We start from the raw sequence: 448,901 nt of genomic DNA, 5'->3' as shown, positions 1-448,901 counted from the left end.
TAGCTCTACCTCATGTAAGCTCATTATCCGAGGCTGCACCTAAATGCATTTCGGGGAGTACGAGCTATCTCCAAGTTTGATTAGCCTTTCACCCCTACCCTCAAGTCATCCGAAAACTTTTCAACGTTTACCGGTTCGGTCCTCCATTTTGTGTTACCAAAACTTCAACCTGCTCAAGGGTAGATCACTTGGTTTCGCGTCTACTCCTGCTGACTATACGCCCTATTAAGACTCGCTTTCGCTGCGGCTCGGTACCTTAGATACTTAACCTTGCCAGGCAAGAGTAACTCGTAGGTTCATTATGCAAAAGGCACGCCGTCATCCCTCAAGGGGACTCCGACCGCTTGTAAGCACATGGTTTCAGGGTCTATTTCACTCCTCTGTTCGAGGTTCTTTTCACCTTTCCCTCACGGTACTGGTTCACTATCGGTCTCTGGAGAGTATTTAGCCTTGGCGGATGGTCCCGCCGGATTCACGCAAGATTTCTCGTGCCCCGCGCTACTCAGGATACTGATAGGCTTAAAAAATGAGTCGTGTACGGGATTTTCACCCTCTATGATGCAACTTTCCAGATGCTTCCACTTCACTTTTGTCTTGCCATGTCTCAGTCCTACAACCCCGATACTGCCGAAACAATACCGGTTTGGGCTTCTCCCGTTTCGCTCGCCACTACTCCGGGAATCACTATTTGTTTTCTCCTCCTATGGGTACTTAGATGTTTCAGTTCCCCACGTTTGCCTTCCGCTTATAACGGAATGATACGATACTATCATATCGGGTTGCCCCATTCGGAAATCTGCGGATCGATTCGTATTTGCCAATCCCCGCAGCTTATCGCAGCTTATCACGTCCTTCTTCGCCTTCCAGAGCCTAGGCATCCCCCATGTGCCCTTATTCACTTTCTTTTCGCCGACCGGATGATGATCATATATCCAATAAATTGAACATACAAACATACCGGGTCTGATAAATACCAGCGTCTTTTGTTCTTTTAAATGAACTCTTTATTAGTTGTTATTTGTATTTGCTCTTGTTTTTACTTCATCATGTCAAAGATCTCTTCGAAAAACAGGCTTTATAATATAAAACCAGCATTCGATAGCTGCCTGAGACGGTCTCGAACCGTAAAGCGAGATTCATTTATCACTCGCTGTTGCCCCCAAACGGGCTTTCAAACATATTCTTTTTTAAATACTTCTTTTTTTTTAAGACTTAACTCGCTCGTTAAACCTTTTCTTCCATCTTTACCGGGTGGAGAATAACGGATTCGAACCGTTGACCCCCTGCGTGCAAGGCAGGTGCTCTAGCCAGCTGAGCTAATCCCCCGTTTTATTCTTAAACACTCTTGTTTTAGTAGTCCCAGGCAGAGTTGAACTGCCGACCTCTACATTATCAGTGTAGCGCTCTAACCAACTGAGCTATAGGACTGGCTGGTTCGCTGTCGGCATCCCTCTTCTATTCATTTTGCCTAAAACATCTAAAAAAACGGGATGTCACTTAACTTTTAAGATGGCTTATCAATTATACATACACTCTTTTTTTTTATATCTCCCCAAGCAAGATAAAGCCTTTATATCCAGTTATACCGAAATACCCCTTCAACAGACTGTAAAAGAATAAAATAAAACCGTGTGCTCCGGAAGGCCCGCATAAAAATGATATTAAAAAACTAATCTTCATATCTTTCTTAAAGGCACATCCCTGATGTTTTACCCAATTATTCTTATCTCTGTCTTTATAACCATAGAGCAGATCATAACAGGTAAGGGAAAAAGTTTCTCCAGAAAGGAGGTGTTCCAGCCGCACCTTCCGGTACGGCTACCTTGTTACGACTTAGCCCCAGTCACCAGTTTTACCCTAGGTCGCTCCTTTGACGGTTACGAACTTCAGGTACCCCCGGCTTCCATGGCTTGACGGGCGGTGTGTACAAGGCCCGGGAACGTATTCACCGCGCCGTGGCTGATGCGCGATTACTAGCGAATCCAGCTTCACGAAGTCGAGTTGCAGACTTCGATCCGAACTGAGAATGGTTTTGGAGATTAGCATCATGTCGCCATGTAGCTGCCCTTTGTACCATCCATTGTAACACGTGTGTCGCCCCGGACGTAAGGGCCGTGCTGATTTGACGTCATCCCCACCTTCCTCACATCTTACGATGGCAGTCTCATTAGAGTCCCCAGCTTAACCTGATGGTAACTAATGATGAGGGTTGCGCTCGTTATGGCACTTAAGCCGACACCTCACGGCACGAGCTGACGACAACCATGCAGCACCTACACATCTGCCCCGAAGGGAGAGAGCGTCTCTGCTCCTGTCAGATGCATTTCAAGCCCGGGTAAGGTTCCTCGCGTATCATCGAATTAAACCACATGTTCCTCCGCTTGTGCGGGCCCCCGTCAATTCCTTTGAGTTTCATTCTTGCGAACGTACTCCCCAGGTGGATTACTTAACGCTTTCGCTAAGCCGCTTACTGTGTATCGCAAACAGCGAGTAATCATCGTTTACTGCGTGGACTACCAGGGTATCTAATCCTGTTTGATCCCCACGCCTTCGTGCCTGAGCGTCAGTTATGGCCTAGTAAGCTGCCTGCGCAATCGGAGTTCCTCGTGATATCTATGCATTTCACCGCTACACCACAAATTCCGCCTACTTCATCCACACTCAAGAAAACCAGTATCGATGGCACTTTTACAGTTGAGCTGCAAAATTTCACCGCCGACTTAATCTTCCGCCTGCGCACCCTTTAAACCCAATAAATCCGGATAACGCTTGGATCCTCCGTATTACCGCGGCTGCTGGCACGGAGTTAGCCGATCCTTATTCATACAGTACATGCAAAAAGTCACACGTGACTCACTTTATTCCTGTATAAAAGAAGTTTACAACCCGTAGGGCCGTCATCCTTCACGCGACGTGGCTGGTTCAGAGTTGCCTCCATTGACCAATATTCCTCACTGCTGCCTCCCGTAGGAGTCTGGTCCGTGTCTCAGTACCAGTGTGGGGGATAAACCTCTCAGTTCCCCTATCCATCGTTGCCTTGGTGAGCCGTTACCTCAACCAACTAGCTAATGGAACGCATGCCCATCTTCTACCGAAAAAAATCTTTAACAAATATTCCCATGCGGGACCCCTGTATTATGGAGTATTAGTCCGTTTTTCAACGGGTTATTCTCCTGTGGAAGGTAGGTTGCATACGTGTTACTCACCCGTGCGCCGGTCGCCACCATCTGTATTGCTACTTCATGTGCTGCCCCTCGACTTGCATGTGTTAGGCCTATCGCTAGCGTTCATCCTGAGCCAGGATCAAACTCTTCGTTGTAAATTTGTTATTTTTATATCCTTGAAACTTCCCAAATCTGATAGCTTATGATTGATATGACCATAAAATATGACAGACTTAAAAAAAATAAGGGTTAGGAAATAACCAAAAAGATAACGAAAAAAGTTCTTTTTCAATCCCTCTATACTGCCCCCGGATTCACGATTTATATCCTTTTAAATTCTATTGAACGGGTACCTCAATATAATCTTAATATTATATCTCTTGTACTTGCTTGTCAAAAAAAATGTATGTAAATTTTTTAAAGATCGCTTATCGTTTCGCTTATCAGGTGGTGTTCCTTTCAAAAGCGGGTGCAAAGATATGGAGAGTTTATTTACCATCCAAACATATTTGCAATTAATTTTCAAAAAAACTTCACTTTTTTTTTCCTCTCTGAGCACAAAGATATGATATTCACGTAAATAACGAAAAAAGAAAAATTCGACTTTTTTTGACCAATTTGGTCAGTAAGGTCTAAACTCCAAAAAAATGATTCTAACACGTCTGTTCAAAACTGATGCTTTTCATCATAAACGAGCAGAAATTGCCTATAAGAAAATCATATTTTATGTGTAACTTGCGCCCGATTTAACAAACCAATTTTTCTCAACAACAAACTAAATTTTCAATGAAGGGTATTATACTTATCTTAAAAAGATTTTTACCACCATATAAGAAACATCTGTTTCTTGCATTTTTCTTTAATATTCTAACCGCAATACTGAATGTATTTTCTCTTGCCACAATAATTCCTATTCTTCAGGTATTATTTAAAGTGAATAAACAAACATTTGAGTTTATACCCTGGAAAGGTACCGAATATTCAATAATCGATATTACACTTAATAATGTGAACTGGTATATAACCCAGCTGATCGAAACAAATGGTAGCAGCTATACATTAATGTTGCTTGCAGTCACATTAATAATAATGACACTCCTTAAAACAGCCTCAGCATATCTGGGATCCTATTTTATAATACCAATAAGAACAGGTGTTGTAAAAGACATCAGAAACAATATTAATGATAAGATTCTTTCGTTGCCTCTGGCTTTTTTCTCAGAAGAGAGAAAGGGTGATATTCTGTCAAGAATTTCGGGTGATGTCAATGAAGTAGAGAATTCAGTAATGAGTTCACTTGATATGTTATTCAAAAACCCAATATTAATACTAATATATCTTACCACGATGACAGTATTAAGTTGGCAGCTGACTCTTTTTGTACTTTTGGTTCTTCCGATAATGGGTTTTATAATGGGACGTGTAGGAAGAACCCTTAAAAGAACCTCTTTCGAGGCACAAAACAAATGGGGAGAACTAATGTCACAGGTAGAAGAGACTTTAAGTGGACTCAGAGTAATAAAGGCATTTGTTGCGGAAAATAAAATCTCTAAAAGATTTCACAACGGCAGTAATGAATTCAGGAGGATGTCAAACAGAATCTCACGAAGACAGCAGCTGGCACACCCAATGAGTGAGCTTTTGGGCACCATAACAATTGCAATTGTACTTTGGTTTGGAGGATCTCTGATATTAGGGAATAATAGTGCAATAGATGCAGCAACATTTATTTATTACCTCACAATATTTTATAGTATAATAAATCCAGCTAAAGAATTTTCTAAATCAGCATATGCTGTTCAGCGTGGATTAGCCTCAATGGAAAGGATTGATAAGATTTTAGATGCAAAAAATCCTATTACAGATCCTGAAAAGCCTGTAGATATAAACTTCAATTCAAAAATTGAGTATAAAGGTGTTTGGTTTAAATATATTAATGATTGGGTTATTAAAGGAGTGAACCTCACAATAGAAAAAGGTAAAACTATAGCCCTTGTTGGTCAGTCCGGATCAGGAAAATCAACATTAGCAGATCTTCTTCCCAGATTCTACGATATTCAGGAAGGTGGTATATATATTGATGGAGTAGATATAAGAGACGTGAAAATTCATGAACTAAGATCCCTAATGGGAAATGTTAATCAAGATCCTATTCTATTTAATGATACTATATATAATAATATAGCTTTTGGAATGAAAGATGTATCTGAAAGCAGAGTAATTGAAGCTGCAAAAATTGCAAATGCACATGAGTTCATAATGGCCACCGAAGATGGATACAACACAAATATTGGTGACAGGGGTGGAAAACTTTCCGGTGGTCAAAGACAAAGAATTAGTATTGCCAGAGCAATTCTGAAGAACCCTGAAATACTAATCTTTGATGAAGCTACTTCTGCATTGGATACTGACTCCGAACGTCTGGTACAGGAAGCTCTTGATAAACTTATGAAGGATCGTACTACTATTATTATTGCTCACCGTCTATCTACTATTAGAAATGCAGATACCATTTATGTGATGAAAGATGGCGAAATAGTAGAACAGGGCAAGCATGACTCCCTATACAAACTAGGTGGATACTACACTAAACTTTGTGATATGCAAGGAGAATTATAGAGTTTCTTTAGAAACCTTCTCCAAAACTCTGTCTACTGCTTCAAACGGTGAATTTATGCTCTGAAACTCAGGAACAATCTCCTTCATTTTTCTAACGGTTCTCATATCATCATATTCATATGAAACCTTGATTAACGAATCAATCATTCGAGAAATTTCGTCATACTCATATTCACGAACGTTTGCAATCATTATTTTTTCATGATGTGTAGGCTTAGTATATTCAGCATGGTTCAAAAGCTCTTCATAAAGCTTCTCTCCATTACGCAAGCCTGTAAATTCAATTTTGATATTTTTTGAGCCTGACAGACGAATCATTCTCTTTGCAAGATCAAGAATCTTAACTGGTTTACCCATATCAAAAATAAATATCTCTCCACCCTTTCCCATTGCTCCTGCTTCAAGCACTAACTGGCATGCTTCAGGAATAGTCATAAAATACCTTATAATTTCCGGGTGGGTTACGGTAACAGGTCCCCCATGTTTTATCTGATCCTTGAAAAGAGGTATAACCGAACCATTTGATCCTAACACATTTCCAAAACGTGTAGTAATAAATTGCGTGGATTTTTCTCCACTCTTTTCTATTTTTTTTGCTAGTGACTGAACATATATTTCACAGATCCTTTTTGAACAGCCCATCACATTAGATGGATTAACTGCTTTATCTGTAGAAACCATTACAAACTTATTGGCGTTATATTTCACAGACAGGTCAGCAACAATTTTTGTTCCTAAAACATTTGTTTGTATCGCTTCAGACACATTCACCTCCATCATTGGGACATGTTTGTAATCAGCTGCATGAAAAATATATTGAGGTCTGGTCTTCGAAAATATCTTATCCATTCTCGATTGGTTGCTTACATTTGCAACCAATATTTCTGTTCTCAGATCTCTCCATTTTTCTTTTAACTCAAGCTTCAGATTGTGCAGAGGTGTTTCAGCCTGGTCAATTAAAATAATACTGTTTGGATTAAAAGAAGCAACCTGCCTAACAATCTCGCTACCAATTGAGCCTCCTGCGCCGGTTACCATTACCCTTTTGCCTTCGATATTTGAGGCAATCTTTATCATATTAATCCTAATAGGATCACGTGGTAACAAATCCTCAATTTGTATATCCTTTAATTGTTCCTTGCTCTTCAACGAACCGTTCCATTCGTTAATAGGTACTGTTGTTAACAGTGAGATGTCATGATCCACAAAATTTGCAAGTAATGCCGAATTCTTTATCTCCTCCATTTTTTGAGGAGACACAATAATAGTATGTACATTCTTACTTACTAAAATCCTGAAAATATCCTGATTATTCTCATAAATAGTAACACCCATGAGTTCCTTCCCTATCATATGGCTTTCATCAGATATAAAACCCAGCACACGATAGTTAAATTCATTATTACCCTTGATAGCTTTAGCAACACTTATACCGGCTTCTTTTGTTCCATATATGAATACATTTACAGGCTTCATATCACTACCGGTAATGGTTTCATAAACCTCTTTAACCAATATACGTGAGAATATCATTAAAAATGTATTCAGGAAATATATTGATATATATGTAAGATTGTCAAGATGAAACAGAGGATTTGATTTCCTTATAATAACTATAGCAATAAAAGTCAATACATATCCTAATACAAGTGCATAAACTATCCTCAATAAATCTGTAAAAGAAGAGAACCTTAAAATACCACTAAATGTACGTAAGGAAACAAAAGATATAATATTGAAGATAATTAAGAATAACCCAACTGTTGTTCCGTCACTTCTTATTTCGGCTGTAAGCCCATCGAATCCATACCTTACTAAATACATAAACAGGCATGAAAAAACAATCATCAGAATATCAAGTGCCAAAATTGCTGTTCTGGAAAGGACTCTGCGTGATAGGTAGTTCTGTATAAACTTACTCATAAAGATTATTTTTATAAATCAGTAACTCGATTGGAATGCAAAGGTAAAAGTTTTTTTATTTAAACTGCTCATTTAAAATATTTACCTTTTTAGTCATACCGGTTTCAATAAGTTCAATACCTTTGTTTAAAAGCGGATCTTCCCTGTAATAAGCAGCCCAGAAAGCCTCTTCGCCAAAAAAGTTTCTAATTATATATGCATATAAATTAGTCTCAAATAATTCACCCGACTCCTGAATATAGTAGGGTCTGCGTCTGATACCATTATTATCAGCGTAACTAACCAGGTTTAATAAAAGTGGTTGCTGTCTAAGATATCTGTATAGCTCCTGCCATGTACTGAAAGTGCTAAGCCTTTCTCTGTTCATATCAGAATAGACCATAGCATACTCTTCATCTAAACGCCTGTTTACAACACTATTATAGTATGAATTGTAACCTGTAGTATCCCTTGGAATAAATATATCAGGCATAATTCCATCACCACCGTAAACGGTTCTTCCACCTAAAGTTTCGTAAGGGATAAGATTATTCAAAGTGTCAATATTCACATAGTCTCCTTGAATATAACGGTTTATGGCATCCATCTCATACTCATCATATCTTCCCTTTTCATATGTCCTTTGAATCGATCTTCCCGATGCTGTATAATATCTCGCTACAGTTAGTCTGACAGCTGATCCGTCAGGAAAATTTCTCTGACTTTGTACAAGTCCTTTTCCAAACGAACGTCTTCCAATCACCAATCCCCTGTCATGATCCTGAATTGCTCCTGCAAATATTTCACTCGCTGAAGCACTCAATTCATCGATTAATACTACAACATCATCATTTTTGCATGTGCCCGAACCATTTGCATAGTTGTCTGTACGCGGAAAATTTCTACCTTCTGTATATACAATGAGATCACCTTTCTGCAAAAACTCGTTCACCATTGCCACAACAACTTCAAGTGACCCCCCAGCATTACCTCTGAGGTCAATTATAAACGAATTGGCGCCCATACTTTTCAACTTGGATATTGCAGATATAAATTCACTAAATGTGTTAAACCCGAAATTAACACCAAGTTTTATATAACCTATTTCATCAGACAGCATAAATGCAGCATTAACACTCTTAACAGGTATCTCGCCACGGGTTACAGTTATATTTTCTATAAAATCATTCCCGGCTCTCTTTATACCCAGCTTCACTTCTGTCCCTCTTTCCCCGCGCAATACTTTCAGAACCTGCTCATTACGAATTTTCTTACCTGCAACAACAGAATCATCAACTGCAACAATCCTGTCCCAGGGCATTATTCCGGCTGCTTCAGAAGGACCACCGGGTACAATACTGGTTACAACTATAGTATCTCTAAGTACATAAAAGCTAACACCAATACCAGAAAAATGACCTTCCAAAGACTCATTTACCCTTTTCATATCTGCTGCCGAGATATATTCAGAGTGTGGGTCTAGTTCCTGAATAATATTAGGCAAGGCATCCTCAACAAGTTGATAAGTGTTCACTGTATCCACATAAGATTCATGTATATAGTTTAATACAGCATCTAACTTACCGGAACCAACAAGATTTCCGGGAGTATTGAAGATGCTGAACTTACTCCCTATAAACAGACCAATTGCTATTCCAATTGAAATCCATAGAGGCAACCATATTCCTTTTCTTCTTTCTGTACCCATTTAATACTTTTATCTTTTTTATCCGTTCAGCTCTACATTTACGAGTTCGATACCTGCTCTTCTCAATAGATCGACTCCATCACTTAACCTGTATGCATCAGCATAAACAACTCTGTTTATTCCTGCCTGGATAATCAGTTTTGCACACTCTATACATGGAGAAGATGTAACATACAGAGTTGCATCTTTGCTGCTATTGTTAGAACAGGCCACTTTTGTTATTGCATTAGCTTCAGCATGTAAAACATATGGTTTTGTTTTATTGTCCTCGTCTTCGCAAATGTTCTCAAATCCGGATGGAGTACCATTGTAACCATCTGAGATTATCATTTTGTCTTTAACTAATAATGCTCCGACTTTTCTACGTTTACAGTATGAATTTTCAGACCAGATATAGGCCATTCGCATATATCTTTTATCAAGCAGTTCCTGTTTATTTTCGCTTTCTATCATTATTGTATTATACGGCTTTAAGACTCATGTCCAAACTTTTGACAGAATGTGTTAAAGCTCCTACGGAGACATAATCAACACCTGTAACAGCATAGTCCCTAATAGTTTCAAATGTAATTCCTCCTGACGATTCAAGCTCTACTCTTCCATTAACAATTTCTACAGCCTTACGAGTATCTTTAACTGTAAAATTATCCAACATTATCCTGTCGACACCTCCAACATTCAGAGCTTCGTTGAGTTCTTCAAAATTTCTTACCTCTATCTCAATTTTTAGATCTTTGTTCTTTTCTTTGAGATATTGTTTCGCTCTGGTAATTGCATTCTTTATGCCTCCGGCGAAATCAACATGATTATCTTTTAAAAGGATCATGTCGAAGAGACCAATCCTGTGGTTTTCTCCTCCTCCAATTTTCACTGCCTGCTTTTCCAGCATCCTCAAACCGGGGGTGGTTTTTCTTGTGTCAAGTACTTTTGTTTTAGTCCCTTCCAGCAATTTCACATATTTATTAGTAATTGTGGCAATCCCACTCATTCTTTGCATTAGGTTCAAGACCAATCTCTCAGTTTGCAGCAGCGACTGCACTTTACCTGTTACAACAAAAGCTACATCACCAGGCTTAACATGAGCCCCATCCTCTATAAAAACCTCAACTTTTAATTCGGGGTCAAATTTATGAAAGACATCTTTTGCTACATCTACCCCTGCAAGAATACCTTCTTCTTTTATTAACAACTTTGAACTGCCAACTTCCGACGCGGGTATGCTGCATAATGTTGTATGATCACCATCACCGATATCTTCAGCAAAAGCCAGTTCCAATAAGCTATTAATTAAATTTTCTACTTCCATCACCTAAAGGGTTCTATTAGTTATGGGTATTTCACATTAAACATCCAAATACCCTTATTGTTATAAATTTCCTAAAATATTTCGCACAAAAATACAAAATAATCGGCTACTTTTGTAACTAAACTATGGTTTTTAATTGTTTAGGGATAATATTAGTATGAAAATAGCTCTACTTTCTATAGGAAAAACTGATAACAGACTTTTTAAAGAAATTATTGATGAGTATGTTAAAAGGTTGAATTACTATATCCCTTTTGAAGACATTTATATCCCTGATATAAAGAACAGAAAAAGTATTTCTGAAGTTGAGCAGAAAAATCTTGAAGGTGATAAACTTATAAAAGCACTGGAACTAACCGATTACATTGTTTTACTGGACGACAAAGGAAAAAAATTCAATTCATCCGGTTTTGCAAATTATATTGAAAAGAAAATGTACACAGTTCCTAAACGATTGGTTTTTATAATTGGCGGTCCATACGGCTTTTCCAAGAGTGTTTACAATATAGCCAATGAAAAGATATCGCTCTCAGAAATGACTTTCACTCATCAAATGGTTAGAATGATATTTACTGAACAGCTCTACAGGGCAATGACTATTATAAATAATGAGCCATATCATCATGAATAAAGCAGTTTTTTACATTTTTCTTTTCTTGCTGACAGGCAACTTATACTCTCAGGAAATTATTGGAAGTTGGACTGGCAGCCTAAAAATTCAGGAAACTTCACTACGTCTTGTGTTTAATGTTTCTATGAAAGATTCTGTACTCATTTCCACTTTTGATAGCCCCGACCAGGGTGCATTTGGATTACCCACAACGAGAACTACCTATTCTGAATCTGATAAAAAACTTGAAATAATTGCTTCAGGACTTGGAATCTTTTACAGAGGTATTCTCGAAAACGATTCAATTGTCGGCACATTTAATCAGGGTGGTATTCCATTTCCTCTTACATTGAGAAAAACTATCGAAGAGGTTGTACACAAACCACAAACACCTATTGAACCTCTTCCTTATATTTCCGAAGAAGTAACTATACCTGATAAAAGTCAGAACAAAGTTTCACTATCTGGAACTTTAACCCTTCCCGATAGTACAGGCATATTTCCTGCAATTATTCTAATAGCCGGCAGCGGTCCAAATGACAGAGACGAAACTATTTTCGGTCACAAACCTTTTTATCTGTTATCAGACTATCTTACACGTAATGGTTTTGCGGTGTTACGATACGACAAGAGAGGTGTTGGGAAGTCAACCGGTGACTATTCAAAGGCAACTATCAGCGACTTTGTAACTGATGCATCTAATGCTTTAGAGTATCTGAAAAGCAGAAAAGAGATTGACAGTTCAAAGATAGGCATGTTAGGGCATAGTGAAGGTGGTATAATTGCCCCAATGGTAGCATCAAAAAGCAGTGATGTGAAATTCATGGTTCTTTTGGCTGCACCCGGTACAAAAGGTATTGAGATTGTTCTTGATCAGAATGAGAACTCGCTCAAACATCAAGGAATTGAACCGGAAACCATTAACAGACTACAGCTTACAAACAGAGAAATTTTTGAGAGTTTACTTGTTTGGACTGGCTCTGAAAATGACCGTACAGCGCTTCGTGACAGACTTTCATATTTATGGGAACAACTCCCTATTCTGATTAAGCTTAAGTTGGAAAAAGAGCCTTATCTTCGTGCTCAGTTCAATGCTATGATAACTCCCGGTTATCGCAGCTTTCTTTCAACTGACCCTAAAGATTATTTAAGCCTTGTTTCATGCCCTGTACTTGCAATTAATGGAGAGAATGATGTTCAGGTGCCTGCATTAAAAAATCTCGAAGCTATAAAGCATCATATTCAAAAAGGTGGTAATTATAAAGTTGAAACAAAATCATACCCCTTGCTGAATCATCTGTTTCAGGAAAGTATAACAGGTCAGCCCGATGAATATGGAAAGATCGATCAAACAATATCTCCACAGGTTTTATCTGATATTACTAATTGGGTAAAAAATCAAACAGAATAAATGATAATAAAATGAGCAAAATAAAGAAAATAATAAAAGTACTATGGATAATTATTGCAATCATAGCCATAGCTTCAATTATATCTCTTATAACACTTCCCCAGTGGAAAGGTATCTTTCTTGCAGGTAGTGGTGGATTTCTTATACTGAATATCCTAATAGCTATGTTCTTCTTAAAGCATAATTACAAGAACTGACTACTTAATCCTCGAAGCCGAATTCAAATTTTAGTTGGTCAAACATTTCTTTTTCAACATTATTATCTGAATTTTCAAATGAAGCTGTTTTAGCCAGAATCAGTTCAGACCTGTCCCTGGAGGTACGACCATAAAATTTCAGTGCGTTCAGAGCTGATTGTCTGAGGAGCATAGATTCTGATCCCAGATTCTCTATAGCTGAATTTATCAATATTCCAGAGTCGATTTTATTCACAAGTTCCGAACCAGTTATACATAATCTTGAAAACAGCCACAACCCTGTAGTTACAATATTATCTTCTTTGCTATTTATGGTTGTAACAACTAACTCATCTGCATAGGGAAGTCGTTGTAATATATTTTTACATACCTGCTCACGCAGCTCCTGATCTTTAATCTCTGAGATCCATTCCAGAGCTTTATTCTTACTGAACTGATCAACCGGATATAATAAAGTTGCTATTATTTTCATCTCCCTCACATCCTCTTCCCAGAGTCGCTCCGCCAGAACTGCATCAGACTGGTATTTCTGCGCGATCCTATTAATAACCGGTATTTCAACCCCAAAGATCATTCTGTAATTTACACCCTTATTTCTCATACTGGTAGATACTACCCCATTCATCGATAATCTCAGATCTGTGCGTATTTGTCGTAAAATATCTTTCATTTTAGGCTTTTTAATAAGTATTAAAATACAAATTTAGCCCATTCAGACCTATTTAAAATTTTTTTTATCTATTTTTCATTACATTTGTGTTTTAATTGACAAAAACCTGTAAAATGAGACTTCTATTAATCAGTAACTCAACTAATCCCGGGGAAAGTTATCTGGAATATCCAAAAGAGTACATAAAAGAATTTCTTGGGGAAAAGCCTCTGAATGCTATCTTTATACCCTATGCTGCAGTAACCTTCTCCTATGAAGAGTATGAAGAAAAAGTAAATCAGCGTTTTGCCGAAATTGGTCATCATGTCACCAGTATCCATCGTTTTATTAACCCTGTTGAAGCAATACAGAATGCCGATGCAATAGTAGTTGGCGGAGGCAATACCTGGCAGCTTGTGAAAATGCTTCAAGAGAAAGGGTTGATGAAGGTGATCCGTAAAAAAGTAAAAAAAGGAACTCCATATATTGGCTGGAGTGCAGGCTCAAATATTGCCTGTCCTACTCTTAGAACAACGAACGATATGCCAATTGTTGAACCGTTAAAATTCAAGACTCTAAAGCTGGTGCCATTTCAAATCAATCCACATTATCTCGATGATAATCCTGCAAACCATGGAGGTGAGACGCGAGAAGTAAGAATTAAAGAATTTATCGAGATTAACCAGGATACATATGTTGTTGGTTTACGCGAAGGTACAATGCTTTTACTTGAAGAGGATGAACTTGTACTGATGGGTAATCGTAATGCCAGAATATTCAAATATGGCCAGGATCCCAAAGAGTTATCAAATGAGGATGACTTCAGCTTTCTATTGAAATAAACAGAAACAGAACCTACATTAAACATTAATGGCTACAGATAATTCAACAGTTGGATTAGTGCGATCGAAAATTCAGCTCATATTAAATGACAGCAGGACGTTAGGTGTACTACTGCTTATTTGCACTGCTATATCACTTATATTATCTAATCTGAAAGGAGTTGGAGTACATTATTACAATTTCTGGGACTCTGAGATTCCTCTGTTTGGTAAACTCCATCTTCCTCACTCTATAGTGCATTTTATCAACGATGCACTAATGTCGTTATTCTTCTTTCATGTTGCACTCGACATAAAGAAGGAGATAACTGACGGGGAACTTTCAACTCCGGGTAGAATTATGTTACCGGCAATCTCAGCCATATTTGGAGTAGTATTTCCATCTTTAATATTCATAATCGCTACAAGAAACAGTGATTATACAAGTGGATGGGCAATTCCCGCTGCTACAGATATAGCCTTTACTATTGGGATGCTAAGTCTGCTGGGTAAAGCAGTTTCACACTCAATGAAAGTATTCATTGTTGCACTGGCAATTATAGATGACCTATGTGCAATTCTGATTATTGCATTCTTTTATGGTTCTGCACCAGATATATACTGGCTACTGGGTGTTGCGGGTATAGCAATTGTGATCTATTTTATAAACAAATTCATAAAGAATAATTCTGCATACATTTACACAATTATTCTGGCTTTGGCAATGTGGTACTGCACCTACAGATCAGGTATTCATGCATCTTTTGCGGGAGTCATACTCGCTTTCATCCTTCCAATTAACAGAATGCCGGCATTTGAAAAGAGAATTAGTTTCCCGGTCAACTACCTTATCATTCCAATTTTTGCACTAGCCAATACAAGCATTCTTATTTCATCATCATCAATAGCGGGTCTGGCTTCATCACTCTCTATTGGTATAATATTAGGCTTAGTTGTAGGAAAGCCCTTAGGCATATCTCTCGCAGTATATCTGCTTACAAAATTAAAAATCGTACGGTTGTCAACAAAAATCAACTGGATAGTACTCATTGGAGTAACTATCTTTGCAGGTATAGGATTTACAATGTCAATTTTTGTATCAAATCTGGCATTCCCTGAGAATAAATTACACCAGGATATCGCAAAGCTCTCAGTATTAATAGCTTCATGTCTTGCAATGATATTTGGCTATATCTGGATCAAGATGGCTGCTAATATAAAGCAAAAAAATATAGACAACGAGTGAGTAATTAAGCAGGATTAAAAAATCATAAACGCTCCTCTCCGAAAATTGTATCTGAGTGCAGGATAAGATCGATATATTGGGCTCTTTTGTAAATAAGCACACTGTCGTTCTTATTCAGCACGCTGTCAGATAATTTGCCCTTAAAATCATCTATTCTGTTATATCCCTTCCTTTCCATCCAACCGGAAATAGTGTTGTTTATATCGGTTATTACACCGGTACCATACTTATATACTGCACTTACTACCTGCACACAAGAGGCTCCTGAAAGCAACAGTTTTATTACATCCTCTCCAGTGAAGATCCCGCGGCTACTGCAAATATCTGCAGCTATTCGACCATAAAGCATTCCTGCATATCGAAGCGATTTCTTATAATCCCCTCTTCTGCTAAAGTTGTACGATTTGCGATGCTTCTCTTTTTCTATATCAATATCCGGCTGGAAGAAAGCATTAAACAGGACTAATCCATCAACACCTGCATCATCCAGTTGTTGTGCAAAGTTGAGAATATTAGTGTAATCAGAACTTAATTTCACTCCAACAGGTATAGACAACCTATCTTTTACTGACGAAACAATATCTGCCTGAAAGCTTTCAATAGCCACACCATCACGGTCAAAACGTGTAGGAGTCTGGTAAAGATTAAGCTCGATACCATCAACACCTGTCTCTTCTATTAACTTCGCATATTTAATCCATGTTGACTTGTTTACAGCATTAAGACTGGCAATCACCGGAACAGAAACACTCTCTTTTGCTTTACGCAGTACATGCAAAAAGTGCTCAATTTCTGATCTCTCTATTTCGGGATGCAAGGTGATCATTTCTGCATGTATATCATTATACTCCTCAAGCATTTCATCATGCTGCAGGTTCTCCAGCTGCACCTGCTCTTCAAATAATGATTTATACACAATTGCTGCTACTCCGGCATCTTCTGCTCTTTTCAGGGTATCGTTATTAGTTGAAAGTTCTGATGCTCCTAAAATGACAGGACTTCTTAATGGTATTCCCATGTAGGATGTTTCCAGGTTGTTCATTTCTGCGATTTTTTAAGGAATGAATAAAAAAATGTTATATAAATGTTATAACAGAAGTATATCGGAATAAGTTTAATAGTTAACAAAAATATTTTGTCGGTTTGGGCGCCCCCTGGGCACCCCAGAATTCCAGATTTAATTTCTATATTTGCAAAGTAAATAAAAAAAAGAATGCACCCGACAACCCTAAGCTTATGCAGAAAGAGCTTAAAAATGGGACATACAGTTTGTATCTCGAATATTATATGGGATATGTAAAAACCGTAAATGAGAATACCGGCGAAGAAATGGTGAGAAAAAGTCGAAAAAAGGAGTCATTGAACTTGTATTTACTAAAAAATCCACGAACAACCGTTGAGCGTCAGACCAACAAAGAGACATTAGAGTTGGCAAAACAGATTCGCTACGAAAAAAACAGCAGATGAAAGATGCTGCAACCGGCTATCGACTACCAACTTTCAAAAAAGTAAACATCTTACCAAAAAATAAAGGATAAAAACAGTTCTACGCCGTTTTTATTTTTCATTGTCGGAATACTCCTCATCTGTCACAGGCTCCATCCACACTACACTTCCTTTGCTTTGTTGCGTGGAAATGGCAATATGTTCAAACTCGCTATTTTGTGAAGCCCCGTGCCAATGTATAATATCGGGGTATATCTCTACAACATCTCCGGCTTTTAACGGCCGAATTGACTTTCCTTTTTCCTGATAATATCCGTTCCCTTTTGTGCACAACAGTATCTGACCACCCGGATGTGAATGCCAATTTGTTCTCGCACCCGGTTCAAATAAAACTTTTCCTGCTGTCAGATCGAAATTTTCTTTGTCTGTAACCAGCATATTCAGCCAGGCTTTTCCCGTAAAATAATTGTTCGTAATCAGATTACCTTTGAGAAATACCTCGTTCATGGCTTCGACACCCGGATTAGCCCCTTTTTTCGATTCGTTATTGCACCCGATGAATATAAATGACGCAAGTGTTAGAATAATTATTATTTTTCTCATTATCAGAACCTAAATTTTTGATTGTTTTCTTATGAAACGGATAACACTTCATTCAGCACCTTTTGAGCAACTTTCGCTTCTTTCTTGCCCAATGTTGCCCTTATAACCTTAATGAATTGCTCCAACTGTTCCGGTGTTATTCCTACATTCAGGCAAATTTTCATGTGAGACCGGAGCATGGGTTCCGCATTACCGATGCTGCTTATGACGGAAATGGTCACCAATTCCCTTTCGGCATAGGTCAATACATCTCTTTCAAAGATGTCAGCAAACAGATGTTCCTTAAGAAACCTTTCTATTTCCGGTGCAAATGCCGAATAACCCGTTTGTGGCATATTTTGCGGAACTCCGGTGAGTTTTTCCAGAATTTCCCTGCCTCTTTCATATTTGCTTCGCTCATCATTGACAGGCGTTGCGGTAGCACCTAAAAAGTCGGTGATACCTTTAGCCTTGCGTTCATTCACTACTTCCATGAATGTTTGCAACCCACGAATGCTTCGGGGAAAACCGCAGTAAGCATATACATGAACAATCGCTTCTTTTATTTGGTTTATGGTCAATCCTGTGTCGAGTCCTTTATCAAGAAAAGGCTTTAATGCCTGAAGATCACCTTTAGCAGTTAGAGCAGCAATTGAAATAAGGTTTTGTTGCTTATCCGTCAAAGATTCATCGGAACTCACTTCCGTTTGGGCATTTATGTGGTATGATATAAAGCCTAAAACGACGACTAACCCGATTAATTTACCAACTTTCATTCCCTGTTTCATTTCGACACAAATAGTTTGCTGTTAAATACCGCGAGATTGTAAACGGTCTCTTATTTGGGACGTTTTTTCAATCACATCTAATCTCGCTTTACGTGGATCAAACTTTCCGATAGGTTTACCATCAGGCTCAATGTCCAATATTTCTTCTTTTTGTGTATTGTAAAGAGGCCAAACAGGCAGATTTTCGCCATTTGGATTGCCAGTTTTGGCGAAATTTGTCCAATAAGTATTCATCATTCTTGATAATTCTTTTTCTTCCGGGGACGGTTCGAGAGCATCTCTACGTTCATTCAGCGTATCAAATACATAACCTACCTCTGAACCGTGTCCGGCACCGTATCGTGCTCGTACTCTCATCGCGGGAGAAACATAGTCAAAATGATAGACGTAAACCGGTTCTTTTTCGGCTGCAAACGACCTCGCCACCATCCTGGCAGGTTCACCCCAGACCCAATCGGTGTTGAACGTTGTAATAACTTCTGCAAATTCTTTAGTACCATCAGGATCGAAAGCAGCTTCGGCTTCGCTCTTCAATTCTCCAAAAAGTGAAAATAGTTCCTCCTTTGAGTGGCTATTATTTACAAAGCTACCACCGATTTCTGCACTGCAATTTCCAATGATGAGCGGAACTTTTGCCTGCCTTCCTGCATTGTAAGCACTTTCAGCTGTTTCAACAACCAGTTTGCCATCGAGAATCGGACCCGAATATGTCCGCGGGCCTCCTTGACCGTCTGTTTCTTGACCTCCGTCAACAATATCTTCCACCTTAAGTGCCCGAAGTTTAGCTAATGCAGCGGCATCTGTTCCTTCAATCCCATGCTTCTTCGCGAAATTTATTCCAATTGTTTCTGCAGAAACGGTATAAAAAGGGTCTGCATTTTCCTGCTTAATAGGCCTGCCGGTTAAAACGCCGTCTCTACCACCGCCCGATTCACTGATTGCTTTGTGGAAAAGTCCTCGTGCAGCAGGTATGGTAAGCAATGAATGAACGGATACGCCTCCAGCCGAAAAACCGAAAATCGTGACATTTTCAGGGTCACCGCCAAAAGCTGCAATATTATCCTGAACCCATTTAAGCGCTGCAATCTGATCCATGTAGGCATAGCTGCCTTTTGGTTCTTCAGGATGTTCGGCACTTAATGCGGGGAATGCGAAATGCCCCAAACGCCCGAGGCGGTAATTGAAAGTCATAAGGATAACACCCTGTTTTGCAAATTGATTCCCGGTGGTTCCCGAACCGCTGCCTCCTACAAATCCGCCCCCGTGTATCCAAACCATCACAGGGAGTTTTGTCCCAGATTTAGTACCTGAAGGTACCCATACATTCAGGTATAGACAATCTTCGGATGAGCCTTCCGCAATGGTACCCGGAGGTGTTTCCCATCCTGCTTGTGCACAATTGGGACCAAATTTGCTTGCATCCCTTATTCCTTCCCATGGTGTTACGGGTTGAGGCGGTCTCCATCGGAATTCGCCAACAGGGGGAGCTGCGTACGGAATTCCTTTATAACTGTCAACCCCATCTTCGGTTGTACCGCGCAGTACTCCTGACTGAATCCGTACAGTTGGTTCATGCACAGTCGCAGGAATATTATTGTTAGTTCCTGGTGAGAAACTGCAACACAGTACAAAAACTAAAAATAATACGATTGCCTTCATACTTGTATAGTAATGGTTGTTTGTAATCATTTAGTTGTTATCGCGAGTCATCACTCTGGTAAACGAAAGAGATCCCAGTTTCCAGGTTCCGTTTTGTTGAATATATACTTCTGTAACTATAAAAGGATTAGTTACTTCATTTCCCCCGACAACGGCCAACAAGTCTATCCGGTTTAAAAGAATGGCCGTGTTGTCAATGATATTTACGGATACGTTGTGAACGTCAGCTTTTTTATACCAAATGCCGCCGCTTTTGATGATTTGAAGTTCCCTTTCGGTATTCCAGTTTCCACCCATATGTACGAATTCGGCTTTCTCGTGAAAAAGCGCTGACAACTTATCCACATCTTTGTCTGCCATCCACTGCCATTTATCTTTAGAAAGCCGGATGATTTCCTTCTCAGCATCAGAGAAGTTTTCCGTTACGGTTTGTGCAAATAATCCCTGCACACTAAAAACGAATAGAATAATTCCGATGATTGTTGTTTTCATTTCCTTTATCATTATATTATAATTAAATGTCTTCTCAGTATTTTTCAATTGGAAAATTTCTTGTGATTATAGAAAGAAACATTGCCTGCCTGTATTCAATAAGGTTTATTGTCCCTTATTTTTTAGCAAGATTAATCCTCCATTTTCATATTTACAAATCCCTGCTTTTGTTCGAGAGTCATATTAAAAAAACGTTTTTCTTTGTTTAATGAACGCATGGTTGTCATTTCTTCATCGCTTAGTTCAAAATCGAAAATACTGATATTCTCTTTGATGTAGTCGGGATTAGTAGCACCTGGAATAACTGAGAATCCTTCCTGAATATGCCATCGGAGGATTATTTGTGCAATTGTCTTATTATGCGTCTCTGCAATTTTTCCGATAACCGGATTCGAAAGTAGCTCTTTGTTTCCATGTCCTAACGGGAACCAGCATTCTATGGCTATTTCGTAAGGTTTTACTTTCTCTCTGACGTTCAATCGTTGAGCATAAGGGTGGCATTCTATTTGCATTACTGCCGGCTTTATTTTCATATTGTCTACAATTGCATGAAAAACTTCGTCACTGTCATCGAAATTACTGATACCCAATGCTCGAACTTTCCCCGCTTCAACTGCTTTTTCCATATCTTTCCAGGCTCCCACAAAATCCCCGACAGGCTGATGAACATACAAAAGATCAATATAGGGTGTATTCAAACGGGCAAGCATTTTATCGATTGCTTCCATTGTTGTGCCTTCTCCGTATTCGGAAGGCCAAAGTTTACTTGTTATCCATATTTCTTCACGGGGAATCCCGCTCTCCTTAACAGCGGCTCCAACGCCTGATTCATTTCTGTATGCATGAGCAGTATCGATATGACGATAGCCGTTTTTTAATGCAACTAAACAAGCTTCCTTACATGCTTCATTTGTGGCCGTAAAGGTGCCGAGTCCGAATTGGGGCATTGCTATGCCATTATTCAGTTTTAACATCGGAACGTTGGCGGTCAGTACCTGTGAATTTGCAAGGCTTAAGTTTCCAATCAGGAACACGACCGTTAAAGTGATAAAAATTATAATCCTCTTCATTATTGTATTTTTATTGGTTAGAGATATTTTCCAAAAAATTCGTTGAGTTTACCGACAGCCCTGTTAACATATTCGGGAACATAGTAAGTTTGAATATGTGTGGCTCCCGGAATTAAAAACAACTCTTTTTCTTTTGTTCCGGTGGCAAGTTTGAATGCGCTGTCGGTCATGTAATAGGTGTCAGCTTTGCTTCCTGCCATCATCAACAAAGGCTGATTTATCAAATCCATATTGGTAGTAACGTCAAATTCCATCAAATCGAGCAAACTGCTCATGGTAAAGCGGAACGTTGAATTCGGATGAGCATGAGTTCTATGGTAATAGTAATGACCTTCGCGATACAAATCGAAAGGCATTTTATCGGCCATCTCGTCGGTTATTTCCGTATCGGAAGCATAAAGGATTTTTCCTCCGGCTGCTTCTAAAGCGCGGGCTTCTGTGGCCTCTTTCAGCCGTTCCTGAATGGTTGATAAACCGGAATTCATAAATCCGTTGCGCCGCACTTCCCCCGAATTGAACATGCTAAGTGTAGCTACTGCTTTGAAACGTTTATCGGTTTGCGCGGCCTTTAAAGAGTAACCTCCTCCTCCGCAAATACCAAGTAATCCCAGTTGATTGGCATTGACACCTTGATAGTGAGTGATGAAATCGGCCATTCCCCGGATGTCCTCGATACGATTCGCAGGTTTGTCCACGTTACGGGGTTGTCCGCCGCTGGCACCCTGATACGATGCGTCCGCAACAATGGCAACGTACCCAGATTCAGCCAGCCGCTGTGCATATAATCCCGCGACCTGTTCTTTTACACCGCCATTAGGATGAGCGACAACGATAGCGGGGTGTTTTTTCGAAGGATCATAATTAGCCGGTGTGTATATATTGGCGGAAATATCGATGCCGTTTAGTTTGTATGTAACCGGATGTATATTAACCTTGCCATTTACATTTTCCGTAATGGCTCCGCCATAAACCAACCCGAATGGATTTGCGGGTTTGGATGGGTTTTGAGCTGCAACGCTTGCTGAAATAAACATAATTGTCAATAAAAAAATTTTAATCTTTGTTTTCATCTCACTAAGTTGTTGTTTTATTTGTCCAATCCCTTTTTCGTTAACCATTCAGACAATAAATCGGCAATTTCCACATTATTTAAATCCGAAAACGGGAAATGTGTATTGCCTTTTATTCCTATTTCAGGCAGATGGATCAGGGTTACATCTCCACCATATTTATTAACGGTATCTCTCCATAACTTTGCCATTTCGAGCCGTGCACGCCAGCCGTCGATACCCGGGTTATCGGAGGGTTGTTCAGGAATAAAATCTCCGTAATAAATGATGATGGGGATTTTGGTAAGTTTCATAAATTCACCCATGGGCACACCATTTGCAGATAATGGCCCTGCTGAACTTTGTATTGGAGCGGGTACCTCATCTTCGGGAAATAAGAAACCACTTCCCGGTTCATACGAGGCAATGGCTCTTATATTGTTGTTCTTAATGGCAGTTAACCACCCGAATCCGCCCGCTTGTGAGTGGGTTACAAGGATTCCTTCCCCAATTTTATTGAAAAGCTCAGAAACAGCAGACGTTATTACTTCCACATCGAAAGCACCAATGTTGGGTGTCATCTGACGGAAATACTGATTAAGTGTCTCATCGCTTTTATCAAACTGCACACCTTCGAAAAAATCGGGCCAAACTCCCAACCTGAATGTGCTAAACCATTCTTGTTCGTCAGTTGTGGGTAGGATAGTTGCTTCTGCCATACTGCGTCCCGCGTTTCCTCTTCGTGGCTGATCGATGAGATATACCCCGAATTTGCGTTTGAGAAATATGTTTTGAAATCCATCCCGTCCGTCGGGAGTCGTTTCCCAGGTTTTTGAGAACTGTCCAAATCCATGCCAAAGGACCAAAGGAAGTTTTCGGGCTTTATCCGGAATTTGATAAAAAACATATGCATGATCACCATGAAAGGTCTGTCCCTCAGGTGTTCTCGTGTAAGGATTAAATTCTCCCGGAGAAGTAATTACACTGCCCCCCACTGCAAAACTGCCTTGTTCTTTTATGATAAGCAATTCATTACTCTTATCATTGTACTTTTGCGTACATCCCGATATCAGAAAAATAAAACAGAACGTCCAGAAGATTACAGTTACGACGTTTTTTTTCGGTATCATACGTAATTCTATTTAATGATATAAATTTCACATTGTAAAAATAGAGAGTATAAATCAAGATATGTTTATACCAATTACTGATTACCTACCAAAATTACTTATTTTCAAGATCATCCATTCAGGGACGATATAATTTTGTTACATTTGCATGCAATAAATAAAAAAATGGATACCGTAATAAATTTCAATAGTATTCGGGAATACAACGAGTTTAATAATAATGAGACCTTGCACCCGATGGTCGGCGTAGTTCATCTCGAAAAAGCAGCCCCAAGACAACTCAGACGTTTACGATATTCTTTTTATACTGTTTTTTTAAAGAAAATAAAGTGTGGCGATTTGCGGTATGGATTGAGTAATTATGACTACGAAGAAGGAACATTGATATTTCTTGCTCCCGGCCAGGTTATTGGTCAATATGGGGAAGAATTTTACCAACCGCAAGGAATTGCTTTGGTTTTTCATCCCGACTTCATATCCGGTACTTCCCTCGGAAACAAAATCCACGAATATCATTTTTTCTCGTATGCCGTAAATGAAGCATTACATTTATCGGAACAGGAAAGAAAAATCATTTTAGATTGTTTCTCAAAAATCGAATATGAGTTGCATCACGCCATTGACAAGCACAGTAAACAGCTGATTATCTCAAATATTGAGCTTTTCTTGAATTATTGCACGCGTTTTTACGATCGTCAATTTATTACAAGAGACAATAGTAACAAAGGTATTTTAGAACGATTTGAAGCCAAATTAAATAAATACTTCTTTTCGGATAAACCGCAAAATTTGGGGTTGCCTTCAGTTACCTGGTGCGCGGAGGAACTTAACCTCTCGGCTAATTATTTTGGAGACCTGATCAAAAAGGAAACAGGAATTTCACCTCAGGAGTACATACAGACCAAGGTAATTGAAGTAGCTAAAAAAAGGCTCCTTGATGCCGATAAATCCATAAGTGAGATAGCATATGAACTGGGATTTAGGTACCCGCAGCATTTTACCCGATTGTTTAAACAACGAACCGGCCTAACGCCCAATGAATATCGGACGGTGGATTGATTTTGTAATTAAATTCAAATCTGCCTTATTCAAGAGTTTGATCTCGTAACTCTTTTTCTTTCATTGTATTATTCTTTATTTTTTAGTTTGTAGTAAGGTAGTAAGTAGAAAAAGTGAAAGTCAAAACGGTACCTGAATCCCGATTTGTACAGATGATAGCCTTGGCTGAACACGTTATCCATATCCGTGTCTTTCATCCGTTCGATATCGATGTACAATGCTTCAAAGGGCAGGAACCAACGACTTCCCGTGGAATTGGTTTTTGTCGATAACGATTTGCCAGTTGCGGTTAATCAGGCTTCGATCGTCCAATGAGGAAAAGAAATATACCAACAATCGGTTGTTGCGTGATTTCAGCGGTAGGGCAAGTGTGCAGGATAAAATATTTTCAAATATTTCGCTTGTAATTGTTTCAGTAAATACACGGGCTTCGTTCACGCATTGGGTCAATAATTCTATTTGAGGGAATGTGAATCCGGCTTCAAAAGTGGTTTTCGTTTCTAATGCGGGCAAAACTTGCGCAGGTTGTTCTTGGGGTAATTGCGATTGCAGGTTTTTAAAATCGGAAAAATTGGTGACGGTATGCAGTATCGGATGTTTTTCGTGAAGTTTGATCAGTTCAAGCGATGAGTTGTAAATTTCCTCCTCTATATGGGAATACAACATCTTTTCATCCCAATATTCAGAATTTAAGCCAAAAAGTTTGATGGCTTTTCTTAAACGATAGGAGATATATTCGTTTAAGAGTTTTTGAAGGCGGAGAAAAGTTGATTACATAAATTATTCCGGAAAAACATTATCGGTAAAAGTAGCGATAAAAAGAAAACTTCAGGAATTTGTCCATTAAATTATTATCCGACAGTTAAAGATGTTTAAAGTTTATAATGTTTCGGATTGGGCAACCCTTTGGCGCCCAAGCTAAAACACAAAAGGCTGTAAATCAATAGATTTACAGCCTTTTGTGGTACTCGGAGCGGGACTTGAACCCGCACAGCCTATAATGGCCACAAGATTTTAAGTCTTGCGTGTCTACCATTCCACCATCCGAGCGGACCTTTAGTTCAAGGTGAGACATCTGTGTCAATAACGGGTCAAATGATGGTCCCTCACCAAATAAATTTTAAGAAGAGCGGAAGACGAGGCTCGAACTCGCGACCCCGACCTTGGCAAGGTCGTGCTCTACCAACTGAGCTACTTCCGCAAAACGTTGCTTTTCTATCAGTGCTCGCTTGCACAGTTTGAATTTGCGACTGCAAATGTAAAAATGTTTCTTCAATTTACAAAGAAAAAGCGAAACATTTTTTCTTTAATTTTTCGATTTTTCTTGTAAGCTTAATTATCTGCCTGATTATGTGACATCATGCGCTGAAGCCAATATCAGCCTTTTAGCAGAAGAGATAAATATTCCGGTTAATAATAGATTCAAACACATTGCCAATACTGAAATTACAAGCAATACCCCACCTATCTGATAGCTTATGGCAATGAAAAGAACACCTGCTCCAACCTCACCTCTCGAGAACATACCAATTGATAATGCGAGTCGCTCCTTAATAGTCCTGTCTCTATAGAAAAATAGTGGGAACAGCTTTCCAATATTGGATATAATGGTGACCAAAACTACATGCATTGCTATAACACTCCAGTGAGGCATAGGAATCTGAGAAATTACAGAAGCAGAAAGTGCTGCATCTTTAGTAAAGTCAACACCCAAAAAGAGAGGCATGCTCAAACCAACCAGTAACATGAATATGTATGATATGGAATCTGCTACTTTAACCTCACTCTTATCCGGTACAGGAGGATGATCTCCTTTCATAATCATACCCAAAATAAAAGCAGGAAGTAAAATCTCTATATGAATACCACCATCAAAACCGTATAAATGTGTTGTTATGCGATACAGACCTTCGATTATAACAAAAAGAAGAATGGAATAGAGTAGGATCGACTTCCAGTCTTGTTTAATATTTAAGGAATTCATCTTCTTCCAGCCCAGCCATATTAGCAGCACAGCAACAGCCATAACCACTAACATCTGCCAGCGCATTCCTATCATCAGAATCTGAAGAGGTATCATTAAAAGTATTGTATCCAGGTCATCGAATATTGCCAGAACTTGTACTTTTTTATATACCCAGGTATGCTTCAAACCGGCAGCAACCAGCATTGTAAACAATATCCCTGCAGAGGTGGGAGCAGCATAGCGACCAAGCATGAAAGACTCTTTCCAGGCATCACCATTTAGCCACATTTTCATCTCAGGGGGAGCAACTGCAAAGAGATAGTACAATGCCACAAGAATCCATGGAAATGCAGCGGCTCCCATTGCTACACCATAATCCAGTGTATAGCTACGCCACTCTTTTTTATTCAATTCAAACTCGCGACCTACATTTATCATGATAAATGCAAGTGAGATGTAGAGTAAAGAGGTTGAAACTAATTGAAATGTTGGGAAACTCTCTCCTAATAATGGAGGCAAGATTTGTGATAAAACAAGACCGATAACCAGTAAAACAGAAAACGTATAGACTTTTCTCATCAATTAAAATTAAAGAAATGGCATTAAAGAAAATCCTAAAGAGAATGCCACTTCAGATTAAAAATTCCGTAAGCAGGTAAAACAAGAAAAGTACTATTTTGTTCAGTTATTGTTAAAATTAATTCGGTTTATTTATTCCCCCTGCTATTCACTACTTCATAAACTCCTGGCCGTGAGGAATAAACCTGATAGCTTTGCAATGGCTCTTTTGAAGGACCTTTTTCAGGTGTTCCCAATCCAAGACCAAAGTTACCATACATGGTTACAAAAACAGAATTACACCCGGGGCATTCTGCCTTACCATCTCCCCGGGGTATAATTCTTATATTTCTGTCATCTTCATAAGGACAGCATAAATCATATACATAAACGTTGCTGCCCGATGCATCAGTTACTGCAAGCAGACCTGCATATCCAAGTCTGTCTGTACTCAGACGCGGTTCCGTAAAAGTCTTGTACGACATACCCTCTCTCAACGTATGATCATAAGCATTCACATCAATTGTAAACCTTACCGGAGCATAAGGTATAGAGAGTGGTGGTGTATTATCAGCACAAGATAACAGAAAGAGAAAAGAAATAGCCAAATATCTTTTTATCCGCATCTGTTTAACAAATTACAGAGTAGCACCATCCAGAATTGTATCAATCCTGATCAGCTCTTCTTTTGTGAAATTGAGATTTTGCAATGCATTCAAATTGTCTTTCAACTGATCCATGTTTCTGGTTCCAACAATCACAGATGTAACCCTTGGATCTCTCAACACCCATGCAATAGCCATCTCTGCCATTGTCTGACCACGTTCTGATGCAATCACATTCAACTGTTTAACCTTTTCTACTAAAAGAGGAGAAACTTGTTCTTTCCTTAGAAAACCGGTAGGCTTAGCTGCGCGTGAATCCTCAGGAATGCCATTCAGGTATTTATCTGTAAGAACACCCTGTGCAAGAGGAGAGAAAGCTATAAAACCTGCACCATACTCTTTTGTGATACTCAATATCTCCTCTTCAGGTTTGCGATTAAACATACTATACTTATCCTGAAAAATCAGACATGGAACATCTCTCTCCTTTAAATAATTCAATCCTTTTCTGGCCTGTACAGGAGGATAGTTAGAAAATCCAACATATAAGGCCTTTCCCTGACGTACTATATCAACCAAAGCCTGCATTGTCTCCTCAATAGGTGTGTTCGGATCATACCTGTGTGTATAAAAGATATCAAAGTAATCAAGTCCCGTACGCTTCAGACTCTGATCGATACTTGCCATCAGATACTTTCTTGAACCACCGTCACCATAAGGTCCCTCCCACATATAATACCCCGCTTTTGACGATATTATCATCTGATCACGGTGTGATGAAAGGTTCTCTCTCAATATTTTCCCAAAATTAGTTTCTGCTGATCCTGGAGGAGGTCCATAGTTATTAGCCAGGTCGAAATGAGTAATACCCTGCTCAAAAGCATAAAGAATCATATCCTTTGCAGTTTCGTAATCATCCACGAACCCAAAGTTGTGCCACAAACCAAGTGAAATCTTGGGTAGCTGTATTCCGCTCGTTCCACAATAAGAGTAATCCATAATATTCGTTTTTAATGGTGAATAAATTAATTAGTTCATTTTCTTTTCTATTTCGGCATCAGACAGTAAACTTACAACCTTCTGTCCATCAGGTGTGTAAGAAGGTGATGGTGTTGCAAAAAGCTCACTCACTATCAGTAACATCTCTTCCCCCGATAAAGCCCTGCCATAGGGAATAGCGGTTAATCTTGCCAGCGAAAGAGCAATTGACTCCTGAATCTCCGACTTAACATCACTGCCAGTTTCCAGGCTATAACTAATCATCGATTTGATAATCGTGCCCGGGTTGGAACTCTCAATCTCAGAAGGAACACCCTGAACAGCAAAACAGTTGTTGCCCAGATTGCTCAGTTCAAAGCCAAGCGCCTCCAGGTCGTCCATTATAGAAGGCAATGCTGCCGATTCCGAAGCAGAAAGCTCTAATACTTCAGGAAAAAGAACACGTTGTGAAACTCCTTTTCTTTTTCTTATCTGAGTAAGATACTTTTCAAACAGAATCCTTATATGCGCTTTATGCTGATCAATTATCATCAACCCCGATTTTACAGAAGTGAGAATATATCTCTGCTTATACTGATAATGTTCAGGATAAAGATCTGTCTCTGGTATATTTTGAGCAGATCCTGCTAATATGTTTTCCGAAGGGGGTAACACCTCTTCCTCGAAACTCTTTTGTAGTTTTTCCCATCCTAAAGCAGGCGCTGACACCCTGTTGGGTTCAAAAGAAGGAGTATTGAAAGGATTGTATGCAGGATCAACATTAACCCTCGGCATTTGAACCGGTGCAGAAGGATCATAAACAGGTATCTCAGGTGCATCCTCCCTGTCGAAATCAATTGTAGGCACAGCATTAAACTTGCCAAGCGACTCTTTAACCGTTACCATCAAAATCTGCCATAAAGCCTGCTCATTTTCAAACTTCACCTCAGTCTTTGTAGGATGAATATTAACATCAAGAGATTCAGGATCAACCTCAAAATAGATGTAGTAAGTAGGCTTCTCATCAGAAGAGATAAGCTGTTCAAAAGCAGTAGTCACCGCTTTATGAAAATATGGATGGCGGATATACCTGTTGTTTACGAAGAAGAACTGACTTGAATTGCGCTTCTTTGCATACTCCGGTCGCGAAACATACCCGTAAATCTTTCCGAGTGCAGTCTCAGCCTCTATATCTATCAGCTGCTGCAAAATATTCTTACCCTCCAGCTGTGCAATTCGCTGCTTTAATCCTGCTTTAGTAAGATGCAGGGTCTCCTCATCATTTTCGATCAGAGAGAACTCCAGATGCGGATGTACTAAAGCAATTCTCTCGATTTCGTTAAATATATTTCGTCTCTCAGTTTCATTGGATTTAAGGAATTTCCTGCGTGCAGGAACATTATAGAATATATTTTTTACAGAAATTGAAGTACCCGCACCACAAGCAATAAACTCCTGCTTTTCCAGTCTTGAACCGGATATTAACAGTAGAGTCCCTAACTCATCTTCTTCTCTGCGACTCTTTACCTCAACCTGCGATATTGCAGCAATCGATGGTAATGCCTCACCTCTGAAACCCATTGTGGTGAGTGCAAAAAGATCATCTGCACTTTTAATTTTTGATGTTGCGTGCCTCTCAAAAGCCATTCTTGCATCGGTTGGAGACATACCCTTACCATCATCAATAACAGTGATCAAAGTACGTCCTGCATCCTTTATAACTATCTGTATATGTTCAGCTCCTGCATCAATAGAATTCTCCACTAACTCCTTTACCACTGAAGAGGGCCTTTGAATTACTTCACCTGCAGCAATTTGGTTGGCGATGGAGTCAGGTAGAAGATGAATTATATCAGTCATATTTTAATTAAAACCCAATTTATCGCAACAGCCAGAAGATGAATATCAACAACAGAACTATACCTATGAAAATAAGTATTTTGTTATTGGTAATAAATGAACTTTCACCTGATTCCTCTCTGCTTTTGCGTTTCTTTAAAAAGCGAGTCTGAGAAACAAACTCAGATTTAAAATCTTTTTTATCTATTTCACTCCTTTCAGGCAAAACGCCCATCTCTCTCTTTACAGCTTCAATCCTGTTCTTTAGTTTCTCCTTTCGAGCCTCCTCATCCGGATCATAAAGAATCGGTTTGTAATTAAATTTGCGAGGTTTACGGTTGTTATAGAAAAAAAATACTCCCATTTTAAATAGATGTTTGATAGATACAAATATAAATAATCATAATAATAAAGACAAAACAGCAAACCAGTTTACCCGGTTTTAAGTACTGATTCACATTTAATAATCACAAAACAATGATTACTAAATCATAGTGTAATGTCTTCCCTCTCGAAACGCCTTACAGGCTCATTGTCAACATCCTCAGTTTTCCTTTCGTTGCTTCGGAAGATATCATCCGGGCCGGTTGGCCGCAAATAATCAAGCCATACAAACCTTTCCAATCTTTTCTGCTCCGGTTGCAATTGAGGAAGCGGTGTTGTCACAGCTTTTGTTGAAGGCCACACTTTCAGTCGCTTTATCTGTTCATCAGCAATATCTATTGAGAGATAGGGACTCTCAGTCCTGTTTAATCCAATTATCGTTTTGTCCTCTTCCACGAGGTAGTATAGCGACTCTGCATTACCTTCTACAAGCACATGATAAATTTCTCCATCCCTGAAGTAGGCAGTCATATCTCTTCCGCTCAGCTGGTTAAACTGATCCCCCTCCCCTCTGTCCTGAACAGCTAATGCATTATCCTTCACTATAGCCTTTTCTATAGTTGAGTCGTTTAAATGAACATTAATCTGAAAACCTGATATCTGGTTGTTTTCGTTCCATACAACAGGATGCCCAACCATATAAATCATAGAATCTCGTGAGGAGTAGTGTATTGAGTCACAAATACCCTGTATATCTGCACGATAAAACCTCACATTATAGTACGCCTTGATATCCCTGAAGGTAGAATCTGTGCTCATTACCAATGTATCACCATGCAGAAAAAGACTATCCTGACCAGAATAATCTATAGCGAAGGCAGAATCGGTTGCAAAACCATATTCAGTTTTCTCATTATAAAAACCATAGTTCCCTCTTATTATACCTTTTCTCTCGCTATCCTCAAGATACATATTACCAAAGACCTCACCCTCTCCGGAAATTCTGTTATAAAAGATCGTGTCGCCAATCAGCACCTTGCTGCCGTCATTACTATAAACCTGCGAACGATCCAGAAGTCGCGAATCCTCAGTTACAGTATTATACCAGCCATTCTGCGTATGAATATAACCACTGTCTGAAACAATTCTCGAAGGCCCTAAAATATCAGCAATTTTTGTTTCCGTATTATATTTCAGGGTATCTGCATAAATGATATAATCCTCATTAACCAGCTTCACACTATCACTGAACAGAGCCTCTTTTGTATCAGGAGCGTACTGCCCCCAGTAAGAAGTCAGCTCATTCTCTTCATCAACAAGCATACCACCCTCAAAATAATATCCAAGATTTGCTATACGATCATAGTCCAGACTATCCGTAAACAGAGTAGTATTTTTATCCTCCATCCTTATATTGTCACGCAGGCGTGCCAGTCTGGTATTTCCATCATAAAAGAGATAATCGCCATAAACAAAAATAGTATCTCCCTGCTCCATGCTCACATTGCTGAAAGCCTCAAATGAGTTCGTTTGCTGAAACAGGTAAGCGCTGTCACAATACATATATGCACCCTCATGAAAGAAGATAACATTTCCCGTAAGAATCTCAGCATCAAAACCGGCCCTCTTGCTCCACAGGTCGGCCTGTCTCAACTCAATAATTCTTTCTGCACCCTCATCCACAGCATTGCTATCTCCGGCAACAGCCGGTTTCACCTGCCTCGGTGCTGTTATGGAGTCAGGTTGCTGCGCATGCACAGAAAATATAAAAACAAACAGCACACTAAGTAAAAGTGTGCTTTGCTTTAAATATTTATAGGATTGTTTTTTCATTGCAACTGAAAAAAACTTTTTTACCTTAACCAGCCTGAATATCTGAATTCGCATTTCCTCCATTCCGGATCAATACGCACATAAGTTTTCTCAATCTTTTTCTGAAGCCACTCATCAACAAGCTTCTGCTTGCGGGCATTTTCCGCCATCTGTTTTATAATCTGATAATCGTTGTTGATATTAGCGCGGTGCCCCTCATTACGGTTTGTAATCTTAATCATTGCAGCCACCTGCCTGCCCTTGTCATTAAGCATCAGAAACGGCTGCGAGATCTCACCCTCTTTCATCTCACCAGCAATCTTTGCAATATCCTGATTCAGCTCATTCAGCGCAAAGCGAGGAGTTCCGGCATTAGGACTTCCCTGAGTATTGTTCACCATGATACCCTTATTATTGCGCGTATCCTTATCTGCTGAAAGGTATGTTGCAGCCTCATCAAAAGTCAGCCTATTATCCATTATCCCGGCCCTTATCGAGTCGAGTCGAACAACAGCAGTATCGAGCGATTCTTTAGGAACCTTAGGCTTAAGCAGTATATGCCTGAAATTGGCCATCTCTCCCCTTCTTTCAATAAGCTGGATTATATGAAATCCATATTCAGTCTCTACAACATTCGAAACCTTCTTCGGATCATTAAGTGCAAAAGCAACATTTGCAAACTCAGGCACAAATCCCGATCTTGACATAAAACCAAGTTCACCCCCCTGAATTGCCGAAGGATCTTCAGAGTGCAGCAGTGCCAGAGTTGAAAACTCTCTTTCTCCACTATTCACCTGATCGGTATATTCTCTGAGTCGGGCTTTAACCTTATCTATCTCCTCCAGAGGAATTTTAGGCTCAGCAGTAATAATCTGAACTTCCACTGTAGTTGGTATAAATGGGAGACTATCCTGAGACAGGTTGTTGTAGTATTGACGAATTTCGGATGGTGACAGCTGAATATTGCCAAAATGCTTCTGCTGTACACTCTGAATTATCTGCTGCTCACGTATCTGTTCTCTTAAATCTTCACGAATTGCAGACAGACGCTTACCAAAGTATTCCTCCAGCCTCTCCACAGAACCAATCGAGTTGATATAGTTATTCACATAATACTCCAGTTCACGGGAAATATTAGATTCCTGAACCTCAATACTGTCAAGTTTCGCCTGATCCAGAAAAAGTTTCTGAATAGCCAACTGTTCCGGTATAAAGCAATAAGGATCACCTTCGATACGCTGGTTTTGCATCAGCATCTCTTTACGGTATTCCTCAACTTCAGATTTGAGAATCGCTTCATCACCCACAACCCACACTATTTCGTCTATTATATTATTCTGCGAAATAACAGTCTGTGATGCAAGTAATACAGCCAGAAAAAACAATACTTTTATTTTAGATTTCATATGATTAAAATTACTGTCTCTTAAAAGTAACATTTGATACTCACAAAAATCATTCTAAACGGAGCAATGATCATCATGCAAGTCTCATAAAACTGATTAAGAATTATATATGTAAAAGTAGGTATAATACGTTTAACAGCCAAACAACTCGATGGTTAAAAGTAGTTATAAGCATGCAGAGACGCCAATTATGGCGCCTCTGCGAATTTTCATATAAAGAGTCAGTCCAACTATCCCTCTATAGCTGCCTGAGCTGCAGCCAGACGAGCAATAGGAACACGGAACGGAGAGCAAGAAACATAGTTCAGACCTACAGTGTGACAGAATTTCACTGATGAAGGCTCACCGCCATGCTCACCACAAATACCACACTTAAGCGTAGTTTTCACCTCACGTCCTTTTTGTACAGCCATGCGAACAAGTTGTCCAACACCATTCTGATCCAATACAGCAAACGGATCCTGTTTCAATATACCCTTATCAAGATACATTGGAAGGAATTTGGCAACGTCATCACGGCTATAACCGAATGTCAACTGAGTCAAGTCGTTAGTACCAAATGAGAAGAAGTCGGCCTCTGCCGCAATCTTATGTGCAGTAATAGCAGCTCTTGGTATCTCAATCATTGTACCAATCTTATATTCAACCGATTCATTATTCTCAGCAAACACCTCATGTATAGTAGACTCAATAATATCCTTCTGAGCTTTAAACTCATGAACAATACCTGTTAGAGGCACCATAATCTCAGGAATAGCTGTAATACCCTCTTTCTTCAGTTCAATAGCAGCCTCAATGATAGCACGGGTCTGCATCTCAGTGATCTCAGGATAGAGGTTACCAAGACGGCATCCGCGAAGACCAAGCATTGGGTTTGCTTCCATAAGACCTTCAACCCTGTCGTGAATATCTTTATATGAGATACCCATAACCTTTGCCATCTCCATCTGTCCCTTTTCATCGTGAGGAACAAACTCATGCAAAGGCGGATCAAGCAGTCTGACAGTCACCGGCAATCCATCCATAGCTCTGAAGATACCCAGGAAATCTTTCTTCTGAAGAGGCAGCAGTTTCTCCAAAGCTTTGCGGCGTCCCTCTTCATCTTTAGAGAGGATCATCTCACGCATAGGAACAATCTTATCCTCTTCGAAGAACATATGCTCAGTACGGCACAGACCAATACCCTTAGCTCCAAATTTACGTGCAACCGCTGCATCCTTAGGAGTATCAGCATTTGTTCTCACATCCATTCGGGCATACTTCTCAGCAATACTCATCAGCTCATCAAAGTTCTCGTCAAGATCAGCATCCTGAGTAGCTATTTTACCTTCATAAACATAACCGGTTGACCCATCAAGTGAGAGCCAGTCACCCTCTTTAATTTCCTTTCCATTAATAGAAAGAGAGCGAGTTTTATAATCTATTATAAGGTTATTTGCTGCAGAAACACAGCATTTACCCATACCACGTGCAACCACAGCTGCGTGTGATGTCATACCACCTCTTGAGGTCAGGATACCCTGAGCAGAATTCATACCCCTCAGATCCTCAGGAGATGTCTCTATACGACAAAGAATAACCTGTTTACCCTCTTTACTCCACTCTTCAGCCTCATCAGCATGGAAAACCACCTGACCGGCAGCAGCTCCCGGAGAAGCAGGAAGTCCGTGTGTTATAGGCTTCGCTTTTGCAAGAGCATTCTTATCAAATACAGGGTGCAGCAGCTCATCCAGCTTTTCAGGATCGCAACGTTTTAAAACAGTCTTCTCATCAATATAACCCTCATGCAGCATATCTATAGCAATCTTAATCATAGCTGCACCTGTTCTCTTACCACTTCTGGTCTGCAACAACCATAACTTACCATCCTGAATTGTAAACTCAAGGTCCTGCATATCTTTAAAGTAGTCCTCAAGCTTCTGCTGTACAGCAATCAGTTCTGCAGCACACTCAGGCATAACCTCTTCCAGTGAAGGATATTTTGCACTACGCTCCTCTTCAGAGATACCCTGCAGTTTTGCCCAACGGCGAGAACCTTCAGTTGTGATCTGCTGCGGAGTACGCACACCCGATACAACATCCTCACCCTGAGCATCAATCAGGTACTCACCATTAAATATATTCTCACCAGTAGCAGCATCACGGGTAAATGCAACACCTGTTCCTGATGTTTTACCCATATTACCGTAAACCATCGCCTGAACATTTACAGCTGTACCCCACTCTTCCGGGAAGTTATTCATCTTACGGTATAGAATAGCACGCTCATTCATCCAGCTGTCGAATACAGCACAAACCGATCCCCAAAGCTGATCCCATGGACTAACAGGAAACTCCTTACCTGTTTTCTCCTTAACAGCAGCCTTAAACAGTTTAACCAGCTGTTTCAGGTCGTCAGTTGTAAACTCAGTATCCAGTTCAATACCTTTTGAAGCTTTCATCTCCTCCATTATCTCTTCAAAAGGATCAATATCTTCTTTGCTATGAGGCTTCATACCCAGTACCACATCACCATACATCTGTACAAATCTGCGGTATGAGTCCCAAGCAAAACGCTCATTTCCCGATTTTTTAGCAATCCCTTCAACTGCGTCATCATTCAGACCCAGGTTCAATACTGTATCCATCATACCAGGCATCGAAACACGAGCGCCCGATCTTACCGATACAAGAAGAGGATTATCCTTATCTCCGAACTTTGTGCCGGTCAGCTTTTCAATCTGAATTATCGCGTCTTCTACTTCCCCTTTCAGTACATTTATCACGTAGTCACGTCCTAATTCATTATATTCGGTACAAACTTCGGTGGTTATAGTAAAACCGGGAGGCACCGGTACTCCTATCAGATTCATTTCAGCAAGGTTAGCTCCTTTACCTCCAAGCAGATTTTTCATATCTGCTCTTCCTTCAGCAGCGCCATTTCCAAAGGTGTAAACTCTTTTCTTTTCCATTTGGTGTTTTAGTTATGATTATTTATTTGTTAAAAAATGTGTTTATATTAATTTAAATTATTGCCCTCCCAAATATATGTCATACAACTGAATATTCGGAGTAATTCCGTTTGAACTCTCAAAACGCACAAAGCCATAAATTTGTTTAAGAGTATCGTTATCAATATATTTGGAAATAGGAGTACCATAGTTCCTGTTCTCTTTAATTTTCTGGTATCTATAGATGGTAGTATCATTATACTCCAGAATCAGCGCAGAAGTCAGATTGTTGTTGCCCGACTGAGGTATTCCAATCGCATTCAGGTTGAACGAGAAGAAGTTGCTTGGAATATCTTTTGAGATAGCTGCTGAATCGAGTTGAAAACGGAACCCTTTACTATCAGTACCTGGTGTTTTAAATGTGTAAGTACGTGGAATATAAGAGGCTGAATAAATTTGGATATCAGGTTCAGCCTTCTCTAAACTAAGTTTTGCATTTCTCGAGTCGATCTCTATCTGTGCCCTTTTCAGCCGAGCCTTAACAGAGTCGTTCATTCTGAGATAAAGGTCAATTTTATCGGAGTACCACGACAAGGAGGTGTCCCACTGAGCCTGTGTTACGTTATGCTGAGCAAAAACCTTGTTTATATATGCCTCTTTCTTTTCCGGTTCGCTGAAATCCTGATAATCATTATCCATTATCGCTTCGGCAATATAAACATCATACATAAGCTGTTCCATTTTCTTTCTGTTTAACACCTCCTTGGGTCTGTTCTGACAAGAAGATATCAACAGGCTCAATATCACGAGCACTAAAAGGTTAGAAACAGTTTCAGGTCTCACTGGTAATTTCTTTTTCTTTTTGTTCCTTATCATATTTTTCACGCTCAGATTTAGAAAGAAGTGAATATGATAAAGTTTTTCTGTAAAACAATAATAGCAGAATGACACCTACAGTAATTGCAGAATCTGCGATGTTAAATATAAATCTGAAGAAGAGAAAGTCCTCACCCCCTATAAACGGTATCCAGTTGGGAAATGTTCCGCTAAAAAGTGGAAAATATAACATATCCACAACTTTACCGTGAAGCAGCGTTGAATAGCCCTCACCCCATGGAACAAAAGATGCTGTGTGGCCGGCATAGCTGGCTTCGAAAATTACACCATAAAAAACACTGTCAATTATATTACCGGAAGCACCGGCAAGAATCAATGCCACACAAGCGATAAAACCTTTTTTAAAACCCTCTTTAATTAATTTTTTAATGTAGATAATAATAAATACAACAGCAATTATACGGAAAAGCGAAAGAAACAGTTTCCCTCCTGCCTCAATACCAAACGCCATCCCATTATTTTCTACAAAATAGATTTGAAACCAATCAGTAATGTTAATGGTGTCGTAAAGACTCATATTTGTCTTAACCAAAATCTTCGTGAGCTGGTCGACGAGAATAACCATAAAAACTACTAAGATAGCTACCAATGTCTTATCTCTACGACTATCCATAAATCAAGATCTTCATATGATTGATTTTACCTCCTTTTCTTTGATTTTGCTTCAATACTGAGTGTAGCATGAGGAACAGCGCGAAGGCGTTCTTTCGGGATAAGTTCACCTGTTTCGCGGCATATACCGTATGTACCGTTTTCAATACGTACCAGTGCAGCCTGAAGATTCTGAATAAACTTCATCTGCCGTTGAGCCAGTCTGCCTGCCTCTTCCTTAGAGAGAGTAGATGCACCCTCTTCTAGCACTTTATAAGTTGGAGAAGTGTCCACAGTATCATTACCATCAGCATTTGTAACCGCTGCCCTGTAATTTTCATACTCCTGTTTGGCTACTTCCAGTTTTTCTACAATAATAGCTCTGAATTCCTCCAACTCTTCAGCTGAATATCTCGTCTTTTTACTCATAATAAATTTTTTTTGAGAGTGTTCTCTTTTACTAACTATAATTTTTCATGTATACGCATACGCAAATATACATAAAAACAAATTATTCTCAACTGTTTTTATGAATACTGATTGTCAATGAAACATCATCAATATCTATTTCATCTTCCAATTTTTCATTTACAATCAATATCTCATCTGCAAGCACCTGATTTCTTATGTATTCCGAATTATCAGCCACTGCCTCATCGATTGCAGGGTGCGACATAATCTTCACTACAATCCTGTCGGTTATTTCAAAATCCTTCGCTTTTCTCAGATTCTGTATCCTGTTTACAAGCTCACGAGCTATACCCTCCTTACGAAGTTCATCCGTAATAGTGATATCAAGAGCAACCGTCAGTCGGCCCTCATTCTCCACAAGCCATCCCGGGATATCCTCAGAGATTATCTCCACGTCGTCCAGACCAACTATCACCTCCTGACTATCTATCATAAAGGCGTACGATCCGTTCTTCTCAAGCTCCTGAATATCTTTACTGTCAAACTCCTGAATCTTAACAGCCAGCTGCTTCATAATCTTTCCATATCTCGGTCCCAGCTTCTTAAAGTCAGGCTTAGCCCTCTTCACCAATATCTCACTTGCTGAGTCAACATAAGCAAGCTCCTTAACATTTACCTCGTTAAGTATCAACTGTTCAACCGCCTGCAGATTACTCTTCTGTTTTTCATCAGCAACAGGTATCATTATCTTTGTAAGAGGCTGACGCACCCTTATATTTACCTTACGACGAAGAGCGAGCACAATCGACGAAACAGTCTGCGCCAGATACATCTGATCTTCCAGCTGCTCATCTATCAGACCCTCCTCAACAACCGGGAAATCGGTCAGATGCACTGAGTCGGCCCCCTTCTCACCTGCAACCGAAGTCAGGTCCAGATAAAGCCTGTCAGCATAAAACGGAGCAATCGGAGCCATAAGCTTGGAAACCGTAACCAGACACTGGTAGAGAGTCTGATAAGCCGACAACTTATCGTCGGTCATCTCACCACCCCAGAAACGTTTACGGTTAAGTCTTACATACCAGTTACTCAAGTTATCGTTAACAAAATCATTGATAGCGCGACCAGCCTTGGTTGGCTCATAATTCTCATAACCCTGATCAACCTCCTTCACCAAAGAGTTAAGAAGAGAGATAATCCAGCGATCTATTTCAGGACGATTCTCAACCGGTATCTGTGGATACTGATTTCTGAAATCATCAACATTAGCATAAAGCACAAAGAAAGAGTAAGTATTGTAGAGCGTACCGAAGAATTTTCTGCGAGCCTCTTCAACCCCCTCAACATCAAACCTCAGGTTCTCCCAAGGCGCAGCGTTAGTAATCATATACCAGCGCAGAGGGTCAGAGCCATACTTCTCAATTGTAGTGAACGGATCCACAGCATTACCGAGACGTTTCGACATCTTATTGCCATTCTTGTCCAGCACAAGACCATTCGACACAACATTCTTAAACGCCACACTACCCTTCACCATCGACGCAAGCGCATGCAGAGTATAGAACCATCCACGAGTCTGGTCCACCCCCTCAGCAATAAAATCAGCAGGGAACACCTTCTGAAACTCCTCTTCAGCTATATGAGGATAAAACACCTGTGCAAATGGCATCGCACCACTATCAAACCAAACATCAATAAGATCCGATTCACGATACATCGGTTTACCGCTATCAGAAACAAGCACTATATTATCAACATAAGGACGGTGCAGGTCTATCTTTTCATAATCAAGATCTTTATAATCGCTCAAGCTAACCCCTTTCCAAGGAAGCTCACTCATCACACCGGAATCAATTGACTTCTGCATCTCCTGATACAGCTCCTTCACCGAACCGATACACTTCTCTTCCCTACCATCCTCAGAGCGCCATATAGGAAGCGGAGTGCCCCAGTAGCGACTCCTGCTCAGGTTCCAGTCCTGCAGATTCTCCAACCACTTACCAAAGCGTCCGGTACCAGTCGACTGCGGCTTCCAATTGATTGTGTTATTCAGTTCAATCATCTTATCCCTGCATGCTGTTGTGCGAACAAACCAGCTATCCAGCGGATAATAGAGAACAGGCTTATCCGTTCTCCAGCAATGCGGATAGTTATGCACATGCTTCTCTATACGGAAAGCACGATTCTGCATCTTCAGCATCACAGAAAGATCTACATCAAGTGTAGCATCCTTCTCAGTAAGAGTGTCATCATACTCATTCTTAACATATCTGCCGGCAAACTCACCATACAGATCTGCATTCATACTGTTTTCTACAAACTGCGGATCAAGCTCCTCAATACGGAAATATTTACCAGTCAGGTCAACCATCGGACGCATTGCCCCATCCCTGTCCTTAAGTAAAATACCATCCACACCGTTCTCCTTGCCCACCTTCATGTCATCAGCACCAAACGTAGGAGCAATATGCACAATACCGGTACCATCCTCAGTAGTCACGAAATCCCCCGTCACCACCCTGAATGCATTACCGTTTGCCTTCACCCATGGCATCAGCTGCTCATATTCAAAGCCTGCAAGCTCCTCACCCTTCCATACCTTATCAACAACATGGAAAGGAATATCCTTATCACCCGGCTTATAATCCTCAAGCGACAACTTACTGTTCTTCTCAGGGAAGTAAGTATTCAGCAGGCTCTTTGCAAGCACCACAGTAATAGGCTTATCGGTGTACTGGTTATATGTCTGCACCGCCACATACTCGATATTCTTACCCACAGCAAGCAGCACATTAGAAGGCAACGTCCATGGAGTGGTTGTCCACGCCAGGAAAAACGCCTCACCAAACTCCTTCCACTCAGGCAGCGGATCAACAATCTTAAACTGAGCCGTACAGGTTGTATCCTTCACATCCCTGTAGCAGCCGGGCTGGTTAAGCTCATGAGTACTCAATCCCGTTCCGGCAGCCGGAGAGTAAGGCTGAATAGAATATCCTTTATAAAGATAATCCTTATTATAAAGCTCCTTAAGCAGATACCACAACGTCTCTATATATCGATTATCATAAGTGATATAAGGATCACTCATATCCACCCAGTAACCCATCTGACGAGTAAGATCCTCCCACTCCCTGGTGTATTTCATCACCTCGGTGCGGCAAGCAGCATTATACTCCTCAACCGATATTTTAGTACCAATATCCTCTTTCGTGATACCCAGAGATTTCTCAACCCCCAGCTCCACGGGCAAACCGTGCGTATCCCATCCGGCCTTCCTGTTTACCAGGAAACCCTTCATCGTTTTATAGCGGCAAAATATATCTTTAATTGAACGTGCAATAACATGGTGAATACCGGGCATACCATTAGCAGAAGGCGGCCCCTCATAAAAAACAAAGTCAGGATGCCCCTTGCGAATCTCTAAACTTCGTTTGAAAATATCTTTTTCATCCCACTCTTTCAGCATCTCTCTGTTCACATCTGAAAGATTCAAGTGACTATGTTCAGGAAATTTTTTACTCATCATCAATTAATTATAGCCTTTGAAAAATAATTTGCAAAGGTAATAATAAAAATAGAAAACCCGGCTCGTTAACCAAGCCGGGTTTTATTTTGATTTAAAATAATGTGTCAGGACAACTTCTCAAGAGCAGTTTTAATCCTTGCCACAGCATTCTTTATATTCTCATCAGAAGTAGCATATGATATACGTATACACCCCGGAGCACCGAAAGCATCACCCCCAACACAAGCCACGTGCGCCTCCTCCAGCAGGAACATAGCAATGTCGGTAGCGCTCTCCATAACCTTACCATTATAAGACCTGCCGATAAGGCTCTTACACTCTGGGAAGATATAAAACGCACCCATAGGATTATTCACATTCAGCCCCGGAATCTCTTTAAGCAGTCCCACTATCAGGTTCCTGCGCCTTTCAAAAGCAGCCCCCATCTCTGCAACGCACTCCTGACTACCGGTATAGGCAGCCACAGCCGCCTTCTGTGCAATTGAAGAAGGGCCCGAAGTATATTGTCCCTGCAGCATACTGCAAGCCGATGCAATCCACTGTGTCGCAGCAATCCATCCAATACGCCATCCAGTCATCGCATATCCTTTAGACACCCCGTTCACGATAACCACACGGTCACGTATCTTATCAAACTGCGCGATCGACTCATGCTTACCAATATAGTTGATATGCTCATATATCTCATCAGAGATAACTATAACATTTGGATATTTTGCCAGCACCTCAGCCATCTCCTTCAGCTCCTCAGCAGTATAAACACTTCCGGTAGGGTTAGATGGCGAGCAAAGAATCAGCGCTTTAGTCTTAGGAGTAATAGCCTCCTCCAGCTGCTGTGCAGTAATCTTAAAATCCTGATCAATTCCGGCATATACAAACACCGGGTTACCCTCAGCCAGCTTCACCATTTCCGGGTAGCTCACCCAGTAAGGAGCAGGGATAATCACCTCATCATCCTTACCAATGATAGAGAGTATAACGTTGCATATCGACTGCTTAGCACCGCTCGATACAACAATCTGTGCAGGCTTATAATCCAGCTCATTCTCCCTCATCAGTTTCTCACAAATAGCAACCTTCAGATCCTGGAAACCAGCCACAGGAGAGTAGAAAGAAAAGTTATCATCTATTGCCTGTTTGGCAGCCTGTTTTATATGGTCCGGAGTATAAAAGTCGGGTTCCCCCACACTCATATTAATAACATCAATTCCCTGAGCTTTCAGTTCATTGCTTTTTTGTGCCATTGCGAATGTTTCAGAAGGCGATAAAGCATTTAATCGGGCAGACAATAAATCCATAAAATTGTTATTTTGATTAATAATTTGGACAAAGATAGATAAAAATCATATTACCAACTGCTCAATGGTGAAAAAAAGTCATTATAAAGATGAAATAGGCTACAAATAGAAAAAGCCACCTATCGAGGTGGCTTTAATGGAAAAATATATATATTGTTATTACGATTTAGTTCTAAAAAAATAAAGCATCAGTGATCATTTATCACTTAGCTTCAGAATCAGTGTTAATCAACTTCCCCACTGCATCAGCATACTTGCAGGATTTCCTGCTTTCTGCTCTTTGTTTGTTTATTTGGAAGTTGTTCAGCTTGCCATGCGCAAACTTGCTTTCAACGTACGGATTCTGTTTAATCTGTTAGTACGATAAGAAACAGATCCGTTAGAAATGTTTTGTTCCAGATACTTTATCTGATCCAAAATCTCTTCTTTGGTTAGGTTTCTGATTGTCATAATTTTTCCTTTCTTTTAAAATTAAAGTTATGATTAATCGGCAACCGTCTATTTAAGAAGCCATTCAATATGTAGTTGATAACCTAATGATGATTCTAAATAACTCGCTTGCCATTTAAATCAACACAAAGATAGTACATTTTATATGTTATACAACATATTTTTGATTGTTTTTATCTATCGATCATTAACACCGCCTATACCTCTAAAAGAAAGGCTTCATATGCAATACAACATCTTATTTACGTATGCAAATATACAACATTTATAATTATGAATTTTAAACTTCCTACCTTTCCACATTGGGTAGACCTGTTTGTTTTTTAGAAAACAGATCTTTTACGTTATAATGTCTACGATGAAGTAGCCATACAATGATCAATCCAAAAATGAAGGTAGACGTCGATGTTTCAACCATATGGCTGAACCTTACACTAGCTATAGGCATCAATGGATTAGGCATAATATGACCTAAGTGTGGTAATGCTAAAAGAAATGCGACCAACAATCCAGTCAGCCAAGGCTTTACTCTTGAACCACGAATTATTGGAATTGCTATTACAGCAAATAATATTCCTCGGGCTAATTGCAGTAAAATTAAGCTTGGTGAATCGATGAATGTATCAAAGGTATGTTCAAAGAAAGGTGCTATCTCTCCGGAGCTACCGTAAAATGCTCTGAGTTCAGGATTTTGCCATGCTATAAAGTAACCGGCCAACCAATATATTACCAGATAAGTAACAGCAAGAATACCTAATTTTAAGAGTAATTGCTTAAAAGGCATTAGCATTTTTTTATCTCCAACGATAACATCTCTTTTCTTCCATTTATTGCAAATCAGAATAGCAAGAGGAATATAAATGAATGGTATTGATAATCCCATTAAAAATAAGCGTGGAAGTAAATTGGGTGATACCGTTAAATCGGTAAGAAAATACCACGTTTCAACTTGTGTTATAAAAGTAAATGACCCATAATATGCCAAAGCTAATAGTAACGCAAGTCGCCATCCGTACCATCGTGAAGAAACAATAATCCCGATTATCAAAATTGTATTTATTAAGCCTATAATAAGCATACCGTTTGCGTCACTCACTAAACCAGGTTCTGAAGCAGTAGTCGGCATCACGTCTCCAATTGCTAATGTACCTAAGATCCAAATAGGAAAGTAAAGAATAGTCAATAAGATTATCCTAAAAGCCCAAATCAAAATTTTCTTAGTATTCATATTGTTTTGTGTTTAATTTATAGGAATTGATGTATTGTGTACAACTTTTCAAGGCTTGGCCAAAGTTTTTTATCTTATTTTGTGTAGGATTTCTTTCTGTTTGGGTTCAATATTTAGTTGGTCAAATATTTTTTTCGATAAACTTAATGAGTTATCAAAAGCCAAAACGGTGTTTTCTGGATTTAAATCCGAAGTTACTTTTTTATACGCTGAATACCAAATCGTGTCAATGTCCTTTTCGAGAAGTTTGAGTTTATATATTTGGGCAGTTAATTATAGCTTCATCGAAATATATTTTTTATGTTCAACATTCTGTTTGGTAAAATTGCTTCCAACGTTTTGCAGCTACCCGAAGGTGGCGATTTCGAAGCGATTCACTGTCAACCAAGAAGAAACTTTGATAGAAGCACAAAGCTTGATTTAACCACTGAACCGCCACTTTTGGGTAGGTGCTGTTGGTGGCTGTGCTTCTTATCTCTTTAGCCATTTGTCTAGCAAATAAATCCCAAAAATTCCTGCTACAAAAATTCCAATTCTCTGATATAAATTACTGTCAATGAATAGAATTGTTACATAAAATAGAGTTGAAAATACTAAAGTCAAAGCAATTATATATTGCAATGATAGTATTGTTATGCCCACAAACCTTTTAATAGGACTATAGTTAGAAAAGCTCCTGTAAAATATTATTTCGTCTTGAACCTTTGAAATCTTCTTGTAAAGTTCTTCGTCAATATTTATTATTGTCGCCAAGAGCAATTTTTCATCGGTCTTTGGGTCTATTGCAATTCTTAAAACATTGTCATATACTTCTTTACTTAAATATGCTGCTTTGCCGTCTGTGAGAAGAATTGTCTGAAGTTGATTTTTGTATTCTAAGCTCTCATCTCCTTCAGGAAAGTATGCAATGAAATTTAACCGTGTTTTTACTTCAGTTAATATCTCAATTCGCTTGTCAAAATATTTTGTAAAAGTATTTTTAGATTCAGTCAGAGGCTTTTCTACGAGACTTTTTACAAGCCAAGAAATAAATGCAACAAATGTTGTCAATAGGAATATTACAACGTTAGGATTTGCTTCTTTTATGATTGTCATTATATCCATACAAAGTTCGTATCAGGTTTAAACATTGAAGAAACATTCCTTGAAATTTGATTCATAAAGCTTCCTTCTTTTGATAAATCATTTAATTCATTTTCATTTCTTAATATAGCATAAACCAAGTCAGCATTTCCCAAAACAGCAAATCTTTCTTTGTTGTCATTAGTAGTCCCTGTCTTTAGAAAGGCATTTTCAATTCTAAGACCTAATTTCTCGTAAAATACTTTGTTAAGAATTGAAAGGCACTCAGTTTTGGTATCAGTTAAACTGGTAGAATTAAAATAACTTGAGTAAGCTAATGCTAATTCGTATAAAGAAATACCACTTTTTGTAGCACCTAAAATACTTGAAGGGAAAAAATCTGTTTCTGGTTTGTTAAAAATGTCTGACAAGAATTTTAAGTTAGTCTCAAATCCAACCTTACTTGCCGCATTTAAAAATGAATTATTGTTTGAATAAAATAATGCTTCTTGAATGTTAAGCTGTGATTTGTAATAACCAACTTCTCTTACTTCCCAATATAAATTATTTTTAAGAGCATCAAATTTTTCAAATTCTGAAATTCCACTTTCTCTTAGGTGGCAATATAAAAAAGGTTTTAAAGTTGAGCCGACATTTGATTTTGAAATAAATGGATAATCTGTTCCATAACTGCTAGCAAAGCCAACAATCTTACCTTTTCTCAACGCAACGATTGATACAGGATATTTTGATTCAGAAACAAATTTTCTAGCGAATTCTTGAGTTTTAAAGTCAATGGAAGATATTATGGTCTTTCTTTTATCGTCAATTCGATTTGCTATAAATGGAATGGCAGTATTTTTAAAACTTGAAAGTTGAGTTTCGGAAACAGTGAGTTTAGAGTTTAGATTTTTTTGAAATCTGTTTTTCGAAATTACTTTTCGGTCAAGCAAAATACTGTTTAAAGTTTTATATCTTTTTTGAGTAATTTCTGGTCTCTTGGAGTAGTAATTTGGTCCCCGTAAAATAGTTAGTAAATAGAGCAGTTCAGTTTGAGTCAACTTTTCTACTTCTTTACCAAAGTAATATAGTCCTGCTGTTCTTAAACCCCAAATGTTTTTGCCAAAGTAAACATTGTTGAAATACAAATTCAAAATTTCGTCCTTTGAATATTGCTTTTCTATTTGAACAGCTTTAATGGTTTCCTTTAATTTTCTTGTTACTGTTTTTCGAGTATCGCGAATGATATTTCTTGCTAACTGTTGACTGATTGTGCTACCACCTTGAACTATACGTCCTGCTTTTAAATTTTCGACAAGTGCTCTAGACACACCTTTAAAGTCAATGCCATTATGACTATAAAATCTTCTGTCTTCGATTTCGACTAAGAAATTTTTTAAACGAGTTGGAACATAGTCAGAAATAGCTTTGCAGTCATAGCTGTCAGAAACAACACCCAAAGGTGTCTCTCTGTCAGAGTCCTTGCAATATATAACATAACCGTCTAGTTCGTTTTTCATTGTCTTGTTGTGTCGTCTTTTAGCATTGCCACCAACATCATATTTACGCAAGCTAATATACAACATTCGTTTATAAATTTAAAACATTCGCATAACATTTTTTTGTAATCACCCAACCCAACAGCAAAAAACCAATTTTATCATACACTTAAACATCAAGCTGTTATTTTCATTTACGAATGTTCTGGCATCTTTGTAGTACTCTTAAATTCTGTAAAATAAAGGGAACTATGATCTAATTCATCCTTATCAATTAAGCGAAGATGAAATTGAAAAATAAAAAAACCCCACAAGTCATTAAACTTGCAGGGCTTGTCTTACTTTTGGCTGTTTTTGGCTAAGCCTTTCAGCGGAAGCGGGGGGATTCGAACCCCCGGTACAGTTACCCGTACGACAGTTTAGCAAACTGTTGGTTTCAGCCACTCACCCACACTTCCTTTTGGTAATTTTGCTGAAATCGGATGCAAATATACATGAATGTTTTCAACTTTTCAAAGAAAACAATCAATTTCAAACCTAATATTTATACTTTTGTCGTTTTAGGTCGGTAAATTATGAAGAAAAGAACAAAAATCATCCTATTAACTGCTGGCATCTTACTGCTAATCATTATTTCAGCCGGTATATACACCTACAATGCAATCTTCAAACCGTTCGATCATCCCGAAACGGTATACATATATATAGATGAAGAGAAGAGCTATGATAAAGTGATAGACCAGCTGCAGGAAAAAGCAGGCATACCCAACGAAAGAATCTTCAATCTGCTTGCCGACAGGATGAAATACATCAACAACATAAAAACCGGTCGCTACGCCATCAAACCCGGCACCACCATGCTCGATGCAATACGTCTGCTCCGCTCAGGAGTGCAGGAGCCGGTAAACCTCACCTTCAACAATATCCGCAATATGGAAAGCCTGGCAGGGCGACTTTCTAGCCAGCTTATGGCCGACAGCCTCTCGCTTTTGGAAGCACTAACCAACCCCGATATAGCAGCAGGATATGGATTCAACAGTCAAACCTTTGGAGCCATGTTTATCCCCAACACCTACCAGGTGTATTGGGACACGAGTGTAAAAGGACTAACCGACAGGATGAAAAAAGAGTACGATGCATTCTGGAACAGCAACCGCAAAAAGAGAGCCGAAGAGATAGGCCTCACCCCTCTGGAGGTATCAACCCTTGCATCCATAGTTGAAGAAGAGGCAACCTATGCAGATGAATATCCAATAGTTGCCGGACTATACCTCAACCGCATAAAACGAGGCATGCGCCTGGAGGCCGACCCCACCGTAAAGTTTGCCGTTGGCGATCCCACCCTTCGCAGGATCCTCTTCAAGCACCTCGAAGTTGAATCGCCATACAACACCTACAAGAACGACGGACTGCCCCCCGGTCCAATCAGGATACCCTCTATACAGGGAATAGATGCAGTACTCAACCCCGTAAGTCACAACTACCTTTTCATGTGCGCAAAAGATGATCTCTCGGGCCGTCACAACTTTGCTGTTACACATGCCGAGCACGCCAGAAATGCGAGAGCATACCAGAGGGCATTGAATGAGAGGAGGATTTATTGAAAGATATTCCTTACAAATGGCTCATGAAAATCTAAGAATAAATGAATCAGTAACTATAATGTTTTATGGTTTTCATTTTTCTGTACATTTAATATATATACTATCTGAATTTTGTGTTATGTCATATGTACTCAAATAAAGCCAAAAATGCAGATCTTTTATGCTCCAAAGCTTATTAATAACCATTTTAGAACTTAAATCAATTGTTGCAGTGCCCTTTGAACGTTTGGCACTATTGTGAAAGCAAACAGCTTCGGGTGTTGATTCATTTAAGCACACAATATTAACACGGTCATCTTCTCTGCCGGGATAAGTATCAAAAATCGGTTCCGGATTCCAATTAACTGTAGCTAACTTTGTATTACTGTCAACATTTACTGAAACAAAAGTGGGAAGTTGCAATTTACCTTCGGCTACCTGAATCTTACTATAATCAAGTTTGTACTCAGGATATTCACCTATGACAGCATTGTTTAATGCTTTCGATACTGCTTTTCTATAAGCGTTATCTGTATTTAAAAAACCTTTTTTAATTACCCTGTTTAATGGCGAAAGAGATTTATTCACCATCCCAAATCTCATTCTGTAAGCTAACTGTTTAGGTGTTTTGGGATCTTTTGGAATTACATGTTTCCTTAATATTTGCTTCCCATCTTTACTCACATAAGCAACATAAGGTCCTAATTTACCAGAAATCAGACCTAATTTTTTTAAGTCTACTATACCCATAATATTTAATTATTATTCATTACAATATACCTATTATTATGCATATTAGCAACACCTAATCTCTATCCACCTCATATTTTTATGAGGAGGATATAAAGTGAATATGAGGAGGATATGAAGAGGATTCGGACTTGGTACGGAGTAGCTTTAGCTATGTATAGTCCTTAAATAGGTTTACACTAAGAATAATTTTCTGAAAAAAGGGAGCTGCTATATGTAATTGATAATCAATGTTTTTATTTTTAACAACTGATAAGAATAGCTGTGGGGGCGGAATTCATGCAGTACTAGCTTGCTAAATATCGTAATTTTTGGTATATTTGTGAAATGCCAGTCTATCAATAATATGGCAACTATATATGAGCAATATCATATATTTTGTGTAACGAATAAACTATATATATTGACATAACGTATGTTTACTTCCAATTTAAGAAAATCAGGGATTAAAGTAGTCCGTAAGAGTCATGCATTGGTAGCATATTTAATATTAGGTGATGAAAGTGTACGAGGTGTAGGTGAAAATGAACTATAATATTTGACGCTATTACATTACTACTTTATTTACTAATTAGTATATAATACACCTACACTTTATACACTTTATACATAAAAAAAGAAAGAGTAAGTAAACCACTTGTAATATTATGATAAAATTTAAAATGCCATATTTGGAACCATATACAACCAGGGATAGCAGACATACTTGTACACACTGCAACCATGATAAAACATTTCAACAATACTAACATCAATATCAAGTTAGTTTACAAGTATTCCACCAATCACTAATGAAATATAAACCAATCTATAACAACCTTTTGATTTTTTGTATATTTAATACCGAAAAAAATAACTACTTTTGCAACTCATTATAAGCTATTGCTTAAGAAATAAGTTCATTCATAAAATGATAAACAGAAATTTAATTCGTATAAGGACTGTTCAGTTAGTCTACTCATGGTATCAAAATACGAATAGAGATTTAAGAAAAGCTGAAAAAGAGCTGTTGTTCGGGTTACAAAAATCATACGATCTTTATTATTACATGCTGCAGCTGATGCTGGAAGTAACTAAGGCGTACGAACAGAGAGTGGAGGCTAAAAAGAATAAGTTCCTTCCTTCAGAAGAGGATCTGAATCCAAACATGAATCTTCTTGAGAACAAGTTCATAATACAGCTGAGCGACAACAAGCAGCTGCAGAAGTATAACCTCGACAGACCACAATCGTGGGAAGAGAATGAGTCATATGTTAAAAACCTGCTGGAGGTTATTCTGGAATCGGAAACATATAAGAACTATTCTCAGATTCAAGCGCCAACATACGATGAGGACAGGGAGTTCTGGAGAAAGGTATTTAAGCAGTTTATATGCGGAAGTGAGGAGCTATACGATCTCCTTGAGGATGAATGTATATACTGGAATGATGATATAGAGATTATTCAGTCGTTCGTGCTCAAAACAATAAAGAGATTTAATGAAAATAAGGGGGCTGACCAACCGCTTCTACCAATGTTTAAGGATGAGGAGGATAAGGAGTATGCACTGAAACTTCTGCATGAGACTATCCTTGGGGAGAAAAAATTCAGGGATCTTATTGAGGAGAATACAGATAAATGGGATTTCGAGAGGATTGCTGTGATGGATCTTATTATAATGCAGGTGGCTCTTGCCGAGATTTTTACTTTTGAATCGATCCCTACCAGTGTTTCGCTGAATGAGTATATTGATATCGCAAAATCATACAGTACTCCTAAGAGCGGTACTTTTATAAATGGAATTTTAGATGCGATAGTGCATAAAATTAAGAATGAAAATCTTATCTTTAAAAATTAATTATAAACTTATAAAAAATAATTTCTTATGAATATTTTATTACAAGCAACAGCACAAGGTCCTGCAGGTGGAATGGGTGGAACTTTAATCATGCTTATTGCAATTATTGCAGTATTCTATTTCTTCATGATTCGTCCACAGCAGAAAAAGCAGAAAGAGCTGCAGAAGAGCCGTGAAGCCATGACAACAGGCGATAAGGTTGTTACTGCAGGTGGTATTCATGGAAGAATTAAAGAGGTGGGCGACACATGGTTCCTTGTGGAGATTGCCGATGGTGTGAGGATTAAAATCGAGAAGACATCGGTTTTCCAAACTACAAAAGATATAGCTGCTCAATAATAAATTCATTCGTGCAATGGATTTAAAAGCTATCATAAAGGATGGGGTCCCCAGGTTAAAATCATACTTCTCTGCTTTGCCGTGGAAGAGTATGCTGACTTTCCTGTTTTTCCTTTTGGTAGCTTTTATTTTCTGGTTGATGCTCTTCTTCCAGAAACAAAATATTGAAGGTACCTACCGTGTACCATTGAAATACACAAATATCCCCGAAGATGTGGTGTTTGATAATCCTTTGCCTGCTTATATTGATGTGAGCGTTTCTGATAATGGGGCGGAGATTTTCAGGCTTGATATTAGGAAAAAGGACTCGCTGGAGATCGATTTTGCTGCATTGACGGAAGATGGCACTACGCTTATTCAGGGTGAGCAGTTTCGTCAACTGCTGCGGGGTAAGTTTGCATCGGGTACGATTATCAGGGGGTATTACCCTATGACGCTATCTCTAGCTACCTCTAAGCTGGAGAGTAAGGAGCTGACGGTGGCTTTTGACGGGGAGCTGACCATGAGCAGGGCTAATCTGGTTGCCGACTCTGTAACGTTTATTCCTGAAACGGTTATGGCATACGGATCGAAGGAGTCGCTCGACAAGCTTAAGGTTGCTACCACTGAATATACTTTGTTTAAGAATCTGAACGCTACCTCTCAGCTGAAGATTAAGATTAATCCGGTGGAGGGGGTGAAGTTCTCTCCTACTGAGGTGGATATTTATATCCCGGTGGTTGAGTATACTGAGCAAACATTCGAGGTTCCGATAAGGGCTACTCACCTACCCCGAAATCTTGATGTGAAGTTTTTCCCTTCTCGTGCTAAGGTTACATTCTCTGTTACTCTTGATGAGTATAAGAAGATTGTTGCTGAGGATTTCGAGATTGATCTGGATTACAGGAAATTCAGGGATAATCAGGATGGACGTGTTGAAATTAGTCTGACCAAAGCACCGGCAACAGCTATTGAGCCGAAGCTATCACCTACTCAGGTTGAGTTCCTATTTGAAAATGTTGACTGAAGATGATCAGAATTGGTGTGACCGGAGGCATAGGTAGCGGTAAGTCTGTTGTGTGTGATATTTTCCGCATTTACGACATACCGGTATTTGATGCTGACATCGAGGCGAAAAGGCTTAATGACACTTCTCAAACAATTAGAAGGCAGCTTATTCATCATTTCGGGCCTGATATCTACGAGAACGATAGATTGAACCGAAGGAGGTTTGCCGAACTGATTTTCAGCAATGATCAGAATATTAAGATTGTTAACTCAATTATTCATCCTGTGGTGGCCGACTGCTTCCTGGAGTGGTGCAATAGCTATAGGGAGTGCCCTGTTGTTGTTATTGATGCTGCTCTTCTGATAGAGGCCGGCTTTAATCAGTTTGTTGATAAAGTGATTACGGTTTATACTCCCGAGGAAACAAGGATTGAGAGGGTTATGAAACGTGACAGGGTAAGCAGAGAGCAGGTGGAGGCGCGTATGTTTAACCAGATGCCCGAAGAGGAGAAGGTGAAGCATTCTGATTATGTTATCTACAATGATAGCAGCCACTCACTGATAGAGCAGGTTTCGAAGATTCTTGATGAGTTATCTTTCACTCACTCAGCTTAAACTGCAGCTAAATTATTGCAATTAAGATTTTTAGATTTAACTTTGTAGCTTAATTAGACTATTAATTTTGTAAACAATAGAAAAAAAATGATTGAGAAATTTGGTATTAATGCCGGGAAAGTATGGACTGTGCTTGATAAGAAAGGAAAGCTGGAGATAAAGGCTCTTAAGAAAGAGACAAAATTAACTGATAAAGATCTTTACGCTGCATTAGGATGGCTGGGACGTGAAGAGAAGATTGCTATTGAGACTGAAGGAAAGGATATCTTCATCTCACTGAATTAAGATTTTAGACTTACCTATATGATTATTGAAAGAGCGGTTGTTTAACTGCTCTTTTTTAATATTATTTTGTAAGTTTGTGCTCTTACATGTAAATCCTTTATTGAATGACTGAAAAACAATTGCATAAAGAGCTTGCTGATATATTCACTGCAGATCAGCTGTTTACAGATGAGCTCTCTCGCCTTACAAAGGGTACGGACGCCGGTCTGTATCGTCTCATACCAAAAGCGGTTGTTAAGGTAAATTCTGAGGAGGAGGTTATTCGCCTGCTCAGGTTTTGCAACGACAAGAAGATTCCTGTGACTTTTAAAGCGGGGGGAACTAGTTTGAGCGGGCAGACTATTTCTGACTCCATACTTATGGAGGCGGGCAAGGGTTTTGATTTTTCGGTTATTACTGATAATGGGGAGACAGCCACTTTTGGGTGTGGTTTGACAGGTGGTGCGGCTAACCTTATTCTAAGGAGATATAGAAGGAAACTGGGACCAAAACCGGCATCTGTTAAGTCGGCCAAGATTGGTGGTATCATCTCTAATAACGCAAGTGGCTCCAGCTACGGTATTCTGCACAACAGCTACAACACCATCAAATCGATGCGCATTATTTTTGCAAATGGCTCTGTTCTGGATACGGGCAATAGCGAGAGCCGCAAAGCTTTTATCGCTGAGAATCCTCAACTGATTGGTGATATAGTTCAGCTGCACAGGGATGCTACTGAGAACAAGGCGATTGAAAGCAGAATTGCATCGAAATTTAAGCTTAAGAATACCTGCGGATATGGAGTAAACTCTTTGATCGATTTTGATGATCCAATCGATATAATTCAGCATCTGATGATTGGTTCGGAAGGAACGCTTGGCTTTATCTCACAGGCAACCTTCAGAACTGTTCATGATGCTCCTCTGAAGGCTACTGCAATGGTTTACTTCAGGAACCTGCGTGATGTGAGTGAGGCTATTATCCCGCTCAGGGGCTGCCAGGTGAGTGCTGCTGAGCTGATGGACAGAAATGCACTTAGGGCTGTTGAAGATCAGCAGGGTATGCCGGAAGAACTGAAGACACTGCCTGAGGGTGCGGCAGCTCTGCTTATTGATACTTCGGCAGATGATGAGGCTACTCTTCTGAATCAGATGCGTGAAATTGAGGAGAGGCTTGCTCATATAGAGACATTGACTCCAATAAAATTTACTACTGATAAGTTTTTATACAACCTCTACTGGAATGTGCGTAATGGTCTGTTCACCTCGGCGGCGGCTACCCGCCCTGCTCACACTGCAAGTATTATAGAGGATGTGGCTTTTAGCGGAGAGAGTCTGGGTGATGCGCTTACTGATCTGCGTGAGCTTCTTGTGAACAGCGGTTACAGCGATGCAGTGATGTGGGGACATCTACTCGACGGGAACGTCCATTTCACAGTTTTCCCTGATATAAACAGTGGGGAGGAGGTGAAAAGATATTCCACTTTTATGCATGAGCTATCTGAACTGGTTGTTGTGAAACATGATGGCAGCCTTAAGGCGGAGCATGGTACCGGCAGGAATATGGCTCCGTTTGTGGAGAAAGAATGGGGAAGCGATATATACGATTTGATGAAGCGTATAAAGAGGGCATTTGATCCTGATAATGTTCTTAATCCGGGGGTTATTATAAATGATGACAGCGAGGTATTTATAAAAAATCTCAAACGGATACCTGATGCAAATCCTATTATAGATAAATGTATTGAGTGCGGATTCTGCGAGGTTGTTTGTCCTTCCAAAGATCTTACTCTGACACCAAGACAGCGTATTGTTGCATACAGGTTTATTGCTGACAGCAGCTCTGCAGAGAAAAATAGGCAGAAGAGTATTCTGAAGCAGGTGAGGGAGATATCATATCCGCTGGATCAGACTTGTGCTACGGATGGACTATGTGGGATAGCTTGTCCTGTTGACATTGATACGGGTAAGCTTGTGAAGGAGCTTAGATGGCAGCAGAATGGCAAACTGGCAAATATGGTGGCTGACACTATTGCCTCAAATATGGCGCCGCTTACATCTTTTATCAGGGGATTTATTACTCTGCCCCACTCTATATCTAAGGTGGTTGGATATAAGTCCATGGAGAACTTTGCAAGAGGTATTTACAAGCTTGGGGATGGTGTTTTTCCACTTTGGAAAAAATATACACCATCAGGGAGCAAAAAGATAAAACAGAATATATACTCAAATGAGAACCCCGATTCGCCTGAGGTGGTATATTTCCCATCATGCATAACAAGATCAATGGGTGGCCCTTCGTTCGGTTACGAAGAGAAAGAGGATCTGCCTGCAAAGATGCTCTCTGTTTTGAGAAAAGCGGGGTATAAAGTTATTATCCCTGAAGAGAAAAACAGACTTTGCTGCGGTATGGCCTTCAGTAGTAAAGGTTTCAGAAAACAGGCCGCCAGGAAGGAGAATGAGCTGAATGAGGCGCTTTTAAAAGCAAGCAGGAACGGTGAACTGCCAATAGTGTGTGATATGAGTCCATGCCTCCTGCATATGCGTGAGACTTTGGACGGGAGACTAAAACTGTATGATCAGGTTGAGTTTATTCATGATTTTTTGATTGGACGGCTCCAGTTCACAAAAGCACCTGTGAGGATTGCTGTTCACTCTACATGCAGTGCTACAAAGATGCAGCTGGAGGAGAAACTGTTTAAGGTTGCATCGCTCTGTGCAGATGAGGTGATTGTGCCGGATAGTGTGACATGTTGCGGATGGGCGGGTGACCGTGGATTCTTCTATCCGGAACTGAATAATGCGGCTCTCTCACCGTTAAAAAATGAGATAATGAATGCGAGTGAGGGTTATTCCAACAGCAGGACATGTGAGATTGGACTATCTATTAACAGCGGTGTAGCGTATAAGTCGCTCGTTTACCTTGTTGACAAATGCACAACAATGCACAACATAGTTGACGAATTCAGATCATAGAGAGGAATCACCTCATCCTGTCGAACCCTTTGCCATAGACACCATTTACATTGGCCTGTGAGATAAATGCTTCTGAATCGATGCTCTTGACCATACGGAAGATGGAGTTTGACTCACTTCGCTTTGCCATTACCAGCAGCACCTTCTGTGGCTGCTGGGTGTACCATCCGGTTCCATCAAGCACTGTGCATCCTCTGTGCATATGATGATTAATCTCATCGGCAATCTCTTCATACTTCTGAGAGATTATGAAAAATTGAACCGACTGCCTGATACCGTTTAATATCCAGTCGACCGAGGTAGACACCACCGCTATTATGATGAGACCATAAACGATGGTTTCAACGCTTCTGAAAAGTACAAATGAGGAGGAAACAATAACAAGATCAATAAGCAGCATCATGCGACCCGGGGTGACATTCCTGAACTTGTTGATGATCATTATGACAATATCCGTACCACCAGTACTTCCATTGACAGACATAACCAGTCCCACACCCGCACCGGCAACAATTGCACCGATCAGACCGGCCATCAGAGGCTCATCCATCATTATCGTCGGTAGATCAAGACTCTCGAACATACCAATAAAGATTGACAGAGAGGCAACCCCTACGATAGTCTTTATGAGAAACTCAACACCAAGTATCTTATATGCAATCATTAACAGGATACCATTCATAACCAGTACCTGAACAGATACCGGAAGTCCGAATGCATAATTAACAAGCACAGCTATACCTGTAAGTCCTCCCAATACAAACTTGTGAGGCATAATAAACTGGGTTACCCCAAGTGCATACATAAATGTGCCAAGTAATATCGAAAGGTAATCTTTCCAATAGAACCTTTTAATACCAAGTGCTTTTGATCTCTCCATTTTTTTTATTAAAGAACTACATTGACGATTTTTTTAGGGACAATAATAACTTTCTTTGGCGTTTTTCCATCTATCCACTTTTGTGAATTCTGATGAGAAAGAACTGCTGCCTCGATCTCCTCGTTGGTTGCTTCGGCAGGGAACTCCAGCACAAAGCGCGATTTACCGTTAAATGATATTGCATAGGAGAAAACATCCTCTTTCAGGTACTCCTCGTTCCATTCGGGCCACTGGGCATCACAAACTGAACTCTCGTTGCCAAGGGCATGCCACAGCTCTTCTGAGATATGTGGAGCAAAAGGTGCAAGGCAGATAACGAGCTGACTCAGAATTGCCCTCTTGTTGCACTTCAGTGATGTCAGGTCGTTTGCACATATCATGAATGCTGATACCGAAGTGTTGTATGAGAAATGCTCGATATCGTAGGACACTTTCTTTATGAGCTTATGAAGTGCTTTAAGCTCATCTTTTGTTGGCTCATCATCAGATACATTAAGCTCATCCTCTTTATAGAAAAGATTCCACACCTTGCGCAGGAATCGGTGAACACCATCAATACCGTTGGTGTCCCACGGTTTCGACTGCTCAAGGGGCCCTAAAAACATCTCATACAGGCGTAGGGTATCGGCTCCATACTTTTCAACGATATCGTCGGGGTTGACTACGTTGTACATCGACTTGGACATTTTCTCTATTGCCCAGCCACAAATATATTTACCCTTTTCAAGTATAAATTCGGCTGTCTTATATTCGGGACTCCATTCGCGGAATGCATCGATATCAAGAACATCGTTATGTACGATATTTACATCCACATGAATAGGGGTGACATCATACTCATCTTTGAGATTATGTGAAACAAAGGTGTTTGTACCTTTTATGCGATAAACAAAATTACTTCTTCCCTGAATCATACCCTGGTTAACCAGTTTCTTGAACGGCTCTTCCTCGCAGGAGACGCCAAGGTCGAAAAGGAACTTGTTCCAGAAGCGACTGTAAACGAGGTGTCCTGTTGCATGCTCTGTTCCACCGATATAGAGATCAACATCTCTCCAGTAGCTATTTGCTTTCTCTGATACCAGAGCTTCGTTGTTATGAGGATCCATATAGCGGAGGTAGTAGGCAGATGAGCCTGCAAACCCCGGCATAGTATTAAGTTCAAGCGGATAACCCTCTTTGGTGGTCCACTCTTTTGCCCTTCCCAGAGGAGGTTCGCCCGTTTCAGTGGGGAGATATTTATCAACTTCCGGAAGTTCGAGAGGCAGCTCACTCTCATCAAGAGTGTATGGCATGCCATCTTTATAATATACTGGGAATGGTTCGCCCCAGTAACGCTGCCTTGAGAATATAGCGTCGCGGAGGCGATAATTTATTTTGCGGTAACCCAATCCACGTTTCTCAACCTCATCAATGGCTGCAGGAATAGCCTGTGCAACGGTAAGTCCATTCAGGAAACCGGAGTTCATCATAATACCCTCTTTGGCATCGAAGCTCTCCTCAGAGATATCGCAACCCTCGATAAGCGGGATGATTGGAAGATTGAAATGCTTTGCGAAGGCGTAGTCGCGACTATCATGCGCCGGTACTGCCATTATTGCTCCTGTTCCATATCCGGCAAGTACATAGTCAGAGATCCAGATCGGAATCTTCAGGCCTGTGAACGGATGGATTGCATAGGTACCGGAGAAGACGCCTGAGACCGACCTGTCAGCTATACGTTCGCGTTCGGTCTTCTTTTTGGTGTTCTCTACATACTGCTTAACAGCAGATTTCTGCTCTTCAGTAGTAAGCTGATCAACAAGCTCACTTTCAGGTGCCAGCACCATAAAAGTTACACCAAATATTGTATCGGCTCTTGTGGTAAATATATCAAAGGTTACACCATTTGAAGAGGTGAAATGCATTACTGCACCTTCACTGCGACCAATCCAGTTGCGCTGAGTCTCTTTCAGTGAGTCGGTCCAATCAATCTTATCCAACCCTTCAAGCAATCTTTCCGCATATGCAGAGACACGAAGGCACCACTGGCGCATTCTACGCTGTTCCACCGGGAAACCGCCACGGATTGAGAGACCTTCGCTGACCTCGTCGTTGGCAAGAACTGTTCCCAGGTCGGGCGACCAGTTTACCATTGTATCACCTAAGTAGGCAATCCTGTAGTTCATCAGGATCTCCTGCTGCTCTTTATCTGATTTGCTGTTCCACTCCTCAGCCGTAAACTCCATTGGTTCTGTACATGCAAGGTCGAGTCCGGCAGTTCCCTGCTTTGAGAACACTTCAATCAGTTCAGCAATAGGCCGTGCCTGCTTTGCCTGATTGCAGTAGTAAGAGTGAAACATCTTAATGAATGCCCATTGAGTCCATTTATAGTAATCAGGATCACATGTACGAACCTCACGTGTCCAGTCGTAAGAAAACCCTATCTTATCGAGCTGTTCACGGTAGCGGTTGATATTATTTTCGGTAGTAACTGCAGGATGCTGACCAGTTTGTATGGCATACTGCTCTGCAGGCAGTCCATATGCATCATAACCCATTGGGTGCAGCACATTGAAGCCCTGCAAACGCTTATATCTTGAATAAATATCTGATGCTATATATCCCAGTGGATGCCCAACATGGAGACCAGCTCCTGAGGGGTATGGGAACATATCTAATACATAAAACTTAGGTTTGGAACTATCTTCGGTTACTTTATAAGTTCCGTTTTCCACCCAATATTTTTGCCACCGCTTTTCTATTTCTCTGAAATTGTAATCCATGACCTTTACTTCTATTAAAAAAACGGTGCAAAGATAATGATTTATTTACTTTTAGTCGATGTACATTTGATCAATAATATCGGCATAACGTTCAAGAATTACTTTTCTGCGGAGTTTAAGGGTATTTGTAAGCTCCCCTGACTCGATACTGAATGGTTGTGGCAGCAGTGTGATCTTTTTAATCTTTTCATAATTGGTAAACTGTGACTGCAACAGCTCAATTCTACCGAAAACATAATCGTGAATAACATCATTCTTCACTAAATCATCGGTGGATTCATATGGTATGCCCTGACTGTCTGCATATGCTTTAAGTGCTAAATAGTTTGGAATGATCAGTGCACTTACAAACTTTCTTTCATCTCCTATTACAGCTACCTGATCGATATACTTATCTTCGCTTATACGGGTTTCGATCATCTGAGGAGCTATATATTTTCCGTTGGATGTTTTATACAGATCTTTGATTCTCTCGGTGAGAATAATTTCACCATCGTCAGTGAGCATGCCTGCATCTCCGGTTCTGAAAAAACCATCTTCTGTGAAGACCTCTTTTGTTGCTTCAGGCTTATTGTAGTAACCGCTCATAACAGTTCCTCCCCTTACAAGTATCTCGCTGTTTTCTCCGATTTTTACCTCGGTATCAGGCATAACCTTGCCCACTGTGCCTATTTTAAAGCCGGGAAAGGTGAAACAGCTTACTGTTGCAGTTGTTTCTGTGAGTCCGTATCCATAAACTATATGAACATCGATCGACTGCAGAAATTCATTTATATTATCTGACAGGGGTGCGCCGGCAACCGGGAAAAAATTACCCCTGTCGATACCCACTATCCTCTTGATAAGATAGTAGATAGTATGTTTATATAGAAAGAATTTTATGCTATTGCCCAGTGGAGCTTTACGACCATTGTTGCGATAGTCGAGATTATGCCGCCTTCCCGTTTTTACCGCATCGGTAAACAGCCACTTGATAACACCTGAAGATGAATCTATTGTCTCTTTAACACCATCGTAGACCTTCTCCCAGAAACGGGGGACATTGCTCATAATTGTTGGTCTAACCTGCTTTATTGTCTCCCTTATTTCGGCGGGGTTTCTGTTTATGGCTACAACAATTCCTCTGTGCAGGCAGTAGATTGTCCACGCTTTTTCAAAAATATGTGTAAGTGGCAGGAAGCACATCGAGAGATCTTTTTCAGAAAGATTGGTTAATCTAATATCATGAATCCTCATTGCCTTAAGATAATTTGCATGCGTAAGCATAACACCCTTAGGCTCGCCTGTTGTTCCTGATGTGTAAATTATAGTTGCAAGATCACTATCCTTAAGCTGCCTGATGCGGGCATTGACAAGTGCAACCGACTCAGAGTTGTCGCCCGTGGTTATGAAATCATCAAAATAGACCGAGGTTTTGTCTTCAGGCTGCAAAACAACATTTCTGTCGAAGATAATCAGTTTATGGAGGAACTGACTCTCCTGCTGAACTTTAAAAGCGTTGTTGTACTGAAATTGTTCTCCAACGAAAATCAGACTTATCTCTGCATCGTTCACTATATATTTCACCTGACTTGGGGAGGAGGTTGCATACATAGGAACCATAACTGCTTTGTTGGCAAAAGCTGCAAAATCTGTGATCAGATACTTCTCCATATTCTGTGAGTAGATGCCCACGTTGTTATATGGCTTTACTCCCATTTCGGCCATTGCCTGTGCCGTTTTTGTCACCTTCTCGGCAAACAGGTCCCATGACATATCCACCCATGCACCTGTTGCATCCTGATACTTTAAAGCAGTTCTGTTTTTATATTTCTGAGCCTGTTTGAAAACGAGCTCACCTAAATGGAAATATGTCATAGCAGTAAATCTTTTTATTTCAAAAATACATTTTATTATCGTGATTTAAATACAAACTCATCTTTTTATTATTAAAGTGATACTTTTTTGCTGATCTAATAAACAAATAGCTGTCCGTTTTTCGTAAACCAAATCTGCATAACATTCTTAAAACTCGAGGGTTAATTAACTACACTTAACGAGATTTTATTTTGAAAATTAAAACGACTAATTATCTTTGTACCATTATGAAAAGACTTGGTATCGTTTCACTCGTTCTAATTATATCGCTTTTACCGCCAGCGGTTAAAGCGCAGGAGTATTATGCCACAAATATAACTCCTGATAAGAGAGCTCCATTATCAACAATATATCTAATGCCTAACGTATATCCGGCAGTTGTAATGGAGGGAGACACCATTGCTTGTATGTGGCTTGGAGATTTTATAAAATATTCTCCCCTTACATTCCGCAGCACAAAAGATCAGATAGCTTATTTAAAGCTGGTTAGAGATGTAAAGAAAACATTACCTTATGCCAAGGAAATTGCAAGAATAATTACGGAGACATACGAGTATATGGAGACGCTGCCTGATGATAAAGCCAGGCAGGAGCATCTTAATAAGATGGAGAAGTATCTGAAAGATGCGTACACTCCAAAAATGAAGAAGCTGACTAAATCCCAGGGGCAGCTGCTGATGAAACTGGTTGACAGAGAAACCAATTCATCTTCATATCACATTATTGATGCTTTCATGGGAAGCTTCAAGGCCTGGAGTTACAATCTTTTTGCAGGGATGTTTGGTAATAGTCTGAAAGTGCGCTATAATCCTTATGGTGAAGACAGAATAACCGAACGTGTATGTGTGCTCGTGGAACAAGGGGTAGTTTGATATTTTTTTGTATCTTTGCTCCTCATTATAGTTTCATGATATAATTTATGCGAATAAATTCACTTAAGGATTTCCAACCCACATTATTTCAAACATTTAAGAATTACAACAAAGAAAAATTCCTGGCAGACCTGATGTCAGGATTGATTGTTGGTGTTGTTGCTTTACCTCTTGCAATTGCATTTGGTATTGCTTCAGGTGTAACACCCGAGAAGGGTATATTCACCGCTATCATAGCAGGTTTTATCATCTCTTTTCTTGGAGGAAGCACTGTACAGATCGGTGGTCCAACCGGTGCTTTTATAGTAATAGTTTACGGGATTGTTGAACAGTATGGGATCCCTGGACTTGCCATAGCAACTGTACTCGCCGGGGTAATGCTTGTTGTTATGGGTTTCCTGAAACTTGGATCCATTATTAAGTTTGTACCATATCCTATTGTTGTGGGATTCACAAGCGGTATAGCTCTCACAATCTTCTCTACACAGATTAAGGACTTTTTTGGACTTACTACACCAAAACTGCCTTCAGGTTTTATAGAAAAATGGGGTATCTATTTTCAGAATTTCAGCTCGGTTAACTGGTGGGTGACAATTATTGCAGTTGTCAGTGTTCTTATTATTATTCTTACTCCCAGGGTTTCAAGGAGGGTTCCGGGTTCTCTGATTGCAATCATATTGATGTCTGTAGTGGTTTATTTCTTAAGGAACTATGCAAACATTGAGGGAATTGAGACTATTGGCGACAGATTTAATATTCAAAGTGAACTGCCGCAGATTAAGGAGATAGCAATCAATCTGGAAAGTATCAGACTTCTTTTCCCATCAGCTTTTACAATTGCAATGCTTTGCGCTATTGAGTCGCTTTTATCTGCCACGGTTGCAGACGGGGTAACAGGAAAGAAACACAATTCAAATATGGAGCTTATTGCACAGGGTGCAGCGAATATAATTACTCCTTTCTTTGGTGGTATCCCTGCTACCGGGGCGATTGCAAGGACAATGACAAATATCAACAATGGGGGAAGGACTCCTGTTGCCGGTATTATTCATTCTATTGTTTTACTTCTTATAGTGCTGTTTCTTGGCGATCTGACCAAACATATTCCTATGGCTTGCCTTGCCGGGATTTTGGTTGTGGTTGCATATAATATGAGTGAGTGGAGAACTTTTGTATCGCTGATGAAGCAGTCGCGTTCAACTCAAGCAATCCTCTTGACAACTTTCCTGCTTACTGTTATTATTGACCTTACAGTTGCTATTTCTGTAGGTTTATTGCTCGCTATTTTTGCATTCCTGAAACGAATGAACGAATATACCGAAATATCTCATTCAACAGGTGAGCTTAAAATTGAGTCTGACAGTGAGGTAAGACATGAGGGTACAGAGGAGGAAAAACTTTTACTGCCTGATAGTGTGGAGGTTTATGAAATTAGAGGACCTTTCTTCTTTGGTGTTGCAAACAAGTTTGATGAGAAGATGCGTAATATTGGAGAGCATCATAAGATACGTATTATCAGAATGCGTAAGGTTCCATTTATCGACTCAACAGGGTTAAATAACCTGGAAGCACTAATTAAGAATTCGATTAAGGAGAAGATTCATGTAATATTATCGGGTGTTAGGGAAAGTGTAAGGGAACAGATAAACAAAACTAATATTCCGGAGCTTATAGGTGAGGAATATATTTGCTCAGATATACAACTGGCAGTAGAGAAGGCTGTTGAACTGGATGCTGTTTTGAAAGAACAGAAGCCTAAAAAAGTACATTAATGACAAATAATAGAAGACAGATGACCGATTGGCTCCCCACAACAAAGAAAGAGATGAATCTGAGGGGCTGGGAAGAGGCTGATGTTATTCTGTTTTCAGGTGATGCATATATCGATCACCCCTCTTTTGGTACTGCCGTTATTGGAAGGTTGCTGGAGAAGGAGGGACTTAAAGTTGCTGTTGTACCACAACCTAACTGGCGTGACGATCTAAGGGATTTCAGGAAATTTGGAAAACCGAACCTCTTTTTTGCTGTTACAGCAGGTGTAATGGATTCTATGATTAATCATTATACTGCAAACAAGAGATTACGATCTAACGATGCCTATACTCCCGATGGCAGGTCTGACATGCGGCCTGACAGAGCGGTGACTGTATATTCAAAGATATTGAAAGACCTCTATCCAGATGTGCCTATTGTACTTGGCGGCATTGAGGCGTCACTTAGACGGGTTACGCACTACGACTATTGGGATGATTCTCTACATAAAACCATACTTGCCGAAACCGGTGCAGATTTCCTGATTTATGGAATGGGCGAATTGCCACTTAAACAACTTATTAAAAACATTAGAGAGGGAAGAAAGATTAGTGAAATATATGATCTGCCCCAGTCGGCCTTCCTAATCAACAAGAAAAGTATACCGGAAAATCCTTTCAAAGAAGAGGTAGCACTTTTTTCACATGAAGAGTGTCTGAAGGACAAACTTAAGCAGGCAAAGAATTTCAGAGTAGTAGAGGAGCAATCGAACCGCATATCTGCCGCAAGAATATTGCAAGCAGTAGATGATAAAGTTTTGATTGTTAACCCACCCTACCCTCCAATGAAAGAGGAGGAGATTGATGCTTCATTTGATCTTCCCTATACGCGTCTTCCTCACCCTAAATATAAAGGGAAGCATATTCCTGCATATGAGATGATTAAATTTTCAGTAAATATGCACAGAGGATGTTTTGGTGGATGTGCCTTTTGTACTATTTCTGCTCATCAGGGTAAATTTATTGCCTCAAGGACAAAAGAATCTATTCTGAATGAGGTAAAACAGATTACTGAAATGCCCGACTTTAAAGGTTATATTACTGATCTTGGAGGACCTTCTGCTAACATGTATAAAATGCAGGGAAAGGATTTAAATATCTGCAGCAAGTGCAAAAAACCATCCTGTATATTCCCAAAAGTATGTTTTAATCTGAACATTGATCACTCTGCTCTATTAGATATTTACAAATCAGTTGATGCTTTACCGGGAGTAAAAAAATCTTTTATAGGTAGTGGCGTACGATATGATATGCTGCTGCATAAGTCGGATGACAATAAGGTGAATAGTGCCAACCGCAAGTATGCTGAGGAGTTAATAAGAAATCATGTGTCGGGGAGACTCAAGGTTGCTCCTGAACATACATCTGACTCTACCCTGAATGTGATGCGCAAACCATCTTTCTCTCTATTCTATAGCTTTAAGAGACTATTTGATGAATTAAACAATAAATATCAGCTTAAACAGCAGCTTATACCCTATTTTATCTCGTCGCATCCGGGATGTACTGAAGAGGATATGGCAGAACTGGCAGCGGTTACGAAGAATCTCGACTTTAAGCTGGAGCAGGTTCAGGACTTTACACCATCGCCAATGACACTGGCAACTGAAATCTATTATACCGGTTACCATCCTTATACACTACAACAGGTTTACACAGCAAAATCGAAAGACCAGAAATTGGCTCAACGCCAGTTTTTCTTCTGGTATGATCAGAAAAGCAGAGGCTCTATTATCAGAGAGCTTAAAAAGATAAACAGACCTGATATCATAGATAAGCTATACCCTAAAAAAAAGTAATAGTTGGGGAAATACCACTGTTAAACATCGTTAAAACTGTACTTTTTTTATAAATTCACGCAGCGTTTTTGAGTTTTATGCATCTTACTTGTAAAAGTGAGCAGTCATTAATGTGAAAATTGTGATCTGAGTGATATGCAAAAAAAACTCTTCATAATTGGTTTGGCAATAATTGGAATCCTGTTGATTAATACCGGATGTGACGATAATTCGAAGTCGCTTGGAAACTTTGGAATTGATATTGCTACGATTATAAATGAAGGGGATAATGCTTACTCACTGCAGCTTGATAATGGTAAAAGACTTTGGCCTGCAGCAAAAGCAGTAAATTTTTTACCCACCAATCACCAGAGGGTGCTTGTGAATTATACAATACTGTCGGACCAGAAAGATGGATATGACCACTATGTGAAGATAAATGACATTTGGAAAATACTTACTAAGCCGGTAATTGAGTTGAATGCCCATAATGAAGAAATTATTGGCGATGATCCAATTAAGACAAACTCAATATGGATTAGTGGCGATTATCTTAATGCATCATTTATGTTTAACTATGGTGGTAAACAGCCACATGCTATAAACTTAGTTGAAAACAAGCTAAGGCCTGATACTGACAAAGATGTGATTGAACTTGAATTCAGACACAACGCATATGAAAGTCAGTCGGATAAACTATACGAAGGTTTCGTCTGCTTCGATTTAAGACCTTTACGAGTAATGAACAGCGACTCTGTTATGATATCAGTTAAGGTAAAAGAGTGGACAGACAAAACATACAGCGATACAAGAGAAAAGATTTATGATGTGGTATACAGATATAATCAGCCTGCATTACAAGCCGGGACTGAGATTCCTATACCTGTAACAACATCAGATGAATACTATTAAATACTAAAAAACCACAATTTAATTAGTTCTATTTCTTATATGACTTTTTTGATTTTCCAAAAACCGGATGACCTCTGTGAAGAGTTCATCCGGTTATTTTTTTCTTATTGCCGAATGTGCTAATTTTACTCACTGATAGTAATATTTCAAAAGAATAAAGATAATCCGGTTTCATGACTAAATTACAATCTATACTATTTGCAGGTATAATAATATTTCTATGCTCGTGTGAGAATAAAACAGAGAGACAAACATTAACACTCAATTTCTCAGAACCCGCCAACAGATGGGAAGAGACGCTGCCACTCGGCAATGGAAGAATTGGGATGATGCCTGATGGTGGTATAGAAAAAGAGAAGATTGTTATAAATGACATAACTATGTGGTCGGGCAGTGAAGACCCCGAAGCGTTTAATCCGGATGCTATAGAATATCTTCCTGAAATTCAAAATCTACTTCTGGAAGGGAAGAATCTTGAAGCTCAGGAATTGATGTATCGCCATTTCAGATGCGGTGGACAGGGGTCTGCCTTCGGTAATGGAAAAGATGCACCTTATGGCTGTTTTCAGAAAGTTGGAGATCTGGATATCGATTATAGTTATAACCACAACACCAACAGAGATGATTCAGTCAGGAATTATCTGAGAAGTCTGTCACTGAACAATGCAGTTGCATCTACACAGTTTGAATTGGGTGATGTGAATTATAAGCGTGAATATTTTGCCTCTCACGATGATGATCTTCTTGTTATAAAAATATCAGCAGACTTAAAGAGATCAGTTTCTTTTAAACTAAATTTGAACCGCTCTGAAAGATCAGATGTAACAATTGAAAAAAACAGGCTGATTATGAGAGGTCAGCTTAATGATGGCTATGATGGCGATAAAGGTCTGAAATATCTGACTATTGCTGAGATAGTTAATAAAGGAGGTGAAATTAGTTGGGACGAATCATCGCTGGTACTTACAAATGCAGATGAGGCATTAATTCTGGTATCCACATCTACAGATATGATGGATAAGGATTATGAATCTACTGTGGTGCAACTAATCACAGAGGCTAAAAGAGAATCATTTGATAAGCTTAAACAGGATCATGTGGACCTGTATCAGGAGAAATTTAACAGGGTTGAACTCTATCTGGGTGAACAGGACAATATAACCTCTACTAATCAGAGATTGATAAATTTCCAGGAGAATGACGACCCTGCATTCGCTGCGCTCTACTTCCAGTTTGGCAGGTATCTGATGATAAGTGGGACCAATGAGAAGAGTATGCCGCTTAATTTACAGGGTTTGTGGTCGAATCAACTACAAACACCGTGGAATGGCGATTATCACCTGAATATAAATCTGCAAATGAATTACTGGCCGGCAGAAGTGTGCAATCTATCTGAACTGCACAGACCATTGATCGACTTTACACGTGCTTTGGTTCCTTCGGGAGAGAAAACAGCAAAGACCTTCTATAATGCAGATGGATGGGTTGCGCATATGATGAGTAATCCGTGGTATTACACTGCGCCTGGTGAACATGCTTCATGGGGAGCAACGAATACCGGAGGTGCATGGCTATGTGAACATATTTGGGAGCACTACTCATTCAACAGAGATGAAGAGTACCTGAGATCTGTTTACCCTATTTTGGCAGGTGCAGCGGAATTCTTTCTAACAAGCATGATAAGGGAACCCAAAAATGGATGGCTGGTAACAGCTCCTTCCTCATCTCCTGAAAATGCATTCTATCTGCCTGATAGTGAAGAACCGGTTTTTGTTTGTATGGGTCCCACCATGGATGTACAAATCATTAAAGAGCTGTTTACTAACACTCTGAAAGCATCAGAAATACTTGAAATAGAAGATTTTGTAACAAAAAGGATCATAGAAGTCATAGATCAATTGCCTCCTATGCAGATCAGTAGTAACGGCTATCTGCAGGAGTGGCTGGAAGATTACAGAGAGCAGGACCCTAAACATCGTCACGTTTCACATCTATATGGCTTATACCCATCCGATCAAATATCACCTGAAGTGACACCAGACCTGGCAGAGGCAGCCAGAAAAACTTTAAACCGCCGTGGTGATGAGGGCACAGGATGGTCGAGAGCATGGAAAATAAATTTCTGGGCAAGACTGCATGATGGTGACAGAGCTTACAAGCTTTTGAAGAGTTTACTGGAGCCTGCTTATGGTGATGGGGTAAATATGAGAAGTGGTGGCGGAACATATCCTAATCTTTTCTGTGCTCATCCTCCTTTTCAAATAGATGGTAATTTCGGAGGCACATCAGGAATAGCTGAGATGCTGATACAGAGTCATAACGGTTATATCAACCTACTCCCTGCTCTTCCGGGGAAATGGAGTGATGGGAGCTTCAAAGGACTACGTGCCCGTGGCGGTGCTGAAATTGATGCCAAATGGGAAAATAGCAGATTAACAGAAGCAATAATTAAAGCTGAAGTGTCAAACAGTTTTAAGATAAAAACTCCCGATTATGTTACATCTGTAACTGCAAATGGTAAAAAAATCAGTATAGACAGCAGTTATATAACCCTAAATATGAACTCAGGGGAAAAAATTGAGCTGAAATTCAATTGAAATTCAGCTCTTATATAATTTAAATTTTGTCGTAAGGTAAATTAGTCAACGCATCTGATATCCTGTTTACTGCCTCTTTCATAGGCTTCTCAACCATTCCTCTCATAAAGGGATTCAGATTGGTTTGCACAAGCATCGACAATTCGGTTTCTTTTTCAGCTATAGAGTTTAGATTAAGTTCCATAATGATATCAAATGGAAGTCGCAGCGACTTAAATCTCACCTGCCTGTTAGGCTGACGGTCAATCACTTCAAATGAAACTTTACCTATAGCATCTACTGTGAAAGATACAGTATCTTTATCAAAATTAAAGTCCTTGATCTTATCTTCAGGTATCATCCCTTTGACTAATTCCAGGTTTCGAAGATCCGACAATACCCTGAATATATCCGAATCGGAATGCTGAATTACTTTTAATTCACTGACAAATTCTGTCATTATTTAATATTTTTATGTGGTTTACCCCAGTTTTCGGGATCTTTACGCCAATCCTGCAATGTTTTAAGTTCTGATTCGTCAATATAATCAGTAGCCAGTGCCTCATCTAAAATTGCATCATAATTGCACAATGTAGTAAGTTCCACCCTTGCTTCATGCATTGCATCAACAGAGTGCTGAAAGCCGTAAGTGAAGATTGCTATCATACCTAATACATCTGAACCATTGCTTCTGATAGCTTCTACTGCTTTTAGACTACTTCCGCCTGTAGACACCAGATCTTCTATAACAACTACTTTCTGTTTTGGCTTAAGGTCTCCCTCAATTAAATTCTCCATTCCATGATCTTTGGGTGAGGAGCGGATATAAACAAAAGGTAGCCCCAAAACATCTGCTACCAGCGTACCGGGAGCAATTGCACCTGTAGCAACACCTGCTATGGCATCTGTTTGAGGATATTTCTCAAGTATTATCCTTGCAAATTCTACTTTTAAAAAATTACGAATTTGTGGATATGACATCAATTTGCGATTATCACAATAGATAGGTGATTTCCATCCTGATGCCCAAGTAAATGGGTTAGAAGGCTGTAGCTTAATAGCCTTCACTTTGAGTAGTTTCTCAGCCGTAATTTTTTGTACTCTTTTCATTTTTTTATTGACTTGATCATGAATTGTTAGCAAAAATAGTGCTTAAAAATGAATTTTTGGTCAATAACCGCTAATTGATTTATAAAACCTCCCCTATTGTTGCAATACTAATCTTCAGATTGGCGCATTTATGCAGAGCTATTCCGCAAGCCTCAATTGTTGATCCTGTAGTGATTACATCATCAACGAGCAGAATATGTTTTTGTTCAAATAGCTGCTTATCTTTCACATAGAATATATCCTTAACATTTTCCCATCGCTCTGTACGGGTACGTTTTGTTTGAGTAGGATTATGCACTACTCTCACCAGATTACCTGTTGAAACAGGCAGTGAAGTGGATTCTGATATTCCCTGAGCTATTACATCTGCTTGATTATAGCCTCTGATTTTCTCCTTTTTTGGATGCAGCGGAACCGGTACAATAATATCAATAGGTTTTATAAAGTCGCTCCCTGACAGGTCGTCTCCAAACATCCTGCCTAATAAAAATCCTATCTCTTTTTTATTATAATATTTAAGATTATGTATTAAAGGTGGCAGTATTCCCCCTTCTGCATATACACAATAGCTTGCAATTCTTTCAAATGGGATTCTGCCTGCCATCAATCTTTCAGCACTGTTATCAATAACTTTATAATTATCTGTTCGGGGTAACTTAAATAAACAGCTCAGACATACTCCTTTTTCATCTTCAAGCAACTCCCTGCCACAAACCACACACACCTCCGGAAGTAATAGATTCAGTAAATTTCTAAAAAGTCCGGATTTCCTCTTTTTAATTTTATCATCATATCTCTTTCTAAACTTCATCAATAGAGTCAATATCCATTTTTTGCAAGCATGATAATATATCACTCATCTCAAAGCCTCTGCCAAGAGCATATCTGATAAGCTTGTTTTTTCGTTCATTAATACTTGCCCCCTTTACTGTTTTCCACTTTTTTTCAAGCACATACTCAAGAGAGTTGGTCGTCTCTGCCTCAGGCATCTCTTCATATATTTTTTGGATAATTTCCGATGGAATTTTCTTTTGTCTCAATGCAAGTTCGATTTTCCTTCTCCCCCACTTATTGAATTTAATTTTGTCTCCAATATAGCTTCTGGTATACCTCTCATCGTTTATAAAATTCTCTTTAATCAGACGGTTTACAACTCTCTCGATATCCTCAGCATTAAGATTCAGTCGGTAAAGCTTCTGAGAAATATCATAACTGCAATACTCTTTTTGTGAACATAAACGTGCCATGCGTGAGTACGCCTGTTTTTCAGATATAACCTTTCGTTTCTCATTCATGACTGTATGTCTGTTTGCTGCCACTAACTGTTCTTACACCCTTAATCATTCTGAAGTTGCCGGAGATATCTCTTCTAAGTTCAATTTGATCATACCCTTTACTCTTTAACAAATGGAGGATATCATCACCTTTATCTCTGTTTATCTCGAAATATAGTTTCCCATTATCATTGAGCAGATCCAGTGCAATTGTAGAAATCTTATCATAAAAAAGCAGAGGGTTATCATCTTCTACAAATAGTGCTACATGTGGCTCATAATTCAGGACATTATCATCCATACTCTTTTTCTCAGAATCCATTACATATGGAGGGTTACTTATAATTACATCATATTTACCACCTTCTGATATGATTTCATTATCTTCATTAATTGACAAAACATCCTGATTGCTGAAATTTACTGTAACATTATTTATTCTTGCATTCTCCCTGGCAATATCCAATGCTCCTTCTGAAATATCCCATGCATTGACCTCAGCTTGTGGAAGTTTTTTTGCAAGTGTGACTGCAATACAACCGCTACCTGTTCCGATATCGAGTATGGAGACAGGCCCGGCAGCTTTTTCTGAGAGAATCCACTCAACCAGTTCCTCAGTTTCTGGTCTCGGTATCAATACATCAGGAGAAACCTTAAAATTAAGACCATAAAATTCAGTCTTTCCTAAAACATATTGAATTGGCTCACTCTTTTTTAGTCTACCTATAATATCTTTTATTTTGCTTAGTTCTGATGAGGATAAATTATTAAATTTGTCAGAAATAATTCCTGTATTGTCAATTCCTGTGACTTCTTCCAGAATTATACGGATAAGTGCAAACAGCTCAGTATGAGTGTAAAGACTTCCTAATTCTTGTCGAATATAATGAGTGAGTTCTTGCATAGAATTAATAGTTGATAACAACAAAGGTATAAAAAAATGGAGCTAAATCCGATATATATGCAGAGATGCCTCTTCCTGGCACGCAAAAGTGAAGGTTTCACGAAACCCAATCCAATGGTTGGTGCTGTAATAGTGCATGATAATAAAATTATTGGTGAAGGGTATCACAGACAGTTCGGTGAAGCTCATGCGGAAGTTAATGCTATTAATTCGGTAAAAGACAAATCACTTTTATTGACCTCAACTCTGTATGTATCTCTTGAACCTTGTGCTCATTACGGAAAGACACCGCCATGTGCTGAGCTGATTGTCAAGAACAAAATACCACGTGTTGTGATTGCCGTTAGAGATCCAAATCCTAAGGTTTCCGGAAAAGGTATAGATATGTTGAAACAAAGTGGTATAGAGGTAGTAGAGGGCATACTGGAAGAAGAGGCAATTGAGATAAACCGTTTCTTCTTTGTTAATCAATTATATTCCAGGCCTTACATAATTTTAAAATGGGCTCAAAGTAAAGATGGATTTATCGATTTAAAAAGAAAACCTGATGAGAACAGACTGCCTGTAATAATTTCAAATAAAATAACTCACAGCATAGTTCACAAATTCAGGACAGAGGTTCAGGGAATACTTGTGGGAACAAATACTGCAATTTTAGACAATCCAAAACTGACTGCCAGAAAATGGTTCGGTAATGATCCCACAAGGGTTGTGATAGATAAAAACAACAAAATACCTCGCAATAGTTTTTTATTTGATGGAACAGTTCCAACCATTGTATTCACAAGCTCTATCCCGGATGACATTAAAAACACTGATAACCTGAAGTTTATTGAAATTGACTTTTCAAAAGATAGCAATGAATTGATTTTAGATCATCTGTATCAAGAGAGGATCTATTCTCTTTTGGTAGAGGGTGGTTCAAAACTGTTATCATCATTTATAAATAAAAATCTTTGGGATGAAGCTTACATTGAAGTATCTGAGAAAAAACTACATAGAGGAGTGAATTCTCCTGAAATAAAAGGGAGTATTGCAGCTACTAAAAGATACCTCAACTCCACTCAGTATCATTTAAAGAGCAAAATATCTCGAAATTTTCTTTAAATATTCATTTTAATATGGTTAAAGAGAAAAATCTTCCTACTTTTGCATGACTTAATGTGATGTACAATATTATTGAAACAAATGATATCTAAATATTTCCTCTGGACATCGGTTCTTATCATGAATTTGTTACTGCTCTCCTCTTGTCTCGGATCATCAAATGATGGAGATCTGGAGTATTCACCTGATGCACAGATATACTCTTTTTCAATGGCATCAAAAGCTGATACCTTAAATTTATTGAGAACAACTGAATTTTCTATTGATCAGGTTAACAGCAGGATATTTAACAAAAAACCACTGCCGTACCAGTTCCATGTCGACAGTGTAGTTCTGAACATCAGAGGGGCAAACAATTTGAGTACATTCTCAGATGTTACTATACAGCTAATACCCGACAGCTCTTTTGCCTGGGTTCAGTCTGACTCAATTGAAGTTTCAAGATTGCACAAAATTATAACTACTGCTCCTGATGGTATTACTAAAAAGACCTATGAGATTCAGCTATACATATATCAGCAGGATCCATATATTATGTCATGGGAGAAGGTTGCTGAAGGTTATTTGCCAACTACAGTGAATCAACAGAAAACAGTAGAATTCAACAATAGATTTATTACATACTATATAGCAAACGGTGCTGTTAATGCAACATCATCTTCGGCAAGTGATGGTAATAACTGGACTACTGCATCGGTAACCGGACTGCCTCCTGCAATTCAGTTATCATCCTTAACAGTTTCAGAAAACTATATTTTTGCAATTGATGATGATAACAGACTGTTCAGAACATCTGATGGTTTTACATGGACGCAGGTTGTCACAGAGTTTCCGATTGTTACTATTTATGGAGTGATACCCTCTGCCACAGATGATATTCTTGTAATGGTAAATGATAGCAGCACATCTAAATTAGCCATAACAGAGGATTTTACATCACTTCAGTTAGTGGAGATGAATTCGGGCACGCCAGCTGATTTGCCGGTAAAGGACTTCTCTGCTGTTCAGATTGAAAGTACAACTTCATACACTATTAAATATCTGGCAATTGCAGGAGGAAGCAAAGCTGACGACACAGACAGCAATGATATTTGGATATTGCAGGAAAAGGGTGGCGAAATCTATGCTTTAAAATCAAAGAAATCAGAATCTGTTTCAGTTGATGGCAGTTCTATCTTTTTCTATGATGAAAAACCATATATCTTAGTAGCCTCAGGAGGAAAAAACAGTTTACTTTATTCAGACAATTACGGACTGGACTGGAAACCGGCAGAAGAGAATCAGTCTCTACCGGCTACATTTAATTATAGAAAAAATGCATCAGTAATTACTGATAACAACAACATATGGATATTCGGCGGAGTATCTCAGGCTCAAACCCAAATCAGAGATGTCTGGAAAGGCAGGCTTAATAAATTTGACCTGAATTAGTGGAATAGTTCCTCGCATTGATATACTTTATCGACCTCTTTTACGTTTAGAAAGTGTATAATCATAAGATGTTGATATGAGGAATACCAAAAAGGCAATTTATTTCTACCTGTTATTATTTATCGTAGTTGTACTTCCGGCTAATACACTATCGCAGGAGTATAAATATGAGATAGGAGCAGCAACCGGAACATCTTTCTATATGGGTGATGCCAACAAAACGAAATTGTATTTGCATTCCGGAATTTCAGGAGGTGCATTGTTCAGATACAATATCAACTTTAACTGGGCATTAAAGGCAAATATTATAGCAGGTAATGTTTCCGGGAACAGTGAAGATTCAGGGAATGTTTTTCCTTTTGATCGGAACATAAATTTCAGCAGAACTTTCACTGATATTGGAACACAGGTTGAATTTAATTTTTTACCCTATAGTGATAACTATTCATACTTAGGTACAAAACCATATTCACCTTATCTGTTTACAGGTGTAGGATTAACCTATGCGTCTGGTGAAAATAGTATTTTCAGTGCTAATATACCTTTAGGTATTGGGTTTAAATATAAATTAAAAAACAGGATAAATTTAGGGGTCGAGTTCTCAATGAGGAAACTTTTTACTGATAACTTCGATCTGCTTGACAATCCTTATGGTATCAGAAGCAGTACACTGAAAAATAAGGATTGGTATTCATTAACTATGATTTTCCTGACCTGGGATTTCAGTTCTCGCACTGACCCTTGTCATGGAATGTAACAATATAGACGTTAAAAAATGTCGCTATTAGACTATATAGATCAAGAACGCCTTCCAAATCATATTGCCATCATAATGGATGGTAACGGAAGATGGGCAACGAATAAAGGTTTTGAAAGGGGTGAAGGACACAAAGAGGGTGTCAGAGCCATTAGCCGTGTAGTTGAAGCTGCAACTAAAGCTTCAATAAAATACCTGACGCTATATGCCTTCTCAACTGAAAACTGGAACCGTCCTGCAGAAGAGGTAAACGGTCTGATGGACCTTATGGTTTATGCTATAAGTGAGGAGACTGAAAAGCTTAAAAAAAATGGAGTCAGAATCACCTGTATAGGTGATATGGATCGTCTGCCTGAATATGCACGTACTGCACTGATAGAATGTATAGATCAGACCAAAGAAGGCAATACTCTTACACTGAATATTGCTTTAAGCTACTCATCTAAATGGGAGCTTACCGAGGCAGCCAGGAGAATTGCTGATGATGTTTTAAATGGAGTTTTAAACAAAGAGGATATAAGTGAAGAAACCATAAGTATGTACCTTACAACTCATGGAATTCCCGACCCCGATTTATTAATCCGCACAGGGGGCGAACAGAGAATAAGCAACTTCCTTTTATGGCAATGTGCTTATGCGGAATTTTACTTTACCGAAGTCTACTGGCCCGACTTCGGAGAAAAAGACCTTTATGAAGCAATTATTGACTTTCAGGGTCGTGAAAGGAGATTCGGCAAAATCAGCGAACAGATAGAGTGTAATAGTACGGGATCAAAACCTGAAAAAGAACAGTAAGAGAAAAGAAATTATCACAATGTTGAAGAGAATATTCAATTTACTTCTGCTATTAATAGTACTACCACAGACAGTATTATTGGCTCAAACCAACGATTCAATAACTCAGAGTGAATCGGGTGATCTGACTGTGAATTATACATCACCCCCAAAGACCTATTACATTGCTGATGTAAAGGTAACGGGTGTAGAGGAAACAATGTATGCAGGACAGGAGTTTGTACTTATCAATTTTGCCGGACTTTCAAAAGGTCAGGAGATACAGATCCCTGGTGATGATATAACAAACGCGCTTAAAAGATTTTGGAGACAAGGACTTTTCTCTGATGTTAAGATACTCCAGAACAAGATTGAGGGTGACAGTGTATGGCTTGAAATAAAGCTGACTGACCGTCCCAGGGTTACTGACATACGTTATACCGGGATGAAGAAAAGCGAGCAGGATGATATTGAAGCTAAGATAGGATTTGTAAAAGGAAATCAGATTACCCCTCCTCAAATCGACAGAGCTGAGATTTTAATCAAAAACTTCTATGACGAAAAGGGTTTTGGAGATGCTGAAGTCAGACTCCTTCAACACCCTGACACAACGGGTAAAAATCAGGTTGTGCTTGAAATAGTTGTTGATAAAAAGGAAAAACTTAAAGTTAACAATATAAATATTGAAGGAAATGTTGCACTCTCCGACAGAACGTTGAAGAGGGCTATGAAGAAGACTAATGAGAAGGGTAAACTCTGGAATATTTTCCGTGCAAAGAAGTTTGTTGAAGATCTCTATGAGGAGGATAAAAGAAATCTTATTGGTAAATATCATGAGGAGGGATATCGAGATGCTGAAATTTTAAAGGATACTGTATATAAATTTGATGATAAGACAGTAAACATAGATATTCTTCTTGAAGAGGGACCACTTTATCATATACGCTCAATTAACTGGGTTGGTAATACTCAATACCCTTCTGCACAGCTTTCCAGGGTACTGAATATGAATTCAGGGGAAGTGTATAATCAGAAAAAACTTGAGGAAAGACTTATATCTGATGAAGATGCTGTAATCAATCTTTATCAGAATAACGGATATCTGTTTTCAAATATTGATCCGATAGAGATAAATATTGAAAATGACTCCATCGATCTTGAGTTGCGTGTTGTGGAAGGACCAAAAGCAACAATCAAACGTGTAATAATTCAAGGTAATGATCGTCTATACGAAGATGTTATCCGTCGTGAATTAAGAACTAAACCGGGAGCAGTGTTCAGTAAGGATGACCTGCTGAGATCTGTTCGAGAAATTGCCCAGACAGGCCATTTCGATCCGGAGGCACTTTCTGCAGATATAGGGAAAGGTATAACTCCTAACCCTGAAGATGGTACTGTTGATATTACATACCCTTTGACATCAAAAGGAAACGACCAGATTGAGTTTTCTGCAGGTTGGGGTGTTACCGGCCTGGTAGGTAAACTTAGTCTACGCCTGAATAACTTCTCTTTAAGGAACATGCTTAATCCATCTATGCACAGAGGTATAATTCCGCAGGGAGATGGACAGACACTTGTGTTGAGTGCACAGACCAACGGTAGATATTATCAATCATATCAGTTCCAGTTTATTGAACCATGGTTTGGAGGCAAAAAGCCTAATCACTTCTCGGTTAATGCATACTACTCAAGATATACTGGTTTAAATAGCGACTACTACCGACAGAATACCAATCCTTACATGTATGGCATGGGAGGCTATCCCGGTATGGGATATGGTGGTTATGGCTACCCGGGTTATGGTTACGGAGGATATGGTGGCTATGGCGGTTACGGAGGTTATGGATACGGTTATCAGGACCTCGCAGAATATGCTGCTGACCCGGATCAGGTTTTCAATATATTTGGAGCATCTATAGGATATGGTAAACGTTTAGAGTGGCCTGACGACTATTTCCAGATTATGGCAACATTAGGTTTCCAACGTTATGGTCTTAAAAACTGGACATTAAACAGATTTGATTTCTCAACAGGAGTAAGTAATAGTATTACGCTTGGATTAACGTTATCTCGTACTTCGATAGATAACCCTATTTATACCAGAACCGGATCTGACTTCACTCTAAGTGTAAATGCAACACCTCCATTCTCATTATGGGATGGCAGGGATTACAGTAAACTTGCAGTAAATGATCCTGCAAAACATAGGTGGAATGAGTATCATAAGTGGAAACTCAAGATGCGTACATATACTCCACTTACACCGTTAACAGTAACCAGAACACCTGTAGTTGCAACCAGGGCAGAATTCGGAATACTGGGACACTACAACAAGGATAAACTGACATCCTTCGAAACGTTTGATGTGGGTGGTGATGGTATGACAGGATATACAAGCAGTTTTGCAACAGAAACGGTTGCTTTGAGAGGATACGAGAACAACTCAATTGCTATGCAGGCACGAGCATATACTCGTCTGGGACTTGAACTACGTTATCCGTTTATACTTGAGCCAAACTCAACAATTTACGGTGTTGCATTCCTTGAAGCAGGTAATGCATGGATGAAGCTGAACGAGATAAATCCTTTCGACCTGAAGCGATCTGCTGGTGCAGGCGTGAGAATCTTCCTTCCAATGATCGGTTTGATGGGTATCGACTGGGCATATGGTTTTGATACAGTGTATGGCACTTCAGGCATCAGAGACAGAGGAGGAAGTCAGTTCCACTTCATAATCGGTCAGGAGTTCTAATATCTTTAACATTATTTACAGAGAGTACTGTAAACGTTTATAAGTTTCAACTGTCATTATAAACAGATTAAAAAAACAAAGTATGAAAAAAATAGTTTTATTTATTGGTTTATTCTTGGCGTTAGGTATCAGTAGCAGCATGGCTCAGCAATATGCACTGATTGATATGGAGTATATCTTAAAGAGAATTCCTGCATACGAGAACGCTAATGAACAACTGGAAGCTTTGTCTAAGCAATGGCAGGCAGTTATCGACGAAGAGGTTCAAGAGGTGAATGCTATGTATAAAAAATACCAAGCCGATCTCACTTTTCTTGCAGGAGAAGAGAAAACCAAACGTGAAAATCAGATTGTAGCAAAGGAAAATGCTATTCAGGAACTCAGGAATCAATATTTTGGTCCAGAAGGAGAATTATTTAAGAATCAGGAGAAACTGATTAAGCCAATACAGGATAATATTTATGAGGCAGTAAAATCAATTTCTATTGATAATGGGTATGCTGTTGTTTTAGACAGAGCATCTGCTACATCTATTATTTTTGCAACCCCTGATATTGATATTAGCGACGAAGTACTTTCAAGATTAGGCTATTAGAATTTTATCATTATCTTTGTATCCACTTTTTTTGAATTATAAATTATAAATTATAACGTAACAATCATGTTAAAGAAATTATTGATCTTTTGTATTGCACTTGCTCCTTTATCGCTTGTAGCACAAGACTTAAAACTAGCGTACATAAACACTCAGGAGATATTTGCATCTATGCCTGAATTATCCAGTATCGAAACACAATTAACAGAAAAACAGGAACAGATTACTAAAAACGGCCAGGCTTTGGTTGATGAATACACCAAGAAAGCCCAGGAATTTGAAGCAGCAGCAGCAACTACTTCCGATGCCGTAAAAATGGATCAGCAGGCACAACTGCAATCAATTCTGCAGAGATACGAACTATTTCAGCAGAACAGTCAACAAGAAATGCAGCAGTTACAACAAAAGCTTCTTGGACCTGTTAATCAGAAAATTTCAGATGCAATACAGGCAGTAGGTGCAGCAAATAACTATACTTTTGTATTTGATGTATCTAATATGCAGTCTCCAATAGTTTATACTCATCCTTCGGCAGTAAACATTACTCAGGAAGTAAAAACACGTTTGGGAATACAGTAAAAGACATTAAACAGTATAAAAAAAGGTCTCAAATTTAATTGAGGCCTTTTTTTATATCTGATATTAAATAGGAATCAGACAATCACTGTTAGATTTATAATCATAACTACATTCCTTTAATAACCAGTATAGGAGTATTTGAATGAAACAGCATCTTACGTGCTATACCCGGATTGAACATCCTGGCAAAAATATTCCTTCTTGAGCTTGATAAAGAGATCATATCAATATTATTCTCCTTCACATATTTTTCAAGGGTAGATTCCAGTCTCTCCGTCTGATCAATAAGCATATAGCTTACCTTTAACAGTGGATACAGTTCGGAAAGCCTTTTTTGAAATCCCGATAGTTTAATCTCATTCCAAACATCCTCCTTCTTTGCAATATGTGCTAAAATAATTTCAATATGATATGGCTTTAAAAGCTTCATCATAATATCAAGAGCTTTAAATTCCCTCTCCTGGAAGTTAGTAAGAAATACCACTCTCTTGACTTCAGTAAGATTGCGTACTTTTGAGTCTTCCGGAACAGCAAAAATAGGGGTTCTGCAACCATCCATCACCTCAGCGGTCACACTGCCAATCAGATCCAGATCTTTAGCATTTTTACCTCTTGTACCCATAACTATGGCAGTAGGCTTTATCTTCTTGGAATATGAAATAATCTCCTCCTCCGGAAGCCCTTCCACCAAGGTATAGGTAAAGCTGACTTTAGGGAATTTACCATTCGATATATTCTCCTCTAACCTTTTAATAAGGTTTTTCATCTCTGTCTCCGTATTCTTTTTTATATCCTGATAAATATCCTTATCAGTAGACTGCAGAGTAAGAGAGTCTCCAAAGGGAATTGAAGCAGGATAAAAAGGTGTAAAGAATGCATGCATCAGCTTTACATTACATTTTAAATCATCTGCAAGACGGAATCCAAACTCACAAGCCAAAAGTGAATAGTCGGAGAAATCAACAGGGATTAATACCTCATTGATAACTTTCACCTTTTCTTCATCATCTTCTTTTTCATCAGTTGATTTAAAATCCACCTGTTCAATTACACGCAATGCGTTCGGAAGATCTTTTTCATTGATTCTTACCCTCACACTACCGGCAATGGTAGGTTCAATGAGATTAATACCATGTATAACAGCAGGTATGCCTTCCGATTCAAGTATAGATTTTAATATTTGTGCTTTTTCATACGTATGAATTGCAACTGTTACCAGTTTTTCATCGCGTGATTCACTATTTGTAATCTCTTTTTTCATATTAATCTTTTTGAGACATCCAAAGGTGTTGACCTCCAGATGTAAGGGTTAAAAACAACTCTACAAAAAAACCCAATAACGAGTGTTGAACAATCAATTATTGGGTTCTTTTTTCTTTTATTCTTCAAGTTCTGCCTGATCTGTCTGTTCAGGTTCCGGTTCCGGTTCTGGTTCCGGATAGTCTGTAAGTCCTAAAATCTTTAAAGCTTTATCAAAAATAAGGGTATCGTCGAGAACAACAATACCACCATCAGGACCGGGCTCAATATGAATTCCTACACTATTGCCCTCTTTATAATTGTATCCGCCAAAATAGTTTCTTACGGTCTCAGGTTTCATATCTAATTCCTCTGCTATTTGACGGATACTCCCATCGGGGAGTTTGTCTTTCAGCTCTCTTAAGTCATTAAATGAGATTGTTCTTGCCATGGTCAATTATTTTTATGTTTAAAATTCATTTGTATTAATAATATGCCCTAAACTTACTCAAAAAAACAGAGATTCCAAACTATTCTATTAATTTATTTCCAATTTGTTTTAGTACCAATATTATAACATTGTTCAATGAGGTAATGTTGATAATACAGGAGAGAAAATGATTAACAGGCTAATATAAGTTAATATAAAAAAGGAAAGATAATTCGCGTTCTGTCTGCTGTAAACAGCTTTATCGCCTGTTTGCATAATGTTATTAACAGGTGCTTTGTAAAGTATGGTATATAGTCCGTAAAGTATCATTGCAAGGATAGTTCCAACTAATGCTCCGGCAATTATATCCGAAATAAAATGAACACCAAGATATATACGAGTATAACTGTTAAGTGTACCCCATAATAATGTACTTAGCGTGATAATCCTGTATTTAAAAATCAAAGATAAAAAAACACTTAATCCAAAAGCGTTGGTAGCGTGGCCGGAAATAAATCCAAATCTGCCACCTCTATAATTGTTAACAGTATCTACCAGATACATAAAATCGGGATGATGTGTAGGTCTGAACCGCTCAAAAAGTGGTTTAAAAAGTGATGATGAAATCTGATCACTTAAAACAAATACAAGAATAAAAAAGAGAGCAACTATAAATGCACCTTTCCTCGAAGTCTTATAAAAAAAAATAAAAAGGATAAAAAGGAAAAGCGGTATCCATATAAACCTCCCGCTTAATGTCCACATCGCATTATCCAGAAACTGGGAATCGCTGCCATTAAGTGCAAAAAACAGGTCACGTTCCAGCGGAAGTAATGAATCTATCGCATCTCTCATAGTTCTCAGATTATCTCTATGTTATCTTCATAAGTCCATCCTACACTACCATTTGCTATTTCTACTTCATACCAGTTACCATCACTGCTTCTGATTTTAACCTTAGTCCCCTCATGCAGTTCAAATAACTGATTACTGTTAACATCCGGCGAAGCATTAACCGCAGCTGCACCCACCATCACAATTGCAGTGTCTCCACGAAGACGCTCTCTCTTCTGCCTGAAGGAGAAAGAATTGGCAATTATCATAAAAATGAAAAGTACAATACCTGTATAAAAGGCAGTTTTTCTAGCCCAGAGGATTCTCACGAACAGGAAAACAGCTACAGATAATAAGAATAGAAGAAATAACACAATTGCAATAGTAGCCCATACATTTGAGCTGAAAAGATTACGGACAGAATCAATCCAGTTTACCAGGAAAAGGTTTCCGGAAGCAGCGATCCTATCGACAGTCCTGTTGTTTGCAAATCTTAGATTATGCCTTATATCACTATCACCCGGGTCCAATAAAAGTGCTCTTTCATAATTTAATATAGCCTTACCCAGTTGATTATCGCGAAAATATGCATTCCCAAGATTATAATATAGTTGTGCCGATACGCGGTTTTCTTTAACTCCCTGACTTACCGCCTCCTCGTAAAGCTCTATACTTCTCTTGTAATCCTGATTTCTGTATGCATTGGATGCCATCTCATATAATCCGGATTCTTCTGTATCCTGTATATCATCAGCCAGAGGTAGTAATTGATCCTCTGCAGCAGGTAAATTATCCTGCTGTTCAGAACCGGAAGTATTCTGTCCGGTAACCTGCAGAGTAAATAAGGCTGCAATAAACAAAACAGATATATATTTGATCAGTTTCATACTCATAAACTATTTACTTTTCTTGAGTCGGTTTTCCATTTCACCAATAGCATTAAAGGTGTTGTTATAAACACTTTCCATTTCAGCATCACTTTCTGCCGGAGCATATCGTGCAAACTCGCATGTATCAAGTATTTGCATAAACCTTGAAATTAGTTCCCCGCTTATACCATTTTTTGACAACTCATTCTCTATATTATTCTTAGAGAGATTAGCCACCGGTATAGATAGTTTATCACTAAAATAACCCCAAATCGCTCTAAGAACCTCATCATAGAAATTCTCTTTCTTCTGCTCCTTAAGATATTTCTCTGCCAGCTTCAGCCTCTTTATTGCAATTTTATTTGCTTTCCTGTTTCGCATAAGAGCTACGTTGGCATTCTCGCGGGCCTGTTTTCTGTTGATTATAAATAACACAACAAGCAGGACAAATGGTATTATATACCATAGCCAGTAGTTAAGTGAACCTACAAAAAAATTACTTATAGAAAGATAGTTTGGTTCTCCGGTCTTTAAGAACCTTATATCCTGCTCCACTCTTACATCCTGCTGATTCACAAAATTGCTTGATGTTATACTTCCCGGATCACCTTTAGCAATCTGAAGACTGTATTCTTCTGTTGTAAGAGTCTTATATGAATTTGTATTGATATCGAAATAACTGAACTCAACCGGTGGAATAGTGTAGTTACCTTCATATCGCGGAATTGCCATATATTCGATAGTTCTAATACCAGTCAGCCCATTGCTCGTTACATTAAGGGCATTTGTAACAGTAGGATCATAGACCTCGAAATTGGAAGGAAACTCTACAACCGGATTACTTATAAGTTTCATATTACCTGTTCCTGAAATCTCCAGTCGTAAAGAAATAGCCTCATTGGCTCTCAGCTGTGTAGTATTAATATTTGGCTTCATAGTAAAAGTCCCCACAGCATTTGCAAAGCTGGCAGGACGGTTTGCCGGCAGTGGTTTAACATTAATTACAACAGGATTAGTAACAAGTGTCTTATTAACATCAACCATAAGTTCCTGCGAACCGAAGAAGGTAGTCACACTTCTTCCTGAAGGTACAGAAAACACCATTTCAAGTCTACCCGAAGGTATGGTAATCTGACCTGACTTCTGAGGGAACAGAAGCGTTTTACGAAGATCTGCGGTATAGTAGTTCCTCCCGTTATAGCGCTCCATCTGTAGCTGCTGATTGACAGGAACATCTATCTCTTCAACCATAAACCCTTCAAATTCAGGAAACTGAATTCTTCCGAAGTTGACAATATTAAGTGTTGTATATAATCTGAATGTTACAGTAAATCCCTCCTGTTCGTAAGGATTGTTTTTGGATACTATTGCTCTGATAAATGCATCATTATCAGATACTGTAGCAGATCCAGATGATGAGCCTCCACCTCTGGAGCTCTGCGATGATTTCTCATCTGGTGGTAAGACCTCAACTTTTAAAGAGTTAGACTGATAGTTTGCACCGTCGACACTTATAGAAGCCGGTCCAATAGTAAATGTACCCGTAGTTTTTGCTACTAAAATATATGTATAGGTTACAGATCTCTCTGATGTGGTTTTGCCGTTTATGGTACGCTGGCTGAAGCTGGTAGAGGTACTTGGCCCAAAAAGTATATCAAAATCAGGAAGATCAGGTAAACGTAAATCTCTACCCTCCTGATTCAACACATAACTCAATCTGAACTGCTCACCCTCTACTACCGAAGCCGGTGCTGTTGCCTTGAATGTCACCTGTGCTTCAGAAACAGCTATATTTCCTGTAAGTAATGCAACCAGGAAAATCAGATATATATATATGTTCCGTTTAAATTTGACTATCATCATTTCTGAAAATCTTACCAGTTTTTATTCCTTCGTCTGTTTTCTTCTGCCTGCTCCTCTCTCTCCTGAGCTTTAATCTGCTGCACCTTCTCCTGTGTCTCTCGTTCATCCTGCTCAATAGCCTGTAAAAGCTGACGAGCGTTATCACGTGACATCTGTTCAGGTTCCTGGGGCTGCTCAGCTCTTTTCTCCTGATCCTGTGGTGGCTGAGGCTGATTTTGTTGATTCTGCTGCTGATCCTGCTCCTGTTCTTGCTGTTCCTGATCATTCTCACCGTCACTCTGCTGCTCCTCATCCTGAATCATCTTCTGCACAACGGCAAGGTTATAACGCGCTTCATCATCCTGAGGATTTAGTCTGAGTGCCATTTTATATGCTTCCATCGACTCCTTAAGCTGTTTCTTTTGCAGCATTGCATTACCTATATTATGCATGCCCGCAGATACCTTTATTGGATTCTCCTGCTCAAGTGCATTAGATTGATTATACTGCTCTATGGCTTTGTCCCACTCTTTCTGTCTGTATAACGTGTTGCCAAGGTTATAGTTTGCTTCCTGGGAGTTTGGATTACCCTCCACAGCCTTACTAAAATAGTCAGCTGCCTCTGAGAATTTTTGCTCCTTATATTCTTTGTTTCCTTTACGGATATTTTTTCTTACATCCTTCTGTGCCGAAACAGTTACAGATATCAGCATCATAATAAGGAAAACCAGTATATATCTTAAATCTAATCGCATAGTATTTCTCTGTAAATCGGTTTTATTCAAAAATTCTTACATTTCGGAATATCGGATTCTTCTTATCAAATATCAGAATCTCGATAAACAGTATTACAAGTAAAATCCATGCAAAAACAGTAAACTTCTCGTCATATTCTGAATATACCAAACTTGATGAAGTGGTTGTCTCTAACTCATCAAGCTGTGCCGTTAGCGCCTGAATTGCTCTGTTTGAATTGTCGGCTCTTACATATAAACCCTTACCACTTTGAGCAATTTCCATGCTCATCTGTTCATTAAGCCTTGACACAACAACATTGCCCTCACTATCTGTCATAAAATTACTTCCATATTCGTTAGATGGCAGTGGAGAGCCGTCAGGAGAGCCAATACCTATAATATTTATCTGGACACCCGCTTTAGCAGCATCTGCTGCGATTCCGGCAGCATTCCCTTCATGATCTTCTCCATCAGTAATTATAACCATTGCTTTACTGGCTTCCTGATCACTGGAGAAAGAACCCATACCAAGTCTTATAGCCTCACCTATAGCAGTACCCTGTACAGGTACCAGACTAGGATCTATTGTATTTAAAAATATCTTTGCCGATTGAGTGTCCGAAGTTAGTGGCATCTGTATAAACGCCTCACCGGCAAATACAATTAGTCCCACCTTATCATTTCCACGCACATCTATCAGTCTCGATAATATTTGCTTTGCACGCTCCAGTCTGTTTGGAGATACATCTTCAGCCAGCATTGAGTTTGAAACATCAATTGCAATTACCAGCTCAATACCCTCCTTTTCAACAGTCTCTACCTTTGTACCAAATTGAGGTCGCGCCAGCATAATTATACCAACACATATTGCTGCAAAGATTAGCCAGAATTTTAGATAAGAACGTTTAAGAGAAAGCTCCGGCATCATCTTTTTAAGTGTGGAAAGTGTACCCAGCTTCTGTACATCCTTTCGCTTCCTTATATTCAGGTATATATATAACACCAGCAAAACTGGTATTACAATAAAAAACCAAAGGTATTCCGGATTTCCGAATCTAAACATATCTGATTATCTCTTTTTAATTATCAAAACTCTACTATTTGATGCGTATCCGATTTATTATGAAATTATGGTATACTTCTCAACCATGTTCTTCGTAAAATCAACTCAAGCAAAATCAATGCCATAGCCGCAAGAGCAAACATCAGAAACTTTTCCTGACGCTGTGTTACATTCTGTACGCTGATCAGGTATTTCTCCATCTCATCGATCTCTTCGTAAACCTGTCTGAGACCTTCTGTATCCTGAGCTCTGAAATATTGTCCGCCTGTCATCGCAGCAATTTCAGTAAGTGTCTTCTCATCAATATCAACAGCCATATTCTGCATTCTTACGCCAAATGGTGTCTGTACCGGAGTGGGAGCCATTCCCTTAGTCCCAACACCAACTGTGTATACCCTGATCCCATATGAACGGGCCATTTCAGCAGCAGTAAGCGGAGCAATCTGCCCCCTGTTATTTGTTCCGTCTGTAAGCAGAATCACAACACGAGATTGCGATTCACTATCCTTTAGACGATTAACAGAAGTAGCCAGTCCTAGTCCAATAGCCGTCCCATCATCTATAAGTCCAAATTCAATCTCATTAAGCAGATTAAGCAATACAGTGTGATCTGTTGTCAGCGGACATTGTGTAAAACTTTCACCTGCAAAAACGACTAATCCAATATTATCATTCCTGCGGTCAGTCACAAATTCAGATGCAACTTTTTTAGCAGCCTGTAATCGGTCCGGTTGTAAATCCTGTGACAACATTGATCCCGACACGTCAAGTGCCAGAACTATATCTATTCCCTGCGACTCACTCTCCTCCCAGCTGTTAACTGACTGAGGACGTGCAATTACCAAAATTATTAATCCAATTGAGATTACTCTCAATACAAATGGCAAATGCCTCATATAGACCTTAAGTCCGGGCTTAACCCCCTTGAATGCATTTACAGATGCCAGTTTAAACGATGCCTGCATCTTGGACAATCGCACTATATACCACACTATCAGAGGGATAAGTAGTAATAATAACCATAGATATTCAGGATGCAGAAAAATCATGTCGTTTCTTTTATTTTATTATTTTCTCCTTCTAATTTCTCCAACTCCTCGCTTTTTGAGATCGGATCAGGCTCTCGGGTTTGATTTACAAAGAAATAGGCATTAACCAAGCTCAAATCATTCTCATCAGGATAGGGTTTATATTTTGCAAACTTAACCAGGTCTGATGTAGTAAGAATCTGTTTCAGGTTATTATAAACCGAATCAACCTCCTCCAATTTTCTCACCTCATTAAGAATCTCTCCTGTGGTCATTTCCATAGCATTAATACCCTCTCTCTCATAAATATAGTGTCTAAGAATATCGGTAAGTTTACTGTAAAACTCCTTCTCACGACCCTGCAGCCATAACTTCTCGGCCTTTAGTTTATCCAAGTCTTTCAAAGCCCTTACATGTGCAGGTTGAACAACAGGTGGTTTAAATATATATCCTTTTTTCTTCTTCTTCAATATCAGATATATTATCAACCCAATCAATGCAATTAACAAGGCAACACCCAGCACAATCCATAAGATCCAAAGATAATCGGTCCACACAAAAGGAGCTTTTTGAACCGGCTTAATATCATATAGCTGAAGTTGCTCAAAGTCGATAGAATCAGTCTCCCCCCTATTCATCTTCTCCAGATAAGAAAGTGTGGAATCAGACAAATCAGGCGATGTAACCTTAAGTCCAAACGAGTTTGAAAAAATTGTATCTGTACCATCAAAAACCGGAATATAAGGAATATGATAGAGAGTAGAATCAAACGAGGTGACAACATACTTAAAATTAAGAGTCATCACATTATTCTCTATCAATGTATCCGGCGGAAGCATCGTTATAACCTCAATACCAGGCACTATCTCACTTTCATATACTGGAAAAGAGATTGTTTTATCCTTTGGAGAGATCACTTTAACATTAATCAAAGCCTGCTCACCAATCAATATTTCTGTTGGTTGAATAGTAGCATGGGCCGAAGCTCTCTGAGCCTCAACAGTAGACACCGACAGCAATAATAAAGCAGTCAGTATCATACAATGCAGTAATACATTATGTAGTTTTTTCGTAATCAATGTTTTCTTTGTTGGAAAAGTTGTAGTAACGATTTAACATAATCACTCTCTGTAGAAACCGATATATTATCCACACCACTCTGCCTGAAAGCAATGTTCTTATTATTTTGCAAATTCTCCCACCAGGATCTGTAAGCATTCCTTACCCTCTTGGATGATGTATCAATCCATTGCTCACCACCCGTTTCAGGATCTCTCACCTTCATCAGTCCAACTGACTTCAGATTAGTGCTTAACTCATCATACACCTGGATTGCCACTATATCATGCTTGTTGTTTGCAATCTGCAAAGCCTTGCTATAGTCGGCAGAATCTATAAAGTCCGATATTAAAAATGCCGTGCATCTTTTCTTGATAGCATTAGTCATATACCTTATTGCCATATTGAGGTCGGTACCCTTACTATCCGGTTCAAAGCCCAATATCTCACGAATAATAAAAAGTATATGCTTCTTCCCTTTTTTGGGAGGTATAAACTTTTCAACTTTATCAGTAAAAAATATCACACCTATCTTATCATTGTTCTGTATTGCAGAGAAAGCCAGTGTTGCAGCTATTTCGGCTACCATATCACGTTTAAGAACCGATCTGGAACCAAAGCCCAAACTCTCCGACACATCAATCATCAGCATTACAGTAAGCTCACGCTCCTCCTCAAAAATCTTTATATAGGGTTTATTATAGCGGGCAGTAACGTTCCAGTCGATATCTCTCAGGTCATCACCATACTGATACTCCCTCACTTCAGAGAAAGCCATACCTCTTCCCTTGAAGGCTGAGTGATATTCTCCCGCGAAAATATTTCGGGAAAGACCACGCGCTTTTATCTCAATATGCCGTACTTTTTTAAGTAGTTCAGTTGCTTCCATCTATACCCTTATGCTCTTTCAGATTAAGGCACCTCAACCTTGTTCAGTATCTCGCTGATAATCTCTTCAGAGGTTAAATTGTTTGCTTCTGCCTCATATGTTAATCCAATTCTATGTCGCAGAACATCGTGGCATACTGCACGAATATCTTCAGGAATCACATACCCGCGTCGCTTGATAAAGGCATATGCTCTGGCAGCCAGAGCAAGGTTGATAGATGCACGGGGTGATGCTCCGAAATCGATCATATCTTTTAAACCTGACATGCCGTACTGCTCAGGGAAGCGGGTTGCAAATACAATATCAACAATATATTTACCTATCTTTTCATCTATATAAACTTCCTGTACAACTTTACGTGCTTCCAGTATCTCATCTGTTGAGACAACAGCACCATCAGTTGTAATCGGTTCAAATATATTGCGCTGAATAATCTGTGCTTCCTCCTCTTTTGTTGGATATGAGATAACTACCTTAAGCATAAAACGGTCAACCTGTGCTTCCGGCAGCGGATATGTACCTTCCTGCTCTATAGGGTTTTGTGTTGCCATTACCAGGAATGGATTTGGCAACCTGTATGTTTGTTCACCAATTGTAACGTTACGTTCCTGCATAGCTTCCAGAAGTGCACTCTGAACTTTAGCAGGTGCGCGGTTAATCTCGTCAGCAAGAACAAAATTAGCAAATACAGGACCATGTTTAACCAGGAACTCTTCGTTGCGCTGACTGTATATCATGGTTCCAATCACGTCCGCGGGCAGAAGGTCAGGAGTAAACTGAATACGGTTGTATTTTGCATCAATTAGCTGAGCCAGTGTTTTAATAGCCAGTGTTTTTGCCAACCCCGGCACACCTTCAAGCAGAATATGACCGTCAGACAGTAACCCTATCAACAGTGATTCAACAAGATGTTTCTGTCCAACTATTACCCTGTTCATCCCGGTAACCAATGTCTGTACAAAGGCACTTTTGCGCTCTATCCTCTCGTTTAACTCTTTAATATCAACAGTTTGGCTCATAAAATTTAATTGTTAAATGGATGTCTGTTTCACGAATCACAAATTTAGGAATGTTAAAGCGGTTTCATAAACATTTGTGGTTAAAAAAGATTAAGTAAATGAGATCAGTAAGTCATTCCAAACACTTCTGCAAAAGCCTCTTTCATTCTTTCTGAAACATCATTCATATCAATTTTTCTGTTAACCTCCTTTTCAATTGAAGTTACCCCTCTGTCGGTAAATCCGCAGGGATTGATATAATCAAAATAAGATAGATCAGTATTGACGTTAAGGGCAAGACCATGCATTGTAACAAAACGGCTCACTCTGACTCCTATTGCGCATATCTTACGCGCTTTAACCGGATCTTTTGAATCAATCCACACCCCCATGGCTTTCTCATCTTTATCACCTTCCAGACCGAAATGTTTTAATGTTTTAATCACTACATCTTCCAGCATGGAGATATATTTTTTAATGCCTATACCATACTCTTCAAGGTCGATAATCGGGTAAACCACAAGCTGACCAGGTCCGTGATATGTTATATCTCCACCCCGGTCAATTTCGTGGAGGTCGATATTTCTACTCTCACACAGATGTCTTGCAATCAGCAAATTCTGTCTGTTCCCACTTTTGCCGATTGTAAAGACATGCTCATGTTCACAGAACAGAAGATATTGCTTCAGGCTCTTTTCAGAGAAACCTTCAAGTCCCTCTTTTCCCTTCATATCAATTTTTTCATTGACAACCAAGTCAAATAACTTCTGCTGATAATCCCAGGCATCCTTATAACGTATTCGCCCAAGATTCTGAAACTCAACCCTCTTCATTACACCTGTTAACTCCCTCACTAAATTATTATTTAGAAACTTCTGATTTATTGTGTAATCTCAATCCTATACTCATCTAATTAGATATGCCTTTCCGCATGATAGGAAGAACGGACCAAAGGACCACTCTCAACAAACTGGAAACCCTTTTCGAGTCCTATTTCCTTATATCTCTTAAACTGATCTGGCTTTATGAACTCCTTTACTGTAAGATGCTTTTTGGTGGGTTGCAGATACTGACCAATTGTAAGTACCCTGCAACCTACATTAATAAGATCATCCATGGTCTGTATAACCTCCTCCTCAAGTTCACCCAAACCAACCATGATTCCTGACTTAGGTTTCGCCTTTCCACTTTTTGCAATTGTCTCAAGTGTCTTCAGACTGGTGTCATACTTTGCCCTGCTGCGGATCTTGGGTGTAAGTCTTCTTACTGTTTCCATATTATGAGAAACAATATTAGGTCCTGAGTCAATCACAAGGTTAATATGCTCCTCTACCCCGTTAAAATCAGGAATGAGAGTCTCAATTGTCACATGCGGATTAACCTCTTTAACCTTTCTTACAGTTGTTGCCCAGAATCCGGCACCACCATCTGGCAGGTCATCCCTGTCAACACTTGTAAGCACCACATGCCTCAGTTCCATACTCTTGATACTTTCTGCCAGTCGCTCCGGTTCACCCCAGTCAACAATGCCTCTTGGACTGCCGGTCTTTACTGAGCAAAATCTGCATGCTCTTGTGCATATATCTCCTAAAATCATAAATGTTGCTGTGCCTCTGCCCCAGCATTCTGACATATTTGGACATTTGCCGCTAACGCAAATTGTGTGTAGTTTTTTTCTCGCTATAACATCTTTAACATTTAGATACTCCTTTCCCTGAGGGAGAGATATCTTCAGCCAATCAGGCTTTCTTGTCATTAATTCCGGTTTATTTTCCATAATAATTAACTATGTTTATGCACGTTGTAAAAAAACAACGAGTCATTATGTGATTTTAAAATGTAACTACTGACAAAAATACGATTTTATTCCACTTTACACTAATTCGTATCTGTTCATTGCATTTTTTAAGCAGGTACAATTCTATTTGTAACGTCAAAAACTCTATCTTTGCATTTAAACTTAACACAAAATAAGCGAGTTGGATTTCCAATTAATTCATACAGATACAAAATCGAACGCGAGAGCGGGACTGATCAAAACCGATCATGGTGAAATAGAGACTCCTGTCTTTATGCCTGTTGGCACCGTAGGCAGTGTCAAGGCGGTACATATCAACGAACTGAAGAGCGATATTGGTGCGGAGATTATTCTTGGCAACACTTATCATTTATATCTCCGTCCGGGATTAGAAATCTTAAAAGGTGCAGGAGGTTTGCATAAGTTCAACAGCTGGAACAAGCCGATGCTCACCGACAGTGGAGGTTTCCAGGTATTCTCTCTTACGGAAAACAGAAAACTCACAGAAGAGGGAGCTGAGTTCAGGTCTCACATCGATGGTTCAAAGCATTTCTTCACTCCGGAGAAGGTTATGGATATTCAGCGTACTATAGGTGCTGACATTATTATGGCATTTGATGAATGTACTCCGGGAGATGCTGACTATGCTTATGCCAAAGAATCACTTGAACTTACTGAACGTTGGCTGGAAAGATGTATTAAGCGCTTTAATGAGACCGAATGTCCGTATGGTCATAAACAATCTCTTTTCCCAATCGTACAGGGGTGTGTATATCCCGATCTTCGCCGCCGTGCTGCAGAGAATATCGCGGCACTGGAAGCTGATGGCAATGCTATTGGCGGATTAGCGGTAGGTGAGCCAACAGAGAAGATGTATGAGATGGTAGAGCTTGTAAATGATATTCTGCCAAAAGATAAACCCCGCTACCTCATGGGTGTGGGAAAGCCTGAAAATCTTCTTGAGGCTATTGAAAGGGGTGTGGATATGTTCGACTGTATAATGCCTACCCGTAATGGCCGCAATGGACAGATCTTCACCAAACAGGGTGTTATGAACATGCGTAACGAGAAGTGGAAGAACGACTTCTCTCCTATAGAGGAGGATGGTGCTTCTTATGTAGATACTCTCTATAGTAAGGCATATCTTCGTCATCTTATCAACAGCAACGAAATACTGGGATTACAGATTGCCTCAATTCATAATCTGGCTTTTTATATCTGGCTGATGAAAGAGGCTAGAAAGCATATTATCGATGGCACTTTTTCTCAGTGGAAGCCGATGATGATTGAAAACGTTACACGCAGGTTATAGAGATCCTGATTTTTTATACCTTTGGAGCCAATATATTTAATTGCATGAGAATAGATAGGGATTATTACAGAATACAAAAACTTGATTGGTATATAATCAAGAAATTCCTGGGAACTTTTGTTTTCATGATTGCACTGATTATATCTATTGCAGTGGTATTCGACATAAATGAAAAGATTGATAAGTTCATGTCAAATAATGCAACTATTCATGGTATTATATTTGACTACTATCTCAATTTTATCCCATATTACACCAATCTATTCAGCCCTCTCTTCGTATTTCTTGCGGTTATCTATTTTACATCCAAAATGGCTAACAATTCAGAAATTATCGCAATACTCTCAAATGGCATAAGCTTCAGACGATTACTAAAACCCTACATGATCTCTGCTTTTGTTATAGCTATGTTTACATTTGTTTTCGGCAGCTTTATTATTCCACCGGCAAACTCAACTCGTATAGAGTTTGAACAGACATATGTTGACCCGAGAAAGAAGAAAACGGGTGACAGGGATATACAGTTTAAGGTGGGACCGGGCACTATAGTCTATTTTGATAATTTCGACCTGGCAAGTAATACCGGTTATAACTTCTCGATGGATCACTTCAATGATCTTGAACTTGACTCAAGACTTACTGCTCAGACTATTCGATATGACTCGGCATATAAATGGACAATCCGTAACTATCAGATACGAGAGTTTGACGGTATTCATGAGAAAATCACTACCGGCACATCTATTGATACTACTCTGTATATTGTTCCTAACGACTTTATCATAGCCTCTTCTGATCAGCAGATGATGACTTCTCCTCAGCTTAGGAGTTATATAAAGAGTCAGAAAGAGCGTGGAATGGGAAACATACAGCCATTTCAGATTGAATACCATTCACGTATTGCAATGGTATTTTCTGCTTTTATACTTACTATTATAGGTGCCTCAATCTCTGCACGAAAGGTAAAGGGTGGCATGGGTCTTAATATCGGTATTGGACTGGCATTAAGCATGGCTTATATCCTCTTTATGACTGTAAGCTCAACCTTCGCGGTGAAGGGTAATATGAGTCCTTTTGTTGCTGCCTGGATCCCCAATATTATTTTTAGCGGTATTGCATTCTTTATCTATAAGAAGGCTCCGAACTAACAGTTAAACCCGAACTGCAGGGCAACAGTTTAGAGTGATTGGAGGACAAGTTAAACTTATTAGTTAATTAAATCGTCTGATTATTATGAAACGAAAAATATTACTATTGACTCTACTGGTATGCGCAACCATTGTAAGAGCGCAGACAAACTACCCTGTTGTGGTAATTGAAACCAACTATGGCACAATGAAGGCTATTTTGTATGATGATACACCTGTGCATAGTGAGCATTACCTTAAACTTATTAAAGATGGATATTTCAACGGAACACTTTTCCACAGAGTAGTAAAGAACTTTGTTATACAGGGAGGTGCACAGGACTCACGAAATGCTCCTCCTGGGATACAGATAGGAAGCGGTCGCTCTGACATGGAACTGATGCCTGAATTCAGAAAAAACAGGGTGCACAAAAAAGGTGCACTCGCTGCACCCAGAAAAGGGGATAATGAAAATCCGCAGAAGAAGTCCGACGCTTCCCAGCTATATATTGTACATGGACAAAAATATAGTGAGGGGCGACTGGATACAATGGAGATGGTAGTGAATGTGCCAATAAAGAATCAGTTAATAAGAACCTATTATAGTCCCCACAAAGCACGACTGGACAGTCTTGCCAAAATTGGAGAAAAGCAGGCTTTTAATAATTTACTGGATTCTACTCTCAGTATAGTTGACTCGCTATATGCAATTGCACCGGGAAAATTCATCTGGCCGGAAGGTGTTAAAGAGGCATACTCATCTGTTGGTGGAGTACATCACCTTGATGGTGAATATACCGTTTTTGGTGAGGTGATAGAAGGCTTAAGTGTTATCGACAAGATTGCAGCATTAGAGGTAGACGAAAGAAGCCGCCCAAAAACCGATGCAAAAATTATAAGAATATATGTAGAATAAAATATATTTCTGTAACTGGATTTAAAACAAAATAATCTAACCACTCCGGTTAGATTATTTTGTTTTCTTTTTGCAGACAATTACTACTCAATATTTTTTCTGACTTCAGTCAAAAAGCTCTTCATCCTCTGAGAATCTTTGTTGTCGATAATATCAATCAGCTCCTTAAGCTTCTCCCGAATCTGTTCAACCTGCCCTGATGTGTAAGGATTGAAAAGTATCTCCGTTAAAAGAAAATCATCCTCAGAGAGCAAGCCCTGAGCAATATTCATATGACGTTTGAAAGTAGTACCCGGTGCATCCTGATGCTTCATTACAGAAGCAAATACAAGGGTGGATGCAAACGGTATTGATAATGAGTAGGCAATTGTCTCATCATGCTGTTTAAAAGTGTATTCAAATACATTTAGTTTCAAACCTTTATAGAGGTCTCTGAAGAATACTTTGCCAAGATGCGACGACTCAGTAATGATAATTGCGCTCTGTGTACTTAAATCACTCAGACTTGCAAAGGTGGGTCCAAACATTGGATGTGTTGAAACATAGGGGTGGTCGCACTTTTTATAGAACTCCTCTAACCCTGTCTTAACAGATGCAATATCACTAAGGATACAGTTCTTAGGAAGATATTCAAGTACGTTGTTAAATGCTTCAATAGTGAATTTTAGCGTAGCTGCATTTATAACCAGCTCAGGAGCAAACTCCTTCACATCGGCAGGGTCAGTCATCCTTTGCGTATTATAAATAAACCTCATCTTTTTGGGATCTGTATCCAAAACAGCCACCTCATGATCGAAACTGAGCACATCAGCAAAAAATGAACCCATCTTACCTGCGCCAAGAATTAATATTCTCATTATACTATTTAAATTATTCTATTGTCAAATTCTCTATACAGTCTGAAAAACTATATTTGAGTGTTCTAACTCTATTATGCTAATTAATAATCTTCCTATTCAGCCGATTTATTTCCCTTTTTCTCCCTCTCCATAATCAGCATCTGTTGTCTGACCGACTCCGAATGAATGGCTTCAAGTATTTTTTTTACAAAATCTCCCGACATCTCCATTCTCTCACCCTGGTATGCACGGTCGGTCAAAATCTGATCATATCTCTGTGTCTGAAGGATTGGCATATCATGCTCAAGCTTATACTGTCCAATTTCTCTGGATACACGCATTCTCTTGGCCAGAAGCTGCAGTAACTCATTATCCAGCTCATCAATCTGCTCACGAAGTACCGACAGGTCTTCTGTTGTTTGCACAGTATCGCGAATAACAATCCTGTCGAGAATATCTTTAAGAGCAGCAGGTGTAATTTGCTGTGCTTTGTCGCTCCACGCATCATCTGGTGAACAGTGAGTCTCTACAATCAGACCGGTATAGTTGAGGTCCATGGCCTGCTGACTAAGCTTGAATATCAAATCGCGACTACCTCCAATGTGACTGGGATCGCAAAGAATTGGCAGTGTCGGGAATCTGCGTTTAAGCTCAATTGGGATGTGCCATTGCGGCAGATTACGATAGACTGTTTTATCTGTTGTGCTGAAACCGCGATGTATCACACCAAGCTTTTTAATGCCTGCATTGTATAGTCGCTCAAGTGCACCAATCCACAGCTCCAGATCAGGATTAACAGGGTTCTTAATCAATACAGGTATATCAACACCTTTCAGGGTATCTGCAATCTCCTGTACTGCAAACGGGTTGGCAGCTGTACGGGCACCAATCCAAAGCAGGTCGATTCCATACTTCAATGCCTCATAAACATGTTTTTCAGTTGCCACCTCTGTAGACATATACATGCCTGTCTCTTTCTCTGCCTCTTTCATCCATTTCAGTGCAGAACTTCCAATCCCTTCAAAACCACCCGGCTTTGTTCTTGGTTTCCATACTCCGGCTCTGAATATTTTAACTCCGGTTGCAGCAAGTTGTTTTGCAGTGGTCATCACCTGCTCTTCAGTTTCTGCACTGCAGGGACCCGCGATAACCAATGGTCTCTTTGCATCTATTCCCGGTAATAAAATTGATTCGAATTCCATATCTTAATTATTTAATTTTCTGTTTTAATTTTATTTTCTATTCTTCTATATGCTTCTTTGATCAGGTCGACCGACGACCCTAATGAGATGCGTATAAATCTCTCTCCATTACTTCCGAAGATAAACCCCGGAGTAATAAATACATTTGCTTTATATAGTATATCATTTATAAACTCTTCACTGCCAGACACCTCATCGGGGAGTTTACCCCATACGAACAGGCCGACCTGACTTTTATCATATCTGCAATTTAGCAGATCCATTATTTTCTCTGCCCATACCCTTCGCTCAGCATAAATCCTGTTCATATCTGTATGCCACTCGTCGCTATTGGAAAGAGCTGCTACAGTTGCCAACTGCATAGGTTTAAACTGCCCGCTATCAATATTACTTTTTGCCTTGAGTACCCATTTTACAAACTGTGCATTTGAGGAAAGCATACCCATGCGCCAGCCTGACATGTTATGCGATTTACTCAATGAGTTCAGCTCTATGCAGATATCTTTTGCACCGGGAACTGAAAGAATGCTCATGGGTTTATCATTCAGTATAAAACTGTAGGGGTTATCATGACAGATTATGATTTCATGCTTTTTCCCGAAAGCAACCAGCTTCTCGAACAGCTCGGTAGATCCTTTTGCTCCGGTTGGCATATTAGGGTAATTTACCCACATAAGTTTAACACCTGACAAATCCATCTTTTCCAATGCATCAAAATCGGGATACCAGCCATCATCTTCCAGCAGGTCATACTCTATAACTTTTGCTCTGAGCAGATTGGAAACCGATCTGTATGTAGGATACCCTGGATTGGGAACCAATACTCCATCACCCACATTCAGGAAAGTCATTGATATATGAAGAATACCCTCTTTTGATCCAATCAGAGGCAACACCTCGTCAACAGAGAGATCAACATTGAAAAAACGCTTATACCAACCTGCATATGCTTTCCTAAGCTCAGGTATACCGGTGTATGGCTGATATGCGTGAACATCTGGTCGCTGTGCCGATAAACAAAGTGTCTCTATAGTCAATTGCGATGGCATACGGTCGGGTGCCCCGACGGCAAGACTAATCACATTCTTACCTTCTGCATTCATTCGTGCAACTTCAGCAAGTTTCACAGAGAAGTAATATTCTGATATCGATTTTATATGTTCTGCCGGTTCAATACTCATAATATCTTATAATGTTCTTTATTACTTTTTCTACTACCTGTTATTTTATAACTACTTTACTTATAACCAGTTCTTCTTACTGATCCTGATTCATTTTATGTTTCTCTTCGCGGTACTCACCGAGTACTTTCAGATTACTTATCAGAGGCATTATTGCATCAATCGATTGCTTATAACGGTTATAATCGCTAAAAGTTAGATCGATGTAAAACTGATACTCCCACTCTCTGCCTACTATTGGGAGTGACTGAATTCGTGTCAGGTTGATACCGTAGAAGGATAATACTGATAATACTTTTGACAGACTCCCCTCATTATGAGGAAGTATGAATACGAGAGATGATTTATTTATATTATTCTCTTTCTGTACTTCACGCAGCATATCACCTTTTGCCAGGATTAGGAAGCGGGTGAAGTTTCTTTTATTTGTCTCTATCCCCTCTGCAAGAATATCCAATCCATATATCTTTGCGGCAAGACTACTGCATATTGCAGCTGTTGACCTCATATTCTTCTCCTTTATATCTCTGGCTGCCAATGCTGTATCATCATGCTCAACAATCTTGATACCGGTCAGTGTATCGAGAAACTCTTCACACTGCATCAACGCCATCGGATGCGACATAACCTCCTGCACTTCATCAATTTTTACTCCAGGCAAGACTGCAAGTGAGTGCGAAATCCGCTGTTTCTGCTCTCCCGCTATCTGTAATTTGTTTAATTTCAGAAGATCATGATTTTGCAATAAACTACCGGCAATGGTATTCTCTATTGCCATAATACCTATAAGATCCGGATCTTTTTCTGCCTCAATAAATATATCCTTAAATGTGCTGCAAGGCACAATTTCCAGTTCCTCACCCTTAAAATACTCACGTGCTGCGATTTCGTGATATGCTCCTACTCCACCTTGTATGGCTACTCTTTTCATACTCTTTCTTATAAAAGAAAAAGTCCCATCGTGTTATCGACAGGACTTTATTTTATTTTGATATGTTTTTTATCTTCATTTTTTGCATATAAAATCCTGCCTTCACCTACTAAAGTAAAAGTAAAAACCGAAAGAATATGCAAAAATTGAATTGTTCACTTTATTGCTTTTTTTGTGATAATGAGTGCAAATGTACTAAATTTTTTATATTTCCAAACAATATGACGAGAAAATATTACAAGTAGCACTCATTCATCACATTTCGTAAAATCCATCTGCGGTTATTATAAAAATCTTGTTATATTTGCCATTTAAATTTCCCGGAAACTATATTATATTAACTTAATAAATACACAATGTTTAAAAATCATCCAAAGGGCTTGCTGGCTGCTTCGCTGGCAAATATGGGAGAGAGATTTGGTTTTTATACCATGATGGCTATACTCTCGTTGTTTATAATGACAAAATTTGGTCTCGACGAGACTCAAACAGGTATCATCTACTCAATCTTTTATGCATCTATCTATCTGCTTGCACTGGTAGGAGGATTGCTGGCAGATAAAACCCGTAATTACAAGGGAGTTATATTAACCGGGCTGCTACTGATGACTCTCGGTTACATCATTATTGCTATTCCAACTCAAACTCCGGTACCTGCCGATAAGTTTGGTCTACTTCTGGCTTTAACATCTTTTGGTCTTCTTGTTATCGCTTTTGGCAACGGTCTTTTCAAAGGTAACCTGCAAGCGCTGGTGGGACAGATGTATGACAATCCTCAATATGCTAAAATGCGTGACTCAGGATTCCAGCTGTTCTATATGTTTATAAATATTGGTGCAATTTTCGCTCCATTTCTTGCTATTTGGGTAAGAAACTGGTGGGTTGAGAAAAATGGTTTCACATATATTGCTGACCTGCCTGACCTTATTCATCAATATCTCGGAAATACAATTACTCCTGAAGGGGTAAACAGACTTCAGCAACTTGCTTCTAATGTTGGTCACACTGATCTTACAACATTTGCAAATGAGTATCTGAATGTGTTTACTACTGGATTCCATTATGCTTTTGCAGTTGCAATTTTTGCAATGCTTATCTCTTTGGTAGTATTTATTACAAACAAAAACAGATTCCCAGACCCTGCAAATAAAAAGGTAGTAGCAGAAAACGGTGAGGCTATTGTTGAAATGGATGTTAAAGAGGTTAAACAGAGACTATACGCACTGTTTGCAGTTTTTGCAGTGGTAATCTTTTTCTGGTTCTCTTTCCATCAGAACGGACTCACACTTACATATTTCGCAAAGGACTTTACCAATCTCAGTCTTATAAAGATCGACCTGGGAGTTGTTACTCTTCAGGGAGCTGAAATATTCCAGTCGATTAACCCATTCTTCGTAGTATTCCTTACTCCAATCATCGTTGGCTTCTTCGGATGGCTGAGAGCTAAAGGCAAAGAGCCCTCAACTCCAAGAAAGATAGCAATAGGTATGGGTATTGCTGCATTAGCATACGCTGTAATGGCATTAGGCTCAATGGGTCTGCCACTGAAATCGGAAGTTGACGCTATGGGTGGATTAACCGACGCAGCTCGTGTAACACCATGGTTACTTATCGGAACCTACTTTATTCTAACTGTGGCAGAGCTGTTTATCAGCCCACTTGGTATCTCCTTCGTATCTAAAGTTGCACCTCCAAAATATCAGGGAATCATGCAGGGTGCATGGCTTGGAGCAACTGCAGTTGGGAACAGTCTGCTGTTTATCGGAGCAATCTTCTATACATCATTCTCAATGACTGTTACATGGATGCTGTTTGTAGTTGCGTGTCTCATATCAATGTTCACTATGCTTGCAATGGTGAAATGGCTTGAGAAAATTGCAAAATAGAGCAGATTATAAAATCAGTATAAAGTCAGGGAGCTGTTCCAATAGTACAGCTCCTTTTTTATTATCACTCCAGATTATTTACCATCTCATGTAACTTTCTCACTGTATTAACATTTCGGATAGTTATATGTCTGTACAGGTCGGTCCCTACCAGTTTTACCATATTACTTTTAGTGTAATCCTTCTCTCTAACATTCCACACCAGTGCACCCGGTACATATTTCACATTGTCTACCTCCTTATACTTTATAATATCGAGCACCCCGGGGTAGTCATACTTTTCCCATAAGAACAGAACATCTGTTCTCATCTCATCATTCTTTACCCAGTCTGCCGGTATCTCTCTGCAGATGGCATCCAGGTGATTACTGTTAATAACAACTATTTTTAGATCGAGCTGAAACTCATCTTTCACAGCCTGCTCAATGATTCTTGCAAGTTCAGCTTCACTGCCTCCACCACTTTTTTTAAATATTACATTCCCCGAATTGATATATGTTACCACATTTTCAAACCCTGTACGTTCGAGCAGACTTTTAAGCTTTTTCATATCAACCTTGTTATTTCCACCTACGTTGATTCCTCTGAAAAGTGCAATATAGATCATAGACTTAATGAATTGAACCTTAATCTCACTATTAAAACAGTATAACATTTTTGTATTTAAAACAGTTTAATAGGACTCTTACCGGCTCCTTATATTTGTCTTACATTACTCTTACATTGGTCATACCTTCTTCTTATATACTTTATTTAAACAGGTAGATTTTAAGGTCCGGACAAGACTGATATAGAATGGTTTTACTTACAAATTATGCCTATTTATTATTGATAGATATCATGATCGGTTGATAACTTCTGCCGATAATCCAAAAAATAATGCTCTATTTTCCGTATATTTGCCTGTACGGATCCTCAAAAAATCTTACATCTCAGATATGCAACCATTTGTACATTTACACGTTCACTCTCAATATTCGTTGCTCGACGGGCAGGCAAGTATCGCACGGCTGGTAGATAAAGCCCACGGCGATGGCATGAAGGCTATTGCACTTACCGACCATGGGGCAATGTATGGTATTAAGGAGTTTCTCAACTATGTAAATAAGAAAAACTCACCTGTAAAATCAGAAATAAACAAAATTAAAGGTGAGATAAAAAAATTGGAGAGCACTGAAGGAGATAGTGATCAGATTAAGCAGCTGAAAGCCAAACTGACTGAAACAGAAAAAAAACTTTTTAAACCTATAGTGGGATGCGAATGTTACCTGGCACGCAGGGACAGGTTTCAGATGAGTGATAAGGTTGATGGAAGCGGATGGCACCTAGTGGTGCTGGCCAAGAACCTAAAGGGTTATAAGAACCTGATCAAGATTGTTTCGAAGAGCTGGACAGAAGGTTTTTACTACCGTCCACGTATAGATAAAGAGCTGCTGGAGAAATACAGTGAAGGATTGATAGTTTCATCCGCCTGCCTTGGTGGTGAGATATCAAGAAAGGTTGATAACGGTCAGATTAACGAAGCTGAAGAGGCTGTACAGTGGTACAAGAGGGTATTCGGCGATGATTATTATATTGAGCTGCAACGCCATAAGACTGATCGTCCGGATGCTGATCAGACCACCTATCCAAAGCAGCAAAAGGTGAATGAGGAGCTGATAAGAATTGCAAGAAAATATGATGTCAAGCTGATTGCTACCAACGACGTACACTTTGTGAACGAGGAGGATGCTGATGCGCATGACCGACTGATATGCTTGAGCACCGGCAGGGATTTTGACGACCCTGACAGAATGAGGTATTCTAAACAGGAGTGGCTTAAGACTACCGCTGAGATGAATCAGGTTTTTGCTGATATTCCCGAGGCTTTATCAAACACTCTTGAGATTGCAGACAAGGTTGAGTTTTATTCAATCGATAATCCTCCGCTGATGCCTTTCTACCCTATTGACCCTGAATTTGGTACTGAAGAGCAGTATAAGCAGAAGTACAGCGAACAGGATCTAATTGATGAATTTGGAGAGGATACATTCCACCGTCTGGGTGACTATGACAAAGTGATACGAGTTAAGTTGGAGTCGGATTACCTCACCCACCTTACAAAAAAAGGAGCCCAGATGCGGTATGGCGAGAATCTTAATGATGAGATTATTGATCGACTGAAGTTTGAGCTTGACACAATAAAGAATATGGGGTTCCCCGGGTATTTCCTTATTGTACAGGATTTCATAAGTGCAGCAAGGGAGATGGATGTTGCAGTTGGACCGGGTCGCGGTTCAGCAGCTGGTTCAGCCGTTGCATACTGCCTCAGGATTACAGATATCGACCCACTAAAATATAACCTCCTTTTTGAGCGTTTCCTGAATCCCGACCGTATATCTATGCCTGATATCGATATCGACTTTGATGATGAAGGTAGAGGCAAAGTGCTTAGATGGGTAACTGAAAAATATGGGAATGAGAAGGTTGCACATATTATTACTTATGGCACTATGGCAACAAAGATGTCAATCAAGGATGTTGCCAGGGTTCACAAGCTACCCCTTGCAGAGTCGAACAGACTAGCTAAGCTTGTACCTGACAGGATACCGAATAAAAAGCTGAACCTGGGTAATGCAATCGAGTTTGTACCTGAACTCAAAGAGGCTGCAGAGAGCAGCGACCCTCTGGTGAGCGATACGTTAAAGTATGCTCAGATGCTTGAGGGTAATGTTAGAAGTACCGGAGTTCATGCATGCGGTGTTATTATTGGACAGACCGACATATCGGATGTAGTGCCTATTAGTACTGCTGAAGATAAGGAGACCAAAGAGAAGCTTCTGGTTACTCAATTTGAAGGCTCTGTGATTGAGGAGACAGGTCTGATAAAGATGGACTTTCTGGGGCTCAAGACTCTTTCTATTATAAAAGATGCTATCACCAATATAGAAATAAACCGTGGCGTAAAGATCAACATTGATGAGATTGATATGGAAGATAAAAAGACATATCAACTCTATTGCAACGGACAGACTACCGGAACATTTCAGTTTGAGTCTGCCGGTATGCAGAAGTACCTGAAAGAGCTTCAGCCGAGCAAGTTTGAGGACTTGATTGCGATGAATGCCTTATATCGCCCTGGTCCGATGGAATATATACCTGAGTTTATCAGGCGTAAGCATGGAAGGGAGGAGATCAGTTACGACCTCCCGATTATGGAGAAATACCTGAGTGAAACGTATGGTATTACGGTTTATCAGGAACAGGTGATGCTTCTGTCGAGATTGCTTGCCGACTTCACCCGTGGGCAATCGGACGAGCTGCGCAAAGCGATGGGAAAGAAGCAGATCGACAAGATGATGGCCCTTAAGGAAAAGTTCCTTAGTGGCGGAAAAAAGAATGGCTATGATGAGAAATCGCTGAATAAGATTTGGGCCGACTGGGAAAAGTTTGCTTCTTATGCATTTAACAAATCTCATGCTACTTGCTACTCATGGGTTGCATATCAGACTGCCTGGTTAAAAGCTAACTACCCTTCTGAGTATATGGCTGCGGTTCTCTCAAACAACCTCAACAATATTACTGAGATCACAAAGTTTATGGATGAGTGCAAGGCAATGGGTATCAATGTGCTTTCGCCCGATGTTAATGAATCTCTCCTAAAATTCTCTGTAAACAAAGAGGGTGATATCCGTTTTGGGCTTGGTGCAATTAAAAGTGTTGGTCAGGGTGCTGTAAACGATATTATTGAGGAACGAAACAAAAACGGTCAGTACAAAGATATATTTGACTTTGTTGAAAGGGTAAACCTATCATCAGTGAGCCGTAAGATTATTGAAGCGCTGGCACTTGCAGGCGGATTTGATTCTTTGCCAAACATTAAACGAGAACAGTTTTTTGCTCGAAACAGCAAGGATGAGGAGTTTATAGACACTTTAATCCGTTATGGCAGTAAGTACCAGATGGACAAAATGGAGGCAATGACCTCTCTGTTTGGTGATGACACTTCATTTCTGATATCACGTCCCGAGATACCCAATACCGGGAGGTGGTCGGATATGGAGCGACTGAATAAGGAGCGTGAGTTAATTGGCATCTATCTGTCTGCACATCCACTTGATGATTATGAGTTTATACTGAAATATGTGTGCAGTGCCGACACTCTGAAACTTCAGGATCTTGACGCTCTCAATGGAAGAGATATAACTTTTGGAGGAATGGTGACAGTAGTTAGGGAAGGCCAAACCAAAAGAGGCTCACCATACACAATCTTCAAAATAGAGGATTATTACGGCAGTTTTGAGATAGCTCTGTTTAGCGAAGACAGTGTAAACTTTAGCAAATATGCACGAATAGGACTGGCATTATACATACAGGCTAAAGTACAGCCCAAACGATTCAGACCTGACGAGCTGGAGGTTAAGATAAGCAGTATCAATCTTTTATCCGAAATGAAGGATAAACTTGTAAATAAGATCACGCTGCAAATACCTCTGACTGAATTAGATGACACCGTTGTTACGGAATTATCAGCTCTGGTAAAAAACAATTACGGAAATTCGTTGTTATATTTCAATATCATAGGTGAGGAGTCACATATGAATATACAACTTTTTTCACGTTCAACCAAGATACAGGTGAACAAACGATTTATCGATTATTTAAAGGATAACCTGCTAATCGATTTCAAAATAAATTAACAAATAAGTAAGAAATAATATGGCATTACAAATTACAGATGCAACCGTAGAAGAGGTGTTGCAAACAGACAAATTGGTAGTTATTGACTTCTGGGCAGAATGGTGCGGACCTTGCAAAATGGTTGGACCAATTGTTGATGAGATCAGCAATGAATACAAAGACAAAGTAGTTGTTGGAAAACTAGATGTTGACAATAATGATGAAACCACATCAAAATATGGAATCAGAAATATTCCTACAGTATTGTTCATCAAGAACGGTGAAGTAGTAGACAAGGTTGTTGGTGCAGGCCCAAAGAAGCTATTCACTGACAAGATTGACAAACTGATTTAATAGAGATATCAGAGACACTGCTAACAATCAGCAGATATAAAAAAAAGCATCCCAACACATTTAAGTGACTGGGATGCTTGTTTTTTTTTAGATGCACCCTGAATTAATACTCATCTTCGTTGAAGAAGAAATCCTCCTTACTTGGGTAATCAGGCCAGATATCTTCAATTGATTCAAAGATCTCGCCTTCCTCTTCTATCTCCTGAAGATTTTCAATAACCTCCAATGGTGCGCCCGAACGTTGAGCAAAATCAATCAACTCATCTTTAGTAGCGGGCCAGGGAGCATCTTCCAATTTTGATGCTAATTCAAGTGTCCAATACATTGATATATAATTTAATTTAAACTTCTAATTTTCCGCAAATGTATAAAAACTTTTCATATATCCCCCTGTTCCCAGAATATTTCTTGTGAAGATTTGTTACTTTCAAATCTGGCAAGCAGGAAGAAGTAGTCTGACAAACGATTTAAGAAGATCAGCACTTCATCTGCCACTGGGTATTTTTCTGCCACACTATAAACATTTCGTTCAGCCCTGCGGGTAATAGTTCTGCATATGTGCGCTCTTGATGCTGATTCATTGCCTCCGGGAAGCACAAAGCGGTTTAACCGGGGAAGTTCACTATCCAGCAGATCAATCTGTTTCTCCAGTCGTTCAATATCTTTATCCGATAAAATACTAGCCTCTTTGGGCTGTTTTGTCTCCGTTTCAGTGGCCAGATATGAACCAATGGTAAACAGTTTATGCTGAATATAACGGAGAAAATCATTGTGCTCAGGCTCCTCAACAGAGCAGTTTAGCCAACCGATGTGACTGTTAAGCTCATCTATCGTACCATAAGCTTCGAGGCGTATATGAGTCTTAGGAACCCTTGTACCACCTACAAGTCCGGTTGTCCCCTTATCACCTGTTTTGGTATATATTAAACTCTTCTTCATTTTCAGATTTTATACTCTATAATGTTGTTTATAAAATGCAGATCGCAGAAAAGCAATTCCTGTTCTGTTCTTATAATCAAATGTAACATTTATTCTTGCATCATTAACGATACAACGCCATAATTGTTTACTCCCTTTACTGTTGATATTATTGATAACCCAGAATGTGTTTTCATTGCTGATTTCAAACAATCTGTCCAATGAAGATACAAAATTATTCTCTGAATCCAAATTCATAAACAACGCGTCAAATTTTTCTCTCAGAATAGTTTCATTATCAAACACATTCAGTTTATCTGCTTCGACTGAGGTATATACTGTTTTTGAAGATGGAGCTAAGATATATTGAGTACTAATCCCATCACCTGGATTGATCTCCAGTATTCTTTTAGGTTTGAAATGGTTCACAAGTCTGAAAAGCATCTGATTGCACTCTTCGTAAGGATCATATCCCACCCTGTTTGCAATATCAGCGAATGCATAATATCCATAAGGAGAATAAAGTACTTGAGTAATCAGGTTAAAAGCGAAAGGAGAGTGAACCCCGTAACCCTTAGATTGTCTCTTACGTAACAACCAACTGATAAGCGCCATAATCAGCCTTTTTCGATCAAAACAACAGCATAAGCAGTAATACCCTCTTCTCTTCCAACAAAGCCCATTTTTTCGGAAGTAGTGGCCTTAATAGAGATCAGGTCGGTGTCGATACCCATCACTTCTGACAATCTTTGCTGCATTGCCGGAATAAATGGATTTAGTTTAGGTTTTTCTGCACATATGGTACTGTCGATATTATTCACAGAATAACCTTTATCTTTAAGCAGTTTGATAGTTTTCCTCAATAATATGGAGCTGTCAATATTTTCATATTCATCGGAAGTATCGGGAAAATGGAATCCTATATCCCTCAGATTTGCAGCACCAAGCAGTGCATCACATATTGCATGGATCAGGACATCAGCATCAGAATGCCCTTTCAGGCCAAGATGATAATCAATTTTGATACCACCAATCCAAAGATCGCGACCTTTCTGCAACTGATGCATATCATAACCAAAACCAACTCTTAACATCGTGAGAATAGATTAAAATATTATTTCATTAAATTTCGGAGACCTTCAATATCAAATCCTAAAGAGATTCGCAAAGTTTGGTCAAGCGGGTTAGACTGTGAAGTTGACACAAGATATGCTGCGTCAATATGAAAGGCTTTCATCCTGAATCCTGCACCAAAGGCAACATACCTGAGGTTTCCCTTATATTCACTCTGATTGAAATAACCTGTACGAAGAGAAAACTGATTATTATATACATACTCAGCACCAAGTGACCACATAACCTCCTGCATCTCCTCTTTGAAACCACCGGGTGCATCACCCAGTGAAGTGAATATTCCGCCAATTGAAGAGATATTATTGTAATCCTCAATACGCTTAAACATCTCCTCTTCAGTCTCATCTTCACCTGGAAGCTGAGGAGTTGGCACCATAAGTTTATTCAGGTCGATACTCAATGTAATACTATTCTTCGCGTCAATAGGATAACCTAATGATGTACCTAATCTGAGATTTGTTGGCAGGAACATTGATGTCTCTCCACCATCATAAGAAATTTTTGTTCCTATATTTGAAAGATTAAAACCAAAACCCAGCAGAGCTTCGGAGCGACCCATATTGAAATATGTTTCATTATACCCTGCAATATCTGCTGCAATAGCATTACCCGGGGTTGTTTCACCATCACCGGTTGAATAATCGGCACGTATATAACGCAAAGTTACTGCCCCAGAAAAGGTCTCGCTTAGCATACGTGAATATGCAACATCCAGCGCGAGTTCGTAGGGATTAACACTCTGAGTAAAATCTCCTCCCATATCAAAGATATCAATATCACCCAGAGAAAAATATCGAATAGAGCTGCTTATAACATTAAGATCCTGATCTCCGAATTTCCAGAATCCGGAAGCATAAAGCAGATTAATATCATTCACTAATCTGTTAAGCCATGGAGTGTATGAGAAAGCCAAACCTGCCTCAGTAGTTACAAACGGATATTTAGCAGCGTTCCAGTGCTGAGAATATACATCAGGCATTGTAGCAGCCCCTATATCACCCATTCCACCTCCTCTTGCGTCGGGCGCAATCTGCAACGAAGGCATAGCTGTGAGAATTGGATTATACTCCTGTTCCTGACCCTTGAGATAACCGGGAAGTGAAACCAGGATGACGCAAAGCAGTAATGATACTAATTGTTTGTGCATGTTAGTTAGATATTTATACTCTGAGGGAAATAATTAAGGAACGCTGTTCTTTGAATAATAAAAAAGGGCTATTTTTATTTAACCCTGAAATCCAGCAATTTTCTCTCCTCTATATATCCCTGCAGATGATCGTTTATGCTGACCGGACCTATACCGGCAGGTGTTCCTGTAAAAATAAGATCTCCTATTTTCAATGTAAAGAATCTGCTAATATAAGAAATAATCCTGTCAACAGAATAAATCATATCTTTAGTGTTACCTTGCTGAACTCTGTTTTGATTTATATCAAGATGAAAATTGATATTCTGAATATCATCCACTTCACTCTTGGATATGAACTTACCAATTGCAGCTGAGTTATCAAAACTCTTTGCAATCTCCCATGGTAATCCAAGCTCTTTCTGTTTTCGCTGAATATCGCGGGCTGTAAAATCAATCCCCACCGTTATCTCATCATAATATCGATGAGCAAAACGCTCTGCAATATTCTTTCCTAAACGGTTTATTTTTACAACCAGCTCTGTTTCATAATGAATCTCATTAGAAAAATCGGGCAGCATAAATGGTTTTCCGTCCTTAAGCAAAGCAGTATCCGGTTTCATGAATAAAACCGGCTCTTTACTTTCAAACGTACGTTTCATCTCTTTATTGTGGGAGTCGTAATTAAGACCTATGGCAAAAATCTTCATGAATCTAACCTGTTAAACATAACTGCAAGATGTGCGTATAGCGAAGTGTTCTGGAGCACGATACCAGACGGAACACGTATACGGAACGGAGTGAAATTCCATACCCCTTTTATACCTCCGCTGATCATATAATCTGAAACCTCCTGAGCAACACCCGAAGGTACAGTAAGAATTCCTATTTCGGCATCAATCTCCTTGTTCATTTGGATAAATTCATCGCTGTGATATACAGGTATATCATGTATTTTAGTATCAACAACTGATTTATTAACATCAAAACCGGCTATGATTTTCAGTCCGTACTGCTCAAGACCTGAGTCGGACAACAACGCAGCACCAAGGCTACCAACACCAAAAAGGACTGCCTTATGTATCACTTTGAAACCTAAAAATGTATCTAAAACATTAATCAGTTCATCTATATCATAACCTACTCTTGTTTTTCCGCTAATCTCTACGAATGAAAGATCCTTAGCGATTTGAGAAGCTGAAACATCTATCTTCTTAGCTATTTTTGTTGAGGAAACATACTTTTCGCCCTGGCTCTTTAGAAGTTTAACGTATGATAAATACCAAGGGAGTCTCCGGAGTGCCGGTTCAGGGATTTTATTAGAATTCATCTGCACTGACATATCTTTTTGTTACAAAGATAAATTCTTTTCGGAGAAATTTAAATATTTTAATCTATATTTAAAGATAAATTTCTTTAATCAGTCTGAAATAGTTTAACTCTGTTAATGTCTGGCACCCTTAACGCTTTTCATTACAGCACGCACTGAACCAATATTAAGACTGGTATCAATTATAATTGGGATACGGTTTACATCGTTTGTAAGCGACGCTTTCAAGGCATCTTTCTGATTTGTGAATGCATCATCAAGTATGGTCATGGTAATATCAATCACCTCATATGTTTTTCCATTATTAGCTCTGACTTTGGAAATCCCCATATAATTAACATACATATTAACAGCTTTCCTTCCTGCCATAAACTGGATATATCTCCTGTCACCCGGCTTCTGACCTGAGAAGTCGAGATTACGAATCAGTGATAGGACAGAAAGATAATCATAAGCACACTCTTTTGTGGTTATCACTTCATCAAAAACATCCTCACCGTTGAAGTTTCTTAGAGAACGAATAGTGATATCGTCACCATTATATGTGTACGACTGTCTTTCAATCGAATAGTCACTACCCTCGAAAGCCTCTTTTGTAAAAAGCAGTGGTCTTAAGTTACTATCAACATAAGATGTAAGCGTATCATTAACAGTATAAATATTCCCGGCCAACCCTGATGTGTTAAGCATCATTACAGTTTTAAGTGCGTTAATCCCGCGATAGTTGGCATCGGTAACTGTTAAAGATCCAGTCCCGGCACGTGCCCTGATTATTCCAAAATTGAAATATAGATCGTATTGAATATTTTCGCCGCTTGCAAAAGCAGTATTTGTTAATTTGCACTGAGCTTCTGCAGGTTGTAAACCATTGAGCAGAAGTACAAATATAAATAGTGATACAATTCTTTTAATCATAATGAATTTATTAAAATCCTCTACCCATACCTGAGAAAGGAGAACTTTGCCTGTTTTGCTGCTGTTGCTGCTGATTGTTCCTATCTTGGTTAGGATCTCTTCTACGCTTCTCTTCCGGTTTATTTGTAGTAATCTCAAGTGGTTTTTGTTTTATGAGTGTAGTGGAATTTATATCCCACTCTTCAAGATGATCTGAATAAGCCCTGATAACGAACTTGCCGTTGTAATAAAACACCTCTTCCGGCTGCCTTCCCTCTTCGTAATTTCCTGTGGTCCATTTACCATCACCATTTTCATCGATTACAAGACGAGCGTATATATCCCCCGGTGTCAAGTCCTGAAATCTTGCAACATTGGATTTGACTTCACTTTTTCTGAAAGGTTTATCTGAGTTATTCAACAGTTCAACAAAGGCTCTCTTTCCTTCGGGCAAGCCACTTATTTTGATCTCAAGGTTACCATACTGGTCGAGTGGTTTCACTGTAAACGATTGTTCAAACCTATCATTCCATAAACCGTAATGGCTAAATACTGTTGCAGAGTCGATCTTGACTAAATATCTGCCACCCGGTTCCCAGGTTGGGCGAAGTGTGTATTTCCTTGGATTAAGTGAATCAGCCAGCAACCTGAAAGGCACAGACTCATATAAAGAGTCGACCTGAATTGAAAGTTCAACATATGAGGAATCAAACTCTAATACGGGCTGATCAAATTCTAACCTGATCGGATTATATAATTCAAAACTTGATTGAATGTTGCTGTTTATTCTAAGGAACTGAACTGGTGCATCCTGCACATTATGAGATGTATCAGCCGGAGCACTTTGTGACCTGTCTGCCCCCCTCCTGGCAGCCTGCCTCCTGAAATTGAAGTTGACAGTATCAGTAGTCATTACATCTTTATTCAGAGAGTCTGTCTTCAGATAGTTAATCTCAAGGCGTATTGTGTCCTGTTTATATATTAGAGAATCGGTAATCCAAATAGAGATAGTATCATTATTTATGCTTCTTTCTTCTACATACCAGTTATCATCAGCAGGAGCAGGTTCAATCAACGAAAAAGTCGGCACCTCAGTTGGAGCTGAAAACATAATATTGAGTCTGTTCTCAACCGGTCGCTCACTTTTCTGCAGATACCTTCTCTGGAAGTCAGAAAGGAATGATCTAAGTACAAGATCATCTGGAAGATAGCGAGTGTAATTAACCGTTTTTATAGTATCTATTGTTAAGCTATCAAGAAAAATGGTATCTTGACGTACAGCCATCGTTGTTGAAGGCGATACAATTGAATCGAGGAAAGCTATAGCCTCTTGAGGATTATCATATTTATAATCCCTGTTCATATCTGTTAAAGCAAAAACCCTATATTTCCCGGGAGCCATACCTCTAACTGTGAAATCACCACGTGAATTGGTTCTTGATATACGTTCAAATGGGACCTTAGTGAACATTGTATCATCGAAGTTTGAATGAATACCAACATAAACACCAGGCTGTGGCTCAAGATCTTCTGCATTCAGCACTCTGCCCGAAATGGATAGAGTATCGAGCTGATCGCCAGTTGAAAAGGAATAGACGAAATTTTCCAAAGGATTCCCCTCATTGTTATCAACCACTGCATCTGTGAAATCAATTGTATATGTAGTATTTGGCAGTAGCTCATCGTTGAACTCAACAATTGCTTTTTTACCTATTGAGCGTATGACAGGCATAGCAATCTGAGGAGGAGTGATGATTACCTTTTCGGCTGGACTCTCGATCTTAATATTTTCATTAAACTCGATCTCCACTCTTCTTGGAGTTGCATTTAATGAATTGAAATCGGGTGAGGCGTTGATTACAACGGGCGGATCTACGTCGTAAGGACCACCGGTAGGGGCAGCTATGTTTGCGCAAGAGTGAAACATTGCGACAATTAACAACGAGAAAAACAGGAAAGTTATAATAGAAAAAATCTTATTCAGCATATTTCTACAAAGGAACTAATACATTTTATGTCACAAATGTACAATATTTTCATTAAGTAATTCATCTATGATATTTTTACTTTACAAATAGCCTACCGCTGATTGCTTGATAGCAGCTTGTGCCCTATTCTGCAATAGAGGCATTTGCGCTTATCGCAATACTCTTTCTTCAATTGAATCAATGCTTGTGAATCCATGGCATTCTTAGGAACAATACCTGCACGACTGAATTCTCTGATGATAGAATTATTTTCGGCACCTATTGATTCAAGAAGATCTTCTGCCAGATTACAATACCTCTCCTGTAAAGTTTTTCTGCCATATGTAAAAAGTATCGGTACAACAGTATTGATTATCAAGATATCAAGAGATGATTTACCCAATATTTTACTGCTTCTGCCTGATACTTTATTGAATGAATAATGAGTTTGCCAATACTCCGATGTCTCTGTTACGAAATGTGCTATCATCTGATCATAGTTCTCTTTTTGTAGAAAAGTACTGAAAAGTCGCCCCGACTTCTGAAGAAGTGCTGCCAACTGTGCAATACGAATTTCAGGGAAGGATCCGGGACGAACCCTTAGTTTTCTCATATGTGTATTGTCGGGACATATAAGTTTATATTTCCTCTTAAGGAAATCATACTCTCTCTTTAGTTCCAGATAATAATCATCAAAATCATCATTATTGTTACAATTTTCAAGCATGCCTGCCTGTCCAAACATAAGAGCTTCAATCTGAAATAAGCTATCACCATGCTTTTGTATAATATTTAACGGGAGTGAAAGCGCAAGGCGTTCAAACTCATCTGAGTTTATTCCAAAGCCAAAATTTCTTGACAGCATAATATAAAAAACATCATCCCACGAATTATTAAAGCGATTAAGAAGACGATTTACATCACTTGTCTTCCGTTCAAGTCGCTCTACAGCCAGATAGGTAAGCCATGCATTTAATTTCAGGGGAGACAGCGATGCAAGAAAATCCCAACAGGGAATTTTGCATCTGCTGAACAGTAAATAATCGGAACTTTTGCGAACTGTATCAGGTATTTTTATTTCGCATTGAGGCAGCTCTTGCCCCATCTCATTAACTATCACACCATTAACAACTTCAGATATATGCAATATAACTGAATTATATGCTTCATCCCGGTGATGCCCGTGCTTGTACCAATCATTTGAAGTAAGGTGTATCTCAACATTTCCGGCCCATATGGTGTTATTTATTTTGATTTTTGCATTAAAAAAATCAGGACCGGCATCTTCATTATGTAATCCGGGATCAATTACCTCAATTAAATTTCCTTTTGCGGTTTTCAAAGATTCAGGGTTGTATAACCTGTTTTTCCAAATATAATGCAGTAGATGTTCCGTGTTCGCCAAAATGATTCAGTTTAAAAATCAAAAATAAAATTAATTATCTAAAAGTCAAAATCAGGTAAACTAAAGTAGATGAAATAGATTCATAATCTGAAGAAATTTCAGTAAATTTGCAGGCTGGTATTTTTTATAATTCCTTAATTAGGTTATTCTTAATAGTTATTTTGCAATCACAGAGAGAAATTGATTTTCGGACAAAAAAGATAAGTAAACTTGTCTGGGATTATGCACTACCGGGTATAGTGGGTACTTTGGTTACCATGTTATATAACGTGGTTGACCGTATCTATATTGGCCAGGGTGTAGGAGCATTGGCTATCTCCGGACTTGCAATTACAATGCCGGTTATTAACCTGACATCTTCACTTGGTATGCTGGTTGGAGCAGGTGCAGCAGCCAGAATTTCGATATCACTTGGTAGAAATGATAAGCAAACTGCAGAAAAGATTTTAGGGAATTCTCTTTTACTGACTTTAATATTAAATGCCGTTTTTATAACCCTGTTCGTATATTATCTCGATCCTATACTTATCTCTTTTGGAGCAAGTGAGCTCACGCTGCCTTATGCAAGGGACTATCTCCAGATAGTGTTGCTGGGGAATGTGCTTGTGAGCCTTACTTATAACTTCAACGCGATGATGCGGGCTTCTGGCTATCCCCAAAAAGCAATGTATACAATGCTTATAGGAGCAGTTATTAATACAATTCTTTCCCCAATATTCCTTTTCGGGTTTAATATGGGAATTAGAGGTGTAGCATGGGCTACTGTTATATCTATGTTTATAGGTCTTCTTTTTGTTATGCATCACTTTACAAGAAGGAGCAGTGTTATAAGATTAAGATGGAGAAATGTGAGACTTAACAAAGCTATTATTTTATCCATCATATCAATAGGTCTTTCTCCATTTAGTATGCAGGTTGCAGCTTCAGGAGTTAATATATTGATGAACACCTCACTGATACGATATGGCGGGGACTTGGCAGTAGGTGCATTTGGAATTATTAATACCATATTGGGACTTTTCCTGATTACGATACTTGGGCTTAATCAAGGGACCCAGCCTATTTTTGGATTTAATTATGGCGCAGGGAATTATAAACGAGTAAGACATACTCTGTATTATACAATGAAGATTGCAACAATAATAACTACTGTAGGATTCATTATAGGGCAGCTGTTCCCAAGACAGATAGCAATGGCATTCACTACTGACACCGAACTTCTGGATCTGACAGAGAGAGGTGTAAGAATTGCAATAGCAGCTCTTCCTCTTGTTGGAATGCAGATTGTGGCATCGAGCTTTTTCCAAAGTCTTGGATATGCTTTTAAATCGATAATCCAGAGTCTTAGCCGACAGTTGATATTTCTTGTTCCTGGTATCATACTTTTACCTCGATTATGGGAACTTGATGGATTATGGATTGCTCTGCCTATTTCAGACACATTAGCCGCAATGCTCTCATTAACTCTATTGTTAGGTCAGATAAGGTTATTAAAGAGAATGGAAAATGAGCCACTTCAATCTGAAAGTATAAAAACATCCAATTAGGTTTCTTATACAAAAAGGTGTAATATACAGAGTAATATCAATTATGCCGGAACAATGTTTTTAGGTATATTTACAAACATGATGCAAAAAATTGAGTGAATTTGTGTAGTTTTGTATACTAACTTCATTATATCAGATTATAGATAATTTACTAACATATTAAAATTAAAGTATGAAACGAGTTGTATTAATCCGTCATGGCGAAAGCAAGTGGAATAAGGAAAACCGCTTTACCGGCTGGACAGATGTTGATCTCACCGAAAAGGGAATTGAGGAGGCACACAAAGCAGGTAAATACCTTAAGAAAGAAGGCTTTCAGTTTGAAAAAGCTTACACTTCTTACTTGAAGAGAGCTGTAAAAACATTAAACGTTGTTCTTGATGAGATGGATCTTGACTGGATACCTGTTGAGAAAACATGGCGTTTAAATGAGAAGCATTATGGTATGCTGCAAGGCCTTAACAAAGCTGAAACTGCTGAGAAATATGGTGATGATCAAGTACTTATCTGGCGCAGGAGCTATGATGTTCCACCAACAGCACTTGCAAAAGATGATGAACGTTCACCATTCCAGGATCCTCGTTACAAAGATGTTGATGAAAAAGATCTTCCACTGACAGAAGCACTTAAAGATACAGTTGAGCGTATCTTACCATACTGGAACGAAACTATCGTGCCAGATATGAAGAAATACAATGAAGTTATCGTTGCAGCTCATGGAAACAGTTTACGCGGTATCATCAAGCATCTTAAAAATATATCAGATGAAGATATTGTAAGTCTGAACCTGCCAACAGCTGTTCCTTATGTATTTGAATTTGATGATGACATGAACCTTCTGAAGGACTATTTCCTTGGTGATCCGGAAGAGATCAAAAAACTGATGGAAGCAGTAGCTAATCAGGGAAAAGCAAAGTAATTAATAGTAATTCATTTATATTAGAAGGTATAGATAAAAATAATTACAGCAAAAATGCCTTCTTTATAAATTGAAAATTATATAGATCGCCGGATATAGTTAAATCCGGCGATTTTTTTTATTTAATCAATACATCCGCAAATATTGGCCGATGATCGGATGCCACCTTTTCAGCAATAACTCCATTAGTTTCCATCACTCTCCAGTCATCATTTGCATTGTAACCAAATATATAATCAATTGTACTGTGAGGACTTCCTGCCGGGAATGTATAATCAGCAGGAGAAATAAGAGTGGTAAATAGCTTTAGCAATTCCTTCACCTCACCCATTTCGGGAGTTGCATTTATATCACCTACAAGAAAAAAAGGTTTATCAGGGTTAAGTTTTTCAACCTCTTTCTTTATAATTTCGACTGACTTTAATCTATCTTCGCTATGTAAAGAGAAATGGGTATTCCCGAAATAATAATCATCCATTTCGACAATCAGCATCATCCTTGGTTCACTTTTACATGGCAGAGGAACTTTTATGACACTAATAGGTTTCTCTTTTGATAATACACCAATACCATATTTTCCCCCATCATAATCAATAGAAGTGGCATAAGTAGCATACATTAAGGTCTTCCTTGAAAGCACATTTAACACATCAACACCCTCGCTCCTACCAGTTACGCTATCGAGTTCCTGAATACCAATAATATCGGGTCTCACACTCTTGATCACATTTGCAATTCTATCATAATCTGTAATATCATCAAGACCTCTTGCATTTCTAATGTTGTATGACATGAGCCTTGTTGATTTTTCGTGCTTATTTTCTGGAGCCTTAAAACCGGATATAACTGATTTTCCCACATCAGACGTGATTAAAGGAGCAATAAGTTTATAGCCTTTTTCATTTGGATGCAAGCCATCTCTGAATAGAGACTCATCAATTTTATCATTTCTAAGAAGATTAACCCCCGGATTAATAAAGTGCCACCCGTTTATTTTTGCCATTACTGAAACCTTCTCATTCAATCTCTTTATCCTTTCTTCCTGAGATCTCATTGGCAGTAGTCCCGCAACTTTAATTACAGCATCATTTTGCCTTAAATCTATTTGTCGAAGAAGAAATTCCAATCCCTCAACAATCTCTTCATCACTATTCAAGCCGATATTATTAATACCTATCATTAGCACAACCTCTTCAGCATTAAAACCATCCAACTCACCGTGATAAACCCTCCATAATACATTTTCTATCCTATCCCATCCACAACCAAGATTGAAGAAACCCTCCGGCTCCATATATTCTTTCCAGCTCTCCGGTCCACTTTCTCTCCCTTTTTCATCGCTCCAATAATGTATGATTGAATTGCCAATAATCACTTTTTTGGGAGGACTATTTTTAATTTTATCCAGTTTTTGTCTATGTCTCTCTTTCCACTCATAGATGTATGGCTCCCTCCTCTGGCTTACAGCCTGTGTTGTTTTTATATCACCTTTAGGCATGTTTAGAATCTTACGAACAATCTTTTCATAAGCATCAGCATAACACTGCATCCCCAGATCATTTGGATGTATATAATCTACAGTTCCGTCTTCAGGAATATTTATACTATCCTTATGCAGATAATAGATGTTTGATATACCTGAATGTCTTAAAGAATCAAAAACCTCTCTAGATGCTCTGTTAAACATATCAACAACCTCCTTACGACCTTTAATCATACGATCATTCAGGTATCCTATATGTTCAGTGATCAATATAGGCACATCACTCTTTTCTCTAATTGCCAGAATTCCATAAGTAGTCCTTTTTTTAACCTCTTCTGCCGTCAGATTAGTCATATTGGGCAGACAGTCATATATAATCAACGAAGCATCAAGCTCACTAATCAGATCCACCATCTCTTTTTCTAGAGGTCCGTTTCCTGAGAAAGCGAGATTAACAACCGGAAAGTCTAGTTTACGTGAAAGAATGTTTGTCCAACCAATAGCAGGACGAGAAGCACACCCACCCTGTGCAATTGAAGTACCATAGACAACAATAGGCTTTTCATTCAACTGAGGTATAAAAGCAAACTCTGCAGACTCAGGTACTCCAATCTCCAGCCACTCTATACTATTGTATAGCGGCAGAAAGAGCCTGTACTCATATCCATGTTTAAACTTCTCTTCTTCTAATATGTCGTTATATGAGAATTTAATGGTATCGCCAAAACTGTATCTATCTGTAATGAATCTACTATTTCCTTCAGAATCTATTGCATACAAATCTACACCTGACTTACCGGTTGCAGGCATGTGGTTCATTGCAAAAGCACCAGACACACCGTATCTCACCTCAATTTTATCAGCATTTGTTATAAAGTGTATTGCAAGTCCTGCTGAGTTTTCTGACAAATCCCATACACTCTTCCTGACAAAATCCTCAGCACGATCAGGAAGTCTCTGATAACTGTTCTTTATTTCATCACTCCAACCTCTGTTCTGAATAACTGGATATTCAGCCTCCATTGGATTATACCACTTAATTTGACCTTGAGCACATAATACAGATAAACTGAGTAACAAGAAAACAATAATGCTATTCTTCATAATACCAACTTCTTTAATAAAAAATGGGGAGCTTTTTTAGTAAAACGCTCCCCAAAATTAATATTTTATTACCACTTAAAGCAGAAACATCTCTTCTATAAGCAGATTTTATCAGATACTAAAAACTGTAATCTGACTTTATACTTTTCTAAAATAATAAAGCACAGAGTATCTGTTTCAGAAACTCAAGTTTACCACAACAGGGAAATGATCAGATGGGAAATGACCATAGTGCACATCATTAAGAACACCATATTTATTAACCATAATATCTTTGCTTACCCAGATATAATCAATTCTGTTATCCATAGGAGAATTTAGTCTGAAAGAGTTGAAAGTCCCTTTAGTCCCGTATGGTGGCTGCAGAGTAACTTCATATGAATCATTAAGAAAGCCATCTTTCAAAATAATTTGTATCGGCTCTGAATCCGGCACAGCATTAAAATCACCGGTTGATATAACAGGATAACCATTGGCAATTTCTTTTATCTTACTCAACATCAAATAGGATGACTGCCTTCTAGCTTCCTTTCCCTCATGATCATAGTGGACATTAAAAAAGAAAAACTCTTTACCTGTTTCAATATCCTTGAATTTTGCCCATGAGCAGATTCTGTTACAACATGTTGCATCCCATCCTTTACCAGGTACATCCGGAGTCTCAGAAAGCCAGAAATTACCTTCATCAAGAACAAGCAGTCTCTCTTTCTTATAAATAATTGCAGAGTGTTCACCGGCATCCTTTCCGTCATCGCGACCAACTCCAACATAATCATATCCTCCCGGTTCCAGAATATCCATTATCTGATGATGAAAGCCTTCTTGAATTCCAAAAACATCGAAGTCATGAAAGCGAATCAATCCGTTTACCATGTCTTTTCTATGTTTCCATGAATCCAGATTGTCGTTCGGAGTATCCATACGAATATTAAAGGTAGCGACAATTAAATTTGTCATACTATTCTTTTGAGCAGACAAAGTTATAACTGATAGTAATAAAAACACTGTCCATAAAACTTTTGTTCTCATTTGGTTTATTTTATGATGTTCATTATTTATTTACCCCGCTTCTCTTAAGCAATGCATCAATTGAAGCTTCACGACCTCTGAATCGTTTATAAAGCACTTCAGGTTCTTCAGTATTTCCACGCTCCAGAATATTCTTACGGAATGAATCAGCAGTTGCTTTATCAAATATTCCATTCTCTTTAAATAATGAGAAGGCGTCGGCATCCATTACTTCCGCCCATTTATAGCTATAATATCCGGCAGCATACCCTCCAGAGAAGATATGGTTGAAAGAGGTTGACATACAAGTTTCTTCGATAATCGGCAACAATTGAACACGTTCCATTGCTTTAGTTTCAAAATCTATAATGGATTTTGAATTATCCATTTCAAAAGGTTCTTTAAGTGAATGCCACGCCATATCAAGATATCCGAATGACAACTGGCGCAATGTAGCATAACCTACATTATAATTCGCAGCATCCACTATACTTTGCAGAAGATCTTCCGGCATCTTTTCACCTGTTTGATAGTGGAACGCAAACTTATCCAGGTAATCCTTCTCTTTCAGCCAGTTCTCCATAAAATGCGATGGCAGCTCAACAAAATCACGATAAACACTGGTACCTGAGAGCGATTCATATGTAGTCTTTGTCAGCATTCCATGCAGAGCATGACCAAACTCATGCAGAAATGTATTTACCTCACTAAATGTTAGCAGAGCAGGCTCAGTTTCGGTGGGTCTAGTGAAATTCATTACAATTGTAATATGTGGTCTGCTATCTTCTCCATTTTTTATGTATTGACCTTTAAACGAAGACATCCATGCACCGGAGCGTTTACCCTCACGAGGGTGGAAATCAGTATAAAGTACTGAAAGGAACTCTCCCTTTTCATCAAGCACATCAAAAGCCTCAACCTCTGGGTGATAGACCTCAATCTCAGGATTTTCCACAAACTGAAGACCATAAAGCTGAGTTGCAAGTCCAAAAACACCCTTCTTCACATTCTCCAGTTCAAAGTAAGGGCGAGTCATCTCATCATTAACACCGAAGCGGCTATCTTTAAGTTTCTCAGAATAGTAGCTCCAGTCCCACGGCATAATCTCTATCTCTTTACCCTCCATCTGAGAAGCGAATTGCTTTACATCATTCACCTCTTTACGAGCAACAGGCCCAAAAGCCTCAGCCAGACGATCCAGCAACCCGAATACCCCATCAGCATTCTTAGCCATCCTGTTTTTCAGTACATAGTCGGAAAAACTGTCATAACCAAGGAGCTTAGCAATTTCAAGTCGCAGGTTTACTATTTTCTTAATATTCTCACTATTGTCAAATTCACCCCCTTTTATGTTTTTTGTGCTATTTGCCATATACAGCTTCTCTCTCAGGTCACGTCTGGAGGAATACTTCATGAAAGCACTTAAACTTGGAGCAGATAGATCAAATAACCAGCCTTCTTTACCCTTTGACTTAGCTTTTGCGGCAGCAGCATCAATAACACTCTTAGGCAATCCAGCCAAGTCAGACTCATCCGTCAACAGCATCTCAAAAGCATTAGTTTCACGAAGAACATTTTGTCCAAACTCCAGTGTAGCTTTACTCAGCTCCATTGTAAGTGCTCTATATTTCTCCTTATCTTCTGGAGATAAAGTTGCACCACTATTTTCAAAACCTTCGTAATATTTCTCAACCAGTCTTATCTGTTCCGGAGTAAGCCCCAGTGAATTACGTTCATCATATATCGATTTTACACGCTTAAAAAGATCCTCATTCAGATTGATATAATTTGAATGAGCAGACAACTTAGGACTCAGGCGCTGTGAAATTTCCATCATCTCATCATTACTCTCAGCACTAAGAAGGTTAAAAAAGACTGAGCTTACTCTATTTAGAGTTTTGCCGGAATACTCCATAGCTGCGATAGTATTTGCAAATGTAGGTGCATCACTATTAGAAGCTATTTTGTCAATTTCCACCTTATGCTCTTCCATACCCTTTTCAAAGGCAGGTTCAAAATGCTCCATTTTGATATCATTGAATGGAGCTGTTCCATATGGCCTGTCGAAAGGCTTAAAAAAAGGATTCTCTTCAGCAAAAGCAATTGTCATCATCATTATTAAAAAAAATGTTACTATCGATTTCTTCATATAAATATGCAATAAAAGTGAGAAAACAAATAAGTGTTATTTTACAAAGTTAAATTATTTTTTTTCATTTTACTCTTATTTTCATCTAATACCTGGTTGCCTTTTTACACAGTCTGTGATTTTCTTTGTATATCAAGAAGGTATATCTATTTTTGTGTAAATTGCTGAAAAATTTAATTTAAAATATGAAAAAGTTCACTTCTCACATTTTGCATGGTAAAATCCTATTTATCGCATTACTTCTTATTGCCGGATGTGATAGTCCGCTAAAACTACAGGATCTTGACTATACAGAAGATCCAATTGATATCCCAAATCCTGATAGAGGAGCATATCGCGGCCGCTGGCAAAATATCCCTCCTGAGTTAGTAAACGAGATTAATTCACCCTATGGAATAACTCCTGAAGTAGATCACCGAGTACCAGTTGACGAAACAACTCCCCTGTATCATGGTAGACAAGTACCTACCGTTGAAGGTGACGATATTGTGGAGACAGAATTCTATAACGGTGTTAACCAGAAAGATAAACCATATATTGGAGGGACCGGAGTCTCAGCTTTTCCAAGTATATCTTTTATGTCGTTCGACCTCTGCAACTTCTCCTCAAATGCATTTTTGTCGGCGAGTGATGCTTTCGCTTATAATGAAGATGGACTATTTACTGATCCTCACACTGGGAAAGCAAGAACAGGTGTAACAGGACCCCTTACTCCTTATGCTATTGAATATATCAGAGGATTGCTGTTAAGGGTGAGAGATGGTGAAGGTGTTGCTTTTGTAAAATTTTCATACGACGGTAATGGCTTCAATTACATAGAACCGCATAAATACCCACACCTTGATCTTAAAGAGGGGTTGATACATGGACCTGAGCCTACGTATATTACCGAAAACAACCCTTCTGCAATGTGTAATTTAGAGGGACATGAAGATAAAACCTGGATTGAGTACCATATCTGGCAACTAACACCAATCTTCCAGGAATTTGAAGATATCATCATGAGCGTTAAAACAGGAATGCTGGGACCTTGGGGTGAACAACATTCATCACCTGAAGCACAGAATGCCGACGCATACAAAAAGCTTCTGGACGCCTACCTGGAGGCTGTACCATCATCAAGACCACTTATTACCCATGCGGGAGGTTATCTTGCTTGGTATAACGCAACATACTGTACAAACTACACATTTACCAACATAGATGAAATGCCCGCTCCACCTGCAGGTTCACCTGAAAGTCGCTTCGGCTTCTTCAATGATAGCTATGCAGCCGGTAATTGGAGTGACAATGGTTCTCTTTCTGAAGGAAGCTCAATGATCGCTGAAGTATATGGCAACAGTGTGTATGATCGTTATAAAGTAGTTAAATGGTTCCACAAACAGAACCAAATTCTGCAGGGTGAAGGTGGTATAGGTGACAATATATTTGGTAACATGCCTGGTGCAATAATTGAAGCACAGCAACTGCGCACAACTGCCTTGAATATGCGTCATGGCAATTATTCAAGGTGGAACAACTTCATCTATAATGAGGAGAATGTAACAAAACCGATACAGTTTCCTGCCTCCGAAGAGGAACTTGAGAGCGGCAACTACACCGGAGAAATTAAAACTGCTATATTCGACCCTGTATATGATGGCAAAACCGGATTGGAATATTTCCGCGACAGGTTGGGTTATCGACTTATTCTTCGCGAATCAAAAATCAGCGAAACTTGCAAACCGACGGGCAGACTTAACTTCACAGGCAAGATCCAAAATGTAGGTTTTGGAAATATCATCAACAGAAAAAATGTTTCACTGATCCTCAAATCCAAAAATAGTACAGATTTATTCAGTGTACTAACAGATCTTGATGCCAGAGAGTGGCTGACAGATGAGAATGGAAACAGTCGTGCTGAAAACACAAAAGCATGGCATACTATGAATGTATCTGTAAACCTCAGTGAGCTGGGAACAGTACCTGCTGGTGAATATGATATATATCTTAAAATAAACGATCCTTTGGAACAAAGTATCAATAAACGCAGTATTCGATTTGCCAACAAAGGCAATATGTGGAATGCTGAGCTGGGAGCTAATTACATAGGATCAACAACGATAAAATAACAGATAGATGAAAAGAATATTTATTTTAATTTCGATAATACTTGCAACAACATTAATAAGTTGTCAGTCACAACTCCAAAAGCAAAACCTCGACTACACCGAGAACCCTGTTGATATCCCAAACCCCGACAGAGGATTTTACAGACCTCAATCATATGTTGTACCTGTTGATTCTGGATCAGAGCCAACAATTCCTGATCTCAAGGCAACTATTGCAGGTACTGATGTAAAAGTTGACTCCCGCATTGTTTACATGGAATTTGATTTGAGAAACTTCTCTTCAAATGCACCACTTGATGGATTGCCTGCAGGCAGGTGGAGCAGTAAACAGCCCAATTATGGAACAACACAACCATTGACCCCTGCGGCACTTGATTACATTAGGACTGCACTTCAGCAGATAAGGGACAGTGAAGCTGTTGCAATCGTAAAGTTTAGTTACGATGGAAGAGGCTATACTTATCACAACAGAGACGGTTACGATGAGTTTATACACGACTGCGAACCAGGTGCGCCTCAAGGACGCGCCTGGTATGAGTTAGGTGGTATAAATGGAGGTACTCCTGAAAATTCAGACCTTTGCGGCATACCCGGTCACGAGAACAAGAACTGGGTACAGTATCATCTCTGGCAGATAGGCAATGTCTTCAGAGAGTATGAAGATGTGATAATGACAGTAAAAGGCGGCTTCTTTGGCCCATGGGGGGAAATGCACTCCTCATCATATGCCAGAACTGCAGAAGGCTACCATTGGTTACTTAATGCCCTTCTGGATTATGTACCTGAATCACGCTCTATTCTTGTTCATGCCGGTGGTGTAATGGCATGGCAGAATATGGAATATGGTACAGAGTACAACTTCAAAAATCTGCCACCTGCTCCAGAACGTGGATCGCGCGCACAACGTTTTGGAATGTTCAACGACAGCTATTCAAGAGGCAGCGACAACTTTACAGATGGTGGCTCTCTTTCTGAAGGTATTAATTTAATAGGAGGTGAGTATGACAGAAATGGTGCTTTAACCTGGGCAAGAAATCAAAGTAATTTCTATGGAGGAGAGACCGTAAGATCAGGTAATGAGCCTGATAATCCATATCAGCTCTACCCCAGATTCCCAAATGTACCCTATGAAGCATCATATGCACAGACAACACATCTCAATACCAGCTACAGTTCAGCTGCATACAGTCTATGGAGCGATTTTATTTACAATGAAGAGAATGTAACTGTACCATTTACCCCTCAACATGATGGAGTAACTCGCACTGCGATATTTGATCCGGTATATGATGGCAGAAATGGGATGGAGTTTATGCGTGATCGCTTGGGATATCGTCTGGTACTTCGTGATGCAAACGCAAGTAAGCAGGTAAGACCCAATGGAACATTAAAATTCAGAGGAAAACTACAAAACGTAGGGTTCGGATTAATAGTCAATAAGAAGCAAGTATCTGTAATCCTGAAAAACAAGAATGGATCAACTACATATTCAGTCATTACAGATATTGATGCCAGAGACTGGACTCCAAGCCTGGATAACAGACCCACTAATAAATCGGCATGGCACGATCTGAATTTCAAGATCAACATGAGTAAATTTGGCATTGTAGAGTCAGGTGAATATGACATTTACCTTAAGATCAACGATCCGAAAGAGAAAAGCACTAACAAACGTTCTATTCGCTTTGCCAACAACGGCGAAATCTGGAATACAGAGCTGGGAGCAAACCTGATAGGATCAGTAGCCGTAAAGTGAAAATGACCGAAGTTCTTTCTTTCTCTCCTTCCAGTCGGGTAAAATCTCTGCAAGGAGAGAATAGAAGTTTTCTGAGTGATTAAAATGAATCAGGTGACACAACTCATGCACCATTACATACTCAATACATCTTTCGGGAGTCATGATCAGCTTACTATTTAGTGAAACAGCCTTTCTGGAAGAACAACTCCCCCACCTCGACCTCATATGTTTCACAGTTATTCTGGCAGGTGCAACTTTATATATACTCCTGAAACTTTCTATAACAGGTGTGACAATCTGAGGAAGCCTTTCCTTTGCCATAGAGAGATGCCACTGGCGCATCAATCCCTCAACTATTGATTCATCGACACACTCAACATCAATATACTCACAATTTAACATCACCCTGTTAACATCAGCTTTTCTAATCCGAAGGATAAACTCCTCCCCCAGAAAAAGATGTCTCTCACCGCTCAAAAACTTTCTTTCAGGATTCTTAAGTCTCTGCTCCTCAAATCTCTTCCTGTGTTTTTCAATCCACCCCATTCTATTTTTAAGCACCTCATGTATCTGTCCATTAGTGGCCCGCTTAGGCGCCTTAACCACCACTCTACCATCGGGATGCACAATTATACTAATCGATTTACGAGAAGATTTCACCAGGGAATAACTCAGAGAAGCAACGTTCATTTTCATTTAATAACTAAACAATGATTTTCAAAGCTTCAAAGATACAGAATATCATATTCTAATTTTATCGATTTTATAAAGAAATTTTTTTAGTACATTGGCACACTATTTGCAATACCAATATCATAAATTAAATTTATAAATATAGAATAAAATATGAGTTTTTTAGATATAGCCCAAAAAAGATACACTACTAAGAAGTATGATAGCAGCAAAAAGATAGATGAACATACAATTGAAAAACTGAAAGAGATTCTAAGGTTAAGTCCATCATCAATAAACAGTCAGCCCTGGAAATTCACCTTTGTTGCCGACGAAGAAATAAAAAGCAGGTTAGCTGAATTCTCTTTAGGAAACAGAGAAAAGGTACTTGACGCCAGTCACATTGTTATTTTCAGTGTAGTCAAAGATGCGGAGGCTTTCGAGAATAACAAATTAAAACTTTTACCTGAATATACTACAACATATTACAATAGAGTATTAAAACCCAGGGGTGACGAGCAGATTATGACATGGCTCACCTCTCAGGTTTACCTATCTTTAGGATTCTTTTTGAGTGCCACAGCGACTTTAGGAATCGACTCCACTCCAATGGAAGGGATAAACACAAAAGAGTATGATGCAATATTAAAAGATGACAACTACAAGACACTGTTTGCTGTTGCCATAGGTTACAGAGACAAAGAGGATGAGAATCAGCCATCCCTGAACCCTAAATTCAGATTAGATGCTGAGGATGTAATCCGATCGATATAGAATAATACTCAAAAAATTTCAGATAATATGTTCGGCTCCACTCTTCCTATGTTTTATTTCGACTACCTTACCTAAATGATAAACTATATACCAGAAGCAATAATTACCATTTTTGCAAGGTTTGAAGTCATCCTCAACAATATTAAAACGTATAGGGTAGCCGTTTTTCTGTAGTACAGGTTCAAAAGTAATATTGACTATTTCCACAACAAGAATATCACCACTACCAGTGGGTCCTGTGGTCATACTCAGATATTTGTAATCTATTGGGATATATGGATACACACCATTATTGTATAAATAAATCTCGCTGACAGGTTCACCCTCCATTAAAGCTTTATTATACAGCAATCCTATATTATCGCCCTCAGTCCATGTTTGAAGATATTTCCTGAAGGTAGTATCCTTAATTTCCCTTGCTTCAGTCTTTTTTTTACCTGAAATTATTTCATTAAAAGACTCAGGTTTTATTACCAGTCGCAGTGTATTCTCCCTAACCGAATTCATAGTTTTTCAACTTACACATTATTAAAAAACTTGAACAAGAGTGGGCAGTGACACACAAATATAAACATTCCTTTGGAATATTTCCCAAAAGAATGATATATTTTTTACCTAACAATAATTTAAGTTAAAAAAACTCAGCAAAATTATCAATTTCTACTCTTTGCTTCTTTCTTCCACCTTATCTTGAGGGATGATCAGATTCAGCAATACTCCTATGAGTGCCGACAAACCAATGCCTGTCATGCTAATTTCACCAATCTGCAGAACAGCACCTCCAATTCCTGTAGTAAGTATAAGTGATACAATTATCAGGTTACGGGTATTCCCCATATCAGTTTTGTTAGAAACCATATTATTGATACCCGTTGCTGCGATAGTCCCAAATAATAAAAGCATAATACCACCCAGCACAGATCCGGGTATAGTTTTAAGGATCGCACTGATTTTTCCGATCATAGAGAAAACAATTCCTGTTATAGCTGCAATACGAATAACTACAGGATCGGTAACTTTTGTAAGTACCATAGCACCTGTAACTTCGGAGTATGTTGTAACTGGAGGTCCACCAATTGAACCAGCAATCATACAAGCAATTCCATCTCCCAGCATTGTGCGGTGCAAACCTGGTTTCTTCACAAAATCCTTTCCTGCCACCTGGCTAACTGCATATACGTCGCCAACATGCTCAATTACCGGTGCAATTGCCACAGGTATCATGAACAATATAGCGCCCCATGAAAATTCAGGTTTCTCAAAATGAGGCAAACCAAACCAGGCAGCTTCAGTAATAGGAGACATATCTACCCTTCCTAAGATCACAGCTGCAATGTAACCAACAATGATACCTGCAAATATCGGGATAAGCTTTAGCAGCCCTTTAGCAAACAAGCTCACAACAATTGCAGTAGTAAGTGCAATGATTGCCAGCAACCAGTCCTCTTTTGCCATATCCACACCTGTACCGGCTAAAGAGAGACCGATCAGCATAATTACCGGACCTATCACCACCGGTGGAAACAATCTTTTAATAAGCTTCACCCCCTGCCATTTTACAAGTGCACTCATAACTATATACACAAAACCAACTGCTACCATACCAGAAAGTGTCCCAGCTAAACCATACAGCTCTGTAGCTTTTACTATTGGAGCAATAAATGCGAAACTACTTCCAAGGAAAATTGGAACAATACCCTTTGTAACTAAATGAAATACCAGAGTACCAACACCTGCAGTAAATAATGCTGTTGAGGGATCGAGCCCGACTAAGAGAGGAACTAATACTGTTGCACCGAAAGCAACGAAAAGAAATTGCACTCCAACAATGGTTTTATAAAACGGAGTGAGTTGTTTGTTTTCCATTAATTGTTAAAATATATTTTTTTGGGTGCAAATATAATATATGTAAATCAGTTTTTCAGGATGCTTGAATAGATTTTCTTAATTTTTTAGCTTTATTATTAAATTTATCTTCCTCGCCGAACTCAAAAAGTCGGCGAACTTCACAATTACAGATTTTACATCTGCCATGTACCCTAATATCATTAAACTCTGTAAGATAAAGTTCTGTGATATCAATCCCATTTTTTGCAACATCTCTGCAGTTTAAACAATACACATTGTGCGCTATTGAGCATTTGAAAAAATCTTTATCAGATTCATCAAGCAACAATGCCAGTTGAAACTGGTTAATTTTAATTTCAGATTGAATACTCATAAAACTTGTAATTTAACTCATGGAAACCTGGTTATGCTATATTTTTCACCTCTTTTTAAAAATATACATCAAAGAATTAAGAATTATAACTATCGGTATTTCAATTAAATCGCACAAATGTAATAATTAATTTGTAATAATATTGTATTTATTTTGCAATTTTTTAATCGAATTTAAAACATTACAAATTAGATCTTCTATCATTTTGATATAATATATGTCTATAACAAATTGCAGACAAGCATTAGACAAGAATTCAGGATGTAAACAAATTAAAAAACGGACGCTGAAAATACAACGACCGTTCTTAATTAATTCTTCTTTTAATACTTAAATCAAACTTCTTAGTTCATCCGGAGTGAAATTCATCGCTTTTATAACTCCGTTTTCGTCTATTAAGTAATTTCGGAAGCCTCGATTCAGCTTAAAATCATTATAGATTTCTGAATCTGCCCCATCAATTTCACAAAACTGTGAAATTCCTTCGAGGTTATCCATTTCAAAAGTCCTCTTTATAACATCTTTGTTCTTATCAAAACTGACAGATATAAACGTTGCGTCTGCATCATTCATCTTAAGATAATTATACAGAAGAACATTTGTGGCTCTGGATTGGGCGTCATATGATGCCCAGAAATTAACCACGACTTTTTTGCCTTTATAATCACTTATCTTATAACTATCACCCTCCACATCCGTTAAAATAATATCAGGTATTACTTCTCCCGGATAATAACCTATTGATGGAGCAGCATCCTTTACAGAGCCCGATGATAATACAAGTGAAAATATTGCTATAAGGCAAAAGTTCACGTACCTCATATAAAATAATTTTGGTTAGTAAATAGGCAAGCCGTGCTTCTCGCAGTTGCTAAACCTTTTATTTATAAGGACTTTTCGCTAAAAGTCCGATTTTAAAGAGGTCAAAAGTATGTCATTTTTTTGTAATACCGAATTTTTGAGATAAAAAATTTCATTTCAAATGTTAAATTTGAGGAATTCATTTAATGTTGAACCGAAAAAAACGACTCAACTGCCTCAATTGAAGTATCTTTCAACAACACTCTCTTATCTTTATCCAGTAAATATATGGTAGGAATAGCCTTTATATCGTATAATCTCTGATTAGTAATCTTTAGATCCTTATCATATCCATGCACCCATCCAGTAGGCAAATCAGACAGATGCGACAGCCACTCATCAAGATCCTGATCAGGATATAGAGTAAGTATTGTAAGCATTGTCCTGTTAGCACTATTTCTCGAAAGAGCATTGTTTATAGGCGCTGATTTTGCCATCTGCGCAATTACAGCTTCACAAGTGGGACATCCCGGATTAGAAAACATGAGAATAGTAAATTCACTTTGCAGATCATATAAAGAGTATGAACGACCCGACGCCAGAGTGTAGCTGAAATTATTGGCTCTTTCACCCACTCTGTTCTTCTTTACCATATCCAGCTGAAATTTGTATACCGATTTTGAAACATCTGTCAACATCGAAGATCTTGCAATCTCATTCAACACAGGGATATAATACTCCTCATTACGGAAAGGTGAATTAGGATCGTAGAAATACTTTTCAAAAAGCGAAATAAAATGTACATACATTGCAGTATCTGCCTCAGCGCTCCTGAGAGTATTCACAAGCGATTCATCAGCATTTGCCTTTGGTACGTAATTCAGTATATTGATAAAATCCACAAAAGCCTGTTCAGTAATTTCGGGGCGTCTGGCTAAATCAGCATTACTAAAATCAAACCTGTCCCAATAATGACTTACAAGATATTTTGCACGCTCATCCGTATCTGTTATAACTTCAGGTATATCAGGAAGTACAAATGTATCAGGCACAATTGTCGGAGAGACCACCGATAATTCCTTATCCTTAATATCTCTTTTAGAAGATTGATACTCCTTGCCAGAAGAGCATGAAACAGCAGATAAAATAACAATAAGTAGGGTAAACGAACACAAAGACAAAATATTTCTCATAATACTAACTTCTTATTTTTGCTTATCTCGGTAAAGATAGAAAAACCGTGGAAAAAACCGATATTTTTTTAGTACATTTGTATTTTACTGATCATCCAAATCATCCCGAATATACATGGATACTTTTATTGTTTCTGCTAGAAAATACAGACCATCCACATTCAAAAGCGTGGTTGGGCAAGAGGCTCTGACAACTACATTAAAAAATGCCATTGTCGGCAATAAACTTGCGCATGCATATCTTTTCAGTGGTCCCCGCGGTGTCGGTAAAACCACCTGTGCACGCATTTTCGCGAAAACAATCAACTGCATGAACCTCACTCCCGATAACGAAGCATGTAACAATTGCGAGTCGTGCGTTGCATTCAACCAACAGAGGTCATACAACATCCATGAGCTTGATGCTGCATCCAACAACGGTGTAGATGATATTCGCATGCTGATCGAGCAGGTTCGCATCCCACCACAGATAGGCAAATACAAGGTTTATATTATCGATGAGGTACATATGCTCTCGCAATCTGCCTTCAACTCATTTCTAAAGACACTTGAAGAGCCTCCCTCCCACGCGATATTTATCCTTGCTACAACAGAGAAACATAAGATCATACCCACAATACTATCACGCTGTCAGGTTTATGACTTCAACCGTATAAATATTGCCGATATTGTTGAACATCTGCAATACGTTGCACAGGAAGAGGGCGTTACAGCCGAAGCAGAAGCACTGAATGTTATAGCACAAAAAGCGGATGGCGGTATGCGTGATGCACTATCAATATTTGATCAGACCGCAAGCTTCACACAGGGAAATATAACATACAGAGCAGTAATTGAAAACCTCAATGTACTTGATTACGAATACTATTTCAGACTTACCAACGTTATTCTTGCCGGCAATGTTGTAGATTGCTTGCTGATTCTTAACGATATCCTGAACCGTGGTTTTGAGGGACAATATATCATTAGTGGTGTAGCATCCCACTTCCGTGACCTGCTGGTCTGCAAGGACCCAAAGACAGCCTCTCTATTTGAGGTTGGTGCATCTATAAGAGATCAGTATATCGATACTGCAAAGCAATGTAGTAATGAATTCCTCTACAAAGCTATTGAGATTGCGAATGAGTGCGACCTCAACTACAGGGTTAGCAAAAACAGACGTCTGCTTCTTGAGCTTACACTAATTAAACTGTGTCAACTTCAGGAGAATCCCACATCTGCTGCAGAAAAAAAAAGTTCTATAAAGCCGATTGAGAAAACAGCCTCAGAATCAAAAACTTCGCAAACGGAAGTAAAGAGATCTGACGCAACACCAAAGGCAGAGACAGCTCCAATACAAAAAAAGACAGAACAAACACCTGATGAAACATCAAAGCCAACTACCCCTGTAAAGAAGAAATCTGCCTTAAAAGGAATGGGTATATCCATCTTATCTCTTAGAGATCAGAAAGAGGAAGAGCCCGAAGAAGAGAAAAAAGCAAGCACCGGCAATGGCAACAACCCATTCACGGAAAAAGAGCTTAAAGAAGCATGGGATGAATATGCAGCAAATCTCAAAGGAGAACCGCTACTCAAAAACACCATGAGCCTCTATCATCCCAGACTGATCAGTGATGTAATCTTCGAGGTAGAAGTAAATACCGAGATAAACAAAGAGTACCTTACAAACAGCAGTCTTTCAATCCTTTCATTTCTCAGAAGCAAGGTTAAGAACGACGATCTAACAATGACAATAAAGATTGCAGAAGTAAATGCTATCAAAAAACCACTCACCTCTCGAGAGATATTTGATGAGATGGCAAAAAAGAACCCTTCACTACTGAAACTGTCAGATGAATTTGGTCTGGAGCTGAATTAAGAAACATTTAAACAAATAAAAGAGAGCTTACAAGGGATGAGACTCCAAAATCTTTTCTTCCTGATTTTCTTAATCATTCTATCCTGTAACAATAATAGAAGAGATTCAGCGACCCCTGCAGATATCCATGCAGATTCCACTGCAGAGGATCTACAAAATATTATACAGGAACCTGTGCTACCCGACACAATAATAGATGCAAGCTATACTTTTGATGAAGCAGTAGAGTATTCAGAAGCACCCGAAGAAATAATCAGTCAGCTTGAACTGGTTGATGTATATTACATATCCACTGATGGCAAGATTCACAAAGGGCAGGTGGTTACTAACCGACAAATCGCCAATGATATAAAAGAGATTTTCAGCTTCATGTTAGATGAGGGATTTGTAATTGAAAAAGCAATACCAATAGTAAAATATGGCTGGAATGATAGTCTATCTATGGCTGACAACAACAGCTATAGCTTCTGCTATAGAAACATATCCTATTCAAAACATGCCACAGGAATGGCAATTGATATAAATCCAAGATTCAATCCACTCAGATGGAAAAACATAGACAGACCAAACACTCCAGCCGGAGCGGTGTTGGACACAACTGTCAACGGCACACTATACCCCGGCCACATAGTTGCAAATGAGTTCCGCAGGTTAGGATTCAGGTGGGGACATACCTTCACTAAATACTATGATGATCATCACTTCGAGAAAAGGTGATTACTTATATGCCCAGTTCTCACTATCCAGATTCCTGTAATTTATAGCCTCTGCAATATGAACGGGTTTTATATTCTCACTGTTATCAATATCAGCGATAGTACGGGCAACCTTTAATATACGGTCGTATGCTCTTGCCGAAAGCGATCGTCGCTCCATTGCTGTTTTGAGCAACTTCAGTCCCGCAGCATCAGGCTGTGCAAATCTGTGCAGCATCCGGCTTGTCATCTGCGCATTAGAATGAACACCCTTTACACTCTTAAATCTCTTACGTTGTATCTCCCTTGCCCTGATAACCCTCTCTCTTATATCAGAACTCTTCTCTGAAGAAGCCCTACCAGATATCTTCTCAAATGGTACAGGAACAATCTCAATCTGTATATCTATTCTATCCATGAGCGGACCTGATATTTTATTGAGGTACTTAAGAACAGAGCCGGCAGGACATACACACTCCCTGTCAGGGTGATTATGATAGCCGCAGGGACAAGGATTCATGGCTGCTACCAGCATAAATCCGGCAGGATATTTAACACTGTATTTTGATCTTGATATGGTAATTTCACGATCCTCAAGAGGTTGACGCAGCACCTCAAGAACACTCCTATTAAATTCAGGCAGCTCATCCAGAAACAGTATCCCGTTGTGAGCCAGACTTATTTCTCCAGGCTGCGGATTAGTACCACCCCCAACCATTGCAACATTACTGATTGAGTGATGAGGTGTTTGAAAAGGGCGGTTAAACATTAGAGATGAGTTCAAATCAGTCCTTCCCGCCACACTATGTATTTTGGTTGTCTCGAGTGCCTCGTCCAGAGTAAATGGAGGTAGAATTGATGGCACCCTTTTAGCCATCATAGATTTGCCTGATCCAGGGGGACCAACCATAATTATATTATGGCCTCCTGCTGCAGCAACTTCAATTGCTCTTTTTACATTCTCCTGACCCTTAACATCTGAGAAATCAAGCTCATAATCAGATATGCTATTTCTGAATTCCTCATCAAGGTCAACCTTGGTTACATCAGGCAGTTCGTTGTTATTGAACATATCAACCACCTCTCTAATATTGCTGACACCATAAACATCCAGGCCCTCCACAACAGCAGCCTCCTTAGCATTCGCCAATGGCAGAACAAGCCCTTTAAAGCCATTTTCTTTTGCCATTATAGCAATAGGCAAGGCACCTCGCAGGGGCAGAACAGAGCCATCAAGCGAAAGCTCACCCATAATAAGATAATCACCAAGCTTATCCGTTCTCACAGACTCAGAAGCTGCCAGGATTCCAACAGCCAGCGGGAGATCGTACGCCGAACCCTCTTTCCTGATATCTGCGGGCGACATATTAATAACTACTTGTTTGCGAGGGAATTTAAGCCCATTTACTTCCAGAGCCGACACAATACGTTCGTGACTCTCCTTTACGGAAGTATCCGGTAACCCAACAAGGAGAAACCGGATACCTCTAGAGCAGTTTACTTCAATAGTGATTAGAGTTGCATCTATACCTTGAACAGCTGCTCCAAATACTTTGACCAGCATTTGTTACAGTTTTTCAGATTATATTTTTTAAATTAATTATCTAATGATTTGTTGATTACCTCAGCAACCTCCTGGGAAGGAACATTCCTCTCCATTATAACACCGTCAGGTTTAACAAGTATGTTAAATGGTATATACTGCACATTTAACAAATCAACTATATCAGATCCCCAGCTTCTTTTTTCGGGAACTATTGTCCAGGGTATCGAATCTTGTTGAGGATAATCTACAGGGTAAATATCTGAATCAATATATACAGAAACAAATTCAACCTTGCTGCTATCGAGCTTTTCATACTCATTTTTCAGAAGCTCAATTGTTTCCCGTGACTCAATTCCTGAAGAGGAAACAAATGAAAGAAGCAGGTATTTACCTTTGTAATCATAAGAATTTATAGTATCACCCTTTAGATCGTGCAACTGAAAATATGGAATTATTGCACCTTCTGCAGAGCGGTTCACCTTCTCGGAATATGCATATAATCGTTTTGCAATTCGCGTCTCTTTTATATCACCCTCAATATATCCCAAAACCCTCTCCAGTGCTAATGGAGTATCGCTGTTCATAAAGAAATTACTTATAAGCACAAGACTGGATAGTTTTGTAGGATTTTCACGTATATACTCCTCTGCCCTTAAAGTTAGTTCATGATTCAGCAGGTTCATGCTAGCGATATCATCATTTCTGTTTAAAGTATTAAACTGTATAGAATCCGAATCACCACTTATATTGAAATTGAAAAGCAATTGACCTCGCTGTTTCAGCAGATCCTGGTTTTGCTTCTTGAACAGAGTAAGATCATCATTGATTTCATTACCGTTAACTCTTATCAGATCAGGCAATTTAGCATCACCAACAACTTTTAATTTTTGGTTCTTGTCAGCATAAACTACAGCAGCACTCTCATAGTTATTCATATAGATAGTGAATGTAGTCAGTGAATCTATATCAACATTATAAGAGAACCCTCCAGTGCTATTAACCGGTATAGTATCAATTACCAGCGTATCAGAAGAAAGATATGTAGCAAGAAGATAAGGATAGTCAAGACTGGTTATTTCACCTTTAATGACAGTTCCATCTCCCCTACTGCATGTGATAGTTAGTAGTATTGATACACAAATAATTATGCCTATAAATAGCCTGGACATTACTTATATCTGAATATTATAATTCGCAAAGGTATTCTATTTTTTTAAATATTCAATGATTTTCACATTTTTTTATTTGTTTTTATCAATCACAATCAACAGTCACAAATAAATTGAAGAACGAAAGAAAATGTTTAGTTTTGTACAGAATAAAAAAAAGATCACCTATGCAATTCTCGGTTATAATACCAGTCTTCAACCGTCCCGACGAGCTGGACGAACTACTAATGAGTCTTTCTAATCAGACCTTCAAGCAGTTTGAAGTTATAATCGTAGAAGATGGATCAACACTAAAGAGTGATAAGGTAGCCGGTAAATATACCGATCGGCTTAACATTAACTATTTCGAAAAAGCAAATTCGGGCCCCGGCTTAAGTAGAAATGCAGGAGCAGAGCTTGCACAGTATGAGTGGCTTATCTTTTTCGACTCCGACTGCATCATACCCGAGAGTTACCTGGAGAATGTAGTCAGATTCCTTTCATCTTACAATACAGATGCTTATGGAGGACCAGATGCTGCACTCCCCGGCTTTACCACCATACAAAAAGCTATCAACTACTCTATGACCTCCTTCTTTACTACGGGAGGAATAAGAGGAGGAAAAAAATCGATAGATAAATTTCACCCACGTAGTTTCAACCTTGGCGTAACAAAAAAAGCATTTAAAGCAGTTGGTGGATATGGAAAGATGAGATTTGGAGAAGATATCGACTTTAGTCTCCGCCTCATTAAGTCAGGATTTAAAACTGCACTTATTACCGATGCTTATGTTTACCATAAGAGAAGGTCCACCTTCCGTCAGTTTTTCAAACAGGTCTATAATTCAGGAATTGCCAGAATCAATCTGCACCTGCTGCATCCCGGCTCACTTAAATTAGTTCACTCACTTCCCGCCTGCTTTGTGGTTGGAATGGCAGCAATGGTGTTACTATCAGTAATATCACCTCTGTTCCTCCTGACACCTGTAGTATACTCTATAGTTATCTTCATAGATTCACTCAAAATCAGCAAATCATTCAATGTAGCCCTATATAGCATTGCAGCATCATGGATACAGCTCACAGGCTATGGAACAGGATTTTTGTCAGCTGTCTGGAAACGACTGATTCTAAATAAAGGAGAGTTTAAAGCTTTCGAGAAAAAGTTCTACGACTAAACCTTAGCACCGTAGGCAAGATCGCCTGCATCACCAATACCTGGAACAATATAAGAAGACTCATTCAATCCCGGATCAATTGCAGCAGCCCATATAGTAGTTTTATCCTCAGGGAAATGCATCTTGCAGTAGTCAATAGCCTGCTGACTTGCAATTATAGTTGCAATATGAATTTTAGATGGATTCCCTTTTGTAAGCAGTGCCCTGTAAGTAAGCTCCATGCTACTTCCAGTGGCAAGCATCGGATCAGTAAGAATCAATGTTTTACCTTCTATAGAGGGTGAAGCAATATATTCAATGTGGATATCAAACGACTGATGCCCCGTCTCTTTATACTTCCTGTAAGCAGATACAAACGCGTTTTCCGCACCATCAAAATAATTAAGCATACCGTGATGAAACGGCAAACCCGCTCTAAGGATAGTAGCAATCACTATCTCCTCATCAGGAATATTTGCATCAGCAACATCTAGTGGAGTATTAACACTTATGGTTTTATAGGCTAACTGCTTACTAATTTCATAAGCCATGATTTCTCCAATCCTCTCTATATTTCTGCGAAAACGAAGTCTGTCATTTTGGATTGTTATATCTCTTATTTCGCGTATATAGATACTGATTAGCGAATTTTGCTCCGAAAAGTTAATTATTTGCATAGGGATAAATTTATTTTCGGAAAACAAAGGTACAATTTTTCGTTCTTTATCTAAACTTTTATATCCTTTTTTTGTTGAATTAGAGGTTTGAAGGAGAAAAAATCACCAATTAAAGAAAATTTTCTTTAATTCCTTTCCAGAATAAAATAATTTGTATATTTTTGTACAGTTGTTTCAGGTTTAAAATACAGAATAAGTTTTATACAATCATAAACATTAAACCCTAATTATTAAGATGGCAAATTTAGATTTAAGCAAGTACGGAATTGTGGGGGATTTTGAAATAGTTCACAATCCTTCTTACGAGACTCTCTTTCAAGATGAGATGAATCCTGCAAATGAAGGTTTCGAAAAAGCTAAGCTAACAAAGAGTGGTGCAACAGCTGTATACACAGGTAAGTTCACAGGTCGTTCTCCTAAGGACAAATACTTCGTGAAAGACGACGTAACAAAAGACACTCTTTGGTGGGATGGTACTATCAACCGCCCATGTTCAAAAGAAGCATTCAACTATTGCAAGGGTCGTGTAACTACTCAGCTTTCTAAAGCTAAAAAACTTTATGTAGTTGACACATTCTGCGGTACAAATGAAGACACCCGCATGAAAGTACGTTTCATCATGGAAGTAGCATGGCAGGCTCATTTTGTGACCAACATGTTCATTCGTCCTTCTCACTACGAGCTTGCTCATTACGGAGAGCCTGATTTCGTGTGCTTAAACGGATCTAAAACTACCAACGATAAATGGCAGGAGCACGGATTAAATTCTGAAAACTTCACCCTGTTCGATCTTACCGAAAAAATGCAGGTTATCGGTGGAACATGGTATGGTGGTGAAATGAAAAAAGGTATTTTTGCCCTTATGAACTACTATCTGCCATTACGCGGTATCGCTTCAATGCACTGCTCTGCAAACGTTGGCAAAGATGGTGATGTAGCTATCTTCTTTGGTCTTTCAGGAACTGGTAAAACAACTCTTTCTGCCGACCCAAAACGCTTCTTGATTGGTGACGACGAGCACGGATGGGATGACAACGGAGTATTCAACTACGAAGGTGGTTGCTATGCAAAAACTGTAAACCTGAGCGAAGAGAACGAACCAGACATCTGGAGAGCTATCCGTCGCGATGCACTTCTAGAAAACGTTGCTGTTGATGATGAAGGTAATATCGATTTCTCTGACATCTCTGCAACAGAAAATACACGTGTATCCTATCCAATTTACCACATCAGCAAAATTGTATTGCCATCTCGTGCAGGACATGCTAAAAAGATCATCTATCTTTCAGCTGATGCATTTGGTGTATTACCTCCGGTATCAATCTTGGATAACAACCAGGCACAGTATCACTTCCTATGCGGATTTACCAGTAAGCTTGCAGGTACAGAGCGTGGAATTACTGAACCGGTTCCATCATTCTCACCAGCTTTCGGTGAAGCTTTCCTAACTGTTCACCCAACAATTTATGCACAGCGTCTTGCTGAGAAAATGGAGCAGCACAATGCAAAAGCATATCTTGTAAACACAGGATGGAACGGAACAGGAAAACGTATCTCATTGAAAGATACTCGTGCTATCATTGATGCTATCATCGATGGTTCAATTGAAGAGGCTGAAACAATTCATATTCCAATTATGAATCTTACTGTACCTGCTAAATTGAATAATGTATCAGATATCCTTGACCCACGTTCAACTTATGCAGATAAGAGCGAATGGGAAGCAAAAGCTAAGAAACTTGCAGCTATGTATATTGAAAACTTCAAACAGTATACCGACACTGATGCAGCTAAAGCTTTGATCCCTTCAGGTCCACAGTTAGACTAATACATTTATTTGATCATAAACTATCAGGGAAAACATTCTGTTTCCCGACTGCTTTAAAAGAAACCATCCCAATTATCGGGATGGTTTCCTTTTTTTATGCAGAATATCTACCTTTATTAGTATATTTCATCCATATCTTAACCTAACCTGCCCCCTACCTCCTACTTATAATGACCCTGTTTATATAAGCCATATAAGAAGAAGATAAGAGCCGGGTAAGAGTCGGATAAGAGGAAAGTCAGAGTGAAACTTGATATGCCCTGAAATAAGTTTATATTATATGTAAATAAATCAGGACAACACAAACTGATCCAGAAATTGAAAGAGAATTATAAATGCAAATGCAGATTCCTCTAAATTTTTGGGAAGTTTTTGAAGATAAGTTGTTTAATAATAAAACATAAACTCTAATAACTATGAGCCGAGGATTTGTCAAAGAGGATGATCAGGAAAAAATACCCATTGTGCCACCCAGAGCTTTTTTACCTGAAGGAGAAATTAATTATGTAACCCAAGCAGGGATGGATGAGTTATTGGCTGAGAGGGAGAGCCTTGTCTTAGAAAGAGAAAGTCTTAACATTGCAGACGAATATGAAAAATGGGTTGCCCAGAAATTTATTAATGCGAAAATATTTCTGCTTGATAACAGAATAGATTCAGCTGTAGTGATCAATTTAGAAGATCAACCACAAAATGAGATAAGGTTTGGAGCAACAGTTACCTTAAAGATAGAGGAAACAAACAAGATAAAAACTTTTCAAATTGTAGGCGTTGATGAAGCCGATGTCTCGAAAGGCAAAATATCCTTTCTGTCACCTTTGGCAACAGTACTGACTAACAAGAAAGTTGGAGATAAAGCTGTTTTAAAACGAGATAACAAAGATATTCTATTTGAGGTATTGAAGATTGAGTATATTTAAAAGGGGAGTGATAATTGAGGGTTGTTAAATAAAAAAACTCCCTCAAGACTTCTCTTAAGGGAGCTAGTAATTGGTTTTTTGTTGTGCGGTCGAAGGGACTCGAACCCCCACGTCTCTCGACACTAGATCCTAAGTCTAGCGCGGCTACCAATTACGCCACGACCGCAATGGGAGTGCAAAGATACAATTTATTTTTAATTTAATCAGTTTTAGGGAAAGAATTTTTTATTATTTCCTCAACTATTTTAGGATAATGCTCATATTCAAGGGCGTGAACCTTGTTGGCGATATCTTCGGGTGTGTCGGTTGGCAAAACTTCACAGGTGGATTGAAATATAATGTCTCCCTCATCATAGTTTTCATTTACATAATGTATAGTGATTCCCGAGTGCTGATCACCGCCTGCTTTTACTGCCTGATGCACATAATCACCATACATTCCTTTGCCACCATATTTAGGAAGAAGTGCAGGATGTATATTTACTATACGTTCGGGATAAGACAACAAGATTGTTTCGGGTACTTTTAAAAGGAATCCTGCAAGTACTATAAAATCTGTATTATAATCTTTGAGTGTCTTTAATATAGATGTGCCATCGGCAAAATCGCTCTTGCAAAATGTAACAGAAGGGATGCCAAGTTTTTTAGCTCGCTCATGCACATATGCATTGACCCTGTTTGATACTATAAGTACAATATTAATATCGAGATTATTAAGAAAATAATTGGCGATATTTTCGGCATTACTGCCATTACCTGAGGCAAAAATTGCTAGATTTACCATTTAAAAGCTGATTTTTTTGCACAAATATGGTTTATTTGTGCACTTTTTTGATTTTTACTGTACAAAAGCTTGCACAATTAGAGAAAATTTGTGTTACTTTGCAAACGCAAATTTAAGAATAATATTTTATTTATTAATTAATATTGAAAGTTATGTCAGAAGTAGCACAAAGAGTGAAATCGATCATTGTCGACAAATTAGGTGTTGAAGAATCTGAAGTTACAGAAACTGCAAGCTTCACTAATGATTTAGGAGCTGATTCACTTGATACAGTAGAGTTGATTATGGAATTCGAAAAAGAATTCAACATCTCAATTCCAGACGATCAGGCAGAAAAGATCTCAAGTGTTGGCGATGCGATTGCATATGTAGAACAACACGCGAAATAATCGATTCTATTCATGGAATTAAAAAGAGTTGTAGTAACAGGCCTGGGAACCATCAACCCGCTGGGCAACGACGTGAAAACCACGTGGGAAAACGCTTTAGCAGGTAAAAGTGGTGCCGGGCCTATTACTCATTTCGATGCATCACTTTTCAAGACTCAGTTTGCTTGTGAAGTAAAGGATTTTGATCCAAACAATCTTTTCGAGAGAAAAGAGGCAAGGAAATATGACCGATACTCACAATTTGCCATTCACGCAGCGAAAGAGGCAATGGAGGATTCAGGTCTGGATCTTGACAAGGAAAACAGAGACAGAATAGGTGTGATATTCTCTGCCGGTATTGGCGGAATAAGAACTTTTGAAGAAGAGGTAGGCAATTATTATCTTGAAAAAGATAGAGCCCCTAGATTTAATCCTTTTTTCATTCCGAAAATGATAGCCGATATTGCTGCAGGGCATATCTCTATGATTTATGGACTGAGGGGTCCTAACTATGCAACCGTATCAGCCTGTGCTTCATCAACTAACGCTATTGTTGATGCGTTCAATCTGATTAGACTTAATAAAGCTAATGTGATTGTATCAGGAGGGTCGGAGGCCACTATTAGTGCTGCTTCTGTTGGAGGGTTCAATGCAATGCACGCACTTTCAACAAGAAACGAATCTCCGGAAAAGGCTTCACGACCATTTAGTGCCAGCCGCGATGGATTTGTTATTGGTGAGGGTGGTACTGTTCTGGTTCTTGAAGAACTGGAGCACGCCTTAGCTCGTGGAGCTAAAATTTATGCAGAAGTAGTTGGAGGAGGAATGTCGGCTGATGCTTATCACATCACTGCTTCTCATCCTGAAGGACTTGGTGCCAAACTTGTTATGCGAAATGCATTGGAAGATGCTGAACTGACACCAGAAGATATAGATTATATTAATGTACACGGAACTTCTACACCGGTAGGTGATATATCTGAGGTGAAAGCAATTAAGGATGTATTTGGCGATCATAGCTATAAGTTAAACATCAGTTCTACCAAATCAATGACCGGTCACCTGCTGGGAGGCGCTGGAGCAATGGAAGCGCTCTTCTGTATACTGGCATTGAAAGATCAGATAGTTCCCCCAACCATTAACTATGTAGAAGGGGATAACGATCCGGAAATTGACTACAATCTGAATTTTACATTCAACAAAGCTCAAAAAAGAGAGATAAGAGCTGCGTTATCTAATACTTTTGGCTTTGGGGGACACAACGCAAGTGTAATTCTCAAGCAATACAATAAGTAATGTGTTAAGAAGATTAGTAAAAAGGATTAAGGCTATTCCACACAGAGGGAAGGAGCCTTACCTTACTTTTTATAATGTACTGGGATTTTATCCTGATAGGATTGATCTGTACAGGGAAGCCATGACTCACCGCTCTTCTTCTGTCCGTTCCAAGAAAGGGAAATGGGTGAATAACGAGCGACTTGAATTCTTGGGTGACGCTATATTGGATGCAATTGTAGCGGATATTCTATATAAGAAATTTGAAAACAAGAAGGAGGGCTTCCTTACAAGTACGCGTTCTCGAATAGTACAAAGGGAAACTTTGAACAAACTTGCAATTAATCTGGGACTGGACAAACTGATTGTTTCAGCTACCCGGAATCTTGCACACAATACAAATATTTATGGTGATGCGCTTGAAGCTCTGATCGGGGCTATATATCTCGACCAGGGTTATCGTGTTGCCAAGAAGTTTGTTTTTGAGACGATGATCAAGCAACATATTAATATTGAAAAAGTACTTAAGAGTGAGGTAGATTTTAAATCAAGATTAATTGAATGGGGACAGAAAAACAGGGTTGATGTTATCTTTGAGGTGACTGATTCGTCATACGACTCACAAAATAACCCGGTTTTTGTATCCTGTGTTAAGGTAGGTAATGTAGAGATTGGCTCAGGTAAAGGTTACTCAAAGAAAGAATCTCATCAGAAAGCTGCAAAAATGGCAATTAAGAAATTGCGAGAAAGTAATGATTTGCAGGACGTTCTGATAGAATCAATAAAATCTGAGACTGAGTCGGAAGATAACGATATGGAATCTTAAGGGGTTTTACCAAACCCCGAAAGAGATTCCCATTTTTTTACCTTGAACCACAAGATCTGTATCAGGAGTAATTAGTCGCAGTTTCCCTTCAACTTCTGATAAAGGTACATCAGATATTTTATTGCCTAGTTTAGCTACCATGCGACCAAACTTTCCTTCATGTATAAGGTCAGCTGCATGACCGCCTAATAGAGTACCGAGAATTTTATCACTTGGCGAGGGTGATCCGCCTCTTTGTATGTAACCCAAAACGGTTTCACGTGTTTCATACCCTGTCTGCTCCTCAATCTCTCTGGCAAAATATGTTGCCGGACGTTCCTTTGTTGGAAGCTCCACTCCTTCAGCAACTGCAACAATTGAGTATGCTTTACCCAACTCCATACGTTTATTTATCTTGTCGATTATAACCTTCATGTTGTACCCCAACTCAGGGAGTAATATTATATCTGCTCCACCTGCCATACCGGCATAAAGTGTGATCCATCCTGCATGATGACCCATAAGCTCGATAACCATAACACGACGGTGTGAGCTGGCTGTAGAATGCAGACGGTCTATAGCATCTGTTGCAATATTTACAGCTGTATCAAATCCAAAGGTTACATCAGTGCCATAAACGTCATTATCTATAGTTTTTGGAACACCTATAACGTTTAATCCCAGCTGCGACAGCATGTATGTCGTACGCTGTGTTCCATTGCCTCCAATACATACAAGACAATCGAGTCCAAGCTCCTGATAGGCTGCCTTAATCTGTTCCCTGTCCTTCTCATCGGGAGAGGTAATCATTTTACGGAATACCTTCTCTCTTGCAGTACCCAGTATAGTACCACCTAAATTCAAGATTCCAGAAAGTGATGCATCAGTTAGCTCTACAATATCTTTGTATAGCAGACCTGAGAATCCGTTCTGAATACCTATCACTTGCATGCCATAGTTATTGATGGCTGTTTTACCTACACCGCGAATGGTAGCATTGATTCCGGGTGCATCTCCACCTGATGAAAGAATTCCGATTTTCATTTGATTAATGTTTTAAATTTTCTGTTGCTCTTATACGCAAAGTAAACAAAAAAGAGGAATAACAGATGTAATATGTAAGAAATATTAATTTGTTTTTGAGTAAATAATTTGTGCAGCTCTGTCTGATGCTCCGCTTTCTCCCAGTATATCACGCATCTCCTTGTAGTTGTTAAGCATGTTTTGTCGGTACTTCTGCACATGCAGCATCTGCCCCAGCTCTTTCCGCACATTCTCTACTGTGAATGTAGCGGCAAAATACTCTTTAACTACCTCCTGCCCGCAAATAAGATTTACAAGTGAGATATATGGCGTATGGAGTATATTTCTAAACGCCCAGCTTGAGAGTCTGGGTGAAGGCATGCTGTAACAGACAACTTGAGGAACATTTAATATTGCTGTTTCCAATGTGGCTGTACCGGAGGTCACCAGCGCTGCATCTGATTGTGCGAGAATTCTGTAAGTCTGATCAAATAGTACAACAATATCCGGGTTGGATAGAGTATAGTTTTTATAGAATTCGCGATCTATACCTGGGGCACCTGCTATAATAAACTGGTATCCATCTGCATAGCTTTCTACAGACTTCAGCATTAATGGGAGATTTCCGGCAATCTCCTGTTTCCTGCTTCCTGCAAGCAAAGCTATTATTGGTTTGTCAGGAAGATTATTCGATTTTATAAAATCGCTGAAAGTTTCATCTTTATGATCTCTGCCGGCAATAGCATCAACAGTGGGATTACCTACATAATGAACGTCATAGTTATGCTTTTTAAAGAATTCTACCTCAAATGGCAGGATGCAAAGCATCTCGTCAACATACTTCTTGAATGATTTTACACGATACTCTTTCCAGGCCCATACTTTTGGTGATATATAGTAAAAAACAGGTATCTTCAGTTCTGTCTTTACATACTTTGCAATTTTTAAGTTGAAACCCGGATAATCAACAAGTATTACAGCATCGGGATTATAGTTAGCTATATCTTTTTTGCAAATAGAGAGGTTCTTTAATATAGTGCGGCTGTTCATTATAACAGGGATGATTCCCATAAAGGCCATCTCCCTGTAATGCTTTACGAGTGTACCTCCGGCAGACTTCATGAGGTCTCCTCCAAAAAAGCGGAATTCTGCCTCTTTATCCAACTGTTTTAATGATTTCATTAGGTTGGATGCATGCAAATCTCCGGATGCTTCGCCGGCTACTATATAATATTTCATAGATAAACCTTTTTATATGAGAACAAGATGGAGTCTATTAAAGTTCCCACTCTTTTAATTCAGGAATGAGATCATGTGCAGTCATATCTATTTTCACCGGTACCACTGCAGCATAACCGTTGGCTAATGCCCATTCATCGTTGTTTACGTTATCTGCCTCCCAGTTTTCGAAATTGCCTGTCATCCAGAAAACGTCTCTTCCGATACCATCCTGAGAGCGCTGGTATTCATTAACCCATTTACCCTGAGTTTGTGTAGTCATTCTTATTCCTTTTACCTCTCCTACAGGTACATTCACATTAAGACAAATTCCCTTGGGGAGTCCATCGCTTAAAACTTTCCTTGCAAGCTTTTCTGCAATTCTGGCTGTGTAAGTGAAGTCGGCATCAGGTGTAAAATCGCACAATGAAAATGCAATTGATGGAATATTGGATACACACCCTTCAAGTGCAGCTGCTACTGTTCCTGAATACAATACACTGATTCCTGCATTGGAACCGTGATTGACACCTGAAACTAAAAGATCGGGCTTTCGCTCCAGAAACTCATTTAGCGCCAGCTTAACACAATCAACCGGTGTTCCGTTGCACATATATGCTGTAAGGTTTTCCTCCTGATGATAGATTCTGGCACGTAGCGGATGAGCTGTTGTTATGGCACTAGACATGCCTGAACGGTGCGAATCGGGGGCGAAGACTACAAGCTCCCCCAACCCTTTCATCGCATTTATTAACTCGGCAATTCCCTTTGCCTGATATCCATCATCATTAGTTATAAGAATCAGTGGCTTTCTGTCGCTCATTATATTTTGATTTTAATTTTTTTCTGTTTTTTGAATTTTTAGAGATACAAATATAAGGAAAATCAAGTAGTTTGCCATATACCATAATTATGGTAAACAATCATATTTACGAACTTGATAATAAAGTTCAACTTTTTTATAACTTTGTGCGTTCACCATATGAATGTTTATAACAAAATAGTTAAAATGAAAAAGATATCTAATTTTCTGCTGCTGTTACTAATATTCCCGATAGTAGCTTTTTCTCAAGAAGTAAGTCCAGTTAAAAATGTAATAGTGATGATTCCTGATGGTACATCACTTAGTGTTTACTCTGCTGCCAGATGGTTTAAGCATTATAACGGATTAGGAGAAGGGCTCAATGTTGATCCTTATATATCAGGAACGGTAACAACATTCTCCTCTAATGCACCTATTGGTGACTCGGCGCCAACCGGGTCGACTTACGCTTCGGGTGTATTACAGCAAACCGGTAATGTTTCTATTCATCCGGAGGTTTCGGATAATGATATATTTCCTGTTGATGGTAATCGTACATATCAGCCTGCAGCAACAATTCTTGAAGCATCTAAATTGCTAAAGAATAAGGCTGTGGGACTTGTTGTGACTTGTGAATTTCCTCATGCTACGCCTGCCGACTTTTCAGCACACTATTATAACAGGGGCAATTATAATGCTATAGCACCCCAAATAGCTTATCAGAATCTGGATGTGCTGTTTGGGGGCGGAAACAGTATCCTCACTGATGATATTAAGCAACATTTTAATAACAAGGGTATTACTCTTATTCAGGATGATAAAGATGCTTTACTTAATTTTGATGGTGATGGTAAAGTATGGGCTCTGTTTGGTGAAAAAGCATTACCATATAATATTGACAGAAATCCTGACAGAGTACCCTCTATTGCTGAGATGACAACAAAAGCACTTGAAATTCTTTCTGAAAAGGAGAATGGATTTTTCCTAATGGTTGAGGGTAGTCAGGTTGACTGGGCTGCTCACGCTAATGATGCAGCGACTATGATTAATGAGTACCTGGCTTTTGATGAGGCTGTGGGGAAAGTAATTGAGTTTGCTAAGAAGGATGGCAATACTGCAGTGGTTATTCTTGCAGATCACGGGAATAGCGGATTCTCTATTGGTTCAAGAGAATGCCCTGGTTATGACAAGCTTTCAATTGATCAGCTGTTTGAAACTGTTTCTGGTATTAAATTGAGTGCAAACGGACTCGAGTCTATTTTAATAAAAACTGATCCTGCTAATATTAAAAATGTATTCAGAGATTATACCGGGATTGATATAACTGACGAGGAGCTCCAGACTCTCCTATCTTCTCGTAATTATCAGGAGGGTGATTATACAAAGGTTGGTACAAGCAACAATATGGCACATAATATCCTGAATATACTGAACTCACGCATGTGCTTTGGATTTACAACAGGAGGGCACACCGGTGAAGAGGTGCTTCTATCTGCATACCACCCACAGGGTGATACTCCTAAGGGACATCTTACCAATGTTCAGGTTAATGAGTACCTGCAAAAGGTGTCCGGACTTGATATTAGTCTGCAGGAACTATCGGACAGAATCTTTGTAAAGCATTCTGAAGTTTTTAATGGTATGACAATGAAAACCGACAAAAGTGATCCCGCATTTCCTGTTCTTAATATCAAAAAAGGGAAAAACACTTTGGAAGTTAAGGCTTTCTCTTCAGTGGGTAAGTTGAACGGGAAACCATTTGATATTGGCTCTGTTGTGGTTTATATCGATAAGAATGATACTTTCTATCTTCCTGAGAGCCTGAAAGAAAAATTAAACTAACTGTTCTTAATTAGCAGTTACATTTCCCTGAAACGAAATCGCCTGGCGGTTGACATCATTTACGCTCAACCGCCCGGTTCCGTTTTCAAATATATCAAAGTTGAACACTACCTGTCGATCGAGATCGTTAATAAGAATATTCACTAACCAGTTGCCGGCTTTTTTACCGGGATTAATCTGATACTCAAAATCTGTACTTGTAAACAAATAACCACCTTCGCGAGGATCCATGGGAGCAGTGTAGGCTCTACCGTAATATGGTAAATGGGCTTGTACAGTATCTGCTGAGACCTTTACTGAATAGTAGGGAGAAAGGTAGATTGATTTGAATCCGGATGGATATGCATAAGTTGCCTCGAAGGTAAAGTTTGGCATTTGAACAGCATTTTCAATTTCTTCAGCTAATTGTGCTTTTTCTGCTGCTGTTTGTGCGCTTCCGCAAGCAGAAAAGAGTAGAATGGTTAGAAGTAAAAACAGACCATTAATTGTTATCCTTTTCATAATCACCTCCATAACTATTTATCTGATATTCAATTGGACACACTAAATAAACAACTGAAAAGTGGATATTGTTTTTAGGTTTTGGGCTATCAGAAATGTATCAGGGAAAATATGCGACAGATAAAAAAGGAGCAATATAAGTATCATTGAATATGCAATGTAGATATGCGTTTTGGATGTTGTCCTGGAATAGAAATATGAACATATCAGAGATAACATGGATACTGATAGGAGCATAAAGAAGAGTGTCTCTTTCCAATATACAATCTGCAATAGCAACAAAATGATGATAAGGTAAATCATGAACTGCATCAGGTTAAGTGTGATCACTTTGTCGCGCGCATACTCGTTTGCACTAAAGATTATGTTTATGATATAGAAAACAGCAATAAATACTACTGACAACCATTCAAAAATATTGTATGTTGGTAAGTCAGGTATGGAGAATTTTATCAGATTGGCTAAAGGAAACAGGAATGCCTGAATATCATCAATAACAAAACAGTAAGAAAACAGTGAAATATATACAAGAAAGGCACCAAATATTGAGGCAAGGAAAGAGTGTAACTGGGGACCTCGCATTGTTCTTTCACCTATCCACCATAATGTGATTAAAAAGAGTGCATAAATCTGAAAAAGAGATGCTACCGCTATGAGAACGGATGACCTGAATGAGTAGAGATATGAATTTGGTTTCTGATAGGACTCTAACAGTGGGATGAAAGAGAAAAGGATAAATATTATTGCAATATAGTTGCCTGTCATCACCAAACAGTATGGGTGCAGACTCAGGAAATATAGTGGTACTATAAATGGCAGATTAGAGCGAGAACGGATGATGCTGTATCTGTTGTTGATAGTGAAGAGCAACCACGAAATTATAATTACAGATATAGTGGATGATATGAATGATATTAAGGGGTTATCAAACAGATGTGATATATAATCCCAAAGGTAGTTATCGTCTGCAACGCTAATTTCAGGTAATCCCTTTTTGTAAAACAGCACAACTCTCATTACAATTACGAAAAGGGTTGTAAGCACTATAGCAAAACGTCCCTCAACGAAATTGTTACGAAAGGATTTTACAACAGGATGCATCAGCTGATTATTTAAATATCGGATTGTAGATCAAAACCAATATCTTTTCTGTAATAGCTTTTATCAAAATCTATTTTCTCGATATTTTTATATGAAGTTTCCAGGGCTTCTTCAATACTGTTGCCATATGATGTGACTGACAATACACGCCCACCTGAAGAGATTACCTGACCATCGAGTGTTGATGTGCCGGCATGAAAGACAATGCTGTCTGTAACAGTATCGAGGCCCGTAATAATTTTCCCTTTTTCATAGGCTTCAGGATATCCTCCTGAAACCATCATGATGGTGGCTGCACATCTATTATCAATTTCGAGCTGTTTCTGATCTAATGTCTCTGTAGTTACTGAAATAAACAGGTCGAGAAGGTCTGACTTAATCAGAGGGATTACAACTTCTGACTCAGGATCTCCCATTCTAACATTATATTCAATTACTTTAGGTTCTCCCTGCACATTAATCAGTCCGATAAAGATAAAACCTTTATAATCAATATTTTCTTTTTTGAGACCTTCTACTGTTGGTTCAACAATTCTTGTTCTCACTTTTCCCATGAACTCATCATCAGCAAAAGGTACTGGAGATACTGCACCCATTCCTCCGGTATTTAAACCTGTATCGCCCTCACCTATACGTTTATAGTCTTTGGCAACAGGAAGTATTTTATATGAAGTGCCATCAGTAAGTACGAATACTGAACACTCAATTCCTGACATGAACTCTTCTATTACTACTTTCTTGCCGGCTGTTCCGAATTTACCGTCAAGGATCTCTTTTAACTTCTGTTTTGCAGTATCCAGGTCTTCAATTATCAGAACCCCTTTTCCTGCAGCCAATCCATCTGCTTTAAGCACATAGGGTGCATGGAGTGTGTTTAGAAAAGAGTTGCCTTCAGCAATATTATCAAGTGTAACTGTTTTATAAAGTGCCGTAGGGATGTTGTTACGGAACATAAACTTCTTGGCGAAATCCTTACTGCCTTCCAGTTGAGCTCCATCGCGGGAGGGACCAATTACAGCAATATGACATATATCCTCATCATCATGGAAAAAATCATAGACTCCCTGAACGAGAGGATCTTCAGGGCCAACAACAATCATGTCTATGTCGTGACTTAAAGAGAATTCCTTCATTGATGCAAAATCTGTTACACTGAAAGGGACATTTGTCCCAAGCATAGCTGTTCCTGCATTACCTGGAGCTATGTAGAGATTGTTTAAGTAGCTGCTCTTTCGGATTTTCCAAGCTAAAGCGTGCTCCCGACCACCGGATCCAAGAATAAGGACGTTCATATAATCTATAGTTATATTTAGAAGTTTATACAAAGCTACTAAAAAAAATCAAAATAAAAATGAGTTCTAATAAAATGGAGTTATTGTTATCTTTGCACTCCGGCAATAGTGTGGCACCTGAAAAAGATATAATTCAGAATTACCGGGAATAAATCAAATTACAATATAATGAACAGAAACAGAGTGTGCTCCCTTTTTGGGATAGAATATCCTATAATCCAGGCCGGGATGGTGTGGTGCAGTGGATGGAGACTTGCATCGGCTGTAAGCAACTCCGGAGGATTGGGCTTAATTGGTGCGGGATCGATGCATCCGGACACGTTGCGTGAACATATTCAGAAGTGTAAAAAAGCTACAGATAGACCATTTGGCGTTAACATACCTCTTATGTATCCTCAAATTGAGGAGATAATGCAAATTGTTATTGAAGAGAAAGTTCCAATTGTATTTACTTCAGCAGGTAACCCGAAAACATGGACATCAAAACTAAAGGATGAGGGTATATTGGTGGCTCATGTGGTATCGAGCTCTAAGTTTGCAATGAAAGCTACTGAGGCGGGTGTTGATGCAGTTGTGGCAGAAGGCTTTGAAGCGGGCGGTCATAATGGTAGAGAAGAGACAACAACAATTGCACTTATTCCTCAGGTAAGAAAGGCTACTGACTTGCCATTAATTGCTGCAGGGGGCATCTCATCGGGTGAGTCAATGGCTGCAGTTATGGCTCTTGGTGCAGAAGGTGTTCAGGTGGGAACACGCTTCGCTCTAACATTAGAGAGTTCAGCCAGCGATGCTTTCAAACAGAAATGTATAAATCTCAACGAGGGTGATACCATTGTAGCTCTTAAAAAGGTGACTCCTGTACGTTTGATAAAGAATGAGTTCTATAAACAGGTGCAGGAAATGGAGGATAAAGGTGCATCAGCTGAAGAGTTGCGTGCATATCTGGGAAGGGGACGATCAAAGAGGGGTATTTTTGAAGGTGACCTGAATGAAGGTGAGCTGGAAATTGGGCAGATTGCATCTGATATAAAAGAAATAATACCTGCTTCGATGGTTGTAAAAGATATTATTGAGAACTATAATAGGACTGTTAAGACTCTTTCGGAAAAAACTTTTTAATACAATGAAAAGACTCTCGTTATTTACTTTACTGTTTGCACTGACTTTTTCTATTGGCACTAATGCACAATCTACAGACTTATTAACCCTGGAACAACTCATCCCGGGTGGAAATGAGTATAGAAACTATGTTCCGCGTATACCGGTTAACTATCTTTGGAGTGGGAACAGCCTGATAGAAACTGAAAATGATTCTGTATGGATTTATAGAAATCCTGCAAAATTAAGAGAGAAGTCATTCCTTTTTTCATATGAAGATATTAGAGCTAAAATAAATGAAGATCAAGGTAAAGTAACTTCTATTACTTTCTCTTCAGATGGCAGCTCTGCAGTAAGATTTTATACCGGCAATGGTGTAGGAGTTTTTGATTATTATAAAAAGATTGTTACTGTTTACTTCAGTTATCCGGAATCGAGTGATAACCACATTTTATCACCTGATAATGAGTTGCTGGCCTACACAAAAGGGAACAATCTTTTTCTGATGGATAAAAATGGAATTGAAAAACAGATAACCAATGATGTTTGCGAGGATATATTAAACGGGCAGTCTGTACACAGAAATGAATTTGGTATAAATAGCGGGATATTCTGGTCACCAGAGAGTAATAAAGTTGCATTCTACCGAATGGACGAATCTATGGTTACCTCCTATCCCATTGTCGACATGTCAGCCAGAGTGGCCGAATTAAAACCTCAGAAATACCCTATGGCGGGAATGACAAGTCATCAGGTAACAGTTGGAGTTTATGATATCGACATTGATCAGGTTAACTTTCTGGAAACAGGTGAGCCCGATGATCATTATCTGACAAATATCTCATGGAGTCCTGACGGTGAACATATTTATATTGCAGAACTAAACAGGGAGCAAAATCACATGAGATTGAACCGGTACAATTCAACTTCAGGTGATCTTGAAGAGATGCTGTTTGATGAGAAGCATACCAAATATGTTGAACCTCTTAATCCTATTTTATTCGTAAAAAGTAACAAGGATCAGTTTATTTGTCAAAGTAACAGGGATGGATATAATCATCTCTACCTATATAATACTTCCGGGGATTTGATAAAACAGCTTACTTCAGGTGAGTGGGAGGTGATTGATATTATAGGTTTTGATAATAGTGGAAGTAATCTATATTTTGTATCTACTAATCCAAATCCTATTGAACGTCACATACATAGTGTTAACTTAAAGAATGGTAAGATTACACAGCACAGTTCTTTTCCTGGTACTCATTCTGCAACATTAAGCTTATCAGGCAGATATCTTATTGATCGCCTTTCGGCACACGATAATCCAGGACAACTGAGTTTAATTGACACACGTAATCAGAAGTCTGATCTTCTCTCTTTTTCAAAGAATCCATTCGAGGGCTATAATGTTCCATCTGTAGAAATTGGAATAATAAAAGCGGCCGATGGTGAGAGTGATCTTTACTACAGATTGGTTAAACCCGCTGATTTTGATGAGACTAAGAAGTATCCGGTTGCTGTATACGTATATGGTGGTCCTCATTCACAAATGGTAAACAACCGCTGGAGATACGGGTCTGGTGGATGGGAGCTATACATGGCTCAGAAAGGTTATCTTGTTTTTGTAATGGATAACCGTGGAACTGCATACCGTGGTTTTGAGTTTGAGAGTGTGACACATAGGCAGTTGGGTGTTGAAGAAGCTAAAGACCAGTTGAAGGGTGTTGAGTTTCTGAAATCTCTTCCCTATGTTGATAGTAACAAAATGGGAATTCATGGATGGAGTTATGGTGGATTTATGACTATAAATATGCTGATTCGATATCCTGATCTGTTTAAGGTTGGTGTTGCGGGGGGACCAGTAACCGATTGGCGCTATTATGAAGTTATGTATGGTGAGAGATATATGGATATGCCTCAGGAGAATCCGGAAGGTTACGAAGAATCAAGTTTATTGAATAAGGTTGATAGGCTGAAATCGAGACTGCTTATAATACACGGGGATGAAGATCCTACTGTTGTTATGCAACACAGCAATCAGTTTATCAGAGCTTGTATAAAAGAAGGGGTGCATCCTGACTTCTTTATATATCCGGGACATGGACATAATATGACAGGTGCTGATCGTGTTCACCTTCATGAACATATTACCCGCTATTTTGACGATTTTATATACACTGATTGATGGTAGCTGAAAACTTGTTATCTTTGTAGATAATATGCAGTACAAACTTTTCCCGTCGGAACGATTCTCTTTTTTCAGCCTGAGTAGTGGCAGTTGTGGTAATTGTTATTATTTAGGAAATTCATACTATGGAATTTTAATTGATGCGGGAATTGGTCCTCGTATTATAAAAAAAAGATTGGCTGAGTATGGTGTGGATATCTCTACTATAATGGCTGTTCTGATTACACATGATCATTACGACCATATTAAATCGGTTGGGCAGCTTGGAGAAAAAATGCACATCCCAATTTATGCAACACGGGAAGTACATAAAGGTATAAAGAACAATCCATTTATTAATTACAGACTAAATGGATCGGCAAAATATATAGAAAAAGGTAAAACTTTTCAGATTGAGGACTTTAGGATAACACCGTTTGATGTGCCTCACGACAGCAATGATAACGCAGGTTATTATCTGGAATTCGGTGGTCAAAGAATGACAGTGGCAACAGATGTGGGTGCTATAACTGATGAGGTAGCCCACTATATCTGTAAGGCTAATCAGCTGGTAATTGAGAGTAATTATGATGAAGAGATGCTTCATAATGGCAGGTATCCATGGCACCTTAAAAAAAGGATTACTTCAGGTACAGGACATTTAAGTAATCGCCAGATAGCGGAGTTTCTTGCTAATAATTTTACATCTGAATTACGCAATATATGGTTATGCCATTTGAGTGGTGATAATAATAACCCTGAACTTGCATTTAATACTACAAGGGATCAGCTGTCACTAAAGGGTATAGAGGTGGGACAACATGTTGACCTTCACGTTCTCGAGAGAAATGTTTTATCAGCAAAAATTGAATTCTAAACCAAATGTCTCTAGCACCTGTTCTTCTGTTTACTTATAACCGACCATCACATACAAAGCAAACACTGGAAGCTTTAATGAATAATAAGCTTTGTAGTGAAACTGAATTATACATCTTTTCGGATGGGTATAAGAATAATTCTGATAAAAATGATGTTAAGGAAGTTCGAAGGATTATACACTCAATTGATGGATTTAAGAAGATCTGTATTATTGAGAATGGCAATAATATTGGGTTAGCGAAAAACATAATTCAGGGAGTTACCAGAATTATAAATGAGCACGGCAAAGTTATCGTTCTGGAGGATGACTTGATTACTGCACCTCATTTTCTCACTTTTATGAATGAGGCTTTGGATAGGTTTGAGGATGAGGATAGAATTGGTCATATTCAGGGGTTTATCTTCCCTATAGAAGAACTGCCAGAGTCTTTCTTAATTAAATGGACAGGCAGCTGGGGATGGGCAACATGGAAAAGAGCATGGAAACTTTTCAACCCTGATGGGAAAGAGTTGCTGAACGAAATAAAGAGGCGTAAGCTTTCAAAACAGTTTGATTTTAATGGCAAATATCCTTTTACAAGAATGCTGAAGAGGCAGGTAAATGGTGAGAACGACTCCTGGGCTATTAGATGGAATGCTACGCTTTTTCTGAATGATATACTCTCACTGAATGCTGGCAGGTCTCTTGTAAGAAATATTGGCTTTGACGGTAGCGGGATTCATAGCGGAAGCGATGATATCTACAGTACTGACCTGTATAAAGGGAAATTGAATATTAATATCCCTGAAATCAGTGAGAACAAGAAAGCCAGAAGAGCAATTATGAAATATTACGGTCAAACAAACTCATTTAGAGCAAAGTTAAAAAGAAGGATAAACAGATTTTTAAGAAGCAGATAGGTTATGAATATCCTGATGATCAGCAAATCTGACGTTCATGGAGGTGCTGCAATTGCTGCATACCGTTTGATGTATGCTCTAAACTCTGAAGGTGAAAACGCTAAAATGCTAGTCTGTGATAAAAGATCTGATAATCTTAAAGTAATACAGGGAGGAAGTAAACTTAATAACAGGTGGAATTTTTACCGTGAAAGAGGTGAAATATTCCTTTATAATCATCTCTCAAGAAAATTTCTATTTGATATTTCAATTGCAAATACAGGTTTATCAATCACTGAACTTGATGAATTCAAGAATGCTGATGTAATTCATCTGCACTGGATTAATCAAGGTATGTTATCAATTAAGGAGATTGAGAAGATTCTTCTATCGGGGAAAAAAGTAGTGTGGACTATGCACGATATGTGGCCATTCACAGGTATTTGTCATCATTCAGGAGATTGTAATAAATATGAGAACTCTTGCGGGAGGTGTCCATATATTGCAAATCCTTCTGATAAGGATCTTTCGAATTTGATATTTAATAAGAAGAAAGATATATACTCAAAAGGCAATATCACTTTTGTAGCATGCAGTGACTGGTTGAAAAAGCTGGCAGAGAAAAGCCCATTAACTAATGGACATAAGATTGTTTCTGTACCCAATCCTATTGACACAGATTTGTATAAGCCGAAGGACAAATTGCTTATTAGGGAGAAGCTAAATCTTCCTACGGATAAAAAACTACTCCTGTTTGCTGCAGCAAAAGCTTCTGATAAACGTAAGGGAACTGATTACTTGATAAATGCTTCTAGGTTAATTGCATCCGAAATTAAGGATAAAATAGTATTTCTTATTGCAGGAAACGAAGGCGCTGAGATTGCAGATAGACTGTCTTCCCCCTCTATCTGTATGGGTTATATAGACTCTGACAAGATGCCTGATATATATAATGCAGCTGATGTATATATAACTCCATCACTGCAGGAGAATCTTCCAAACACTATTATGGAAGCTATGTCTTCAGGCACTCCCTGCGTTGGTTTTAATATTGGTGGAATTCCTGAGATGATAGATCATAAATTAACCGGTTATGTAGCCGAATACAAAAGTTCAGAGGATCTTGCCAAAGGGATAAATTGGACTCTTTTTGAGGCTGATGCTGAGACACTTTCATATAATTCACGTGAAAAGGTTATGAGTATATATGAACAGAAGAAGGTTGCAGCGCTCTACAAAACTTTATATGAAGGGTAATAATAAAATAACTGATCAGGTTCATTGGGATGAGTATTGGGGAAATTATCAATATGATAAGATTCCTAAGAAGGTCGTTTTTAAAAAGTTTATGCCTCTGCTTACAAGAGGGAAAAGCTTCATTGATATTGGTGGGTTCCCGGGTATATTCTCTGCATATTTCTATAAACATGGAGTTAAAGATGTAACTTTACTTGATTTTCACCTGAATTATGAGATTGTAAGAAGCATTGAAAATAGAAATGACATGCCTCTAAATAGTATTAAGTGTATAAATGCTGACTTTTTATCATTTCATTCCGAAAGGAAATATGATATTGTGTTTTCTTCCGGGTTTATAGAACACTTTGAAGATACTGCAGATGTAATTAGTCGACATGTTGAATTACTATCCGAAAATGGTCAGCTTCTTATCATTATTCCCAATTTTCTAGGTTTGAATGGCTCAATCCAGCGTTGGTTCGACAAACAAAATCTTGATGCTCATAACTTAAACTCAATGGACATATCTATCCTTGAAAGGATAATGAAAGGATTTAATCTAAAAGATTTAACAGTTGATTATATTGGCAAGCCAATGTTATGGCTGGAGCCGAAGCCCGAGAATAAAAGCAAAAGGAAATGGATTAAGATGCTTAGTTATGTTGTAAAACTATTTCCGATAAAGAGCAGGTTTTTATCTCCCTTTATTGCTATATATGCCCGAAAATGAAAAAATTATCAGTTATAACAGTAACATTTAATGCAGAGCAAACGCTTGAGCGTACTTTAAAAAGCGTCTGCTTGCAATCATATCCTGAGATTGAGCATATTATAGTTGATGGCTTGTCTACAGACCACACCATTGACCTGATTCACAAATATGATAATGATAAATTATTATGGATTAGTGAACCTGATAATGGATTGTATGATGCAATGAACAAAGGAATTAAAATGGCTACTGGTGATTATCTCTGCTTCTTAAATGCAGGTGATACTTTTTTCGCTAATAATACTGTAGAACTAATAATGCAATCTGATAGTTCGGCTGACATAATTTATGGAGAAACTACAATTGTGGATAATGAGGGCAATTTTCTACATATGAGGAGATTGAAAGCTCCGGATAAGCTTACCTGGAAAAGTTTTAAACAGGGCATGCTTGTATGTCATCAGGCTTTTATAGTGAAACGAGAAATTACAGAGCAGTATGATCTTGAATATAAATTCTCTTCGGATTTTGACTGGGCAATTAGAATGCTGAAGAAGTCAAAGGTTATTATAAATACAAATCAATTTCTGATTAACTACCTTAATGAAGGAGTGACAACTTTAAACAGAAAGAAATCTCTCAAGGAGAGATATAGGATAATGGTGAAACATTATGGGAAGGTCTCTACTTTTCTACACCACATATGGTTTATTATAAGATTTGCTATTAAATAAACTGTTACTTTTCGATCATATACTTTTATGTGTATTCAATTAATATGAAAAGAAGAAAATTAAAACTTGAGGAACTGGGTAGAATTAATATTGAGGAGTTCCGCGAAGCAGAAAAAACACCACTTGTTGTGGTCCTGGACAACGTAAGAAGTCAAAATAATATTGGTTCTGTTTTCAGAACATGTGATGCTTTTAGGATTGAGGAGGTTTTACTCTGTGGAATTACTGCTACACCTCCAAATGTAGAGATACATAAAACAGCCCTTGGTGCAGAAGATTCAGTAAAATGGCGATACTTTAATCATACAGTTAGTGCGCTTAACACACTAAAGAAAGAGGGGTATTATATATATTCGATAGAACAGGCTGAAAATAGTATATCATTGGAAAACATACAATTGGATAAAAACAAGAAATATGCAATCATACTGGGTCATGAAGTACATGGCGTAGATCAGGAAGTGGTAAATGCTTCAGATGGCTGTATTGAGATTCCTCAGTATGGAACAAAACACTCTCTGAATGTTTCCGTTACAGCTGGTATTGTAATTTGGGATTTCTTTAAGAATCTAAAGTAAAAAAAGGGTTACTATTAATTAGTAACCCCTAGACTTTTTATAACTCTCTTATTTTTATATTACGGAACCAGATCGAATATCCGTGATCTTGTAGTCCAATATAGCCCTCTTTTGAGATACCTTCCTGAAAACCAGGGAAATTTTTAAATTTACTGTTTTCAACCAACTCGTCCCATTCATCAGACCAAAGTGTATATTCAACTACCTTCACACCATTCTGAGTATGAGTTACTTTACCATCCTTAACTCGTATTACTATATTATTCCATTCTCCATAAGGATTAACGGTTTTAGGATCTGCCGGAAGCATATCATATAAAGAGCCTGCAAGATGTGAATCAATCTTGTTATCACTTGCATATTCATTGTCTAAGATTTGTACTTCAGGTGCAGAGTTGTAAATTGCTTTGCCTTTCTCTTCTCTTACATAGTAGAATATTCCGGAATTACCCTCTTTTTCAGTTTTCCAGTCTATTGATAATTCAAAATTCTTAAATTTCTTTGGAAAAAAGATCATATCACCTCCTACTCCCTGACCAGGTCTGGCTCTTTCAGCTTTGAATACCTTCATGGCACCATCCTCGATAGTCCAGTTATCCGGTACACTGTTACCATTATACTGACGCCAACCAGTAAAATCCTTTCCATTAAACAGCAATGTCCAGCCTTGTTTTTCTTCTGCTTTTGTAAGTTCGTTTAGGTTAACTTTTGCTGCAGAGCAGGAAGTAAATAGTAAGATAGAAATTAGTATTAGCCAATTCGTTCTCATTTTAGTAAATTTAAATAGTTATAATTAAAGAATTAATGCAATCTGGTTTTTTTATATCACATTTCCCAATTTTCCAGCTTAATGGAGTTTCCATCAAAAACTGCATATGAAAAGAGAGTAATCCAATCACCAAGTATAACAACCCGGCTATGTTCTGCAATTGGCAAATTGATCAATATATGACGATGACCATAGATAAAATAATCTATATCCTGTATCTCCTTTAATTTGTCTTTAGAGTACTGTATCAGGTATTCATTTTCTTCTCCCAAGTATCCAACGACGCCTCCTTTTTCGCGACTATCACTCGACCATGCATGGGCTAAAGGTACAGTCCATCTTGGATGAATTCCTGAGAAGCATTTTTGCAAAAATTTATTATGAAATAATTTTCTTAGAAATCTAAATGACCTGGAACCGTCTCCTAAGCCATCTCCATGAGCAAGAAAAAACTTTTTACCTTGAATTTCAGTAATTATGGGTTTCAAGTGCAAAATCAATCCACACTCTTTAGACAGATAATCTGTAATCCATATATCGTGATTACCAATAAAGAAATGAACTTCTACCCCATTGTCAGTAACTTCTGCAAGCTTACCGAGCAGCCGCGTAAACCCCCTAGGAACAACATACTTATACTCAAACCAATAGTCGAATATATCTCCCATCAGGTAAATTGCAGACGCATCTTCCTTAACATGGTCAAGCCAACGACAGAGCTTCTTCTCTGCCTCAAGGGAATCAGGATGTGTTTTTGCTCCAAGATGGGCGTCAGCAAGAAAATATACTTTTTTACTCACAATATTTGTCTTTCAAAGTATCTTATAGTTCTTACAGCATTCCTAATTCCAGCATAGCTTCTTCGCTCATCATTGACTGATCCCAGGGAGGATCAAATGTAAGATTAAGGTTTACACTATTCACTTCTTCAATTGACTCAACTTTCATCTGCACATCCATCAGAATGAAGTCCGCCGCAGGACATGCGGGAGAAGTAAATGTCATTTCGATGGTGACATTATTATTTTCATCAATATCAACATCGTAAATCATGCCTAAATCGTAAATGTTTACCGGGATCTCCGGGTCATAACATGTACGCAGCATGACCACTATTTTATCTTGTAATGCTTGTAGTTCTTCGTTCATAATCTAATCTTTTTTATTAAACCGAAATATGGCCTGATTGTTTAAATAATTCAGATGATACCCTCATCTGCGAAACTAAAATATCGGTCTCCACAAACAATGATGTGATCTAATAATACTATATCCATCCATTGAGTAGCCTCTTTCAGTTTTTTTGTTATTTGGATATCTTGCGGACTGGGTCTGCAGTTATCAGATGGGTGATTATGTCCTAAAAAGATACCTGAAGCGTAAAATTTTAATGCTTCACGTAATATTAACCTGATATCAACAACCGTTCCTGATATACCACCTCTGCTTACCTGTAACTCCTTTATTACTTTATTTGATCTGTCCGTAAATATTACCCAGGTCTCCTCATGATTCAAGTCGGTAAGCCTGGGAACAAACTCTTCATATGCTATTCTTGAAGATGTAATTTTCCTTCGTTTAACAGGCTCACAGGCTTTTCTCCTTCGTCCAAGTTCAAGTGCTGCAGTTATGGTTACAGCTTTTGCTTCTCCTATACCCTTGAAATTTCTTATCAAATCAGTGACACTCATCCTGGCAAGTTTATTCAGATCGTTATCTGCTTCTTTCAATATGCTTTTTCCAAGCTCTACTGCAGTTTGTTTACTATTACCGGAACCAATTAGTATAGCTATCAACTCTGAGTCAGATAATGAGTTAACTCCTTTCAATAATAACTTTTCTCTGGGCCGATCTTCTTCAGCCCATTGCTTTATACTTAACTTGCTCATGATATATTACCACTCTTTAACAGAGCAAATATAGTAAGTTTTTTCCAAAAAAAAGCAGGACCCAATATTAGTCCTGCTTTAATGTTTTATACTATTTCAACAACTCATTATCTAACCCTCTCAACATAAGAGCCATTACGAGTATCTACTTTAATTTTCTCACCTGTATCTATGAATAGTGGAACTCTTACTTCAGCTCCTGTCTCCAGAGTTGCAGGTTTTAATGTATTTGTTGCAGTGTCACCTTTAATGCCCGGCTCTGTATAGGTAACTTCCAGAACTACATGTACCGGCATCTCCGCTGTCAGAATTGTTCCACTTTCTGCATGAATCTGTACCTCTACAATATCTCCTTCTTTAAGGAATTGAACACCCTCTATCTGTTCAGCCGGAATAGGAATCTGTTCGAATGTTTCAGTATTCATGAAGTTGTATCCCATATCATCTTTATAGAGATATTGAAATGGTCTTCTTTCTATTCTAACTTCATCAACTTTTACACCGGAATTGAATGTTTTATCTAGTACCCTGCCAGTGGTAACATTTCTAAGTTTTGTACGAACGAAAGCCGCACCTTTACCTGGTTTTACATGAAGGAATTCTACAATAAAGTAATATTGTCCTTCAAGTTCGATGCACATTCCGTTCCTGAAATCAGCGGTTGTTGCCATAAAATTTTGTAATTGTTATACTATAAGATAATTAATTGTATTTGAGTGCAAAAGTAACTATTTACTGCGAAAAATGCAAATGAATAATACCTGGGGTTCATCTAAAAGTAAACAAATAATTAGGGATGAAATTCCATATTGCCACCAATGTTATAGCAAATGCTTTTGACAAATAGAAATTGAACTTTAGCTTTTCGTTAAACAGAAAGACAAAGAGATTATTCAATGCCAGCCCTATTGATGAAATAAAGAAAAAGGATAAATATTCACGACTAACTTCTGGATTGTTACTCTCGAACGTCCAGATTCTGTTTAAAATATAATTTGAAGTGGCTGCAATAGAAAACCCTATAGAGTTAGAAATGAACTTATTCCACTTTAGTTTCTCTTTGCATATCCATGTGAAAAGAAAATCTATTGCTGTTCCGGATAAACCAACAATACCAAATTTTAAAAATTTAATTATCAGCTCTATAATCATTCGAATGTAACTTTCACAGGTTTACTCAAAGTTGCCGGATATACTCCCGGGGTTCCAGCAGCAAAATATACATCATATACACCTGCAGAATATTCAGATAAATCAATTAATATCTTCCCTGAAACAGTTTCTCCTGAATATATTTCATTTGAATCAAATTCGGATATAGCAGCCAATCTCTCTCTAACTAATTTACCATCCTTTTCTGTTATGAATACAAGATAAATTTGTAATGGCATTGATGGATGATTAATATTGTATGTATTATTGTAAGGATTCACAATTTTCACACCCATCTCGTTAACACTCTTGGTTGACAGTGGAGTATTGTTGATATCAGGAATTACCTCAAGCCTTTTATAAGGTTGATAATGCAGCACCTCTTTCAAATTAAAAACAGACTCTCCACTGATAGTTGGTACAACTCCTGTTGTATCATTCCTGAAATCTATTACAACTTGATGATCAACATAACTCTCGTCAAACCTCCAGATATCATATTGCGTATTCCGATAATTTAATGCTCCCATTGCGTGTGCTTCACCGCCTGTATAGAATCTGTACTTTGAAGGCATCTGAAAACCGGATGTAAACACAACAGGGCGTTCACCTGCAAAAGCATAAAGATCCTCAAGCCTCTTTTTATCTCCATGCCACTCTGTTTTTATTGGCAGAATATCTATCATGAGAAAAAGTCGAGCAGCAAATACCAAAATTAAAGATGGCGCAACAACTCTGTAAAGATAACGTTTTAAATTCTGGTTTTCAACAGCTTCTCTTAATATCATAATTACCATTGGAATGGAAGCAGCTATTGTCCAGTGGGGTTCGACACGACTCTTAAATGTCCATAATGCGAAGAATATTAAAAACCCAGCCATTAAAAATTTTAATGCTCTATTGAATAGATCTCCTTTTTTATTGATAAACAGAACATAAATTCCTGCTATTAGTGTAAAAGGATTAAATACTGGCAACTGATTAAGGATATAATCAATAATGTTATTCCATTTAAATCCAGCTGACCGATCTATAAGATGGTATTTTATTGATGGAAAATCGTGATTTACCTGCCACAGTATATGTGGAATGTAGAGAACTATTACAGAAAGTACAGAATAATAGAAAGTGCTCTTTTTAAACAGTTTAAGGTTTGACAGAATAACAAAAAGTATTATAAGTGCTCCATGATATTTACTATACATTAAGCCTGCCATAAACAGAGCCATCAGTAAAGCTCCTTTTAAGGAATAGTCACTCCTTAAATAATACCTGTAGCTCCACAGGAATAAAACAGTAAAAAAAAGCAGCACTGAATCCGGTGTTGCTACGAATCCGTAAGCCTGAAGCATTACAACTGAAAGTGAGACTAAGAAAAAGAGAATTACATTCTCTCTTGTTTCTTTTAACTCGGATAACTTGTAGAGTACAAAAAGATAAACCAGCTGTAGTATCATTACTACCAGACGTACTCCAATTAAAGTATTTCCGGCAAGTAAAGTCCCAATTTTGATTACTAAAGCTATCATTGGAGGGTGATCAAAATATCCCCAATCCGGATACTGAGAATAGACCCAATAATAGGCCTCATCATTCCCAATTTCAGTAAAAAGAGACTGGATGATATTAATTAAAAACCAAGCAAATATTAATAATATAAATATCTGCCTGGTTTTTACAGTACACCAAAATTGTGACTTTAACATTACATATTATTCTATACTATAGAACCTGCATTCCATCCAATACAAGTTTTATTATAAATAGCACAAATATTACCCACATTGTAATAGAAATATGTTTCCACTTTCCACTTAACGCTTTCAGGAATACAAAAGACAACATACCAAAAACAATACCCTGTGCTATGCTGAATGCAAATGGCATCATAACTATAGTGAGGAAAGCGGGCAATGCTTCTGTCATATCGCTGAAGTTAATTTTTACAACTGAAGTAATCATAAACAGCCCTACCAAAATAAGTGCAGGAGCAGTTGCTGATGCAGGTACCATTAAAAACAATGGAGCAAGGAACAGTGCCAGTACAAACATCATTGCTGTTGAAAGTGATGTCAAACCTGTTTTACCACCGGCTGCAACACCAGAAGCACTCTCTACATATGATGTCACAGTACTTGTACCTAATACAGCACCAAATGTTGTACCTAATGCATCGGCGAAAAGTGCTTTCTTTATTTGAGGGAAGCTTCCATCCTTATCTGTTATACCAATTTTTGATGCAACACCAAGCAGTGTTCCTATTGTATCAAAAAGGTTTACAAACAAGAAAGTGAAAACTATAATTAACATATCCAGTGTGAAAATGTTGCTCCATTCAAATTTCACAAAAACAGGAGATATATCAGGTGGCAATGAAACAAGACCGCCGGTTGGCATCTGAACAAGACCTAATATCAAACCAAAAATAGTTGCTGCAACAATACCTATCAGGAAAGATCCGTGTACATTCTTAAAATATAAAACAGCAGTCAGGATAAGACCTAAAGATGCAACCCAAACATGGGGATCAGACATTGATCCCAGAGTTAACATAGTATTATCATCTTTTACGATAAGTCCTGCATTCTGTAACCCCAACAAAGTGATGAAAAGTCCAATCCCTACAGGAATTGCATATTTTATTGTACTTGGAATACTCTTTACAATCAATTCACGAACATTGAAAAAAGTAAGTAATATAAAGATGATACCTTCAATGAATACGGCGGTTAAAGCCATTTGCCATGAATATCCTAGTCCCAGTACAACAGAGAATGCAAAGAATGAGTTAAGCCCCATTCCAGGTGCCTGTGCTATAGGCAGATTAGGAATAAATGCCATAAACAATGTACCTAAAACACTTGCAAGGGCAGTTGCAGTAAACAGAGCTGACTTGTCCATTCCTGCAGCACTCAAAATATTTGGATTCACAACTAATATATACGACATGGTCAGAAAGGTAATAACTCCCGCTACCAACTCAGTGCGTACTGTTGTGTTGTTTTGCTTTAATTTAAATATCTTTTCAAGCATTATCAATCTCTAATTAATTATTAAAAAATCCATTTTGTTGCCAGTGTAGGAATAGCATAGAATTTACTTTCAGCAAACTTGTTCACAAAGTTATAGCTTAATTCTACTTCACTACCTAATGAGAAGTTTGGTGTAATATTAAACCATATTTGAGGTTCACTAAGCAGAATAAGCTTCTTACCATTTGCTTCAGTACCCTCTGTAAAAGATTTATCCTCAGTCCATAAATCCATGAAACCTCCTAAAGATATCTTATTATTTGCTAATGAAGCGTTCCATGTAACTGTCCACTGTGCATCATTACTAACCTGTTCAAATGCATTTAATTTATAAGCCAGATATGTGCTCATAAAAAAGTTTCCTAACTGAAAAGGATATCCAAAACCTGCAAGATATGAACTTGGGATTGAGAATCCGAAGTCTTCTCCTCTTACTAAACCCAAACCTCCATTGTATTCAATGTGCGGAAGAAGAGGGAAATCACCTATTTTAAACTCTCTCGCAATTTCACCATAGATAAGTCCCGGATTACGTTTGTCAAAACTGAAATCGAAGTCCACAAACATAAAAGTATTTCCCCACTGATCCGGTTTGAAAAATTCAAACGTAGCAGTTAGATAATTAATGCCGGAAACGTCATCACCATAAAGTGAACTACGTGGATCAAAATGTAACTGGAGGTTCTGCCCTTTTGCAGATATAAGCAAACAAAACAGGGCTAATGTTAGTAAGATTTTACGCGACATAAAATTAGTTTAAATAAAAGTTAATTAAAATAAGATCGCAAAAGTATTAAAATTCTGCATAAACTACATGAGTTATGTCTATTTTTTTCTTTTTTTATTAAATCTGAAGAAGATACCACTTATATTTGTATTTTTGCCTTTCATAAAATATCAAATTAACATGGTTGGATTAAAAAGCAGAGACCTACTTGTTTATAATACATTAAGCAGAGAAAAGGAGCCGTTTGAACCTCTACACTCCCCATTCGTTGGAATGTACGTGTGTGGTCCTACTGTCTATAGTGATATACATTTAGGCAATTGCCGCACATTTATTTCATTTGACCTGATTTACAGATATCTCCTGCACTTAGGTTATAAAGTTCGTTATGTTCGTAACATCACAGATGCCGGACACCTTGAGGGTGATAGAGATGAAGGGGATGACAAGTTTGCAAAAAGAGCCAAACTTGAAAAGTTAGAGCCTATGGAGATCGTTCAAAAATATACTCTGGGCTTTCGTGAAGTGCTATCACTTTTTAACACCTTGCCTCCAAGTATAGAACCCACTGCTACAGGTCATATAATTGAACAGATAGAGATGATCAAAGTGATACTGGATGCCGGATATGCTTATGAGGTAAATGGATCAGTTTACTTTGATGTTGAAAAATACAGCAAGGAGTATGATTACGGTATACTCACAAACAGAAAACTTGAGGATTTGCTGGAAGGCACACGCGAACTAAGCGGGCAAGATGAGAAGCGTGGAAGACTTGATTTCGCTTTATGGATTTCGGCAAAACCTGAAACATTAATGAAATGGCCATCACCATGGGGTGTGGGATTCCCCGGCTGGCACATTGAATGTTCTGCAATGAGCACTAAATATCTTGGCACCTCATTTGATATTCACGGAGGAGGAATGGATTTGCAGGCAACACACCACACGAATGAGATTGCACAGTCTAAAGCATGTCATCATAGTGAGCCTGTTAAGTATTGGATGCACACCAACATGCTCACCGTTAATGGTGTCAGAATGTCGAAGTCGGCAGGTAACGGCTTTTTACCTAAAGAACTTTTTACAGGTGATCACCCATTGCTTGAAAGAGGCTACTCTCCTATGACAGTACGCTTTTTTATGTTGCAATCTCACTATAGAAATACTCTTGATTTCTCAAATGAGGCTCTTCAGGCTGCTGAAAAGGGGTATAAAAGACTTATGGGCAGTATAGCTACACTAGAAAAAATTATACCATCTGATGTATCCACTGTTGATATCGCCTCACTTGAAAAGAACTGCTATGCAGCAATGAATGACGATTTCAGCAGTCCCGTTCTTATAGCTCAACTATTTGACGCCGTGCGCATTATTAACTCATGCAACGATAAAAGTGAGACCATTAGTTCAGAAGATCTCATTAAGTTGAAAGATGTTATGCACACTTTTGTGTTTGATATTCTAGGGCTAACAGATGAAACTAAAAGTATGACCGGGAGCAACGTAATCGAGGGGTTAATGAACCTTATTCTGGATATAAGAAGGACAGCACGTGAGAATAAAGACTGGGCTACTTCAGACAAAATACGTGATGAGCTTAAAGCTGCTGGAATAGAAATAAAGGACACCAAAACAGGTGCTGAATGGAGAATATAAAAAGAGTTACTTTTACTTCTAAGATAGGTGTTGTTGCTGCTGCTGCCGGTTCAGCAGTAGGGCTTGGTAATATTTGGAGATTTCCAAGTCAGACCGCCGACGGTGGTGGCGCTATATTTATTTTTGTATATATCGCTTGTATTCTCTTTTTTGGTATTCCGGTAATGATGAGCGAGTTTATTATAGGTAGATCTGCTCGTGCTAATACTGCGGGTGCATTTCATATCCTTGCTCCCGGAACTCAATGGAAGTGGATTGGTCGGCTTGGTGTACTTACCGGATTTATCATAATGGGTTTCTATATGGTAGTTGCAGGCTGGACTCTGATATATTTCCTCCAGTCAATTACTGGCAATCTACACACTGTCAATGATTTCAGCATACACTTTACTAATATTCTGAACGACCCTTTGAAGCAATCAGTATGGATGATTGTATTTTCATTTCTTACATCTTTCTTCATACTCTCAGGTGTAAGAAAAGGCATTGAAAAATCAGCCAAAATCTTTATGCCGATTCTGTTCCTGCTATTAATAATTCTTGCTATCAGATCAATAACGCTTGAAGGTGCTATACAAGGATTAAATTTCTTGTTTAAACCAAATATGGAGCATGTTAAGCAGACTGTTTTTCTTGATGCTATGGGACAGGCTTTCTTTTCATTATCAATTGGAATGGGCTGCCTCATTACCTACGGTTCATATTTTAATAAGAGCATCAATCTAACAAAAACAGCAGTTCAGGTCTCAATTTTAGACACACTGGTAGCTGTATTATCCGGAGTAATTATTTTCCCTGCTGCATTTGCGCTTACATCAAGCCCCGACACTATTGTGGATGAACTGGTAACAGGTGGTCCTGGTCTCCTATTCATTACAATTCCTGAGCTACTTAATCAGATGCCTGCCTCAATGGCATGGTCTGCACTGTTTTTCTGCCTGCTGGCACTTGCAGCTTTAACTTCCACTATATCATTAATGGAAGTTGTTACAGTATATCTGTTCGAAGAGTATAAAATATCGCGAAGAAAAAGTACAATCTTTGTTACATTGGGTGTAATAATTCTTGGGATAATCTCATCATATTCTTCTGTTTTCTTTAATATATTGGATATGGCATCAGCTAAGTATATGCTTCCTATTGGTGGACTATTTATAAGTATATTCGTGGGATGGTATCTGAAACAGCAGTTGGTTACAGCACAGATAACCAATGAGGGGAAACTGAGATTCGGCGTTGGATTTATAAAATTCTATATCTTCCTACTACGTTTTATTGCTCCAATTGCAATATTATCAATATTTGTATATGGATTAACAGGTTAATCACTAAAACAATTTAAAAGTATACACTATCTGTAATTCTTATGTTTTAAAATGCTATTTTTGCATTAAAATCCAGTTGTTATAATGTTATCTCAATATAAAATATATCCCCCGGAAACAGTAAAAACAACAATCCAGCTTCCGGCTTCAAAAAGTATAAGCAACAGAGCTATGATTCTCAATGCTCTGTGTCTGAGTACTGCACCAATTAAGAATCTATCTGATTGTGAAGACACTAAGGTTCTGATAGATGCTTTCAACTCCGATTCAAACCTTTTCGATATTAAAGCAGCAGGAACTGCTATGCGTTTTCTTACAGCTTTTCTTGCCGGAATGGAAGGTGAATGGATAATAAAAGGGACAGAGAGGATGCATCAGCGCCCAATTCATCCTTTAGTTGAAACTCTTACTGCATTAGGTGCTGACATAGAATATCTTGAAAAAGAGGGGTTCCCTCCACTCAAAATAAGAGGTAAAAAACTAAATGGAGGAGAGGTATATTTATCAGGGAATATCAGTTCACAGTTTATTTCTGCTCTATTGATGGTTGCCCCAACAATGAAAAATGGGCTGATCATGCACATTGAGAAAGAGATTGTCTCCAAGCCATATATCGACCTTACTATTGGAATGATGGCCAAGTGTGGTGTTCATGTCAAATGGGAGGGAAATGATATTACCGTTAAGCCTCAAAACTACAAAGCTGTTGATATGACAGTAGAAGCTGATTGGACTGCAGCTTCATACTGGTACGAAATAGCATCTCTGCTACCCGGATCAGAAATTAAACTACTGGGATTAACAAAGGATAGTATGCAGGGAGACTCCAATGTGGTAAATCTTTTTGTTGATCTTGGGGTATCTACAGAGTTTGTTGTTGATGGAATAATTATTCGCAGCAATAACAAAAAAACTAAAAAATTCTTCCATAACTTTATAAACGAACCCGATCTTGCACAAACTTTTGCTGCAACTTGTTGTTTTAAAAAAGTACCCTTTATTTTTTCTGGTATACAAAGTTTAAAGATCAAAGAAACAGATCGGGTACAGGCATTGATAAATGAACTTAAAAAACTGGGGTATATACTCACTGAAAATGAGATTGGCATGCTAGAGTGGGATGGTGAACGCTGTATACCCGAGAAAGAGCCGGCAATTGATACGTACGACGATCATCGTATGGCAATGTCACTTGCGCCGGGATCAATCGTTAAACAATCTATATTAATAAACGACCCGGATGTTGTTTATAAGTCATATCCTAATTTCTGGAAAGATTTAAAACATGCGGGATTTGTAATCGAAGAAAGGAAATAAATTATGCAACCTATCTTTTTATTTTTAGCTATTGTTCTTTTTTTTATTGTAGCACTTACGATAAATAATTATATACAACGTAAAAGAGGTAATACAACTGAACGTGAAATGGCTCCGCCTTCTATCGACCTGAGTCAGAGTGGATGCTGCGGTGCTCACGAAGTTTGTGAAAAAGACAGTCTTATTGCAGCATTTGCAGAAGAGCCTGAATACTTCGATGATGAGGAGCTTGATAAATATTCATGTCGCGACTCCTCAGCATTTAGTGAGGATGAAGTTGAAGAGTTCAGAGAAATCTTTTATACTATCCTCGATGAAGAGAAACCAAGATGGGTAAGAAGTTTGCAAATGAGATCTATTTCTGTACCAGATCAAATGAAAGACGAGGTTCTCATGTTTGTAAATGAATTGAGAATGCAAAAAATGCACGCCTGATCTTTTAATTTATAATGAATATACTTGAACTCTTTAATTATGCTTTTTTCAGGAATGCTATAATCGGTAGTCTGTTTGCTAGCATAGCCTGTGGAATAATTGGCACGTATGTAGTTTCAAGACGATTGGTATTCATTAGCGGAGGTATTACTCATGCCTCCTTTGGTGGATTGGGTATTGGCTTCTATTTTTCCCTTCCTCCTATCATTTCTGCAATGATCTTTTCTATCTTTTCTGCATTCGGTATTCAATGGCTTTCAAGAAAGCAGGGAGTCAGAGAGGATTCTGCCATAGCTGTTTTCTGGTCACTTGGAATGGCTATCGGTATTGTTCTAACATTTCTAACACCTGGTTATGCTCCCAATTTATCTGAGTACCTGTTTGGTAATATACTTACTATAACTGTTTCAGACATTATCGTACTAATAGTATTATCAATTGTACTGGTAATGTTTTTTGTGCTTTTCTACCATGAAATTATTTCAGTCTCATTTGACACTGAATTTGCACGAACAAGACGTATACCTACTCAGTTCATTGAATATACGATGATGCTCTTTATAGCTGTTACAATCGTTTTAAGTATAAGACTTGTTGGTATAGTACTACTAATGTCTCTTATTACTGTTCCACAAATGACAGCAAACCTGTTAACTGTAAACTATCATAAAATAATATCTCTTTCAGTATTGTTTAGTTTCATCGGTTGTGTATTGGGACTATTCCTCTCTTATTACCTGAATGTTCCATCAGGAGCCTTTATTATTTTTGTACTCATTCTGATGTACTTTTTATTCAAAGGTGTAAAAAATTTAATGTTGCGTACAAGTAACCGTGCTATTACTGAAAGCATCAAACAATAAAAAGCCATTTTTATAGTTTGTACTATAGTAATGGATTAGTACGCATAATTGAAGAAACAGGCATTAAATATCTCTTTGTTATTGTGTGTTATTCTCGGAATAAGTTGTTCTACCGGGAGAAACACCCCATATTCGCGTGCTTATAAAGAACTGCGAACACGTTACAACATTTTCCATAATGCTCAGGAGTCATATGATAACATATTGAATGAGCAACTTGCAATATTTATGGACGACAGAAATAATATACTCCCAATTGTCTATAGTGCAGGCTACAATATAAAGAAAACTGGTAAGGGAGGACCATTCGACATTGTTATTAATAAAGCAGAAAGGGCTATCAGCGACTATTCAATAACTTCAAAACCAAGACGAAATCCTACTAAAGCATATTCGGAGGATTACAGAAAATGGCTGAAACAGGAGGAGTTTAATCCATTTATCAGTAATGTTTGGCTTCTTTTGGGTAAGGCGCATTTTCAAAATGGTGATTATGATGAAGCTTTATCTGTTTTTGCTGAAATTATCAGGATTTTTCCTAATGATACAGATCTAACATCTGAAGCACACATCTGGATGTTAAGATCTTACAGCGAGATGAGCAGGTTTTATGATGCACAGAATTTGATATACATTCTGCAAACACGTACTTTGTCAAATGATCTGAATATACTGTTCACTGAGTCAGTAGCTCACTATCTATTAAAAACAGGGCAGTATCATGAAGCTATTCCTTATATCAGACAGTTAATTGAGAAGGAGAAAAATCGGCTAAAGAGAAAGGGGTTACAATTCCTTTTGGGACAGGTTTATACACTAATAGGAGATTACGAAAAAGCAGTTGACTCATTTAAAGATTTAAAGAGGATCAATACTTCAAAAGAGCTTTACCTTAATGCATCTGCTTACATTGATGCCATCTCTTCCGGAAAAAACCAGGCAGACTCACTGGCTCTATTACTGCGGAATAGCCAGTTAAACGAGAATATAAGGAGTGTTGCGGTTACAGAATTAAATGTTGCTGAAAATAGCGATCAAACCGAATATAAAGATTCTTTTCAGTTATATTGGGAGGCTAATCTAAAAAGAAATATTTCAAAACCATTACTGAATGCATATTCAATCAGGAAGATTGAAAGAGATTTTACAATTTATGAATCTTCACCTCATGCATTAATTCTATTGCCATCTGAACAGTCAGATCAAATAAAAGATCTGCTATTTGTAACCGCAAATTTCAATTTCTCAAATTTTAAATTTCGCACATTCAATTTATCAACCACAATTATAGAGAGGAGAGAAGCGTTAAAGATTGAACCATTCAGCTCTTATGATGATGTTTCAAGATATCTGCATATGTTGAAATCAGATACTGTCTACAGGTCATCTTTACCTGAAACAATTACTCCTGTTATAATTTCGAAGTCTAATCTCAATATTCTTCAAAGCAGCACTTTAGAGAGTTATTATCAATTCTATACCGCAAATTTTAATTATCTGCCCGAAGATTTTTCCCCCGTTAAAATATCACTTCAAGAAGAAAGCTCATTACAAACAGAATCTGATGTGGCTAATATTTATATTGAAGATTCACTATCTTTGGAAACTGATTATGTTGCAAAACCTGTAATTGATAAGATAGAGATATCAGATGAAAGGCAGGTTAATCTAAAGCTTCTGCTTGAACAGAAAGCATCCGAAATGATGAAAAGGGCAAATAAGAGCACCATAACTGTTGACAGAGCCGAACAAATCAAGAAAAGGGAGCAAATAAGAAATGAGAGATTAAAAAGTCGCGAGAAGGAGCTTAAGGAGAGGGAGAGGAAAAGAGAATTGGAAATCAAACAAAGGGAAAGAGAGAGAGAACTCAAACTAAAAGCTCAAAAGAGAGATCGTAGATAAAAAATATAATTTCAATAGAATAGATTAATGAAAGAGATTGTTTTCGCAACAAATAATAAACACAAATTAGATGAGGTACGGAAAATTGCAGATACTAAACTGAAGATACTAAGCCTCTCCGATATTAACTGTCATGAGGAAATAGAGGAGACTGGTACAACTTTAGAGGCTAATGCTCTTATTAAAGCAAAGTATGTAAAAGATCATTACGGATATGACTGCTTTGCAGATGATACAGGCCTGGAGGTTGAGGCTCTTGATGGAATGCCTGGTGTATACTCTTCACGTTATGCAGGTGAGGCTTGCCGACCGGCAGATAATATGAATAAACTGCTCACTGTTTTAAATAATATTGAAAATAGGAAAGCAAGATTCAGAACAGTAATAGCACTTATATTGAACAACGAAGAGCACTATTTCGAAGGTATCATTAACGGGGAGATCACTCGTGAAGAAAAAGGCAATGCAGGTTTTGGTTACGATCCTATTTTTCAACCCGAAGGTTATAGTCAGACTTTTGCAGAGCTTGGTGATGACATTAAAAACAGCATTAGTCACCGTGCCCTGGCTACTGAAAAATTGATGAAGTTTTTGTTAAAATAGAAGATTGTGAAAAAATTCTTATCTTTGAGTATTATCATCACAAAAACACCAAAAATTAATCTATGTCAACAACTAACATTCGCACAGGTATTATTGGATATGGTCTTTCCGGCCGCGTATTCCACGCTCCGTTTATAGATGTAGTAGAGGGCTTTGAACTCTCGAAGATAAGTACTTCCAACCCGGTAAGACAGAAAACTGCTAAAGAACGGTATCCTGATACAGAGATTGTACCCGAACCAGATAGCATAATCAATGATCCTGATATTGATCTGGTAATTGTTACTTCACCAAATACCGACCATTTCCGATGGTCTAAAGAGGCTCTGCTTGCAGGTAAGCATGTAGTTGTGGAGAAACCATTCACAGTGAATGTTGCAGAAGCGGACGAACTCATCGAAATTGCAAACAAGCAAAATAAAATTCTTACTGTTTACCACAACCGCCGATTTACAAGTGATACAAAAACTGTGAAGAAACTACTTCAAAGTGGTCTCCTTGGTGAAATAGTGGAATATGAATCCCATTTCGACAGATTTCGTGTTAACCCAAGACCAGGGGGCGCCTGGCGTGAAGAGCCTCTCCCAGGTTCTGGTATATTCTACGATCTGGGCTCTCATCTGATAGATCAGGCATTGTGGTTCTTTGGAATGCCTGAAGCTGTTACAGCTTTTATTGACAGTCAAAGAGAGTGGGCTAAGGCTGATGATCATTTTGATGTGCGTCTTCACTATCCCGGACTGACAGCTACTTTAAAGTCGGGAATGATTTGCAAAATACCTGGTCCTACTTACTTACTTCATGGCACAAACGGAACGTTTGTAAAATATGGTCTGGATGTTCAAGAAGCTACATTAGATGGCGGATCTAAGCCAGTTGGTAAGGACTGGGGAAAGGAGCCTGAAGAGATCTGGGGTACTATAAACACTGAATATAATGGCGTTAAGATACAGGGCAAGCTTGAAAGTGAACAGGGTGATTATAAAGATTACTTCATCAATTTAAGAGATGCTATAAATGGAAATGCCGAGATTGCTGTAAAAGCAGAAGAGGCTCGCAACGTTATGAAAATTATTGAACTGGCTTTCCAAAGCAGTAAAGAGAGAAGGACTATTAAAGTACAATAGTTTCTGATTTAAAGAAAGAATATTGATGCTCCAATTATACTGATCACTGCTCCGGTAACCTGACGGGCAGTGATCTTTTCTTTAAACATAATAGCTGATGGTATTATGATGAAAATTGGAGTCAGAGCCATAAGTGCTGATGCAATACCTGTTTCAGTATGTTTAACAGCAAAAAGTGACAGAGATACACCGATGAAAGGTCCAAACATTGCTCCAATTGTGATCGCATTCATACTTTTTCTTTCACCAGTAGCAAGGATCACCTTTCTCCATCTTCTCATGAATGTAACAAGCAGGGCAAATGCGGCAAAACCAAATATTGCACGAATCTGAGTAGCAGCAATTGCATCATAATCTCCCATCCCTTTTTTACTCAGAATAAGACCTACAGCCTGCCCCAATGCACCGCCAATTGCGTACAAAAAACCTTTAACTGGTACATCCAGTCTTAGCTTTTTACCTGCAACTGCAATCATTATACCTGTTACACTTACCACTATTCCTGCTATACTCTTGGGAGTAAGATATTCACTAAGAAAAAACCATCCTATAACAGCTGTAATCATTGGAGCAAGACTCATTACAAGCTGTGAAGTACGTGAACCGATTATTGTGTAAGATTTAAACAGAAAGAGATCGCCAAGAAAGAAGCCTACTATGCCTGAAAGCCCCAGCCAAAACCAATTATAGGGAGTAGCATCAATTGGGAAGAACATTCCGCGGGTAAACAGAGTTGTAATACCTAAAAATATAACTCCAAGAAAAATCCTGATAATATTTACAGATAAAGACCCTACCCTTCTGCCTGCTTTCTCAAAGTAAATGGCACTAAAGGTCCAGCATACAGCTGTCAGAAGTGATGCAATTTCGCCAACATGCGATTGGATTGACATAGGAGATGTAGTTCGTTAATCGGATTCTATAACAAATAGAGTGCAAATGTAATATTTGTTGATCGATTTACGATTATTAATGTCACTTAGGTTCTAAAGTTTTTATCAGTTGTTTAGCTGCGTCATCAATTGATTTCTCACTACCAAGAAGTGAGATAAACTTACTGCCTATGATAGCGCCTGAAGATTCGTGACAAGCAGATTCAAAAGTCTCTTTATTCGATATTCCAAAACCAATCAGTCTTGGATTCTTAAGCTGCATCTTATTCACTCTCCTGAAGTAAGCAAGATTTTCATCACTAAAACTATTCCTGGCTCCGGTTACTGATGCTGATGAAACCATATAGATAAATCCGGATGTATTCTGATCTATTAACCTTATCCTCTCTTCCGATGTTTCAGGTGTGATTAGCATAATAACATGCAGTCCATACTCTTCAGCCACCGATTTATAGGATTCCATATACTCGACATATGGCAGATCCGGAATTATCAGACCATCAATTCCGCAGTTTGCAGCCTGTTTACAATAGTTCTCAAACCCAAACTGAACAATTGGATTGAGGTAACTCATCAATACGAGTGGAATAGATACCGATTCCCTGACTGTAGATAATTGATTAAACAGCACACTCAAGCTCATACCATTCTTTAACGCTTGTGATCCTGATGATTGTATAACTGGTCCATCTGCCATCGGATCACTGAAAGGGACTCCAATTTCAAGTAAATCAACTCCAAATTTTTCAAGTGATTTAATTACTTTGACTGTATCATCCAGTTCAGGATAGCCTGCAGTAAAATATACTGACAATATATTTTTTCTCTTTTCCCTGAATAGCTTATCGATTCTGTTCATATAATTTATCTGCTTACTATTTTATTTTCAATTCTATCTTCTCTATCAACCTGCTAAATTTTCAGGCTCATCTTAATTTATCAATAAAGTTTTTTATTGCTTCAATATTTTTTATTCCCGGTTGGTGTTCAAAACAACTATTTATATCTATCCCTGCAAACTTTGGATGCTGTATTGATTTTATGGCATCTGCATCTTCAGGTGAGATACCTCCACTCAAAATAAAAGGGGTTTCGCCTTTATAATTCTCCAGACTACTCCAGTTGAATTTCTCACCTGACCCACCATGAAGTTCTGTTTTTGTATCAAAGAGATAATAGTCACATTTACCCTCATATGCATTTAATTGTGCATTTGGCAAGTGGCCATCTTTATCTATCCCAAAAGACTTAATTAACTTATACCCCTCTAAACGCAGATTGATGCAATACCATGGCGGTTCACTGCCATGAAGCTGAATAGCATACAGTTGATTATCTGCAGCACGTTCACGTATGACCTGTGGGTTCTGATCTACGAACACCCCTATTTTTTTTATTTTAGCAGGAAGATATTTCACTCTCTTTCCTGCAAATCGTGGTGAATCAGGATAGAATATGAATCCAATCCAATCGATATCCAGTTGTTCCAACTGCCGGATATTCTCTTCATCACGCATTCCGCAAACTTTTATAATCATATCAAATTAGTTTACTATAGTTTATAATATTAATATCCGAACTATATATTAAACACTATTTCTTTTTAATCTGTTGAATAAATTCGTTCAGACTTTTTCCTGGTGTTCCTGACTTCATAAAATATTCACCAATCAGAAATCCTTTGTAACCTGCGTCTCTTAGTTCTTTAACAATCCCTGCATCAGAAATGCCACTTTCTGAGATCCATAATGCATTTTTTGGAAGCAGATCAGACATTCGGAACGACTTCTCCAAATCGGTCACGAAACTTCCCAGGTTTCTGTTATTAACTCCTATCAGATTGTTTAAAGGGGTGACATAATCTGTCTCCTTTTCATCATGTAATTCCAACAGCACATCCAGCTGCAACTGCCCGGCAAGCGCTGTAAATCGTTTTGACTCCTCCTTAGTTATTGCAGCTGCAATTAATAAAATTGCACTTGCTCCTGCCAGCTTAGCCTCATATATCTGATACTCATCAATAATAAACTCTTTCCTCATTACTGGAATATGAACGTTTTTTGCTGCACTCATCAAATCAGCTAGCGTACCCCCAAAATATTTCTCGTCTGTAAGTACAGATAGTGCAGCTGCTCCTGATGACTCATACTCCTTTGTAATAATATTGACGTCTGCATCTTCATGTAACCATCCCTTGCTGGGTGAGCGTCGCTTAAATTCTGATATGATACCGGTTTCAGAACTTTCAAGTGACTCTTTCAAAGAGTAGAATGGAATTTCATCTGCCTGCATAAGTTGTCTCTCTATATCTCTTAAAGAGACCAGATCTTTTTGCTTTGCAACTTCAATTCTTTTATTATCAACTATTTCGCTTAATATATCTCTCATAATCAACTCCGAATTATTCAACTGTTAATCTCAATAAATTTCTCAAGAACTTTAAGAGCCTTCTTCCCATAAAGTGAATCACGAGCAATCTCTATACACTCCTCAATGGTTTTGGTCTGATCAACAGTCTGAATTCCAAAAGCTGCGTTAACCAAAACCGCATTAGTCTGAGCTACAGTAGCACTGGCACTAAGTACATCCCGGAAAACCTTTGAAGCATCTTCTGGGGTATCACCACCATAAAGATCCTCCTGATTCAATCTCTTAAATCCAAGATCATCTGGCATAAACAGCTGTTCTCCTCGGTTGGAAACAACTTTAAACTGACTGGTCAGCGATATCTCATCATATCCATCCATACTGTGCACTATAGTGAATTTCTTGTTTTCCTCCTGATAGATATAGCTGTATAATCTTAACATTGCAAGGTCATACACCCCAAGCATCTGAAATTCCGGCTGAACAGGATTCACAAGCGGTCCCAGCACATTAAAGAAATTTCGCACCCCAAGACTCTTTCGCACTGGTGCAACGGCTTTAAGTGCCGGACTAAAAAGCGGTGCGTGTAGGTATGCAATATTACATTTATCCAGGCTCTTTCTGAAAAGATCATTATCTGCATGGAATTTCACTCCCTGTTGCTCAATAACATTACTGGCACCACTAATTGAGGTGGCTCCGTAATTACCATGCTTGACAACATTATAACCGGCACCTGCAACAACGAAACATGCAGTTGTTGATATATTGAATGTATTTTTTCCATCCCCTCCTGTTCCTACAATATCCAGTGGTGAGTAGTCGGATAAGTCTACCATCACTCGCATTTCAAGAAGAGCATCTCTGAATCCAAGTATTTCATCAACAGATATACTCCTCATCAAAAATGAGGTTATTAGTGAAGCAATCTGAGTTTCAGGTACACCACCCTTAACTATATCAATTAATACCTGCTTAGCCTCATCACGGGTAAGATAATTGTAGTCGAATAATTTATAAAGTATATCCTTCATATTTAGCTGTCCTCATTCTAAGAAATTATTAATAATCTTTATCCCATCTGGTGTAAGTATAGATTCGGGATGAAACTGCACACCGTGAAGATCAAGAGTTCTGTGCTTGAGAGCCATAATATCACCACTGTTATCCACTGCCGTTATTACAAGATCGGCCGGGAAGTTCTCTTTTGATACTATCCAGGAGTGGTATCGGCCTGCAGCTATCTCTTCCGGCAATCCGTTAAAAATGTAGTCGTTGCCTACAATCTTTATTGGCGTCTGCACTCCATGGAATACATTTGGTATGTTGGTCAAACCAGCGCCAAACACCTGACCTATGGCTTGGTGACCAAGGCATACGCCCAAAATACTTTTGGTTTCGGCATACTCTTTAATCAGATCAAGCATAATACCGGCCTCCTCCGGAACGCCAGGTCCCGGTGAAAGTATAATCTTATCATACTGATTTACATCTGCTAATTCTATTTTATTATTGCGCTTAACATCCACTTCACTATATCCAAGCGATTTTATTGCATGAACTAAATTATAGGTGAATGAATCGTAATTATCGAAAAGAAGTATTTTTTTTGTTTTCATCATCTGATGTTAATTTATTGAGATCTTCTGTTATGAATTATAGAGTTCCGAAGCTTTGTCAATTGCTTGCTTAAGGGCTCCGAGCTTACTCTTTACTTCGTTTAGCTCATATTCATCGTCGCTCTGTGATACTACACCTGCTCCAGCCTGATACCATAATTGGTTGTTACGACTGACGAATGTGCGAATGGTTATTGCCTGATTCAGACTGCCGTTCATTCCTATAAATCCGATACAGCCTCCATAAGCACCGCGATTATGTGACTCTATTTCTGATATCAACTGCATGGCACGTACTTTTGGTGCACCTGACAATGTACCTGCAGGGAAGGTGTCGAAGAATGCCTTAATCGGGTCAGCATCATCATTAAGTATACCACTCACACGCGACACAAGGTGAATTACATGAGAGTAAAACTGAGGTTCTCTGAAAAACTCAACCTCAACGTTGTGGGCATTGCGACTCAAATCATTTCGTGCAAGGTCAACCAGCATTACATGCTCTGCATTTTCTTTAGGATCATTCAGCAGAAATTTAACTCCTTCCATATCCTGGTTATAATTGCCTGTACGCTTTGTTGTACCGGCTATAGGATCTATGCTGATTCGCTTTCCTTCAATCTTGCAATGCGTCTCAGGCGAAGAGCCAAATATCCTGTACCCCCCAAAATCAAAGTAGAAAAGATATGGCGAAGGGTTTATAGTACGCAGTGCACGATAAACTTTAAAATCATCACCAGAGAATGGTTGTACAAATCTCCTTGAAAGCACTATCTGAAACAGATCTCCTTTTTTGCAATGCTCAACACCAAGTCTTACATACTGCTTATACTCTTCATCTGAAATGGTACTGAACTCCTCTCCCTCAGTAAAAAAATTGTAATTGGCAAAGTTACGCTGATTGATAAGCGACTCAATCTTATGAAGGTTGCTAAGTTCGTTGTCCCTCTGCAACTCAATCAGTGTGATCTCATCTGTAAAATGGTTGAAAACCAGTATATACTTATAAATTATGTACAACATATCGGGAGCATCGTTACGCTCTTCTCTGCTCTCTTTAATATTGATGTTTTCTGTATATTTCACACAGTTAAAAGTGGTATAGCCAAACAGACCGATATTACCATTTTCACTGCCTGTCACATCAAACCTTTTGATAAAACCACTCAATGCATCTGATACGGTGAAATCTCCAGTTAGACTCCTGCTCTCTTCTGTTTCATCGGGAAACCTCATTGTGCAGACACCTCTGTTTACCTCTACCCGTGCCATTGGCTTGAGTGCTATATATGAGATACTATTTTCATTGACATGGAAATCGGAACTTTCGAGAAGAGCCGACTGGGGAAATGAATCTCTCACTTTAAGGTAAATGCTTACCGGTGTGTGAAGATCTCCCATGATTTTCTTGCTGTTTGTCTTATATCTGTATTGCATATGATTGTAATTATCTGTTTAGTATCAATTACCGATTTTATTAATAATCCCTCTCATATTTGAAGTAGGTCTCAAGATCTTTGTCCCCCCTGCCAGATAGAGTTAGAACTACAATATCATCAGGCATAAATGTCACTTTCTCCAATGCAGCTAATGCATGTGCCGATTCCAAAGCTGGGATTATTCCCTCTCTTCGTGTCAGTTCAAAAGCTGCTTTAAGCGCCTCATCATCATTAACAGCCAGTACCTCAGCACGCTTCTGTTTTGCAAGATTAGCATGAATTGGCCCGATTCCCGGATAATCCAGTCCTGCTGAAATTGAGTATGGCTCAGTAATTTGTCCATCTTCTGTCTGCATTAACAATGTTCTGCATCCATGTAAAACACCTGCTGTACCTAAATGTATTGTAGCAGCTGATTCACCACTCTCAACACCTTTTCCTCCTGCTTCTGCAAGAATTATCTTAACATTGTCATTGTCAAGATATTCATAAATGGTACCTGCAGCATTACTGCCTCCACCAACACATGCAACCAGATAGTCCGGATAATCCTTGCCCTCTTTTTCGGTAAGCTGAACTTTTATCTCTTTGCTGATAACAGATTGCAAACGGGCTACCATATCGGGGTATGGGTGTGGACCAATTGTTGACCCAATTATATAATGTGTGTCTGAGGGGTGACTGCACCAGTCTCTTATGGCCTCATTTGTGGCATCTTTAAGTGTCATATTACCTGAGGTTACCGGTACAACAGTGGCACCTAACATCTCCATTTTCTTAACATTTACCTGCTGACGCTTAACATCTGTCTCACCCATATAAACAGTACAAGGCATCTGCATCAGCGCACAAACTGTTGCTGTTGCAACACCATGCTGTCCTGCACCTGTTTCAGCAATAATGCGCGTTTTCCCCATTTCGCGGGCAATCAGAATCTGACCAATTGTATTGTTAATCTTATGAGCACCTGTATGATTAAGGTCCTCACGTTTAAGATATATCTTTGCACCAAACCGTTCTGACAGTTGTCGTGAAAGGTATAATGGAGAAGGTCGTCCCACATAATCTTGTAATAGCTTATTAAAATCTTGCTGAAATTTACTGCTTTCCATTATTGGCAGATATGCTTTTTTAAGGTCAGTAACACACTTATGAAGAATTTCGGGAATAAATGCTCCTCCAAACTCACCGTAATAACCTCTCTCATCTACTGAATACTGTTTCATATTGTTTTATTTTTTTCTTTCTGCTTAAAATCTGAATACTCTCCTTTTACAATGATCCTGATCTTTTTGTTCTATAAAATGACAAAATAATATTTTAGCTTATGTATAGTGATGCCCCTAAAACTTAAAAAGCCCGTCGCAGGATTGCGACAGGCTCTTTAAATTATATTGTTTAAACTTAATTCAAGACATAGTTGCTTCTCCTTACGACTTTTTGAGTTGTAAGTTACGCCACCAATATCCGTTTAGAAGTAAATTCATAATTTCGCTATTATATCGTTGCAAAGAAATGGAATTAAATTTCAATATGCAAATATTATTTCGATTTTAACTGTTTTGATCTTTCTAAGATATTAAAACAGTTATTTTTCTTAAACAGACCAACTATTGATCCCCAAAAACGCTCCAAACCTCAACAGGATAGTCAGACTCAATAATATCCGGCTTATATACCGAGTTTTCCACCTCTCTCAAATAAGCTGCCATTCTCTGTTCCGTTGTTCTGAGTCTGTCGTGTGTAGGAGCAAAAGAAACCATGCATCTTACACCATTTGCATGCAGTTTTTCTACAATATGCCTGTTTGATTCATTAATGCTCTGACCAACATAGGCAATCATATTTTCCCATGGTACACCTGATATGTCAATATCTTCATACTCTGCTTCATTTCTGACAGCTACTGAAAGCATAATACCAGGCAGCCTGTCGTGGTAGTACCTTGCCTGTGCGCCGGTGTGAACTGTAAGCATTACATATTTCTCAGCTTTATGCTTCTGAATAAGATCCACAATCATTTGATGCGGCACATCTTTCCTGTCAAGGTTTACTACACTCTTACCTTTACACCACTCGAACACTTCTTCCAGTTTAGGTATCATTGAAGCAGTAATATTGCCTTCATGATCTTTGAGCCTGATTGATAATAGCTCCTCGTATGTGTAGTCAGACAATTTACCTGATGCATTTGTTGTTCTGTCGATAGTCTCATCATGCATCAGCACAATAACGCTATCTTTGGTTAGTCGCGGATCAACTTCAAAAAAGAGGGGAACTCTGCTCAGCGCTTGTTGAAAGCCCTCTATACTATTCTCAGGATACCCTTCCTCTTTGGTGCCTCTGTGACCACTTATAAGCAATGTGCTATCTGCTTTATAAGCAAAATACTCATGTGTATCACTAATCTTTTTGAACTTTAGATAGTTCTCCTTACCCTCTTTGGATCCACAGCCGGCAGCTGATAAAAGAAGGGCTAAAACAGCTACTGATAAGTATAATATTTTGATCACATTATCACTTTTTGAGTTCATAAATCTTTTACTTTTTTGAATCTTATAAATCATTTGTCAACTTATGCCATTACTTGCTGCAAGCATTTCTGCAACTTACTGCAGAATTATATTACAGATTATATTGCTTCAGCTTCAAATCCTGTTCTTTTAACCGTTTTCACTATATCATCGGTTGTTAAATCATCTGAATCAACAGTCAATATCTTATCCGGATTATCAATATCTACGCTCCACAACTCCTTTCCAACCTTCTTATCGAGAAATGGGGTTACTTTAGCTAAACAGTTTGAACAATTTATGTTTGTTTTAAATTTCATTGTTTTCATAATTAATTCAGTTTCTATTTATAGTGTACAGAATAATTTCAATAATTCAAATATAACATTTACTGAACGATTTTACCCAATCATCGCTGATATAATTTATCATTGGAAGAATAATCCTGTTAAGATTTATGTAAAGAAATGTAATATGGTGTAGTAAAATATGAATATTCAGATTAATTTTGATCTTAACAGTTAACAGACAGATTTATTATTTAATCGGCAATATGGCAAAAAGAGCAGACAAAAGAGGCCAGAGGCTTAAGAGCAGAAGAGAGAAAAAGAAATTGATACGACTGCTGATCATCACATTAGCAGCCATTTTAGTGATTGCACTATTCAGTCGCACCCCCACTCTTTCAGAATGGTACATTCAGAATGTTTACCCTTTTATATCCACAGCTCTTTCCTCAGTCTCAGGATTAATCCCATTTTCTGTATATGATCTGTTTATAGTAGTGGCTCTACTCTATTTACTTAAACTGATCCTATTTCTGATTATCAGACAAACAAGCTTTAAAAAATTTCTATACTTACTTTTACGATTAACGGTTGTATTGGTACTATGGTTCTATTTCGGCTGGGGAATATCATATTTCAGAAAGGATTATTATAGTCGCACCGACAATCAACAGTCACAGTACAATGCCGAAAATCTTCTGAATTTCACAAATCGTTTTATTGCTGATGCAAATAATTCATATGTTGAATTTGATGTACTGGAGAAAGAGGGGGTAAGACTTGATCTGGAAAACTCGTACAACAAGCTTAGTGAATCACTCTCCATCAACTACCCAAATGGAAAAAGAGTCCCTAAAAAGATGATATTTGAACCACTTTATTCCAAGATGGGTGTTTCCGGATACTTTGGACCATTCTTCAATGAGATCCATGTAAACAACTATGGTCTCAATTTCACATACCCTTTTACGCTGGCGCATGAGATGTCGCATCAGTTTGGCATAGCCAGTGAATCTGAGGCAAATCTTTACGCTTTCCTGGTATGTATTAACAGCGATGACGAAAGAATACGATACAGTGCTTATGTATCTATTATAGGCTATTTACTTAATGATATCTATACTCATCTGCCCGAGCAATATGAAACAATCATCAACTCTATTCGTCCCGAAATCATTGCAGACCTGCAACGCAACCGTAAACATTGGTTAGCTGCAAGAAATGCGACTCTGTCATCTGCTCAGGACAGAGCTTACAATGCATACCTCAAGAGCAACAGGGTAAGCTCGGGGACAGAGAATTATTCTGAAGTTGTAGGATTGCTTATTTCAAGTTATGATAAAATCTAAAATTAGTTGATGATTATATCCGGCCGGATGTGATCTGTACTACTCTTATTTTGGACTTATATTGTTCTTACCTCGGTCTTATGTTCTTCTTTCAGAACAGAAGAATACAAGAATAAATAAGGACAAAAGTTGCTCTCAGTTGTTATTTAATATAGAGGAAGTTGTATTAAATAAACAAAAAAGAGAATTATGAAAAAGTTACTTATTCTGATTTCTGCTTTTTCATTTTTGATAAACTGCTATGGTCCCAAAGGAGTGGTAATGATTGAACCAAACAGTAATGAAATTTCACAGGATATCGCTTCAATGGAGTTAGATACCCTCGAATATGAACTGATTGTTTTAGATCCGGGATTTGATACTTGGTATATGTTACAAAATTCACCGGCAAGATACCGTTCACAGCAATATTACGAAGGTTGGAATTTTCAATATGTAACAGCCTGGAACTCTCTGGCAAGAAGTTCGGGAAGAGGCTCTTTTTTTCAAACTATAATCGTTTATGATCCAAATACTGATTACGGTTTTGAGCTAAACCACAAACTGTTTTACTACTTTCAATATGTAGAACATAAACTGGGAATTCCAGTTTTGAGCAACCGCCCTATGGGTGTGGTATTTTAAACATCGCGTGTGATAAATCAAATCTTTTTGGTTTTTAATCTGAGACTGTTTGTAACAACACTCACGGAGCTGAGAGCCATAGCGGCACCGGCAATCATCGGATTAAGCATAAATCCGGTAAGCGGATATAGCACACCCGCTGCAACAGGGATGCCAATAACGTTGTATATAAATGCCCAGAAGAGATTTTGACGTATTGTTCTAACTGTTGCATGTGAAAGATGTATAGCCTTGGGAATCTTATTCAGGTCGGATGAGATTATAGTCATTTTTGCCACATCCATAGCAATGTCACTCCCTGCACCCATTGCAATACTTACATCAGACTGAGCAAGTGCTCCACTATCATTGATACCATCACCTACCATTGCAACCTTCCTGCCCTGTTGCTGTAAGGCTTTTACTAAGTCGGCCTTTTCCTCAGGCAAGACTCCACCTTTAAAATTTTTTATCCCAAGCTCTCCTGCAAGTGCGGCTGCCACTTTCTCATTATCGCCGGTATAAATTGCAACATCTATACCCATACTCTTTAGTGTACTTATTGCCTCTTTAGAAGTCGATTTAAGTTTATCAGTTATTCCAACCACTCCATAAGCCTCTTTCTCATCAGCAATAATGGAAATCGTATGAGCCGCATTAAGTTCCTCTTCAATTTTTTCCTGCAACTCCTGAGATATACTAATCCCTTTAGAAGAGATATACTGCTCATTACCAATATAGTATGTTTTATCTTCATAGGTACCCTCTATCCCTTTACCACTTACCTGCTCTACCGACACATTCTCTAAAAGCGTGCTGCTATCACTGAGTTCTTTTGTTATGGCGTCTGCCAGGGGGTGTTCCGACTGATGTTCTATACTATATAGGATATCCTGGTGAATTGGGAGAGAGTTTCCACTCCATGTAATTGAGGTTACCTGAGGTTTACCTTCGGTAATTGTTCCTGTTTTATCAAGTACGACAATGTCAATTTCCCTGGCCATCTCCAGACTTTCAGCATCTTTGATCAGGATTCCCTCGTTGGCCCCTTTACCAATTGCAACCATAATAGCAGTTGGTGTTGCCAATCCCAAAGCACATGGACAGGCAATTACCAGCACAGTAACCATTGCCATTAGTCCGTACACAAATCCCTCTTCACCTCCAAAAATCAACCATATAAGGAAACTGAGCAGAGCTATGCCAATAACCACGGGTACAAATATTCCGGCTATCTTGTCGACCAGTCCCTGAACAGGTGCCTTGCTCCCCTGCGCCTCGTCAACTGTTTTAATAATTTGCGCAAGAAGTGTATCCTTACCCACTTTTTTTGCTTTAAACCGGAAACTGCCTTTCTGATTGATAGTACCTGCAAAAACCTTTTCGCCCGGTTTCTTTTCTACATGAATCGGTTCACCGGAAATCATGCTTTCATCTACGAAAGAGTTACCCTCCAGCACCTCACCATCAACAGCTATTTTATCACCTGGTTTAACAAGTACTATATCATCAATTGCAACATCTGCTACTGCAATCTCTACAGGTTCTCCATCACGAAATACAACAACGGTTGAGGGTTGCAATCCCATCAGTTTTTTAATTGCATCGGAGGTGCTTCCCGTGGCTCTGGCCTCCATCAGTTTCCCAAGCAGGATAAATGCAACAATAACTCCGGCAGCTTCAAAGTAAACATGGGCTTCCAGACCTCTCATTTCCCAAAATTGGGGATAAATCATGTTGAAAAGACTAAACAGGTATGCGATACCTGTACTCAGGGCTACAAGTGTATCCATGTTAGCAGAACCATGACAGGCCTGTTTCAATGCACCTATAAAGAATCTTCTCCCGAAAATGAAAAGTATGGGAGTTGACAAGAGCAGCATAATCTCATTGGCGAATGGAATATCCATAAAGAACATCCCAATTATTGTAAGTGGTATTGCAAGTATTATTGCCCAGATTGTGTGAAGTCGCAGTTTTTTATATTTCTCCCTTTTAATATGCTCAACATTTTCAAATGATGACTCCTCTTCATCAATAAGTAGATCATAACCTATCTCCTGAAGTGAACTCTTCATATCAGAAGGTGCTGCAATTCCGGGAAGGAATTCAATATTCCCTTTACCGTTTCCGTAATTCACAGAAACGGTTATAACACCCGGAACAAATGATAAAATATTCTGTGTACTTGATGCACAAGCAGCACAGGTCATATTCAGCACTGGCTGAGAAATTTTTTCTGTTACCACCTCACCTCCTGAGTTACGTATTTCCGAAACTACATTTTGCAGTATCTCAGCAGCATCATCTTCAAGTTTCTCATCAATTGTAACAGAGACAGTATGATCCCTTTTATTATATTCTACTGAAGTGATCCCTTTTATATTTTCAATTGAACTTTTAGGCGGCAATTCCTTGCCTTTTAATTCTATTTTGTACCTATTGTTGTATATCATTACATTTACCCCTGTATTTTCATTTAAAATGTAGCTCTACGCTTTATTAAAACAGCTATTTGACATGTTATGTTTGAAAAATTTGTACTTTTGTTAATTGTACGTTAATTTTATCGATAAGAGTTTATAAAATCTATTTACATAACCGGAAAATCAAAGTTAGCCGGTAAAAAATAATTAAATTGATTATGAGTAAATCTTTCTTTCTGACAATTAGTCTACTGTTAATCACCTTTGCCATTTATTCTCAGAAAAAACAACTCGATCACTCAGTCTATGATGGATGGAAAAGTCTTTCCGATATCACCATAAGTAATGATGGCAAAATTGTCAGTTCATTAATTTCACCTCAGGAAGGTGACACTGCTCTCTTTATAAAGAATAGTGTTAATAAGATTGCTCTCACCTTCGATAGAGTCAGAAGTTATAAACTTTCGACAGATGGCAGGTGGACGGTTGGACTTCTTAAAGCTCCATTTGCTGATCGCCGCCAAGCCCGCATCGATAAAAAAACAAAGGAAGAGATGCCGGAAGACTCTCTTCTGATTATTGACAATCTAACATTTAATACTGAAAAGATCCCTGGTGTGAGGTCGTATAAAACCGCTCAGGATATGATTGTTAATGTTGCATACACAGTTGCTCTTCCTAAAGATACTACCAACAAAAAGGATGCCAGAGAAAAAGAAGTATTGATTCTCAGAAATCTGCTGACTCAAAAGGAGGATACTTTCAGAAATGCAAAAGAGTATGTCTTCAATAGGTTCGACACCAGCTTTGCTGTATCAATTCAGCCGGAAAATAAGGACACAACTGATTTTGCTCGTGTTGAACTTGTCGAAATTAGTAAGAATATAAAAAAGATTATTTCGGGTGAAGATGTAGAATATAAATCATTGACTTTTGATGAAGCGGGTGAACAAATTGTATATATCGCTACAGGTGATACTTCTAAAACTGAACAAAAGATATACGATCTGAGGTATTATAAATCCGGCCTTGACTCTGCGCTAGTTTTTGCTGATAAATCAATCACCGGAATGCCTGAACACTGGATATTCAATGAATATGCATCACCCCGCTTTAGTAAGGATGGCAGTCGTATTCTGATTGGAGCAGCTCCAAGGAAAGAGCCTAAGGATACTACCATAGTAGATTTTGAAATGGCTGAACTGGATATCTGGCACTGGAAGGATCCGATTATACAACCACAGCAGCTTGCTGAAAAAAGAAGAAGAGAAAGAGAAACCTTTACAGGAATAATTTATACAGATAATTTGAATAACTTCATACCCCTGGCAGATGAATTGAGGCCTTATGCATCAGTTTCTGATGAGGGTAATGGGCGATATGTCCTTCTCACATCTAACCTGCCATATTTGATTGAGAGTCAGTGGGACCTTTCGCCCAAGTATGATGTCTGGGTTATGGATTTAACTGACAATAGCCTGCATGAGGTTGCAAAAGCACTGAATGGCTACACTACCCTTTCTCCTAAGGGAAATTATATCTACTGGTGGGATGAAGAGAATAGGAACTGGTTTGCATATAACAACAGTAATAAGTCACTGGTAAATATGACAAAGGATATTCCGGTCAATTTCTGGGATGAAGAGAATGATGTTCCGCGACCACCAAGATCTTATGGTATAGCTGCCTGGGGAGAAAACGACGAATATATTCTTGTTAATGACATGTTTGACATATGGAAAATTGATCCTGATGGTGTAAAAAAAGCTGTTAACATAACACAGAATAGTGGTCGCAACGACTCCATAACATTCAGATATATAAACACTGATCCTGATAAACGTTTTATAGAGGCTGATGATATTTTACTACTTTCAGCTTTTAACAATGTTAGTAAAGAGTCCGGATATTACACTCTCAAACAGAAAGGACGCAATCCTCTCCAGAAAAGAGTTATGGATGGCTACACATTTTCAGGACAGATGAAAGCTAAAAATGCAGATATATTTGTATATCAGAAAAGCAATTTCAATACATCACCTGACCTCTATTTAACTAGCGACTACTGGAAGAAATCGGAAAAACTGACCGATATCAATCCTCAGATGAAGGATTATAACTGGGGTACAGCTGAAATGTTTTCATGGACATCATATACAGGTATTCCTCTGCAGGGTATTGTATATAAACCAGAGGATTTTGATCCTGAAAAAAAATATCCTGTGATTATATATTTTTATGAGAAACATTCTGATGATCTCTATTCATACTTTCCACCTGCACCCAGTCGCTCTATCATAAACATTCCTTTTTTCGTGAGTCGTGGCTATATTGTGTTCACACCCGACATACATTATACAGTTGGACAACCGGGTATGGACTCATATAATGCAGTTGTTTCGGGAGCAGAAGCACTTGCAAAAAATAGCTGGGTGGATGCAGAAAACATGGCAATTCAGGGACAAAGCTGGGGTGGATATCAGGTGGCTTATATAGTTACTCAGACTGATATGTTTAAAGCTGCAGGAGCAGGTGCACCTGTATCAAATATGACAAGTGCTTATGGTGGTATCCGATGGGAAACAGGTAAGAGCAGGCAATATCAGTATGAACAGACACAGTCACGTTTAGGTGCAACGATGAACGACTCACTACATCTCTATATAAAGAATTCACCTGTATTTTACACAGAGAATATAAAAACACCACTATTAATTATGCATAACGACAAGGATGGGGCAGTTCCCTGGTATCAGGGTATTGAGCTGTTTATGTCGATGCGTCGCCTTGGTAAACCGGTATGGTTGCTTCAGTATAATAACGAAGCACATAATCTGGTAAATCGCAGGAATAGCAAAGATCTGTCAATTCGTTTACAGCAATTCTTTGATCATTACCTTAAAGGGGATCCTGCACCTATTTGGATAAAAAGAGGATTGCCTGCTACAGAGAAAGGTAAAACCTGGGGATATGATATAGAATAGATTACTTATTTAAAGCCTCTTTGCCGTTTAGCCTCGAAAGTAATCACGGCAGTAGAAACCGAAACATTGAGCGAGTCAATCTTTCCTAACATTGGAATTTTGATTCGCTCTGTTGCATTATTTATCCAGAAGTCTGTTAACCCATCAGCCTCTGTTCCCATCACAATTGCTGATGATTTTCGGAAGTCAATATTTTGATAATACTCTGCAGCTTCAAGTTCTGCTGCATAAATATTGATTTTTTTTCTCTTAAGCCATTCTAAAGCCTCTCCTGAAGAGCATACAGCTGTTTGAACAGTAAATAGTCCACCTACCCCCGATCTAATGACATTAGGATTATAAAGATCTGTTTGAGGGTCGCATACAATAACTGCATCTACTGCCGCTGCATCTGCAGTACGAAGCACAGCACCCAGATTGCCCGGTTTTTCTACTGACTCCAACAGTATAATAAACGGAGTTTCTGAAAGTTTAAGATCTTCCAGTCTATGTGATTTCGGTCGAGCTAGTGCAACCAGTCCATCTGAATTTTCTCTGTAGGCTATCTTTTCAAAAACAGCAGGTGAGATGTCGAATAGAATGTTATCATGTAAAGAGTTAAGAACATTTGGGTATTTCGTATCTGCAAATTTCTCACGACAAACATACACAGTTTCGATCTTATAACTGCTCTGAATTGCCAGAGAGAGCTCACGTGCTCCCTCTATGACGAAAAGTTGCTGATCGCGCCTCTCTTTACTCTTGGATAGCTTTACAATATTTTTAATTGCAGGATTTTGCAGACTGGTTATCATAGATCAAATAAATTCTCTGGATCACAAGCTGGACTTTTTACTTTCCTTGAGCAGGAAAGTGTCTATAACTTCCTTGAAAGACTTTTTGGGAAGGGCGCCCATCCCCATTTGTGGTTGTTCATCCATAGGTATAAAAAGGAAAGTGGGTATGCTCCTAACACCGAACATACGTGCCAGTTCGGGCTCTTTATCTACATCAATCTTATAAATATAGACCTCTCCTCCATACTCTGCAGCCAGATCCTTAAGTATTGGAGATGTAACTCTGCAAGGACCACACCATGTAGCATAGAAGTCAACAATGGCAGGTTTATCACCATTGTATTTCCATGTATCAGGATTTTTTTCATAATCGAAAACCTTCTCAAGAAATGTGGCTTTTGTAAGCTCAATAGGCTTTGCAGTCTCTTTGATTATCGGTTCTGATGCATAAGCGGATACCACAATAAAAAGTGATATTACTATTGTTGTAAGTTTATTCATTCTTATTTAAATAATTAGTAATAGTACTGCATTTATAAACAGCCTGAAAGGAAAAATGTTTTAATATTAATATAGCATAAGAGTTGAAGTTAAAATATTACTCTGTCCTTATACTTTATTGCTTTTACTCCGGGTACTCCATACTCTCTTGCAGATATATCCTCAATCTCAACCTTCCATATCTTAACATTCTTAACAGATGGTTCGGAGTATTTAAACTCCCTTTCAGAATACTGTTGCATAATTATGTCAAGGGCCTTTACTTTTTCATCATAATCCTCTTCAAATACGACCTTACCATTGCAAATTATACTTTCTGAACGTACGCGATAACTGCAAGCCACCTCTTCATTCTGCCACACAAGCTCCGGCTCAGTACAGAAGGTTACACATACGTTAGGATTATTTTTAAGTATACTTATTGATTTCCCTTCCTGTGCGGAGTGCAGATATATGACATTTTCGTGAAAGCCGAAATTCATTGGCAGTACATATGGTATCCCTTCATTATCGGACATACCAACATAGCATACTTTGCATTTTTTTATAATACCTTCTATCTGCTCCTGTTCTTCCAGTGTGATGGTTCTCATATCAATAATTTAAAATTCTTTTTCATGTGTAGAAGGTCCGTCAACAATTAGACGCCCCAGTTCATCAATCCACATCTCATCTATAAACACCACTCTCTCGCTGCCTGTTTTTTCTGTTCTACCATGATATACACAGTACATTTTACTATTATCTTTTGAACGGAATACCATATTATGACCGGTTCCGGTAACCTCACCACCTTTTGAGATGTTTTTTTCAAGTACAGGATTTTCTTTCGCTTTAACAAAAGGGCCAAGAGGATTGTCCGATATAGCATATCCTACTGCATAATGTTCACCTCCAAAGTAGTTGGCAGAGTACATCATATATATTTTCCCTTTATGTTCAAAGGCAAAAGAACCCTCAGTCCATCTGCGATTAACCTCACCGTTGGTTACGGAACGACTCTCCCACTCTGTCTGAGGATTGCTCATCTCATATGGTGGTTGTAACAACAATACTGGTTCGCCAATTACAGTAGTAAAGTCATTAGAAATCTCAACACCATATACCCAGCTCTCCTCAACCTCATTGAAAAGACCAACTGTCCGAGCCCAGTCGGCCACTTCACTTTTTACAGGGTGTTTATAGCAGCAGCGAGAATAATAAAGATATGTCTTCCCTTCATGTCTGAGTATGTTTGCATCAATTATTGGATAACCCGGATCAAACAAAGGTTTATCGGAAACCTCTTTAAAAGGACCGGCTGGACTATCTGAAACTGCAACACCTATGCGAAAATTCTCCAGCTCATTAGTTGGATTAACCTTCCAGTCTGCACTAAAAAACATATAATACTTATTATCTATCTCATAAACTTCAGGAGCCCAATAATTTTTCAATGTCCATGAATCCGGTTCACTGCCATCATATACCTGACCTACAAGTGTCCAGTCGGCCAGATTCTCCGAACTGTAAGCAACAAATCCCTTGTCAGTACCTCCTGTACCATACATGTAGTATTTACCATCAGAAGCAGATAATATAAAAGGATCGCCAAACTCCACAGGTAATGGATTTTTGTATACTGTTGAAACCGATTTCTTGCCTGAAGCTGAATTACATCCTGTTAGTAATAAAGAAAAAATAAGTGCGAGACCTATTCTGTTAAATAATTTTCTTGTCAACATACTTTATTAATATTATCAATGTTTTTTACAAAGATAGCATTGAAATCCTCAATTTTTGCATATAAAAACAAAAAAGGAAAAATCATCAGATGATTCTTCCTTTCTGTTTCTATTCAGCAGTTGCTGGTTTTATTTTACCTTATCAACAATTGCTTTAAAAGCTTCCGGATGATTCATTGCCAAATCGGCAAGAACTTTGCGGTTGATATCGATTTCATTTTTATGAAGCGCACCCATCAGGCGTGAATAAGACATACCGTTTTCACGAGCAGCAGCATTAATACGCTGTATCCATAGAGCTCTGAAGTTGCGTTTTTTGTTTTTGCGGTCACGATAGGCATAAGTAAGACCTTTTTCCCACGTGTTTTTGGCTACTGTCCACACATTCTTGCGTGCACCTATATAGCCTCTAGTTAATTTTAGGATTTTTTTCCTTCTGTTGCGCGATGCAACATGATTTACTGATCTTGGCATAATGTTACTTGTTTTGAATGATAGCGTTCCCTCTGTAAGGAGACTCTTTAGAGCTATGCATCCTGTTAATAAATCTCGTTTTGGGAAGCGTCAGAACTGACGTTTATTTCAAAGCTAATAGTGTTTTAATACTGTTTAGGTCAGCTTTGTTTACAAGGCCTGTTTTAGTAAGATTTCTCTTACGCTTCTTGCTTTTTTTAGTCAGAATGTGACTTTTAAAAGCATGCTTCCTCTTGATTTTTCCTGATCCGGTAAGGGCGAACCTCTTTTTGGCACCGGAGTTAGTCTTCATTTTTGGCATTTTGCTGTCTTGAATTTTAATTTATAACTAATTTTCGTTTTTTGTATACGAAAAAGTTTGCAAAAGTAATGATTTTATTTTCCTTACACAAGTAAAAACAGGTATTTTTATTTTAGTATTTGAATCATAACTAAAAACTTATAATAATTTTAGTCGTATGAACTAGAGCATATTAATGAATAATAACTACATTTGCTTCAAAACACAAAACTAATTAATTATCTAATTCATATAAAAAACAGTCATGATGAACAGAAGAAATTTTATCAGAAATGTATCTGCACTGTCTACTCTAACCATCCTCAAGCCAAACATCGTATTTGCCTCAAATAACAATTCTGCCGTAAGAATTGGACTCGTGGGCTGTGGATCACGTGCAAGAGGTATTCTTGGAAGTATGGCAGCAAATACAAACATTCAGATTACAGCTCTTGCTGATATTTTTGAAGACAAAGTGACCAACTGGCTTAGTTTTGCCAACGAACTTAATAGCAACAATGGTTTTGCTGCTGTTGATAAAAAGAGTTGCTACATAGGCTATGACTCTTACATGCGGTTACTTGAAAATAAAAACATTGATGCTGTAATAATAGCTTCCCCGGCTTACACACACCCTAAAATTACTGAAGATGCAGTAAAAGCTGGAAGGCATCTCTATTGCGAAAAACCAATATCGATAGATGCTGAAGGGTGTAAGCAGGTAATACGTACAGGAAAAAATATAAATGGAAGACTCTCTGCTTTTGATGGATTTCAGATTCGCTATGCTACTCCATACGTTGAGATGGCAAAGAGAATTAAGAGGGGCGACATTGGAGATATAGTTTCTGTTCAATTATACTATTTTTCATCTGGTGCCGAAATCTTACCTCATGAAGGCATGTCGTATGACGAATTGCGAATCAGAAATCATTACCATTTTCATGAAATATCAGGAGGATGTTACCTGGATCAGGCAATTCATATGATTGATGTATGCAATTGGATTTTAGGCACAAATCCTTTATATGCTATTGGTTTAGGTGGAAGAAAAGGAGGTCCTGATTTTGGAAATGCATGGACAAACTATCAGGTTATATATAAATACCCCAACGACATAAATGTTAATGTTCAATCATCAAAATTTGGGAATTACTTTGGAGATGTTTGTGCTAAATTTATTGGGACAGAAGGATACGCTGAAGCTCATTACAGCGGAGGAGTTTTTATTAATGGCAAGAACAGCTGGGACTCGGGCATTGTAAGATCTGCAAGTGATCTGACACCTGAATCTATTGCCAGGGGTGCAAGTTCCTCGTCACTGGACACAGCAGATCTCAACAAAGGCAAAGCCTTTATTGAGAGTATAGTTAGTGGGAATTATATTAATCAGCTTGAATCAGGTAGCAATTCTACTTTAACTGCTATACTTGGTAGAGAAGCCGCATCACGTCAGGAGAAGATTACATGGGATGAGCTGTTATACTCAGCACAAGAGATAGATCATGGCTTGAACTTAAAACAATTTACCGCAAAATAAAATATACCGGGGAGGTTACTCCTTCCCGGTATTCTCTTTTTTAGTACTGGATGATCCTTTTTTAGGAGTTAACATAATAGACATTCTTTTGCCTTCCATTATTGGCATATGTTCTACTTTTGCATAATCCTCAAGTTCATTGGCAAAACGCAGAAGTAACACCTCTCCCTGTTCTTTGAAAAGAATAGATCGTCCTCTGAAGAACACAAAAGCCTTAACTTTAGAACCCTCACTCAAGAAGTTCTTTGCATGTTTTAATTTAAAGTTATAATCATGATCATCTGTTTGTGGTCCAAACCTTATCTCTTTTACAGTAACCTTTACAGATTTAGCTTTTTGTTCTTTCTGCTTTTTCTTTTGTTGATATATAAACTTCTGATAATCGATTATTCTGCATACCGGAGGTTTGGCCATCGGAGCAATTTCAACAAGATCCAATTCCTGTTCATCTGCTATCCTCATTGCTTCTTTTGTGGGATAAATGCCTTCAGTTACATTTTCACCAACTAACCTGACTTCAGGTACTCTTATTCGTTCATTAATTCGATGTAGATCTTTTGAGTTATTTCTCATTCAGTACTTTTAATTTTTTCTGTTACTTAATTTTTCTTTAATAATTTATTAATCTGTTGTAGAATAAAACTTTACTCGGCGGCCCTGCCGGAATTCATCATATCTCTTACCTCTGCGAGTACTTCCTCGGCAAATGTACTTATTTTTACTGTACCTTTAACTTCACCTCCCTGTTTTCTCACTGAAACTTCCTCATTTTCTGCCTCTTTCTCACCTACAATAAGCAGATAAGGAATTCTTTTGAGCTCATTATCGCGGATTTTACGCCCTACCTTTTCGTTTCGGTCATCCACCTCAGCACGAATATCAAGTTTCTTAAGATCTTTAGCGATCTTATATGCATAGTCGTTGAACTTCTCACTAACAGGCAATACAACCGCCTGTGTTGGCGCCAGCCAGATTGGGAATTTACCAGCAGTATGCTCAATAAGCAGTGCAACAAACCTTTCCATAGAACCAAACGGAGCTCTGTGAATCATCACTGGACGATGCTTCTGGTTATCGGCGCCTGTATATTCCAGTTCAAAACGTTCGGGTAAATTATAGTCGACCTGGATAGTACCTAACTGCCAGCGTCTTCCTAAAGCATCTTTTACCATAAAGTCAAGTTTTGGACCATAGAAAGCGGCTTCACCAAGTTCAATCTTTGTTTTTAGTCCCTTTTCCTCACAAGCTTCAATAATTGCACGCTCTGCTTTTTCCCAGTTCTCATCTGTTCCTATATATTTATCTCTATTATTAGGGTCACGAAGAGATATCTGTGCTTCAAAATCTTTGAAATTTAGAGCATTAAAGATAATGAAAATAATATCAACTACCTTAAGAAACTCATCTTTTACCTGATCCGGTGTACAGAATATATGTGCATCATCCTGTGTAAAACCACGCACGCGTGTTAATCCGTGAAGCTCTCCACTCTGCTCATAACGATAAACTGTACCAAATTCAGCAAGTCGCAAAGGCAAATCTTTATATGAATGAGGAAATGTTTTATAAATTTCGCAATGATGAGGACAGTTCATTGGTTTAAGCAAGAACTCCTCTCCCTCTTCAGGTGTCTGAATAGGCTTAAATGAATCCTGACCATATTTTGCGTAGTGACCCGATGTTACATATAGCTGTTTATGACCAATATGTGGTGTTATTACCTGATCATAATCAAAATCACGCTGTATTTTTTTAAGGAAATCCTCAAGACGCAGCCTCAACTGAGTACCTTTAGGCAACCAGAGAGGAAGTCCGGAACCAACAGTTTGTGAGAATGTGAAAAGCTGCAATTCTTTGCCAATCTTTCTGTGATCACGCTTCTTAGCCTCCTCAAGTAAAACCAGATATTCATCCAGCAATTTCTTCTTGGGAAAAGTGATACCATAAAGTCGGGTCAACTGAGGACGTTTCTCATCACCACGCCAGTATGCTCCTGCTGCTGATAATACTTTTACCGCTTTAATATATGAAGTGTTAGGAAGATGTGGTCCCCTGCACAGGTCAGTAAAACTTCCCTGCGTATATGTAGTTATGGTTCCATCTTCAAGCTCATTTATCAATTCAACCTTATAGTTCTCATCACGTTCTGAGAACATTTTTACTGCCTCTGTTTTTGAGATACTCTTTCTTACTATATCCTCTTTCGCAGCAATAAGTTCCATCATCTTTTTCTCGATAATAGGAAAGTCTGCCTCCTTGATAGATACACCTTCTCCAGGATCAACATCGTAGTAGAATCCATTTTCTATTGCCGGACCAATTCCAAACTTAATCCCGGGATATAGCTCCTGAAGTGCTTCAGCCATAAGGTGAGCCGATGAGTGCCAGTACGCATGCTTGCCCTCTGCATCATCCCATGTTAAAATATTAACTTCAGAGTCATTTTCAATAGGGCGCGTCAGATCCCATGTTTCACCATTAACGCTTACTGCAAGTGCGTCCTGAGCCAGACGACGACTAATACTCTGAGCTATCTCTAAACCTGTAATACCTTTTTCATATTCCCTTACCGAAGCATCAGGAAATGTAATCTTTATCATCTTGTTTTATTCTTATTCTTTTTTATAATACAAAAGTAGTTATTTTGTTGAAATTAATTCTATTGCATACGCTTTATTATGCTATATGATTGCACGATACCCAATTCTCCCGCTTTTCGAAGATCGTCAAGACCATTTGAAGTTTCACCAATAGCCAGTCTTGAAATACCACGATTGAAATATGCTTCAGCAAACTGCGGTTCAATCTCTATAGCTTTTGTATAGTCGGCTATTGCAGCCCTATAATCTTTTTCTATTGTAAATATCTCTGCACGATTATAGTATGCATAAATAAAATTGGGATCTATTCTTAGAATCTCCTCATAATCTCTTAGAATTTCATCATAATGCACCGACCTCACTGATATTTCAGGTAATTTTGGTTTTCCTGTAATATCATTCAAAGCCTTTATTTGGTTATTACCGGCAACATCAGTAAAAGCAGATGATCCAGATAACTGATAATCATATTCTAGTTGCTCAGTACGTAACACTGCACGGGTAAAATATCCGATCAGCAGACCGGGATTCAACTCTAATGCCTTGCCAATATCTTTTATTGCATTTTCATAATCCTGAATCTGCATGAAATCCATCCCTCTTGCAAAGTAGAGAGAGTAATTCTCAGGATCTTTTTCAATTCTTGCAGAATAATCCTGTATGGACCTGAAATGTGTCTGTATCTGCACTTCATTTAAAGGAGCTTCATTATTGGTAGCTTTCAGGATCCAGTCAAGATTGAGACTGTTGTTAGACTTCTCAATAGACTCTGAGTAGTATACAGGACGACGTACATCGTGACTTCTCTCATAGTATGTAATCACAAATTTCGGTTCCAGTTCAACAGGAACATTCAGGTTTTGTACCCTGCCCCTGCTTTGTCTCTGATACTGGGTTGATTGTGATTTCTCCTCTCTGGATGTAACCAATAGGTTAAATTTCTCAATATCCAGATCTGTCTGATCTCGCGTCTCTTTCTTTTCTGGACCATCTGCTGATGCTGTATGTGCATTAGCCTCAAGTCTTCTCGCAAGATTGTAATCACTCTCAGCCCCTCTGAGATCATTTAACTCACGCTTAAGCTGCGAACGCATATAATAACCTGTAAAAAACTCCGGGTGAGTCTCCAAAACTATATTTAGATCATTAAGAGAACCGTCAATATTACCTATCTCGTTATTCAGAATAGCCCTGTTAAGGTAGGCAATAGTATTATCAGGCTGCAACTCAATCACCTTATCAAAATCTCTGATAGCACGATTATTATCAGCCACTTGTGCTCTCAGCAAACCTCTATTGAAACGTGCAATAAGATTATTTTCATCAAGCTCAATAACCCTATCATAATCAGCCATTGCTCCTCTCAAATCGTTCAGATAGTATTTGACCAATCCTCTGTTTATATAATTTCCTTCAAAGTAAGGATCAAGCCTTATAGCCTCATCTAAATCTGCAAGAGCCATATTATACTCCTCTTTGTGGAAGTATAGTAACCCACGTGCAGAAAAAGTCTGAGATGTATAAGGATCTATCTCGATAGCTTTATTCAGATCAGCAAGAGCTCTGGTAGTGTCGTTCATCTCCAGGTACATTTGTGAACGTGCCTGGTATCCGGGCGTATAATCAGGAAACCGACGCAGTAAAGCCTCAAAGAATTTCTCAGCAATATCATACTGCTTCATCTCAATATTTACAATACCCATATTAACCAGAGTTATCCTGTCTTCAGGAAAAAACTCCAAGCTTCGCTGGTAGTCAACCGCAGCACCTTCATAATCCTCCTGATTTTGTCTTGCAGCCCCCCTTAACTGATACGCAGCAGTATAATATGGGTTGCGAGCCAGACAATAAGTGGCATCTGTTTCTGCTCCCTTGAAATCATCAAGCATAAATTTTGATACTGCTCTGAAATAATAAGGTTCAGCCAGGTATGGTTTTGCTGTTATAACCTGATTAAAATATTGAATCGCCAAAACATAATCTTCAAAATAGAGTGCATTTTTACCAATAATCATTACACGGTCGGTATCCACCTGCGCAATAGAAGAAAATGATGAAATCGCTAATATTAAAGCTATAAGATATTTTTTCATTCTAAAATATTTGTAATACTAATATACAATATATTATCTGATTAGATTATAGTTTTGATTCAATATGAGTGCAAAAAATCTTTTTCGTTTAAAACAGGGTATTAGATTTATCTACATTTCATCAATCATCCTGCTGCCATCTTCCGTTTCCTGTATTGAAACTCTGACAGTATTTTCAGGCAAAAGCGACTCTACCAGCTCAGGCCACTCTATCAAGCATAAATTTCCACTATAGAAGTAATCCTCGTAGCCAAAATCATACACCTCTTCAAGTTTATTTATACGATAGAAATCGAAATGATATATTGGCAAACCATTACCCCCTCTGTATTCATTAATTATTGCAAAGGTTGGACTACCCACTGTTTCTGTCACCCCAAGCTCTTCACATAGGGCTTTTATAAAAGTTGTCTTACCGGCTCCCATACTCCCATAAAAGGCGAAAACCCTGTTCTCTCCCATAATCTTCAGAAACTCACGGGCAGCAGTACTGATCTCATCTAAATTCTTTATTACAATTTTCACAATAGTCTATTTTGGTTTTAATAAAATAAAAGGCACCATCATCTCTTCCAGTGAAACTCCTCCATGTTGAAAACTGTTCTCAAAATGGGTCTCAATTTGATTATAATTATTTGGATAAACAAAAAAATCCCGATTTAGTGCAAAGATATACCTTGTACTAATATTTGGTTCAGGTAATCCATAATTGGACGGATGAATTATATCAAATACTCTCTTGGGATCATAAGCCAGATTCTTTCCAAACTTATATCTTAAATTGGTGTTTGTCTCTCTGTCACCTACCACTTTCAATCCATTCTTGACCCGTATTGAGCCATGGTCAGTTGTAAGCACAGCCTTATAACCGGCACTTGAAATTTTTTTAAGTAACGACACTATAGGAGAATGCATAAACCACGATCTTGTAAGTGAGCGATAAGATGCCTCATCAAAAGTCAACTCCTTAATCATTTTTAGTTCACTCCTGGCATGAGAAAGCAGGTCTATAAAATTATAGACGATAACATTAAGATCATACTTCTCAAGCTCCCTGAATTTATCTGATAATTTACTTCCTTCTCTTATAGTATTTACTTTGTTATAAGAAAATGAGCTTGTTAGCCCACCCCTGTGTAACTGAGATTCTATAAGCAGATCCTCATAACCGTTCTTGGTGTTATCATCCGACTCATCTATCCAAAAGTCGGGGTATCTCTCTGAAATTTGTTTAGGCAGTAGCCCTGAAAAGATACTATTTCTTGCATAAGGCGTAGCAGTAGGTAAAATACTGAAATAGAGATTTTCCTCACAATCGAAATTTTCATAAACTATATCCTTAATTACCTCCCACTGGTCGAAACGGAAATTATCAATAAGTATAAAAAACAATTTCTCCCCTTTATCAAGGATAGGGAAGACATATTTTTCAAACAGGTCAGGACTGATAACCGGTCCTTCCTCACTCCCCTCTTTTTCACTTAACCACCTGTTTATCCATCGTTTGTAGTTTTCTCTTACAAACTTTGCAAATGCTATATTAGCTTCCGATTTTTGCATTTCCGGGAGCTCTTTTACAGGATAATCATATCGCTCTAGTTCAATCTCCCAGAAGACTAGTTTTCTGTACAATTCTATCCAGTCGCTGTCAGTTCTACTGCTCTTAATTGCCTCATCCAGGAGATTATATTCCTTTCTGTAGGTCTCTGAAACAGTCTCAGAAACAAGCTTCTTTTTGTCCAGTATTTTCTTGATTGAAGTAAGTACCTGAGTAGGGTTAACCGGTTTTATCAGATAGTCGGCAATTTTTTTACCAATTGCTTTATCCATAATACCCTCATCCTCACTTTTTGTAATCATTACAACAGGTACATTTGGAGACCTCTCTTTAATCTCAGCAAGAGTTTCCAATCCCGTCAACCCTGGCATGTGTTCATCCAGGAAAATCAGATCATATGACTTAGATTTGCACTTATTGATGGCGTCATGCCCATTGGTAACACATTCCGTGGTATACCCCTTTTCTTCTAAAAAAAGTATATGAGGCTTCAGGAGGTCTATTTCATCATCGACCCATAGAAATTGTGCTTTATTCATTTTTTGTTATCCCCTGGAATGCATGCATACTCATTTGGGACAAATTTATGCATTTCCAAACTTTCTCACAATCTTTTTCAGAATTTTAGTAGAGCTTCTCTTAACAGACTGATGTTTACAGGTTAACTTTTGAATCAACAGATTGAACTGTTGAATTTAATCCCTATCATTATTAATTGTAAATAAAAAGTGTATTTTTGTAAAGAGTAGTGATAAAAAAGATCTGGAGTTAATCCAACAGAAGAGCATAATCCTAAAAAGAATTCAATTAATATTACTTACTTATGAAATTATTAAACCTTCATGCAGCTTTTTTATTTTTAGCAATCTTTTTAACAGCCTGCACACAAAAATCGAATGAAATTTTTAATGGCAAAGACCTGTCAAACTGGGAGTTTGTAGTTGAAAACAATGCTGTTCATGCTGAAGAGGTCTTTTCTTTAAATGATGGCATTATCAAAATTAAAGGTGAACCATTTGGTTACATGTATACTAAAGAGAAGTATGCAGATTTCACTTTGGACCTGGAATACAGATGGGTAGGCGAAGCAACCAACAGTGGTGTTTTCTTTCTGATAGAAGAGACTAATAATCCATTCCCTAAAGGTGTTGAATGTCAACTTATGGCAGGTAAGGCAGGTGATCTGGTATTGCTCTCCGGAGCTGATTTGAATGAGTATGTACTGCCCGAAGGTGTTGAGGAGAGACCAGCATTTCCTGTAATTGAAAAACAAAATCCATCGAGTGAAAACGCTACGGGAGAGTGGAACAAGGTTCAGATAACTGTAAAAGATGGCAATATTACCGTAAAAGTAAACGGAGTACTGCAAAATATTGCTTCAAGCAATGTTAAAGAAGGGCATATCGGACTGCAAAGCGAAGGTAAAGCTATAGAATTCAGAAACCTGGTTATCAGCTAGAAGTTCTATATTCAAATTATACCAGGTGTTTTATTGTGTGAAACTAATTATTCGAGAATATGATAATATCAACACTGTCAAAGAAATATATCGATCAGGAAGAAAAATATGGTGCTCACAATTATCACCCGTTACCGGTAGTATTGGCAAGTGGAAAAGGATGCTATGTCTGGGATGTTGATGGGAAAAAGTATTATGATTTTCTATCAGCATATTCAGCAGTGAACCAGGGACATTGCCATCCCAAAATAGTTAATGCACTGAAAGAACAAGCTGAAACACTCTGCCTCACCTCACGTGCTTTTTATAATGACACGCTTGGTCCATACGAAGAATATATTCATGAATACTTTGGATATGATAAAGTATTACCGATGAATACCGGTGCAGAAGGGGTTGAAACAGCTCTTAAACTGGCTCGTAAATGGGGGTATTTAAAAAAAGGGATACCCAAGAACGAAGCAATTATTGTTGTTTGTGAAGGCAATTTTCACGGCAGAACAATTACGATTGTCTCATTGTCAACCGATCCAGATGCTCGTGCGGATTATGGACCTTATACTCCCGGGATTGAAGTTATTCCATACAATAACAGTGAAGCACTCTCATCGATATTTCAGGAAAAAGGAGAGTCAATTGCCGGTTTTCTTGTAGAACCAATACAGGGTGAAGCCGGGGTGTTTGTCCCTGATGAAGGTTATCTAAAAGAGTGCTATAATCTTTGCAAAAAACATAATATCCTTTTTATTGCTGATGAAGTGCAGACTGGAATTGCTCGCACAGGCAGATTATTATGCTGTGATCATGAAGGTATCAGACCTGACATTGTAATTCTGGGTAAAGCCATTTCAGGTGGAGTATTGCCAGTCTCTGCTGTATTGGCTGATGATGATATCATGCTTACGATAGAACCTGGTCAGCATGGCTCCACTTTTGGAGGATTCCCATTAGCCTGCAAAGTTGCTACTGCCGCACTTGAAGTTGTGAAAGAGGAAAATCTTGCAGAAAAAGCTGAATATTTAGGCAGGATATTTCGACAAGAGCTTGGTAAGATAAAAAGTCCCTTTATTAAAGAGATTAGAGGAAAAGGTCTGCTCAACGCCATTGTAATTGAACCTCATAATGGAAAAGAGGCGTGGGATGTATGTTTGAAAATGGCAGAGAATGGGTTGCTTGCAAAACCAACACATGGACATATCATACGTTTTGCACCCCCTCTCATAATTACAGAAGAGGAATTAAATGATGCTATTGGAATAATAGCAAAATCATTAAAATTGCTTGAATAATAACCAGTTACTTCTCATATATATATAGATTCAATATGCAGACAACATCAAAGATTCTTATGGTACGCCCTGCACGTTTTGCCTTTAATGAAGAAACAGCAGAGAACAACTACTTTCAGATACGATCCGAGTTATCAGATCAGGAATCTGAAAAGGAAAGAATTGCAGAGGAGGCAATTAAAGAGTTTGATGCTTTCGTTAATCTACTTAGAGCAAATGATGTTGATGTCACAGTTGTACAGGACACTCCTGATCCGTATACACCTGATTCAATATTCCCGAACAACTGGTTTTCGTCTCATTTCTCTGGAGAATTGGTACTCTATCCAATGTTCGCCCCAAACCGCAGGCTGGAGCGAAAGCCACACATCATAGAACTGCTTAAAAGAAATATGAACCACAGGAAAGTGGTAGATTTTACTTTTTGGGAGAATGAAGGTGAGTATCTTGAGGGCACTGGAAGTATGGTATTTGACAGACGTAAGAAAATTGCATATTGTTGTCGTTCACCACGTACATCAGAGAAAGTACTGGCCGATTTCTGCTCCAGAATGAATTTCCAGCCTGTTATTTTTGATGCAGTTGATAAAAACAATAACAATATTTATCACACAAATGTGATGATGGCAATAGGTATGCAGGTTGCTGTAATATGTCTTGAATCGATTAAAGATGAGGATGAGCGAAAAAAAGTTATTTCACAGTTAAACTCAACAGGTAAAATAATTGTTGATATTTCATTAGAACAGGTTTCACAATTTGCCGGAAATATGATAGAAGTAAAAAGTAGAAATGGCAGTCCACTGATGATCATGTCAGCTTCTGCGCATAATTCCTTAACATCATCGCAGGAAAATATTATATCAACATATAACAGAATTGTATCTGCAGAACTAGGTACAATAGAGAAAAATGGCGGTGGTTCAGCACGTTGTATGATTGCCGAAATCTTTTATTAAGAACAACTATTTTTATTTTAAGACCTTAACAACATATATTAGAATATTTTTACTTTCTTTGCTATAAAGAGTATACAACCCTATTAATCAAAAGAACTATGTCATTTAAATCAGAACTAAAAGAATTTTTAATGCGCGGCAGTGTCGTAGATATGGCCGTGGGTATTGTAATTGGAGGAGCATTCGGAAAGATTGTTACTTCTTTTGTGAATGATATTTTAATGCCGCCACTGGGTTTACTAGGAAGACAAGGACAATTTGCCGACTTTAAACTAGTTTTAAAACAGGCTGTTATGGAAGGATCGGAAGTGATTACGCCTGCTGTAACATGGAACTATGGCTCGTTTATTCAGTCAGTTGTGGACTTTGCAATTATCGGAACAGCTATCTTCCTGGTTATTAAAGCTATGAATTCGCTAAAGAGGAAGAAAGTAGAGGAATCTGCTCCTGAAACCCCACCTGAACCTACCAAAGAAGAAGTACTTCTTACAGAGATTCGAGATTTACTAAAGAATAAATAATTATTTTGGTAAACCGCTAGAAGTCTATCGATCACAAAAAAATTTATTTAGTCCCGGCCTTTCAGTTCGGGACTATTTATATATAAACTCAAATGCACATCACGGATACATAATCCAAGGCCTCCTAATAAAAATATGTGGTAGATATGAAGATAATAGAAAAAATAGAAAGTCAGAAAAATATTTTGTTATTTTTGTAACCAATCCATCAGTGGATGAGTCCTATTTACGAAAACAAAAATATTTACATTTTAAAACAAATAATTATGGATGGTTTATGGATACCGATTGTTGCAATCATATGTACAATTGGATTGCCTATCGTTACAGGTTTAGTATTAGGATTAAGATGGATGCAGACAAGGAACGAAGAACGAATGGGGTTAATTAATCAGGGAATCATTCCTCCCGATACACCCAGAAGAAAATCAGATCCAAATAAGATGGTTTCACTCAGAAACGGAATTGTTCTAATTGCACTTGGTATTGGAATAATTGTTGGATTCTTGTGCTCAGAGTATATGGTTATAGGTATGGGTAATGAGTTTTGGGTCACCGGCGCAAGCGTGGTATTTTTCCTTGGTATAGGTTATCTGGCATATTTTATGGTAACACAGAAAATGTCAGTGAAGAATCAAAGAGAAGAGCAAGAACAGGAATAACACTTTTCAATGAACGAGAATCATTGTGTGCAACAAGTACTTTCAGGCAATACTTCCGCATTCTCTTACTTTGTTGAAACTTATCAGGATATGGCAATCACAATAGCCTATCGGATTTGTGGCAATATGCAGGATGCGGAAGATGTGGTGCAGGAGAGTTATGTAAAAGCTTATAGAAACCTGCACAGTTTTCGCTCAGAGAGTAAGTTCTCAACCTGGTTCTATCGTATAGTCTACAATACAGCTGTTTCACATACAAAATCACAGATGTGGCTCAGTACAAAGGAAACAGAGATTGAGAATGCTGTACAGATAGGTTATGATGCACTTGATATTAAGATAGAAGATGTTGAACGCAATGAAATGGTTGCCGACATCATGCAAAAGATTCCAAAAGGTGATGCACTCCTGCTAACTTTATACTACATGGAAGATAATCCTGTAAAAGAGATAGCAGGCATTACCGGATTGAATGAATCTAATGTAAAAGTGAAACTGTTCCGTGCCAGGAAATTGTTTAAGGAGTTGCTATTAAAGCATTACCGGGATGAGACGGAGAATGTGATTGTAAATTAAATAATGAAGAATGTTATAATGGAAAATAATGATAAAAATAATGCAGAAGAGATAATCAAAAAGATGATTGAATCTTCAAAAATAAAGGCTCCTGAGAATCTGAAATACAGGATTATGCATCAGATTGAGACTGAGAAAGCATTTTCTACACAAAAGATTAATGAGCAGGCATCTGATAAAAAAGCTACAGGAAATGTTTTAAAGGATCTTGCTTCTATTTTCGGGACTATGTATGCTGTTTTGGCTGTAATTATTGCAACAGCTTATTTTATAAAAGGAAGCGAATTCCTGTTTTCTATTCAGTTTTGGGGATCAATAGTTTTTGTAGCATCGATATTTAGCCTTTTATGGTTAATATCCAGACTGGATGCAAATTTAAAAGAGAAAAGATCTTCTGAAAATCTGCATGAGAAAAACAGTACTTATTAATTAAATTATACTGTTTAGTTCACTATTCGTTTTCTAACCTTACCTTCGCTTTCTCCAAAATCTCTGGTGATTCTGCTGGAGGGTAATGCAGGTCTAGTGATTTAAACAGCTCAAGTATTATTTCGCCAACAGCAACACGTGTAAAAAACTTTTTATCTGCCGGAATTACATACCATGGAGCATACTGTTTTGAAGTTTTACTAAGCATCTCTTCATAAGCGGCAGTATAGTCGTCCCACTGCGACCGTGCCTGCAAATCAGCAGAACTAAACTTCCAGTTCTTATCAGGTTCATTGATACGGTCAAGAAACCTTTGTTTTTGTTCCTCTTTTGAAATATTCAGGAAGAATTTCAATATCCTCATTCCATTATTATAGAGATGTTTCTCTATAGCGTTTATACTCTCATATCTATTATCCCAGAAGCTCTGATCTATTTTATCTACTGATCCATATCCCGGAATACGTTCATTAAGAATCCACTGTGGGTTAACTTTAGTAGCAAGTACATTTTCGTAGTGCGATCTATTGAAAATTTCTATCATTCCCCTTTGTGGTAATTCTCTGTAATGGCGCCAGAAGTAATCATGCTCAAGTTCATTTTTTGTTGGTGTCTTAAAGCTATGAACCATGCAACCTTGTGGGTTTATACCCGACATAACATGACGAATCACTCCATCCTTTCCAGCAGCATCTCGGGCTTGCAAAATTATTAAGAGCGAGTACCTGTCATCAGCATAGAACATCTCCTGAAATTTCTTCAATTCCTTAATATTGTTCTTTATCTCCTCTTTTGCAGTTTTCTTATTATATCCACCATCCTCGAGTGTTGGGAAGTTGCTGAGCACCACCCTACTATCCTCTTTTACAAGAAGTTTGCTGTAGTTGTAATTCATCTCTTAATGTTTTGGTTAAAAAAAATCATTGGTAATATACTTATCTAAATCAGCTAATCAACCAATAGATTAATCAGCTGTTAAACTTTATACCCCTTGCAGCAACTGGTTGTAGAGCTTCTCATCAGAAATTATCTTCAGTCCTTCCAGGTAGATATCATTTTCATCATTTATAATTCTGAAGAAAGCAGATGAGTCATACAGATCTCTTGCCATCAAGGCTTTCAGTTGTACAAATATAAGATTCTGAGATTTTAAATATTCATCTTCATTCCACTCAACATCAACTTCAGCTGCAACAGTTTTTAACCTGTTTAACAAGTCATCAGAAATGTGGTACCCTTTATTAAATTCTTCTACATCAGAAAATTTACTTAAAAGAGATTTGCGGTTATTGTCAACCTCCCCAATTGCAACCCTGTTAATTACACCCCTTGCGTTTAGATTTGCATGGAACATTGTTCCGGAAGTTGTATCTATAGGTACATAATAGTCAGGCATTATACCACCCCCTCCATATACCGTACGCTCATTTATAAGAGTTTTATATTTAAGTGAATCAGGGAAATGAATACTGTCCACTTCAAACAATTCACCCTGATTATATCTGTTAATAAAATCCTGATTATATGCTTCAATGTTACCCTCCTCATATGGTTTCTGAATGCTCCTTCCCGAAGGAGTATAATATCTTGCAACAGTAAGGCGAATCATTGTTCCGTCAGGCAGTGGCAGTTGTCGCTGTACTAATCCCTTCCCAAAAGTTCTTCTACCTACAATAACCCCTCTGTCCCAATCCTGAATAGCACCAGCCAGAATTTCACTTGCAGAGGCAGAAGAGCCATTTACTAAAATTACCAGTTTTCCACCATTCAATTCATCAGTCCCAGTGGCATTCATTGTATATCTTGGCTGATTTTTACCTTCAGTATAAACAATAACTTTTCCCTCACCAAGAAACTCATCAGCAATTTCGTTGGCAGTCTGCAATATTCCTCCACCGTTATCTGTAAGATCCAACAAGAGATGCTTCATACCTTGCGATCTGAGTTTACTTTCAGCAGCTTTAAACTCATCAGCAGAGGAAATCCCAAACCTGCTCAGTCTGATGTAACCAATATTTTCTGACACCATGTATGCAGCGTCGATGCTGGTGATTGGAATCTTATCCCTAACTATCCTGAACTCAATCAAATCCTTTGACCCTCGCCTCAAGACCTTTACATTTACCGTAGTACCTTTAGGACCACGAAGCATCTTAACAACATCCTGGTTATTCATCTCAACCCCTGCAATCAGAGTATCTCCCACATATATAATCTTATCACCGGGCAATATCCCTACTTTCTGAGAAGGTCCACCTGCGATAACCTCCATCACATAAAGCGTATCTGTGAGCATATTAAATGATATACCAATACCATCAAAATTGCCCTGCAGTGGTTCATTCATTGCTTTAACCTCCTCTTCATTAAGATAGCTTGAGTGAGGGTCCAGCTCTCTCAACATAGCACGTACTGCAGATTCGGTAAGTTCTTTCGAATCAACATCATCCACATAAAGGTTTTTAATAAGTTGCAGTGTTCGCTCAAGTTTTATACCTTCTGGACTTGGTCTGAACTGTGCTGATGCACCAACAGAGGAAAGTAGAATACAAAGGAAAAGTCCGGTTATTTTTTTTAGCATCAATATGTCAAATTTTGTTGAGTAATACTACTCTATGTAAATGCAAGTTGTTATTTTATCACTTAATCAAATAATTTCATCCCTTTAGGTATAAAGCCAGTGATGTCGCGACCATACCTTAAAAGCTCCCTTACATGCGAGGAACTAATATGAGTCAGAGCCGGTTCTGTGAATAATACAAACGTTTCTATTCCGGAAATAGTTCGGTTCATATCCGCAATAGTTTTCTCATATTCAAAGTCAATTACCGATCTTATTCCCCTCAAAATATAGCGTGCTCCTACTTTCTCGGCAAATTCAATAGTTAAGGTATCATAGCTTTGCACGCTTACTCGAGGTTCATCTTTATATAATTCGCTTATCATTTCAATACGCTGCTGTAGCGAAAAATATGATTTTTTGGACTCATTGACCCCAATTGCTATTATAATCTTGTCCATCAGCTGCAGTCCCCTTCGCACAAGTGATTCATGTCCAATTGTAAATGGATCAAACGTACCTGGGAAAACAGCAATTCTGATATTATCCTGTGCCAGGTTTTCTGCTACTATTTCACTCATAATGCAAGATAATAATTAAGCTACAACATCCTCCTCTACAACAAGATTATCTATAATAAAAGCTTGTCTTTCCGGAGTATTTTTACCCATATAAAATTCGAGCAGCTCCTTTAGAAGGTCCTCTTTCTTCATTGTCACTTTATCGAGTCGGATATCTTCTCCAATGAAGTTTCTGAATTCATCAGGTGATATCTCTCCCAACCCCTTAAACCTTGTAATTTCCGGGTTAGGCCCAAGTTCATCAATAGCATTTATACGCTCTTCTTCTGAATAGCAATATATAGTTTTTTTCTTATTCCTAACCCTGAAAAGCGGAGTTTGAAAAATATAGACATGCCCCTTCTTGATCAAATCAGGGAAGAACTGAAGAAAGAATGTAAGCAAAAGAAGTCTGATATGCATACCATCGGTATCAGCATCTGTTGCAATAATAACCTTATTATATCGCAGACCATCCATATTTTCTTCAATATTCAGCGCAGCCTGAAGCAGGTTAAACTCCTCATTCTCGTATACGATCTTCTTTGTCAGACCAAAGCAGTTTAGAGGTTTGCCTCGCAGACTAAAAACAGCCTGTAGATTTGGATCTCTACTTTTAGTAATAGACCCGCTTGCCGAATCTCCCTCTGTTATAAAAATTGCCGTCTGATCACGCTGATCACCCTTTGGATCATTGTAATGAATTCTGCAATCACGAAGTTTCTTGTTATGCAGATTTGCTTTTTTTGCCCTTTCGCGAGCAAGTTTAGTAACACCTGCAATAGCTTTTCTCTCTTTCTCAGAATCCTGTATTTTTTTCTGCAGGATCTCTGCAGTATCCGGATTCTTATGAAGATAGTTATCAAGATCTCTTTTTAGGAAGTCGTTGATATACTTATTAATAGTAACACCATTAGGTTCCATATCTTTAGAACCTAGTTTGGTTTTTGTCTGCGACTCAAAAACCGGTTCTTCAACCTTTACACTAATAGCTGCTACGATACCGTTTCTTATATCTGAAAATTCATAGTTGCGGTCGTAGAACTCCTTAATAACTCGTGCAGTAGCCTCACGAAAAGCTGCAAGGTGAGTACCACCCTGAGTTGTATGCTGACCATTTACAAAAGAGTAATACTCTTCGCCATATTGATTTGTATGTGTAATTGCTACCTCTATATCCTCTCCGAAAAGATGAATAATAGGATAAAGCTCCTCTGAAGTAAGATTTTCGTTAAGAAGATCCTCCAGTCCATTTTTAGAACTGTAATTTTTCCCGTTGAAGTTGATTGTGAGACCAATATTCAGGAAAACATAATTTTTTAGAAGAGGCTCAATATGTTCATCCCTATAATGATAATCTCCAAAAATTGCTCTGTCAGGTGTAAATTCCACCCTGGTGCCACTAGAGTTATTTGATGGTTCCAACTCACCGTCACTTAAAAGAGTTCCCTGTGAGAATGTTACAGTTTTGGACTGTCCATCCCTTGTGCTCACCATTGAGAAACTGGATGATAGTGCATTTACTGCTTTAATACCTACACCATTAAGACCCACAGATCTCTTAAATGACTTAGAATCGTACTTAGCTCCGGTATTCATTTTAGAACAAACATCCTTTACCTTACCAAGCGGAACCCCTCGCCCATGGTCCTGTACCATAACAGTATCGTTCTCTATAACAACATCAATAGTTTTTCCAAACCCTGTCATAAACTCATCAATTGAGTTATCGAGAACCTCTTTTAGAAGAACATATATACCATCGTCGGCCGATGATCCGTCACCCAGCTTTCCGATATACATTCCTGGTCGACGGCGGATATGCTCTTTCCACTCAAGTGTGACTATATTTTCTTCCTGATAATTATCCTGTAAAATCTTTAATTCTTTTTCTGCTTCGTTCACTTTTTACTCTCCCTTAAATATTTTTTATAAAGGCTCTTCTTCTCTTGTGCTGCTCATACTCTAAACCATTCCACATAGAATGAACTTTGCTGTTATCTTCAAGTTCAATATTACTTTCAGCCTTAGTCATTCCCAGTTTATTTGCAGCAGGTATAAATTCATTAAACATTAATGCATTAACACCTTTTCCCTGGTATTCCGGATCAACTGCTATCATAAGCAGATCGAGCACTCCATTATGCCCATTCCCTTTAAGAGCTTTGTAGAGATGATACCATCCATTGGGAAGGAATCTTCCCTTAGCCTTTCTCAAAGCATCAGACATACTTGGTAATCCAATTCCTACACCAACAAGTTTATTGTCATTCTGCCTCAGTATCAAGGTTACAAAATCAAGTCGTATCATCGGGATATACATATCCACATAATAATCTATCTGCTTGTCGCTTAATTCTACGTAACCATAAAGATCCTTATATGCATTGTTTATAAGGATGAACATCTCTCTTGCATATGGATAAACATCCTGTTTTCTCTGCAGGTGTTTAACTGTCAGTCCAAATCTTTTCTTTACAATCTCTCCCATTCTGGAGAATCGTTCGGGGACCTCTGGCGGGATCTGAATTAAGAACTCCACCCAATCTTTATCCTTTACATATCCCATTCTTTCCATATGCTTCTGGTAATAAGGATAATTGTATATGGTGGCCATTGTTCCCATTCTGTCGAAACCCTCAATGAGCATACCTTCATGATCGAGATCGGTGAATCCTAATGGACCATGAATTTTCTCCATACCTCTTGAGCGAGCCCAGCTTTCTGCTGCACCAAACAATGAATCAACTACATCTTCATCATCAATAAAGTCTACGAAACCAAATCGCGCATGCTTTTGATTCCATCTTTCATTAGATTTATAATTAATGATTACTGCTATTCTGCCCACTATTTCACCATCTCTGTATGCAAGAAAATAGGTGGCATCACAGTGGTCGAATGCCGGGTTCTTACTCCTGTTAAGAGTAGCTCTCTCATCATAAATTAAAGGTGGTACAAAATATTCATTTCCTTTATAGAGATCTATACCAAACTGGATGAACTTCATTAGGTCATCCTTAGAAGTGACTTTCTTAATTATGACTGACATATTTGATTATTTCTATTGGTTACACTCTTTGATACAATCACAAAGATAATGATTTTTTCATTTAACGATAATTCAAAAAATTATTCTTTAACCCTCTGCATGTAATGTTCCCATCTACTAACAACATCAATAACATAGTTCACTGTTTCATCCCCTCTGAAGTAGCCATTTTTACAGACAGGATCATTGTAATACTGCTCAAGTCGTTTCAATTGTATATATCTTTCCACGTTTCCAGCCCACACATCAGGATCAGCGCCATACTTCTCTGCCAGCGCCCTTGCATCAAAGATATGTCCTATTCCTCCATTATAGGCAGCCAACGCCATTTTTAACTGCTCTTTTGAATCATTTATTGGACTAAATACATTTAAAAGCATTTTCAGGTATTCCGAGCCTGCTCGAATATTTGTTTCAGGGTCAAAAATCTGATCTGCATCTACACCTAAAGATGATGCTGTTGAAGGCATCAGCCCCATTAACCCGGAAGCCCCTGCCCAAGAGTTTACACCACTGTCAAAAGTTGACTCCTGATATGAAATAGATGCCAGTAAACGCCAGTCGATTCCTGTCTGTTCACCATACCGCCTGAAATATATATCATATGGCGAAATCACCCCAAGTTCCAGATTCTCATTTATCGAAAACTGCCTTATTTCGGTATATCCTTTAGCCTCTTCGAAATAACGTTTTTCAATTCTAAGGTAAGCAGGTTCAGCTCTGGTTCTTTCAAACCAGCTATTAAGTGAATCTGCAAGTATGGGACTATTTTTTCTGACTGCCCATGAAGACCTCTGATCAAAGCTTATTTGAAGATGAACATCAAGGTTTCTGAAATAGGTTTGATTTAATTTTGCAAGATCATCATCAGATACTGTGAACTCAATTTCACCTCTCGAAACCATCCGAATCAGATCTTCCGTAACCAGTGAATCTCTATCAGCCCTGTCAATGATAATGCCACCACCCAGCTCTTTGTCCAGATTCATTAATCTGTCAAAATGCTTTGAATTATCAATTACCGTAACCTCCTTACCAATAAGTTCCACAACATCAGTGAGCATAGAATCCACCTGTCTCACTCTCTGCACCAGAACCTGGTGAGATGTTTGCATGAATCCTGCATAAAGAAAAGAGTCCTTCATCTGATTTGTTACCGGCAGATTATATGCAATTACATCACCCTTACCATTCTGAAGCATTCTAATCATTTCGTCCATATTCTCTGCCACAATTACATGAGGTGTGATTCCATGTTCCCTGCAGAAGTTGGATATCATATCATAATGATATCCCATTTCCTGATCGCGATAAATGAAATATGAGGTTGACGTATTTAGCGTAAGTACATGCAGCGTATCATTTTGTAATATTTGAGGAAAGTCGATGACTTCATTATGCTTACCTAATTCCCCGCATGAAAAAGAGAGGAAAATGATTATTAATGAGGCTAATATGTCTTTTAACATGATTACTTTAGAATTAAAACAGTCGTAAATTTACATGTTTTTATCTTTATATGCTCCAATTAACTGAGATAAAGCAAAAAAACAGGATGTCTTTATAAAAAACATCCTGTAATAAAGAGTAAAACATTAAACATTAATACTATTCGTATGCTATTTCTCCATGTTCAGAAATATCAAGACCTATAGACTCTTCGATTTCGCTGACTCTTATACCAACAAGTTTATCTACCAGATTGAAAAGCACCCAAGTCATTAACGCACTAAATGCAATTGTTGCAACTGTAGCTATAAACTGAATCCACAATTGATTCCAGTCACCATAAAGTGCCCCTTTTGCCCCACCTTCGCCTGTAATCTCCTGAGTGGCAAAAACCCCAATCAGAATTGAACCTATGATTCCTCCAACACCATGTACACCAAAAGCATCTAAGGAGTCATCATACCCAAACCTGAATTTTACATGAGCAACCATCCAGAAGCATATCAGACCAGAAGCAACTCCAATAACAATGCCCCCAAACACACCTGTAGAACCAGCAGCTGGAGTTATGGCCACCAAACCTGCAATAACACCTGTACAGAAACCAACCACAGTAGGCTTCTTATTAATAATTTGATCGAGAAGTGACCAGGTTAATGCTGCAGCAGCTGCCGCTAAATTTGTAACCAATATTGCATTAGCTGATATTCCATCAGCAGCTAATCCGCTTCCTCCGTTAAACCCTAACCAACCCATCCAGAGCAGAGCTGTACCTATTACTACAAATGGAATATTGTGGGGAGTAATTGGAGCTTCACCAGGAGTGTTCCACCCTTTTCGTTTTCCTAAAAGTACAGCCATCATCAGAGCTGAAACTCCGGCATTGATATGAACTACAGTACCACCTGCAAAATCTATGGCACCTAATTCACCAATCCATCCTCCACCCCATACCCAGTGAGCTAATGGATTATATACCAGTAATGCCCAAAATACTGAGAACAGAATGAACCCTTTAAACTTAATACGTTCTGCAAAAGCTCCAATTATTAAGGCAGGAGTTATTACTGCAAACATTCCCTGAAATGAGACAAACAATAACTCTGGAATTGAATATCCCTCAAGTATATCATTAACACCAACAGCGCTAAGAAATATTTTATCAAATCCTCCGATAAATAGATTTGCAGAACCGCCACTTGAAGTAAAAGCGAGACTATACCCTATAATAACCCACTCTATAATTATTACTGCAGTAAGTATAAGACACTGCATCAATACACTTAAAATATTCTTACGTCTTACCAGTCCACCATAAAAAAGTGCTAATCCTGGAATTGTCATCATCAGTACAAGGATGGTTGCGACAACGATCCATGCTGTATTTCCACTATCTAAAACTGATTCCACTACCTGTTCTGTCATATATAATTCTTCACTCATAAATTACAATTTTTAATATTTTTACTTTTGCTTGTCATATAATGATTCATCACCTCTATCGCCTGTTCTGATACGTATGGACTGATCGATAGTGGAAACAAAGATCCTTCCGTCTCCACTTTCACCAGTATAGGCAGATTCAAGAATAGCATCAATTGATTTCTGAACATTAATTTCCCGGACTACAAAAGAGATAAAAATACGGTCTATGGCATTTACATCATATGCAATACCTCTGAAGATAAGACCTTGAGTTGCGGTTCCTTGTCCTTTCACCTCCCACCAGGAGAGAAAGTCAATATCAGCATTATGCAATGCTTTTCGGACCTCATCGAACTTCGACTTACGAATAATTGCTTCAATTTTTTTCATATTATTTTATTTATAGTGCATTATTAAAACTTCATTCCAAAAAGTAGGAAAACATCCTTAGAATCAGGATTAAGAACTGCCTGAGTATAAACAGGAATTGAAAATGAGTCACTTAAAGATATCTCTTTAGTTGCCTTAATAGCAGTAACCACAACAGCAAAACCATCTGAATAATACCCCGCTGCAGGAGTAGCACCTAATATCAGATCTATATCGACAAAAGATGTGGGGATAGAGTAACTTGCTTCAAAATAACTAGAGTAGTCATCATCACCTAGAAAATTAGTATTCCATACAAAAGATAGCGGGACAGACTCTCCGAGAGAGAAGCCTAAAGTTGCTTCTACAACATGTTTAGAAAAATCGAAATAACTGATCTTTTCGATAGCAGGGAGATCATGCGGCAAAAAATAATCAGTAATTAAAAAATTAAAATTACCTATTGAATAGCTGGCAAAGAGGTCAAACTCTCTCCATGAAGCATTGAAGCTGGAAGAGCCCCAGACACCCAATGTAAAACCTCCCGAAGAGAGCGATATGCCTGGTTGAACTGAAGCAGGGCCAACATATAAACCTCGCCAGATATAAGAGCTTACAATATCTGCCTCAGCATTTACAGTTAACTCCTGTGACTTTACTAAACTAATTGATATAAAAATGGTAAGCAGTAAAACAAATAATCTATTCATACATAATTTTATTAAGTGAATAACCCAATTTCAATCTTATTGTAAATAATTAGCTGCAATAAATATTAAATAGACAGTAAAAGGACGTCCGCTGTGTCTTTTTGATTATATTATGCTGCAAATATAATCATTTAGATTTTATTTCAAAATATTTATGAACATTTTATTCATTATTTGTTAGTTTTTCAATCATTTTGTAATGCTGAACCTTATAAATCCTGCCATTTTGCACTGTTCCCTAAAAACCGAAATATTTGATTTTTTGATGTTTAACTGATATATTTGAGAAAATTGACTTAATAAAAATGAAAATCACGATATATTCTATTTTTTTGATATTCTATTTATTTACATTTAAAGTGGCTGGTCAAAATGAAAATTGGCGTGAATATTTGTCTCAATTGGCAGAAGAAGAGATTGAAAACTCTGTAGTAATTGAGAACATGTATGAAGAACTTTTAAACTTGGAAACAAACCCTTTAAACCTTAATACTGTAAAGAAAGAAGAGCTGGAGAGTATACCCTTATTAAGCAGTGAAGAGGTAAATATGATTTTTGATTTCCTTAAGCACAACCGCCCTGTAATGACAGTTTATGAGTTGAGGAATGTAAAAAAATTAAGCTATAGAACGATACAACTAATAATACCATTCTTTTATGTTGGGGAAGAAGATTCAGACAGTAACAGAGAGTATAAATTCAGTCAGCATGATATCCAGATAAGGTTTGACAAAACCCTGACACCAAGGGCAGGATATGGGAGTTTCTCCGACAGCATACTTGAACGATACCCCAATCGTAAGTATAGAGGTGAAGACTTTTACAATTCAGTAAGATATTCTTTGAAATACAGAGAAAAAATTCAAATGGGAATTACTGCTGAAAAAGATGCCGGAGAACCGCTTCTCAAACAGGGCTATAAAAAAGGATATGACCATTATGGATTTCATTTCATAATTAATAATTCAGGTAGACTTAAAACTTTGGCAATAGGAGATTATAGAATCTCTTTTGGACAAGGGCTGATTCTTAATAATGACTTTCCCGGAAGCAAATCATGGAGCATTGACAATGTTGCTAGACGTACAACTGGTCCAAAGAGGCATTTCTCTACTACAGAATATGGCTTCTTCAGAGGTGGTGCAGCTATGTTTGAATTTAACAATGTATCGTTAACAGCATTCTATTCAAACAGACTAATTGATACTAACATATCAGACAGTGGTGAAATTACATCATTTAAAACCGATGGTCTACATCGCACTCCACTGGAGATAAGTAAAAAGAAAAATACACGAGAACAGGTTATAGGAACAAATATAAATTACAGATACAATCGTTTCCAGACAGGTATTAGCGGTGTATATCACATTTATAATAAAATGTATAATCCTGTATTAAGAGACTACAATAAGTATTATTTAAGAGATCAGTCAAACCTTAATGCGAGTATAGATTACTCATATCAGCTTCCAGGTTTTATTCTTGCCGGAGAAACAGCTATTGCAAAGAATGGAGCAGTTGCAACAATAAACTCGTTACAATATCGGCCTGTGACAGATATCTCTTTCACATTACTTTATCGCAAATACCCCATCACATACAATGCATTACATGCTCAGGCATTTTCAGAAGGAAGCAGGGTTCAGAATGAGAATGGCATATTTATAGCTACTGCCTTCAAACCAGTTAAAAGGTTAACTGTAAACTCATACCTGGACCTGGTAAGATTTCCGTGGAAGAAGTATGGTGTTAATGGACCTTCAAAAGCAATGGACCTATATTTTAAAAGCAGCTATACCTTTTCTGAGCATTCTTATATTGAAGCAAGATATAAGTTTAAAAGGAAGGAGAAGAATCTGGACAACCCCGAACTTGAAGAAAAGTCTGTATTGCCATACATTACTAATAAACTTCGTTTAAGGTATTCTCAGGAAAACAGCAGTGGGTGGAATTTTAGATCAACAGTAGATTTTGCCCGATACTATGCCAAATATCAATCTCATGAGAGAGGTGTGATGATCTCTCAAAACATTGGATTCAGAGGTGGAAAAGGCATAAATGTTGACTCATATTTAGCCTGGTTCAACTCTGACACTTATAACTCCAGGCTTTATTCATATGAAAGAAATATTTTAAGCACATTCTATATGCCATCTTTTTATGGAAAAGGGATCAGATTGGCGCTATCGGCCAAATTTGAGATTACTCCTCAGTTTACACTTTCTGCAAAAGCAGGGTATACAAATTACTTCAACCGAGATATAATTGGCTCCGGTACAGAGCAGATTAACGGTAACAGCAGAACTGATCTCTATACATACCTAAGATGGAGATTCTGATTGTTTTTTGTATTTTTGCAATCAAATTCTTTTATATATGCCCAATCCATTACTTCAAATTGACTCACTTACAAAAAGCTTTGGAGATCTTTTACTCTTCAAAGATATCTCTTTCGGAATAGCTGAAGGAGATAAGATCGGACTGATTGCAGCTAATGGTTCGGGTAAAACAACCCTGTTGAATATCATATCAGGGAAAGAACCATACGATAGTGGTAGAGTGGTATTCCGGAATGATATCAGGGTAGATTATCTTGAGCAGTCTCCGGAATTCAACCCTGATCTAACAGTACTGGAGGCATGCTTTAGCGCTGACAATGACATAGTAAGACTGATTGCAAGGTATGAAGATATAATCGCCTCGGATAATCAGAATGAACTGTCTCACATACTGGCAGAAATGGATCTGCATAATGCATGGGATTATGAGCAGAGGATTAAAAACATTTTATCTCAGCTAAAGATATACGACTTCCATCAAAAGATAGGTGAGCTGTCCGGTGGGCAGGTCAAGCGTGTTGCGCTGGCAAACGTATTGATCAGTGAGCCGGAACTGATTATACTTGATGAGCCTACCAACCACCTTGATCTGGATATGGTTGAATGGCTGGAAGAGTATCTTTCCAGGAATAACATCAGTTTGCTGATGGTTACACATGATCGCTATTTTCTGGATCGGGTATGTTCGCAGATAATTGAAATTGATGATAAACAGGTATACTCCTACAAAGGCAACTACTCATATTATCTTGAAAAACGGGATGAGCGAATCCTGGCTCAGAACAGTGAGGTGTCGAGGGCTCAGAATCTAATGAGAAAAGAGCTTGACTGGATGAGACGACAGCCCCAGGCCAGAGGTACAAAATCAAAATCAAGAATTGATGCATTCTACACACTTGAGGAGAAAGCCAAAAAGCAGCGTGAGGAAAAAAGTATCCAGCTAAACTCTATAAATTCATATATAGGTAAAAAAATATTTGAGGCTAAGCATGTAACGAAAAGCTTTGGTGATATTAAAATTACGGATGATTTTAATTACAACTTTACCAGGTATGAAAAAATGGGTATTGTCGGCAATAACGGAACAGGCAAATCTACTTTTATAAAAATGCTATTGGGAGTAGAAAAACCTGACGAAGGATACTTCGAAATTGGTGAAACAGTAAATTTTGGATATTATAGTCAGGACGGCCTCCAGTTCGACGATCAGAAAAAAGTAATTGATGTTGTAACAGATATTGCCGAAGTTATTGATCAGGGTGATGGAAAAAAACTTACCGCCTCCCAGTTTCTTCAACACTTCATGTTCCCTCCTGAGAAACAGCACAACTATGTTTATAAGTTGAGCGGAGGAGAAAAAAGGCGACTATATCTGTGCACTGTACTTATAACCAATCCTAACTTCCTTGTACTAGATGAACCTACAAACGATCTGGATATTATAACATTGAATATTCTGGAGGAGTATTTTGCTTCATTCAAAGGGTGTCTGATTGTAATTTCTCACGACAGATATTTTATGGATAAAGTTGTGGATCACCTGCTTGTATTCCATGGAAATGCAAAAATTCAAAACTACCCGGGTAACTATACTCAATACAGAGAGTGGAAAGCTGAGGAAGACAAGAGACAGAGCGAAGTAGCTAAAATTGTTAAAACTGAGTCTGAGCCTGCTGACAGCAGAAAAAAAGAGGAAGTTAAAACTAAACTGACCTTCAAGGAGAAGCGCGAATTTGAATCACTGGAGAAGGAAATTGAAGAATTGGAAGAAGAAAAGAAGCTACTGAGTGAAGAGATTTCATCCGGAAAACTAAATACTGATGAATTACTGAGCAAATCTAACCGACTAACAGAACTACTAAACCTGATAGATGAAAAAACCATGCGATGGCTTGAACTGAGTGAGATTTAGAATCATTCCAAATAACTGACCGTGAGTCTTCTATTTTTTATTTAAGTACATAAATTATTATTTTTGTATTTAAATATTGATGTAATGTAAAATTACAAACAATTTAGCCCAAACATCATTTTTTATATCCAGCCATTAACAACAATCGAGTGAACTTTATAACAAAAAATAAAATACAAATATGAAAAGTTTAAAAGGAACACAGACTGAAAAGAATCTTATGACTTCTTTTGCAGGTGAATCACAGGCACGCATGCGTTATACCTATTTCGCTAAACAGGCTAAAAAAGAGGGATTTGAACAAATTGCAGCAATCTTCCAGGAAACTGCCAACCAGGAGCAGGAACATGCAAAAAGAATGTTTAAATATCTGGAAGGTGGCATGTTAGAGATCACTGCTACTTTTCCTGCAGGGGTTATCGGAACTACAGCTGAAAACCTGAAAGCTGCAGCAGAAGGTGAAAACGAGGAGTGGACAGATATGTATCCAAAGTTTGCAGAAATTGCAGAAGAGGAAGGGTTCAAAGAAATAGCCACCATGTACAGAATGATTGCTAAAGCAGAATCAATACATGAAGAACAGTATAATAAATTATACGAACGTGTTGTTGAAGGTAAAGTATTCGAGCGTGAAGAGGAGATTGAGTGGCAATGCCGTAACTGCGGTTATGTAATTACCAGCAAAAAAGCTCCAAAGAAATGTCCTGCATGTCTTCACGATCAGGCTTATTTTGAACCTAAAAACGATAAATATTATTAATCAATTTCGAGATACTCTTTTTTATTAGCACATTCTTAACGGGATGTGCTTTTTTTTATGCCTTACAGATATTAATTTTGCAGATTATTTAAAATTTATGGAGTACAACGAACTATTTGCCCGCACCGAATTATTGATAGGTTCTGACGCTATGCAACAGATAATTGCTAAAAAAGTCATACTGTTTGGAGTTGGCGGAGTTGGCAGCTGGTGTGCTGAAGCACTAATAAGGAGCGGGATTATGAATCTTACAATAGTCGATTCTGACCGCGTAGCTGCGGCAAATATCAACAGACAGCTTCCTGCAACTACAAATACTGTGGGTGAGCTAAAAGTGGAGGTGCTGCAAAAGCGACTGCAAGAGATCAACCCTTCTGCGGTGATAAAATCAATACCCGAAATTTATGATCCTGAATCTTCCGCATCGTTTCATCTTGAGGATTATGATTATATAATAGATGCTATAGACTCTCTGTCAAACAAGGCCCATCTTCTTGTCGCTGCCTCAAAAACAGATGCTGTAACCTTCTCTTCTATGGGAGCAGCACTAAAGCTTGACCCTCAGAAAATAAGAGTGGCTGAGTTTTGGAAAGTGAGGGGTTGCAAACTTGGTGCTGCACTAAGAGAGAAAATAAGAAAGGGTGAGAGAACAGAAAAACCAATTCTCTGTGTATATAGCGAGGAAATTCAAAGAAACAGAGGTGAAAATGCACTTGCAAATGCTAATGAGAACGGTAGTTTCAGGAAAGCTCAAACAAACGGTACAATGGTCCAGGTAACCGCTGTGTTCGGGTTCATGCTTTCAAGTCTGGTAATTCAGGATATTATTAACAAAACCAACACTATAGTAACCTCTGAAAAAAATATCAAAAACAATTCTGTAAATCCCATTTAGAAAACAGTTTATCTGTTACTCCATAAAAAATTCTTAACTTTGCATAATTGGTAAGCAAAATCATCATTATGAATATAGAAAATCTCCTTCAGGAAGCCATTATAGGTGCAATAAAGATATTATACAATGCAGAAGTTGATGAGTCTCAAATCACTCTGCAGAAGACCAAAAAAGAGTTCAAAGGGCATTATACCCTTGTCACGTTTCCTCTTCTTAAGATATCAAGAAAAAAACCTGAGGATACAGCTGAGGAGATTGGAAAATATCTCTCTGAAAAAACAACCGTCATTACAGAATACAATGTTATAAAAGGGTTTCTTAACCTTAGCATTGCACCATCGGTATGGGTGGAATTGCTTGAGAATATTAATTCTAACCCCGAATATGGGTTTACTCCTGTTAGCGAAGACTCACCGCTATTCATGGTAGAATATTCATCACCTAATACAAATAAGCCTCTGCACCTTGGTCATGTCAGGAACAATCTACTTGGCCATGCTCTTAGCGAAGTGCTTAAAGCAAATGGTAAACGTGTTGTTAAAACAAATATTGTAAACGATCGCGGTATACATATCTGTAAATCAATGCTGGCATGGCAGAAATGGGGAAATGGAGAGACACCGGTTTCCTCTGGGAAGAAAGGTGATCATCTGATTGGAGATTATTATGTTAAGTTCGACCAGCATTATAAAAAAGAGATTGCTGAATTGCAGGAAAAAGGATTTTCGAAAGAGGAGGCGGAAGAGAAATCTCTGCTTATGAGTGAGGCTCGTGAACTTCTTAGAAAATGGGAGGCTAATGATACTGAAACTGTCAATCTATGGAAGATGATGAACGACTGGGTATATGCTGGATTTGATGAAACTTATAGTCAGATGGGTGTCACCTTTGATAAGATCTATTATGAATCACAGACCTATATCCCCGGTAAGGAAGAGGTATTACGTGGATTAAGTGAGGGACTCTTTTATCAAAAAGAGGATGGTTCTGTATGGGCTGATCTTACTCCGTATGGCTTGGACCACAAGCTGCTTTTGCGTGCTGACGGTACATCTGTTTATATGACACAGGATATTGGAACTGCAAAGATGCGTTTTGATGACTACCCTATCGACAAAATGATTTATGTTGTTGGCAATGAGCAGAATTATCACTTTCAGGTACTATCAATACTGCTTGACATGCTTGGATTTGAGTTCGGCAAAGGACTTGTTCACTTCTCATATGGAATGGTTGAGCTACCTGAGGGAAAAATGAAGTCACGCGAAGGAACTGTTGTTGATGCAGATGACCTGATGGCAGAGATGATTGAAACAGCACACGAAACTTCTCAGGAACTTGGTAAGCTGGATGATGCGACAACTGAAGAAGCAGAAGCTATTTCACGTATGGTTGGACTGGGTGCTCTCAAATATTTCATTCTGAAAGTTGACCCTAAGAAAAACATGACCTTTAACCCCAAAGAGTCTATCGATTTCAACGGGAATACAGGTCCTTTTATTCAATACACACATGCACGTATACAATCGGTTATCAGAAAAGCAGAAGCTCAGGGTATTGAAGTAACTGAAAACCTCAGCAACTCAATTTCTTTATCAGAAAAGGAGGAGGGACTTGTACAGCTGCTTAGTGAGTTTGACCGTATAGTGAAACAGGCAGGCACAGAGTATAATGTATCTCTGATAGCCAACTACATCTACGATCTGGCAAAAGAGTATAATCAGTTCTATCACGATTTTACAATCCTTCGTGAGGAGAATAGCCAGCTTCGTGATTTCCGCCTTCTGCTATCCAGGAATGTGGCTCTTACAATTAAAAAAGGTATGGCTTTATTCGGAATTGATGTACCTGATAGGATGTAGTCATTTCATCTTCATAATTTAATTTGCAACTATAACATTTTACAATTTATAGTCTTGCACATACAAAAGGTTTAAAAACTCTAAGGTATTCCCTAAGATTTTCATTTCCTTCTATATTCTAAATTTGGTAAATTTGTGAAAATCATTAAAAGAGGGCTTTCAGATGCTTATTTCTAATCCATATGAATGTGCAATGGAGTTTGCTGTCAACACAGACAGAGATATTTTTATTACTGGTAAGGCAGGAACCGGTAAAACTACATTCTTGCATAAATTTCGCGAAGAAACAGCCAAACAGGTAGCTATAGTAGCACCTACGGGAGTTGCAGCAATTAATGCAGGTGGAACAACTATACACTCCTTTTTTCAACTCCCGTTTACACCATTTGCCCCTACCCCGGAAGGCAGATCATCTCTCATCTCCCGTATAAAGATGAACAAGAGGCGGCGCTCTGTAATCAGAGAGCTTGAAGTACTTGTTATTGATGAAATCAGTATGGTACGTGCTGATGTGCTTGATGCTATTGATGCTGTGCTCAGATCCATACGCAACAGGCGAGAAGAACCTTTTGGCGGTGTACAAATGATTTTTATTGGTGATATGCATCAGCTTTCGCCTGTAGCAAAAACAGATGAGTGGAGTATCATATCTGACTACTATGACAGTGTCTATTTTTTTAGCAGTCATGTTATTCAAAAATATCCGCCCACTTATATTGAGTTTGATAGAATATTCCGACAATCAGATAATCAGTTTATTAATGTATTAAACGAGGTTCGTAATAACTCACTCTCATTAGAAGGTATTAGTCTGCTTAAGAGCAGATATTTTCCCGAGTTTATACCACAAGCAGAGGAGAACTACATCACTTTGACAACTCACAATTACAGCGCTGATAGCATAAATAATACTGAACTTGATAAGCTAAAGTCTCCAATCCATGAATTTCATGCAGTAATAAAAGGCAATTTCCCTGAAAATGCTTATCCAATTGACGAGGTTCTGGAATTAAAAGAGGGGGCCAAAGTGATGTTTATAAAAAATGACATTGAGACACCCCGCAGGTTTTATAACGGAAAAATAGGTGTAATTATCTCTATTGATGGTGATCAGATTACAGTAGAATGCCCCGGCGACAGAGATGAAATAATTGTCACCCCATTAATCTGGGAAAACATCCAATATAACACCAATCCTGAAAATAACACTATTGAGGAAAAGATAATCGGTACTTTTGAACAGATACCTTTACGTTTAGCTTGGGCTATAACAATTCATAAAAGTCAGGGACTAACATTTGATAAAGCAATAATTGATGCCGGCAATGCTTTCTCGCCCGGTCAGGTATACGTTGCATTGAGTCGCTGCAGATCTTTGGAAGGAATCGTTTTAAAAAGCAGGGTAAACTACGAAAGCATACGTGTAGACGATCAGGTTGTTCAATTTTCCTCATATAAACAAGACCATAAATCTATCATTAACGAATTGGATCTTGCCAAGAGTAAGTTTAGAACAAGCTTATTATTACAGCTGTACAATTTCAGTTCACTATGCAATGATGCACAATCCTGGTTAAATATCACTAAAGGAGAGGAACCATCTTTCAACGAAGAGACCATCCCCTTTGCTGAAAGTATATTCAAACAGCTGAATGAGATTGAGAACGTAGCAGAAAAGTTCAGAGTGCAGTTAGAGAGAATTGTCAGTAGGGAAATAGTAGACACAGAGTTTCTGTCGGAGCGACTAAACTCTTCTTCTGATTACTTTGCAGAAAAACTTGACTATCTGATGGCATCACTAAAGAGATCACCCGCCACAACTGATAGTAAGGCTGTTGCAAAATCCTATGATGAATCATTATCTATGATATACAATTCTGCAGCTCTCAAAATGCATATGATAAAACATACTGCATGCAATTTCAGTGTTGAGACCTATTATAGTGCACGAAATAGTTTCATTAAGCCCGATTTTAATATTAAATCATATAGTCGTGGCAAGTCAACTGTTCAACTTAAATCGAAACATCCTGATCTTCTGAATGAGCTTGTTCAAATACGAAATTATATTAGTGAAAACGAGAACCTACCACCTTATATTGTTGCTTCAACAAAAACGCTAGTACAAATGGCTGATTATATGCCTGAAACTGAAAAAGATCTTTTAAAAATTTATGGATTTGGCAAAAAGAAGCTAGCACGTTTTGGCGCACAGTTTCTGGAGGTAATAAACGACTACATAGCAGAAAATGATCTGCAATCTGAGATGATTCATTTCGAAAAACATAAGAGTTAACTGATTAAGAATTTAAAAGCACTAACATTATTCTTTATGAAAAACTTAATTCTCAAGATCCTGTTTGTTATGTTTATCTTTTCGATTATCACTCTTGAGATAATTGCACAAGATCAAAAAGAGTACCCTGCAAATTATGCCACATCACCCAGGTTCAAGGCACTTGTATATTACACTGAGCATGCTGAAAAAGCACATGTAGAATTTGCCCTGCAGGCATTAGAGTTTTTTAAACGGTTAAATTATGGAGATGGGTTTATACTAGAGGTGACAACCGACCTTTCAGAGTATGACTATAACAAACTAAAAGATTATAACATAGTTGTCATGCTTAACGCCCATCCAAATAATGAGTCTGAACGTGAAGTCTTCGAAAAATATATGGAAAACGGTGGAGGATGGATGGGCTTTCATGCAGCGGCTTACAATGATAAAAACACAAATTGGCCCTGGTTTTTAAAATTTATTGGAGGAGGAATGTTTTATTGTAATAACTGGCCACCACAACCGGTGCTGGTAGAGATTGACAATCACTCTCACCCTGTAACTAAAAATCTGCCTGCATCCTTTGTTGTACCTGAAAGTGAATGGTATCAATGGAGTCCGAGTCCACGGTCAAATAACGACATTGATGTACTGTTATCCATCTCTCAGAAAAACTATCCCCTCGGCATTAAAGATGTAGTAAATTTTGGCGATTTCCCAATCGTATGGACAAACAGGAATTATCGTATGATCTATCTTAACATGGGTCATGGTGATGATGAATTCACAGATGCAACTCAAAAACTTCTCTTTATAAACGCTTTCCGGTGGGTACTGAGCAGCGATAAAAAAGGGAACCCCTTTGATCGATAATTGTCCATCTCCCGCTTATCATCCGCTTATATACGGCTTATATCAACATCAATAATATATATACCGATAATAAACGAACTATTTACAGGAGATAAACATTACAGAGACAATGCATTGCAGACTACACTATTTATAGAATTCGAGATAATTGATTAACTTTGCAATGAAATAATTAATCATAAAAGATTATTTCACTTTAAAATTTGAATTATCTAGCTCATATATATTTTTCAGGTACAAATCGTAAGGTTGCTGTTGGTAATTTCATAGGTGATTTTGTAAAAGGTAAAAGCTATGAGAAATATCCTTCCTCTTTTCAGAAAGGAATACTGTTACACAGGAAGATAGATCATTTTACAGATACTCACCCTATATTCCTCGAAACCGTTGATATACTTCGTCCATCTTTCGGGCGCTATTCGGGAATAATGGCAGATATGTATTATGACTACCTGCTTGCCTCTGATTTTGAACGTTATAGTAACGGGCAGAGCCTCGGAAAATTCTCTCGTAATTTTTATCTCTCAGCTTTGTTATACTACAGGTGGTTACCTAAAAAGGTGAAAGGTTTTATATTCCATTTCATAAGAACCAACCGTCTCGAGGAATATGCCACTTATGACGGACTGCAATACTCGCTCAAAATTATGTCTGTTCACAGTAGCTCGGCAATCAATCCTACCCTTGGGATTGAAGTACTTGCAGCAAATGAAGTACAACTAAGAAGCCTTTTCGATGAATTCATGAAAGAGGCTCAGCAAAAATTTCCCCACTAAAGACAATTATTCACCAAAAATCAGATGAATTTGTATTTTTAAAGCAAAAACGGCAACACTTTTGATTAAGTGCTCCCGTTCAGATAAAATCCTGTCGCAGATTGTTTCGTGTTACTTATTTGGAGTTTCCCAAACTTTTGTTTTAGTACAGTTTATATTTGTAGTCTGATCACCCAGCTGCAGCATAAATTCTCCCTCTTCAATTGTCCATTTTCCCAGTTCGTTAACATAAGCCAGATCTTCACCTTTAAGGTCGAAAGTAACCGTTTTTGTTTCACCCGGTTTCAGGGATATCTTTTCAAATCCTCTCAAACGACGCACATCTGGTGAAAGTGAAGCTACAAGATCGCTGCTGAATAATAAAACAGACTCCTTGCCTTCCACTTCTCCGCTATTGGTAACATCTACAGAAACCTTAACAATATCATCAGAGGTGAAATCAGTTTTATCAACAATCATATTTGAATAGGTGAAAGTGGTATAACTTAGTCCAAATCCAAAAGGATACTGAACAGAAGTCTGTGCTCCATAATCATAAGCACCTTCCATTTTGCCAGCGATATTCTGACTCGGTTTGTGATCGTAAGTAATCAATCCCTGTTCATACTTTGGGTATGTATAAGGTAATTTACCACTCGGGTTGATATCACCGCTAAGAATATCAGAAAGCGCATCTCCGCCAAAATTACCCGGAAGATAAGTTTGCACTACCGCAGCAGAACCCGGTTCGATTTCACGAATCAGTCGCGGACGACCTTCATTAAGAACAAGGATAACTGGCTTTCCCGTTTTCTGTAATGCCAGTGCCAGATTAGTCTGATTTTCCGAAAGGGTGAGTTCATCCAGGTTTCCCGGAGTCTCGCAGTATGAATTTTCACCCACACAAAGTACTATATAATCAACACCAGAAGCTGCTGTAACAGCTTTTTGGATTTCCGGAGTATTTTCTTCGAAATACTGACCATCCATTTTGTATGTTACACCAGGCTCGTACTTAACATTTGCTGTGCCGAATTTATTCTGTAGAGCTTCATAGATAGTGTTATATTGCTGGGCAAAATCCTCAGTCTTCTCCCCCTGCCATGAGTAGCTCCAGCCACCGTTAAGAGTGCGCATTGAGTTAGCATTTGGTCCGGTTACAAGGATACGAGCGTTAGACGGTAATGGCAAAACAGTGTTCTCATTCTTCAGAAGTGTTATTGACTCCGCTGCAGCAGATTTAGCCACCGCTTCATGCTCATTGCTTCCAAAGTCGGGGAATTCAGCTCTCGGCCAATATGGCTTTTCGAAAAGTCCCAGTCGGTATTTCAATCTCAACACCCTACGAACTGCATCATCTATACGCTCCGTAGAAACCTCACCATCTTCTACAAGTTCTTTCAAAGCAGGGCAAAAAGCAAGATTATATGGCTCCATTACCATATCAATCCCTGCATTTATTGCAGCTTTAACTGCACCTTTATAATCCTTAGAGATATTATCACGGGTATATAAATTCTGGACGTCTGCCCAATCAGTCACAATTACACCGTCAAAACCAAGATCTTCTTTAATCCACTCCGTTAGTAACCTGTAATCGGCATGAGTTGAAACACCATTAATTATACCGGAATTAACCATTATTGACAGCGCACCGCCATCAACTATTGCTGCACGAAACGGCTCATAGAATTTCTCCCGCAATTCACTTTCAGAAATGACTGCCGGTGTACGATCTTTACCTGAAACAGGTACTCCATAACCCAGATAATGCTTCAAACAGGCTGCTATATTACTGTTCCTTACACTGTTCCTGTCACTGCCCTGATATCCGCGTACAGTTGCAGTACCCATTTGTGCATTGAGGTAAGTGTCTTCACCATAACTCTCCCACTGTCGTGACCAGCGTGCATCGCGACCAACATCCATAGTTGGTGAGAAATTCCATGGAATATTACTTGCGCGAGTTTCGTAAGCTGTGATTTGTGCTCCACGCTCCACAATCTCACGGTTGAAAGTAGCTGCCATCCCAATTTCCTGTGGAAAAAAAGTGGCTCCTGCAGTGTAAGTAACGCCATGTATAGCATCTATCCCATAAATAACAGGAATCCCAGTTTCCTGCAAAGCTCTCTCCTGAATGAGTCGGATAGAGTTTTCCCATACTTCTGTTGTGCGGGCACGATTGTTACTTGTATTCAGAATTGATCCTACTTTATGCTTTCCAATAACTGTATCCAGCATAACCAGATCAATATCAAAAGGTTCATCACTGAAATATGCATTACCCCCTTTACCAATCAGATCAATTGTGAATTGAGACATCTGACCAATTTTCTCCTCAAGTGTCAACTCCGAAATGATATTGTCTATTTTGCTTTCTATTTCAGGATCTAGGCAGTTGTGTTTTAACTCACCATTTCCACTGTCACAAGAAACTCCTACTAAAAATAGTATTAGAATAAAAAAACAGATCTTTCTCATATTACTATATATCTTATCACTTAATCCCATAAATCAGGAATGCTGCCATGTCCACGTGCTCTTTTTGGTTGCTGGCTATATGGTGCTACATTACCTGAGTGAACATCAAATAATACTTTTGCAGTCTCCTGCATCGCTTCTACCTGATATTTATATGGACGGTCTGTAACATCTATCAAACCACAATTATAGTTTTCTCCATCATTGCGCCTGCCTGTGATATCCTGGTCAGCCCACTGAAAATAAGCTGTCCCAATCAATCCAGGATGAGAGTAACCCTGTTCTGTGTAGTAACGATATGCAATACCACGTTCTTCCTGAGAGTCTACTTGCCAAAGGGACTGAGCCAATCCTCTGTCTACTGTTCCAAAGTGATACTCTCCTATTATCATTGGCAGATTTGTTATTTCCAGTGCCCTGTCCATCATCTCCTTACTTGGCTCCAGAGCATAACTATTGAAGCTTAATACTTCAAATGCTCTGCTGCAAATTAAAAGTACCTCCTCATCAATTTCATCCAGGTTGCCAAAACGATAACCTAGATTCAGATGATTTGGATCATATTTCTTTTGAGCTTCTTTTACTGCCTGAACAAAAATCTCAAATGTCTCCCAAATAAACTTCTTATATGATTCCGGTGAATCTCCGTAAATCGAAACATGTTCTATTAATTTACTTTTGATTGGGCTGTCTTCTCCTTCTAATATTATATTACAAAGACGAACTTCCTGGCCTATCCATGCAGGTTCGTTTCCAACGAAATATCCGATTACCCATGGATTATCTTTTTGACTTCCCACAGAACTCTTCATAGCATCATCAAGCTTTTCTCTGAAATCAGGTTTAAAAACATCTGCAAGACCCATCAGTCTTCCTTCCACACCTGCTGTACGCATTGAAGTAACATATGCTTTCTTGTTCATAGCCATAATTTCAGGACTTGACCAGTTTGCAATTGTATTAACTCCCCATTTTTCCATTCGTTTAATTACCATGTCATTAGCTTTATCTTTGTAGTTTTCACCGAAACGGCGATAAAGGTTCCAAAGACCAAAGGAATAATCGTAAGGACGTGATTCATTAGCCGGGAAAAGATCTCTAGGAGGAAGTTCTTTAAACATATTCTCACGTTTATCTACCTCTTTAGCCAAACCTGATGCTATCGGACGAACACAATCTACACCAACGGATAAGAAAAGATAACCTTCCGGATCCACAAACCACCATTTACCATCTATTTGTTCTGTGCGGTAGAAGCCTGTAGCTTTTACCTTTTTCTGCATATAACCACCATATTTAGAGTAGTTGTAAACAGAAGTATCAAAATTCTCCTCTTCTTCGCTTCTCCATTCAGCCTGCAGTTGTTCCAGAGATTTGATTTTTTCATCATATTCAACCAGATTTGATTGTCCGAACTCATCAATAGCCGGAAATGATTCCAGATACTGATCTCCCGGATCTTCAACAGAAAGGGTTATATTTCTAATTTCAAATTCAGGATCACCTATAGGTGCACGCATACGAATTCCGATTGAATCAATTCCTGTAAGCTTTGTACGTTTTCCACCTAAGTTTACCCAACCTGTGTAACGAGGCTGATTATAAGTTGCTGCTAAGTCGTGTCTGGCGCTCGGCAGCTCCCTGTAAAACTCTAAAGGAATTGCTAGTCTGTTCCATGCATTTGGCACATAACTCATTACTCTTAATTCATTGTACCCCTCATCAGTAGTAAATCCTACATGAAATCGCTGAGCAGTAGATATCTTAAACTCCAATACTACGAAGTTATAACCATCCCAGTCAGAAGGCAGTTCCGGATTGATTTCTTTAATAGCAAATTTCTTTCCTGATACCTCTTTGGTACTATCAAACTTAACAACAAAGCCTTTCTCTTTTGGCTCACAACTATATAAAAATAATATTATTGAGATCCATACTAATAATAAAATTCGTTTCATGTTATATTATTTATAGATTACTTTAAATGGAACATTAGCTGTAGATACAAATCCTGTATTATCTGAAACATAAACAAAAAGACGATAATTCCCCGGTTCAGAAACAGATGTGGTAAGTGTATTTGTTTTAGTTATCTCCACTTCTCCCACTCTTTCGGGGCGTGGCTCAAATGATCCACCATCTCCCAAGACTGTTGCCTCTTTGAGTATTTCCCAAATATATGTAAGTTCATCACCTTCTTTATCAACTATATCTACACTACCCACGAATGTTTGCCCTTCTATAACATAAGGACTTTCCACACCCATTTTTTCATTAATTGTGAATTTATTAATAACAGGTGCAGTTTGACTAAGTTCAGTACGTTTCCATACCCTTTCCATAGCTTCTACCATAGGAGTTTTTTCACCATTTAAAGGCAATCCTTCAACGTTACTCTCAACAAACATACTAAACCATGTTGGAGTGCGTTCTTCTTTCTGGCCCCATAAGAATACGAATGAGCCCAGACATCTTTCCGAACCATAGATATAATCATTGTATCTGTTTTCATATACAACTCTTTTCTCTTCACTTGTTTGTTCTATTGGAGCGCCCCAATCAGTTTTGGAAGTTTCCCACCATCCGGTAGGGCCCCACTCGGTAATCATATAAGGTCCTTCATATGATGACTCTAAAACAATTTCTTCTACCTTGTCAATTGAACCATAACTATTAATCCCAACTAAATCGAGGCTGGGGGCATATTTAGCTATTGAGTCCAATGCCCTCTGATTATGTGTTATAACTGTCGCAACAAGGTGTCGTGAATCAATGGATTTTATCATTTTTGCCAACTTTTCAACAAATCCCCAGGAATAGGCTGAATTATTCCTTCCACCAAGTTCAATCTCATTACCTAGTCCCCAAATCAAAATATTTGGATCATCTTTAAAAGCCTCAACGATTTTTCTGACTGATTGCATTGTATTTGCCTTAAACTCTTCATCCAAATATCGCTCAGGTTCTTTAGGCAAAGATATACCCTGCATTATAAACATATTATTTTGTGCTGCCAACTCAACTGCCCGAGAAATACTTTTAGTATTTCCACCCCATGTACGGAATGCGTTAGAACCATTTTGTGCTGCAAGATCAATTTTATTTGTTCCTCCTACACCTTTAATATATGTTTTAACTCCGTCTATGTAAAGATCGAAACCACCATTTTCGTTTTTAAGAATATGGATTCCTTCCTGATCATTCAAAATCTTATCTGTCTGCGTATAAGCAAATGAGCAAGTCACAAACAGTATAACTACAAAAATTAATCTGTACTTCATTCTTTCAATTTTTTTCTAATTCATTTAAAAACGTTTTACTCCAAATGTGTCCAGGATTAATATTTAGAACAGAACTGAACTGCTCAATTGCTTTAGCCTTTTCACCCAAACCCATATAGCCTAATCCCGTTTGATAAACTGCATTAATTCTTTGAGCAGTATTTGAAGCTCTTCCATCAAACTGAGAGTATGCGCCATCGTCACTAACATTCTGTAACAGTGATTCGAATGTCTGTTTTGCCTCTTTCTCTTTACCTAATTTTTGAAGAGCAAGGCCTTTATAATAAATATATTCACGGTCTCTTGCTTCGGATGTTTCTATCTCAAGTGCTTTTTCATATGACTTAACAGCTTGTCCTTTTTGTCCGATATTTTCATAAATTTCACCTTCTAAATAATATAGTTGAGCATAACGTGCTCTTGCAACTAAACCAATTGGATAATCAAGAGCTGCTTTTATATCTATTAATGCTGAGTCATAATTTTTTTGATTAATCTGATTCATTGCACGTATAGTATAGCTGTTCAGATAAGCATTCTGCTTTTCTCTCGCACCTTCTGATTCTACAATTCTATTATTATCGAGCATATAAAGTGCCTCATCAAATTTACCATATTCTACAGCACGAGTAATAAGTCGCAACAGCGTTTCATATCTCTTCTTTGCAGTTTCATAGTTATCCATTAAGAATGTATATTTTTCTGCGGGAGAGATCTGATTAGCTTCGTGCAATACATCAATTTCAAATAATAAACGTGCATCATCTTTGTTTAATTTTGCAGCCTTCTTCATGCTTTCCAGAGCTTTCTTAGGATTTTCCTGGATTTCATTATAAGCCAGACCTAGATTCCTTTGTACTATATAAAATGAATCATCCAGACTTGCAGATTTTTCCCACAACTCAATTGCTTTTTCAGGCAATCTTTCATAAAATAGATTACCTAAATAATAAGGAGCCAAATTTCCTTCTGGATTTAAGTTCATTGCATTTTCCAAAACATATACAGCTTCTGATCTGAATGGGAAACAATAGTCTGAAGGCATTTTTTCAGCTTTAAGGTAATATGATAAAGCAGTTGCATCGTCGCCAAGCAAATGATAGTTATATCCAGTGAAATAATATAGCAATGGGAATGTTTCTCCTTTTACTTCCAATCTTTTCATAACCTGAATAGCCTCATCATAGAGTCCTATAGCTGTGTATTCGGTAGAAAGTTCTATATATGCCTGTACATCGTCACGCATCCAGCGGTTAAGTTTGTTTAGGAAATTCTCACTATTGTTCATCAAACACACCTCATTTTGTGCCAGATGATTAATCTTAGTGTCTTTTAAAACTGTTCTAAACCATTCTTGTGCCTGAGGTAGTTTACCCATTTTTCGTAATATTACACCTTTAAGGTTTAATGCACGCATATTAACGGAATTTGTTGACAATGAGCGGTTGATATGATCAAGAGCTGTTTCCCAGTTTTGACGATTACAATCTATTTCTGCCAACTGATAATAAGCAGCACTGTGCCATGCTGATCCCCAAGTTGCATCATAAAACGTATCATAAGCTTCATTTGTCCTTCCTAAAGCTCTTAGTGCCATTCCTAAATAATAAAGAGGTTCGCAATCTTTTGGTCTGGTGTAGTTCATTCTTACTCTTTCTGTAGCGATCCTCAAGTATTTTTCGGCAGAAACCCAGTCTTTTGCTCTTAGACTCAGTATTCCTAACTGTGTATTTACCTTTGAGTTTTTCGGGTCTCTTTTCAAAGCTTCCTGATAATATGGCATAGAATTCAGTACACTATGAAACTGATCAATTCTCAAACCGGTCAGATATAACTCTTCTACAGATTCAATATTTTGAGGAGATGCAAATGATTTCAAAGGTTCTGGTTTTTCGTAACTCGGATAATCATGATTCCTTGGTATATAAGTATAAAGAACATTTCCATCTGAATCAAAAAGAGTTATTTCTATATCATTTTCTCCAATATTTTTAGGTAGTTGAGCAATAATTTTTCGAGGCTCTTCAGGTGAAATACTTATAATATCAGTTTTTAGTTCTTTCCCTTTTGAAGATAGAACAAACTTTGCTTTTGGATGTGACATGGTACTGTTTAGCCTTATATCGATGGAATTTCCATCTATAAAATAATTCATTGCACCATTTTTATTCGCATATTTCAGTCCATCAAGTTCACGAATAGGGAACCAGATCATAGATCCATATTTTGACTCATAAGGCTCAAGCCAGCTATAGTCAGGCTGGTTATCAGTATAAAAACCAGCCATTAGCTCTATATAACGACCGTCATTATCAGTCAGACCATTATTTGTATTTAATCCGTTAGGATTATTACCATCGGCCCAGTATTTCATCCCCGGTGAAACATGATGGTTTCCAACCCATGCTGTACCTGCTTTTAGATTATAGTCGTAACCTCCAAAATAATCTTCTTTAGGATCCCATGAGAAAAATGATACAGGAACATGGGTATTCTTCCACCAGCTTATATCCATTCCGGTAAAATTATAACCATTAAAGGGACTATCAGCTATAGGCCATGAAGTCATATCTCTCTTACCGTGGTAAGTTACATATTGAACAGATGGCGGGAAAATAACCTGATAAGCAGAATCACTGTGAACAGCAGGATTAGCCCAGAAAAGAAAAGAATTTCCCATTTCAGTTCTGTTTCTCAAATCAATTGTCATTTCGACAATAGATGAATTTGGATATACAGTATAACCTATCAGTGAATTCACTCTCTGCAGACGTTCTGTACAGTTAATCCAAATTGTTTTACTTCCATCAGGATGTTCTTCAATTTCATAATCCATATCTTCAACAGTTGTTGGACCATGATGATGAGGGTATCCCCATGCAAGGCTTCCTGAACGCCAATTACCTACCATACCGATAAGAGAAGGTTTTACAACATGATTGTGGTATAACCAGTTATAATCGTTTGTCTTATCATAAGCATAGTATATTCGTCCTCCCTGTCCCGGTGCAATACCCAGTTTTATAAAATCATTTTCTACCTGAATCATCGGATATTCCACCGGTTGTTTATTTGTGGTCAATCCATCATCATATGGATAAGGGTAAATCCTTCTTTGAACCCCCTGATGAGTCCTGCCTTCATAAAAACGGGGCATAACATTTGGTGGATCTATAAGGTAGGTGGGAATCACCTCTTTCACCTCATTTAAAATTACCTCTTGTGAATAGGCTTTGAATGATAAAACACAGCAAAAAATTAATATGAAAGAGAAATGTTTTTTGAAGTTCATTGCAATAGTTAATTAAATATTATTTAATACGAAGTCTATAAAATGAGGTTGAGGTTGTATAGTAGAGAATATCTTCATTATCTCCACCAATAACCATAGAAATAGGACGTTCATCCACATTATATCTTTTAATTTCATTCCCATCAGAATCAAATACAAAAATCTGACCCTCTGCCAGGTATAGAGTGCCATCACTACTTGTTGATGATGCATACTCCCCTCTCTTAATATCCTTATTTAATATTGTAAGTTTCCCTCTATCGTCAACAGATAATTTTGCTGTTGTTTTGCTATCTTCGTGCGACATATAAACAGCTGTCTTCTGAGAAGGAGATACAGCAAAAAGCTGTACAGAGCGGCCTAAATCATACGTTTCCGGTATTATAGTTATTCCGTCCGGTGCCAAGAAACTTGTTTCAGGCATCGATTGGGCAACTGTGTCAAAATTACTCCTCCATCTGTGGGTTGGATATACAACTCTTTTTATATCTTTTACATCAGATGTGTTTACCCTGGAAAGTACTTTCATATCTCCAGGCTTATCAGGACTGATTGAATAGGCCAATGCTGCCCAGCCACTGTTGCCCCATCCGCTATACATTGGATTATCATCCGGTAGGCGCTCAGTAATAGCTTCCTGGACTCCATTTACCAGATATCCGGGTTGAGGATCATAACGACATATAACTATCAGGTTATCTTGTGTATCTACTGCTAATGAGAAAGGTTTCCAAGGATAATCACTGTATAAAGACACATTTCCTGTTTCAGCGTCGTACTTATATATTTTCTTTAGTCTGTTTTCACAGAAATAGATGTTTCCTTTACTGTCGGATACTGCTCCTGTAGCAAATTCAAATCCAAAAGCCAGCTTCTCAGGAACACCTATAATATTATTCAACTTTTTACCCACTTCATCACCTGTTATAATTGCACGGGCAAAATCCATTGGGTAAAGAGAGAGATTTTTATTCATATCATATACTGTCAGTTCAGTAGGATAAAGCACCTGAGTCCAGTTCCTCATATTCCTGAAATCTATATTATGGCAGTCAGACATTTTGATCCCATAGTGACGAGGAGTATTTACACGAATTACTCTGTAAAACCATGTATTTGCAAACATTAAATCACTACAGTTACTCATCTCCATTGGCTGGCTATCTTTTCCTTCTCTTCCTTCCTCTTCAAACTGGAATGCATAAAATCTCCAGTTAGACACATTATCCAATCTGCATTCAAATCTGACATGATGTTCCAGAGACATTGCATATACATATCCGGGAGTCGAAGTGCTGCTTACATAAAAACCTGCTGAAGCATAGGTATTAGCAGTCCAGATATCTTTAAAGATACCTCCGCCTTCATTTGTCACCCATAGACTCCAGTACTGATTATCCCAAGCTAGATCTAGGCCTTGTACTGCAACAGGATTACTTGGTGAACTTATATTTCTGCCAACAGGATTACGAAATGCTCCCGGCTGTTGGCCTGCAGTATTAGAAATCGGTTTCCTCATTGTACCATGTCCACCTACAAATTTTATATCATTCATAAATGATTTCTCTCCAGCCATCCATTTTATCCCAACAGCCCTGTAATTATATCCACCTGTTGTTATCCCTATACCATTTATAATATTGTCACCTCCCTCTGATGATTCTACCATTGGTACAGGAGATCCAAATCCGCTAAATGCAGGTGTGCTTTCATCTATAATTATCTGTGTTGCAAAAGGATGCAATCCTATAAGAGCTGTATTTGGCAACATCTTTATAGTTTCTGTAATGCGATACCATCCTGTGGGGAAGTATAAATTTTGATAAGATGCTATTGCATTCTTAATTATTTCTGTATCATCGGATGTTCCATCACCTTTTGCTCCCAGATCTTTTATATTAACCCACTCTTTTACAGAAGGTAATGTTGGGATCTTCATCTGGATATTATTACTTCTTTTTTGAGAAGTAACTATATTATATACAGTTTGGTATTTGGAATCATCATTTAAGTTATTAACTATAAGTCCCGAAGTCAGATTTTGGATAAGAAAATTCCTGGTGTTTTTACTGACCACATCTTCTTCATTTACCAAGTCAACTGCTACTTTAACATTATTACAATAGGTGTTTACAATATTCAATTGATTATGAGCATTATAATCAGCACCAACTACTACTCCTCTGTTTACATTTACAAAATAGCTATCTTCGATATATATTCGGTTATAGACCCCCTCCTTCATCTCTATAGCAACAGGAGTATTTTTTACCTCCATATTTACAATAGTAAGATCTGACTGATTCGCTAGTATTGCAGCATTAAGCTGCCCCTCAAACAACAGATCAATCATCATCATCGGCCATCCCGGAGAAGTTCTGTTGGCCATTACACCATATTCTCCTCCAATGAAATATACATTTTCCATCTCATTTCCAACATCATACATTCCTGCTTTTCCTTTTCCAGTATTTATTACAGAATGACTTACAAAACCATGCTGAGCAAAATGAGCTCTTAAAGCAATTGCATTAGGATTTCCATCTTCTATCTTAAAATTGATGTTGGATATACCGCTATAGAATGTACCTGCCGTAGCATCACTTGGTCTACTTTTTTCTGTTACCAGATTCCCGGTAAACCAGAACATATAGCTGTATGAGTTGAAATTATCAGAAGTGTCTAGTTTTTGGAATCCCGGTGTATTTTTACTTAGAATAAATTCCGGCCTTTCTTTACCATAACCTATCAGCCTTATTGCAGGCGGTATATATATAGTCTTACTGATTTTGTATTTACCTTCAGGTATAAACAAAACTCCAAAGTTTTTCTCAACTTTTACCTGATTAATAGCTTTTTGCAAAGCATCAGAAACATCAGATTTCCCGTCCAATTTAAAATCATAATTTTCCGGAGTGAAATAATACGCATCACTATCAACTGGTTTTGAGTCGTATACTGATTTAGTATTCACAGTTTGTCCCTGTAATGATATTGTAAACAGCGATAGCCCACATATTAACAGACGGATTTTTCCTTTTATATCAATCATATTAAAGATGTAATTATTTGATTTCTGAATTATACTAATTTTACTGATGGAGCATTGCAATTAACTCCATCATTCTGAAAGCAGGCTGACCCCATAATTCTTTATAATTATGCAGTACAGCAGCTTTCCAGTAAGGAATATCCAAATTATCCCTTGTAAGAATCCCAACCGGTAGTCCTCCAACAATATCACCAGTAAAAACTGCATACTGAGGAGAGAAGTTATACCCTTCTCCATACATTAAACTTTGATTAAACGGATTTTTACCTACCATCCATTCTAACTGAGCCAGAGCAATTTTATGCAATTCAGAATCCTTTAATATACGATTTGCAGAAGCTATTCCGATGGCAGGAGATAACATAACTGAGCTATTACCTCTAAATGCCTGCCAAACGGGAAACATCCTTAAATAATGCTGATCATCAAGTTTGTAACCGTTAACAATCTGTTTATCATCTTCATTACCTTTCAGATTATAGATATTTGCCGGTATCATTAAATAAGGGCCTGTTAATTTTGTAATAGTTTTTATATATTCTGAATATAATCTGATTGACTCGTACCACTTACCATAATCCTCATCTTCAGGGAATAACATACATAGTTCCACAAAGCCCAAAATTGGTGAAGCAGCAACACAGCTATGGTTATAACCAAAGAAATTTTCTTTTCTGCTGTCAGAGTAAAAGAAGCCATTTAAAGGAATTCTCCAGTCCATGGGCTCTTTTTGTTGAAAAGAGATCAGCAATTGAGCGTATTCAATTAAAGTCTTCTTAAGTTCATCTGTAGGAATTAAATCATATAATTTAGTACCTGCCAGCAATGCAACTGAGAGTCGCTCGGTGTTCCAATTAATTTCCCTTTCAGACAACAGTTTCCAATAGTCAATTGCATTATTAAATGTCTGTTCTGCAAGAGCTTCATTGGTATTAATCAACATTGAGTAGGCTTCTGCATCTGCTATAATAGAATAATAGTTATCAACTATATTTACATTACCATTTAACTTCATATATTTATCATCGACGTTCCCGATTCTCCCATCGGTATAACTATCCATCGTAGTCCAATTAATTACTTCCAATCCCTCGAAACGATTTTTTTGAAGCCAGTTCAAACCCCACAATCCCTCTTCTATCAATCTGTCAGACAACCTCTTATTCTCATCTTTATATAATCTGGCGAGTCTGAAAAATGCTGCAGTAGCACTAGCTGTCTGCCAGTATGACTGTGATAAATCTCCTGCATCGTGCCATCCTCCTCCCATTACAATTGTATCTGAATTAAATACTGTATACCAGTCAGCATGACACTCAAGGTGAATACCCGGTTGATCGAAACCACATCTCTGCAGATAAAACTGATTAGTAATTTTTTCTACAATTGGAATCCATACATCTTCATTTATACTGAAACTTTTGGATTCTAAAGCACCATAAACAATTTTATAATTACCGGGAGATTTAAGTTCTGAAAAGTCTAGTAGAGTGAAATCACCTATATAAGTTGACACACTTTGGGTATCTTTTTCCAATACCACCTTTTTAGATACAGAGTCAACTACTTTAAATCTTTTCTTGTCTGACAGAGAAGTGAATGCGATTTTATCATCATCTATATTATATCCGGAGTGAGTAAATGAAATCTCTTTATCTGTTCCCCAACCCTCATAATAATCAGGTTCAACTACTTCAAGAGATAGATTGTCCAGGTAATATACAATTGTATCAGACGCGTCTAACTCATTTCCCTGTAATCCATAGCTTATTGTAATTCCCTTCACTTCATTTCTTGGGAGATGAGGTATTTCCATAACCAGTTTATTCCATTTATTATTCTCCAGCATAACGGTATGCCATCCCTCTTTACCATATACATCTGGCACATTATCTCCATTATGCAAGATTATTGTGAGGTAAAGTTTTCTGAATCCTTCAAACTCAGGATAGATATTTACAGAAATCCGATTATATTTTGAGAGATTTTCATTATCAAACTTCCTGGTCAGATTCTGTCTTCCCCAATATCTTCCACCCGGTCCCAAATCAACAGGCTGTTTAGTAGGAGATACAAATTTTATTGATGACTCCCCTTCTAATACTTTTTCAGAAGAAAGTGAAATAACTCCTACATTCTCACCATTTGTATACGATAGTTCCCAATTATTGAGTGACTCTGCACCGTCAACAATAATTGATTCTAAAACTACTTTGTTATCCCATTTATACTGTAAACTATTTACAGTATCCATCTTCATTGGCACATGCTTATAGAGCGCCTCTGAATAATTTGTTGTTACATCTATTGAGGACGGTTTAGAAGATGTACAGAAAAAAATGAAAAGAAGAGAAATAATGTATAAAAATAGTTTTCTCATTATTTTTAATTTAAAATTGATCCTAAAATAATTCTTATATGACTTATTATAAATAGTTTACAATATAAAATAACAGAGTTTATAAATTTACATCAACTTTGAAAAACTTAGATCTTCCTGTAATAAAGAGCTCCTTGTTATCCTTTCCCCCAAACTTAATTGTTGAAGGGCGTTCGGGCACTTTTATTATTCTTTTAATATCCCCTTTATTATCAAAGACTAAAATATGCCCGTCCGCTACATATACATCTCCATTATCATCTATTGTTAAACCAAACTCTCCCCATTCAACAAAATAGGTTAAATTTGATAGTATCCCATTTGCTGCTACATCCATTTTTACAATTCTGCGATCATATTCATCTGATGTATAAAATGGTTTTCCCGGGAATGCTTCTAGTAGAGAAGAACTTCTGGCAAGATCATATAATTGAGGAATAATTGTTTTTTTATCAGGAGCCACAAAACATTTCTCAGGTACTAAAACTGTTACATTGTTGAAATCATGGAAATCTCTCCATTTATTTGAAACATATAATGCTTTATACACATTTTCAATTGATCCCATATCTACTAAAGGCAGTAATTCTATTGTTTCTTCAGGGTTATCTGGATTTATTGAATAGAATCTTACCGCAAATCCTGAATTACCCCATCCACTAAAAGATGTCCCAGTTCTATCAGGAAGCTCTTTAATAAACTCTGACTCTGGAACTCCATCAATCTTGTGTCCAGGCTGTGTATCATATCTGAATGATACAAGCAGATTATCTTCTGAGTCTACTGCTAGGTTAATTGGTTTCCATGGGAAATCAACTAAAAGAGTGAGAGATTTTGTATCTGCCGACCATTTATAAATTCGACGCATACGGTTTTCACTGAAATATACATTCCCTTTACTGTCACTTGTTATTCCTTCTACGAAATCGAACCCTGAAGCCAGCTCAATTGCTTCATCACCAACACTTACACTTTGTCTGTTAGATGGTTCATTTCCGGTTATGATAATTTTCTGTAGTTCCCATGGACGAACATCAATATTTTTATTTATATCGTATATAGTAACGTTGTTTGTGAATTTCGTCTGAGCATAATTATGCACATTTAGCATTTTAATATTTTCGCAATCCCATACTCGTACAGAGCTGTGATAAGGTTCATTTACGCGGATTACACGAAACATGTATAGGTTTGCAAATACTACATTCTTGCAGTTTATCAGTTCTATAGGTTGGCACTCCGTACTTTCAACACTCTCTTCTTCTGTTTGCAGGCAGTAAATTTTCCAGTTTGATATGTTTTTAAAGGTTGCTTCATTTCTAACATGATGCTCTACCGACATTGCATAGATCTTTCCTGGTACAGAGGTATTGCTTACATATACACCATTGGCTGAATATGTACTTGCTGTCCATATATCTTTAAAAGTACCTCCACCCTCATTTACCCATAAACTCCAGTATTGGTTATCCCATGCCATATCTTTCCCTGATTGATATATAGGACTATCAGGAGAACTTACAGTTGGTCTGCCTGAGAAATCTGTCCCTTGAGGTGGTCTTTGAGTAACAACCGGCTTACGCATTGTTCCGTGGCCACCTACAAACTTAACATCATTCACATATGAGTCTGCATTTGCCATCCATTTTAAACCAACTGCCCTATAATTTATTCCACCTGTGTTGATTCCAATTCCATTTAAAATATTTAACCCTCCTTTTGACGATTCTAAAAGAGCAATCGGTCCACCAAAACCACTAAAAGCAGGAGTACTCTCTTTAAGTTTCAATTGTGTTCCCATTGGATGTAAACCAATTAAACAGGTATTATCTCTCATCTTGAGGGTCTCTGAAATTATATAACAACCTTGAGGTACATATATATAATCATAATTATCAATTGCATCCTGAAATACTTTGGTATCATCAATTTCACCATCACCAATAGCCCCTAGATCTCTGATATTCACCCATTTGCTCATTTCAGGCAACCTTGGTATTTCTTTATTAACGACATCTGATACGATATCTATAGGTTCAATATTATACAAAGTCTGGTATTCAGGCTCAGCAACCATTGATGTCATTTGCAGACCGTGGTCGTATTCTTTAATTTTATATTTAGAATGATCAACTTTTGTATATTCACCACTTCTCCTGTAGTATGCTAATAGAGGCACCTTTATACAGTCAACATTACGTAATGATATCTGATTATTACTATTGTTCTCATTGCTAATAATAAATGCAGGTCCGTTTACATTTTCAAATCTGCAATTTTCAAGCATTAACCTATCAGCATAATTTGACTCTATTTCTATTACTGTAGGAACATTTTTCACTTGTAGATTAACAAAAGCTAAGCCTGACTCCTGGCAGTGTAAGGCAGCTTTTCTTTGGCCTTCAAAATATGAATCTACCATCATAACCGGCCATCCTGGAGAAGCTTTTGTCGTGTAAATACCATAATCACCACCATAAAAAGCAAGATTTTCCATTTCGTTACCTATGTCAAATATTCCAGCTTTTCCTTTTCCAATATAGATACTCATATGGCTTACAAAGCTGTGCTGTGCATAATGTGTTCTTAATGCAACTGCGTGAGGGTTTCCGTCCTCAATTCTTATATTAATATTTGACATGGCACTATAGAAAGTACCTGCACCAGCATCTCTTGGTCGTTGATTTTCCTCTACTATACTACCGGTGAACCAAAACATATACTTGGATTTACCTTTATCGTTCGGCACCTCCTCTTGGAAACCCGGGGAGCTTTTGGTTAATATAAACTCTGGCCTGTTTTTACCATAACCAATAACTCGGATTGCGTTGGGAATGTATACAGTATTACTTATTCTATACTTTCCCTCCGGTACAAACAAAATCCCGAAATTTTTCTCGCGTTTCAATTGGTTTATTGCGCTCTGAAGAGCAACCGTCACATCTTCACCATCTTTGAAACCATAATTTTCTGTGGAAAAATAAAAAGCTTCGGGGTCTTCAGGTTTTTGTGTATATACCGAACTTTGATCAACAGGAAAGATATTAAAACTAAAAAGAAATGAAAATATTAGAGAAAAGAGTGTTTTTTTCATTGCACTAACTTATTTATGGGTTTAAGAAGAAGGTGTGAGAAAGGTAGAAAAATGTGTATAATCGCTATATAAATAGCGATTATACACAACTAAATACAATTATATTTTAATTACAACCAAAGGAGAGTAATTATGCCTGATTGTACCATATTTACTTGGCCCCTGGCCACGAGCTCCTATTCTGAAATAGTAGTTCCTTGAATATTTAAAGAAATCCGGATTATCCTTACGGTTAATAGTTAATGTATACTCTTTTGTAGGGTCGATAGGCTGGCCACCACCATTTATAACTGCAGCTCCTTGAATACCACTGTTAATACGATTTCCAACCCATTTATCAGTAAATACAAACAGTCTTATCTGGTTCAGAGTTATATCATCACCTCCAGCCTCAAGTTTACATTTTGCAATAATCTGATCAGTAGTTGCATCATAGGTAATAGATGCATCATTTATGCGGATATATGGTGTTACTTTGAAATCACGTTCGTTTTTTCCTTTCTTGACAGTCCACATTTGATCCCCTTCATAAGGATAAAAGTTAGTATTGATAAACTCAACCCTATAAGTTGCTGCAAATACTCTCTTATTCAGATATTCTCCTGTATTATCAACATACCATGTTTGCCTTGCTTCACTGGCGAATCCTTGCTCATATACTCCAATTGAATTACCATCAATAATATCAGTACCTATCAATGTTTTACCATCCTTTGAATCATAAAAGTAACCATGAACTTCTGCGTTTGGCTCTTCATAGTTGTCTATCTCGCAAGATGTAAAAAAGCATAACAACACAGACAACAGTATTAATTTATTATTCATAATATTCTATTTAAAAATTATTGGGAACCAACTTGTTAATATTTGTATTTGGAATTGACTGATAATAGCTTGAAGGGTTAAATGTCTGACCTCCACCTCTTTCATCATGAATCCAGTTTGCACGAACGAAGATATACTTTGGTTGTTCTTCTCTTAAATCCAAAATTGGAAGTAATGCATGCCTTTTATTGCTATTAGGGAATATAGTATGAAATTCTCTCCATCTAACTAAATCCCACATTCTGTGATTCTCAAATGCAAGCTCAACTCTACGTTCTTTCTTCACATTCTCAAGTGTTAATGCCACATTGTTTGGTAATCCGGCACGGTGACGTATATCATTTAAATATTGCTCTGCTTTTGCTGCATTACCCTGACCACTTTCCACAACAGCTTCCGCATAGTTCAGATAAATCTCAGCCAGTCTGAAATCAATCCATGGTACAGTAGAGCTTCCATTTTCTCTTGATAATGGAGCCGGTCCATCTGTTAAGAATTTTCTGATTGTAAAGCCAGTTGTAGTGTAATTTGTGTTGTCTGAGTTATCCATCCCGAAAAATCCTGTAGCCTGTGCACCTGATTCAGTTCCTAACGACCAGTATGATTTTCCATCTTTTCCAGGGAAATTATCATTTGTATATACATGTATACCACCATTCTGATCAATCAATCCTGCTTGTATCAATATTTCAGTATCTCTAAACTTACTTCCGTTATAAAGTATACTTGCATGGAAACGTGGATCTTTATTCTTAAAGATTTCTATAGGATCTTCATACTTTATAAATGGAAGATTAACATTGAAATTGGTAGGATCTGCAATGTATTGATTTTCTAAACCATCGGTTCTTGTCTTCACAGGAGCACTTTCACCATTACTGTTAAGATCTTCATAAACATCAACAAGGTCAAGCATAATGCTATATCTGGTATCTTTATGGAAGCCTGTGGCTGCCTGGTGAGGAGAATAGAAGTTGTCAAAATTATGGCTTGAACCTTGTGTTTCACCAGCAAATGCTTTACCAAAGATAAATTCAGGAGTTGAAGTAGTCTGGAACAACTGATAATAGTTGGTGGCTGCTTCTTCAGGAGAAGATGGATTTGGCATATATAAAGCGTACTTTCCACTGTTTATTATAGCTTCACTTGCATCAATACATGCTTTATAGTATTTTTCTGCCAATGAGCTGTCCAGTCCAACCAAGTTTTTGGATACTGCTTCCGAAGTAGATGACAGAGGAGCTCTATTCCAATATTTAGCCAATGATGCTGCGTGAAGTGCTACTCTTGATTTCAAGGCCAATGCAGCATATTTGGATGCTCTGTAAACGCCATCCTGAGGATTGAGTTCTTCAGGTAAATATTGAGCTGCTTTATCACATTCTTCCAATACAAAATCCCAAGTCTCTACTTCTGTGCTGCGCGGAACATAAAGTCCAAGACTTTCACCACCATCGTAATATTTATCAAGTGTTTCTGTTATGATAGGAACGCCCCCTTTACGTTTAACAAGTCCAAAATACATATAAGCTCTTGCAAAGTGAGCTTCACTTTTTAGTTTATTGTACTGATCCTCAGAGATAGTTCCATTTTCTTTTACCACCTCTAAATTCTCCATTAACTGATTTATAGATCTAAGTTCACTATATGGCCAGTAATTTGCACCAATATTTGCACCAATACCTGTACCGCTAGATCTGCCTGCATTGTCTGTAAATAGCTCTACTGCTGAAACATCAGCCATACCACCGCCCCAACCGCGGCGATTGAATCCTACATTAAATCTATAATTAAAGTCTTCTATTGGAATATTATAATAAATATTTGCAAGTAGTGTATTCAATCCTGCAGGGTTAGCAAGAAGGTCTTCTCCCGAAACTTTATCTAATGGTTCGATATCATCGAACATACTATCACAAGACATGAGTGTTGATATTATTGAAAATATCATTAATATGTTAAGTAATTTTTTCATGACAAATCATTTAAAAGTTTAAATTAATCCCAAAATTATATGTTCTCATCAAAGGATAAGTTAACCCTGCATTCCAGTCTCCTTCAATCTTTTCAGGGTCGGCGCCTTTTAACAAAGGGTTACATACTGTGAAAAGATTATAGCCTGTAATGAAAACACGACAACTATTAATTCCAAGTTTGCCTAATACATCTTTTTCAAATGTATATCCGATCTCTAAACTTTTCAAACGTGCATAAGTACCAGGTATTATCTGACGAGCCGTATTAACAGCATCTCTCGTATAGCTATTATAAGTATTATAACTTCTCAGAGCTGGCCAATACCCTGATGCCCACTCAGTTTGAGGATTAAATGGATCAGCATCTGGTTGAACAGTATGCCAGCGGTCAAGATATTTTTCATAAGTTGAAGGATAGCGACCATAACCCCATATATCATCCATTTTATATTGAATTGAGTGCCCTGATGCCCCCTGAATCAACATATTCATATCAAAATCCTTATATGTCATTGAATATGTTAAACCAAATTGTAGTGGTGGATTTAAACCTACATTCCAATGATTATAACTGCGGTCATTACCATCAATTACTCCGTCACCGTTTAAATCTTCAATTATCCAAGATCCTGGAAGCATCATACTGTTACCGATAGATGTATTATGTAGTGGCGCATTTTCATAATCAGCTAGAGAAGTATATGAACCTCCTGCTAAAGTGTAGAATGTCCCTGTATGTCTTCCTACATATCGATTTTCATTGCTATTCTGCCAAATACTCATTGAAGTGTTGTAGTTTGAACTTCCTTCAACATGTAAGTTTTGCAAACGGGCGTATGTGTAGTTAAGTCCCACGGTATATGAGAAATCTTTATTTACTTTATTCCTGTGTGATAACCCTAGTTCAATACCAAAATTCCTGTTAGAATTTAAGTTTTCCTGAGAAAATGAAGCACCCAATAAGTCGGTAGGAATAGTTTGCTGACGACTAGCCAGAATACCTGTATTTCTTCTTTCAAATACATCTATGTTTCCTGATAGCTTACCTTGCCATAAATCTATATCAAGACCGATATTCTTTGTAAGTGAAGTCATCCATGTAAGTTTATCAGAAACTAACATATTAGAACTCATACCAGTTGTCACGCTTGATCCGTTAAATGAATACACACCGCTGTTCGAAAAACCTGGTATATATTGAAATGCGGAGCCAGTGTTTGTTCCAGTTTCACCATAAGAGGCTCTAATTTTAAGGTTACTGATAGCTGCAAAATTATCTTTTATAAAGGACTCCTCTGAGATTCTCCAACCTATACTGACTGAAGGGAAAAATGCCCAACGTTTGCCAGGTGCATAACGGTATGTACCATCATATCTACCTATTAATTCAACTAAATACTTGCCTGAGTAGTCATAATTTACTCTTGCCAGATAAGCAGCTTCTGCCTGAAGGTTTCTATTACCGCTATTGGTTGCTGACGAAGCAGAACCCTGATCAAGAATATCTTTAGTAAACAGCTCTTTATAGTCTCTTCCTCCTGATAAGTAGTCTCCTCTTGATTTATTAAACTCCGTTACAAATGTACCATTCAAGTTATGGTTTCCAAATGAGTTAGTATAGTTTAATTGAGCTCTTCCATATACTCTCTGTTGCATCTGCATCTGATTTCTTATGTTATCAGTACCAAATGTTTTAGAAAACTCATCAGTATAATAATCATATAATCCATAAGATTTCTGAAGTGACTGTGCATACCATGTACTATAGTCATATGCACCTGTTATACCTGCCGTAAGTCCTTTTATAGTTGGGAATTTATAAACAAGGTCAACAGTTGTCTGATATCTGCGGTTTTTAAATAAATTATAACCATCAACATCAGGGTCGGTCAAAGCTGCAATGTTTTTACTTTCTGGTGCAAGGTCTGTATAGTGTTGTTCGTTATCAATTGTATGCCAGCCTTTACCTCTTTCATTTACAAGTAATGTTTTATAGTTCCATATAAAGTCTTCTCTTGTTCTTCTCGTATCATCAATTCTCGCAGAAGTTGAAAAGTTCATCTCCAGATCGTCTGTTAAGTTTGCTGTAATTGTTCCTCTAAGATTAAATCTTTTGTAATACTGAATATTACTTGCAAGTAGACCTTCGTCATCATCGTAACCTAAACTGGTAAAGTATCTTATTTTATCAGTACCACCTCTTACTGATACATTATGTGAGTTTGATACTGTATAATCTTTCATAAACAGATCATACCAGTTAAAGTCAGTATATCCTGGCTCATGATTGATATACTTTTGTATAAAATCATCTGAATATGTAATCGGTTGTTTATCGTTTTTATTTATTTCATTTGCAAGTTTATAATATGTAACAGCATCTACAGTTGGTTCAATTGCAGTAGGAACTTTTACTCCAAATAAACCTGAATAAGAAACACTTGATTTCCCGGACTGACCTTTTTTTGTAGTAACTATTATTACCCCATTTGCTGCTCCAAGTCCATAAATAGCTGCAGAAGCATCTTTCAATACTGATATACTTTCAATATCATTACTATTTATCTGCGCCAAATCTGATGTTCCATTTCTAACAATACCATCAATAACAATCATTGGTTCACCATAACCACGAATACTTATTGAGTTATTGAATGTACCAGGCTCACCTGACATCTGACGAATCAGCAAACCGGGAACCTTACCCTGAATATTATTAATAAGGTTTTCTGTTTTAGTAGTAGTGATATCATTTGCTGTGATAGAAGAAATCGATCCTGACAAAGTTTCTTTTTTCTGAGATCCATATCCTACTACAACTACCTCTTCAAGTAATTCTGTGTCTTCCCTTAGTACAACATCTAAAATAGTTTGGTTATTAATAGTAAAAACCTGATCTACATACCCTATGTATGAAAATCTTAATTGTGAACCTCTTGAAACCTCTAATGAATATCTTCCCTCAATGTCCGTTACAGTTCCTATAGATGTACCTGTCACTAAAATATTTGCTCCAATAATAGGTTCACCGCTATTATCTGTTACTACTCCTCTTATCTGTTGACGTTGAGGTTGATTTTGCAGCGTTTTAACTGAAGTTTTAGTTACTTCTTCTGCTTTTCGGTATAAGATATAGATTTTTCCTTCTGAGATCTCATATCCCAAGTTCCTAGGTGTTAACAACTGGTCTAGTACATTAGTCAATTCTTCCTGATTGGCTCGGATAGTTACTGCATCATCTAAATTAACCACTTCTTTACTATAAGCCAATGAATAACCTGTCTGCATCGAAATACTTTCGAGCACTTTACTTAGATTTTCGCCATTCATATTCAAACTTACTTTTTGCGCTGAACTAATTGTCAGGCTTAGGCACAAAAAGGAAATAAGAAAAATGATCTTTTTTTCAAAATAAATTCTTCTCATGGGTTGTATGTATTACATATTAAAAAAATATAAAAGAACAATTAAACACTGATATTGATTTAACAAAAATAAAATCATATTATGATTCTTCTTTAATATGGACACATGACATCATATAAAGTATTAGCAACAATTAATTTTTAACAATTTAATCATATTTTTCAGTATATCAACTTAGAAACGCTTAATATTTATTTTACGCTCCTTCACTATGATCTCAAAATCATCAAGCTTAGTTACCTTTCCTGCCTCAATTTGGAATATCTGCTGAGGATTAACAGAATCTGTATGTTCTGGAAGACTATTTTTACTAAGTTGAATAGTATAAACACCATTTGGCAGGAATGTAAGAATATTACCGTTACTATCAGAGACAACTGTACGATTGATACTATTGTCACTGTTGGAGATAGTAAACCTCAAACCTTCAAGTTTTTGAGAAGTGCTCATACTAAACTCCCCTTTCAGATATTTCACCGAACCCTGCAATGTTCCACTCTGTTTTAATGGAATATTGACTTTCGTTTTGAATTTATTTATTTCTATATTTTTCTCTTCAAAAGTCCAGCTTTTATCACTATATGATTTTAAATTAACCTCACCAAATGGCACATTTGAATAACGAATACGTCCAAGTTTATCAGTGATAAAAACTTTCTTGTTCAGGCTTATTAAATAATCATTTGCAGGTTCATCTCCATCATCATATTTATTATTTGCATTACGATCATAGTATACCTGCGCAATCAATCTGCTTTTTTTACCTGAATTTTGTTGGAAGCTCCTGAATGTATAGGTCACACCTGCCTGTATATTATATGTATTCACCTTGCTAACAAACTCATACCTATACCAGTAACTATTCATAAAAATGGCAAAATTATCCTTTGCCATCCAGTTTACACTCATATTTACAGATGGAACATTCCCCTGGTAATTATCACGTGTAAAATTTATGCCGGACGAGAATATTAATTTCTTTGATATTTCCTTATTTGCCGAAATTGAGGATGAGAACCTGTAAAAGTCTTTATTCTGGCGAGATGACAGGAGATGCTCATATAAATAGTATGCTCCTCTCTGATATGAAATATTCATATTCAACCAGTCATAAGAGTAATTTAAAGTTGATTTTGCCTGATTTCTGATGTTTTCACTCAAAGGATCTTTAAATACTCCAGCTTCAAATGTACCGAGAATGGAGTGTTTTGTTTTTGAACCTTGCCATCTCAATTGCAAACCCAGTCTGTTTGAACTCATACCTAAGGGTCGCAAAGAATCATCATTATCAATACTTTGTGAGTAACTCGTAGAGCTCTCACCCTGTAATCTATAGTATAAAGAACCGGATAGCTTTTTCAAACTGGGCAAAGACAAAAAGATATTTGCATTACTATATTCTGAGCTATAATTGTAGTTATTAGCATATGATTTGGGCTCTGTTTTATTATAACCAATGTTTCCGCTGAGGTTTATATCATTTATAATTTTTAGACCAAAACCCTGGTTAAAGTTAACCGTTCCCTTTCTGCTACCCGGAAAATATGGGTCACTATAATATGCCGATCCATTTAATGTCACTAAGTCAGAAATAGCTCCTCTGTATTTAATTTCTGCAGCACCTGTAAACTTAGGGGTTTCAGTTATTTCATATAAACCCATTGCGCCATGTGCCGACATATCAATGTTCCATTTCTCCCCAATATCTGATCTCCACTTCAGACTGCTTACGTGAAAGTTGGCACTCTCATATATGTTACTCTGATATAGGTAGGATAACTGTACACCATTGCTATGGCTATTTGCACCCAGCTCAGCCTTAGCATAGAAAGAATAATAATCACTGAACCAGGTGCGATCGCTAAAAAGATTATAGTTCTGATCAATTGCCCCTACTGTAAATGACACACCATCGTTACCATCAGAAAACTTCATCTTAGCACCTCTTCCATACATTGGTAGTTCCATATATTCGCTCACATTGCCAACAATAAATTCATTATCATTTAATTTATAAGTGAGGGAAGTACCGGTTGAAACAGGAACATCCGATGAGCCATATTTATATAGATTACCTTTCAAGTGAATATAGCCTGCTGGAAGGTTAAACATTTTTCCACCCTGCAATTGAAGCATACTTGAATATCTATTATATTGACTGTAACTCAAAGATAAAGAATTATCAGAAGCCCCTCTTGAGAGCATTATATCCTGAATAGCATTAATATCTCCAAAACTCTTATTAGAACTTACATTCTGTACAATTAAATTTCTGCTGCCAAAGAGTTTCTTATCTCTCCCTTTCATCGCAGAAATGTAAACTGGGAACTGAGGTTTAATAAGGAGGTTGCTGCTTACAATAAAACTGAATGTTTGTGTCTTTCTACTCATTGGTTCTACTCTTAACTTCAACTCTGTAAACTGGGGTATTCCGCGTATTTCAGGTATGTTAAATACCAAAGTCACCTCTTCAGTTAAATTACCCATGTTGTTAACTGTCACATTAATTCTCACTGAGTCTTCAGGATTTATAACCATTAATGGTGTATCATCTGTTATTAGGTTTATATTCTCACGAACTTCAACCTTATAATTCATCTCCTTAACTAAAACTGAATTATCCTCCTCATTATATAGAGTATATCTAAGAGGTTTTATCCCTGCACTTAAATTCTTGCTAATAACTAATCTGAACGCAAAAAAGCTACTATCACCTGGTAATAAGTTAACCTCACGATCATTTTTTGAAAGAGTATTTATTTCTGATTCTGAATCAAATTTGAGAGTACCTTTAAATTCAAGTTCTGATCTGTTTTTTATTTTAATAATATGACTAATTATATGTTCATTTATATATGATTCACCCACTTCCATAATAATTTGATCATTATTGGCAGTCTGTGCTTGTACTATACTCAGGGTACAAAGCTGGGTCAATATAAACGCTACTATTAAAGGCATCATTCTGTTGCCTCTCATTTCTTATAAAGGTGAAATCTCATACATTAACTGCGTACTATAGTTTTTTGAAGGAACATTATATAGCCGCGTATCATTTGAACTTGTTGAATATGTCACATTATAATTAACTGACAACCCATTAGTGGATTGACTCTGCAATACAACTTTTTTATTTGTCGACAATTCCGTAAGTCCGCTATCACCATCTCTGCCTGACAATTTCAATTTAACTATTTCGAGTGGCAGAGTTTCTCCGGTTTCTGAAGTAAAATTAGCATCAACAGAACGAACAGAGATCTCATAATCTGTTGTTGCAGAAACAGTTAATCCATTTAGGAATGTAACACTTTTACCATTTACATAATCTGAAATCGAATTATATTCGATACTTGCATTAGTTGCTTCACTAGAAAAACTGATTGAATATTCCTCCTCGACAGGAGGTGTACCAGGTAGATTGTGAATCTGAACTCTAAATGGGCAACTATAAGTGCCAATTACAACATCATCCTGATTGTGTAATCTGAAAAGCATTTCACCATCAAAAGTGCTGTTCTTCATGTTTGACAAATAGCTGCCACCCTCCAAAATAAAGTTCAATAATATTTGCAAATTATAATAGCCGCCATATTGACTTGAATAGTAGAGCTCTGTTAAAGATGAAGGCACCAGATACACTTTGGTGTAATCCTGGATTCTTACAGGAATCACAGGCTGAACAATATTTTCTACAGATTGTATCTTCCTTGGATTATTGCCTGATTCATTGACACTTGAAAGTTCTAATTTAATTTTGTCTGTTAATCTCTTATTTTTATTTTGCTCAAAAGGAATGACCACCTCGACTGAAACCTTCCAGTTTGGCTCATACAGATCGGTCCCAGTATATTGAATATTCAGAGTTATTGCACCACTCATATCTGCTCCACTATATGAATATACACCTAAATAACCTTGACTCCAGCCGTCGAATGTTAGTTGTCCATAAGAAAATGAAGCAATGATTAATAATAATGATATGCCAAACAGACGTTTATTCATAACTAAATTGAAGCTCCGCTGCTTCCAGAGCTACCTCATCACCATAATCGATAATTATAGTTGCAATATATTCCCCACTAGCCAAATCTTTCCCAAAAGGTAAGAACATAGTTCTTTTATCCCCTGGAAGGGTGTAAAAAACTGATTCATCAAGTACAATCTCATCACCTGTATTCTGATTAAAAAGAGTTGTATTCACAGTTCCATTTGCCCATATATTCCCTGAATTATTAAAACTCAGCCTTAATCTGTCATTTTCACTATCTAATGAAAGCTCAACAATCTCAATCAATTTTTTAGTTGCACTTGCATCATTATGATACACTTTAATACCTTGTCTGACATTCACCTTTATTGCGGCACCGTCAGCATCCACTCCATCTACTGCATTCATCTGAGTTACATATACCATTGCAGTGTTTACAGAGCTTTTATAGCCTTCGGTTTCTTCAGGCACGCTCATTCTTAATTCAATCTCACGGTTTTCACCTGGATTTAATGTAAAATAGGTACCTTCATCAATACTCAGCCAGGAAGCACATGAGAAATTCAATGAGTCAGGAGGGAACATCATGTTATTCCCCAGTTCATCATATTTCCAGTCGCCAAACGTAATGGAAAGACTCATAATATGCTCTTTGCTGATGTTGTTTACCAATACCTTCTGTGTACCTGTTTCCCCGGGATTTAAATCATAGTAGAGTCTCGGAGGTGAAACAGATATTCCAATCTGAGAAAAAAGTGAATAAGTTGCAACTAGAAGCAAACATATAATCGACATGCACTTAAATACAACATCAGGTAATTTCTCTAACCTCATTTCATTAATTAAATTTTTGGACTAAGCAAAAAAAAGGGATGAGTTAAATAAATTTTCCTCCTCCCTTTCTTTACTCATATACTTATATCTCTTAGTTAGCAATAATTGTGTACGTTACCTCGGTTGTAAAAATATTATTGGCATCTTTATCATAAAGATTCAGATATTTGTCTTCTTCACTAAGTGCATTATTATATGTTACACTATATTTCAGATCTCTACCACCTATTTTAGATGCAATTAAAGTCTGTTCGCTTCCTAAAGCTACAGCTTCTCTTTCTTCCATTTCTAGTCTGTTTCCTGTACCTGGAGTTGCTAGAACAGTTATATCTGATGCCAAAATCTCTTTCCCTTTATCGTTAGTCAATTTATCTGCTGAATTAACCTTTACCTCGAACCCACCAGTACTGAATATCTGCAGATGGTCAAGTTTGTTTACAAAAAGACCGTTCTGATAATCATCAATTTCAGAATAAACTATATCCACTGTTTTCTGATCAGGATTAACTTGAATTGTCTGAATAGGATTTAATTTAATGTTAAGGGTGACATTATCAGTGTTATTTGTGGTTTCTGCAAATACACTGTTTACATTTAGAATGCCTGATAAAATAATTAGAGCTGTAATTAAAAAGCTTTTTGTTTTCATTTGTGATTAATTTTATATAATTGTAAAGTACATAGTTTATTTTTTAGACATTTTATTGCAAATCTCAGACTCATTAAATTATCACATTAATTCTGCAATTGAATCAATTTAAGAATTTGGTGCTAATTTTGGGTTCTGATCTGTTTGTTTCAGTCGATAGTATTACAGAAATTTTTCTCTAATCCTAAAACGTTGCAAAATTAGGACAATTCCTGTTGTTTACAAATAAAAGACATTATTTTTATGATTTTTAACTAAGCGTAAAATTAGTCAATTCACCCAAGATATAACAACCTGTCACTCTGCGACATACGATACATTTTGTCTACTTTCTAAGTTCAATCGTTTTTTGTAACTGATTGAAACATTTCATTTTGTCTTTTTATTAAAACTAAAGACTGGTATGATTAATAGTCTCTCTTTTACTTTGCAGCTATAGTATAGGTTATTTGTGTTGAATAAGTATTAGTCCCACCATTTTTATAGAGATTGATATACTTATCTTCGCCCCCAGATTCATTATTGTATGTGATATCATACATCAAATCTCTTCCACCTGAGTCGGAATTAATTAGTGTTTCTGGTCCTCCAAGTACAACAGGCCCTGCTACGGAGTTCTCAACTTTATTATTGGTTCCATTTTCTGCCAATATTTTTATATCTGACGATTTTATGTTAGAACCATCTCCATTACTTAAGTCACCATCTGATTTTACTTTAACTTCAAAACCTCCGGTACTAAATATCTTTAGGTGATCTTTTATCGTTTTAAACACACCTTCTTCATAATTATCAATGGTATTATAAACAAGATCTACATCTTGCTGAGTATTAACTATAATTGTCTGTATAGGGTTCAGAACAATATTAAGTTTAACTGTTGCGGATTTAGGCTCTTCTGCTTTTATTTCAATTATATTCAAAAAAGAAGAGACAATAACAAGTAGTAACACGAAATTTTTTTTTGTTTTCATTTGAAGTTTATATTTGAAATTCTAAAACTATTCCTCAGATTTATACTGTTATATATTTGCGTCTTCTTGTTATAGATCTCAGACCATACTGTAAATCACAGTTCTCCGATCATCTAGTCCCCACAACTAAATGTTAATTTGGCGCATTTATTATTTAACTATGAGAGTTAATTAATTAATATATTTTATCTTTATAAATAAGTCGCGACAAAAGTAATACATAATTTTATTATTGCAAATTAAAGACATATTTTTATCTTTTTTTAACTAAGAGTGATTTTTAATAGACCTTGTACTCTCTTATATATCTGTTATATTGCGCTTTACACCTTTCCGGTTATCATTAATTAATTATTGCAACAAGGACAATATGTATAAATTATAAAATAATTTTTGATGTTACCTAAACAATTACAGTAATTATTATTGTTTAAATAAAACATTTTTTAAATAATGGGAAGTATTTAGATTTGTTTTAAATATTAGAATTAGGCCAATTACTCAAAGGTTAATACATCTATCACTTAGAGGTTATTGTATATGTTACCTCTATAGTATAAATCTCCTCTTCTTTACCTGGTTTCTTGTTTATATATCTATCGGAAGAGCCGGCAGAATTATCGTAGGTAACACTATATTTAAGGTCTCTGCCTCCAGTACTTGAAGTAATTAAAGACTCAGGTTTAGTAGATAAAATAACATTACCAAATATATTATCAAGGTTGTTTTCAGAACCATTAAAAGCATTTATCGACACATCTCCGGCAGGAATGCCTTCCGTATTGGATGAACTTGAGAATTTGTCATCATTTGAGGCAACATTAACCTGAAAACCTCCACTGCTGGTAACTGAAAGATGATCGTCAATAGTTGCAGTAACCCCGTTTTCGTAATCTTCTTCTGTAATATAATTTAAGTCTACACTTCTTTGTGAGGAGTTAACAGTAATTGTTTGCACAGGGTGGAGTATGATGTTTAGCTTAACAACATCTGAGTTAGATTGGGCATTTACATTTTCAAAATAGAATGTCATGCTCAAAACAAATAATATTATTAAAATAATATTTCTCAATGCAATACAATTAATTAACTAATTTCTTTCAATAACTGATTGCAAGTTAATTTAATATTTTAAATATACAAAATATAGCCCTATTATATAGAATATATTGAACTATTATAAATATTGTCTTTGATGAGTTAAACTATTCAATACAATGAAATAGTTATTCATTTAGCGAAACAAAAATTTTATTTTCAATTTTTTCAAATCTTACAGGTGCAATTTTTTGTAATTCAAATAATACTGAATCAATATCTTTATTTTTTGTCGTAATAGTATAACTATAATTTAAAGCTTCTGGTGATTTTAAATTAAACTGCACATCATATTTTCTTTCCAAAACTTTCAACGCTTCAATAAGAGGAGTATCGTGAAAATATAATATGCTATTCTTCCAAAGTGAAACATTTGATGGATTTGATAAATTAATCAAAACGGCGTTCCCTGTATTCTTGGTGTATTCTATCTTTTGTCCTGGAGACATATAATAACTATGACCATTTACATGAAATGAAGTTTTTCCCTCTTCTAATACTACTTGAATTGTTTCATTTTCACTATAAGCATTTACATTAAATGATGTCCCTGCAACTCTTACAAAGGTCTTTTGTGCATTTACAATAAAAGGTCTTTTACTGTTTGGGGCAACATTAAAATAAGCCTCTCCATCTAAGTAGACCTCTCTGGTTCTAAACCCGAAACGTTGAGGATAGCGGATTCTTGTATCTGAATTAAGAAATACCTCTGTTCCATCCTGAAAAAACAATCTTCCACTTTCACCTTTTGGTATATACAGATCAACATATTCTGTAGCCTGAAAGAGTGTAGTTCGGGAACTAATATAATATCCTAGTCCTAATAATAGCATCATTGGCAGAAATATCGCTGCTGTGGTGAAAAAAAACCTTCTTAATCTTTTATTACGTATATTTTTTTCTATTCTGTTAAATAGAATCTCTGATTGCAAAGGAGTAAAGGATTTACCTGTGTCAGCATCATATTCCATAATATATGCATCTCTATCAATTAAATCGGATAAGTGGTGCTGACCCTCAATAGTTTGAGAGAACCACTCCACAATTTCACGAGCCTCATTTCTGGATGAGGTCTCATTTAGTACTCTGTATATTATTTTACTGCTAATAGGCATCTATACTACTTCTTACTTATTATTGACACATTAATTACAAAAAGATATTAGTTCGTTTAGAACTTTTATTACATTATTTTACTCTGTTTGAAATATGATCTTATTATTTTCAACGATTCCTGATAGTGTGCTTTAACGGTATGCACAGAAATCCCCATCTTAGCAGCTATTTGCTGATTGCTGTCATTTGATTTCAGCTTTCTCATACATACTTCCTTTTTTTGAGGCGGTAACATATCCACTACTTTATATAGAATATCTCTCATCTGTTTATCTTCAATATCTTTGATTATATCATCCTGTACCGGAATTTCAACCTGTGCATTTTCATAATTAAATGAAACCTTATCTTTTTGATCCCTGAAAATATTAAGAATATAATTCTTTGTCATTGTAAATAGATAGTTCTTTAGATTTATCTCAATTTGTATACCAGTTGTATGCTCCCACAGTTTTACAAAAACATGCTGAACCACATCCTCAGCCATCTGTGTGTTCTTAAGATATTTAAGTGATATAGCAAAGAGATATCGGTGATATTTATCATATATCATCGCAAAAGCTTTCTTATCCCTCTTCTTTAATAGAATGAAAAGGGCATGATCTTCATTCCTTGCATATTCAGGAAATTTATCTTCCATGATACTATTGTCAATTAACAAAATAGATAAACTACTTCAAAACATCTTGATAATTCTTTCCAGTCCTTTAACCAACATATCAACCTCTTCTTTAGTATTATAGAAGGCAAATGAAGCTCTGACGGTTCCCTCAACACCCATTATTTTCATTAACGGTTCGGCGCAGTGGTGACCTGTTCTTACAGCTATACCCATTTTGTCAAGAAGAGTTCCAATATCATAAGGATGTATTTTATTAAATACAAATGATATCACGCTACTTTTATGCTGTGCTGTTCCAATAATTTTAATCCCCGGAAGATTGAGCATTTTTTCAGTAGCATATCTTAAAAGATCAGATTCATATTCAGCTATGTTATCCAGTCCAATAGATGACACATAGTCAAGTGCAGTGGCCAATGCCGCTGTGCCCACAAAATCTGGTGTTCCTGCCTCAAATTTAAAAGGCAGCTTATTGAATGTGGTTTTCTCAAAAGAAACACTCTCTATCATCTCACCACCACCCTGGTAAGGAGGTAGTGCATTTAACCACTCTTCTTTTCCGTAAAGTACACCAACGCCGGTTGGTCCGTAAATCTTATGAGAAGAGAAAACCAAGAAGTCACAATCTATTTTCTGAACATCTACTTTTGCATGCTGAACACTTTGTGCAGCATCAATAAGTACAGGAATATTATGACTGTGAGCAATCCTTATAATTTCATCAATTGGATTAATAGTACCAAGTACATTTGAAATATGGGTCGCGGCGATAAGTTTTGTTCGGGGAGATATCAGCTTCTCAAATTCCTCCATTATCAATTCTCCATCCTTATTAATGGGAATTACCTTTATCTTGAGTCCTCTTATATCAGCCTGAATTTGCCATGGAACGATATTGGAGTGGTGCTCCATAGCAGTTATTAATATTTCATCTCCTTCTTTGCAAAATGATCTGCAAAAAGAGGATGCAACCAAGTTTATCGACTCAGTTGCTCCTCTTGTAAAAACAATTTCTTCTGGAATATTGGCATTAATAAAACGCTGAACCGTCTTTCTGGCAGCCTCATGCTTATCAGTTGCAGCCTGACTAAGATAATGCACACCTCTGTGAACATTTGAGTTCACTGTAGAGTACATTTCTGTAATCTTATCCATCACACACTGCGGCTTTTGGGTAGTTGCTGCATTATCCAGGTACACAAGAGGTTTACCATAAACCTCTCGTGCAAGTATTGGAAAATCAGTTCTTATTTTATTAATGTCAATCATTATATTTCTTTTTATTTACAAACGTTACAGTTGCCACATCTCATCAGTTCGCCTCTGAATCTCTTATTTATGAGAGATATCAGTCTCTCCTGTAATGAAGGTATGCGAACAAGATCAACAACATCACGCGTAAAAGCTACCAGGAGCAGCAGTCTCGCTTCCTCTTTATCAATACCACGCGAACGCATATAAAAGAGCGAATCTTCATCCAGATGCCCTGTCGTAAGTCCATGAGAACATTTAACGTCATCTGCATAGATCTCAAGCTGAGGCTTTGCAAACATCTGAGCTGTTTCTGAATTCAACAGATTCCGGCTAGTCTGATAAGCAAGTGTTTTCTGAGCATCTTTCTCTACGAGAATCTTCCCGCAGAATACTCCTGTTGCTTTATCATTTAATATAGTTTTAAACAGTTCGTCGCTCATACAATTTGGCTTTGAGTGATCAAGAAAAGCGAAATTATCAATATGCTGCTCTTTATCACAAATAGCCAACCCTCCTGCATGAGCTTCGGCATGCTCACCAAGTAGTCTATAACGGAAATTATTCCTGGTATAGCCATTATGAAGAGTAATGCTGCTTGTTACAACCTTTGAGTTATCTTTCTGCTCACTGAACAGATTGTTTAATCGAGTTACTTTTTCGGAGTTTTCTTCAAGCTCATAAACATCCACCTGAGCACTCTCATCTGCAAAAACTTCTGTCACCTGTGTAACAACAAAACTTACTTCATCAACAGTGTGATCACAGACAAGGAGTTTTACATGAGCATTTTCTTCTGCAATAATCAGTAAGCGACGATTGACATTCAGATCAACCCCGCCACGAAGAATATTGATCAGCTGAAGCGGCTTTTCTACTTCAATATTCTTTGGAACGTAAATAACAAAGCCATCCTGAACAAACATTGTATTATATGCTACAATGCCATTGTCTGTACTATCCGCTATTTTTGCATAATATTTCTCAAACACCTCGGGATGTTCTTCTGAAAACTGCCTCAAGCTGCCAGCGAAAACACCTTCGGGTAATCCCTCACCCTGTTCCACCTCATTATAAAACCTGTCGTTTATAAGAAAATATGTATGTGTGTTCAGGTTTGGGACATCGCATTTAAATGCCTCATAGGGATTAACGGGAATGGGGATATTCCTTAGATTCAGTCCCAGATCAGCATCGAAAACACGTACTATATTTGAATGTTTATAATCTTCCTGTTTTGAAGTTGGAAAGCCTATCTGTTTGAATGTTTCAAAAGCAGCATCACGATGCACATTCATTCCATTTGAAGAATTTGCATCCAGATCACCTCTGTATTTCTCAAACAGATCAATATATTGTTGTTCTATCATCTTTTTACTCGTTTACGGATTAATCAGCCATTCGTAGCCTTTCTTTTCCAGCTCCTCTGCTAGATCCGGGCCACCTGACTTAATAATTTTTCCATCAAAAAGCACATGTACAAAGTCAGGCTTGATATACTCAAGCAGACGCTGGTAGTGTGTAATTAGGATAGTTGCATTTTCCTTTGTCTGCAATTTATTTACTCCTGCAGCCACAACCCTGAGAGCATCAATATCCAGTCCTGAGTCTGTTTCATCTAATATAGATAAAAGAGGATTGATCATTGCCATTTGGAAAATTTCATTCTTTTTCTTTTCCCCACCTGAAAAGCCCTCATTTACCGAGCGACTTACCAGTTGACTATCCATTCCCAGAAGCTCCCTTTTATCACGCATCAACTTTAGAAAGTCAGTTGCAGATATAGGTTCTTCACCCCTATATTTTCGCTGCTCATTTATTGATGCTCTCATAAAATTCACCATGCTCACTCCGGGAATTTCTACTGGGTACTGGAAACTTAAAAACAGACCTTCCCTTGCTCTGTCTTCAGGTTCCATTTCCAATAAATCTTTATCATTAAATAGAATACTGCCACGAGTAACTTCAAACTTTGGATGACCTGCCAGAACAGAAGCCAGGGTACTTTTACCCGACCCGTTAGGTCCCATTACAGCATGAATCTCTCCGGGATTTACTTCCAGATTAATACCTTTTAGTATCTCCTTATTTTCAACTATTGCATGCAGGTTCTTTATCTTTAACATACTTTTATTATGATATATATTAATATTTATGGGTTAAACTCAACCCTTTTTATCTTCAGAAATTTTATCTTCTGCTTCTTTTATTTTTTTGAAAAGATCTGAGGCAAATACAAAATCGTTCAGCTTTTCATTATCAGCATCCATAACCTCAGATTTTGTACCTTCCCACTCTTTTACACCTTCGTTTATAAAAACTACTTTATCTCCTATATTTATAACTGAGTTCATATCATGTGACACTACAATAGTTGTCATCATGAAATCCTTTGTAATATCTTCTATAAGTTCATCTATCAGCTGCGATGTTTTTGGATCGAGACCTGAATTAGGTTCATCACAAAACAGGTATTTGGGATTAAGTGAAATTGCTCGTGCAATTGCTGCCCTTTTCATCATACCTCCACTTATTTCTGAAGGATAAAGATTTGCAGCATCCGAAAGACCTACCCTTTCAAGGCAGAATTCCGCACGTTTCCTTCGTTCCCTGCTGTTCTTCCTTGAAAACATATCAAGAGGAAACATCACATTCTCCAGGACTGTTCTCGAATCAAAAAGCGCTGAACCTTGGAAAAGCATCCCAATATCTCTTCGCAAACGTCTTAACTCCTTGGTCTTAAACGCTAAGAAGTTATGACCGTCATACATTATTTCTCCAGAAGTTGGTGTTAATAGTCCGACAATGCATTTCATCAAGACAGTCTTTCCTGAGCCACTTTTTCCGATAATCATATTAACAAGGCCTTTATCAAACCTTGCATTAATGTCATTTAAAACATTATCGCCCTCAAACTCCATATTCAGATGTCTTACCTCTATCATCTACTTTGCTTTTTATCCCATTGCCAGTTGAGTGAACACCAGGTCGGTCACAAGAATAAGAATACTATTTATCACTACAGAGTCAGTACTTGCCTTACCAACATCCAATGCTCCACCTTTTACGGTATAACCGAAAAAGCCTGCTACAGATGCAATAATAAAGCCAAACAGCATCGATTTAGTGATAGAGTACCAGACAAATGACTCTCTGAAAAATGCCTGGATTCCATATATATATGTTTCCACAGATGGAGTTCCTAATACAAGACAAATGACATAACCACCAAACAATCCCATGAACATACTGAAAATAACCAGTACCGGCATAAAAGCGACGAAAGCTGCCACTTTTGGCAATATAAGATAGTTGGCCGAATTAACCCCCATTATATCTAGAACATCAACCTGCCCGGTTATTCTCATTGTGCCGATCTCTGAAGCCACATTTGAGCCCACTTTACCTGAGAGTATCAAACACATTATTGTTGAAGAAAACTCCAGTAAAATAATTTCGCGCGAAACTACACCTACAGTAAAACGTGGCAGCATTGGCGAATCCACATTCAGAGCTATCTGCATAACAATTACAGCTCCTATGAAAAAGGAAATGATAACTACTATCCAGATTGAATTCACCCCTAACTGATACACTCCCTTTATGAACTCTTTCATAAATTCACGCATCCTGTCGGGAACAGATAATACTCTCCTCATCAGTAATGCATATAACCCGACATTTTCTATTGAACCGATGAAACTCATGTGGTTTATTCTCTCTGATATAAAGTACAAAGATAGAAAATTTTATAAATCTTTCAGCAAGACATCTTTATCGCTTTCATATATATACATGCGATTGTCAACCAATGCCTTCCAATGTTCACTATATACTCCCTGTGTATCTATCATAAAATCCTCTGAACCCTTTTTATCTAACCTGGACATAAGATAATTAACAGATATATTATGAATATCAACAGCAGGCTGGAAAGCCATTACTCTTTCATCAGCTTTAGAAGGTGTTGCCGAGATTATATTTATCTCCAACAAATTGTCGAGAATAATGTTCGTTAACCTCGAAGGAACCTTACACTTTTCGGAAAGTTCATCAGCTGTAAGAGGTGTTTTTTCGTTAGCAAAACGTTTTACAATCTCTGAGGCGATAATAAGAGTGAAAAAGTCCTTATATCTTCTGCTTACTCTTCGCGTTTCCTTTTCAAAGGAGAATTTTCTAACATTTTGTGCAGCATAGGATATCTCTGCCCCTATTAGTGTTAGGAACCATGAAAACTGAATAAACAGCAGCATAAGAGGTATTGCTGCGAATGTACCGTAAATAGCATTGTATCGGGTAATCCAAAGTTGCCCGCTCAAAAACATAAGCTGGAATACCTGAAATGCAACACCGGCAAGTACACCTGCAATAAGTGCATTACCAAATTTCACCTTGGTATTTGGCAAAAACTTGTACAGTACAGTAAACAAAAGTATGATAACTATATAGGGTACAATATCCAGCAGACGTGGTATAAACGGGTAGAGAATATATATTATTTTAAGTGTCTGATTTTGAGGATAACTTAAAATATTCAGAGCATTAACCAAAATAAAAAACAGAGGCATAAGAAGAACCATTGCAGTATAATCGGTAACTTTCCTTGCAACACTTCTCCCTTTTCGGACCTGCCATATCTGATTAAAAATATTTTCTATCTCATTAAAAAGCAGAAGTATTGTATAAAGCAGTAACAGAATACCGATTCCTGCAAAAATACCACCTCCCTTGGCCTCTTCAAGTGAATTGTCGATCAGCTGAAACAACAGGTTTATAAACTCCCTGGTTCTTCCTTCAGCTGTGGTCTCTTCACTGAAAAATACAGGTTGATCAGTTGTCAGAACACCGGTGGAAGCATCATCTAACACAGAAGTTTCACCAGAGAATAAAGATATTGTGTCTGTAGTTGCAGATGGAACTGAATAAGCTATCTCTGTATTTGGAGAGTTTCCCAGTAAAAGGTTGAAGATGCTGCTCTCAACTATATTTTCGATCCCAAATCCCCTTGCAATAGCAAATAGGACAGCTAATAAAGGTACAATCGAAAGAAGTGTGCGGTAAGTAAGAGAACGAGCACTTGCAGGAATATTCAGCTCCTTGATATTTCTTACGGTGAGTATGATTGTCTTAGTTGCATTATACAGTATATTCTTACTGTTAGACAAAGTATCCGGGTTAGATCGCCAGATACCATAAGTCAGAAAATGCACAAACTCTCTGAACTTGGCTTCCACTTTTTCTATTCTGCCAGGTTCATCAATCTCATTCCGGTATTTTTTCTTCCCGAATTTAATCATTTCTTGCTATGATAAAAAAAAGCAGCCGGTCTATAAGCCGGGTTCTGTGTCCCATAAGGGATGTTTGTCATTTATCTAAGCGGCCTACCCCTCGGCATCGGGCGAGCAACCCTAATTATCCGATATACATGGCCTTGCAACCCATAATGCGTACGGCATACCATGTTGCCATGGTACCCGGTGAGCTTTTACCTCACCTTTTCACCCTTACCTTGTAAACAAGGCGGTTATTTTCTGTTACGCTAATCTGCCCTCACGAACAGCTTCCCGTTAGGAAATATGGTGCTCTGCGTTGCCCGGACTTTCCTCCCCGGTTTACGGGGCGACAAACCGACCTGCTGCAAATACAAAAGTAATAATAAGTAACGACTTAACATCGCTACATCTTTAATAAAAACAGTTAACTTTGTGAATATAGAGTAATGCCACTAAGGAAAAATTTTTTATTGAAGAATGATATGTATCAGTTAATTATAAAAATATAGTAGTATGAAAAAAATTAGCCTGCTCATTATTTTGCTCTCTTTCCTTACAATGTATGTTAAAGCGGAACCGACCGAAAGCTCAGCAATGGATCTCCCTGTCAGAGGATTGGCAATTGCAGCACCGGACGTCAACAATCTGGATTTATTTCTGAAATTCATCGAAGAGGAATTGGCTCCTGCACACTTCAACTTACTAATCCTTAGAGTTGACTGGAACTATGCCTATGAAAGTCACCCTGAACTAAGAGACCCAAATCCACTAACCAACGAGGATGTAAAAAAAATTGTAGATGTATGTAAAAGTAACGGTATTAAAGTAGCTCCACAGGTGAATCTTCTGGGCCATCAGTCATGGGCAAATACCACTAATGCTTTGCTTCGTGAGTATCCAGAATTCGACGAGACACCTCATATTAAAACTGAAGATTATACAGGTTGGCCAAATCCTGATGGACTCTACTGTAAAAGCTACTGCCCACTTCACCCGGAGGTTCACGATGTAGTATTTGCAGTAGTTGATGAGATTCTGGATGCATTTGAAACTGATATGTATCATGCAGGAATGGATGAGGTGTTTTATATTGGCGAGGATAACTGTCCACGTTGCAGCGGAAGAGATAAAGCAGAGCTTTTTGCAGGAGAGGTTACTAAAATCAGAAACCATCTTGCACTTAAAAACCGAAGGTTGATGATATGGGGTGATAGATTAATTGATGGAAAAACAACTGGCATTGGTTTATGGGAGGCAAGTATGAATAATACACATCGTGCAATTGACATGATTCCAAAAGATGTTTTTATATGCGATTGGCATTATGAACGTGCTGAGCCAACTGCAGTTATGTTTGCAATGAAGGGTTTTGATGTTGCAAGCTGTCCCTGGAGAAAACCTGATATAGCTTTATCACAGCTATCAGATATGATTAAACTGAGAGAAAATTCTAGTCCCGGAATGGCGGATAGGTTTAAGGGTATTATTGCAACTGTATGGACCGGAGCTGGCCAGTTCCTAAAAAACTATTACGATCCAAGTTCGATAAAAGAAGAATTATCTGAAGTTAACACAGTTAAAAGTTTAATAAGTGAGTACAGTAAAAATCCGCAGGTGAATTAATTAAATAAATTACAGTAAATGTTGTCATAATTTGTATTTTTGCATTAATGACACCTTCATTCAGGATATTTTTAAAAAAACTCACATATAAGAACTTTATGAAACTTTTTAATGTTAATTCTGCTACAATGCTGGGACTGGGATCTTTGGCCCTCTTGGCATCTTGTCAGAAACAGGAGAAGAAACAGGATCGTCCTAATATCATTTTCATAATGAGTGATGATCATGCGTATCAGGCTATCAGTGCCTATGGTCACGGACTAAATGAAACTCCAAATATCGACAGACTGGCAGAAGAGGGTGCTATGTTTACCCGGTCAACTGTTACAAACTCAATCAGTGCCCCTAGCCGCGCTGTATTACTAACAGGAAAGCATAGTTTTGTTAATGGAAAAGTTGACAATCTGCAGCCTTTTGACTGGGATCAGCCTAATTTCCCAAAACTTTTGCAGGCAAACGGATATCAGACAGCTATGATTGGTAAGATTCACATGGATGGTATACCTCAGGGGTTTGATTATTCTATGGTACTGCCGGGACAGGGGGATTATTATAATCCTGACTTCTTCATTAATGGAGAACGGATCCGCAAAGAGGGATACTGCACTGATATTATCACGGAAGAGACTATCGACTGGATAAAAAACAGACGTGACAAAGATAAACCGTTTGCAGTTTTATATCACCAGAAGGCTCCACACAGAAACTGGCTGCCTGCTCCTGAATATCTAACTCTGTATGACGATGTTACTTTCGAACCACCAGCTTCATTCTTTGATGATTATGAGGGTCGTGGTACAGCCGCAAGAGAACAGGAGATGGAGGTTCATGGTCATGCAAGATGGGGTCATGATTTCAAATTTATAGTTTCTCCTGAAGGTGACAGTACCGGTTTTTACAATCAGCTTAAGAGGTTCACACCCGAACAGAGGGAACATTGGCTATCGGTCTACACACCACAAAATGAGGAGTTCAAAGCCAATTATGCAAACATGACAGACAGAGAAATAGCTGTTTGGAAATATAACCGTTATATCAAGGACTACCTGCGCACGATTAAGTCAGTAGATGATGGTGTGGGTGAACTGCTCGACTTCCTTAAGGAATCAGGCCTCGATGAAAACACTATTGTAATATACACATCAGATCAGGGTTTCTATCTTGGAGAACATGGATGGTTTGATAAACGATTCATGTATGAAGAGTCGTTCCGCACTCCATTACTGATCAGATACCCTAAAGAGATCAAGCCTGGTACCGTTATTGACAAGCTGGTGCAGAATCTGGACTATGCTCCCACACTTCTCGACTATGCCGGTATTGAAGCACCTGAAGAGATGCAGGGCAAGTCGTTCCGCAGACTTGTTTCCGGTGAAACTGATGAGTGGCGCGATGCAGTTTATTATACTTACTATGAATATCCTGCCGAGCACATGGTAAAACGTCACTACGGCGTCTCCACTGAAAGATATAAGCTAATTCATTTCTATTATGATATTGATGAGTGGGAGATGTATGATCTGGAGAAAGATCCTCAGGAGATGAGAAATATCTATAATGATCCCGAGTATAAGGATGTGCAGATTGCAATGCATAAGAAACTCGAGGAGGTGCGCAAATATTATGGAGACAGCGATGAGCTGAATGACAGATATTTGAAAGAGTTTATTGAACATAGTTCGGGTAACTAAACATATATGTTCATAGTAATAGCTTTTATGCTTATTGGGGGTATTACCGGCTACTTTCTGCGTAAAAAGGAGCTCGGTAATATTCCCAAATTTGTTACTGTGTTAATTTGGCTCCTTTTAGCTATACTTGGAATGGAGGTAGGCAGCAACCCAGATATAATAAAAGGTCTGGCAACAATTGGGAAAGAAGCACTTTTCATTACCATTGCTGCTGTAACTGGTAGCGCATTTATGGCACTACTTCTTTGGAAATTGATAAATAAGGGTAAGAAATAATATCATGAAGGGAAGTATCATCATAGTCTCTTTTTTTATCCTTGGTGTCCTGCTTGGCTATATGGGACTTGTACCTGACTCCTTGATTGAAAGAGATTTAAGTTTTTATGTTCTTTGTGCATTGATGTTCTTTGTGGGTTTAAGTGTTGGGTGCGACACAAAGACTCTGAAGAGTTTCAGTAAACTAAACCCTAAATATTTCCTGCTGCCAATTGCAACTATAGTTGGCACTCTGGGTGGATGTGTAATCATATCATTTCTGTTGCCAGACAGACAATTATCAGATTTACTTGCCGTGGGAAGTGGTTTTGGGTACTACTCATTATCAAGTATCTTCATTACAGAGTACAGAGGAGCCGAACTTGGTACGATTGCATTGCTGTCGAACATCATGCGGGAGCTTATTGCTCTCTTACTTGCTCCCTTCCTTGTAAGATATTTTGGAAAGCTTTCTACAATATCTGTTGGAGGAGCCACAACTATGGATACTACTCTACCGGTAATCTTAAAGTTCTCTGGTAAGGAGTTTATTGTTATATCTGTATTTCATGGTTTCATCCTCGATCTGAGTGTACCATTCCTGGTTACTTTCTTTTGCTCTTTTTAAATTTATTATCTACTTTTGAACTACACTCTAACAATTTATCAATACAATTTAATAAAAATGAAAAAAACCTTGTTAATTATTTCTTCAGCAATACTGTTAATGCTTTCTTGCAATACAAGTAAAAATAAAACTAACTCCGAAGTTCAATACTCCTCCAACCCTGTACTGGATGGCTGGTATGCCGATCCGGAAGGCATTATTTATGGCGATAAGTATTGGATCTTCCCTACCTACTCTGATTATTATGAAGAGCAGATATTCTTTAATGCTTTTTCATCACCCGACCTGGTAAACTGGACAAAGCACGAAAATATATTAGACTCCTCAGAGGTTAAATGGGCACACAAAGCTATGTGGGCACCCGGTGTTATAGAAAAAGATGGGAAATACTACTTTTTCTTCGCTGCAAATGATATTCAGAGCAATGATGAGATTGGAGGAATTGGTGTTGCAGTAAGTGATAAACCTGAAGGTCCATACAAAGATCTACTGGGTAAACCACTTATTGATAAAATTGTAAATGGTGCACAACCCATTGACCAGTTTGTCTTCAAAGAAAACGACAGTACATACTATATGTATTATGGGGGATGGAGACATTGTAATGTTGTCTTGCTTAAAAATGACTTCACTGGAATTCGTCCATTTCCAGATGGTGAACTCTATAAAGAGGTAACTCCTGAAGGTTATGTTGAAGGACCATTCATGTTTAAAAAAGATGGCAAGTACTATTTCATGTGGTCAGAAGGTGGCTGGGGAGGTCCACACTACAAGGTGGCATACGCAATAACAGACAATCCTCTAGGACCTTTCGAACGCATAAACACCATACTTGAGCAGGATCCAGAGGTGGCAACAGGAGCAGGACACCATTCGGTTTTCCATAACAAAAGAACTGACGACTGGTATATCATTTATCATCGCAGACCACTTGAAGAGACTCACCATAATCATCGTGCAACTTGTATCGATAAAATGGAGTTTGATGAAAATGGCTATATTAAGCCTGTTAAGATGACTTTCAAGGGTGTGGCGGCGAATCCGTTGAAGTAGAAAAAATAATGAATCACCTTATCTGTTTAAGGTAATTAAAGCAGATAAAAATAAAAAGCCCGATATACTTTAACAGTGTATATCGGGCTTTACTTTACCCATCTATTCCCAACTAAAGAACTACCTGTTCAGTAGCTTCTTAGCCTCATTGAGCTTATCGTTCCAGTCATCTGATGGTTCCAGAGTGTAGAAATATTTTATTGCCTCTTCAAGCTCATTCAATTTAGCAAGTGATTCAGATGTATTTTCATCGCTATACTGTTTGCGAAGAATCCTTATCTTTTCGGCATCCTGAATACCTTCGATCAGTCGCTCGAAACGAATAGAGCTGCGAGCATCTGGATACACCATATATGTATCGCCTGCCGGCCAGGTTTTATAGCGCGAGTCGGTTAGTGGATTCTCTACCCACGAGTTGTAGGCCCATCTGAGCATTCCATCAAGATCTGCTGCAACTGTATGCCATCCTGCATAAACAGCTTCGGCAGGTTCTGAGAATGTGAACATATTTGCGAATGGGTCAGCACAGCAAACATACCATGTGGTATTAAGTCCCTCTGCTCTGCGTGTAATGATATCCTCTTTGTCCACTACACTATTGGCTCCAACACTGATATCTTTTATACCGGGGTATTGCTTATAGCTTTTGTGGTTATCAGCAAGCGAAATACCAAGTTCGGGCGCTGCAGTCTCCAACACTTTTAGTGCAGCCTGCATATCTGCAGGAGAACGTTCGTCCATTGCTATATTAGTGATTTCGAGCCAACCCTTTGCTTTAAGATGACGGGTGAAGTCCTTCAGGAATACAGTCCAAAACTCAGCATACTCATCCGACTGAGCTTTCAGCTCAAGTGTAACCAACTCCTTTTTCTCCATATCATTATAATGAACCTGGTTGTTCCACGTAAGTAATGAGTAACAGTTTATCATATCAGTTACACCAAGATCCATCATTAACTCCACCCATTTATCGAATATCGTATAGTCGAAACTCCAGCTCTGGTCTTCGTTTTTAGTCCAAATAATCATATCAGCATAAGCATCGAATGACTGATGATTCCATGGATCCTTATTAAGTGTTGCCGTGATAACCTTCTGTCCGGCATCTGCTAACATCTTCATTATAGGTCTCATTTTCTCGAAATGCGCATCACTCCACAACTCAAGATTATGCACCCTTGCCACAGCAGATGGATGTTGCCACAAGTCGAGATGATAAACCCATTCCGATGGTTCTGGCAACAACTGATTTACAACCTCTACCTCTATCTCAAAATCCTCAACAAATTTCCTTTCAGCATACAGGTTTAGCTTACCTTTGTAGTTACCTGCAACTGCATCAGAAGGGATATCGATAGTCAGCCATACCGGTCTTACCGTTTTGGCCTCAATATTAAAATTATCGAGGTTATCCAACATGTCTGCTGAAATAGATGCCGCATAATCTTCAGGTTTACGATGTCCGCACCCTTCGGCAAATTCATCTGTCATTACATACCTCACAAACCTTGCCTGAGCAATTGAGGCTGGCAAAGTAGCTGACTCTGAGATAAAGTCGTCAAACTCAAGCTCCACCTGATCAACATCGGCAGTTGTCCACAGAATCATCTGAGCAGATACCTTCTCACCTTTCCATCCGGTTACTTTCTCACTCTTTTTAATCTCCACCTCAGGTGCAACTGATTTAGGAGCTCTCACATCAATAGATATAAATGATGAGTGAAGGCCAGCTTTAACATTTGACCAATCTGACAACGTATCGTTCGTTGGGTCTTGCATCTCCTGAAATGTAATAAACTCCTTCTTAGGCCTCTTCCAGTCACATGAGCTAAAGGCTAAAAGCAACATACCTGTAATTGCAATTAGTGTACAGGCTGACCTTAATGATTTAAAATTCATTTTTTTGATTTTTATTTGAAAACTTACTTTATTTACAACTTAAGTTCTATAGATTATTCAATTCAAAATAGTCGTACTCTGCAGGATTATTTCCATCTCCTATATGAATCAAACCGGGTCTTGCCACTCTGTCCCACCTGACAAGATGCGAGGCATCGAAAACAGAATCAGTTGCAGTAATCCAGTTCTCCCCATTTAAACTATAATAGAATCGGAGTAAGCGACCTCTTTCAACCTCTATTTTTAAATGTGGTTCTGCTATATCTATACTTTTACTGTAATGGGTTGAACTTTTACCATCACTTACAGATCTAACCTCTATATTGTTGTTCTTTATACCTATTGCAACCATATTCTTATCATCACCATACATTGTGAGTCCTTTAAAGCTATCATTAACATTACTCACCTTAGTGATGTAGTTGTAGCGGATAGTTTGTGGCCTTAAACAGAGAGCTGTACCATTCTCATTCCCTTCTGTCATATTGCCTGAAAGTATCAGTCTGCCATTTTTAATTTCAGTATTTATGTCTGAATAAGGAAAATTCCATGTCCAGCTAACATTTAGCTCCTTTGAATTGAAATCATCCCTGAAATCTGAAACTCCCTTTTGTATTGTTCCGGCAAAGGGTACTTGATGACGGTTGACTGCAACTCTACCTGTTTTGAACTTTAGCCATCCATCTTCTGTTATTTGCAACTCATGCAGGATGTGCTGCCTTCCGAGAAAAAAGTTGTCTCCCGACTGATAGCCGTGACTATAATAGAATAATCGTCCATCGTCTGTCTCAACTACCGTACCATGTCCACAAGAAATATAGTCAGTTCCATCACCGTAAAGTATTGGGTTATCTGAGTATTTCTCATAAGGACCGAAGAAGCTGGTTGATCTGGCTACCCTTACATCATAATCGCTTCCGGGACCACAACAGCTTTTTGCAGAATAAATTATATAATAGAATTCACCATGTTTGAAATGATATTGACCTTCTAGTCCTATTCCCTCATCTTTTAAAAGAGAGAATATCTCACCTTCAAGTTTAAGTCCATCCTCTGATAACCGGCTGCCAAGAAGTTCGATTGGCCGGTTGTCAAGTCCATATGCTTTCCAGGTAATGTACAAATTGCCATTATCATTATAGACAAAAGGGTCTATGGCTTCTGTTCCATATTCAATAATAGGACCATGGTCTTCAAAATCCAATGAGGTTCCTCCAGATGTGGCGACACCTATGTAAGAAACATTGTCTGACTTCCTTCGTGCTGTATAATAACAGAACATTTTGTTATTCATATAATAAAGCTCAGGAGCCCAGAAGGAGTGAGATGTCCACTGAGGTTTCTCATTCAGGATATGACCAACCTGTTCCCAGTTTATCAGATCAGTGGAGGTGAATAACGGAAAGTGGGGTGCCCACTCCGATGATGTTGCTGTTACATAAAAAGTGTCTCCAACCTTTATTATAGTGGGATCAGCAAAATCACCACGATTAACAGGATTATCAAAATAGGTGACACCCTGCGAAAACATAGCCACTGATATCGATAAGAATGCAGTTAAAATAAGTAGTTTCTTCATAAGTTGGCAAATATAATAAAACAGTTTAAGTTTTTGGCATTTTAGTTTAATATGCTCAAGTATATAAGAAAATAATATAGGAAAAGTTGTTATTTATTTCATTTTATCAATTATTCGTCTAACTTTGCATCAAATCTACATCAAAATGTTTGAAATGCATAAAATGTATTCAACATATTTCACTTCTACAATGACTATGACCCCTTGGGGGGTTATATAATTTTTTACATCCGTAAGCAGTCACTGCTTTTTTTGCTAACCGTTCGGTTATAGCATCCAAAAATCAACTTTTTTTTATCAACTAATGCCGTTAAACAAACGGAAAAAGTCTTATACAGATGAAAGTTATGAAGTTCGGTGGGACATCGGTAGGAAGTCCCGAAAGTTTACAACAAGTTAAAAGTATAATTATAAATGAGGAAGAGCCGGTTATAGTAGTAGTTTCGGCACTTGACGGTGTAACAGACAGATTGTTGCTTGCTGCAGATTTTGCGCTAAATGGCAATTCAGGTTATAAAACACTGCTAGACGAATTAATTGAAAGACACCGTACTGTTATAGAGAATTTAAACTTCTCTGAAAAAGACAAAAATCCACTTATAGAAAAAACAGAACAGCTGTTTGATGAATTGCAGAATATTCTGAGAGGAGTATTTCTGATTGGAGACCTATCACAGAAGACATCAGACAAGATAGTGAGCTACGGAGAGCGTTTGTCATCGCTAATTCTAAACAGACTTATCGAGGGATCGCAACTGTATGATTCAACTAAGTTTATTAAAACCAACAGACAGTTTAAAAATCACATCCCAGATTTAAGTCGCTCCAATGAACTGATCCGGAAAACTTTTTCTGAGATGCCTCCTCCCAGAATAGCTGTTGTTCCAGGATTTATTTCATCAAGTATTGACGATGATGATATAACTAATCTTGGCAGAGGTGGTTCAGATTATACTGCTGCAATGATTGCTGCAGCTATGGATGCAACTATGCTTGAAATATGGACTGATGTGAATGGTTTCATGACAGCTGATCCAAAAATTATTAATTCTGCATATGTAATTGATGAACTTTCGTTTATCGAGGCAATAGAACTATCAAACTTTGGGGCAAAAGTTATTTATCCCCCTACAATTTTCCCTGTTTATCATAAGAATATTCCGATCTATGTAAGAAACACTTTCCACCCGGAAGAGAAAGGCACATTAATTAGAGATATTAAGCCTACTAAAAATGGAAAAATAATCAAAGGCATCTCATCTATAAATGATACTGCGCTGATTACTATTCAGGGACTTGGCATGGTTGGTGTTATAGGTGTCAATAAGCGTATCTTTTCTGCTTTGGCTGATAATGGCATAAGTGTGTTCATCGTTTCTCAGGCTTCATCAGAAAACAGCACCTCTATAGGTGTAAGATCACAGGATGCAGCACTGTCTCAGAAAGTACTGAACAAAGAGTTTGCTTACGAGATATCTATGGGCAGTATCAATGAGATTATCGTAGAGTATGATCTGGCAACAATAGCAATTGTTGGTCAGAACATGAAGCATGTACCCGGTATTGCCGGTAAATTCTTTGGTGCTTTAGGAAGAAACGGGATTAGTATAGTTGCACTTGCCCAGGGAGCAGGAGAAACAAATATTTCATGTGTTATTTCGAAGTCCGATCTTAGAAAGTCTCTGAATGTTGTCCATGACTCATTTTTCCTGTCTCCATATCAGGAACTTAACCTATTTGTAGTAGGTACAGGAACTGTTGGTGGCAAGCTACTGGAACAGATACGTAAGCAACAATCTACACTTAAAGAACAGAACAAATTAAGAATAAATATTGTTGGAATAGCAAACGGTCGAAAAGCTCTCTTTAACAGGGGAGGAATACCTTTGGAGAATTATTACGAAACATTAATGGATAAAGGCGCTAAGAGTTCACCTGATTATATTCGTGATGAGATTCTTAAAATGAATATATTCAATTCAGTATTTGTTGATTGTACTGCCAGCCCGGCTATTGCCGAACTTTATGGTGAGTTGATGTCCAGGAACATATCTGTGGTGACAGCCAATAAAATAGCAGCATCATCGGATTATCAAAACTATAGTTATCTGAAGGAGACATCACGCAAAGCGGGTGTCAAGTTCCTTTTTGAAACAAATGTGGGAGCAGGTTTACCTATAATCAACACTATGAATTCTCTGATAAATTCAGGGGACAGGATAGTAAAACTGGAAGCTGTACTTTCAGGCACTCTCAACTTTATATTCAACACCTTCAGCGAAGAGATCCCTTTTAGCAAAGCTGTTAGAATGGCAGTTGATGCTCAGTTTGCAGAACCTGATCCCCGTATTGATTTAAGCGGACTCGACGTTATTCGTAAACTGGTAATTCTTTCACGTGAGGCAGGTGCAAAGATTAATCAGTCTGATGTTAAGAAAAGATTGTTTGTACCTGAGAACTATTTTAAGGGTACACTTGAAGAGTTCTGGAAAACTGTTCCTGAACTGGATGAAACTTTTGAATTACGTCGTAAAGAGCTTGATAAACAGGGTAAGAAGCTACGGTTTGTTGCCTCTTATGATAATGGAGCCTGCGAGGTGGGATTGCGTGAAGTCGAGAGTGGTCACCCATTTTATGACCTGGAAGGAAGTAATAATATTATAATGATTACTACTGAAAGGTACAATGAATACCCAATGGTTATTAAAGGTTATGGTGCCGGAGCAAGTGTTACGGCAGCCGGTGTCTTCTCTGATATAATATCGATTGCAAATATTCGATAAATCAATTCATATCTGTTTATATGAAATACATAATAATTCTTGGAGACGGAATGTCTGACGAGCCGATTGCTGAACTTGGTAATAAAACACCACTGCAGGCAGCTCAGACTCCATACATGGATAATCTTGCCTCTAAAGGGAAAAACGGCTTGCTTGATACAGTGCCTGATGGCTTTTCTCCAGGAAGTGAGATTGCAAATCTCTCTGTTTTAGGCTATGATATACCCTCTGTATATGAGGGGCGCGGGGTACTCGAAGCGGCTAGTATGGGAGTGGATATTTTATCGGACGAATTAGCAATGAGATGTAATCTGGTATGCATTGATGGGGAATTGCTGAAAAATCATTCTGCGGGACATATATCTACAGCTGAAGCAACAGAGCTTATACATACCCTTAATGAGAAGATTGGTAATGACCGGTTTAGTTTTCACCCAGGTGTTTCATACAGGCATGTTCTGAAAATCAAAGGAGGTAATAAAAACATTATTTGCACACCTCCTCATGATATACCTGAAAAGCCATATCGACCTTACCTCATTAAACCGGGTGAAACTGGTGCTGAATATACTGCAGAAGCATTAAATAAACTTATTTATGCATCAAGAGAAGTATTATCTGATCATCCAATTAACTTAAAAAGAGTTGCTGAAGGAAAAGATCCTGCCAACTCAATATGGCCATGGTCGCCAGGCTATCGTCCTAAGATGAAGAGGTTGACAGAAATGTTCCCAATAAAAAGAGGAGCTGTTATTTCGGCGGTTGATCTTATACGTGGGATTGGTGTTTATGCCGGACTGGAAGTAATAATGGTGGAGGGGGCAACCGGTTTGTACGACACTAATTACGAGGGTAAAGCAGCTGCCGCTCTCGAAGCTTTAAAACAGAATGATTTTGTTTATCTTCATATTGAGGCCAGCGATGAGGCAGGCCATGAGGGTGATGTAGCACTGAAAGTAAAAACAATAGAGTATCTGGATTCACGTATTGTTAAACCAATTTATGAGGAAATCAAAAACTGGGAAGAGCCTGTAACAATAGCTATTTTACCAGATCACCCCACCCCATGTGCAATACGCACACATACACGTGAAGCCGTTCCTTTTCTCATTTGGCACAGAGATGTACAACCTGATAGGGTACAAACATATGATGAGCTTGCTGCTAAAGATGGGAGTTATGGTTTATTGTATGGCGACCAGTTCATGAAAACTATATTTAATATTAATTTATGATTACTGAATAATCAAACTATGTTATACTATAGTACTAAAAACAGGGATATTAAAGCTAGTCTGCAGGAGGCTGTAGTATATGGATTAGCCCCTGATAGAGGTTTATATATGCCCGAGCAGATACCTCAGCTGCCTGACACATTCTTCAAAGAGATATCGGGAAAGAATCTGCAGGAGATAGCAGCAATAGTTGCTTATGCATTTTTTGGTGACGACATTGATAAGGATAGCTTAAACCAGATAGTTGCAAATTCACTGAATTTTGAAATTCCTCTTAAAGAGATTGAAAAAGATATTTATGTACTGGAGCTGTTTCATGGACCTACTTTCGCATTTAAGGATGTAGGTGCACGATTTATGGCTCGTATGCTATCTTTTTTTGTAAATGAGCGTAAACAGGATGATGTAAAAGTGTTGGTTGCAACCTCAGGTGATACCGGTAGTGCTGTAGCTAATGGTTTTCTGGGAGTTGAAGGTATTCAGGTATTTGTACTATACCCATCGGGCAAGGTGAGTGAAATGCAGGAAGCACAATTTACTACTCTTGGTCAGAACATTGTTGCCCTTGAAATTGATGGAACATTTGATGACTGTCAAGCATTGGTAAAATCGGCTTTTATGGACGAAGAACTGAATATTCAGTTTAATCTTACATCTGCAAACTCGATTAATGTTGCACGTTTTCTACCACAATCTTTTTATTACTTTTATGCATTTGCTCAATTAGCTAAAATTTTTGATTCTGCAGAAACTGTCTTTTCTGTACCCAGTGGAAACTTGGGAAACCTGACTGCGGGGCTGTTTGCAAAACAGATGGGACTGCCTGTTAAACGATTTATTGCAGCAAATAACCTTAATGATGTGTTCTTTGAATTCCTGAATACAGGGGAGTATAAGCCGAGACCATCTGTGCAAACCATTGCAAATGCTATGGATGTAGGAGCTCCAAGTAATTTCGAAAGAATCCTTGATTTGTATGGTGGATCTCATGAGAAAATAAGTCGTGAGATTAAAGGATTCAGCTATAATGACAGTCAGATTGAAAATACAATAAGCAGTTTGTATAAAAGGAGCGGTTATCTGCTTGATCCACATTCAGCATGTGCTTACAGGGCATTGACTGAAGGCAAGGAGCCGGGGGAAAAGGGTATCTTTCTCGCAACAGCACATCCTGCAAAATTTAAGGATTCGGTAGAGAGATGCATTGATTCAGAAATTGTAATTCCTGAAGATCTTGAGAAGTTCACAAAGAAACAAAAACATTCATTTTCAATCCAAAATAACTTCAATATTTTTAAAAAGGCGCTAATAAACCTGACTTAAGTTTCTTTTTACTATTTTTGTTGCGAGTTAATTCATAAATGAATGGTATTTAAGTGAAACAACCCATCCGATCCATACTTGTTGTTTTAATCTTGGCAATTTTTTATCAATGCTCTTCGGTTAGAAATTCAAGCATTGCTGAGATTGCTATACCAGAAATTTTGCCCGACACAACGGTTAAAATAGCACAAGTAAAAATACCTGAACCAATTGTAACCGACTCAATTACAGAAGAGTTAAACACTACTGTTATATCTACAGACAGTATAGAAGATTTATCTGAAACAATAGAATTATCCGGTGATAGTTTGCAATTACCGTCTGCAATAGTTGATGACTCTACTCAATTAGCTCAGGATGCGGCAGTTGCCAGAGAAGACTCTCTTGCTTTGGCCGGAAAACAGACACTCGATGCTCCTGTTTATTATACTGCACAGGATTCCATGGTATTTACAAATGATAATATGGGATTTCTTTATGGTAAGGCAGATATTAAATATGGGGAAATGGCTATAACCGGGGAAAAAATCACAATGGATCTCGATAGTAGTATTATTTCATCCACTTTTGGAGTTGACTCACTAGGTGTCGAATTTGGTTTTCCTGTTTTTACAGAGGGTGGCACAGAGTATGAGATGAAAGGTGTCCGCTATAATTTTGAGACCAGGAAAGCATTTATTCACAACGTCATAACTCAACAAGGAGAAGGTCATATTGTTGCAAATGAGGCAAAGAAAAATGCTGACAACTCATTCTATATGAGAAACGCCAAATATACCACCTGCGACAATCATGATCACCCTCATTTCTATCTGAATCTGTCAAAAGCAAAAGTAAGGCCTGAAAAAGATGTTGTGACAGGTCCCGCCTGGCTTGTAGTAGCAGATGTGCCCCTGTTTCCGGTTGTATTGCCTTTTGCTTTCTTCCCATTCACCTCTACATATTCATCAGGAATTATAATGCCGAGTTATGGAGATGAGATGACAAGAGGTTTCTATCTTCAGAATGGCGGGTATTATCTGGCTTTAAGCGATTATGTGGACCTTGCAATAACAGGTGAGATATACACTAAAGGTTCATGGGGTTTAGGAACCAGGTCAAACTACCGCAAAAGATATAAATACTCAGGCAATGTAAATGTTTACTACCTGAATACTGTTACAGGTGAAAAAGAACTTAAAGAAGTTGTACCGGAGGCGTACTCAGTGGCTAAAGATTTACGAATAAACTGGACACACTCGCAGGATCCTAAGGCAAACATGTACAGAACACTGTCAGCAAGCGTAAACTTCTCTACCAGTCGTAACAATCACCACGATTTGAGTCGTCTCTACTCACGTGAAGCTTCAAATAACACTAAAAGCTCAAGTGTTAATCTCACCCAGCGTTTTCCTGATTCCCCCTGGAGCCTATCTGCAACAATGAATATCAACCAGGTATCGCGTGACTCTACAATAGCTGCCACAATGCCTAACATATCCATCAATATGAGTCGCATCTATCCCTTCAAGAGAAAAAATGCTGTTGGGAGTGAAAAGTGGTTCGAGAAGATATCAATGAGCTATACTGGTGAGTTCCGAAATTCAATTACCACTAAAGAGGATAGGTTTTTAAAATCAAATTTAGTGCGTGACTGGACTAATGGCATGCGTCACAATATACCAATCAGTGCAACATTTACTCTGTTTGATTTTATTCAGGTTTCCCCATCTTTTAATTACTCTGAGAGGTGGTATTCAGGCCAATATAAACAGGCTTGGGATCCAATTGCAAGAAGGCATGTGGATGTAGATACAATCCATGGGTTTAATCGTGTGTATGACTATAGTACTTCACTAAGTGCACAGACTAAACTTTATGGTATGTACACTCCATGGAAGATATTTGGAGACAAGATTCAGGCGATCAGACATGTATTTTCTCCTGCAATTAGTTTTAATTATCGTCCCGACTTTGGTGATCCCAGATATGGGTTTTATGAGACTTATACTTTTAAAAATGAGTTTGGAGAAGATGTTGAGTATACATATTCTCCATATTCTAAAATGATGTTTGGTACCGCCTCCAGCGGAAAGAGCGGAAGCATCGGCTTCGACTTCAAGAATAATGTTGAAATGAAAATCAGATCTGACAGAGACTCCACCGGGGTAAGGAAAATAAGTTTGATAGACGATCTGGGTATAAATTTTAACTATAATATGATGGCCGACTCCATGAAATGGAGTGATATCAACACAAACTTGCGTCTGAAACTTTCCAAATCGTATACACTCAGCCTGAATATGATCTGGGATCCATACACATATGAGGTTGACCAAAACAACCGACCTGTTAGAGTTGACAAGCTTAGAATTCTGAATGGTAAAGGTTTTGGAAAACTCAGAAGTACCGGTACCTCATTTTCTTACTCACTTAATCAGGATACATTCAAGAAACTGTTCAACAGGGATGATTCAGATAGTGGAGATGATGAAAGTAATCCTAATGAAAATCAACTGCCGGATGATGGTACAATTGGTGAAAACCCGTATGAAACTCCTGGTAGGACTAATATGTTTGATAATAGTGACAGTTCTTTGGGAGAGTTTGATGAAGATGGTTATCTGAAGAACTCCGTAAACTGGAACCTCTCTTTCAATTATTCATTAAGGTATGGTTACGGAGATTTTGATATTGACAAGAAGGAGTATAAAGGTGCGCTAACCCATAATTTTGGTTTGAGTGGCTCAATACAGCCAACAAAAAACTGGAATCTCACATTTAATACCGACTATAATTTCGATTTAAAAAAGTTCACTAATGTAAACTGTACACTAACACGTAATCTACACTGCTGGACTATGTCGGCAAGCTTCATTCCTATAGGGCCTTATAAATCCTACAACTTCACTATCCGTGCCAACTCATCAATGTTGCAGGATCTGAAGTATGAACAAAGAAGTTCGCCATACGACAGGGGAATGGCATGGTATTAATCACCCCACAGCTTTTTCATCCAGTCACTCAGCTTTTTCTCGGCAGGAGAAGATTGCGGTTCCCAAAATCTGCTGTTCTTCAACTCTTTAGGCAGATAGTCCTGTTTTACAAAATTATTCTCATAATCGTGTGAGTATTTATAGTCTTTGCCGTAATCAAGCTCCTTCATCAGAGAGGTTGGTGCATTGCGAAGGTGAAGCGGTACAGGTAGATTACCGGTCTGTTCAACCTTGGAAATAGCATTATCAATTGCCAGATATGCAGAATTGCTTTTGGGTGACGTGGCAAGATAGATAGTGGTCTCAGCAAGCACAATGCGTCCTTCAGGCCAGCCTATTTTCTGCAGCGTATCAAAGCATGCATTTGCTAGAAGAAGTGCATTGGGATTGGCCAGACCAATATCTTCAGCGGCAGAGATAACCAGCCGTCTTGCTATGAACTTTGGATCTTCCCCTCCTGCAACCATCCTCGCAAGCCAATATATTGCGGCATCTGGGTCACTCCCTCTGATCGATTTAATGAAAGCTGAGATGATATCATAATGCATCTCTCCCCCTTTGTCATAAGCTGCGGGATTCTCCTGCAGACGCTCTGTTACCAGATAGTCTGTAATTACAATCTCCTTATCTTCCTTATCAGTGGCTACTGTAAGTTCCAAGATATTCATCAACTTGCGTGCATCACCCCCTGAGAAGCGAAATAAAGCATCAGTCTCTTCAACTTTTATTTTCCTCTCCTTCAGAATCAAATCCTCTGTAAGTGCTCTGTTTAGTAAAACCTGAAGATCTTTTTTCTCCATAGATTTGAGCACATATACTTGACAACGTGAAAGAAGAGGTCTGATAACTTCGAATGAAGGATTTTCTGTAGTAGCACCAATAAGTGTTACTGTACCCGTTTCTACGGCATTTAGAAGTGAATCCTGCTGTGATTTACTGAATCGATGAATCTCATCAATGAATAGAATTGGTGCCGCAGAATCAAAGAATCGGGTACTCTTAGCCTTCTCAATAACCTCTCTCACATCTTTCACTCCTGAGTTGATTGCACTTAATTTATAGAAAGGAGCCTTGATTGCATTTGCAATTATATTTGCAAGTGTAGTTTTACCAACACCTGGTGGTCCCCAGAAAATTATTGAAGGTATTCTTCCCGATTCAATCATTCTACGCAATACAGCACCCTTCCCTACCAAGTGTTCTTGCCCGATAAATTCATCTAAACTCTGTGGCCTAAGTCGTTCAGCTAACGGAGTACTCATATTTTCATTTTTTACAAATATAGTCAATATCAATAAATAATATCTGTTGGTTTATCATATATGTAACAGGTTACTGATTATAAAGAATGGGTTAAATAATATATTTTTGTAACTTTGCGCCTTAAAATCAAGAGGTCAGATGGAGATATCACCACTACTTTCCCTGTTCGGGGATATGAATCAGCTAGATTATGTTAAGCTGAATTTTAATCAGGAGAGTGTGAATATGATGAATCTTGCTATTGCATTCATCATGTTTGGAGTTGCACTAAGTATAAGACCTGGGCACTTTAGATCAGTTTTTCTTAACCCTAAACCTGTGGTATTAGGAGCTGTTTCTCAGTATGTTATTTTACCCGCATTAACTTATCTGTTAGTTTTAATAATCCGCCCCTCAACACCGGTTGCATTGGGTATGATATTGGTCTCATCATGTCCAGGTGGAAATGTATCCAATTTAATCTCTTCAATATCAAAGGCAAATATCACATTATCGGTGAGCCTTACTACTATCACTACTATTATGAGTCTGATCATGACTCCCTTTAATTTTGCTTTTTGGGGAGGGTTATATGCAAAGCACTCGCCACTTCTGGTTCCAATTACAATTGATCCAATTGAGATGTTCCGTACTGTATTTTTAATACTGGGAGTGCCCGTTATATTAGGAATGTTTGTTGGAATGAAATTTCCTAAATTTTCCAAACGGATGGATAAACCAATACAGACTGCTTCTGTTATTTTCTTTATAGGCTTTATTGTTGCAGCTCTTGCAGGCAACTTCAGTATATTCTTAAAATATATTCATCTTATTTTCTTGCTGGTATTAGTTCACAATGGCTTGGCTTTCTTTTCAGGTTACTCACTGCCAAGGCTTCTAAAGGTGAATGAAAGAGATTGCAGAACAATTTCAATAGAAACAGGGATACAGAACTCAGGTCTTGGATTAGCACTTATATTCAATCCAAGAATATTCCCTCCTGAACTAAATTTAGGTGGCATGGCCATGGTAGCAGCGTGGTGGGGAATATGGCATATAGTTGCGGGACTTATTCTTGCATCTTACTGGAGAAAAAAAAAGGGAAATGAGACACCTATAGCAAGTTAATTTTAAGTATAACTCTAAAATATTGATTTCACCATAATCATATTCTATTGTATAAAACTTATGCTTTATAACTACGACTTTCGATACTTTATAGCTAAAATACCTGTAAAATCAGCTCTGAGGTTAAACTTCAGAAAGATGGTTTTTACCGGACGAAAAGAGAATGTTTCGAGAAAAAGACCGATAATTTTTGCGCCTAATCATAGAAATGCATTAATTGATGCTCTATTAATAGTTTATGCAGGGTATCACACTAAACAGGTCGTATTTCTTGCAAGAGCAGATATTTTCAAGCAGAAGTTTATAGCATGGATACTTCGTGGAATGCGTATCGTACCGGTTTTTAGAATTCGTGATGGTAAAGATAATCTTGATAAAAACAGAGATATTTTCAAAAATGCAGCTCGAATTCTTAAGAAAAACAATCCCATTGCACTTTTCCCTGAAGCAAGACATAATCCTAAACAGTCACTTCTACCTGTTCAGAAAGCTGTACCGCGCATTGTACTGCCAACCGAGGCATCCGTCGATTTTGAATTAAACAGTCAGATAGTCCCGGTATCAATATATTATCGCGATATATCCGGGTTCCTTTCTGATGTTTATGTAACATTCGGTACTCCTATTGTAGTTTCTGAATACAAAGAGATGTATGCTGAAAATCCCAACCTTGCAACAAATCAGATGCGTCAGGATCTGGATGAGAGACTTAGATCGATGGTTGTAAACATATGGAATGATGAGTACTATGATGAATATAAGAATGCTATAGACTGGAATGGTGATCGAATAGCCAATGAGATGTTTGCTGAGAGGAAAGATGATTTTATGCAGGCATCATTATATATTGTAAGAAAATTAGATGATCTGTTTGAGAATAACCGGCCTGAATTTGACAAAAAAATAGAGAACTTCCGTGAAGCATTTAAAATAATTAAAGAGCATCAGCTAAATACAAAAGACAATCTTTTGAATCCTTCAACCAAAGGGAAACTCTTCTCCCGGTTTGCAGTACTTACATTAACTTCACCAATTATGGTGTTTGGTTTTGTAAATGCTATCTTTCCAATATTAATAAAAAGGAAACTGTTAAGCTTGTTTAAAGACAATCAGTTTATTGCATCGGTAAGATATGTATCGGGACTGATATTTATTCCGGTATTTGATCTTTTACAATCGCTAATTGTTGGCTATGCAACAAAGGATTGGAAATTAGCTCTTATCTATTTCATTGCTATGCCGGTAACATTTTATTTTGCACTATACTGGCACAAATGGTGGAAAAGAGCAATAAGAGATCTTAAAGCTTACAGGTTCAAAAAGCAATTTGCACAAAAATGGGAGCGACTGGTAGAACTTATCAAAATTTAGTATTATATCAGTTATTCACAAACCTCTACAATTAGAACTTAATTCAATTCTTTTTATCTCTCTTTTAAATAAAAGGTTATTTTATCTGCTTTAATCAGTACATCGTGGCTAATGCGGAAATTTCTGAAAGGTTTGCCATCAATCTCTATCTTATCGATATAAATAGCATCTGCTGAAGGACGAACAGTCTCAATTTCAATAGTGTGACCATTATAATGAAAATCGTCTAGATTCAGTATAACCTTATCAAAAACAGGTGTTGTAAATGTATATGATGGATCAGTAGCATCATCAGGATAGAAACCCATCATACTGAACAGTGCCCAGGTTGACATAGTACCTGTGTCATCATTGCCCGGCAGTCCATCAGGTGAATTCCTGAAATGCTTGGCCAAGAGCTCCTGTGTCAGTTTCTGAGTGCGCCACTCCTCTCCCTTTATATAACTGAACAAAAATGGATAACCTATATTTGGTTCATTCGTAGGATCGTAATGCCCATCAATAAACACCTCCTGAAGTCTGTTTACAAACTTCCTCTTTCCACCATGCATCTTAATTAACCCATCCACATCATGTGGAACCATGAATGAATAGTTCCATGAACTACCTTCATGAAAGCCAGGAACAGGTTCAAAATTCTCTCCCTGCTTAGGATTAAATGGAACCAGGAACTCTCCGTTTGGCAGTATTGGTCTGAATGCACCATATTCAGATGAGTAGTATCTCTTATAATTGAGAGATTGATTATAAAATCTCCTGGCATCATCATCTTTTCCGAGTGCTTTTGCGAATTTCGATAATGCATTATCTGCAATATAATACTCAAGCGCGTGAGATACTGAATTATCAAACTCAGCTTTTAATGGAATATACCCTTTACTTAGATAGTCATCAATATCAGGGCGTATGAAGTTGTCTTTACCGGGTGTCGTAGCCGATTTGTACATTGCCTCATAAGCAGTTTCAACATCAAAATCACGCAATCCCTTCATCCAGCTATCCACAATTACAGGAATTGCAGGATCGCCCTCCATGGTAAGTGTCTCACGACTATAAAGCTCCCACCTGGGTAGCCAGTCGCTCTCTTTATACATATCAATCATAGAACGCACCATATCCAGTTGTATTTCTGGATATAGGAGAGTCAGCAGCTGATGAACGTTTCTATAAGTATCCCAAAGAGAGAAAACTGTATATCTGTCATTCTCTGTACTTAATATTTCATCACCCTCCATCATAGGATACTCACCATTTACATCATTAAGAATATTTGGGTGAATAAGAGCATGATAAAGTCCGGTATAAAATACTGTTTGCTGTTCATCAGTACCACCTGAAACAGCTACCTTTGACAACGCCTTGTTCCATTCATCATGGGCACTATTTCTCACTAAGTCAAAATCAAATCCTTTTTGTTCTGCATCAAGATTCATGCGTGCATTCTCAGTACTTACAAATGAGACGCCTATCTGCACTTCAATAGTTTCACCCTGCTCCAAAGAGTAGGTAAAATATGCACCTATATCATCACCTGCAATATCCCTGTTATAGCGGGTATACAGTTTTCTGGTGCCACTAGTTGAATCCCATTGCGCCTCAACACCCATTTCACGCTGCATCTTCCAGTAACCGGCAGTTACAGGAACTTTATTAACTCTCATCACAAAATAGATAGGAAATACAGCATCAGGGTTATAGCAGAAAGTACCTAACATCTTCATCCCCTCCACTTCAGTGTCACTTACACGACGCATCCAGGCTCCAGACTCGTTAGTAAGTCCTTCACCCAAATTCAGAAGGATATTGGCATCTCCCTCAGGGAATGTGAATCTTGCTATGCTGGTTCGAGTAGTTGCAGAAACCTCAGTTTTAATATTGTACTTAGTAAGCAGATTTGAATAATAGCCTGGAGAAGCAACTTCATTGATGTACTCACTTCCATACTCCTCATAGTTAACATTCAAATCACCTGCAGTAGCCATTAAAAGCAGTGAGCCCAATTCGGGACAACCCACACCACTAAGGTTTACATGAGAATAACCTGTGAAGAATTTGTTTTCACTTGTATAGGGGGTTGACCACCATTGCTTATCTTTATCGAACTTGTTTAGTTCTGAACCCATCACATTGAATGGGGAAACCGACATCATTCCGTTAGGAAGAACGGGGCCGGGATTAGTTGTACCATAATTTGCACTTCCTATAAATGGATTTACCCTATCTGCCGGTTCAATGGAGAATGAAGCCAGACAATAAAATGTAAATGCAATAAAAGCTAATAACGAACCCCTAAAACAACTCATATTAATTCCTTTTTTACAACTAATCCTTTTTCCAGCTAATGAAAAGCTTAACTTTTCAATAGCTTTATTATCGACTCAATTGCTTCATTAAGTCTTTCGGCATTCTTTCCTCCAGCTGTTGCAAAGTGAGGCTGTCCTCCACCGCCACCCTGAATCAGCTTTGCAGCTTCACGGACAATGTTTCCTGCATGCATTCCTTTTGCAACAAGATCATCAGTGAGCATGACAGTAAGATTTGGTTTGCCATTTGCTGCTGTTGCTCCTACAAACATCATATTTTCAGGGAACTGACCCTTTATTTGAAATGCAATATCTTTTATCACATCAGGAGATCCAACAGGAAGAATTGCTTTAAATACATCTACTCCATTTATGACAGTCTTATGTTCAATAACCTTCAGTTTAACCTGTTCTGTTTTCTCTTTTATAAACTCTTGCAACTCTTTTTTCATCTCTTCATTATCAGCAATAAGACGATTAATTCCCTGCATAACATCAGGAACATTGTTCAAGAGATTTTTTATACTTGTCAATATATCTTCCTTTGCATAAAGATAGTCTTCGCAAACCTTTGCTGTTACAGCTTCTATACGACGAACACCAGCTGAAATTGCTCCTTCACTAACGATACGGAATGTTCCAATTCTACCTGTTGATGAAATATGTGTACCACCACATAGCTCTATTGATGTTCCAAATCTCACAGTACGTACATCATCACCATACTTTTCACCGAATAGTGCCATAGCACCCTGAGCTTTAGCCTCTTCAATCGGAACATGTCTATGCTCTTCAATCGGGAAATTGCTTCTTATCTTTTCGGTAACCTTAACCTCAACCGCTCTTATCTCTTCAGGAGTCATCTTCTGGAAGTGAGAGAAGTCGAATCTCAATACTTCAGGTGACACATATGATCCCTTCTGCTCAACATGATTCCCCAGGACCTCTCTTAAAGCCTCATGCATAAGGTGGGTAGCAGAGTGATTACACTCAGTAGCAGTTCTCTTATCTGTATCTATTTTTGCAGTAAACACACCCTCTAAATTTTGAGGAAGTTTTTTTGTAAGATGCACTGCCAGATTATTCTCACGTTTGGTATCAAAAACTTCAATTTTCTCGCCAGTTTCTGAAATCAACCAGCCGCTATCACCTACCTGACCTCCCATCTCGGCATAAAACGGAGAACGTGACAATACAATCTGATAAAACTCAGATTTCTTCTGCTTAACTGCTCTGTAACGAAGTACATGAGCAGTACTTTCAGTTTCATCATAACCAACAAACTCTGGTTCACCATCATGCACCTTTGTCCAGTCGCCCGTCTCCACAGCCGCAGCATTACGTGCTCTGTCCTTCTGCTTCTGCATCTCTGTATTAAAGCCTGCCACATCAGCAGTCATTCCATGTTCACGCAAAATCAACTCAGTCAAGTCGAGCGGGAAACCAAAAGTGTCATAAAGTTTAAAAGCAACTTCACCGCTAAGTACCCCACCCTCCTTCTCGGGAAGATTTCTCTCAAGCAACTTGATGCCAGTTTCAAGAGTTCGAAGGAACGACTCCTCCTCCTCTTTCATAACTTTTTCTATTAGTCCCTGCTGTGCCTCCAGTTCGGGGTAAGCATCGCCCATCACCTCAATTAGAGTAGGAATCAGTCGGTACATAAACGACTCATGCATATTGAGGAATGTATATCCGTAACGTACAGCCCTTCGAAGGATACGTCTGATTACATAACCCGCTTTAGCATTTGAAGGGAGCTGTCCATCAGTTATAGAGAATGCAATAGTTCTTACATGATCAGCAATAACTCGCATAGCAATATCAACCTTTTCATCTTCACCATACTTTTTATCGCTAATTTCACCAATCTTCCCTATTATTGGCTGAAACAGATCTGTATCATAGTTAGACAGGGTACCCTGCACAGCCATACAGAGTCTTTCGAAACCCATACCTGTGTCGATAACCTTTGCAGGAAGTTGTTCAAGTGAACCATCAGCTTTGCGGTTATACTGCATAAATACGAGGTTCCATATCTCCACAACCTGAGGATGATCGTTATTAACCAGAGTCAAGCCGTCTACTTTTGCTCTTTCAGATTCAGGTCTTATATCAATATGAATCTCTGAACATGGGCCACAAGGACCTGTATCACCCATCTCCCAGAAATTATCTTTCTTATTACCGTTTATGATTCTCTCTTTAGGCAGATATTTTTCCCAATATGAAGCAGCTTCATCATCTCTCTCCAGGTTTTCTTCAGGAGCACCCTCAAAAACTGTAGCATAAAGCCTGTCTTTATCAAGCTTTAATACTTCAGTCAAATATTCCCATGCCCACTCAATAGCCTCTTTCTTAAAATAGTCGCCAAACGACCAGTTGCCAAGCATCTCAAACATGGTGTGGTGATAAGTATCGTGACCCACCTCCTCAAGATCGTTGTGCTTACCACTCACCCTCAAACACTTCTGTGAGTCGGCCACACGTGGATATTTAATTGGCGCATTACCCAGAATAACATCTTTAAACTGGTTCATCCCTGCATTTGTAAACATCAGTGTAGGGTCATCTTTAATAACCATGGGTGCAGAAGGCACAATGCGATGTTCTTTCGACTGAAAAAAATCTTTATACGACTGTCTAATCTCTTTGGAGGTCATCATAAACTTTCAATTATTACTTAAATAAAGCTTCGGGATATGAGTAAATTACCCAAAACAGAGTACAAAAATACAGCAAAAACTTCTTATCCCCAAGTGAGTGAGATAAAAGGGTAATAGATTTACTTTGTAAAAGATATCTTATTTGTGGGGGTATGCCTGAAGCTGTAGTAGCTTTACTTGAGAAATATTTTCATACCTTTGATAAAACATTCATGTAATACTAATCGACTTTTATGCCCCATATCACCATTAACAACTGCCCCATTTGCAACAGTTCAGATATAGTAAATACATTTAATGCTGTCGATCATTTCTCTACAAAAGAAATATTTCCTATCTATGATTGCAGCAATTGCGGTTTTCGATTTACAAACAATTTTCCATCTGACGATATAATAGGCAGATATTACGATTCACCCGACTATATTTCTCATTCAGACTCAAAGAAAGGAGTTATAAACCGCCTATACCACTTTCTTAGGGAATTCATGCTTAAGAAAAAAGGCAATCTTGTTTCGAAATTTTCAACAGGAAACCGTTTGCTTGACATTGGTTCTGGTACTGGGTATTTTCTCAAGGCAGCAAAGGAGAGAGGTTATTCAGTTTCGGGAATAGAAAAAGATAGTAAAGCCAAAAACTTTGCAATAGATAACTTTGGTTTAGATGTAAAAGGAGAAGACTTTTTATGGAATATCAATAGTGATTCGTTTGATGTTGTCACTCTATGGCATGTACTTGAGCATATGCAAAACCTGAATGAGGTTGTTGACAAACTATTCAACATTCTCAGTAAGGATGGAACTTTAATTTTGGCTCTCCCAAATCATAATTCTTATGATGCAGGCATTTACAAAGAGTATTGGGCTGCTTATGATGTCCCACGCCATCTTTGGCATTTCACACCAGCTACAGTTGAAAAACTGCTGAATAAACATCAGTTCAAAATAATAAAACAAAAAACAATGCCACTTGACGCCTTTTATATCTCACTTCTAAGTGAAAAATACAGAGGCAGCGGAAAATTATATCAATATTTTAAAGCTATAATAGTTGGCAAAATAGGTTTTCTACTTTCTCTTTCAAACGTTAATCAATCGAGTTCAGTAATATACATCGCAAAAAAGCAGAAAAACTGAAATTAAAAAAATGATTTTAGGATTTCTGTTTAAGTTGATCAAAAACATTTGTTGATTCTTCCAGAAAACTGTATTTTTGATTGTTTACAAATAATAATGGCTCAAGACTAACAGTTACAGTTGAATATAAACCATGGGCAAAAGAAAAAAACCTATACAATTTAACGATAAGCGATTATATTACTCTATTCAGGAGGTGGCCGACCATTTCGCGGTGAATGTATCTTTGCTCCGTTTTTGGGAAAAGGAGTTTGACAATATCAGACCAAAAAAAACTGCTGGTGGTACCAGGCAATTTACCCGTGAGGATATTCAGCAGGTGGAAATTGTTTATCATCTGGTTAAAGAGAAGGGGATGACACTTGAGGGTGCGCGACAGTCGCTTAAAACCAAGAAAGATGATGAGACCAAAAGGGTTGAGGCTCTTGCCAGGTTAAATGATATCAAAAAGGAGCTGCTGGAACTTGAAGAGGAGTTTGATAAATTGCATGAAATACAGAAATACAATAAAACCATAAAAACGGAAGAATAATGTATAATCAAAACTTTCAACGTTTCCTGTTTTCATTTGTTCTTATCTCTTCACTTATTTGTTGTTCTCATAATAAGGCTCAAAACAAGATAGAGATAGAAGCACAAAGCATTTCAAAGAGTAATCCTGAAAATATTATCATGGGTGCAGAACGTACCGATCTCTATTTCCCTTTATTAAAGGAGAAACGAGTAGCTGTTATGAGCAATCAAACCGGTATGGTTGGCAAAGAACACCTTGTTGATATGCTAATCAGAGAGGATCACAATGTAGTTGGCATCTTCTCTCCTGAGCATGGTTTTCGTGGTACTGCAGATGCAGGAGAACATGTAGCAAGCTCTATTGATGAGAAAACAGGTATTCCTATTTGGTCACTCTACGGAAGTGGAGGAGGAAAACCCTCTGCAGATAATATGCAAAAATTTGATGTACTGCTTTTTGATCTGCAGGATGTGGGATTAAGGTTTTATACATACTATGCAAGTATGGCACGTCTGATGGATGCATGCTCAGAGCATGGCAAGAAGATGATTATATTGGACAGGCCCAATCCAAATGGAATGTATGTTGACGGACCGATACTTGATATGAAGCATAAATCGGGTGTTGGCTGGCTTCCTATTCCAGTTGTACATGGTATGACCCTTGGAGAATTAGCAGTTATGATTAATGGAAAAAAGTGGCTGCCTGATGGCCGTCAGTGCGACTTAACCGTTATCCCTATGGACAATTATTCACATTCCACACTATATGAGCTGCCTATCTCTCCTTCTCCAAACCTGCCTAATATACACTCAATTTATCTCTACCCCTCAACCTGCCTTTTTGAAGGTACGGTTATGAGTCTGGGCCGCGGCACCTCTTTCCCATTCGAGGTTTACGGACACCCGGATTACAAAGGTTCCGATTTCACTTTCACACCTCGCAGTGTACCCGGTGCAAAGAATCCTCCTCTGCTCGACAAGTTGTGCTACGGTGTTGACCTACGCAATATTCCTAATGAGGAGATCATTGAAAAAGGGTTCGATCTAACCTACGTTATTGACGCATACAACAATCTGGACATTGGTGATAAGTTCTTCACCTCATTCTTCGAAAAACTTGTTGGGGTTGATTATATACGCCAGGATATTAAGGCAGGAAAAACAGCCGATGAGATTAAAGCTAAGTGGAGCGAAGATGTAGAGATGTTTAAAATTCAGCGAAAACCCTATCTGCTGTATGAAGAATAGATATTTCTGAGTTTTACTCATTTATAGTTTTTAAGGTGCTTCTATCAAGGTATAGCAAGTACCTTTTTTTTATTTATATCAATGGTGAAAAGGTTGCACCTCGTCCAAAGATCACTTATAGATCGCTTATACATAGCTTATCTGTATATAAGGTATGTATAAGTAATCTCTGGACTATATTCATATCTGATATTATGAGAACATCTACAAAAACTATATTTAAAGCTGATACAAATAAATAACCTTATGATATAAACATCATTTTTTGTATTTTTGCACTTTGTTGTAAATATTGGAATAATAATCTGTTTCAGTTTGAGAAACAGATTATTAATTTAATTCAAACTTATTGATTTTTTCAGATGGAAATTGCAAGCAAATACAATCCTGCGGAGGTTGAGAACAAGTGGTATAAATACTGGATGGATAATAACCTCTTTCATTCAGAACCAGATGAGCGTGAACCATATACAGTTGTTATCCCTCCACCAAATGTGACCGGTGTCCTGCACATGGGTCATATGCTCAACAATACTATCCAGGATGTTTTGGTCAGACGTGCACGCATGCAGGGAAAAAATGCCTGCTGGGTACCTGGTACTGATCATGCTTCGATTGCTACTGAGGCTAAGGTTGTTAATAAGCTGGCTGCTGAAGGAATCAAGAAAAATGACCTGACCAGAGATGAGTTTTTAGAACATGCATGGAACTGGACTCGTGAACATGGTGGTATTATTCTTCAACAGCTGAAAAAGCTAGGGGCATCGTGCGACTGGGACAGAACTGCTTTCACTATGGATGATATAAGATCTGAAAGTGTTCTGAAAGTTTTCTGTGATCTATATGAAAAGGGTCTGATCTATCGTGGTGTAAGGATGGTAAACTGGGATCCAAAAGCTTTAACCGCACTGTCAGATGAGGAGGTTATACATAAGGAGGTTAATGGTAAGCTCTATTATCTGAGATATATGATAGAGGGTGATCCTGAAGGCAGATATGCGGTTGTTGCCACTACCCGTCCCGAAACAATAATGGGTGATACTGCTATGTGTATCCACCCTGATGATCCAAAGAATGCACACCTGAAAGGAAAAAAGGTGATTGTTCCGCTGGTGAACAGAGCTATCCCTGTAATTGAAGATGAGTATGTTGATATAGAGTTTGGTACAGGCTGCCTTAAAGTTACTCCTGCACATGATGTGAACGACTATTTACTGGGAGAGAAATATAATCTCCCATCAATTGACATATTTAATCCTGATGGTACACTAAATGAAAATGGTGACCGCTATGCAGGAATGGACAGATTTGATGTTCGTAAACAGATTGAGAAGGATCTTGAAGAAGCCGGATTAATTGAAAAAACAGAACCTTATACTAATAAGGTAGGATTTTCTGAGCGTACAGACGAGGTTATTGAGCCAAAGCTCTCAATGCAGTGGTTTCTTAAAATGGAAGATCTTGCAAAACCGGCTGCAAAGGCTGTAGAAAATGATACAATACGTTTCTTCCCTGAAAAATATAAAAATACATACCGTCACTGGATGGAGAATATCAAGGACTGGTGTATTAGTCGCCAGTTATGGTGGGGACACCAGATTCCAGCATATTTCCTTCCCAAAGGAGGTTATGTTGTTGCACTGACAAAGGAAGAGGCTTTTGAAAAGGCAAAACAACAGGTGGATTATGAGTTAACTATAGATGATCTGAAGCAGGATGAGGATGTACTCGATACATGGTTCTCATCATGGTTGTGGCCGATATCTGTTTTTAATGGTATTAACGAACCTGATAATAAAGATATAAATTACTATTATCCTACCAATGATCTTGTTACTGCACCGGAGATTATTTTCTTCTGGGTGGCTCGTATGATTATTTCAGGATATGAATACCGTAAAGAGCCTTGTTTCCGTAATGTTTACTTTACCGGTATTGTACGTGACAAGCTGGGCAGGAAGATGTCGAAATCTCTTGGTAACTCACCTGATCCAATAGAATTGATGGATAAATATGGTGCTGACGGAGTGAGAATGGGGATGTTACTAACTTCGCCTGCGGGTAACGACCTGCCATTTGATGAGTCGATGTGTGAACAGGGTCGCAACTTCAACAACAAGATATGGAATGCTTTCCGCCTGGTGAAAGGATGGGATGTTGATGAAAATATTCCTCAGCCTGAGTCATCCAAGATAGCAGTCGAGTGGTTTAAAAGCAAGCTTTCTGATACAATAGCTGAGGTGGAAGACTTGTTCTCAAAATATCGCCTTTCTGAGGCACTTATGCTTCTCTATAAGCTTTTCTGGGATGAGTTTTCTTCATGGTATCTTGAGATAGTGAAGCCTGCTTATCAGAAACCAATAGATAAACTGAGCTATGATGCAACACTAAGCTTTTTTGATGATCTGCTGCGTTTATTACATCCATTTATGCCATTTATCACCGAAGAGCTGTGGCAGGCACTCTACACAAGGGAAGAGGGTGTTAGCCTGATGATTTCACTTCAGCCAAAAGGAGAAGATGTTAATAAAGAGCTTCTGTCGGATTTTGAGGATGTTAAAAATATCATTTCTGGTATACGTACAATCCGACTTGAAAAGAATATACCAAATAAAGAGGCTCTGGAACTGGAGATTACAGGTAAACACAAAGAGTTGTTTAATAGCATTATTGCAAAAATGTGTAACCTGACTTCAATTAAACAGGTCTCTGAAAAACAGACTGGTTCAGCAGGATTTCTTGTTGGTACAACAGAATACACTGTTCCTCTTACAGATAATATTGACACAGAAGCTGAATTGAAAAAGCTTGAGGCTGAACTTACATACACTGAGGGTTTCTTGAAATCTGTTCAGAAGAAACTTAGCAATGAGAAGTTTGTTCAAAACGCTAAACCGGAAATAGTTGAGAATGAGCGCAAAAAGATGGCTGATGCTGAAAGCAAGATTGCATTAATTAAAGAGAATATTGCAGCGATTACAAGGAATTAATAATCATGTTAGGGTAAGAGTTATACCTAAACTGAATTTTAATAATTATACCATGATAAAGGATATTCTGAGTTACATATCTGATACTATATCAGAGAAAATCAACTCAACCAGACCGGTAACCGGAGGGTCAATCTCTTCGGCTTACCTGCTGGAGACCCCTGAAAGGAACTACTTTCTTAAATTAAATAAAGCGCCTGATGCGCTTGAGATGTTCCACGCGGAACAAAAAGGACTTGATGTAATAGAAAAGACAGCTACAATCTCTGTTCCTCATGTTCATCTGGTGGATTCAGTTAATGATAAAGCAATAATTCTGATGGATTATGTTGAAAACAGACGCCCTGTGTCTTCAGATTATGAAAGGCTTGGAAGGGAATTGGCTGCACTTCATTCACTGAAGCAAGATGACTTTGGTCTAGACTCAGATAACTATATAGGAAGTCTGCCACAGAGCAACAAAATTCATACAGACTGGATAGATTTTTACTGGGAAGAGAGGATCTCTCCACAACTAAAAACGGCATCAAGAGCTGGCTTACTGTCAGAAAAAGAGATACCGAATAAAGATAAAAGTATTGATGTATTCAACCGCTACCTTTATGATGTGACTCCTTCTATTATTCATGGAGACCTATGGGGAGGCAATTATCTTATCTCGACGGATGGTACTCCATTTCTTATAGACCCGGCAGTATACAGAGGACACTCAATGGTGGATATAGCTATGAGCAAACTTTTTGGCAGTTTTGGAGCTGAGTTCTATGGTGCTTATCATGAAATAATACCTATAACAGAATTTTATTATGAACAGATAGATCTGTATCAGTTATATTTCCTTCTTGTACATTTAAACCTGTTTGGTCGTGGATATTACACTTCTGTTTCTGATATCCTTAAAAGATATTTTTAGAATATTTTGTTGAATTTAAATTATATTGTACATTTACACTGTTAATTTTAACATGATATCATGTTTAAAATTCTATGTGTAATCTTTTAATTTCAATTAAATGAAGAAAAGATTAATTCAATTAGCTGCTGTAATTTTTACAGTAATGCTTATGACTTCATGTTATTCCTACACTACTGTTGTTGGAGAAGGAGCGCAGGGTAATCAGCAAATTACTAAATGGAATCATTATCTGATTGGTGGGTTGGCACCAATTGAAGTATCTGATCCTGCCGTTTTAGCAGGTGGAGCAAAAAATTATACTGTTAAAACTGAGATGTCATTCGTTAATGGATTGGTTTCTATTTTAACCAGTGGAATTTATTCTCCTACAACCACTACAATATATAAATAGCCAGTTTATATATTTAGTTGGATTAGATTTGAAGACCGATATTTTGTCGGTCTTTATTTATATAAATCAAATTTGAAATTTCTACAAAAACTGAAGATAGGGTCTGAGTCGATCAATATCATCATCAGTAAACTCATCAAGCAATGAGAGTTCCTCTATGCTGCTTATCCTGCCCTTTTTGTCTCTGAGGTTAAAAATAGTCTGAACCTGATTGTAGTTCAGGTAAGGATGTCTTAATAAATCGCGGAACTCCATTTCATTTACATTTAGTTTTATATAATTACTATCTGTTTTAATGAATGGTTCTATTCTTGAATATAGCTCTTTATCGATGCCATACACTTCCATAAGTTGATCTTTACAAAAAAAGCCACCCAAAAGATTTTTATACTTAACAATTCGCGAAGCGTATGTGCTTCCAATACCGGGAATCTTTTTCCATTGGGTTGTATCATTCTCATTTAAGTTGATAGTTTCACCCTCTTTTAATTTAATTATTCGAGGAAAATGTGCAGGACTTCTACTCTTTGATGCAATCGATATTTCATTTTTATATTGTAATGCTTCTGACCTGATTTCAGATGTATCAGTAACTGGATTTCTTTTCGATTTGAATGACTTTCCATAATTATTTATGACCACAGCTTCTCTCGATCTCATAAACTCATTAATTATTGAGTCATTCTGACTTGCATCTAATCCAGATGATTTTTTAATACTAATAAATGAATTTAGAATAATTGAAAGCGGGATCAGTATCAGCAATAAAATAATTGCTGAACGGCTCCCTTTATTGTAATAAAAAAAGTCTTTCCAATACATTTTATTGTGTTGATCCTTAAAGTTAATAAATTAAATCGGCTCCTTGTTCATATTTCCATTAAATTGTATCTTTGATTGATTTTATATAGAGCGTCAGTTTAATAATCGACGAAACAACCCAGCCATGGTCCTGAATTATATTTGGATTGCTTTTTTTCTTATAGCTTTTATAATTGCAGTTATAAAACTTGTTTTTTATGGTGATGTTCAAGTGTTTACAGACATCATGAACTCAACGTATGAAACTGCCCGGACAGGTTTCGAGATCTCTCTCGGGCTAACAGGTGTACTTTCTCTATGGCTTGGTATAATGAAAATTGGAGAGAGAGGAGGTATGATTGAGCTATTCTCCAGAGCTGTTGCTCCACTATTCTCCAGGCTATTTCCCGATATACCGAAAAATCATCCTGCTTATGGATCAATGCTGATGAATTTATCTGCAAATATGCTGGGACTGGACAATGCTGCTACTCCTTTTGGATTAAAAGCAATGCAGGAACTGCAAGAGATCAATCTAAAGAAGGATCGGGCATCGAATCCTATGATAATGTTCCTGGTGCTTAATGCATCGGGACTAACATTAATACCGGTAACCATAATGGTTTACCGTGCACAGATGGGTGCTGCTAATCCTGCAGATGTATTCATTCCGATAATGATTGCTACATTTTTTGCAACTCTGGTTGGTTTAATTGCTGTATGCCTTAGGCAACGTATAAATATTTTCTGTAAAGAGATTCTGGGGTTTATTTTGGGTATGGGAGGAATAATTGCAGGAACGGTAATTGTTTTTAAATCCATGCCTCAGGAACAGGTAAATATAGTATCCAGCCTTATTGCCAATATAATACTGCTTACTATAATAGTTCTATTTATTATTAAAGCAATGCACCGTAAGATTAATGTTTTTGAGTCATTTATTGATGGTGCAAAAGAGGGATTTAAAACGGCTGTATCAATAATACCTTACCTAATAGCTATATTGGTAGGCATTGGTGTATTTCGTGCTTCTGGTGCTATGGAATTTCTAATGGAGGGTATGAGAAATTTGGTTGGACTTACTGGAGTTGACGCCAGATGGGTTGATGGTCTTCCAACAGCCATAATGAAGCCTTTGAGTGGAAGTGGGGCAAGGGGTATGATGATTGATGCCATGAAGACTTTTGGAGCTGATTCATTTACTGGGAGGTTGTCCAGTATTCTTCAGGGAGCCACTGATACTACATTCTATATTGTAGCAGTATATTATGGAGCTGTTAATATTAAGAACAGTCGCTATACAGTTCAATATGCACTATTGGCTGATTTGGCTGGTGTGATTGCAGCAATTTTTGTAGCATATCTATTTTTCAGTTAATAATCAAGAGTTATGGCCATATCTTTTCAGACAGAAAACGTAAAATCACCCGAAATAAAGAAGAGAAAAACATCGGAGTGGATAAAAAAAATAGCTGGCATTTACAGCAAAACTATCGGAGAAATTACATACATCTTTTGTGACGATGATAAAATTCTTGAGGTAAACAGACAATATCTCAATCATGATTATTACACAGATATAATTACTTTCGATTATAGTGAGGGCGATAAAATTTCCGGAGATATTTTTATTAGTCTGGATACTGTAAAGTCGAATTCACAAATGTATACTACTGATTATCAAGAGGAACTGTTCCGTGTTATAATACATGGTGTTTTGCATCTATGTGGACTTTCCGACAGTTCAAAAGATGAGAAAAAGAAAATGAGAGATGCTGAAAATAGTGCACTGAATATACTGAAAACGATTGATTAATAATTTACAAAAGGATATATCAATCCTCTCTCGATTACATTTGTAAACTATAATATGATTTATATCAATATTTTACATATATGATATATATATACCGATTATAATTTTATGATCTCTGTTAACGAAAAATTCAATACTTATATAATCACTAAACTACTGAGTTAAAGTACTTTCAACTGTTCTTATTTGTAATTAACATCCAACATAAACGTAACGTTTTCTTTTTTAGTATCTTTGGGTCTTTAATTGAACACAAAGTGCAAAATGAATTTTAATTATGACATAATAGTAGTCGGTGCAGGACATGCCGGTTGCGAAGCAGCTACAGCAGCAGCTAACTTGGGTTCGAAAACATTGCTTTTAACAATGGATATGAACAAGATAGCCCAAATGAGTTGCAACCCAGCCGTAGGAGGTATTGCAAAAGGGCAGATTGTACGCGAAATTGATGCTTTGGGTGGACAGATGGGAATTGTTAGCGATAAAACTGCTATACAGTTTCGCATGTTAAACCGCTCAAAAGGACCTGCTATGTGGAGTCCACGTGTTCAAAGTGACAGGGTTAAATTTATTGAGACTTGGAGAGAAATTATAGAAAATACACCAAATCTTGCTATGTGGCAGGATATGGTTACAGAACTAATATTTGAAGGTCACAGAGTAACTGGAGTTAAAACACGGATGGGTGTTGAGTTCAATGCCAACGCAGTGGTATTAACAAATGGTACATTCCTTAATGGATTAATTCATGTGGGGAAAGTTCAAATTGGCGGGGGCAGAATTGGTGAACAGGCATCATATGGCATGTCGGAACAGTTGCGTGATTTCGGTTTCAAAACAGACCGGATGAAGACAGGTACACCAGTTAGAATTGACGCCAGATCTGTTGATTTTTCTCTTTTGGAAGAACAAAAGGGAGATGATGATTTTCATAAATTCTCATACCTGCCAGATGTCCAAAGAACATTGGAACAGCGCAGCTGCTGGATTACATACACCAGTGAGGAGGTTCATGAAGCGCTAAGAGAAGGACTTGATGAATCACCACTATATAATGGTCAGATTAAAAGTATCGGACCGCGATATTGCCCAAGTATAGAAACCAAAATAGTTACATTCTCAGATAAAACAAGTCACCAACTATTTTTAGAACCAGAAGGAGTAAATACACATGAGTTCTACCTGAATGGTTTTTCTTCGTCCCTACCCCTGCAAACTCAACTAAAAGCTTTGCAGCTTGTTCCTGCATTCAGAAACGTTCATATTTTCCGTCCCGGTTACGCGATAGAATATGATTTTTTTGATCCTACACAGCTAGAAGCAACATTAGAAACTAAGATGGTGAAAAACCTATTCTTTGCCGGTCAAATTAATGGGACAACAGGTTATGAAGAAGCAGCAGGACAAGGTTTAATAGCCGGTATAAACGCACATATAAACTGTCATGGCGGATCTCCTTTCACATTAAGAAGAGATGAAGCATATATTGGTGTATTGATAGACGACCTTATCACGAAAGGTGTGGATGAACCATACAGAATGTTTACATCTCGTGCTGAATACCGAATATTACTTCGACAAGACAACGCTGATGAAAGACTTACCGAAAAAGGGTACGAACTAGGTTTGGCTAAGACTGAAAGATTAAACTTTTATCATCAGAAAGTTGAGAATGTAAGAAAGATTAAAGAGTTTACTGAAAATTTCTCTGTAAAAGCTGATAGAATTAATCCGTATCTGGAAAGTATAGGTACAGCTCCACTTAAGCAGGGGGTAAAACTTGTTGACTTACTATCGAGGCCACATATCGATCTTCAGATAATGGCAAAAGAGATTGGTCCGCTAAGAGATCTTCTTGATACTATAACTGATAGAAAAGAAGAGGTGATAGAGTCTGCAGACATCAAGATTAAATATAGTGGCTATATTAAAAGAGAGCAGATTATAGCTGACAAAATTACCCGGCTGGAAGATATCTCTATAAAAGACAGGTTTAACTATAACGAAATTCAATCTTTATCAACAGAGGCAAGACATAAATTAACACGTATAAATCCTGAAACTATTGCCCAGGCAGGGCGTATTCCGGGGGTTTCACCCAATGACATATCTGTACTTCTGGTTCTGCTTGGCAGATAAATCATATGGGTGTTCCACGTGGAACAACACAAAGCTATTAATTAATTAAAAAAATGAGCATAGAAACATTAACGAAATCTGTTAGAAATATTCCTGATTTCCCTATACCGGGAATACAATTTAAAGACATCACTACCCTATTTCAATCTGCGAGTCATTTAAAAGAGTTATCAGAAATACTCTACGACTTGTATAAAGAAAAAGGTATTACTAAAGTTGTAGGTATTGAATCAAGAGGCTTTTTCATGGGTCCTGCAACTGCAATAAAGCTTAATGCAGGATTTGTACCAATTCGTAAACCGGGAAAATTACCATATAATGTAATTGAAGAAACTTACACTAAAGAATACGGTGAAGATACTATTCAAATTCATGAAGATGCGTTGAATGAAGATGATGTTGTATTACTTCATGACGACCTTCTTGCAACTGGTGGCACTATGGTTGCGGCATACAATCTGGTAAAGAAACTAGGAGTAAAAAAAATATATATAAACTTTTTAATTGAACTTGAAGAGCTGGAGGGAAGACTGCATTTCCCGACAGACGTTGAAATAAATTCAATTATTAAATTCTAATCTCTGTTTGATTTTGTGTTTTCATTGTTAAGAAATGAACGATGATATAAAAAATACACTTGCTGTTATTCCAAATCAGCCGGGTTGTTATCAATTTTTTGATGAGAAAGGGACCGTTATATATGTTGGAAAAGCTAAAGATTTAAAGAAAAGAGTCTCTTCATATTTTAACAAATACCATGACCATCCGAAAACGCGAATACTGGTTAGGAATATCCGTAAGATCAAATATATTGTTGTTAATACAGAAGAGGATACATTTCTTCTGGAAAACAACCTTATAAAAGAGCTTAAACCACGCTATAATGTAATGTTGAAGGATGATAAAACCTATCCTTCAATAGTAATCAAAAACGAATTCTTTCCCCGTGTATATAAAACTCGTAATATCGTAAAGGATGGGTCCAAATATTTTGGCCCATATACTTCGGTATTATCTGTTAATGCATTACTGGAAATAGTAAGAAAAGTATATAAAATAAGAACATGCAGACTAAATCTTACACCTGAAAATATAGCAGCAAATAAATTTAAAGTATGTCTGGAATATCATATTAATCGCTGTAAAGGTCCTTGTGAGGGTCTGCAATCTTTGGAGGATTATGATAAGAATATTGAAGAAATAAATGAAATACTAAAAGGAAATGTGTCGATCATAGAAAAACAGGTTGTTAAAAGGATGAATGAACTTTCTGCAGAAATGAGATATGAAGAGGCACATGAACTTAAAGAGAAATTGCAATTAATACAGAACTTCAGAGAAAAATCACAGGTTGTAAGTAATATCAATTACAACCTGGATGTATTCTCTTTTGAAGAGGATGAAAATTCAGCATTTATAAATTATCTTCATGTTGTAAATGGTGGAATAACACAAGCATATACATTTGAATATAAAAAGAAGCTTGATGAAACACCGGAAGAACTATTAGGACTTGGTATAGTTGAAATGAGACAGCGATTTGGGAGTGAAACCAAAGAAATTATTGTACCGTTTATTCCTGATTTGAAATTAACAAATGTTGATTTCGTAGTTCCTCAACGAGGAGATAAAAGGAAACTTCTATTACTTTCTGAGAAAAATGTAAAACAGTATAAGATTGACAAACTCAAAAAAGCTGAGATGTTAAATCCTGATCAGAGGGCTATGAGAATTTTGACTACACTTCAGAAGGATTTACAATTGAAAGATATTCCCTGGCATATAGAATGTTTTGACAACTCAAATATTCAGGGAACAAATCCAGTGTCAGCATGTGTTGTTTTCAAAAAAGCAAAACCTTCAAAAAAAGATTACAGACATTTCAATATTAAAAGCGTTCTAGGACCTAATGATTATGCCTCAATGCGAGAAGTGATCGAAAGACGCTACTCTCGTCTACTTAACGAGGGCGAATCTTTTCCTCAACTCATTGTGGTTGATGGAGGTAAGGGTCAATTAAGCGTTGCTGTAAATTCTCTCCAGAAAATTGGCCTTTATGGAAAAATAGCAGTTATTGGCATTGCTGAACGTTTGGAAGAGATATATTTCCCGGATGACCCTATTCCTCTATATATTGATAAGAATTCTGAATCACTAAAACTTATTCAGCATCTCAGAGATGAAGCACATAGATTTGGTTTAACATTTCATAGAAAAAAAAGAAGTAAAGCACAAATTTCTTCAGAACTTGATACGATTAAAGGTATAGGTACAGAAACTAAGAAAAAACTATTGCTGCATTTTAAAAGTATTAAAAGACTTAAAGAATCTGAAAAAGATGAAATCATTAGGGTCATAGGAAAAAGTAAAGGTGAAATTATTTGGGATTGGTTAAACAATAAAGGAAAAAAATAAATGCGAGTTTTAATTCAAAGGGTTACTAAAGCATCAGTTGAAATAGAAGGAAAATTAAAAAGCGAGATTAATAAAGGACTGTTGATTTTTGTTGGAATTGAAGATGATGATAAAGATGAAGACATTGATTTCTTAGCTAAAAAGAGCGTTAATTTGCGTATATTTGATGACGAAAATGGAGTAATGAATCATTCTGTATTAGATGTTGAAGGAGATATACTTGTTATTTCTCAATTCACACTCCATGCCAGCACTAAAAAAGGTAACCGTCCTTCTTATATAAGAGCTGCAAAACCTGATATATCAATTCCTTTGTATGAAAGATTCTGTGAAGTATTATCGATTTTACTGAATAAACATGTGAAAACTGGAGAATTTGGAGCTGATATGAAAGTAAGATTGGTGAATGACGGACCGGTTACAATATGGATAGATTCTAAAAACAGAGAGTGAGTTTCTAATTGTAAAATTAAGGGCATTCTATTTTAAAGGTATTATTTTTTCAAGTAAAAAATTAGAAATTATATGACAATTATCGAAGCGCAACAGCAAGTAGATGAATGGATCAGTAAGTATGGAGTGCGATATTTTGGAGAACTCACAAATATGGCATTACTTACTGAAGAGGTAGGTGAATTAGCACGAATAATGGCAAGAACTTATGGCGAACAGTCATTTAAATCATCAGATCTGAATAAAGATTTATCCGAGGAAATTGCTGATGTTTTATGGGTGTTAATATGTATTGCTAATCAGACTGGTGTAAATTTGGAAGAGTCATTTATTAGAAGCATTGAAAAGAAAACTAATAGAGATTCTAACAGACATTTGAATAATCAGAAATTGAAGTCTTAAATGCTTAAATATCTTTATAGTTATTAGATAATAAAATAAAAATAAATAGTATTAAATGGAAGCTAATAAATACTTAGATGCTTTAAAAAAACACCCGTTGAAGTTCACGGATGAAGAAGCTAAAAAAAGTGTTGATCAAATTATTAAATCTGGATTTGATAACAACAACAGTTACGAAGTTTATAAAACACTTTATAGCTGTATTGATCACACATCTTTGAACACAACTGATTCGAAGGAATATATCTGGAATTTTACAGAGAAAATAAATACTTTCGAGGGTTCAGACCCGGAAATAGAAAATGTAGCAGCTATCTGTATTTATCCCAATTTTGTAGAGACAGTGAAAGAATCACTTACATCTGATATTAAAATAGCAGCTGTTGCGGGCGGTTTCCCATCTTCGCAAACATTTATAGAAGTAAAAGTAGCCGAAATCTCTTTGGCTCTAGCAGATGGTGCTGATGAAATAGATATAGTTATAAATGCTGGACTTTTTCTGGATAAATCATATCAGGAGTTTTGTGAAGAGATAATGGAGTTAAAAGAGGTATGTAAAGATAAGACTTTGAAAGTTATCCTGGAAACGGGTGCATTGATAAGTGCTGAGAATATAAATAATGCGTCTGTTTTATCAATGTACTCCGGGGCTGATTTCCTTAAGACATCTACAGGAAAAGGATATCCGGGAGCTACCCCTGAGGCGGTTTTTGTAATGTGTCAAGCTATCAAATCATACTATAAAGCAACCTCTAATAAAGTAGGAATAAAAGTGTCGGGTGGAGTATCAACACCTGAAGATGCAGTAAAATATTACACAATAGTTAAAGAAGTACTTGGTGATGATTGGTGTAATAATCAACTATTCAGAATAGGTACAAGTAGTCTAACAGATAAACTTTATAATGAAATTATAAAAAGAAGAAAATAGAGGAAAAAATGAAGAAATTAAGTGTCTATTTAGCGGGTGTTTTAACCCTTTTAGTTTTTGCCCTGAGTGTAAATGCTCAGGAATATGATTATATATCAAAAGAGAGGAAAACACCTTACTGGAGGGATGTTAATGTGGTTAAAGCACATAAAGAATATCCCCGAACTCAGTTTATGACTTTTGAAAATGAAAATGATGCACTGAGTAAAAAATTTGAAGAGAGTGAATATTATATATCTTTAAATGGAACCTGGAAGTTTTATTTTGTTGAAAGCTACACTGAATTACCTGAAAATGTTACGGATTCAGCAGTAGTACTGACAGATTGGAAAGATATTAAGGTTCCCGGGAACTGGGAAATACAGGGATTCGGAACACCTATATATGTGAATCACCCATATGAGTTTGTTGAAAGAGATCCTAAAACATTTTATCCAAAAATGGAAGCTCCCTATCTTCCAGAAGAGACACCTGTTGGTGTATATCGCAGGGAGATAAATATACCTGAAAACTGGAATGACCGAGAGATCTTTTTAACTCTTGATGGTGCTAAATCAGGCGTATATGTATATATAAATGGAAAAGAAGTAGGATATAGTGAAGACTCAAAGACCAGTGCTGAATTTAATATAACCAAATATGTCAATGAAGGTACCAACTCTCTTGTCCTGAAAATATATCGCTGGAGTACAGGCTCATATCTTGAAGCACAGGATTTTTGGAGAATTAGCGGTATCGAAAGAGATGTATTTTTATGGTCACAGGCTAAAACATCGTTACGTGATTTCAGAGTAAAATCAACATTAGATGATAGTTACTTAAATGGTATTTTTGAATTAGAAACTACTGTAAGAAACTATTCTCAAGCTGTTTCTTATGCAAATGTTAGCTACAAACTACTTGATAGTGATGGCAATACTGTGTTATCAGATAGTAAACCGATTGGCGTTCAAAGAGGTGGTGAAAGCTCAGTGCGTTTTTCTGCTGAAATACCTAATGTATCTACATGGACATCAGAACAACCAAACCTTTATAAACTGCTTATAACTGTAATACCTGAAGGAGAAGAAAAGGGAGAGGTTGTCCCCTACCCTGTTGGTTTCAGAAGATTTGAAATTGTGCCTTATAAAACAGGTGACAGGATAGACAGATTATTTTTAGTAAATGGTCAGCCAATCAAGCTTAAAGGGGTAAATATTCATGAAACAAACCCTGAGACGGGACATTACGTTACAGAAGATATAATGATAAAGGACTTTACTCTGATGAAACTGAACAATATAAATAGTGTTCGTCTTTCTCACTATCCTCAATCGCGTCGTTTCTATGAACTTTGCAATATTTATGGTTTATATGTATATGATGAAGCAAATATTGAATCTCACGGATTATATTATGGTGAGAAATCTCCATCAAAGCATCCGGAATGGGAACAGGCTCATATGGACAGAACCATAAATATGTTTGAGAGGAATAAAAATCATCCATCTGTAACTATTTGGTCACTTGGGAATGAAGCAGGTAATGGTATTAACTTTTTCCATACATACAGATATCTAAAAGATCAGGAAAGAGATTTCATGAATCGTCCTGTAAATTATGAGAGATCGCTGTGGGACTTAAACACTGACATGTATGTTCCACAGTATCCGAGCGCTGCATGGCTTGAAGAAATTGGGGCTAAAGGGAGTGACAGACCTGTTATTCCTTCAGAGTATTCACATGCAATGGGCAATTCTAACGGAAACATTGATATTCAATGGGAGGCTATATACAAATACCCAAATCTACAGGGTGCATATATATGGGACTGGGTTGATCAAGGAATAGCTAAAAAAGATGAAGATGGCAGAAGTTTTTGGGCTTATGGTGGAGACTATGGAATTGATACACCTAGTGATGGGAACTTCGTTATAAATGGATTAGTTGATCCGGGAAGAGTTCCCCACCCTGCTGTCGCAGAAGTTAAATATGTTCATCAGAATTTTGCATTTGAAGCAATAGATCTGAAAGAAGGCATCTTTAAAGTTATTAACCGTCAATATTTTACTGACACCGAGAATTATAAATTCCTGTATAATGTTACAGAAAATGGCAATATAATTTCTGAAGGAGAGTTATCGGTATCATTACTGCCACAGCAATGGATCCAAGTGTCTATTCCATTAGATAAATTGGAATCAAAACCGGGTGTTGAATATTTTGTCAATTTTGAGGTAGTGCAAAAAGAAGCACAGTCATTAGTTCCTGCAGGTCATATAGTTGCAATTGAACAATTTAAACTGCCGATAACATCACCCAAGCAAACATACTCTGAGAAAAATAATTATCCTGCATTAAAGGTAAATGATACAGAAAAATCTATTAGTATTAGTTCGACTGTAGTAAAATTTGAATTTGATAAATCAAAGGGTATAGTGACTTCCTACAAAGTAGGTAAAAATGAATATTTTAAAGATGGATTTGGAATACAGCCAAATTTTTGGAGAGGACCTAACGACAATGATTATGGAAATGGAGCTCCACAACGTCTGCAGGTATGGAAACAATCCAGTAAAAACTTCAATGTTATAGAGACTAAAGTTTCACCTGAAGGAGATAATTTTATTGTTGATGTAACATATTTACTAGCTGCAGGAAATCTTTATAATGTTAAGTATAAAATACTTCCCTCTGGTATATTAAATGTAAATGTCCTATTCCATTCAACTGATGTTGAAGAAAAAAGTATTGAGGCTTCAGAAGCTGCTATTACAGCTACTTTCTCACCTGAAGCATCAGCAGCACGCAAAGCATCATCATCACTTACAGTTCCAAGAATTGGTGTTCGTTTCCGCTTACCCGCTACGATGAACAATGTTGAATATTTTGGCAAGGGTCCTGGTGAAAATTATGTTGACAGAGCATCGGGATCAAAAGTTGGTAGATACAAAACTACTGCTGATGATATGTATGTTGCCTATACCCGTCCTCAGGAGAATGGTCATCGTACCGACACAAGATGGGTCTCATTAACAGGTAAAAATAATGGACTTCTTGTAGTTGCTGACAATACAATTGGTTTCAATGCATTGCGAAATAGTGTGGAAGATTTTGATTCTGAAGAGGCTACTCATCGTCCCTATCAGTGGAATAATTTCAGCAGTGAGGAGATTGCTTCACGAGAAGATGAAAATGCAAGAAACAGAAAACCACGTCAAACTCATATTAATGATATTACACCGCAGGATTTTGTAGAAGTATGTATTGATATGAAACAGCATGGTGTAGCAGGATACAATAGTTGGGGTGCAAGACCACTTCCAGAATACAGTATCCCGGCCAATAAAAATTATTCATGGGGTTTTACTCTGATACCTATTTCAGAGAAATCTGACATAAACAGTTTGACCAAATTGAATTATTAAAACATATAAATCATCTGTTTAGTAAGATTGTAATCAACTAAATAATCAATAGGCGGACAACTCTTTGTCCGCCTATTTTGTTTCGATTTTATTTTATCCTCAATACAACTTAATTAAAGCATCCCCTGCCATACTCCTGTAAGGATAATGGCATTCAGTATCATATGGATAAATAGATTAGGAATGAAAATAAACTATGATTGGATTTCCCTAAATACTGCCTTTTTGACACTTTATTCTATCGTTTTCACAGCAAATATCGTCTTTTTAAGTCATTTTGTCAGGCTCTCTCTTTTTTTTACTAATGGTATATATTTTGCTTTTTACTAGGTGTAAGTATAACAACTAATAAATAAGAAAGGGTAAATATTATGGCATTAATTAGAAGAACAAACAGTTGGTTACCAAGTGTATTCAATGATTTTTTTGGTAATGAATGGATGGAAAATAGTGCAAAATCTATTCCTGCAATCAACATCCAGCAAAATGATGAAGGATTTATTGTAGAGGTGGCTGCTCCGGGTATGACTAAAGAAGATTGTGTGGTCAGACTTGATGAGAATAAAAATTTGGTGATTTCATTTGAGAAAAAATCTGAAAATGAAGAAGTTAAAAAAGGAGCATACCTGAGACGAGAATTTTCTTATTCTCAATTCCAAAGAACAATGCTATTGCCGGATGATGTTGACGAAGATAAAATCACTGCAAGTGTAAAAGATGGTGTTCTAACTATTGAAATTCCTACAATTAAGGAGAAAACGAGCTTGAAAGAGAAGTTGATTGAAATTAAGTAATCAATTTTAAGAGAGGTAAATTTGTTTAGGTTATTAATGAAGGGTGGATTATTATTAATTCACCCTTTAAATTTTTCTTTCCTTTAAGTAAATAAGAAACATCTTCATATACATCTTAATATCGCTATCATATTTTAATCCTGAAATAATCGCTTCCGCCTCTTCTAACAAAACATCCATTTTGTGATAAGCTTCCTTTATTCCATTATATTTTTTAGCAAATTCTAGAAGCTGCTCAATATTTTCATCACTGTATTCTCTTTGATTTAAGATATCCATCATTGAACTACTCTCCTCTTCAGGTGCATTTCTTAGAGCATATATCAATGGCAGAGTGATTTTTCCTTCGCGTATATCCTTTCCTGTAGGCTTACCAACATCAGCATTGAAATAGTCAAATATATCATCTTTGATCTGAAAACATATACCTAGAAGTGTGCCTAATCGTATAAAATGTGAGATAAGCTCTTTATCAGCTCCACCGGTTATAGCTCCTATTGCCAGACTAGCTCGTATCAATGAAGCTGTCTTTTTATCAATTACATCGAAATAGGCGTCCTCATCAATAATTATCTCACTTGCAAGTGAATACTGAGATAGTTCTCCGGAAGCAAGATTCTGACCCAATTCAGAAATGATTCTTACAATCTCAAGGTTTTTAGTCTTAACACTCTCAGCTAAAGCTGTAGATAGCAGATAATCTCCAACCAAAACAGCTCTGGTATTATCATAAACGGCATTCATTGAACTTCTTCCTCGTCTTAAATCAGAGCGATCAATGACATCATCGTGAACAAGAGTTGCAGTATGCAGCAATTCAATTGTTACAGCACCGTGGTATGTCTCCGGAATAATTCCTCCACAAGCTTTCGCTGTCATTAACACTAATATTGGTCTCAAACGTTTTCCATTTGTGCTAAAAACATATGAAATCATTTCAGAGAGTTTCTGATCTTTGTTTTTAATAGACTCTTGCAAATATTTATCGAAAACAATTAACTCTTCCTGAAGAAAATCTTTAATTAGTCTACTATGATCCATCGCATACCAAATTATATGTACAAAAGTAAAAATAATTCTACTCAAAGCAACAAATATTAGTAACTTTACCAATCCGTACACCGTTTTATAGAAAATTATGAACAAAAACAAACTTTTCCTACTCGACGCATATGCGCTAATATACAGAGCCTATTATGCATTTATTAAATTCCCGAGGATTGATTCAAAAGGAAGGAATACTTCTGCAATTTTTGGTTTTATAAATACACTTGAAGAGGTTCTGAATAAGGAAAATCCTACACATATTGCAATTGGTTTTGACCCAGACGGTCCAACTTTCCGACATCTGGAATATGAATCTTATAAAGCCCAAAGAGAAGCTACACCAGAAGTAATTAAAGCCTCAGTCCCCTATATAAAAGAGATAATCAAAGCTTATAATATCCCTATACTTGAAGTGCCGGGGTATGAAGCTGATGATGTTATTGGTACTGTTGCAAAGAAAATGGACAGGGAGCAGTTTGATGTGTATATGATGACATCAGACAAAGACTATGGTCAGCTTACAGAACCAACTATTTTTATATACAGGCCAAAGTATGGTGGTAATGATTACGAAATACTTGATGATAAAAAAGTCATAGAAAAGTATAATATTGAATACCCTGCCCAGGTGATTGATCTGCTTGGCTTGATGGGCGATAGTTCTGATAACATACCTGGTTGTCCCGGTATTGGAGAGAAAACCGCTGTTAAGCTGCTTAAGGAGTTTGGATCTATAGAAAACTTGCTTGAGAATACAGATCAACTGAAAGGAGCGCAAAAGCGCAATGTTGAAGAGAACAAGGAACAGATACTGTTATCAAAGTATTTGGCTACTATCAAAACAGATGTACCTGTTGATATTGAGGCGGATGAATTACTTCTTAGAGAAAAAAACGAAAAGGAATTGATGACTTTATTTGAAGATCTGGAATTCCGAACTTTACTTTCTCGAGTTTTTAAACAGGAACCGTCAAATAAAACAGTAGCTCCCTTGCAGGGTGAACTATTTGGCGACTCTTCATTTTCTTCAGAAACAGTTAATGTAACTACTGGTATTTTAACTTCAAAACCTGACAATTATATATTATCTGAATTAACTGATATCCACTCTACCCCACACAATTACATAACTGTAAAAACAGATAAAGAGATGGAATCTCTATGTAAATCATTACTTGAGCAGAAATCGGTCTGTTTTGATACTGAGACAACAGGAATGGATCCATTGTTAAGTGAGTTAGTAGGCCTTTCCTTTGCTTTTAAAGAGGGTGAAGCATATTATGTCCCAATATCAGAAGATCAGGAAACAGCCCAAAGACAGGTAAACATATTCAAACCCTTTTTTGAAAATGAAGAGATTGAAAAAGTAGGCCAGAATATAAAATATGATATTTTGGAACTTCGTAATTATAATGTTAGGGTAAAAGGTGCTCTCTTTGACACAATGGTTGCCCACTATCTGCTGAATCCTGAATTAAGGCATGGTATGGATTATATGGCAGAAACATATCTTAATTACAAAACGATACACATTGAAGATCTGATTGGGCCCAAAGGAAAGAATCAGAAGAACATGAGAGATGTAGAAATATCAATAGTTGCTGAATACGCAGCAGAGGATGCTGATATAACTCTGAAACTTAAGAATATACTAAAAGAGGAAATTAAAAATAATAACCTCACTACCCTATTTTATGAAATTGAGTGTCCGTTAATCTATGTATTGGCAGACATGGAATGGACCGGAGTAAGGTTAGACCTTAAAGCACTCGAGGAGTTATCATGTCAATATTCCGATGAACTTAAAAAGATTGAAAAGGAAATTATCGAAATGGCAGGTGTTGATTTTAATATCAACTCACCTAAACAGATAGGTGAAGTACTTTTTGACAGACTTAAGATTGTAGATAAACCCAAAAAAACAAAAACCGGACAATACAAAACGGGCGAGGAAGAATTAGAAAAAATCAGATCTAAACATCCAATAATCAGCAAGATACTCGAGCAGAGAGGGGTTAAAAAACTACTAACTACCTATATTGATGCTTTTCCACTTCTTGTTAATCCTAAAACAGGTAAAGTTCACACATCGTTCAATCAGACTGTTGCTGCAACAGGCAGATTAAGCAGTACAGATCCAAATCTTCAGAATATCCCAATCAGAGATGAGAGAGGAAAGGAGTTAAGAAGAGTATTTATACCTGACGATGGGTGCCTGTTTGTTTCTTCTGACTATTCACAAATTGAGTTAAGGATAATGGCACATCTTAGTGGCGATGAAAATATGATTGAAGCATTTAATAAAGGTCAGGATATACATGCTGCTACTGCCTCAAAGATATTTAAAATCCCTATTGAAGAGGTAGATCAGGATATGCGCAGAAAAGCTAAGACCGCCAATTTTGGTATCATTTATGGAATAACACCGTTTGGATTGTCTGAAAGGCTAACTATTCCACGAACTGAAGCAAAGGAGTTAATAGATGATTACTTTTCGACTTTTTCCGGAGTAAAAAAATATATGGAGAATAGCATAGAGAAAGCCCGGGAGCATGGATATGTTGAAACTGTATATGGAAGAAAAAGATATCTGCCTGATATAAGTTCACGAAATGCTACAGTCAGAGGTTTTGCTGAACGCAATGCTATTAACGCACCCATACAAGGTAGTGCAGCTGATATTATTAAGGTAGCCATGGTAAGGATTCATAAGCGATTAGAGCAGGACAATAAAAAATCAAAGATGATTATGCAGGTGCATGACGAATTAAACTTTAATGTTGTCCCAGAAGAGCTTGATTATATCAGAGAGATGGTTGTAGAAGAGATGGAGAACTCATATCACATGAATGTTCAGCTAAAGACAGAGATTGGGGTAGGAGAAAATTGGCTCGTAGCACACTGATGTTGGAAAACTTAGCTGAATATGGATATTGGGGACTGCTACTTGCATCATTTCTTGCTGCAACAATACTTCCTTTCAGTTCAGAAGTGGTCTTTTCAGCACTTATAGCAGCCGGACTTGATATGTGGACACTCATAATATATGCAACAATCGGCAATGCTGCCGGAGGTTCCACATGCTATTACCTTGGCCGTTTAGGAAAAGTGGAATGGCTTGAAAGATGGTTTAAGATTAAACCGGAAAGTATCGATAAGGCAGTAGGAAGATTACAGGGAAAAGGAGCATTGATGGGATTTTTCGGATTTCTTCCTGCTGTTGGGGATTTAGTACTTGTAGCACTCGGTTTCATGAGAGCAAACACTACCATGGTTATGATAAGTATGACTATAGGCAAGTTATTACGCTATATTTTGATTGGCTATGGTACAGGTGAGATCATAAAATGGTTTTAAACATCAATAATGTTATCATTTTGTAAAAGTAAATGTAATGTCAACAATATTATTTAATGAAATAGTTTTTGGACCTGTGCATAGTCGCCGCATGGGAACCTCTCTTGGAATAAACCTGTTACCATATGATGGCAAACTATGCTCTTTCGATTGTATATACTGTGAGTGTGGTTTTAATAAAGATTTTCGTACAAGGACCGGATTACCCGACAGAAAAGAGGTGAAAGCTGCACTGGAAGATAAACTATCGTTTCTCAAAAGTGAGGGCAGTACACTGGATGTAATTACATTTGCCGGAAATGGCGAGCCAACCATGCATCCAAAATTTAAAGAAATAATAGAAGACACTATAGAACTTCGGAACCAATATTACCCTGAAACTGAAATAAGTGTACTCTCAAATGGTATGCATCTCAAGAATCCCGGAGTTTTTGAGGCATTGATGAAAGTTGAAAAAGCGGTTCTGAAACTTGATTCAGCTTTTGATGAGACAGTAAGACTTATTGATCGTCCAAATTCACCAGACTACAGTGTATCCCGACAAATAGAATTATACAAAAAGTTCAAAGGTAATTTTATATTGCAAACAATGTTCCTAAAAGGTGAGTTTGAAGGTAAATTCATCGACAACACTTCAGAAGCTGAAGTTTCAGCTTGGTTAGAGCTCCTTAAAGCAATTAAACCAAAAGAGGTAATGATTTATACTATTGACCGTGAAACTCCCGCAGAAGGCCTTAAAAAGGCACCATACGAGTTGCTTCAAAAAATTGCTTCAAGAGTAGAAGAACTTGGAATAAGGACAAACGTCGCCGGGTGAACAAATTAGTGGCGCAATGGTTATCAATGTAGACTATACTATTTATAAATATTAAAAAATTATGAAAACATCCATTGATATAAGCTACTATCCATTGAATGAAGAGTACAAAGCTCCGATAAAAAAATTCATCAAGGCATTGGAAGAGAATGAAAATATAACAGTAAAATCAAACAGAATGTCTACTCAGGTATTTGGTCAGTTTGATGAAGTTATGGAAGCAGTTACAAAATGTATAAAAAATGCATTTGAACTGCCCAACTCCATTTTTGTTCTTAAAATCATAAATATGGATCGCGAATAGAGTATCACAACTCCAGGAAACTGCAAAATTCCTTATAGCGCAAATACAATTTATCATAAATAGATCTGTACTCTTCACGAGGGGTATATTGGGTCAATATACCCTGAGCCATAGCAAGCTGAGCCTTTTCCACAGATTCAAACAGACCTTTTGCAGTTGCTGCACACATAGCCACACCTAATGCTCCAGCCTGCTGTGCTTTGGCTATTTTTATAGGAATCCCCATTATGTCTGATAATATTTGCATTACGTAGGGTGACTTTAAAGATATTCCTCCAACTCCAATAACTTCTGTTATCTCAACTCCCTCATTAACAAGATGCTCCATAATTGCTCTTGAGCCAAATGCTGTAGCTTCTACCAGACTTTTGAAAATTTCTGAAGGGGTTGTTCCTAAATTTAACCCTGTTAATCCACCTTTTACTTCAGGGTTGTTAAAAGGGGTGCGACGACCGTTAAACCAGTCGTTTGCAATCATATCGGACTCATTAATTTCAAGTTGTGATGCCTCTTTTGATAGTTTGGATAAAATATCTTTGGTCACGGAATTCTTTTCCGGTAGAGATTTAACCGACCATGTAAGTATGTCTCTAAGCCATGCATAAACGTCTCCAAATGCCGATTGCCCTGCCTCTAGTCCTATATAACCAGGTATAACAGAACCATCTACCTGTCCACTTATACCATTAATATTTCTGCCTTTTAAATTCTCATACTGTGTAACAACAATATCACAAGTAGATGTACCTATTATTTTGACCATTTTATTTGCACCTATACCGGCACCAATAGCTCCAGCGTGAGCATCTATGATGCCAATTGACACATCAACGTCTGAAGGCAATCCAAGCCTCTCTGACCAACTTTTAGTGATTTTACCGCACAGTTGATCACTCGTGTAAGTTTCACTGCTTAAACGCGAAGCAAATCCGTTTAATAACGGATCCAGTTCTGATAGAAATCTCTGAGATGGATAACCTCCCCACTCTGCTGCCCACATACCTTTGTGTCCTGCAGCACATCTGCTACGTTTAACTTCTTCAGGTTTAAACCGGCCTGTCAGTAATGCCGGCATCCAGTCACAATGCTCGATAATGGCATAGGCCTCTCTTCTTACATGTTCGTTATTACGCAACACATGCAGCGCTTTTGCCCAGAACCATTCCGAAGAATAGACCCCGCCGGAACGCGATGTATAATCGGTCTCCCATTTACGGGCCAGGGCATTGATTTCATCTGCCTCCCGGATAGAAGTATGATCTTTCCAGAGGATGAACATTGCATCGGGATCGTCGGCATATTCAGGCAGCAATGCCAACGGTGTGCCGTCACGGTCCGTCAGGCAGGGTGTGCTCCCCGTCGTGTCAATTCCAAGAGCAACAATATTTTTCACTTCATCGGGTGATAATTGTGCCAATAAATCGTGAATCACCTCCACAAGTGAATCAATATAATCCTGCGGATGCTGCCGGTACCGGTTGGCAGAAGGATCACAATATAATCCTTTTTTCCAGCGGATATAACCGGAGATCGCTGTCGCCAGCTCTTTCCCGGATACGGCGTCTAACGCTACCGCACGACATGAATCGGTACCATAATCAATACCTATGACTAACTTTTCCATATCCATCTATTTTCCGTTACCCAACTTCTTGCTGCGTGCAATCGTAAAACTATAATAAGTAATAATAATAAATGCGACGGCAGGTACCCAGTAGGCGAATTTAATGCTCCCCGCCTGATCGGAGAGGATACCCTGCACTTGCGTCAGCAACGCTGCACCGGCAATCGCCATTACCATGCCCGAACCGGCAATCTTGGTATCATCTCCCAGTCCTCTCATGCCAAGGCCGTAAATGGTGGGGAACATGGCGGACATACAACCCGAAATACCCATCAAGGCATATACTCCCACAAATCCTTCTCCGTAAATCGTCAAAAGTGAACATATCACCGCCAGAATACCCAATCCCGACAATATGTTCACCGGCCGGGTATATTTCATCAGCCAGGTACAGATAAAGCGTCCAAGCACAAAGAGAATAAGCGACATGACATAGTAAGTGGCGCCCGCCTGCTCGGCTGTACGTGGCAAGAGTGCATCCAGTCCGATCACTTCACAAAGCGCGTAAAAACCTCCGGCCACCGGTTCTACACTCCGTAATGCACCAATAATTGCTTCCTGCGAAGGATTTGCTCCCAGACCGGCGATCACTGCATCCAAATCGAGTTGCTGCATGGCGTAACGGATAATGAACGACCAGACTGCGATCTGCGCACCCACATAGAAAAACTGTGCCAATACTCCCCAGACGTAATTCTTATTCTTTTTTAGCCGGCTCCATGTCGCTTTCAGGTCCAAACTCTTATCGTCATCCTGTGCTTTCGGCATTTTGGTGAATATGATCAGCAGTAACAGTACCAGCATCACTGCCCCCAGGATCAGATAGGCCATGGTGACGGCATTCAGTTCACCCCGTTGAATGGCAACCAGTTCTGACCCGCTCAGGACAGCCCTTTCGCCGGCCGTCATGGTATTCAACTGAGATAAGACAAATATCTGGCTGGCCAGCACACCGGTCAATGCACCAAACGGATTGAACGACTGGGAGAAATTCAACCTGCGGGTGGCCGTTATCGGATCACCAAGTGCATAGACATAAGCATTGGCGGAAGTTTCAAGTACTGATAATCCTGCAAACAATATGAATATGCCAAAAAGATAGGTAGCGAAACTCAACGGCGAACTGATATCATTTACCAGCATAGCCGGATAAAAGAGCATCGACCCCGTTATACAAAGCGAGAGTCCTAATAATACTCCTGATTTGAAAGTGCGTCTCTTGATAAAAATTGCTCCGGGAAGTGCGAAACAACCGTACCCGAGAAGGTAGCAGACTACCTGGATCCATGCTGTTTGCGTATCGGTCAGGCTCATGATGCGCTTGAACGCCGCCAGCATGGTGTCGGTCATATTGTTGGGTACCGCCCAGATAAAGAAGAGCGAAGTAAGAAGAATAAAAGGGAACAGGATCCCGGGAGGGATCAATCGGTGCTTTTCTACATTATTTGTGTTCATATTTATTTAGAATAAAGAGTAAAGAACAAAGAATAAAGACATAGGGAGTTCTTCTTCCCGGCTCTTACTCGTTTCATATATTATTTTTTAAAGAAGTCTGAGGTTGATAAATTTAAGAAGTGCAAATCAGCAGAGCTAAATCTGAAGTATAACCTATTCAAAGATCTTTCTCACTTTTTCAAGGTCTACTCCTAACAGTTTCTCAGCTATAGGAGAGAGACTTACCTCATCGCCCGTGAAATGGAATACGTTGTGTCTGTGCGACAGCGACTCTCCCGGTTTCAGGAATGCAGCGGGCGAGCAACTTTCCAGCTCCAGGAAGGGGCCCATAATGCTTCCGTCTTCCAACGGACCGTCGTTATAAGCATTCAACGCATCTCCGACAAGCGGATCCCTGTCAGGATTCCATTCCTGATTCAAATAGGTTGCATCCGAATCAGTATCAAATGTCACGATGGTCAATCGCTTTGCAAGCGGATCATAATTTCCTGCGATCGACCTGGTGCGTTTGGCATTCATTCCCAGTTTGCCTCTTGATTTTCCATCGGTTTTAAAATAGAGGATACCATTATCATCAACCAGCCGATCGGCAGGAATTTCACCGAAATAATCGGATGTCACCACCTTACCCAGTTCCTTCTCGTCACCGGTATTATAAGGGATCACAGTTACAGCAGCTTCGGAAGGATTGAACATATCGAGCATCCATATACAGACCGTACCGGTCTCCGGGGTCCATTCGAAATCATTGCCATTGACAATTTTGTTGGTTGTTTCATAGGCCACCCCATTCACTCCTTCAGGGATTTCAACCTGTAATTTACCTGTTATTTCACTGGGGGAAAGCAATGCAACTTTCCGTTCTATCGCAATATTCAGGAGACTCCCCAGGTAGTTCTTCTGTTCCATTTCCTTGACAAAAACAGCCTCTTTTGGAGTCACACGGTTCACCTCCCACTCTTCGATATCGATGGCTTTGGGAGTATGCCAGTTATCATATACCTGTTCTTTCCCCGGCTCAAAAAATATGGAATACTTCCCCCCTTCCGGGCCCAACCAGAAACGATCTTCTCCGCCGAAGCCGTTCATATGTTCATCTACTATACCCGCATCGAAGAAGTTATAATTTACGAATCCGTGACTATTACCTTCCGGGCCATTGGCCGTAGAAGTAAACACTTTTCCCTGATACTTCGCCGACAGGATTATTTGTGCCTTTTCATCTTCCGACTTCAGTACGATCAATCCCTCATCTTTTTCGGACAGATAGTTAAGATCATATCCGAAAGTTCCCTTTTCATATTCCTTTTCCATATTTTCTGATGTTTTCCCGTTGCCTGTACAGGAGAGTAAAATTGCACCCCCGATTATGGCAGGCAGTACACTGCGATAGATTTGTTTTAGTTGCATAAGATAAAAATTAGACACAAGAGCCAAGAATCAGGAACCAAGACATTTTATTGACAATATCGGTTACTTCGTAATTGGCCGCGTCGATTATTTAATAATTTCACTTGATTTTTCCGAATTTATCGAGAATACGGTTATAGGCTTCCGCCGCTGCACCGTTCCCCCAATCGTATATTGTAAATTCTCCCATTCCTTCACCTTCGGGGCTGGTATGCCCTCCATGGCCGTAATTTTCCATCATAAAGCCATAATCTTCCTCTCCGAAGAAGGGATACACTTTTTCCCATTGTGCTTTAGTGACAGGATTAAGGGGACTATACATCATTACAAACGATGCTTTCAGCGCAGCCCACCCTCTCTCATTGTACTCATCACTGTCTAAAAGTTTCCCGTATTGCAGGATCAACTCGGAGAAGAGACTCTGGCGGGAGTCGTTCCATTCGGCATCGGCATTCAATACCCCGAAACCGCCAAGCACATTCACATACATATAGGGCGGCTGCCACGAAGCCTGTGTCATCAGTAATTCATCGAGGGTACGCTGTCCCTGATCCAGATATCGCCGGTCGCCGGTCAGCCGGTAACATTCGAACAGTGCTTCGGCCGTCCAGAACATGGAGAAATTATTCTGTTTGTACATATTATTTCTGACGACTTTTTTCCCGACCAGGTGATCTGCTCCATACCGCGAACAGGACCAGTAGGTCTCGAAATCCTCCCATCTTCCCGAGGGAATGATGTCCCGGATTACCGCATCGATGGCTTTGAGACCTGCCTCTTTATATTCCTGTTTTCCGGTCAGCTCATAGAGTTTCAAAAGAAAAGTCACTGACATAGAGGTTTCAGGCGATTCATTCAGGTGAGTCATCGGTTGCAGCGTGCGCAGGTCGAGCCATCCCGGGAAAAAACCATTCTCCGACTGGATACCGAGCAATGATCCGGCGTATTGTTCCGCGTAACGAAGTAATCGTTCATCCTTTTCCAGTTCATCATACCAACGAAGCATGAGCAACGCGGTCCAGCTCATATCGAGAATATGGAATGGTGATTCGGCAGCATTCCAGGTATAAGGATTCCGGTTTGAATTTCCCCAGTAGCAGGCATCCCATCCCTTACTACGGTTATATTTTCTCCCCTCGATCTCCACTTCATGCATCTCTGTGCCGATCAAGCCGTAAAAGAAACCTTCAACCTGCGGAAAAGAGAGAGCCAGCTCTTTGGTAAGCAGCGCCTTTTCCATCAAGGTTGTGTTGCCGATCCTTCTGGCGTACCGGTACAACCCCCCGGCAGAACGCAGGGAACTGAACCATGCCTGATTCCATACCGAACGGAATTCCTGCTCATTGACTTCTCCCGGATAATTGGGGCTCTGCGTGACATTCACGATAAAAACCGGTGAACCGACCTTCTTACCGTCCAGTTCGAACTCCTGCCATACGTTATCCGCCCAACTGTTGAAAGCCCAGTTATAGGTGTGCTCCACATATCGTTCCAAATCGGCATCTACCGGATTCCCGGCCTGATAAAGATCATGCCCCCAACGATTCCAGAGGAAATCGAGTGGCCTCCTGAAAGGGTTTTTAAGTGACGCTTCGTCACTACGCACCATCAGGAAAAATCCGATCTCCACTTCTCCTGCCGGATATTCAGCACCCGGTTCACGGACAAACAGGACATGATCGTCGACCCTACTGTTACTCATCCCCAATACCAGGCGATTATTTTCGGCATCGAGATCGAGATACCATCTTACCGGAGTTCCCTTTTTCATAATATCAAGATCGGGGATAAGGGTAATCACCTGTCGGTCATCGGCGACGATCAGTGCCGGAGAACGGAATACATGCTGGTCGATAATATGGCTGCCGGTAGGTGTAAGGTGGGGCGTCCAATGGAAAGACGGGGTAAACCCGGGAATGACAACCACCTGCCAGTCATCCTGGCGAACAGTCTGGCCGGGAGAGAAGTTGAATTGTATGTGAAGACAATTCTCGTCCACCACCTCGATCCGGCTGGTTCCTTTCTCATTCCCCAACAGGTCGTACTGGATCTTCCGAACAGCTTTCTCCAATGAACGGGGCAGCTTCAGCTCCATCGGCAAAGATTGGCTCCCTACCCTGGCATCCTGTGCATGCACTACGGAAGAGAAAATCATAACCATACCCAACACTGTATAAATAAGCCTCTTTATCATATCTTTCAAATCATCAAAATCACCACATCATCAAATCAATTTACTCTTTCGAGTATGATCTGATTCAGTTCGAACTGGTTGGCTTTGTCATTGTTCCTCACATGGAAGGTGACAGAGTTAGTCTGGGAAGTGAGTTGTATATCCCCCACATGGACATTCTCCCTGAAGATTTCTTTGTCGGCTTTTGTCGAAATCCACTCCGACAGTTGATTCTGCCGTTGCCATACCTGGAAATCGGCCCCATTCGGCTTTTCGTGATAGTTGACCAATACCCTGTATTTCCCTTCGGGTACATCCGTAAGCATCACCCTGACCATACCCTGCCCAAAAGAGGTAAGCATCAACCCTCTGTCTAAGATGGCCTGTATTCCCCTGTCGAGGGTAATCTCCATCAGCTGCGGGAAATAGATATGCTTTTCAGGAAAGTAGACCTCCCTTAAATCCGCGGTCGGTTCCATCCGTTCTTTCAACGGTTGTGCCGCGTAAAAGAATGCAACAGACGTATAATCTACGGGAAAATTATTGCCTACCTCTCCATGTTCCATACCGTGATAGATTTCTTTCCCGAAAGACATCTTATCCGAAAGGAAAAAACGGTAGCCTCCGGTACGTCCCATGGGAAGGGAATAATCAAGCGAACCGTGTATCGGCATGCTGATTCCTCTGTCCCACCGGTCGAGCAGCGCATACCACCCTCCGTTATAATAATCTTCCGAACCGGTACCATGCAGACGCATTTTTCCATCCACATATGTGGTATCATCTCCCTCGAAGAAAAGAGTCATACCCGGTCGCAAACCCTGTGCCTGATGGATGGTCCCCACATAATGACCTTTTCCTTTGGTTTCCATAAAAGTATAGAACTGACCCGATTCAGGTTTTTCTCTTCTCCAGACGGTATAGAGTTTTCCTTCCTCATTGATATTTCTTCCGTTGTCGTTATAATACACTTTCACATTCACCGGTACAGCGTTTTGCTGTACTCCTTCCCTTTTCTCATAGATGAGTTTCATGGAAGCCGATCTATCGAAAGGCATGGGGAGGTAACAGTAGTTGGAAGTTTGCTGCCGTCCCATCACGATACTTCGCATAGCCGGTTTTCCGTAGGCATAACCGAAAAAATCAGCCAGGGGGGCATGGATGGCTTCTACCTGTTCATCATCCCATTTTGCGGAAAGGATGATATCTTTATAAATCCCTTCTAATGCAGTTCCACCGTCAATCTCAAAACCGACAATACGGCCCGAGGTTGTTTTCTCAAAGAAAGCTACCTCTTCTCCCGGTTCAATAGTAAATGATTTTTCTTCGGTACGGACATTGGACGATAAACCGGTTGCATAGCGGTTTACTGTAGGTGATATATCAGCCCATACGTCACTCACCTCTGCCAACAATTCTTTGTCGGAAGCGGAGAAATTCCCGGTCCAGCTTTCCACATTCATTCCGGGTAGCATCCGGTATTGAATTTGATGGAACATGATCCGCTCTCCCTGGAACACGATCTTTAATGATTTTGCGAATGGAATAGGGATATAGCTGTAATACCCTCCTATTTCGTTACCACAAACCGGTTTTACGAAAGGATAGACCTTTCCCGAAAAAAGATCCATAAAACGAATCTTCAGGCGTGGGACCCGTTCTCCATCGAAGTAAAACAACAATGTGTCTTCTGTAGGTGTAGGAGTCCATATACGGTTTACTACACCCGGTCCTTCAAATTCGGCCAGCACCAATCCCTCTTTCTCCTTACGAATGAAAGAATAGTTACCACTAAATCCGTCGTCGTTTCCTCCTGTCCGGTCGTAACTCGATTCCTGCTCGATCAATTGCCCATGACGGTATGTCGGCAGTCTGTCTACTTTTTTCAACAGCTCCACCTCATCGCTCCACCGGTAGGTTTGAGCTTGCCCGTTCATCTGAAAGAGAGATAATAAAAACGTAAAAATGAGTAATAATGTCTTCAATCCTATTCTCTTCATCATTCTTTCATTATATTTTAGTTATTCCTGTATCGATTTTATCATTCAGAGCATAGGGTTAATTCACTTCCAATTCCTGCCAGGAAGGAAACTTGGGAAACGGGGCATGAGGCTCTTTCTGATACCAGAAAGTAGTAGACGAGATATCCGATTTCTGTGGCAGATAACGGTGTCCATGTCTCCAACCCAGATCCTGAATAGTAATTCTCAGGTCTTTCTTAAACCGTATAGGATCCATCACATGCCAGCGATACATTCCGAATCGTTGTCCGGATCTGTAGGTAATATCGGGAGGCAATACCTGTACCAATCCGGCATAAGGTGTTGTAAAAGTAACGTACTTCCCGTGCCGGTCGAAATTATACGATCCGCAGAAATAATCCTCAGTTCCGGTTCCTATGATGGTAGGGAATTGCTTGTCTCCATCCATGAAGAATTTGATTTCTCCTTCGCCCCACCAGCCATTGTTATTCACCTGCCAGGCCATATAGACACCTACATAGTGCCCTTCTCCCTTTATTCCGTCGATAATGGTATAATCGGAGGTTTCATTCACTTTTGTGCGGCGGAATTGTGCATGGAAATAGGCAGCATCCTCAGGTACATCGGTCAGCGTATAATCGATCTGATAATAGAGGTTCATCGGCTGTTCATCATTGATATTAGTCATGGTGATCCTGCATTTTTTGCGGAACGGCATCACCCAATAACAATTGAACGCACTACCCGGATTGACGGTTACAGGCAAGGAATTCAGATGGGCATATTCATTCCACCCCATGCCGAAGAAATCACCCACAGGTGCCTCTACTGACGGTTCCGTTTCATCATCCCAGTAGATACGTATAATGGAAAAACGCCAGTTGCCTGTCGGCGTCATCCAGATATGCTGAATAGCACCCGGCCCTTCAATTTCAGCCATTGTGAAAGTTTCACCCGGATTGATCGTCACAAACGGATTCACCTTCCAGCCCTGTCCCAGATCACGTGCAGGATTTGTGGCATTGGCCGTATTGCGGGGCGCGTTGGGATCCGGGATAGCCATTCCCCCTTTCCCTTTCTCGCCGGTAAAATTTTCCGGACTGATAGAACGTGTTTCCGCATTGGATAGCCGATATAGGTTACCCATATTCAAATCCAGACCATTGAAATCACGATTTTGGGAAAAAACGGTTGTCGTGAATGCAATACAAAAAAGAAAAAAGAAAGTTGTTTTTAAACGCATAATAAACAAATTAAAATTTATTGATATTCTTATTTTTACAGATTAATTTCTTTCCCAAAGATATTATATTTATTCACATCAATCGAACCAAACAACACTTCTAAGCGGGGTTTTCCATTTTTTAATGAGAGTGTGCCAAAGCCTGTACCGGTACTGATAAAACTGGTAAAATCTCCTATTTTTGAATCAATATACAGTATTTTATCTACTGCATCGTATCTGATCCCCGTCAGCGCTTGTATCATGGCATAACTTGCCATTGCCCTGGCATACCAATGCCCGCATTCATATTCATTAAAAGGGTTTCTTACAGAACCGTCGTACCTGTCACGGCAGATGCGCACTATTTCCAGACCTTTTTCTATCTCTCCTTTCAGCATCAGATGGCTTGCCACCTGGTATTCAATTCCGGTCCAAACTTCATTACTATAAACAAACGGTAGAGATAATGCTCCTCCTTTCGGCCATGAGCAGAGTAATAATCCTCCGTCTTCACCACAAGCATACGTCGGTCGTTGCGGATTGTAATGATCGAGTAACGTTGTTTTCAGATTGTATTTATGTACTGCCTTCAGGTGACTGGTAACCATTTTATTATCTATTATTTCCGGAAGTCCGCAGACGGAGGCCATCCACATTCCCAAGATCCCATCCGAAAGGCAACCGGTACCATATTGATATTTAGGCCCCTCTTTTTGTAACAAAGCAATGGCCTCTTCAGAATATGCACCACCGAAAGATTGTACATTTACCGGATTAGGGGCTTCCAACCCTTCCCATTGAATTTTTTGAATAAAATACTCACCATCAAAGAGGTCATTTTCAATATACTTTTACCTTTTGTCAGTAAAGCCTGGTAATCTTTATAAGGCTCCTTCAATGTTTTGCTCATTTCAATAAAGGCCGTGAGTGCACCCAGATAAAAGCTGGTGCACATTCCATCAGGCCCCCAAAATTCAATATCATAAGTATTATGATGCGGCTCCTCGAGGCATCCTTTCCCCTTCGGATCCCACGTACGGATACAATAATCGAGGCTCTTCTTCACATATGGATACAACGATTTCATCCATTCCGTATCTCCACTGATCCTCCAATCCCGGTAGACTTTCATGATTCCTCCCAATTGACCGTCTGCCGCCGCATGGAAGCTATGATCGGTAGGAGTAATGGGAATGTTGGTCCTGAAATTCTGATGCCCTTCTTCGTTCTGGCTTACTTTAAATTCCGTCTCACGTAATGTCCGTTCCAAAGCAGGAAAAAGATGAGGAATAGCCTGCGCATAATTCCATACATGCGTACAACTTCCGTGACAACATCCCGAATCGTCGTTACACCCTTCCCATGCCCAAAGCCTCCCATCGGATACACGTAAAACGGTGGGTGATTTCAGTATGGTCAGGTTGGCTGCAACTGCTTCCAGCACTTCAGAGGGGAGGGTCGAGTCATAAAAGGATCTACTGAATAATTCGGAGTATTCTTTCAACGTTGTACAGTTCTCGTTCCAATATCCGATTACACTGTCCAGATTCTCAAATCGGGTTGCATACCAGGGACGATAATAGGAATTCCCGGGAGTTACAACACCCACTTCCTCGGATTCTATAATTTCCCATCCTTCTGAATAATCACCTTCAAAATCAGCCAGCAAAATCGCTCCTGAAGAGGGGGAGGAGAGTATCTCATCATGACGGTCGGTTAAAACAAACTGGTCGGCGAGAATATGTCCCCATGCGAATGTATCAAGATCAATGATTTTCAACCGGGCAGTTTTTCCCGCATATTTTTTCAAATCCCAGATTACTTCCGTTAATTGTTCTGTATTGTTTCCCACCGCAGTCTCCACGATCCGGTCATTTATCCACAGGTTGACAGATGTTTTTCCCTTTTGATTCCCGCCTCCCACTAAAAATTTGAGGTATCTTTTGCTGATGGTAAACTCAGGAGAGAGCAAAGTTCCCACTTGTCCATCCCCATTCGGATCAAAAGAGTTCAACAAGCCCTGCCCTATATAACCCGACACTTTTTGCTGACCCTTTACCGGTTGCTTTGCTGTTTTACCGGTAAATGCCGGTCCGGTAACAATTCTTTGTCCTATAGAAAGATCCGATTTAGGAAGATACCAACAGAAATTGACTTTCACTGTTTTTTCTTCACCCGGTTTCAAATTTACCGGCAGATAGACAGAAGCTCCCGGAGAAACTCCTTCAATGGGAGCATTACCAATAATCTTTGCACCCCTGATGTTATCCCAAAGGATCGTCTGCGAATCAAACCATCCACCCCTGAACCAGCAATGATCGGTCACAGCATTATTATCGTCCAGATAAACAGCAAATCCTCCAATTCCATTGTTGCCGTCTGTACCGGCTTTGGTCATTCTAAAGCCATTTTTCTGCCCGGATATATACCCTCCCTCATCAATAAAATTACGGGCATTGTACGAGAAGACGGCTTCAATCACCTCATTGAATCTGTTTTTAAAGGAATATTCCAGTACTCCCACCGGAAGGCTTGAATTATCCTCATCAGTAGGAATAAAGGGACTCCAGCCGGTAATTTTTACATCCAGTGGAATATCTTTATCTTCTAAATCTATTATTCCAAAAGGGAATCTGGCTCTGAACGAACCTTTCTCAAACCTCGGTAACCCGTAATTCCGGTTACCCAAACCATTTCCACTTCCGCGCGGGCCAAACAGTTTCCAGGTAGGAACAGTTGATTCCAGCACTTTCGCTCCGTTTTTTATCCCTTTAATACTGATAGCTGCAAAAGCATAGGGCGTATTGTAGATCTCCGGGCGATGGTTAACCGATAGGTGAGAAATCGCTCCGGTTCCCTCCAGGCAGAACATGCCGGCACCTATGCCTCCAACCGGAAAAGCCACTTTGCTTAAGTACTCATTCCTGTATTCTCCGTTATAGCTTCTCTCGGTTCTTTCAAGCTGAAAATTCAATTTTTCAGGGTTATTTGATCTCAATAAACTTTCAGCCGATGCAAAGCCGGGAATATTTGACGCGGCAATAGTGCCTAAGCCAATTTTTTTTAGGAATGTCCTGCGATTATTATTCATTTTACCTCTCTAATTTTGTATCTTTCCGATAAACTGTTGCGGTGACAACGGAGTAATTCCAAAGATAAACTTTTCTCCGTTTTTAAATGGTGAATTCAACTCGAAATTTTCGATGGATATACCTCCCGGTATTGGTGCCTCACTTGCCCAATAAGTAAAGCGGCCGGTAATTACTCCCTTTAACTCTTTATGGGGATTCTCTTTTATCCAATACTGGGTTGCATGTTTACCCCTGTATTGCCAATGCAGTTTCGTGTCGTGCGTAAATACAGTCCGGCTGTAATCTTCCTCATCGGGGGCGGCAATAAAATAGACGTTACTCTTTTTATCCCGTATCATCCTCTCTTGTGAAAAATATTCACGTGAAGTAAAATGGATATCCTTATAATCGGGCCATATTTCAAGTGAGGATATTTGTTTGTCTCTGAAGAAAAGCATCCTCAGACGGGCTTTGTTTCCCATTGTCGCACTCGTTATGAAATAATCCAGATTCACAGAACCATCATATTTATACGTGGTTATCTCAAATTCGTAAGGACGGGATTCAAAAAACCGAAGACGGGCATATACTTTGGCACCGTTATCAAAAGGTTCGGAAAAGACATACAATGTCAGCGTCTCCTCTCCGTCTATCTTTTCCACTATCCCTCTTGTCGGGTATTGCTCATTTAAGGGTAAAACAGCCGTAGCATCGTCAGAGCTCCAAAAACGTTTACCCCTTTGCTCCTTATCAAGGCTACTTATTTCAAGTTCCGAATACCCACGTTCTTCAGCTCCTCCTGGAATTGGCTCAAAAGCAATGAAATTCATCACCTCAGGAAATCCATAATCCAGATATGGAGTGTAGATCCTGATCAGTCCTCTGGGGCCCGGTAACGGAGCCAATCCCACAATTATACCATTGGCATGGCCCCATACCGGCATAGCCGGTTTTCCCTGTACCGGTTGTATCCATGCGCCAACCGTATCGGGAGGCGCCAATTGCTTCCAATCCAAAAAACTCTGCTGAGCACCCGAAGGGGTAATTATCAGTAAAAATAAAAAGAATAATAATTGTCTCATATTTCTTGTTTTCAAAAATTCCCCATATCTGCTATTTCGGCTTTCATCAAAAAAACATTGTACGGCATCCACATCGACATCAGGAAATAGAGGTTGTCGCCGTTTACGGACAGGGGATGAAAATAAGATCCGTATAATTGCGCATAATCCTTTCCCGCGGCCAGTTCATAAGGTTCACTCCAGGGGCCGGTAATCTGTTCCGCTGTACGCATGGTGATATTATACCTGTCGCCATTGAAATAAGCAATGAACCACTTGTTAAATGTCTCACTATAGATGAACGACAACTCACCCACCTTATCATCTATAATGACGGTTGCCAGGTTTTCATCTCCTTTGATCCATTGCCCGGAAGAGCCGTTCCAATATTCATACTGATCCCGGTTCTCAATATCAGCTTCACGAAACCGGGCAAGAGCCGCTTTGCTGTCCCGCCCGGTTTGTGTGCCGATCATATATACATATCCGTCTTTCTTAAAATATCCACCTTGTCCAAAGGGACTATTGGAGGAGAAGGTAACTCCTTCACACTTCTCCCATGTCAGTCCGTTATCGGTCGACTTGTACATTCCCGAATAATTAGTGATCCAGCCGGCCCAGTTCCTCATATTGAAGTAATGGACATAATCAGCTCCATTGGCGCGAATGGCTGCTGTGGGAATAGAAGTCCAGTCGCCATTACCCGAAGCGTCCTTCCCGCCATATATAATTTCACGGGCATCTCCCCTGGCATCGGTCGCCATACTGCTGAAGGTCAACCCGTCATCCAGGTTTTTATCTTCTGAAAAAGCCAGCACATTACTTCTCCAACTACCTCCGTTAGGTCCGGGATTGGTGGGGTTCGGTTTGAAATCCCGACCGAAGGTATCCCCAAAGAATATCCCATATTTACCCGATTCCATTTCCCAGACAATGCCCAGATCGGTCCCACCCACATTCCAGTTTAATGTATTATTGGGACTGGGGAATGTCTCTCCGGATACCGGGGCACCGGTCACACGTGCTATCCGGCTCACATTACGGATAAAAAAGCCCCACCGGTTATCTACATTCAGTGAAATATCTTTAGAGATATTTCCATCCAGATAAACAGCTTTCAGTATCAATCTGAAAAAATCAGGATCAGAAGCTCTCACTTGGTATGTAAAAAGATAAGAGGAAGAGAGTTCGCTCCGGCTGATCTTTTCCGAATAACTTTCTCCTCCACTCTTATTAATGACCAGATAATCAATATTGTCAAGATTTTTAAACTGGAGAAGTGTGGAAACAGTTTTTGTCTCCTTGTCGGGTATGAGATCGGTTTCGGCCGACGAGATCTCATCAACCGGAATATAAGGCTCATCACTGCCTTCTTCTTTGCTACAGGACGATATAATTATCGTAATGATAGCAAAGGCTATAAGTATCCAATAATTTCTATTTTTTTCCGGGCTCATACACTTTTTTTCGGCTATATGCTATTTATTCAATTCTCTGTAAACAAAGATAAAAGGGTGTACCGCTAAGCGGTGTGACTAAAAACATGCACCTCGCTTTCGGTACACCCTCACTACTTATGGTATCACAGTTGTCATTCAATTTTAATTACTACACCTTCAGAAAAGACCCTGTCGGTAAACCCTTCTTCTTTTGCTTCGGGAGTCAGAAAACCCAGCAATTTGACAATAAACCGGTACTCTTTATTCGGATCTATTGTAATTTGTGCAGAGTTGATCTCATCGAATACGGAGATTCTCTGTCTGTAAATATCATCCTCCACCACCTGAATACTTGCTTCCAGTGGTCGATTGAAGTCCTGGGGGATATTGCCGGGTATCTGCCATGAGAGTGTAACCACATTGCCTTCCAGCGTATAAGACAGATTCTCTACTTTAGGTAAGGAATGATTAAAATCTTTCCTGTCGATAATATCTCTGTCGTAGCACCCTGTAAACAGTACTAAGATCAGTGTTACAATAATCAGTTTTCCATTTTTTCTCATAACCATAGATTTTTTTCCGGCATCAATATCCGGGGTTTTGTGTATAGTTACCTTTGGCCCATTTCATCTGATTTTGCGGAATCGGGAAAAACTCGTCCCGTCCGGAAGTGAAGCGGGCATTTGCCATCCATGAGAATCGTGTCTTCTCCACGGTAAAATAGTTATTCATGACCTCTTCCAGGACACCCCAACGTTGTAGATCGAAGAAACGGCGTCCTTCACCGGCCATTTCCAGGCGGTTTTCCCACTGCATTGCTTTCCAGGCAAAATCCTTATCCCATACACAGTTTTCACCTGGTTTATAGACCCCCACATGATAGTTCATCACCGGTGTACCATCGGCCTTGATCAACCAACCAGTGCTATTGGCAGCCCGTTCACGAACTTTATTGACAGGAATTAATGCCTCATTCCATCTGTCCAGTTGAATCAATACTTCTGCTTTCCAGAGCAGGACTTCATCGTAACGGATCATCCGCTTGTTCATCGAATTGAACTGCCATCCGTCATACAGGAGACAATCGCAACCGGGATGAGGTAATTCTTTCACTGATTTCAACCAACCATATTCAGCTCCGTTCCTTATCCCCCTGCTTTCAAAAATCAGATCAGGATCATATTTCCACGGATGTCCGGGCACACCGACCGTATGGCTGAAACGGGGATCCCAATTGTACTTATTAAAATAGTCCGGATTTCCCGCTTCAACAAGTGCTATATTATCACTTCCATCCGTATTCTTGATATAATCTCCATAGCTGTCATTATTATAGTCATCAAACAGCGGCAATCCGTCAGGACCTGTCTTAAAGGCATTCCCCATATTATAACTGATATGATGGAATCCGCAACATTGGAATCCTGCCCAGTTCCAGGGGTGATTCAATCCTTCCCCACGATTGATTTTTCCTCCGGTAGAGCTGCCATCATCAATAGAATATTGAATTTCCCAGATCGATTCTTTGGTATTATTATCGGAAGTATGAATAAAGTTTTCCCCGAAATCCTGACAAAGGTCTACTTTACCACCTTCCTGGTCGGTCAGCTTGTTCAGGTAAACCAACGCCTCCGAGAGCCGGTCTTTATTGATATTGACCACCTGATGCCTGTCGTTCTGCTCATATGCCATGAACATCAGGGTTCTGGCCACCATTGCTGTGGCTGCATTTTTATCTACCCTTCCTTTCTCCGGTTGTACATCGGGCAAAGCCTCTTCAGCATCTTTAAAATCACTCAATATCCGTTCCCAAAGATACTGGTCATTCGGAAAACTGGAATCTCTGTTGGGAATCGCTTCAAATTCAGCCGAACTACCCACTACATTTTCATCGATATAAGGTATATATTTGAAAAACTGTTTCAACCTGAAATGAACGAAAGCCCTGAGAAACTTCATCTCCCCTATTCGGACACTCTTCAAAGGATATTCCTCTTCGGATATGTTATTGAGCTTCTGTATCGCGGTATTGCTGCGCTGGATAATCTGATAGGAAACATACCACGGATAATCGATCGGCCAACCATTGGCAGTCAGATTCACAAAGGTTTCCATAAAACCCCATCCGTCACCGCCATCCCAGACGCCCCCACCACCCTTATATGAGTCGTCAGACCGCATAGAGCCGGACCACCAGGGCGAAAAAGGAGAATCCCAGGATGGTATATCGGTAATCCTTGCATAAGCTGCTGTCACAAAACCTTCTATATCTTCCGGAGAATTCAGTAATCCCTCATCCAGTACCTGTTTAGGATTCACTTCCAAAAGATCGGAGCAGTTATTTGCCGTAACAAGGAAGGTGACGAGCAAAAAGATATATTTTAATCGTTTCATAATCTATAAATTTAGAATGTTACATTAACTCCAAAAGCCATGGTGAATGGTGTCAGATAACCGTACCCCGGCATTTCAGGATCAAAACTGGTATATCTGTCTTTTCCCCATCCTTTTTTCAGCGTAAGTACATTACGTGCCGAAGCATAAATCCGAAGGTGTTGCATCATCATCGCATTCGTAAGCTGTTTCGGGAAGGTGTAACCCAGTTCTATATTTCTCAACTTCAGATAGGAGCCGTCTTCAACAAAATAGGAGGAAAACCGCTGCTCGCTATTTGGATTTGAATTGGACATAGCCGGAATATCGGAATCGGGATTATCGAAATACCATGCATCCAGTATTCTTTTTTCATGATTCTTTCCAGCGGGAACCGAGATATTCCAAAGATCACTTTCCTGTTTCCAGATATTATTTACCTTATTACCATATACACCCTGGAAAAAGATGTTCATATCAAAATTCTTATAACCGAGGTCAAAGGTGATCCCCCCGAAAAAGTCAGGATCGGTAATTCCTATAAAAGTACGGTCATACAATTCATCAACGACCCCATTCCCATCCAGGTCCTTATAACGGATCCTTCCGATGGCCTTTCCTGTCTGCTCGGCATGGGCATCCACCTCTTCCTGGGTTTTGAAGATCCCATCGGCCACCATTCCATAAAGGATATTAGGCGTTCTGCCTAAGACAAAATCATGCATACCGTCACCCGGATACCTGTTGACCACATTTTCGGGAAGTTCGACCAGTTTTGTCCTGTAAGAACCGATATTGGCCGTTATGGCATATTGAAACTCAGCGGTTGGATCGTTTCTGTAAGTAATCTCGAATTCAACACCCTGATTATTCATATTGGCTCCATTGATCCACGGCTCTCCTCCTTCACCCATAGCGGCAATATAAGGAACCTGTACCAACACATCGTTTGTCTTTTTAAAATAATAGCTTAACGAACCGAACAGGCGTTGATTCAGAAAACCAAAATCGACTGCAATATCAGTCTGTTTTGTCGTTTCCCACTTCAGATTTGGATTTCCAAGCCAGGTTCTCCGGTAACCAGACCAAAGCGGTCCGCTTTCATTGCCTTCTATCGGATAGGATGTACCAAAATAATCGGTTGTAAAAGGTGTGGAAGTATATCCGCGCGGCAATCCCTGCACGCTTCCGTTGGCACCCCAGCTTGCACGAAGCTTCAGATCAGATACTGCTTCCACGTCAGCCATAAAGGGTTCGTTGTTGATTCTCCATCCGGCCGAAACTGCAGGAAAAATTCCATACCGGTTGTTCGCACCAAAGAGTGATGACCCATCTCGCCGTAGTGTAAATGAAAGGAGATACTTTGAGTCAAGGGCATAATTTACTTTTCCAAAGAGTGATAAATAGACATATTCATCTGCCGAACTCCCCAATGAATATTTTGTACCGGTAGTCACACCGATATGGGCAAAATCCCTGTCTTCAAGGTATATCCCTTCCCTTCTGGCCGAAAATCCTTCCTGTACGAATCGGGTAAATTCGGTACCCGCCACCGCATCCAATGAATGTCTTCCGGTATTCAGTGAATAGGAAAGGGTATTGGTCCATACATAACTCAAAGGATGCGACTGGTAGCTTCCTACATAATTTTCCCCGTCGCTGTTCCTTCCGCCGGTCTCAGACCAGATGCCATCGACCGCCCTGTTATAGGCATTACCGTAATCTACCCCGAACTGGGTACGGGCCGATATTCCTTTCCAGATATCAAGGTCAAGGAAAATATTACCGATTATTTTGACATAATTATTGATATTGTCTTTATTCATTGTCAACAGACGTACCGGATTGGTAAAATCATCGAAGCCGGGAGCTCCCGCCCAGTTTCCGTTGATGTCGTAAACCGGCCCGGCAGGAGGATTGATCATTGCCCAACGGGTTTCGTTCGAATTCCTGTATTGCAGATAGGTCAACGCGATATTCTCACCGATTTTCAACCGGTTATTCAATAAGGCGTATTCCGTATTGGCACGCACCGAGTATTGTCTGAAAAAGGTATGAATTTGCGTACCTTCATTGTTATAATAACCCAATGAAAACAGGCTCTTTGACCGATCTGTTCCTTGAGAAACGGTCACCTGATGGTTTGTCATCATCGCGGTACGGAAGATTTCGTCCATCCAGTCGGTATCCGAGCCTCTGACAGTCTGTTCCGGATTGAGCCATTCCGCCGGTTTCACCCCGTCGAGCACTGCCAATCCGTTGTCATTTCTGTGCCAGGTAAAATCATAGGTAGTGGGTAATGACATGGATACGCCATACACTTTCTCGTCATATGCCTGCGCTCTGAAAGCAGCTATTCCGTACTCTTCGGCATTCATCAACCGGGGTTTGTTCACAACGGAACTGAATGAAACACTTCCGTTATACTCAACGGAAATGGCGCCCTCTTTCCCTTTTTTTGTTTGAATCAAAATTACGCTCCCTGATGCGCGTGCACCGTATATACTGGCTGAAGCAGCGTCTTTCAATATCTGAATCGATTCTATATCTCCGGAATTAATGTCTCTGAGGTTGAGATTTTCCGTAGGCATCCCATCCAATACGATCAACGGTTTTACTCCACCTGAAAGGGAGGAGAGCCCTCTAATCTGAATATTCACATCTTCAGCAGGATTTCCCCCGTTTGTTGTAATATGGACCCCGGAAAGTTTTCCCTGCAACGCTTTCATCGCATTGGCCGAAGGATTTTTGATGATATCACTGCTTGTCGCCATGGAAACCGATCCGGTAAGATCAGCTTTCCGCTGTGTCATATAACCGGTATAGACCAGTTCTTCCAGCATGGTAGCATCATCTTCCATCACCACATCAATTACCGTCGCTCCTCTCACGGATTGTTCCACTGTCCTCTTTCCGATAAAGGAAAAAACCAGTACCGCATCCTCTGAAGGCACATTTAGCTGGTATCTACCATCCATATCGGTGATAGTACCCACAGTTGTACCTTTCACATATACACTTGTTCCCGGCAAGGGGTCATTGGTATTTTGTTCTGTAACAACTCCTCTGATGGTTTTAGCCTGTTGTATCTCGTTGGGTGTCTGGGCTGCAAAGGTATAAAGAGTGAATCCCAGAAACAGACAAACCAAAGCGAGTTTGCTTATAAAATTTTTCATATGATTAAATTTATTGATTGATCACTCATTTCCCCACAACTGCGGGTCATTTCCTTTCGCTTTCCGCCATGCATCTCTCCAGCGGTGCATATCCATATGGTTGATGAAAGGCTTGGGTTTGCGTACTTCCTTAGATGGCGCCGGAGGTAATTTCACCGCATTGTCCTGGTACCAGTAAGCCACAGTGGCCAGATCAAGGGTGAGATTGTTGTTGTGCCCTGTTTCAATGGTTCCTTTCACTTCTGTTTCAAAGAAAATGGGGTCATTGATAAAAAACCGGTATACATGGGTTCTTCCCAGCCAGCCTATATCGTTATTCACCCTGGGATAACCGAAATGGGGATGTGAGAACGGCTCTTTGGGACACCAGGAGGTATTGAAGAAATCTTCCGTACCGGTGCCGATCAAAGAAGGAGTCTTCTCCCCGTCGATAAACCACATATCATCTCCCTCGCCGTACCACATGGGGGTAGGAGAGTGCACGTAATAATTGATCCCTACAAAATGCCCTTTCCCTTTGGTTTCGATAAAAACATAGTTCCGGTCTAACCGGGTATTGGGCTTCCATTCACCTGTCAGTGCCCATTCAGTTTCTCCTTCAGGCAGGGCTTTGGATAAACTGTGATTATACCAGGCGTGAAAACGGCCCATTCCTTCGGGGAGTTCCGCCATCTCCAGATAGTCTACATAAAAATAGAAAGCATTGATCGTCTTATCGGTCTGATTCTCAATCTCTATTCTCGCTCCTTTCTCAAAGGGCATCGCAAAATAACTGCTCAGTCCTGTTCCGTTCTCAGGTCCTGCCGACAAGGGAAGCGAAGCGTAATTATACCGCTCGTCCCATCCCTGTCCAAAGAAAGGCCCGATAGGTGATTCCACCGAGGGATAATCGTTCCCGTCCCAATACATCCTGATAATGATATCGTTCCTGCTTAATTCACCGGGCGGAGGAGCAATGGTAATCCAGATATGGTTGATCACACCGGTCCCTTTTATCTCCGCAATAGTTCGTTTTTCACCGGGCTTGAACGGTTCCAGATGGTCCCGGTTTCCTCCTGTGGGATCGGTACTGGATATCCTCCTGTTTTTCATGCCCGACTTCAATTTTGCCAGTTCAAACATCTCCCCCATCGACTCTGTTTGGGAAAAGAGGGGTAATGAAAGCATAATTCCCAAAATAAGGGTGCTTAATTTCAGCATTTTAAGGTTAATTCTCTCCATTCTATCTATTTATTTACAATTTAAGAATACGATTGATATAAGATTATTACACAAAGGATTACAGACTCTATAAATCTTTATTCTTTACTCCTTACTCTTTATTCTTATCTATACACCGGTCCGTAAGCAGCACAGGCACGGTAATCCGCCCCTTCGTTATCAGAACCGAATGCGGACCATGCATCCGGACGGAAGATATTTTCATCATCCACATTGTGCATATTCACCGGAATAGAAATCGCCGAAGCCAGTGTGATCAGGTCGGCACCGATATGTCCATAACTGATAGCACCGTGATTTGCACCCCAATAGTTCATCACCGAATAGATATCTGTAAAGCGGCCTTTACCGGTGATGCGCGGTACGAAGAAGGTAGACGGCCATGTCTTGTCGGTTCGTTTGTTGATGATGTCGAAAACTTCTTCAGGAAAGGTAGCTGTCCATCCTTCAGCAATCTGTAATACAGGCCCCAATCCCTTGATCAGGTTCAGGCGGCACATGGTCACCGGCATACCTGCCCTGGTCAGAAATTGTGAAGAATATCCTCCTCCACGCATATACTCAAGCGATGCAGGATACCAGGTAGTGGCATTGAGCATCTTTTCCACCTCTTCCTCACTGATCTCCCAGAAAGGTTTCATCACAGGATTGCCGTTTTCATCCGACTGCTGACCGGTACCGTCAAGGGTGCATGAACCGGAATTGATGAGGTGGATCGCACCATCTTTCAATATTCCTTCCGGTTTCCATCCGCTTACCCGTTCTATCGCTTCGGGACTCCAGTAGGTACGTACATCGGCAAAGATCTGGGAAGTATTGGTAAGTAGTTGGTTGAATAACATACTGATACCGTTAAGGTGATCATCCTCAGTAGCAAAAGTGAATGGTTTCCGGATCCCGTTCCAGTCGAATGAAGAATTGAGGATCGCTTCCGAAAAATCACCATCGGGCAGAAAATCGGTCCACTGCCGTTGCCCCTGGAAACCTCCCGCTATGGCATTGTGGCCGAGGGCTTCTTCACCATATCCCATAGTGTCCAGTACCGGATTTCCAATCATCAGGTCACGCATAATCAGTGTCATCTTCACCACGAACTCCCAGTCTTTATCTTTCTGTTCCCGGCTGTGCTTCAGATGTTCAGGATTAAAATCCTCTCCCTCACGAGTCATACAGTGCTCTTTTGTCCACTGCATCGCTTTGGCGAATTCATCATGATCATAGATACCCAGTTGAATGCGGCGAAGTATTTCACTGGCATCCACAAATTCGGTACGCATCCCGAGGTACTCCTGCAAGAAATCGGGATTGGTCATAGAGCCACCGATCCCCATCGAGACGGAACCGATGGAGAGGTATGATTTCCCCCGCATGATAGCCACGGCAAGTCCCGCCTTCGCAAAGCGAAGCAGTTTCTCCTGTACATCGGTCGGAATCGACGGGTCGTTCATATCCTGTACTTCCCTTCCGTAAATACCGAATGCAGGCAGTCCCTTTTGATTATGAACCGCCAGCGCAGCCGAAAGATAAACCGCGCCGGGGCGCTCCGTACCGTTGAATCCCCAAATCGCTTTCGGTATATTAGGATTCATGTCAATGGTTTCCGACCCATAACACCAACAAGGAGTAACCGACAAAGAAAGTCCTACGTTCTCTTTTTCAAACTTTTCAGCACATAAGGCTGCTTCCCTCACCCCTCCGATACAACTGTCGGCAATCACACATTCTACCGGAGAACCGTCGGGATACCGAAGATTTTCACGGTATAACTTTTCTACACTTTTCGCCAGATTCATAGTGGTATCTTCGAGAGACTCCCTGATACCTCCGCGTCGTCCGTCAATCACAGGACGAATTCCGATCTTAGGATAATTTTGTTGCATACAATTTAGTTTACTTTTTTATACTATATATAATAATAGAATTAAACGTTTAACTACTATCCTCACACTTATCATAATTATTTAATCCTATACAAAAGCAATTTACCAGAGATTAAATTAAACGTTTAACTAATTGTAGAAAAAATTTCAGGTAATCAATTCTGCTTCCAAAAAGAGTTTTTGGTTTTTAACTTCCTTTTTCTCTATCTGATCAATCAGCAGTTCCAATGCACTTTTAGCCATCTCTTCGATAGGTTGTTTAATGAAGGGTACCCTAAAGGGGAACAAATTAATAGCATCAGTTTCATCAAAACACATTACCTGAATATCTTTTTGAATAAGCATTCCCCGTTTGAACAACGATTTCACACCCACCATGGAGATAGTATTGGTAGCAAAGAAAATGGCATCTACTTTTTTTTCACATTTCAATAATTGTGAAATAGCCTTGTCCATATCTTCATTCAAATATTGATAACTTACCTCCTTCACATGATCCGGAGTAAAAAGTCCTGCATCTTTCATTGCCTCTATGAATCCCCGTTTTCGTTCGTTGGTATGAAACTGGTCCTGTCTGTAAGTAATAAATGCCGGATTTTTAAATCCCTGGTCAATCAACTGCTTTGTGGAACGATAACATATTTCATAATTGTTGATCAGCACAGAAGGAACGTTTAAATCCGGAAATCCCCTGTCTACCAAAACCAACGGTTTCTTACCTTTCAAAACCGATTCTATCAAAACCTCACTTCCTTCTGCAGGAGTGATGATCAGACCATCCACCTGTCGGGAATTAAGAAAAGTGATTATCTTTTCCATCTCCTCCAATTTTTCATTGGTATTACCAATAATCACTGTGTATCCTTCTTTCTCGGCATAATTCTGAATATGGAGAGCCAACGTGCCAAAAAATACATTCGAAATATCAGCGACTATTAATCCGATTGACTTTGAATGGCCCATTTTCAAACCTTTGGCCAGGCTATTAGGTATATAATGCAACTCAGCCGCTTTATCTATGATTTTTTTTGACATTTCCTCACTTACCCTGCCATTCTTGTTCTTTCCGTTCAAAACAAGTGACACGGTTGCAGCAGATACTCCTAGCTCTTTTGCTATTACCTTTAAGGAAACTTTTTCCACTCTCTATAGACATTTATAATGTAACTTAACGCAAAAGTATAAGGTTAATCGATTAATTAAAAATTATTTCTTATGTTTTATAACATATTTATGCTATACCATGCTTATTTATATCAATTCTAAATAAAAATATCGTTAAATATGAGATAAGAAGTAGATTTGGAAAGTATTTTTAGAAGAAATACTCAGTTACCTTAAAGATAAAAGATATCAACGATACAAAATTAGTTCATAGACGACGTCAAACATTAAACCTGAAGTGCATAATATCCCCGTCCTGCACAATATATTCCTTTCCTTCCACACTCATTTTCCCTGCTTCCTTCACAGCATTTTCTGATCCATATGTGATAAAATCCTCATATTTAATCACTTCAGCTCTAATAAAACCTTTTTCAAAATCGGTGTGAATAACTCCGGCACACTGAGGAGCTTTCCATCCATCATGAAATGTCCATGCTCTTACCTCTTGAACTCCAGCAGTAATAAATGTTTTTAAATTCAGTAGTCTATACGCAGATTTAATCAGTCGTGAAACACCTGATTCCTCTAAACCCAGTTCATTTAAAAACATTTGTCGCTCCTCATAATTGTCAAATTCAGCTATCTCTGATTCAATTTTGGCAGCAACTATTAAAATTTCAGCATTCTCATTTTTAACTGCTTCCCTTACCTGATCAACATATTTATTTCCGTTAACAGCACTTGATTCATCAACATTGCAAACATACATTATTGGTTTTGATGTCAGTAAATAAAGATCATTTGCAGCTTTAGCTTCATCTTTAGTATCAAATTCTACAGTTCTTGCAGATTCTCCTCTCAATAATGCTTCTTTAATTTTTGAATAGACATGAAAGGCTAATTTAGCATCTTTATCTCCACCTGTTTTAGCTTGTTTCTCTACCCTGCTGATTCGAGATTCAATAGTTTCAAGATCTTTTAACTGCAATTCTGCATCAATAATCTCTTTATCACGTACCGGATCAACTGTTCCATCAACATGAGTTACATTCTCATCATCAAAACATCGCAAAACGTGCAGGATAGCGTCAGTTTCCCTTATATTAGCCAGGAATTTATTACCTAAACCTTCACCTTTGCTTGCACCTTTTACTAAACCGGCAATATCTACTATCTCTACTGTTGTAGGTAATATTCTTTGTGGTTTTACAAGTTCTGCAATTTTATTTAATCTTTCATCAGGAACTGTAATAACACCTACATTAGGTTCAATTGTACAAAAAGGAAAATTTGCTGCCTGCGCCTTAGCATTTGACAAACAATTAAAAAGTGTGGATTTTCCTACATTAGGAAGTCCTACAATACCACATTGAAGAGCCATTTTATGAATTTTTTAAAGACACTATTCCTCTTATAACTTAAAACAAGCTTATATATATAAAAAGTTGAATGTCGGATTTTTGAGGATGCAAAGGTACAAAAAACAATTATAAACCATACTTTGCTGAAATATCCAACATTCTTTCTATTGGTTTAACGGCTTTAATTCTTGTTTCTTCATCAACAAAAATCTCCGGTTTTTCTAATTTCAAACACAAATAAAGTTTTTCCAATGTATTCATTTTCATGTAGAAACATTCGTTACAAGCACATGTGGAATCTTCTGGAGGTGCAGGAATAAAAAGTTTATCAGGATTTTCTTTTTGCATCTGATGCAGGATACCTGCTTCAGTTGCCACAATAAATTTTTTGTTATCAGAATTAGTTGCAAATTTTAAAATTGATGAGGTTGATCCTACATGATCGGCTACTTCAAGCAGATATTTTGGACATTCAGGATGAGCTAAAAGTAATGCATCAGGATACTCTTTTTTTAATTCAAGAATTCTCTCCAGAGAAAATTGCTCATGTACATGACATACACCCTCCCATAACAGCATATTTCTTCCAGTAAGTTTATTAATATAGTCACCTAAATTCTTATCCGGTCCAAAAATAATTTTTTCATCAATGGGAAGCGAATCTACTACCTGTTTGGCATTTGTGGAAGTAACTACTATATCTGTTAATGCCTTAACGGCAGCTGTTGTGTTTACATAGGATAAAACAGTATGTCCTGGATTCTCATCAATGAATTTTTTAAATTCTTTGGCAGGACAACTATCCGCAAGTGAGCAACCTGCTTTCATATCTGGAATAAATACCCTTTTTTCGGGACTTAATATTTTCGCTGTTTCACCCATGAAATGTACACCACACAACACTATAATATCAGCTGTTGTTTTGGCTGCCCACTGAGCAAGTGCAAGACTATCACCTACAAAATCTGCAATATCCTGTATATCAGAATCCTGATAGTAGTGCGCCAAGATAATTGCATTTTTTTCTTTTTTTAGTCTTACTATATTTTGAATGATTTCTTCTTTACTCATAACCTTATTATTATTATATATAGTTTTAAAATTAAAAAAGATATATGATTGTAATGATAGCCTGTTGATATTGTAGATATCTTATTTTGCAAAAAAGAGAGTTGAATAGTTATTAACCAGTAAATTGAAGTTATCAACAGTTATCAACAATTTATTTTCTGTTTAACTTTATAATTCAGTGATAATTATAAATGTTATCATAAACTGTATATACTTTGCAAAGTTAATAATTATTTTCCTTTATGATATAAAACCACTGTTGAAAAGAATGTGAAACTTCGATGCTAATTAAAGCTACTTTTATTTGGGTTTATTCAAAATTATTATAGCGTAAATTTTATCTGAATAAACAAATTAGTTTATCAATATTTTTGCACATCTGATTTACAACTTATCAACAACTTATCTAAAAGCTTTATTTTTACCTTAAAAGCTTAAGAGATAAATTATTAAAAAGAAAAACGAATAATTATATATTGTTAATAGATCCGAGAAGTTTTTTTATTTAGAACATTCTTTTTACTACATTTGTTTGTATTTTATGTTGAATGTGAAGAAACTATACTATATATGTCTTCTGATTTTAGTGATTGTCGTTGTAAACTCCTGTATGTCAACGGTAAAAATCACCTCTGTAGTGGAGAAAGATCCAAAGGGAGATTTTCTGCTCAAGTGGGAAGTAAGCCCGGACCAGGAGGGTGATATTGATATTTATTCATCACTATCCGATAGTTCTCTTACAAGTTTCACACCTGTAACAACCACAAAAATTGCAAATCAGGTATTAACATTGAATCCTACAGGATCAGGGCTAAGGGAATATTTTATACTTCGTACAGCCGGTGTACAATCTGGAGTTGTTGCAAATCGTGTTATCGATATGAACAACATAAAAAACTTCAGAGATATAGGCGGCTATTTTACAACTGACGACAGACAAATTAAATGGGGACAGATATACAGATCAGGAGATCTTAGCAGTGCAACACTTTATGATCAGGAAAAAATCAGAAGGCTCAATATTAAGACAATAATTGATTTTAGATCTGATAAAACTTCCGGTAAATACCCAATACTAATTCATCCTACAATCAGGAAAATATCACTTCCATTGTCGCCTATGGATGCAGATAAGTTGGATGCTCAATTGTTAAATGATGATTTTAACCGTAGCGATGCGATCAGATATGTTCAGGAGTCGTATATAGATATTGTAGAAAATCATAAAGAGCAATTTGGTGAGATGTTTGATATATTAACAAATGATGCTAATTATCCCATTTTATTATCAGGATCTTTGGGAAAAGATGGAATAGGGCTGGCATCTTATTTTATTTTATATGCTCTGGGTGTACCACAAACGGTGCTTGAACAGGATTACATGCTTTCAAACAAACTGATTGACCCTGTTAAGGCAAAAGTTGATGCAAGAAACCTTCCCGAAAACATGCAAGAAGCTGTTACTGCTATGTTATCGGTGAACAGATCATATTTGAACTATGTAATTGATCATATCAATAATAAATATGGATCTGTTGATGCTTACCTTGAAAAAGAACTCAGAGTGAGTAACGGAAAAAAGAATCTATTAAGAAAATATCTGCTTTATAATTTCTGATTTATTTTACTATAATACCACTTATTCAATTTATTTTCATACCTTTGCAGCCGTTTTAAAAAAGGGTGATAAAATATGCATATTTTAAAACGGGGTTATCTAAAAAATAAAAAGGTTATATAACAAACAGATAAATATCACCCAATTATCACTAATCGTATTTGAGTTTTCTCTCATCTTTATAAATTACTGGCTGTGTGGAGTAAAGAGAAATATCAATACCCACAAATTAATTTTTATAAATATAATGAGCGAATTTAAAAAACTGGGTGTTACACCCGAGATAGCGCAGGCTCTTGCAGAGTTAGGCTATGAACAACCAATGCCTGTACAATCAGAGGTAATACCTCAATTGTTAAACAAAACACGAAATATAATTGCACTTGCACAAACAGGTACAGGCAAAACGGCAGCTTTTGGTATACCAATTATCCAGAAGACTGTTGTTAAAAATGTTACACCTCAAACACTGATACTATGTCCCACAAGAGAACTATGTCTTCAGATTGCAGGTGATCTTGCAGACTACTCAAAATATGTTGATGATATAAAAGTTCTTCCTGTATATGGAGGATCAAGTATAGAGAGTCAGATACGTGCACTCAAAAGAGGTGTTCACATAATAGTAGCTACACCGGGAAGGTTGATTGACCTTATTAAACGTAAGACTGTCTCACTTTCAAATGTTCAGTCTGTTGTACTTGACGAAGCAGATGAAATGCTTAATATGGGATTTACTGAAGATCTTGATGAAATACTTTCATATGTTCCTGAAAATAGGAGTATGCTTCTGTTTTCAGCTACTATGCCAAGAGAAATTCAAAGAATTACCGGCAAGTATATGAAAGACCCGATGGAGATTACAATAGGCAGGAAAAATGAGGGAGCTCTTAATGTTAGGCATACATATTATGTTGTTCATGCTAAAGACAGATATCTTGCTCTGAAGAGAATAGTTGACTATTATCCTAATATTTATGGCATCATTTTCTGCAGAACAAGAAAAGATACTCAGGAGATTGCGGATAAACTCATGCAAGATGGGTATGATGCTGATTCTTTGCATGGTGACCTATCACAGGCGCAGCGAGATCTGGTAATGAGTAAATTCAGAAACCATAACCTTCAGTTGCTCGTTGCTACAGATGTTGCGGCACGTGGACTGGATGTTGATGATGTTTCTCATATAATCAATTATAGTTTGCCTGATGATATAGAGAGCTATACACACAGAAGTGGAAGAACCGGTAGAGCAGGAAAAGCAGGAACATCAATTTCAATTATTCATACAAAGGAGAGAGGAAAAATTTCACAAATTGAGAAACAGATAAATAAACAGTTCGAAAAGCGTGAAATACCCAAAGGGGACGTAATCTGCGAAAAACAGCTATTCAATTTTGTTGACAAAATTGAGAAAGTGAAGGTAAATGAGGAAGAGATTGAGCGACTCCTTCCGTCAATTTTCCGCAAGCTTGAATGGCTTGAGAAAGAGGATATAATCAAACGAATTGTTTCTCTTGAGTTTAATCGACTGATTGAATATTATCAGGAAGCTGAAGAGATTTTTGAACCGGATGATCAATCTTCAGGCAGAAGAAAAGGGGAAAGAGGACGACAGTCTAATAGAAATGGAAATGTGTCTCGTGAACCTGAAAAGGGTTATTCCAGACTATTTATTAATGTAGGTAAAATGGATGGTATTAATCCTGCTGTTTTAATGGGTTTCATTAATGAGAATGTAAAAGGGAAAGTTCCAATTGGAAAAATTGATCTTATGAAAAGCTTCTCATTCTTTGAGGTTCCGGAAGATGTTGCTCCTAAGGTTGTCAGTTCTTTCAAGGGAATGCATCTGGAAGATAGAAAGTTATTGGTTCAGTTTGCTCAAGATGCTGATAATCAGAAGCCTAAAAAAAGTTTCGGTAGAAAAAAAGAAGAGAGTTATGGTTTCGGTAATAACAAGAAAAAAAGAGGAAAAAAGCAGAGATACTAATCTAGCAAAACGGAGCAGACGCTCCGTTTTTTTTTGACTTAAATCTTAACAATAACGTAACTGTAGCTTAACAGGTCTGTAACAATTATAACAGAACTTTGTGCCGTAAAAAAATACTATTAATATTTATTTTGTGGCACATAGATTTGTAATTTCAAAACTGTCCGTATTATTGTTTTTCCTTGTAATTTCATTTACTGCATTATCACAGACAGGTATAATCAAAGGAAAAATTTCTGACGCTAAAACCAACGAACCGCTAATTGGTGCATCGGTACTGGTAGAGGGAACAACAAACGGAGCTGCCGCCGACCTAGATGGTAATTATGTAATTCAGAATGTTGCTGCAGGAACACATACTCTAATTGTTTCCTATGTTTCGTATAATCAAATCACACATACCGGAGTTGTTGTAGAAAGTAATAGTGAAACAGTTCTTGATTTCGAGATGTCTTCAGATGATATTACTCTACAAGAAGTTGAGGTTGTTGCAAGGGTTAATCGTGAAAGTGAGAATATTCTTCTCATGGAACAACGTCAAGCGCTTGTTTCAACTCAGGCTGTAGGTTCACTTGAGCTTTCGCGTAAGGGTATTGGTGATGCACAGGCAGCTGTTGCTCAGATATCCGGTATTTCACGTCAGGAAGGGGTTAAAAATGTATTTGTAAGAGGTCTTGGAGACCGATATAATGCTACCCTGCTTAATGGATTTCCTATTCCATCAGAAGATCCTGAATACAAAAACATTGCACTTGAGTTTTTTGGTACTGATATTATTCAGAATATTGGTGTAAACAAGGTTTTCAGTGGAAGTAGCTATTCTGATGTAGGAGGCGCTGTAATTGATATATCATCAAAAGAGCTGTTAAATGATTACGAACTTGTAGTTGATCTTTCGGGAGGTTTAAACAGTGCAGCCGTAGGGAAAGATTTTCTTAAACAGGAAGGTTCAGATTATTTTGGTTTTGCAAACAGCAATAGGCCTTTTGACAATATATTTGATTTCCCTAATAGTCTTGATCCGGGGGAAGTTTCTCTTCCAATGAATCATAGTTACGGTTTATCCGGAGGTAAATCTTTCAAATTGGGTAAAAGAAATAATCCTCTTTCGTTTTATGGCGTAGCTTCTCATAGTACCGACTACTCATATACAGAGGAAATTGTACGCAATGCTAATACAATCGGGAATATCTGGCAAGATCAAAATGGAGATAAGTATTCCCAGAATACAAATCAGCTCCTTTTGGGTAATTTGATGTTCGGCATAAACAAAAAACATAATCTTCATTACAATTTTATGCTGATTCATGCAAATGACCAATCTGTTGGTAAATACAGCGGACTCAATGCTGAAAGACATCAAGATTCTGATTCAGGCATGGGTATTGTAATAAGACAGCAGACTAACGATAACCTCCTTATCGTTAATCAGCTTATGACAAATTGGCTATTGACAAATTCGCTTAAACTGGATGCAGGAATTTCTTACAATACAGTTAAAGGTCTTGAGCCTGACCGTCGTGAAAACTACTTTTCGCTTTCTGAAGGTAATACCTACAATCTTACAAGGAGTAACAGAAATAAAAGATTCTTCTCAGAGCTTAAAAACAGAGATATTAATCCGAAAGTTGCATTAACATACAGCCTTCTAGACCGTTTTGGATCTGACAACTCCAGCATTTCAATTGGTTATACAGGGCGTTTTGTCAATGACGAATTTAAAGCATTGGAATATAATTTCAGTCCTATTGGCATGCCGGCATTTTCTATGGATGGTCTTTCTCTTGACGAATTATATGAAAACAGCCTCAGAGACCGTACACTAAGCATGACTACAGGAAAAACTAACTCTTACGACGTTACTAAAAATATTCACTCAGTTTTTGGAGAAGCTTCTTATCAGCTTGCAGAAAATCTTACGGCAAACATCGGCTTAAGAATGGATAAGGTAGATTTATCTGTAACTTATGATGTTGCTCATACAACTGCCGGAGAAGTAACCATAGATACAGCTTATTTTCTTCCAAGCTTAAATCTGAAATATGATTTAAACGATAAAAACAGTTTACGATTAGGTGCAAGTAAAACATACACTTTACCTCAATCAAAAGAAATTTCTCCTTATCAGTACGTAAATATATCGTTTGCCAGCCAGGGTAATCCAAACATCAAACCATCAGACAATTATAATATTGATCTTAAATGGGATTATTATTTGAGTCCAGGTGAACTACTTACTGTAACCGGATTTTATAAATATATAGAAAGACCAATCGGACGAGTGGATCAGGCTAATTCAGCAGGTTTGCTTACTTATGACAACATCAGCGATCATGCAATTGTAGGAGGTATTGAATTTGAATTTAGAAAGAATATTTTCAACCGCTATGATTCTCAACGCGAAAGAATGAACAGACTGTCGTTAGGATTAAATGCATCGTATATTCATACTGACATGCTACTTAATATTTTAAATACTGAACCCAGGAAGAGCGGTCTTGAAGGTGCATCTCCATTTCTTACAAATGCTGATATCTCTTATCACTACACTAAAGGAGAGAAAAACATTGTTGCTTCGCTGATCTTTAATTATTTCAGTGACCGCATTCATACAGTTGGTGCAACAGGTTTTAAAGATATTATGGAAGAGGGTGTGCCAACTCTAAGTTTTGCTTCTACATATAGTGTAAACAGGCGTCTATCATTTAAGTTAAATGCATCTAATCTTCTGAATTCACCTTACAGATTATCAAGGGAAAACAGTGTCTCTGACGATAAAGTAATTCTTAACGAATTTAAAAAAGGTCAAAATATTAGTCTTGGAATTAGTTACGAATTTTAAAAATACAGAATATATAAAATAATACTATTTATTCAATTAATTATCAACAAGATGAAAAAAGTTTTATTTGGTTTTTTAATGTTTGCAGCGATGATGACACCTTTAGTGTTAACATCCTGTGATGATGATGCGGAAGAAAAAGAAGTTCCCAAAGAAGAGGAAAAGGAATTAGTAGGTACAATTACAGAGGCTAGGACCCTTGATGCAACTGTTGAATATTTATTAACCGGTCCTGTTATTGTTCAAGATGGCGGTACATTAAACATCCCAGCAGGAACTGTTATAAAAGCAGAAAAGGGATTTGACAAGTATATTCTTGTACTAAGAGGTGGTAAGATTAATGTTAACGGTACAGCAGTCGCTCCGGTTACAATTACTGCTGACACAGACGATGCCAAGCAAGGTCACTGGGGAGGACTAATAATTAATGGTAAAGCACCACTTTCAGGCGGTACAGAAGGTACAACTGAGATTAATGCAGATCACAAGTATGGCGGAACAAACGTTAGTGACAACTCAGGAACAATTACTTACCTGAAGCTTGAATATACAGGAGCTCGCTCTGACGCCGATGTTGAGCATAATGGTCTAACTTTAAACGGTGTGGGTAACGGAACAAAAATCGAGAATGTTTACATTCCTTATGGTGCTGATGATGCAATAGAATTCTTCGGTGGTTCAGTTAATGTGAAGAACTTTCTTGCGGTAGATCCTGATGATGATATGTTCGATTTTACACAAGGTTACAGCGGTACACTGGAGAATGCTTACGGTATCTGGCAAACAGGTTATGTTAGCACTGAATCAGATCCCCGTGGTATAGAAGCTGATGGAAACTTAGATGGTAACAATCCGACACAAACCGGTCAGTCTAATTTCACTGTTAAAAATATGACTATCGATCTTCGTCTTGCTCCAAGCACAGCAGAGGGTAATTATATGCACGATGTTATCAAAGTACGCCGAGGAGCAAAAGCTACAATTGAAAATGCATTAGTTATCGGTCAGGGTCAGGCAAAAGATTTAATCGATATGAATGACAGTAAAGGTAATGGTGATCCAGAAACAACCATCAGCATTACAAATAAATTGACAACTGCTATTAACGGAGAAGAAGTTAATGGTACAGCTATTGTAACTAAAGCAGAAGCAAACACAGGTTGTTCAAATGATATATTCAACTGGACAGGTTATGAATTCTAATTCTGTTCACACGTACTAAATTATATTTTGAAAAAAGTGTCCAGGTTAAATATACGGGCACTTTTTTCTATATATTTGTCGAGTACGTTTAATTTTAACTGATGATCTTATGAATAAAAAATTAAGTATAATTATTTTCCAGCTTTCAGCAGTAATGATATTATTTGCTCAGGAACCTCAGAGAACTTCCCAAATATATCAAACAGATGGTATTTATTATCGTGACAGGAATCAGACAGAGCTTTTTACAGGTGATTACAGGGAATATTACGATAATAATACCCTAAAACTTGAAATGCAGATAAAAAACGGTCTGATTGAGGGACCTTACATAGTTTATTACGAAAACAGAAAGCCGCAGGAGATCAGATCATACAAAGATGGTAAACTACATGGTATCTGGCGATCTTATGATGAGTCTGGTCAGCTCATCTCTGAAGCAGAGTATCGAAATGGCAATAAACACGGGACATGGCGTATCTGGGATGAGTTGGGTACTCAAAGGTATGAAATGAATTACTACAATGGGGAGAAGACAGGGATATGGCGTATGTGGGACGAGAAAGGTGAACTAACAGGAGAAAAGAGATATTGATTTCTTTCTAATTATTGTAACAAAAGCTTAACAAAAACTTCACTAAAACGTAACAGGTATTTCACGATTATGTGCCTACCTTTGTGGCAGTTAATACTAATATTAAAGTATAAAAAGTATATGAAATCCATTTTAGTTATTGCAGCATCGTTGTTAATTTCAGTGACTGCTTTTGCAGAAACAGATAAAATCAACAACAAAAAAGGAAAGGAAACTGAAACTGTTGCCTTTATAGAAAATGTGAATGCGTTACAACTTACAGGATCTGTTGTAGATGAAAAGAACAAAGAAACACTTGCCGGAGCAACCATATTGGTAGATGGTAAGAAGTATTACTCCGACCTTGATGGCAATTTTTCTATAAATGATGTAATTCCCGGAAAATACCAAATGGTTGTAGAATTAATTTCTTACGAACCGGTTTCATTAGAAATAGATCTAAATAAGAATCAAAATTTAAACATCAGTCTTCTTCAAAAATAATTCATTTCCTAATTTTATTTGAAGTAATTCTCTCGAAATAAAATAGCCCCTTCTGATTTTCAGTGGGGCTTATTTTATTATATATAATAAGTTATTATAAATTCACCATTCTAATATTTCTACAAATTTAATGTAGCATTATTAATAAGCTCTTTGGCTCCAATCATTGTCATACTATGTTTTGATGATTGTTCTCTGAAATTACGATGTGATTTTATCAGATTACCCGATTGTAATGTTACAATTTTTGATTCATTCACCAAGTTAAGGAATAGTATACTATTACGTGTACTGGAAACCCCCTCTTTTACTCTTTTAATTTGACGTTTTGTCAATTTAGGGTTAAGTTCAAGAATGAAATCTCTTAAGTTTGTAACCTTATTAAATTTACTGTAGTCACCTGTTTTCTCCATTTCATTATAACAATTGAAAACATCAGTCAGAGTGTTGTAAAACACCTTTAAATCATCAATCTGCTCCTTAGAGAAGGCAGAGTGATTATTATTTATATAATTGAATGTTGACTCTGAAATCGCCTTTAAAGATTTTGTTAGTTCATATGAATAATCTACCAGCTGGACATACTCCTGCTCAAGATCCAATGCATTCATCTGAATACTTTCAATAGTAGGTACAACCTCGTAATCACGTTTATCTTTAAATTTTTCATATAACTCGATAGCTTCATTCATTGCCTTACGGGCTGATTTCCTATTCTCATCATTCAGTCCATCTATCACTTTCTTTAAAATCCACAGGGTCCTGTCCAGTACCATATGTACATCATTGTTGCATGATGTAATAAGCTGATCCTTAGTTGATAAAACTTGTTGTTGCTGTTCTTCTTTTGATTTTCTTTTTGTATGAAGCTTGCTCGATTTAAGTAACATAATTACAACAATAGCAATCATAATTACTATTGCAATTTTACCACCCCACATAAGAAAGAGGCCAACTGCCAATGCTGCAGAAAAAGCTACAAGTGCGGTTAAAAACCATCCTGCTACAACTGTCAATACACCATTTATACGATATACAGCACTTTCACGGCCCCAGGCACGATCGGCTAATGAACTACCCATTGCAACCATAAAAGTAACAAATGTAGTTGAAAGTGGCAGTTTCAATGATGTACCAAGCGAGATAAGCATTGCAGAAACAGTGAGGTTTACAGAGGCTCTTATTAAGTCAAAAGAAGCTTTATTTTCAAGTTCTACAGGTTCAAATCTTTTATCGATAAACTTTTTCATCGATTCAGGAATAATAGTGCTTATTGATTTACTCAAAGTGAGACTGCCTCTTACAATTGAACGTGATAAAGGTGATGATGAAAAACGCTCTATTCCTTCACCTTTTCTCGCAAGATTAACCTCTGTATTTGAAACTGTACGTGACTTTTTAGAAAGGAATAATGATAAAGTCATTAGTGTTCCTGCACCAAGTAACCAATATATATTTGCAACAACAGGTTCAGAAAGCTTGCCCATATATAGTGTATTCAAATCACCTCCGGATGCAACTACCTCCTGCGCTATATGGAAAGAGTCAAAACCGGCCATGAATACTCCTATGAAGTTTACCAAATCGTTCCCTGCAAAAGCCATAGCAAGAGCAGCTGTTCCGGACAAGACGATCACCTTCAGTATTTTAACTCTGAAAATATGCTGAAGTATAGCCATTAAAATAGTCCAAGTTCCAAGTGTATATAGTAATGCCATCCCCATATTGCCCTCAAGATATGCGAGTAGTTCGGAACTAACTAATACACTACCTTTAAGACCTTTGAACACAGCAAAATAAGTAATTGCAGTAAGAGCGATACCTCCCCAGAGTGCTCCAAGGTATTTAAAAGGTTTTTTATAGTTGAAAGAAAATATTATTCGTGATATATACATAATGATAGAACCTACCAAAAATGCTATTGCAATAGATGTAAAAATACCGGTAATAATTGCAAGTGCTTTACCACTGTTTATAAATTCTCCAAGGTTACCACCGGATTCAGTAGTCCAGATTGTGTAGAGTGCAACAGCTACTGAAGCACCTAATAGTTCAAATACAAGCGAAACTGTTGTTGAAGTTGGTAACCCGAAGGTGTTAAAGAGATCTAGCAGTATAACATCAGTAAGCATTACTGCCAAAAAAAGCATCATTATTGATGGAAAAGTGAATTTTTCCGGATAAAACACCCCACTTCTTGCAACCTCCATCATCCCACTTGAGAACATAGTACCTAATAAAATTCCAAGAGCAGCAACTGCAAAAATTATTCTAATAGGTGCTACTTTGGAGCCTATGCTGGAATTCAGGAAATTAACAGCATCATTTGAAACTCCAACTATTAGGTCTAGTACTGCCAATCCAAGCAGAACAATTACAATAATCAAATAAATTGAATCCATTGATAGTAATTTGTTGATTTTATAACAGGGGCAAAGTTAAAACAATTTGGTTGTAGTTTAACAGTAACTTAACTTAAATGTATCAAAAGATAACTCTAAAAGTTTATAAATTGTAACATAATATCAATCGAGTTTTAATGTAAATACCTATCTTTACTTTATGGCAAGAAAAAAACTATCTCAAACTCAAATAGCATCCATAATCATCTTATGGATAGTGCTCGTAGTATATATTTTCTTATATGCAGAGCTAACGGCGTTTACTATTGTATCAATAATAATGTCAGGAGCAATAGTATTTATACCAATTTACAAAAATCTAAAAAAGTAGCAGTTTTAGTAACAGAAAACGTATATATTGCTGTAATATTTTAGAAATAGAAATTATTACTTAACTTTGCATTTCAAATTGATTATTTGTTAAATTTCTCTGCAACAAAGAGCATTAAAGGGTATAATAAATTAAAATTAAAATGAAATCATCAGAAGTTGTTAATTCAGTAAAAATGCGTTTTCCTAACGAGCCAGAGTATCTTCAGGCAGTTAAAGAGGTAGTGGAATCAATAGAAGAAGTTTATAACGAACATCCCGAGTTTGAAAAAGCAAACCTAATAGAGCGATTAATAATACCCGACAAAATACATACTTTCCGTGTAACTTGGACTGATGATCAGGGTAGGGTTCATACCAATATGGGTTACAGGGTACAACATAATAATGCAATTGGTCCTTACAAAGGTGGAATAAGATTTCATGCCTCAGTTTCACCTTCTATACTTAAATTTTTAGCTTTTGAACAGACATTTAAAAATGCACTTACCACTCTGCCAATGGGTGGAGCCAAAGGTGGTTCAGATTTCTCTCCAAGAGGAAAGTCTGATGCTGAAGTGATGCGATTTTGCCAGGCTTTTGTTGAAGGTTTGTGGAGAGTTATTGGTCCTGATACTGATGTACCAGCGGGTGATATTGGTGTTGGGGGAAGAGAGGTAGGCTATATGTTTGGTAAATACAAAAAATTAGCTGGCGAGTTTACAGGAACATTTACAGGTAAAGGCCGCGAGTTTGGAGGTTCTTTAATACGTCCCGAAGCAACAGGCTATGGCAATGTTTACTTTTTACTTGAGATGCTCAAAACCCGTAATATAGACATAAAAGGGAAAAAATGTCTTGTTTCGGGCTCAGGCAATGTAGCACAATATACTTGTGAAAAACTGATTGAGCTAGGTGCTATTCCGGTAACTCTTTCTGATTCTGATGGATATATCTACGATCCTGACGGTATAGATGAAGAGAAGCTTAAGTTTGTAATGGAACTCAAAAATCTATATAGAGGAAGAATTCGTGAATATGCAGAGGAGTTTGGTTGTAAATATGTTCCTGGTGCTCGTCCATGGGGTGAGAAGGGGGATATAGCACTGCCTTCAGCAACTCAGAATGAAATAGATCAGCAGGATGCTGAAATGCTTATAAAAAATGGAGTATTTGCAGTTTCAGAAGGTGCAAATATGCCAAGCACACCAGAAGCAATTGATATTTTCATCGAGAATAAAATACTTTATGCTCCCGGTAAAGCTGCAAATGCAGGTGGAGTTTCAGTTTCAGGCCTAGAAATGACACAAAATTCAGAACGACTGAGCTGGCCATCAGAGCAGGTGGATGAGAAGTTGAAATGGATAATGGGTAATATTCATGAGAATTGTGTAAAATATGGGACTGAAAGTGATGGCTACATAAATTATCAAAAAGGGGCAAATATTGCAGGATTTATGAAAGTTGCCAAGGCAATGATGGGTCAAGGAATATTATAATTGAAATTCAATTCAAATTTTATTTTTTTTATTCTGAGAAATGCAGTATTTTTGCATCCTGAATAAAAAAGAATGGTCCGGTAGCTCAGCTGGATAGAGCAACAGCCTTCTAAGCTGTGGGTCGTGGGTTCGAATCCCGCTCGGATCACTGTAATAATCAAACACTTATCTAAATGTTTAGGTAAGTGTTTTTTGTTTTGGGAAAACAATGGGAAAACTAGAGGCAACTAATACTAATATATATCCACAATTTTCAATAACCCTAAAACACGTATTTACATTAGTTTTTAACCTGAAGGACTTAAATCTATTAAAGATATTGTAATAATTAATTATATTTGTGAAAACAAGTTTGCACAACACTTTCCAGTATATTTATTGGTTTGTGGGATAATTTTAAGTTTCTGAATTCACTAAATTAATTCAGAAACTATTTATTTTAATTAACAAGCAACAAATACCGTGTGCGTAATAATAATCTGTAATCCTGAAATTTTAATCAAATTGAGTGGTTTTTTTAAAATTCTATGAGAGCAAAAGTATACGTTGAAACCAATAAAAAAGATATTTACTATTATGATCATGTAAAAAAAGCCGTATATGATCTATATCCATTAAGAGTTGATAAGATTCAAACCCTGGAATATTTTAATAATAATCTATATGCCGATGCCAGATTTCGGGCTTTTAAAAAAAACAATAACGATAAAATTAAAGAGTCCGATTTTAAAGAATTACCGGGTGAAGTAAATCGCAATATTGCTTATAAAGTGAGGATTGAACTATTGAATGTTATTTCAGACGATGATACTTTCATATTCGCACATAATATATTAGTTCTAGGTATAAATAAATATGTTGAATCTCATAGATTAAATATTTGTAAGCCTAAGCTGGAGTGTCTTGATGTTATATCAAAAATTGAGTATTTAATTTGCGAATATAAAGAAGATTATCCAAAATCTAATTTGTCAGAATTCTTAATGCAGAAGGATAACTGGGAGTTTTATTGCAATCATAATAGTGAGCTTCAAAAGGATGAGAAATGGTGGCTTGAAGCTTTCAATTATGCTTATGAACTTTTTGACAAAGTACGTGTGAAGTCTTATGATCCTTTTAAGGCACAGTATATCATTAAAAATATTTATTTTAATGATAAAGAGTTTGAGCCAATTATTGTTGCGATTATCAAAAATCTAATTGATAATTATAATTGCAATAATGATGATGAAAAAAGGAAGCGTTTGAAAATGCTATCAGTAATGATAGAAGAGTATAATAGTGAGAGTTACTTGAATATCGATAAGTATTATCAAAAAAAATTACCTTCCCTAAATCCTGATAAAATCAATTGGCTTAAAGCAACAAAGGTATTTAATTACAATATCATTAGAAAGTGGGTATTTCATGACTCCTTTAACCATGATCAGAGATTGAATATTATTAACCTTATAGAGAAAAAATACTATAAGGAAAAAGCAAGCCATCCAGATATTATAATATATGATCTTTCAGAATATTTCCAGAACTTAAGAGATGAGGTTAATTCAAATCTAATCAAAGAGTGTGATGAGGTTAATTCATACAACGAGTCTTCATTTATGAAGGAAATTGAAGCTCTGAAAATTGATTTATTCCAAAAAACTAATGAAGTTGAGAGGTTATACCGGGAGAATGAAGCACTTAATAAGGAAAATCAAAATCTTGCTAAAGATGTTTCTGATGATGGAATGACTGTTTCTCAACTGGCCATAACTTTCTACTACTTTTTTAATGAGTTGGGTGTTAACTTTGGTAATTCTGATAAGACTGAATGGGCAAAGTTGATTCATATAATAACCGGTAAGAGTAGAGAGAGGATCAGAAGAGCGCTTAATATTGAATTTGATACAAAAATCTCACAGAAAAATCTAAGATATATTGCTGGTTGTTTCCATAATTTATTCCCGCTTATCGAAGATAAAATAATAAAAGATATCAAAGAGTAAATTTGTAACCCCCTCTGTAACCCCTTCTGTAACTCCCTGACTCCGTTACAGCCTATATTTAGCTATCTATATTTGTCCCATCACCTCACTGTAGAGGTGGTGGCTTATTTTTTATTGGCACATAAATAAGTCTATTAATGCCATTAATATTATGGATGACAAAACAATTACATTTAATGAAGTACCTGAAGCTATTACTGTTCTGATTGAGAAAATTGGAAATCTTGAAAACATGATCGAAGCTACATTGAATTCCAAACCTAATGAAGCTGTATGGATGAATGTTGATGAACTGTGTTCTTATCTCCCTGCGAAGCCGGCCAAACAAACTGTTTACGGTTGGGTGTGCTCTAAATTTATTCCTTATCATAAGAAAGGGAAGAAATTACAGTTTCTAAAAAGCGAAATTGATGAGTGGTTGATAAGTGATAGCAAAGAAAAGGAAGATCTGGAAGCAGCTATTGAGGAACAGACTATGCGTATCCGTAATAATATAAGAAGGAGGAGCCTATGAAAGGAGTAGATTTAACTGATCGGCAAGATGAATGGTCTGACTGGATTGATGCTCAGGATGTATGCACTAACATGCATATTAGTCAGCGAACTTTACAGACCTGGAGAATTGAAGGTCTGCTTCCTTTCTCACGGATTAAAGGTAAGTTATATTACAGAAAGTCGGACATCTTTTTATTACTCAAAGAAAATTATAATGGTGACTTAAGAAGAGGTGATTACGAGAGTGAAGATGATGAGAAAGGAGGTATGAATGCTAGTGAAATGTGAAGTTAATGGAACAGCAACTGAAGTAAATAATGTAGTTAGTGTTTCTGATAAACAAAATTTTATTGATTTACTCGATCTTGATTTAAGTGAATTTGAAAAACAGTTCGATATAATTGAAAGTGAACCGGTTAAAGATCATTCTCAAATTCTGTTTTCTCTTTATGAGCAAATCGATGAGGTGGATTTCAGAAATGAGGCTGGTTTCCAAAATGATGATCAGAAATTACTGCAGAAGCATTTCCTTGTTACGTGTGTTGAGAAAATTCTTGAAACAGCGGATAAGAATAATTGGGGAGTTTGCAGGAATCATAATTTCATTTACTTGTACAATGGTGAGTATTGGAGTTGTGTGGAGTCTCAGGATTTCCAAATATTCCTTGGTAAGGCTGCCGAGAAAATGGGTGTCTATAAATTCGATGCCAGGCTATATACTTTTCGCCGACAATTGTTGCAACAATTTCTGTCTGTTTCCAGACTTCCAAAGCCTCAACAGAATGATAATTCTGTTTTGATAAATCTTAAGAACGGTACTTTTGAGATCGATGGTAGTAAAATGCATCTGAGAAAGCCTGACAGGAATGATTTTCTAACTTATCAGCTTCCGTTCCCTTATGATGAAAAGGCAGAGTGTCCTATCTTTGATGATTATCTAAACACTGTTTTGCCCGATATAAACAGACAAAAGATACTTGCCGAGTACCTCGGTTATCTTTTTATCAAAACTTCTGTTTTAAAACTCGAGAAGTCTCTTGTTTTATATGGGACCGGTGCCAACGGTAAGTCTGTTTTCTTCGAGATAGTAAACGCTCTTCTTGGTGGTACTGAGAATGTGAGTAATTTCTCACTTCAAAATCTGACAAATGAGAACGGTTACTTCCGTTCTATGCTGGCCAATAAGCTTGTTAACTATGCAAGTGAGATTAATGGTAAGCTTGAAACATCTATTTTCAAACAGTTGGTGTCTGGTGAGCCTGTTGAGGCTCGACTACCATATGGTGAGCCATTCACGCTTACCAATTACGCTAAATTGATATTTAACTGCAATGAGCTTCCAAAGGATGTTGAGGTGAATAATGCGTTCTTTCGCAGGTTTCTTATTATTCCTTTTGATGTTACAATTCCGGAGAATAAACAGGATAAACAGTTGGCTAGTAAAATCATTAATAATGAATTATCAGGAGTGTTCAACTGGGTCCTGGACGGACTGAAAAGGTTGCTACAACAAAAGAACTTCACTCAATGCAATGCAGTGGACAATATTCTCAATAAATATAAAAGAGAATCAAATACAGTTGCTCTTTTCATTGATGAGAAGTATATTACATCAACTGATAAGTTTACGCCATTGGGAGAGTTATACAGTGATTTTAAATCTTTCTGTAAGGATGATAATTATATCCCGGTAACTAAGAGAAATTTTAGTGATCGAATCCGGAACCTGGGAATTCTTATTGAACGGAAAAATTATGGTATGGCTGTAAATGTTGAGAGAATAATATTCTCAACCTCGGACAATAATGCAGTAAGTTAAGGGTAAAATAAATAACTGTTCTAAATTCTGCACTTATTACACTTTCTACACTATTTCAAGATATTTAGACTGAAAAAGGCACATTCTACACATAAAAAGTGTAGAATGTGCAGAAAGTGAACTTCCTGCAACACATTAATAATCTCATGTCTTTATATAAACAACCGTTTCTCGAACCATATAAGGGTAGGGGAACACGTCATACTTGCCCAAATTGTAAAGTAAAGAAAACCTTTACTTTATATTTGGATGGAAACACAGGAGAACCAATTCATCCTACTGTTGGAATATGCAACCGGGCAATTAAATGTGGATATCACTATCCTCCACGTCAATATTTTAATGATCATAATTATAATAAACCGAGCTCAGTACCTTTGCATGCTCACACAGTTCGCCTGAAGGCTTCGCAATGTAAAATAGATTTTATTCCTCTCAGCTATGTTAAACAATCCGTTTCATTCAACTCTAATTTTGTGCGCTTCTTGTGCAAACACTTTTCGCGCGATAAAATTGAAAATGCAATGAGAAATTACGCTCTTGGAGCAACAAAAAACCAAAGCGTTATATTCTGGCAGATCGATATAAATGGTAAAGTTCGCACAGGCAAGATAATGCAATACAATCCCGATACCGGGAAACGAATCAAAAACAAGACCGGAGCAATAAACTGGGTGCACAACATATTAAAAAAAAGAAACTCCAAAAAAAGAAACTCCGAATTTGCCAACTTCAATCTATGTCAATGCTACTTCGGTGAACACCTCATCCGCATCTACCCCGACAAACCAATCGCACTCGTTGAGGCAGAAAAAACAGCCGTTATAGGAAGTATTATCTTCGATAACTACAATTGGCTTGCAGCAGGCAACCTCAACGGCCTAAACGTTGAGAAATCAAGAGTACTCCAAAATAAAAATGTAGTCCTATACCCCGATGCCGGTTGCTTTGATAAATGGGAAAAGAAATCTATTCAAATCAAAAGCCAAATCTTTTGTAATATCAAAACATCCTCACTAACCGAAAAACACGCCACAAAAGATCAAACCAAAGCGGGTTACGATATTGCAGATTATATTATTGAGGGTTTTTAGTTTTTTCTATTTATATTTTTCGTTATCTTTGGATTCTTAACATAATTAGATTTGTTAACTAAATAAAGGCATAATAAATCATATTCAAATAACTTTCGTAAACACCCCCGATTTCGTAGGGATATACGAATGTTGTAAATCGGGTATATACGAATGTTGTATATTCATTGCGTAAATAACACGTTATGCAAAATTTAAAAAGATATGAAATCAAAATTTCCAGGCTATTTTAAACTATCAGAAAATGACATTAACAAATTATGGGATAATGCTCTTTTCACTTTTGATGCTAATATTTTACTAAATTTTTACAGATATTCAGATGAAACAAGAGAAGAGTTTATTAAAATATTAGATAAACTCAAAGAAAGAATTTGGATTCCGCACCAATCAGCACAAGAATTTTTTGATAACAGACTATCTGTTATTAGCCAACAAGAAAAAGCATATGAAGATGCTATTTCATCAATTGATTCAATGGAAAAAGAGTTTAAGAATTCTAGACAACATCCATTTATTCCACAAAAACTGTTAAAGAAGTTTTCTGAATTGAGTAAAGAGATTTGTGAAAATTTGAATTCTAGTAAGGACTTCCATAACAAAAGGATAAGCGAAGATGATATACTTGATAAGGTAGAATCTTTGTTTGACAATAAAGTTGGAAATGAATTTAGTGAAGAAGAATTGAAAGCTTTATTTAAAGAGGGCGAATATAGATTTGCTAATAAAATTCCACCAGGTTTTAAGGATTCAAATAAGAAAGATGATACGGAGGCTAATTCTAAAAAATTCGGAGACTTGATTGTATGGAAACAAACTATTAATAAATCAAAAGAATTAAAACAAGCTGTTATTTTAGTTACCGATGACAGAAAAGAAGACTGGTGGGTAAGATTTAAGGGTAAAACTATCAGTCCAAGACCGGAATTAATCAAAGAATTCAAATTAGAGACACAAGAATCATTTTACATGTATCAATCAGATAGATTTTTAGAGTTTGCAAGAGACTATTTAAATGAACACATTGACCAAAAGGTTATTGAGGAAATAAGAGAATTAAGGCGCTTAGATGAAAGAAATCGCTTATCTCAATTACGAAAAGAGAAAGACATATTGAGATACCATGAATTTAAAGAAGCGTTTATAAAAGAAAGGATGATGCTCAATGAGGAACTTAAATTTTTGCATGATAGAAAGAATCACATTGAGAATTCATTAAATGAACATTATCTATTAATTGATAATGGAGAGTTTGATGTTTTAGATGAGCAAAAAATAAGAAAGTTTAAACAAGAACAAATGATTATTGAAAAGCAAATAGAAAATCTAATTCAAAAAGGCAACGAATTAAAGGAGAGAGAGATAGAAATCCAGTTTAGAAATAAAACTTTGCATAACACGCGGTATAGTTAATTGTCGGTGAAGTGGGTATTCGAGCGGCACAGCTTGTATCAAAAGTAGTTGTAACTTGAAAGGAAAGTGCTTCGAAATCGGCAACTAACCATACCGCCAAACGTTATACATCAATGTAAAAAGACAGCTGACCCTCAAAAGGCACATTTGGTTTTTGCCTACACACAGCTCAACGCTGAAAAACCAAAAGAGCCATTTTTTGCCCACGCATGGACAAACCAACGGACAAAAAAAGTAAATTTGACGACTTATAAAATTTTAGATATATAGTATGAAAGATTGGAAGCAAAATATTGAACAGAAACTGCACAAACATAAAAACAGTGTTGCTAAAATCAGCATTGACAAAGCGACTGTTCAGTATTCCGAAAAAATTAAACAGTACAGAGTTTTAAAATCTTTGACAGGTGACGAAGAAATTGTAAGAGCATTTCTAATTGACCGCTTGGTAAGCGAACTTGATTATAAACCTGAGAACATTGAAATAGAAAAAGAATATTCCGTAAAAGCAGGACACGGAAAATTAACGCCACGTATTGACATCATTGTAAAAGACGACAAAGGCAATCCGTTCTTTTTCATTGAAGCCAAAGCACCTGACAAGTTTGAGAAAGATAAAGAAGAAATTGAAGGACAACTTTTTTCATTAGCAGTCGCCGAAGAAAAAGACTATAAGACCAAAGTGAAATATTTGGTTTACTATACAGCTGACCTACAAGACGAAGGCGTTTTAGACAAAGCTATCATCATTGACTTTGAGAAATACCGAAACTACACAGATTGGGAAAATGACGGCTTTATTTCCATTGGGGTTGAACTAACCGCAGGTTACGGAGAACCTAAGAAACAGTCTTTAATCAAAGGACACGAAAAACACGATTTAAGAAAAAAAATCAATCGAGAAGAAATAGAAGGATTGGGGAGAAATCTTCATAATGTGCTTTGGGGCGGTGGCGGAACAAACGACAGTGAAATATTCTATTCGCTTGTCAATATTATACTTGCTAAAATTCAGGATGAATACGAAAAAGAAGAAGGAAAAGAATATGATTTTCAAATTTATCAGTATGGTAGCCATATTGAAGCTTCAGAAAAAGTTTACGACAGAATAAACCAACTTTACAAAAGAGCATTAAAAGAACAGCTCAATGTTTCGGAACAGCAAAAAATTGATGATGATAACATCATCAACCGAAACAAATTTCCACTTAACAAACTCATTTATACAGTTCAATCCTTAGAGAGCTTTTCATTTTTGGAAGGTCGTAGTTCATTAGACGGAAAAGACATTTTGGGTGATTTCTTTGAAAGCATTACAAGAGACGGTTTCAAACAAAACAAAGGGCAGTTTTTTACCCCTACCCCAATCGTAAACTTTTTGCTTTACGCTTTACAGCTTGACAAATTAGCAATTGACAGACTAAACAATGATAGAGAATTACCGCTAATTATTGACCCATCGGCAGGAAGCGGAACATATTTGGTTGAAGCAATGAAGCTGATAACCAAAGAAGTCAAATACAAACAAAAATACAAACTCAAAACAAGCCGACAAATCAAACAGCGTTACGAAGAACTTTTTATGCCTGATTATGCTGAGAATAAATGGGCAAGAGAATATCTATACGGTACTGAAATCAATTTTGACTTAGGCACAGCTTCCAAAGTAAATATGATTTTGCACGGTGATGGTTCAACCAACATTTTTGTAAAAGACGGCTTGTTACCTTTTCGTTTCTATGTAAAAGAAACATCACCTAACTACTTAGAAACATCCAATCCGGAAACTCTATACAACGACAAAGAAGTAAACGCAAAATTTGATGTTGCCGTAAGTAATCCACCTTTTAGCGTTGATTTAGACACGCAAACACAAAGAGAAGTGAAAAATGCTTTTGTGTTTGGCGACAAAAAGAACTCTGAAAACTTGTTTATTGAACGATATTACCAGCTTTTGAAAGAGAACGGTCGTTTGGGTGTTGTATTGCCTGAAAGCGTTTTTGACACTACCGAAAACAAATACATTCGTTTATTCCTTTTCAAGTATTTCAATGTAAAGGCAATCGTAAGTTTACCGCAGATAACTTTTGAGCCTTTTACTTCAACCAAAACGAGTCTTTTGTTTGCTCAAAAGAAAACAAAAAAACAAGTTGAGCAATGGAACGAGCTTTGGGACAAATACGGAAAAGAATGGGCAAAACTCAAGACTCGTGTTGTTCGCTATCATGATTACTTTGTAAATAAAGCCAAACTCAGCAAAAAATTTGCCTGGGTTAAAGAGCTTACAACCGACTTAAACAAACTATTAGAGAAAGAAGATAAAGAAGCCGTTGAAGTCATTAACAAAGAAGATTTAAATCACATTTCAGAGAACATTAAACGCTTTTTGAAAGACTATATCACACCCGAAGACGAAGGACTCAACCCAAAAGAACTTTTAACCAAATACAGCGAAGAAATTGACAGCCTTTCAAAATTTGAAAAGGAAACCAATGTTTTTGGCTTTTATAATGCTTGGTGGGTATTTGGCGAAGTAGCCAAAGAAATGGACTACGATATTTTTATGGCAGAAGCCGAAAATGTGGGCTACAAACGCACCAAACGGGGCGAAAACCCAATGCCAAACGACCTTTACGATATTGAGTATGCACCAAACACCATTAAAACAAAAGAAATCTTGGAAGGCTACGACCGAGATATTAAAATCTTAAAAGAGAAATTGTCTGAATTAAAAGCGGAATTGGAAGCAGTCAATAAAAAAATTGACGGCAAAGAAACCGAAGCATTGAAAAAGAAAGCTGAAAAACTTAATGCTGACATTGAAGCACAAAACACAAAAATTGAACAGACTGAAACCGAGAAAAACCAAGTAATTGAGATTTTCAAAAAATATTATGAAGACGATAAACTAAAACCAGAATTTGCAGAGAGAACCGATACAGAACTGATTAACCACTTTAAAAACGGTTTGCTTTCACGCTATAAAAGTTGTGACATTGTGCTTCGCACATCTGAATTACTAACCATATTAGACAACATTAGAAAAGAAGTAGTATGGGAGTAAATATTCAAAAAAAGAAATTTTCTGATTTTCGCTCAGAAGAAAGTTTGCGATACGATTACAAGTATATTTCATCATTTGAAACTAGCAGTAAGGATTTTTATTCTTACAGACAGTTATTTGATTTCGTTCCTTTTCAAAGTGTTGATATTGCTAGCCTTGAAAAGTTTAAGTATGCTGAAATTGGCAACGTAAATAAATTAGGTGAAGTTGAGCCAATTGAATTATCATTTGACGACAGGCAAGAAGAAAACGAAAGTTTATTTAAAAAGATTGAAAAGGGAGATATTATCAAACCCTTATCGGGTGATGTTCTGATTTCTAAAATTAGACCTTACCTAAATAAAAATGTTTTAATTGAAAACGAAGAAACGTATTTTACTAAAGCGTTTATTCATATTAGACCAAAAATCAATTCTGAACTTTTCTTTTTAGCTCTAAGAACAAAATTTATCAATCAAATAAATGCAGTATCAAGACAAGGTAAAGGTTATCCTACTTTAAGGGTAGACGATTTAAAATCTATTCGTTTCCCGAAATCAATTGTTGATGCACTTGTTAATTCACAATCAGAGCTTATTGAAAAAATAAGTCCTTTAAAACAAGATATTGCAAATCTAAAAGCAACCAAGAAGCAAACTTTAAGCATTATCAATCAAGTTTTTGGAGAATCATTTGACTTTGATTGGTCAGCGTTTGAAAACATCAAGAAAGAGAAAAGTTATACTTCAAGCATTTCAAAGTTTTCAAACAACATTGATTGCCGAATGGGTATTCGCTTTCATAACAAAGCAGGAGCTTATATTCAATCATTTTTAGAAAGCATGACAAACAAGCGAATTAAAGATTTCATCTCCGAGAATATCGTTTTGGGCAAAAGTGTTTCACCAAGCGACTATGATGAAGAAGGTGAATATTTTTATATCGCAATGTCAAATATCAAAACTTGGGAATTTGACCCCGAAGACTGCAAAAGGGTTTCTGAAAGTTATGCAGCAAGTAATCTAAACAAGACAGTGAAAAAAGGCGACATCCTTTTAGCACGTTCTGGAGAAGGAACAATCGGAAAAGTTGCCCTAATTGAAGACGAAGACATAAACGGAATTTTTGCAGACTTCACGCAAAGAATAAGACTAACAGGTTTTGACCCTTTGTGTGCCTATTACTATATGCGAAGCGACTTTTTTCAGTATCTGGTTTACACTCACAAAAAAGGACTTGGCAACAACACTAACATTTTCCCAAGTCAAATAAAAGAGTTTCCAATTCCCGATTGGGACGATACCAAACAGGCTGAAATAGTTGAAAAAATCAAAACACAACTTGACGAGCAAAAAGTAATTGACAGACAAATTGAAGAAAAACAACAGGCGATAAACAAGATAATTGAAGACGCAATAAAACAAGAACAAAACTGATATGCCAATGCACAACAGCCATACACAATGCCAAGTCGCACCAGCCGACACGCAAGCCAAAACTTGCCCAAGAGTATGCCCTTGGCCACGCTGATGAGCATGAACTAAATATACAACGAATAAACAACATTGTAAAAAGCAATAGCGGGTGAAGTGGTAAAATCAAGGTCTGTGCATTTAATAAATTTTGTGATGGCGGACAGGTAATCGCCTTGATATCAGCCACTGCTCTTATATTTAACCGATATTAGTTATTATAAATAAGGATATGCATCAATTTAGTGAATTAGTATTTAGAAGTACTTCTTTTACTTTAGGCATATTGGAAGAAGTTGAATCTAAAGTAATAGTACAACTCCGAACAAGCGGTTCAACTTTTCTTATTAAGAATCTTCAAATGATTCAACTTCAAAAGGCAATCACTGCAGTAGGAATGTTTTCGATATTTGAATCCATATTACAAGACGGTTTAGCTTGTAGGAATGGTTTTGAAGAAGCAAGAAAAATCCTAAATAATTCGGACAATTATGATCTAAAAAATCGTTTTGAAGATTTTATCTGCGCTATTAACGTTCTTAAACATGGAGAGGGGCGAAGTTATGAAACGTTGGTTGCTAAATCAAGTAAATTGTCTTTTAAAATAAAAATGCCTGGAGAAGATTATTTTAATGAAGGTGATGTTTCGGAAATTCGAACATTAATTGAAGTGAACGACGAATTCGTGTTAGCTTGTGCAAAGTTAATTGAAGAAGTTTCAGATGTGATTAGAAAAGAACGTCCTGGCTATTTCTTTTAAAACATTTTAATGTGGGAATTAAATATTTATGGGAATTGAATAACTATCCATAGCAAAATCTATATGTTAATTGCTATGCGGGTCAGTCGGGCAGATCGGTGTGTCACATTTTTTGCAGGTATGCCATTCCTAATATTAACTGCCTAATCTTTCTACTCACCTCGCTTTACCCTGTTCACTCCTTTCATTCCGTCGACCACATCGTTCATTTCTACCATCGGTTCTTAATGTAACTATCGCACCGTCTATTCACTTCTGTGTCCAACTTCATTCTCTCCATTCACACCGCACCGCTTTTTGGGATTGTTCAACTCCGCTCTATTGAAGTGTGCATTCTGGTCGCAAGCTCCCGTCATCCACACCGGATCGCTCCCGACCTGTTACAACCTGTTCTTTTGCCGTTCAATTCGTTACCAGGCTACGCCTGACAATCTCAACTCACTCACTTCATCGCTTGCTGTATGGAGTGTCAACTCCATACAGCATTGGCGTTTTTAAACTTATCGGTTTGCACAAAAAGTGCGCCACACCTTCCGGTGTGGGATTGATGTTATATTATTGTTTCTATTCACTTATCATTTGTATGATAGGTATATATCAAATATATATCATAACTTTATAAGCATTAATTAAAAATCAATCATGGAAATTTACAAAGATAATTATGAAATTAGTCGTAGTATAACTATCGAACTGGATTCTGAGTCATTTTATTTTTGTTCGTACGATTCTGGTAATGGATTCGAAGAAGAAAAAATTATTACGGTAGAAGATATCGCTTCACTTAAAAAAGCAATGAATGCTAAGTCTGACGATGAGCTATTAAACAGGATAAAAGCTAAGTTTTCGAAAGTTAATGGGGTAGAACCGTTCTTTAATTATTTGGAAAAGCGTAGTGTCGATGTATTATATCATTGTTTTACAAAATAATATAATATTTTAAACACGGAAAAACGATGACTTTAAGGTCGCTTCGCGAGCGTTTTTCCTCATCTCTTTAATACCATTGATAAAATAAACGATGAGAATTACTTGCGTAATCCTCATCGTGGCATCCATTGAGTTATGGCTTAATACAACTATTTAATGGATGTGTCGGTATGAGTTGTTTTTGAGTTATGTTTCTTTGGTTTATACTGCAGGATCATTGTTTTATACCTCTCTCTCACTTCGGGACTTCTCTTATGAGCCCTTAATGATCTCCATCTCGCTTCTATTGTGAAAAAGATAATTAATAGTAAACTTACGATTATTACAATTGCTGAAATTAGTCTAAAAGTATCTGCACTCATGGTCTTTAAGTTTGATATTTCTCAAAATTAACTATTTTATTTATACTTATCAAATCTTATTGTATGTATCTTAAATTTTCAAATCTTGGAAAAACTGATCTGAAAATAGAGTAAATTTGCTGGAATGAAAAAGCAACTAAACACCCAAAAAATAGAACTTATTCAACCTGAGAGTTCTGAGCAGAAGTACCCGTACATAGGTAATGTTCAGGCTGGCTTCCCTTCTCCTGCGGATGACTTCTTCCACGACTATATAAGTTTGGATGAACTGCTGGTAGATCATAAAGAAACTACATTCTTTGCAAGGGTATCGGGTAGTTCTATGGGTAATGATTTTAGTGATGGAGATCTTCTGATTATTGATAAAAGCTTAGAGTGGGAAGAAAATAAAATCGCTCTTTGTTTTATCGATGGTGAATTTACATTGAAGCGTATTAAAATGAAAGATGGTAAGTGCTTCCTGGTTCCTTCGAATAAGGACTTCCCATTATTAGAGGTGAACTATGAACAGGGTGTGACTATATGGGGAGTGGTAAAGTATTCTATACGTAAACATTGACACAAAAAAACGATGAAGTGGAATGCCTTCAGACTTCATCGTTAATTACTACCATATATTAAATGAAAATAAATCAATTATTTTCTAGACACCCTGATTGTGATTTTTCTATCAATTGAGAAAAACAAAATTAACCAATTATAGGCAAGAAACAAAAACAAATATAAGTATAGCCGAAAATATAGATGTACGCACTTATAGACTGTAATAACTTTTACGCTTCCTGTGAAAGAGTATTCAATCCTACTCTAATCGGAATACCAGTTGTTGTTTTAAGCAACAACGATGGTTGTGTTATTGCAAGGTCAAATGAGGCTAAAGCAATTGGCATACCTATGGGGGCACCTGCGTTCGAGTATGAGCATCTATTTCGAAGATACAAGGTTAAAGTGTTTTCGGCCAACTTCCCTCTCTATGGTGATATGAGCAGACGTGTAATGTCTCTATTATCAAATTACAGTCCTCACCAGGAGATTTATTCTATTGATGAGTGTTTCCTGAATCTGGAGGGTATTAATGTGGACCTGCAGAAGTATGGTCTTGAAATGAAAGCAAGGATTGAAAAAGGTACCGGTATACCAATAAGTATTGGAACTGCTCCTACTAAAGCCCTGGCTAAACTGGCCAACAGGATTGCAAAGAAGTTTCCAAATGAGACTGGTGGTAGTTATGTCATTGATACGGAAGAGAAGCGCATTAAAGCTCTGAAATGGCTTAAGGTTGAGGATATATGGGGCGTAGGTAGAAGAAATGCTAAGAAGCTTTATGCTATTGGTGCTTATAAAGCTATTGACTTTGTGAATCTCTCTGAAGCCTGGGTAAGAAAGAATATGACCATTACCGGGTTGAACTTGCAAAAGGATTTGAAAGGTATTCCAACTATCGAAATGGTTGAGCCTGAAAAGAAGAAATCTATTGGTACTTCTAGAACATTCGAAACTGATCTTCGTTCTTTTGACGAAGTACGTGAACGTATAACAACTTTTACTTCTATGAGTGCCGAGAAATTACGAGAACAGAATTCTTTCTGTAAACGATTAATTGTTTTCATTGGTACCAATCCTTTTAAGGAGCATGAAACGCAGTATTACCCATCTATACAGATTAAATTGGCTTTCCCGACTAACTCTACTCTTGAAATGGTGAAGTTTGCTAATGAAGGCTTAAAACAGATATTCAAAAATAACCTGTATTATAAACGGGGTGGGGTATTGCTTACTGATTTTGTTGATGCGAGTGTTTACCAGCCCTCACTTTTCTTTAATTCTGATCCAAAACACAAAAAACTGATGGAGGTAATCGATAAACTTAACGATAAGTATCATCGTGATGTTGTAAGGCTGGCTTCACAAGACGAGCGGAAGCATAAGATGAAACAGGCTCATCTCTCTCCTCACTATACTACTGATATCAATGAAATACTTACAGTTGAAGTGTAGTTGATTAATACCTAATCTTAAGCTTAGAACTTGGTGTAAGATTTATTGTAGTCGTATCATTGTCTTCTTCCCAATCAGGGTATTCAATTCCAATGTCGTTTTCCTTCTCTTCTTCGGTTGATTCTGGTTCTAATATTTCCGATGATCCACATGATGGGATAATAAATAGAATTATTGATAATAATATTGCTCTTGAGTTCTTCATATTATTACAAATTTAAACATTTAACCTTAATTGTCAATTTAAACAGGCTAATTTATAATTTATCCTTTAACCGTTGTGTCACACTTTTTGTAGATATACCATCCCGGATATTAACTGTAGTCCATCTTTTCCAACGTCGCTTTGCAGTGTTCTTTCCGCTCATTCGCTGGACACCTTGCGGTGTCCGGCGTCAATCACTCCTCTCACACCGCATCGCTATTCCCAATAGTCACCTCCGCTCCATTGCAGTGTGCATTTGGTCGCTGTCGCTCCCGTCATCCACACCGCATCGCTTCCGACCTGTTCCTACCACCGCTCTTGCCCTGTGCGTTCTGGTCGCAGGCTCCCTCCACCCACACCGCAATCGCTCCATTCCGCTCATTCCATAATCCCTTAGAGCGACGCTTCGCGTCACTTCTCCCGGGATTATTCCATTCGCTACCGTAGCATTTGCTGTGTGAATTAAACGCTTCAGTGCATTTTTGTCCGCTTCGCTTCCAAAACAGCCCTTACGCTATCACACAGCCTTGGGGTGTTTAGACCTATCGTGGTAAACAAAAAATCCGCCACAACTACCAGTGTAGGATAGTTAACAGTCTATTTGTTTAATCTATTTACAGGTATGATTGCTTTCAACATTCAAAATGTTGAAATATGATTTATCACAACCTTTTCTATATATAGTAAGCCATAATTTGTACCTGTATGTTTGTATTTATTAATTTATTGTCTTACACAATTATCAAGTTTAGTTTAGCATTTTTTCGTGCGGTTTCTATATTTACCCGGATGTTAATCAATGTAATTCAATAATTTGTAGCAAAACATTCAGGCTTTCAAGTTACTTTTCCTGGATATTGTAAAGGTGTACCAATTAAACAAAAACAGGTTATAAGGTGTTCCTCCGTCGTTCACTTAATGCAATAAAACATATGTGCAAGGGCAAGCCCTGGCGGGTGTTAGAGAAAATCTCCACCCTTCGGGTAGTATTTTCTCTAACACCCTTGCACATACCACATCCGCAGTCACTCTTGCGCTCCAGTAGGTGCTCATCGTGACGCGTCTGTTTGTTTTATTGCATGACGCTCACTCGGTCGTCACTCGTGGCTCTCTCTGCCCCCCTTGAATCCCCTTTAAGGTATTCGCTTCGCTCATACATTTTTTATAAAGGGGTGCAGACGCCACTCAGTGTTTGTGCTCGCCTGCGGGTCGCTCGGGCTGCCCGGCTTGTCACACTTTTTGTAGATACTCCATCCCTTATTTATTACCTTTCTGGTAGTTTTTTATTATTATATATTTCGTATCTCTCTGCCAATCTTGATTCTTGCCTTTTGTACCTTAGTCGCTTTCTGTGATTATTCCATTCTCTCCGTCATAATTTGGCTCATGCTTCGCTTCAAATTACTCCTTCGTTCATTTCATAGTCACAGCCTGGTAATTTAACGTCAAAGGTTTCATTCAGAGAGTCAGTCGTTCCTCCTTTCTCTCTGAATGTCCTTTTCCTCCCTGCAGGATTAAACAAAAAGTCCGCCAAGCCTGCTGATCACAGTAGTCGTCAGGCGCGCTCGTATCCTCGCGCTTCTTCCTGCCCACACCCTCGCTCCACTCGCGTCGGCTCGCGCCTCTCACTACGCAAAAGAATAAATTCTTTCGCTTCGTTCGGATAACCTGTTTTTTTCCATTGCAGTTAAACATTCTTGGGATAAATTTTTTGTGTCCGATAGTTATAGTTTTTTTATTGCAGTTTTAAATCCTTTTTGTTTAATATTCAGCACCTGTTTTGTTCGTTTGGCCGTATCAGTATTTTACGTCTCTGCGCTTCGCTTGCGAGGCTTATGTGTGTCATTGTATTGTTAAATTACTTTGTTGTTTTTCCATTCTTTTGATTTAACTTGTCTATTTCAATTATTAGTTTTGCTTCGCAAATCTAATGCACCTTAACAGGTGCTTGATTTTTTTAAGTCTGTATTCATACCCTTATTCCTTCTATTATTGTTGAGGAAATTGTAACTTTGAGGAAGTAATTACAACTATTATGTTAAATAAATCATGCCATTTCAATAAAGTCACTTTATCACGTGATATAATGATTCAACGATTTGATAAAGGTTTGTTGAGGTTTTCTTTTAATCTCTACTCTCTAAAGAATCCTTTGTGGATTCATATCGGTACTTCTTTTGATGCAGGTGATTATTTAAAGCATTTGCTCAGCACTACAGATTTGACTGTTCCTATTTATTCTTTAATGAATATGGTACTTGAAGCGGGTTTCAAATTCCCATTGGATAGAGTGATAAATATTGAGGATTCAGATTGTAGTGAATCCTTCTTTGAGTGTATTGATAGTTATCTTTGGAACCGAAAACCTGATTTTAATGAAGAGGATCTGTATTTAACTTATCAGATTACGTATGATGTTAAAGAGAGGTATGATAAATATATTAAGGAAAACCCCAGCCCAGATCTATATGATGAAATGTTCACTATTCTTACAAATTCAGACATCACTTATTATAACGTTGTAAATGGTTCTTTTTCAGAAGAAAGAATTAACAATTGCTAGTCCTGTATATGTTTTAAAAAATACATTCAAGTTACTACCTTCCGGATAAATGAAATCATAGCAAAGGTAGGTTGTCTTTTATATTACGTCAAGGTCAGGCACTTCGTGTTTTCAAGAAAATCTCCAATTATGCTGGCGCATAAATAGTATTTTCCTGAAAAACCTTGCCTAATATAACGACGCCATGGTGCTATACGCTATGATTGCAGTTTATCCTTTCCCTTTCATTGACCTTACACCTGTTAAGGCAAATTGACGCAAATCGAAGTAAAATTGAGCAAATCAAAGCAAAATTAACCGATATTTTTAGCTCTCATATTTAATCATTTTAATTGCTTGAAGGAGTTGGTACTTATCCATATAAGTCCGGACCATGGCCGTACCATGTTCGTACCAAGTCTAATTAGTTTAACATTTTAAAGATTACAAATTATGGGTACTATTAAAAAAGGTATTCTCGGAGGTTTCTCCGGAAAAGTGGGCTCCGTAGTTGGAGCAAGCTGGAAGAGTATCGACTACATCAGAAGTCTTCCGGCAAGCGTTAGAAATCCAAGGACACCGGCTCAGGTGAACCAGAGGAGTAAGTTTGCAACAGTTATTAAATTCCTTACCAAGTTCACACCAATCTTAAATATTGGTTTCAGGAACTTTGCAAATAATCAGACCGCAATCAATGCTGCGATGTCATATCATATTCATAATGCAGTTATCGGCCAGGATGGAGAATATGAGATAGATTATGAAAAGGTGATGATCTCAAGAGGTCCTCTTTACAAACCACTATTGTGTGAGGCGATGATTGATAATGGCGAGATTGCAATTGGCTGGGATCCGAAGCCTCTGGCCAACGGTTCTTCAGATGACTACGCAATAGTACTGCTTTACAACAAAACCAAAGATGAAGTAATTGTGGATGTTAATGGGGAAACCAGATCAAGAGGTTATACCGGAGTTGATTTCCATGATCACTGGCTGGGCGATGAGCTTGAAGTCTATATTGGCTTCGTTTCAGATGATGGCAAGCTGATATCTGACAGCATGTATATGGGTTGCTTTAAGTTACCTGATGCATAACCCTGTATTCTTATTTTTTTAATTAACTCTGAACCGCTCCTTTTAACCCGGGGGCGGTTCGTTTTAACTATGAAAATGTGATGAACCAGTTACTAAATATCAATTACGAGCTGATAGGAACAATCAGCACCATTTTAGGTGGTGGAGCTCTGGGAGGATTTATCTCCAGGATTGTAAACAGGAAAGAGATAAGGCGTATAAAGAAGAGCGAGGCAATACAATCCGAAGCAATGGCAAAAAGAGAGGATGCATCTGCAGCATCGGAGATGATGGGACTACTGGAGCGTACTGTTGCCCACATGGAGAAGATGAACTCTTATAATGAGACAAACTCTGAAAGCCTGCTGAAGATGGTAAGGGAGAAGGACAGCATCAACAACAAGCTAAAAAAGGATCTTGAGTTTTTGCAATTGCAGAGAACAGAGGATCACAGGCGTATTACAGGACTTGAGAAGATTGTTAAGAGAGAGCTGGAATGGCGTAAAGACAGCGATTATCACTATTGCTCAGTAGTTGATTGCGAGGTCAGGAAACCTCCATTTGGAACTTTTAAACGTGATGTGAAAAAATAATCTTTATGGATAAAGGTGTTTTTTTTAAGATAATCTCAAAAACTCTCTTTTTTGGCAGGCTTACGCCTCATCAAAAAAGAGGTGTAGAAACTAAACTAACAGCTTTTGATATTTATGATATTGTTGATGATCGATGGAGAGCTTATATGCTTGCCACTGTATTACACGAAACAGGAGGTGAAATGCAACCGGTTGAGGAAGTCGGAAAAGGTGCCGGCAGACCTTATGGAAAAAAACTTAAACATGATCGCACGGTATACACTTTCCCGGATAGGCTTTATTATGGTCGTGGTGATGTTCAACTCACATGGTACGAGAACTACGAGTTGATGGGTAAACTTTTGAATTACCCATTATTGAAATATCCTGAATTAGCACTGGAACCTGAAATTTCTGCGAGAATTATGATTGAAGGTATGACTCGCGGTATTTCTAATCGTGGCGACTTCACCGGTGTTTCTCTTGAAAACTATTTCAATAATCATAAGGAGGATCCTATTAATGCCAGGAGAATTGTTAACGGATTGGACCGGGCAAGCCTCATTGCAAAATATTACAGATTGTTTTTAAATGCAATAAGAATTTCTAAAAATTAGGAAATGGTACCGCTAAAATATAAAATACTGTTTATTGTTCCTCTGCTTTTCATTTCTTGTAAACCAAAACAAGTAATAACAGAGGAGATCTATTACAGGTCTGACAGCTCTGCAGTCCTTGTGTTGGAAGAGGTAATCACACAAAAAGAAATTCAAATCTTTTCTTTACAAAGCGAATTAAATCGCTTTGAAGAAGAAAACTTCAACCTGAAAAGTGAGATCTCAACATATGAAATTAATTATGACACGACCCAGCCAATCAATCCTGTAACTCAAAAACCTCCAATATCATCCGAGATAATTACTAGAAGCAACTCCCAGCTAGAAAAAACTCTCAATCAATATGAGGTTCTGCTCCGGGAAGCTTCAATTGAAAACACTCACTTGACCACAAAAAACATCAATCTTCAACTTATAGTAGAGGCGATGAAGGAGGAGAATAAAACGTTAAAATCTAAATCTAATCCTGGTACCCAGCTTAAATCCAAATTGTTTTTAACCGGTATAATTTCAGGAATCATGATTTGTGTAATTTCAATTATGATTATAAGGAAATAATTTACTCTTATTATCCAGTTACTCCTACTGAATTAATCGTATTGTATTTTTTCTCCGGATTAATTAATTTCAAATTAATCTCTCTTCTCTTTTTCACTGTTAAGTTAACATATCCAGCAGTGACATCTTTTTTTGTGCTATGACCTACCATCTTTTTAACAACTATCGGATTGATTAATAATTCACTTGTTAGATGAGTTATATAGCTATTCCTTGTATATGAAGTTGAAATTTCTGGATCTAATGATAATTCATTTGCTATATTCTTAAGAGAGGAGTTTATAGGTTCTAATTTCAGTCTGGTCTCTCTTTTTATTAAATTTTCATTATTTTCTGTAGGCTCAATACCATTTAAAAATGGGAAAATATACCCTTCTTGTGAATCATTGCCTTGTCTATTTATGATCTCAATCATTGGAGGTAAAATAGGAACATAAATATAAGTTGGTTCCTCTCCTTTTCTTAATGTCTTTTTTCGTTCAAAAATTATCTCATTTCTTGGTGCATCAATATTCTTATAAGTTAGTCGGCAAAGGTCTCCAAAATTAAGACCATTGCAGTAAAACATAAATACAAATATATCACGTGCTGTTGCCAGGGCTGGATTATCTGTCTTAAAATTCTCAATTTTCCAAATATCTTCTATTGGCATTGCAATCTCTTTTCTGCCTCCTGCTGGTATTTCGTACTTCCCGTTATTTACTCCAAATGGATATTTGCTACCCTCAATATATGGTTTATCCCCATCTTTATTGTTGATTATTGCCCTTAACGTTCTCATATATATTCCCATGGTTGCATAAGAAACTTCTGTTTTCTCCCAGAATTTCTCGCATTCATTTAAAAATTTAGGTGTTATCTCATCAAAGGATATTTCTTCTTCAACAGTTAGTACATTACTTCCGATAGTTATATGCTTTTGTTCAATACAGGTTTGAATGAATTGAATTTTATCAGCCTTTTTCTTTTTTAGAGAATAGTGCTTGAATCTCATCAAAGCTTTTAAGGTTGTTCTGTATATAGATGCATTTCCAACTTTATATTCGTTTTCTAACGCTGTTATCTTGTTTTGAAAAGCTTCATTTACTGTTTCTGATAAAGGCTTTTTTAAGATATTATCTAATGCCTCAAATGAAAACTCATTTATTTCAGCTAATGCGTTAATTGCGGGTTTTAATGATAGAGCTAAATAATTGTTTAGAGTTTGTTTTGTAAGTTTATGTTTTTTCAAGTCTCTATTAATGAATTCATCCCATTCTTTTATCTCAAATTCAAAACCTGAATAATAGTATTTATGTCTTCTTTCGTATGTTACTCGCCAAAAAATTGGTGCTTCAACGTCATCTTTATTTCTGTATTTTCTCGTTAAACACACCGATATATTTCTGTTCTTGTACTTGAAAGCATTTGTTTTTTTAGGTACTTTGTTTAGATTTTCCATAGTCGTAATTAATTATTTAGTAAGTATGGGAAAACAATGGGAAAACAAATGTACCTATACAACGATAAATAACCAAATATATCAAGCGTTATGTTTTATGCGTATTTTATAATATACAAATAATCAGACATGTAAAATGCAACAATAAATATCGAAAAATATTAGGTTTAGCCTTCTAAGCTGTGGGTCGTGGGTTCGAATCCCGCTCGGATCACTCTCTGAATAAGGGGGCTGTTCCAAAAGGACAGCTCCTTTTTTAATTTTTTATGCTGCTATTTTCTGATTGTTGTTATTAATTGATGAGAAACTTTTAGAGTTGATCTCTATTTTTATAAAAAACAGAATAATATCTCCTTTTTGCCCATATTTCTCCAAAAAACAGAGTATTTCTTTATCGGCTAATCCCTTCAAGTGTAGTTTTCCGAGGTTAAACGCGATAGCGAAGATTGCAAAGTCCATCAAAACCTTGTCTTTGTTAAAGTGTCTGAACCTATTGTAGTGTTTGTTGGATTTAGTTTGGCCGAACACTGACTCCGGTTCTATAGCACGCTGACTTCGATGATAAATTCCTTCTTCGCATGTCAACAGTTCCCTTGCTTTCTGTTTATGGCGGTTAAGGTTATGTATGATAGTAATCTCCAAGATTTATATTGAAAGCAGTTTCAATATATTCTGCCAATTCTTTTATATTGGTATTCCCATTATTGAAGCATTTTGCTGTATCCCAAGAATATAGTTGCTCCACTAGTTCAGTTTTCTTAGCTGTCCAAGTCATCTTAACTTTCGGAAGTTTTACTTCTTGTTGAAATGAAATAGGATAAGATTCGAGTTTAGCTAATTCTTCGTTGAGATAAATAACCAACATTTCATTCGATAATATTTTGGCTATTTTGAAGTCGAAACTTGTTGAGAATACAGGGTCTCTCTCAAAATAAAATGAATCTAAGTTAAGCTGAATATCAGGTTTTCCTCGCATAAAATAGAATCTATCCAGATGATTGCAGCCTGTTCGATAATATTTATATAAATCAAGATTCCTCTCAAAATATCCTTTAATGCGGTCTAGTTCATTATTTAGATAGTTTTTTTGAGTCTCGAAACTCCCACTTGGACGCATTACCTCTATGCTGTAGATTTTCCTGTAATAGATTAGCTTACTGAATAGTTGAGGTTTTATCTCCTTGAAAAAGGCTATCTCTTCAGATTCATCTTTGAATGTATAGCTTGATATATATGATTTTAAACTATTAAAGGCATTTTCTAAAATATTGACCGCTTGGGTCGCTTTGAAAAACACGTCATTTTCCTCTAATACAATATTTTGAAGATTTGCATTTATATCTTCTATTAGTTCCTGAGTGTAATTTTTCATGATCTTTGAGGTTAAGAGAATATATAATAAAAATACCCAATAAGGTTTTCCCCCTATTGAGTATTTAAATTTCTTATTCTATCACTGTTTCCATGCAATAACAGCAAAATTCCCTTTTGATATTTCACTAACTCTATTAATCCATTGGATTTCACTTTGAGCCTTAGCTTTGAAAAATGGACTTTGAGTGTCTGTCAAATATAAACTGGAATTTATTACCCACCATTTATTTTCTATTCCTGCACGTTGCAAATCTTCCTGTAATCTATGTGCTTCATATACAGGTGTTGTTTCGGGTAGGGTAACAATAATTACTTCTGTTTCTTTTTTGTTTCTTAACCGAGGAAGTAAGTTCTGTACTGTCGGAGAAATAGTGCCCTGCGTTCTTTCGACTTCTTTATGGTAGCTCTGTGTTGAATCAAGCAATAATAATGTATGACCTGTTGGTGCTGTATCTATTACAACCACTTCATTATCCGCTTTTGCTACTATATCGGCAAAAGAATTGAAAACAGCTATTTCTTGTGTACATGGAGAACGTAAATCTTCTTCAATATAGCTTAGATCAGCATCGCCCATTGTTTCACGAGCTTTGTCAAGTACCTTTTTTTGATAGTCTGCTAATACTTTCTTTTCATCGATATGGCTAACTGTAATGCCATCAACCTTCGTTTCAATAAATGATAAGTGATTCGCAGGGTCAGTTGTTGTAAGGTGTACTTTAAGCCCTTTTTGAGCCAAGCCACGAGCAACTTCGCCCGCTATTGTAGTTTTACCTACTCCACCTTTACCCATTGTAAAAATGACTCTTTTACCTGTTTTATATAAGTCGTCTATAATGTCATTTATTCCGTTAAAGTCTTTTGAACTTATTTCTGCATCAACAAGCACTGAGCCTTCGTCAGAACTTAACATCGCTCGTATATTATCAACTCCTGTCATATTGTACGAGCGGAGAGGAACGATATAAGTATTCATATCAAGAAGCATTCTAGAACGATTGTCTAATGCGATTTGCTGACGCTGATATATTTGCTCGGATATTTTATCGGCTTTATCATATTCAAGCAGCACACCGTTAATAATCAACTGTTGCGATTGAATATTTATATCAAGCAATTCTTTAGCCGAACGCTCTACTTCTTGCAATGGACTTTCGTCAGGTCTGGAAACAAAGAACATAGTTGTCTTTGTCGGATTTTTCAGTGTTTCAACAGCATCCTCATATACTTTTTTCCTATCTGTTAGTCCTGACAGTTGACCAAGACACGATGCACCGGTAGTGTTTTCATCAATAAAGGTATTCCAAGCAGAAGGTAACTCTAGCATTCTAAGGGTATGACCAGTAGGTGCTGTATCAAAAATGATATAGTTGTAATCTTTACGTTTGTCCCCATTGGTAATATAATCGGAGAACTCATTAAATGCAGCTATTTCAACAGTACATGAACCTGATAACTGTTCTTCCATATTGGCTATAACATTTTCAGGTAGTTTGCCCCTAAAAGGAGCGATAACCGATTCTTTATATTCGTATGCCGCTTCTTCGGGGTTTAGGTTGACAACACTAAGATTCGGAACTTCTTTTATTTTAGTTTCTTTATTGCTTAGTGGAATACTAAAAACGTCTTGTAGATTAGAAGCAGGATCGGTACTTACCAACAGGACTTTTTTGCCATTGTCGGCAAGATTGACTGCTGTGGCACAAGCGATAGAAGTTTTACCAACTCCGCCTTTACCTGTAAAAAACACATACTTCGTTTTAATACTGTCAATCGGATTAAATTTATTCATGTCTACTTATTTTTATAGTGTACAATCCCTATCCTAACCGTTTTTTCGGTTAGGCAAATTGATGTAACACTGTGTTTATTAATTTATTGTTTGATAGTTAGCTCTTCTTCGTTAATCTCTAGCCATTCGGCGATTTGCTTATTGGATGGGTATGTTTTTTTCAACACCACCTCGCCATTAATTGTAGTGAGAGGCATAGCGTCAGAGCCTTCTTCCATTAGAATTTTATTAACTGCTAGTGTATCGACATAGACTTGCGGATTATCTTTCAGATTAAAACGTTCTATGATTATCCCTTTTTTCTTCTTCAAGGTTTCAATCACTACGGCGATACGCATTAGTTCAGGATCAATATTCACTCCGCAAAGACCAGTCGGGCAGCATAAAGCAGGATCGTATATCTTAATCTCTTTTCTGTTATCTAATTTTAAGCCTTCCATATTTCAGTTATTTTATATTGTTATTACCTTTCTAATTTCTTCTTCCGATGGCACTATTCCTTTGATAACAACTTCGCCATCCACAACCACAGCAGGGAGAGACATGATATTATATTTGACAATTTCTAAAATATCTTCCTCCTTCCTTAGAGTAGGCTCGTTCTCCATGCCTTCGATCACTTTCGCAACTCTGTCATAAGTTGTTTTACAATTTGGGCAACCTGTGCCTAATACTACTATTTCCATATCTTACTCTATTAAATATTCGTTACTATATAATATATTCCCACTACGATAAATACTGCCGAAACAATTCGCCTGAACCATACTTCAAAACTTTTCATTCTGTTGTAGAACTTTCCAACATTCGACATACTGTAAGCCAAAAGATAAGCAATGATAATAACAGGTAATCCCGTTGCTATGGCAAATACTGGAGGTAAAAGTAGTCCCGATGGGCTGCTAATTGTCATAGGAATAAGCACACCGAAATAAAGTACCCCACTGTATGGACAAAAAGCTAATGCGAATAGTACCCCTAACAGAAAAGCGTTCAGGTAGTTTTTCTTCATTCTCTTTTCACTAACCTTTGATGTGATTTTGCTTAATGCTGGGATATTAAATTTGATAACGTCTAACATCAATATGCCGATTATGATTAAGGCAATACCTAAATACAAACCGCTAATATTTTGCAGCATTTTGGCTACATAGAATTTACTTGCCCCGAAATAAAATACCAATCCTAAAGCTGTGTAACTGAAAGTACGTCCTAATGTATAGAATATACCATTGAAAAGGACACGCTTTTTATCGGCTATATCTTTACTCAAATAGGCTGTTGCTGTTATGTTAATATCTATTGAATTAGCTATTGGAGAATTGAATTTAAACTCTACTCTGATAGAACATGAAGAAACGGAATATACGAAACAGAATAATGAGGATAAGAAGCAACGAAAAGCTTTGTGGGCGGTATTAATTATCAACTTCGCTTTCTTCATTATTGAGATGGCGACTGGTATTGTCTCCAAGTCAATGGGTTTGGTAGCCGATAGATAATAGTCAGTTTCCTATTTGTCAAATCATATTCTTGATGAATGATATTATCTAAATTCTCCAATTTCAGGCGTATGAGATTTTCTTCACACGGACAATCCATTTTATCTATTATAAATACTGCCTTATACATGATCAGTAATATTTCTTTTTAAGCCAAAATGCAACATTTACAAGGGCGATGAGTACGGGCACTTCGACAAGTGGCCCTACTACTCCCGCAAATGCTTGTCCGCTATGAATACCAAAAACACCGATAGCAACTGCAATAGCTAACTCAAAATTATTCCCTGCTGCGGTAAATGATACGGAAGCATTTATATCGTAACTAGCTCCTGCCGCTTTAGAAGCAAAGAAGCTGATAAAGAACATAGCCACAAAGTAAATTAATAGAGGTATGGCAATGCGTACCACATCCATTGGTATTTGTACTATCAGTTCCCCTTTAAGGCTAAACATCAATATGATGGTAAATAGTAATGCAATTAAAGTAAGTGGGGAAATAGTCGGGATGAATTTTTCTTCATACCATTTTACACCTTTGACCTTTACTAAAATCAATCTGCTTAGAATACCCATTAGGAAAGGGATTCCCAAATAAATTGCAACTGTTTCGGCTATTGTTCCAATCGAAATATCTACGATTGCACCTTCAAACCCGAACAATGGAGGAAGTTTGGTTATAAATAACCATGCATAAAAACTGTATAAGAATACTTGAAAAATACTGTTTAATGCCACAAGCCCTGCACCATATTCGCTATTGCCATCCGCCAAATCATTCCAAACTAAGACCATTGCTATGCATCGGGCAAGTCCGATTAGTATAACACCGACCATATATTCGGGATAATCTTGTAAGAAGGTTATTGCCAAAATAAACATCAAGATAGGGCTGACTATCCAATTCAGAAATAAGGATAGACTCAATATTTTCACATTCTTAAAAACCTTTGGAAGAAGTTTGTAATTAACTTTAGCTAATGGAGGATACATCATAAGGATTAATCCGATTGCTAAAGGAATATTTGTTGTGCCACTTGATAGAGAATCAACGGATTCGGCGAATGTTGGGAAAAAATATCCCAATCCGACACCAATAGTCATTGCTATAAATATCCAAAGAGTTAAATTCTTATCAAGAAAACTCATTCTTTTATTACTCATGTTCTTTTATTTTGGTGTTATAGAAGTCTAAAAAAGCTTTTTGAATTTCATCACGGACGCGGATAAACTCGCTGTGAATATATTCTTCTGTACCTTTTGCATCGGATGGATCATCAAATCCGATATGCAACCTATTCTTTACTTTTCCTGTAAATGTTGGGCAACTTTCATTAGCACCACCACAGACTGTTATAACATAATCCCAAACATCATTAAGATACATATCAATACTATCTGATGTGTGATGGGATATATCTATTCCTATTTCCTTCATCACTTCAACAGCTTTCTGATTTAGTTTACCACTGGCTTGTGTTCCTGCCGAGTACACTTCCTGTTTGTCATCAAAAGATTGAAGAAAACCATGTGCCATCTGACTTCGGCAACTGTTACCTGTACAAAGAATCAATATTTTCATTTTATGCTGATATAGTTATTAATTTCGTATTTCGTAGATTAACGAACTTTTATGATAAATTTTTTTAGCATGAGCCAGAATTCATTTTTATTTCTTTGAAGAAATCTCCAAACAGAGACTTAGCCATGCTCCAATTTTCTTGATTGATACAATATTTGATACTAGGTAGTGTTATTTCGCCTTGGATAAGACCTGCATCCCGAAGTTCTTTTAGGTGCTGAGACAAGGTACTCTTTGCAACTGGAATTACTTCGGACATATCACCATGATAGCAACATTCTTGGGTAGCTAACATCTGCAAAATAGCAATACGCACAGGATGCGCCAAAGCTTTAGCTATGCGTGCGAGATTTTCTTGTTCTTCTGTTAATGCTTTTTTAGACATGATCGTTTTGTTATTGTTCGCAAATATACGAACATTGTTTTGTCTGCCAAATAAATATCAAATAAATTTTCCTAAAAGCAAATATTAGATAGAATTTTATTTGTTATATAATTAATAATTAGTAAGTTTGTTGATAGAAATTTATGCAGACAGAACGCTGTCAGAACTAGACAAAAGATTAAAACCCGTTCTCGGTACCACATAAAAGAGCAAAGTCTAGTTAGGGCTGATTACTAATCATTTACAAGATATAAAAGTGTTCCCGCTCGGATCACTCTCTGAATAAGGCACTTATCTATTAAAAAGATGAGTGCTTTTTTTTGTTTGGTAAAACAATAGGAAACATTTGTTGTAAAAGCGGTTTTTCACATTCACACCCCCCCCCATAAAAAAACACCCATCGTGCCTTGTGAGTGTTTCAAAGCAAATTAATTGACTAATATTATTTGAAGCAATCTATATAAGCTCCGAAAACATATAATTTGTTTCTTTGAGCTCCTGTAATTTCTTTAATTATATCTAACTTTTCTAAGTCAGCGAGTAAATTATAAATTGTTTGTGGTGATTTATCAATAATCTTCATAATTTCAGAAGCAGAAATTATGGGTTTCTTATACATATAATCAATAATTAATCGGGCATCTATCCCTCTTTTTCCTAAAGTATCAACACTTTTTTCAATTGAGTTTTTTAACTGCATAATCGCACTTAATGTATTTACTCCGTTTTGAGAAGTTTCTACAACTCCTGTAAGAAAAAACTTTAACCATTGACTAATATCATTATGAGTACGAACGCGCATTAAATTATCATAATATAAAGTTCTATGGCGTTCAAAAAAATCAGATAGATATAGAATTGGACGCTTTAGAATTTTTTTTGAAACAAGATATAAAGTTATTAATAATCTGCCTGTTCTTCCATTTCCATCTAAAAAAGGGTGTATTGTTTCAAATTGATAATGAATTAGAGCAATTTTTATCAAGTCGGGGGTAAAATCATTTTCTGAATTGGCGAATTTTTCAATATCTGACATTAAATTGTCTATCTCGTAGTGAACTGGAGGAATAAATATTGCATCGTTAAGAGTGGCTCCACCAATCCAGTTTTGACTATTTCGAAACTCTCCGGGTTGTTTATGCTGGCCTCTAACACCTTGTAAAAGAACTTTATGAGCCTGTTTTATAAGTCTAGTAGAGAAAGGCAATCTGTGTAGCATTTCAACAGCCTCATTCATTGCCATTATATAATTTTGAACCTCTTCCCAATCATCTCTTTTCTCTGCACTTATTTCTGATTTAGCTAAAAAAGCTTCTTCGACTTTCGTCTGAGTTCCCTCAATCTTAGATGATTGTGTAGCTTCTTTTGCAATATGCATTTGAATAAACAAGTCTATGTCTACATATTCAGAATACATATCTAAGCGTCCTAGAAAACGATCAGCTTTGCTTAATAGACTAATGACTTGCATATCATCAATTTCCCATTTCCTATTTAACAATGTTGGCTGAAAGCTTTTATAGCCTCCTTGATTTACAAACTTTCCAGACTTGTAATTTTTCATATTACATAAAAATTAGAATGAATAACCTTTTATTCTAAAAACACGCTCAAAATTAGAATAAAAAAATCACAATCCCAATTTATATAGTATAAATTAGAATAAGAGGGTTTTTATTCTAAGTTAGCTTGCTATCATACAAGTTCACTTGTTTTTGTATTCAAATAAATGAATACTGTGCAGTATCTAATTGTTTACTACATGGAAATAATGTAGTAATTGTATTAAAAGTTTGACTAATCTAAGTTTCGGATTTGGGAGAAAGTCTTCAAATACTTTTTTTTAACTCAAAACGTCAAAAGTGTTCGGTAAAGTGTTCGGTGTTATAATATTTGATATGTTTGTGGTAATACAATTTAAAACGGACATATAGAATCTGAACAGACTTGTTGACTTCTTAAAAACAAATAATTGAACATTCTCATTAGAGTAGTAGATCGTAAGGATAATGCTAAATCAGTAATCAGTAATGGAAGAATTAGTAACCATATCAGCCAATTTAGGGACTACAGAGGAACCTTTAATCGTACATATGGGTATTACCACTCAAGCCTGTTCACTAATGAGCGAAATGTTGGAGAAAGAACCAGAACCAGTAAGTAACGAAAGGTGGAATAAGATATTGTTTGAAGCATCAAAGAAGTATCCACCAGAGAAAAATAAAAGATGACGGATTTTTTATGATTATCACTTCTTCAAATTTTCTTCATAATATCTTATCCACTCTTCAGCGCTGATCTTCTGCATTAATTCGCCAATTAGCTTAAAAGGTATATCATCCAATTTTTTAAACCGAACGCAGCTCTTTCCCATATCAAGCTTTTGTTTTGCATGCTTTGGATATTCTGATATAAACCAATCAAGCAGATCAGGAAAGGCATATATTGCCATATGATAGAAGTTTATAGAGTGTTTCTGGGAGGCTATACTAGCAAAAGGTAAAGGTTCACTCGGTTTACAATGATAACCGGGTGGATAGATTCTATGAGGAACAACATAACCTAGACCTCCATAACTTATGGCAGCCTCAAATCCTTCTGGCAAGTTTTCTAATATAACATTGTGAAGTTTCTGAAATACCTCTTTCCTTTCTTCAGGAACATTGTTTAATATCTCAGTAACAGTTTTACCTTCCGTTTTCATAATTATATGATGATGTTAATCTTATGAAATTGTAAAACACTATAATGAATGTTTTTGTTTCATATAGAGTTTATTAATGGTTATACGAACCTATTTTATTCAGTAATAGCTATATTTTTTATGAAAACAGGTATAACAGGTGCTACCGGACAGCTAGGCCGTCTTGTAGTGGATAAATTAAAGAACAGAGTAAATTCCAGTGATTTAGTAGCATTGGTCCGCTCACCGGAGAAAGCAGCTGATTTAGGAATAGAAGCACGTGCTTTTGATTACACTAAACCAGACACTTTGGGTAATGCATTAACAGGTATCAATCAGCTGGTGCTTATATCGTCAAATGAACTTATGGATCGTGTTAAACAGCACGAAAATGTAATAAATGCAGCAAAAGCAGCAGGTGTAAAAAGGATAATTTATACCAGCTTGCTTCATGCCGATACAACTTCACTTAGCTTAGGTAAAGATCATATTGAAACGGAGAATTTATTAAAATCCTCAGGTATTCAGTTCACTATTTTAAGAAATGGATGGTATACTGAGAATTACACTTCCAGTATACCTGGAGCAGTTGCTGGAGGTGCTTTTTTAGGTAGCGCCAAAGATGGTAAAATATCTTCTGCTACTCGGGAAGATTATGCAGATGTTATTGTAGCAGTTCTTACCAACGAAGGTCATGAAGGTAAGATATATGAATTGGCGGGTGATGAAGCATACACTTTAAGTGGGCTAGCAGCTGAGATATCCAGACAGACAGGTAAGGAGATTCCCTACAAAGACCTTTCTGAAGGTGAGTATGCGGAATTATTGACCTCATTTGGAATACCTGTAGCTTTCGCTAAAGCTATAGCAGGCTGGGATGTAGGAGTTTCAAAAGGTGATCTGTTTGATGATAGCAAAGTATTATCAAAATTAATTGGTCGACCCACTACACCGCTTTCAGATTCAGTTAAGAAAGCCTTGGGTTAATAAGATATAAAGCCATATAGTTGATATTCAATATTATAATGCACCGAAATATTTTTGGTGCATTTTTATTTGTATTTATATGAATGCTGATCAGTTCAAATAAACAGAAAAACACTAAACATACAAATATATACATTATGGTAAATTGTGAGTATTGGCTGCTTTTTAAATGGTAATTATATGGTATTGTGATCTGTAATGTTTCAGACTTACTTTGCAGCTCAATTCAATATTAAGGTACAATGACTAAAAAATTGTTTTTACTCACAGTTAGTTTACTATTCAGTATAGTTGCACTTTTTTCACAGAGTAACGCCCAAGAAAGCTCAATGTTCAGTGGTAGGGTTCTTGGTGTTGATGATGAGGCGCTTATTGGTGCTACAGTTTATTTTGAAGAGTTGGGAGTAGGGGATGATACCGACCTTTCTGGAAGCTTTGCAGTTGAGAATATCCCTTCTGGTAAGCATACAGTGGTTGTAAGCTACGTTGGTTATGAGAAGGTAACCAAACAAATGAACTTTTACAATTACGATGTAGAGCAGGATTTTAAACTTGAACCAGACAATCATGTGCTGCTTGAAGTTGAGGTTTTTGGAGTAAGAAAGGAGCGACCAGAAAAGATGGATGCACTTACAAGAATACCTCTAAGACTTGATGAGCAAGTTCAGAGTATTTCAGTTATTTCTCAGAAGATGCTAAATGACCAGGGTGTACTGACGCTTAATGATGCAGTGAGAAATGTACCGGGAGTTACAACATTTGCTACTTTCGGTAATACATCTGAGAGTCTTACTTCACGTGGATATAGGGGTATACCAGTTGTGAAAAACGGAGTAAGGGTACATTCAGATTTCAGGGGAACAGGTTTTCTAACAGATATGCAGGGTGTTGAAACTATTCAGGTCTTAAGAGGTTCAGCAGCTATTGCACAAGGGTTGGGAAATGATCTGGGATCTGCCGGAGGTGTAGTTAATGTAGCAACAAAAACACCTAAGTTTATAAATTCAGGAAATGTAGGAATAAGAACGGGGAGTTGGGGGCAGATAAGACCAACATTCGATCTCCAGTTTGTTACAGATAAAATTCAGAAAACAGCTTTTCGTATAAATGGTGCTTATGAACAGGGTAATAGTTACCGTAACCATGTTTCAAAAGACAGAATTTATATCAACCCTTCGTTTGCATGGAATCCGGATGATAAAACTAAAGTTACCCTGGAGCTGGACTTTATGCATGATTCAAGAACACCGGATCAGGGAACAGTTAACCTGAGTGCTGATAGTGTATTTAATGTGTTTGAGATGCCTGATGACAGGTTTATGGGTTATAAAAATGATAGACAGGTAACTAATACATTAACATATATGGGGCAGATCAATCGCGAACTAAATGATTATTTGACCATGAGGGTAGCTTATGCAGGATCTGATATGGATCTGAGAAAAGTTGGTGCACATGTTTCTCCTCTACGAAATGTGACTCAAACAGGACTTTACAATCTTCGTTCAAGAGTTTACAGTGGAAGTAGCAGAGATGATAAGAACGGAGTTTTACAAGTTGATCTTATTGGTAAGGATATTTATACCGGTAGTGTGAAGCATACCTTTAATGTGGGTCTGGATTACAAATGGTCGGATGTATCGACTAACAGCACCAATTCTATTACTACAGACACCATTGATGTTTTACAGCCTATAAATAATGAAGCACCGGTTGTAACACTGGTTGACGGTGAGCCTGTTACTGCACGTGAGTATGCATATGGAATGCTTTTGCAGGAAGTGGTTACATTTAACAAATATCTGAAATTATCATTGGGGTTAAGATATAGTCAAATCAGTGGTATAAGCAATAATAATGTCTCAACAACAGGAGGTAATGTATGGGATCCGCTCGCCGGTATTATTATTACACCTATTGAAAATATTAACCTCTTTGCATCTTATACAACCACAACTTCATTAAGAGGTGCTGCTAATCTTCTAGAAGATATGGCTACACCAGTCGGACCTTCAAAAGAGGAGCAGTTTGAAGTTGGATTCAAAACTGAGTGGTTTAATAACAGATTAAGGTTTAATGCCACATGGTTTGATATTGTAAATAACAATCTTACTTATGCATCTCTCAATGATGCAGGTAATAATACAGGTTATTATATTAAAGCGGGTAATTTGAGGAGGCAGGGACTGGAGTTGGAGATGACTGGTAAACTGCTTAAAAATATGGATGTAGTATTGGGTTATTCATATCTTGATGCTGCATATCATGATAGTCCATATTACCATGAAGGCTCAAAACCTATGAATACTGCAAATCATATGGCAAACAGCTGGATTAACTATACTTTCTTTGATGGTATTCTTAGAAATCTGACACTTGGAGCAGGTGCATATTATGTAGGTGAGCGTCCATTTGCTGAGTATACTTATAAGGTTTTACCAGGTCATAACGTACAGCCTGACACAAAACCATTCATTGCTGATGGATATACTACTCTTAATATAAAAGCAGGTTATCGTATTCAAAATATTACACTTCAGCTTTTTGTAAATAATATTCTAGATTCAAAAGGTTACACTGCATATTATAGAGGAGGTTATCTGAATCCTATTGATCCAAGGAATTTTGCTGCTTCATTGAATTATCAGTTCTGAATGTAGTTACGAAGTGTAGATTAGCTGAAAACTTAACATTATATCTATCTGTTTTTTGCTTTAATTAATATCTTTGCATATCAATTTGTTAAAGATTAATTAAAATAATTATGGGAAACAGAGCGAGTGGTTCAGCAGGTGATGCAGTTTACGGTTTAGGAGTAATAGGTGCAACAATCTATTATATTTCTACAGCGACCGGTTTTTGGATGGGTGTTCTAGGGTTCTTAAAAGCACTGGTATGGCCTGCGTTTTTTGTATATGAAGCACTGAAGTATTTAGGAATGTAAAAAGGATACCAACTACAATATGTTTGTAGGGGTATCCTTTCGGTTTATTACGGAACAGGTGATTATTTACTGTTACTAATCGAGAACGAATAGTAATAGTCAGGATTATTAAGTAAATATTCCCTGTGAGTTCTGGGTTGCCAGCTATTGTCGCCACCCACACCTGATTGTTTGAAATCAATATTCAACCACGTTTTTTCACCACGAACCGGATCATCAGATGGATTGTTGCCAGATGGTTTTGAATCGTTTAGTGACTCGCTTGAGTAGTTTTGAATATTAAAATTAATGAGTGGTAGCCCCATAAACTTCACAGCATTGTTTCCGGAGATTACTCTAACCCAGCGCACATCAGTTTTATTGCCATTCTCCTGTGGCATTACGTGACTGAAGTGTTGTTCTTCAACGTTACCTTTATAAATACCTATGAAAGCCGACTCTTTACGATCATCGTATGATTCGTGAGGACCTCTTCCATACCATTCAATTTCATTAAAATCGGAGGGTAATGCTGTTCTAAGACCTACTCTTGCCAAAGGGGGGATGTTTGACGGTACTGAAAACCAGTTGTCAACTGTAATCCTGCCATCACCCGAAACTGTATAATGACCTTCGTAAATTATCTCATTTGTAGTGGTTTTTACTGAATTCTTCACTATAACTTTAACCTGATAATTATTAATTTGTAAATATTCAATGCTGAGAGGTTCAATCTTTATTTTATCCAGGCCAGCTTGTCTCCATCGATCTGCATAACTGTTTTTACCGCCACCTTCATCATTATCGGTTGGCACTCTCCATAAGTAGGGGAGTAATGGCTCTGTTAAAACAATCTGATTGTTATAGATTAGCTGACTCAATGCTCCCTTTTTCTTATCAAATGTTGCTGTAAAACCATCTCCAGATAGCGTTAAAATATTGTTTCTACTATCTATATGAAGGTGGCTCATAGTTTCAACAGCTGTTCTTTCCTTTACAAAGTGAGAGAGGCCAAAATCAAGTTGTTCTTTAGCTACAATAAATTCTGCATCAGCCCATAACTTGTTTTCCTTAAGGTGAAAACTGAAATTCATAAAATATTCATTACCCTGGGTGATTGCAGATCTGTTAAATTTTATTTCCATGAGTTGACTCTCTTGTGGTTTGATATTCAATTCATCAATTCTGCCTGATTCAATTTTCTTTCCGTTTTCAATGATCTCCCACTTCATATAGATATCACTTGCATCAGAAAAGTAATTTTCGTTTGAAATGGAAATAATTCCTGTGTTGATATCGATATCTTTTACATTAAAATACTGATAAACCTTTTTCAACTCTTCCATTTCGGGTTGAGGTGTACGGTCAGGATTTAACAAACCATCGTTTGTGTTTGAACCATCGCTATAGTTAATGATATTCCAGTACTCTCTTCCATTCTTGTCTTTCGATCTTAAAGCCTGATCTATCCAGTCCCAGGTGAAACCACCCTGAAATCTTTCAAATTCATTATATAAGTTCCAGTATTTTCGGAAGTTACCAAGACTGTTTCCCATTGTATGAGCATACTCACAAATGATTATTGGTCTTTCTGAGTCCCAGTTGTAATAATCTTCAAGATGTTTCATCGAAGAATACATGTCTGAGATTATATCATATCTGTTTAGAGTGTGTGCATAAGCTGGGTTTTTGGATTCAAAATGTACTGGTCTTTTTTCAGGGTCTGCCTCTTTTATAGCCTTATATGCATGATCAAAATTGACTCCCCAGCCTGATTCGTTGCCCATTGACCAAAAAATTATAGAAGGATGATTTTTATCCCTTTTAACCATATTGGAGTTGCGTTCTACAATCATCTTTTTCCACTCATCCCTTTCTCCAACATAGTAACCTTTTTCCCATAATCCGTGACTTTCAACATTAGCTTCGTCCATTACATATAGGCCATATTCATCGCATAGGGTGTAGAATTCGGTATTGTTGGGGTAGTGACTCGTACGAACAGCATTTATGTTGTGTTGTTTCATTAGGATAATGTCTTCAATCATTGATTCACGGGAAACAGTTCTTCCATTATACATGTCAAAATCATGCCTGTTAACTCCCTTAATTTTTATTGCTTTTCCATTAACGAGAAATAGACCATCTTTTATTTCCACTTTCCTGAAGCCAGTATTTATGACAAATGCCTGTGTGTTTTCCCCATTTGACTTTAAAAGCTCTATCCCTACTTTATAGAGATTTGGTGTTTCTGCACTCCATTTCAATGGATTTTCAATTCTCAAGTAATTGTGATCTTTTCCTCTTCTCCTCTTTTTACTTTAAATGGTGAGCTTTTAATTGTACTTATGACTTTGTTACTACTATCTTTTAGAATTGTTCGAATTATGTATGTTTCATCTGACTTGCCATTGATGTTTTCAACATCAACACTAATATTTAGTACAGCATCATTTAAATCATTTACAAGTTCAGAGTAAACTGTGAAGTCGCGCATCCTGACTGATGGTGTAGAAAACAGATAAACATCCCTGTATATACCACTTAAACGCCAGAAGTCCTGATCCTCAAGATAACTACCTTTTGACCAGTTCAATACTTTCAGTGTAATCTCATTTTCTCCTTTATTCAAGTATTTAGTGATATTAAATTCGGATGGCAGCATTCCATCTTCATGGTATCCAACCTCTTTTCCATTTATCCATAGAATCATGGCTGACTGTACACCTGCGAAGTGAATAAATACCTGATCATTTTTCCAGCTATCAGGTATAGTGAAGCTCTTTTTATATACTCCTGTAGGATTGTAATCCTTGGGTACAAATGGAGGATTGGGTTCAAAAGGATATTTTGTATTTGTAAAGTATGGAGGATCATATTTACCATCGCCCTGTAACTGCCAGTTTGATGGTACTGTTATATCATCCCAGTTACTATTTACACTCTCCTTATGTATATCAGAAGGAACCGACTCAGGGTTATTGAAGTAACGAAACTTCCATATCCCATTTAATATCTTCACATTTGGTGAGTCTTTCAGATTATTATTATCCCAAGCAGGACTTTTAAATGGTATATACGAGGCATGGGCTTTTTCGGCATTTATCTGAGTGATATTGAAATCTTCCCAGATGTTCACATCTTTCCCTTGTGCAAAAAGTCCTGCTGTAATAAAAGTAATCAGCAGCAGTAGAGTCTTCTTATTTATCATATTATGCTATTTATTCGATATTTATTATCAAAACCTCTTTTAATCAGATTATAATTCCAGATTAATCCCTTTCTTTTTCTCGAAATCTAGTAGCTTTTTCATTTCCTCAACAATTTGGGGATTTTTATCTGCTACATTTTCATATTCACTACGATCTGTTACTATGTTGTATAACTGATCATCGGAGCTGTTTCCAAGTTCTGTATTTGTAAGTGGGTTATAAGATCTGCCACTACTTGGTTCAATATATTTCCACACTCTTGTCAGAATTGAAAGTGAACCGGCAGAACTAATTATATAATCTCTACCTGAGATATCTATTCCAAGCCAGGCATTTAACTGATTTTGACTGTCATCAGGTATTTTGTCAGTTTTCTCAAAACCTGTAAGAACAGCCATTGTTGCTGTCATATCTATTTGTGATATTAGTGCAGGTGATACATTTGGATTTACTCTCTCAGGCCAGTGTACTATAAATGGTACTCTTGTCCCTGCTTCAAAATTACTGTATTTGCCACCTCTGAAAGGTCCCCATGGCTTATGATCCATAAGACCCTCTACAGAACCATCATGATATCCGTCATCTACAACAGGTCCATTATCACTTGTAATGATTATAAGAGTATTTTCAAATATTCCTGCTTTTTTAAGAGCTTTCACGATCTCTCCAACTGACCAGTCGAATTGTACAATTGCATCTCCACGATGCCCCATTTCTGTGACTCCTCTGAATCTTTCATGAGGATATCTCGGTACATGAATATCATTTGTTCCGAAATAGAGGAAAAAAGGTTTATCGCTGTTTCTTTCAATAAAACGGGTTGCATGAACAGTAATGCTGTCTGCAATATTTTCATCTTCCCACAGTGCTGATCTGCCTCCTTTCATATATCCTATACGTGATATCCCATTCACAATGCTTTGATTGTGACCGTGACTGGGATGAAGTTTTGTTAGAAGTTCAGGGTTATCTTTACCTGTTGGTTCTCCTTCAAAGTTTTCCTTGTAACTGACATGTATAGGATCATTCGGGTTTAGATTGACCACTCTCTGATTCTCCATAAAAACACATGGGACTCTATCTCCTGTTGCTGCCATTATATATGAGTAATCAAAACCAATCTCGGCAGGTCCTGGCGTCACATGCCCGTTCCAATCCTGTTCTCCAGACTTATCACCTATTCCAAGATGCCATTTACCTACTGCTCCTGTAGTGTATCCCATCTGTTGCAGCACTTTTGGGAGAGTTACTCTATCTGGATTTATAATTAATGCTGCATCACCATTGGCAACGCCAGTACCTCTTCTTCTCCAGGGATACTCACCTGTAAATAGACCATATCTTGAAGGAGTGCTTGTAGCTGCTGCTGAATGTGCATTGGTGAATCTGATACCATTAGCTGCAAGTGTATCTGTATTTGGTGTATTCACTTGTTTAGCACCATACGATGAAAGATCTCCATAACCAATATCATCAGCATAAATAAGTACAATATTTGGCTGTGATTTAATATTGATAGATGCAGACTGAGCAGATTTATTATCAGAAGCACTGTTTGCAAATATAGGACTTGCAACAAATGAAGCAGAGATTATTGATATTAATTTTTTCATTTTTATTTAAAATAAAGGCCAGTCTGGATTATCTGTTCTTGCTCGTTTCATTATCTCTTTCAACTCTTCACTTTTTTCAGGGAATAATGCAATTAAGTTATGATTCTCAGATGGATCTGAAGCAATATTATAGAGTTCGTACTTACCTCCATTACGTATATCCAGATGAATCAGTTTCCAGTTTCCTTTAATAACTGCTTGTTGTCCACCTGATTCCTGAAATTCGAAGTAAAAGTAATCTCTCTCTGCCTGGTCTTCAACACCCAGCAATGTAGGAAGGATACTAACTCCATCTGTTTTTGTTTTGTATTCAACTTCTAATATATCTGCAAATGTTGGGAGGTAATCCCAGAATGCAAAGGGGAAATTGCTTTTTTCTCCTGCGGCAACTTTTCCTTTCCAAGATATTATTGTTGGAACTCGTATACCACCTTCATAGAGATCCCTTTTATATCCACGGTAAATACTGTTATTATTGAAGAAGTCTGGGTCACCACCACCTTCACGGTGTGGTCCATTGTCACTTGTAAATATTATAAGAGTATTTTCATACAGGCCTTCTTCTTTGAGTTTTTCCACAATTTGTGCCACATATATATCTATTCTTTTAACCATAGCAGCATGTGTTGCACGAGGATAATCCTGTGACATATATCCGCCTATTCTGAAATTTGGTCCAGAGTCTGTTCCTTTATATGGAGTTTCAGGGAACTTACCTCTAAGCTCTTGTATTATAGTGTCTTCAGGCACTACTAATTCTGCATGTGGCAGAACAATTGGGACATACAAAAAGAAAGGGTTATTTTTATGCTGTTCAATGAATTCAAGCGTTTTACTTTGTATCAAGTCTTGAGAATAGGAGCCAAATCCTCCATCGTTGTTATCAGGTAAATAAACTTTGGTATCATTTTCCCAGAGGTGACCCGGATAGTAGTTGTGTGCCAATCGCTGACAATTGTATCCAAAAAAATGGTCTACATACTGGTTAACCGGGTCTCCTGTAGATCCCGGATACCCTAATCCCCATTTTCCAAAAACACCGGTTATATAACCAGATTCTTTGAATAATTTGAATAAAGTATAAGTATCTGCAGGGAGTGGGGCTTGTCCTTCAGGTTGTATTTCTCTATTGCCTCTGATTGGCGCATTACCTGTGTGTAATCCGGTTAACAGACTAGCTCGCGAGGGTGCGCTAACAGTTGTTCCTGAATAACTTCTTGTGAATCTTGTTCCTGTTAATGCAAGTCTATCAATATTAGGCGTCTGAAACTTATCCTGGCCATAGCAACTAAGATCACCATACCCCAAATCATCGGTTAGAATAAAAACCACATTCGGTTTGTCTTGTGAATAAATAGATGTGATAGCAGCTAATCCGAGAGCAGTGGTTGCTAGTTTAATTTTAGACATGATATGTTTTGTTAATTTAATAATTAACAAAGATATAATATTTTTCTTTAAGAAAATGTATGCTAAAAATTAGTTCTATTATTAAAGTACTATATTGGGTTGTGGAAAATATACACGAAATGTGAGATACTGTAAGAATAGATAGCTTAATTTGGCAGGTTTCCTATTTTTGTAAAGGATTATTGAATTAAAAATAGAATTACGCGCATTGATTTTTTATTTAATCCAACCAAAACCTTAACTATGTTTTTATTTTTTCGTAGTGAATACGAGATCTTAAAAACATAGTTTTTTTATTTATAAGTGATACCTTTGAAAAAAAACATTGTTATGGGATATGAAATTGAGAGGAAATTTCTGATTAAAGGGGATTTTAAATCACAAGCATATAAGAGTTTCAGGATAAAACAGGGATATTTATCTCTTTCCGGAGTAAGTGTTATTCGCGTCAGAGTAAAAGGTGAAAAGGGTTATATCACAGTAAAAAGTGCTCTTGCAGAGGGTATGTTGACAAGACATGAATGGGAATATGAAATACCTGTTGTTGATGCTGAAGAGATGCTTAACTTATGTGAAGAGGGTATAATAGATAAAACCCGCTATCTTATAAAAGCAGGTGATCATATATTTGAGGTAGACGAATTCTATGGGGAGAATGAAGGTCTGTTGATTGCTGAAGTAGAACTAAAAGAGGAAAACGAAAACTTTGAAAGACCTGAATGGTTAGGGGCAGAAGTTACAGGAAATGTTAGATATTATAACTCATTCCTGTCGATCCACCCCTTTAAATCATGGAGTAAATTGTAATTTTATTCTATTACAGTTACCCAGCCATATTTGTCAGGTTCGTCACCATACTGTATAGCACGAAGTTTTTGATATAACTTTTCGCTAATAGGACCAGCTTTGCCATCCTTACTAAATTGATAACTTTTATTTTCACTTAGGTCATCTATTCGTAAAATAGGACTTATAACAGCGGCAGTTCCACATGCTCCTGCCTCTTCAAATGTTGCGAGCTCCTCTTCAGGTATTGGACGTCTTTCAACTTTCAGTCCCATATCCTCAGCTAACTGCATAAGACTCTTATTTGTTATAGATGGTAAAATGGATGTTGATTTTGGAGTAATGTATGTATTATCTTTTATTCCAAAGAAGTTAGCGGGGCCACACTCATCGATATATTTTTTCTCTTTTGCATCCAGGTAAAGAACAGCTGAGTAACCCAGCTCATGCGCTTTTTCCCCGGCAACCAGGCTCGCAGCATAGTTTCCACCTACTTTATAAGTGCCTGTACCAAGTGGTGCTGCACGATCGTATTCCCGCAATATTACCATAGGTGTAGGTTTAAATCCTTCCTTAAAATATGGACCTACAGGAGTAACAAATATAATAAAAGTGTATTCTGTTGCAGGCTTTACTCCTACCTGTGCACTAGTTCCAATTAGTAATGGACGAATATATAGTGATGCGCCACTTTCGTAAGGTGGTACAAAGCGAGCATTTTTTTTGACAGCCTGAATCACCATTTCTTCAAATAGCTCAACTGGTAGCTCAGCCATCATTATACCTCTGCAGGATGATTGCAACCTTAAAGCATTCTCGCGCATTCTGAAAACACGAATTTTTCCATCTTTACCTCGGAATGCTTTTAATCCTTCAAATACTTCCTGTCCATAGTGCAGACAAGTTGCAGCAATATGAAGATTAATAAACTCTGATGTTTCTGATACGGGATCACTCCATTTTCCTTCCTTGTAGTAACTGCGTATGTTGTAGTCGGTTTTCATGTAGCCGAATGATAAATTCGACCAGTTTATAACATCCATCTCAATAAAATTTAGTATTTGAAATAAAATTGTGCAATTACAAATGTATGAATATATTTTCAAAAACCACTTTTTTAACAATATTAATAAGTAATTTCGTATCTCGGTTATGATTGATCAAAATACAATAAGTCGTATACAAGACGCTGCACAAATTGTTGATGTAGTGTCTGATTTCGTGACACTTCGCAGGAGAGGTGTTAATTTGGTTGGATTGTGCCCTTTTCATGAAGACAGAAACCCCTCTTTTTATGTATCTCCAGCTAAAAATATTTGCAAGTGTTTTGCTTGTGGAGAGGGAGGACCGCCTATTCACTTCATAATGAAGCATGAACAGTTGTCATATTATGAAGCATTAAAATATCTTGCACGCAAATATAATATAGAGGTAGTAGAAAAAGAGTTTACTGACGAGGAAAAACAGGCTCAAAGCGATCGGGAGAGTATGTTTATCCTTAATGAATACGCTAGAGATTATTTTCAGAAAACATTGCATGCACATCCTGAGGGTAAGGCAATTGGACTCTCATATTTTCGCGAGCGGGGATTGAGGGATGACATTATAAATAAATTTCAATTAGGTTATAGTCTTGAACAGAGGGATGCTTTTTCTGTTGAGGCGCAAAAAGCAGGATATTTACGTGACTACCTATTAAAAACTGGTCTCTCCACCGGTGGAGAGAATAATCAGCCACTTTATGACAGATTCCGGGGAAGAGTAATTTTTCCGGTTCATACAATGTCAGGAAAGGTTGTTGCATTTGGAGGACGTATTCTTAAGAAAGCTGAGAATACAGGAAAGTATGTGAACTCTCCTGAAAGTGAAATATATTCAAAGAGTAAAGAACTTTATGGTATTTATTTTGCTAAGAATGCAATAATTAAACAGGATAAATGTTTTCTGGTAGAGGGGTATACAGATGTTTTATCTATGCATCAGGCAGGGATAGAAAATGTTGTTGCATCTTCAGGTACCGCTTTAACAAGTGGACAGATTCGTATGATTCGCCGTTTCTCAAATAACATAACTGTTATTTATGATGGTGATACTGCGGGTATAAATGCTGCTATAAGGGGGATCGACCTTTTACTGGAGGAGGGAATGAATGTTAAGGTTGTTATGCTCCCACAAGGAGAGGATCCCGATTCATTTGCGAAAAAACAGAATGCAGAGAGTTTTAAGAGATTTATAGACTCCAATGAGAAAGACTTCATCCGTTTTAAAACGGAACTATTAATAGAAGAGGTTGGAGATGACCCTGTAAAAAGGGCAGGGATGATCTCAAATATTGTAAATAGTATTGCGTTAATACCTAATACAATTACCCGATCGGTATATATACAGGAGTGTTCTCAGCTACTAAATATTCAAGAGCTTGTACTGATTAATGAAATAAATAAAATCAGGCAAAGGGTTTGGGAGAGAAAAAGAGATCAAAAAGATAAAGAAATTTCCAAAGCAGGCGAGTTTACAATTGGTGAAAATATAAATAAAACCATTAGTAATAAAGAAACTAAAGAACCGGGAAAGAGTCCATATGATCGTTTTGAAAAAGAGATACTTAGATATATAGTGAGATATGGAAATACTCCATTGTATCAAAAGTTTGACAAACGTAAACGAAAAGAGGGAAACGAAATTATAGAAGAGGACGTTTTAATCGAAGAGGGGCCTGGTGTAACAGAGTTTGTACATTTTGACCTTGAACGCGATAACATTAATTTTAAAAACGAACTTTATCAGTTAATGCTTGATGAGGCTGTAAGTAATATTGATACAAAAAATTTTGATTCTGGTAATTTTTTTCTGAATTATCCTGATCCTAAAGTTAGCAAACTTGCTTCTGAACTGCTGAGTGACAGGTATCACCTAAGTAAAATTCACTCAAAAATTTTAGGAGAAGAGGTGGGTGATAAAAACTCTCGTTTATTAGAACAAAACATGCTCCATAGTCATGTTCCCAGGGCAACTACTGAGCTCAAAAATGCTTATATACAGACCAAAATTAATGAACTGAAAGAGGAGATCAAGAAAAGCGATCCGGAAAACTGTTCAGCATTCATTACCAGATTAAAACAGCTTCAGGAGATAAAGAAAGTATTGGCTAAAGAGCTTGGTGAGAGAATTGTATTGAAATATTGATTAGATTAAATTTAAAGACATGTACTTAGAAACACATGATGTAGTAAAGCAATACGCTAATCATTTAGCGTTGAATAAGGTAAGCATAAGTGTACCGAAGGGAACGGTTTTCGGTTTATTAGGTCCTAATGGTGCTGGAAAGACAACTCTTATTCGTATTATCACACGAATAACAGCGCCTGATAGTGGTGATGTTATGATTGAAGGCCGGCAATCTGTTGGGAATGATATTTACAACATTGGATATATGCCTGAAGAAAGAGGACTCTACAAGAAGATGAAAGTTGGCGAACAGGCTATGTATCTTGCACAGTTGCGAGGGATGTCTAAAAAACAAGCTCATCATGAACTTATGGTATGGTTCAAGAGATTTGATATTATGGATTGGTATAACAGGAAAGTTGAAGAACTGTCTAAAGGAATGCAGCAGAAGGTGCAGTTTATCTCAACCGTAATTCATGACCCAGATCTGCTTATTTTTGATGAACCATTTAGCGGTTTTGATCCTGTGAATACAGATATCGTTAAAAATGAAATGCTTAGATTGAAAGATGAGGGGAAAACAATTATTCTATCAACTCATAATATGGAGTCTGTAGAAGAGTTATGTGATAATATTGCTCTTATTAACAAGTCTCAGGTGGTACTACAGGGAAATGTATTTAAAATACGTAAAGATCACAGACCAAATATATTCAGGTTTAGGATATTTGGAGATGACTTTAATTTGGAGCACCCATCATTTGAGCTTTTATCGAAAGAGCCATACCATGAATTTATAGATCTGAGAATAAAAAAACTAAACGGAATCAGTAATAATGATCTGGCAAAACTTATTTTCGACAATTATGAAGTGGTAAGTTATGATGAAGAACTACCTACCATGAATGATGTCTTTATAAAGACTGTTACCAAAGATAAAAACATTAGTACATTATGAGTAAGTCAACTATGAACAGATTAAGCTTAATAATTCAACGAGAGTATCTTACAAGAGTAAGGAAAAAATCCTTTATAATTCTTACAGTACTTATGCCATTTCTTATGGTGGCAATATCTCTGGTTCCATTTTGGCTATCAACGCTGAATGACGGGAGTATAAAAAATGTTGCAGTAATTGATAACACCGGAATATATGCACCATTATTGAAGTCAACTGATCAATATGATTTTCAGATTATAGGGAGTGCAGAATTACAGGATTCAGAAAGCAGGTTAGGTAAGGATTTATTTGCTATCCTGCAAATTACAAATGATTTAAGCAAAGATCCACGCGCTGTATCACTTACATCAGAAAAGCAATCACCAATGGAATTGCAGTCACTTATAGAGAGAACCTTAAATGAGAAGTTGACAGAGCAAAGGCTTGATGAGCTCTCAAATTCAAGTAATGTTGACAGTGAGGCAATTAGTCAGGTTCGTAATATTCTTGAAAACTCATCAGGAGTTAACCTTAGAACTCTGCGTATGGGTGATGACGGTAGTGTAAAAGAGTCTTCAACTGAGATAGCCAGTATAATCGGGATGATGTTTACAATTCTGATCTATATGTTTATACTACTATACGGCAATATGGTTATGCAGGCTGTTCTAGAAGAAAAAAAGAGCAGAGTTGTCGAAGTAATGATTTCTTCTGTTAAGCCAGTTAATCTGTTGATAGGAAAGGTTGTAGGTATAGGATTAGTTGGACTTACTCAATTAGCAATATGGGGTATAATGACTTCAGTTCTTTTTACTGGAGTATCTTTCTTTATTGCAAATCCTGAACAGGCAGTAGCTGTATCCTCCGAAATGAATGATTTCAATATTGAAGGAATCCTGAATTCAATAATGAGTATAAACTGGCTGGAGCTACTCTTTTATTTTATATTGTTTTTTATTGGAGGGTATGTATTGTATGCCTCAATTTTTGCAATGTTCGCTTCAGCTGTTGACAGTGAAGAGGATACAAGTCAATTCATGACACCGGTAACTCTCCTTATCGTCTTTGCTTTCTTGGCAGGATTCTATAGCGTAAGCAACCCTGATGGTCCTTTGGCATTTTGGACTTCTTTAATACCATTTACTTCTCCTATCGTTATGATGGTAAGGATTCCATTTGGAATTCCATTTTGGGAGGTCCTTATGTCTCTTGTGTTGCTTTATGGTACATTCATATTAATTTCGATATTTGCTGCAAAGATATACAGGGTTGGTATTTTAATGTATGGTAAAAAACCATCAATTCAAGAAATGATGAAGTGGGTTACATATAAATAAAACAACAAAAATCTACCCTAATGACGTAAAAAAAAGAAAAAAGATATATATTTGCAAAATAAATAGCAAATGTCAACCTAAATAGTCATTTGTTGAGTATAATCTTAAAACACTTGCCTGGTTCTGTGGGATCACGCAAGTGTTTTTTTAAAATGGATTATTATGAGATTCGAAAAAATGCATGCCGCAGGCAATGATTATATTTATATAAATCTTTTTGAAGAGAAGGTGGAAAATCCAGGTGAGCTATCAATAAGATTGAGTGAAAGACATTTTGGTGTTGGAAGTGATGGAATCGTTCTTATAGGTCCTTCAGTTCAAGCTGATTACTCAATGTTGATGTATAATGCTGATGGTAGTGAAGGTTTGATGTGTGGTAATGCCGCACGTTGTGTAGGTAAATATCTGTATGAAAGAGGTATGACTAGTAAAAATGAGATTAGTCTAAGTACAAAGTCGGGCATAAAGCATCTATCACTTAAGATTAATAATTCTACAAATAAAGTAGAACTGATTCAGGTTAATATGGGTAAAGCAATTCTTTCAGCAAAAGATGCCGGAGCTAAAGGATATTTTCAGTTAGCTCTAAATGAAATGATTGATTATCCGATCCAGTTCGATGAGCAGAAATATCGAATTACATTTGTTTCGATGGGTAATCCACATGCGGTAATATTTTTACATAATATTGAATCCTTAGAAATAGAGAAAATCGGACCAAAGATTGAACATCTAAATCTATTTCCCGATCGAACAAATGTTGAATTTGTTGAAGTAGTTGATTCAAAACATATAAAAATGAGAGTTTGGGAAAGAGGAAGTGGCGAAACCTTTGCATGTGGAAGTGGTGCTTGTGCTGCAGTTGTGGCAGGTAACATTATAGGAAAATGTAAATCCAAAGCAAAAGTAAATATGAGAGGTGGGCAACTTGAAGTGTTATGGGATAAGGCATCAAAAGAAGTTTATCTTACCGGTGATGCTCATTTTGTATATAAAGGAGAGATCTGATGTTTAAAGTAAACGAAAACTATTTATTTCTTAAAGAGAGCTATCTTTTTAGCACGATAGCAGAAAAAGTGGAAAAATACAAAACCACTAATCCGGGAGCCGATCTGATACGTCTTGGTATAGGAGATGTAACCTTGCCCTTGCCCCCTTCAGTAATTAAAGCTATTCATACTTCTGCAGATGAGATGGGAAGTAGGGAAACATTCAGGGGGTATGGTCCGGAGCAAGGTTATAGCTTTTTGAGGGATAAAATCGTAGAGATTGATTATCTGCAAAAAGGAATAGAAATTGCAAATGATGAGGTGTTTATAAGTGATGGATCTAAAAGTGATACAGGTAATATAGGAGATATTTTAGGAGAAGAGAATGTGGTTGCTATAACTGATCCTGTATATCCTGTGTACCTGGATACAACTATAATGAGAATTGGGAAATCTAATAAGATTTTATTACTGGAATGTGAAGAAGATAATGGCTTTCTCCCTCAATTACCCAAAGAGCATGTTGATGTTGTATACCTCTGTTATCCCAATAATCCAACTGGAACTGTAATGACTAAGTCTGAGCTAAAAAGGTGGGTAGACTGGGCGTTGGAGAACAACAGCCTAATACTTTTTGATTCAGCATATGAGGCTTATATTCAGGATGAAAATGTGCCTAAATCAATATATGAGATAGAAAATGCCGAACGGTGTGCAATAGAATTCCGATCTTTTTCAAAAAATGCAGGGTTTACTGGTCTTCGCTGTAGTTACACAGTAGTTCCCATGTCGCTTAAAACAAAACTGGCAAATGGAACAGAGATCAATATAAATAAATTGTGGAACCGCAGGCAGTCTACCAAATTTAATGGTACTCCATACATTGTGCAGCGAGCAGCAGAAGCAATCTATACTACAGAAGGTCAGAGAGAAGTTAAAGAAATGGTGGCTTACTACATGAACAATGCCAACATTATTCGTCAAGGATTGATAAATAAAGGATGGAGAGTCTTCGGTGGTGAAAACTCTCCATATGTGTGGATGAAATGTCCAAATGGCCTTGATTCCTGGGAATTTTTTGATCACCTCCTAAATAAATGCCATATAGTTGGTACTCCAGGTGTTGGATTTGGCTCAAAAGGTCAGGGTTATTTCCGTTTAACAGCTTTCAATAGTCTTGAAAAAACAGTTGAAGCTGTGGAAAGGATTATTTCAGTCCAATAGAATTTCTTATCAGAACCGGCAATAGTATACAAATGTGCCTATTTATAATTAGTTTCATAGCTAAAACAACATTTTTCTACTTAGTTATTGCTATTGAAGCTTAATACAGTGATTACTACCTTTGTTTCAATAATATGTTATTTAAATATATAGAGTTGAGACCGGTAAAACATGCTTATCGGTCTTTAGTTTCTTATTAATAAGTTGATTGTTTGAGAGTAGTTGTACCAACGATTATATTATTGATATTAGCTGTTTTCTCACTATTCGTGGGAGTAGCAGATATTACTGTTGCTGACATAATCAATTGGGATGTTGAGAAAATATCTCTGATTTCAATAAGCAGGATTCCAAGAACTGCTGCACTAATATTAGCTGGAGTTGGAATGAGTGTTTCCGGTGTTATAATGCAACAGATGACACAAAACAAATTTGTATCTCCCACAACTGCAGGTACACTGGAAGCTGCAAAAATGGGGCTTCTGATTTTCTTTATTTATACTTCTGCCGCTGGTATGGCATTAAAACTGTTATCAGCCTTTTTGTTTACATTTCTTGCAAGTATAGTTTTTCTGGCAATAGTACGGAAGATAAAGCATAGGAATGTAATATTTGTTCCGTTAGTTGGACTTATGTTCGGTGGTATTATTGGCTCCATATCCACATTTCTTGCTGTACGATTGAATATAGTTCAAGACTCTAATGCATGGATGATGGGCGATTTCTCAGGTATATTACAGGGACGCTATGAGCTGATCTATCTCTCTTTACCTGCAATTGTCATTACCTATCTTTATGCTAATAAATTTACTGTTATAGGAATGGGTGAGGAGTTTTCAAAGAACCTGGGACTTAACTACAACTCAATAATGAATATTGGTCTGTTCTGTGTTTCACTGACAGTCAGTTCAGTTGTTATCACTGCAGGTGCCATTCCATTTCTAGGGCTGATAATACCAAATGTAGTCAGTTTAATATTTGGAGATAATCTTAAGAAAACATTACCCCTGGTAGCATTAACCGGAGCAATTTTCCTATTGATTTGTGATGTTTTCGGCAGGATAATAATATATCCGTATGAGGTACCGATAGGGGTTACCGTCAGTATTTTTGGTGCAATTATTTTTCTATTTTTATTATGGAAAAGGCGTTAGTTATAAGAAGAAACCTTATAATTGCACTGATATTACTGATTGGAAGTGCACTGCTTTTTCTGTTCTACAAAATGGGAAACAGTTGGGAGTTTGCCATCCGTTTCAGGGGAATTAAGGTGGTTGCAATAATTGTAGTTGCCGGATGTGTTGCATTTTCATCAGTCACTTTTCAAACTCTAACAAACAACAGGATTCTAACTCCCTCAATAATGGGCTTTGAATCGTTATATCTTCTAATTCAGACTATTATTGTATTTGTTTATGGTGATCAGACATTTAAAGTCCTGAGCCATTTCAGCAACTTCGCCATTTCAGTAAGCGGAATGATAATCTTTTCTTTTTTGCTCTATTTGATGATTTATAAAAAGGGAAAAGATAATCTTTACCTTCTCTTACTGGTAGGAATAATACTTGGAACACTCTTTTCAAGTTTAAGCTCATTCATGCAGTTGCTCATTGACCCAAATGATTTTTTTATAATTCAGGGGAAGATGTTTGCTACATTCAATAAGATAAACAATGGTCTGCTTTGGCCATCATTAACGATAATGGTCATAATTCTTTTTATTGGATTCAGGATGTCAAAGTACCTTGATGTACTGGCATTGGGAAGAGATCAGGCTATTAATTTAGGACTAAACTATAATAGAGTAGTAAAGTTTTTTCTTGTTTTTATTGCAATATTAGTTTCTGTCTCCACTGCTTTGGTGGGACCAATTACTTTTTTAGGGCTGCTGGTAACAAACTTAACATATGAGCTGTTTAAGACCTACAAGCATAGTGTCATAATTATAGCTTGTTTTTTAGTATCTGCAATTTCATTGCTTTTAGGGCAGTTTATTATGGAAAGGGTATTCAACTTATCTGTTCCAATAAGTGCAATAATAAACATTGTAGGAGGATTCTATTTTATGTACTTACTTTTAAGAGTTAAAAAATTATGATTGAAGTTCAGGAAATCACAAAACAATATGGTGATAAAGTTGTACTCGATAAGGTGGGTCTGCAATTTAACAAAGGAAAAATTACTTCACTAATTGGAGGTAATGGTGCAGGCAAGAGTACTTTATTATCTGTAATAAGCCGTCTACTGTCACAAGATGGAGGCGTAGTCTTAGTAGATGAAAAGAATGTAACCGAATACAAAAGTAAGGTGCTGGCTCAACGACTCTCTATACTAAAGCAGTCGAATCATGTGAGACTAAAACTAACTGTTCGTGAGCTTGTTTCGTTCGGAAGATTTCCTTATTCACAGGAAAAACTTAATAAAGAGGATATTCTGATGGTTGACAGGGCCATAGATTTTCTCAATCTTAAGGATATAGAGAATTCATATATTGATGAACTGAGTGGAGGTCAGAAACAGCGAGCCTACATGGCTATGGTTGTTGCTCAGGATACAGAGTATATTTTGCTGGACGAACCTCTTAATAATCTTGATATGAAGCATTCGGTGCAGACTATGAAAATAATGCGTAAGCTTGCAGATGAGCTTGGTAAAACAATAATCATAGTATTGCATGATATAAATTTTGCCTCTCACTACTCTGATTACATTGTTGCACTGAAAGAGGGTAAAATTATTTATCACGACACTACAGAGAATATAATCAGAGAAGATGTCCTGAGAGATATTTTTGATATTAACATAAAAATCTGTGAGTTTGAAAGTAAAAGAATCTGTAACTATTATTAATATTTAAACAGTATGAAAAAAAATATATTTTATATCGGATTAACTTCATTATTAATCATTGGGTTAATCCAGACAGGTTGCACAGTAGGCAGTCAAAAAGGAGATACGGATGATAATACCAATGGAGAGAAAATAGAAATCACTCATGCATTAGGTACAACCGTAGTTAATAGTAACCCTCAAAGGGTGGTGGCACTCGATTTCTCTGTACTTGAGAATCTCGATTATATGGGTATTAAACCTGTTGCAATACCAAAAAGCTCTATTCCTGCCCATCTTAGTAAATTCAAAGATGATCAATCGGTAGTAGATGTTGGGAGCTTAACCGAAGTCAATCTAGAAAAAATAAATGAAGTTCAGCCTGATCTGATTATTATGAGTCAGCGTCTACTGGATTTTTATGATCAACTATCCTCAATTGCACCTGTTTTGTATCCAGAAACTGTAGATTCAGATAACTTTATGGCAGTTTTTGAAAAGAATCTTGATAACCTGGCACTTATCTTCAATAAAAAGGATGAGGTTGAGAAAGCAAAAAGTGATATCAGGAAAAAGGTTGAAGAAGCAAAGAAAATAACAACAGCTTCCGACGACAGAGCTTTAATCCTGTTGCATAATCGCGGACGATTCAGTGCATATGGTAGCGGCTCACGATTTGGTCTCATTCACGATGTCCTTGGAGTCGCCGAAGCAGCTGAGGGATTAAGTGTACACAGGCATGGTAATCCTGTATCCAGTGAGTTTATTCAAAAAGCAGATCCAGATATTATTTTCATTATTGACAGAAGCAGAGTTGTAGAAAATAATACAACAAATAAGGAGGAAATTGAGAACTTGCTGATAAAAGAGACGAAAGCTGCAAAGAATGATAGAATATATTATCTGAACCCCGAGGTTTGGTATCTTGCAGGAAGTGGTATCACTTCTGTAAATATCATGATAGACGAGGTGGTACAGGCTTTTTAATTAAATTTGCATTTAATATTAATTCTATAATAAGTGCAATTGACAAATGAAAATGAAGATTAGTCCAAAACTGAAGTTTACAATTTTATTCTGTTTAAGTATATTTACACTGACTGTTAAGGCTAAAACTGTCACTACTCCGAAAATAAAGCCATCACAGGAATGGATTGATCAGAAATTTTCAATGTTTATTCATTTTGGTCTCTATTCTGTATATGGAGGCGTTTATGAGGGAAAATCAGTAGAACGAGGTTATAGCGAACAGATACAGTCATTCGCGGGAATATTCAGTGACTGGTATGGAGAGACGGCTAATGAATTCAATCCTTTGAAATGGAATCCCGATAGTGTTGTATCCCTTGCTAAACAAGCAGGGATGAAATCTATAATTTTTACCTCAAAGCATCACGATGGTTTTTGTATGTATCACTCAAGATATACAGAATTTAATATTGTTGATGCTACACCATACTCTAGAGATTTAATGAAGGAACTTGCCGATGCTTGCCGGAGAGGAGGTATAGGCTTTGGGGTCTATTATTCGCTGATCGACTGGCATTATCCGCACGCTTATCCTATCTCGAGTCACAATGCGGATCCTCTAACTGATGAGCATTACGAATTCAACATGAAACAGGTTGAGGAAATTATGACCAATTATGGAGATATATCAGAAATTTGGTTTGATATGGGATCTCTTACACCTGAGCAAAGTAAAGGTCTGTATGAGTTGGTTAACCGTTTGCAGCCTGACTGCATGATTAGCGGGAGGTTAGGTAATGATTATGTTGATTTCGCAGTGATGGCTGATAATGAGTACCCTGATTATAAAATGGGTATACCCTGGCAAACTGCAGCTTCAATTTTTAACGAAACTTGGGGATACAGGTCATGGCAGGTTCGAGGAGATCTACAAGAAAAGAGAGAAGAGAAAATATCTAGTTTGATAAAAGTGATAAGCAGAGGTGGAAACTATCTTCTCAATATAGGTCCTCGTGGCGATGGTTCTATTGTTGAATTTGAAAGAGATGTGCTTCTTGGAGTTGGAAACTGGATAAGTAAAAACAGTGAAGCAATTTATGGTTCTGAAGCAAGTCCTTTTCATACTCCTTTTGAATGGGGTGATATCACTTATAATAATGATAAAATTTACGCTTTTATAAGCAAAATGCCGGCCAATTCAAAGATAGAATTGTCAGGTTTCAAAGGTAAAGTAAAAAGTGCGGAACTGTTGTCAACCGGTCAACCTCTTTTTTTCTCTCAAAAAGGAGACAAATTGATAATTAATGCGGACATGGGAATTAACAATAGAGGTATTGATACTGAAGCTGTATCGGAGGCTGAATTCCCTGTAATTAAAATAAGCTTTGTAGACGGTTTTACTATTAATCCATCTATAATTGTCAATGATGGGAAATTAATCCCTGGTAATAGTATGCCTGTTTTTGGCCATTCAAGTTTGAATTACTATGCTGGCTACAAGAGCCTGACAGGTTACGACTGGGCATTTAAAACAGGAAGAAAAAGTATTATCCCTAAAATAAGTTTTACAGAAAGTGAAGTTGGGCGTAGCTTAAAACTTAATATAGATGGTGAAAGTCAAATAGTTACCCTTAAGCCATCTGGAGAGAAAACTATTACTACACCAAAAGGCTCCGTAATGTGGGGCAAACTATACAGAAAACCGGGCAAGGGAGTTTTTGGAAATCTCGAAGAAGAGGGTTTGGATTTTGTTTCAGTTGGTCAACTCTCAGAAGATCTAAAGACCGTTTGGAAGGAGGTTATAGATTATAAATATGGAGAAAAGTATCAGGAGAAGATTTCACCCAGACAAAGTTTCATATTACTGCAGGAAATAGAGTCTGATCGCAATCAAACCATAGCTGTGAGATTAGGCTCAGGCAATGGAGCATATATAATACTAAATGGCAGATATATAACTGCTCACTTGTCTCCAAAACGATTAAAGTATCAGGAAGAGATTGTGCTGCTTCCTTTAACCAAGGGAAAAAATCAACTTATTGTAAAATATTATAACGGTTACGAAAAAGAGTTATCTTACAGTATCACTCCTCTAAACGAATGGACTATTTTTGAGAACAACTTAAGTAGTTATAATTTACAAGAAAAAGAGTATCACACAATATCTCTCACTGCTGAAGACGCAGAATCTTATGTTTCACCTATCCGAATGAACAATATCGTAATAGAATTGAATTAATTAGGTAGTTTTATTTATTCCAACTCATTGATTATCTTTGCTGCAAATAAATCATAGCAACAGAATATGAAACCACTATTTATTCATTACCCCAAATGCGGCACATGTCGCAAAGCTTATAAATGGCTTGAAGAAAATGGCATTGAAGTAGAATCCCGTCATATAGTTGAAAATAATCCCAATAAAGAAGAACTTTCTGAATGGATAGATAAGAGTGGGCTGCCTATCAGCAGATTTTTCAATACTTCAGGGATTATTTACAGGGAAAATAATCTAAAAGAGAAGGTTAATTCAGCATCTCGCAATGAATTACTGGAAATACTTGCTTCGAATGGGATGGTAGTCAAACGTCCAATTGTAGTAGGTGATGATTTTGTACTTGTTGGATTTAACGAGAAGCAATGGTCCGAGAAGTTACTTTGAAAACCATTTTATAGACGTGAAGAGAATCATTATACAAATCGCTTAAACATGAAAATTGGAAATTTAGAATTTCCTGAAAGGCCGGTTTTTCTGGCACCTATGGAAGATGTAACTGATATTGGTTTCAGATTGTTATGCAGACAGTTTGGAGCTGATATGGTTTATACTGAATTTATTTCAAGCGATGCACTTATACGAGAAATAAAAAAAACCAAACGTAAAATACTTTTCAGTGAAGAGGAGCGGCCTATAGGTATACAAATTTATGGCTGCGACCCTGATACTATGGTCGAGGCTGCAAAAATATGCGAAGAGGCAGATCCTGACATTATTGATATCAATTTTGGCTGTCCGGTAAGAAAGATAGCCGGTAAAGGAGCAGGATCAGGGATGATGCGTACTCCGGATATAATGCTAGAGATCACCGAGAGAGTTGTAAAAGCAGTAAATAAACCGGTGTCTGTTAAAACCAGACTTGGCTGGGACGATAATTCAAAGATAATTGTACCTCTTGCAGAACAACTTCAGGATTGTGGTATCGTGGCTTTAACAATTCATGGTCGCACCCGTTCACAGATGTATAAAGGTGATGCCGACTGGTCATTGATCCGCGAGGTTAAAAATAATCCAAGGATGCATATTCCAATAATAGGCAATGGTGATGTTACTTCACCTGAAATTACCAAACAACGATTTGAAGAAACAGGTGTTGATGCAATAATGATTGGTCGTGGAAGTATAGGAGCTCCCTGGATCTTTGAGGAGATAAAATACTTCCTTGAAAAAGGTGAGCATATGCCTATGAAATCATTCAGCTGGTATCTGAATGTATTAAAACAACATGTTCAGGAAAGTGTAAACAGGTTAGATGAGATGAGAGGTATACTGCATATGCGCCGTCACTTGGCAGCTACACCTCTATTCAAAGGTATACCTGACTTTAAATCCACTCGTATAGCGATGCTTAGGGCAAATACACTGGAAGAGTTGTTCTCAATTATGGATGAAATTCCTGTTAAGTATGAGGACTATATACAATCCAGCTTTGTGAAATCAGAAGAATTGATGGTGTAATATTTTACACCATCAATTTTATTTAGTCATTATATTTCTAATACTTTCACCACGAATATCATCATACATTTCAAAGCGATGTGATTTTTCACGGCTATCAACAGAAATTTTTTCGTTTATCTGAGTAGAGCGGAATGGGGTTGAAATAGCACTTGCTGAACGCGTAAACGATGTTTGCCCTGTAATGAGTGATAAAGCTTTTCCAAGTAAAGGATCATTAGTATCACCAAAGCTATAGAGATATAGATTTTCAAACTCATCAATTTCATAATCCGGAGTGAATCCAGCAGTAAAATCTGAAAAGCCAAGGCTATTTGCGAATTTCACTACAATAGGTTGCATTCCCCATTTATTTTTTGGATCATCATCTTCGTATATTGTAATTGAACCTACATTTTTTCCATATGTAGTTTCCCCGATAAGGATCACATCCATATAAGGTTTTAGTCCGTTTATGATAAATTCACTGGCAGAAGCTGTCCATCCCGAAGTTAACACATATAACCTGGGTAAATTCATTTCAGGGATAGCAACTGTTGTACCTATAATCTTGTCGATAAAATAATCCTTATTATAGTTTGCTCCCTCTTCCTTAATGAGAGCGTTGTGCAGAATAGAATTATATTGTGATGTAGTAAGTACATTTTTTGTTGATCTGTTTTTCACTAAAGCACTTGCAAGTGCGATAGCTGAGGAGACTGCTCCACCACTGTTATATCGAAGGTCAAGAACCATCTCATTTACACCCTTAGATTTAAAATTGCTAAGCTTGCTAATTAGTTCTTTATCATAATTGTTACTTTTATCTCCATTATCCCTTGCAAAGAAGTTATAAACAAGATATCCTATTTTATTATTAGCTACTGTATAAATGGTATCAAGATAAATAGGGTTTTCGGCAAAGTAATTATGCATATTTATGGTTACATCTCCTGAACTCTGGAGTATATACCTTTTCTCTGTCTCATTATAAACAAAATCAGCCATACTCAGTTTCTTTGTCCCGGTACCGCCAAAAAGATTTTTATAGTTGTCAGCGGTAATATTTTGTCCATTAATTTTAGTAATAAACCTGCCTCTGTTAATACCTTTAAGCTCTGCATCTGTTCCATGCATTGCATAAAGAACTAAAGCGTAGTATTGCTTAAGGGTAGCATCTGTACCTACTAAAATATATTCAAAACCTATTTCATGAGAAGCAACTCCGCTCAGATTGCCTAATAATTCAGTATAATCTTCCTGAATCCAGGAGAAGCGGTCTCCATCCGGATTTGATGTTTTATTATATTTATAAAGTATTGATTCGAAAAAGTCTTCCGGATTTAGTGAATAGTTAGGACTCTTAGAAAGCTTGTCGTTCCATAGATAATAAACCGACATATTATCATAAATCCAACCATTTACATATTTATAATCTGATATTACGTCAGAGGTTATGATCTCTGCCTTACCTGAGTTGTTTGCATTCTCGAAAGTGACTATGGAGCCATCTTCCAAAGTAGCAGTAGCAACCGGAGGATCAACCTGATTGTTAATTATTGCGTTAATAGTTTCAGTATATCCGCTGCTGTATGTTAGTTTAAAAGTTTTTGTTCCTGCATCATATGTTACAGTTTCCAACTCACCTTTGTCATTAATTTTGTCGTTATCATTACAAGATGTGTTTATTAGCAACAATAATGAAAAAACGAGCAGTATGAAATAAGTTCTTTTCATTTGACTTTATTTGTGTGATAAAAATGTTAATATATTAATTGTAATAAAAGATAAGTATGTAGTTGGTAAAAATGAGACTGCGAATGTATTAAATATTTTAATCGAAGTGCACAAATATCAGAATTTTAACTCTCCTTTTCCCTGTCTTATGATATCATGTTCTCCCGTTGAACAATCAATAACCGTGGATGGCTCAATTCCTCCAATACCTCCGTCTATTACTATATCCGCAAAATCCTGCCATTTCTCATGTATCAGTTCTGGGTTAGTTATATATTCAATCTCATCATTTTCATCTATAATTGAAGTACTTAAAACAGGGTTCCCGAGTCTGATAACAATTTCGCGTATAATGTTATTATCCGGTACACGTATACCAACTGTTTTCTTCTTTTTATAAATTTTAGGGAGTGATGATGTGGTAGGTAGAATAAAAGTGAAAGGACCAGGCAGATTTCTTTTCATTAATTTGAATGTCGGGGTATCTACCTTTGCATATTCACTTATAATGCTTAAATCATTGCATATAATGGATAAATTGCTCTTTTCAGGGTTTATTCCCTTTAAGTTGCAAATTTTCTCTACCGCGCGAACATTAAGTGCATCGCATCCAAAAGCATACAATGTATCTGTGGGGTATATCACAATTCCACCATCTTGCAGAGCAGATACTACTTTATCTATCTCACGCGTATTCGGATTTTCATTATATATTTTAATAAGCATAGTTGCAAATATAAACAAAAATAAGTTCCAATCTATTGACTGGAACTTATTTAACTCGAGTGTTAATCTTTTTAACCTCTACTTTAGCTTTCGTCAGAATTTATATTTGCATCGAGTCCGTTACTGTATTGCTTCATTGCACGAAGACTCATACCCATGCTGGAGAAACCTCCATCATTATATAGATTCTGCATAGTAACCTTGCGGGTAAGATCAGAGAACATCACAACGCAGTAGTCTGCTGCATCATCGGCATCAGCATTACCTATTGGTGACATACGTTCTGAGAAATCCATCAAATCCATCATGCCTTTTACACCACTTCCGGCTGTAGTCATTGTAGGTGATTGTGAAATGGTATTTACCCTTACCCCCTTATCTCTTCCGTAGATATATCCAAAGCTGCGGGTGATAGACTCAAGAAGTGCTTTTGCATCAGCCATATCATTATAGCCGTAAAAAACACGCTGTGCGGCAACATATGTAAGAGCAAGAATCGAACCTCCTCTTTCAATAGCATCCATCTTACGTGCAACCTGCATCATTTTATGGAAAGATACTGCAGATATATCAAGTGTTTTCATAAGCATGTCATAATCCAGATCGTCGTATGTTCTTTTCTTACGAACATTTGGAGACATACCTATTGAGTGCAGAACGAAATCAATTTTTCCGCCAAGTATTTCCATTGATTTTGCGAAAACCATCTCCAGATCTTCAACATTTGTAGCATCAGCAGGTAAAATCTCTGCATTTAGTTTTTCTCCAAGCGCAGCTGTTTCACCCATTCGCACTGCTACAGGAGTATTCGACAAAGTGATTATTGCGCCTTCTTCAACGGCTCTTTCGGCCACTTTCCATGCAATTGACATGTCGTTAAGGGCACCAAAAATAATCCCTCTCTTGCCTTTTAATAAATTGTGAGTCATAATTTTTTCAATTTTATTTATCTGATAAAATGGTTTTACCAGTCAAAAATGATTGTTATTTACATAAAACTGCGCAAATGTATAAAAAATGTGCAATAATTAAACACTCATCAGTCAAATAAGTTCTATAATTATATGTAAAAAGCGGAGATTTTACCCCGCTTTATCTAAAATAGAATATCTATTACTATATTTATTCAGTAGTAGCCAATTTATTTTCAACTGTAATTCCTTTCCAAACTAATGCAGAAATTGCTGCACCAAGCAGAGGAGCAACAATAAATAACCAGAGTTGAGTTAAAGCCACACCACCTTCAAAAATAGCAGGTCCTATACTTCGTGCGGGATTTACAGATGTCCCTGTAATTGGAATACAGACAATATGAACCAAGACTAATGCCAGACCAATTGCAAGCCCCGCAAATTTATTCAATCCATTTTTTGCAGTCACTCCAAGAACTACAAGCACAAAAATAAAGGTGAACACTGTTTCCGCAACAAATGCTTCAGCAATCTTACCTTCAGCGAAGCCATTTGCCCCTGTAAGTGTTGTGGTTGATCCGGAATCTTTAGCGAGAAACCACAAAATAGAAGATCCTATTATTGCTCCAATAATCTGAAAAAGCATATACATTAATGCATCTTTGCTGCTCATTCTTCCCGAAAGATACACTCCAAAAGTTATTGCCGGATTGATATGACAACCGGAAATGCTTCCTATCGTATATGCCATAGCTACAACCGATAGTCCAAATGCAAAAGCAACACCCAGAGTCCCAATAGTAAAAAATGGCTGATCAGCCCCTGCAAAAACTGCCGCACCACATCCCATTAATACCAGCACCATTGTACCAATCATTTCTGCTAAATACTTTTTCATAATCATTTGAGTTTTAATGTGAAACATGCTGTATGATGCAAAGGAAATAAAAAATTCTAAACAGATACTTATAAATTATAATTATTGTGGTTTTAATACTCATATGATGTTATTTAAAAACTCATTAATTGATAGTTAGAGCATACTGTTTGCAGGATTTTACCAATTTTTATGTGAAACCTTTTGAACTTTTAGCCTTATCTTTGTTTAAGATAAGAGGTAAATATTATTATGACAATCACTTATATATATCATAGCTGCTATTTAATTGAATTTCAAGAATTATCTTTGTTATTCGATTTTTATAAAGATGTTCCCCGCAGTGACGGGAAGGAGTGGATTAAAGATTATCTTCTGAATAAAGATGAGGACTTGTACATTTTTTGTTCTCACTCGCATTCAGACCATTTCAATCCTGAGATTTTATCCTGGAGGAAAAATAAAAAAAATATCAAGTATCTTTTTTCTGAAGAGCTGCTTCAAAGTAAGAAAGCTCTTCCTGAAGATGCATTATTTCTCAAGAAAGAGGAGTCATTCAGAGATCATAGAATAAAGGTTAAGGCTTATGGTTCCACTGATGCAGGTTGTTCATTTCTGATCAGCTGCGAGGATAAACTCTTTTTTCATGCTGGAGATCTAAATAACTGGCATTGGAAAGAGGAGGTTAATGCAGAAGAAGCGCTCACTTACGAAAATAATTTCTTGTGCGAACTGGAGCTGCTTTCAGAAAAATCCGAAGATTTATATGTTGCAATGTTCCCTCTGGATCCACGTTTAGGTAACGATTTTATGAGAGGAGGAGAGCAGTTTGTTTCAAGAATAAAAACTGAATTTTTTTTCCCAATGCACTTTGGAGAGAATTTTAATCTGGTGAATATGTTTGCAGGAATAGCATCAAAGTATAATTGTAATTATCTGCCTATTAATCACCATGGACAATCATTTAATCTATAAATTGACTAATTTTGTAACAACTCAATTCATATAATTAATGTTCTCTGATTGAATATCATATAAGAGTTAATTATATAATTATAAAAAGAATATGGAAATAAAGGCTAGATTTGATCACTACAATATTAATGTATTTGATCTGAAAAAAAGTATTAAATTTTATGAGGATGCTTTAGGTTTCAAAGAGGTTCGTAGAAAAGAGGCTTCTGATGGATCTTTTATCCTTGTTTATATGGGTGATAACGTAACGGGATTCACACTTGAATTAACCTGGTTGCGTGACTGGGACAGAGCATATAATCTTGGTGATAACGAACAACATCTTTGTGTAAGGGTGGAAGGCGACTATGATGAGATAAGGGCTTTTCATAAAGAGATGGGCTGTGTATGTTACGAGAATCATGATATGGGACTCTATTTTATTAATGATCCGGACGGATATTGGATAGAAATATTACCTTTGAGGAAATAATATTAATCAAATGAGTTTTTTTAATTACAAAAGACGTCCAACAATTGATGTAAAAGTTGGGAATATATTCATGGGTGGCAACTATCCGGTTGTTATTCAAACAATGACCAATACAAATACACTCGATACAGAGGGGAGTGTTGCTCAGTGTGAGAGAATTATAGCATCCGGTGCCGACCTGATAAGACTCACAACACAAGGTGTACGTGAGGCTAATAACTTAAAAGAGATACATCAGCAGCTTAGAGATAAAGGGTATAATACCCCACTTTCAGCTGATATTCATTTCAATCCCCGTGCAGCTCTGGTTGCTGCAACAATAGCAGAGAAGGTGCGTATTAATCCAGGGAATTTTGTTGATAAACAAAAGACTTTCGCTGAAAAAGAATATACAGACGAGGAGTATGCTTTGGAACTTGAGAAGATAAGGTCACAGGTAGTCCCTTTCCTGAATATTTGCAAAGAGCATGGTACAGCTGTTCGTATAGGGGTTAACCATGGTTCACTTTCTGATCGTATAATGAACAGATATGGTGATACTCCGGAAGGTATGGTTGAGTCATGCATGGAGTTTCTGAGAATTGCAATAAAAGAAGATTTCAAGGATATTGTTATCTCTATGAAGGCTTCTAATACAGTTCTGATGACAAAGGCAGTACGACTATTAGTAGCTACAATGGATAAAGAAAATATCCATTTTCCACTTCATCTTGGTGTAACAGAAGCAGGAAACGGAGATGATGGGCGTATGAAATCTGCAGTGGGAATAGGAGCCTTACTTGTTGATGGGATAGGTGATACTATCAGAGTATCATTAAGCGAAGAACCAGAAGCTGAAGTACCTGTTGCTCAGAAATTGGTTGAATATATCAATAAGCTTGAAGGACATGAACCAATAGTTTCTGAAGAATATCCCGGTTTCTCTCCATTTTCTATGGATAGACGGGAAACAGACTCTGTTTGGAATGTTGGAGGTGAATATCTTCCTGTAGTAATATCTGACAGGAGCAGGATAAACGATATGTCAATCAACCCACATTTTATACCTGACTATATCTATGTTGGTAATAGAGTGCCTGACAACTTCCCTAAGGGAATGAAATCGATTGTCGATTTTGAAAATTGGGAGAAGAAGATTGACAATTTTCCGCTCTTTACAGTCGACTCTTTAGATAAAATAAAAGATTGTGATTCAGAAGTGAGGTTCCTGCGCCTGTCATTCCCTGAATTGTCAGAGAGAGTTATTGCATTTTTGAAAGTTGTACCTAAAGTAGTTGTTATACTGACTTCTGACCATCAAAATAGGGTAGGTGAGCAGAGAGCATTTTTCCACACTCTTTTAAATGAAGGTTGCAGGGTACCTGTAATTCTCCAGAGCAGTTATAAAGAGGATGAGGCAGAAGACCTGCAGATTAAAGCGGGAGTAGATTTTGGAACAGTGCTTCTTGATGGCTTCGGTAATGGCATCATGATGAGCAACGAGGGTAAACTTGATATTCTTGATGTCGATGCATACTCATTTGGAATCCTCCAGGCAGCACGTGTCCGTACAAGTAAAACAGAGTTCATCTCTTGTCCGGGTTGCGGAAGAACTCTATTTGACCTGCAAACAACAGTTGCACTGGTACAGAAACATTTCTCTCATCTGAAACATCTGAAAATCGGAGTTATGGGCTGTATTGTCAATGGTGTTGGAGAGATGGCTGATGCGGATTACGGATATGTAGGAGCAGAACATGGTAAGATATCCCTTTACCGCAAAAAACAGCTTGTTGCAAAAAATATACCTCAGGCAGAGGCTGTTGAACATCTTATTCAGCTTATAAAGGATAATGGGGACTGGACTGAACCTGCTGAAAATTAATATGAATTTTTTAACTATATGAAGAGACTTGTAATTGTAGGTTGTGGTTTCCTGGCTGATATTGTGGCTGATGCTTTATTGGCCGGCTTGTTGCCTGATTATGATCTGGTAGGAGTATATTCCCGATCAAAAAATAAAGCAGAGCGTCTTGCAGGTAAAATGAAAAAAAACGGGAGGGAGTGTAAGCCTTGCTCATCTTTAACTGAACTGCTCGCTCTTAAACCTGATTTTCTTGTAGAAGCGGCTTCTCCGGCAGCTATGAAAGAGTTTGCAATTTCAGCTTTAGAAAATGGTACTTCTGTAATCACATTATCAATAGGAGCTTTTGCAGATATTGATTTTCTGGAAAAGGTTAGAAGAACTGCTTTGGCAAACGGTACTAAAGTGTATATCGCCTCGGGTGCTACCGGTGGGTTCGATGTCCTTAGAACAGCAACTCTAATGGGCAATGCAACTGCTGAGTTCCTTAACGAAAAAGGGGTAAAGGCTTTGAGAGGATCATCTCACTATGATAGTGAAATGGAAATCTCAAAAAAGATGGTCTTTTCAGGTACAGCAAGTGAGGCCATTGAAACATTTCCAACCGGACTTAATGTGGCTGTAGCAGCTTCACTGGCTACAGTTGGTCCTGATAATTTGCGGGTGACAATGGAGTCGACACCCTATTTCACAGGTGACAGACAGCGTGTGGAGATAAAAAATGATGAGGTTCATGCTGTGGTAGATGTTTTCAGTGCCACTTCAGCAATTGCAGGCTGGTCTGTAGTAAGTACACTACAGAATATTGCTTCCCCTATTGTTTTTTAATAGTTTATATTTCTGCTGATTAACTAGTCAGCGTAGAGCAGAATTAGTTTCAGTTTTCTGTCAAATATTTATCCCTGTAAATTCCGAAAGGTTATCTAACACCTTCTCGCTTAATCGGTCAAATGCCTGCACTGTTCTGCCGGAAGAAACCTCCATACACCTTGTTTTGGGGTGATTTAACAGATGCTCACCACCTAATGCACCAACAGTGTCACAATAGCATAAATTATCACCTTCAAGCCATTTTAAAAATGGTTCTTCATCCCATGCGGGTGAGAGTCCTGTATTAAACAGAATCTTTCTGTCTCCCATTTTTGTAAACTGTTCGGCATGCATCAGGATAGTGTTTTTATTTAGACAACAGCAGATTACTTCACTCTCTGCCAGCAGTTCGTCTAGTGTAAGATAACGATACCCCTTAGCTTTTGCATCATCTTTCTCACTTCTTGAATAGTAACTAATATCTGTACCAAAAAAATGTAAAGCATCGGCTATCATACCTCCTGATTTGCCAAGTCCAACTATACCTGCTTTAAGCCCTGTTATTTCTCTGGCAACACCATCCCAGGGGGACTGGCCAAAACCATGAAGGCAGCGTACGAGTTCACTTATTACATATTCAACCACTCCTTCGTCACCGTAGTCTCTTATTCCTGTTACAGTTATTCCTCTGCTATTTGCATAAGAAATATCAACATTGGCGCTTTCCGGAGAGTATAGAGAGTTGCACATTCCTATATATTTAATATTAGGGCATTTTTCCATTGCTGACCGGCTGAGTTGTGTCGTATAGCTTAGTAATACAGCATCGGCATCTCCTATTCGGTGTGCAATATCTGCGTCATCCTCCGGGATATTGGTGTGCATAATAACCTCTTCTGCAAATAATTTCAACTTCTCCTCCGCTGACGGAATTAATCCAACAGGCTCTATGGCAACTATTTTTTTAAACATATATTCAATAAAAACATTTTTAATAAGACAAATATACTCAGGTAAAATCTGATATTAGAATTTAAATATAAAAATAAAAGTTGCTCCATATTTGGAGTTTTAACGAAAAAGTAGTAATATTGCACCCGCTTTTGTCAAATGACAAACGGTCCCATAGCTCAGTTGGTTAGAGCACCTGACTCATAATCAGGGAGTCACTGGTTCAAGCCCAGTTGGGACCACAACTTATTAGTAAAAGGATTGGATTAAAGTCTGATCCTTTTTTTATGATTGCCACAATTATCAAACAAAATATTAAAACATGTGGCACCCACTCTTAATAAGCCCCATCATTATAATTACATTTCGGTGATAAGCTGATATTTAGGTACTAATGTTTTCATTATGCTCCAGCCAATCAGATAGGCAAATGCGCAAATCATGAAAATAATGAAGTAACCTGATTCAATACCCTCAAATCCCATAAACTTTAGATTTGTGTTTGCTGTAAAATCAAACAGTATGCCCGATCCCTGGTTAATCAAATAAGATCCAAGTCCACCTGCCATTCCTCCAATTCCGGTTATTGTTCCTACTGCATATTTCGGGAACATATCACTTACTGTAGTGAAAATATTTGCTGACCACGACTGATGTGCAGCAGCTGCAATACCTATTATTATTACAGGAAGCCATACCGATATCTGTCCTAATGGCTGAGCAAATAGGATTAGTATTGGGAACATGGCAAATAGCAGCATGGCTTTCATTCTTCCTAGATATGGATCCATTTTCTTTTTTCTCATGAAATATGCCGGGAAGAATCCTGCAGTAAATATAGATATCATGGAAATAGCATACACAAGGAATACATGAGGGGCACTTTGTGTTGAGTCCAGGTTATATACTGATTTCAGGTAGGCAGGTATCCAAAACAGTAGAAACCACCATACACCGTCGGTCAGGAACTTACCAATAGCAAAGGACCATGTTTGCCTGTGTCTGAAAGCTTGCCTGAAAGTAACTTTCTTCCCTGCATTGGAGTCTATTGAGGTTGATGATACTCCGTCTATCTCATCATCCTGATTTATATATGCCAATTCAGCACTATTTACCCTTTTATTTCTTTCCGGTTTTTCATAGATAAATACCCAGCATCCCATCCAAACAAAACCAAGAGCTCCAATAACAATAAAAGCCATTTCCCATCCCCAAGCTTTTGCTATGAAAGGAATGGTCAATGGTGCAACTAAAGCGCCAATTTGGGCTCCTGCATTAAACAGACTAGTTGCATATGCCCTGTCTTTTTTAGGGAAATACTCAGCTGTAGCCTTAATTGCTGCCGGGAAGTTTCCCGCCTCACCTATAGCTAGAACAAGTCGGGCAAATATAAAAAGAGTCACACTTACTGATACAACAAGAGAAACATCACCAACAGCAGATATTGCTTCACGGGCACCTGCAAAACTTGTTGTCCAACTGCCGGCAACTATGCCGGAAGTAACTAGTCCGCAGAATGCATGAATTACGGCACCTACCGACCATACACCAATAGCCCACAGATAACCTTTTTTTGTATCCAGTCGGTCTACAAACTTCCCGGCAAATAGCATTGAGATAGCATAGAAAAGTGAAAACAGACCAGCCACCGTTCCATAGTCGCTGTTTGTCCAGTGAAACTCAGGAGCAATAAAGTCGGCCCATGTAAGTGACAAAACCTGTCTGTCAAGATAGTTGATAGTTGTAGCCAAAAACAACATAAGACATATTGTCCAGCGTTGATTGGTCATTTTTGTTCTCTCGTGTAGTTTATTCATGATTTAATTTTATCTATTGTTTTTCATTAAATTACATTCACTATCTGGTTTGTTGTATGATAGAAATGCATTCCCGGCATAATTGAGTAATCTTTTCCCAGTTACCATTTTCAATCACCTCTTTTGGGAAAAGCTTAGACCCGATTCCAACACAGGTGACACCTGCTTTGAACCATGCTGTAATGCTCTCTTTAGTTGGTTCCACTCCACCTGTTGCCATTACTTTGGTCCATGGCATAGGCCCCTTTATATTTTTTACATAAGCTGGTCCACCAACATCTCCTCCTGGAAATATCTTCACAATTTCAGCTCCAAGCTCCTGGGCAAGACCAATTTCAGTTGTAGTGGCACATCCAGGGGAGTAAGCTATCTGTCTGCGGTTACATACCTTGAATATATCCGGGTTGAGCATAGGGCCAACTATAAAGTTTGCCCCCATTTGTATGTAAAGGGATGCTGTAGGGGCATCAACTATAGACCCTGCTCCCAGTATCATTTCAGGGCACTCTTTATCTACCCATCGAATTAACTTTGCAAATAGATCATGAGCAAAATCACCTCTGTTCGTGAATTCAAACAGTCTGACTCCACCCTTATAGCATGCATCAACTACATGTTTCGCGATCTCAAAATCTGAATGGTAAAATAGAGGTATTATACCTGTATCCTCCATTGTCTGATATACTTTAATTCTGGAAAATTTAGCCATAGTTTTCTGTTTTATCTGACAACCCTGCCTGAGCTGTTACCCTTCATTAATGTTTCCACCTCAGATACAGACACTAAATTAAAGTCACCATATACAGTATGTTTAAGAGATGAAGCAGCAACTGCAAAGTCGAGTGCTTTCTGATCATCATCCCTGTATGTAAGCAAGCCATATATCAGGCCTCCCATAAATGAATCTCCTCCTCCAACCCTGTCTACGATATGTGTAATATCATATCTTTTTGATTGATAGAATTTATCTGAAAAGAGGCATCCACCCCATCTGTTGTGATTAGCATTTATGGAACCACGAAGTGTAATGATTACTTTTTTTGCTCGGGGAAATCTTTCCATTATCTGTCTGCATACAGACTCAAATTCTTCAGCATCTATATTTCCTCCTGTATGTTCTGACTGAAATCCTTCTGGTTTTATACCGAACATTTTCTCAGCATCCTCTTCATTGCCAAGAATTATATTACACCCTTCAACCAGCTGAGGCATAATCTCAGCTGCAGATTTACCATATCTCCATAGGTTTTTACGGTAATTGAGATCGCAAGAGACAGTTATTCCCATCTCATTAGCTGTTTTTACAGCCTCAAGACAAACATCGGCGGCACCTTGTGAGATTGCCGGTGTAATACCTGTCCAATGAAACCATGATGCATCTTTTAATATCTCTTTCCAGTTGATCATTCCTTTCTCTACTTCTGCAAAGGAGGAGTTTGCCCTGTCATATATAACTTTGGAAGGGCGTGCTACTGCTCCTGTCTCAAGAAAGTAAATCCCCACTCTTTCACCTCCTCTAAGTATGTGCCTGGTTCCCACTCCATATTTTCTAAGGTCAGAAATGCACCAATTGGCAATATCATTCTCGGGCAGACGGGTAACAAATTCAACAGGAATACCATAGTTTGCGAGTGATACTGCTACATTAGCCTCTCCTCCTCCAAAGGTTGAAATGAGAATTTCAGACTGAATGAATCTCTTATATCCCGGGGTGGCTAGTCGTAACATTATTTCACCAAATGTAACTACTTTCTGCATATTACTTGATCTGTGTTATGAGAGGGTTATCGATTATCTCTTTCTGTCTTTTCAGAAACTCCTTCCATTTTTCAAAGCTATTGAATCCTGCTTTACTCCACCCTCCTCCGGCATAATAACTGTATTCATCTCCAGGCTTATAACTATTTATACCCAGGTAGTGGCCATTTGAGACTTTAATAACATCAAACCTTTCAGGATTGATAGCAGCGGTGTAAATTGTTCCGTTTATTGAATCTGAGGGAGTTTCATAAGCAATAATACCTTTATTGTCTCCATAAATTGCATCTGATTCAACCATTTCAGGGTTCTCCTCAGGAATAACTATTCCGGTTGCCAGATCTATAATTTCACTGTTGGTATAGAAAATATTGGTTACTCTGTTAAAATAAGAGTAAGCATCCAGAGAAATTACACGGGTCTCCACTATCTCATTGTTTCCTGCAAAATAGGGTTCGTATGTCAATCTGAAAGTGATCCTTAATGGTCCATTATCCAGTATTTCATAATTAATAAAATTATCACCTAAACAGAGAGTATCATTAAAAAATGGAGCAGTCATTCCAAGACCCAGCGTCCTGCCCACCTTATAGAAGTCCAGTCCTTCTCCATTATCAGTATGATATGAAGCTATATTTGACAAATCATTCTTATACCACTTATCAATTATCAGTTCTTCAGTCTTTTTTGCCCAGAAATCCATTCCATTGCTAATTTCGCCTGTAGACTTGAGTGCCGGACCGTATATCCTGAATGCAGTACGGTTATTCTCCCATGCAAAATCATCTTTTCTCTCCGGTACTAATCTGCCATATACAAGTGGCTCAAACTGTTCCGGCTGACCCTTGGAAATAGTATAAACCGATTCCCCTTCTGCTTTTACGGATACAGGAAAAATAATCGACTCAATATTACTTCTGCCATTTATAATCAGCTGATATATTACCTGTTTTTTGTTTATGTCTGTAACAATTACTCTCTCTCCCTCTTTTATGGATAGTATTTCCTGAACCCTATTCCATTCGATCTCTGTAATCTCATTATCTCTGTCAAATGGACTCGGATTTTTAATTACAACATCAATCTTATTATGTCCCGTTGTGCAACCTGAGATAATTGCTATTAAGATTATAAGTAATACTGTTCTCATATTTTATAAGTTTATGGAACATTAAGGTTGTCTTCCTATATAAGCTAGAATACCGCCATCGACATATAATATGTGGCCATTAACAAAGTCAGATGCCCTGGAAGCCAGAAAAATTGCCGGACCTGAAAGATCTTCAGGTATACCCCATCTCTCTGCAGGTGTTTTTGAGATTATAAATGAGTCGAAAGGGTGGGGACTACCATCTGCCTGTTTTTCTCTAAGTGGTGCTGTTTGTGATGTAGCAATGTAGCCTGGACCAATTCCATTTACCTGTATATTATATTTTCCCCATTCAGCTGCAAGTGTTCTTGTGAGCATTTTCAAGCCTCCTTTTGCAGCTGCATACGCAGATACAGTTTCTCTGCCCAGTTCACTCATTAATGAGCAAATATTAATTATTTTACCTCCCCCACGTTTTATCATTGCAGGAGCAACTGCTTTTGATAAGATAAAGGGGGCAACAAGATCAACATCAATTACCTCTTTGAACTCCTCCACTTTCATATCTACAGCAGGTATGCGTTTAATTATTCCGGCATTATTCACTAAAATGTCTATCTCGCCAATTTCTCTGATTATGACATCAATCATATTATTAACAGCAAACTCATCTCTAACATCACAAACAAATCCAAATGCATCTATTCCAAGTTTGTGATATTCCTCAATTCCCTTTTTCATAGAAGATTCATTTGAGCTGTTGAATGCAATCTTTGCTCCTGCATTGGCAAGTGCAACCGCCATTTGAAAACCAATCCCATGGGCAGCACCAGTGACAAGGGCAACTTTATTCTTTAAAGAAAAAATATCCATAAATATATTATTCCTTGGTTTGTGTTATACTCTTCATGAGTATTGATTATTTAAGATCTGTGATTTTTGAGAAATCCTGATCTCCATAGTCCAGATTTTCTCCCGCCATACCCCAGATAAATGTATAGTTAGATGTTGCTGCCCCTGAGTGAATAGACCATTCAGGAGAAATAACAGCCTGATCACCTTTCATCCAGATATGCCTGGTTTCCTGCGGCTCGCCCATGAAATGACATACAGCCTGACCTTCAGGTACCTCAAAATAGAAGTAGGCTTCCATTCTGCGCGAATGTGTATGAGCAGGCATAGTATTCCAAACACTTCCGGGTGCAAGTTCAGTCATCCCCATCTGAAGCTGGCATGTTGGCAATACCTGATTAACTATCATCTTATTTATAATTCTATGATTAGCGGTCTCAAGCGACCCCAATTCTGCAACTTCAGCATCTGCCCTGGTGACTTTTTTGTCAGGCCAATTACGATGAGCTGTGGCTGAGTTGAAGTAGTACTTAGCAGGAGTGGAAGGATCGATGCTCTCAAAATATACTTCTCTGTCACCAGCTCCTAGATAAAGTGCTTCTTTATAATCCAGTTCATAAGATGTGTCACCGACTTTAATTTTTCCTTTTCCTCCAACATTAAAGATGCCTATTTCACGATTACGCAGGAATATTGGTTGCTTGAGTGGATCTATCGATTCAAGTTGCAGATTTTCTTTCACTGGCATTGCTCCTCCTACTACAAGACGGTCATGCATTGAATATACCATATTTACTTCGTCAGCTTTAAATAGGTTTTCGATTAAAAACTCTTTTCTTAATCTTTCAGTATCATAAGATTTTGCATCTGAAGGATGTGCTGCATACCGTAGTTGATAATTTGTTTTCATATGATAAAAGTTATCGATTCAATATTAGCTTAAAATGCGGTATCTGTATGCTAAAGTTTAGCAAGAAATGTGTACGTACACAAAAATACAAATTATTCTTAATCGGACAAGTTAAATAGGAAAAATTTTAAAAAACAGTGAAGATTTGCAATTATAAGTGTACCTACCTCTTACTTTGCTCTTATATGAGCCTTACCTGCTCCTTTGATTCCTTATATGAATAAGGAGCTGGAAAGACCAATTCAGGGGTTAGGGTATAATCTGATAGATATTAGTTAGTAATAATCAGCGAAGTAAATTGTTGAATCTTTTATAATATTCTATGGTTTCCTTAGTAATGATATCAAGCTGCATATAATTTTCTAAAGTAACACTTTTCCTGAAAATCAGATATTCAAGCAATGTTTTCATTGCATAAAATCCCTGATATTCCGGGCCTTGACCGATAAGGAAATCGATTTTTCCATTTTTAAGGGCAGCACTATTTGGGATAGTCACATCCATGCAAATTACCTTTACATTCTCTATACCATTATTTGCCAGATATTCAGAAACAATGCTGCCTTTTGAGTTCATAACTACGATACCACCTACATTTTCATGATTTTTAAAGAAGCTTGACAGATGTTTTTCATTTTCTTCCGGTTGTGCAACCGAAAAAGGTATTGTTATAACCTGATTATTCTTTTTACCTTCATAGAGATAATCAGTAAAACCTTTTTTTCTTAGGATGGTGGTATTAGCACTGCAGTCACCGGTTCTTACAGCCTGTAAAAGTCCAATATTTGCCTCTTCTGGTATAATTGATGTAATAAGATGAGCTATGAGTCTTCCCACCTTATAATGATCTGCAGAAAAGAATGCCAGTGGTGAAGTCTCTTCTATTGTTGAGTCAACGAAAATATAAGGTATGCTCCTCTCATCTAATTCATTACACAACTCTATGGTCTCTTCTTTAAAAGTAGGTCCAATTATTAATGCATCCATATCAAAACTGGAAATCTTTTCGAAGACATTCCTGCAAGAATAAATGTCATACTGATTGTATGTATAAACATGGAGATCTACCTTGATATTCTCATACTCTTCAAGAGCGTTACGTATGCCATTGTGTATACTTTCCCAGTATGCACCTTCAGAGAACTGGGGGGTTGTAACAACTATTCTGTATTTTCTTTTAAGAGATAGTGAAGATACATGCATGTTGGGTTTATAGTCAACCTGCTCAAGAACTTTTTCAACTGCCTTGCGGGCATCGTCCGAGACGTTCCCCCTATTATGTAGTACCCTGTCAACCGTTCCGGCTGAGACACCTGCCATCTTTGCAATATCTTTTATACGGATTTTCTTTTCCATTAATAGTTGCTGATATATAATAAATTATAACCTGTTTAACTTAAAATTGATAAAAATGAACATTAAGGGTATAAAATTAAGTTTTTGATTTTGTAATATTCAAATTATTTGTACATTTGTGTACGTACACAAAAATAGATTTAATATTTCATTTATAAAACAAATATTGAAATATTTTTCATACTACTTTTCAAGTTTATGTTTATTACTCATTAATTGATTTTCGTTACATAATCAGCACAGTATCCATTTTAATTTTTACCATATGAAAAATTTTATACATGAAGACTTTCTACTCCAAACAGATACTGCCAAGTATTTATATCATGAACATGCTGAGAATCTGGGTATAATCGACTATCACTGTCATCTTAATCCTAAAGAGATTGCAGAGAATCATCAATTCAATAGTATTACAGAGCTTTGGTTGGGGGGTGATCATTATAAATGGAGATTGCTCAGGGCAAATGGTGTTGATGAAAAATATATTACCGGTGATGCAACTGATTGGGAGAAATTTGAAAAATGGGCAGAGACTATTCCTTATACTATGAGGAATCCTATGTATCACTGGACTCACCTGGAACTTAAACGTGTTTTTAATATTGATAAACTATTAAACACTGAATCGGCTCGTGAAATTTTTGATAAAGCAAATGAGATGCTGAAGAGGCCCGAATTTTATGCACGTGGACTTATGAAGAGGTTTGGCGTTGAGGTAGTTTGTACAACTGACGACCCGCTGGATTCACTTGAATATCACAAGCAGATAAAGGAAAGTGGTTTTGAAATTAAGGTTTTACCTACCTGGCGTCCGGATAAATCCATGGCTGTTGAAAATGGTGAGGTCTTTAGAAAATATATAGAAGTATTAAGTGAGGTATCCGGTATAACAATAAATTGTTTTAATGATTATCTCTCAGCACTAAAAAATCGCCATGATTATTTTGAGTTAAACGGTTGCAAGTTAGCTGACCATGGTATTGATAATTTTTATTCTGAGCCATGCACAGAAGAGGAAGTAAACAGGATATTTGATAAGATTTACAGTGCAAAAGAGATTCTTACAGGTGAGGAGGTTCTGAAGTTTAAATCAAAGATGTTATATGAAAATGCACTTCTGAACAATTCTAAAGGGTGGGTGCAGCAGTTTCATTATGGAGCTATCAGGAATAACAACAGTAAGATGTTTAAGCTTTTAGGGCCTGATTCCGGCTACGACTCAATAAATGATGTTAGTGATGTAGCCCTTTCATTATCGCGTTTTTTTAATTCTTTAGAGAGGGTCAACAGTCTTGCCAAATCAATCATATATAATCTGAACCCAAGAGACAACTACCTGATTGCATCAATGATAGCAAACTTTCAAGATGGCTCAGTTCCTGGAAAAATTCAATTTGGCTCAGGCTGGTGGTTTCTTGACCAAAAGGATGGAATGGAAGATCAGATGAATATTCTTTCTACGCAAGGACTGTTAAGTCGCTTTGTAGGGATGTTGACAGATTCACGAAGCTTTGTTTCTTATCCACGTCATGAGTATTTCCGCAGGATTTTATGTAATCTTATAGGAAAAGATGTGGAGAATGGACTGCTGCCTTCTTCCGAGATGGATTTTCTTGGAAAGATGGTTGAGGGGATCTGTTATTACAATGCTAAAAGATATTTCAATTTCTGATCTATCGCTTTTGGAGGACTGTTTTGCGAAATAGTGGAATCTGAGCAAAACAGTATCCTATAAATTTGCAGTAAAAACTTTTAAACATATATCTATGTACGAATTGTTTAATATAAAAAATAGAATAATTGCTATTACCGGAGGTACCGGTGTATTAGGTGCTTCAATGGTTGAGTATCTCGCGGCTCACGGTGCTAAAGTAGCTGTTTTGGCAAGAAACAAAGAGAAAGGAGATAAGCTGATACATAGAGTTATAGCAGATGGAGGAGATGCTGTTTTTCTTCAGACTGATGTGACGGATGAGAAAATCCTTGAACATAATGCACAGGATATTGTAAACAGATATGGAAAGGTTGATGTATTGATTAATGGTGCCGGAGGTAATATGCCGGGAGCTACAATTGGACCGGGAAGTACAATATTTGACCTGAAAAGTGATGATTTCAGGAAGGTTGTGGATCTTAACCTTATGGGTACTGTAATCCCTACTCTTGTATTTGCAAAACATATGGTAAAGGAGAAAAAGGGAAATATAGTAAATATCTCGTCAGCTTCTGCATTGCGGCCTCTTACTCGTGTAGCTGGTTATGGTGCTGCTAAAGCAGCTGTTACTAATTTTACAAAATATTTAGCAGGAGAGCTTGCAATAAAATTTGGTGAAGATTTTAGGGTAAATGCCTTGTGTCCCGGATTCTTTATTACAGAACAAAACAGAGCGCTTCTGACCAATTCTGATGGATCTTACTCCGATAGAGGAAATACCATTATTGCTCATACACCATTCCGCAGATTTGGTCTGCCCGAAGATCTCCTTGGAACACTTCACTATCTTGTAAGTGATGCTTCCAGATTTGTGACAGGAACGGTAGCAATAGTAGATGGAGGATTTGATTCTTTTAGTATCTGAATAAATTATCACTGTTATGTCTCTTAAATTAAGAAAAGAATTCAAATATTCACTGGTTGTACCCACAAGTATGGGGGTGAGAATAACACCTGTGAACAGTCAGCCTGTACAAAGCACCAATATGTTTCAGATGCAGGCAACAAGTGCTGAAACAAATGTTGCAAGTATTTCCTCATATCTGGGATTGCCGGTTAAGGTGTTGACTAACTTTGTAAAGGGAAGTCCGATAGCCTCATTTATTAAAGCTAACCTGAGGGCAAGAAATATGGAGTATGAAGGTCCCGAAGTTCCACAGGGTGGGCCATGGGGTTATCGTCATCAGTTCAATATTGCAGACAGTGGATTTGGATTAAGAGGTCCTCGTGTTCATAACGACCGTGCAGGTGAGGTGGGAAGAGTGTTGAATGTTAAGGATTTCGATCTTGAGCGGTTATTTATGAAGGATGGTGTTCAGATTGTGCATCTTTCCGGATTAATTGCTGCATTATCGCACGAGACAAGTGAGTTTTGTCTTGAAATAGCTCGTTTCGCGAAAAAACATGGAACAGTTATATCATTTGATCTTAATTACAGGGCCTCTTTTTGGGAAGGTAGAGAGGATGAACTCAGGAAAGCTTTCACAGAGATTGCTTCTCTTTCTGATATCCTGATAGGAAATGAGGAGGATTATCAACTCTGTTTAGGTGTTCAGGGACCGGCAGCGGGTGGCGAAAATATTGAAGATGCAATTGGTGCATTTAAAGGTATGATTCTTAATGCAAACAGAGCTTTTCCTAATGTAAAGGTCTTTGCTAATACACTAAGGGAAGTGATTAGCGCCAATGAACATCTGTGGGGAGCAATTGTTTATGAAAATGAAAGATGGCACGAGGCTCCGCTAAGGACAATTAATGTGATTGACAGAATTGGAGGAGGTGACGGATTTGTAGGCGGGTTACTATATAGTATACTAAAAGGTATGGATCCGGAAAAGTGGATTCAATTTGCCTGGGCAAGTGGTGCCTTAGCTACAACTTTTCTGACTGATTATGCTCAACCGGCTGATGAAAATGTAATTTGGAGTATCTGGGAGGGTAATGCAAGGGTTAAGAGATAAATAAAAAAAAATAATATGAAAGAAAAAGCAGATATAGGACTGATAGGTTTAGCAGTAATGGGTGAAAATCTAGTCCTTAATATGGAGGATAAAGGTTATACAGTTTCTGTTTTTAACCGCACTGTAGATAAAGTAGATGCATTCGTTAAGGGTCGTGGTAAAGGTAAAAAATTTATTGGGGCCTCTACACTTGAAGAGTTTGTTGATTCAATAGAGAGACCAAGAAAAGTGATGTTGTTAGTGAAAGCAGGTAAACCTGTTGACGATTTCATAGAAAAACTTATTCCTTTGTTGGAGCCGGGTGATATTATAATAGATGGAGGAAACAGTCATTTTCCGGACACTATGCGTAGAACAGAGTATGTTGAAAGTAAAGGTCTTTTATATATAGGTTCTGGTGTATCCGGAGGCGAAGAGGGTGCATTAAAAGGACCCTCTCTTATGCCTGGAGGCTCATCTGAAGCATGGCCTCATGTGAAAGAGATATTTCAGGCCGTAGCCGCAAAGGTTGATAATGGAGTACCTTGCTGTGACTGGGTAGGAGAGAATGGAGCTGGGCATTTTGTGAAGATGGTGCATAACGGAATCGAATATGGAGATATGCAGATTATCAATGAAGCTTATCACCTTATGAAAGATCTGCTGGGTATGGATGCTTTTGAGCAGCACGAAGTTTTCAAAAAATGGAACCAGGGAGTACTGGACTCTTATCTGATAGAGATAACAACTGATATATTGGCATATAATGATGAAGATGGCTCTCCATTAGTAGAGAAAATACTTGATACTGCCGGTCAGAAAGGTACAGGAAAAT

The 448,901-nt window shown here is 37.8% G+C and carries 368 protein-coding genes, 8 tRNA genes, 2 rRNA genes, 1 other RNA gene and 3 pseudogenes (2 of these 382 only partly in view); 165 read left to right on the top strand and 217 right to left on the bottom strand.

The window, feature by feature from the left end; all coding sequences use genetic code 11:
* The 4 genes from BN1354_RS11780 to BN1354_RS11765 form a co-directional block, all read right to left on the bottom strand.
* A 23S ribosomal RNA gene (locus tag BN1354_RS11780) occupies window positions 1-905 on the bottom strand (it extends 1,992 nt beyond the left edge of the window).
* A 347-nt stretch (window positions 906-1,252) separates the two neighbouring features.
* A tRNA-Ala gene (locus BN1354_RS11775) sits at window positions 1,253-1,326 on the bottom strand.
* A gap of 28 nt (window positions 1,327-1,354) precedes the next feature.
* Window positions 1,355-1,428 (bottom strand) — tRNA-Ile (locus BN1354_RS11770).
* Window positions 1,429-1,784: 356 nt separating this feature from the next.
* A 16S ribosomal RNA gene (locus BN1354_RS11765) occupies window positions 1,785-3,319 on the bottom strand.
* The 16S and 23S rRNA genes sit together here with 2 tRNA genes alongside, the layout of an rRNA operon.
* A 631-nt stretch (window positions 3,320-3,950) precedes the next feature.
* On the opposite strand from BN1354_RS11765, the gene BN1354_RS11760 reads away from it, so the two are divergent.
* Window positions 3,951-5,783, top strand: a complete 1,833-nt coding sequence (locus tag BN1354_RS11760; RefSeq protein WP_053827212.1) for an ABC transporter ATP-binding protein — start codon at window positions 3,951-3,953, stop codon at window positions 5,781-5,783.
* On the opposite strand, the gene BN1354_RS11755 is transcribed toward BN1354_RS11760, so the two are convergent.
* Genes BN1354_RS11755 through nadC form a run of 4 tightly spaced genes read right to left on the bottom strand, consistent with a single transcriptional unit; the run spans window position 5,778 to window position 10,699 of the window.
* The gene (locus BN1354_RS11755) at window positions 5,778-7,706 is read right to left on the bottom strand and encodes a polysaccharide biosynthesis protein (protein ID WP_053827211.1); all 1,929 of its coding nucleotides are present in this window, start codon (window positions 7,704-7,706) and stop codon (window positions 5,778-5,780) included. The two genes, BN1354_RS11760 and BN1354_RS11755, sit on opposite strands and share 6 nt — an antisense overlap.
* A gap of 55 nt (window positions 7,707-7,761) precedes the next feature.
* Window positions 7,762-9,393: a S41 family peptidase gene (locus tag BN1354_RS11750; RefSeq protein ID WP_045090326.1), complete on the bottom strand. Its 1,632-nt coding sequence runs from the start codon at window positions 9,391-9,393 to the stop codon at window positions 7,762-7,764.
* Window positions 9,394-9,411: 18 nt separating this feature from the next.
* Window positions 9,412-9,843 (bottom strand): deoxycytidylate deaminase, encoded by a 432-nt coding sequence (locus tag BN1354_RS11745; RefSeq protein WP_154904875.1) that lies wholly within the window; start codon window positions 9,841-9,843, stop codon window positions 9,412-9,414.
* A gap of 10 nt (window positions 9,844-9,853) precedes the next feature.
* A complete protein-coding gene (gene nadC / locus BN1354_RS11740) occupies window positions 9,854-10,699 on the bottom strand; it encodes a carboxylating nicotinate-nucleotide diphosphorylase (protein ID WP_053827210.1) in 846 nt (281 codons plus the stop codon).
* 157 nt (window positions 10,700-10,856) lie between these two features.
* Between nadC and rlmH the strand changes: the two genes are divergently transcribed.
* The 3 genes from rlmH to BN1354_RS11725 are packed head-to-tail and all read left to right on the top strand — an operon-like array spanning window position 10,857 to window position 12,917.
* Entirely contained in the window at window positions 10,857-11,330 is a 474-nt protein-coding gene (gene rlmH, locus BN1354_RS11735; RefSeq protein ID WP_053827209.1) for a 23S rRNA (pseudouridine(1915)-N(3))-methyltransferase RlmH, read from the top strand.
* Window positions 11,323-12,720, top strand: a complete 1,398-nt coding sequence (locus tag BN1354_RS11730) for an alpha/beta hydrolase family protein (RefSeq protein WP_053827208.1) — start codon at window positions 11,323-11,325, stop codon at window positions 12,718-12,720. The genes rlmH and BN1354_RS11730 overlap by 8 nt, the downstream gene beginning before the upstream one ends.
* Window positions 12,721-12,731: 11 nt before the next feature.
* Window positions 12,732-12,917 (top strand): hypothetical protein, encoded by a 186-nt coding sequence (locus BN1354_RS11725; protein ID WP_154904862.1) that lies wholly within the window; start codon window positions 12,732-12,734, stop codon window positions 12,915-12,917.
* Between the two features lie 4 nt (window positions 12,918-12,921).
* Here BN1354_RS11725 and BN1354_RS11720 read toward each other — a convergent pair whose 3' ends face one another.
* Window positions 12,922-13,587, bottom strand: coding sequence for a DNA alkylation repair protein (locus BN1354_RS11720; protein WP_053827206.1), 666 nt, complete (start codon window positions 13,585-13,587; stop codon window positions 12,922-12,924).
* Window positions 13,588-13,700: 113 nt separating this feature from the next.
* Here BN1354_RS11720 and pepE point away from each other — a divergent pair, with 113 nt between their 5' ends.
* Window positions 13,701-14,408 (top strand): dipeptidase PepE, encoded by a 708-nt coding sequence (gene pepE / locus BN1354_RS11715; protein WP_045090333.1) that lies wholly within the window; start codon window positions 13,701-13,703, stop codon window positions 14,406-14,408.
* Window positions 14,409-14,436: 28 nt separating this feature from the next.
* Window positions 14,437-15,633, top strand: coding sequence for a Na+/H+ antiporter NhaA (gene nhaA, locus BN1354_RS11710; RefSeq protein WP_053827205.1), 1,197 nt, complete (start codon window positions 14,437-14,439; stop codon window positions 15,631-15,633).
* Window positions 15,634-15,655: 22 nt separating this feature from the next.
* On the opposite strand, the gene BN1354_RS11705 is transcribed toward nhaA, so the two are convergent.
* The gene (locus BN1354_RS11705) at window positions 15,656-16,675 is read right to left on the bottom strand and encodes a dihydroorotate dehydrogenase-like protein (protein WP_053827204.1); all 1,020 of its coding nucleotides are present in this window, start codon (window positions 16,673-16,675) and stop codon (window positions 15,656-15,658) included.
* Between the two features lie 194 nt (window positions 16,676-16,869).
* On the opposite strand from BN1354_RS11705, the gene BN1354_RS11700 reads away from it, so the two are divergent.
* Window positions 16,870-17,100: a hypothetical protein gene (locus BN1354_RS11700; protein WP_082057439.1), complete on the top strand. Its 231-nt coding sequence runs from the start codon at window positions 16,870-16,872 to the stop codon at window positions 17,098-17,100.
* A gap of 90 nt (window positions 17,101-17,190) precedes the next feature.
* Here the strand turns inward: BN1354_RS11700 and BN1354_RS11695 are convergent, their stop codons facing one another.
* The 7 genes from BN1354_RS11695 to BN1354_RS11665 all read right to left on the bottom strand — a co-directional run bounded on the left by BN1354_RS11695 (window position 17,191) and on the right by BN1354_RS11665 (window position 23,849).
* Window positions 17,191-17,682 carry a (R)-mandelonitrile lyase gene (locus tag BN1354_RS11695; RefSeq protein WP_082057402.1) on the bottom strand — a complete coding sequence of 164 codons (492 nt, stop codon included), beginning with the start codon at window positions 17,680-17,682 and terminating at the stop codon, window positions 17,191-17,193.
* Between the two features lie 29 nt (window positions 17,683-17,711).
* Complete coding sequence (locus BN1354_RS11690) at window positions 17,712-18,362, bottom strand: carboxymuconolactone decarboxylase family protein (protein ID WP_231623116.1); 651 nt, start codon at window positions 18,360-18,362, stop codon at window positions 17,712-17,714.
* Window positions 18,363-18,470: 108 nt separating this feature from the next.
* Window positions 18,471-20,138, bottom strand: coding sequence for a carboxylesterase/lipase family protein (locus BN1354_RS11685; RefSeq protein WP_231623115.1), 1,668 nt, complete (start codon window positions 20,136-20,138; stop codon window positions 18,471-18,473).
* Entirely contained in the window at window positions 20,139-20,600 is a 462-nt protein-coding gene (locus BN1354_RS11680) for a nuclear transport factor 2 family protein (RefSeq protein WP_045090995.1), read from the bottom strand.
* A gap of 131 nt (window positions 20,601-20,731) precedes the next feature.
* On the bottom strand, window positions 20,732-21,670 hold the full coding sequence (locus BN1354_RS11675; RefSeq protein WP_197272060.1) for an aldo/keto reductase: 939 nt from the start codon (window positions 21,668-21,670) through the stop codon (window positions 20,732-20,734).
* A gap of 17 nt (window positions 21,671-21,687) precedes the next feature.
* The gene (locus tag BN1354_RS11670) at window positions 21,688-22,740 is read right to left on the bottom strand and encodes an alpha/beta hydrolase (protein WP_082057440.1); all 1,053 of its coding nucleotides are present in this window, start codon (window positions 22,738-22,740) and stop codon (window positions 21,688-21,690) included.
* 17 nt (window positions 22,741-22,757) lie between these two features.
* Window positions 22,758-23,849 carry an alpha/beta hydrolase gene (locus tag BN1354_RS11665; RefSeq protein ID WP_052673219.1) on the bottom strand — a complete coding sequence of 364 codons (1,092 nt, stop codon included), beginning with the start codon at window positions 23,847-23,849 and terminating at the stop codon, window positions 22,758-22,760.
* Between the two features lie 165 nt (window positions 23,850-24,014).
* On the opposite strand from BN1354_RS11665, the gene BN1354_RS11660 reads away from it, so the two are divergent.
* Window positions 24,015-24,908 (top strand): helix-turn-helix domain-containing protein, encoded by an 894-nt coding sequence (locus BN1354_RS11660; RefSeq protein ID WP_053827201.1) that lies wholly within the window; start codon window positions 24,015-24,017, stop codon window positions 24,906-24,908.
* A gap of 119 nt (window positions 24,909-25,027) precedes the next feature.
* Here the strand turns inward: BN1354_RS11660 and BN1354_RS12175 are convergent.
* From BN1354_RS12175 to BN1354_RS11560, 22 genes and pseudogenes are all read right to left on the bottom strand, one after another.
* A pseudogene (locus BN1354_RS12175) lies at window positions 25,028-25,168 on the bottom strand (VapE domain-containing protein); the annotation flags it as partial.
* Window positions 25,131-25,574 carry a hypothetical protein gene (locus BN1354_RS11655; protein WP_045090337.1) on the bottom strand — a complete coding sequence of 148 codons (444 nt, stop codon included), beginning with the start codon at window positions 25,572-25,574 and terminating at the stop codon, window positions 25,131-25,133. The gene BN1354_RS11655 and the pseudogene BN1354_RS12175, both read right to left, overlap by 38 nt.
* Before the next feature lie 296 nt (window positions 25,575-25,870).
* A tRNA-Leu gene (locus BN1354_RS11650) sits at window positions 25,871-25,958 on the bottom strand.
* A gap of 78 nt (window positions 25,959-26,036) precedes the next feature.
* Window positions 26,037-26,109: transfer RNA gene (locus tag BN1354_RS11645), tRNA-Gly, on the bottom strand.
* Between the two features lie 147 nt (window positions 26,110-26,256).
* Window positions 26,257-27,453: a cation:proton antiporter family protein gene (locus BN1354_RS11640; protein WP_045090338.1), complete on the bottom strand. Its 1,197-nt coding sequence runs from the start codon at window positions 27,451-27,453 to the stop codon at window positions 26,257-26,259.
* Between the two features lie 128 nt (window positions 27,454-27,581).
* Window positions 27,582-28,058: a hypothetical protein gene (locus tag BN1354_RS11635; protein WP_053827200.1), complete on the bottom strand. Its 477-nt coding sequence runs from the start codon at window positions 28,056-28,058 to the stop codon at window positions 27,582-27,584.
* A gap of 12 nt (window positions 28,059-28,070) precedes the next feature.
* On the bottom strand, window positions 28,071-29,036 hold the full coding sequence (locus BN1354_RS11630; protein ID WP_045090340.1) for an aldo/keto reductase: 966 nt from the start codon (window positions 29,034-29,036) through the stop codon (window positions 28,071-28,073).
* Window positions 29,037-29,066: 30 nt separating this feature from the next.
* The gene (mutL, locus tag BN1354_RS11625; RefSeq protein WP_053827199.1) at window positions 29,067-30,875 is read right to left on the bottom strand and encodes a DNA mismatch repair endonuclease MutL; all 1,809 of its coding nucleotides are present in this window, start codon (window positions 30,873-30,875) and stop codon (window positions 29,067-29,069) included.
* A 19-nt stretch (window positions 30,876-30,894) separates the two neighbouring features.
* On the bottom strand, window positions 30,895-31,218 hold the full coding sequence (locus BN1354_RS11620; RefSeq protein ID WP_045090342.1) for a hypothetical protein: 324 nt from the start codon (window positions 31,216-31,218) through the stop codon (window positions 30,895-30,897).
* A 125-nt stretch (window positions 31,219-31,343) separates the two neighbouring features.
* A complete protein-coding gene (locus tag BN1354_RS11615; protein WP_053827198.1) occupies window positions 31,344-33,011 on the bottom strand; it encodes an OstA-like protein in 1,668 nt (555 codons plus the stop codon).
* Between the two features lie 20 nt (window positions 33,012-33,031).
* Window positions 33,032-34,396, bottom strand: coding sequence for a peptidylprolyl isomerase (locus tag BN1354_RS11610; RefSeq protein WP_053827285.1), 1,365 nt, complete (start codon window positions 34,394-34,396; stop codon window positions 33,032-33,034).
* Between the two features lie 230 nt (window positions 34,397-34,626).
* Window positions 34,627-37,347 (bottom strand): pyruvate, phosphate dikinase, encoded by a 2,721-nt coding sequence (ppdK, locus tag BN1354_RS11605; RefSeq protein WP_045090344.1) that lies wholly within the window; start codon window positions 37,345-37,347, stop codon window positions 34,627-34,629.
* A gap of 57 nt (window positions 37,348-37,404) precedes the next feature.
* On the bottom strand, window positions 37,405-38,202 hold the full coding sequence (locus BN1354_RS11600) for a DUF4296 domain-containing protein (RefSeq protein ID WP_045090345.1): 798 nt from the start codon (window positions 38,200-38,202) through the stop codon (window positions 37,405-37,407).
* Complete coding sequence (locus tag BN1354_RS11595; RefSeq protein ID WP_045090346.1) at window positions 38,159-38,836, bottom strand: lipoprotein signal peptidase; 678 nt, start codon at window positions 38,834-38,836, stop codon at window positions 38,159-38,161. The genes BN1354_RS11600 and BN1354_RS11595 overlap by 44 nt, the downstream gene beginning before the upstream one ends.
* A gap of 26 nt (window positions 38,837-38,862) precedes the next feature.
* The gene (locus BN1354_RS11590; protein ID WP_045090347.1) at window positions 38,863-39,243 is read right to left on the bottom strand and encodes a TraR/DksA family transcriptional regulator; all 381 of its coding nucleotides are present in this window, start codon (window positions 39,241-39,243) and stop codon (window positions 38,863-38,865) included.
* 88 nt (window positions 39,244-39,331) lie between these two features.
* Window positions 39,332-42,748: an isoleucine--tRNA ligase gene (ileS, locus tag BN1354_RS11585; RefSeq protein ID WP_053827284.1), complete on the bottom strand. Its 3,417-nt coding sequence runs from the start codon at window positions 42,746-42,748 to the stop codon at window positions 39,332-39,334.
* A 107-nt stretch (window positions 42,749-42,855) separates the two neighbouring features.
* Window positions 42,856-44,049, bottom strand: a complete 1,194-nt coding sequence (locus BN1354_RS11580) for a pyridoxal phosphate-dependent aminotransferase (protein WP_053827196.1) — start codon at window positions 44,047-44,049, stop codon at window positions 42,856-42,858.
* A gap of 303 nt (window positions 44,050-44,352) precedes the next feature.
* Window positions 44,353-44,499 carry a hypothetical protein gene (locus tag BN1354_RS12045; protein ID WP_157360209.1) on the bottom strand — a complete coding sequence of 49 codons (147 nt, stop codon included), beginning with the start codon at window positions 44,497-44,499 and terminating at the stop codon, window positions 44,353-44,355.
* A 289-nt stretch (window positions 44,500-44,788) separates the two neighbouring features.
* Complete coding sequence (locus BN1354_RS11575) at window positions 44,789-45,625, bottom strand: hypothetical protein (RefSeq protein ID WP_154904861.1); 837 nt, start codon at window positions 45,623-45,625, stop codon at window positions 44,789-44,791.
* 573 nt (window positions 45,626-46,198) lie between these two features.
* Window positions 46,199-46,831, bottom strand: coding sequence for a hypothetical protein (locus tag BN1354_RS11570; RefSeq protein ID WP_053827194.1), 633 nt, complete (start codon window positions 46,829-46,831; stop codon window positions 46,199-46,201).
* Window positions 46,822-48,375: a transglycosylase domain-containing protein gene (locus BN1354_RS11565; protein ID WP_053827193.1), complete on the bottom strand. Its 1,554-nt coding sequence runs from the start codon at window positions 48,373-48,375 to the stop codon at window positions 46,822-46,824. The genes BN1354_RS11570 and BN1354_RS11565 overlap by 10 nt, the downstream gene beginning before the upstream one ends.
* Before the next feature lie 284 nt (window positions 48,376-48,659).
* Window positions 48,660-48,746, bottom strand: a tRNA-Ser gene (locus tag BN1354_RS11560).
* A gap of 117 nt (window positions 48,747-48,863) precedes the next feature.
* Here BN1354_RS11560 and mltG point away from each other — a divergent pair.
* The gene (gene mltG, locus BN1354_RS11555) at window positions 48,864-49,892 is read left to right on the top strand and encodes an endolytic transglycosylase MltG (protein WP_053827192.1); all 1,029 of its coding nucleotides are present in this window, start codon (window positions 48,864-48,866) and stop codon (window positions 49,890-49,892) included.
* A 72-nt stretch (window positions 49,893-49,964) separates the two neighbouring features.
* Here the strand turns inward: mltG and BN1354_RS11550 are convergent, their stop codons facing one another.
* Window positions 49,965-50,621: a DUF6266 family protein gene (locus BN1354_RS11550; RefSeq protein WP_053827191.1), complete on the bottom strand. Its 657-nt coding sequence runs from the start codon at window positions 50,619-50,621 to the stop codon at window positions 49,965-49,967.
* Window positions 50,622-51,531: 910 nt separating this feature from the next.
* On the opposite strand from BN1354_RS11550, the gene nusB reads away from it, so the two are divergent.
* From nusB to BN1354_RS11520, 6 genes are all read left to right on the top strand, one after another.
* Complete coding sequence (gene nusB, locus BN1354_RS11545) at window positions 51,532-52,458, top strand: transcription antitermination factor NusB (protein WP_053827190.1); 927 nt, start codon at window positions 51,532-51,534, stop codon at window positions 52,456-52,458.
* Window positions 52,459-52,485: 27 nt separating this feature from the next.
* A complete protein-coding gene (gene yajC, locus BN1354_RS11540) occupies window positions 52,486-52,797 on the top strand; it encodes a preprotein translocase subunit YajC (RefSeq protein WP_045090361.1) in 312 nt (103 codons plus the stop codon).
* Between the two features lie 16 nt (window positions 52,798-52,813).
* Complete coding sequence (locus BN1354_RS11535; protein ID WP_154904860.1) at window positions 52,814-53,803, top strand: YbbR-like domain-containing protein; 990 nt, start codon at window positions 52,814-52,816, stop codon at window positions 53,801-53,803.
* A 2-nt stretch (window positions 53,804-53,805) separates the two neighbouring features.
* Window positions 53,806-54,399 (top strand): dephospho-CoA kinase, encoded by a 594-nt coding sequence (coaE, locus tag BN1354_RS11530; protein ID WP_053827188.1) that lies wholly within the window; start codon window positions 53,806-53,808, stop codon window positions 54,397-54,399.
* 87 nt (window positions 54,400-54,486) lie between these two features.
* Entirely contained in the window at window positions 54,487-54,684 is a 198-nt protein-coding gene (locus BN1354_RS11525; protein ID WP_045090364.1) for a winged helix-turn-helix domain-containing protein, read from the top strand.
* A 104-nt stretch (window positions 54,685-54,788) separates the two neighbouring features.
* A complete protein-coding gene (locus tag BN1354_RS11520) occupies window positions 54,789-57,638 on the top strand; it encodes an FAD-binding and (Fe-S)-binding domain-containing protein (RefSeq protein WP_053827187.1) in 2,850 nt (949 codons plus the stop codon).
* 7 nt (window positions 57,639-57,645) lie between these two features.
* Here BN1354_RS11520 and BN1354_RS11515 read toward each other — a convergent pair whose 3' ends face one another.
* Genes BN1354_RS11515 through BN1354_RS11505 form a run of 3 tightly spaced genes read right to left on the bottom strand, consistent with a single transcriptional unit; the run spans window position 57,646 to window position 63,137 of the window.
* Complete coding sequence (locus tag BN1354_RS11515) at window positions 57,646-58,518, bottom strand: YitT family protein (protein WP_053827186.1); 873 nt, start codon at window positions 58,516-58,518, stop codon at window positions 57,646-57,648.
* Between the two features lie 8 nt (window positions 58,519-58,526).
* Window positions 58,527-61,280, bottom strand: coding sequence for a leucine--tRNA ligase (leuS, locus tag BN1354_RS11510; RefSeq protein ID WP_053827185.1), 2,754 nt, complete (start codon window positions 61,278-61,280; stop codon window positions 58,527-58,529).
* A 51-nt stretch (window positions 61,281-61,331) separates the two neighbouring features.
* Window positions 61,332-63,137 carry an AMP-dependent synthetase/ligase gene (locus BN1354_RS11505; protein WP_053827184.1) on the bottom strand — a complete coding sequence of 602 codons (1,806 nt, stop codon included), beginning with the start codon at window positions 63,135-63,137 and terminating at the stop codon, window positions 61,332-61,334.
* Window positions 63,138-63,364: 227 nt separating this feature from the next.
* On the opposite strand from BN1354_RS11505, the gene BN1354_RS11500 reads away from it, so the two are divergent.
* From BN1354_RS11500 to BN1354_RS11480, 5 genes are all read left to right on the top strand, one after another.
* The gene (locus BN1354_RS11500) at window positions 63,365-64,009 is read left to right on the top strand and encodes a DUF4294 domain-containing protein (protein WP_082057403.1); all 645 of its coding nucleotides are present in this window, start codon (window positions 63,365-63,367) and stop codon (window positions 64,007-64,009) included.
* Window positions 64,010-64,056: 47 nt separating this feature from the next.
* Window positions 64,057-65,781, top strand: a complete 1,725-nt coding sequence (locus tag BN1354_RS11495) for a SulP family inorganic anion transporter (RefSeq protein ID WP_053827183.1) — start codon at window positions 64,057-64,059, stop codon at window positions 65,779-65,781.
* Window positions 65,781-67,619, top strand: a complete 1,839-nt coding sequence (locus BN1354_RS11490; protein WP_053827182.1) for a YgiQ family radical SAM protein — start codon at window positions 65,781-65,783, stop codon at window positions 67,617-67,619. The genes BN1354_RS11495 and BN1354_RS11490 overlap by 1 nt, the downstream gene beginning before the upstream one ends.
* A 135-nt stretch (window positions 67,620-67,754) precedes the next feature.
* Window positions 67,755-68,510 carry a NigD1/NigD2 family lipoprotein gene (locus BN1354_RS11485; RefSeq protein WP_052673221.1) on the top strand — a complete coding sequence of 252 codons (756 nt, stop codon included), beginning with the start codon at window positions 67,755-67,757 and terminating at the stop codon, window positions 68,508-68,510.
* Between the two features lie 173 nt (window positions 68,511-68,683).
* Window positions 68,684-71,107: a glycoside hydrolase family 95 protein gene (locus BN1354_RS11480; RefSeq protein WP_053827181.1), complete on the top strand. Its 2,424-nt coding sequence runs from the start codon at window positions 68,684-68,686 to the stop codon at window positions 71,105-71,107.
* A gap of 19 nt (window positions 71,108-71,126) precedes the next feature.
* Here the strand turns inward: BN1354_RS11480 and BN1354_RS11475 are convergent, their stop codons facing one another.
* The 5 genes from BN1354_RS11475 to prmC all read right to left on the bottom strand — a co-directional run bounded on the left by BN1354_RS11475 (window position 71,127) and on the right by prmC (window position 74,374).
* The gene (locus tag BN1354_RS11475) at window positions 71,127-71,546 is read right to left on the bottom strand and encodes a hypothetical protein (protein ID WP_053827180.1); all 420 of its coding nucleotides are present in this window, start codon (window positions 71,544-71,546) and stop codon (window positions 71,127-71,129) included.
* Window positions 71,546-72,196: an orotate phosphoribosyltransferase gene (pyrE, locus tag BN1354_RS11470; protein WP_053827179.1), complete on the bottom strand. Its 651-nt coding sequence runs from the start codon at window positions 72,194-72,196 to the stop codon at window positions 71,546-71,548. The genes BN1354_RS11475 and pyrE overlap by 1 nt, the downstream gene beginning before the upstream one ends.
* A gap of 79 nt (window positions 72,197-72,275) precedes the next feature.
* Window positions 72,276-73,007: a ComF family protein gene (locus BN1354_RS11465; RefSeq protein ID WP_074010766.1), complete on the bottom strand. Its 732-nt coding sequence runs from the start codon at window positions 73,005-73,007 to the stop codon at window positions 72,276-72,278.
* A complete protein-coding gene (locus tag BN1354_RS11460) occupies window positions 72,997-73,491 on the bottom strand; it encodes a regulatory protein RecX (protein WP_053827178.1) in 495 nt (164 codons plus the stop codon). Before BN1354_RS11460 ends, BN1354_RS11465 begins: the two co-directional genes overlap by 11 nt.
* Complete coding sequence (gene prmC, locus BN1354_RS11455; protein WP_053827177.1) at window positions 73,484-74,374, bottom strand: peptide chain release factor N(5)-glutamine methyltransferase; 891 nt, start codon at window positions 74,372-74,374, stop codon at window positions 73,484-73,486. The genes BN1354_RS11460 and prmC overlap by 8 nt, the downstream gene beginning before the upstream one ends.
* 57 nt (window positions 74,375-74,431) lie before the next feature.
* Between prmC and ribD the strand changes: the two genes are divergently transcribed.
* From ribD to BN1354_RS11420, 7 genes are all read left to right on the top strand, one after another.
* Entirely contained in the window at window positions 74,432-75,481 is a 1,050-nt protein-coding gene (gene ribD, locus BN1354_RS11450) for a bifunctional diaminohydroxyphosphoribosylaminopyrimidine deaminase/5-amino-6-(5-phosphoribosylamino)uracil reductase RibD (RefSeq protein ID WP_231623114.1), read from the top strand.
* An 81-nt stretch (window positions 75,482-75,562) separates the two neighbouring features.
* Window positions 75,563-76,912, top strand: coding sequence for a DUF6242 domain-containing protein (locus tag BN1354_RS11445; protein ID WP_053827175.1), 1,350 nt, complete (start codon window positions 75,563-75,565; stop codon window positions 76,910-76,912).
* Window positions 76,913-76,988: 76 nt separating this feature from the next.
* The gene (gene porG, locus BN1354_RS11440; RefSeq protein WP_053827174.1) at window positions 76,989-77,669 is read left to right on the top strand and encodes a type IX secretion system protein PorG; all 681 of its coding nucleotides are present in this window, start codon (window positions 76,989-76,991) and stop codon (window positions 77,667-77,669) included.
* Window positions 77,670-77,687: 18 nt separating this feature from the next.
* Window positions 77,688-78,464, top strand: a complete 777-nt coding sequence (locus BN1354_RS11435) for an isoprenyl transferase (protein ID WP_045090379.1) — start codon at window positions 77,688-77,690, stop codon at window positions 78,462-78,464.
* 19 nt (window positions 78,465-78,483) lie between these two features.
* Window positions 78,484-81,195: a BamA/OMP85 family outer membrane protein gene (locus tag BN1354_RS11430; protein ID WP_053827173.1), complete on the top strand. Its 2,712-nt coding sequence runs from the start codon at window positions 78,484-78,486 to the stop codon at window positions 81,193-81,195.
* An 82-nt stretch (window positions 81,196-81,277) separates the two neighbouring features.
* Window positions 81,278-81,790, top strand: a complete 513-nt coding sequence (locus BN1354_RS11425; RefSeq protein ID WP_045090381.1) for an OmpH/Skp family outer membrane protein — start codon at window positions 81,278-81,280, stop codon at window positions 81,788-81,790.
* 66 nt (window positions 81,791-81,856) lie between these two features.
* Window positions 81,857-82,369 carry an OmpH/Skp family outer membrane protein gene (locus tag BN1354_RS11420; RefSeq protein WP_045090382.1) on the top strand — a complete coding sequence of 171 codons (513 nt, stop codon included), beginning with the start codon at window positions 81,857-81,859 and terminating at the stop codon, window positions 82,367-82,369.
* A gap of 106 nt (window positions 82,370-82,475) precedes the next feature.
* On the opposite strand, the gene BN1354_RS11415 is transcribed toward BN1354_RS11420, so the two are convergent.
* The 13 genes from BN1354_RS11415 to lipA form a co-directional block, all read right to left on the bottom strand.
* A complete protein-coding gene (locus BN1354_RS11415; protein WP_045090383.1) occupies window positions 82,476-83,630 on the bottom strand; it encodes a universal stress protein in 1,155 nt (384 codons plus the stop codon).
* A 117-nt stretch (window positions 83,631-83,747) separates the two neighbouring features.
* Window positions 83,748-84,059 (bottom strand): hypothetical protein, encoded by a 312-nt coding sequence (locus BN1354_RS11410; RefSeq protein WP_045090384.1) that lies wholly within the window; start codon window positions 84,057-84,059, stop codon window positions 83,748-83,750.
* Between the two features lie 132 nt (window positions 84,060-84,191).
* Entirely contained in the window at window positions 84,192-84,893 is a 702-nt protein-coding gene (locus tag BN1354_RS11405) for a phosphatase PAP2 family protein (protein ID WP_045090385.1), read from the bottom strand.
* A gap of 5 nt (window positions 84,894-84,898) precedes the next feature.
* Window positions 84,899-85,759 (bottom strand): tetratricopeptide repeat protein, encoded by an 861-nt coding sequence (locus BN1354_RS11400; RefSeq protein ID WP_053827172.1) that lies wholly within the window; start codon window positions 85,757-85,759, stop codon window positions 84,899-84,901.
* A 9-nt stretch (window positions 85,760-85,768) separates the two neighbouring features.
* Entirely contained in the window at window positions 85,769-87,604 is a 1,836-nt protein-coding gene (locus tag BN1354_RS11395; RefSeq protein WP_231623113.1) for a BatD family protein, read from the bottom strand.
* Between the two features lie 11 nt (window positions 87,605-87,615).
* Complete coding sequence (locus BN1354_RS11390; RefSeq protein WP_053827171.1) at window positions 87,616-88,338, bottom strand: tetratricopeptide repeat protein; 723 nt, start codon at window positions 88,336-88,338, stop codon at window positions 87,616-87,618.
* A 22-nt stretch (window positions 88,339-88,360) separates the two neighbouring features.
* Window positions 88,361-89,383, bottom strand: coding sequence for a vWA domain-containing protein (locus BN1354_RS11385; protein WP_053827170.1), 1,023 nt, complete (start codon window positions 89,381-89,383; stop codon window positions 88,361-88,363).
* 65 nt (window positions 89,384-89,448) lie between these two features.
* Window positions 89,449-90,432 carry a vWA domain-containing protein gene (locus tag BN1354_RS11380; protein WP_045090387.1) on the bottom strand — a complete coding sequence of 328 codons (984 nt, stop codon included), beginning with the start codon at window positions 90,430-90,432 and terminating at the stop codon, window positions 89,449-89,451.
* A complete protein-coding gene (locus tag BN1354_RS11375; RefSeq protein WP_053827169.1) occupies window positions 90,429-91,451 on the bottom strand; it encodes a hypothetical protein in 1,023 nt (340 codons plus the stop codon). The genes BN1354_RS11380 and BN1354_RS11375 overlap by 4 nt, the downstream gene beginning before the upstream one ends.
* A gap of 35 nt (window positions 91,452-91,486) precedes the next feature.
* Window positions 91,487-92,359 carry a DUF58 domain-containing protein gene (locus BN1354_RS11370; protein WP_053827168.1) on the bottom strand — a complete coding sequence of 291 codons (873 nt, stop codon included), beginning with the start codon at window positions 92,357-92,359 and terminating at the stop codon, window positions 91,487-91,489.
* Window positions 92,360-92,382: 23 nt separating this feature from the next.
* A complete protein-coding gene (locus tag BN1354_RS11365) occupies window positions 92,383-93,378 on the bottom strand; it encodes an AAA family ATPase (RefSeq protein ID WP_045090389.1) in 996 nt (331 codons plus the stop codon).
* A 104-nt stretch (window positions 93,379-93,482) separates the two neighbouring features.
* A complete protein-coding gene (gene lipB, locus BN1354_RS11360) occupies window positions 93,483-94,190 on the bottom strand; it encodes a lipoyl(octanoyl) transferase LipB (protein ID WP_045091010.1) in 708 nt (235 codons plus the stop codon).
* Between the two features lie 80 nt (window positions 94,191-94,270).
* Window positions 94,271-95,134 carry a lipoyl synthase gene (gene lipA / locus BN1354_RS11355; protein ID WP_053827167.1) on the bottom strand — a complete coding sequence of 288 codons (864 nt, stop codon included), beginning with the start codon at window positions 95,132-95,134 and terminating at the stop codon, window positions 94,271-94,273.
* 202 nt (window positions 95,135-95,336) lie between these two features.
* Between lipA and tgt the strand changes: the two genes are divergently transcribed.
* The 3 genes from tgt to BN1354_RS11340 all read left to right on the top strand — a co-directional run bounded on the left by tgt (window position 95,337) and on the right by BN1354_RS11340 (window position 98,510).
* A complete protein-coding gene (gene tgt, locus BN1354_RS11350) occupies window positions 95,337-96,467 on the top strand; it encodes a tRNA guanosine(34) transglycosylase Tgt (protein WP_045090391.1) in 1,131 nt (376 codons plus the stop codon).
* A gap of 44 nt (window positions 96,468-96,511) precedes the next feature.
* Complete coding sequence (locus tag BN1354_RS11345; RefSeq protein WP_053827166.1) at window positions 96,512-97,615, top strand: LptF/LptG family permease; 1,104 nt, start codon at window positions 96,512-96,514, stop codon at window positions 97,613-97,615.
* A gap of 85 nt (window positions 97,616-97,700) precedes the next feature.
* On the top strand, window positions 97,701-98,510 hold the full coding sequence (locus BN1354_RS11340) for a peptidylprolyl isomerase (protein WP_053827165.1): 810 nt from the start codon (window positions 97,701-97,703) through the stop codon (window positions 98,508-98,510).
* A gap of 83 nt (window positions 98,511-98,593) precedes the next feature.
* On the opposite strand, the gene BN1354_RS11335 is transcribed toward BN1354_RS11340, so the two are convergent.
* From BN1354_RS11335 to BN1354_RS11320, 4 genes are all read right to left on the bottom strand, one after another.
* Window positions 98,594-99,367 carry a prephenate dehydrogenase gene (locus tag BN1354_RS11335; protein WP_045090394.1) on the bottom strand — a complete coding sequence of 258 codons (774 nt, stop codon included), beginning with the start codon at window positions 99,365-99,367 and terminating at the stop codon, window positions 98,594-98,596.
* Between the two features lie 95 nt (window positions 99,368-99,462).
* Window positions 99,463-100,551: a bifunctional 3-deoxy-7-phosphoheptulonate synthase/chorismate mutase type II gene (locus BN1354_RS11330; protein ID WP_045090395.1), complete on the bottom strand. Its 1,089-nt coding sequence runs from the start codon at window positions 100,549-100,551 to the stop codon at window positions 99,463-99,465.
* Between the two features lie 11 nt (window positions 100,552-100,562).
* A complete protein-coding gene (locus BN1354_RS11325) occupies window positions 100,563-101,732 on the bottom strand; it encodes a pyridoxal phosphate-dependent aminotransferase (RefSeq protein WP_045090396.1) in 1,170 nt (389 codons plus the stop codon).
* 76 nt (window positions 101,733-101,808) lie between these two features.
* Window positions 101,809-102,663, bottom strand: coding sequence for a prephenate dehydratase (locus tag BN1354_RS11320; protein ID WP_045090397.1), 855 nt, complete (start codon window positions 102,661-102,663; stop codon window positions 101,809-101,811).
* A gap of 356 nt (window positions 102,664-103,019) precedes the next feature.
* Between BN1354_RS11320 and BN1354_RS11315 the strand changes: the two genes are divergently transcribed.
* Complete coding sequence (locus BN1354_RS11315) at window positions 103,020-104,549, top strand: peptide MFS transporter (RefSeq protein WP_053827164.1); 1,530 nt, start codon at window positions 103,020-103,022, stop codon at window positions 104,547-104,549.
* 64 nt (window positions 104,550-104,613) lie between these two features.
* Here BN1354_RS11315 and BN1354_RS11310 read toward each other — a convergent pair whose 3' ends face one another.
* Window positions 104,614-105,204 carry a DUF1697 domain-containing protein gene (locus BN1354_RS11310; RefSeq protein ID WP_197272059.1) on the bottom strand — a complete coding sequence of 197 codons (591 nt, stop codon included), beginning with the start codon at window positions 105,202-105,204 and terminating at the stop codon, window positions 104,614-104,616.
* 283 nt (window positions 105,205-105,487) lie between these two features.
* Here BN1354_RS11310 and dnaE point away from each other — a divergent pair, with 283 nt between their 5' ends.
* Together dnaE and trxA (BN1354_RS11300) are read left to right on the top strand one after the other, a co-directional pair.
* The gene (gene dnaE / locus BN1354_RS11305) at window positions 105,488-109,228 is read left to right on the top strand and encodes a DNA polymerase III subunit alpha (protein ID WP_053827281.1); all 3,741 of its coding nucleotides are present in this window, start codon (window positions 105,488-105,490) and stop codon (window positions 109,226-109,228) included.
* A 19-nt stretch (window positions 109,229-109,247) separates the two neighbouring features.
* Complete coding sequence (trxA, locus tag BN1354_RS11300) at window positions 109,248-109,562, top strand: thioredoxin (RefSeq protein WP_045090401.1); 315 nt, start codon at window positions 109,248-109,250, stop codon at window positions 109,560-109,562.
* Between the two features lie 103 nt (window positions 109,563-109,665).
* Here the strand turns inward: trxA (BN1354_RS11300) and BN1354_RS11295 are convergent, their stop codons facing one another.
* From BN1354_RS11295 to BN1354_RS11250, 10 genes are all read right to left on the bottom strand, one after another.
* Window positions 109,666-109,887: a DUF2795 domain-containing protein gene (locus BN1354_RS11295; RefSeq protein ID WP_045090402.1), complete on the bottom strand. Its 222-nt coding sequence runs from the start codon at window positions 109,885-109,887 to the stop codon at window positions 109,666-109,668.
* Between the two features lie 53 nt (window positions 109,888-109,940).
* On the bottom strand, window positions 109,941-110,501 hold the full coding sequence (locus tag BN1354_RS11290; protein WP_045090403.1) for a cob(I)yrinic acid a,c-diamide adenosyltransferase: 561 nt from the start codon (window positions 110,499-110,501) through the stop codon (window positions 109,941-109,943).
* A gap of 9 nt (window positions 110,502-110,510) precedes the next feature.
* Window positions 110,511-111,095: a class I SAM-dependent methyltransferase gene (locus BN1354_RS11285; RefSeq protein WP_045090404.1), complete on the bottom strand. Its 585-nt coding sequence runs from the start codon at window positions 111,093-111,095 to the stop codon at window positions 110,511-110,513.
* 2 nt (window positions 111,096-111,097) lie between these two features.
* Window positions 111,098-111,574, bottom strand: coding sequence for a 2-C-methyl-D-erythritol 2,4-cyclodiphosphate synthase (ispF, locus tag BN1354_RS11280; protein WP_045090405.1), 477 nt, complete (start codon window positions 111,572-111,574; stop codon window positions 111,098-111,100).
* A 20-nt stretch (window positions 111,575-111,594) separates the two neighbouring features.
* Window positions 111,595-112,761, bottom strand: a complete 1,167-nt coding sequence (gene porV / locus BN1354_RS11275; RefSeq protein ID WP_045090406.1) for a type IX secretion system outer membrane channel protein PorV — start codon at window positions 112,759-112,761, stop codon at window positions 111,595-111,597.
* A gap of 74 nt (window positions 112,762-112,835) precedes the next feature.
* The gene (locus tag BN1354_RS11270; protein WP_045090407.1) at window positions 112,836-113,450 is read right to left on the bottom strand and encodes a fumarylacetoacetate hydrolase family protein; all 615 of its coding nucleotides are present in this window, start codon (window positions 113,448-113,450) and stop codon (window positions 112,836-112,838) included.
* Window positions 113,447-114,070, bottom strand: coding sequence for a redox-sensing transcriptional repressor Rex (locus tag BN1354_RS11265; protein ID WP_394331736.1), 624 nt, complete (start codon window positions 114,068-114,070; stop codon window positions 113,447-113,449). Before BN1354_RS11265 ends, BN1354_RS11270 begins: the two co-directional genes overlap by 4 nt.
* Window positions 114,071-114,184: 114 nt before the next feature.
* Window positions 114,185-114,985, bottom strand: coding sequence for a DUF3108 domain-containing protein (locus tag BN1354_RS11260; RefSeq protein ID WP_053827162.1), 801 nt, complete (start codon window positions 114,983-114,985; stop codon window positions 114,185-114,187).
* Between the two features lie 10 nt (window positions 114,986-114,995).
* Window positions 114,996-116,891: an Ig-like domain-containing protein gene (locus BN1354_RS11255; RefSeq protein WP_197272058.1), complete on the bottom strand. Its 1,896-nt coding sequence runs from the start codon at window positions 116,889-116,891 to the stop codon at window positions 114,996-114,998.
* A gap of 152 nt (window positions 116,892-117,043) precedes the next feature.
* The gene (locus tag BN1354_RS11250; protein WP_053827160.1) at window positions 117,044-118,336 is read right to left on the bottom strand and encodes a DUF2851 family protein; all 1,293 of its coding nucleotides are present in this window, start codon (window positions 118,334-118,336) and stop codon (window positions 117,044-117,046) included.
* A 161-nt stretch (window positions 118,337-118,497) separates the two neighbouring features.
* Between BN1354_RS11250 and BN1354_RS11245 the strand changes: the two genes are divergently transcribed.
* Window positions 118,498-119,883 carry an MATE family efflux transporter gene (locus BN1354_RS11245; RefSeq protein WP_045091011.1) on the top strand — a complete coding sequence of 462 codons (1,386 nt, stop codon included), beginning with the start codon at window positions 118,498-118,500 and terminating at the stop codon, window positions 119,881-119,883.
* A 172-nt stretch (window positions 119,884-120,055) separates the two neighbouring features.
* Window positions 120,056-120,802 (top strand): 2,3-diphosphoglycerate-dependent phosphoglycerate mutase, encoded by a 747-nt coding sequence (gene gpmA, locus BN1354_RS11240; protein ID WP_045090412.1) that lies wholly within the window; start codon window positions 120,056-120,058, stop codon window positions 120,800-120,802.
* A gap of 118 nt (window positions 120,803-120,920) precedes the next feature.
* Here gpmA and BN1354_RS11235 read toward each other — a convergent pair whose 3' ends face one another.
* From BN1354_RS11235 to BN1354_RS11225, 3 genes are all read right to left on the bottom strand, one after another.
* Window positions 120,921-123,389 (bottom strand): SGNH/GDSL hydrolase family protein, encoded by a 2,469-nt coding sequence (locus BN1354_RS11235; RefSeq protein ID WP_074010765.1) that lies wholly within the window; start codon window positions 123,387-123,389, stop codon window positions 120,921-120,923.
* 177 nt (window positions 123,390-123,566) lie between these two features.
* Complete coding sequence (locus BN1354_RS11230; RefSeq protein ID WP_045090413.1) at window positions 123,567-124,418, bottom strand: endonuclease/exonuclease/phosphatase family protein; 852 nt, start codon at window positions 124,416-124,418, stop codon at window positions 123,567-123,569.
* Between the two features lie 22 nt (window positions 124,419-124,440).
* Window positions 124,441-126,546, bottom strand: coding sequence for a M3 family metallopeptidase (locus BN1354_RS11225; RefSeq protein ID WP_045090414.1), 2,106 nt, complete (start codon window positions 126,544-126,546; stop codon window positions 124,441-124,443).
* A gap of 185 nt (window positions 126,547-126,731) precedes the next feature.
* Here BN1354_RS11225 and BN1354_RS11220 point away from each other — a divergent pair, with 185 nt between their 5' ends.
* Together BN1354_RS11220 and BN1354_RS11215 are read left to right on the top strand one after the other, a co-directional pair.
* Complete coding sequence (locus BN1354_RS11220; RefSeq protein ID WP_053827159.1) at window positions 126,732-128,657, top strand: DUF4832 domain-containing protein; 1,926 nt, start codon at window positions 126,732-126,734, stop codon at window positions 128,655-128,657.
* 7 nt (window positions 128,658-128,664) lie between these two features.
* Complete coding sequence (locus tag BN1354_RS11215; protein WP_045090416.1) at window positions 128,665-130,413, top strand: DUF4832 domain-containing protein; 1,749 nt, start codon at window positions 128,665-128,667, stop codon at window positions 130,411-130,413.
* Here the strand turns inward: BN1354_RS11215 and BN1354_RS11210 are convergent.
* On the bottom strand, window positions 130,396-131,085 hold the full coding sequence (locus tag BN1354_RS11210; protein WP_231623111.1) for a M48 family metallopeptidase: 690 nt from the start codon (window positions 131,083-131,085) through the stop codon (window positions 130,396-130,398). The genes BN1354_RS11215 and BN1354_RS11210 overlap by 18 nt on opposite strands.
* Before the next feature lie 156 nt (window positions 131,086-131,241).
* Between BN1354_RS11210 and BN1354_RS11205 the strand changes: the two genes are divergently transcribed.
* A complete protein-coding gene (locus BN1354_RS11205; protein WP_045090418.1) occupies window positions 131,242-131,841 on the top strand; it encodes a nitroreductase family protein in 600 nt (199 codons plus the stop codon).
* Window positions 131,842-131,859: 18 nt separating this feature from the next.
* Here BN1354_RS11205 and BN1354_RS11200 read toward each other — a convergent pair whose 3' ends face one another.
* From BN1354_RS11200 to BN1354_RS11180, 5 genes are all read right to left on the bottom strand, one after another.
* Window positions 131,860-132,348 carry a hypothetical protein gene (locus tag BN1354_RS11200; protein WP_053827157.1) on the bottom strand — a complete coding sequence of 163 codons (489 nt, stop codon included), beginning with the start codon at window positions 132,346-132,348 and terminating at the stop codon, window positions 131,860-131,862.
* Window positions 132,349-132,501: 153 nt separating this feature from the next.
* Window positions 132,502-133,707: a uracil-xanthine permease family protein gene (locus BN1354_RS11195; RefSeq protein ID WP_053827156.1), complete on the bottom strand. Its 1,206-nt coding sequence runs from the start codon at window positions 133,705-133,707 to the stop codon at window positions 132,502-132,504.
* A gap of 55 nt (window positions 133,708-133,762) precedes the next feature.
* Complete coding sequence (locus tag BN1354_RS11190; RefSeq protein WP_053827155.1) at window positions 133,763-134,062, bottom strand: hypothetical protein; 300 nt, start codon at window positions 134,060-134,062, stop codon at window positions 133,763-133,765.
* 330 nt (window positions 134,063-134,392) lie between these two features.
* Entirely contained in the window at window positions 134,393-134,884 is a 492-nt protein-coding gene (locus BN1354_RS11185) for a TlpA family protein disulfide reductase (protein WP_045090422.1), read from the bottom strand.
* Between the two features lie 182 nt (window positions 134,885-135,066).
* Complete coding sequence (locus BN1354_RS11180) at window positions 135,067-136,056, bottom strand: DUF5106 domain-containing protein (protein WP_045090423.1); 990 nt, start codon at window positions 136,054-136,056, stop codon at window positions 135,067-135,069.
* Between the two features lie 115 nt (window positions 136,057-136,171).
* On the opposite strand from BN1354_RS11180, the gene BN1354_RS11175 reads away from it, so the two are divergent.
* Both BN1354_RS11175 and BN1354_RS11170 read left to right on the top strand, forming a co-directional pair.
* Entirely contained in the window at window positions 136,172-137,914 is a 1,743-nt protein-coding gene (locus BN1354_RS11175) for a DNA polymerase III subunit gamma/tau (RefSeq protein ID WP_053827154.1), read from the top strand.
* A 36-nt stretch (window positions 137,915-137,950) separates the two neighbouring features.
* Window positions 137,951-138,631, top strand: a complete 681-nt coding sequence (locus BN1354_RS11170; protein ID WP_074010764.1) for a M15 family metallopeptidase — start codon at window positions 137,951-137,953, stop codon at window positions 138,629-138,631.
* On the opposite strand, the gene BN1354_RS11165 is transcribed toward BN1354_RS11170, so the two are convergent.
* Together BN1354_RS11165 and BN1354_RS11160 are read right to left on the bottom strand one after the other, a co-directional pair.
* The gene (locus BN1354_RS11165) at window positions 138,632-140,173 is read right to left on the bottom strand and encodes a YifB family Mg chelatase-like AAA ATPase (RefSeq protein WP_045090425.1); all 1,542 of its coding nucleotides are present in this window, start codon (window positions 140,171-140,173) and stop codon (window positions 138,632-138,634) included.
* Between the two features lie 32 nt (window positions 140,174-140,205).
* Window positions 140,206-141,324, bottom strand: a complete 1,119-nt coding sequence (locus BN1354_RS11160; protein ID WP_053827153.1) for a redoxin domain-containing protein — start codon at window positions 141,322-141,324, stop codon at window positions 140,206-140,208.
* 167 nt (window positions 141,325-141,491) lie between these two features.
* Between BN1354_RS11160 and BN1354_RS11155 the strand changes: the two genes are divergently transcribed.
* The gene (locus BN1354_RS11155) at window positions 141,492-142,481 is read left to right on the top strand and encodes a glycosyltransferase (RefSeq protein ID WP_053827152.1); all 990 of its coding nucleotides are present in this window, start codon (window positions 141,492-141,494) and stop codon (window positions 142,479-142,481) included.
* On the opposite strand, the gene upp is transcribed toward BN1354_RS11155, so the two are convergent.
* Complete coding sequence (upp, locus tag BN1354_RS11150) at window positions 142,478-143,137, bottom strand: uracil phosphoribosyltransferase (protein ID WP_045090428.1); 660 nt, start codon at window positions 143,135-143,137, stop codon at window positions 142,478-142,480. The two genes, BN1354_RS11155 and upp, sit on opposite strands and share 4 nt — an antisense overlap.
* 235 nt (window positions 143,138-143,372) lie before the next feature.
* Between upp and pckA the strand changes: the two genes are divergently transcribed.
* Both pckA and BN1354_RS11140 read left to right on the top strand, forming a co-directional pair.
* Window positions 143,373-144,965, top strand: coding sequence for a phosphoenolpyruvate carboxykinase (ATP) (gene pckA, locus BN1354_RS11145; RefSeq protein WP_045090429.1), 1,593 nt, complete (start codon window positions 143,373-143,375; stop codon window positions 144,963-144,965).
* A gap of 416 nt (window positions 144,966-145,381) precedes the next feature.
* On the top strand, window positions 145,382-145,885 hold the full coding sequence (locus BN1354_RS11140) for a GreA/GreB family elongation factor (RefSeq protein ID WP_053827151.1): 504 nt from the start codon (window positions 145,382-145,384) through the stop codon (window positions 145,883-145,885).
* Between the two features lie 84 nt (window positions 145,886-145,969).
* On the opposite strand, the gene BN1354_RS11135 is transcribed toward BN1354_RS11140, so the two are convergent.
* Together BN1354_RS11135 and purN are read right to left on the bottom strand one after the other, a co-directional pair.
* Window positions 145,970-146,051, bottom strand: a tRNA-Leu gene (locus BN1354_RS11135).
* A 33-nt stretch (window positions 146,052-146,084) separates the two neighbouring features.
* On the bottom strand, window positions 146,085-146,669 hold the full coding sequence (purN, locus tag BN1354_RS11130) for a phosphoribosylglycinamide formyltransferase (RefSeq protein ID WP_053827150.1): 585 nt from the start codon (window positions 146,667-146,669) through the stop codon (window positions 146,085-146,087).
* A gap of 152 nt (window positions 146,670-146,821) precedes the next feature.
* On the opposite strand from purN, the gene BN1354_RS11125 reads away from it, so the two are divergent.
* From BN1354_RS11125 to rnc, 3 genes are read left to right on the top strand one after another with little or no spacing between them, the layout of a single operon-like run.
* Window positions 146,822-147,058 (top strand): acyl carrier protein, encoded by a 237-nt coding sequence (locus tag BN1354_RS11125; protein ID WP_045090432.1) that lies wholly within the window; start codon window positions 146,822-146,824, stop codon window positions 147,056-147,058.
* Between the two features lie 12 nt (window positions 147,059-147,070).
* Window positions 147,071-148,333, top strand: a complete 1,263-nt coding sequence (gene fabF / locus BN1354_RS11120; protein ID WP_045090433.1) for a beta-ketoacyl-ACP synthase II — start codon at window positions 147,071-147,073, stop codon at window positions 148,331-148,333.
* A 1-nt stretch (window position 148,334) separates the two neighbouring features.
* Window positions 148,335-149,138 carry a ribonuclease III gene (gene rnc / locus BN1354_RS11115; RefSeq protein ID WP_053827149.1) on the top strand — a complete coding sequence of 268 codons (804 nt, stop codon included), beginning with the start codon at window positions 148,335-148,337 and terminating at the stop codon, window positions 149,136-149,138.
* 6 nt (window positions 149,139-149,144) lie between these two features.
* Here the strand turns inward: rnc and BN1354_RS11110 are convergent, their stop codons facing one another.
* The 3 genes from BN1354_RS11110 to surE all read right to left on the bottom strand — a co-directional run bounded on the left by BN1354_RS11110 (window position 149,145) and on the right by surE (window position 152,181).
* On the bottom strand, window positions 149,145-150,161 hold the full coding sequence (locus tag BN1354_RS11110; RefSeq protein ID WP_045090435.1) for an ATP-dependent 6-phosphofructokinase: 1,017 nt from the start codon (window positions 150,159-150,161) through the stop codon (window positions 149,145-149,147).
* Between the two features lie 84 nt (window positions 150,162-150,245).
* Entirely contained in the window at window positions 150,246-151,379 is a 1,134-nt protein-coding gene (gene lpxB, locus BN1354_RS11105) for a lipid-A-disaccharide synthase (protein WP_053827148.1), read from the bottom strand.
* Window positions 151,380-151,416: 37 nt separating this feature from the next.
* Window positions 151,417-152,181, bottom strand: a complete 765-nt coding sequence (surE, locus tag BN1354_RS11100) for a 5'/3'-nucleotidase SurE (protein WP_053827147.1) — start codon at window positions 152,179-152,181, stop codon at window positions 151,417-151,419.
* 186 nt (window positions 152,182-152,367) lie between these two features.
* Here surE and BN1354_RS11095 point away from each other — a divergent pair, with 186 nt between their 5' ends.
* Window positions 152,368-154,002 (top strand): alkaline phosphatase, encoded by a 1,635-nt coding sequence (locus BN1354_RS11095; RefSeq protein ID WP_053827280.1) that lies wholly within the window; start codon window positions 152,368-152,370, stop codon window positions 154,000-154,002.
* A 6-nt stretch (window positions 154,003-154,008) separates the two neighbouring features.
* On the opposite strand, the gene BN1354_RS11090 is transcribed toward BN1354_RS11095, so the two are convergent.
* The 3 genes from BN1354_RS11090 to purD are packed head-to-tail and all read right to left on the bottom strand — an operon-like array spanning window position 154,009 to window position 156,896.
* Window positions 154,009-154,503, bottom strand: a complete 495-nt coding sequence (locus BN1354_RS11090) for a DUF4251 domain-containing protein (protein ID WP_045091014.1) — start codon at window positions 154,501-154,503, stop codon at window positions 154,009-154,011.
* Between the two features lie 42 nt (window positions 154,504-154,545).
* A complete protein-coding gene (locus tag BN1354_RS11085; protein ID WP_053827146.1) occupies window positions 154,546-155,604 on the bottom strand; it encodes a hypothetical protein in 1,059 nt (352 codons plus the stop codon).
* An 11-nt stretch (window positions 155,605-155,615) separates the two neighbouring features.
* Complete coding sequence (purD, locus tag BN1354_RS11080) at window positions 155,616-156,896, bottom strand: phosphoribosylamine--glycine ligase (protein WP_053827145.1); 1,281 nt, start codon at window positions 156,894-156,896, stop codon at window positions 155,616-155,618.
* Window positions 156,897-157,064: 168 nt separating this feature from the next.
* Between purD and BN1354_RS11075 the strand changes: the two genes are divergently transcribed.
* From BN1354_RS11075 to BN1354_RS11040, 8 genes are read left to right on the top strand one after another with little or no spacing between them, the layout of a single operon-like run.
* The gene (locus BN1354_RS11075) at window positions 157,065-158,015 is read left to right on the top strand and encodes an NAD(P)H-dependent flavin oxidoreductase (protein WP_045090441.1); all 951 of its coding nucleotides are present in this window, start codon (window positions 157,065-157,067) and stop codon (window positions 158,013-158,015) included.
* Window positions 158,016-158,019: 4 nt separating this feature from the next.
* Window positions 158,020-160,179 carry a S9 family peptidase gene (locus tag BN1354_RS11070; protein ID WP_053827144.1) on the top strand — a complete coding sequence of 720 codons (2,160 nt, stop codon included), beginning with the start codon at window positions 158,020-158,022 and terminating at the stop codon, window positions 160,177-160,179.
* Between the two features lie 34 nt (window positions 160,180-160,213).
* A complete protein-coding gene (locus BN1354_RS11065) occupies window positions 160,214-161,038 on the top strand; it encodes an MBL fold metallo-hydrolase (RefSeq protein WP_045090443.1) in 825 nt (274 codons plus the stop codon).
* Between the two features lie 5 nt (window positions 161,039-161,043).
* A complete protein-coding gene (locus tag BN1354_RS11060) occupies window positions 161,044-161,940 on the top strand; it encodes a glycosyltransferase (protein WP_053827143.1) in 897 nt (298 codons plus the stop codon).
* A gap of 3 nt (window positions 161,941-161,943) precedes the next feature.
* A complete protein-coding gene (locus BN1354_RS11055; RefSeq protein WP_053827142.1) occupies window positions 161,944-163,176 on the top strand; it encodes a glycosyltransferase family 4 protein in 1,233 nt (410 codons plus the stop codon).
* Window positions 163,166-163,888 (top strand): class I SAM-dependent methyltransferase, encoded by a 723-nt coding sequence (locus BN1354_RS11050; RefSeq protein ID WP_053827141.1) that lies wholly within the window; start codon window positions 163,166-163,168, stop codon window positions 163,886-163,888. Before BN1354_RS11055 ends, BN1354_RS11050 begins: the two co-directional genes overlap by 11 nt.
* Window positions 163,885-164,604: a glycosyltransferase family 2 protein gene (locus BN1354_RS11045; protein WP_053827140.1), complete on the top strand. Its 720-nt coding sequence runs from the start codon at window positions 163,885-163,887 to the stop codon at window positions 164,602-164,604. Before BN1354_RS11050 ends, BN1354_RS11045 begins: the two co-directional genes overlap by 4 nt.
* 44 nt (window positions 164,605-164,648) lie before the next feature.
* Window positions 164,649-165,182, top strand: coding sequence for an RNA methyltransferase (locus tag BN1354_RS11040; RefSeq protein ID WP_045090448.1), 534 nt, complete (start codon window positions 164,649-164,651; stop codon window positions 165,180-165,182).
* Between the two features lie 37 nt (window positions 165,183-165,219).
* On the opposite strand, the gene BN1354_RS11035 is transcribed toward BN1354_RS11040, so the two are convergent.
* The 9 genes from BN1354_RS11035 to BN1354_RS10995 form a co-directional block, all read right to left on the bottom strand.
* A complete protein-coding gene (locus BN1354_RS11035; protein WP_045090449.1) occupies window positions 165,220-165,951 on the bottom strand; it encodes a 3-keto-disaccharide hydrolase in 732 nt (243 codons plus the stop codon).
* A gap of 56 nt (window positions 165,952-166,007) precedes the next feature.
* Window positions 166,008-166,751: a UDP-2,3-diacylglucosamine diphosphatase gene (locus BN1354_RS11030; RefSeq protein WP_053827139.1), complete on the bottom strand. Its 744-nt coding sequence runs from the start codon at window positions 166,749-166,751 to the stop codon at window positions 166,008-166,010.
* Window positions 166,752-166,782: 31 nt separating this feature from the next.
* Window positions 166,783-167,100, bottom strand: a complete 318-nt coding sequence (locus BN1354_RS11025; protein WP_045090451.1) for a metal-sulfur cluster assembly factor — start codon at window positions 167,098-167,100, stop codon at window positions 166,783-166,785.
* A gap of 50 nt (window positions 167,101-167,150) precedes the next feature.
* Entirely contained in the window at window positions 167,151-167,840 is a 690-nt protein-coding gene (gene radC / locus BN1354_RS11020) for a RadC family protein (protein WP_053827138.1), read from the bottom strand.
* A 107-nt stretch (window positions 167,841-167,947) separates the two neighbouring features.
* Window positions 167,948-168,511, bottom strand: a complete 564-nt coding sequence (gene efp / locus BN1354_RS11015; protein ID WP_045090453.1) for an elongation factor P — start codon at window positions 168,509-168,511, stop codon at window positions 167,948-167,950.
* A 97-nt stretch (window positions 168,512-168,608) separates the two neighbouring features.
* The gene (locus BN1354_RS11010) at window positions 168,609-168,992 is read right to left on the bottom strand and encodes a GtrA family protein (protein ID WP_231623110.1); all 384 of its coding nucleotides are present in this window, start codon (window positions 168,990-168,992) and stop codon (window positions 168,609-168,611) included.
* Complete coding sequence (locus tag BN1354_RS11005) at window positions 168,989-170,698, bottom strand: ArnT family glycosyltransferase (protein ID WP_053827137.1); 1,710 nt, start codon at window positions 170,696-170,698, stop codon at window positions 168,989-168,991. Before BN1354_RS11005 ends, BN1354_RS11010 begins: the two co-directional genes overlap by 4 nt.
* Before the next feature lie 16 nt (window positions 170,699-170,714).
* A complete protein-coding gene (locus BN1354_RS11000) occupies window positions 170,715-172,025 on the bottom strand; it encodes an NCS2 family permease (protein WP_053827136.1) in 1,311 nt (436 codons plus the stop codon).
* A gap of 20 nt (window positions 172,026-172,045) precedes the next feature.
* Window positions 172,046-172,771 (bottom strand): DUF5020 family protein, encoded by a 726-nt coding sequence (locus BN1354_RS10995; RefSeq protein WP_053827135.1) that lies wholly within the window; start codon window positions 172,769-172,771, stop codon window positions 172,046-172,048.
* Window positions 172,772-172,931: 160 nt separating this feature from the next.
* On the opposite strand from BN1354_RS10995, the gene cysS reads away from it, so the two are divergent.
* The 8 genes from cysS (at window position 172,932) to BN1354_RS10955 (ending at window position 181,982) form a co-directional block, all read left to right on the top strand.
* A complete protein-coding gene (gene cysS / locus BN1354_RS10990) occupies window positions 172,932-174,410 on the top strand; it encodes a cysteine--tRNA ligase (protein ID WP_053827134.1) in 1,479 nt (492 codons plus the stop codon).
* A complete protein-coding gene (locus BN1354_RS10985) occupies window positions 174,398-175,735 on the top strand; it encodes a sodium-dependent transporter (RefSeq protein ID WP_053827133.1) in 1,338 nt (445 codons plus the stop codon). Before cysS ends, BN1354_RS10985 begins: the two co-directional genes overlap by 13 nt.
* A gap of 84 nt (window positions 175,736-175,819) precedes the next feature.
* Entirely contained in the window at window positions 175,820-177,052 is a 1,233-nt protein-coding gene (locus tag BN1354_RS10980) for a 3-phosphoshikimate 1-carboxyvinyltransferase (protein ID WP_045090458.1), read from the top strand.
* A gap of 3 nt (window positions 177,053-177,055) precedes the next feature.
* The gene (locus tag BN1354_RS10975; RefSeq protein WP_045090459.1) at window positions 177,056-177,487 is read left to right on the top strand and encodes a hypothetical protein; all 432 of its coding nucleotides are present in this window, start codon (window positions 177,056-177,058) and stop codon (window positions 177,485-177,487) included.
* Between the two features lie 14 nt (window positions 177,488-177,501).
* The gene (locus BN1354_RS10970) at window positions 177,502-178,350 is read left to right on the top strand and encodes a metal ABC transporter permease (RefSeq protein WP_053827132.1); all 849 of its coding nucleotides are present in this window, start codon (window positions 177,502-177,504) and stop codon (window positions 178,348-178,350) included.
* Window positions 178,351-178,398: 48 nt separating this feature from the next.
* A complete protein-coding gene (locus BN1354_RS10965) occupies window positions 178,399-180,252 on the top strand; it encodes a tetratricopeptide repeat protein (protein WP_197272057.1) in 1,854 nt (617 codons plus the stop codon).
* Window positions 180,253-180,279: 27 nt separating this feature from the next.
* Window positions 180,280-180,855: a non-canonical purine NTP diphosphatase gene (locus tag BN1354_RS10960; protein WP_045090462.1), complete on the top strand. Its 576-nt coding sequence runs from the start codon at window positions 180,280-180,282 to the stop codon at window positions 180,853-180,855.
* Between the two features lie 62 nt (window positions 180,856-180,917).
* A complete protein-coding gene (locus BN1354_RS10955) occupies window positions 180,918-181,982 on the top strand; it encodes an oxidoreductase (RefSeq protein ID WP_045090463.1) in 1,065 nt (354 codons plus the stop codon).
* 8 nt (window positions 181,983-181,990) lie between these two features.
* Here BN1354_RS10955 and BN1354_RS10950 read toward each other — a convergent pair whose 3' ends face one another.
* The 10 genes from BN1354_RS10950 to BN1354_RS10905 form a co-directional block, all read right to left on the bottom strand.
* Entirely contained in the window at window positions 181,991-182,875 is an 885-nt protein-coding gene (locus BN1354_RS10950) for a DMT family transporter (protein WP_045090464.1), read from the bottom strand.
* Window positions 182,876-182,957: 82 nt separating this feature from the next.
* Entirely contained in the window at window positions 182,958-183,734 is a 777-nt protein-coding gene (trpA, locus tag BN1354_RS10945) for a tryptophan synthase subunit alpha (RefSeq protein ID WP_045090465.1), read from the bottom strand.
* A 67-nt stretch (window positions 183,735-183,801) separates the two neighbouring features.
* A complete protein-coding gene (locus BN1354_RS10940; protein ID WP_053827130.1) occupies window positions 183,802-184,413 on the bottom strand; it encodes a phosphoribosylanthranilate isomerase in 612 nt (203 codons plus the stop codon).
* 55 nt (window positions 184,414-184,468) lie between these two features.
* On the bottom strand, window positions 184,469-185,263 hold the full coding sequence (trpC, locus tag BN1354_RS10935; protein WP_045090467.1) for an indole-3-glycerol phosphate synthase TrpC: 795 nt from the start codon (window positions 185,261-185,263) through the stop codon (window positions 184,469-184,471).
* Between the two features lie 17 nt (window positions 185,264-185,280).
* Window positions 185,281-186,276: an anthranilate phosphoribosyltransferase gene (trpD, locus tag BN1354_RS10930; RefSeq protein WP_053827129.1), complete on the bottom strand. Its 996-nt coding sequence runs from the start codon at window positions 186,274-186,276 to the stop codon at window positions 185,281-185,283.
* Window positions 186,277-186,288: 12 nt separating this feature from the next.
* The gene (locus tag BN1354_RS10925) at window positions 186,289-186,864 is read right to left on the bottom strand and encodes an anthranilate synthase component II (protein ID WP_045090469.1); all 576 of its coding nucleotides are present in this window, start codon (window positions 186,862-186,864) and stop codon (window positions 186,289-186,291) included.
* Window positions 186,865-186,891: 27 nt separating this feature from the next.
* Complete coding sequence (locus tag BN1354_RS10920; protein WP_045090470.1) at window positions 186,892-188,298, bottom strand: anthranilate synthase component I family protein; 1,407 nt, start codon at window positions 188,296-188,298, stop codon at window positions 186,892-186,894.
* A gap of 40 nt (window positions 188,299-188,338) precedes the next feature.
* Entirely contained in the window at window positions 188,339-189,526 is a 1,188-nt protein-coding gene (gene trpB, locus BN1354_RS10915) for a tryptophan synthase subunit beta (RefSeq protein ID WP_053827128.1), read from the bottom strand.
* A 384-nt stretch (window positions 189,527-189,910) separates the two neighbouring features.
* On the bottom strand, window positions 189,911-190,834 hold the full coding sequence (locus tag BN1354_RS10910) for a glycerophosphodiester phosphodiesterase family protein (protein ID WP_045091017.1): 924 nt from the start codon (window positions 190,832-190,834) through the stop codon (window positions 189,911-189,913).
* A gap of 98 nt (window positions 190,835-190,932) precedes the next feature.
* Window positions 190,933-191,142, bottom strand: a complete 210-nt coding sequence (locus BN1354_RS10905) for a heavy-metal-associated domain-containing protein (RefSeq protein ID WP_053827127.1) — start codon at window positions 191,140-191,142, stop codon at window positions 190,933-190,935.
* Between the two features lie 224 nt (window positions 191,143-191,366).
* Here BN1354_RS10905 and BN1354_RS10900 point away from each other — a divergent pair, with 224 nt between their 5' ends.
* Complete coding sequence (locus BN1354_RS10900; protein WP_053827126.1) at window positions 191,367-192,449, top strand: DUF3810 domain-containing protein; 1,083 nt, start codon at window positions 191,367-191,369, stop codon at window positions 192,447-192,449.
* A 189-nt stretch (window positions 192,450-192,638) separates the two neighbouring features.
* On the top strand, window positions 192,639-193,073 hold the full coding sequence (locus tag BN1354_RS10895; protein WP_053827125.1) for a DUF6146 family protein: 435 nt from the start codon (window positions 192,639-192,641) through the stop codon (window positions 193,071-193,073).
* A 17-nt stretch (window positions 193,074-193,090) separates the two neighbouring features.
* On the opposite strand, the gene BN1354_RS10890 is transcribed toward BN1354_RS10895, so the two are convergent.
* Window positions 193,091-195,508, bottom strand: a complete 2,418-nt coding sequence (locus BN1354_RS10890) for a heavy metal translocating P-type ATPase (protein ID WP_074010763.1) — start codon at window positions 195,506-195,508, stop codon at window positions 193,091-193,093.
* A 188-nt stretch (window positions 195,509-195,696) separates the two neighbouring features.
* Between BN1354_RS10890 and BN1354_RS10885 the strand changes: the two genes are divergently transcribed.
* Window positions 195,697-198,462: an alpha/beta hydrolase family protein gene (locus BN1354_RS10885; RefSeq protein ID WP_053827124.1), complete on the top strand. Its 2,766-nt coding sequence runs from the start codon at window positions 195,697-195,699 to the stop codon at window positions 198,460-198,462.
* 5 nt (window positions 198,463-198,467) lie between these two features.
* On the opposite strand, the gene BN1354_RS10880 is transcribed toward BN1354_RS10885, so the two are convergent.
* From BN1354_RS10880 to rpmI, 6 genes are all read right to left on the bottom strand, one after another.
* The gene (locus BN1354_RS10880) at window positions 198,468-199,256 is read right to left on the bottom strand and encodes a TrmH family RNA methyltransferase (RefSeq protein ID WP_045090476.1); all 789 of its coding nucleotides are present in this window, start codon (window positions 199,254-199,256) and stop codon (window positions 198,468-198,470) included.
* 21 nt (window positions 199,257-199,277) lie between these two features.
* Complete coding sequence (gene trxA, locus BN1354_RS10875; RefSeq protein ID WP_053827123.1) at window positions 199,278-199,739, bottom strand: thioredoxin; 462 nt, start codon at window positions 199,737-199,739, stop codon at window positions 199,278-199,280.
* A gap of 89 nt (window positions 199,740-199,828) precedes the next feature.
* Window positions 199,829-200,332 (bottom strand): pyridoxamine 5'-phosphate oxidase family protein, encoded by a 504-nt coding sequence (locus BN1354_RS10870; RefSeq protein ID WP_053827122.1) that lies wholly within the window; start codon window positions 200,330-200,332, stop codon window positions 199,829-199,831.
* 9 nt (window positions 200,333-200,341) lie between these two features.
* Entirely contained in the window at window positions 200,342-201,463 is a 1,122-nt protein-coding gene (locus tag BN1354_RS10865; RefSeq protein ID WP_053827121.1) for a glycoside hydrolase family 43 protein, read from the bottom strand.
* Between the two features lie 129 nt (window positions 201,464-201,592).
* Entirely contained in the window at window positions 201,593-201,937 is a 345-nt protein-coding gene (gene rplT, locus BN1354_RS10860; RefSeq protein WP_045090480.1) for a 50S ribosomal protein L20, read from the bottom strand.
* Between the two features lie 103 nt (window positions 201,938-202,040).
* Window positions 202,041-202,238: a 50S ribosomal protein L35 gene (rpmI, locus tag BN1354_RS10855; RefSeq protein ID WP_045090481.1), complete on the bottom strand. Its 198-nt coding sequence runs from the start codon at window positions 202,236-202,238 to the stop codon at window positions 202,041-202,043.
* 244 nt (window positions 202,239-202,482) lie between these two features.
* Between rpmI and BN1354_RS10850 the strand changes: the two genes are divergently transcribed.
* A complete protein-coding gene (locus BN1354_RS10850) occupies window positions 202,483-203,757 on the top strand; it encodes a Gfo/Idh/MocA family protein (RefSeq protein WP_197272056.1) in 1,275 nt (424 codons plus the stop codon).
* 15 nt (window positions 203,758-203,772) lie between these two features.
* Here BN1354_RS10850 and infC read toward each other — a convergent pair whose 3' ends face one another.
* The 5 genes from infC to porX all read right to left on the bottom strand — a co-directional run bounded on the left by infC (window position 203,773) and on the right by porX (window position 210,547).
* A complete protein-coding gene (gene infC, locus BN1354_RS10845) occupies window positions 203,773-204,330 on the bottom strand; it encodes a translation initiation factor IF-3 (RefSeq protein WP_053827120.1) in 558 nt (185 codons plus the stop codon).
* Between the two features lie 71 nt (window positions 204,331-204,401).
* Entirely contained in the window at window positions 204,402-206,357 is a 1,956-nt protein-coding gene (gene thrS, locus BN1354_RS10840) for a threonine--tRNA ligase (protein WP_053827119.1), read from the bottom strand.
* A gap of 59 nt (window positions 206,358-206,416) precedes the next feature.
* Complete coding sequence (locus BN1354_RS10835; protein WP_053827118.1) at window positions 206,417-208,450, bottom strand: tetratricopeptide repeat protein; 2,034 nt, start codon at window positions 208,448-208,450, stop codon at window positions 206,417-206,419.
* A gap of 111 nt (window positions 208,451-208,561) precedes the next feature.
* The gene (tsaE, locus tag BN1354_RS10830; protein WP_053827117.1) at window positions 208,562-208,975 is read right to left on the bottom strand and encodes a tRNA (adenosine(37)-N6)-threonylcarbamoyltransferase complex ATPase subunit type 1 TsaE; all 414 of its coding nucleotides are present in this window, start codon (window positions 208,973-208,975) and stop codon (window positions 208,562-208,564) included.
* 6 nt (window positions 208,976-208,981) lie between these two features.
* Window positions 208,982-210,547, bottom strand: a complete 1,566-nt coding sequence (porX, locus tag BN1354_RS10825) for a T9SS response regulator signal transducer PorX (RefSeq protein ID WP_053827116.1) — start codon at window positions 210,545-210,547, stop codon at window positions 208,982-208,984.
* 284 nt (window positions 210,548-210,831) lie between these two features.
* Here porX and BN1354_RS10820 point away from each other — a divergent pair, with 284 nt between their 5' ends.
* From BN1354_RS10820 to BN1354_RS10790, 7 genes are all read left to right on the top strand, one after another.
* On the top strand, window positions 210,832-211,467 hold the full coding sequence (locus BN1354_RS10820; protein ID WP_053827115.1) for a 3-keto-disaccharide hydrolase: 636 nt from the start codon (window positions 210,832-210,834) through the stop codon (window positions 211,465-211,467).
* A 59-nt stretch (window positions 211,468-211,526) separates the two neighbouring features.
* Window positions 211,527-212,756 (top strand): ornithine--oxo-acid transaminase, encoded by a 1,230-nt coding sequence (rocD, locus tag BN1354_RS10815; RefSeq protein ID WP_053827114.1) that lies wholly within the window; start codon window positions 211,527-211,529, stop codon window positions 212,754-212,756.
* Between the two features lie 35 nt (window positions 212,757-212,791).
* Entirely contained in the window at window positions 212,792-213,715 is a 924-nt protein-coding gene (gene ctlX / locus BN1354_RS10810) for a citrulline utilization hydrolase CtlX (protein ID WP_053827113.1), read from the top strand.
* 98 nt (window positions 213,716-213,813) lie between these two features.
* Complete coding sequence (gene mscL, locus BN1354_RS10805) at window positions 213,814-214,236, top strand: large-conductance mechanosensitive channel protein MscL (RefSeq protein ID WP_053827112.1); 423 nt, start codon at window positions 213,814-213,816, stop codon at window positions 214,234-214,236.
* Window positions 214,237-214,502: 266 nt separating this feature from the next.
* Entirely contained in the window at window positions 214,503-214,898 is a 396-nt protein-coding gene (locus tag BN1354_RS10800; RefSeq protein WP_074010797.1) for a DUF6249 domain-containing protein, read from the top strand.
* Window positions 214,899-214,907: 9 nt separating this feature from the next.
* Entirely contained in the window at window positions 214,908-215,474 is a 567-nt protein-coding gene (locus BN1354_RS10795; RefSeq protein WP_045090492.1) for an RNA polymerase sigma factor, read from the top strand.
* Window positions 215,475-215,477: 3 nt separating this feature from the next.
* On the top strand, window positions 215,478-215,903 hold the full coding sequence (locus BN1354_RS10790) for a hypothetical protein (RefSeq protein ID WP_045090493.1): 426 nt from the start codon (window positions 215,478-215,480) through the stop codon (window positions 215,901-215,903).
* A 22-nt stretch (window positions 215,904-215,925) separates the two neighbouring features.
* Here BN1354_RS10790 and BN1354_RS10785 read toward each other — a convergent pair whose 3' ends face one another.
* From BN1354_RS10785 to BN1354_RS10745, 9 genes are all read right to left on the bottom strand, one after another.
* A complete protein-coding gene (locus tag BN1354_RS10785) occupies window positions 215,926-216,798 on the bottom strand; it encodes a polyphosphate kinase 2 family protein (protein WP_045090494.1) in 873 nt (290 codons plus the stop codon).
* Window positions 216,799-216,885: 87 nt separating this feature from the next.
* Complete coding sequence (locus tag BN1354_RS10780) at window positions 216,886-218,484, bottom strand: S41 family peptidase (protein WP_045090495.1); 1,599 nt, start codon at window positions 218,482-218,484, stop codon at window positions 216,886-216,888.
* 62 nt (window positions 218,485-218,546) lie between these two features.
* On the bottom strand, window positions 218,547-219,044 hold the full coding sequence (gene coaD / locus BN1354_RS10775) for a pantetheine-phosphate adenylyltransferase (protein ID WP_045090496.1): 498 nt from the start codon (window positions 219,042-219,044) through the stop codon (window positions 218,547-218,549).
* Between the two features lie 15 nt (window positions 219,045-219,059).
* On the bottom strand, window positions 219,060-220,928 hold the full coding sequence (locus tag BN1354_RS10770; RefSeq protein WP_045090497.1) for a DNA topoisomerase IV subunit B: 1,869 nt from the start codon (window positions 220,926-220,928) through the stop codon (window positions 219,060-219,062).
* Window positions 220,929-220,941: 13 nt separating this feature from the next.
* On the bottom strand, window positions 220,942-222,075 hold the full coding sequence (locus BN1354_RS10765) for an N-acetyltransferase (RefSeq protein WP_053827110.1): 1,134 nt from the start codon (window positions 222,073-222,075) through the stop codon (window positions 220,942-220,944).
* Between the two features lie 80 nt (window positions 222,076-222,155).
* Window positions 222,156-223,544 (bottom strand): MltF family protein, encoded by a 1,389-nt coding sequence (locus BN1354_RS10760; RefSeq protein WP_053827109.1) that lies wholly within the window; start codon window positions 223,542-223,544, stop codon window positions 222,156-222,158.
* Window positions 223,545-223,683: 139 nt separating this feature from the next.
* Window positions 223,684-224,967, bottom strand: coding sequence for an ammonium transporter (locus tag BN1354_RS10755; RefSeq protein WP_082331580.1), 1,284 nt, complete (start codon window positions 224,965-224,967; stop codon window positions 223,684-223,686).
* 21 nt (window positions 224,968-224,988) lie between these two features.
* Entirely contained in the window at window positions 224,989-225,339 is a 351-nt protein-coding gene (locus BN1354_RS10750) for a P-II family nitrogen regulator (RefSeq protein WP_045090500.1), read from the bottom strand.
* Between the two features lie 23 nt (window positions 225,340-225,362).
* Window positions 225,363-226,028: a TorF family putative porin gene (locus BN1354_RS10745; protein WP_053827108.1), complete on the bottom strand. Its 666-nt coding sequence runs from the start codon at window positions 226,026-226,028 to the stop codon at window positions 225,363-225,365.
* 359 nt (window positions 226,029-226,387) lie between these two features.
* On the opposite strand from BN1354_RS10745, the gene BN1354_RS10740 reads away from it, so the two are divergent.
* The 8 genes from BN1354_RS10740 to BN1354_RS10705 all read left to right on the top strand — a co-directional run bounded on the left by BN1354_RS10740 (window position 226,388) and on the right by BN1354_RS10705 (window position 237,729).
* The gene (locus BN1354_RS10740; protein WP_197272055.1) at window positions 226,388-228,370 is read left to right on the top strand and encodes a ComEA family DNA-binding protein; all 1,983 of its coding nucleotides are present in this window, start codon (window positions 226,388-226,390) and stop codon (window positions 228,368-228,370) included.
* A gap of 37 nt (window positions 228,371-228,407) precedes the next feature.
* A complete protein-coding gene (locus BN1354_RS10735) occupies window positions 228,408-230,282 on the top strand; it encodes an ABC-F family ATP-binding cassette domain-containing protein (RefSeq protein WP_053827106.1) in 1,875 nt (624 codons plus the stop codon).
* A gap of 181 nt (window positions 230,283-230,463) precedes the next feature.
* On the top strand, window positions 230,464-231,042 hold the full coding sequence (rbr, locus tag BN1354_RS10730) for a rubrerythrin (protein ID WP_045090513.1): 579 nt from the start codon (window positions 230,464-230,466) through the stop codon (window positions 231,040-231,042).
* A 97-nt stretch (window positions 231,043-231,139) separates the two neighbouring features.
* Entirely contained in the window at window positions 231,140-231,937 is a 798-nt protein-coding gene (locus tag BN1354_RS10725; protein WP_045090514.1) for a tRNA threonylcarbamoyladenosine dehydratase, read from the top strand.
* Window positions 231,938-232,005: 68 nt separating this feature from the next.
* Window positions 232,006-233,799: an arginine--tRNA ligase gene (argS, locus tag BN1354_RS10720; RefSeq protein WP_053827105.1), complete on the top strand. Its 1,794-nt coding sequence runs from the start codon at window positions 232,006-232,008 to the stop codon at window positions 233,797-233,799.
* A 163-nt stretch (window positions 233,800-233,962) separates the two neighbouring features.
* Window positions 233,963-236,095 carry an HRDC domain-containing protein gene (locus BN1354_RS10715; protein ID WP_053827104.1) on the top strand — a complete coding sequence of 711 codons (2,133 nt, stop codon included), beginning with the start codon at window positions 233,963-233,965 and terminating at the stop codon, window positions 236,093-236,095.
* 36 nt (window positions 236,096-236,131) lie between these two features.
* Window positions 236,132-236,953: a ThuA domain-containing protein gene (locus BN1354_RS10710; protein WP_045090517.1), complete on the top strand. Its 822-nt coding sequence runs from the start codon at window positions 236,132-236,134 to the stop codon at window positions 236,951-236,953.
* Between the two features lie 203 nt (window positions 236,954-237,156).
* Window positions 237,157-237,729, top strand: a complete 573-nt coding sequence (locus BN1354_RS10705; RefSeq protein WP_053827103.1) for an acyl carrier protein phosphodiesterase — start codon at window positions 237,157-237,159, stop codon at window positions 237,727-237,729.
* A 111-nt stretch (window positions 237,730-237,840) separates the two neighbouring features.
* On the opposite strand, the gene BN1354_RS10700 is transcribed toward BN1354_RS10705, so the two are convergent.
* From BN1354_RS10700 to rnpB, 25 genes are all read right to left on the bottom strand, one after another.
* Complete coding sequence (locus BN1354_RS10700) at window positions 237,841-240,189, bottom strand: glycoside hydrolase family 3 N-terminal domain-containing protein (protein WP_053827102.1); 2,349 nt, start codon at window positions 240,187-240,189, stop codon at window positions 237,841-237,843.
* A 20-nt stretch (window positions 240,190-240,209) separates the two neighbouring features.
* Window positions 240,210-242,147 carry a hypothetical protein gene (locus BN1354_RS10695; protein ID WP_053827101.1) on the bottom strand — a complete coding sequence of 646 codons (1,938 nt, stop codon included), beginning with the start codon at window positions 242,145-242,147 and terminating at the stop codon, window positions 240,210-240,212.
* Window positions 242,148-242,153: 6 nt separating this feature from the next.
* On the bottom strand, window positions 242,154-243,470 hold the full coding sequence (locus BN1354_RS10690; protein ID WP_154904857.1) for a glycoside hydrolase family 2 TIM barrel-domain containing protein: 1,317 nt from the start codon (window positions 243,468-243,470) through the stop codon (window positions 242,154-242,156).
* Between the two features lie 4 nt (window positions 243,471-243,474).
* Entirely contained in the window at window positions 243,475-246,762 is a 3,288-nt protein-coding gene (locus BN1354_RS10685) for a DUF5107 domain-containing protein (RefSeq protein ID WP_053827100.1), read from the bottom strand.
* 19 nt (window positions 246,763-246,781) lie between these two features.
* Window positions 246,782-249,814, bottom strand: a complete 3,033-nt coding sequence (locus BN1354_RS10680; RefSeq protein ID WP_053827099.1) for a glycosyl hydrolase family 28-related protein — start codon at window positions 249,812-249,814, stop codon at window positions 246,782-246,784.
* Window positions 249,815-249,854: 40 nt separating this feature from the next.
* Window positions 249,855-252,194, bottom strand: a complete 2,340-nt coding sequence (locus BN1354_RS10675) for a glycoside hydrolase family 9 protein (protein WP_053827098.1) — start codon at window positions 252,192-252,194, stop codon at window positions 249,855-249,857.
* 79 nt (window positions 252,195-252,273) lie between these two features.
* Entirely contained in the window at window positions 252,274-255,288 is a 3,015-nt protein-coding gene (locus tag BN1354_RS10670) for a glycosyl hydrolase family 28-related protein (RefSeq protein WP_053827097.1), read from the bottom strand.
* Between the two features lie 99 nt (window positions 255,289-255,387).
* Window positions 255,388-256,113 carry a DUF3823 domain-containing protein gene (locus BN1354_RS10665; RefSeq protein ID WP_053827096.1) on the bottom strand — a complete coding sequence of 242 codons (726 nt, stop codon included), beginning with the start codon at window positions 256,111-256,113 and terminating at the stop codon, window positions 255,388-255,390.
* 10 nt (window positions 256,114-256,123) lie between these two features.
* Entirely contained in the window at window positions 256,124-258,088 is a 1,965-nt protein-coding gene (locus BN1354_RS10660) for a RagB/SusD family nutrient uptake outer membrane protein (protein WP_074010762.1), read from the bottom strand.
* A gap of 10 nt (window positions 258,089-258,098) precedes the next feature.
* Window positions 258,099-261,419, bottom strand: coding sequence for a TonB-dependent receptor (locus tag BN1354_RS10655; RefSeq protein ID WP_231623109.1), 3,321 nt, complete (start codon window positions 261,417-261,419; stop codon window positions 258,099-258,101).
* Between the two features lie 270 nt (window positions 261,420-261,689).
* Complete coding sequence (locus BN1354_RS10650; RefSeq protein ID WP_053827093.1) at window positions 261,690-264,494, bottom strand: COG1470 family protein; 2,805 nt, start codon at window positions 264,492-264,494, stop codon at window positions 261,690-261,692.
* Between the two features lie 3 nt (window positions 264,495-264,497).
* A complete protein-coding gene (locus BN1354_RS10645; protein WP_053827092.1) occupies window positions 264,498-265,517 on the bottom strand; it encodes a hypothetical protein in 1,020 nt (339 codons plus the stop codon).
* Window positions 265,510-266,337 carry a fimbrial biogenesis chaperone gene (locus tag BN1354_RS10640; protein ID WP_053827091.1) on the bottom strand — a complete coding sequence of 276 codons (828 nt, stop codon included), beginning with the start codon at window positions 266,335-266,337 and terminating at the stop codon, window positions 265,510-265,512. Before BN1354_RS10640 ends, BN1354_RS10645 begins: the two co-directional genes overlap by 8 nt.
* Window positions 266,338-266,428: 91 nt before the next feature.
* Complete coding sequence (locus BN1354_RS10635) at window positions 266,429-266,986, bottom strand: hypothetical protein (protein WP_053827090.1); 558 nt, start codon at window positions 266,984-266,986, stop codon at window positions 266,429-266,431.
* A 422-nt stretch (window positions 266,987-267,408) separates the two neighbouring features.
* Window positions 267,409-267,960 carry a hypothetical protein gene (locus tag BN1354_RS10630; RefSeq protein WP_053827089.1) on the bottom strand — a complete coding sequence of 184 codons (552 nt, stop codon included), beginning with the start codon at window positions 267,958-267,960 and terminating at the stop codon, window positions 267,409-267,411.
* 520 nt (window positions 267,961-268,480) lie between these two features.
* A complete protein-coding gene (locus BN1354_RS10625) occupies window positions 268,481-268,993 on the bottom strand; it encodes a hypothetical protein (RefSeq protein ID WP_053827088.1) in 513 nt (170 codons plus the stop codon).
* A 193-nt stretch (window positions 268,994-269,186) separates the two neighbouring features.
* A complete protein-coding gene (locus tag BN1354_RS10620) occupies window positions 269,187-270,173 on the bottom strand; it encodes a FecR family protein (RefSeq protein WP_053827087.1) in 987 nt (328 codons plus the stop codon).
* Window positions 270,174-270,241: 68 nt separating this feature from the next.
* The gene (locus tag BN1354_RS10615) at window positions 270,242-270,814 is read right to left on the bottom strand and encodes an RNA polymerase sigma-70 factor (RefSeq protein ID WP_053827086.1); all 573 of its coding nucleotides are present in this window, start codon (window positions 270,812-270,814) and stop codon (window positions 270,242-270,244) included.
* Between the two features lie 36 nt (window positions 270,815-270,850).
* Window positions 270,851-272,065, bottom strand: a complete 1,215-nt coding sequence (locus tag BN1354_RS10610) for an aminotransferase class V-fold PLP-dependent enzyme (protein WP_197272054.1) — start codon at window positions 272,063-272,065, stop codon at window positions 270,851-270,853.
* An 11-nt stretch (window positions 272,066-272,076) separates the two neighbouring features.
* Window positions 272,077-273,417, bottom strand: a complete 1,341-nt coding sequence (sufD, locus tag BN1354_RS10605; protein ID WP_053827085.1) for a Fe-S cluster assembly protein SufD — start codon at window positions 273,415-273,417, stop codon at window positions 272,077-272,079.
* A 12-nt stretch (window positions 273,418-273,429) separates the two neighbouring features.
* Complete coding sequence (sufC, locus tag BN1354_RS10600; RefSeq protein ID WP_045090527.1) at window positions 273,430-274,173, bottom strand: Fe-S cluster assembly ATPase SufC; 744 nt, start codon at window positions 274,171-274,173, stop codon at window positions 273,430-273,432.
* Window positions 274,174-274,212: 39 nt separating this feature from the next.
* Window positions 274,213-274,992: an ABC transporter ATP-binding protein gene (locus BN1354_RS10595; protein WP_053827084.1), complete on the bottom strand. Its 780-nt coding sequence runs from the start codon at window positions 274,990-274,992 to the stop codon at window positions 274,213-274,215.
* A 12-nt stretch (window positions 274,993-275,004) separates the two neighbouring features.
* A complete protein-coding gene (locus BN1354_RS10590; protein ID WP_053827083.1) occupies window positions 275,005-275,754 on the bottom strand; it encodes an MlaE family ABC transporter permease in 750 nt (249 codons plus the stop codon).
* A 42-nt stretch (window positions 275,755-275,796) separates the two neighbouring features.
* A complete protein-coding gene (locus BN1354_RS10585) occupies window positions 275,797-277,344 on the bottom strand; it encodes a YihY/virulence factor BrkB family protein (RefSeq protein ID WP_052673236.1) in 1,548 nt (515 codons plus the stop codon).
* A 17-nt stretch (window positions 277,345-277,361) separates the two neighbouring features.
* Window positions 277,362-277,686: RNase P RNA component class A (gene rnpB / locus BN1354_RS11790), an RNA gene on the bottom strand.
* Between the two features lie 192 nt (window positions 277,687-277,878).
* On the opposite strand from rnpB, the gene BN1354_RS10580 reads away from it, so the two are divergent.
* The 5 genes from BN1354_RS10580 to BN1354_RS10560 all read left to right on the top strand — a co-directional run bounded on the left by BN1354_RS10580 (window position 277,879) and on the right by BN1354_RS10560 (window position 282,570).
* Entirely contained in the window at window positions 277,879-278,943 is a 1,065-nt protein-coding gene (locus BN1354_RS10580) for a family 20 glycosylhydrolase (protein ID WP_394331738.1), read from the top strand.
* A gap of 98 nt (window positions 278,944-279,041) precedes the next feature.
* Complete coding sequence (locus BN1354_RS10575) at window positions 279,042-280,634, top strand: sulfatase family protein (RefSeq protein ID WP_045090531.1); 1,593 nt, start codon at window positions 279,042-279,044, stop codon at window positions 280,632-280,634.
* 6 nt (window positions 280,635-280,640) lie between these two features.
* Window positions 280,641-280,910, top strand: a complete 270-nt coding sequence (locus tag BN1354_RS10570; protein WP_045090532.1) for a LysO family transporter — start codon at window positions 280,641-280,643, stop codon at window positions 280,908-280,910.
* Window positions 280,911-280,914: 4 nt separating this feature from the next.
* On the top strand, window positions 280,915-281,517 hold the full coding sequence (locus tag BN1354_RS10565) for a LysO family transporter (protein WP_053827081.1): 603 nt from the start codon (window positions 280,915-280,917) through the stop codon (window positions 281,515-281,517).
* Between the two features lie 99 nt (window positions 281,518-281,616).
* Window positions 281,617-282,570: a glycoside hydrolase family 43 protein gene (locus BN1354_RS10560; RefSeq protein WP_231623127.1), complete on the top strand. Its 954-nt coding sequence runs from the start codon at window positions 281,617-281,619 to the stop codon at window positions 282,568-282,570.
* Window positions 282,571-282,690: 120 nt separating this feature from the next.
* On the opposite strand, the gene BN1354_RS10555 is transcribed toward BN1354_RS10560, so the two are convergent.
* Complete coding sequence (locus BN1354_RS10555; protein WP_231623108.1) at window positions 282,691-284,469, bottom strand: DUF4091 domain-containing protein; 1,779 nt, start codon at window positions 284,467-284,469, stop codon at window positions 282,691-282,693.
* 46 nt (window positions 284,470-284,515) lie between these two features.
* Window positions 284,516-286,048 carry a family 43 glycosylhydrolase gene (locus BN1354_RS10550; RefSeq protein ID WP_053827080.1) on the bottom strand — a complete coding sequence of 511 codons (1,533 nt, stop codon included), beginning with the start codon at window positions 286,046-286,048 and terminating at the stop codon, window positions 284,516-284,518.
* Window positions 286,049-286,386: 338 nt separating this feature from the next.
* On the opposite strand from BN1354_RS10550, the gene thrA reads away from it, so the two are divergent.
* The 4 genes from thrA to BN1354_RS10530 all read left to right on the top strand — a co-directional run bounded on the left by thrA (window position 286,387) and on the right by BN1354_RS10530 (window position 294,364).
* Entirely contained in the window at window positions 286,387-288,831 is a 2,445-nt protein-coding gene (gene thrA / locus BN1354_RS10545) for a bifunctional aspartate kinase/homoserine dehydrogenase I (RefSeq protein WP_045090536.1), read from the top strand.
* 20 nt (window positions 288,832-288,851) lie between these two features.
* Window positions 288,852-290,066 carry a cofactor-independent phosphoglycerate mutase gene (locus BN1354_RS10540; protein ID WP_045090537.1) on the top strand — a complete coding sequence of 405 codons (1,215 nt, stop codon included), beginning with the start codon at window positions 288,852-288,854 and terminating at the stop codon, window positions 290,064-290,066.
* Between the two features lie 18 nt (window positions 290,067-290,084).
* Window positions 290,085-291,389 carry a threonine synthase gene (gene thrC, locus BN1354_RS10535; protein ID WP_045090538.1) on the top strand — a complete coding sequence of 435 codons (1,305 nt, stop codon included), beginning with the start codon at window positions 290,085-290,087 and terminating at the stop codon, window positions 291,387-291,389.
* A gap of 92 nt (window positions 291,390-291,481) precedes the next feature.
* Window positions 291,482-294,364: a putative LPS assembly protein LptD gene (locus tag BN1354_RS10530; protein WP_231623107.1), complete on the top strand. Its 2,883-nt coding sequence runs from the start codon at window positions 291,482-291,484 to the stop codon at window positions 294,362-294,364.
* Here the strand turns inward: BN1354_RS10530 and BN1354_RS10525 are convergent.
* Window positions 294,361-295,626, bottom strand: coding sequence for a replication-associated recombination protein A (locus BN1354_RS10525; RefSeq protein ID WP_053827078.1), 1,266 nt, complete (start codon window positions 295,624-295,626; stop codon window positions 294,361-294,363). The genes BN1354_RS10530 and BN1354_RS10525 overlap by 4 nt on opposite strands.
* A 139-nt stretch (window positions 295,627-295,765) precedes the next feature.
* Between BN1354_RS10525 and BN1354_RS10520 the strand changes: the two genes are divergently transcribed.
* Window positions 295,766-296,734 carry a bile acid:sodium symporter family protein gene (locus BN1354_RS10520; protein WP_053827077.1) on the top strand — a complete coding sequence of 323 codons (969 nt, stop codon included), beginning with the start codon at window positions 295,766-295,768 and terminating at the stop codon, window positions 296,732-296,734.
* A gap of 60 nt (window positions 296,735-296,794) precedes the next feature.
* Window positions 296,795-298,105, top strand: coding sequence for a 1-acyl-sn-glycerol-3-phosphate acyltransferase (locus BN1354_RS10515; RefSeq protein ID WP_053827076.1), 1,311 nt, complete (start codon window positions 296,795-296,797; stop codon window positions 298,103-298,105).
* Window positions 298,106-298,158: 53 nt separating this feature from the next.
* On the opposite strand, the gene BN1354_RS10510 is transcribed toward BN1354_RS10515, so the two are convergent.
* Together BN1354_RS10510 and alaS are read right to left on the bottom strand one after the other, a co-directional pair.
* On the bottom strand, window positions 298,159-300,408 hold the full coding sequence (locus BN1354_RS10510; protein ID WP_053827075.1) for a GH92 family glycosyl hydrolase: 2,250 nt from the start codon (window positions 300,406-300,408) through the stop codon (window positions 298,159-298,161).
* A 47-nt stretch (window positions 300,409-300,455) separates the two neighbouring features.
* Window positions 300,456-303,071: an alanine--tRNA ligase gene (alaS, locus tag BN1354_RS10505; RefSeq protein ID WP_053827074.1), complete on the bottom strand. Its 2,616-nt coding sequence runs from the start codon at window positions 303,069-303,071 to the stop codon at window positions 300,456-300,458.
* A gap of 233 nt (window positions 303,072-303,304) precedes the next feature.
* Between alaS and BN1354_RS10500 the strand changes: the two genes are divergently transcribed.
* The 6 genes from BN1354_RS10500 (at window position 303,305) to BN1354_RS10475 (ending at window position 310,268) form a co-directional block, all read left to right on the top strand.
* Window positions 303,305-304,207, top strand: coding sequence for a class I SAM-dependent methyltransferase (locus BN1354_RS10500; RefSeq protein ID WP_053827073.1), 903 nt, complete (start codon window positions 303,305-303,307; stop codon window positions 304,205-304,207).
* A gap of 133 nt (window positions 304,208-304,340) precedes the next feature.
* Window positions 304,341-304,739: a MerR family transcriptional regulator gene (locus BN1354_RS10495; RefSeq protein ID WP_053827072.1), complete on the top strand. Its 399-nt coding sequence runs from the start codon at window positions 304,341-304,343 to the stop codon at window positions 304,737-304,739.
* On the top strand, window positions 304,739-305,971 hold the full coding sequence (locus BN1354_RS10490; protein WP_082331579.1) for an exo-beta-N-acetylmuramidase NamZ family protein: 1,233 nt from the start codon (window positions 304,739-304,741) through the stop codon (window positions 305,969-305,971). The genes BN1354_RS10495 and BN1354_RS10490 overlap by 1 nt, the downstream gene beginning before the upstream one ends.
* Window positions 305,972-306,333: 362 nt before the next feature.
* The gene (locus BN1354_RS10485) at window positions 306,334-308,961 is read left to right on the top strand and encodes a valine--tRNA ligase (protein WP_045090544.1); all 2,628 of its coding nucleotides are present in this window, start codon (window positions 306,334-306,336) and stop codon (window positions 308,959-308,961) included.
* A 52-nt stretch (window positions 308,962-309,013) separates the two neighbouring features.
* Complete coding sequence (locus BN1354_RS10480; protein WP_045090545.1) at window positions 309,014-309,874, top strand: fructosamine kinase family protein; 861 nt, start codon at window positions 309,014-309,016, stop codon at window positions 309,872-309,874.
* A gap of 100 nt (window positions 309,875-309,974) precedes the next feature.
* A complete protein-coding gene (locus BN1354_RS10475) occupies window positions 309,975-310,268 on the top strand; it encodes a Bor family protein (protein WP_045090546.1) in 294 nt (97 codons plus the stop codon).
* Between the two features lie 81 nt (window positions 310,269-310,349).
* On the opposite strand, the gene BN1354_RS10470 is transcribed toward BN1354_RS10475, so the two are convergent.
* The gene (locus tag BN1354_RS10470) at window positions 310,350-310,928 is read right to left on the bottom strand and encodes a helix-hairpin-helix domain-containing protein (protein ID WP_197272053.1); all 579 of its coding nucleotides are present in this window, start codon (window positions 310,926-310,928) and stop codon (window positions 310,350-310,352) included.
* Between the two features lie 286 nt (window positions 310,929-311,214).
* Between BN1354_RS10470 and BN1354_RS10465 the strand changes: the two genes are divergently transcribed.
* From BN1354_RS10465 to BN1354_RS10420, 10 genes are all read left to right on the top strand, one after another.
* On the top strand, window positions 311,215-312,447 hold the full coding sequence (locus BN1354_RS10465) for a nucleoside recognition domain-containing protein (RefSeq protein WP_053827071.1): 1,233 nt from the start codon (window positions 311,215-311,217) through the stop codon (window positions 312,445-312,447).
* 12 nt (window positions 312,448-312,459) lie between these two features.
* Window positions 312,460-312,885 (top strand): rRNA maturation RNase YbeY, encoded by a 426-nt coding sequence (ybeY, locus tag BN1354_RS10460; protein ID WP_053827070.1) that lies wholly within the window; start codon window positions 312,460-312,462, stop codon window positions 312,883-312,885.
* A 264-nt stretch (window positions 312,886-313,149) separates the two neighbouring features.
* Window positions 313,150-315,024, top strand: a complete 1,875-nt coding sequence (mnmG, locus tag BN1354_RS10455) for a tRNA uridine-5-carboxymethylaminomethyl(34) synthesis enzyme MnmG (RefSeq protein ID WP_053827069.1) — start codon at window positions 313,150-313,152, stop codon at window positions 315,022-315,024.
* A gap of 53 nt (window positions 315,025-315,077) precedes the next feature.
* Window positions 315,078-315,602, top strand: coding sequence for an adenine phosphoribosyltransferase (locus BN1354_RS10450; RefSeq protein WP_045090551.1), 525 nt, complete (start codon window positions 315,078-315,080; stop codon window positions 315,600-315,602).
* 34 nt (window positions 315,603-315,636) lie between these two features.
* Window positions 315,637-317,439 carry an excinuclease ABC subunit UvrC gene (uvrC, locus tag BN1354_RS10445; RefSeq protein ID WP_053827068.1) on the top strand — a complete coding sequence of 601 codons (1,803 nt, stop codon included), beginning with the start codon at window positions 315,637-315,639 and terminating at the stop codon, window positions 317,437-317,439.
* On the top strand, window positions 317,440-317,892 hold the full coding sequence (gene dtd / locus BN1354_RS10440) for a D-aminoacyl-tRNA deacylase (protein WP_053827067.1): 453 nt from the start codon (window positions 317,440-317,442) through the stop codon (window positions 317,890-317,892).
* A gap of 72 nt (window positions 317,893-317,964) precedes the next feature.
* A complete protein-coding gene (locus tag BN1354_RS10435; protein WP_045090554.1) occupies window positions 317,965-318,294 on the top strand; it encodes a nucleotide pyrophosphohydrolase in 330 nt (109 codons plus the stop codon).
* Between the two features lie 55 nt (window positions 318,295-318,349).
* Window positions 318,350-319,225 carry a deoxyribose-phosphate aldolase gene (gene deoC, locus BN1354_RS10430; RefSeq protein ID WP_053827066.1) on the top strand — a complete coding sequence of 292 codons (876 nt, stop codon included), beginning with the start codon at window positions 318,350-318,352 and terminating at the stop codon, window positions 319,223-319,225.
* A gap of 8 nt (window positions 319,226-319,233) precedes the next feature.
* Window positions 319,234-322,632: a glycoside hydrolase family 2 TIM barrel-domain containing protein gene (locus BN1354_RS10425; protein ID WP_053827065.1), complete on the top strand. Its 3,399-nt coding sequence runs from the start codon at window positions 319,234-319,236 to the stop codon at window positions 322,630-322,632.
* Window positions 322,633-323,003: 371 nt separating this feature from the next.
* Window positions 323,004-323,426: an Hsp20/alpha crystallin family protein gene (locus BN1354_RS10420; RefSeq protein WP_045090557.1), complete on the top strand. Its 423-nt coding sequence runs from the start codon at window positions 323,004-323,006 to the stop codon at window positions 323,424-323,426.
* A gap of 66 nt (window positions 323,427-323,492) precedes the next feature.
* Here BN1354_RS10420 and BN1354_RS10415 read toward each other — a convergent pair whose 3' ends face one another.
* Window positions 323,493-324,467 carry a polyprenyl synthetase family protein gene (locus BN1354_RS10415; RefSeq protein WP_045090558.1) on the bottom strand — a complete coding sequence of 325 codons (975 nt, stop codon included), beginning with the start codon at window positions 324,465-324,467 and terminating at the stop codon, window positions 323,493-323,495.
* Window positions 324,468-324,564: 97 nt separating this feature from the next.
* Here BN1354_RS10415 and polA point away from each other — a divergent pair, with 97 nt between their 5' ends.
* The 4 genes from polA to BN1354_RS10395 all read left to right on the top strand — a co-directional run bounded on the left by polA (window position 324,565) and on the right by BN1354_RS10395 (window position 328,951).
* Window positions 324,565-327,378: a DNA polymerase I gene (gene polA, locus BN1354_RS10410; RefSeq protein WP_045090559.1), complete on the top strand. Its 2,814-nt coding sequence runs from the start codon at window positions 324,565-324,567 to the stop codon at window positions 327,376-327,378.
* Entirely contained in the window at window positions 327,378-327,830 is a 453-nt protein-coding gene (locus BN1354_RS10405; RefSeq protein ID WP_045090560.1) for a YqaA family protein, read from the top strand. The genes polA and BN1354_RS10405 overlap by 1 nt, the downstream gene beginning before the upstream one ends.
* Window positions 327,831-327,867: 37 nt before the next feature.
* Window positions 327,868-328,647 (top strand): radical SAM protein, encoded by a 780-nt coding sequence (locus tag BN1354_RS10400; RefSeq protein WP_045090561.1) that lies wholly within the window; start codon window positions 327,868-327,870, stop codon window positions 328,645-328,647.
* A gap of 61 nt (window positions 328,648-328,708) precedes the next feature.
* Complete coding sequence (locus BN1354_RS10395; RefSeq protein ID WP_045090562.1) at window positions 328,709-328,951, top strand: thiamine-binding protein; 243 nt, start codon at window positions 328,709-328,711, stop codon at window positions 328,949-328,951.
* 4 nt (window positions 328,952-328,955) lie between these two features.
* On the opposite strand, the gene BN1354_RS10390 is transcribed toward BN1354_RS10395, so the two are convergent.
* The 17 genes and pseudogenes from BN1354_RS10390 to nadA form a co-directional block, all read right to left on the bottom strand.
* Window positions 328,956-330,581 (bottom strand): ribulokinase, encoded by a 1,626-nt coding sequence (locus tag BN1354_RS10390; RefSeq protein ID WP_053827064.1) that lies wholly within the window; start codon window positions 330,579-330,581, stop codon window positions 328,956-328,958.
* A complete protein-coding gene (fucP, locus tag BN1354_RS10385) occupies window positions 330,582-332,030 on the bottom strand; it encodes an L-fucose:H+ symporter permease (protein ID WP_053827063.1) in 1,449 nt (482 codons plus the stop codon). It abuts the gene before it with no gap.
* Window positions 332,031-332,183: 153 nt separating this feature from the next.
* On the bottom strand, window positions 332,184-333,440 hold the full coding sequence (locus BN1354_RS10380) for a DUF6786 family protein (protein WP_053827062.1): 1,257 nt from the start codon (window positions 333,438-333,440) through the stop codon (window positions 332,184-332,186).
* Between the two features lie 100 nt (window positions 333,441-333,540).
* Window positions 333,541-335,634 carry a glycoside hydrolase family protein gene (locus tag BN1354_RS10375; RefSeq protein ID WP_053827061.1) on the bottom strand — a complete coding sequence of 698 codons (2,094 nt, stop codon included), beginning with the start codon at window positions 335,632-335,634 and terminating at the stop codon, window positions 333,541-333,543.
* Between the two features lie 35 nt (window positions 335,635-335,669).
* On the bottom strand, window positions 335,670-337,616 hold the full coding sequence (locus BN1354_RS10370) for a glycoside hydrolase family 172 protein (RefSeq protein WP_154904856.1): 1,947 nt from the start codon (window positions 337,614-337,616) through the stop codon (window positions 335,670-335,672).
* Window positions 337,617-337,671: 55 nt separating this feature from the next.
* On the bottom strand, window positions 337,672-338,838 hold the full coding sequence (locus BN1354_RS10365) for a glycoside hydrolase family 172 protein (protein WP_053827059.1): 1,167 nt from the start codon (window positions 338,836-338,838) through the stop codon (window positions 337,672-337,674).
* Window positions 338,839-338,873: 35 nt separating this feature from the next.
* Window positions 338,874-341,911 (bottom strand): annotated as a pseudogene (locus BN1354_RS10360) (GH116 family glycosyl hydrolase).
* 9 nt (window positions 341,912-341,920) lie between these two features.
* The gene (locus BN1354_RS10355) at window positions 341,921-342,973 is read right to left on the bottom strand and encodes a hypothetical protein (RefSeq protein WP_082331577.1); all 1,053 of its coding nucleotides are present in this window, start codon (window positions 342,971-342,973) and stop codon (window positions 341,921-341,923) included.
* 11 nt (window positions 342,974-342,984) lie between these two features.
* Window positions 342,985-344,409, bottom strand: coding sequence for a DUF4185 domain-containing protein (locus BN1354_RS10350; protein ID WP_053827057.1), 1,425 nt, complete (start codon window positions 344,407-344,409; stop codon window positions 342,985-342,987).
* Window positions 344,410-344,543: 134 nt separating this feature from the next.
* Window positions 344,544-344,954 carry a DUF4945 domain-containing protein gene (locus BN1354_RS10345; protein WP_231623106.1) on the bottom strand — a complete coding sequence of 137 codons (411 nt, stop codon included), beginning with the start codon at window positions 344,952-344,954 and terminating at the stop codon, window positions 344,544-344,546.
* Between the two features lie 22 nt (window positions 344,955-344,976).
* Window positions 344,977-346,785, bottom strand: coding sequence for a RagB/SusD family nutrient uptake outer membrane protein (locus BN1354_RS10340; protein ID WP_053827055.1), 1,809 nt, complete (start codon window positions 346,783-346,785; stop codon window positions 344,977-344,979).
* Between the two features lie 11 nt (window positions 346,786-346,796).
* The gene (locus BN1354_RS10335; RefSeq protein WP_053827054.1) at window positions 346,797-349,940 is read right to left on the bottom strand and encodes a SusC/RagA family TonB-linked outer membrane protein; all 3,144 of its coding nucleotides are present in this window, start codon (window positions 349,938-349,940) and stop codon (window positions 346,797-346,799) included.
* Between the two features lie 21 nt (window positions 349,941-349,961).
* Window positions 349,962-351,161 carry a glycoside hydrolase family 172 protein gene (locus BN1354_RS10330; RefSeq protein WP_053827053.1) on the bottom strand — a complete coding sequence of 400 codons (1,200 nt, stop codon included), beginning with the start codon at window positions 351,159-351,161 and terminating at the stop codon, window positions 349,962-349,964.
* 104 nt (window positions 351,162-351,265) lie between these two features.
* On the bottom strand, window positions 351,266-353,041 hold the full coding sequence (locus BN1354_RS10325) for an L-fucose isomerase (protein ID WP_053827052.1): 1,776 nt from the start codon (window positions 353,039-353,041) through the stop codon (window positions 351,266-351,268).
* Window positions 353,042-353,188: 147 nt separating this feature from the next.
* Window positions 353,189-354,184 (bottom strand): LacI family DNA-binding transcriptional regulator, encoded by a 996-nt coding sequence (locus tag BN1354_RS10320; RefSeq protein ID WP_053827051.1) that lies wholly within the window; start codon window positions 354,182-354,184, stop codon window positions 353,189-353,191.
* 241 nt (window positions 354,185-354,425) lie between these two features.
* Complete coding sequence (gene ychF, locus BN1354_RS10315) at window positions 354,426-355,529, bottom strand: redox-regulated ATPase YchF (protein WP_053827050.1); 1,104 nt, start codon at window positions 355,527-355,529, stop codon at window positions 354,426-354,428.
* A gap of 106 nt (window positions 355,530-355,635) precedes the next feature.
* Entirely contained in the window at window positions 355,636-356,622 is a 987-nt protein-coding gene (nadA, locus tag BN1354_RS10310) for a quinolinate synthase NadA (RefSeq protein WP_262494913.1), read from the bottom strand.
* A gap of 568 nt (window positions 356,623-357,190) precedes the next feature.
* On the opposite strand from nadA, the gene BN1354_RS10305 reads away from it, so the two are divergent.
* The 6 genes from BN1354_RS10305 to BN1354_RS10280 all read left to right on the top strand — a co-directional run bounded on the left by BN1354_RS10305 (window position 357,191) and on the right by BN1354_RS10280 (window position 365,311).
* Window positions 357,191-358,198, top strand: coding sequence for a tyrosine-protein phosphatase (locus BN1354_RS10305; RefSeq protein WP_045090570.1), 1,008 nt, complete (start codon window positions 357,191-357,193; stop codon window positions 358,196-358,198).
* 247 nt (window positions 358,199-358,445) lie between these two features.
* Complete coding sequence (locus BN1354_RS10300) at window positions 358,446-360,188, top strand: DEAD/DEAH box helicase (RefSeq protein WP_053827048.1); 1,743 nt, start codon at window positions 358,446-358,448, stop codon at window positions 360,186-360,188.
* Between the two features lie 133 nt (window positions 360,189-360,321).
* Window positions 360,322-363,030, top strand: coding sequence for a TonB-dependent receptor (locus BN1354_RS10295; protein ID WP_231623105.1), 2,709 nt, complete (start codon window positions 360,322-360,324; stop codon window positions 363,028-363,030).
* 51 nt (window positions 363,031-363,081) lie between these two features.
* Window positions 363,082-364,233, top strand: a complete 1,152-nt coding sequence (locus BN1354_RS10290; RefSeq protein ID WP_053827047.1) for a hypothetical protein — start codon at window positions 363,082-363,084, stop codon at window positions 364,231-364,233.
* Window positions 364,234-364,342: 109 nt separating this feature from the next.
* Window positions 364,343-364,828: a toxin-antitoxin system YwqK family antitoxin gene (locus BN1354_RS10285; RefSeq protein ID WP_053827046.1), complete on the top strand. Its 486-nt coding sequence runs from the start codon at window positions 364,343-364,345 to the stop codon at window positions 364,826-364,828.
* 120 nt (window positions 364,829-364,948) lie between these two features.
* Window positions 364,949-365,311, top strand: a complete 363-nt coding sequence (locus BN1354_RS10280) for a carboxypeptidase-like regulatory domain-containing protein (RefSeq protein WP_053827045.1) — start codon at window positions 364,949-364,951, stop codon at window positions 365,309-365,311.
* Between the two features lie 119 nt (window positions 365,312-365,430).
* Here the strand turns inward: BN1354_RS10280 and BN1354_RS10275 are convergent, their stop codons facing one another.
* The gene (locus BN1354_RS10275) at window positions 365,431-367,713 is read right to left on the bottom strand and encodes an inorganic phosphate transporter (RefSeq protein ID WP_053827044.1); all 2,283 of its coding nucleotides are present in this window, start codon (window positions 367,711-367,713) and stop codon (window positions 365,431-365,433) included.
* Between the two features lie 473 nt (window positions 367,714-368,186).
* Between BN1354_RS10275 and BN1354_RS10270 the strand changes: the two genes are divergently transcribed.
* From BN1354_RS10270 to BN1354_RS10210, 12 genes are all read left to right on the top strand, one after another.
* A complete protein-coding gene (locus BN1354_RS10270) occupies window positions 368,187-369,521 on the top strand; it encodes an NADP-specific glutamate dehydrogenase (protein WP_045090573.1) in 1,335 nt (444 codons plus the stop codon).
* A 74-nt stretch (window positions 369,522-369,595) separates the two neighbouring features.
* Window positions 369,596-369,669 (top strand) — tRNA-Arg (locus BN1354_RS10265).
* Between the two features lie 379 nt (window positions 369,670-370,048).
* Window positions 370,049-371,509 (top strand): hypothetical protein, encoded by a 1,461-nt coding sequence (locus BN1354_RS10260; RefSeq protein WP_053827043.1) that lies wholly within the window; start codon window positions 370,049-370,051, stop codon window positions 371,507-371,509.
* Between the two features lie 151 nt (window positions 371,510-371,660).
* Entirely contained in the window at window positions 371,661-372,023 is a 363-nt protein-coding gene (locus tag BN1354_RS10255) for a helix-turn-helix domain-containing protein (protein WP_053827042.1), read from the top strand.
* On the top strand, window positions 372,020-372,292 hold the full coding sequence (locus tag BN1354_RS10250; protein ID WP_052673239.1) for a helix-turn-helix domain-containing protein: 273 nt from the start codon (window positions 372,020-372,022) through the stop codon (window positions 372,290-372,292). The genes BN1354_RS10255 and BN1354_RS10250 overlap by 4 nt, the downstream gene beginning before the upstream one ends.
* A complete protein-coding gene (locus tag BN1354_RS10245) occupies window positions 372,276-373,823 on the top strand; it encodes a DNA primase family protein (RefSeq protein ID WP_082331575.1) in 1,548 nt (515 codons plus the stop codon). Before BN1354_RS10250 ends, BN1354_RS10245 begins: the two co-directional genes overlap by 17 nt.
* Before the next feature lie 107 nt (window positions 373,824-373,930).
* Window positions 373,931-374,917: a DUF6371 domain-containing protein gene (locus BN1354_RS10240; protein WP_154904855.1), complete on the top strand. Its 987-nt coding sequence runs from the start codon at window positions 373,931-373,933 to the stop codon at window positions 374,915-374,917.
* 204 nt (window positions 374,918-375,121) lie between these two features.
* Window positions 375,122-376,330, top strand: coding sequence for a PIN-like domain-containing protein (locus BN1354_RS10235; protein WP_053827040.1), 1,209 nt, complete (start codon window positions 375,122-375,124; stop codon window positions 376,328-376,330).
* Between the two features lie 271 nt (window positions 376,331-376,601).
* Window positions 376,602-379,394 (top strand): N-6 DNA methylase, encoded by a 2,793-nt coding sequence (locus tag BN1354_RS10225; RefSeq protein WP_053827038.1) that lies wholly within the window; start codon window positions 376,602-376,604, stop codon window positions 379,392-379,394.
* Window positions 379,385-380,809, top strand: a complete 1,425-nt coding sequence (locus tag BN1354_RS12095) for a restriction endonuclease subunit S domain-containing protein (RefSeq protein WP_197272052.1) — start codon at window positions 379,385-379,387, stop codon at window positions 380,807-380,809. The genes BN1354_RS10225 and BN1354_RS12095 overlap by 10 nt, the downstream gene beginning before the upstream one ends.
* Window positions 380,810-381,077: 268 nt before the next feature.
* Complete coding sequence (locus BN1354_RS10215) at window positions 381,078-381,605, top strand: hypothetical protein (protein ID WP_053827037.1); 528 nt, start codon at window positions 381,078-381,080, stop codon at window positions 381,603-381,605.
* 642 nt (window positions 381,606-382,247) lie between these two features.
* Window positions 382,248-382,535, top strand: a complete 288-nt coding sequence (locus tag BN1354_RS10210; protein WP_053827036.1) for a hypothetical protein — start codon at window positions 382,248-382,250, stop codon at window positions 382,533-382,535.
* A 149-nt stretch (window positions 382,536-382,684) separates the two neighbouring features.
* Here BN1354_RS10210 and BN1354_RS10205 read toward each other — a convergent pair whose 3' ends face one another.
* Window positions 382,685-382,897 carry a hypothetical protein gene (locus tag BN1354_RS10205; protein ID WP_053827035.1) on the bottom strand — a complete coding sequence of 71 codons (213 nt, stop codon included), beginning with the start codon at window positions 382,895-382,897 and terminating at the stop codon, window positions 382,685-382,687.
* Window positions 382,898-383,021: 124 nt separating this feature from the next.
* Here BN1354_RS10205 and BN1354_RS10200 point away from each other — a divergent pair, with 124 nt between their 5' ends.
* A complete protein-coding gene (locus BN1354_RS10200; protein WP_053827034.1) occupies window positions 383,022-383,456 on the top strand; it encodes a LexA family protein in 435 nt (144 codons plus the stop codon).
* A 185-nt stretch (window positions 383,457-383,641) separates the two neighbouring features.
* Window positions 383,642-384,895: a Y-family DNA polymerase gene (locus BN1354_RS10195; protein ID WP_053827033.1), complete on the top strand. Its 1,254-nt coding sequence runs from the start codon at window positions 383,642-383,644 to the stop codon at window positions 384,893-384,895.
* 4 nt (window positions 384,896-384,899) lie between these two features.
* On the opposite strand, the gene BN1354_RS10190 is transcribed toward BN1354_RS10195, so the two are convergent.
* Complete coding sequence (locus BN1354_RS10190; protein WP_053827032.1) at window positions 384,900-385,100, bottom strand: hypothetical protein; 201 nt, start codon at window positions 385,098-385,100, stop codon at window positions 384,900-384,902.
* 2,035 nt (window positions 385,101-387,135) lie between these two features.
* Here BN1354_RS10190 and BN1354_RS10180 point away from each other — a divergent pair.
* The 5 genes from BN1354_RS10180 (at window position 387,136) to BN1354_RS10160 (ending at window position 390,463) form a co-directional block, all read left to right on the top strand.
* Window positions 387,136-387,663 (top strand): hypothetical protein, encoded by a 528-nt coding sequence (locus BN1354_RS10180; RefSeq protein WP_154904854.1) that lies wholly within the window; start codon window positions 387,136-387,138, stop codon window positions 387,661-387,663.
* 432 nt (window positions 387,664-388,095) lie between these two features.
* Window positions 388,096-388,737, top strand: coding sequence for a DUF6266 family protein (locus tag BN1354_RS10175; RefSeq protein ID WP_053827029.1), 642 nt, complete (start codon window positions 388,096-388,098; stop codon window positions 388,735-388,737).
* 80 nt (window positions 388,738-388,817) lie between these two features.
* Complete coding sequence (locus tag BN1354_RS10170; RefSeq protein ID WP_045090584.1) at window positions 388,818-389,309, top strand: hypothetical protein; 492 nt, start codon at window positions 388,818-388,820, stop codon at window positions 389,307-389,309.
* A 5-nt stretch (window positions 389,310-389,314) separates the two neighbouring features.
* Entirely contained in the window at window positions 389,315-389,905 is a 591-nt protein-coding gene (locus BN1354_RS10165; RefSeq protein ID WP_053827028.1) for a lysozyme family protein, read from the top strand.
* A gap of 3 nt (window positions 389,906-389,908) precedes the next feature.
* Entirely contained in the window at window positions 389,909-390,463 is a 555-nt protein-coding gene (locus BN1354_RS10160; RefSeq protein WP_053827027.1) for a hypothetical protein, read from the top strand.
* A 10-nt stretch (window positions 390,464-390,473) separates the two neighbouring features.
* Here the strand turns inward: BN1354_RS10160 and BN1354_RS10155 are convergent, their stop codons facing one another.
* From BN1354_RS10155 to BN1354_RS10125, 7 genes and pseudogenes are all read right to left on the bottom strand, one after another.
* Window positions 390,474-391,904, bottom strand: a complete 1,431-nt coding sequence (locus BN1354_RS10155; RefSeq protein ID WP_053827026.1) for a phage integrase SAM-like domain-containing protein — start codon at window positions 391,902-391,904, stop codon at window positions 390,474-390,476.
* Between the two features lie 264 nt (window positions 391,905-392,168).
* Window positions 392,169-392,540, bottom strand: a pseudogene (locus BN1354_RS10150) (transposase); the annotation flags it as partial.
* Window positions 392,524-393,276: an RteC domain-containing protein gene (locus tag BN1354_RS10145; RefSeq protein WP_053827024.1), complete on the bottom strand. Its 753-nt coding sequence runs from the start codon at window positions 393,274-393,276 to the stop codon at window positions 392,524-392,526. The gene BN1354_RS10145 and the pseudogene BN1354_RS10150, both read right to left, overlap by 17 nt.
* A gap of 81 nt (window positions 393,277-393,357) precedes the next feature.
* The gene (arsA, locus tag BN1354_RS10140; protein ID WP_053827023.1) at window positions 393,358-395,070 is read right to left on the bottom strand and encodes an arsenical pump-driving ATPase; all 1,713 of its coding nucleotides are present in this window, start codon (window positions 395,068-395,070) and stop codon (window positions 393,358-393,360) included.
* Between the two features lie 83 nt (window positions 395,071-395,153).
* A complete protein-coding gene (gene arsD, locus BN1354_RS10135) occupies window positions 395,154-395,510 on the bottom strand; it encodes an arsenite efflux transporter metallochaperone ArsD (protein WP_053827022.1) in 357 nt (118 codons plus the stop codon).
* Between the two features lie 12 nt (window positions 395,511-395,522).
* A complete protein-coding gene (locus BN1354_RS10130) occupies window positions 395,523-395,756 on the bottom strand; it encodes a thioredoxin family protein (protein WP_053827021.1) in 234 nt (77 codons plus the stop codon).
* Window positions 395,757-395,767: 11 nt separating this feature from the next.
* Window positions 395,768-396,343, bottom strand: a complete 576-nt coding sequence (locus BN1354_RS10125; protein WP_231623104.1) for an aromatic aminobenezylarsenical efflux permease ArsG family transporter — start codon at window positions 396,341-396,343, stop codon at window positions 395,768-395,770.
* 16 nt (window positions 396,344-396,359) lie between these two features.
* On the opposite strand from BN1354_RS10125, the gene BN1354_RS12170 reads away from it, so the two are divergent.
* The gene (locus tag BN1354_RS12170) at window positions 396,360-396,572 is read left to right on the top strand and encodes a hypothetical protein (protein ID WP_231623103.1); all 213 of its coding nucleotides are present in this window, start codon (window positions 396,360-396,362) and stop codon (window positions 396,570-396,572) included.
* A gap of 132 nt (window positions 396,573-396,704) precedes the next feature.
* Here the strand turns inward: BN1354_RS12170 and arsB are convergent, their stop codons facing one another.
* The 4 genes from arsB to BN1354_RS10100 form a co-directional block, all read right to left on the bottom strand.
* Window positions 396,705-397,736: an ACR3 family arsenite efflux transporter gene (gene arsB, locus BN1354_RS10115; protein WP_053827019.1), complete on the bottom strand. Its 1,032-nt coding sequence runs from the start codon at window positions 397,734-397,736 to the stop codon at window positions 396,705-396,707.
* A complete protein-coding gene (locus BN1354_RS10110) occupies window positions 397,729-398,154 on the bottom strand; it encodes an arsenate reductase ArsC (protein WP_053827018.1) in 426 nt (141 codons plus the stop codon). Before BN1354_RS10110 ends, arsB begins: the two co-directional genes overlap by 8 nt.
* A gap of 64 nt (window positions 398,155-398,218) precedes the next feature.
* Complete coding sequence (locus BN1354_RS10105; RefSeq protein ID WP_053827017.1) at window positions 398,219-398,539, bottom strand: ArsR/SmtB family transcription factor; 321 nt, start codon at window positions 398,537-398,539, stop codon at window positions 398,219-398,221.
* Window positions 398,540-398,981: 442 nt separating this feature from the next.
* Window positions 398,982-400,103 carry a Fic family protein gene (locus BN1354_RS10100; RefSeq protein ID WP_053827016.1) on the bottom strand — a complete coding sequence of 374 codons (1,122 nt, stop codon included), beginning with the start codon at window positions 400,101-400,103 and terminating at the stop codon, window positions 398,982-398,984.
* A gap of 408 nt (window positions 400,104-400,511) precedes the next feature.
* On the opposite strand from BN1354_RS10100, the gene BN1354_RS10095 reads away from it, so the two are divergent.
* A complete protein-coding gene (locus BN1354_RS10095) occupies window positions 400,512-400,703 on the top strand; it encodes a hypothetical protein (protein ID WP_154904852.1) in 192 nt (63 codons plus the stop codon).
* 84 nt (window positions 400,704-400,787) lie between these two features.
* On the opposite strand, the gene BN1354_RS10090 is transcribed toward BN1354_RS10095, so the two are convergent.
* On the bottom strand, window positions 400,788-401,243 hold the full coding sequence (locus BN1354_RS10090) for a DUF1801 domain-containing protein (protein ID WP_053827015.1): 456 nt from the start codon (window positions 401,241-401,243) through the stop codon (window positions 400,788-400,790).
* A 120-nt stretch (window positions 401,244-401,363) separates the two neighbouring features.
* Here BN1354_RS10090 and BN1354_RS10085 point away from each other — a divergent pair, with 120 nt between their 5' ends.
* From BN1354_RS10085 to BN1354_RS10075, 3 genes are all read left to right on the top strand, one after another.
* Window positions 401,364-402,209 carry an SDR family oxidoreductase gene (locus BN1354_RS10085; RefSeq protein WP_053827268.1) on the top strand — a complete coding sequence of 282 codons (846 nt, stop codon included), beginning with the start codon at window positions 401,364-401,366 and terminating at the stop codon, window positions 402,207-402,209.
* A gap of 242 nt (window positions 402,210-402,451) precedes the next feature.
* Window positions 402,452-404,863 carry a TonB-dependent receptor gene (locus BN1354_RS10080; protein WP_053827014.1) on the top strand — a complete coding sequence of 804 codons (2,412 nt, stop codon included), beginning with the start codon at window positions 402,452-402,454 and terminating at the stop codon, window positions 404,861-404,863.
* 110 nt (window positions 404,864-404,973) lie between these two features.
* Window positions 404,974-405,153 (top strand): hypothetical protein, encoded by a 180-nt coding sequence (locus BN1354_RS10075; protein WP_045090591.1) that lies wholly within the window; start codon window positions 404,974-404,976, stop codon window positions 405,151-405,153.
* Window positions 405,154-405,215: 62 nt separating this feature from the next.
* On the opposite strand, the gene BN1354_RS10070 is transcribed toward BN1354_RS10075, so the two are convergent.
* The 4 genes from BN1354_RS10070 to BN1354_RS10060 are packed head-to-tail and all read right to left on the bottom strand — an operon-like array spanning window position 405,216 to window position 411,367.
* Window positions 405,216-407,417, bottom strand: coding sequence for a glycoside hydrolase family 2 TIM barrel-domain containing protein (locus BN1354_RS10070; RefSeq protein WP_197272051.1), 2,202 nt, complete (start codon window positions 407,415-407,417; stop codon window positions 405,216-405,218).
* Window positions 407,414-408,343 (bottom strand): sugar-binding domain-containing protein, encoded by a 930-nt coding sequence (locus tag BN1354_RS12090; protein WP_197272050.1) that lies wholly within the window; start codon window positions 408,341-408,343, stop codon window positions 407,414-407,416. Before BN1354_RS12090 ends, BN1354_RS10070 begins: the two co-directional genes overlap by 4 nt.
* A gap of 48 nt (window positions 408,344-408,391) precedes the next feature.
* Window positions 408,392-409,957 carry a sulfatase-like hydrolase/transferase gene (locus BN1354_RS10065; RefSeq protein WP_053827013.1) on the bottom strand — a complete coding sequence of 522 codons (1,566 nt, stop codon included), beginning with the start codon at window positions 409,955-409,957 and terminating at the stop codon, window positions 408,392-408,394.
* 6 nt (window positions 409,958-409,963) lie between these two features.
* Window positions 409,964-411,367, bottom strand: coding sequence for an arylsulfatase (locus BN1354_RS10060; protein WP_052673243.1), 1,404 nt, complete (start codon window positions 411,365-411,367; stop codon window positions 409,964-409,966).
* Window positions 411,368-411,697: 330 nt separating this feature from the next.
* Here BN1354_RS10060 and BN1354_RS10055 point away from each other — a divergent pair, with 330 nt between their 5' ends.
* Entirely contained in the window at window positions 411,698-412,174 is a 477-nt protein-coding gene (locus tag BN1354_RS10055; protein WP_045090594.1) for a CYTH domain-containing protein, read from the top strand.
* 2 nt (window positions 412,175-412,176) lie between these two features.
* Here the strand turns inward: BN1354_RS10055 and BN1354_RS10050 are convergent, their stop codons facing one another.
* A complete protein-coding gene (locus BN1354_RS10050) occupies window positions 412,177-413,196 on the bottom strand; it encodes a branched-chain amino acid aminotransferase (RefSeq protein WP_053827012.1) in 1,020 nt (339 codons plus the stop codon).
* 109 nt (window positions 413,197-413,305) lie between these two features.
* Here BN1354_RS10050 and dnaG point away from each other — a divergent pair, with 109 nt between their 5' ends.
* The 12 genes from dnaG to dusB all read left to right on the top strand — a co-directional run bounded on the left by dnaG (window position 413,306) and on the right by dusB (window position 427,345).
* Window positions 413,306-415,339: a DNA primase gene (gene dnaG, locus BN1354_RS10045; protein WP_053827011.1), complete on the top strand. Its 2,034-nt coding sequence runs from the start codon at window positions 413,306-413,308 to the stop codon at window positions 415,337-415,339.
* A gap of 19 nt (window positions 415,340-415,358) precedes the next feature.
* Entirely contained in the window at window positions 415,359-416,279 is a 921-nt protein-coding gene (locus BN1354_RS10040; protein WP_045090597.1) for an ABC transporter ATP-binding protein, read from the top strand.
* An 11-nt stretch (window positions 416,280-416,290) separates the two neighbouring features.
* Entirely contained in the window at window positions 416,291-417,598 is a 1,308-nt protein-coding gene (locus BN1354_RS10035) for an ABC transporter permease (RefSeq protein WP_053827267.1), read from the top strand.
* Window positions 417,599-417,760: 162 nt separating this feature from the next.
* Window positions 417,761-418,606, top strand: coding sequence for a diaminopimelate epimerase (gene dapF, locus BN1354_RS10030; protein ID WP_045090598.1), 846 nt, complete (start codon window positions 417,761-417,763; stop codon window positions 418,604-418,606).
* On the top strand, window positions 418,606-419,811 hold the full coding sequence (locus BN1354_RS10025; RefSeq protein ID WP_053827010.1) for an LL-diaminopimelate aminotransferase: 1,206 nt from the start codon (window positions 418,606-418,608) through the stop codon (window positions 419,809-419,811). The genes dapF and BN1354_RS10025 overlap by 1 nt, the downstream gene beginning before the upstream one ends.
* Window positions 419,812-420,023: 212 nt before the next feature.
* Window positions 420,024-420,965, top strand: a complete 942-nt coding sequence (locus BN1354_RS10020) for an ABC transporter permease (protein WP_045090600.1) — start codon at window positions 420,024-420,026, stop codon at window positions 420,963-420,965.
* A complete protein-coding gene (locus BN1354_RS10015; RefSeq protein ID WP_082057413.1) occupies window positions 420,950-421,909 on the top strand; it encodes an iron chelate uptake ABC transporter family permease subunit in 960 nt (319 codons plus the stop codon). Before BN1354_RS10020 ends, BN1354_RS10015 begins: the two co-directional genes overlap by 16 nt.
* Window positions 421,906-422,661: an iron ABC transporter ATP-binding protein gene (locus tag BN1354_RS10010; protein WP_053827009.1), complete on the top strand. Its 756-nt coding sequence runs from the start codon at window positions 421,906-421,908 to the stop codon at window positions 422,659-422,661. Before BN1354_RS10015 ends, BN1354_RS10010 begins: the two co-directional genes overlap by 4 nt.
* Window positions 422,662-422,673: 12 nt before the next feature.
* A complete protein-coding gene (locus tag BN1354_RS10005) occupies window positions 422,674-423,627 on the top strand; it encodes a siderophore ABC transporter substrate-binding protein (RefSeq protein ID WP_045090602.1) in 954 nt (317 codons plus the stop codon).
* Between the two features lie 46 nt (window positions 423,628-423,673).
* On the top strand, window positions 423,674-425,848 hold the full coding sequence (locus tag BN1354_RS10000; RefSeq protein ID WP_231623102.1) for an alpha-L-fucosidase: 2,175 nt from the start codon (window positions 423,674-423,676) through the stop codon (window positions 425,846-425,848).
* Window positions 425,849-425,914: 66 nt separating this feature from the next.
* Entirely contained in the window at window positions 425,915-426,271 is a 357-nt protein-coding gene (locus tag BN1354_RS09995) for an arsenate reductase family protein (protein WP_045090603.1), read from the top strand.
* 48 nt (window positions 426,272-426,319) lie between these two features.
* Window positions 426,320-427,345, top strand: coding sequence for a tRNA dihydrouridine synthase DusB (gene dusB / locus BN1354_RS09990; protein WP_045090604.1), 1,026 nt, complete (start codon window positions 426,320-426,322; stop codon window positions 427,343-427,345).
* An 18-nt stretch (window positions 427,346-427,363) separates the two neighbouring features.
* Here the strand turns inward: dusB and BN1354_RS09985 are convergent, their stop codons facing one another.
* From BN1354_RS09985 to BN1354_RS09970, 4 genes are all read right to left on the bottom strand, one after another.
* Window positions 427,364-429,061 (bottom strand): S41 family peptidase, encoded by a 1,698-nt coding sequence (locus tag BN1354_RS09985; protein ID WP_052673244.1) that lies wholly within the window; start codon window positions 429,059-429,061, stop codon window positions 427,364-427,366.
* A gap of 117 nt (window positions 429,062-429,178) precedes the next feature.
* Window positions 429,179-429,787 (bottom strand): L-threonylcarbamoyladenylate synthase, encoded by a 609-nt coding sequence (locus BN1354_RS09980; RefSeq protein ID WP_045090605.1) that lies wholly within the window; start codon window positions 429,785-429,787, stop codon window positions 429,179-429,181.
* Window positions 429,788-429,870: 83 nt separating this feature from the next.
* Window positions 429,871-430,716 (bottom strand): enoyl-ACP reductase FabI, encoded by an 846-nt coding sequence (locus BN1354_RS09975; RefSeq protein ID WP_045090606.1) that lies wholly within the window; start codon window positions 430,714-430,716, stop codon window positions 429,871-429,873.
* 193 nt (window positions 430,717-430,909) lie between these two features.
* Entirely contained in the window at window positions 430,910-431,602 is a 693-nt protein-coding gene (locus BN1354_RS09970; protein ID WP_262494907.1) for an MIP family channel protein, read from the bottom strand.
* A 225-nt stretch (window positions 431,603-431,827) separates the two neighbouring features.
* Here BN1354_RS09970 and BN1354_RS09965 point away from each other — a divergent pair, with 225 nt between their 5' ends.
* The 4 genes from BN1354_RS09965 (at window position 431,828) to BN1354_RS09950 (ending at window position 435,693) form a co-directional block, all read left to right on the top strand.
* The gene (locus tag BN1354_RS09965) at window positions 431,828-432,550 is read left to right on the top strand and encodes an MBL fold metallo-hydrolase (RefSeq protein ID WP_053827008.1); all 723 of its coding nucleotides are present in this window, start codon (window positions 431,828-431,830) and stop codon (window positions 432,548-432,550) included.
* Between the two features lie 91 nt (window positions 432,551-432,641).
* Window positions 432,642-433,022, top strand: coding sequence for a VOC family protein (locus BN1354_RS09960; protein ID WP_045090609.1), 381 nt, complete (start codon window positions 432,642-432,644; stop codon window positions 433,020-433,022).
* Between the two features lie 10 nt (window positions 433,023-433,032).
* A complete protein-coding gene (locus tag BN1354_RS09955; RefSeq protein ID WP_053827007.1) occupies window positions 433,033-434,886 on the top strand; it encodes a 4-hydroxy-3-methylbut-2-en-1-yl diphosphate synthase in 1,854 nt (617 codons plus the stop codon).
* A gap of 18 nt (window positions 434,887-434,904) precedes the next feature.
* Entirely contained in the window at window positions 434,905-435,693 is a 789-nt protein-coding gene (locus BN1354_RS09950) for an aspartate dehydrogenase domain-containing protein (RefSeq protein WP_053827006.1), read from the top strand.
* A 60-nt stretch (window positions 435,694-435,753) separates the two neighbouring features.
* Here BN1354_RS09950 and BN1354_RS09945 read toward each other — a convergent pair whose 3' ends face one another.
* Window positions 435,754-436,647, bottom strand: a complete 894-nt coding sequence (locus BN1354_RS09945; RefSeq protein WP_053827005.1) for an NAD(P)-dependent oxidoreductase — start codon at window positions 436,645-436,647, stop codon at window positions 435,754-435,756.
* 147 nt (window positions 436,648-436,794) lie between these two features.
* On the opposite strand from BN1354_RS09945, the gene BN1354_RS09940 reads away from it, so the two are divergent.
* Window positions 436,795-436,868 (top strand) — tRNA-Ile (locus BN1354_RS09940).
* 117 nt (window positions 436,869-436,985) lie between these two features.
* Here BN1354_RS09940 and BN1354_RS09935 read toward each other — a convergent pair.
* From BN1354_RS09935 to BN1354_RS09905, 7 genes are all read right to left on the bottom strand, one after another.
* Window positions 436,986-438,443 carry an MFS transporter gene (locus BN1354_RS09935; protein WP_053827004.1) on the bottom strand — a complete coding sequence of 486 codons (1,458 nt, stop codon included), beginning with the start codon at window positions 438,441-438,443 and terminating at the stop codon, window positions 436,986-436,988.
* A 40-nt stretch (window positions 438,444-438,483) separates the two neighbouring features.
* A complete protein-coding gene (locus BN1354_RS09930; protein WP_053827003.1) occupies window positions 438,484-439,152 on the bottom strand; it encodes a bifunctional 4-hydroxy-2-oxoglutarate aldolase/2-dehydro-3-deoxy-phosphogluconate aldolase in 669 nt (222 codons plus the stop codon).
* Window positions 439,153-439,163: 11 nt separating this feature from the next.
* Window positions 439,164-440,201 carry a sugar kinase gene (locus tag BN1354_RS09925; protein WP_053827002.1) on the bottom strand — a complete coding sequence of 346 codons (1,038 nt, stop codon included), beginning with the start codon at window positions 440,199-440,201 and terminating at the stop codon, window positions 439,164-439,166.
* Between the two features lies 1 nt (window position 440,202).
* A complete protein-coding gene (locus tag BN1354_RS09920) occupies window positions 440,203-441,351 on the bottom strand; it encodes a DUF4861 family protein (protein ID WP_074010760.1) in 1,149 nt (382 codons plus the stop codon).
* Window positions 441,352-441,372: 21 nt separating this feature from the next.
* Complete coding sequence (locus BN1354_RS09915) at window positions 441,373-442,164, bottom strand: gluconate 5-dehydrogenase (RefSeq protein ID WP_045090614.1); 792 nt, start codon at window positions 442,162-442,164, stop codon at window positions 441,373-441,375.
* A gap of 46 nt (window positions 442,165-442,210) precedes the next feature.
* The gene (gene kduI, locus BN1354_RS09910) at window positions 442,211-443,053 is read right to left on the bottom strand and encodes a 5-dehydro-4-deoxy-D-glucuronate isomerase (RefSeq protein WP_045090615.1); all 843 of its coding nucleotides are present in this window, start codon (window positions 443,051-443,053) and stop codon (window positions 442,211-442,213) included.
* A gap of 285 nt (window positions 443,054-443,338) precedes the next feature.
* The gene (locus BN1354_RS09905) at window positions 443,339-444,409 is read right to left on the bottom strand and encodes a substrate-binding domain-containing protein (protein WP_053827001.1); all 1,071 of its coding nucleotides are present in this window, start codon (window positions 444,407-444,409) and stop codon (window positions 443,339-443,341) included.
* Window positions 444,410-444,674: 265 nt separating this feature from the next.
* Between BN1354_RS09905 and uxaC the strand changes: the two genes are divergently transcribed.
* The 4 genes from uxaC to gnd all read left to right on the top strand — a co-directional run.
* Complete coding sequence (gene uxaC / locus BN1354_RS09900; protein WP_053827000.1) at window positions 444,675-446,084, top strand: glucuronate isomerase; 1,410 nt, start codon at window positions 444,675-444,677, stop codon at window positions 446,082-446,084.
* Between the two features lie 94 nt (window positions 446,085-446,178).
* Complete coding sequence (locus BN1354_RS09895) at window positions 446,179-446,991, top strand: SDR family oxidoreductase (protein ID WP_045090618.1); 813 nt, start codon at window positions 446,179-446,181, stop codon at window positions 446,989-446,991.
* Window positions 446,992-447,007: 16 nt separating this feature from the next.
* Window positions 447,008-448,087 (top strand): sugar kinase, encoded by a 1,080-nt coding sequence (locus tag BN1354_RS09890; RefSeq protein ID WP_045090619.1) that lies wholly within the window; start codon window positions 447,008-447,010, stop codon window positions 448,085-448,087.
* 15 nt (window positions 448,088-448,102) lie between these two features.
* Window positions 448,103-448,901 carry the 5' portion of a decarboxylating NADP(+)-dependent phosphogluconate dehydrogenase gene (gnd, locus tag BN1354_RS09885; RefSeq protein WP_053826999.1) on the top strand. The gene runs 656 nt beyond the window's last position, so 799 of the gene's 1,455 nt are visible here — the first part of the coding sequence; the start codon lies at window positions 448,103-448,105; its stop codon lies beyond the right edge, outside the window.

The organism is Lascolabacillus massiliensis (genome assembly GCF_001282625.1).
Classification (GTDB): domain Bacteria; phylum Bacteroidota; class Bacteroidia; order Bacteroidales; family Dysgonomonadaceae; genus Proteiniphilum; species Proteiniphilum massiliensis.
Note: the sequence above shows the minus strand (reverse complement) of the source record. Positions and strands in the feature narration are given on the sequence as shown.

Excerpts from the sequence above, each read along its gene's own strand:
- BN1354_RS11705 (WP_053827204.1), bottom strand. The coding sequence starts at position 16,675 with ATGAACAACCTGGAAACATCCTACATGGGAATACCATTAAGAAGTCCT.
- gpmA (WP_045090412.1), top strand. The coding sequence starts at position 120,056 with ATGAAACGAGTTGTATTAATCCGTCATGGCGAAAGCAAGTGGAATAAG.
- BN1354_RS10550 (WP_053827080.1), bottom strand. The coding sequence starts at position 286,048 with ATGAAGAAACTACTTATTTTAACTGCATTCTTATCGATATCAGTGGCT.
- BN1354_RS10465 (WP_053827071.1), top strand. The coding sequence starts at position 311,215 with ATGGTCCTGAATTATATTTGGATTGCTTTTTTTCTTATAGCTTTTATA.
- BN1354_RS11045 (WP_053827140.1), top strand. The coding sequence starts at position 163,885 with ATGAAAAAATTATCAGTTATAACAGTAACATTTAATGCAGAGCAAACG.
- BN1354_RS11420 (WP_045090382.1), top strand. The coding sequence starts at position 81,857 with ATGTTAAAGAAATTATTGATCTTTTGTATTGCACTTGCTCCTTTATCG.
- ybeY (WP_053827070.1), top strand. The coding sequence starts at position 312,460 with ATGGCCATATCTTTTCAGACAGAAAACGTAAAATCACCCGAAATAAAG.
- BN1354_RS10920 (WP_045090470.1), bottom strand. The coding sequence starts at position 188,298 with ATGCAATACAGATATAAGACAAACAGCAAGAAAATCATGGGAGATCTT.
- BN1354_RS10890 (WP_074010763.1), bottom strand. The coding sequence starts at position 195,508 with ATGATATACAACAATAGGTACAAAATAGAATTAAAAGGCAAGGAATTG.
- BN1354_RS10065 (WP_053827013.1), bottom strand. The coding sequence starts at position 409,957 with ATGAAAAAATTAATATCAATAATCTCTGCTTCATTTGTTGCAAGTCCT.
- BN1354_RS11025 (WP_045090451.1), bottom strand. The coding sequence starts at position 167,100 with ATGAACGAAGAACTACAAGCATTACAAGATAAAATAGTGGTCATGCTG.
- surE (WP_053827147.1), bottom strand. The coding sequence starts at position 152,181 with ATGAGCGACAGAAAGCCACTGATTCTTATAACTAATGATGATGGATAT.
- BN1354_RS11055 (WP_053827142.1), top strand. The coding sequence starts at position 161,944 with ATGAATATCCTGATGATCAGCAAATCTGACGTTCATGGAGGTGCTGCA.
- BN1354_RS11760 (WP_053827212.1), top strand. The coding sequence starts at position 3,951 with ATGAAGGGTATTATACTTATCTTAAAAAGATTTTTACCACCATATAAG.
- BN1354_RS10190 (WP_053827032.1), bottom strand. The coding sequence starts at position 385,100 with ATGAAGAACTCAAGAGCAATATTATTATCAATAATTCTATTTATTATC.
- BN1354_RS11435 (WP_045090379.1), top strand. The coding sequence starts at position 77,688 with ATGTCGCTATTAGACTATATAGATCAAGAACGCCTTCCAAATCATATT.
- cysS (WP_053827134.1), top strand. The coding sequence starts at position 172,932 with ATGGTTGGATTAAAAAGCAGAGACCTACTTGTTTATAATACATTAAGC.
- BN1354_RS09970 (WP_262494907.1), bottom strand. The coding sequence starts at position 431,602 with ATGATTATGAAAAAGTATTTAGCAGAAATGATTGGTACAATGGTGCTG.
- BN1354_RS11505 (WP_053827184.1), bottom strand. The coding sequence starts at position 63,137 with ATGACATATTTCCATTTAGGTGAGCTCGTTTTCAAACAGGCTCAGAAA.
- BN1354_RS11640 (WP_045090338.1), bottom strand. The coding sequence starts at position 27,453 with ATGAGAAAAGTCTATACGTTTTCTGTTTTACTGGTTATCGGTCTTGTT.
- BN1354_RS11315 (WP_053827164.1), top strand. The coding sequence starts at position 103,020 with ATGTTTAAAAATCATCCAAAGGGCTTGCTGGCTGCTTCGCTGGCAAAT.
- BN1354_RS10885 (WP_053827124.1), top strand. The coding sequence starts at position 195,697 with ATGAGTAAATCTTTCTTTCTGACAATTAGTCTACTGTTAATCACCTTT.
- trxA (WP_045090401.1), top strand. The coding sequence starts at position 109,248 with ATGGCATTACAAATTACAGATGCAACCGTAGAAGAGGTGTTGCAAACA.
- BN1354_RS11465 (WP_074010766.1), bottom strand. The coding sequence starts at position 73,007 with ATGAAGTTTAGAAAGAGATATGATGATAAAATTAAAAAGAGGAAATCC.
- infC (WP_053827120.1), bottom strand. The coding sequence starts at position 204,330 with ATGAGAAATAACTCAAAAGATCTACATCGAATTAATGAACGAATAAGA.
- BN1354_RS10760 (WP_053827109.1), bottom strand. The coding sequence starts at position 223,544 with ATGTTAAAAGACATATTAGCCTCATTAATAATCATTTTCCTCTCTTTT.
- BN1354_RS11635 (WP_053827200.1), bottom strand. The coding sequence starts at position 28,058 with ATGCGGATAAAAAGATATTTGGCTATTTCTTTTCTCTTTCTGTTATCT.
- BN1354_RS10035 (WP_053827267.1), top strand. The coding sequence starts at position 416,291 with ATGAACAGATTAAGCTTAATAATTCAACGAGAGTATCTTACAAGAGTA.
- dnaG (WP_053827011.1), top strand. The coding sequence starts at position 413,306 with ATGATTGATCAAAATACAATAAGTCGTATACAAGACGCTGCACAAATT.
- thrS (WP_053827119.1), bottom strand. The coding sequence starts at position 206,357 with ATGATAAAGATTACATTTCCTGATGCTTCGGTAAGGGAATATGAAAAA.
- BN1354_RS10955 (WP_045090463.1), top strand. The coding sequence starts at position 180,918 with ATGTCAACAACTAACATTCGCACAGGTATTATTGGATATGGTCTTTCC.
- BN1354_RS10145 (WP_053827024.1), bottom strand. The coding sequence starts at position 393,276 with ATGAAAAATTACACTCAGGAACTAATAGAAGATATAAATGCAAATCTT.
- BN1354_RS11475 (WP_053827180.1), bottom strand. The coding sequence starts at position 71,546 with ATGACAGAATTTGTCAGTGAATTAAAAGTAATTCAGCATTCCGATTCG.
- BN1354_RS10260 (WP_053827043.1), top strand. The coding sequence starts at position 370,049 with ATGAGAGCAAAAGTATACGTTGAAACCAATAAAAAAGATATTTACTAT.
- BN1354_RS10180 (WP_154904854.1), top strand. The coding sequence starts at position 387,136 with ATGTTAAATAAATCATGCCATTTCAATAAAGTCACTTTATCACGTGAT.
- BN1354_RS10995 (WP_053827135.1), bottom strand. The coding sequence starts at position 172,771 with ATGTCGCGTAAAATCTTACTAACATTAGCCCTGTTTTGTTTGCTTATA.
- BN1354_RS11490 (WP_053827182.1), top strand. The coding sequence starts at position 65,781 with ATGACAAATAATAGAAGACAGATGACCGATTGGCTCCCCACAACAAAG.
- BN1354_RS10175 (WP_053827029.1), top strand. The coding sequence starts at position 388,096 with ATGGGTACTATTAAAAAAGGTATTCTCGGAGGTTTCTCCGGAAAAGTG.
- trpA (WP_045090465.1), bottom strand. The coding sequence starts at position 183,734 with ATGAACAGAATCGATAAGCTATTCAGGGAAAAGAGAAAAAATATATTG.
- BN1354_RS10925 (WP_045090469.1), bottom strand. The coding sequence starts at position 186,864 with ATGATGAAAACAAAAAAAATACTTCTTTTCGATAATTACGATTCATTC.
- uxaC (WP_053827000.1), top strand. The coding sequence starts at position 444,675 with ATGAAAAATTTTATACATGAAGACTTTCTACTCCAAACAGATACTGCC.
- BN1354_RS09980 (WP_045090605.1), bottom strand. The coding sequence starts at position 429,787 with ATGCTTATTAAAATATATAATGAAAATCCGAATACGCGTGAGATAGAT.
- BN1354_RS10865 (WP_053827121.1), bottom strand. The coding sequence starts at position 201,463 with ATGTTGACAAGAAAATTATTTAACAGAATAGGTCTCGCACTTATTTTT.
- BN1354_RS11160 (WP_053827153.1), bottom strand. The coding sequence starts at position 141,324 with ATGTCCAGGCTATTTATAGGCATAATTATTTGTGTATCAATACTACTA.
- BN1354_RS11405 (WP_045090385.1), bottom strand. The coding sequence starts at position 84,893 with ATGAGAGATGCGATAGATTCATTACTTCCGCTGGAACGTGACCTGTTT.
- BN1354_RS11700 (WP_082057439.1), top strand. The coding sequence starts at position 16,870 with ATGCAGAAAGAGCTTAAAAATGGGACATACAGTTTGTATCTCGAATAT.
- BN1354_RS11620 (WP_045090342.1), bottom strand. The coding sequence starts at position 31,218 with ATGGGAGTATTTTTTTTCTATAACAACCGTAAACCTCGCAAATTTAAT.
- BN1354_RS10725 (WP_045090514.1), top strand. The coding sequence starts at position 231,140 with ATGGAGTACAACGAACTATTTGCCCGCACCGAATTATTGATAGGTTCT.
- BN1354_RS09890 (WP_045090619.1), top strand. The coding sequence starts at position 447,008 with ATGTCTCTTAAATTAAGAAAAGAATTCAAATATTCACTGGTTGTACCC.
- BN1354_RS10200 (WP_053827034.1), top strand. The coding sequence starts at position 383,022 with ATGAAAAAGCAACTAAACACCCAAAAAATAGAACTTATTCAACCTGAG.
- BN1354_RS10010 (WP_053827009.1), top strand. The coding sequence starts at position 421,906 with ATGATTGAAGTTCAGGAAATCACAAAACAATATGGTGATAAAGTTGTA.
- BN1354_RS10895 (WP_053827125.1), top strand. The coding sequence starts at position 192,639 with ATGAAAAAGTTACTTATTCTGATTTCTGCTTTTTCATTTTTGATAAAC.
- BN1354_RS11070 (WP_053827144.1), top strand. The coding sequence starts at position 158,020 with ATGAAAAGACTCTCGTTATTTACTTTACTGTTTGCACTGACTTTTTCT.
- BN1354_RS11125 (WP_045090432.1), top strand. The coding sequence starts at position 146,822 with ATGTCAGAAGTAGCACAAAGAGTGAAATCGATCATTGTCGACAAATTA.
- BN1354_RS10785 (WP_045090494.1), bottom strand. The coding sequence starts at position 216,798 with ATGAATTACAACTACAGCAAACTTCTTGTAAAAGAGGATAGTAGGGTG.
- BN1354_RS11255 (WP_197272058.1), bottom strand. The coding sequence starts at position 116,891 with ATGTTTCACTCTTGCGCAAACATAGCTGCCCCTACCGGTGGTCCTTAC.
- BN1354_RS11660 (WP_053827201.1), top strand. The coding sequence starts at position 24,015 with ATGGATACCGTAATAAATTTCAATAGTATTCGGGAATACAACGAGTTT.
- BN1354_RS10540 (WP_045090537.1), top strand. The coding sequence starts at position 288,852 with ATGAAATACATAATAATTCTTGGAGACGGAATGTCTGACGAGCCGATT.
- BN1354_RS11200 (WP_053827157.1), bottom strand. The coding sequence starts at position 132,348 with ATGAATTCGGTTAGGGAGAATACACTGCGACTGGTAATAAAACCTGAG.
- BN1354_RS11190 (WP_053827155.1), bottom strand. The coding sequence starts at position 134,062 with ATGAGTATTCAATCTGAAATTAAAATTAACCAGTTTCAACTGGCATTG.
- BN1354_RS11075 (WP_045090441.1), top strand. The coding sequence starts at position 157,065 with ATGAACAGAAACAGAGTGTGCTCCCTTTTTGGGATAGAATATCCTATA.
- BN1354_RS09945 (WP_053827005.1), bottom strand. The coding sequence starts at position 436,647 with ATGTTTAAAAAAATAGTTGCCATAGAGCCTGTTGGATTAATTCCGTCA.
- BN1354_RS10290 (WP_053827047.1), top strand. The coding sequence starts at position 363,082 with ATGAAAAAAGTTTTATTTGGTTTTTTAATGTTTGCAGCGATGATGACA.
- pepE (WP_045090333.1), top strand. The coding sequence starts at position 13,701 with ATGAGACTTCTATTAATCAGTAACTCAACTAATCCCGGGGAAAGTTAT.
- BN1354_RS09915 (WP_045090614.1), bottom strand. The coding sequence starts at position 442,164 with ATGGATATTTTTTCTTTAAAGAATAAAGTTGCCCTTGTCACTGGTGCT.
- BN1354_RS10560 (WP_231623127.1), top strand. The coding sequence starts at position 281,617 with ATGCTTTCTTGCAATACAAGTAAAAATAAAACTAACTCCGAAGTTCAA.
- BN1354_RS10645 (WP_053827092.1), bottom strand. The coding sequence starts at position 265,517 with ATGAATAAACGTCTGTTTGGCATATCATTATTATTAATCATTGCTTCA.
- BN1354_RS10405 (WP_045090560.1), top strand. The coding sequence starts at position 327,378 with ATGTTGGAAAACTTAGCTGAATATGGATATTGGGGACTGCTACTTGCA.
- mscL (WP_053827112.1), top strand. The coding sequence starts at position 213,814 with ATGTCATTTAAATCAGAACTAAAAGAATTTTTAATGCGCGGCAGTGTC.
- BN1354_RS10195 (WP_053827033.1), top strand. The coding sequence starts at position 383,642 with ATGTACGCACTTATAGACTGTAATAACTTTTACGCTTCCTGTGAAAGA.
- sufC (WP_045090527.1), bottom strand. The coding sequence starts at position 274,173 with ATGTTAAAGATAAAGAACCTGCATGCAATAGTTGAAAATAAGGAGATA.
- BN1354_RS10270 (WP_045090573.1), top strand. The coding sequence starts at position 368,187 with ATGAAATCATCAGAAGTTGTTAATTCAGTAAAAATGCGTTTTCCTAAC.
- BN1354_RS11410 (WP_045090384.1), bottom strand. The coding sequence starts at position 84,059 with ATGGCAAGAACAATCTCATTTAATGACTTAAGAGAGCTGAAAGACAAA.
- BN1354_RS10615 (WP_053827086.1), bottom strand. The coding sequence starts at position 270,814 with ATGGAAGATAAATTTCCTGAATATGCAAGGAATGAAGATCATGCCCTT.
- BN1354_RS10565 (WP_053827081.1), top strand. The coding sequence starts at position 280,915 with ATGAAGGGAAGTATCATCATAGTCTCTTTTTTTATCCTTGGTGTCCTG.
- BN1354_RS10910 (WP_045091017.1), bottom strand. The coding sequence starts at position 190,834 with ATGAACTCAAAAAGTGATAATGTGATCAAAATATTATACTTATCAGTA.
- BN1354_RS11500 (WP_082057403.1), top strand. The coding sequence starts at position 63,365 with ATGAAAAGACTTGGTATCGTTTCACTCGTTCTAATTATATCGCTTTTA.
- BN1354_RS11630 (WP_045090340.1), bottom strand. The coding sequence starts at position 29,036 with ATGGATTACTCTTATTGTGGAACGAGCGGAATACAGCTACCCAAGATT.
- nusB (WP_053827190.1), top strand. The coding sequence starts at position 51,532 with ATGATAAACAGAAATTTAATTCGTATAAGGACTGTTCAGTTAGTCTAC.
- BN1354_RS10340 (WP_053827055.1), bottom strand. The coding sequence starts at position 346,785 with ATGAAACGATTAAAATATATCTTTTTGCTCGTCACCTTCCTTGTTACG.
- BN1354_RS11615 (WP_053827198.1), bottom strand. The coding sequence starts at position 33,011 with ATGAAAAAACAATCCTATAAATATTTAAAGCAAAGCACACTTTTACTT.
- BN1354_RS10155 (WP_053827026.1), bottom strand. The coding sequence starts at position 391,904 with ATGGAAAATCTAAACAAAGTACCTAAAAAAACAAATGCTTTCAAGTAC.
- BN1354_RS11295 (WP_045090402.1), bottom strand. The coding sequence starts at position 109,887 with ATGTATTGGACACTTGAATTAGCATCAAAATTGGAAGATGCTCCCTGG.
- BN1354_RS10415 (WP_045090558.1), bottom strand. The coding sequence starts at position 324,467 with ATGGATCATAGTAGACTAATTAAAGATTTTCTTCAGGAAGAGTTAATT.
- BN1354_RS11655 (WP_045090337.1), bottom strand. The coding sequence starts at position 25,574 with ATGTTGTATTCCCATATAGAGGAGGAAATTTACAACTCATCGCTTGAA.
- BN1354_RS11090 (WP_045091014.1), bottom strand. The coding sequence starts at position 154,503 with ATGAAAAGGATAACAATTAATGGTCTGTTTTTACTTCTAACCATTCTA.
- BN1354_RS11210 (WP_231623111.1), bottom strand. The coding sequence starts at position 131,085 with ATGAACGTTGCTTCTCTGAGTTATTCCCTGGTGAAATCTTCTCGTAAA.
- BN1354_RS10765 (WP_053827110.1), bottom strand. The coding sequence starts at position 222,075 with ATGTCAGTCATAATTAAGAAAGTCACTTCTAAGGATGACCTAATGAAG.
- BN1354_RS10160 (WP_053827027.1), top strand. The coding sequence starts at position 389,909 with ATGGTACCGCTAAAATATAAAATACTGTTTATTGTTCCTCTGCTTTTC.
- BN1354_RS12095 (WP_197272052.1), top strand. The coding sequence starts at position 379,385 with ATGGGAGTAAATATTCAAAAAAAGAAATTTTCTGATTTTCGCTCAGAA.
- BN1354_RS09920 (WP_074010760.1), bottom strand. The coding sequence starts at position 441,351 with ATGAGAACAGTATTACTTATAATCTTAATAGCAATTATCTCAGGTTGC.
- BN1354_RS10490 (WP_082331579.1), top strand. The coding sequence starts at position 304,739 with ATGTATAATCAAAACTTTCAACGTTTCCTGTTTTCATTTGTTCTTATC.
- BN1354_RS11005 (WP_053827137.1), bottom strand. The coding sequence starts at position 170,698 with ATGTTAAAGTCACAATTTTGGTGTACTGTAAAAACCAGGCAGATATTT.
- BN1354_RS10245 (WP_082331575.1), top strand. The coding sequence starts at position 372,276 with ATGCTAGTGAAATGTGAAGTTAATGGAACAGCAACTGAAGTAAATAAT.
- BN1354_RS10060 (WP_052673243.1), bottom strand. The coding sequence starts at position 411,367 with ATGTCTAAAATTAAACTAGCAACCACTGCTCTCGGATTAGCTGCTATC.
- BN1354_RS10250 (WP_052673239.1), top strand. The coding sequence starts at position 372,020 with ATGAAAGGAGTAGATTTAACTGATCGGCAAGATGAATGGTCTGACTGG.
- BN1354_RS11040 (WP_045090448.1), top strand. The coding sequence starts at position 164,649 with ATGAAAAGAAGAAAATTAAAACTTGAGGAACTGGGTAGAATTAATATT.
- upp (WP_045090428.1), bottom strand. The coding sequence starts at position 143,137 with ATGCAAATAATTAACTTTTCGGAGCAAAATTCGCTAATCAGTATCTAT.
- BN1354_RS11140 (WP_053827151.1), top strand. The coding sequence starts at position 145,382 with ATGAGCCGAGGATTTGTCAAAGAGGATGATCAGGAAAAAATACCCATT.
- BN1354_RS11365 (WP_045090389.1), bottom strand. The coding sequence starts at position 93,378 with ATGAGCCAAACTGTTGATATTAAAGAGTTAAACGAGAGGATAGAGCGC.
- ribD (WP_231623114.1), top strand. The coding sequence starts at position 74,432 with ATGCAGAGATGCCTCTTCCTGGCACGCAAAAGTGAAGGTTTCACGAAA.
- BN1354_RS10710 (WP_045090517.1), top strand. The coding sequence starts at position 236,132 with ATGAAAAACTTAATTCTCAAGATCCTGTTTGTTATGTTTATCTTTTCG.
- BN1354_RS11600 (WP_045090345.1), bottom strand. The coding sequence starts at position 38,202 with ATGATAAGGAACAAAAAGAAAAAGAAATTACCAGTGAGACCTGAAACT.
- BN1354_RS10630 (WP_053827089.1), bottom strand. The coding sequence starts at position 267,960 with ATGAAAACAAAAAAAAATTTCGTGTTACTACTTGTTATTGTCTCTTCT.
- BN1354_RS10450 (WP_045090551.1), top strand. The coding sequence starts at position 315,078 with ATGAGCATAGAAACATTAACGAAATCTGTTAGAAATATTCCTGATTTC.
- BN1354_RS09930 (WP_053827003.1), bottom strand. The coding sequence starts at position 439,152 with ATGGCTAAATTTTCCAGAATTAAAGTATATCAGACAATGGAGGATACA.
- BN1354_RS10795 (WP_045090492.1), top strand. The coding sequence starts at position 214,908 with ATGAACGAGAATCATTGTGTGCAACAAGTACTTTCAGGCAATACTTCC.
- ctlX (WP_053827113.1), top strand. The coding sequence starts at position 212,792 with ATGCAGACAACATCAAAGATTCTTATGGTACGCCCTGCACGTTTTGCC.
- BN1354_RS11035 (WP_045090449.1), bottom strand. The coding sequence starts at position 165,951 with ATGAGAACGAATTGGCTAATACTAATTTCTATCTTACTATTTACTTCC.
- thrA (WP_045090536.1), top strand. The coding sequence starts at position 286,387 with ATGAAAGTTATGAAGTTCGGTGGGACATCGGTAGGAAGTCCCGAAAGT.
- BN1354_RS10055 (WP_045090594.1), top strand. The coding sequence starts at position 411,698 with ATGGGATATGAAATTGAGAGGAAATTTCTGATTAAAGGGGATTTTAAA.
- BN1354_RS10780 (WP_045090495.1), bottom strand. The coding sequence starts at position 218,484 with ATGCTAAAAAAAATAACCGGACTTTTCCTTTGTATTCTACTTTCCTCT.
- BN1354_RS10390 (WP_053827064.1), bottom strand. The coding sequence starts at position 330,581 with ATGGATATGGAAAAGTTAGTCATAGGTATTGATTATGGTACCGATTCA.
- BN1354_RS11580 (WP_053827196.1), bottom strand. The coding sequence starts at position 44,049 with ATGGATTTATTGTCTGCCCGATTAAATGCTTTATCGCCTTCTGAAACA.
- BN1354_RS10520 (WP_053827077.1), top strand. The coding sequence starts at position 295,766 with ATGGAGATATCACCACTACTTTCCCTGTTCGGGGATATGAATCAGCTA.
- BN1354_RS11065 (WP_045090443.1), top strand. The coding sequence starts at position 160,214 with ATGCAGTACAAACTTTTCCCGTCGGAACGATTCTCTTTTTTCAGCCTG.
- BN1354_RS10820 (WP_053827115.1), top strand. The coding sequence starts at position 210,832 with ATGAAATTATTAAACCTTCATGCAGCTTTTTTATTTTTAGCAATCTTT.
- BN1354_RS12045 (WP_157360209.1), bottom strand. The coding sequence starts at position 44,499 with ATGACAATCAGAAACCTAACCAAAGAAGAGATTTTGGATCAGATAAAG.
- BN1354_RS11610 (WP_053827285.1), bottom strand. The coding sequence starts at position 34,396 with ATGAAATCTAAAATAAAAGTATTGTTTTTTCTGGCTGTATTACTTGCA.
- BN1354_RS11320 (WP_045090397.1), bottom strand. The coding sequence starts at position 102,663 with ATGAAAAGAGTAGCCATACAAGGTGGAGTAGGAGCATATCACGAAATC.
- BN1354_RS10395 (WP_045090562.1), top strand. The coding sequence starts at position 328,709 with ATGAAAACATCCATTGATATAAGCTACTATCCATTGAATGAAGAGTAC.
- BN1354_RS10580 (WP_394331738.1), top strand. The coding sequence starts at position 277,879 with ATGTATGTTAAAGCGGAACCGACCGAAAGCTCAGCAATGGATCTCCCT.
- BN1354_RS11000 (WP_053827136.1), bottom strand. The coding sequence starts at position 172,025 with ATGCTTGAAAAGATATTTAAATTAAAGCAAAACAACACAACAGTACGC.
- BN1354_RS10745 (WP_053827108.1), bottom strand. The coding sequence starts at position 226,028 with ATGAATAGATTATTTGTTTTACTGCTTACCATTTTTATATCAATTAGT.
- BN1354_RS11520 (WP_053827187.1), top strand. The coding sequence starts at position 54,789 with ATGACTGAAAAACAATTGCATAAAGAGCTTGCTGATATATTCACTGCA.
- BN1354_RS10680 (WP_053827099.1), bottom strand. The coding sequence starts at position 249,814 with ATGATTGATATAAAAGGAAAAATCCGTCTGTTAATATGTGGGCTATCG.
- coaD (WP_045090496.1), bottom strand. The coding sequence starts at position 219,044 with ATGAGTGAAATAGTAGCAGAAAACCTGGCACAGGATAATATCAGAATT.
- BN1354_RS11430 (WP_053827173.1), top strand. The coding sequence starts at position 78,484 with ATGTTGAAGAGAATATTCAATTTACTTCTGCTATTAATAGTACTACCA.
- trpD (WP_053827129.1), bottom strand. The coding sequence starts at position 186,276 with ATGAAGGATATACTTTATAAATTATTCGACTACAATTATCTTACCCGT.
- BN1354_RS11225 (WP_045090414.1), bottom strand. The coding sequence starts at position 126,546 with ATGAAGAAATCGATAGTAACATTTTTTTTAATAATGATGATGACAATT.
- ychF (WP_053827050.1), bottom strand. The coding sequence starts at position 355,529 with ATGGCTCTTCAATGTGGTATTGTAGGACTTCCTAATGTAGGAAAATCC.
- BN1354_RS10275 (WP_053827044.1), bottom strand. The coding sequence starts at position 367,713 with ATGGATTCAATTTATTTGATTATTGTAATTGTTCTGCTTGGATTGGCA.
- BN1354_RS10625 (WP_053827088.1), bottom strand. The coding sequence starts at position 268,993 with ATGACATTCTATTTTGAAAATGTAAATGCCCAATCTAACTCAGATGTT.
- dnaE (WP_053827281.1), top strand. The coding sequence starts at position 105,488 with ATGCAACCATTTGTACATTTACACGTTCACTCTCAATATTCGTTGCTC.
- mnmG (WP_053827069.1), top strand. The coding sequence starts at position 313,150 with ATGAATTTTAATTATGACATAATAGTAGTCGGTGCAGGACATGCCGGT.
- BN1354_RS10475 (WP_045090546.1), top strand. The coding sequence starts at position 309,975 with ATGAAGAAAAGATTAATTCAATTAGCTGCTGTAATTTTTACAGTAATG.
- BN1354_RS10870 (WP_053827122.1), bottom strand. The coding sequence starts at position 200,332 with ATGAGAACCATCACACTGGAAGAACAGGAGCAGATAGAAGGTATTATA.
- BN1354_RS10350 (WP_053827057.1), bottom strand. The coding sequence starts at position 344,409 with ATGAGCCCGGAAAAAAATAGAAATTATTGGATACTTATAGCCTTTGCT.
- lipA (WP_053827167.1), bottom strand. The coding sequence starts at position 95,134 with ATGGAAAATAAACCGGAATTAATGACAAGAAAGCCTGATTGGCTGAAG.
- BN1354_RS11230 (WP_045090413.1), bottom strand. The coding sequence starts at position 124,418 with ATGAGAACAAAAGTTTTATGGACAGTGTTTTTATTACTATCAGTTATA.
- porG (WP_053827174.1), top strand. The coding sequence starts at position 76,989 with ATGAGGAATACCAAAAAGGCAATTTATTTCTACCTGTTATTATTTATC.
- BN1354_RS10670 (WP_053827097.1), bottom strand. The coding sequence starts at position 255,288 with ATGAAAAAAACACTCTTTTCTCTAATATTTTCATTTCTTTTTAGTTTT.
- BN1354_RS11270 (WP_045090407.1), bottom strand. The coding sequence starts at position 113,450 with ATGAAGATTTTTGCCATAGGTCTTAATTACGACTCCCACAATAAAGAG.
- BN1354_RS10050 (WP_053827012.1), bottom strand. The coding sequence starts at position 413,196 with ATGGATGTTATAAACTGGTCGAATTTATCATTCGGCTACATGAAAACC.
- arsB (WP_053827019.1), bottom strand. The coding sequence starts at position 397,736 with ATGAGTAATAAAAGAATGAGTTTTCTTGATAAGAATTTAACTCTTTGG.
- BN1354_RS10715 (WP_053827104.1), top strand. The coding sequence starts at position 233,963 with ATGCTTATTTCTAATCCATATGAATGTGCAATGGAGTTTGCTGTCAAC.
- BN1354_RS10515 (WP_053827076.1), top strand. The coding sequence starts at position 296,795 with ATGCTTTATAACTACGACTTTCGATACTTTATAGCTAAAATACCTGTA.
- mltG (WP_053827192.1), top strand. The coding sequence starts at position 48,864 with ATGAAGAAAAGAACAAAAATCATCCTATTAACTGCTGGCATCTTACTG.
- BN1354_RS11175 (WP_053827154.1), top strand. The coding sequence starts at position 136,172 with ATGGATACTTTTATTGTTTCTGCTAGAAAATACAGACCATCCACATTC.
- nhaA (WP_053827205.1), top strand. The coding sequence starts at position 14,437 with ATGGCTACAGATAATTCAACAGTTGGATTAGTGCGATCGAAAATTCAG.
- dtd (WP_053827067.1), top strand. The coding sequence starts at position 317,440 with ATGCGAGTTTTAATTCAAAGGGTTACTAAAGCATCAGTTGAAATAGAA.
- rbr (WP_045090513.1), top strand. The coding sequence starts at position 230,464 with ATGAAAAGTTTAAAAGGAACACAGACTGAAAAGAATCTTATGACTTCT.
- alaS (WP_053827074.1), bottom strand. The coding sequence starts at position 303,071 with ATGATGACCTCCAAAGAGATTAGACAGTCGTATAAAGATTTTTTTCAG.
- trpC (WP_045090467.1), bottom strand. The coding sequence starts at position 185,263 with ATGAGAGATATATTAAGCGAAATAGTTGATAATAAAAGAATTGAAGTT.
- BN1354_RS10735 (WP_053827106.1), top strand. The coding sequence starts at position 228,408 with ATGCCCAATCCATTACTTCAAATTGACTCACTTACAAAAAGCTTTGGA.
- BN1354_RS10960 (WP_045090462.1), top strand. The coding sequence starts at position 180,280 with ATGAAAGAGATTGTTTTCGCAACAAATAATAAACACAAATTAGATGAG.
- BN1354_RS11085 (WP_053827146.1), bottom strand. The coding sequence starts at position 155,604 with ATGCATCCTGTTGTAAAATCCTTTCGTAACAATTTCGTTGAGGGACGT.
- BN1354_RS11205 (WP_045090418.1), top strand. The coding sequence starts at position 131,242 with ATGAGTTTTTTAGATATAGCCCAAAAAAGATACACTACTAAGAAGTAT.
- BN1354_RS10330 (WP_053827053.1), bottom strand. The coding sequence starts at position 351,161 with ATGGAGAGAATTAACCTTAAAATGCTGAAATTAAGCACCCTTATTTTG.
- BN1354_RS10305 (WP_045090570.1), top strand. The coding sequence starts at position 357,191 with ATGTCAACGGTAAAAATCACCTCTGTAGTGGAGAAAGATCCAAAGGGA.
- BN1354_RS10420 (WP_045090557.1), top strand. The coding sequence starts at position 323,004 with ATGGCATTAATTAGAAGAACAAACAGTTGGTTACCAAGTGTATTCAAT.
- BN1354_RS11180 (WP_045090423.1), bottom strand. The coding sequence starts at position 136,056 with ATGAGAAATATTTTGTCTTTGTGTTCGTTTACCCTACTTATTGTTATT.
- thrC (WP_045090538.1), top strand. The coding sequence starts at position 290,085 with ATGTTATACTATAGTACTAAAAACAGGGATATTAAAGCTAGTCTGCAG.
- BN1354_RS09935 (WP_053827004.1), bottom strand. The coding sequence starts at position 438,443 with ATGAATAAACTACACGAGAGAACAAAAATGACCAATCAACGCTGGACA.
- BN1354_RS11720 (WP_053827206.1), bottom strand. The coding sequence starts at position 13,587 with ATGAAAGATATTTTACGACAAATACGCACAGATCTGAGATTATCGATG.
- BN1354_RS11310 (WP_197272059.1), bottom strand. The coding sequence starts at position 105,204 with ATGTTATACTGTTTTAATAGTGAGATTAAGGTTCAATTCATTAAGTCT.
- BN1354_RS11155 (WP_053827152.1), top strand. The coding sequence starts at position 141,492 with ATGCAATTCTCGGTTATAATACCAGTCTTCAACCGTCCCGACGAGCTG.
- rplT (WP_045090480.1), bottom strand. The coding sequence starts at position 201,937 with ATGCCAAGATCAGTAAATCATGTTGCATCGCGCAACAGAAGGAAAAAA.
- BN1354_RS10215 (WP_053827037.1), top strand. The coding sequence starts at position 381,078 with ATGCATCAATTTAGTGAATTAGTATTTAGAAGTACTTCTTTTACTTTA.
- BN1354_RS11550 (WP_053827191.1), bottom strand. The coding sequence starts at position 50,621 with ATGGGTATAGTAGACTTAAAAAAATTAGGTCTGATTTCTGGTAAATTA.
- BN1354_RS10015 (WP_082057413.1), top strand. The coding sequence starts at position 420,950 with ATGGAAAAGGCGTTAGTTATAAGAAGAAACCTTATAATTGCACTGATA.
- BN1354_RS11215 (WP_045090416.1), top strand. The coding sequence starts at position 128,665 with ATGAAAAGAATATTTATTTTAATTTCGATAATACTTGCAACAACATTA.
- BN1354_RS11260 (WP_053827162.1), bottom strand. The coding sequence starts at position 114,985 with ATGATTAAAAGAATTGTATCACTATTTATATTTGTACTTCTGCTCAAT.
- BN1354_RS09960 (WP_045090609.1), top strand. The coding sequence starts at position 432,642 with ATGGAAATAAAGGCTAGATTTGATCACTACAATATTAATGTATTTGAT.
- BN1354_RS11730 (WP_053827208.1), top strand. The coding sequence starts at position 11,323 with ATGAATAAAGCAGTTTTTTACATTTTTCTTTTCTTGCTGACAGGCAAC.
- BN1354_RS09925 (WP_053827002.1), bottom strand. The coding sequence starts at position 440,201 with ATGCAGAAAGTAGTTACATTTGGTGAAATAATGTTACGACTAGCCACC.
- BN1354_RS10985 (WP_053827133.1), top strand. The coding sequence starts at position 174,398 with ATGGAGAATATAAAAAGAGTTACTTTTACTTCTAAGATAGGTGTTGTT.
- BN1354_RS10345 (WP_231623106.1), bottom strand. The coding sequence starts at position 344,954 with ATGAGAAAAAATGGAAAACTGATTATTGTAACACTGATCTTAGTACTG.
- BN1354_RS10655 (WP_231623109.1), bottom strand. The coding sequence starts at position 261,419 with ATGAATGGCGAAAATCTAAGTAAAGTGCTCGAAAGTATTTCGATGCAG.
- argS (WP_053827105.1), top strand. The coding sequence starts at position 232,006 with ATGAATATAGAAAATCTCCTTCAGGAAGCCATTATAGGTGCAATAAAG.
- BN1354_RS10495 (WP_053827072.1), top strand. The coding sequence starts at position 304,341 with ATGGGCAAAAGAAAAAAACCTATACAATTTAACGATAAGCGATTATAT.
- BN1354_RS10665 (WP_053827096.1), bottom strand. The coding sequence starts at position 256,113 with ATGAATAATAAATTAATACTGTTGTCTGTGTTGTTATGCTTTTTTACA.
- BN1354_RS10755 (WP_082331580.1), bottom strand. The coding sequence starts at position 224,967 with ATGAGTGAAGAATTATATATGACAGAACAGGTAGTGGAATCAGTTTTA.
- BN1354_RS10435 (WP_045090554.1), top strand. The coding sequence starts at position 317,965 with ATGACAATTATCGAAGCGCAACAGCAAGTAGATGAATGGATCAGTAAG.
- BN1354_RS10365 (WP_053827059.1), bottom strand. The coding sequence starts at position 338,838 with ATGCGTTTAAAAACAACTTTCTTTTTTCTTTTTTGTATTGCATTCACG.
- BN1354_RS10025 (WP_053827010.1), top strand. The coding sequence starts at position 418,606 with ATGTTTAAAGTAAACGAAAACTATTTATTTCTTAAAGAGAGCTATCTT.
- BN1354_RS11590 (WP_045090347.1), bottom strand. The coding sequence starts at position 39,243 with ATGAGTAAAAAGACGAGATATTCAGCTGAAGAGTTGGAGGAATTCAGA.
- BN1354_RS10210 (WP_053827036.1), top strand. The coding sequence starts at position 382,248 with ATGGAAATTTACAAAGATAATTATGAAATTAGTCGTAGTATAACTATC.
- BN1354_RS11375 (WP_053827169.1), bottom strand. The coding sequence starts at position 91,451 with ATGATACTGACTGCTTTATTATTGCTGTCGGTGTCTACTGTTGAGGCT.
- BN1354_RS10105 (WP_053827017.1), bottom strand. The coding sequence starts at position 398,539 with ATGTCTAAAAAAGCATTAACAGAAGAACAAGAAAATCTCGCACGCATA.
- BN1354_RS09950 (WP_053827006.1), top strand. The coding sequence starts at position 434,905 with ATGAAGAGACTTGTAATTGTAGGTTGTGGTTTCCTGGCTGATATTGTG.
- BN1354_RS10590 (WP_053827083.1), bottom strand. The coding sequence starts at position 275,754 with ATGAGTTTCATCGGTTCAATAGAAAATGTCGGGTTATATGCATTACTG.
- BN1354_RS10900 (WP_053827126.1), top strand. The coding sequence starts at position 191,367 with ATGGCAAAAAGAGCAGACAAAAGAGGCCAGAGGCTTAAGAGCAGAAGA.
- ispF (WP_045090405.1), bottom strand. The coding sequence starts at position 111,574 with ATGTTAAGAGTTGGTTTTGGTTATGATATGCATCAGTTGCAGAAAGGT.
- BN1354_RS11665 (WP_052673219.1), bottom strand. The coding sequence starts at position 23,849 with ATGATACCGAAAAAAAACGTCGTAACTGTAATCTTCTGGACGTTCTGT.
- leuS (WP_053827185.1), bottom strand. The coding sequence starts at position 61,280 with ATGGATTACAATTTCAGAGAAATAGAAAAGCGGTGGCAAAAATATTGG.
- BN1354_RS11195 (WP_053827156.1), bottom strand. The coding sequence starts at position 133,707 with ATGGAAAACAAACAACTCACTCCGTTTTATAAAACCATTGTTGGAGTG.
- BN1354_RS11335 (WP_045090394.1), bottom strand. The coding sequence starts at position 99,367 with ATGAGAATATTAATTCTTGGCGCAGGTAAGATGGGTTCATTTTTTGCT.
- BN1354_RS10165 (WP_053827028.1), top strand. The coding sequence starts at position 389,315 with ATGGATAAAGGTGTTTTTTTTAAGATAATCTCAAAAACTCTCTTTTTT.
- BN1354_RS11575 (WP_154904861.1), bottom strand. The coding sequence starts at position 45,625 with ATGCCGACTACTGCTTCAGAACCTGGTTTAGTGAGTGACGCAAACGGT.
- radC (WP_053827138.1), bottom strand. The coding sequence starts at position 167,840 with ATGAGCAAGTTAAGTATAAAGCAATGGGCTGAAGAAGATCGGCCCAGA.
- BN1354_RS11595 (WP_045090346.1), bottom strand. The coding sequence starts at position 38,836 with ATGGATAGTCGTAGAGATAAGACATTGGTAGCTATCTTAGTAGTTTTT.
- BN1354_RS10595 (WP_053827084.1), bottom strand. The coding sequence starts at position 274,992 with ATGATAGAGGTAAGACATCTGAATATGGAGTTTGAGGGCGATAATGTT.
- BN1354_RS11755 (WP_053827211.1), bottom strand. The coding sequence starts at position 7,706 with ATGAGTAAGTTTATACAGAACTACCTATCACGCAGAGTCCTTTCCAGA.
- arsD (WP_053827022.1), bottom strand. The coding sequence starts at position 395,510 with ATGGAAGGCTTAAAATTAGATAACAGAAAAGAGATTAAGATATACGAT.
- efp (WP_045090453.1), bottom strand. The coding sequence starts at position 168,511 with ATGGCAACAACCGCTGATTTCAGGAACGGAATGTGCATCGAACTTGAA.
- lpxB (WP_053827148.1), bottom strand. The coding sequence starts at position 151,379 with ATGAAATATTATATAGTAGCCGGCGAAGCATCCGGAGATTTGCATGCA.
- BN1354_RS10205 (WP_053827035.1), bottom strand. The coding sequence starts at position 382,897 with ATGAGTGCAGATACTTTTAGACTAATTTCAGCAATTGTAATAATCGTA.
- BN1354_RS11265 (WP_394331736.1), bottom strand. The coding sequence starts at position 114,070 with ATGAATTCTAATAAAATCCCTGAACCGGCACTCCGGAGACTCCCTTGG.
- fucP (WP_053827063.1), bottom strand. The coding sequence starts at position 332,030 with ATGAACACAAATAATGTAGAAAAGCACCGATTGATCCCTCCCGGGATC.
- BN1354_RS10850 (WP_197272056.1), top strand. The coding sequence starts at position 202,483 with ATGATGAACAGAAGAAATTTTATCAGAAATGTATCTGCACTGTCTACT.
- BN1354_RS11285 (WP_045090404.1), bottom strand. The coding sequence starts at position 111,095 with ATGGCGCTTATCAGTTGGTTGTTACGTAAGAGACAATCTAAGGGTTAC.
- kduI (WP_045090615.1), bottom strand. The coding sequence starts at position 443,053 with ATGAAAACAAATTATCAACTACGGTATGCAGCACATCCTTCAGATGCA.
- BN1354_RS11290 (WP_045090403.1), bottom strand. The coding sequence starts at position 110,501 with ATGAAGAAGAGTTTAATATATACCAAAACAGGTGATAAGGGGACAACC.
- BN1354_RS10975 (WP_045090459.1), top strand. The coding sequence starts at position 177,056 with ATGCAACCTATCTTTTTATTTTTAGCTATTGTTCTTTTTTTTATTGTA.
- BN1354_RS10375 (WP_053827061.1), bottom strand. The coding sequence starts at position 335,634 with ATGATAAAGAGGCTTATTTATACAGTGTTGGGTATGGTTATGATTTTC.
- BN1354_RS11325 (WP_045090396.1), bottom strand. The coding sequence starts at position 101,732 with ATGAGTATTGAACCGGCAGAACATATAAAATCGATATCAGAATATTAC.
- BN1354_RS10325 (WP_053827052.1), bottom strand. The coding sequence starts at position 353,041 with ATGCAACAAAATTATCCTAAGATCGGAATTCGTCCTGTGATTGACGGA.
- BN1354_RS10130 (WP_053827021.1), bottom strand. The coding sequence starts at position 395,756 with ATGGAAATAGTAGTATTAGGCACAGGTTGCCCAAATTGTAAAACAACT.
- BN1354_RS11750 (WP_045090326.1), bottom strand. The coding sequence starts at position 9,393 with ATGGGTACAGAAAGAAGAAAAGGAATATGGTTGCCTCTATGGATTTCA.
- BN1354_RS11185 (WP_045090422.1), bottom strand. The coding sequence starts at position 134,884 with ATGAGGTACGTGAACTTTTGCCTTATAGCAATATTTTCACTTGTATTA.
- BN1354_RS10685 (WP_053827100.1), bottom strand. The coding sequence starts at position 246,762 with ATGAACTTCAAAAAACATTTCTCTTTCATATTAATTTTTTGCTGTGTT.
- BN1354_RS10040 (WP_045090597.1), top strand. The coding sequence starts at position 415,359 with ATGTACTTAGAAACACATGATGTAGTAAAGCAATACGCTAATCATTTA.
- BN1354_RS10280 (WP_053827045.1), top strand. The coding sequence starts at position 364,949 with ATGAAATCCATTTTAGTTATTGCAGCATCGTTGTTAATTTCAGTGACT.
- BN1354_RS10635 (WP_053827090.1), bottom strand. The coding sequence starts at position 266,986 with ATGAAAACAAAAAGCTTTTTAATTACAGCTCTAATTATTTTATCAGGC.
- BN1354_RS10555 (WP_231623108.1), bottom strand. The coding sequence starts at position 284,469 with ATGAATTTTAAATCATTAAGGTCAGCCTGTACACTAATTGCAATTACA.
- BN1354_RS10675 (WP_053827098.1), bottom strand. The coding sequence starts at position 252,194 with ATGAGAAAACTATTTTTATACATTATTTCTCTTCTTTTCATTTTTTTC.
- BN1354_RS10090 (WP_053827015.1), bottom strand. The coding sequence starts at position 401,243 with ATGAAAACGGAAGGTAAAACTGTTACTGAGATATTAAACAATGTTCCT.
- BN1354_RS11685 (WP_231623115.1), bottom strand. The coding sequence starts at position 20,138 with ATGATTACAAACAACCATTACTATACAAGTATGAAGGCAATCGTATTA.
- dapF (WP_045090598.1), top strand. The coding sequence starts at position 417,761 with ATGAGATTCGAAAAAATGCATGCCGCAGGCAATGATTATATTTATATA.
- BN1354_RS10525 (WP_053827078.1), bottom strand. The coding sequence starts at position 295,626 with ATGAGTACTCCGTTAGCTGAACGACTTAGGCCACAGAGTTTAGATGAA.
- BN1354_RS11415 (WP_045090383.1), bottom strand. The coding sequence starts at position 83,630 with ATGAAAAAAGAGATTACAAATAGTGAATCACGCGATGAAAAACTGGTA.
- BN1354_RS11330 (WP_045090395.1), bottom strand. The coding sequence starts at position 100,551 with ATGGAATTCGAATCAATTTTATTACCGGGAATAGATGCAAAGAGACCA.
- BN1354_RS10170 (WP_045090584.1), top strand. The coding sequence starts at position 388,818 with ATGAACCAGTTACTAAATATCAATTACGAGCTGATAGGAACAATCAGC.
- BN1354_RS11110 (WP_045090435.1), bottom strand. The coding sequence starts at position 150,161 with ATGAAAATCGGAATTCTTTCATCAGGTGGAGATGCACCCGGAATCAAT.
- BN1354_RS11165 (WP_045090425.1), bottom strand. The coding sequence starts at position 140,173 with ATGCTGGTCAAAGTATTTGGAGCAGCTGTTCAAGGTATAGATGCAACT.
- BN1354_RS09895 (WP_045090618.1), top strand. The coding sequence starts at position 446,179 with ATGTACGAATTGTTTAATATAAAAAATAGAATAATTGCTATTACCGGA.
- BN1354_RS10510 (WP_053827075.1), bottom strand. The coding sequence starts at position 300,408 with ATGAGTTGTTTTAGGGGTTCGTTATTAGCTTTTATTGCATTTACATTT.
- rlmH (WP_053827209.1), top strand. The coding sequence starts at position 10,857 with ATGAAAATAGCTCTACTTTCTATAGGAAAAACTGATAACAGACTTTTT.
- BN1354_RS09905 (WP_053827001.1), bottom strand. The coding sequence starts at position 444,409 with ATGGAAAAGAAAATCCGTATAAAAGATATTGCAAAGATGGCAGGTGTC.
- BN1354_RS11425 (WP_045090381.1), top strand. The coding sequence starts at position 81,278 with ATGAAAAAAATAGTTTTATTTATTGGTTTATTCTTGGCGTTAGGTATC.
- BN1354_RS10335 (WP_053827054.1), bottom strand. The coding sequence starts at position 349,940 with ATGAAAAATTTTATAAGCAAACTCGCTTTGGTTTGTCTGTTTCTGGGA.
- BN1354_RS11535 (WP_154904860.1), top strand. The coding sequence starts at position 52,814 with ATGGATTTAAAAGCTATCATAAAGGATGGGGTCCCCAGGTTAAAATCA.
- BN1354_RS11385 (WP_053827170.1), bottom strand. The coding sequence starts at position 89,383 with ATGTTTAGATTCGGAAATCCGGAATACCTTTGGTTTTTTATTGTAATA.
- BN1354_RS11050 (WP_053827141.1), top strand. The coding sequence starts at position 163,166 with ATGAAGGGTAATAATAAAATAACTGATCAGGTTCATTGGGATGAGTAT.
- BN1354_RS11675 (WP_197272060.1), bottom strand. The coding sequence starts at position 21,670 with ATGAAGAGGATTATAATTTTTATCACTTTAACGGTCGTGTTCCTGATT.
- BN1354_RS10585 (WP_052673236.1), bottom strand. The coding sequence starts at position 277,344 with ATGATTAAATTCGGGAAGAAAAAATACCGGAATGAGATTGATGAACCT.
- BN1354_RS10085 (WP_053827268.1), top strand. The coding sequence starts at position 401,364 with ATGAAAACAGGTATAACAGGTGCTACCGGACAGCTAGGCCGTCTTGTA.
- rocD (WP_053827114.1), top strand. The coding sequence starts at position 211,527 with ATGATAATATCAACACTGTCAAAGAAATATATCGATCAGGAAGAAAAA.
- rpmI (WP_045090481.1), bottom strand. The coding sequence starts at position 202,238 with ATGCCAAAAATGAAGACTAACTCCGGTGCCAAAAAGAGGTTCGCCCTT.
- BN1354_RS11495 (WP_053827183.1), top strand. The coding sequence starts at position 64,057 with ATGCGAATAAATTCACTTAAGGATTTCCAACCCACATTATTTCAAACA.
- coaE (WP_053827188.1), top strand. The coding sequence starts at position 53,806 with ATGATCAGAATTGGTGTGACCGGAGGCATAGGTAGCGGTAAGTCTGTT.
- polA (WP_045090559.1), top strand. The coding sequence starts at position 324,565 with ATGAACAAAAACAAACTTTTCCTACTCGACGCATATGCGCTAATATAC.
- BN1354_RS09955 (WP_053827007.1), top strand. The coding sequence starts at position 433,033 with ATGAGTTTTTTTAATTACAAAAGACGTCCAACAATTGATGTAAAAGTT.
- mutL (WP_053827199.1), bottom strand. The coding sequence starts at position 30,875 with ATGACTGATATAATTCATCTTCTACCTGACTCCATCGCCAACCAAATT.
- BN1354_RS11480 (WP_053827181.1), top strand. The coding sequence starts at position 68,684 with ATGACTAAATTACAATCTATACTATTTGCAGGTATAATAATATTTCTA.
- deoC (WP_053827066.1), top strand. The coding sequence starts at position 318,350 with ATGGAAGCTAATAAATACTTAGATGCTTTAAAAAAACACCCGTTGAAG.
- ileS (WP_053827284.1), bottom strand. The coding sequence starts at position 42,748 with ATGAGTAAAAAATTTCCTGAACATAGTCACTTGAATCTTTCAGATGTG.
- BN1354_RS11400 (WP_053827172.1), bottom strand. The coding sequence starts at position 85,759 with ATGAAACTGATCAAATATATATCTGTTTTGTTTATTGCAGCCTTATTT.
- BN1354_RS10110 (WP_053827018.1), bottom strand. The coding sequence starts at position 398,154 with ATGAAAATATTGATTCTTTGTACAGGTAACAGTTGCCGAAGTCAGATG.
- BN1354_RS10695 (WP_053827101.1), bottom strand. The coding sequence starts at position 242,147 with ATGAAACGAATTTTATTATTAGTATGGATCTCAATAATATTATTTTTA.
- porX (WP_053827116.1), bottom strand. The coding sequence starts at position 210,547 with ATGAATAAAGCACAATTTCTATGGGTCGATGATGAAATAGACCTCCTG.
- BN1354_RS10620 (WP_053827087.1), bottom strand. The coding sequence starts at position 270,173 with ATGCCTATTAGCAGTAAAATAATATACAGAGTACTAAATGAGACCTCA.
- BN1354_RS10355 (WP_082331577.1), bottom strand. The coding sequence starts at position 342,973 with ATGAGACAATTATTATTCTTTTTATTTTTACTGATAATTACCCCTTCG.
- BN1354_RS10100 (WP_053827016.1), bottom strand. The coding sequence starts at position 400,103 with ATGAAAAATTACAAGTCTGGAAAGTTTGTAAATCAAGGAGGCTATAAA.
- BN1354_RS10570 (WP_045090532.1), top strand. The coding sequence starts at position 280,641 with ATGTTCATAGTAATAGCTTTTATGCTTATTGGGGGTATTACCGGCTAC.
- trxA (WP_053827123.1), bottom strand. The coding sequence starts at position 199,739 with ATGAATAAACTTACAACAATAGTAATATCACTTTTTATTGTGGTATCC.
- BN1354_RS10640 (WP_053827091.1), bottom strand. The coding sequence starts at position 266,337 with ATGAGGTTAGAGAAATTACCTGATGTTGTATTTAAGTGCATGTCGATT.
- BN1354_RS09995 (WP_045090603.1), top strand. The coding sequence starts at position 425,915 with ATGAAACCACTATTTATTCATTACCCCAAATGCGGCACATGTCGCAAA.
- BN1354_RS10690 (WP_154904857.1), bottom strand. The coding sequence starts at position 243,470 with ATGAAGTACAGATTAATTTTTGTAGTTATACTGTTTGTGACTTGCTCA.
- BN1354_RS10750 (WP_045090500.1), bottom strand. The coding sequence starts at position 225,339 with ATGAAAAAAATTGAAGCAATTATTCGTAAGTCGAAGTTCGATGAGGTC.
- BN1354_RS11340 (WP_053827165.1), top strand. The coding sequence starts at position 97,701 with ATGAAACGAAAAATATTACTATTGACTCTACTGGTATGCGCAACCATT.
- BN1354_RS10400 (WP_045090561.1), top strand. The coding sequence starts at position 327,868 with ATGTCAACAATATTATTTAATGAAATAGTTTTTGGACCTGTGCATAGT.
- BN1354_RS10880 (WP_045090476.1), bottom strand. The coding sequence starts at position 199,256 with ATGATAACCAGTCTGCAAAATCCTGCAATTAAAAATATTGTAAAGCTA.
- prmC (WP_053827177.1), bottom strand. The coding sequence starts at position 74,374 with ATGCAAGAACTCACTCATTATATTCGACAAGAATTAGGAAGTCTTTAC.
- yajC (WP_045090361.1), top strand. The coding sequence starts at position 52,486 with ATGAATATTTTATTACAAGCAACAGCACAAGGTCCTGCAGGTGGAATG.
- BN1354_RS10905 (WP_053827127.1), bottom strand. The coding sequence starts at position 191,142 with ATGAAAACAATGAAATTTAAAACAAACATAAATTGTTCAAACTGTTTA.
- BN1354_RS10300 (WP_053827048.1), top strand. The coding sequence starts at position 358,446 with ATGAGCGAATTTAAAAAACTGGGTGTTACACCCGAGATAGCGCAGGCT.
- BN1354_RS11680 (WP_045090995.1), bottom strand. The coding sequence starts at position 20,600 with ATGAAAACAACAATCATCGGAATTATTCTATTCGTTTTTAGTGTGCAG.
- BN1354_RS10835 (WP_053827118.1), bottom strand. The coding sequence starts at position 208,450 with ATGAAAAAATATCTTATAGCTTTAATATTAGCGATTTCATCATTTTCT.
- BN1354_RS11395 (WP_231623113.1), bottom strand. The coding sequence starts at position 87,604 with ATGATGATAGTCAAATTTAAACGGAACATATATATATATCTGATTTTC.
- BN1354_RS10285 (WP_053827046.1), top strand. The coding sequence starts at position 364,343 with ATGAATAAAAAATTAAGTATAATTATTTTCCAGCTTTCAGCAGTAATG.
- BN1354_RS11095 (WP_053827280.1), top strand. The coding sequence starts at position 152,368 with ATGAAAAAGATATCTAATTTTCTGCTGCTGTTACTAATATTCCCGATA.
- BN1354_RS10800 (WP_074010797.1), top strand. The coding sequence starts at position 214,503 with ATGGATGGTTTATGGATACCGATTGTTGCAATCATATGTACAATTGGA.
- BN1354_RS10485 (WP_045090544.1), top strand. The coding sequence starts at position 306,334 with ATGGAAATTGCAAGCAAATACAATCCTGCGGAGGTTGAGAACAAGTGG.
- pyrE (WP_053827179.1), bottom strand. The coding sequence starts at position 72,196 with ATGAAAAGAGTACAAAAAATTACGGCTGAGAAACTACTCAAAGTGAAG.
- BN1354_RS10790 (WP_045090493.1), top strand. The coding sequence starts at position 215,478 with ATGAAGAATGTTATAATGGAAAATAATGATAAAAATAATGCAGAAGAG.
- BN1354_RS10500 (WP_053827073.1), top strand. The coding sequence starts at position 303,305 with ATGCCCCATATCACCATTAACAACTGCCCCATTTGCAACAGTTCAGAT.
- BN1354_RS12090 (WP_197272050.1), bottom strand. The coding sequence starts at position 408,343 with ATGATAAATAAGAAGACTCTACTGCTGCTGATTACTTTTATTACAGCA.
- BN1354_RS10080 (WP_053827014.1), top strand. The coding sequence starts at position 402,452 with ATGACTAAAAAATTGTTTTTACTCACAGTTAGTTTACTATTCAGTATA.
- lipB (WP_045091010.1), bottom strand. The coding sequence starts at position 94,190 with ATGAAGAGGGTTGAGTTTCAGAATCTTGGGCGAATACGTTATAAGGAT.
- BN1354_RS10370 (WP_154904856.1), bottom strand. The coding sequence starts at position 337,616 with ATGATGAAGAGAATAGGATTGAAGACATTATTACTCATTTTTACGTTT.
- BN1354_RS09965 (WP_053827008.1), top strand. The coding sequence starts at position 431,828 with ATGACAATCACTTATATATATCATAGCTGCTATTTAATTGAATTTCAA.
- BN1354_RS11345 (WP_053827166.1), top strand. The coding sequence starts at position 96,512 with ATGAGAATAGATAGGGATTATTACAGAATACAAAAACTTGATTGGTAT.
- BN1354_RS10225 (WP_053827038.1), top strand. The coding sequence starts at position 376,602 with ATGAAAGATTGGAAGCAAAATATTGAACAGAAACTGCACAAACATAAA.
- BN1354_RS10700 (WP_053827102.1), bottom strand. The coding sequence starts at position 240,189 with ATGAGAAAGATCTGTTTTTTTATTCTAATACTATTTTTAGTAGGAGTT.
- BN1354_RS10650 (WP_053827093.1), bottom strand. The coding sequence starts at position 264,494 with ATGAGAGGCAACAGAATGATGCCTTTAATAGTAGCGTTTATATTGACC.
- BN1354_RS09975 (WP_045090606.1), bottom strand. The coding sequence starts at position 430,716 with ATGACTCACAATTTATTAAAAGGCAAGAGAGGGATTATTTTTGGTGCC.
- BN1354_RS11010 (WP_231623110.1), bottom strand. The coding sequence starts at position 168,992 with ATGATTATAGAGCTGATAATTAAATTTTTAAAATTTGGTATTGTTGGT.
- BN1354_RS09985 (WP_052673244.1), bottom strand. The coding sequence starts at position 429,061 with ATGAAAAGAACTTATTTCATACTGCTCGTTTTTTCATTATTGTTGCTA.
- BN1354_RS10480 (WP_045090545.1), top strand. The coding sequence starts at position 309,014 with ATGATAAAGGATATTCTGAGTTACATATCTGATACTATATCAGAGAAA.
- BN1354_RS10980 (WP_045090458.1), top strand. The coding sequence starts at position 175,820 with ATGTTATCTCAATATAAAATATATCCCCCGGAAACAGTAAAAACAACA.
- BN1354_RS10940 (WP_053827130.1), bottom strand. The coding sequence starts at position 184,413 with ATGATTATAAAAGTTTGCGGAATGCGTGATGAAGAGAATATCCGGCAG.
- BN1354_RS11460 (WP_053827178.1), bottom strand. The coding sequence starts at position 73,491 with ATGAATGAGAAACGAAAGGTTATATCTGAAAAACAGGCGTACTCACGC.
- BN1354_RS10380 (WP_053827062.1), bottom strand. The coding sequence starts at position 333,440 with ATGCAACTAAAACAAATCTATCGCAGTGTACTGCCTGCCATAATCGGG.
- BN1354_RS11725 (WP_154904862.1), top strand. The coding sequence starts at position 12,732 with ATGAGCAAAATAAAGAAAATAATAAAAGTACTATGGATAATTATTGCA.
- nadC (WP_053827210.1), bottom strand. The coding sequence starts at position 10,699 with ATGGAAGTAGAAAATTTAATTAATAGCTTATTGGAACTGGCTTTTGCT.
- arsA (WP_053827023.1), bottom strand. The coding sequence starts at position 395,070 with ATGAATAAATTTAATCCGATTGACAGTATTAAAACGAAGTATGTGTTT.
- BN1354_RS12170 (WP_231623103.1), top strand. The coding sequence starts at position 396,360 with ATGTTAATATCTATTGAATTAGCTATTGGAGAATTGAATTTAAACTCT.
- BN1354_RS10660 (WP_074010762.1), bottom strand. The coding sequence starts at position 258,088 with ATGAAAAAATTACTTAACATATTAATGATATTTTCAATAATATCAACA.
- BN1354_RS11570 (WP_053827194.1), bottom strand. The coding sequence starts at position 46,831 with ATGGATATAATGACAATCATAAAAGAAGCAAATCCTAACGTTGTAATA.
- BN1354_RS11515 (WP_053827186.1), bottom strand. The coding sequence starts at position 58,518 with ATGGAGAGATCAAAAGCACTTGGTATTAAAAGGTTCTATTGGAAAGAT.
- BN1354_RS10075 (WP_045090591.1), top strand. The coding sequence starts at position 404,974 with ATGGGAAACAGAGCGAGTGGTTCAGCAGGTGATGCAGTTTACGGTTTA.
- pckA (WP_045090429.1), top strand. The coding sequence starts at position 143,373 with ATGGCAAATTTAGATTTAAGCAAGTACGGAATTGTGGGGGATTTTGAA.
- BN1354_RS11220 (WP_053827159.1), top strand. The coding sequence starts at position 126,732 with ATGAAAAAGTTCACTTCTCACATTTTGCATGGTAAAATCCTATTTATC.
- BN1354_RS11695 (WP_082057402.1), bottom strand. The coding sequence starts at position 17,682 with ATGAGAAAAATAATAATTATTCTAACACTTGCGTCATTTATATTCATC.
- BN1354_RS10235 (WP_053827040.1), top strand. The coding sequence starts at position 375,122 with ATGAAATCAAAATTTCCAGGCTATTTTAAACTATCAGAAAATGACATT.
- BN1354_RS10950 (WP_045090464.1), bottom strand. The coding sequence starts at position 182,875 with ATGTCAATCCAATCGCATGTTGGCGAAATTGCATCACTTCTGACAGCT.
- BN1354_RS10000 (WP_231623102.1), top strand. The coding sequence starts at position 423,674 with ATGAAAATGAAGATTAGTCCAAAACTGAAGTTTACAATTTTATTCTGT.
- BN1354_RS11445 (WP_053827175.1), top strand. The coding sequence starts at position 75,563 with ATGATATCTAAATATTTCCTCTGGACATCGGTTCTTATCATGAATTTG.
- BN1354_RS10425 (WP_053827065.1), top strand. The coding sequence starts at position 319,234 with ATGAAGAAATTAAGTGTCTATTTAGCGGGTGTTTTAACCCTTTTAGTT.
- BN1354_RS10970 (WP_053827132.1), top strand. The coding sequence starts at position 177,502 with ATGAATATACTTGAACTCTTTAATTATGCTTTTTTCAGGAATGCTATA.
- BN1354_RS11380 (WP_045090387.1), bottom strand. The coding sequence starts at position 90,432 with ATGATTTTTCTGCATCCTGAATATCTATGGTTATTATTACTACTTATC.
- BN1354_RS11370 (WP_053827168.1), bottom strand. The coding sequence starts at position 92,359 with ATGGAAGCAACTGAACTACTTAAAAAAGTACGGCATATTGAGATAAAA.
- fabF (WP_045090433.1), top strand. The coding sequence starts at position 147,071 with ATGGAATTAAAAAGAGTTGTAGTAACAGGCCTGGGAACCATCAACCCG.
- BN1354_RS10575 (WP_045090531.1), top strand. The coding sequence starts at position 279,042 with ATGAAACTTTTTAATGTTAATTCTGCTACAATGCTGGGACTGGGATCT.
- BN1354_RS10470 (WP_197272053.1), bottom strand. The coding sequence starts at position 310,928 with ATGAGATCGAGAGAAGCTGTGGTCATAAATAATTATGGAAAGTCATTC.
- sufD (WP_053827085.1), bottom strand. The coding sequence starts at position 273,417 with ATGATAGAACAACAATATATTGATCTGTTTGAGAAATACAGAGGTGAT.
- BN1354_RS11235 (WP_074010765.1), bottom strand. The coding sequence starts at position 123,389 with ATGAAGAATAGCATTATTGTTTTCTTGTTACTCAGTTTATCTGTATTA.
- BN1354_RS11170 (WP_074010764.1), top strand. The coding sequence starts at position 137,951 with ATGAGACTCCAAAATCTTTTCTTCCTGATTTTCTTAATCATTCTATCC.
- BN1354_RS10005 (WP_045090602.1), top strand. The coding sequence starts at position 422,674 with ATGAAAAAAAATATATTTTATATCGGATTAACTTCATTATTAATCATT.
- purN (WP_053827150.1), bottom strand. The coding sequence starts at position 146,669 with ATGGTAAATCTAGCAATTTTTGCCTCAGGTAATGGCAGTAATGCCGAA.
- BN1354_RS11565 (WP_053827193.1), bottom strand. The coding sequence starts at position 48,375 with ATGTTGTATATTAGCTTGCGTAAATATGATGTTGGTGGCAATGCTAAA.
- ppdK (WP_045090344.1), bottom strand. The coding sequence starts at position 37,347 with ATGGAAAAGAAAAGAGTTTACACCTTTGGAAATGGCGCTGCTGAAGGA.
- trpB (WP_053827128.1), bottom strand. The coding sequence starts at position 189,526 with ATGAAACAGTATTCAGTAGATGAGAGAGGTTATTACGGTGAGTTTGGA.
- BN1354_RS11525 (WP_045090364.1), top strand. The coding sequence starts at position 54,487 with ATGATTGAGAAATTTGGTATTAATGCCGGGAAAGTATGGACTGTGCTT.
- BN1354_RS10610 (WP_197272054.1), bottom strand. The coding sequence starts at position 272,065 with ATGATTGACATTAATAAAATAAGAACTGATTTTCCAATACTTGCACGA.
- BN1354_RS11390 (WP_053827171.1), bottom strand. The coding sequence starts at position 88,338 with ATGCGATTAGATTTAAGATATATACTGGTTTTCCTTATTATGATGCTG.
- BN1354_RS11485 (WP_052673221.1), top strand. The coding sequence starts at position 67,755 with ATGCAAAAAAAACTCTTCATAATTGGTTTGGCAATAATTGGAATCCTG.
- porV (WP_045090406.1), bottom strand. The coding sequence starts at position 112,761 with ATGCACAAACAATTAGTATCATTACTGCTTTGCGTCATCCTGGTTTCA.
- BN1354_RS11060 (WP_053827143.1), top strand. The coding sequence starts at position 161,044 with ATGTCTCTAGCACCTGTTCTTCTGTTTACTTATAACCGACCATCACAT.
- purD (WP_053827145.1), bottom strand. The coding sequence starts at position 156,896 with ATGAACGTCCTTATTCTTGGATCCGGTGGTCGGGAGCACGCTTTAGCT.
- uvrC (WP_053827068.1), top strand. The coding sequence starts at position 315,637 with ATGAACGATGATATAAAAAATACACTTGCTGTTATTCCAAATCAGCCG.
- dusB (WP_045090604.1), top strand. The coding sequence starts at position 426,320 with ATGAAAATTGGAAATTTAGAATTTCCTGAAAGGCCGGTTTTTCTGGCA.
- BN1354_RS11670 (WP_082057440.1), bottom strand. The coding sequence starts at position 22,740 with ATGAAAACAAAGATTAAAATTTTTTTATTGACAATTATGTTTATTTCA.
- BN1354_RS10255 (WP_053827042.1), top strand. The coding sequence starts at position 371,661 with ATGGATGACAAAACAATTACATTTAATGAAGTACCTGAAGCTATTACT.